Origin of the sequence: Rhizobium sp. P44RR-XXIV (assembly GCF_001999485.2) — a bacterium.
Lineage (GTDB): Bacteria > Pseudomonadota > Alphaproteobacteria > Rhizobiales > Rhizobiaceae > Rhizobium.
Genome location: NZ_MPVZ02000026.1, coordinates 226,562 through 620,000, shown reverse-complemented (window position 1 = coordinate 620,000; position 393,439 = coordinate 226,562). Strand labels below are relative to the sequence as shown.

The window sequence follows — 393,439 nt, the reverse complement described above, 5'->3', positions numbered from 1 at the left end:
ATGATGAGGTCGGTACATTGCGCCAAGTCCTTAAAACCGCCATCCGTCACAAGTGGCTCGACCATCTTGCCGATCTGTCGCCGCCCTATAAGACCCAGGGGAAGATCATGCACCGGCCATGGTTCAGCCCGGTCGAATACAAGCAGCTCTACGAGGCCACGCGCCAGAATGCCAAGGAGCCGAAGAACCCGCACTTCCGTTGGGAAGCCGAGCAGTTGCATGATTTCGTCCTGTTCATGGGCAATACGGGCCTGCGCCCGGATGAGGCCAAGCAGCTCCAGCACCGCGACGTGACCATTGTTGAAGATCCCGACAGCCGCGAACGCATTCTCGAAATCGAGGTGCGCGGCAAGCGAGGGATTGGCTGGTGCAAGTCCATGCCCGGCGCAGTAAAGCCCTACGAGCGCCTGCGCGATCGTCTGAAGCCGGTTCGTGGGAAGGACAAAGAGGACGGAGAGATTGTCGTGAAGGCTCCGCAACCAACCGATCTGCTGTTCCCCGGCAATTATCTCAAGATGTTCAACAACCTTCTTGAAGCGCAGAACCTCAAGCTGGACCGGGATGGCAAGCCGCGAACAGCCTACAGCCTACGTCATACCTATATCTGCCTTCGCCTTATGGAAGGTGCTGATGTTTATGCGATTGCCAAGAATTGTCGCACCAGCGTCGAAATGATTGAAAAATTCTACGCGGCTCACATCAAGACTTCGCTTGATACCGCGTTCATCAATTCCCGAAAGCCCAAGCGTGGTTATCGCGGACGGAAGGTGCCTAGGACGGCGGGACCGCCGTCCTACCACGAAAGCCGAGGCCGCACGGTCCGGTAAAGACACCCGAACGGGTGTCGTCACAAATCGCTTGCCGATTTGTCAGCCCGCTTGGCGGGCCTTAAAAAGGGACGGATCCCTGTCCGGTCGCTCCGAACCCCGGCGTGGCCGGACCTCTTATTTAAGAACCAAGAAGAGTATCAATAATTGACAATAGTTGTTAATCCCGGCACCATGACCTATAATTTGAGCAGGAGGTCATTTGCCATGGCGAGTTTTGCACTCAACGAACACTACGAGAAATTCATCAAGAAGCAGCTCCAATCGGGCCGCTACAACAATGCCAGCGAGGTTGTGCGCGCCGGTTTACGCTTGCTGGAAGATCAGGAAGAAGCGCGCGAGCGGTGGCTCAATCAGGAAATTCCGGGTCGTTATGCGGAATTAAAGGCTGATCCTTCCAAGGGTGTTTCCCTCGATGATGCCTTTGCCCGGCTTGAGGCTGAACATCAAGCCCAGCTGGCGAAAGCCAAGTAGGGAATGAAACCATACAAGATTATCCTGCATGAGCGGGCTGAAGCGGAATTGCGGCAGCTCTATCGCGACCTTGCCGGTGACGACAAAGCCGGGCTTGTTGTGGCCTGGAATTACGTCAGCGGTATTCGCCAGTTCCTGATGGAGCTTGCGACATTCCCCAAGCGAGGCACGGTCAGGGATGGTCTTGTACCGGGTCTTCGGATCATCGGCTACCGGCGAAGTGTGAGCATCGCTTTTGTGGTCGAAGAGGCGCACGTTATGATTTTGGGTGTCTTTTACGGCGGGCAGGACATCACGGTCGAGGCTCTGGAAGAGCGGCTATGAGCGACGTGGATCACGACGACGTTTATCCGTCACAATACCGTGCCGCGCTGAAATAAAGATACTCTATCCCTATCCCTCCGGTTGTGAAGGATGAAGGTGGCCGTCATCGGACAAGGGCGGCTACTTCCCTTGAGATCAGCTTCATATCGTGTTCGTGCCCGGCGGTCATCCTTGGTCAGGCAAGCTGTTCTCGCCAGCATTCTTCACAGCCGTAGGCATATCTGGTGCCATCTATGGGCACCTTCCTGTCGTTCTCCGTTACCGGCTGAGCCACGCGGCCGGAACGGTCGGGGTATGCGCCCGGTTTCTGCCGCCGGCAATCGGCTGCCCGCTCCATTCGCTACGCTCCCGTGTTGCCGTTGCCTGCGTCCGCCTTCGGCTCAGAAAACGCGGTCGCCAAAATCCCCCGACCGGCCGCGACAGGCGCAGCCGGATAACCAACGGGAGAACCGAACATGAAACCGACCCAAAAGAGCAAACCCGATTACGCAGTCTACGTTGTGGAAGGAGAGGGCGACAAAGCTCACTGGACGAAGGTAGGCGCGGGATGGACGCACAGTGACGGCGAAGGCATCAACATCACGCTCACCGCCCTGCCGCTCAACGGGCGCTTGACCATCCGTAAGCCGAAAACCGAACGGGACGACGCCTAATGCGCCCCGCCCGCAACACCATCCTCTACGGCGACTGCATCTCCCTGATGCAGCGCCTGCCGGGCGGCTCGGTGGATTTTGTCCTGACCGACCCGCCTTACTTCGTCCGCTATCAGGATCGCCTGGGGCGTACTGTCGCCAACGATGACAACGGCGATTGGCTTGTGCCTGCCTTTGCGGAAATGCATCGCGTCCTCAAGGCTGGCGGTTTTGCCCTCAGCTTCTATGGCTGGAACAAGGTGGACCTGTTCATGGACGCATGGCGCAAAGCCGGGTTCCGGGTTGTTGGCCACATCGTCTTCCGGAAGGAGTATGCTTCCTCTCAGCGCTTCCTGCGTCACACGCACGAGCAAGCCTATCTGCTGGCGAAAGGATCGACACCGATACCCGCACGGCTGCTCGATGACGTGCTTGGCTGGGACAGTACCGGTAACCGCTTCCATCCCACGCAGAAGCCGTTGCGCCCGCTGGAATCTCTCATTAAGGCATTCAGTGAACCGGGCGATCTGATCCTCGATCCGTTCTGCGGTTCGGGCAGCAGTTTGGTGGCCGCACGGCGCTGTGGGCGTGACTTCCTTGGGATGGAGCTGGAGGCTCATCACCATATGACCGCGAGCCTGCGGGTCCATACCGCGCTTCTGTAGAAGCGCGGTTGCGGTCAGGCACGAGGGGTGCAGGGGTTTCCCCTGCAAACCGCGCGCAGCGCGGTCTATCCTTGTCTTACATTTGACATGCCACGCCGAGGTAGCGCGGCAACACGAGCGGCAGCGCGAAGAGCAGGATACCGCCAAGGGTGAGCGTCAGACCGCTCTCACTTTTCCCGAGCGACACGACCCACATGATGACGCCGATGCAGGTGATAACGACGCCGATCTCGTAGGCGAGAAGGATCACCGGCTGGAGCAGCGTGCAGAAGGCATTGGACGAATAGCCGAGCCATCCGGCGGCATAGTCGAAACTCCATGCAGCGAGGAGGACTGCGCCCATGAGCGCGGTGAGATTGCCGATGAGGCGGACGGCGAAAGACGAGTGTGACATCTAAGTATCCTAGCGACTGAGGGGAGAAGCACGGTGAGGTGTCGAAACCACAGCAGCTACGGAGGCCGGGAGAGATAGCAGGGGAATAGCGCACTTATACATCGCTTCGCGACATAGGTGCTCCGGCAGCCACAGGGATGTGGCAATCCGCCGGAAAGGAATGCCCTTGCGGGCATGATTTTGCAGAAGGACGGCGCGTTTGCGCGCGCCGTGGGGTGGTGCGTCAAGGGCGCCATCGTTCACGCCTCCGCGAAGCTGCGCGGTCGCCCTGACGTATCCGCCGTACCCAGCGCTCGACCTCTTTGGCCCGGATCAATCCGCGCTCGTAGCGACGGTTAGCGCCCGTGGCGGCGCGTTCCAGTTCCTTGAGCAATTGCGCAATCTGCTCCAGCCGCTTGCGCGCGTGGGCTACCTTGCGCGCGGCTTCATCTCGGCGCTGCTTGTCCTCCTGTGCAGCTTTCCAGCGATTGAAGCGGAACTTCGGTCCCTTGATCGTGCCTTCGGTTTTGAACGTGGTGCGGCGCTGCCAGTAGTCGAGTTTGCGGTTCATACGATCGAACCGCCGATTGATGGCGACGAGCTGGCGTTTGAGTTCGACATTGTTTCCGGCGACGATCTGCTCCAGCCAGGATAGCCGCATGCCCTTGTCATAGGAGGGATAGTCACGCCGCCGTCGCTGGGCCTTGGCCTCCGGTGCGGCGGGCGTGCGCTGGCGATACGCGTTGACCTCCCGTATCTGACTGACGGGGTTTCGCCCGTTCCGGACAATCTGGCGTGCCTTCGGCCCGACGTGAATTTCCGGGGCGCGGTTCAGCTCAAGCGCCCGCGCCATGTCGTGGCGCGCCAGTGCCTCCTTGCGCTGGGCCTCCAGCGTGCGGTGATCGATCCGCATGCGCTTTCCGGCGCGTTCGAGAGCGAGGTTACAGGCAATGGCCCATTCGCTTCGCCAGAGATTCAGCAATTCCTTGCTGTTCCATTGGCGGGTTTTGACGGGATCAAGGCCGCTCGCTGTTGCGCGCCGCAAGGTCAGCAGGACATGCGCGTGGAAATTCTTCTCGCTCTGCCCATGTTCCGGTACGGGATCGTGCAGGGCGAAGTCCGCCACCATGCCGCGCCGTACAAAATGCGTTTCAAGGAAGGTCCTGACCAGCTCAAGGCGATCATCCGCGTTCAGCTCATGGGGTAGGGCCATGTTGAACTCGCGGGCCAACTGGGCGTCCTTGCGAACTTCCATGGCTTCCACCGTGTTCCAGAGGGTTTCGCGATCGGTGAGCCATGGGGCGCTACCGGGCGGTGCCAGGATTTCCGCGTGCGCGACCCCGCCACGTCGGCTGTAATCATGCACCTCCCTGGTGTTTCGATCGGTCAGCCGTTCCCCGGCGCGGTAAGCCGCCGCCGCCACCGCGTTGGAGCCCGGACGGTAAGAGCCATCGGGATTCCGTTTCGGCTTGCGTCCGAGGATCTGTCCGGAAAAGTGATAGATGGCCATGCTCACCTCCCGAGACGTGGCCGCTTGGGAGAGGCTCCGCGCCACTTGTCCCACTTTCCGCGCCAGCGACATATCCTGCGATAGTCAAGGCGCCGACCGAGGATCGCATAAGGCACGTTGCGAAACTTCACGACCGTCCGGGTGAGGGGGAGGCGCTGCACCTCGGCGGGATCGAGGAGCCAATAACCGCTTTCGGACTGGCCCTTCTGACGGTTACCGCTGTCCCATGGTTCGCCCGAGTGGCTGACCCCCGACGAACTGGAAAGCGTCGTCATGTTGCCGAGCATGTTGGCGACGTAGGTGGCGGTGTGATTGTCGTTGACGCCGAAGAAGACGCGCGCCGACGCGTTTGCCAGAAAGGCTTCCGCGCCCCGGCCATAGACTTCGTGAATCTGCGGCAGGTTCTGCCAGATCAGAACCGGTGTACAGTAGGCACGGAGGAGGCCGGACTGGCGTTCGAGCGGATCGAGGCGACCGAGAACCGCGACCTCATCAAGAAGGAGAACGACCTTGCGCTTTGGCGGCGCCGTCTTGGCCCGCGTGAGCGTTTTCAGCGCGCAGCCGACCATGACCCTCAGCCAGCGTTCGTAAACGGTCAGAACGTCTTCATCGACACAGAGAAAGAGGGTGGAAGTTCCTGTCGTCAGTTCGGACAGGTCGAACGTGGACGACGAGGAGAGGACACCGGCGGGAGACCCTGCCGACCATGGCTCGGTTGCCTTCTGGACGTTCGACAGGATGGATTTGAATTCCCCGGAAAAGCTGCCGTTGGGTTCGAGCGCGCTGGTCAGGAACCCCGCGGCAATCTCCCGGGCGGCGAGGGATGGGGATTCATGGGCGATGGTTTCGAGTGTCGCCAGGAAGACTTCCGGAGTGCCGACCGACAGGCGGCGCACGGCGGCCAGCGTGCGGCTCTCGGGAGGCTCTTGCAATGTGTGCAGGATCAGGGCCTTCAGCATCGAGGCGGCCTTGTCGTCCCAATGCGCCTCGCGGGCGTCCGGCTTGATCATCAGAGAGGCGAGGGCTGCCGCGTCGTCGGCTTCGTTGGGTGTACCAACGCGAACAATGTCGATCGGATTGTACCGGTCGGAGTGTTCGAGATTCGTCGGATTCAGCATCCGCACTGCGCCGAAGGCCGATCGGCGGCGGCTTGTGATGTCATAGTTCTCGCCCTTGGGATCGGTGACGACCATCGATCCGCGATAGGTTAGGAGCGAGGGAATGACCACGCCGAGACCCTTGCCGGAACCCATGGAGGCGAACACCATCACCATGCCGTCCGAGGAAAAGCGCAGGAAGCGGCGGAAAGCACCGCGTCCGAGGATGACCCCTTCGCCGGTGATGGCGCCCCGGCGCAATTGTTCCCAGCGGGTGGCCCATCGGGAAGAGCCATGGGAGCCGCCCTTGCGGCGGCGTTTGCGGCTCACCCGGAAGAGGAACCGCAGCATCCACCAGCAGGCTCTCAGCAGAAGCGTCAAAATCCAGTAGGCAGATTTGAAGAGCAGTTTGATCAAATCCATGGTTTTCACCTGTCATGCGGCATGGATCAGGCGCAAACCGGCATGCCTGCCGAAGCGGCACGAACCGGAATTTCGCAATGATGTTGGCCGCGTTATGAAGAAGGGTGTTATGTCGTATGTCGGGTGGCGATGCCGGGAGGCCCGGCATCACCAGAGGCGCATGGCACCGTGCTCGCATCCGTCAAATGCGAGCATTTCTCCGCTTTGCTCCGACCCTGCGGGTGACGGATGCTGCGCGCGATGCCTTTCGGAGGGCGTCGGGACGGGGAACGTTCCGGCGCCCTACGGGCGGTGTTCGACGGCCTGCGGCGCGTCGAACAGGGAACTTGATGAGGCAGCGGAGCAGGCCAACAAGGATATGGCCTGCGACGCGGACGAGAAGCCTGATAATCACCCAAGCCATTTTGAGGTAGATGATCAGCACTTGCCCCATCAGTTTGAGGATGAGGGTGAGCAAGATCACGATGGGATCAGCCGTCGATCGGGCCCAGGTTCTTGGGCTTGAACGTTTTCGGGCACACCGTGAAACGATACCGAACACCTGTCTGCTTGTGTTCGATGATCCCCACCGTTGTTCCATCCGGTAGCATGGTCCAGCGGATCACCTCGGGATAAATCCATAGATCAGGCAGATTATGGTTTTTAACCGCCCGTGTGATGATGCGGTAAACCGTTTGCGGTGACAGTGGGGTCGGATTCACTGGTGCCGGGCTGAGCACGGCCTTGGGCGTGGGTGGCAGAATCTCCGGTTCGCGGACGACGGTTGATTGTGGTTTAGGTCTTGATGTCGGCTGGCGAATGATTGCGGTGACCGTGACGGTGCGAGGGGCGCTGCCTGCGCCGGAAATGCGAATAGCCATGTTGAAATCTCCTGATCGGGTGAGGGGAGGCGGAGCTGGACGCTCCGCCTCTGCGGCTCAGTTGACGCGGGCGAGCGCGAAGGGCTTGCCCGACCGGCGGCCAATGACCCACAGCCAGTTCTCGCCGTTCAGGGGATTATAGTAGACGTAGCCGAGCGGCCCGTGCTTGCTACGCTCATAGCGGACGAAAATGCCATCCGCTTCGATGCGGCGGACGCCGCTTTTAAGAGTGTAGTAGCAGCGGGTGCGGCCGAAGATCTGGTGCACTTCGGCGTCGGAAACCCAGATCGTCTTGGATACGGCGGTGACTGCCGTTTGGGGCAGTTTCCACGGCAGTAGTGCGCGGATGCGTTGAAGGTCGGTATTGTTCATTTGTCGTGTCTCCGTTGAGAGGGATCGACCTGGCGAACTGGCATTCGGTCAGGCCGAGCTTCAGGAAAGCAGGACGGCGTGGGAAAAGCATTTTGAGTAATTTTGCGGAGCAATTGTATTAAAATTGACAACAGTCAAAACAATGAATCCTCCCTGCCAGGGGAGGATTCACCGGAGACCGATGCGCAGCCACGCACGCGATCTCGCACGCCGCAGACAGATCGGAGACGGATCTAGCGGCGTGAAGTGAAATGATGAAGATTGGGATGTCCTCAGTGTGGGGCCGGGAATCAAAAATGCAAGGGATTTAGGAATTTTTTCATTTGCTAAAGAGGAATGATTGGATGGCTGAAGGAAAGTCAGAGCGCAAGAAGGGATCTAAGAAGCACGGCGGTGGTAGGCCGAGAGTCGAGGAATACGTGAGAGTTTCAACAACTATTCCGAAAAGAATCGCAGATAAATTCCAGGAATTTATCGATGCAATGGGTCTGCAGGAGAATACCGCCTATGCATATGCTTTGCAGGTTTTCTTAGAATCGCGAAAAGATACACCAGCCTTCACGTTTGTGCTTGATAAGAAAGCAATCGTAACTTCCGAAGAGATGATCAATTTGCTTGTTGAAACGATGGGTGACACCAAAATCGCGAAGCAATCGTTTGTTGATGCCGCATTGGAGTCCGTGGAATACTTGGCATTGTATCTTCATTTAACGCAGTATATGGGGGACAGCATCCTCGCGGAACGAGGTGAGGAGACGTTTTTCAGGGAAGTGCACAAGGACCAAAGGGCGAACCTCATCCGGATCATTGCCGCCCTGACGAATCAGAGTGAAGACGAAGCGGAACGCGCTGTTGAGACGTATAGGCAAAAGATGACCCAGATGGCTTCGCGGTCGCGGAATAAGTAATTTTGACTGTTTTATTGGATCCGCTACGTCGATGGGGTTGTCGTGCGGATAAAGGGTGCGGGCAGCTCTGCGGACCGTCGAGGCTTTTTGTTTGGCAGGATTCTTCACGTTTGGTGGCATCATAGGTGCATACGTCTTTGGTGACCTTGGTATAGTATACCCGTGACCGGCGGCAGGTTGATGGTGAAGACGAACTGTCCGGTGCTGCTCTGGCGGGTTCGCTTCACGAACCCAGTTGCAGCCACTGCTGCCCGCTACAGGCGGCTAAGTTGGGTGCGGTAGTCGCAGCCTTCCAGCAGCAAAGTGGAATAGTTGGTGAACCGGTAGCCGCAGACCTGTGCCAACAGGCCAATCGCGCCTGGTTCCAGCTTGATCCGCGCGGCATCCAGCCGTGACCAACGTCCGGCTTCCGCAGCGGCGTTTCCGATTGTCACAACCATGACCCCACCATTCATGAATTCGATGGTGGTCTTGCCGTCGTTGGCCTGATAGGCGCCTTCAATCGCCGGAAAGGAAAAGCCCGGCACGAACAGACGACCTGTGCGCACGGTGTAACCGAGGGCGACAACAATGACGATGGCCAGCCCATAGACCAAAGCCTGAGCGTGCCAAGACTTGATTGTCGGGGTCGGAGCGGTATCGGGCGTGCTGTGCCCGCGCCGGAACGAACGATAGGCAAAGAAGCCCAAGACCGGCGTTGAGAACAGCGCGAGACCGAAGTGGTTCAGGTTGAGCCGCAGCATGTCCGAAAGGGGCATGAGCAGGAAGGGCGCCACCAGCATGGCGGCGAGAGCGACAAACGTCGACAGTTTGAATGTGTTCGGCATGGAACCCCCAAAAGGCAGATGGGATTCCGCGTCCGGCTGATTGGCGGAATCCGCCGTCAGGGCCAATGCCCCCGGCACTTTCTGGGTAGCAAAAATCACGACTTTTGACGGTCGCCTCTCGGCTGCCACCACGGCAAACGCCGATAGAACAGAATCAAGTATTTAAAGAATTGCTGAACTATAAAACCTGTAACAGAATGTGAATCCGGCCCACTTGCAAAAGTCGTGATTTATGACGGCCTGCAATCAGGTGTTAATATGAATGAATACAAGGCTCCGAAGGCATGCATCTGCCCGTCAATCCGGTCCCATTACTTGGCAGAATACCGTCATGATCTATGGATATGCGCGTGTTTCCACGAAAAAGCAGGATCTGGCGTATCAGCTCGACCGGCTTCAGAAGGCCGGTTGCGAGCGCATTATCCATGAGAAGAAGAGCGGGAAGGACACGCAAGGGCGACCGGAACTGCTACGGCTTCTAGCCAGCTTGGAACCCGGCGATACGCTTCTCGCCACAGTCACGGATCGCGTGGCTAGGGATCCGCTCGATATGGTGCTGGTGATGCGCGAGGTGACCAGCGTCGGTGCGCGCCTTCGTCTCCTCGATGAGCCGTTCATCGATACGATCAACGATTTCTGCGATACGGCGGCGTATCTGCAGGCGTCAGGGGCCCGGTTCCAGCGGCTGCGGATTTTAGCGAATACCGCCGTTGGTCGTGAACTGGCCAAGGCAAAAGGCGTTAAGTTCGGGCGCAAGCCGAAGCTCACGCCGTATCAGAGGGCACAGGTTATTGCGAGGAAAGCCCGTGGTGAGCCGTATTCACGGATTGCGCGGGCATTCGGTGTCAGTGAAAGCACCATCTTCCGTGTTAAGATTGTATCAAACCCTGAGAGCAACGCTCCGCAACAGCATCTATGTTGAGCTTTTCGGTTTTAGAGAACAGCTTGCAAACAGCAGCGCTTGACGAGATCGACAAGCGGATTACCAATCTTCAACGGCTGGGCGCGAAACTATCATATATCATGCAGCTTCCGTTCCCGGGGTTTGCTGGCGCTTGCTCCTCTCTTCAGCACTTTTGTTTCGCCGTGCTTCTCGCAAAGTATAGTATGTATCCACTACTAGTTGATTTCCAAACGAGGCGACTTTAAATTCAAGGTTTAAGGGAGGAGTCATGTTAATCAGCCAGATCGAGATTGCCAATTTCCGCAAACTCATAGCGGTTCGCACAGACCTATCTCAGAAGAAAACGGTATTCGTAGGTGCCAATAACAGCGGCAAAACATCGGCAATGACGGCGCTCCGTCGGTTCCTTGTAGAGCCACGTGAATTCACAGTAACTGACTTTACTTTGTCAAATTGGGGCAAACTGAACAGTATCGGTGAAGTCTGGGAGGCAGAACAGGCTGCTGGCCTGTGGAACACAGGCGCACAACGGGAAGAGGAATTTACAGCGACTCAACAATCAGAGCCAATTCTAAAAGGCGATGAAGCTGAGCTACTTGCCCAACCGTGCGAACAAAAGCCGACCTCCGACCTTTTCGCATTACTTCCTCAAATTGATATTTGGCTGGATGTCAAAGACGGAGAGATGCACTACATTAAACCCTTGATACCAACCTTAGACTGGGAAAAAGGGCTTCTTGGTGTTCGCCTTCGATTTGAGCCAAGCGATCTTGACCTGCTGAAAACTGAATACTGCACTATTCGCGCCCGAAATGCCGCTACGCTTAAGTCGGCTGCTGAGGCCGATGGCAACCAGCTGAGCCTTACCTTATGGCCCAGCAACCTTATGGATTTTCTGGAGCGGCGTCTTCAGCGGTTTTTTAGATTAAAAGCATATCTGTTGGATCCGTCAAAGCTCGCCAGCCCGGTCGACGGAAAGGCTCTTCCGCAAGCTCTTCCTGCTTCGGCGGTTCCGCTCGATGGCAATCCGCTTGAAGGCCTCATAAAGGTCAATGAGATCAACGCTCAGCGAGGTCTCGGCCAGCAAGTTGCTGCCAGGGTAGGTGCAGATGGTGTCGCCGATGCCGTTGAACATCGCGGCGGTCGAAAACTATCCGGTCAAATGCGCAGTTATTATGACAAGCACCTCGACCCGATGGAGTCGCCGGATGTCGATGATTTGAAAGCTCTTCAAGCATTGAGTGTTGCGCGCAAGACTTTTGATGAACGTCTCACGGAGTGCTTTTCAAACGCCTTGGAAGAATTGGAAGGGGTGGGTTACCCGGGGGCAGGCTTTGGCGATCCAAAAATCACGATTGCCACTAGTTTCCGAATGCAGGATGGCCTCGATCACGCCTCCGCAGTTCAATACCATGTGCCCACGGGCAGCGCCGACGCCCCGCCACCGCTTCCGGAGGACTCGAATGGTTTAGGCTTTCAAAACCTGGTTTCCATGGTTTTTGCCTTGATGAGTTTTCGTGATGGCTGGATGAAAGTCGGAAAGGCCGGATTAACTCAAAACTCACCTTCGTCTTTTCCGCCGCCGTTACATCTCGTCTTAGTTGAGGAGCCAGAAGCTCACCTTCATGCGCAGGTCCAGCAAGTGTTCATGACGCACGCTTACGATGTGTTGAGAAATCATAAATCGTTGAAAGACAATGAAAAACTTACGACCCAGCTGATTGTCAGCACTCATTCTAGCCATATCGCACATTCCAGTGACTTTGATTCCCTCCGCTATTTCCGAAGACTTCCAGCTTCTGTCCAACAGACGGTGCCAACAGCTACGGTAGTGAACCTAAAATCGGTTTTTGGCGAAGGTGATAAGACCGGAAAATTCGTAACGCGTTATCTTAAGGCAACGCATTGTGACCTGTTCTTTGCTGATGGCGCAATTCTGATTGAGGGTTCGGCGGAGAGGATTCTTGTTCCACACTTTATCGAAGCCCGTGGCGAATTTGAGTACCTCAAGCGCTGTTATATTTCTTGGTTAGAGATCGGTGGCGCGCATGCCCACCGTCTACGTGGCCTTATTGAGCATCTCGGTTTGCCGACATTAATTGTCTCTGATCTCGATGCAAAAGATAAAGACGGCAATGCAGTCGGGGTGGCGCGAAACACGAGCCAAGAGACACGGAACGAAACCCTGCGGAGTTGGGTACCTAAATTGACCGGCATTGACGAGTTGCTAGACCTGAAGGACGAGCAAAAGGCCTTAAGGTATAGTTCCGGTTTTGCGGTGAGAATTGCCTATCAAACACCAGCGCAGATAGAGTTTAAAGCTGCGAAATGCGAGGCATTAGCGTATACCTTTGAAGACGCTTTGTTTTACCGGAACATGGAGTTTTTTGCCAATCGCCAAGCGAATGGCCTCGCCGGAAAATTTCAGCGAAGTATCAGTGATGCGACTAATGTTGCGGACCTCATAGACAAAGTGCGTAGCGCTATTCGGAACGGCGGGAATAAGGCGGAATTCGCGCTTGAACTGCTGTATGGCGATGACATCGACAAGCTGCAAGTACCTGAATATATAGCCTCGGGTCTACGCTGGTTTATCGGTCAGCTGAAAGTCGTTGAGAACGAACTGGCTCCTAAAAAGGTGCCTGCAAAATGACCGAAGTAATCACCGACGTTGATCGTATGGACGAGCATGTCGATGACGAGATTGCCGCATGCCTTAACCTGAAAGACCCGAAAAGCTTCTTTCTGTTTGCGGGCGCCGGGTCAGGTAAGACGCGATCCCTTGTAAAAGCGCTGGAGCATATTCGTAAAAACTTCGGGGAAGAACTGAGGCTTCATAACCGCCGAGTTGCAGTCGTTACGTATACAAAAAAGGCTCGAGACGAGATTATCAGCCGCTTGCAATTCGATCCCTTGTTCTCGGTTATGACGATTCATGCCTTCGCCTGGTCCATAATCCAAGGATTCAACCATGACATCCGAGAGTGGTTGCGATCAAATCTCAAGGATGAAATTGCCAAACTACAAGCCGACGAATCCAAGGGGAGGAAGGGCACCAAAGCGTCGGCGGAGCGCCTTGCCGACATCGAATCGAAAACGAGAAGGCTGAGTCAACTCGATGAGGTAAGTACGTTTGTGTATAACCCAGACGGTGAGAATCGAGGGAAAGGCTCCCTAGCCCATGCAGAAGTCGTTAAAATGACTGGCGCCTTTGTGCGGGATAAGGCGATTTTGCAGAAGGTGCTGCGCGATGGCTTCCCGTTCATCCTAATTGATGAGAGCCAGGATACCAATAAGCATATCGTTGACGCTATGTTTGCGCTTCAAGCTGCCCATAAGCAAGCTATGGCTATCGGGCTGTTCGGGGACATGATGCAACGTATTTACGCTGATGGTGTTGCTGATCTCGGATCTAACTTGCCCAGCGACTGGGCAAAACCTGTCAAAAAATTGAATTTCCGATGCCCCCGACGCGTAGTGACTTTGCTCAACAAAATTCGTGAAGCGACGGATAAGCAGAAGCAAGTTGCCTGCAGCAATGCACAGGAGGGCTTTGTTAGAGTGTTTCTGCTGGACGCCAATACACCGGACAAGCCCGCTGCGGAAAAAAAGATTGCGGATTTAATGGCTCATACCGTGGAAGACCGCCTGTGGAGTGATCCGGAGAACATCAAAAGCCTTATCCTTGAGCATAAGATGGCAGCGCGACGCCTTGGCTTTTTTGCTTTGTACGAGCCTTTATACGGTTTCGAACCATTCAAGACGGGGCTACGTGATGGAAATTTGCCGATATTGAACTTTTTCGCTTCCCATGTTGCGTCGCTGGTAGACGTAAAGGACGACAAGTTTGCTGTAATGAGAATCGTCAGCAGGCTTTCGCCACTCATGTCGCCAGATTTCTTACGAAGCGTTGAGGACGAAAAAAAGCATCTGCAGAAGGTTCAAAAAGCGGTTGATTCACTATTTGGCCTGTTTGCGAGTGGCGCGTCGCCAACTTTTCTTGATGTGCTGAAAATTATTGACGAAACGCGACTGTTTTCAGTGCCCGATATATTAAGACCCGCCCTTGCAAGTGCGGGAATAAGCGATCCTACAGCTGGGTCAGATGATGACCGATCAGAAAGAGATATCGCCATTTCGGCCTTCCTAAATGCTGAATTCAAGGAAATATGGCCATATCAGAAATATGCGGCCGGGCTGGCTCAATTCGATACTCATCAAGGCGTAAAGGGTCTAGAGTTTCCTCGGGTCATGGTGATTATGGATGATGCCGAAGCAGCCGGATTTGCTTTCAAATATGATAAGCTTTTCGCTGCTGGTGCGGCCGAGGATGGAATTACGGCTGCAACGCGACGGTTGTTCTACGTCACATGCAGTCGTGCTGAACGATCACTTTGTCTGATCGCTTACTCCAAAACACCACTGGCGGTGAGAGACACCTTGATCAACCGAGGTTGGTTTGAGGACAAAGAAGTTATTGTAGTGGAATCGAATGCGATGTGACGGAATTGCTCTACAGACTTGGCTTCCAATATCACCGCATGCGATCTTGTGGCTCACACTACTTCACAGCTCGTTTACGCCCTTTTGGAGTATTCGCAACAGCGATCACGGGAGCGACCATCTTTTCGTAAAGGCCGAATAGGTGCTCGGCTCGGTCACGATCACCCTGGAACGGCTGCTTGCGGTAGAGCTTATCCACCGCACGGTCGAGCGCTTGATGAGCTTTCCGGAGGCTAGGGGGCATTAGGTCGGGATCGTAGAGCTCGGCGAGCGACGATCCTGCGTGAGCCTTGCGTTCGTCAAGAACCTTTCTGGCAAAGGTATCAAGCTGCGTGAGATCATTAATACCGGATGCTGGCATAGGGAACGCATTGTAATTGATGCCAATGCTATATTGATATCGGCTTTCCAATCGACCGCCCACACAGCGGGTCCACGCCATGTGCATTGCCGACATTAGGATGCCGAATTCCCATAGATTTGCACCAAGCATAATTCTAATTTTGTTGCTTGGAATGGTTGGTGGTTCCAACCAAGCGATAGGGATGTATTCCCTTCGTTCGGAACTAACCTCCGGAATAACTAAGAACGGTGCATCCGGGATGACTGTTACATGGAAGTTTCGAGGGGTTTGAGCTAGCGCCTTGGATGAGATGCCCGGCTCTTTTAGGCTGCTTCGATCTTTACCTTTTGCGGGAATTTTTCCCAGCCTGTAGTCGCGGACTTGTGTGATGACGTCGCGGAGATGGGGAAGGTTCGACAGAGTAGAGGGAGCGACTTCTGCCAAATAGAGGATGAAGCGCTCTTCGTTATGCAGGAACTCTCGGCTTCCGATGAACGGGTGCATAAAGGGAGCAGCTTTAGGTTCCCGCTTTAGAAATGCCGCCTTCTCCTCGGACGAGAAAATGAAGTATCCGCCGTCAATCGGTTTGGAACCAATGACAATTTTTGGCAAACCGTTCAGAGGTCGGCCAGTTTCCTTAACTACAAGATGAGGATTTGCGAGCATTCCCGCGTCGAACAGATAGGGTGAAATGGCTGTATGCAAGCTTTCCACGGGTTCGCCGTTGATGTCAGAATAGGAGAATAATCGGCGTTCTTTAGGTGCCATTGCAGCTTTGGTTAGGCCAATAATTACCACGTGGACATGAGCTTTGCCTCGCGCATCAGAACCCCATGCAAAGGTCCGGTGCGCAAACCCAATTTCCAGCTTAAATTTCTCGAAGAGCAGAGGCCAAAGCTGCGCAACTTGTTCGCCTTGGGTGATGGAATTGGTCGATACAAATCCAATCTTTGTGGTGTTGGATTTGATATAGTTACCGGCCTTGATGAACCAAGCGGACACAAAATCGAGGGTGCCACCGCTTTGGCCCAGGTTAGCGATTTTGCGCACCTGCGCGCGCTGCTCTTCGCTTTGGTATTTAGCTCCTATAAACGGTGGATTGCCGAAGATGTAGGAGCATTCTTCCGAGGGAAGTAGTTGGGTCCAGTCAGTTTCAAGGGCATCACCAAATAAGATATGTGGTGATTTTCTAAGAGGGATGCGGACATAGGATTGCCCGAACTCAAGGCTCAGCCGGTTGTTCATGATGTGATCCATCATCCACAGTGCGGTTTCCGCGATGCGCGCCGGGAATTCTCCAATTTCGATACCGTAGAACTGGTCCACATTAAGACGAGACAACTCGGCAGCGTCTAGCTCAGCCTGTGCCTCATGGGTGGTGTAGGCGCGCAGTTCACGGATGAGGTCAATTTCAAGCGTACGGAGCTCACGGTAGGCAATGATTAAGAAATTGCCACAGCCGCAGGCTGGGTCGAAGAACTTCAGCTTACTGAGGCGTTGATGGAAGGCCTGCAATTCTGCTCGTCGCCGGCTGTCTTTACGACCTTTCAAACGTGCGAATTCGGCGCGAAGGTCATCGAGAAATAGTGGCTCGATGACCTTCATGATATTCTTCTCAGTCGTGTAATGGGCACCCTGTGCGCGGCGCTCTGCCTTATTCATCACCGATTGGAATAGCGAACCGAAGATCGCGGGTGAAATTCCCGACCAGTCGAACTGGCAGGCATCAATAAGTCGTTGGCGCATTTCCGTGTCAAAAGACGGGATCAGCAATGCATCCCTAAAGAGGTCGCCATTGACATACGGAAACCGGTTTAGGTCGGAATCGAGATTTTTGGGGCGCTTGGCCTCTGAGGTGTTGAGCACCTGAAAAAGCTGCGCGAGCCAGCCACCAAGGTCTGAACCGTCCTCCCGAGTGCGGTTCTCCAGCAGATCAAGGAAGATATCACGGGGTTCGAATATCCCCGTATCGTCAGCAAACAGACAGAACACAATTCGAACCAGAAACTGTTCAAGGTCATGCCCGACGTAGCCTGAGCTCTCAAGTGCGTCGTGCAGGCGGCCTACCAGCTCCGAAGCTTTAATATTTACGGGGTCTTGATCCTTAAAGGACCGTTTCTGAACGCCCGTTATAAACCCGAGCTTTTCGACGTTCTTTGGCAGCTCAGAAAGCTTGAATTTTACCTCTTCATTATCTTCAAGATCATACAGCTCAAAAGACTGGAAATCGCTTACAAGGACGTAGCGGGGAAGTTCTGCGTCTTTTAGACCTGGAAAGTAATTGAGCGCCTGTGTCTTGGCCTTTGCAAGTGACAGTCCGGCACTCTTTTGCTCTACTAGCAACATGCCCTTCCAGAACAGGTCGATAAAGCCTCGCTTCGCACCTAGGTTCTTGACCGGCTCTTCAAAAGCCGCCACTCGCTTGACCGGCACTCCAAAGACATCGAAAAGACCCTGATAAAAAAGTTGTGTCTGGCCTTTTTCGTAGCCGTCGTTCTCCCACTCTTTCGCAAAAATGGCGGCTCTCGCCCTGATCTCATTCCACGATAAACGCACTAATAGTTCCGTCCCTAATTTTCCGTTATTGAGACATGTTCTAAGTATCTCGTCTATATGTTTGGCGTAGCATGGATTCGATTTAGGCGCACTGCTGGTTACGAAAAATTGGCTCAACTTTCGGTAAAGTTGATTGAGGCGGCCGCTGTTTGTCTAACGTTTTGTTATGCCTGCGCAGGCAAATGACTCTGGCAGAGCAAAACGCTGTGCTAGCACGGATTTTAGCACAAAATTTTTGCGACGAAGAATTTCTCAATCATTACAATACAATACATATTGCAGTGTCAGGCTCATAACCTGAAGGCCGCAGGTTCAAATCCTGCCCCCGCAACCAATCCTGTCCCCAAACAATGCAACAGCTATGCTCATCGTCCCTCAGCACCATAACCTGAAGGCTGAGGCGCGTTCGAGCAAAGCTCGATCAAACAGTCCTCTGGACCGTTTGAAGCAACGAACGGGGCAAAGCCTGCCCACAAATCCAAACACAAAAAGCCCGCCTCAAGCGGGCCTTTTTGTGTCTGGTAACCAATCGAGGAGTTAAAGCCTCATCAGGGGCACAAAAGAAGGCAAAGCCGACGCAGGCGGACAGAAACAACAAAGCCTGCCCCCAATTCCCCTTCTCCCAAAACGAACACCAGACATAGCCCCAGCTAGCCGGATCTACGCGGTTGATGCCAAAGATGATCCCAAATAGCTTCGGCACCAAACTCCTCAACTCAAAAAGCAAACTGCCCGCCTGGAAACCAAACGGGCAGCCAATGGATTGCAGTTTTAAAACAGAAGGCCTAGCTTCTCGGCTTCAAATTCTCTGCGTCGTAAAGCGGCTTGTAGCCAACGCTGGCAACTTCCACCGGATATGTTTCGCCAAAATATTCCACCTGCAGCTTGCGGCCTTCCTGGGCGTAGGACCAGGGGAGGTAGGCGAGCGCGATGTTCTTGCCGATGGTGGGGCCGTAGGCGATCGAGGTGGTGAAGGAGCGGCGGCCGAGCTCGTCGACCAGGGTCTCGCCGGTTTCCGGATCCATGACTGGCAGGATGCCGACCGGGTAGCGAGCGACGCCATTCGGGTCGACGTTATCAGTGATCACCAGCGTGCAGAGCATGGCCGGCTGGTGTTCGCGGGCGCGATATTCGAGATGCTTGGCCTTGCCGCGGAAATCGGCGTCCTTGACCTTCGGGCGCGCAAGATCGGCTTCGAGCAGATTATACTCCGTCAAGAGGTCGGCATTCTGCAGGCGCAGGCTCTTTTCCATGCGACGGCTGTTGGCATAGGTTTCGACGCCGACGGCGATGGCGCCCGTCGAGCGCAACGCATCCCAGACGGCGAGCGCATCGCCATAGGCCATGTGCAGTTCCCAGCCCTGTTCGCCGACATAGGAGATACGGAAGGCCGTGACGTTCTTGCTGGCGATGCGGATCTGCTTGATCGCGGCGAAGGGGAAGTTTTCCTGCGACAGGATGTCCGGGTTCTCGACCACCTTCTGCAGGTTGGTGCGGGCGTTCGGCCCCCAGATACCGATCGTGACATAGCGTTCGGTGACGTCGGTGATGGTGACGTTGAAACCCTTGTCTTCGGCAACGCGGCGCATGTAGTGGAAATCGCGCGGGCCGGCATCGGCGCCGTCGATCAGGCGGCAGCGATCGGCCATGCGGATGACGGTGAAGTCGGCGCGAACCATGCCTTCGTCGTCGAGGAAGTGGGTGTAGATACCCTTGCCGATATTGGCATCGCCGCCGATCTTGGCCGCGCAGAGCCATTCCAGCAGCTCGACATGATCGGGACCTTCTATGTCATACATGGCGAAATGCGAGAGGTTGATGATGCCGCAATCTTCGCTGAGAGCCAAATGTTCGGCATTGGAGACGCGCCAGAAATGGCGGTTGTCCCATTCGTTTGCGCGTACCGGGATGCGGTCGCCGTATTTTTCGAGCAGGTGCTCGTTTGCGGCATAGCCATGCGCGCGTTCCCAGCCGCCGAGCTCCATGAAGTAGCCGCCGAGCTCCTTTTCGCGCTCATAGAAGGGCGAGCGGCGGATGTTGCGGCCGGTCGCATAGGGTTCGCGCGGATGGACGGCGGGATTGTAGATCTTCTGCGCGGCCTCGGTGCAGCGACCCTCGATGAACTTTTCTTCCAGCATATGCGGGTAGAAACGGGAATAATCGATCCTGTTGTGGTCGATCGGCGTGCGGCCGTCAGTCATCCAGTCGGCGACAAGCTTGCCGAAGCCGGGGCCGTCCTTGACCCAGATGGCGACGCAATACCAGAGACCGCGAACCTTCTGGCTTTCGCCAACGGACGGGCCGCCATCGGTGGTGACCTGCAGGAGGCCGTTGAACGAATGGCCTTCATTGTAGCCGAGTTCGCCGAGGATAGGCGTCAGTTCCATGGCGCGTTCCAGCGGCTCGATGATCTGTTCCATGTCGAGATCGCGCTGCGAGGGAGAGAGGCGAGCCTCATGCTTTTCGAGGAGGTCGCGCGGATGGCAGAGACGGGGGTTCTTCTCTTCGTAATAACCCCATTCGATCTGGCCGCCTTCGGCGGTCTTCGGGTCGCCGGTATCGCGCATATAGGCCGAATTGCCCTGGTCGCGCATCAGCGGGAAGCCGATTTCCTTGCCGGTATTGGCGAATTCATTGTAGGGGCCGAAGAAGGTCAGCGGGTGATCGACCGGCATGACCGGCAGGTCTTCGCCGACCATTTCGGCGATCAGGCGGCCCCAGAGGCCAGCGCAGACGATGACATATTCGGCTTCGATGGTGCCGCGATGGGTGACGACGCCGGTGATGCGGCCATCCCTAACGATCAGCGACTGGGCCGGCGTATTGGCGAAGGATTGCAGCTTGCCGCTCTTCTCACCCTGATCGATCAGCTTGCCGGCAACGGTCTGCGAGCGCGGGATCACGAGGCCGGCATCCGGATCCCACATGCCGCCCTGAACCATGCTTTCCTCGATCAGCGGGAATTTCTCCTTGATCTCGGAGGGTTCGATCAAGCTCACGCGCGTGCCGAAGGCCTTGCCCGAAGTCACCTTGCGCTTGATTTCCGCCATGCGATCGTCGTCGCCGACGCGGGCGACTTCGAGGCCGCCGACGCGGGCATAGTGGCCGAGCTTATCGTAGAAATCGATGGAATAAAGGGTCGTCCAGCAGGAGAGGAAGTCATGGCTGGTCGTGTAGCAGAAGTCGGAGGCGTGCGCCGTCGAGCCGATATCCGTGGGGATGCCTGATTTGTCGATGCCGACAATATCATCCCAGCCGCGCTCGATCAGATGATGAGCGATCGATGCGCCGACGATACCGCCGAGCCCGATGATGACGACCTTCGCCTTTTGAGGAAATACTGCCATTGCGTGCGACCCTGATTGATACTGAAAGCGGATTTTATGATGTGCGCGGCGGCGACCAGAGCCTGTCTACGACATATTCAAGATGCTTGCACGACGACCACCAGACCGCCCAGCTTGAGAAGCGTGGGATTTTGCCATCGTAAGCATGGGGCGAGGATGTCGCAAAGGCGATGGCACGCTTTTAGGCCCGTATCGGCCGCCCTATTGCGGAATGGATTGCATCATGATCTCGCGACGCAAAAGCGGGCCTTCTTCGCCAAAATAGCTTGTGAGCAATTTGCTGAAATCATCCGATTGGAATGTCTCGGTCAGGGTCTGATCGACCAGCAGCCGGAAAGCGGAATCATCTTTCCGGAGCGCTATGCCATAGGGCTCGTGCGTGAAGAGACGGTTGCCTATCACAAGCGCAGCCGGCCTGTGGGCATGCGTTGCCAGATCGAAAAGCAGCGCGCGGTCGGCAAAATAGGCGTCGATCTTATGGTCTTCGAGCGCGGTCAGGCCGTCCTGATGCGTGGCGAAATCGGCGATGCGTGTTTTGGGTATATCGGGGCCGAGCGCTTCGCGCAGTGTCGCGCCCGTCGTCGTGTCGGCGCGAACGCCGATCGTGCTTGTCGCGGGCGCCTGCCTGGCGGAAACCTGTGTCGGCATCTGGTCGAGGAAAAGCACCTTCAGATAGTCGGGCGAATCCTTGCGCAACAGGGCACTCGCGCCTGTCAGGAAGATCGGCTGGGAAAAATCGACGTTCTGGCGCCGGCCGAGATTGATGGTGAGGGCGCCGCAGAGAAGGTCGACCTGGCCGCTTTTCACCGCATCGAAGCCATCGGCGAGGGTGGTTTCGACATAATCGCGCTTCAGATTGGCGACCTTGGCTCCCACGGCATCGGCTATTTTCCCGCAGAGATCGATGGCATAGCCCGTCGGGTTGCCATCCTTCTTCTTGAAGGAGAAGGGAGCCTCGTCGCTGATATAGCCGATCCGTATCGTGCCTTTTTGCGCGATGAGGTCGAGCGTCTGCGCGGCTGCAGCCGTATAGGCGGATATGCCGAGCACAATGCCTGCCAGAACCAATCGTCGCATGCAATTCGCCGGCATATCCTGATCTCCGAAAGAAAAATGGGCGATCGCAAAGGCTTAGGCGCAGATTATGGGCTGGCAGGTTTTTGTCAACGGCGGATTGTCTCCGGCACTTTGCTATCGAGCAAGGGTGGCGGAAACTGACCGCTCGAAAGGCCGCATGCCTCACTTCGACAGGGTGTGGCGATCCGCCCAGCCGGAAATCGCAGCGGCGATGGCCTGGGGCTGATCTTCCGGTGCGTTGTGCCGGGCAGGTCCGCAATTCTGGACCTCCAGATTGGCTATATTCGCCCGGCACCAGGCCGTCATCGTCTCACCGATCAACAATGTTTCGGCCGGGCCGTCGAAGGTCAGCAGCAGCTTGGGAACTTCGGTGCTTTTCGCGAGCCAGGCGTCGTAAGCTTCGATGCGCTCGATCACATCGGCCGGTTCGCCTTCGATCGGCATCGAGCGCGGCCAGGCAAGTAGTGGTCGGCGGCTTTCGCGCGTCGGATAGGGGGCAGCGTAGACGGCATGGTCCGCTTCGCTGAGGCCATTGAGTACGGTGAGCTTCAGCGCCTGCTCGATGAAGAAATTCTCGTCCAATACCTTGGTTTCACCGATACCGGGTGACCGGAGCGCTTCAAAGCGCGGGCGTGCGCCCGGAAAGTCGTCCCAGGTCATCGGCCGAACGATCGCTTCTAAAAAGGCGATGCCACGCACGCGTTCGGGGTGGCGGGCCGCCCAGTCGAAGGCGAGTGCTCCGCCCCAGTCATGGCCGACCAGCACGACATCGTCGAGCGCCAGCGCATCGAACCAGGCATCGAGATAGCGGGTATGATCGGCAAAACTATAGGCGATATCGGGCTTGCCCGAGCGGCCCATGCCGATGAGATCCGGCGCAAGGCGGCGGACTGACGTGGCAATGTGAGGGGAGACATTTCGCCATATGTGCGACGAGGTGGGATTGCCGTGCAGGAACACGAAGGGCGCTCCAGTTCCCGCATCCTCGTAGAAAATTGTCGAATCCAGCACGTTGACCATGGGCATGTGGGTATCCTCTTCTGAAAAGAAATGGTAAGGTACCTGTCTATTATCATAATGGTCAGGTGCCTGTCTATATGGAAAATGATGCTCCGGCCCAGCTGTCGCTTGGCCTGCTGTTGCGGCTGGTTCACCAGCATTACGCTCAGGATGTCGATGCTGCCTTGGAAGAGGCCGGCTTTGCCGATATCCGGCCGTCGCATTCCAATGTCTTCACCTTTGCGCGTCCGGAAGGAATCCAGGTGAGCGAACTGACGCGGCTTGCTCACGTGCGCAAGCAGACGATGACGCAGGCAGTGGAGGAGCTTGAGCGCCTGGGTTATGTCGAGCGCCGGCCGGATCCGAGCGACCGGCGCGCGCGGCTGGTTTTCCTGACCGAGCGCGGCAAAGGCGTGCGACCGGTCGCGATGGCAGCCGGCCGGCTGGTGGACCGGCGCTGGTCCGACATGGCCGGATCGGAAGAGATCGAGGCGATCAGGCAGGCTTTACAAGGCCTGCTTGATAAGCTGCGCGGTGGCGACGGAGATGCCGGCGAGCCAGTGGACAGGGCAGGCGGCTAAACCACATCGTTGAGCCGTCCAGGGCTGCGGCTATATCTCGTGCGGCCCCCGATATCACGAAGATTTTCGTTACCCTGTCGCGGTTTCTGGCCTATCTGTTTTGCACCATCGTCAATCCATGGGAACGCTGATGCAGGAGAGAAACTTGATGCGAAAGACAAGTGTCAGGATGCGGAAAGCAGGCTTTGTGCTCGGTGCGGTTTTTGCAGTACTTGGCGTGACCAACAGCCCCGCACTGACATCACCGGCGGCGGCGCAGACGATCATCGACGACTGGGCCAAGGTGAAGCCACCGGCGGCACCGGAGCTGAAACCGGTCACGGTCGATCTGAAGACGACCGCCTTGCTGGTGCTCGATTTTAACGGCGCGCAGGACTCGACCAAAGGGCCGTGCAACGAGAAAACCAAGCCGCGTTGCCTGGCCTCCCTGCCGAAGGTCAAAACCTTGCTCGATCAGGCGCGTGCCAAAGATGTGCTCGTGGTTTTCAGCCTGGGTGGAGCCGGTGAGGCGCAGGATATCGCAACGGTCCTGGCCCCGTTGGCGAGCGAGCCGGTCGTAAAATCCGGTCCCGACAAGTTCATCGGCACCAATCTGCGCAGCATCTTGGCCGACAAGGGCATCAAGACCGTCATCGTGACAGGCACGGCCTCGGAAGGCGCCGTTCTCGATACGGCGACGGACGCAGCCTTGAACGGTATGAACATCATTCTGCCCGTCGACGGCATGTCGTCCACCGAGCCCTATGCCGAGCAATATGTGGCCTGGCACATGGTCAATGCGCCCGGTGTCTCGCAGAGGACGACGCTGACCAGTATCGACAAGATCAAGTTCTGATCCAGTAGTCGATCGAAGGAAGCATCCCGCTTTCGATCGAGAGAGCGGGATGACGATGTTTAAGCCAGGGCTTCGTCGAATAGATTGAGAAGGCGCTTCCAGTGCCTTTCGGCGCCGGTCTCGTCGTAAACGCCATGGTGGTCGGGCACTGTCCATCCATGTGCCATGCCGACATAGTTTTCGACGATGTGGTCGACGCCGCCGGTGCGAAGTGCTTCGGCAAGGCGGGCCGATTGCTCCGGCGGGAAGCTGTTGTCGATACCGGCGACGCCGACATAGACGCGTGCCTTGATATCGGCTGCAAGGCGGTGTGGGCTGTCTTCCGCGTCGCTGGCGAGATTGCCGCCGTGGAAGCTGGCGGCCGCGGCGATACGGTCGGGATAGGCAGCAGCCGCAGTCAGGGCGCGGCCGCCGCCCATGCAATATCCGACCGCGCCGACCGCACCCTTGGCGCCGGCAGCCGATAGGGCATCAAGGAAGGCGGCGCTATCGGCTTTGGTCATTTCCTGCGTCGTGCCACGCAGCATCGTCATAATGGCTTCACGAGATGTCGGGTTGCCGAAGGCACTGCCGTCGAAGGGACCATAGGCGCCGAACCGGTAGAACAGATCCGGAAGCAGCACGATATGGCCGGCATCGGCTAGCCGTTGCGCCATGCCGTAAAGTGAATCGCGTGGACCCATGGCATCCATGTAGAAGATCACGCCATGCTCGGCCGTAGCTCCGTTATCGGGGCGGAAGAGTGCGGCCTTGACAACGCCGTCGGCTGTCTTGATGTCGATGTCCTGTTTCATCGTCGTATCCCTTGCGATGCTTGTTGTCTGATTATCTTCCCCGCGCAGCCGCCACCTTGGCAAATGGCCGGCAGGTGCTCAATAGCAGCCTTCGCTGAAAGTGATGCGACCGGCGGATCGCCGATCAACATCTCTTGAGTTTCCGTGTCCGTCTGCCGTGACATAGTATCGCCAGCAATAATGGCTATGGGCCGGACCTTTGGAGGATATGCCTTGATGTCTTTTCGCCAGACGGTTCCCGGCTTGCTTTTGGCGCTTTCCCTGATGTCGACGCCGGCTTTTGCGGCGACGCCCGAGCAGCCACATGCTGCTCCCGGTAACGGTGGTGTCCTGTCGCTGCTGCCGCCCGATGCGGTGAGCGACCATGTGCTGAATGCCGGTGGCAAGAGCATTGCCTATACGGCGACGGCCGGCACGCTCGATCTCTTCGGGCAGGATGGCCAGCGCAGCGCGGCGATCTTCTACACCGCCTACGTGGCAAAGAACCGCGATGCCGGCCGGCCCGTCACCTTCATCTTCAATGGTGGACCGGGGGCTGCGTCGGCTTTCCTCAATCTCGGTCTTGTCGGCCCACGCATTGTCGATTTCGGTCCCGAAGGCCGCGATGGCGCCAATGCGAAGCTGGTGGACAATCCGCAAAGCTGGCTCGATTTCACCGATCTCGTGCTGATCGATCCGATCGGCACGGGCTGGAGCCGGACGGTGAAGCCGGATGACCAGAATGACTTCTATGCGGTGGACAGCGATGCCGAAAGCCTATCCAAAGCGATCGCTCTTTACGTCAGCCATAATGGCCGCGCCGTGTCGCCGAAGTATATTCTCGGCGAAAGCTATGGCGGGTTTCGCTCGGTCAAGGTCGCCAACAGCCTGCGCGAGGATCAAGGCATACTGATCTCGGGCATCGTCATGCTCTCGCCCTTGCTCGAGGGCCGATATGTCTTCGGCGGCAGCGACGATGCGCTCGGCGCTGCCCTGGAGCTGCCTTCGCTGGCCGCAGCCGAGCTGGAGCGGCAAAATGCGTTTAGCGACAAAGCGGTTCGGGATGCACAGGCGTTCGCCCTGAGCGAATATCTGCCTGCCTTGGCCGGCCCGCCGCCCTCGGGCGATGCAGGCCGGGCCTTCTATGGTCGGGTGGCAAAGCTGACCGGCATCCCCGAAGATGTTGTTGCCAGGAACCAGGGCTTTCTCGGCAGCGTCTATCGGAAACAGTCCGACGGCAGTGGTGGCGAAGTGGCGAGCGCCTATGATGCGTCCTTTCTGGCGCCAGACCCCTATCCGCAGTCGGAGTCCGAGCATGGCGGCGACCCGATCCTCGATGGTTTCGTCCGTGCCTATGGGGGAGCCTTTTCTAGCTATGCGCGCGATGAACTCGGCTTCCACACCGATATGACCTACACGCTGCTGTCGTCATCGGTGAACAGACAATGGAAATGGGGCGGGCGGAACAATGGCGGCTCGCGCCTCAGCGCTGGCGTCACAGACGATCTCAAGGAATTGCTATCGCTATCGCCATCCTTCCGGCTCATGATCGGCCAAGGCTATAGCGATCTCGTCATTCCCTTCGGCGTCAACAAATATGTGCTCGACCATATGCCCCCGTCCCTTGCCGATCGGGTGGCGCTGAAGCTCTATCGCGGCGGCCACATGTTCTACACGCGGCCGGCCTCGCGCGAACAGTTCACCGGGGATGCCAAGGCGTTCTTCGCCACGCAGGCTCAGGCTCAGCCGGCGGTGAAATCGAACTAGCAGGCCTCTAGTGCAACGCCACCGGCTGTGATCTCAGGTGCTTCTCGCGACCATCCCTTTGATGGTTTCGAATAGTTCATCCTTCGCCTGCTGCGGGGTAATGTCCCCCTTGCTGGCGGCATAGGACAGGGATTCGGCAGCACCCAGCATCGCCCAAAGACCGGCCGATCCGATGGAGCGCGTGTTGGCGAAAGGCGCGAGTGTTGCCCGGCACTTCTCGATGAAGGCGGTCTCGTATTCGCGCTTGATCGCTTCGAGCTCCGGGGAGCCCGCGAGTGCGGCGATGATGCCTGGTATCTCGCGGCCCTGCAGCAGCACGCAATCGACATAGGAGGTCGCGATGACCATTGCCTTGTCGATCAGGGTCTGTGCGCTCGCCTGAAGCGCTCCATCCATCACGGAGTTCTGGCGCTCGTCGAACTCCCGGTAGAGCGCTGCCAGCAGGCCAGGGCGGGTGGCAAAGTGGTCATAGACGACGGGCTTTGTCACGCCGGCCCGCTCGGAAAGCCTTCCCAGCGTCAGAGCTTCCGTGCCCTCTTCCCCCACGATCCGCCACGCGACCTCGATGAGCTGTCGATACCGATCCTCGCGCGACAGGCGGCTGCGTGGCCGTGAACCGGCCATGTAATTTTTGTCTTCTGTGGTTGACATCGCTATATACCAAAGGTAACTTACTAAAAGTATATAAGGCTAAGTAGCCTTCTGCAATTGGCTCATAGGAGTTTTTCATATGCATGCACTCATCGTTGTCGCGCATCCCGATCCGAAGTCACTCAGCCACAGCATCGCTGCGCATGTCGCCGAGGGCGTGAGCAGTTCGGGCGACACATTCGAGATCGCCGACCTTACCGCTGAAGCGTTCGATCCGAGGTTCAGTGCTGCCGATATTGCCCTTCATCTCAGGGAGGCGTCGGCGCCTGCGGATGTCGCTGCCGAACAGGCGAGGATCGACCGCGCCGATGCGCTGGTGCTCGTCTATCCCGTCTATTGGTGGTCGATGCCGGGACTTCTCAAGGGATGGATCGATCGGGTGTTCACCAACGGCTGGGCTTATGACGAGATGCCCGGTGACAAGTCGATCAAAAAGCTGGGGCATCTTCGTGTCCATCTGATTGCCATCGGCGGAGCCACCATGCGCACCTATGCGCGCCATGGTTATTTCGGCGCCATGAAGACGCAGATCGACCATGGAATTTTCGGCTATTGCGGCGCATCTGTCGCGACCTCCGAGCTGCTTCTGACGGAAGCGCAGGATGTGGCGTCCCATCTCGATACCGCCCGCACCATCGGGCACAATCTCTTTGCCGCTGCTCAGCGGGATAAGACGGCAGACGCGGCCTAGTGCCCTAGTCGTGCTGCTGCAGCTGGAAGAGATGCTTGATGCGTGAACTCAGCGAACTGACGGGGGCGCCGTGGACCAGCAGATCGGCGTTGGAGAACAGGTGCTGCTCGGCCTCGATGCGCTTCGCCATAATCGCGCCAAGCTCCTCGGCAAGCGCCGGTCTGTCATGCAGCAGCGGCGCCAGGCACTCCTGGCCAATCTCGTAGGTGACGACGAAGGTCAGGGCGCGGACCGTCCCGACTTCGCCTGTTCCCATCAACAGCCCGTTCTCGCCGAAGTAATCGCCGGGAGCTAGACGCGTCAGCTCGATCTGGCGATGTCCTTCGTGGCGGGTGATACTGACGACGCCCGAGCGCACGATCGTCAGTGCGCGAAGCTGGGCGTCCTGTTCGGCAATGATTGCGTCCTTGCGATAGGTGTGGCGTTGCATGCGCGATGCCAGGTGCTCCTTCTCGTCTTCTGTCAACGATGAGAAGAGCGGGATGTTGCTGACCAGCCGCCACGGGGTTCCGGGAGCATGCTGCTGCTCGCCCGACGTTTCCGCCTTGTGTTCCGCCGGGAGCGTGATCGTACCGGGCGGCCTGCAAGTTTCAGGCCCGCCGCCTTCGAGTGGCGGTAGAGGAGATCGTAGATCTCGTTCTTTGCGGCCGTTATCAGCGATATGTCCCGCACGCGGAAGGACAGCTGCAGCTCGATTGCCTGCCCGTCGATGGAATTGATGGCGACGCTGGGCTCCGGCGTCTTCTGGATCGAGTTGCAGCTGATCAGCACGTTCTGCATGAGATCTGCGACGATCCGCGGCAGGGTGGTTGGCTGAATGCGGACGGTGACGGTGGCGCCGTGGCTCTCGTCGGGAGAGGAGAGATTGGTCAGCCGGGTCTTGGCAAGCACGCTGTTCGGGATCACCACCAGATCGTTGGTGCCGTTCAAGAGCTGCGTCGCCCGCCAGTTGGTTTCGACGACACGGCCCTGAATATCGTTTTCAAGGACGATCCAGTCGCCGACCGAATAGGGTCGCCCAAGATTGAGCGCGATGCCGGAGAAGACATCGCTCAATGTGCTCTGTAGCGCTAGGCCGAGGATGATGGCGAAGACGCCGGAGGTGGCGATGAGCGTGCCCACCGGAACGCTGAAGACATCGCCGACGATGGAAAGGATCGCGCCGAGATAGATGATGCCGACGATCAGATCCTGCACGAGCCGGCCCTCGCGGGGCTTGCGCTCGAAAATCAGGAACAGGCGCACGCAGGCAATCAGCACCCAGGCACCATTGATCCACCAGATGATCTTGGCGAACCCCGTGAAGCTGCGCAGCGTCACCGAGTCCTGTGGTGGACTCGGCTCGTAGGGGACGATGCCGTGATAGAGCAGAAGTACGGTCAGGCTGACGAAAAAGACGACTTGCCCGATCAAACGACCGGCGCGCTGATGCCGTAGCATGATGCGGCTGACGAATGTGCCGATAACCACCAGCACGCAGAACTGGGCGATCGGGTTATCGAGAAGTGCAAGGAACATGGGGACTTGGCCGCACTCGGTCTTTCGGATGGCTGTTAAATTGGCACGAAAGAGACCACAACGCCATACGGGGATGAATTCGCTGACTTCCTTCGCAACGAGGCTGCGCCCAAAGGCCGCTGACACTGCAATCTTATGGATTCAGCCTTGATAATTAGATGACGATTATCATCTTACATCTGTCATCCCATCCTGCTATCTGCTTTTGCGAGTGCACCTTGCGGTGCTTCGATTTCATCAAGGAATATTCATGACACAGTCTTTCGAGATTAGCGGCGATTTGCTGATCGGCGCAGAATCCACCGGTGACAACAAAACCGCGCGTGCCATCAACCCGGCAACCGGCGCCAATCTGGAGCCGGCTTTTGCTATCGCCAGCGAGGCAGAGGTCGCACGGGCCTGCGAACTGGCCGCCGAGGCTTTCGATGTCTACCGCGCTACGAGCCCTGAAGTGCGCGCTGCATTTCTCGAAAAGATTGCCGACAATATCATTGAGATCGGCGATGCACTGATCGAACGGGCGACTGAAGAAACCGGTCTGCCGGTGGCCCGCTTGCAGGGCGAGCGCGGCCGCACCGTCGGCCAGCTCCGGCTGTTTGCGCAGGTGGTTCGCTCCGGCGAATGGCTGGATTTGCGTGTCGATCCGGCGTTGCCGGAGCGCAAGCCGCTGCCGCGGCCTGACCTGCGCCTGCGCCAGATTCCGCTCGGCCCGGTCGCCGTTTTCGGCGCCAGCAATTTCCCGCTCGCTTTCTCCGTTGCCGGTGGTGACACCGCATCCGCACTTGCCGCCGGCTGCCCTGTCGTCGTCAAGGGGCACCTTGCCCATCCGGGGACAGGTGAGTTGGTCGGACGCGCTATCCGTGCCGCCGTTGCGGCTTGCGGCCTGCCTGAAGGCACGTTCTCGCTGCTGACCGGCGCCAACGAGACCGGCGCGGCGCTGGTGCCCGCGATCCGCGTATCAAGGCCGTCGGCTTCACCGGCTCGCGTGGCGGCGGTCTGGCGCTGGGCGCTATCGCGGCTGCACGGCCGGAACCGATCCCGGTCTATGCCGAGATGAGCAGCGTCAATCCTGTCTTCCTGTTTCCGGCCGCACTTGCAGCGCGGGCAGAGGCCATCGGAACGGGCTTCATCGATTCCCTGACTCTCGGCGCCGGCCAGTTCTGCACCAATCCCGGTCTGGTCTTTGCCATCGATGGCCCGGATCTCGATCGGTTCGTCCAGGCCGCCAGCAATGCGCTCACCGGACGCGCGCCGGCGCCGATGCTGACGCCGGGCATTCACGCCGCTTTCGACAAGGGCGTTGCCGCTCTTGCGGATCATGAGGCAGTCAAGACGGTTGCCCATGGCGCGCCGGCAGAAGGCGTCAACCGCAGCCCCGGCATCTTCTTCGAGACCGATGTCGAGCAGTTCCTGGCAGATGAGCGCCTGGGACATGAAGTTTTCGGCGCGGCAAGCCTGCTGGTGCGCTGCAAGGATATCGATCAGATGATCGCGGTTGCCGAAAAGCTCGAGGGTCAGTTGACTGCTACGCTGCAGATCGAGGCTGGCGACCATGCTACCGCTGCCAAGCTGTTGCCGGTACTGGAGCGCAAGGCCGGGCGTATTCTTGCCAATGGTTGGCCGACCGGAGTCGAAGTCTCTCATGCCATGGTGCATGGTGGGCCGTTCCCGGCGACATCGGACAGCCGCACGACCTCGGTCGGCACGCTCGCCATCCGTCGCTTCCTGCGCCCGGTCTCCTATCAGGATCTGCCCGAAGGTCTGCTGCCGGCTGAGCTTCGCGACGATGGCGTCAAGACGCTGCCGCATCTGCTCGATGGCGTGCGCAAGGGCAGCTGAAGATAATTTCTATCCTCACTAGACACATTAAAGCGGGCCATATCGGCCCGCTTTTTTATTGAGGCTATGCCGCAGCGCCTTGCTGGCGCGCTTCGAGATGCGCCCTGTAATGTTGGAGCGACAGTTCCGCGCCGAGATGGGAAAGCTCGGTGGCGACGGCTTCGGCCGCATGTTCGGCCGGCTCGATGACGCGTTCGAACATCTCGGCTTCATAGGCCTGGACGGCGTTCTTCCAGTCATCGCTTTCGAGAAGCTGCCTGCCGAGTTCCGCTGCGTCCAGCATCGCCGCATTCACGCCTTCGCCGCCGAAGGGCGACATCACATGCGCGGCGTCGCCGAGGAGGGTTATCCCGGTGCGATTGTTCCAGCGATGCCCGACCGGCAGCGCATAGATCGGCCTGGAAACGATATGGTCATTGCTCGCATGGATGAGGGCGACGATGTTCGGCGCCCAACCCTTGAATTCCGCGGCCAATTGCGCGCGGGCCGTTGCCGGGGCGGCGAAGTCGAAGGCCTTGTCGGCCCAATCGGCCGGTACGCGGAAAATCGCGTAGCCCCTGATATGGGAATTGCCGTTGCGCTGCACGATCATGCCGCGCCCGTCAGCCTCGATGCCGATCTTGCCTCGGCCGATAAGGGCTGCGAGATCGGGATGGCTGGCGTCGACGTCGTCGATGCCGAATTCGATGAAACTGATGCCGCTATATTGTGGGCGATAGTGCGAGACCAGCGGCCTTACCTTGGACCAGCTGCCATCGGCGCCGACCACGAGATCGAAGGGCCCGGCCGTTCCATTTTCGAAGACCAGGTCGTAGGCGCCGTCGTCGCGAAGGCGCACCTCGCGCAGGCCGTGGTTCCAGCGGATGATGTCCGCCGGCAGGGAGGCGAGCAGGATCTGGCGCAGCGCCGTGCGGTCCACTTCGGGCCTGTCGGATTCATCGGCGTCGTCATCGGCAAACAGCAAGGTGCCGTCCTTGTCGTAGAGCCGACTTCCCTGATCTTCGTAGCGGGCGATCTGCAGGAATTCTTCGTAGAGACCGGCTTGGCGCAGCGCCAGCTGGCCGGACTCGGTATGGAGGTCGAGCGTTCCGCCCTGCGGCCGGGCAAGCGCGTGCTCTTCGCGTTCGAAGACGGTGGGTGTCAGTCCGCCCCGATGAAGAATGCGGGCGAGTGTCAGGCCGCCGGGGCCTGCGCCGATGATGGCGATGCGGGGATGAGATGTCATGGACAAAATTCTCTTCTTTCTGTAGATAGGTGCCTATGTAGATTAATATAGGTACCTATTCAAGTGACGAAAATATGACCGATTGGGACTTGTTCGAGAATCCGGCGCCGCTCATCAACATGGCGTCGCGCAGCCTTGCGCGGCTGGGCGAGCGCCGGGTGAAGGCGCTGGGCTTCAATATTGGCCAGCTGCCGGTGCTCTACCTGCTGCGCAACGGAGCGCAGATGTCGCAGAAGGAATTGGCGAAATTCGCCAAGATCGAGCAGCCGTCGATGGCGCAGATGCTGGCGCGCATGGAGCGGGATGGGCTGATCCGCCGCACGCCCGACCCCGCAGACGGACGCAGCAGCCTCGTGTCGTTGACCGAGGCGGCCCTGGCGAAGCTTCCCGCTGCCCGCGACGCTCTGGACGAGGGACGGGAGAGGGTTCTGGCGGGGTTCAGCGAGGACGAGGTTCAGACGCTGCTGCAACTGATGCGGCGGCTTAATCGGAACTTGGAGCGGATGGTTGCGGAAGAGGATGCGCCGTAGGCGCGCTCTTTTGCGTGCCTACGGTCGCTTTGGTGTCGTCGGTTGATCAGATTTCCGCGTAGACGATGCCGGTGAAGGAGCCGGCATGGTGCAGAAGTTCGCGCTCGCCGGAACCATCGAGAGCTGCCGAATAAAGATTGCCGCCGATATCGGTGAAGAACATGCGATTGTTCGGCAGGTCGAGCGACAAGCCGATGCCTTCGTCCAGGCCTTCGAGGACGATTTCGGAGGTGGCCGCAAGGTCATCCATGCTGGCGCGATTGACGGTATTGCCGCGTGGAAGATTGCCACGGTCGGTCCAGTAGATCGTGCGGGTGGCGAGATCGAGTTCGATGTCGATCGGCTCCGGCAATTTGTCCAGCAGCGTTTCGATATCGCTGCGTCTCGTTGCCGTCTCGCCTTCGGGAATATCGATGCTGGCGCGGAGGATGCGGCCGAGGCCGGCGTCAGGCGGTCCCTTTTGCGTCCAGTAGATCTGCCCGAGCGGCAGGTCCAGCGCTATGCCAACGCACCAGCGCTCGATATCGGCGCTATCTTTGGGGCTGTCGCCGTTCTGCACCAGGGTTTCGATGTCGGAGCCGTCGATGTTGGCGCGCATGACGCGCATGCCCTCGCGGTCGCACCAGTAGAGCGTGCCGTTGTCGTGATCGATCTGGATCTGCTTCGGCGTCACCAGCGTGCTGCCCGGCGGGATCAGGGTGACATGGTTGCTGCCGTCGAGGTCCATGCGTTCGATCGAGCCGTCGTGGGCGTTGTAGTCCGTGCCCATTTCCGTCCAGTAGATCCAGCCGTTCTCGCTGTCGACGAGAATGCCGTCCGGGCTGCGGCCGGGCCGCTGGATGACCAGCTTTAGATCGGTGCCGTCGATGGCGGAGGACAGGATTCGTCCGTCGTTGATATCGAGGAAGAACAGTCTTTCGGTCTTGTCGGTGGAATTGGCAGGCGTCCGTGCTTCTGCTTCAGACATGAGAGCATCCTTTCAAAGGGTCGGATCTGCGGATCACAGCGCGGCAATCATGGCATCGGTTGATGACAGCTTCATTCGCCGTTGCGATCCCGATGAACATCTGCTGCGCTGCAGCAAAGTCAAGGGCGCAGATGTCGCGGTGAGAGCGGCGCTCCGTCAAATAACTGTCACCGGTTTGATATAAATCCGCGTCATTCCCAATGGCTGTGCCCGTCAGAGCCAAAATCCGAAGCCGGAGGTGCTTGATATCGTGTCGACGCTCCAGCAGGTCGCTTTTCGGGCCGGCTGCTCGGTCGCAACCGCGAGCCGAGTGCTCAATCGCAACGGGCCGGTTAGCGACGAAATGGTACGGCGCGTGCGCCGGGCGGCGGCAGAACTCGGCTATCGGGTCGGCTACCGCAACGGTAACGGCCGACCGGCGATCGGCGTGCTCATTCCCAGCATTACCAATCCGGTCTTTGCGGCGTCGCTCTCCAGCATCCAGAACAGGGCTCTTCACGCGGGCCATAGCGTACTGATCGCGCAGTCGAATTACGATCCGGCGCAGGAGGCCGATGCCGTCGCTTCGCTGCTCCAGCAGCAGCCGACCGGCCTTATCCTCACGGTTTGCGATCCCGAACGCAGCCTGGCTCTCTCATCCGCCCTGCCGCCGACCGTGCTGCTCGGCAATCTGCCCACGGCCCGCTTTACCGCCGCCGTCGCGACCGACAATTTCGGCGCGGGCCGGGATTTGACCGATCATCTCCTCTTGAGGGGGCATCGGCGCATCCTGTTCATCTCAGGCCATTTCTCCGCATCGGATCGGGCGAAGCTGCGCTATCTCGGTTATCTCAAGGCGATGGAGGCAGCAGGTCAGCCGCCCCTCGAAGCCCTGGAAATTTCCTTCATCAGCAGCCTGGATCAGCTCGATCTCTCCGATGTCATCTCGCGTCTTTCCCCGACCGCGATCATCGGGTCCAACGATCTTCTCGCCCTCGGTGTAATGGGCGCGCTGCGGCGTCAGGGCCTTTCGATCCCGCGCGATATCTCTGTCGCCGGTTTCGATGGGATCTCCCTCGGCCTGCTGACCGAGGTTTCGCTGACGACGGTGGAAATACCGGATGGGACGATGGGGGGCGCTGCCGCCTCGCTGCTGCTCGATATGGCGGAGAATGCCGCGCAGCCTCGCCATTTGACCCTGCCCTACCGATTGCGGCCCGGCGGAACCGTGCGCGATCTCACCATTCAATCCTGACGGATCTGCGCGCATGAAAACGCCGCCTCTCAAGGAGAGGCGGCGCAGATTTCAAGCCGGACCCTGCAATCAGCTGCGCGGCAGCATGCCTGCAACGTCGGCAGCGGCGTCGTCGAGCGCTTCCTTCGGCTCGGCCGAGCCATCGACGATGCGCGACAGGTTGTCGACGATGGTCTGGGTGACCCTGACGCCATTGGCACCCGGGAAAGCATACCAGGGGATCATCACAGACATCTGGCTGAGGCTGGCCTGGAACAGCGGGTTCTTCTTGTAGAAGTCGCCGAGATAATCGGCAGACTTGGCAGCAAGCTCGTTGTTCGGAACATAGCCGGTGCCGGGAACGACGACGGACGCGCCATAGGGACCGGCGGCGAACTTGGCGAACTTCCAGGCGGCTGCTTCCTTGGCCGGATCATGCGTCAGGATGACGACGGCGTTGCCGCCGGTGGGCAGGCGGCCGTTGACCGGATCGATCAGCGGGATCTTGGCCGTGCGCAGATCGAATTTGGTGCCGACATTCTTGATCGTGTTGACCAGAGCACCAGTCGTCTGGAATTCGAAGCCGACCTTGCCGGCTGCGAAAGCCTGTTCGCCGGCAGCCTTGGTGAAGACCGGCATGCCGCCTTCCTTGACGAAGCGCTGGATCAGCTCCACAGCCTTCTGGCCCTCGGGACCATTGAAGGCGACCTTGCTTTCGTCGTCGCTCAGCATCTTGCCGCCGGCGCCGAAGAGAAGGGCGGAGAACATCCAGTCGTCACCCTGCCAACGGAAGTCCATGCCGTCGACGCCGTTGCCGAGCGCCTTGATCTTGCCGGCGAGCGTGATGACTTCATCCCAGGTCTTCGGCGGGTTGTTCGGGTCGCCGCCGGCGGCCTTCACCAGATCGGCATTGTAATACATGATCGGGTTCGAGGTCGCGAAGGCGAGGCCGACCTGCTTGCCCTTGACCTGGGCGAGCTTGAGGATCGTGTCGGAGAAGCCTTGCTCGGCCATGTTGCCGTCCTTCTGGACGAGCGGTCCGAGATCGACGGCGACATTGCGCTCGTCCATCATGCGCAGGCGGTTGAGGCCGATGAAGGTGACATCAGGCATCTCGCTGGTGCCGGCCTGGCGAAGGATGGTCTGGATGCCTTCCTCATAGGTGGCCGAGGGAGCGGCGAACTGGATCTTGATATCGGGATTTTCTTCCATGAACTTCTTCGAGATCGTGTCCATCACGTTCTTGAAGAAGCCGGGCATGGGGTAGTGAACCGTCAAGGTCGTCTCGGCATAGGCCGGGACCGACACGACCATCGAAATGGCCGCGGCGGCGAGAATCTGGGTGATATGCTTCATCGCTCGTTCTCCTGTTCGAGCATGATGCCGAAAAGTGTAAGCGGTTTTCGGACGACATCATGCTCTATTGCTTTGATTCTAGACCGGTCAACCTTTGAGACCGGTCATGGTGATGCCCTCGACGAAACGCTTCTGTGCCAGAAGGAATGCGACGACGAGGGGAAGGGTGATGATTAGGGTTGCCGCCATGAGCGCGCCGTAGTCGTCGCCGGCTTCGGCGGCACGGAAATACATGAGGCCCAATGGCGGCGTGGCATAATCCGGCTTGCTGATGACGATCAGCGGCCAGTAGAGGTCGTTCCAATGCGCCACGACCGAGAAGATCGCGAAGGCCGTGACCGCCGGCCAGGCGTTCGGCACGATGACGCGGGCGACGATGCCGAGTTCCGACATGCCGTCGAGACGGGCCGCATGGATCAGATCGTCAGGCATGGCGCGGAAGAACTGCAGAAACATGAAGATCGCGAAGACCGAGATCGAGAAGGGTGCGACCAGGGCCGTGTAGCTGTTCAGCAGCGACAGGCTGTTGAAGCCGACATAAAGCGGCAGCGCCGTTGCATGGATCGGGATCAGCAGCCCGAGCATGACCAGCACCATCATCGTGCGCGCCGCCGGGAATTTCAGCTTCGCCATGGCATAGGCGCAGGGGATGGCGATCAGCACCTGGAAGAAGAAGATCAGGCCGCAGACGAGGACGCCGTTGAACAACAGCCTGCCCATATCAACCTTGCCCAGCGCCTTGGTGATGTTCTCGATATAGAAGAAATGCGTCGGAATCAGCCGCAGCGCCGAGGTGAAGATATCGTCCTGCGCCTTGCCCGCCGTCGATATCATGAAGATGTAGGGCGCGAGGAAGACGAGCGAGCCGATGATCAGCAGAGAGAGGCGCAGGATGCGGCCGGGAGTGAAGCCTGTCGAGGTCATGTGTAATGCACCTGCCGGTCCTGGACGCGATATTGCAGGAAGGTCAACACCACGAGAATGGCGAGAAACACCGTCGTCATCGCCGAGGCATAGCCCACGCGGAGATAGACGAAGCCTTCCTGGTAGATGGTGAAGAGCAGCACCTCGGAGGCATGGTTCGGGCCGCCGTCGGTCAAAGCCTTGACGGTGTCGAAGACCTTCACCGCGTTGATGATGCTGATTGTGGTGACGAAGAGCGTCGTCGGTCCGAGCATCGGCCAGGTGACGAGCCAGAAGCGATCGGACGCCGATTTCGCGCCGTCGACTTCGGCTGCGGCGTAGAGTTCACGCGGGATGGCGGTGAGGCCGGCGAGAAACAGCACCATGTTGAAGCCGACCGACTGCCAGACGCCGATGATCGACAGACTGTAGAGGGCTGTGGCCGAAGAGCCGAGCCAGTTCGGGCCTTGCACGCCGATCTCGGCGAGAAGAGCGTTGATCGGGCCGATCGTGGGATGGAAGAGATATTGCCAGACCGTCGCCATCGCGACGATCAAGGACGCCACGGGCAGGAAGTAGGCGGTGCGAAAGAAGCTGCGGCCGATGCCTTCACTCTCGATCAGCAACGCGACGCCAAGGCCGAGCACGATCGAGATGGGAGCGACGATCGCCGTATAGACCGTCGTGTTCCACAGCGATTTCATAAAGGCGCGATCCTTCAGCAGATGCGCGTAGTTCTCGAAGGCGACGAAGCGCAGGCTCTTGTCGCCGAGCTGGAAATCCGTGAAGCCGAGTACGACGACGGCAACGATCGGCACCAAGATGAAGAGCACGATCAGGATGATGGCGGGCAGGGCGAAGAGGAGCGCGGTGCGGGCTTCGCTGCGCTCGCGCGCCGCCGCCGTCTGCAACGGCAGGGAAGTGACGGCAATGCTAGCCATGCGCCTTCTCCCTGGCGGCATCGACGGTCACCGGGACGGTGCGCAAACGGCGGCCGTCTTCGGCGAAGACCATGGCCTGCTCCGGTGCAAGCGTCAGCGCAACGGGCATGCCGGCGGAGAGACCGGCGGCTTCAGCGGGCGTAAGCTTGACGATCATGGCCTCGCCGATGGCGTCGAGCTTCGTATAGAGGATAACTTCGGAGCCTAAGAATTCCATCCGCTCGATACGGGCGGCAAGGGCATCCTGCCGTCCCTGCGTGAGGCTCACGAATTCCGGGCGGATGCCGAGCGTGACGTTATTACCGGCAAAGCTGCCGTCTTCGAGCGCCAGCCGGATGCCACCGAAGGCGACGATGCCATTTTCCGCCAAGGCCGGCAGAAGGTTGATGCGCGGCTGGCCGACGAAACGGGCAACCTCGATATGGCTCGGGTCGTCATAGATCACCTGCGGGGAGGCCAGCTGCAGCAGCTGCCCGCCGATCATGACGGCGACGCGATCCGCCATCGACAGCGCCTCGGCCTGGTCGTGGGTGACATAGACTGTGGGAACGCCGGCACGGCGATGCAGGTCGACGATCTCGCCGCGGGCATGGACGCGCAAATTGGCATCGAGATTGGAAAGCGGCTCGTCCATCAGGAAGACGCTCGGGCGGCGCACCATGGCGCGGGCAAGCGCCACGCGCTGACGCTGGCCGCCGGACATCTGACCGGGCTTGCGGTCAAGCAGGTGGTCGATCTTCAGCGAAACAGCCATTTCGCGAACGTCGCGGATGATGCCGCTGCGGGTGCTGCGCTGGCCGGGGATCAGCGAGCCGATGAAGGGCAGGCGCTGGACGCGCGACAGGCGGCGCATGGCGAGCGGCACGGCGATGTTTTCAGATGCCGTCAGGTGCGGATAGAGCGCGTAGGACTGGAAGACCATGGCGATGTTGCGGTCTGCGGCCGCGACGCCGGAGACGTCGGTGCCGCCGAGAACGATCTCGCCATTGTCGGCATGCTCGAGACCCGCCAGGATGCGCAGCAGCGTGCTCTTGCCGCAGCCCGATGGGCCGACGAGGGCGATGAATTCGCCCGGCTCGACGTCGAGATCGACGCCTTTAAGGATGGCGTTGCCGCCGAAGGATTTGGCGATGTTGCGAAGCGAGAGTGCGCTCATTCGGTCGCCTCCTTCTGAAGCTTCGGGGCGGCCTGCGGATAGACTTCCATGACGACGTCATCGAGGAAGTAGGCGGTCATGCCCGGTACCGCGACAAGCTCGGTCGAGACGGTTTCGCCGAGATCATGAATGGCGGCGCCGACAAGCCGCTCGCCGGGCATCTCGCGTTCCATCTTGTCGAGGATGAAGGCGGCGGGCGGCGCCCAAACGAGGGCCGTGTCGTTGAAGCGGCCTTCCCAGGTCCAGTGCAGATGGCCGCTGCCGAGCAGGGCGACATCGTGGGCTGCTATCAGATCGTAAAGACGGCGGCGCTGCGCCGGGCGCACGCTCCAGTAACCGGTATCGCCTTCGTCGGGTGCATCGACGAAGAGCGGCTTATGGGCGAAGAGGGCAACGCGGCGATCGCCACGGCCTTCCAGCTTCTCCTGCAGCCATTCGAATTGCTTGCTTTCCTCGGCGTCCTCGAAGCCCATCAGCAGGCTGTTGAGGCCGATCAGCCGCCAGTTATCGACATCCTTTGCCCAGTAGTCCGGGCCGACGAGGCGGCGCCAGCGCGCCAGCCGCTCGGGATTGACGGGCTGGTAGGACCCCGGCAGATGACCGACATCGTGATTGCCCGGCACGATGAGCATCGGCGCCGAGATCTGGCGCATCAGCTCCATGGAGAAGGTGAGATCCCCATCCTTATCGGCGCCGTCGACGCTGAGATCGCCGGTGTGAACGACAAGATCAGCGCCGCTCGCTTCAATCCATTTCGCCAGAGGTTCCCAATTGCCGTTGAAATGCGGCTTGTTCGGGCTCAAATGCGTGTCGGTAATCTGGATGATCTTCAAGGCGCGTCTCCGGAGTCTTCAGAAGCAATGCGCCCACAAGGGATCTCCCGAGGCGGGCGCGTTTCTGCGCTCTCTTTAGAAGGTGCCCATGTCAGTTGAGTAACGGGTCTTTTCAGCTGTTTTTCAGTTTTGTCACATCACCGTCAAACGAGGCCGCCGCCGGCTGCATGGAGAATTGAGGTCTGTACGCGCCGGGCCCGGGTGGTATAGATCGCTGCCGAAGAGGATTGGACATGTCAGACGAACAGAACCGCATCACGACACTCGAGGAAACGGTCGCCCATCAGGCGAAGATCATCGAAGAGCTGTCCGACCAGATTGCGGAGCAATGGAAGGTCGTCGAGCAGACGCGCCAGAAGCTCGATCGGCTGACCGAGCGGTTCCTGACGCTGGAGGAGCAGTCGCTCGACGCGCCGGCCATTACAAAGCCGCCGCATTACTGATCTGCGCTGATACCTCGTTCACGTTTCGGTGTTTCACGCGGGCGTGTGTAACAAATGCGCCAGTCTTCCCGTATTTCCTTGTGACCGGAGCATCTACTATCTCGGTCGAGAGGAAATCATCATGAAGACTTTATCGACGGACATGATCCGCAACTATTCGGCACGCATCACTCGCTTCGCCGGCCTCACGGCCGCAGCGGTCCTTGTCGGCGGCATCGCGCTGCAATTTGTCAGCCGGGCTTCTGCCGAGGATGCGCGTGTCATTCCCGCACCGAGCGTGGACGAGAAGGCTGGCTCGGCCGGCACCGAGACCATCGTGCTTGCGGGCGGCTGCTTCTGGGGCGTGCAGGGTGTGTTCCAGCATGTCAACGGCGTGATCAGCGCCACCTCAGGTTATGCCGGCGGCGGCAAGGATGCCGCGCACTACGAATTGGTCAGCAATGGCGATACCGGCCATGCCGAATCCGTGCGCGTTGTCTTCGATCCGCACAAGGTCAGCTACGGACATCTGCTGCAGATCTATTTCTCAGTCGCGCATGATCCGACCGAGTTGAACTATCAGGGGCCGGATACCGGCACGCAATATCGTTCCGCTATCTTCCCGGCGACGCAGGAGCAGGCTGATGTCGCCAAGGCCTATATCGAGCAGCTCAACAAGGCCAAGACCTTTGACGCCGCGATCGTCACCCGCATCGAGCCGGCCAGACAGTTCTACGCCGCCGAGGATTATCATCAGGACTTCCTGACGACACATCCGACCTATCCCTATATCGTCATCAACGACCTGCCGAAGATCAAGAATCTTCAGCATCTCTTTCCCAAGGATTATCGCGCCGAACCGGTTCTGGTGACGGCCAGCGCCAACTGACCGATGTGGGATGAGCGACCGGCGAGCGATGCCCGCCGGTCAGCTCCGCCTTGCAAGAAATGCTCGTTACTCGCGGCTCGTCTGGTGTATTGCTGGCCCATCAGTCATTCATCGAGAGTGCGTTTTGTCATGATCGTCCGCGACCGGCCGAATCTCTTCCAGCTTTTCTTCATAGTGCGCGGTTCGGTCATTCGGCGCATTCTGCCGCAGATCGTCGTCATCTTCCTGCTGTCGGCCCTCATTGTCTGGGGACATGAGGAGCGGCCGAACCTGGTCGTTTCCTTCAACGGCTCGTCGCTTTCCCTGCTCGGCATCGCGCTTTCGATCTTCCTCGGCTTCCGCAACAATGCCGCCTATGACCGCTGGTGGGAGGGGCGTCGCGACTGGGGCCAGCTCGTCTATGTCGCGCGCGGCTTTGCCCGTCAGACATTGATCCTTGAAGCGAGCGGTGAGGCCGGTATCGCAGCGCGAAAGACCCTGCTGCGCCTGACCATGGCCTTTGCGCAGGCGCTGGTCTGCCTTCTCCGGCCGGGCAGTGACGACAACAAGGTGATGCGGCTTTTGACCTCGAGCGAGGCTGAATTCTATCACGCCGCGCAGAACCGACCCGATCTCATCCTGCGCCTGATGTCAGCCGATCTCGCACGCCTGAAGGCAGGCGGCGCGATTTCGGATATCCAGTATTAGATGCTGGATATCAGTGTCGGCCAGATGGGTGCGGTCCAGGCCGCCTGCGAGCGCATCCGCAATACGCCGCTGCCGTTCGGCTATACGCTGCTCCTGCATCGCACCGCCTATCTCTTCTGCTTCCTGCTGCCATTCGGCTTCGTCGATACGCTCGGCTGGGGCTCGCCCTTCGTCACCGCTCTCATCGCCTATACTTTCTTCGGGCTCGATGCGCTGGGAGACGAACTGGAGGATCCTTTCGGCCATCGTCCGAACGCGCTCGCCATCGGCGCCCTTGCCGATACGATCGAGATCAATCTGCGTGAAGCGCTCGGCGAAACCGATCTGCCGGCACTGCCGCAGCCCCAGGATTTCGTGCTGATGTAGGCCATCGGCAAAAAAAATCGAAAAGCCATGGAATAGAATCCGGAGTGCTTCCGTATATAGGTGTATGGATCGCAAAGGACGCACATTCGATGTTTTGGGGCAGCTCGGTTCGCTGAGACGTTACGCCCGCTCGCTCGTGCGCAATGCGGACGAGGCCGAAGATCTGGTGCATGACGCGCTGGTCAAGGCATATGAGCGCAAGGCTTCTTTCCGTCACAGCGGCAACTTGCGCACCTGGCTTTTGTCGATCCTGCACAACGTGCATATCGACCGCCTGCGTCAGAAGAAATCGCTGAACCGTCGCCATGAAGAGGCGGCGGCCGAGCTTGAAACAGCATTGCCCGCGTCCCAGGACCATACGGTTCGTCTGAGCCAGGTACGCGAGGCCTTCTTCAGTCTGCCCGAGGAACAGCGCGAGGCGCTGCACCTCGTGGCGATCGAAGATCTTTCCTACCAGGAAGCGGCGTCCGCGCTTGGCATTCCTGTCGGCACGCTGATGTCCCGCATTTCGCGGGCCCGGGCGAGCCTGCGCAATTTCGAGGAGGCTACCTCCAAGGTTTCACATCTCAGGCTTATCGAGGGAGGCGGCAATGAAAACGGTTGATCCGATCATCGATACCGATCTCGATGCCTATGTCGATGGCGAGCTGTCGGTTGCGCGCCGTGTCGAGGTGGAATCCTATCTCTCGGAGCGTCCGGAGATCGCCGCCAAGGTGATGGCGGATATGAGTATCCGTGGCGAGCTGCGCATGGCCTTGGCCGGCGAGAGCCATGTGCTCAGGGCCGAGACCCGCGAGGCCGCAAGGCGGCTGGAGCGCGGACTGGTCTATGGACGCATGCTGGCATCTTTCCAGCGTGTTGCAGCCGTTGCCGTGCTGGTGGCGAGCGGCTGGGTGGCGCATACATCCTTCGGCGCGTTTACCGCGAGCGAAGTCAGCGCTTCCACACGGCCGCCGGCTTTCGTCGACGACGCGGTGCAGGCCTACAAGACGACGGCCATGCGCGAAGAGATCAAGCCGCAATCGGCGGCCACGAATTACAATCCGGAAGAAATCCGCGCATCGACGGCGATCGTCCTGCCGGAACTGCCGGGTGACTGGCGCGTAACCGATGCCCAGATCTATCCATCCGAGTTCGGTCCGAGCGTCGAAATGATGGTCGATGCCGGCAAGGACGGTCACTTGTCACTTTTCGCCGTTCGCCCGGGAAGTTTCGCCGTCAAGGACGTCAGTCACATCAAGCGTGACGATGTTCAGGCTGCCTATTGGCAGATCGGTGAAGTTGCCTATGCGCTGATCGGCAATGGCCAGGCGGCGCAGCTCGACGGCGATGCCGAAAAGCTTGCCCGCAGCCTGTACTAGTTCGAATTAAAGGAGAACGAGCATGAACCCGACCAATCCGCGATACGGCGCGGGAGCCGCCGCCGGCTCGCAGGCGCTCTTCGACGAAGGTCTGCGTCAGCACATGCTGCGCGTCTACAACTACATGGGCATCGGCCTGGTGCTGACGGGTATCGTCGCCATGGTGGTCGGCACGACGCCGGCGCTCTATGTGCCGATCTTCCAGACGCCGCTGAAGTGGGTCGTCATGCTGGCGCCGCTCGCCTTCGTGTTCTTCTTCTCGTTCCGTATCCAGACCATGTCGGCAAGCACGGCGCAGATGATGTTCTGGGCGTTCTGTGCGGTCATGGGCCTGTCGCTGGCTTCGGTCTTCCTGGTCTTCACCGGCACGAGCATCGCGCGGACCTTCTTCATCGCTGCAACCATGTTCGGCGCGACCAGCCTCTACGGCTATACGACCAAGCGTGATCTTTCCAACATCGGCTCGTTCCTGATGATGGGCCTGTTCGGTGTGATCATCGCCAGCATCGTCAATATCTTCCTTGGCTCCAGCGCCCTGCAGTTCGCCATCTCGGTGATCGGTATCGTCGTCTTCGTCGGCCTGACCGCCTGGGATACGCAGAACATCAAGGAACAGTATGCCGAGAACCATGATCAGGAATCGCAGCAGAAGCTCGCCGTCTTCGGTGCCCTGTCGCTCTACCTGAACTTCGTCAACATCTTCCAGCTGCTGCTGAACCTCACCGGCGAGCGGGAGTAGTTTTGAAATCACCGGCTTGGGCATGGTCGGACCCGAAAGGCACTCCACGCTTTTGGTGATCATGCTCGGGTTATGCGTCTCCCTGGGGGCTTGTTGAGACGCATGAAGCGCCTGCAGTATCTGCGCCGATACTGCAGGCGCAACTTTTTTGGGGGATTGGAAAACTGGAGTTGCGATCGAAGCGGCCGGCTCATGGCGACGAGCGGCAAGATCTTCCTCGCGGTATCGAGGGTGGCAAGCCCACTCGATGAAGCACCGGTTTTGCAGCCATCTTCGCCGCAGCGCGGCAAGGGGAAAGGTGCCGGACTAAGAGAGCACCGTTTAAAAGAAAGGGCCCGATAGCGCTAGCTAGCTGCTATCGGGCCCTTGATTCATTGGAGGTATGCGGCCCCTCGTTTGTCAGAGCCGCACCGTGGTCCTACCACTCGGCGACGCTGCCGTCCTCGTGACGCCAGACGGGGTTGCGCCAGCGATGGCCTTCCTTGGCGCGCTCGATGACATAGGCTTCGTCGACTTCGATGCCGAGGCCTGGTCCCTGAGGAATGCTGACGAAGCCGTCGGCATACTGGAACACTTCCTTGTTGGAGATGTAGTCGAGGATGTCGTTACCCTTGTTGTAGTGGATGCCGAGGCTCTGTTCCTGGATGAAGGCATTGTAGCTGACGGCATCGACCTGCAGGCAGGCGGCAAGCGCGATCGGCCCGAGCGGGCAATGCGGCGCCAGCGCCACGTCATAGGCTTCCGCCATGGCCGCAATCTTGCGGCATTCGGTGATGCCACCGGCATGGGAAAGATCCGGCTGCAGAATATCGACATAGCCGTCCGACAGGACCTGCTTGAAGTCCCAACGCGAATAGAGGCGTTCGCCGAGCGCGATCGGCGTCGAGCAATGATTGGCAATTTCCTTTAATGCTTCGCGGTTTTCCGAGAGAACAGGCTCTTCGATGAACAGCAGCTTGTAGGGTTCAAGCTCCTTGGCCAGCACCTTGGCCATCGGGCGGTGGACGCGGCCGTGGAAGTCGACGCCGATGCCGATATAGGGGCCGATCGCCTCGCGGATGGTGGCGATGGTCTCGACCGCCTTCTCCACCTTGTCGTAGGTGTCGACGATCTGCATCTCCTCGCAGCCATTCAGCTTGATCGCCTTGAAGCCGCGGGCGACGACTTCCTTGGCGTTGTTGGCGACGTCGGAGGGGCGGTCGCCGCCGATCCAGGAGTAGACCTTGATCTTGTCGCGCACCTGGCCGCCGAGCAGCGAGTGGATCGGCTGTCCGAGCGCCTTGCCCTTGATGTCCCAGAGTGCCTGGTCGATGCCGGCGATGGCGCTCATGTGCACGGCGCCACCGCGATAGAAGCCGGCGCGGTACATGACGTTCCAATGGTCTTCGATCAGGAAGGGATCCTTGCCGATCAGGTAATCTTCCAGCTCGTGGACTGCCGCCTGCACGGTCAGTGCCCGGCCTTCGACCACCGGCTCACCCCAGCCGATAATGCCCTCATCCGTCTCGATCTTCAGGAACAGCCAGCGCGGCGGCACGATGTAGGTCGTCAGTTTCGTGATCTTCATGGGTAGGTTTCCATTTCGGCTTTGGATGATATCAGCGGTCAGCAGCCGCGGATTTCGAGGTTTCTGGTTTGATCCTCCGGCCATCCTCCAGCCGTCGTTCGACGGCGAGATCGCGGGCGGCGAGATCGAGCATACGATGGGCACAGTCGCGGGCGGCGGTGCGATTGCGCAGACGCAACGCCTCCACCAGCTCGCCATGAACGATAATTGCCTCGTCGCGGCTGTGGGCGGCGACATTCGAGGCGTGCAGGGCATATTTGAGGCCAGCATGCATGGCGCTGGACAGGCGGCGGAACACCTGGTTGTGGCTGGCGCTCAGCAGCACCTTGTGAAAGGTCACATCGGCTTCGGTAAAGCCCTCCGGATCGTCGCTGCTATCGCGCATCTGCCGCCAAGCATTGTCGAGATCGGCAATTTCCTGAGCGGTGGCACGCTCTGCGGCATATTCGGCGGCGGCCGGCTCGATGGTGCGCCGGGCTTCCAGAATGGAACCGAGAATATCGAACTGCGCGATATAGGGGCCCATCCACTCCAGCACGTCCTGATCGAGGATGTTCCAGTCGTCCTTGTCGCAGACCGTGGTGCCGATACGCGGCTTGCCGCGCACGAGGCCTTTCGATTCCAGTACCTTGAGGGATTCGCGGATGACCGTGCGGCTGACGCCATAAATCGCGCACAGATCGTTTTCGCGCGGCAGGATCGATCCCGAGGGATAGCGCTCGGAGCAGATGTCTTCGGCGATCGACGCCGTCACGTTCCTGCGCACGCGCGGGCGGCGCGCGGGCTGGGCTGACGAGCCATGCTCCTGTCTTTCGAGCGATTCCACCCTATCTCCTCCACTCGATCCCGCATGTCCCCGGGGAGCCTTTCCCGACAAGAGGCAGGTGGGTCTTCCATGCAGCCGATGTCCAGTCAGGCTTTGTGAGCGTGTCGACCTCAATATACGATAATCATCATACATTGGCAACTTTATTGTATGATGATTTAAAAGCCTACGTGTTGTCAGCGGGAACAATCCGCCTCGCCGCGCTTTGTCAAAGACGACGCCCGTCCTGTTACGGCGGCGTCGTCTTCGAGGGATAGAAGGACTATGGTGCCCGTGCGGCTGGCATGAATGCTTTTGCCGCCGGATCATCGCGGGAGGCGAGGATTACGCTTCCGAAGCTCATTTCAACGACAAGGAGGACGATATGCAGATCAATCGTACAGGTTCGGCTCAATGGGCTGGTGGCTTGAAGGACGGCAAGGGCCAGATCTCAACGCAAAGCGGCGCGCTCAATCATCACCCCTATGGTTTCGCCAGCCGTTTCGAAGGCGTCGCCGGCACAAATCCGGAAGAGCTGATCGGTGCTGCGCATGCCGGCTGCTTCACCATGGCCCTGTCGCTCATCCTCAATGAGGCCGGTTTCACCGCCGAGAGCATGGAAACGACGGCCAAGGTCACGCTTGAAAGCGTCGAAGGCGGCTTTGCCATCACCGCAATCCATCTGACGCTGACCGGCAAGGTTCCGGGCGCCGACGAGGCCACTTTCACCGAGCTTGCGAACAAGGCAAAGGCCGGTTGCCCGGTTTCGAAGGCGCTGGCTTCCGTTCCGATTTCGCTGGAAGTTCACGCCGCGTAAAACGGACTTTCACGGGTGTCGTGCCGCGCTGGATCGCGCGGCGCGCTTCATGTATATTAGCTATTCCGGGCATTGGGCTGTCATTTTCATCAGGATGTAATGCCCGATGAGAGGGGCAAAAATGTCTGGAATTTTGTTGATTCACGTCGTCATAAGCCTGATCGCCATCATCAGCGGCATTATCGTTGCTGCGGGTTTTCTCACCGCCGATCCTCATGGACGGTCGACGCTGGTCTATATGGTCACGACCATTCTCACCAGCCTGACGGGTTTTCTCTTTCCGTTTCATGTCGTTACGCCGGCATCATCGTTGGCAGTCTCTGCGTTCTCATCTTCATACCGACCGCACTGGCGCGCTACCGCTTTCATCTTGCCGGCATCTGGCGTCCGGTCTTCATCATCGGCGCCATGGTGCTCCTGTTTTTCAACTGTCTCGTGCTGATCATCCAGTCGTTCCAGAAGATACCCGTGCTCAACGCACTGGCACCGAATGGCAACGAGCCGCCGATACTGGCCGCCCAGGTGGCGTTGCTGGTGGCCTGTATGCTTGTCGGCTATTTCAGTATCCGCCGCTTCCGCCCCACGCTTCTGGGCGTCTGATCTCGGGCTAAAGGCTCCTGCGACAAAATGTCGGACACATCCGGTCGTTCGGTCGGGCGTGTTGTCGATGATTTAACCCTTGTTTCAGGTTGTTCGGCGCATCCTTGGTTTATTGATTAGCGTCTAAAAACCGCCTGCAGTTGCGGGTGGTTTCTTGACATGGACGTCATGATGATTTACGAGTGACGAAAATTGAAAATCGTCACTCGTAAATCATCAGGTTCAAATCATGCTCGATCTTCCCGATATCAGCGCCGATCCAGCGCGAGAGGAAAACATCGCGCGCATTCTCGAAGCGGCCGAAAGGCTCTTTCGCTACTACGGCTACAGCAAGACGACGGTTGCCGATATCGCTCGCGATCTCGGCATGTCGACGGCGAACATCTACCGGTTCTTCGGCTCCAAAATCGAAATTCACCAGGCTCTGTGCGGGCGCATGTTGGGGCAGAGCTACGAGATGGCCCTCAATATCCGCAATCAGCCGATCAGCGCATCCGAGCGGCTGCGAACCTATGTGCTCGCTCAATACAAGATGACGCTGGAGACCATGCTCGACGAGCAGAAGGTCCATGAGATGGTGGTCATTGCCATCGAGCGGGACTGGCATGTCATCGAAAAGCATATCGAGCGTATTCAGGATCTTATTGCCGAGATCATCGCCGAAGGGATCGCTGCCGGCGAGTTCGTCGAGCAGGATCCGGTTGTTGCGGCGAGGTGTTTCGCTGCCGCGACCGTCGATCTCTGTCATCCGCAGATGGTGGCGCAATGCCTTGCCAAGCCATACCAGGCCAAGCCCGAGGATCTCGTCGAGTTCGTCATCAGGGCATTGAAGAAATAGCAGTTCGTGCGCCGGATGGCCGGCGTGCCCCCACTCTTTTGTTCGACTTTAGGAGAGCGACATGGTTTCGCTGACGACCAACACCCTACGGACCGTTGCCGGTGCGGCTTTCTTTGCCGCCTTGGGGCTCGGGCTTGCGGGCTGCAATGAGAAGAAGGAAGAGGCGGCGGAGGTGGTCCGGCCGGTAAAAGTGGTCGAGATCGCTCAGGCTGACACGACACGCAAGCTCGACTATTCCGGCTCCGTCAAGGCACGGACAGACATGAACCTCGGTTTCCGCGTCAGCGGCAAGATCGTCGAGCGCAAGGTGGATATCGGCCAGAAGGTCAAGCCCGGCGATGTGCTCGCCCGCATCGACTCCACCGACTACGTTCTGGCGGTGCGCCGCTCGCAGGCGGACCTGGATTCGGCTGAAAAGCAGGTCCAGACGACCGAGCTTGCCCGCGACCGTGCCCAGAAGCTCTTCGACAAGAACGTCGGCTCCAAATCGCAGCTCGAACAGGCCGAGCTCTCCTATGATCAGGCGTCCTCGACACGAGATTCCGCAGTGTCGGCGCTCGCCGAGGCGAAGAACCAGGTCGCCTACAGCGATCTGACGTCGGACATGAACGGGATCGTGACGACAATCAACGCCGATGTCGGCCAGGTGGTCAGTTCCGGCACACCCGTCATCACCGTCGCCGTCGATGGCGAAAAGGAAGTGCTGATCGCTGTGCCGGAAATGGATATCGCGCAGTTCAAGGTCGGCAAGGCCGTCAAGGCGCGCTTCTGGTCCGACGACGCGCTGGTGCTTGACGGTAAGGTGCGGGAAGTGTCCGGCAGCGCCGATCAGTCGCGCACCTTCGCGGTGCGTGTGAGCCTGCCGGCCGATCAGCGCGTGTTGCTCGGCATGACGGCGACCATCGAGGCGCTCGCCGACAACACCCAACCCTATGTTTCCATTCCGCTGAGCGCCCTTGCCCAGAAGGATGGGCAACAGATCGTCTGGCTTGTCGACCGCAATGCCGGCACCGTGCATTCCCGTGCCATCAAGGTCGCCGATTTCGCCGATGACGGCGTGCGCATTGCCGATGGCCTCAAGACCGGCGACGTCGTCGTCGCGGCGGGCACGCAATTCATGACTGAGAACATGAAGGTCAAGCTTCCGGCTGCTCCAGCTCAGCAGGCCTCCGCAGACACCAATTCCGCTTCGGCGGACGTCGTACGCTGATCCGGATCGAGAGGGCGAAACCATGTCCATCAACAACACTTCCGGTGGGAAGCAGCGGTTCAACCTGTCGCGCTGGGCGATCGGCCATCCGAGCATTGCGCGGTTCCTGTTCGGTCTCATCATCATCGCAGGCGCGCTCGGCCTGACCCACATGGGTCAGAAGGAAGATCCGGATTTCACCTTCCGTGTCATGGTCGTTCAGACCGTATGGCCCGGCGCTTCCCTGCAGGACATGGAAGACCAGGTGGTCAACAAGATCGAGCGCAAGCTGCAGGAAACGCCGCATCTCGACTGGGTCAAATCCTATACCCGCGCCGGCTTTGCCATCACGACGGTCCAGATCAAGGGCGACACCAATACGGCTGAGGTAAAGGACGCCTTCTACCAGATCCGCAAGAAGGTCGGCGATATCGGCAACGAACTGCCCTCCGGCTTGCTCGGCCCTTATTTTAACGATGAGTTCGGCGACACCTTCATCACGCTGCATTCGATCAGCGGCGACGGCTATTCCTATCCGGAGCTGAAGAAATTTGCCATCCAGGCGCGGGATATGCTGCTCTCGACCCCAGGTGTCGAGAAGGCCACCATCATCGGCGACCAGGCCGAGCAGATCTATATCGATGTCTCCTCCAAGGTACTGGCTGAGCGCGGCTTGACGCTCAACGACCTGAAGAATGCCGTCGTCGGCCAGAATAATGTCGATCCGGCTGGCAACGTCGATACCAGCACACGCTCGGTGCGCATCTCCGTCGAGGGCGATGTCAACAGGATCGAAGACATCAAGAACCTGCGGCTGACCGCAGGCGGCCAGGTGACACGCCTCGGCGATATCGCCACCGTCACGGCTGGGCTACAGGACCCCTATACCGCCAAATTCCTCTACAATGGTCACGCCAGCGTGCAGCTCGGCGTCGTCATGGCCAACGGTTACAAGGTGACCGACGTCGGCAAGTCGGTGGAGGAAACCTACAAGCGCTTCGAAGCATCGCTGCCGGTCGGCGTTCAGGTCGACCAGATCGCCAATCAGCCGGATGTCGTCACCGACGCGATCAGCGAATTCATGCATGCGCTCGGCGAAGCTCTCGTCATCGTGCTGATCGTCTCCTTCCTGTCGATCGGCTGGCGCTCGGGCCTGGTGATCGCTATCGCCATTCCGCTGGTGCTGGCCGCAACCTTCGCCATCATGTACGAGTTCGGCATCGACCTGCAGCGCATCTCGCTCGGAGCGCTCATCATCGCACTCGGCCTGCTGGTCGACGACGCCATGATCGTGGTCGAGCTCATGGAGCGCAAGCTGGAGGAGGGGCTGGTGAAGCTCGATGCCGCCAGCTTCGCCTATTCCTCGACTGCCTTCCCGATGCTGACCGGCACGCTGATCACCACGGCAGGCTTCATTCCCGTCGGCTTCGCGGCATCGACGGCGGGCGAATATGTCCGTTCGCTCTTTTATGTCGTCGGCATCGCGCTCGTGGTGTCCTGGTTCGTGGCCGTCTATTTCACGCCATGGCTCGGCTACATGATCCTCAAGCAGCGGCACCATGCCGGTGAGCATCATGATGTGTTCGATACGCGCTTCTATCGCCGCCTGCACTCCTCGGTTGCTTGGGCCGTGCGCCACCGCGTCATCGTTCTGCTTCTGACGATCGCCGCCTTCGTCGGCAGCCTCTGGTCGTTCCAGTTCATTCCGCAGAACTTCTTCCCGCAGTCGTCGCGTCCTGAAATTCTCGTCGACCTGTGGCTGCCTGAGGGCACCAGCATCAAGGAAGTCGAACGGCAGGCCCAGGCGCTGGAATCGCGCATGGCCGACGATCCGGACAAGCGCTTCATCGCCACTTATGTCGGGCAGGGCGCACCGCGCTTCTTCCTGCCGCTCGACCAGCAGCTCACCAATCCGAACTATGCCCAGATGCTGGTCATGGCCAAGGACGAGCCGGCTCGTGAGCGTCTGATCACCAAGCTGCGTGGCATTCTGGCCGCAGACTTCCCGTCCGTCCGTGGCAAGGTCGACCGCCTGTTCCTCGGTCCGCCGACTGGCTGGCCCGTACAGCTGCGCGTCATGGGTCCGGATCGGCAGGAGGTTCGTCAGATTGCCGACCAGGTAAAGCAGCGCTTCGCCCAGAATCCGCTGCTCGGCGCCATCCACGACGACTGGCTTGAGCCGGTACCGGCGATGAAGCTGGTGATCGACCAGGACCGCGCCCGTGTGCTCGGCGTTACCTCGCAACGCATTCGCCAGATGCTGCAGGCCTCGATGTCCGGCTTCACGCTCGACAATTATCGCGAAGGCGAAGAGACCGTCGGGATCGTTGCCCGCGAGCCGGACGCAAGCCGCCATCTGCTGACCTCGGTCAATTCCATCTATATCCCGACGGATAGCGGTGGGTTCGTGCCGCTGTCGCAGGTCGCCAAGATCGTGCCTGTCATGGAGCAGAGCATCGAATGGCGACGCGACCGTCTGCCTACCATCACCGTGCGGGCGACCTTGCCTGACGATGTGCAGTCGAACGACGTGACCGCCAAGCTTTATAACGACATGGCGGATCTCAGAAACAGCTTGCCGGCCGGCTACAAGATCGAGATCCAGGGCGGTGCCGAAGACAGCGCCGAAAGCCAGGCTTCGATTGCCGCCAAGGCGCCGATCATGCTCGTCATCATCGTCGTGTTGCTGATGATACAGCTGCAGCACTTCGGCAAGGCGATGCTGGTGCTGGCGACCGGTCCGCTCGGCATCATCGGGGCTGCCGCGGCTCTGCTCATCAGCGGCGCGCCCTTCGGCTTCGTGGCGATCCTCGGCGTCATCGCGCTGCTCGGCATCATCATCCGCAATTCGATCATCCTCGTCGACCAGATCGACCAGGATATCGCGGCGGGCATGGATCGGAAGGAGGCGATCATCGGCTCGGCCGTTCGTCGTTTCCGGCCGATCATGCTGACGGCGCTGACGGCGGTGCTCGCGCTGATCCCGATCTCGCGCGGCGTCTTCTGGGGCCCGCTCGCCTACGCTATGATGGGTGGTATCCTGGTGGCGACGATCCTGACAATCTTCGTCCTGCCTGCCGGCTATGCCTTGTTCTTCGGTCGCGAACCGAAGAACAAGGCGGCGGAGCCACCGGCGAAGGATCAGGTCGAGGACAACGACGAGAACGCTCTCCACCTCCCGCCGTCGATGGCGGCGGAATAAGGGGGCAGTCTAAGTCTGACTCCCATTACAGTGCAGGGTAGCTTTGTTTTTTTGTTGTCTGTATCTGTTGCTCATTCCCGGCCCGATCTCGAAGACGGGTCGGTTGCAGACGCGGCGGTTCCGATGACGGCAGATACAGACAATAGTTCCAAGCTGGATTGGCAATCGCTGCAACGCTTCTCGTTTGGCAATAGCCCTGCTTTGGCCGATGAACTGCTCGATCTGGTTTTAGAGGGTAAGAAGACCGGAACGTGTTGGTCTGTTAGAGATGGGCAATTGACCGAGATCGGTCAGCGATCCGTCGTGTGCGACGGTAAAGGCGTGCCGAGGGCGATCATAGAGACCGTATCCCTGGAGCAACGGCCCTTTGATCAGGTCGGTGAAGCCTTTGCGCATAGTGAAGGCGAAGGCGATCTGAGCCTCGAATATTGGCGCCGCGCGCACCGCTCCTATTTCGAGGAGACAGGCGGGTTTGAACCGGCGATGATGCTATGGTGCGAGACTTTCCGTCTCGTTGCGATCCTGGATCAGCCTTTAGCTCTCTAGATAGCTTGCCTCTTCGAAGAATAATTCAGGAGGACGATTCCAGGATTGTCGGCTTGCCGTCGGCGAGCTTAAGGATCGTCAGGGTTCCGCCCATGGAAATGGCGGTGTCGATGCCGATACGATCCTTGCCGAAAACGGGCTGGGAGTCCGGCGTGTGGCCGTGGATCACCAGAAGCGGCAGCTGCGGGCCATCCCACAAGAATGGCTCGCGGATCCACATCAGATCCTCATCTGTCTGATCCGCGAGCGGTATGCCCGGACGGATGCCGGCGTGGACGAAGAGGAGCGGGCCGACGGTGACGGCGCCGGCCAGGGAGCGCAGCAGATCGACATGCGCCGCCGGCATCGCCTTCAGCGTGAGATCGCGCAGCTCCCTGATGCTGCGGCCTTGTGCCAGCAGCTCTTTCGCATCGATGCCATAGGATGCGAGTGTCGGCAGCGCGCCAAAATCCAGCCAGTGGCGATTGGCCTCGGGGTTATCGAGAAAGCGCAGGAAGACATCGTCATGATTGCCGCAGAGCACGTAGCGATCGAAGCCCTCCGGCGGCGGTGCGCAAAGATGCGACAGCACATCGCTGGAGTGCGGGCCACGATCGACGTAATCACCGAGGAACATCAGCAGCTTTCGGCCGGGAAGGGTGCTGGCATCTTCGACGATGCGCTTTTCTGCTTTCACCATGGGATGGTAACATCCATGGATGTCGCTCAGCGCGTAGATGGCCGTGTAGTCGTGTGCGGAAAGGCTGATGCGTGTGCGTTGGGATTGTTCCATGAACTTCGCCGTTTTCCCCGGTGAAAGGCCGATAAAATAGCCCGATCTTTGCCGTCCGCAAGCGTTGGCACAGCGATATGATCATTTAAAAATATGTAAGTAATTTCCAGTTCTTGAGTGATATTGCGGGCTGTCACAGCCAACGGTCCCTGATGCGCCTAAAAGACGGAGGACGTTAGGTGTGGCGAGGCGTCCGTTTGATCGCGGCAAGCATCTCGGAACATCTTGCAACGGGAATGTGCGATGGCTTGACGGTGCCAATGATCTCACCAATGGTCGAGCCTCGGGGCAGTTTTGCTTCACGGCTGGCTGGGAGGAGATTGCCGAAGCCGTTGATGGTTCTGGCTGCGGGAAACGATCCAAGAAGGAGGTACATAGTGAAGCACGTAAAATCGATCGGCCACGTCGCCGTCAGCGTCAAGGATATCGAGCGCTCGCTCGACTTCTATGTCAACAAGCTCGGCTTTGACGAGATGTTCCGGCTGGAGCGCGACGATCGGCTCTGGATCGTCTATCTGCGTATCACCGACACGCAATATATCGAGCTGTTTCCGGATGCGGTGGGCGACAGCGCGCCGCCATTCGCCAATGTCGGCTTCAACCATCTTTGCCTGGAAGTGGACGATATCGATGGCGCCATTGCCGAACTCACCGCAAAGGGCGTCACGCTTACCTCCGAAAAGAAGCTCGGCGTCGATCACAACTACCAGGCCTGGATTGCCGATCCAGAAGGCAATCGTATTGAGTTGATGCAGCTTGGCGAGAAGGCGCTGCAGCTTCAGGCGATCGCCCGGCTGCGGCAGGAGCGGACTTGACTATAAGAGTTCCTTTCGGTTGCCGTCGCGTAGATTTATCCACACGACGGCGACCGCGTTTCCAGGTTCGAAACTGCTCGCGCATCACTCCCGATATGCGGCTTCCAGGCCAGCAATATCGAGCTTGACCATCCCCATCAAGGCCTGCATGACGCGGGCAGCCTTTGCCGTATCGGGGTCGGCCAGATATTTGCCAAGCACCGTTGGCACGACCTGCCAGGAGACGCCGTAGCGGTCCGTCACCCAGCCGCATTCCACAGGTGCTCCGCCATCGCAAAGCCCATTCCAGAGGCGATCGACCTCGGCCTGATCGGCGCAATCTATTTCCAGTGAAATCGCATGATTGAACTCGACGCGGCTGCCGCCGTTCAGCGCCATGAAGCGCTGACCGGCAAGCGTGAAGTTGACAACCAGAACCTCGTCGGGTTTGCCTGCCGGCGTATCGACAATGTTCTTCTGTACATGATCGATCCGGGAATCCGGAAAGATCGAAACATAGAAGTTCGCTGCTTCCTCCGCTTCTCGTGCAAACCACAGGCACGGGGCAATCTTCGACATTGGGTACTCCTCTCTCTCGTTGGATGTTCCTAGGACGAACGAGTGGCGCCAAGCCCGACAAGCTTGCGAAGTTTTTTCGAACCCATGCAGATCGTCAACGGCTATACTAGGCGGCCGCCACCATCGATGTGCAGAATCTCTCCGGTCACGAAGCGGTTGGCCATCAGGAAGAGGATGGCCTGCGCAATATCCTCTGGCCGGCCGATATTGCGGCTGGGGAGCGTCGAGGCAGTCTGCTCGAGCACTTGCCGCTTGGCTTCGCCCATAATGCCGTCGAGCAACGGGGTATCCACCCATCCCGGCGAAACCGCGTTGATGCGCATCGGCGACAATTCGAGGGCGAGGGCGCGAACCGTGCTTTCGACCGCGGCGACGGCGGCTGCCACGACCGCACCGACGGCGGCGGGGCGGGAGGCGAATTGTCCTGAGGTCATGGTAATCGAGCTTGCCGGATGCAGGAGTGGAAGCGCTGCCTTGATGGCGAGCAAAGGTCCGACCAGTCGTTCGCTGATGACCTTCGAGAGATCCGTCTCCGACTGATCCTTGAGCGGCTGCAAATGCACCGTCCCGGCCGTGATCAGCAGATGATCGATTCTGTCGATCCCTGCAAATATCGTCGGCTGTGGGGCGGCAATATCAGCGACGATCTCGGTCGCGCCACCGATCGCTTCGGCGGCTTCCCGAAGACGCTCGGGATTGCGGGATATCAGAAAGAGGTTTGCGCCGGCATCCTTTGCCTGCTTTGCCGTCGCCAGGCCGATGCCCGACGAGCCGCCGATGATGACGATGTTCTGCCCCTGGAATGACTGAGCCTGTGTATTGCTCGTTTGAATAGTGCTGGTCTGCAAGACTGGTTCTCCGATTGGATTGTTGACCAGCTCCAAATTCGTCGATCGGCATATGCTTTAGAAGAGAGCGAATGGCGATGTTATTTATCGTAAAAGACGATAGAATACGGTCATGGATATGCTTTCCGCCATGCGCATCTTCGCCCGTGTCGTCGAACGCGGCAGTCTTTCGGCCGCCGCGCGCGATCTTGGTCTCGGCCAGCCCACAGTCAGCGAACGCGTGGAGAAGCTGGAGAAGCATCTGGGGGTGCGGCTCCTCTACCGGACGACCCGCGCGGTGCAGGCGACCGATGCCGGCGCGCGCTTCTACGAATATGCCAAGCGCGCCATCGAAGCTGCAGAGGAGGCGGAAGCTTCCGTCGCCTCGGCCGAGGCATCACTGACCGGAACGTTTCGGATCGCGGCGCCGCATGGGCTCGGCGAGATGGCATTGCCGAAGCTGCTCATCGAATTCCAGACACGGCATCCGGATCTGGCCCTCGATGTGACCCTGAACGACCGCTTCGTCGATCCGATGACCGAGGGCGTTGATCTCTCCATCCGCATCGGCGAGATCGGCAGCGGCAATTTCATTGCCCGCCGTCTCGGGACGTTGCGCCGGCTCGCGCTGGCCGCTCCCGGCTATCTCGAACGACACGGACCGCTGCGTGAACCGATGGACCTTGCGGCACATCCATTCATCAGGGTCGCCGGTTTCGCGGCGGATGAGCGGCTGCATCTGATCGGTCCCGATGGCGGGTCGGTGGAGGTGCCTATTCGCACCACATGGCGCGTCAGCCACTGGAGGCCGCTCATTGAAGCGGTGCTGGCGGAAAGGGGGATCGGGGCATTGTTCGCGGTCGTCTGCGGCCGGGAAATCGCCGAAGGGAGGCTGGTTCCCGTGCTGCCCTCTTATGCGTTCAGGCGCGTGGACGTCCATGCCATCTATCCGCCTGGACCACGGCCGGCTGCCCGAACGAAAGCCTTCCTTGAGCTGCTCACTGAGCGGATTGATCTCCTTCTTGGCGAAGCGCCTGAGGCTTCCTGAGGGCCTTATCTGCCGACGGCCAGCCTTTCGGCGAATTCGATCGCCTCGATCAGGCTGCGCTCGTTGGCAATGCCCATGCCGGCGATGTCGAAGGCGGTGCCGTGGTCGACGGAGGTGCGCACGATCGGCAGACCGAGGGTGATGTTGACGCCGGACAGATCCATCCACTTGCCTGTGGCAGGATCGATCTCGAAGCCAAGCAGCTTGACCGGGATATGGCCCTGATCGTGATACATGGCGATGACGGCGTCATACTGGCCGGCGCGCAGCTTGACGAAAACGGTATCGCCGGGGACGGGGCCGACGATATCGAGCCCATCGGAGACGGCCTTGGCGATGGTGGGCGCGGAGATGTCGATATCCTGGCGGCCGAAGAGCCCGCCTTCGCCGGCATGCGGGTTGAGCGCTGCCACGGCAATTTTCGGCTTGACGATGCCGAGATTTTTGAGCGCCTTGTCGGTGAGGTCGATGACAAGCCGCAGCCGCTCGGGCGTCAGGCGCTTCGGCACATCCTCAAGTGCGACATGGGTTGTGACGTGGCTGACGCGCATATTGCCATGGGCGAGCATCATCACCGAGCCGCGTGCCCCGGTAAGCTCGGCCAGCAGCTCGGTGTGGCCGGCATAATGGAAGCCAGCCTTGTTCAGCGCTTCCTTGTTGAGCGGCGCGGTGACAATGCCGCCGACCTTGCCAGCCATGGCGAGCTGAACGCCCTTCTCGATCGCCTTGAAGGCCATGCGGCCGCCATCCGCGGAAAGTTGGCCGGGCAGGATCGGCTCGCCCTCGGCATCGGCCTGGATGAAGCAGAGGTTCGGCCAGTCTCCCTCCATCTCGGTTTCCGGTATCTCGATGTCGAGACCGAGTTGTCGCTCGGCGAGGCGTAAGGCCGGGCCGCTGCCGATTATTGTAAGTTTTAACTTACCTTCTTCGATCCTGTCCTTCAGGCGGGCTGCGGCCTTGATGATGATTTCCGGGCCGATGCCGGCGGGGTCGCCCATGGTGATTGCGAGATGCCGCGTCATATCCCGTCTCCTTTGTCGATCAATCCGTTTTTCCTGAGCAGATCGCGCCAGAGATCCGGGGCGCCAAAGGCACCGGATTTCGAGATCACGTCCACCTTGTCCCAATGGCCGCCTGTCATGACCGAGCGGGGCAGACCCGGTGAAACCTGGCCGGTTACCGTCAATGCCTCGGCGCCCAGCGAATGACAGAGCCCGCGCAGCGTCTCGCCGCCGGCGACGATCAGCGTGCCGGGGGCCGGCAGTGCCTTTGCGATGCGGGCAAAGCAGGTCTCGATCCGTGCAGCCGCTTCGGCGCGATCGAGCCCCGGCGGCAGATTGACGCTGACGAGGGCGGCACCATCCCGCTCCAGCTGCTTTTCAATGACGGAGGGATCGGTCTCTTCGCCGATATGGAGCCCGCGGCTGCCACAGGCTTTCAGCTGCGCGCGCGTGATGGGCTGATCGGAGCCGAAAAGGCCGAGAACTGGAGGTTTTAGCCTGTGCGATATGGTGATGGGCCGCAGTCGGTCCGGTGGCGGCTCCAGTGATGTCGGTGGCCATAATCTCGTCAAAAAACTCATTGGTTTGGCTTGTCCGAGCACGAAAGCGCGTGCGCCGGGATCAAACAGACTTACGGAAGCACCGGCCTCCAGTTTGCTTCCGCGCGCCATGGCGCCAGCCAGACCGCCGGTGCCGCTCCATAGAATGGGCCCGCGAGCATTCTGGACCAGGGCGATAATCTCATCGAGATCAGAATCGGTATCAGCGTCAAAAACGCTAATACCATCTAAGAGACGGTGTTCGTACTCTGAATTGTCGAGACGTAAGGGGCTTGGTGCGCGATGCCGCTTGGCTACCCCGGTTGCCTGCAATCCCTCCGCAACCAGAGCCTCCACCAGATCGCCACTCACATCCTGCCATGTGCCATCCGCCGCGCGCAGCATTTGCCGGCCGTTGCGGGTCGCGCGGCCATGATGCGGAAAGGCCGGCGCGAGGATGCAATGCCGCCAGTGCCCCAGCCGGAAGACGGCGGCGAGTTCGGCGGCCCAGGGGCCGCGAAACAGGCTGTCGACCTTCTTGAAGGCGATATCGGCGCCCTTCAGAAGAGGCGCCAGCTGTTCGATGATACCTACCGCATCGGCGGCCGAGCGCTCCCGCGTGCCGCTGTCGATGGCAAGGCTGGACTTACCCTCGGCACCGGGCTCGCTTCCAAGTGCGATCTCTATCGGCCCGCACAGACCGACGAACTCCACCGCGGTGTCGAGCGCGCCGGTTAGATCGTCAGCAAGGAGGCGGAGGGTGGGCATGATCGGAGGAGCCTTCAGCGGGCCTTGCTGACATCGGATTTGAACATGGGGGCGCGGTCTCGCGGCCGCTTCGATGAGGGCCAGTCTTCCGCCTTCACTGGTGGTTGTCAACGGCTTGCTTTGCCGCCTTTCGTCTCACCCGAGGTCACAGTTGCGCCATTCGTCGCGTTTACTCCGAAGCCGCTATGCGGCTATGGTTGCCTTTCGGCAATAGGGGCCAGGTGGCGCCTGTCGCTTCAAGGAGAGCAGAGTGAGTTACGATTTCCATGTGGGCCAGAAGGTCGTCTGTATCGATGACAAGTTCAAGCATGTCAGCATCGACCAATTGATCCGCAAGGGCACGATCTACACGATCCGCTGGGTCGGCGAATACACGCATTATGTCGACGGCACCTTCATCGGCGTGAAGCTCGAGGAGATCCATCGCGGCAATGATGACGGCCCCGAAGGCTATGGCGCCGACGATATGCCCTATCGCGCCACCCGCTTCCGCCCGCTGGTGAAGGACAAGATCGCCTCGCTCAGAAAGCTGCTGGCCCCGACGCCGGATGCACCCGTCGAGCCGAAGGTCAAGGTCAAGAAGACGGAAAAGGTCTGACGGGCAGGGAATGGGCGGCGGCGAAGCCTCTGCCGCCCTTGCTGTCTCTCTTGACGTCATCGCGGGCGGAAAGCCGCTCCGCAATCTTCCCGGAGTTGCTCTAGGCCTGCTTTGCTCTGGCCAGCCCATGCTCGATCAGCCGGCCGACGAGCTCCGGATAGGAAATGCCCGAGGCGCCCATGGCCTTGGGGTACATGCTGATATTCGTGAAGCCCGGCATGGTGTTGATTTCGTTGATGACGACGCTCTCATCCGGCCGGACGAAGAAATCGACGCGCGCCAGCCCTTCGCATCCCAGTGCCCGGAAGCCGTCTGCCGCCATGCGCCGCAGCGTCTCTGCCGTTTCAGCGGGGATCTCAGCCGGTATGGTGACCACAGCGCCGTCCTGATCGATATATTTCGCATCGTAGGAATAGAAGCCATGCGCCGCGGCGGTGGCGATCTCGCCCGGCACGGAGACGAACAGCGTGCCGTCAGGATGCTCCAGCACGGCGCATTCGATCTCGCGGGCGCGCACGAATTCCTCGACGAGCACCTTGCGGTCGTGCTTGAAGGCGTCGGCCAGCGCGCTTTCGAATTCTTTTGCATCATGCGCCTTGCTGACGCCCACCGACGACCCCTGGCGGGTGGGCTTGACGAAGACGGGCGAGCCGAGCGCGCTCACGATCGCCTACGAAATCCGGCTTTTCGCCGCGCGTGAGCGTGACGGAGCGCGCAACCGGCAGGCCGGCCTCCCGCAACAGCCGCTTGGCGATATCCTTGTCGATCGCGTTGGCCGAACCCAAGATGCCGCAGCCGACGAGGGGAATGCCGACCATCTGGGCCAGGCCCTGAATGGATCCATCCTCGCCATAAAGCCCATGCAGCACCGGAAACAGCACATCGACCGCCGCGATCTCCCTCGCGCCCGCACCTTCCAGCGCCAGCAGCCGCCCCTTCGCCCCCGGCAAAAGGCAGACCTCCGTGCCTTCATAGGCAACCGGCTCCGCCAAAACGCCACCCTCCGCTTCCACCAGCAGCCAGCGCCCGCCGCGATCGATCAGGATCGGCACGACCTCATATGTCCCGGCATTGATCGCCCGGATGACATTGCGGGCCGACATGATGGAAACATCATGCTCGCTGGACTGGCCACCAAACAAAACGGCGACGCGGAGTTTCGACATGAGGGCTGCTCTCCCGGGCAAGAAGGATGTGATGGATGGGAGGGTTTAAACGGGGGATTGCAGCGGAATTGGGGAGGGGTGGAGGCTGGTTGCGAGAAATCGTGACTGCTTGCTGCGCTTTGATTTTCAGGGGAAAAAACTGGTGCTACCAGAAGAGATTTGAACTCTTGGCCTCTCCCTCACCAAGGTTGAAATTGAGTTGAAGCAACTATCTGCATTTTAGCCGCATTTTGAAATTCTTAACGTGCAGTGCACGGACTTTGCACCGGAATTACTTTCCTGCACTTCCCGTCAGTTCTTTGATGAATCGGGCGATTGAAAGCTCAAACTGGCGCGGTTGTTGCTCAATGCCAAAGTTTGAGCAGATCAGGTCTTGATGAATTATATCAGTTGAATAAACGAACTTTGCGGCGCTTCGAACAACGCGAAGATTTACTTCGTTTATTAGTTGAGTAATTGGCATGCTTTTGAACGTGGCGCGCGCGGCGATCGTATTCGACGCGGCGAAAATCCTATTGGGAGAGATCGGTATTACAATATGGCCGTGGTCTCCCACGATTCCGTTGCTTCTAATTATGGGTCGATCGGATGTTAAAAGTTGAATACCCGCTGCTGATGTATCAATCACATCCCAAAACATATTATTTATGAATTGGCCTAGGGTGGGGTTGTTTATCATCTTCATTAGTGCATCAAAGAGTAGCTTCTCATCTTCGGAAGGAGGAAGCAGAGATCGGTACTCCCGATAAGTCGTCGGATCGGCCTCTTTCCTTATGTTGGAATATCGCCCCTCTGCCTGCGCCGACCAAGCTTCCATAAGCGCCGGCCACTTTGCTCGAAGAATCTCCAGATCTTCGGGCATACGCATTTCCAGCGACAGGATAAAAACCGTCCAAGCGCTGCGCAATCTTTCAGTCCAATGAGCGGAATCTCCAAATTTGATCATCTTGGCTAGAGCCTTCGAAGCATGACCATCGACAGGTTCGAAGAAGAGGCTCTCTATCTCTGGGCCCACGTCACCGAAGCCTCTTAAGGTATATAGATCAGTCAGGTACCCGGTGCCGCTCGGATGAACGGGCTCTGGTTTAATTTCACCGCGAGCAACAGACCAGCGGATTAACTTGTTCTCCTTGCCAATCCACCTCTTAGAATAGAATTTCGGTATGTAGTGGTGCTGACGTTTGCGCTCAATCAACTCGTTCAAGCAATCACCCTAAAGCTATTGCGGGTTGCTTTCCCCCATTTCACCAGGCGACGAGACCAATAAACCGGATCACTCCACCATCAAACTCACGCCACTGCTGCGGAACGGCTAGCCGCTGAAGCGGGCAGCTTCATCTCTCTTTATATGTTCTTATTATGTTCTAATTGCCAGGTAAGTCAATATGCTGGTCTTTTGGATCTTTTTTGGCATCCGGCGTTTTACAGCCCCATTGATACCAGACGGCATTCTCGTGCGCGAAGGGCCGAGTTTTACAGCTAAGTGCTGGCGCCATCGACAATAAGTCGAGCTTCCCAAGCTGCTGCTCTAGGGCAGCAAGATCGACATCAGCGTGGTCGCCGCCCCAAAGGTGGTGGCGACGGCAGTCCAACGCGCAGCGATCTTATTAAGGCGCGCGGCCTCACTGGATACCGTAGCTAACTCAACTAACCATGCCATAGTTCGCTGATCATCGATTACGGGCTCGTGGCCGCCTTTATAAGGGTCGAATCTGAGCTGGCTGGATCTAAGCCAGTACCAGGCACCGACAAGGCCGGAGGCGAGAGTGCAGACTGCAGCACCAGCCACGAGCATATTGCCTAGCGTCATTATCGGTTTCCCCAAATCAGCCATTACCCGAACAATCGCGGAACATGCTGTGCCACATAGCTATGCGCAACCGTGCGTGAGTATGCGCTTGCTCTTTTCTGAAGCCCGGAAAACTCTAGGAAAAACTGGTGCTGCTAGAGAGATTTGAACTCTCGGCCTCTCCCTTACCAAGGGAGTGCTCTACCCCTGAGCTATAGCAGCAATCCGTGGCGCGGTGATGTGCGCCGTATTGGGCGAGGGGGCTATTGCCATAGGTGAAGGCCGAGCGCAAGCCGCAATTTTCAACTTCTGTGAAAGATCGTGGGAAAAAATGTGTCGGTCTTTTGACAGCCGGGGTTTTAGGCTATGGAAAGTTATGGGTGCGGATAAGACGAAAATCGATGACAGCGAGGCTTTGCGGGGCGGTTTGACCTCCGACCAGTTGGGCGGCGAGGCGTCTGAGCCCGTGGGCGGCAAGCAGATCACCGAAGCGGACAGGCGGCGTGAGCGCGCGGCGCAGAAGCTGCGCGAGAATCTGTCGCGCCGCAAGCAGCAGGTGCGGGCGCGGCGCGCGGGACAGGCCGACGAGACAGATGGGCTGCCGGCGGCGAAAGCCGGGGATGGGCAGGGCGTTGCCGCAAAATTGGACGAATCGCAGTGATTGATGTCGCTCATCATCAAACGAATTGAAGCCTTAATCTATTTCGTCTAAAGAGCGCCTTTTCTCAGGCACTCTGACTGTGGCGCCCGGATATGGCGCACGGAACTTCTAGGAAAGGCGGGCCTCGCCCGTATTGCATATATGGATCGTATCAGGATTGTCGGCGGCAACGAGCTCAACGGTATCATTCCGATCTCCGGCGCCAAGAATGCCGCCCTGCCGCTGATGATCGCCTCGCTTTTGACCAGCGATACCCTCACGCTCGAAAACGTGCCGCATCTGGCCGATGTCGAGCTTTTGATGCGCATCCTCGGCAATCACGGCGTTGACGTTGCCGTCAACGGCCGTCGCGAGCGCCAGGAAGACGGTTATTCCCGCACCATCCACTTCACCTGCCGCACCATCGTCGATACCACGGCGCCTTATGAGCTGGTCGCCAAGATGCGTGCCAGCTTCTGGGTCATCGGGCCGCTGCTGGCTCGTGAGGGCCAGGCGCGCGTGTCGCTGCCGGGCGGCTGCGCCATCGGTACACGTCCGGTCGATCTGTTCATCGAAGGTCTCCAGGCGCTCGGCGCCACCATGGAAATCGATGCCGGCTATATCAACGCCACGGCGCCCAAGGGCGGCCTCATCGGCGCGCGTTATGACTTCCCGAAGGTTTCGGTTGGCGCGACACATGTGATGATGATGGCGGCGACGCTTGCCCGCGGCACGACCGTTATCGGCAATGCGGCCCGCGAGCCTGAAATCGTCGATCTTGCCAATTGCCTGATCGCCATGGGCGCAAAAATTTCCGGCGCCGGCACCAGCACGATCACCATCGAGGGCGTCACCTCTCTGTCAGGCGCGCGCCACCGCGTGTTGCCTGACCGCATCGAGACCGGCACCTACGCCATGGCCGTTGCCATGGCCGGCGGCGATGTCACGCTCGAAAATACCGACATGGCGCTGCTCGACACGGCGCTTGAGAGCCTGCGCCGCGCCGGCGCCGAGATCTTGCCGACCAACAATGGCATCCGCGTCAAGCGCAATGGCGGCGGCATCCAGCCGGTGGATGTGATCACCGATCCGTTCCCGGGCTTCCCGACGGACCTGCAGGCGCAGTTCATGGCGCTGATGACGCGCTCGTCCGGCACCTCGCATATCACCGAGACCATCTTCGAAAACCGCTTCATGCATGTGCAGGAGCTGGCCCGCCTCGGCGCCAAGATCTCGCTGTCAGGCCAGACGGCCCGCATCGAGGGTGTAGAGCGGCTGAAGGGCGCGCCTGTTATGGCGACCGACCTTCGCGCCTCTGTCTCGCTCGTCATCGCCGGCCTTGCCGCCGAGGGCGAAACGCTGGTGTCGCGCATCTATCACCTCGATCGCGGCTTCGAGCGGCTGGAAGACAAGCTGACGCGCTGCGGCGCTATCGTCGAGCGCATCAGCGACTAAAGCGCATCGCGATCTTTCAGATCGGCTCATTGCGCTTTAGGTCCTTTGTGTTTCGCATGTCGTTACCGCAAAACCGCTCCACACTTTTGCGCGACATGCGCCAAAACTATCTCTTGTCGTGCAGAGAGCGGGCAAGCCCGCTTTCTTCGGTTGCGTCTTTTGCGCTCGCATCCTATGTCCACAGAAGGAAAACGTCTGTCACGGCGTTTCGATTGTGCGATCGGGGATAAAGGGCGAATGGGCGATCTCAAGCTAATGGCACTCGACAACGAGGATCTGGGCGTCATATCCGCGCATATGCAGGATAGCGTCTTCAAGGTCGGCGACATGTCCTTTGCGCCGAAGCTCGAGCAGTTCTCGCTGGCCGCCAACCGTTTCGACTGGGAAAAATCCGAACAGCGCAGCAAGTCCTATGAGCGCCATCGTTCCGCGCTGGTGTTCAAGCGGGTGCAGGCCGTGCGCTCCAATGGCATCAACCGGCGCAACCGCGACGAGGTGCTGTCCTTGCTCGCCATCCGCTTCGAGCAGAAGGGCGAGGGGCCTGACGGCACGATCGAGCTGACGCTTGCCGGCAACGCCACCATTGCGCTTGATGTCGAATGCATCGAAGTTCAGCTTGCCGATATCGGCGGCACATGGGAAACCGCGCATAAGCCGCGACATCCGGATGCGGGCGAATAGATAAGCGATCGATGAATGCCGGCCGCTGAAGGCGGCCTCGATGGAAGAGGAATATCAGCGTTGGCTATCTGGCTGGATCAGGCGTCGGAAGGGTTCGAGCAGCAGTTCGCCGCTTTCCTGACGACCAAGCGGGAAGTATCCGAAGATGTGAACGCCGTGGTGCGCGGCATCATCGATGATGTGCGGGCACGCGGCGATGCCGCCCTTGCGCATTATTCGCAGAAATTCGAAGGCATCGATTTTGCGACGACGCCGATGCGCGTCAGCGAGGCCGAAATCGATGCGGCGATCGAGGCTGTTCCGGCCGAGGTGCTGGGCGCGCTCAAGGTCGCCGCGACCCGCATTGAATCGCATCATCGCCGGCAGCTGCCGAAGGACGATATCTATGAGGACGATCTCGGCGTCGGCCTCGGCTCGCGCTGGACGGCGATCGAGGCTGTCGGCCTCTATGTGCCGGGGGGTACTGCGAGCTATCCAAGCTCGGTGCTGATGAACGCCGTGCCGGCCAAGGTCGCCGGTGTCGAGCGCGTCGTCATCGTCGTTCCCACGATGAAGGGCGCCATAAACCCGGCCGTGCTTGCCGCCGCCCGCATGGCCGGCGTCGAGGAGATCTACCGCATCGGCGGCGCGCAGGCGATTGCAGCGCTTGCCTATGGCACCGAGACGATCGCCCCCGTCTACAAGATCACCGGCCCGGGCAATGCCTATGTCGCCGCCGCCAAGCGCCATGTGTTCGGCACTGTTGGCATCGACATGATCGCCGGCCCTTCGGAAGTGCTCGTCATTGCCGACAAGAACAACGACCCGGATTGGCTCGCCGCTGACCTGCTGGCCCAGGCCGAGCATGATGAAGGCGCGCAGTCGATCCTGATCACCGACGATGCCGAGTTCGGCAGGGCCGTTGAGGGCGCCGTCGAGCGCCAGCTCAAGCAGCTGAGCCGCTCGCAGACGGCGGCTGCCAGCTGGCGGGATTTCGGCGCCATCATCCTCGTATCCGATCTCAAACAGGCCATCCCTCTCGCCAACCGCATTGCGGCCGAGCATGTGGAGCTTGCGCTCGATGATCCCGAGCCGCTGCTTGCGGGCATCCGCAATGCCGGCGCGATCTTTGTCGGGCGTCATACGCCCGAGGTGATCGGCGATTATGTCGGCGGCTCCAACCACGTATTGCCGACGGCGCGCTCTGCCCGCTTCTCGTCGGGCTTGTCCGTGCTCGATTTCGTCAAGCGCACGTCGATCCTGCGGCTTGGGCCGGAGCAGCTTCGCGCGCTTGGACCGGCGGCGATAGCGCTTGCCAATTCCGAAGGGCTGGATGCTCACGCGCGGTCGGTCGCGATCCGCCTCAATCTCGAGGGGTAAGGCATGGCTGAAGGCGTCTTCCGGCTGAGCGACGTTGTCCTGGACGACACGATCGGCCGCTCGACGCCGGATGTCGAGCATGAACGCGCCGTCGCCATCTTCGACCTGATCGAGGAAAACAGCTTTGAGCCGGCCGGGCACGCGGGCGGGCCCTATCTGCTCAATCTGTCGCTGGTCGACCAGAAGCTGGTCTTCGACATCCGCATCGAAGACGGCAGCATCGTCGCCACGCATATCCTGTCGCTGACGCCGTTTCGTCGCATCGTGAAGGATTACTTTATGATCTGCGAGAGCTATTACGAGGCGATCCGCTCGGCCACGCCGAGCCGCATCGAGGCGATCGACATGGGCCGGCGCGGCATTCACAATGAAGGCTCGCAGACGCTGATGGATCGGCTGAATGGCAAGATCACCGTGGATTTCGACACGGCGCGCCGGCTCTTCACGCTGGTCTGTGTGCTCTATTGGCGCGGGTGAGCGTCATGGAGCAGCTGCAGGCGGTCGAGCATAGCAACAAGGCGCCTGGCGCAATCCTCTTCATGTGCGGGCTCAATGCCATCCGTTCGCCGATGGCCGAGGCGATTGCGCGGCATATGCTGCCGCAGGGCACCTATATTGCCTCGGCGGGCGTGCGGGCTGGCGAGCGCAATCCCTTTGTCGATGTCGTGCTTGACGAGATCGGGCTTTCTCTTGGGCGCCGGCAGCCGCAGACCCTGGAGGAGCTGGAGGATGATTTCTTCGATATCATCATCACGCTCTCGCCGGAGGCGCATCACGCCGCCCTTGAGCTGACGCGGGCGAACGCCATCGAGGTTATCTATTGGCCGACCATGGACCCCTCCGCAACGGATGGAACGCGCGACCAGGTTCTCGATGCTTATCGGGAAGTTCGGGACTATCTTCTCGGCCTGATCGAAAGCCGGCTTGTGGAACGTCGCGGCTCGCTTTAGAGCTGCAAATGAAACAAATGCAGAAACCCTTATCAACGAGGTTCACAAAACCGCGGCGATTGTGTAGTTTCCGCGCAATTTCCGGCGACCCCCGGCTTTTTGCCATGGGCGCCGGCCTCAACCGACAGGAAAAGAAGCTTTAATGCCGAAAGAAGAAGTCCTCGAATTTCCCGGTGTCGTCACCGAACTCCTGCCGAACGCGACATTCCGCGTGAAGCTGGAAAACGAGCATGAGATCATCGCCCACACGGCGGGCCGCATGCGCAAGAACCGTATCCGCGTTCTGGCCGGCGATAAGGTGCTGGTGGAAATGACCCCCTATGACCTGACGAAGGGCCGCATCACCTACCGTTTCAAGTAGTCCGGCTCTAGAATCAAACAAGCAGAGCATGATGTCCTCCGAAAACAGCTGATACTTTTCGGCGCCATGCTTTAGAGCCCGTTCTCATTCCCGCATGACAGGTCGAGGTCTGATGGCGTTGAAACACAAGCTGATACTGGCTTCCGGATCGCCGCGACGCGTCGAGCTCCTGCACCAGTCAGGCATCGAACCCGCGCGCCTCATGCCGATGGATATCGACGAGACGCCGAAGAAGTCGGAGCATCCGCGCTCGCTTGCGCGGCGGCTTTCGGCTGAAAAGGGCGAGGCGGCCTTTGCTGCCATCAAGAGCGATGCCGCCTGGCAGGGCAGCTACATCCTGTCCGCCGATACCGTGGTCGCCGTCGGGCGTCGCATCCTGCCGAAGGCGGAGTTTATCGACGAAGCCTCTTCGGCGCTGCATCTGCTCTCCGGCCGCGGCCATGTCGTCTATACCGGCATCTGCCTGATCACGCCGGACAGGAAGCTGCGTCAGAAGGTTGTCGAGACCAAGGTGCGCTTCAAGCGGCTTTCGGGCCGCGATATCGAAATGTATCTGGCCTCGGGCCAATGGCGTGGGAAGGCGGGAGCCTACGGCATCCAGGGGCTTGCCGGCTCCTTCGTGCAGAAGCTGATCGGCTCCTACACCAATGTCGTCGGATTGCCGCTTTATGAGACCATGCTGCTGCTGGCGGGCGAGGGCTTCGATGTCCATGCCGGTTGGCAGGAAGGATAGACAATGGGCAAGGCTGAAGAGATCAAGGTAGGTTCCAAGGTGGAGCCGCTGCGCAAGACCCGCGCCTGCGCGGAATGCGGCCGTCCTTCGGTGCGCGAACATTATCCCTTCTGTTCGGATCGCTGTCGTTCGGTCGATCTTTCGCGATGGCTGAATGGTTCCTACGCCATTCCCGTTACCGAGGATGAGACTAAGGCCGGCGGCCAGGACGACGAATAACCCTCGCGCCCCGGCATTGTTCGGCCTTGCGAAGCCATTCATTTTGTTCGTGAATTGCCAAAATTCCATTTCCTGTCAAAAAAGAGTCATTTGCGGCTGGACATGGACGAACAAGATGCTATAACCCCGCTCGCTTCCGGGGCGCACCAAACGCCCAGAGCCCTTCAAGGCTCTTCCCTTGGACACGAAGCTCGGTTGCCCAGATAGCTCAGTTGGTAGAGCAGCGGATTGAAAATCCGCGTGTCGCTGGTTCGATTCCGGCTCTGGGCACCACTACAACACTCAAGAAAATCAGTATTTTACCTTCTGCTTTTGGCTTGCGATTTTACCGTCGCGTTGTCGCGTCATATTGCTGGTCAATGAAGTCTAACGCGACGCCGATAATCGTCATCGGCCTCGTCGAAGACTGGAAAACTGCGGCTGGTCGAGATGAGCGCCAAGTTGCAGAACGGTTTCGGCGCAATGACGCATGTCGTCACCGGTTGCACAGACGGTCTCGCATTGACCTCTGTCGTGGATGTTTCCGCAGATCAGCCATAGGCAGGGTTTGGTAAGGTTCACACATTCATGCGGCAGTATATTCCCCCGTATTGTGAAGAATGAGGAAAATACACAAGGGGAATATAGCTATGAATTATGATTGGGATGGCGTGAAGACACGCCGCATCAAAGCGTTGAAGATTGGGGTGTCCCTACTATTGGCAGGAATCACTTTAGTGGCTCCAAAACTGTTCATGCTTAAATTCTATTAGGGGCGCATTCAGCGTTGGGCTATGCTCGGATTTATTCAGGCTGCTTTCAGGTGCCTGTTGTAGCGGTCGACTGTGCGAAACTGACGCCCCCAATCCAAGTTTCGCATGAGGCGCCATGATAGCGCTGTAGCTCTGCCTCACGCCAAGAGGCAGAGCTTTCCTCGGCCGCGATGCGCATATGCCACTGCATGGTCCCGTAGTGCAGGCCAGGTTCGTGGTGTCACGCCTATTGCAAGAAAATGAGCATGAGTATGCCAAGGACCGTCAGGCCGCCAAAGATCGGCAGCAGTATCCTCATAGTCAGGCGAGCAAGTTTCCTTCGCTCGTTCTGTGTCAAACTAACCCAGTGCGATTTTGGCAATTAAATGAACACCTATCCCCAATCGCAGCGTCGCATTTCAAACTGAAATGACGCTTAAGGTACGGTGGCACTTCATCTCTCGCCAACAGCCGCATGATCAGCCGCAAGCGCCATATCCATGATGCCTATTCAAACATCACAAGAATCCAGATGTTTTTGATAGAAATGTGCTAAAAGGAAGGGAACGTTCTGCAAAGGCCAGGGAGGGGACTATGCAGTCTTTGCTTACGCCAGTTCATACATCGGTGCCGGTAGAGGTGCTTGAGGCGGAAATTCGACGGATCTGTGGGGCCTTCACCTTGGAGCCGACGCTCCCGTCGGGCATCGTCGCGGGAGATGTTGCCACTCGTCGCATGGGGCTCTTTGAAACCGCGATCGTTGCGCTCGATGATAGTGATCATGTAGAGCGCAGTGTGAAGGCGATCCGCCGCGACCCCGGCGAACACTTCTTTCTTCTTATTCAGGATGCCGGCCATTGCCGGGTTGAACAGAACGGCCGGATTACCGATCTTGACCCCGGTGACATGCTCCTGGTCGATTCCGTCCGACCATCGCGCTTTTCCTATGGCGGCGTCCGTTCTTCCCAGGTTTCGATCCACCTTCCGCGTGACGAGATGGTTCACCGTTTTGGCAATAGTTGCGCCGGCGGCGTTTCGATCAGCCGGAGCGATCCGCTTTGGCTCGCGATGCGGGCGGTAGTGACCAAGATGCTCGACAGCTCGGCCAGCCAGCCGCAGCTTGGTGAGGCTTTCCTCTGTCTGATGGGTGCCTATCTCCAGTCGCTCCGCACCGCGGCCGCGCCGGAAACCCTGCTATCTCGGGCGCTTGCCCTCATCGATCGCCACAGGGCCGATCCCGCTTTCGGCCCGCGAGAGCTTGCAACCCGTCTCAATGTTTCCGAGCGCATGTTGCAGCGCCATTTCCAGGTACTTGGCGAAACGCCTGGCCACCGGCTTTTGAACCGCCGCCTCGAAATTGCGCATGATCGGCTTTCGGCCCGAAAGGCGGAGGTTGCCGGCGACGGTATCGCGGCCATCGCCTATGATGCCGGCTTCAACGATCTCTCCTATTTCTACCGCGAGTTCCGCAAGAAATACGGGGTAACGCCGGGCGCCGTCGCCCGCTGCCATTGACGTTTTTGTCCAATAGTCCGGACGCTCCTGTCCAAGCTCCGAATTCGTTCCTGGCTTAGTCTTCCGCCAATCCCCGGCCTCGACCGGGTTTCAGCGGAGGAGGTGGCAATGGCGTTTTATTCTGCAACCATCGGCGGGACGCAGGTGACGGGCGAGACAAATTTTGCGGTGCTCAATCCGGCAACCGGCGAAGAGGCGGGCCGAGCGCCTGCTCTGGGCGCTGTCGAACTTGATCGCGCGGTCGAAGCTGCCCGTGCGGCATTTCCGGAATGGTCGGCGCGCGGTGATAAGGAGCTGCAGCGCATTTGTGCTGCGGTTACCTCCCATATCGAGCAGCATGCAGGCGAACTTGCCACGATCATCACGCTTGAGCAGGGCAAGCCGCTCAACGGTCTCGGTTCACGTTGGGAAATGGGCGGCGCTGTCGCCTGGGCAGGTTACACGACCGGGCTTTCGCTGCCGGTGAAGGTGCTTCAGGACAATGCTGAAGGTCGCGTTGAACTGCATCGCAAGCCCATCGGCGTGGTCGGATCGATTACGCCTTGGAACTTCCCGGTCATGATCGCGATCTGGCATGTGATGCCGGCATTGCGCACGGGCAATACCGTGATCATCAAGCCGTCGCCTTTCACCCCGCTCTCGACGCTGCGTCTGGTGCAGATCATGAACGAGGTGCTGCCGCCCGGCGTGCTGAACGTCGTGACATCGGATGACAAGAGCTTCAATCTCGGCGCGGCCATGGCCTCTCATCCGGGCATCAACAAGATCGTTTTCACCGGTTCCATCGCCACCGGCCAGAAGGTCATGCAATCGGCCGCCTCCAACATGAAGCGGTTGACGCTGGAGCTTGGCGGCAATGATGCCGGCATCGTCCTGCCGGACGCTGATCCTGCCAAGATCGCCGAAGGCCTCTTCTGGGGCGCCTTCATCAACAATGGTCAGACCTGCGCTGCGATGAAGCGTCTCTATGTGCATGAGTCGATCCATGACGCCGTCTGTGAGGCGCTGGTCGCCTATGCCCGCAATATTCCGGTCGGCAACGGCATGGAGGAAACGAGCGTTCTCGGACCTGTGCAAAACCGCATGCAATTCGAGAAGCTGAGCCGGCTGGTTGCCGATGCGACCGGCCGTGGCAAGGTGCTGCTCGGCGGCGCGCCGGGCGAGGGGCTGTTCTTTCCGCCGACGATTGTCGCCGGGCTTTCGAATGGCGATGCGCTTGTTGACGAGGAGCAGTTCGGTCCCGCCTTGCCTGTTATCAAATACGGAAATGTCGAAGACGCCATTCGTATGGCGAATGACAGCCCGAATGGTTTGGGCGGCTCCGTCTGGTCTTCGGATATATCGGCGGCGAAGGCCGTGGCTGCGCGCATGGAATGTGGCTCCGTCTGGATCAACAAGCACGGTGCGATCCAGCCGAACGCCCCATTCGGCGGTGTCAAAGCTTCCGGCTTTGGTGTCGAATTCGCCGAGGAGGGGCTGCACGAATACACGGATATCCAGGTGATATTCGCGTGATCCAGGAATGCATGAGACAGGGAGGATGGAAATGAACATGAAGCACTATCTGGCTTCGGCCGGGCTGCTGCTGACGCTTGGCGCGTCCGCGGCGATGAGCCACCCGCTCGACGGGCTGACGGCGGATGAATATCAGAAGATCAACCAGATCCTGCGCGAGCAAAAGGTCGTCGACGACCACACGCTCTATCCGCTGATCGAACTTAAGGAGCCGGCCAAGGCCGACGTTCTCAAATGGAAGGAAGGCGACAAGCCGCTCGACCGTGAGGCAAAGGTACAGCTGACGAGCCCGCAGGGCTTCAAGGAAGCTGTCGTCAACATCACCAAGGGGACAGTCGAGAGCACGGCACCGATCAAGGGGCAGCCCATGGTGCTCTTTACCGAGTTCATGGACGCGCTGCAGGGCGTGCTTGGCGACCCGCAAATGGTCGCGGGTCTGAAGAAGCGCGGGTTGACGCCGGACCAAGCCTTCTGCCTGCCATTGACCGCCGGCAACTTCTTTACCGAGGAATATCAGAATTCTCGCCTGATGAAGGTGCCTTGCTATCATGTTCCCGAGGGCTCCAACTATTATGCCAAGCCGATCGAGGGCCTGTTTGCCGTCTATGATATCGGCAAGAAGAAGGTGCTGAAGGTCATCGACACTGGAGCGATTACCGGCCCGAAGGACAATTGGGGCTATACCGAGAAGGAAGTGGCCGAGCGCGAGACGCTGCGTCCGCAGACTAATCTCGCTACCCTCTCGCAGCAGGGCGGGCCGAACTACAAGATCACTGGGAGCCATCTCGAATGGGACATGTGGCGCTTCAATTTCCGCGTCGACAAGCGCCCGGGCCTCGTGCTCTCCAATCTCGACGTGAAGGACGGCGACACCTGGCGTTCGGTGATCTACCAGTCGCATCTCTCGGAGGTTTTCGTCCCCTATATGGACCCGACCGAGGGCTGGTACTGGCGCACCTACATGGATAGCGGGGAATACGGCTTCGGCCTGTTCCTGAGCCCGCTGCGCGCAGGCGTCGATTGCCCGAGCTACGCGACCTTCCTGCCGGCGACGATCGCCGACGACAAGGGTAACCCGCTGACCATCCCCGATGCCATCTGCGTCTTCGAACGCAGTATCGGCGATCCGGCCTGGCGACATTTCGAGGTCTTCGCGCAGACACCTGAAAAGCCGATCCCGGCGGAAGGCCGGCCGGCAAGCGAACTGGTCGTGCGCACCGCCTCGGAAGTCGGCAACTACGACTACCTGATCGATTACCGGCTGCAGCCCGATGGTCAGATCCGTATCATGATCGGCGCGACCGGCCTCGATGCGGTCAAGGGTGTCCAGTCGACCTCGATGGATGATCCGACGGCTGCGGCAGACACGGCGCACGGAACGCTGATCGCGCCGAACCTGGTGGCTGCCAACCACGACCACTACTTCAACTTCCGCATCGACTTCGACATCGACCAGCCGGCCAACCACTTCGGTACGATGGACATCGTTCCAGCCAAGGTCGATCCGAAGAACCCGCGCCGCTCCATGTGGACGGTCCAGCACTCGATGCCGAGGACGGAGATGGAGGCGCGCTACCAGCTTTCGGCGATGAAGCCGCGCTATTTCATGATCTCCGATCCCTCGCGCAAGGGCTATCTCGGTCAGGAACCTGGCTGGATGATCCATCACGGTGATGTCGCCTACGGTCCCTTCGACTTCGTCAAGGACCCGCCGATGAAGCGCAATGCCTATATCGAATATTCGGTATGGAATACGGTCTATGATCCGGACCAGCAATATGCCGGCGGCAAGTTCGCCATGCAGAGCGACGGCTCGGATACGCTGCCGGAATGGGTCAAGGCCAACAAGCCGCTGATGGGCAAGGATATTGTCACCTGGTTTACCGCCGGCTTCCACCATATTCCGCGTATGGAGGACTGGCCCGTGATGTCGACCGAGTGGAAGACGATCCACATCGAGCCGCATAACTTCTTCGCGCATAATCCAGCATTGACGCTGCGAAATTGATCACTGCCCACCAGCGCCGTTCAAACGGTGCTGGTGGGTTTCATCCTCTCGCCTTCCCAACCGATCAGATGACCTTGCGCACTTCCTGTTCGAAGCTGAGAACATGATGCAGGGCGATCCTTTCGGCGGTATCGGCATCTCCGCGGCAGACGGCTTCGAGCATCAGTATCTGCTCCTGTACCACCTTATCGAGTTCCGGCGTCAGCTCGGGAAACCGGCGCATCGCGACATGAAGAATCCGGAGCGAGAGGTTGTGGTAATGGTCGAGCGTGTCGAAGAGATACCTGTTCTTGGCGCATCGGTAGATGAAGCGATGGATGCGTCGGTCGAGTGTAAGAAGCGCATCGAGCTCCGAAGGAAGGGAAAGCGCCTTTAGCGCTTCTATCAATTTGCCGGCTTCGTGCCGCTCGGGCTCCCGCAGCCGTTCGGCAGCCAGCCGCGTAACCCAGGATTCGATCCGTGCCCGGGCCTCGTAGATTGCCGTAAGGTCGCTGATATCGATCCGGCTGACGAAAGTGCCCCGGCGTGCGTTGACATCGACGAAACCATCGCGCTGCAGCCGCAGGAACGCCTCACGTACGGGCGTGCGACCAACGTCGAGCCGCCGCATCACATCGTTTTCCCGCAATATGGTGCCCGGCGCCAGCTGCACCGTGATGATATCCTCGCGTAGCTGCAAATAGGTGCGCTCCGCCAAAGTCAGCGTCGCTTCCGGATCGTCGATCATTTCTTCCGACATCCAAGTGTCCATCCGCGTTGTCTCCATCCTGAGAGTGGTCTGCTTTGTCCGGCGGCAGAATCACTTGACAAGGCGCATCAATAATATACTGAGTAATATATTACAAAAATATAAGGAGGGTGAACATGATTAGCAACGATATTTTCGCGCATTCGCCATTCAGGCGCGGCGTGGCGGCGATTTTGGGTTTTGGGTTTGGGCTGTTCGCCGCAATTACGGCTGCGCAGGCCGAAGACCTGGAAACGCTGAAGCCTGGCGTACTTCAGGTAGCCATCGAGGCCTACATGCCCTACACGGCGCTGAAGGATGACAAGCTGGTCGGGCTCGACAGCGACATTCTCGATGCGGTCGCCAAGAAGCTTGGCCTCAAGATCGAGACGGTCGTGACCGATTTCCCCGGCATGCTTGCCGCGGTACAGTCACAACGCGCCGACATCACGATCGGCGGCATCGCATGGTCCGATGCGCGTCAGAAGGCGGGCCTGTTCACTGATCCGCCCTATTACTCGCCACCGGCCATGGCCGTGCATGGTGAAGCTTCCTATCCCGACGTGAAGAGCCTGGAGGGCAAGGCACTTGGCACCGTCACCGGATATGTCTGGGCCAAGTCGATCGCCGAAGTTCCGAAGGCCGATGCTCGCACCTATCCGACGGCCGACAGCGTCTTTTCGGATCTTTCGTCGGGAAGGCTCGATGTCGGCTTTCTCGATCCCCTGCTGATCATCTATCAGCAGCAGCAACGGCCCGACATGAAGTTTCGGGTTGCCTATCTCGATGCGCCGACAGCAGAGCAGGTTGCCGCCCATCCCGACTATAAATATTTCCAACCCTACATGACCGGCTTCTATCTCCCCAAGCAGGCTCCGAAGCTCACCCAGGCGATCTCAGACCAGATCGATGCGATGTACAAGGACGGTTCGCTTGCCACGCTCGTGACGAAATGGGGCGGCGATCCCAAGCAGTTCCTGGTCCCGTCGCCTGACATGGCGGCCCAGCGCCGCGGCGTTGACCGCCCGCAGACCTGGTCACCACCGTCCATCGCCAATTGATCGGGGGGAACGGACATGAGCTTTTGGCAACCTCTTGCTCAATTGTTTCAAGTTCCCTGGGGCGACTATGCAGGCAATCTTGGTGAGGGTCTTTTACGGACCCTTGCCTATACGCTCGCCAGTTTCATTGGGGCAGCTATCCTTGGTTTGGTACTTGCCCTGATGCGCCTCAATCGGGTTCGCATCGTAAGGCTGCCGGCCACGCTGTACACCGAGGTGTTCAAGAACGTCCCTCTGCTTGCCATCATCTTCGTCACCTATTTCGGCCTGCCCTCCGTCGGGATAAGGTTCAGCGTCTTTGTCGCCGGCGTGCTGAGCCTTGTGCTGTTCTATGCCGCCTATTTGTCGGAGATCTTCCGCGCGGCCATTGCCGGCATCCATCCGGGCCAGAACGAGGCGGCACATGCGTTGGGCCTTGGCCGGGTCAAGACTTTCGGCCATGTGATCTTGCCGCAGGCGTTTCGCCTCGCGCTGCCCGGCACCAACACGATGTTTGTCGATCTGCTGAAATCGACCTCGTTGCTGGTCACGATCTCGGCGGCAGAGCTCATGACCAGGGCGCAATTGATTGCGTCCGAGACCTTTCGCTCGCTCGAAGTCTATCTGGTGATCGCAGCACTCTATTTCGCAGTCTGCTATCCCGTCTCGCAATGTCTCCTCTGGCTCGAGCGTACCATTCATGCGGGCGTGCCCTTGTCGTTGGGCCGGCGCCGGCGGCTGAGATTGGCAAGAGCCCTGATCCAGGCGGGGAGCTAGAAATGGCCCAGATAACAGTCGAAACAACACGCATCGCGTCCTCGCCCGATAACGGCTCGGCCATCAAGATCCGGGGGCTGCGGAAATCCTTCGATGGAAGGCTCGTGCTCGACGGCATAGATCTGGATGTTCCGCGCGGCCGGATTGTCAGCATCATCGGCCAGAGCGGCGGCGGCAAGACAACCCTCATGCGGTGCGTCAACCTGCTCGAGCAGCCAGAAGACGGCTCCATTGAGATAAATGGCGAGGCGATCTTCTCAAAGGGCATGCTGACCTGCAAGGATCTCGCCAAGCTGCGCCAGCGCGTCGGCATGGTGTTCCAGCGCTTCAATCTCTTCCCGCATCTGACGGCCGTGGAAAATGTCGTGCTGGCGCAGATGCACGCTGCCGCCATTGACGAGCGCGAGGCGGTGGAGCGTGCCGTGCGGTTGCTGACCCGTGTCGGTCTTGTCCATCGTGCACTGGCCTATCCGGAGCAAATGTCGGGCGGCGAGCAGCAGCGCGTTGCGATCGCACGAGCTCTTGCGCTCTCTCCGACCGTGCTGCTCTTTGACGAGCCGACCTCCGCGCTTGATCCGGAATCGACCGGCGAAGTGCTGCGCGTCATGCGCGAACTTGCAAGCGACGGGATGACGATGATCATCGTCACGCACGAGCTCCCGTTTGCGCGTGAAGTATCCGACTGGGTCGTCTTCATCGATGGCGGTCGGATCATCGAGCAAGGGCCGGCCGCGGATGTGCTGGATAGTCCCAGGGAGCCTCGCACCATTGCCTATGTCGCCCGGTACGCGAAACCAGGCTAAGCGTGAGGCTTTTCACCGTGCCGTCTTAAAATCCGGCCGCACGCCAACAGCTTCCCCCCGCAGAAAATATGGATGAGATGAACAGGATTTCGACAGATATCGTCGTTGTGGGCGGCGGGGTCATTGGGCTGGCGATCGCCCTTCGGCTTCGCGCCGATGGGCGAGAGGTTGTCGTCGTCGAACCGAACGAACCGGGATCGGGTGCCTCCTACGGGAATGCGGGGACCGTGGCCGACTATGCGATCATACCGGTGGGAACCCCGGCGGTGCTCCGGAATTTTCTGTCGCTCGTCCTCAGCCCGGATAGTCCTCTTGCAGTCCGCAGGTCGGCATTACCGACCCTGCTTCCCTGGCTCGCCCGCTTTGCCTACGAATCCCTGCCGCATCGCTATCGCGAGAATGCCGGCCGAATTGCCGAACTTGTTTCGGACGCTTCGCCGGCCTGGACTGAATTTGCCGCCGAGATTGGTGCCTCGCAGTTCCTGTCGGCGAAAGGTTGTCTCTACCTTTACGAAACGCGAAAGGCGTTCCGGGCAGCCGGCGCCGACATAGCGTTGCGCCGCAATTATGGTGTTTCACAGGAGCTTCTTTCGGCTGATGACGTGGCCCGGCTCGAGCCGCGCCTCACCCGATTTGAGGGTGGCCTGTTCTTTCCCAAAGCCATCAACCTCAGCGATCCCGGCGAGGTGATGCGTCTCCTCACTGTTGCGGTCAGGCGGGCGGGCGTGGAATTTGTGCAGGCGTCCGTTGACAGTATCGTGCGGGAGCGGAGCGGCTTGCGGATCGTTGCGGCAGATTGCGAGCTGCGTGCCCGCACGGTCGTCATTGCCGCCGGCGCTCATTCGCGCAAGCTGGCGGCTTCCCTTGGCGATCCGGTGCGGCTCGATACCGAGCGGGGCTATCATGTCGAATATGACATGCCCGATTTGCCTATCGAGCGGCCGGTTTGTCCGACGGCGCATGGCTTTTACTTCTGCCCGATGCGAGGGCGGCTAAGGGTTGCCGGCCTGGTGGAACTTGGCGGATTGACTGCTCCGAAAGACCTGCGGCTTACACAGGCTCTCGTGAGGAATGCGCGCCGTTATTTCCCCGAACTTGGCGAGCCGAGCCGTTCCTGGTTGGGGTTTCGGCCTTCAATGCCCGATTCCGTGCCGATCATCAGGCCCTCAAGAGGCGGGAAGGATGTCATTCTTGCCTTCGGACATGGGCACATTGGATTGACCTTGGCGCCCCGTACCGCTCAGCTCGTCAGCGAGATACTGGCCAGATGAAAAGTCTGTGAGAGTGTTGGCTTCTGCCAGAGGGCGATCCAATCATGGTTCACGATGCATGATGTCCAAGCCCATATATTAAATTTATGAGGGAATTAATCTGTCTGTACACGTTTAGAGATTTCCGCCTAGGAAAGTCGACCCGCATTGGATGCTACGCTAGCTCTCGATCTGATGAAGGGCACTCTTTGGAACGATGGTAAGCTGTCAGCAAGATGATGAAGTACCTTCGCGACGTGTAGGGTATGCCACGCCGCTACCTCAATTCCGCAGAGAACGACCATCTTTTCTCCCAAATCATGCAGACAATGGGTCTCAATGCTGGGTTAGATCAATCCATCGTCGAAGCGGGTTTCCACATGGAAGGCCAGGTGGAACTCCTTTGGCAAGAGTGTGCATCCTGTGATGGGTGTATGCCAATCACGACAACTTGAAGACGGCCATACATTAATTCAGTGCATGAGCAGTTCAAGATGTTGATGGTATTTACAATCAGGCGTACGAATTATTGACAGATCACTATTGATTCGAAGCGACTGATACCGCACTTTAGATACTAGCGGGATAAGTGATCTCGTTAAGTCCAACGTTTATTGCAATAGCAAGCTAACGGGGCGCCATGTTAAACAACGATGTTCTATTCAACACCTTCGCACGCTCTTTCGAAGCGCGGCGCGAAGTCGAGATGTCATTCTCCGAATACCTGGAAGGGTGCCGGGAAGACCCGCTCATGTACTCAAATGCAGCCGAGCGGCTTCTGGCAGCCATGGGAGAACCATTGCTGATCGATACGGCCAAGGACACAAGACTTGGGCGTATCTTCATGAACCGGACGATCCGGACTTATCCGGCGTTTTCAGGCTTTTTCGGCATGGAAGAGACGATCGAACGGATCGTCGCCTTCTTCCGCCATGCGGCGCAGGGGCTGGAGGAGCGAAAGCAGATCCTCTATCTGCTCGGGCCTGTCGGTGGCGGCAAGTCTTCGCTCGCCGAGCGGTTGAAATCGCTGATGGAAGTCCATCCGATCTATGTGCTCAAGGCCGGCAACGAGCTGAGCCCGGTCTTCGAAAGTCCGCTCAGCCTGTTCGACCCCGTCACCATGGGGCCGATGATCGAGGAGCGCTACGGCATTCCCCGCCGCCGCCTGACCGGGCTGATGAGCCCGTGGTGCCTGAAGCGGCTCGAAGAGTTCGAGGGCGATATCTCCCGCTTCCGCGTCGTTCGATTGCAGCCGTCGAGACTGCGGCAAATCGCCGTCGCCAAGACGGAGCCCGGAGACGAGAACAACCAGGATATCTCCTCGCTGGTCGGCAAGGTGGATATCCGCAAGCTCGAAAGCCTGGCGCAGAACGATCCCGATGCCTACAGCTATTCGGGCGGGTTGAACCGCGCCAATCAGGGCATTCTCGAATTCGTCGAGATGTTCAAGGCGCCGATCAAGATGCTGCACCCGTTGCTGACCGCAACCCAGGAGGGCAATTATATCGGCACCGAAAATATCGGCGCCATTCCCTTCTCCGGCATCATTCTTGCTCATTCCAACGAGTCCGAATGGCAGACCTTCAAGTCCAACAAGAACAATGAGGCCTTCATCGACCGCATCTGCGTCGTCAAGGTGCCTTATTGCCTGCGGGTCACCGAAGAGCAGAAGATCTACGAGAAGCTGATCGAGGAATCCGAACTCAGCGACGCGCCCTGCGCGCCGTCGACGCTGGAGACGCTCGCCCGCTTCACGGTTCTGACACGACTTTCCAAGCACGAGAATTCCACCGCCTTCTCCAAGCTTCGGGTCTATGACGGCGAGAGCCTTAAGGAGACCGATCCGAGAGCGCGCAGCGTGCAGGAATATCGCGACACGGCCGGCGTCGATGAAGGCATGGATGGAGCATCCACCCGCTTTGCCTTCAAGGTTCTGGCGGCGACCTTCAACTACGATACGACCGAGATCGGTGCCGATCCGGTGCATCTGATGTACATGCTGGAGCAGTCGATCCGCAGGGAGCAACTGCCGCTCGAAACCGAGAAGCTCTATATCGAGTTCATCAAGAGCGAGCTCGGGCCGCGCTATGCGGAATTCATCGGGCATGAGATCCAGAAGGCCTATCTGGAATCCTATTCGGATTACGGACAGAACCTGTTCGATCGCTACGTCGACTATGCCGACGCCTGGATCGAAGACGTCGACTTCAAGGATCCGGATACGGGCCAGCTTCTGGACCGCGAGCTTCTCAACCAGGAGCTCACCAAGATCGAGAAGCCGGCCGGCATCGCCAATCCCAAGGATTTCCGCAACGAGATCGTCAAGTTCTGCCTGAGAGCGCGGGCGAGCCACGGCGGCAAGAACCCCTCCTGGACGAGCTACGAGAAAATCCGCGAAGTCATCGAAAAGCGGATGTTCTCCCAGGTCGAGGATCTTCTGCCAGTCATCTCGTTCGGTTCCAAGAAGGATGGCGAGAGCGAAAAGAAACATGCCGAATTCGTCGATCGCATGATGGCCCGGGGCTATACTGAGCGGCAGGTTCGACGGCTTGTGGAATGGTACATGCGAGTGAAACAGGCGGGATGAGCCACCAAGGAAGAAGGAATGCACATTGTTGACCGACGCCTGAACCCAGGCGGCAAAAGTCTGGAAAATCGTCAACGGTTTTTGCGAAGAGCAAAGGCGCTGGTGCAGAGAGCGGTGTTTGAATCCTCTCAAAATCGCGACATTCAGGACATTCTGAAAGGTGGCGAAATCAGCATTCCACTGGATGGAACCGAGGAGCCTCGGTTCCATCGCGGCCCCGAGGGGCTGAAAGAGCATATACTTCCCGGCAACAAAGACTTCCTTGAGGGTGATATCCTGCCACGGCCGGAAAGCGGTGGCGGCAAGCCGCGTGCCGGCGGCGATGGCACGGGCGAGGACGCCTTCCGCTTCATCCTGACGCGAGAGGAGTTCCTCGATCTCTTCCTTGACGATCTCGAACTGCCTGATCTGGCCAAGCGGCGGCTGGTATCGACGGATCAGATGAATCCGGTCCGTGCCGGCTATTCGGTGACCGGATCGCCCGCCAATCTCGCCATCAACCGCACCATGCGCCTGGCGATGATGCGCCGCGTTGCCCTGCACCGCCCGAAACCGGAGACCGTGGCCAAGCTTGCCGCCGAGGCAGAGGAGTGCAAGGACGAGACGCGCCGGGCCGAGCTTGAGGCAGAGATCAAGATGCTGGAATCCAAAGTCCGGCGCATTCCATACATCGATCCCATCGACATCCGCTATCGCCGTTTCGACAATGAACCGAAGCCGGTGGCGCAGGCCGTGATGTTCTGCCTGATGGACGTGTCCGGTTCGATGTCGGAGCACATGAAGGATCTCGCCAAGCGCTTCTACATGCTGCTTTATATCTTTCTCACCCGGCAATATCGCCGTGTCGAGATCGTCTTCATCCGGCATACCGATGTCGCCGAAGAGGTGGATGAGGAGACATTCTTCCGCAGTCCGGCAACTGGCGGCACGCAGGTATCCAGCGCGCTCGAAGCCATGCGGCGGATCGTGCATGACCGTTTCCCGCCGTCAGACTGGAATATCTATGCCGCACAGGCATCGGACGGCGACAATGCTTATTCCGACAATGCGACGGCTGCGGCCCTGATGACCAGCGAGATCCTGCCTGCATGCCAGTATTTCGCCTATCTGGAAGTAGGCGAAGCGCGCAGCGCGGCGATCTCTTCCGGTTCGGCGCTCTGGTCGCTCTACGAGCGCATACAGGCGGGTTGGCCGGTGCTGTCGATGCGGCGCGTCAGCGATCGCAGCCAGATCTATCCGGTCTTCCACGACCTATTCCAGCGGCGGACGGCGGAAACAAGGAGCGGCTGATGGCGAAGAAGGCATCGATGGAACGGCTTTTTGAAGGTGCGGACTGGGATTTCGCTACCATCCAGCGCATCCACGATGCCTGCGAACGCATCGCCGTCGACGAGCTTGGCCTCGACGTTTACCCGAACCAGATCGAGATCATTACGGCCGAGCAGATGCTCGACGTCTACTCCTCGATCGGCATGCCGCTGTTTTACAAGCACTGGTCCTTCGGCAAGCATTTCGCCCATCACGAGGCCTTCTATCGCAAGGGTCTTCGCGGTCTTGCCTATGAGATCGTCATCAACAGCTCGCCCTGCATCTCCTACCTGATGGAAGAGAATACGGCGACGATGCAGGCGCTCGTCATTGCGCATGCGGCCTTCGGCCACAACCATTTCTTCAAGAACAACTATCTGTTCAAGCTCTGGACGGATGCAGAGGGCATTCTCGACTACCTCAATTTCGCCAAGAGCTATGTTGCCCGCTGTGAGGAGCGCTATGGCCATGCAGCCGTCGAGCGGACGCTGGACGCGGCACACGCGCTGATGTCGCATGGCGTCCATCGTTACGCCGGCAAGAAGACGCCGGATCTGCGTGAGGAAGAAAAGCGCGAGCGCGAGCGGCGCGAATATGACGAGCGGATCTTCAACGATCTATGGCGCACGATCCCCGTCGGTGCAGGCAAGAAGATGCCGGATCTCGATCTAGAGCGCAGACGTGCGCTCGCCGGCCTGCCGCAAGAAAACCTCCTCTATTTCCTGGAAAAGATGGCGCCGCGGCTAAGGCCCTGGCAGCGGGAGATCATTCGCATCGTCCGGCACGTCGCCCAGTATTTCTACCCGCAGAGCCAGACGAAGGTGATGAACGAGGGCACGGCGACCTATGTGCACTATCGCATCATGACGCGGCTGCATGAGCTGGGCGGTATCGGCGACGGCGATTTCCTGGAGTTCCTGAAATCACACACCAATGTGGTCTTCCAGCCGACTTTCAACGACCAGCGTTATTCCGGCCTCAATCCCTATGCGATCGGCTTTGCCATGATGCAGGACCTCGAGCGTATCGTGACGAAGCCGAAGGAGGAGGACCGTCAGTGGTTCCCAGAGATCGCTGGGACCGGGGATGCCATGGCGGTGCTGCGCGATCTCTGGGCCAATTATCGCGACGAGAGCTTCATATCGCAATTCCTCAGCCCGCATCTGATGCGCAAGATGCGGATGTTCCATCTGACCGACGACCCCGAAGAGGAAGAGGGCTTGCGGGTGGCGGCGATCCACGACGAGCGCGGCTATCGGCGCATTCGGCGGGAGCTTGCCCGGCAATATGACGTTGGCTGGATCGACCCGCATATCGAGATCGTTGATGTCGATCTTGCCGGCGATAGAAAGCTGATCGTCAGGCACACGGTGCTAAATGGCGCGTTGCTCGACGATATGGATGCCAAGCGGGTGCTGCAGCATCTTGCCGATCTCTGGAGCTACGACGTGCTGATGCAGGAAGTCGACGGCTCCGGTACCGTGCTTCGCGATCACCTCGTGCATCCGCGAGCGTCAGCGGTCGCAGCATAAGAGGCGGGTATAAGCGCAACCTATGACGGGCTTTTGGGCTGGCGCTGATGACCGCTCACTTGAGCGCCGTCTTCCGGCTGCAGCTTCAGGAAGCCGGGTATGCCGAGCAGCGGGATTACCGCCATCAACAAAAATGCAATGTGGAATTTCTCCGGCGTCAGCGGCGAGCCATCCAGCGTGACGACACCGAGCAGCATGGCGGCGACAGAGACGCCGAAGCTGACGCTTAGCTGTTGCAGCACGCCGCCGAGGCTGGTCGCGCGGCTGAGCTGGGCTGCCGGTGTATCGGAATATGAAAGGGTGTTGGACGTCATGAATTGTGATGCCCGCGCCAGCCCGAAGATGAAGACGTAGACAATGATGAACCAGTGCGGCGTGTCGGGTGTGATCAGGGCGAAACCGGCGACGACGGCGGCGCCGAAAACAGCGCTCCAGGTCAGTATGCGGTCGAAGCCGTAAAGTTTCAGCAATCTCGTCGACACTGGCCGCACGATAAGGCTGCTCAGCGCACTGACGAAAGTCAGCGTGCCTGACACGATCGGGCTCAGGCCGAAGCCGACCTGCAGCATGAGCGGCAGCAGGAAGGGTACACCGTTCAGCCCGACGCGGCAGATACCACCCGCAAGCGTGCCGACGCGGAATGTGCGCAGCTTGAACAGCGTGAGGTCGACGGCCGGGGATTCGGCCGTCCTCGCATAACGGATGAAGCCGACGAGCAGCAGGCCGGCGGCGGCGAGAGAGAGGAAGATCGCCCAAAGGGGAATGGTGGGCCGGCCGATATTCTCGATCCCGTATTGCAGCAGCACGCAGCCGAGGCCGACCATGACGAAGCCGGGAAAGTCGAACCTGATGGAGGTATCGCGGTCGGTATCCTCGACATAGCGCAGCGCCATGATCATGCCGATCACGCCGAAGGGCAGGTTGACCCAGAAGATCCAGCGCCAGGAGAGATAGGTGGTGAGGAAGCCGCCGAGCACCGGCCCGATGACAGGGCCGATGACGGCAGGCAGGGTCATATAGGTCATCGCGGTTACCAGCTGGCTGCGCGGAAAGCTGCGGATGAGAATGAGCCGCCCGACCGGCGTCATCATCGCGCCGCCGAACCCCTGAAGCGCGCGCATGGCGATCAGCATGGGCAGGCTGGTCGCCAGGCCGCAGAGGATGGAGCCGAGCGTGAAGATGAAAAGGGAAAGCGCGAAGATGCGGCGGGCGCCAAAGCGATCCGCGAACCAGCCGCTCACCGGGATGAACATGGCAAGCGTCAGGATATAGGCTGTGACCGCCAGGTTCATGCGCACCGGGGTGGTCCCGAGGCTCTTGGCAATATCCGGAACGGCGGTGATGAGAATGGTCGAATCGAGCTGTTCCATCAGGAAGGCGACGGCAACGACGGCGGGGATGATGTAGCGCAGGCGAGGGTTACGTTCGACCGCGAAAGTCTGGCCCTGCGGATGGGGATCTGTGGAATCCATGGACTGTAATTGCTTTCCACCGCCGAACCAGGCGATCCGGCACCTTTGCGATGCGCATGAATCCCTGCGGAAACCGCCTTGTGCTTTCGGGGGACTTGTTGCTACCGGCCGGTGATCCGCCGACCCTCGGAATCGCTGCTCATATGATCACCATCCATGGCGCAGTGCAACAAAAACCGGGTCACAAAAACCGGCGCAGGCAAGCTTGGAAAGAGGCCTAGTTGGTCAGGGAGGGAGAGGGCAGCGTCCAGCGTGCCTTGTCGAAGACGATGGCTGTTCGGAGCTGTTCCGGTGCAGTTCTTCGCAATTCCAGCTGCAGGTTGAAATTATTGTTGCTCTGGAATTCCTTGAAGAAACTGAGCTTGGCGCCGAAGGCTTGCAGCGTTACGTCCTGCAGCGAGCCAATGGCATCCAGCGCGCTTTGGAAGTCGAGCCAGTGCGTTTTGCTCAGCAGCAGCACGACGGTATCGACGAACGTGCTGGCGATCGCCTTGCCGTCGGCATTGTCGGGCATGATCACCTTGATGCGGATCGTGTCGAGTTCGCCGGTTGGCTTGCCGCGCGCAATGATGAAGAAGGACGCCGCATTCGCATCGCCATAGGCGCCCTTTTGAACCGCATAGCTGCATTCCGATGTGCCGCCGCCCAATTCGCTTTGCCGCCATTCGCCGACAGGCAGGCCAAATGTCACCAGGTCGCTGCATAGGGTTGGGCCTGAAACCCTCCAGCTCCGCACGAAGGCGCTCAGCAGCGCGTCGACGGGAGTATCGAAAAGGTGGGAAGTCTTAACCGGCCGTGGTTTGATGGCCGCCGCCTTGGGCGGTGTCGCCGCGGCATGTGCTGGCGTTCCGGCTATCGCGGGCGCAGCATTTCCAGCGTTATTGGCGGGAGTGGTCCTAGCAGGCGGAGGGCTCTTGGCCTCGACAGCTTTTGCCGGCGGCGGGGCGGCCTGTTGGACTGGCTTTGGAAACAGATTGAGATGATAGCGGTTGTCCAGCGCTCTCAGGTTCCGCATGTCATTGGCAAGCAGCGCTGTCACAAGGATGATCGAGCCGATGACGACAGCCGCAATCCAGAAGACAGCCCAGCTTTTCTTGCGAGGTGGCGCCACCGACATGATCGAGATCTACAGCTACTCCCGAGGAAACCCGTCTTGCTGCAATGACTGTATGTTGTGCAGCCCATCCTTGGCTACAGCATATGCGTTTATGAACGATTGATCATTCTAATGTTTCTTTGTCAATTCATGATGTTGCCGCAGAGAAGTGGGACTTCAGCGCCTGGACGGTGGCCGTGTCCGTGCGGCGTGCCGATGGCGACGAGAATCCGAGGGCGATCAAGCGTTCGTCGGTCTCTGTTAGCGTGACGGCGCAAGAGGAGTGAATTTCGCTGATCGGCAAGCGCGGCCATAGCTGATCGATCGTCGCCAGTGTGACGCCGGAGCCGGGCATGATGGAGATGCGGCCGGCGGCAACGGCAATTGCCTGCTCGATCGTCGCGATGCCTTCCGCTGCCGTCTTTGCGCCACCTGAGGTCAAGATACGCTCAAAGCCGAGGGATACGGCTATTTCCACGGCTTCTGTGATATCCGGGACAAGGTCGACTGCGCGATGCAGCGTCTTGCCGAGGGTGCCTGCGTGGGTGACCAGGGCAGCCAGCGTCTCGAAATCGAGCCGTCCGTCGGGCAACGATGCACCAAGCACGACACCCAGCAAGCCGGCGTCCCGGGCCACATCGATATCCCGCTTCATGATCTCGAGCTCATCGGCCGAATAGACGAAGCTGCCGGCGCGTGGACGGATGATGGCATAGGCGGGAACGGGCATGTTGGCTGCAGCCGCCATCAGGCCCGTGCTCGGTGTCAAGCCGCCGAGAAGGAGCGCGCTGCAAAGCTCGATGCGATCTGCACCGCCGGCAACGGCTGCCTTGAGGCCGGCTATATCTTCGACACAGACCTCAAGCAGCATGGTTACGCTCTCCGGAATATTGCAGCCCCAGCAAGGCGGCGCCGATGAGGCCAGGTTCGAGCTTGCACTCGCTCGGCACCACGAGCGGCCGGCCGAATTTGCGCAGGGTGCGCGTGCGCACGACCTCGTCGAGCCGCGCCAGGAGCGGTTCGACATTGGAAAGACCGCCGCCAACGGGCACGATCGTTGCGCCGGTTATGTTGATCGTGAGGGCCAGCGGGGAGGCGACGAGATCTATCATCACGTCGATCGTGCGCTGGGCTTGCTCATCGTCCTTCAGCCAGTGATCGATGATCTCTTCGCTGGTCAGTTCCAGTCCGTGCAGCGTCTTGTGCAGGCGCTCGATGCCGCGGGCGCCGCCGACGGTGTCGACGCAGCCTTTTTGGCCGCAGCCGCAGAGATAGGAGGGGATAGCGACCGGCGGATTGCCGGCGTGAGAAGCAATGATGGGTCCATGACCCCATTCGCCGGTAAAGCCACCGGCCGCATTGACAAGACGACCGTCAGCCACGAGGCCGCCGCCAACGCCGGTACCGAGAATTGCACCGAAGACGATACGATGGCCACGACCGGCGCGGACATGGCTTCCGCCATGGCGAAGCAATCGGCATCATTGGCAACCAGCACGGGATAGCCAAGTTCAGCTTCAAGCTCTGCGGCAAGATGCCGGCCATGAATGCAGGGAATGTTGGCGCAAGTCAGCGCCTGCGTATCGGGATCGACCACCCCGGCAATGGAAAACGATAGGCAATCCGGCCTTTCGTCCGCTTCGGCGATAACAGCGCGCAGGGCTTCAACGAATTCTGTGAAATTGTGCTTGGGCGTCGGGCGCCGCGCCAGCGGCAGAATATCGGTCACGGAGCGGGCGATGCCGCCTTTGATGGCGCTGCCGCCGATGTCGAAGGAAACGATCATGAATACAGACCTGCAGGGAACATGCGGCACTTGCTCGCACCCTTTGCGGGTCTTTGCAAGATCTATCCGCGTTGATCGGGAGCCTATCAGCCGGTCGGCAGCGTGATCCTGGCTTCGAAACCATCGGTTCTGCCGGTGGCGGGAGACATGAGATCGATGCGCCCGCCGATCTGGTCGACGATCCGCTCGACAATGGAAAGCCCAAGGCCGGAACCGGCCGCCTTGGTCTTGCCGCGCCAGAAACGCTTCTTCAGACCGGCCAGCTCCTCATACGAAAGCACGGTACCACCATTGATGATGCGGACGGTGCCGGCTTCGACACTTACGGTCACTTCATCGTCTACCGGGCCATGGATGAGCGCGTTTTCGATCAGATTGCGCATGACGATGGCGAAGGCATCGATATCGACGTTGCGGATCAGCTTTTCCTTCGCATCGTTTTCCAGCAGCACGCGGCCGGCAGTGCCGGTGTCGCGGTCGTAATCGCCGATCACTGTTTCGATAACCGCGATCAGATCGATCGGCTTGTCGCCGGTGCCAATACCGGCCTGGGCGCGAGAAAGCTGCAGCAGTTTTTCCGCAAGGCGGCCGAGATTGGAGAGCGATGTCTCGATGCGGCCGGCGCGTTCGGTGAGTTGACCCGGCGGTAGTTCCGCGATCAGCCGCTGGGTCTGCGCCAGCGCACCGGCAATCGGCGTGCGCAGCTCATGAGCGCTGTTGGCGGTGAATTCGCGTTCGGCTTCAAGGGCCAGACGCAGGCGATCGAGCAGGAGATTGACCGAACGGGCGATCGGCTGCAGCTCGCGCGGCAAGGTTTCGCTTTCCAGCGGCATCATGTTGCCGCTGTCCTTGGTGGCGATCTCCGCCCGCAAGCGGTCGATCGGCCGCAGCGAACGACCGACAACGATGCCGATGGCGATGATGCTCGCGGGTATGAGGGCAAGGAGCGGCCAGAGCAGCGCGACCCCGCTTTCGCGCGAGGCTTCGCGGCGGTTCTTGAAGGCATCGGCAACATGCAGGAAGATCGTGCCGTCAGCCGATGATTCCGTATAGATCCGGTAGCGCGGCGTGTTGTGGAAGCCGATCTTCAGCGGCACATCATAGGTGGTCGCGGGAGCATCGTGCGAATGCAAGATCACCTTGCCGTTGGCGTCGAGCACCTGGTAGGTCAGATATTCGCGGTTGAGTCCCTTGTTGAGCTCTTCCAGGCTTTGCGGATCACCGGAATTGTCGCGGTTGGCGAGGTCATCGAGCACCAGTGGCAGCAATCGCTCGGCGGTTTCCTGCAGCGCGCCGTCGAAGGTCTCGGAGAGTTCCTTGTTGACGACATAGACGCCGATGCCGACGGCAATCAGCCAGAAGACTACGACTGTGCCTGTTAGAGCGGCGATCAGCCGGCGGGTGATGCTGGCGCGGCTTGGCTCCTTGCGTTCGCTCATCGGTCACCCAGTGAATAGCCGACGCCGCGGGCGGTGCGGATTCGGTCCTTGCCGATCTTCTTGCGCAGCCGGCTGACATAGACTTCGACCGTATTGCTCTCGATCTCGGAGCCGAAGGCATAGAGCGCTTCTTCTATCTTGTCCTTCGAGACGATGGCGCCCGGCCGCGCCACGAGCAGATCGAGCACGGCCCATTCGCGCCCCGTCAGAACGACATCCTTGCCTTCCAGCTTGACGCGCCGTTGCGGCTGGTCGATTTCGAGATCGCCGAAGCGGGCGGTCGGTTGCGGGCTGCCGGAGTAACGGCGGGCAACCGCCAAGATGCGCGCGTGAGCTCACCAAGATTGAAGGGCTTGACGAGGTAGTCGTCGGCACCGCTGTTCAGGCCCTCGATGCGATCGGAAATCTGGTCGCGCGCGGTGAGGATGATGACCGGGGTTTCGTCCGGTTTGCGGCGCAACCGCTTGAGAAAGTCGATGCCGCTGCCGTCGGGAAGCTGTAGATCCAGGAGGATCAGGCCGTAATTCACGGCGCTGGTGACTTCGTCGGCGTCGGCCAGATTTTTCACCCAGTCGACGGCATGGGGACCGGCCGCGATATGGTCGCGAACGGCGCTGCCGATCGTATCATCGTCTTCCACCAGAAGAATCCGCACCTGTGCCCCTCAACCATTGACCATGCTTCAGTTAATGCCGGCGAACCTATCGGGTCAATAAGGGCCGAAATAAGCCTTGTGGGCATATGCATTTTAACGGTCCGGCCTCTTTGCCGAAAACGTTCCCGGCGCCTATGGACAGAGAGGAACGCCGTGGTTACTTCTTTGCCCGGAATGCGAAGCGGCCGCAGGGTGCCGCCACTGATCATTGAAGGATGCTCGGCCATGCTGAAGGGAATTTCGCCGCTGTTGAATGCGGACGTGCTCTATGCGCTAAAGTCGATGGGACATGGCGACATGCTCGTCGTCGTCGATACGAACTTCCCGGCGGAAGCCATCGCGAGCCAGACGGTTTTGGGTGAATTGCTCCGCATCGACAACGTGCCGGCTGCCGATGCCGTTGCGGCGATATTGTCACTGATGCCCCTCGACACATTCATCGACGATGCGGCGACGCGCATGGAAGTTGTGGGAGCACCGGACGAGGTGCCGCAGGTCCAGGCCGAAGTGCAGGCGGTCATCGATAAGGCCGAAGGCAAGCATTGGCCGCTGTCGCCTGTCGAGCGTTTCGCCTTTTATGAGCGGGCAAAGGATGCCTTTTGCATCGTTCAGACCGGTGAGCGGCGCTTCTACGGTTGTTTCACCTTGACCAAGGGTGTCATCCCGCCGGAAACTGAGTGATCCGATAGGCTGGGAACAGCGCTGTTTCGATAAAGGAATGCGATGGCGAAGAAGCTGGATTCCCAAGGGCGGCTTGACGACGCGGCGCGAGCCGGATGGCTTTATTATGTCGCCGGGCGGACGCAGGACGAGATTGCAGTCGCCATGGGGATCTCCCGCCAGTCGGCCCAAAGACTGGTGTCGCTGGCCGTAGCCGAACGGCTGATCAAGGTGCGGCTGGATCATCCGATTGCAGCCTGTCTGGAATATGCTGCAGCGCTACGCGAAAAATACGATCTGCGGCATGTCGATGTCGTGCCGAGCGATACAGACGGTGCGTCGTCGACCGTGGGTATCGCCCAGGCGGGGGCCGCCGAGATCGAGCGCTGGCTGCGGCATAGCGATCCGATCGTGCTAGCCATCGGCACCGGTCGCACGCTGAAAGCGGCTGTCGATCAGTTGCCGGCCATCGAATGTCTGCAGCACCGCGTGGTATCGCTGACGGGTAATATCGGCCCGGACGGCTCGGCCGCCTATTACAACGTCATCTTCAGCATGGCCGACGTCGTCAAGGCGCGGCACTTCCCGATGCCGCTGCCGGTGCTCGTGTCATCGGCCGAAGAACGCGAACTGCTGCACGCGCAAGCGCTTGTCCGCTCGACGCTCGATATCAGTGCGCAGGCCGACGTGACTTTCGTCGGCATCGGCGAAATGGGCATAGAAGCACCTCTGTGTCTCGACGGCTTTCTCGAGAAAGACGAGATGCTGGCCTTGATGGAGCGCGGCGCTGCGGGCGAGATCTGCGGCTGGGTCTTCGACGGCAAGGGCAAGCTCATGCCCGATGATGTCAATGATCGCGTCGCAAGCGCTCCGCTGCCGTCGCGCGATACGTCTTCCGTCATTGGAATCGCCAAGGGAAAACGCAAGTTCGAGGCGATCAAAGCGGCCGTTGCCGGCCGCCAAATCAACGGTTTGATCACCGATGAGGCGGTTGCCGAATTTTTGCTCAAAGGCTGAGCAAAAAATATAATCCGTAAAAACAAGATGATAGGTTGCTTGCTCGGCAATGCAGCAACGAATCCGCATTGACATTTTGTCGCAAGCGGTGAGTAATTGCCCACGAGCAAAGCGAATGCTCATCTTTTGGTCTTCTGGGAGGAAGATATGAAATTGAAAACTTTATTGCTGGGCGCCTGCTCGGCCCTGATGTTTGCCGGCTTGGCGTCCGCCGAAACCCTGACAATTGCGACAGTCAACAATGGCGACATGATCCGTATGCAGAAGCTTACGGACGATTTCAAAGCCAAGAACCCCGGTATCGACCTGCAGTGGGTTACGCTTGAAGAAAACGTATTGCGCCAGAAGGTTACGACCGACATCGCCACCAAGGCCGGCCAATACGACGTGCTGACGATCGGCACCTATGAAGTGCCGATCTGGAGCAAGCTCGGCTGGCTCGCCCCGCTCGACAAGCTTTCCGCCGACAAGGACTATGATGTTGATGACCTTCTCCCGGCCATCCGCAGCGGTCTGACCACGGACGGCAAGCTCTATGCGGCGCCGTTCTATGGCGAAAGCTCGATGGTGATGTACCGCAAGGACCTGTTCGACAAGGCCGGCCTGAAGATGCCGGATGCGCCGACCTGGGATTTCATCGCCGATGCGGCCCGCAAGATCACCGACAAGGACCATGAAGTCTACGGCATTTGCCTTCGCGGCAAGGCTGGCTGGGGCGAAAACATGGCGTTTCTGACGGCGATGTCGAATTCGTTCGGCGCTCGCTGGTTCGATGAAAAGTGGAAGGCACAGTTCGACCAGCCGGAATGGAAGGACACGCTCGACTTCTACGTCAAGCTGATGAAGGATGCAGGTCCTCCGGGCGCTTCCTCCAACGGCTTCAACGAAAACCTGTCGCTCTTCCAGACCGGCAAGTGCGGCATGTGGATCGACGCGACGGTTGCTGCTTCCTTCGTAGCCGATCCGAAGCAGTCGAAGGTGGCTGACAAGGTCGGCTTCGCACTGGCTCCGGACAAGGGCCTTGGCAAGCGCGGCAACTGGCTCTGGGCATGGAACCTCGCCATCCCGGCCTCTTCGAAGAAGACCGATGCTGCCGAGAAGTTCGTCGCCTGGGCAACCAGCAAGGAATACACCAACCTTGTTGCTCAGAAGGAAGGTTGGCTGAATGCACCTCCCGGCACCCGCAGCTCGCTCTATGCAAGTGCGGATTACCAGAAGGCTGCCTCCTTCGCGAAGATGACGCTCGACTCGATCAACTCGGCCGATCCGACGCATCCGACTGTGAAGCCGGTTCCCTATGTCGGCGTCCAGTTCGTCGCCATCCCTGAATTCCAGGGTATCGGTACGGCCGTCGGCCAGCAGTTCTCCGCAGCTCTTGCCGGCCAGATCTCCGTCGATCAGGCTCTCAAGGCAGCACAACAGCTGACGACCCGCGAAATGACGAAGGCCGGTTACCCGAAATAAGGCCTTTGAGGTACGGAAAGCAGTGCCCCTCTCGAGCATTGCTTTCCCCAAGGCCGCCGAGCGCCCGAATGCCCTTGGCGGCCCTTTTTGTTTCAGCCGGTCCGCGGCCACCCCTTCCGCTTAAAAGATAGGTTGGTACTTGCCATGGCAACGTTGCACACCCGTTCCGCTGCGCGCATCATGATGGCGCCTTCGGTTCTCCTGCTTTTCGCGTGGATGATCGTCCCGCTCGTGATGACGATCTATTTCTCGACGCTGAACTACAATCTGCTATCTCCCGGCGCCAATGACTTCATCGGCTGGCTGAACTACGAATATTTCATCAGCGATCCGGCCTTCCTGAGCTCGTTGATCGTGACGCTGCTGCTCGTCGGCGGTGCGTTGGTGATCACCGTCGTCGGCGGCATTTTGCTGGCGCTCCTTCTTGATCAGCCGATCTTCGGCCAGGGCATCGTGCGCATGCTGGTGCTTGCGCCCTTCTTCGTGATGCCGACGGTCGCCGCCCTCATCTGGAAGCACATGTTCATGAACCCGGTGAACGGGCTTCTGGCGCATCTGTTCCGGTTGTTCGGACTTGATCCGCTGACCTGGCTGGAGACGGTTCCGCTTCTGTCGATCATCATCATCGTCGCCTGGCAATGGCTGCCTTTCGCAACGCTCATTCTGCTCACTGCCTTGCAGTCGCTGGACGAGGAGCAGAAGGAAGCTGCCGAGATGGACGGTGCCGGACCGATTTCGAAGTTCATTTACATCATCCTGCCGCACCTGGCGCGCGCCATCACCGTTGTGATCCTGATCGAGACGATCTTCCTGCTTTCCGCCTTCGCCGAAATCCTCGTGACCACCAATGGCGGTCCCGGCACGGCGACGACCAATCTCACCTATCTGGTCTATTCGCAGATCGTCCTGTCGCAGGATGTCGGCGGCGCATCGGCAGGCGGCATCATCGCTGTCATCCTCGCCAATATCGTCGCGATCTTCCTGATGCGCGCGGTCGGCAAGAATCTGGAGGCTTAAGATGGCACGCCAAGTCAGCACGCAACGCAAGGTGTTCGTGTCGGTGATCGCCTGGATCATCGCCCTGCTCATCTTCTTCCCGATCCTCTGGACGGTTCTGACGAGCTTCAAGACGGAAGGCGATGCGATCGCTTCGCCGCCGCAGTTCCTCTTCTTCCATTGGACGCTGGAGAATTATATCGAGGTGCAGTCACGCTCGAACTATTTCCTCCATTTCGCCAACTCCGTCATCATCGCGTTCGGTTCGACGATCCTCGGTCTGATCGTTGCCGTGCCGGCCGCCTGGGCCATGGCCTTTTCGCCGACGAAGCGCACCAAGGATGTGCTGATGTGGATGTTGTCCACCAAGATGATGCCGCCCGTCGGCGCCTTCATTCCGATCTATCTGCTATTTCAGGGTTTCGGCTTGTTGAACAATCAGTTCGCCAGCCGTCTTGGCATGGTGGTCGTGCTGATGCTCATCAATCTGCCGATCATCGTCTGGATGCTCTATACCTACTTTAAAGAGATCCCCGGCGAGATCCTCGAAGCGGCCCGCATGGACGGTGCGACACTTGCCAAGGAGATCATCTACGTGCTCACGCCGATGGCGATCCCCGGGCTCGCCTCGACGATGCTGCTCAACATCATCCTTGCCTGGAACGAGGCCTTCTGGACGCTCAACCTCTCGTCGGTCGACGCAGCACCGCTCAGCACTTTCATCGCCTCCTATTCGAGCCCGGAGGGCCTGTTCTATGCCAAGCTTTCGGCTGCATCGACCATGGCGATCGCTCCGATCCTGATCCTCGGCTGGTTCAGCCAGAAACAACTCGTTCGCGGCCTCACCTTCGGCGCGGTTAAGTAAGGAAGAGAAACATGGGTAGCATTGTCCTTAAGAAGGTTTCTAAGGTCTTTGGCGAAGCCAAGGTCATCCCTTCCATCGACCTCGAAATCAACAATGGTGAGTTCGTGGTGTTCGTCGGCCCGTCGGGCTGTGGCAAGTCCACGCTGCTGCGTCTGATCGCCGGCCTCGAAGACGTCTCCGGCGGCCAGATCCTGATCGACGGCAAGGATGGCACAAACTTGAAGCCGTCCGACCGTGGTCTCGCCATGGTGTTCCAGTCCTATGCGCTCTATCCGCATATGAGTGTGCGCAAGAACATCGCCTTCCCGCTGAAGATGGCGAACATGCCGCAGGCGGAGATCGATAAGAAGGTTGCGGACGCCGCGCGTGTCCTCAATCTCACCGACTATCTGGAACGCAAGCCGCGCCAGCTCTCGGGCGGCCAGCGCCAGCGCGTCGCTATCGGCCGTGCCATCGTGCGCCAGCCCGCGGCCTTCCTGTTCGACGAGCCCTTGTCGAACCTCGATGCGGCGCTCCGCGTCAACATGCGCCTCGAGATCAGCGAGCTGCACCAGCAGCTGAAGACGACGATGGTCTATGTGACGCATGACCAGGTCGAAGCCATGACCATGGCCGACAAGATCGTTGTGCTCAACCGCGGCAATATCGAGCAGGTAGGCTCGCCGTTGGAGCTCTATCGCTCTCCGCGCAATCTCTTTGTCGCCGGCTTCATCGGCTCGCCGAAGATGAATTTCGTCAAAGGCGCCTACGCGCAGAGCCTTGGCGGCGAGACGATCGGCGTGCGGCCGGAACATACGCTACTGTCTACGACGGCTGGCGACTGGCAGGGTAAGGTCATCGTCGCCGAGCATCTCGGCTCCGACACCTTCCTGCATATCGACGTCGACGGTATCGGCACGGTGACGGCACGCGGCTCCGGCGATTTCCCGGCCCGGCGGGCGACACCGTCTACCTGACCCCCGACAAGGCGCATATCCATCGGTTCAACGCCGAGGGATTGTCGATCTGAGCCGCAAGCAGAGGCCGTGCGCGTCGCCCGCGCATGGCAAACGCATCGATCCCGGCCCGCTTGGATGGATATCTGCGGGCCGGACAGCATACCAGCCGGAACGGCCTTTCCCAACCGTCCGGAGCCAGAGACCTTTCCAGAAGGACTAGAGACATGACGTGCAAATTATCGCTCGCAACTCTCCAGGAAGCGGCCGCAACGGCGGCCATTCCTGCCTACGATCCGAAGTCGCTTTCGGCGGGCATCGTGCATTTCGGTGTCGGTAATTTCCATCGCGCCCACCAGGCGATCTACCTTGATGACCTGTTCAACGCCGGTCACGACCATGACTGGGCGATCATCGGCGCCGGCGTGCTGCCGTCCGATGCCGCGATGCGTGAGAAGCTCGCTGCACAGGATTTTCTGACGACCGTGGTCGAGCAGGACAATAATCGCACCGCTGCTCGTGTCACCGCGCCGATGGTCGGCATCCTGCCGGTCGGCGATGCAAAGGCGATCATCGCCAAGCTTGCGGATCCCACCATCCGCATCGTCTCGATGACGATCACCGAAGGCGGCTATTTCATCGATGCCTCCGGCAAGTTCAATCCCGCCCATCCAGCGATATCAGCCGACGGGCAGAACCCCGATGCGCCGAAGACGGTGTTTGGCTTGATCGTTGCCGGCCTCAAGGCGCGCCGCGCCTCAGGCTTGCAGCCATTCACGGTCATGTCCTGCGACAATATTCCCCACAATGGCGGCGTCACCAAAGCAGCCGTCGTAGGCACCGCGCGGCTTTCCGATCCCGCCTTTGCCGACTGGATCGCTACAAATGTCGCCTTCCCGAACGGCATGGTCGACCGCATCACGCCGGCAACCGGTACGCGCGAGATCGATCTGCTGAAGCAAGTCTTCGATATCGAGGACAATTGGCCCGTCTATTGTGAGGAATTCAAGCAGTGGGTGCTTGAAGACAATTTCCCGGCGGGCCGGCCTGCGCTGGAAAAGGTCGGCGTCACGTTCGTCCCGGATGTAACCCCCTATGAGCATATGAAGATCCGCATCCTCAATGGCGGCCATGCGGCCATCGCCTATCCGGCAGCGTTGATGGATATCCATTTCGTGCATGAGGCCATGGAAGAACCGTTGATCCGCGATTTCCTCGCCAAGCTCGAGAATGACGAGATCATCCCCGTGATCCTGCCGGTGCCGAATACCGTGCTGGCGGATTATTTCAAGCTGATCGAGCGGCGCTTCGCCAATCCGAAGATCGCCGACACCATTCCGCGCCTGGCGCAGGATGGCTCCAACCGCCAGCCGAAGTTTATCCTGCCGTCCACGGCCGATCGGCTCAGCCGCGGGGAAGACGTCGTCGGCCTCGCGCTCGTCTCGGCGCTCTGGTGCCGCTATTTCGCCGGCAAGAGCGATAGCGGCAAGGACATCGTCTTCAACGATGCCAGCGCCGAGCGCCTGCATGAGGCCGCTCTCAAGGCAAAGGACGATCCAAATGCCTTCCTGGTGTTCGAGGATATCTTCGGCGATGTCGCGAAATCGGATCTCTTCCGCAAACGCTTCGCTCATGCCCTGAAAACGCTGTGGGAAAAGGGTACTCGCGTCACCCTGCAGCTATACTTGGACAACAAACTCGCGGGATAATTTTCAAGCGGCCGGAGTTTTCTGCTCCGGCCGTTTTCCATTGTAACGCCCGCATTGCGAGCAGGCGGGACGGCAACAGAATTCAGGTTGGATCTACGATGACCGATGCGGAGAAGGGACTCGTAATCTTCGATTGCGATGGCGTGCTTGTGGACAGCGAGCCGCTGTCGGTCAGCGTGCTCATCCAGGCGATGCATGACGTCGGCGTGGATATGAGCGAGGAGGATGTCTACAGCCGCTTCCTCGGCAAGAGCCTCGCGACGCTCGTCGATACGATGCTGACCGAGTTCGATGTATTCATCGATCAGGCGTTCCTCGATCGCATCCGCAACGATCTCTATGAGCGGTTCAAGCATGAGCTGAAGCCGATCGATGGTATCGCCGCGACGCTGGATGCGCTTCCGCTTCCGCGCTGTGTGGCCTCTTCAAGCCAGCTGGAGCGCATCCGGCTCTCGCTCGGTGTCACCGGCCTGCTGGAGCGGCTGGAGCCGAATATTTTCAGCGCAAGCATGGTCAAGCGGGGCAAGCCCGCACCGGATCTTTTCCTCTTTGCCGCCGAGCGGATGGGGGTTGCGCCGGCAGACTGCATCGTCGTGGAAGACAGCCCGGCGGGGATCATGGCGGCGCGTGCGGCTGGCATGACAGTGTTTGCTTTCAACGGCGGTTCGCATGCGCATTCACCCAGCTATCGTGCTGAACTGGAGCAGCTTTCTCCGGAAGTCGTGTTTGACGCGATGCCGGATTTGATACAACTTGTCCGCAACAAGAGTTAGAGCATTTCCAGGAAAAGTGCGCAGCGGTTTTCCGTCCGGAATGCGTAAAGAAAAAAATAGAACGTTTTCGCGATTCAAAGAAACGTGGAAATGCTCTGAGTGGTCGGGACCCCTTTTGCATGCGTGATCACGTGGTTGCGGTCGATATTGGCACAGGCAGCGCACGCGCCGGTGTCTTCACGGCGGGCGGCTCACTGCTGGGCAAAAGCGAATATCCGATCCTGATGAATCGCCCGCGTGAAAACCACGCCGAGCATGATTCCGAGGATATATGGGCTGCCGTCTGCGCCGCCGTTCGCGCTGCCGTTGCAACGTCAGGCGTTGATGCATCCGTTATCGGCGCGATCGGTTTCGACGCGACCTGTTCGCTGGTCGTGCGTGATCGGGAAGGCGGGCAATTGACCGTTTCCACCGGAGGCGAGAGCCGCTTCGATACCATCGTCTGGCTCGATCATCGTGCGCTGGCCGAGGCGGATTACTGTACGGCGACGCGGCATGAGGTTCTCGCCTATTCCGGCGAGTTCATGTCGCCTGAAATGGAAATGCCCAAGCTGATGTGGCTGAAGGAGAACCTTCCCGAGAGCTGGGCGCAGGCCGGTTATTTCTTCGACCTTGCCGATTTCATGACCTGGAAGGCGACCGGCTCGTTGGCCCGATCGCGGTCGACGCTGGTGGCGAAGTGGAATTATCTCGCCCATCGCGAACCGGGCTGGCAGGCGGATTTCCTGAACGTGATCGGCCTCGGCGACCTGCGGGAGCGCGGAGGGCTGCCGGAGGGCAGTGTTCCGGTCGGCAAGAGCATCGGAACGTTGACGGCCGAAGCTGCGGAAGCGCTGGGGCTCGATCGGGACTGCCATGTCGGCGCGGGCATGATCGACGCCTATGCGGGTGCGCTCGGCGCTCTTGCGGCTCACGCTGGCGATCTCGGCGCCTTGGAGCATCAACTCGCGCTCATCGCCGGAACTTCGAGCTGCGTCGTCTCCTTCTCGCGGGAGCGCAAGCGCAGCACGGGCATGTGGGGGCCTTATTATGAGGCGGTTTTTCCGGAAATGTGGCTGGCCGAAGCCGGGCAGTCGGCGACAGGAGCACTGCTCGATCACATTGTCAGCATGCATGCAGCCGGGGGAGCGCCGACCGCTGCATTGCACGATCGTATCGTCAAGCGCATTGCGGAGCTGCGGCTTGCCGAGGGTGAATTGCTGGGCGGCCGCATCCACGTGCTGCCCGATTTTCACGGCAATCGTTCACCGCTTGCAGATCCGCATGCCTTGGGCGTCATCAGCGGCATGACGCTGGACGCGTCCTTCGACGGACTTTGCCGGCTCTACTGGCGCACCAGCGTCGGGATAGCACTTGGTATCCGCCACATCCTGGAGCGGATGCGGGACTATGGCTACGTGCCCGATACGCTGCATGTCGCGGGTGGTCATGTGAAGAATTCGGTGCTGATGGAGCTCTATTCCGATGTGACCGGCTGCAAGGTCGTGATCCCCAAGATGAACGAGACGGTGTTGCTGGGCACGGCGATCGCTGCTTCGGTTTCCTGCGGGCTCCATGAGAACCTGGGGGTGGCGGGTGCCGCCATGTATCCCGGTGGTCACGAACGCCTGCCGGATGCGGCCAAGAAGACGCTCTACGATCGCGACTACCGGCGCTTCCTCGCGATGTATCGCCATCGGGCAGAATTGGACGGAATGGATTAGGCCTTTGGTTTGCGCTTGCTTACCTTAGGGGCGCATGTGCGAATATGGCTTGCAGTTCCTCGATCCGGCGAATCCTGTTTTCCGCCGTTTCACCGGCCGCCTGCGTAACGGCGATGGCGATCATTTCCAGCAGCGCCATCATGCCCGAGAGGCTTTCGCGGCTATTGGCTCGCTGGGGTGGCAAAGACAGGGTGATATTCGCAAATTCATGCGCCCATTCGGTGAATTGGCCGGTCGCGAGCAGCACTTTGTGTCCGGCGCGGCGGGCAGAGCGGGCTAGCAGCCGCGATGCGACGAAGCGCGGGGAATCGATGATGATGAGCAGGCTGTCTTCCGACCGTGCGCCCAGCATTTCGACGTAGCTGCCATTAGCCCCATCGAGAAAGAGGACGTGGTCGCGAGCGAAAGTCAGCCGGTCGCAGAGATGCCTTCCAAGCCCTGCAAGGCTCGGATGGGTGGTGATGAAGACGTTGCCGGTCGACAGGATTGCCGTCACCGCGTCCTGCCATTGGGGCTGGTTGGCGAGATTGTAGATATGCTGCAGCATCTCGACCTGTTCGACGATTTGTGCTGCCAGGGGGCGGCTTTCACCGGCATCCTTCTGGAGCTGCTCGAGGACGTTAGGCAATTGTAACGTAACAGGCCCCGTGTTCTCCTTCAGATGAACCTTGATTCCATCGAGGCCGTGATAGCCGAGGGACCGCAGGAACCGGCCAACCGTCATCGGGCTCAATTCCAGCCTATCGGCGACCGAGGAGGCGGTTTCGAACGGTAGTTCATTCAGATGTTCAGAGAAATACTTTGCAATTCGACGTTCGGCGGGCGTACCAACCTTGATATATTCTCTAAGTTTCTGGCTAAGGTCTTCCAAATTCGCGCCTCCCTGAGTTTCCTTCTGATATTCTATGCACCAATTGTTGGAACAATGGGGTGCTTGGATCTCGGAAGGCCGCCGATGTTGTTTCGGTTGTTGTTCTTAATATGACCTACAAAATATATTAGCTTAGGCTTTATTACAACGATACATTTTTTTAATTGAGCATACTCGCATATCAGGTGGGATATTGATATCCGCATGAATGCTACCTAGGTGTCGGATTACCAACCAGGGGAGCCCGACCGAATGATTGTCCTTGCTGCGCGCCTTTCCTTCGAAAACCTCTTCGCGCCGGAAACGCGCAAGGTTTTCTGGAAGGTTCTTGGCCTGACATTGCTGGCGCTTGTCGTGCTCTGGTTCGTGCTGCGCGGCATTTTCAATTCCTTCGCCTTGCCCTGGCTGCAGGGCTTCATGCCGGCCACTGCGGATTGGACGGGTTGGCTTACGCTCTTTCTGGCTATCTTTGCGGGCATTGCGCTCGCGCTCGCAATGGCGCTGCTGATATCGCCGATCACGGCGCTGATTGCCGGCCTCTTTCTCGACGATGTCGCCGAGGTCGTGGAGAAGCGGGACTATCCCGGCGATGCACCCGGAACGGCGATGCCGATCGCAGCGGCAATGAAAAGCTCGGTGCGGTTTGTCGGCGTCGTCATCGTCGGCAATATCATCGCCCTGTTTCTGCTGTTCATTCCAGGCGTCAATCTGATCGCCTTCTTTCTGGTGAACGGCTACCTGCTTGGCCGCGAATTCTTCGAGTTCGCCGCCATGCGCTTCCGTTCGCCGGACGAGGCGCGGCAGTTCCGCATCAAGCACGCCTTTACCGTGTTCCTGGCTGGTCTTGTGATTGCCGCCTTTCTTGCCATCCCGCTTCTCAATCTGCTGACACCGCTGTTTGCCGCCGGGATGATGGTGCATCTGCACAAGCTCATCTCGCGGAAAGAAGCCGGCCTGCGTGCATATTAAAAGCTAGCTGGCGGTTTCGGCGCTGATGTTTTGCTGGGGCAGTTCGACCAGCGGCGCCGGTATGTCCCAGATCTTTTCTGGCGATCGACAGAGGTCGGCAATGATGCAATGTTCGCATTCCGGCTTGCGCGCCTTGCAGCAATAGCGCCCATGCAGGATTAGCCAGTGATGGGCGTGATAGAGATATTGATCGGGGATCAGCTTCAACAGCCTCTGCTCGACTTCATCCGGCGTCTTGCCGGGCGCCAGCAGCAGCCGATTGGCGATGCGGAAGATGTGGGTATCGACCGCGAGCGTTGCCTGGCCGAATGCCATCGATAGGACGACATTAGCGGTTTTGCGCCCGACGCCCGGCAGGGTCATCAATTCCTCGCGCGTGCGCGGCACCTCGCCACCGAAATCAGCGATAAGCTTTTCCGAGAGCGCGACGACATTCTTCGCCTTGTTGCGGTAGAGGCCGATGGTCTTGATGTATTCGCGGATGCGTTCCTCGCCGAGGTCGAGCATCTTTTGCGGCGTGTCGGCAATGGCGAAGAGAGCGCGCGTCGCCTTGTTGACGCCGACGTCAGTCGCCTGCGCCGACAACGCCACCGCAACAACGAGGGTGAAGGGATTGACGTGTTCCAGCTCGCCCTTCGGTTCGGGCCGCTGAATGGAGAAGCGACGGAAGATCTCTTCCAGGTCCGCCTTTGAATAAAGGCTCTTCATGGCCGGCTTGCGACCTGCGGTCGCATTTGACTTTTTCGCCGTTTGGGCGCTGGATTTGATCTTAGGATTTGCCATGAACGACCTATACTCAAGTCCAATGACCGAACGCAACGCCGATACTGCGGCAGACGGCAACAAGCCGGTTTTCGCTGCCGAACTGTTCCCCCATCGCTCTCTCGGACGAAAGGGGTTCAAGGTCATGCTGGCCTTGGCCGGCGCCTTCTGCCTCTTCTACACCATTCTTTTCGTCACGCGCGGGGCGTGGCCTGTGGGCTTGTTCTTCGGCGCCGATTTTCTGCTGCTCTACGGCGCCTTCTGGCTGAACTACCGCTCCGGGCGCGTGCGTGAGGAAGTGACGGTATCGCGTACCAACGTGTCCATCCGCAAGTTTTCGCCGACCGGGCGGATGATCGAACATCGCTTCAATCCGTTCTGGACACGGTTCCTCGTACGCCGCCATCGCGAAATCGGCGTCGTATCGATGCATGTTCGCGACAGGAGCCACGATACGGATGTCGGCTCGTTCCTCAACCCGGATGATCGCGAGAGCTTCGCCAAGGCTTTCAAACGTGCGCTGGCCACAGTCACGCAGCGGATATGAGCGGGTCTCTCAAAACCAATGACATCACATTTTCGCAGGCGGTCTCCCGGCGCAAGAAACGGGTGGTTTTAGCTCTGCCGACGTGGTTTTCTCCTTTTTAAGGAGAAAGACCATGAATGCGATTGCACAGCTGAAAAAAGACATCACTCCGCAAGGCCCGGACTACGAGACTGTGCGGCAGGTGATTGAGCTCATCACCGAGGAATATCGCGATCAGCCGTCGCTGGAGACGCTCGCCGATCGGCTCGACCAGTCGCCCACCCAATTGCAGAAGACGTTTACGCGCTGGGCTGGGCTTTCACCCAAGGCTTTTCTTCAGGCGGTAACGCTCGATCATGCCAAACGGCTCCTGCGCAAGGAGGATCTGCCGCTGCTGGAGACCTCTTTCGAAGTCGGCCTTTCCGGCCCCAGCCGCCTGCATGATCTGTTCGTCACGCACGAGGCGATGTCACCGGGCGAATGGAAGGCCAGGGGTAGCGGCTTGGTGATGCGCTATAGCTTCCACATTTCACCCTTTGGTCTCGCCCTGATCATGGTCACAGATCGCGGTCTTGCCGGTCTCGCCTTCAGCGATTCCGGCAATGAGCGGGCTTGCCTGGAAGACATGACCTGCCGCTGGCCGAATGCGCAATTCATCGAGGATGCCCAGGCGACGGCACCTTACGCAGCCCGTATTTTCGAACGATCGAACTGGTCGAGCGATCAGCCGCTGCGGGTGGTGCTGATCGGCTCGGATTTCCAGCTGCGCGTCTGGGAGAGCCTGTTGAAGATCCCGATGGGCCGGGCCGTGACCTATTCCGATATCGCCAGCGATATCGGTCAGCCGAAAGCCATGCGGGCCGTGGGAGCCGCCGTCGGCCGCAACCCGATCTCCTTCGTCGTGCCCTGCCACCGTGCGCTCGGCAAGAACGGCCAGCTTACCGGCTATCATTGGGGGCTGACGCGCAAGCGGGCGATGCTGGGGTGGGAATCGGGGGATGTTTGAGGGTGTGTTCTTGGAGAGCTGGAGTCTGCCGGGCGTCCGTGACCCCCCTCTGTCACTGTCGTGACATCTCCCCCACATGGGGGGAGATTGGTAACCCGCAGTGGTCTCTCGCTTCAAATGAACGTAGAATCTGCTGAAACTGCAATTTAGTGTTTCGGAGAGGACGGGCGGCAAGCTCCCAATGATCTCCCCCCATGTGGGGGAGATGTCACGACGGTGACAGAGGGGGGTGTGAACCCTCCGCAAACACGGAATGAATTAATCAAGCAGCCTTCGCCATAGCCATCTGCAGCAATGCCTTGGCGGCGCTCTCATCGGTGATCAAAGTGTTGCAGCCGATGCGCTTGATGGTGGCGCTGATTGCCTGGGCGCGGTGCGCGCCGCCGGAGGAGATCACAATGTGCTTGGCTTTTTTCAGCGTATCGAGATCGACGGACATGACGCGCTTGTTGATGGGGTGATCGACGGAATTGCCCTCGGAATCGAGGAAGTTGAACATGGTATCGCAGACGCAGCCCATGTCGATCAACTCTTGCAGCTCCCGCTTGGAGATGAAGCCTTCCGACAGCGATGTCGATTGCGGGCCGATGTCGCCGCAGCTGACGATGGCGAGGTCCAGATTTTCCGCCAACCGATAAATGGCTTCAAGGCCGCATTTTTCGATGAGATTGCGCTTGGTCTCGATGGAATCGACCAGCAGCGGCGCCAGGAACATGTAGCATTCTGCACCGAGCTGGCTTGCCAGCCGCCACGTATAATCGATCGGGTTGGTCTGTTGGACGGCGACGATGCCGCCGAGCAGCGAGACCACCTTGCAATTGTCGCGACGGGGAGGGCGGAAGCTTGCAAGCGAAGCCGTCATCGTCCGGCCCCAGCCGACGCCGATCGTGTAATTGTCGGGGATGGCTTCGGTGAGGAATTGGCCGAGCGCCAGGCCGACGCTCTTTGCCTGAGCGTTTACATTGCCGCCAGCGGGCTCCGGAACCACGATTGCTTCATCCAGCCCATAAATGCGTTCCAGCTTGATCGACAGTTCGACGCAATCGTCGATGCCTTCGGTGATCCAGATTTGCACCTCGGCGCGACGCATCGCCTCATCCAGCAGGCGGATGACCGTGGTGCGGCTGATGCCGAGTTGTTCGGCGACATCCTTCTGTGTCAGGCCCTGGTTATAATAGAGCCATGCGGCGCGAAGCCTCAGGGACGAGGTCTCCGAATAGGCGGTATGCGTCCCGCGTCTCAGTTTGGCCACAGGTCCTCCAGCATGATTGTCGCCTGCGCCTTTTAGCGTCATGATCGCCGGGAATTGGAATTGTGGCGATGACGGATGACGGGAGCGGGCGAGATCGGCTCTTCTGCTGGCGATATTCTATGACATGAAACTTATGTCAATTGAATTGCACAAATGTCCTTGACTTTTCCTTGCGAGATTGCTGATAGTCGGTGCTGAGGAATTCGGTCTTGTCCAATCGAGGAGGACAATGTGCGAGTGTTGCTCCGAGCAAGTGCCAGACCGGACAGGATGCCATATAGGGCGCCCGGTGCCGGTGAAAAGCTTGTCGTCGGAAGGTTGTTTCTTCATCGCTCGGCCGTTCACTGGAAATGGAACTTTCGCGCTTTTTATCCCGTTACCGACACATAGAAGATGGAAGGGCATATTCCGCCTGACGCCTTCAAATCGTCCATCGACCGGACGGAATTTGCCGCCCGACATCTCCGCATCCCAATGGGCCTCATTCAACAAGGATACCTGTTATGACTTCCAAGCTTGATCAACTCCGCGCCATGACCACGGTCGTCGCCGATACAGGCGACATCGAGGCAGTCGCACGCCTGAAGCCGGTGGATTGCACCACCAACCCGACCATCGTCCTGAAGGCGCTCGGCACGCCGATGTTTGCCGACGCGATCAAGGAAGCCGTTGCTTGGGGCAAGAAGCAGGGCGGCAATTCGGAAGCCGTCGTTCACGCGGTTGCCGACCGCCTGGCCATTTCCGTCGGTGCCGCGCTTTCCGGGCTCGTTCCGGGCCGTGTCTCGACCGAAGTCGACGCCGATCTCTCCTTCAATACCGAAGCATCGCTGACCAAGGCCCGCGCGATCATCGCCTCCTACAAGGAGCGCGGCATCGAGCGCGACCGCATCCTGATCAAGCTTGCTTCCACCTGGGAAGGCATTCGTGCCGCCGAAGTGCTGCAGAAGGAAGGCATCGACTGCAACCTGACTCTGCTCTTCAGCAAGGCCCAGGCGATTGCCTGCGCCGATGCCAAGGCCTTCCTGATTTCGCCCTTCGTCGGCCGCATCCTCGACTGGTACAAGAAGTCGACCGGCAAGGACTACACGGCTGAGGAAGATCCGGGCGTCGTTTCCGTTCGCGACATCTACCACTACTACAAGTCCAACGACATCAAGACGATCGTCATGGGCGCCTCGTTCCGCAACACCGGCGAAATCGAAGCGCTGGCCGGCTGCGACCGCCTGACGATCAGCCCGAACCTGCTTGACGACCTTTCTAAGGACGAAGGCAAGCTGGAGCGCAAGCTCTCGCCGGAGAACAAGGGTTCCGTCGAAAAGATCGCCGTCGACGAAAAGACCTTCCGCTGGATGATGAACGAAGACGCAATGGCAACCGAGAAGCTCTCGGAAGGCATCCGCGCCTTCGCCAAGGACCTCGGCACGCTGCGCGCCATGGTCAGCAAGGAGCTGCAGCTCGCTGCTGCGTAAGGTGATTTTGCTTCTCTCTTGGGAGCCGTGATTTTCGAGGGGTGCCGCAGAGATGCGGCGCCCCTTTCATGTTCTAAACGGGAGAGCGAACCTACCGCACCCGCGATACCCCCCTCTGTCCCTTTCGGGACATCTCCCCCACAAGGGGGGAGATCGTTAGGGCGCATCACCAGCTCCACAAGATGAAGCAAAATAGCTCAGCAGATACGATGCCTATTATTTGGGGATGGAAGGCCGCAGGTTACCAATCTCCCCCCTTGTGGGGGAGATGTCCCGAAAGGGACAGAGGGGGGTATCGCGGGTGCGGCAGATGAAAGTCTGAGAGGATCTACCGACCCTAAATAAACTCCGCCCTGATCTTATCCGACTGACCACCGATCGTGGGCGCCGCCAGGTCATTCTTGGCTCTGATACCATTAACTCGGATTGGGCTCGCGGTCGTGCGCACGGAGCTGCCGTCGTCGCGGCTCACCGTCTGCAGCATGTCGAGCTGGCGAAAGGCGGCGGTTTGCAGGAGCTTCGGCCAGTCGAGCACTTCAGCCGCCCATATGTCGGCGGGCTCCAATATGCTGAGCCATTCCCGAGAGGTCTTTTCCAGCAGGCGATCGGCGATCAGGCCCTTGATCTCGTCGCGGCGCTGAAAGGCATCATCCGGCGTGTAGTCAGCGAGGGCAGGTAGGTCCAGCAAGGGAGCGAGTTTCGCCAATGGCATCATCGCCAGCGCCAGCCAGCCATCGGCGCAGCGGTAGACGCCGTAGGGGGCTGCGAGATATGCGTGGGCATTGCGCACGGCGGATTTCTGCGGCAGGCGGCCGCCGTCGTTCAGATGCGTGGTCAATACTTCGAACTGGAAATCGACCATTGCTTCCAGCAGGCTCGTTTCCACATGCACGCCGCGCCCGGTCACGCCGCGCCGCACGAGGCCGGCGAGAATGGCCTGAACGAGAAGATTGCCGGCCAGCATGTCGGCGACCGCGAGGCCGAAAGGCACCGGCCCGTCATCCGCTTCGCCGTTCAGCCACATGACGCCGGAGCGGGCCTGGGCCAGCAGATCCTGTCCGGGAAAGTGGCGCCAGTCATTCTCGGGGCCGTAGCCGGTGATGCTGCCATAGACGATGCGCGGGTTGATGGCGGTGATGGAAGCGTAATCGAGGCCGAGCCTTTCGATGACGCCGGGGCGGAAATTCTGGATGACGACGTCGGCCTTGGCGATCAGCGTCCGCAATTCCTGCAGATCGCTCTCGTCCTTCATGTTGACGGCAAAGCTCTCCTTGCCGCGGTTGATGGCGTGAAACAGGGTGGAATCGCCACCGATCTCGGTGTCGCTGAGATAAAGCCGGCGACAGAGATCGCCACCGTCGGGCCGCTCGATCTTGATGATCCTCGCGCCGAGATCGCCGAGCCTGAGGGCGGCCATCGGGCCGGCAAGAAACTGGCTCATATCCAGCACGATGATGCCGGAGAGCAGGCCCTCTTCGTTATTCGTAGTCATATGTCAGGCCTTCAGCGGCGGCGCATCCGCCGGCCGGCCGTTCTTGTAGCGCACAGTCTGGATATGCTCGCAATAAAGCACCAGCTCGCCTTCGCCCTTGAAGACTTCGTAGGAGGAGCGGATCAGGCCGAGTTCGGCATATTTCGGCTGCTTATCCAGATTGGTGCGGATGGTGTAGATCGTATCGTTGATGAAGGTGGGCTTGATGAAGCGCAGCTTGTCGTAGCCATATGAAAAGGCGTTGACGCAGTTGGTTGCCACGAGCCCGAGCCCGGCGGAAAAGACGAAGGCGCCGGCAACGAGCCGCTTGCCGAACAGGCCCTCGGTTTCGGCAAAGATCTGGTCGCTGACATAAGGGTGCATGTCGAGCACCAGCGCGTTGAACTGCTGGGATTCGCCTTCGGAGATCGTCCGGCGCAGCGAGCGGATCTTGTGGCCGACTTCGAAATCCTCGTAGAACCAGTTTTCCGCGTTCCAGACGGGGATTTCGGCGTGATCGGCCGGCATGGTCTTCGGATGGGTGCTGGATACGCCGACGGTGGCGGTCATGGCATTCACTTTCGATGGAAATTCGTCCGGTCTCAGAAAGACCAGAGGCGCTTGGCGTTGAGATGATAAAGCCTGTTGCGTTCGTCGGCGCTGACCCCTTGCGTCAGCGCATGGGTGGCGGCGACCCAGGTGGAGAGATTGCCGCCGAGGGTGCAGACCGGCCAGTCGCTGCCCCAGATGACGCGATCCCAGCCGAAGCTTGCAATGCAGTGCTCGACGTAGGGGCGCAGCGTCTCGGGTGTCCAATTGTCCGGTTCGGCATAGGCGACGATGCCGGAAATCTTGACGATGACATTCGGGCGCTTGGCAATGGCTGATATTCCGGCGGACCAGACCTCGCTCAGCTGCTTCTTGATGGTCGGTACGCCGCAATGGTCGAGAATGAACTGGACGTTGGGGTTGAGATCGGCGAGCGCGATCGCCTTGGATATCTGATGCGGCAGCACGCAGAGATCGAAGGTAAGGCGGGTGCCGGCGAGCCTCTTCAGGTTCTCGCGGAACAATGCGCCTTCGGAGACATCGTCAGGCACGACATGCAGGACACGGCGGAATCCCTTGACGAAGGGATCGGCAAGAACGCGTTCGATATAGGCGGGAAAGTCTGTGCTCTCGGGACGGCAGGCGGCGATGGCGCCGCGCAAGAGGCTGCCCGGTTCGCGGCTGAGGCTTTTGACATAGTCGGTTTCCCGCTCGATATCGCTCTCGGCGACATCGACTTCCATGTGAAGCGTGTCGGTGATCCCGAGACGCTTGGCCTCGCGGGCATAGTCCTCATAGAGGCTGTCGCGATTGAGCGCACCGGCTTCCGCCAGCCAGGGATAGGCGAGCCGATTGCGGTCGACGATGTGCAAGTGGCTGTCGAAAAGCATGGCGTTCCTCCCATACCTGCTTGCCCAACATATACTCACAGAAGAATAGTTTATTCAAATAAAAATTATAACTCCGCCTTATCAACCGTGCCGGCTACCGTTTCCGAGATCAGTTTTGCCGCTTCCCGTGCATATTCGACGACCTGTTCACGCGTCGGCGCCTTGGGGTTCACAGGCTCGATATAGGGGCAGGTGAGTGCGGCAAGCGCATTGCCGTCCATCGCCAGCACGGGTGCGGAAATGTTGTGCACGCCGCTGGTCTGCAGGCTGTCCATGGTCTCATAGCCCTTTTCGCGGATGGCCAGCAGCTTCTCCTCGAGATCGGCAGGCGGTTCCTCGGCGTCCTGCTCCTGACGTCTCTGTTCGTTGACCATCATCTGCCGCTGCTTGTCATCCCGGAATGCCAGGAGGATATGGCCCGACCCGGTATTGTAGAGATTGATCTGGGCGCCGACGCGGATCGAGATGCCCCAATAGGTCGGCGAATCCTGCTGGGCGATGACGACGACCGAGCCGCGGTCGTAGATGGCCAGATGGCAGGCCTGCTCGGCGCGGTTGGAGAATTCGCGCATCAGCGGCGTTGCGAAGGACACCAGCCGGCGCACCGGCGCGTGGTAATGCGCGAGGCCGAAGAGCTTGAGCGTCAGATAGAAGCGATCGCCATCCTGCCTCTGCACGTAGCCACGCCGCACCAGCCGGTCGAGCATGCGGTAGAATTCGTTCGGGCTTTTGTTGAGCGCCTTGGCGATTTCCGCCTGCGTCAGGCCGCCATCGATCGTTGCGAGCAACTCCAATATGTCGAGCCCTTTGTCGAGCGCCGGCGCGCGGTAGCGATCACTGTCGTCTTCTACACTCATCAACGAGTCCCCCAACGAATAAACATGAATCATCATTCATATATAAATGAATGCATTTGACAAGCGCGCGATCACGGCTTGACGGCCAATGAATAAGATGTTTACTTATAAATTATTGATCCATATTTGGGTCGAGAGGGCAATCGGACAAGGGGTCCGGTTTTTTGGGAGGAATTTCGATGAGGAAATTGAAGGCCGGTCTTGCCGCCGGCATGATGGCATTGCTTGCGAGCACCTCGGTCTTCGCTGCCGATCTGCCAGGCAAGTTTCCGGGCGTGACGATCGACGCCAAGCTCATCGGCGGCCAGCAATATGAGCCGCTTTATGCGCGCATTTCCGAGTGGGAGAAGGAAACGGGCGCCAAGGTCAACATCCTGTCCAAGAAGAACCATTTCGAGCTCGACAAGGAAATCAAGTCGGACATGGCGTCTGGCAGCATCTCCTGGTGCGTCGGCTCGAACCATTCGTCCTTCGCGCCTCAGTATCCTGACCTCTACACCGATCTTTCCAAGCTGCTGCCCAAGGAAGAAATCGGCCAGTTCGTCGATTCCACCATTCAGGCCTCGACCATCGATGGCCGCCTGATCATGCTGCCGCGCGCCCAGTTCGACGTGTCGGCGCTCTACTATCAGAAGAGCCTTTACAACGACGACGCCAAGAAGACTGCGTTCAAGGCGAAGTACGGCTATGATCTCGCGCCGCCGAAGACCTGGAAGGAAGTGTCCGATCAGGCGATCTTCTTCTCCAACCCGCCGAACTTCTTCGGCACGCAGTTCCCCGGCAAGGAAGAGGCGATCAACGGCCGCTTCTTTGAAATGCTGGTCGCCGAGGGTGGCGAATATCTCGACAAGGACGGCAAGCCGGCCTTCAATTCCGAAGCCGGCGTGCGCGCGCTCGACTGGTTCGTGAACATGTACAAGGCCAAGGCCGTTCCGGCCGGCACGACCAACTATCTGTGGGACGATCTCGGTGCCGGTTTTGCGTCCGGCTCCATCGCGCTTGATCTCGACTGGCCGGGCTGGGCGACCTATTTCAACGATCCGAAGTCTTCCAAGGTCGCGGGCAATGTCGGTGTCGTCGTGCAGCCGGTCGGCTCGTCCGGCAAGCACACCGGCTGGTCCGGCCATCATGGCTTCTCGGTGACCGAGGCTTGCGCCCACAAGGACGCCGCCGCTTCGCTCGTCTGGTTCCTGACCAACGACGACTCGCAGAAGCTCGAAGCTGCCAACGGCACGCTGCCGACCCGCAAGGCTGTCTGGGAGTGGGACATCCAGCAGGCTGCTTCCGACCCATACAAGAAGGAAGTGCTGAGCACCTTCCAGGAATCGATGAAGTACGCCTTCCCGGTTCCGCGCACGCCGCAATGGATCGAGATCTCCAACGTCGTCTATCCGGAACTGCAGGCGGCGATCCTTGGTGACAAGACCTCTAAGCAAGCGCTCGACGCTGCCGCCCAGAAGGCCACGGATGTCCTGAAGGACGCCGGCTCACTCTAAGCGAAGCACTCGGAGCCCCGCGCGACAAGCGCGCGGGGCTTCCGCAATTTGACTTCGAGAATGATGTTCGACCTGCGCCACGGGGCGCTGGTCCATCCAGCCGGTTTAGGGCCGGCTTCTCGTCCCAAGCAATCCATTCCACGCAGTCCGGGCCACGCTGCCGAGGAATGCCGACAGGTGCAAACCATGTTCAAAAAGATATCCCCACCGGTCCTGCTACTTCTTCCGGCGATCATTGTCCTTGTCGCCGTGGTGCTGTTTCCGCTGCTTTTGTCGTTCTATTCGAGCTTCACGCCATTTCGCCTGACGCGGCCGGCGACGCTCTTCACCTTCATCGGCCTGCGCAACTACATCCGCATCCTGTCGGACCCGGTGTTTCTGGCCGCTTTCGTGCGCACGGTCGTGCTGCTGACGATCGCGCTCAATCTGGAAATGCTGCTCGGGTTGGGATTGGCTCTCCTGGTCAACAAGGCGACGCACGGCAAGCGCATCCTGCGCACGCTGATGATGTTCCCGATGATGTTTTCGCCCGTGCTCGTCGGCTTCCAGTTCAAATTCATGTTCAACGACAATGTCGGCATCATCAACAATGCGCTGCAGTCGCTTGGTATCACCAACGATGCCATACCGTGGCTCATCGACGGCAATCTGGCGCTATTCTCGATCATCGTCGCGGAAGTCTGGTCGTCGACCTCTGTCTTTGCCATCCTCATTCTCGCCGGCCTCTTCGCCATGCCGCAGGAGCCGGTCGAAGCCGCCAAGGTCGACGGCTGTACCGGCTGGCAGACCTTCCGCTATGTGACCTGGCCGTTCCTGATGCCCTTTGCCTTCATCGCCATGACGATCCGCTCGCTCGACGTTGCCCGCGCCTATGACATCGTCAAGATCATGACCGATGGCGGGCCGGCACGGCGCACGGAGCTGATCTGGACGCTGGTCGGGCGCACCGCCTATGCCGATGCGCAGATGGGGCTCGCCAACGCCATGGCCTATGTCTCGATCATTCTTTCGATCGCCTTCACAGTCTATTTCTTCCGTAAGCTGGCGCTTGCCCGCACCCAGATCGGAGCGGAGTGGTAATCATGGAACGTAACGCTCAACAACGCCTGCAGCGCCGCCTGCGCAAAGTCGCCTATCTCATCGGCCTCTTTATCGCGATGCTCATCATCTGCCTGCCGGGCCTATGGATCATCATCAGCTCGCTGCGCCCGACAGTGGAAATCATGGCGAAGCCGCCGGTGTGGATTCCGCAGGAGCTTTCGCTGGAAGCCTATCGCTCTATGTTCAGTGGCGTGGGGCAGGGCGGCATTCCCGTCTGGGATTATTTCCGCAATTCACTGATCATTTCGATCACCTCGACTGCCATCGCACTCATCATCGGCATGTCCGGCGGCTATGCTTTCGCCCGCTTCCGCTTCACAGGCAAGTCGACGGTGTTCCTCGGGCTTATGCTGACCCGCTCCGTGCCCGGCGTCGCCCTGTCGCTGCCGCTCTTCATGGTCTATGCGCGGCTCGGCATCATCGACACGCATTTCGGCCTCATCCTCACGTATGTCGCGCTGAATGTGCCCTTCACCATCTGGCTGATCGACGGCTTCTTCCGGCAGGTGCCGAAGGATCTCGCCGAAGCCGCGCAGATCGACGGCTGCACGCGCTGGCAGGCTTTCTGGCAGGTGGAGTTTCCGCTTGCAGGCCCCGGCATCGCGTCGGCCGGCATCTTCGCCTTCCTCACCTGCTGGAACGAGTATGCACTGGCCTCGCAGCTGACGCGCTCGGTCGATTCGAAGACGCTGCCTGTGGGCCTGCTCGACTATACGTCCGAGTTCACCATCGACTGGCGCGGCATGTGCGCGCTCGCGGTCGTGATGATCATTCCGGCGCTCGCTCTTACTTTCATCATTCAGAAGCATCTGGTGTCGGGTCTGACATTCGGTGCGGTCAAAGGTTGATATCAATGGCTCAGGTTTCCCTTAAAAAACTCGTCAAGCGCTACGGTGCGCTGGAAATCGTTCACGGCATCGATCTCGACATCGCCGACAAGGAATTCATCGCGCTCGTCGGCCCTTCCGGCTGCGGCAAGTCGACGACGCTGCGCATGATCGCCGGCCTTGAGGAAGTCTCGGGCGGCACGATCGAAATCGGCAACACCGTCGTCAACGAGCTGCCGCCGCGCGACCGCAACATCTCGATGGTGTTCCAGTCCTATGCGCTCTATCCGCATATGACGGTGCGCGAGAACATGGGTTTCTCGCTGAAGATCGCCAAGCAGCCACAGAGCGAGATCGATCGACGCGTCAACGAAGCGGCCACCATTCTGAGCCTTGAAGCCCTGATGGACCGCCGCCCGGCACAGCTTTCCGGCGGCCAGCGCCAGCGCGTCGCCATGGGCCGCGCCATTGTACGCCAGCCGGAGGTCTTCCTGTTCGACGAGCCATTGTCGAACCTCGACGCCAAGCTGCGCACGCAGATGCGCACCGAGATCAAGAAGCTGCATGCCAAGGTGCAGTCGACGGTGGTCTATGTCACGCACGACCAGGTCGAGGCCATGACGCTGGCCGACCGCATCGTCATCATGCGCGACGGCTATATCGAGCAGGTCGGCACGCCGGACGAAGTGTTCAAGCGGCCCGCCACGCGCTTCGTCGCCGGCTTCATCGGCTCGCCGCCGATGAATATCGAAGAGGCGACGCTGAAGGGCGGGGAGCTGGTGTTCAAGAACGGCGACCGGCTGCCGCTGCCGAGCCAGTTTGCCGGCAAGGTCAAGGAGGGCGAAAAGGTCGCCTTCGGCCTCAGGCCCGACGATATCTTCCCGACGGGCCACGGCCTGCATTCCGGTGCGGAATCCGCCGTCTACGAGCTGACTCTTCCTGTCGCCATCACCGAGCCGCTCGGCAACGAAACGCTCGTCTTCGTCGAATTCGCCGGCCGCGAATGGGTGTCGCGCATGCTCAATCCGCGCTCTCTGAAGAGCGGGGAACGGCTGAAGATGAGCTTCGACCTTAGTCAGGCGCATCTCTTTTCCGTCGAAACCGGCAAGAGCCTGGCAATCTGAGGAGCCGACCCATGGCACGTATCGAGAAAATAGAACTGCGCATGGTCGATCTGCCGCCGAAGGTGAAGCGGACGGATGCGATCCAGAGTTTCGTCAGCCAGGAAACGCCGATCGTCACCATCACCGACAGCGACGGCGCCGTCGGCACTGGCTACAGTTACACCATCGGCACCGGCGGCTCGTCTGTCATGCGGCTGCTGTCTGACCATCTCGTGCCATTACTGATCGGTGAGGATGCCGATCGCATCGAAGCGATCTGGCACAAGCTTGAGTTTGCTACCCACGCGACGACCATCGGCCCCATTACCGCGCTGGCGCTTGCCGCTGTCGATACCGCGCTATGGGATCTGCGGGCCAAAAAGCAGAACCTGCCGCTCTGGAAGCTGGCCGGCGGGGCCAAGGATCGCTGCGCGCTCTACACGACAGAGGGCGGTTGGCTGCATATCGAAAAGGAAGCCTTGGTCGAGGACGCCCTGCAGGCGAAGGCGAAAGGCTTTTCCGGTTCGAAGGTCAAGATCGGCAAGCCGCATGGGTCCGAGGATTACGATCGGCTTGCGGCGATGCGGCTGGCGCTCGGCTCCGGCTTCGAGATCATGACAGACTGTAATCAGGGCTTTACCGTCGATGAGGCGATCCGCAGGGCGGCACGCCTCAAGGAACTCGACCTCGCCTGGATCGAGGAGCCGCTGCCGGCCGACGATCTCGACGGCCATATCCGGCTGACGCGCTCGACGCCGACGCCGATTGCGGTCGGGGAATCCATGTATTCGATCCGGCATTTCCGCGAATACATGCAGAAGGGCGCCTGCTCGATTGTCCAGGTCGATGTTGCCCGCATCGGCGGCATCACGCCGTGGCTGAAGGTGGCGCATGCAGCCGAAGCCTTCGACATTCCCGTCTGCCCGCATTTCCTGATGGAGCTGCATGTCAGCCTCACCTGCGCGGTGCCGAACGGCAAATATGTCGAATATATCCCGCAGCTCGACGATCTCACCACCAAGGGCATGGAGATCGTCGACGGCAAGGCGCTTGCGCCCTCCGAGCCCGGCATCGGTATCGAGTGGGATTGGGAGGCCGTGAAGGCGCGCTCGATCGGCGAATTCACCCGGGAAATCCACGGCTGAGAAGGAACTGACCATGCAACGGATGGGTATGGTGATCGGCCTGGAGCCGGCCAAGATCGCGGAATACAAGGCGCTTCATGCGGCCGTCTGGCCCGAGATCCTGGCGCTGATCTCGGACTGCAACATCACCAACTATTCTATCTTCCTGAAGGAGCCGGAAAACCTGCTCTTCGGTTACTGGGAATATGTCGGCACGGATTTCGAGGCCGACATGCGCAAGATGGCCGCAAGCCCGAAGAACCAGGAATGGTGGTCGGTTTGCATCCCCTGCCAGAAGCCGCTTGATACTCGCAAGGAAGGTGAGTGGTGGGCCATGATGGAGGAGGTGTTTCATCATGACTAATCTCCAAGAAGGGCCCCTCACCCTAGCCCTCTCCCCGCAGGCGGGGAGAGGGGACGACCTCTTATGTTGCGTCTTCACGTCTCCTCTTAGGTTGAGAGCTGACGGAGGGTGCGCCAATCCCCTTCTCCCCGTCAAAACGGGGAGAAGGTGGCCGACAGGCCGGATGAGGGGCGCGTCGCGGAACGCGCGGGTGGGGGTGATGCTCCGGGCGCATAGCGCTGCCGTTTTCGCACTGGGAGAGATCACCCACCCCGGACCTTCGCTCCGACCCTCCCCCTCAAGGGGAGGGTAAGATGACTTTCGATCCCACATCTCTTCGCCAATGGTGGCCGAAGCCATCGAAGCTGCGTCCGATCGTGATCTTCGGTGCGGGCAGCATCGTCGGTGACGCGCATCTGCCTGCCTACAAGCAAGGCGGCTTTCCGGTCGCGGGTCTATACGATCCAAACACCGAGAAAGCGGCGGCGCTGGCCGCTCAACGGGGCATCCGGGCTTTCGCCTCCGAGGCTGAAGCATTTGCCGTCGAAGGCGCGATCTTCGATCTTGCGACACCGCCGGCGGCGCATGCGCCGATCCTGGCGAAATTGCCGCGCGGCTCCTTCGCGTTGATCCAGAAGCCGATGGGCAGCGATCTCATGGGTGCCACAGACATCCTGCGGGTCTGCCTCGAGCGAGACATCAAGGCTGCCGTCAATTTCCAGCTTCGTTTCGCGCCGATGATGCTGGCGCTCTATGATGCCGTGGAGAAAGGCTATCTCGGCGAGGTCGTCGATTTCGATGCCTGGCTGGCGCTGGCCACCCCATGGGGGCTCTGGCCTTTCCTGAAGGGCTTGCCACGGATCGAGATCGCCATGCACTCGATTCACTATCTGGATTTCATTCGCGGCTTGCTCGGCAATCCGCTTGGCGTCCATGCCAAGACCATTGGCCACCCCAACCACGATGTCGCGCAGACGCGGACAGCAGCGATCCTCGACTATGGCGACAAGGTGCGCTGCGTGCTCTCGGTCAATCACGATCATGATTTCGGCCGCAAGTTCCAGGCCTGCGAATTCCGCATCGCCGGCACCAAGGGCGCGGCCTATGTCAAGCTCGGCGTCAATCTCGACTATCCGCGGGGTGAGCCGGACGAGCTGTGGATTCGTCCCGAAGGTGGCAGCGATTGGGTCGAGGTGAAGCTCGAGGGCGCCTGGTTCCCCGATGCCTTCGTCAATCGCATGGCCAACCTGCAGCGCTTTGCCTCGGGCGAGGACAAGGTGCTGGTCGGCTCTGTCGAAGATGCCTGGCAGACCATGGCGCTGGTCGAAGCCGCCTATCAGTCGAGTGCCGCTCCGGCGACGCCGATTGCCGAACTTCCAAAGGCTTGAGAATGGCAGAACAAACCATCTATTTCGAAGACTACGAACTCGGCCATGTCAGGGTGACCATCGGACGGACGATTACCGAGACAGATTTCGTTGTCCATGCCGGCCATACCGGCGATTTCTTTCCGCACCATATGGATGCGGAATTTGCTAAGACCTTGCCCGGTGGCCAACGCATCGCGCATGGCACGATGATCTTTGCGATCGGCGTCGGCCTTACGGCGTCGCTGATCAATCCCGTCGCTTTTTCCTATGGCTACGACCGGCTACGCTTCGTCCGCCCGGTACATATCGGCGATACGATCCGCACCCGCGTCACCATATCGGCGAAGGAGGACGATCCGAAGCGGCCTGCTTCCGGGCGCATCGTCGAGCGTTGCGAGGTGCTGAACCAGCGCGATGAGGTCGTACTTGCCGCTGATCATATTCTTGTCGTCGAGCGCAAGCCGACTGCGGAGAAGGCGTGATGGTGACGCTTAAGGGAATGACCTGGTCGCATCCGCGCGGCTATGATCCGATGCTGGCCTGCTCCAAACTCTGGCAGGAAAAGACCGGCGTCGAAATCATCTGGGAGAAGCGCTCGCTGCAGGATTTCGAGACCTTTCCGGTGGAGGAGCTCGCCGCCCAATACGACCTGATTGTCATCGATCATCCGCATGTCGGCCAGATCACGCGCGAGAATTGCCTGCTGCCGCTCGATGATGCTGGTCATTCGGCGGAAATCGCTGCAATCGGCGCCGGCACGGTCGGTCGCTCCTATCCAAGCTATCACTGGCAGGGCAGGCAATGGGCTTTTCCGCTCGACGCGGCGACGCAGGTGCAGGCTTACCGTCTCGACGGGTTGAGCGCGCCGGTCAAGGATCTCGCCGAATTCGTGACGCTTGCTGAAAAGGGCAAGGCGATCCTACCAATGCGGCCGCCGCATTCGCTGATGACCTTCATCACGCTTGCTGCGCATCTCGGCACGCCCTGCAGCATCGAGGGGCCGGATTTTATCGCCAAGCAAAATGGCGAAGCGGTGCTCGACTGGATGACGCGGATCGTCGCCGCGATGGATATCAGCTGCTATGAGATGGACCCGATCGCCGTGCTCGACCTGATGAGCCAGCCCGATAGCCCATACGTGGCCTCGCCCTTCATTTATGGTTACGTCAACTATTCCTTTGCGGGCTTCCGACCAGCCCGGATCGCCTTTGCGGATATGCCCGTCATCGACGGTCGCCAGCCGAATGGCTCGGCGCTTGGCGGCACGGGCATTGCCGTATCCGCCCGAACGCAGGCGCCGGAGGAGGCAAAGGCCTTTGCGCGCTGGATCGCCGGCGGGCCGGTACAGGCAGGTATTTATGCCGGCAGCAACGGTCAGCCGGGTCATGCCGATGCCTGGGTTAGCGATGGGGTCAATGGCCCGGCGCTCGATTTCTATCGCAACACGCGCGCGACGCTGGAAGGCGCCTATGTGAGGCCGCGACATGACGGCTACATGGCATTTCAGAGCGACGCATCCGAGGTGATTAGCGATGGACTGCGAACCGGCGAGCGGCATACAGTCCTTATCGAAAAGCTCAACCGGCGCTTCGCGCAATCGTTCGAAGGGTAAGGCAAGGGCTGCGCCATCTGTTTGTTATTGCATGATCTTATCCTATGTCGGCTATGCGGCCGGCCGAAATGGATGGGATCATAGTCCCCGAGGAAAGGATCAGAACTATGGGTCACGGGTTGGAAGGCAAGAAGGTCGTCATCACGGCGGCCGGGCAGGGCATTGGCCGGGCTTCGGCGGAGCGCTTCATTTCGCTCGGCGCGCATGTCTACGCCACCGACATCAACGAGCAGACGCTTGCGACGCTCGATGGCGCTACCAAGCATGTGTTGAACGTGCTCGACGGTGCAGCGGTCAAGACTTACGCCGAGGAACTCGGCCCCATCGACGTGCTCTTCAATTGCGCCGGCTTCGTGCATTCCGGCACGATCCTGGACTGCGAGGAAAAGGACTGGGATTTCTCGTTCAACCTCAATGCCAAGGCGATGTACACGACCTGCCGCGCCTTCTTGCCGGGCATGCTGGAGAAGGGCAAGGGCTCGATCGTCAACATGTCCTCCGTCGCTTCCAGCGTGAAAGGCGTGCCCAATCGCTTCGCCTATGGTGCTTCCAAGGCTGCGGTCATCGGGCTTACCAAGGCGATCGCCGCCGACTTCGTCGCCAAGGGCATTCGCGCCAACGCCATTTGCCCCGGCACGGTTGACAGCCCGTCGCTTCATGAGCGGCTGAAGGCAACCGGCGACTACGACAAGGCGATGAAGGACTTCATCGCCCGCCAGCCGATGGGCCGCATCGCGACCGCCGAAGAGATCGCCGCGCTGGTGACCTATCTGGCGGGCGACGAGGCTGGCTTCACGACCGGCCAGATTCATGTCGTCGACGGTGGCTGGACCGGCTGAACCTCGGTTCCATGGCTCGGAGGCCCTATATTGCGGGGCCTCCTTTTATTTGTCACTCTCATCGGCGAATCGGTTCTGCAAGACGATTTTCGATCGGGAGAACGACGCATGGGCACCAACGGACTTTTGCATCGTTCGAGAGGGCTCGTGCTGTTGCGCAAGCATCAGGTGATCCTGATTGCCGTGCTTGTCGGCATCGCGGTTTTTCTGCTGCTGACCTCAAGGGATCTCAACACAGGCAACCTGCTCATCGCCTGGGATACGACGGCTATCGTCTATATACTCTACAGCCTCTATCGGATGCTGACGGCCGATGTGCAACGCATCCGCAAGCGCTCAGCCGACCTCGATTTCTCCGATGTGCTGCTGCTGATCCTGTCGATCGGGGCGGCAGTTGCCAGTATCGGCGGCATTGTCCTTGATCTGATCGGTGTGAAGGATGCCTCGCCGGAGGTGGCATTTTTCCGCGTGATGATGGCGATCGTGACGATCCTGATCTCATGGGCGTTCCTGCACATGCTGTTCACGATCCACTATGCGCACCGCTTCTACGCCAATCCCGGCAAGGGGCAGGGGCTTAAATTCGCCGAGCCGGTGGAAGAGCCGATCTACTGGGATTTTCTCTATTTTTCCTTCACTATCGGCGTTGCCGCGCAAACCGCCGATATCGGCGTTTCCACGGTCGGCATGCGTAAGCTGGTGCTTTTGCACGCCATCCTGTCATTCCTGTTCAATACGACGATCCTGGCGCTGGCCATAAATGTCGGGGCGAGCCTGATCTAGGCCCGCCCCTTCAACAATAGCGGCTTATATCGTCAGACGACGGCGTTGCCGGCCATGACGGCCAGAACCAGGAACACCAGGAAGACGATCAGGAAGATGGCGAAGAGAACGCGCGCTATGGTTGCGGTTGCCGCCGATACGCCTGAAAAGCCGAAAAAGCCGCTGATCAGCGAAACTACAAAGAAAATAAGAGCCCATTTCAGCATTTAGCAGTCTCCTCTGCGTTGTACTTCTTAAAGACGCGGGAGATGGGAAATTGTTCCGAAGCCGTTTCGATTAATGGGGTGTTGTCGTCTTTCGCGGGAATTTACGGAGAGTGCGGCACCCCCCTCTGTCCCTTTCGGGACATCTCCCCCACAAGGGGGGAGATTGGTAACTCGCGGTAGCCTTTTGTATCTAAACCAGCACCGTATCTGCTGAAGCTGAGGCTCAACGTCTTCGCTCGGCTGGCGTCAAACGCCCAACGATCTCCCCCCTTGTGGGGGAGATGTCACGACAGTGACAGAGGGGGTATTCTCATCACGAACTCGAGAAAGCCGACTGTCATCGACAGCTGCATCTCACCCATGATTGATCATCACATGCCGCACGGCCGTATAGTCTTCGATAGCGTAGACTGACATATCCTTGCCGTAGCCGGATTGTTTCAGGCCGCCATGCGGCATCTCGTTGACCAGCATGAAGTGGGTATTGATCCAGGTGCAGCCATATTGCAGCCGGGCGGCGGTTTGCATGCCGCGGCTGATGTCCTTGGTCCACACCGAGGAGGCAAGGCCGTAGTCGCTGTCATTGGCCCAGGTGACGGCATCGTCGGGGTTGGTGAAGCGTGTCACCGAGACGACGGGGCCGAAGACCTCGCGGCGCACGATTTCGTCATCCTGCGTCGCGCCGGCAACGATAGTCGGGGCGTAGAAGAAGCCGCGATCGCCTGATGTTTTGCCGCCGGTGGTGATTTCCATGTGCTTGTGTTCGGAGGCGCGCGCAACGAAGCTTTCGACACGGTCGCGCTGGCGCTTGGAGATCAGCGGGCCGATCTCGTTTTCGGTATCGTCTGCGAGGTTGAACTTGATGCTCGATACGGCGGAGGTCAGGTCGGCGACGAAATTGTCGTAGACCTTGGCGTCTGCGTAGATGCGGCAAGCGGCGGTGCAGTCCTGACCGGCATTGTAGTAGCCGAAGGTACGGATGCCAGCGACGACGGCGTCGATATCAGCATCGTCGAAGATGATGACGGGCGCCTTGCCGCCGAGCTCGAGATGCGTGCGCTTCACCGTCTTCGCGGCGGCTTGCAACACCTTCTTGCCGGTCGCGACATCGCCCGTTATCGAGACCATGCTGATCTTCGGGTGGTTGATCAGTGCATTGCCGACACTTTCGCCACGGCCGAGGATAACGTTGACGACGCCTTCGGGCAGGATTTCCGCCAGCAGTTTCGCCATCTTCAGCGCCGTCAGCGGCGTCTGTTCGGAGGGTTTGAAGACAACCGTGTTGCCGCCGGCAATGGCCGGTGCCAGCTTCCAGGCCATCATCATCAGCGGATAGTTCCAGGGCGCGATGGAGCCGACGATGCCGATCGGGTCCCGGCGGATCATCGAGGTGTGGCCGGGCAGATATTCGCCGGCGACCGGGCCATGCAGGTTGCGCACCGCACCAGCAAAGAAGCGGTAGCAATCGACGATGGCGGGGATTTCATCATTGAGCACGGCATTGATCGGCTTGCCGCAGTTGAGCGCTTCCAGTGCAGCGAAGCCTTCCGTATCCCGCTCGATGGCGTCGGCGATCTTGAGGAGATAGGTGGAGCGCTGGCTTGGCGTCGTCTGTGACCAGCTCGTGAAGGCTTTTTCGGCGGCGTCGACGGCGGCATCGATCTGGCCGAGCGAGGCCTCCGGCAGATTGAGCACTTTCTCCCCGGTCTTCGGGTTTAGCACTTGCTCTTCCGTTTCGGTGCCGGCCTCGAAGCGGGAGCCGATCAGCATCTGGGTATCCATTATTCTCTCCCTTTCATTTGCCGCCGCCGGCGATCTGGTCGCCGTCGCGGGTAAGATAGTAGGCTGCCAGGATCGGCAGGAAGGTGACGAGCACGACGACCATGGCGACGACATTAGTCACGGGTCGCTGGCGCGGGCGGATGAGCTCCTCGAGCATCCAGATCGGCAGAGTCATCTGCTGGCCGCCGGTGAAGGTGGTGACGATGACTTCATCGAAGGACAGCGCGAAGGCAAGCATACCGCCGGCAAGCAGCGCCGTACCGATATTCGGCAGGATGATATGGCGAAAAGTCTGGAAGCCATCGGCGCCGAGATCCATCGAAGCCTCGATCAGCGAACCGGAGGTGCGGCGGAAACGGGCGACGGCGTTGTTATAGACAACAACGACGCAGAAGGTCGCATGGCCGAGAACGATGGTCCAGACCGAGAAGGGGATGTCGAACAGGCTAAAAGCCGAGCGCAGCGCGATACCGGTGATGATGCCGGGAAGCGCGATCGGCAGGATGACGAGCAAGGAGATCGCCTCCCGGCCGAAGAATTTCGTCTGGCTGACGGCGGCGGCGCAGAGCGTGCCGAGCAAGAGGGCGATTGCGGTCGCGATTGTCGCCACCTGCACCGATAGCGCCAGTGACGACCAGACATCCGGTCGGTTCCAGGCAATGCCGAACCATTGCAGGGTGAAGCCCGGTGGCGGCCACTGATAGCTCTTTTCCTCCGTGGTGAAGGCATAGACGAAGATCAGCAGGATCGGCAGATGCAGGAAGAGCAGGCCACCGGCGGCGGCGATCTTCAAGGGGAAAGAGGCGCGTTGGCCACGATCAGAGCGCATCGAAAGCTCCCTGTTTCTTGGCGATCCAGAGATAGATGGCCATGATGACGATAGGCACCACCGAGAAGGCGGCGGCAAGCGGCACGTTGCCGGCGGTGCCTTGTTGCGCATAGACGGCTTGGCCGATGAAGAGGCGCGACGAGCCGATGATCTGCGGGATGATGTAATCACCCAATGTCAGGGAGAAGGTGAAGATCGAGCCGGCGACGATGCCGGGAAGAGCCAGCGGCAACAGCACGGTGCGGAAGGTCTGGTTCGGCGTTGCGCCGAGATCGGACGAGGCTTCGAGCAGATTGGCCGGCACGCGCTCGAGAGCGGCCTGCGTCGGCAGGATCATGTAGGGCAGCCAGATATAGACGAAGACGAGGAACGTGCCGATATAGCTGACCGAGAGCGAGTTGCCACCGATGATGGGCAGAGCAAGTACGCCATCAAGCAGCCAGCCAAGATGCAGTCTGTCGAAGATCCAGGTGAGGATGCCTTCCTTGGCAAGGATCAGTTTCCAGGCATAGACCTTGACCAGATAGCTTGACCAAAGCGGCAGCATGACCCCGAGATAGAACAGCGCCTTCCATTTCCCCTGCGCATAACGCGCAGCATAATAGGCGATGGGAAAGGCGACGAAGGCGGAGGCGACCGTGACGAGGGCAGCCATGATTACCGTGCGCACGATGATGTCGAAATTGGCCGAGTTCAGCAGCTGCGCATAGGTCGAGAGCGTGAACTGGTAGTTCACCATTCCCGAGAAATCGTCGATCGAGAAGAAGCTCTGCAGCAGCAGCGCGATCAGCGAGCCGATATAGATGATGCCGAGCCAGAGCAGCGGCGGCGTCAGCATCAGGAAGAGCAGCAGCTTCGGGCGGCGCCAGAAGAGATCCGAAAGACGGCCGAAGAATCCGCCGCGGCTCGGCAGGATCGAGGCCGGCGCCTGGCTCGACGAAGCGGGGAAGGCGGCGGCGTTCATGCGGCGTCATCCATATAGTGCACATCCGCCGGCAGCCATGCGAGGCGAACGGCGGCGCCGGTATCGGGCGCCGACTGGCCCGCCGGTACAGTGACATGCAGGCGCGCGCCATTCGCTTCCATCGAGAGGCGGGTAGCAGCACCGAGAAAGCTCGCCGCCTTCACGGTTGCTGCCACGCCGCTCTCCTCAGTCAACCGTATGGCTTCGGGGCGCAGGCTTGCCCAGCGCCGCTCACCGCCAAGCGACGACATGGTTTCCGGCGCGATGACATTGGAGGAGCCGACGAAATCGGCAACGAAGCGGGTTTTCGGCCGCTGATAGATCTCATGCGGCGTGCCCTGCTGCACGATGCGGCCATCATTGAAGACGGCAACGCGGTCGGCCATGGACAGGGCCTCACCCTGATCGTGGGTAACGAAGACGAAGGTGATGCCGAGCGCGCGCTGCAGGCTCTTCAACTCCTCCTGCATCTGCTCGCGCAGTTTCAGGTCGAGAGCGCCGAGCGGCTCGTCGAGGAGCAGGACTTTCGGCTTGTTGACGAGGGCTCGGGCGAGCGCCACGCGCTGGCGCTGGCCGCCGGAGAGGCTGGCCGGGGCGGCGGGTGCCATATCCCGGCAGTTTCACCAGTTCCAGCGCCTGCTCTGCGGCGCGCTGCCGCTCAGCCTTACCGATGCCCTTGACCATCAATCCGTAGGCGACGTTGTCGAGGATGTTGAGATGCGGAAACAGGGCGTAATCCTGGAAGACCGTGTTGACGTTGCGCCTATAGGGCGGCACGCCTTCGGCCGTCTCGCCGAAGATTTCGATATGGCCGCCCGTGGGCTGCTCGAAGCCGGCAATCAGCCTGAGGCAGGTGGTCTTGCCGGAACCGGAAGGGCCGAGCATGGCGAAGAATTCGCCGGGCGCGATTTCCAGATCGACACGGTCCACAGCGCGGACCTGGCCGAAATGGCGCGACACCTGCTGGAAACGAACGGCGGTCATGGGGTGCTCCAGGAAAAGTGTTGTCATTCCTTCTCCCCAGCGGGGAGAAGGTGGCCCGAAGGGTCGGATGAGGGGGCGCGATATAAGTTGTTCTTCGCTTACTGCTCGGAACGTTCGTCGCTTCTCATCCCACTCATTTGCTCTGTCGGGCATCTTCTTCCCGTTGGGGAGAAGATGGAAGGTTACCGCCCCCCAATCACGCCGATATAGTCCGATACCCAGCGGTGATAGGGCACGCACTCGCTCTGGCTCGTGCACTTGGCGACAGGCGTCTTCCAGAAGCGGATCTTGTCGAAGTGGTCGTAGCCGTTGGTGGCGCAACCGCTGTCGGTCAAGAGTTCGTTGCCCTTGCAGGCTGCAGGAACCGAAGGCACGGCGCCGAACCAGGCGGCGGCGTCGCCCTGAACTTTGGCCTGGAGGGAATGTTCCATCCACATATAGGCGCAGTTCGGGTGCTCGCTGTCGGCATGCAGCATGGTGGTGTCGGCCCAGCCCGTTGTTCCCTCATCCGGGAAGGTGGAGGCGATCTTCTGCTTGTCTGATTGCAGCAGGTTCACCTGGAACGGCCATGAGCCGGAGGCGACGACGCCTTCGTTCTTGAAGTCGTCGGTCTGGATCATCGCATCATGCCAATAGCGGCTGACGATCTTGCGCTGGCCGCGCAGCAGCTCAAGAGCGGCCTTGTACTGGTCTTCGTTGAGTTCGTAGGGGTCCTTGATACCGAGTTCCGGCTTGTGCGCCATGAGGTAGAGGGCGGCATCGGCAATATAGATCGGGCCGTCATAGGCCTGGACGCGACCCTTGTTGGACTTGCCGTCGGGCAGGGTCATCTCTTCAAAGACGACATTCCAGCTTTTCGGTGCTTCGCCCTTGAAGGCATCGGTATTGTACATCAGCACGTTCGGCCCCCAGAGGTAGGGCACGCCGTAATGGACGCCGTTGACCGTATGCCACGGGGCATTCTTCAGGCGGTCGTCGAGGTTTTTCCAACTGGGGATCAGGTCGGTATTGATCGGCTGGACGCGCTTACCGGCGACGAGACGCAGCGATGCGTCGCCGGAAGCCGTCACGAGGTCGAAGCCGCCCTCGTTCATCAGCGCGACCATTTCGTCCGATGTCGCCGCGGTCTTGACGCTGACCTTGCAGCCGGTTTCCTTTTCGAAGCCGGTGACCCAGTCGTAATTCTTGTCGCTTTCACCGCGCTCGATGTAGCCGGCCCATGCGACGATGCTGACGGCGCCTTCGCCCTTGCCGAGCGTCTTCAGCGGCTCGGCGGCGATGACCTGCGTGGCAAAACTTAAGCATGCGAGTGCGGCCGTGCATGAATTCAGCAGATGCTTCATCGAACTCTCCCGGTTTTTGAGCCTTAATATTGTGGAGCCAGTGGCTGGCTTTTTGTTCCCGGAAGAAAAGGTGACCCGATTTCGCCGCATTCGCAAATTCATTTATCAGAAAGGCGATATCGGAAATTCCGATATCGCCTTTCTAGAACAGCATGGTCGGTGGCTGTACGATCAGCATGTCGCATCGAATGGGATAGCGTGAACTTTTGCCCTGATCTGTTGGTATTCTATAGCCGCTTACATGTGTCTCGCAGCGGTATTTGAGCGCCCTTCTGCGATCGATCAGAAACAGGATGTCTTTGCCGTTTTCATCTTTCCGGATTTCGATGATACCAATATCGGGCTTTGAAAGCAGCACTTTGGGATCTGAAGGATACCGAAAGTGGTCCGAATTACCGGCAATGGCCATATCGGTGCAAGCAAACAGAGATAGGATACTGTATGTAAATTCTCTGATCATCCTCACCGACTCCTCCCGTTTCTGAGGGTTTCGGCGACGCCGACGAAATCGCGGGCCGCCTGCGGCAGGCTCGATCCCTTGCGCCAGACCATGCCCACCTGCACGACCGGCAGCGAGCCGGAGACGTCGCGGCTTTCGATGCGGTCGCCTTCCAGCGACCAGGGGCGATAGACGAGATCTGGCAGCAGCGCCACGCCCGCGCCTGTTGCCACGAGGCTGCGCACTGCCTCGACGGAGCGCGTGCGGAAGGCCACATGCGGCCGTGCGCCGAGCGCCGTCAGCAGCTTGCCGGTATTCTCCTCGATTTCGTCGATGGTCAGCATGATCAGCGGTTCGCGAGTGATATCGGCGACGCTGATGATATCGGCCGAGACGAGGGGATGGCCCATGGGCAGCCAGAGCCGATAGGGCGACGTCTCGAGGATTTCGGCCTGCAAAGCCATGCGGTCCCGCAGGTTGGAGATGACCATGACGGCGACGTCGAGCTCGCCACCAACCAGAAGATGTTCCAGATAGCTGCCATTGTCCTCGATGGCGCTGACTTCGACGCCGGGGCAGGCGCGGCGATAGCGCGCCAGAAGATCGGACAGGACATAGCCGGCGACGAGCGATGTCACGCCGATGTTCAGCGTGCCGCCGGTCGCGTTCCGCTGGCCGGAAAAGCTGGTGCGCGCGTCGGAAACCGTCGCCAGAATCTTCGTCGCATGGCGCAGGAATTGATGGCCGTTGTGTGTGATCGATAGCCCGCGCGGATGCCGGTCGAACAGCTCGACGCCGAGGTCGCCCTCCAGCTCCTTCAGCGCCTCGGTAACGGAGGATTGAGAAATCGAAAGATTCTGCGCCGCGCGGGTCACCGAGCCCTGTTCCGCCACGGCAACGAAGTACTGCAACTGTCTCAAGGTGAAGGCCATGAAAAGGTTAGAGCATGGCCCCGGCACCGAAAGCAAGCGCTCGTCATAGCTGTGAAATTTTGGACCTTTTTTGGTAAAGATACCACGTGAGATATAAGTTTCACCTTGGCTTTAAGTATTCAGAAACGCCATTTCCCTAACGTGAGGGTTGATCATCTTTATCACCTTGGAGTGGTCTATGCTGGAGCAGTTGGCGTGAGCGCCTTACTGCACATTTTCCGGTTGCCCCGGAAGTTTGTCGTCATCATCGGCGGAGTGGCTTTACTCATAGGCTGCTCCGGCGTTTTGGCGCTTTCTATCGGCAAGGACAGACTGCTCGGATTTGCGTCCGCTTCCTCCAACGGATTGCAGTGCACGGACATCAATCTCGTCACCATTCGCAAGGAAAACCGCTTCTGGGTGCGCAAATATATCCGCACCGATCCGACCGATGGCCTGACACGCGTGAGGACGGCGCTGCGCGTGGCCAAGGCTGTCTATCAGGAACAGAAGCCAGATCTCGTTCAGGTTGTAGTCCTCGACAAGAACGGCCCGATCTTGCGTTCCGATATACGCGGCCGGGCGTTGGGCGCCGATGTCGTCTATGTGCCGCACCCCGACAAGCTTGCCGACGGCAGCGCGGAGGCTCCGCTGACGGCACGTTATTATGATGGCAACGCCAGCACGGCAGGTCTCTTCTACGGCGAGCAGATCACCATGCAGCCGGAGGATATCGATACGGCTCTTGCCGGCTTGAAGGATTTCAGCGATTGCGACAATGCCCTGGCCGCCGACAATGGTGCCGGCGGCGATGCCAAGAAAGACAAGCTGAAGGCGGCGATGGCCGCAGAACAGAAGGCGGCTGCCAAGCAGGCAGAGGATCACAATGCCAAGTCTGCTCTGCCGGAGCCGAAATCGACGGGCAACGTGCGGCCCGGATATGATGAGAATGGTGAATTTATCGGAGCGGACGCCAAGGATAAGAGCCCATCACCAGGCCTCGACCCGACCATGACAGGGGCTGCCGACCGGCGATCGCCGGTCACCAACTGATCGGAGTTTGCCTTGCGCCAGCGGGCGCAAAGGCAATGGCCTCAATCCACCAGATGTTTCTCGCCGATCGCCTGGTAAAGCGCGAAGAGTGCTTCGTGAACTTCGCCGGCAAGACGGTAGAAATCGGGATTCGCCAAGATGGCGGGGTGCTGCAGCAACTGGTCGTCGGTCATGTCGAGCATGATCGACGCCGTGTGCATCGCCTCGTGGCAGCCGAAGGTTCCCGGCGCATATTGTGATAGATCGACATCGCCGATCTCCGCAAGATCGGCCAGCCGCTGCTGCTCGTTGTCGGCATCTGCGGCCGCTGTGTCTTTCTCGGTCATGGTTCGCACCTTTGAGGTTCGGAGGACGAAACGGTCTCAGTCCGCCTTGGCGCGACGGGCCGGGAAAAGGATGATGTCGCGGATCGACGGCGAGTTGGTCAGAAGCATGATGAGGCGGTCGACACCGATGCCGAGGCCACCGGCAGGCGGCATGCCCTGATCGATGGCATCGAGGAATTCCTCGTCCAGTTCCTTCTGCTTTTCGCCGCGTGCATGCGCCTGCTCGAGCTGCTCGACCATGCGGGCACGCTGCTCTTCCGGATCGTTGAGTTCCGAGAAGGCGTTGCCGAGTTCCCAGGCATTGCAATAAGTTTCGAAGCGCTCGACGAGGCGCGGCTCGCCCGGCACTTCCTTGGCGAAGGGCGAGATGTCCTTCGGGAAGTGCGTAACATGCGACGGCTGGATCAGCGTGCCCTCGACCTTTTCTTCAAAAATGAAGGCCAGGCATTCGCCCCAGGTCGCATCCTTCTCGACGGCAAAGCCGGCAGCCTTGGAGGCGGCGCGGGCTTCCTCGTCGGTCTTGATCGCCAGGAAGTCGATACCGGTCGCTTCCTTGACAGCATCAGGCATCGGCACCCGGCGGAACGGGCCCTTGAAGGAGATCTGCTTGTCGCCGAAGGCGAATTCGGTGCTGCCGTGGATCGACATGGCAAGCGTCGAGAACAGGCGCTCGACGAGGTCCATGATGTCCTCGTAGTCGGCGTAGGCCCAGTAACATTCCATCATCGTGAATTCTGGATTGTGCCGGGTGGAGACGCCTTCGTTGCGGAAGTTGCGGTTGATCTCGAACACCTTGTCGGTGAGGCCGGAGACCAGCGTGCGCTTCAGGAACAGTTCCGGCGCGATGCGCAGGTACATATCGAGCTTCAGCGTGTTGTGATGCGTCTTGAACGGCTCGGCGGTGGCGCCGCCGTAAACCGAGTGCAGCATCGGCGTCTCGACTTCCATGAAGCCGTCATTTTCCATGAAGCGGCGGATGCCGGAAACGATGCGGCTGCGCTGCTGGAAGCGGAGTTTCGATTCCTCGTTGGTCATGATGTCGAGGTGGCGCTTGCGATAGCGCAACTCGATATCCGACAGGCCGTGCCACTTTTCAGGCATCGGCAACAGCGACTTGGTCAGCATGGTGATCTGCTGGGCATTGATCGTCAGCTCGCCGCGCTTGGTGCGGCGTACGACACCGGTGACGCCGATAATGTCGCCGATATCGATCATCGGCAGCAGGGAGCGCGCTTCTTCGCCGGTAACATCCTTGTGGCTGAAGATCTGGATCTTCGCCGAGGCGTCATGAATGTCCATGAACATGCCGGAGTTGCGCGAGGAATAGACGCGGCCGGCGACGGTGACGACGTCGGTGGTCTCCGTGTCCGGCTCCAGGCTCTCGTATTTTGCAGCCAGTTCGGCATTGGTCATGGTCCGGTGGAAATGCGCCGGATAGACGTCGCCGATCTGTTCGCGCAGCAGCTTCAGCTTCTGCGCGCGAACTTCCGTCGCGTCGGAGGAGAGGGTGGCGGTTTCGGTCTTGTCGTTCATGGTTTTACGTCCGGTTCAATTCTTTGGGCCGACGAGGGTCGCAACGGTCTGGGCGGCCAGTTTCAGCCGCTGGCGCACGACGGAGCGGCCGAGGATCGCCATGCTATCGAAAAGCGGTAGCGAGCGCGAGGAGCCCGAGACGGCCACGAATAGCGGGGCGACGATGACCTTCAGCTTCTTGCCCATGCGGTCGGCGATGGCGCGCAACTCGGCTTCGATCGTTTCGACATTCCATTCGAGGATCTTTTCGAGGTCCGGCTGCACCGTGTTCAGGATTTCCAACAGCTCTTCCGGCGTCGACTTGATCTTCGCGAAAGCGGAGGGATCAAGGTTGAGGTCGGACTTGAACAGGAAGCCGGCGAGGTCAGGCAGTTCACCAAGCTTGGTGATGCGCGACTGCGACAGCTTCAGGCCTTCCTGCAGGCGGCTGTTTTCCATGGCCCAGGTCAGCACGCGCTGCTGGAATTCCTCTTCCGAAAGCTTCTCGCGGATCCAGCGGCCGTTCAGCCAGTCGAGCTTCTGGATATCGAAGATCGCGCCGGCCTTGGAGAGGTTCTCCGGGTCGAACTTTGCCGCAAGCTCGTCCATCGTCAGGAGCTCATCGCCCTCGGCGATCTGCATGAAGAACAGGCCGAGGAAGTTCATCAGCGCTTCGGGAATATAGCCGAGAGCCGTGTAATAGGAGATCGACGTCGGGTTCTTGCGCTTCGACAGCTTTGACTTGTCGGCATTGCGCATCAGCGACAGGTGCATGAACACCGGCGGCTCCCAGCCGAGATACTGATAGATCAGTATGTGCTTCGGCACCGAGGCGAGCCATTCTTCGCCACGTGCCACATGGGTGATCTTCATCAGATGGTCGTCGACGACGTTGGCCATGTGATAGGTCGGCATGCCGTCGGCTTTCAGCAGAACCTGCATGTCGACGGCATCCCACGGGATTTCCACGTCGCCGTAGACGCCGTCATGGAACTTGCAGCTACCCTCGGTCGGGATCTTCATACGCACAACATGCGGCTCGCCGGCGGCGACGCGCGTCGAGACTTCCTCGGCCGAAAGGTTCAAACAGTGACCGTCATACTTCGGCGGCAGGCCGGCGGCACGCTGCGCCTCGCGCATCTTTTCCAGACGCTCGGGCGTGCAGAAGCAGCGGAAGCCGTGTCCGTTCGTGACGATCTGTTCGACGTAGGGCTTATACAGCTCCTTGCGGTCGCTCTGGCGATAAGGGCCATAGGGCCCACCGACATCCGGACCTTCAGACCATTTCAGGCCGCACCATTTCAGAGCGTCGAGCACCTTGGTCTCGAATTCCGGGGTGGAGCGGGTCGCGTCGGTATCCTCGATGCGCAGGATGAACTCGCCGTCGTGTTTCTTGGCGAAGAGATAGTTGAACAGCGCGATATAGGCCGTGCCGACATGCGGCTCGCCGGTGGGGGAGGGTGCGATGCGGACGCGAACGCCTGAAGTGGTCATCTTGTTTGCCCGTCATAAAAGGCCGGGTCGCGCTTTGGACAAGCGCCGTCCAGCCGAAGATGTGTATCTGGATGAGGAAACCGGCCGGAAAAGGGCGTCTGCCGCTTCAGTTCCGCGTTTTCCATATGGCTGGCCTTAGGCCATATTCAATGCATGACGTCAAGGGAAACCGCGCCTCAAGATCGACCCGATGGTGTGTCATGGACATTGCAACGCGCCGATTCGAGCCGATATATCAGAATAGTGATGCCTCTTTACCGTTCGTAAGGCTATCGGGATGAAAGCGGGTCGGTTGCCGAATTTTATTTGCAATTTCTGCGGCAGTGGCGGAATAGGTCTTCAATCAAATACCGCGAGGAAGCAATGAAGAGACTGGTTTTGAGCCTCATAATGGCAGCGGCCATGTTCGGTCCCGCCGCCGCGCAATCGACGATTACGCGCGATAGCTCGGCCAAGCTGATCGAGTCCTATCGCGCCTATATCGGTAACGACGACCTCTACAATTCAAAGGGGGAGCGTCTAACGCTGCCCTGGCAGATCATCCGTCAGGATCGGGCGAACTATCACGCCTACCGTCGGCGCGACCGCGGCGACCAGGGCGATAGTTTCTTCTCGCTGCCGTCAAACCGTCAGCGGCTGGAAGCCATGCTCGCCGATGGCAATATTGCTGATGATGCCGCAAAACTCATCGTCCGCGGCAATGTCAGGATCAAGGTCGATATTTACGGGCGCGGCGACATCGGCGAATGGGTCGACGTCCACGTTCAGGATTGAGTGCCGCACCCGTTTCCGGATGCGGATCTTTTCCTCAATGGCCGCCGGATGCCTTTTTCCGGCGGTTCCTGACCAGCATGTTGAGCACTTCCACGAGAGCTGAGAAGGCCATGGCGGCGTAGATGTAGCCCTTGGGCACATGCACACCCATGCCTTCGGCGATCAGCGTCGTGCCGATCATCAGCAGGAAGGCGAGCGCCAGCATGACGATGCTCGGGTTCCTCTCAATGAAATTGGCGAGCGGGTTGGCGGCGACCAGCATGACCGTAACCGCAGCAATCACGGCGACGAACATGATCGGCAGATGCGGCGTCATGCCGACGGCGGTGATGATGCTGTCGACCGAGAAGACCAGGTCGAGCAGCAGGATCTGGCCGATGGCGGCGGCGAAGGTGGAGGTCGTCGACTTGGCGATGAAATCCTCGCCGTGTTCCTGCGGATCGACATTGTGATGGATCTCCTTCGTCGCCTTCCAGACGAGGAAGAGGCCGCCGCCGATCAAGATCATGTCTTTCCAGGAGAAGCCCTGGCCGAAGATCTCGAAGACGGGCTGCGTCAGCTGAACGATCCAGGCGACAGTGCCGAGCAGTGCGAGACGCATGCCAAGAGCAAGGCCGATACCGATCTTGCGCGCCCTGTCGCGGTGTTCGGCGGGCAGTTTGTTGGTCAGGATCGAGATGAAGATGAGGTTGTCGATGCCAAGCACCACCTCCATGACCACGAGTGTGACGAGCGCGACCCACGCGCTCGGATCCTGTATCAGCCCAACAATATCCATCGACGATTTCCCCTTTTTGTCAGCATTGCCGATACTGACCCCCAGCCCCGGCCTGTCAAGAATGGCCGTAATGTAAGGAGCGTCGTCGTCCGTACAAGCGCCGCCGCCATTTTCGTGGCGGCGGGCTCGCTTTAAGCTTTGAGGGGGATCCAGATTTCGGTCACGCCCATGCCGGTGCGCGGGTCGAAACGCTCGTCATAGCGCTCCATCATGTCCGGGGTTCCGCCGTGCTGGTGGCCCGATTGCGGGAGCCATTCGCCGAAGATCTGATGCACGGTCGCGGAAATGCCCGAGATGTGGCCGCGATGGGCAAAGACCGCATAGCGCTGCGGCGGCAGTCTCGCGGTCGTAAACCCTTCGGGCAGGTCGTCGGTGCCGGTGACTTCGGCTGCGGACATATAGCGGAAGCCTTCGCTACCCTCATCCGCCTGGGTGCAGACGCCATAGGCGACGTTGCCCACCTGGCCAGGAATGTGGCCGAAATGCTGGTTGAACTTCTGCCAGAGCGAAGGGATCGCCTGCGTAGCTTCATGGGCATAGGTTTCGGCAAAGCCAGCGAGCAGCATTGCCGGGCGAATCTCGAAGCGCGGGGCATCGAGCTTGGGGAGGCGGGTGTCGTCCATTCTGATCGGCTCCTGTAGAGCGAGGTTGCGAACGTGCCCCTGTTTGCGCAGGCTCTCCGGCGTCATGCCGAATTGCTCGCGGAAGGCACGGGTGAAGGCCTCGTGCGAGCCGTAGCCGGCATCGAGGGCAACCTGGAGAATGGTGGAAGAGCTATCCGTCAGTGCGAGAGCCGCACTGCTGAGGCGGCGGCTCCTTATATAGCCGCTGATCGAATGACCTGTGGTCATGCCGAAGACGCGCGACAGATGATATCGCGAAAGCCCGGCCGTATCGGCGATCTCATCCAACGAGATATCGGATGTGAAATGGCTTTCGATGAACCATATCGCTCTGCCGATCGCGCTCATGCCCAACTCCCTGGTTGCCGGACAATTCATAAGCGCCCAGCGGCCGCGACGCTTGATCGCCATTGCGGAGTTGGATCGCTAGCTGCTCATCGGCAACAAGGGAAGGCTTTTGCCATCAATCCTTGCGGTCGGGCCCATAGCCTGCGAGGAAAACGCGCACGGCGCCGCGCACGACATAATCGATCTCCTCCTTTGACGGTGGTTCGTCCATGTCGCCAAACAGCCGCAGCTTGAAGTAGCCGCCACTGGCCATCTCCAGAAAATGGCGGGCCGCCATGTCGAAATCGTCGATCTTGAGATGACCGGCTGCGACCTGCCGCTCAAGGAAGCCGCGCAACACCGTGCGCAGATTTTCCGGACCGGTGAAGAAACGCTGACAGAGGGAGGGCATGCGCTCGCGCACGCCGATGACCGTGCGCATGGCGCTGATGGTCTTGTCCGAGGTGACGTGCGTCACGAATACTATGCCGAAATCATAAAGAGACGTCGTGACATCCGATTCATCCGCCAGTGCGTTGCGCACGAGGTTGACGAAATAGGTGCGCTCGCTCTCCATCATGGCGGCGAACAGGTCTTCCTTGTTCGCGAAATAGACGTAAAGCGTGCCCTTGGAGACGCCCGCCTCGCGGGTGACGTCGTTCATGCTCGCCGCGTCGAAGCCCATCTTCATAAAGACGCGCTTGGCGCCTTCGAGAATCTGGTGGCGCTTGACCGGATCTTCGCCAGCGGCCCAGCGGCCCCCGGATGCAGGCGCGGGCGCGTTCAATATGATGGCATTTTGCGATTCGTGTTTCATCGTCTCCTTCATCAATCATTTTTGCAGAATCTTAAACAGACTCGTCAAATAAATCGAACCACGCGGTTCGATGTCTCTTGATATGGAATGGAAAAGGCTTTATGTCAATTGAACCGAACCGTTCGGTTCGATTATTTTACCTAGATTTTCGGTGGTAGGGCAATGTCGTCAAGTCATGGAAACAATGTAGCGCGCATCGTGGATGAGTCCGCTGATGCCGAAGCGGAAGCGCCGGAAGCTGGCGTATCTGCCAACGCTCCCGCCGCAGAAACGCGAAGCAATCCAGCTCCCACCCAGGCTGCGCCCGCATCTCCGGTTCCCGCGGCCCCACCGCCTCCGGCAAAGAAGCGGCGCAGCCTGGTGCTCCCTGTCATCATCGTCGCCGTGCTCGCAGCCGGCGGCTGGTATGGTTATGACTGGTGGACGAACGGCCGCTTCATGGTCTCGACTGACGATGCCTATATCGGCGGCGATATCGCGACCATTCAGCCGAAGGTCACCGGCTATGTCGCCAAGGTGAATGTTGTTGCCAACCAGCTCGTCAAGGCTGGCGATGTGCTCGCCACGCTCGATGACGGCGACTACAAGCTGGCGCTGGATCAGGCCCAGGCCTCGTACGACACCGAACAGCTCTCACTCCATACCATCGATGCACAGATCGCTGCCGGCCAGGCCGCTCTTGCCCAGTCGCAGGCCCAGAAGGTTGCCCTCGACGCCACTGTTCGTGGCGCTCAGATCACCCAGACGCGCGCTGCTGAACTGCAAGCCAAGTCGGTCGGCACCACGGCCGCCTTGGATAGCGCCAACATCGCGCTCGACCAAGCCAAGGCCAACCTGGTCGGCGGCGATGCCGCGATTGCTTCGGCACAAGCCAATATCAATCTGCTACAGGCCCAGCGCCGCCAGGCAGAAAGCACGATCAAGGGTCTTGCCGCCGCTCGCGACAAGGCTGCCCGCGACCTGTCCTTTACCGTGCTGAAGGCGCCTTATGACGGCGTTGTCGGCAATCGTTCCGTTCAGGAAGGCGACCTTGTGTCTCCCGGACAGAAACTGATGGCGATTGTGCCGACCCGGCAGCTCTATATCGACGCGAACTTCAAGGAAACGCAGATCCAGCACCTGGTTCCCGGTTCCAAGGTGAACGTCCATGTCGATGCCTATAGCGACCATCCGATCGTTGGCACCGTCGAGTCGATCTCACCGGCTTCCGGCTCGGTCTTCTCGCTGCTGCCGCCGGAAAACGCGACTGGCAATTTCACCAAGATCATCCAGCGTGTGCCTGTTCGCATCGCATTGCCGCAGGATGCGCTTGATACCGGTCGTCTGCGCGCAGGCCTCAGCGTCGTCGTCGACGTCGATACCCGCACGGCACCGAACAAGTAAGCGCTCAAGCTCGGGAGAGACGCAGCATGTCGTCCGCCAGCACTACTGCAGGGTCGCCCCCACGCGCGGCCGGCCCTGCCGCGCCACCAGCGGTGGATCATATCGAGACCAAAAAGCTCATCGCCTTTCTGGCGATGGTGCTCGGCATGTTCATGTCGATCCTCGACATTCAGATCGTGTCTGCCTCGCTCAGCGAAATCCAGGCCGGCCTCAGCGCCGGCTCGGATGAAATCGGCTGGGTGCAGACCGCCTATCTGATCGCCGAAGTCATCATGATCCCGCTGTCGGGAACGCTGGCGCGCATCATTTCCACGCGCTACCTGTTCGCGATCTCGGCAGCTGGCTTCACCGCAGCGAGCGCGCTTGCTGCGACCGCCACCAACATCGACCAGATGATCATCTACCGTGCGCTGCAAGGCTTTATCGGTGGCGGCATGATCCCCTCGGTCTTCGCGGCTGCCTTCACCATCTTCCCGCCATCGAAGCGCAACGTCGTCTCGCCGATCATTGGGCTGATCGCGACGCTGGCGCCGACCATCGGCCCGACGGTTGGCGGCTATCTCTCCAATGCCTTTTCCTGGCACTGGCTGTTCCTCGTCAATATTCCGCCGGGTATCATCGTTGCGATCGTCACCTGGAATTTCATCGATTTCGACAAGCCCGAACTGTCGCTGATGAAGAAATTCGACTGGTGGGGCCTGGTTTCCATGGGTGTCTTCCTTGGCGCTTTGGAATATGTGCTTGAGGAAGGCAACACCAACGACTGGTTCAACGACAATTACATCGTCGCAGGCGCCATCGCCTCGGCCATCGGTGCGGTCATCTTCTTCTATCGAGCCTTCACGGCCGAGTTCCCGGTGGTGGATCTGAAGGCGTTCACCAACAAGAACTTCTCCTTCGGGTCAGTCTTCTCCTTCGTCATGGGCATCGGTCTCTACGGCCTGACCTATATCTACCCGCTCTATCTTGCCCGTATCCGCGGTTACGATTCGCTGCAGATCGGCGAAACGATGTTCGTTTCGGGCCTGACCATGTTCTTCACGGCGCCGCTTGCCGGCTTCCTGTCGAGCAAGATCGACCTGCGCATCCTGATGATCATCGGCTTCACCAGCTTCTCGGCCGGCACCTACATCATGATGCATCTGACGACGGATTGGGATTTCTGGGAACTGATGATCCCGCAGATCCTGCGCGGATTCGGGCTGATGCTCTGCATGGTGCCGATCAACAATATCGCGCTTGGAACCATGCCGCCCGCCCGCATGCGCGGTGCGTCCGGCCTGTTCAACCTGACGCGTAACCTCGGCGGCGCTGTTGGCCTTGCTATCATCAACACGCTGCTGACGAACCGGCAGGACCAGCACTACTTCAACCTGCGTGACAATATTCATTGGGGCAATCAGATTGCCGTCGATCAGCTGAACAACATGGCTGCCAGCTTTACCGCCTCCGGGTTGAACGGACAGCAGGCTGCGCTGAGGCAGATGGTCAACATGGCAACGCAACAGGCTGTGGTCATGTCCTTCAGCGACATCTTCCTGATGCTTACCATCCTGTTCCTGGCGATGATCCTCGGGGTGCTCATGCTGAGCAAGCCGAATGCACCAGGCGGCGGTGGAGGTGGCGGAGGCCATTGATCTCACGCCACGCCGGTATGGATAGAAGGCCCCTCGAAGCGAGGGGCCTTTTTCGTTTCTAGAGGAAAAATCGGCAGGAAAATCGGGTGGCTGAAAATTTTTGATTTACGTACATCAGAAATCGCAGTAAGGATCTCGGCAGGAGGAGCTGATGAGACCGACTGTTCATGATATCGCTGCTGCCGCAGGCGTGAGCCTTGCCACCGTCGACCGCGTGTTGAACCAGCGGCCAGGCGTGCGGCTGGTGACGCGGGAGAAGGTGGAAGCTGCTATCAACGAGATCGGCTACATCCGCGATGTCGCCGCTGCCAATCTCGCCAAGGGCCGCGTCTATCCCATCGTCTTCATCCTGCCGACAGGCGACAATTCCTTCATGCACGGACTTCGCTCCGAGGTGCATCAGGCGACATTGCGCTCAAGCTTCGAGCGCACCGAAATCCGCATTTTGGAGGTGCCGCCTTTCGATGTGTCGGCGCTGGTTGCCGCACTCGATGCGCTGCAAGGACAGGATCTCGCTGGCGTTGCGCTTGTCGCAACGGACGCACCGGAGGTGCGGGCCGCCGTCGACCGCCTCGTATCCGAGCGTATTCCTGTGGTCACCCTGGTCTCCGACCTTACCGATTCCACTCGGCATCATTATGCCGGTATCGACAATATCGCTGCGGGGCGGACCGCCGCCCGGCTGCTCGGCCGGTTTCTCGGTGGGCAGGAGGGCGATATCACCGTTCTAGCCGGCTCGATGCTGGTGCGCGACCATCGCGAGCGCCTCGAAGGATTTTCAGCCGTCATGGCGGCGGAGTTTCCCAAGCTACGATTGCTGCCTGTGCTCGAGGGACGCGATGATCCTGAGCGTGCCAGGTCGCTCGTTTCCAAGGCGCTTTCTGGCAGCACAAAGATCATCGGCGTCTACAGCCTCGGCGCCGGTAACCGGGGCCTGATTGCTGCCGTAAAGGCCGTTCGGCCCGAGCGCGAGCTGACCGTCGTCGTGCATGAGTTGACGCAGCATACGCGCGCCGCGCTGATGGATGGCACGATCGACGCCGTTCTTAACCAGGATGCCGGCCACGAAATACGCAGCGCCATCCGTGTGATGAAGGCGAAGGCCGATGGTCAGGGCGTCATCGCCGACCAGGAGCGCATACGTCTCGACATTTTCTTGAAGGATAATCTGCCCTGATCATTCGAAAGTGGCAGAACACAGGGAGTAGCATCTGATGTATTTGGGTCTCGATCTCGGAACGTCCGGCGTCAAAGCGATGCTGATCGACGGCAATCAGAAGATCATCGGTTCCGCCCATGGCGATCTCGATGTATCGCGTCCGCATCCCGGCTGGTCGGAGCAGGATCCGGCGCACTGGGTCCGCGCGACCGAGGAAGCGGTTGCCGGGCTGAAGGCGGCGCATCCGAAGGAGCTGGCGGCGGTGCGCGGCATCGGCCTTTCCGGCCAGATGCATGGGGCGACATCGCTCGATGCCGATGACAAGGTGCTGCGGCCCTGCATCCTCTGGAACGATACGCGCAGCTATCATGAGGCTGCAGCGCTTGACGCCGATCCGCGCTTCCGCGCGCTGACCGGCAATATCGTCTTCCCCGGCTTCACCGCGCCCAAGCTCGCCTGGGTCGCCAAGCATGAGCCCGATGTCTTCGCCAGAGTGCGCTGGGTGCTTTTGCCCAAGGACTATCTGCGCCTGTGGCTGACCGGCGAACACATGTCGGAAATGTCCGATTCCGCCGGCACCTCCTGGCTCGACACCGGCAAGCGCAAATGGTCTTCCGAGCTGCTGGCCGCGACCAATCTCGATGAAAAGCAGATGCCGACGCTGGTCGAAGGCACGGAAGCTGCCGGCAAGTTGCGTGGTGAGCTGGCCTCGAAATGGGGTATCGGCGGCGATGTCGTCGTTGCCGGCGGGGCAGGGGACAATGCAGCCTCGGCCTGCGGCATGGGCACGGTGAGCCATGGCGCCGCCTTCGTTTCGCTCGGAACGTCAGGCGTGCTCTTTGCTGCCAACGGCTCCTACCTGCCGAAGCCGGAGAGCGCCGTGCATGCCTTCTGCCATGCGCTGCCGAATACCTGGCACCAGATGGGCGTCATTCTGTCGGCGACCGATGCGCTGAACTGGCATTCGGGCGTGACAGGCAAATCCGCCGCCGACCTCACCGGCGAGCTGGGCGAGACGCTGAAAGCGCCTTCCAGCGTTACCTTCCTCCCCTATCTCTCAGGCGAGCGCACGCCGCACAATGACGCGACGATCCGCGGTGCCTTCATCGGCCTTGGTCATGAAAGCGGCCGCGCAGTGCTGACGCAGGCCGTGCTCGAAGGCGTATCCTTCGCCATCCGCGACAATCTCGAAGCGCTGCGCTCCGCCGGCACCGACATTGCCCGCGTCACCGCCATCGGCGGCGGCTCGCGCTCGCGCTACTGGCTGGCCTCGATCGCCACGGCGCTCGGCGTGCCTGTGGATCTGCCGGCGGACGGCGATTTCGGTGCTGCCTTCGGCGCTGCGCGTCTCGGCCTGATCGCGGCCACCGGCGCTGATCCGGTTGCGGTCTGCACGCCGCCACAGACGGCCGGGACGATTGAGCCGGTCGCGGCGCTGACGGATGCCTATACGGATGCCTACAAGCGCTATCGGGCGCTTTATCCGGCGATCAAGCCGTTGTCGGCGCATTGAAATACTGTGGCTTAAAGCCCCTCATCCGCCCTGTCGGGCATCTTCTCCCCGTTCTGACGGGGAGAAGGGGATAGACGCACCATCACCGTCCCTCCGTCTCTGATTTGGGCGAGGGTACAGAAGTCGTCCCCTCTCCCCGCTTGCGGGGAGAGGGCTAGGGTGAGGGGCAAAGCTACACGGCACGAACACGAATACCGAAATACCAAAACCCAAGGAGACAGACTATGAGCACCGGATTTTTCGGCGATATCAGCAAGGTAAAATACGAAGGCCCCGACAGCACCAATCCACTGGCCTTCCGCCACTACAACAAGGACGAGGTTGTTGCCGGCAAGCGCATGGAAGACCATCTTCGCTTTGCCGTCGCCTATTGGCATACCTTCACCTGGCCGGGCGGCGACCCCTTTGGCGGCCAGACTTTCCTTCGCCCCTGGTTCAACGAGACGATGGAAGCCGCCAAGCTAAAGGCTGACGTCGCGTTCGAATTCTTCACGCTGCTCGGCTCGCCCTACTACTGCTTCCACGATGCTGACGTGCGTCCGGAAGGCAAGAACTTTGCCGAGAACACCAGGAACCTCAACGAGATCGTCGATTACTTCGCCCAGAAGCAGGCCGAAACCGGCGTCAAGCTGCTGTGGGGCACGGCGAACCTCTTCTCGAACCGCCGCTTCATGTCGGGCGCTGCCACCAACCGGATCCGGACGTCTTCGCCTTCTCGGCTGCGACCGTGAAGACCTGCATGGACGCGACCCACAAGCTCGGCGGCGAGAACTACGTGCTTTGGGGCGGCCGCGAAGGCTATGAAACCTTGCTCAACACCGACCTGACGCGTGAACTGGACCAGATGGGCCGCTTCCTCAACCTCGTGGTCGAGTACAAGCACAAGATCGGCTTCAAGGGCACGATCCTGATCGAGCCGAAGCCGCAGGAGCCGACCAAGCACCAGTATGACTACGACGTCGCGACCGTCTATGGCTTCCTGAAGAAGAACGGCCTCGAAAACGAAGTGAAGGTCAATATCGAGCAGGGCCATGCGATCCTCGCCGGCCACTCCTTCGAGCACGAACTGGCGCTGGCCAACACGCTCGGCATCTTCGGCTCGATCGACATGAACCGCAACGACTACCAGTCCGGCTGGGATACCGACCAGTTCCCGAACAATGTTCCGGAAATGACGCTGGCCTACTACCAGGTTCTGGCAGGCGGCGGCTTCAAGAACGGCGGTACCAACTTCGATTCGAAGCTGCGTCGTCAGTCGCTTGATCCGGCAGACCTGCTGATCGGTCATATCGGCGGCATGGATTGCTGCGCCCGTGGCCTGAAGGCTGCTGCCAAGATGATCGAAGACAAGGCGCTGTCGCAGCCGCTCGCCGACCGCTACGCCGGTTGGGATTCGGCCGAAGGACAGAAGCTGCTTCGCGGCGAATATTCACTCGATCAGATCGCGCAGTGGGTCGAGGCCAAGGATATCAATCCGCAGCCGAAGTCCGGCAAGCAGGAACTGCTTGAGAACATCGTCAATCGTTACGTTTGATCGATGACATCCGGGAGGCGGCTATTCGTCGCCTCTCGGACTACCGCCTGAACGCGCGGCTGGAAATAGCGATGGGATTTCCCGAGGGGTCCTTGGCATTGGCGAATACATAGCCGTCGGCCTGATGCAGAGGGCCGAATTCCAGTCCATCGCCCGCGCATTTGGCGCGGAATGCATCGACATTTTCGACGTCGAAGACCAGTTTCACCAGCACCTGGCCCATCTTCTGGGCCTTTCCTGCCTGATGGATCATCAGATTGGCGCCGCCATCCGGTGCCAGGAGTTCGACAATCCGATCACCCTCCTGTCGGAGCGGCTTGAAGCTAAAATATCTCTGGTAGAAATCGATCGTCGCTTCCACATCGCGTACATAGAGGACGATCCTGCCGAGCGGCATGGCTGCGCCTCCCTATCGCCTGATACGCGACGGCGCCGACACCGAGTTGCGCACAACCAGATCCGGCAGCAGCAGGATTTCCGTCTCCGTCGGCTGACCGTCCGAGAGGAGTTCGAGCAGCAGCGCCATGGCATGCTTGCCGATGGCGGTGCGCGGCTGGCGGATTGTCGTCAGCGATGGCGTCATGAAGACGGCTTGCGGCACGTCGTCGAAGCCGGTCACCGAAAAGTCCCCCGGAATGTCGTAGCCGCGTGTCTTCAGGCCGATCATCACGCCGATTGCGGTCTGATCGTTGACGCACATGAAGGCTGTCGGCAGCGTGTCGCGCATGAAAAGCTGCTCGACGGCCAGCCGCCCGCTCTCGATGGTGCCGTCGCCGTCGAGAACGATGCGGAGATCCTCGCCGATTTCGGCGGCATCCATCCCGGCCTCGTAACCCATGCGCCGCCGGCTATAGGCAAGGCGGGTGCGGGAATCGCCGATAAACGCGATCTTGCGATGGCCTTCGGCGATCAGAAGGTCGACGGCCTTGCGCGCACCGGCGATATCGTCGACGCCGACATAGGGAATACCGCCATTGAACACCGGCTCGAAGACGCCGACGCTCGGCGGCAAGCGCGCCGTCATCGTCTGGTGTCCGAAAGGCAATATGCCGGTGAACAGGATCAATCCCGCCGCCTGGTTGGAATTCAGGAATTTCAGATATTCAAGCCCGCGCTGGGCATCGTTCTGCGTATGACCGATGAGGATGCCATAGCCATGCGCGCGTGCTTCATTCTCCAGGCCGATGAGGATATTGGAGAAATTGGGGTCGCCAATGTCGGGCGCGACCACGAGAATCATGTTGGAACGGCCCAGCCTGAGGCTGCGTGCCATGGCATTGGTCGTGTAGCCGGTGACGGCAATTGCCTGATTGACCTTCAGCCGCGTCGAATTGGCGACCTTCTCCGGCATGTGGATTGCCCGGGAGACCGTTGCGATCGAAACATTGGCAATTCGGGCGACGTCTTCGATGGTTGCGGGCGTGGAATTCGACACTGCGCTCTGCCTTGGGTCTCGTCTCGCACCGGACACTACACAGACTTCCGTGCAGGTCAAAGGCGACCGTGAAGAATTGTGCAATATCCAACGATGTAAACCTTTACACGTTATATGTAAAGGTTTACACAGCAAGGAAAGCGGGTGGAGCCGCAAGGGAGGAAGCAATGAATTCGGAGGCCGTCGACGGTGCCGTTGTGCTGTCAGCGAAGCGAATCTGTAAGTCCTTCAATGGCGTGCAGGTTCTGTTCAGCGTCAACTTCGATCTCCGGGCCGGCGAAATCCATGCATTGATGGGCGAAAACGGCGCCGGCAAGTCGACGCTGGTCAAGGTTCTCTCCGGTTTCGAGCAGCCCAGTTCCGGCGAAATCCTGCTTGACGGCAAGCCGGTGAAGCTGCCGCCGAATGGCGCCGCCGAGGCGCTCGGCATTGTCATCATCCACCAGGAATTCAATCTTGCCGAACATCTGACCGTGACCGAGAGCTTGTTTCTGGGCCGCGAAGTCACGCATTTCGGCGTGCTCGACCGCAAGCACATGCGGGCGGAGACGCGGCGTGTGCTCGATCTCCTCGGGTCGCATGTCGACGAGAATGCGATGATCAGCGCGCTTTCCGTTGCCGACAAGCAGATGGTCGAGATTGCCAAGGCGATCAGCCGTGATGCGCGGATCGTCTTCATGGACGAGCCGACGGCCGTGCTGTCGCGTGAGGAAACCAACTTTCTGTTCAAGCAGGTGCGCAAGCTGCGCGACCAGGGCACGAGCTTCGTGTTCGTGTCGCACAAGCTCGATGAAGTCATGGAGCTGACGGACCGGGTCACGGTCCTGCGCGATGGCCAGTGGGTGAAGACGTCGCCGACCTCGATGCTCGACGGTGAATCCATCGCGCAATTGATGGTCGGGCGTGAACTCTCCAGTCTCTATCCGGCAAAGAACGAGCCCGATGTCGATGAGAATGTCGTGCTCGCGGTCAATTCCATCTCGACGGGCTATGTCCGCGATGCGAGCTTCGAGCTGCGCAAGGGCGAAATACTCGGCTTTTCCGGCATGATCGGCTCCGGCCGCACCGAGCTGATGGAAGCGATCGTCGGCCTGCGCTCGCGGGCATCCGGTGAGGTCGTCGTCAACGGACAATCCGTAGCGGCGCATGACGTGCATGCAGCGATCGGTGCCGGTCTTGCCTATATGACCAAGGACCGCAAGTCCAAGGGCCTGCTTCTGAACTCCGGCATGACGGCGAACCTTACGCTGCAGTCGCTCGATCGGCACGGCAGGTTCGGTTATCTCAGCGCCGCAAGCGAAGCTGATGCCTTGGCGCGAGCGCGCCGCCGTTTCGATATCCGCGTTCGCGACGGAAACATCGTTGCCGGCCGCATGTCCGGCGGCAATCAGCAGAAGCTGCTGCTTGCAAAGGTTATGGAGACCGAGCCGCAGATCATCATCATCGACGAGCCGACCCGCGGCATCGATGTCGGCACGAAGCAGCAGATCTATCATTTCATCTCGGCGCTGGCGCGCGACGGGCATTCGATCATTGTCGTTTCTTCGGAGATGCCTGAGGTCATTGGGCTGTGCACGCGCGTGGCCGTCATGCGCGAGGGCCGGATCGTCGGTATGCTCGAAGGCGACGAAATCTCCGAACAGGAGATCATGCGTTATGCGGCGGGCCTGAAGAAAAAGACGGCTGCCTGAACGGGCGGCGAAGGCATAAGTGAATTCCCAAGCAATAATGGGGCGGGAGGTTGGTTTTGGATATGAGCGTGGGCGAGGATAGCAGCGAGAAGACAGTCAGGCGGGGCCGATCCTGGCGGGATGTCGATCTGCGGGCCGTGGCGCCGTTTGCGGCGCTGGTGCTGCTCCTGATCGTCGGCGCGTTGGTCAATCCGAATTTCATCGGCATGACCAATCTTACCAATGTCGCCACCAGATGCGCCTTCATTGCGATCATCGCGGTGGGAGCAACCTTCGTCATCTCGGCGGGCGATCTCGATTTGTCCGTTGGCGCAATGGTCGCCTTCGTTGCGAGCCTGATGATACTGTTCATGAACTCGGGCGTCATCGCCGATCCGAGCCTGATGCTGGCGGCGGCTGTATTGTTCTCGGTTGTCGCGGGCGTCCTGTGCGGCCTGGCCAATGGCCTGATCACGACCATGGGCAAGATCGAACCTTTCATCGCAACGCTGGGCACGATGGGCGTCTACCGCGGCTTGACGACCTGGCTGTCGCAGGGCGGCGCGATCACCTTGCGCCCGGCGGATGTGCAGGCGCTCTACAAACCCGTCTATTATGGTTCCGTGCTCGGCGTGCCGGTTCCGATCGTGGTCATTCTTGTCGTCACCTGCATCGCGGCCTTCATCCTTTATCGCACGCGTTACGGCCGGCATGTCATCGCCGTCGGCTCCAATCGTGATGTTGCGCGCTATTCCGGCGTGGCGGTCAATCGCGTCCGCACCGTCGCCTTTGTCATCCAGGGCCTGTGTGTGGCGATTGCCGTGCTTCTCTACGTGCCGCGGCTCGGGTCGACGTCGGCAACGACGGGCATTCTCTGGGAGCTGCAGGCGATTACCGCCGTGGTCGTCGGCGGGACGGCGCTGAAAGGCGGCGCGGGCAGGGTATGGGGCACGATCTGCGGTGCCTTCATCCTCGAGCTCGTCGGCAACATCATGCTGCTTTCCAATTTCATCAGCGAGTATCTGCTGAGTGCCATCCAGGGCGCGATCATCATCATCGCCATGCTGGTCCAGCGCTCGCTTGCGCGCAAATCATGAATAACCGGGTCAGGGGGCGCCCGGTTCTTGTGACAAGGCCCTGTCTCTATCTGGGAGGATAAACATGCGTAAAAGACTATTGGGACTGGCGGTGGTGATGGCGGCCTTGGCCGGCACGGTACATGCCGCAGACAAGAAGGTGACGATCGGCGTCTCCATTCCGGCCGCCGACCATGGCTGGACCTCGGGCGTGGTGTTCCATGCCGAGCGTGTTGCCAAGCTCTTGATGGCGGAGCATCCGGGACTGACCGTCATCGTCAAGACTTCGCCTGATGCCGCCAGCCAGGCAAACGCCGTGCAGGACCTTGAGACCCAGGGCATCGACGCGCTCGTGATCCTGCCGTCTGACCCGGATCCGCTGGTCAACGCCATCAAGGAAGTCAAGGACAAGGGTAAGTTCGTCACGCTCGTCGACCGCGCGCCAAGCAGCAACGACAATTCCGTCCGCGACCTCTACGTTGCCGGCAACAACCCGGCGCTCGGCCAGACGGCTGGCGAATACATCAAGAAGAACACGCCGGACGCGCAGGTCGTCATCATCCGTGGCCTGCCGATCCCGATCGACCAGCAGCGTCAGGACGGTTTCGACAAGGGTATTGCCGGCTCGAACGTCAAGGTTCTCGACCGTCAGTACGGCAACTGGAACCGCGACGATGCCTTCAAGGTCATGCAGGACTACCTGACGAAGTTCCCGAAGATCGACGTCGTGTGGTGCCAGGATGACGACATGGCCGTCGGCGTGCTGCAGGCGATCGAACAGGCCAAGCGTACCGACATCAAGTATGTCATCGCCGGCGCCGGCTCGAAGGACATGATCAAGAAGGTCATGGACGGCGACAAGCTGATCCCGGTCGACGTGCTTTACCCGCCGGCAATGGTTGGCACGGCCATGGCTCTGACCGCTGCCAACTTCTACGACCAGGTTCCGGTTCGCGGCAATTACATCCTCGATGCGACGCTCGTCACCAAGGACAATGCCAAGGACTTCTACTTCGCCGATTCACCGTTCTGATCGGTTGATCTGAACAGATGCGCCCGCCGGTTCCGGCGGGCGTTTTTTATGCAGATGCCGTGTCATTTCGCATCGAGTGGAAATTTTTGCGGCACGTACCTCTTGCCGTCGACAGCGTGCCGTGTTTAGGTCACGAGGCATTCGACTTTCAGCCAAACGACCCTATAGTTTTTCGAGGTTATGGTGTCCCAACCACCTCACATAAGGGTCCGCAAGGCATCGGAAACGTTTACAGAACGTGATTAGGGAGGAATTACTGATGAAGACGATCAAGGGCCCCGGCCTGTTTCTCGGCCAGTTCGCAGGCGATGCCGCACCGTTCAACTCGTGGGATTCGATCACGAAGTGGGCGGCTGACGCCGGCTATGTCGGCGTGCAGGTTCCGACCTGGGCAAGCCAGCTCATCGACCTGAAGAAGGCGGCCAGCTCCAAGGATTATTGCGACGAGTTCGCGGGCGTTGCCCGCTCGAACGGCGTCGAAGTCACGGAACTTTCGACCCACCTGCAAGGCCAGCTCGTTGCTGTTCATCCGGCCTATGACGAAGCCTTCGACGGCTTTGCAGCGCCGGAAGTGCGAGGGAATCCGAAGGCACGGCAGGAATGGGCTGTCGAGCAGGTGAAGATGGCGCTGACCGCCTCTAAGCATCTCGGCATCAAGGCGCATGCGACCTTCTCCGGCGCGCTTGCCTGGCCCTTCATCTATCCGTGGCCGCAGCGCCCGGCCGGTCTCGTCGAGACGCCTTCGACGAGCTTGCCCGCCGCTGGACGCCGATCCTCAACCATGCCGACGAAAACGGCGTTGACGTCTGCTACGAAATCCATCCGGGCGAAGACCTGCATGACGGCATCACTTTCGAGATGTTCCTGGAGCGCGTGAAGAACCATCCGCGCGCCAACATGCTCTATGACCCCTCGCACTACGTCCTGCAGTGCCTCGATTATCTCGACAACATCGACATCTACAAGGACCGTATCAAGATGTTCCACGTCAAGGACGCGGAATTCAACCCGACCGGCCGACAAGGCGTCTATGGCGGCTATCAGGGCTGGGTCGAGCGTGCCGGCCGCTTCCGTTCGCTGGGCGACGGTCAGGTCGATTTCGGCGCCGTGTTCTCGAAGATGACGGCGAACAATTTCGATGGCTGGGCCGTGGTCGAATGGGAATGCGCGCTGAAGCATCCCGAAGACGGCGCACGCGAAGGCGCCGAATTCGTCAAGGCGCACATCATCCGCGTGACGGAAAAGGCCTTCGACGATTTCGCCGGCAGCGGCACGGACCAGGCGGCAAACCGGCGCATGCTGGGGCTGTAATCCAAAGCCTTCTCCCCGCAGGTGCGGGGAGAAGGTAGAGGCCGCCCTCGTCCTTCGAGGCTTCACTCCCTCGCAGAGCTCAGGAGGCTCCGCACCTCAGGATGAGGGCGGAGCGGGCTTTTGCGAAACTCCACAAAGGCCATCTTCGGCATTGGTAGGTAGAGGGTAGTGGTGCTGGCGCAGAAGATCAGCCTCACCCTGAGGTGGCCCGTAGGGCCCTTGAAGGGCGAGGCGGGTGGCTTGAAACGACAAGCATCAGGAATTTGAATTTTAATTTATTCAGGAGGGCCCTTATGGCAATCGAAGGATCATCGGAACAGACGCGGGAGCCGCGCATTCGGCTTGGCATGGTGGGCGGCGGCGCTGGCGCCTTCATCGGCGCGGTGCATCGCATCGCCGCACGCATTGACGACCAGTTCGATCTCATCGCCGGTGCGCTTTCTTCCTCGCCGGAGCGGGCCATTGCTTCCGGGCGCGATCTCGGCCTCGACCCCACGCGCACCTATTCCAGCTACCGCGACATGGCGATCCGCGAAGCCAAGCTGAAGAACGGCATCGAGGCGGTTTCGATCGTGACGCCGAACCATGTGCATTACGACGCCGCCAAGGAATTCCTGCGTCGCGGCATCCACGTCATCTGCGACAAGCCGCTGACATCCAATCTCGCCGACGCCAAGAAGCTGAAGAAAGTGGCCGACGAGAGTGGTGCGCTCTTCATCCTCACCCACAATTACACCGGCTATCCGATGATCCGCCAGGCGCGCGAGATGATCGCCAACGGCGAGCTCGGCGATATCCGCATCGTGCAGGCCGAATATCCGCAGGATTGGCTGACGGAGAATATCGAACAGTCCGGCCAGAAGCAGGCAGCTTGGCGCACCGACCCGTCACAGTCGGGTGCTGGCGGCTCCACAGGCGATATCGGCACCCATGCCTATAATCTCGCCTCTTTTGTTACCGGCCTTGAACTCGATAGCCTTGCTGCCGACCTCGACAGCTTCGTCGAGGGACGTCGCCTCGACGATAACGCCCATGTGATGCTGCGCTTCAAGGCCAGGGGTTCGGAAAAGCCAGCTAAAGGCATGCTCTGGTGCAGTCAGGTGGCGCCGGGCCACGAGAACGGCCTGAAGCTCCGGGTCTATGGTACCAAGGGCGGTATCGAGTGGACGCAGGCCGATCCGAACTATCTCTGGTACACGCCGTTCGGCGAGCAGAAGCGGTTGATTACCCGCAATGGCGCCGGCTCAGGCGCTGCAGCGGCCCGTGTCTCGCGTATCCCGTCGGGCCATCCGGAAGGCTATCTGGAAGCTTTTGCTACGATCTACACCGAGGCTGCGCGCGCCATTAATGCGGCCAAGAAGGGCGTTGCGGTCGATCCGGCCGTGATCTACCCGACGGTCGATGACGGCGTGAAGGGTGTTGCCTTCGTCGACGCTTGCGTTGCTTCTTCGAAGCGCAACGGCGCCTGGATCAAGCTATAGGTTCGATTTTGTTCGAGGCGGCGAAGGCCGCCTCGAATTCGCTGGGGTTGTTGCCGGTCAGGCGGCGAGTCCCTGCTTGCGCTTTGTTAGTGCGTCGATACCAAGCGGGCCGCTGCCGGCTGCGACGAGAAACAGGAAGATGAAGCAGAAGAGGATGGCCGAGACGCCACCGTTCTGTGCCGGATAGAAGCTCTGTGGCGCGTGGCGCAGGAAATAGGCGAAGGCCATCAGGCCCGACAGGACGAAGGAAGCGATCCGCGTCTGGAAGCCGATCAGGACGAGGAAGCCGAGGGTAAGCTCGAGCAGGCCGGCGATCCATGAGAGTGATCCGACGGCCGGAACAGTCTCGGCGGCTGGAAAATGCAGCACCTTTTGCGTTCCATAGCTGAACAGCACCAGCGACGCGACGATGCGCAAGAGGCTCAGCAGATAGGGGTGGAGAGAGTGGAGCGCAGGGAGCATTTGTATCCTTTCACTGTCAAGTTTGAACACTACCCTCAATTGATCCGCAATAAAAAGACAAGTCACGACTGTTGACATTGATGTTATCGAACTATCCGCAAAGGCTCTGCGCTTGCCTGTGGACTCCTCCGCGAAACCGGTAGCCGGCTCGGTTTCTCAGTGGCTGCAACGTTGCAGCTCTGTCATATCGGCACTGTACTTTGTCACGCGGCTTGGCTAAACCGCAGCCAACGAAGCCATAACAGACGGGATTTTCATCATGATCGATCCGAAGCTTCTTGCTGATCGCTTCCCCGGCGATTTCACCTTCGGCGTTGCCACCGCCGCCTTCCAGATCGAAGGCGCCACCAAGGCGGACGGCCGCAAGCCCTCGATATGGGATGCCTTCGCCAATATGCCGGGCCGCGTCTTTCAGCGCCAGAATGGCGATGTCGCCTGCGACCATTATAACCGGCTGGAGCAGGATCTGGATCTGATAAAGGAGATGGGCGTCGAAGCCTATCGCTTCTCGATCGCCTGGCCACGCATCATTCCCGATGGCACCGGCCCGGTGAATGAGGCAGGCCTCGATTTCTACGATCGTCTTGTCGACGGCTGCAAGGCGCGCGGGATCAAGACCTTCGCGACACTCTATCACTGGGATCTGCCGCTGACGCTTGCCGGCGACGGTGGCTGGACGGCGCGCTCGACCGCGCATGCCTTCCAGCGCTACGCCAAGACCGTGATGTCGCGGCTCGGCGATCGTCTCGATTCCGTTGCCACCTTCAACGAGCCGTGGTGCATCGTCTGGCTGAGCCATCTCTACGGCGTCCATGCGCCGGGCGAACGCAACATGCAAGCGGCGCTCTACGCCATGCACTATATGAACCTTGCCCATGGTCTCGGCGTCGAGGCGATCCGCTCCGTTGCGCCGAAAGTGCCCGTCGGCATCGTGCTGAATGCTGCTTCGGTCCTGCCGGGCTCGGATCGCCCGGAAGATGCCGCTGCCGTCGAGCGCGCGCATCAGTTCCACAATGGCGCCTTCTTCGATCCGATCTTCAAGGGGGAGTATCCGAAGGAGTTTGTCGAGGCGCTTGGCGACCGCATGCCTGTCATCGAGGATGGCGATCTCAAGACCATCAACCAGAAGCTCGATTGGTGGGGTCTGAACTATTACATGCCGATGCGCGTCTCCGATGACGCCTCGAAGAGCGGCGATTTTCCCTGGACAAAGGAAGCGCCGCCGGTCAGCGACGTAAAGACCGATATCGGCTGGGAAATCTATGCGCCGGGCCTGAAGCACGTTGTCGAAGATCTCAACAAGCGCTACGAGCTGCCGGAATGCTACATCACCGAGAACGGTGCCTGCTACAACATGGGCGTGGTCAACGGCGAGGTTGATGACCAGCCGCGCCTCGATTACTACATCGAGCATCTCGGCATCGTCGCCGACCTGATCAAAGATGGCTATCCGATGCGCGGCTATTTCGCCTGGAGCCTGATGGACAATTTTGAATGGGCCGAAGGCTATCGCATGCGCTTCGGCCTCGTACATGTCGACTACGAGACGCAGGTCCGCACGGTCAAGAAGAGCGGCAAGTGGTATCGAGAGCTGGCCGCTCAGTTTCCGAAGGGCAACCATAAGGCGGATTAATACGGTTTTACCCCCCCCCGAGGGGAGGTCGCGCGGAACGCGCGGGTGGGGATAATCTTCGGCGTCCGTAATGGTCACCCCACCCCGGACCTTTGGTCGACCCTCCCCCTCAAGGGGAGGGTGGCTATCGCCCGAATCGATCGCGGCTGCTAGGCTTCGCATATGATCTCGCGCCCGCTTTTCCTTTATGCATTGTGCGGCAGCCAGCGGCAGGCTTCGACCAGCCGCCGGCTGCTGGAAGCCCTAAGGCAGGTCTGTCCGGAGGGCATCGCTATCGAGATCTGCGATCTGATCGGCGACCTGCCAATCTTCAATCCGGATGACGAGGGTGAGAGGACGCCGACCATTGTCGAGCAATTTGCCGCGAGGATCGAGCGCGCCGATGGTTTGATCGTCTCCTGTCCCGAATATGCGCATGGCATACCGGGTGGCTTCAAGAATGCGCTGGACTGGTTGGTGTCACGCGACGAGGTGCCTTTCAAACCGCTCATGTTCGCGCATGCCTCGCATCGCGGCGACCTTGTGCTGGAGCAGCTTGCCGAGGTGCTGCAGACCATGTCGCTGCGCATCGTGGAGGCGGCCTTTTTGCGTGTACCGATTGCCGGCAAGAGCGATGAGGCGCAGGCGGCAATTCTCTCGGATGCACGCGAAAGCGGCCTGTTGCAGGCTAGTCTCAGACGTTTCGCAGAGGCGATTTGCGCTGGGCCATAAATTTTGCCGGGGGCGGCAAATATACAACTCTTTCCTGTAGGAATCTCCAACTCGCCTTAACCGTTTATTGAAGTCCTGACGGCAGACTTCGACGCCAAGGAGAAAAGGCGTTGGGGGCAGTTTTGAAATCGTTGCGTCAGAGTACGCAGATCGGTCGTCATTCCATCGTGACGGCCGTTTTGATTTCTTTCGCAGTGGTCGTTGCCGTGGTGACCCTGATGGTGCTCTCGGCCATAGGCCGTGTGGCTGATTACTCCAACAAGCTGGATGACGAGCGCTCCTGGGAAACGACCGTCGGCGCGCTCAAGACTTTTCAGGGGCAACTCGAGGCGACGCTTCACGATCATTCGGCCCGCAATGATGCGGCGCGTAGCGTCTACGGAACAGACGATCAGGGCTGGGTCGCCGGAAACTATGGCGACATATCCTCAAACGGTGCGCTCTTCGATATCGCCGTCATCGTCGATGACCACAATAAGCCGATCATCGGCTACCACAACGGCGAGCCGGTGACGCAGAAGGTCGAGGATCTTCTTGGCACCGCCGTCTGGGCGCTGGTCGATCAGGTGCGCAGCACGCGGGTGACCGGTGTCCCCGAAGCGGGCGGCTACATCATGACCAGCAACGGCATCGCGGCTGTCGGAGCCGCGACGATCCGCGAAAGGTCCGGTCGCATTCCCGTCCCCGAAGGTCAGCGGCGCTATCTCGTTCTGGTGCGCTATCTCGATGCGGCCAGGATCAAGATGCTGTCCAACACCTATGTCATCAGCGGTCTCAAGCTGGTGCCGCCGGAGACCGTCGCGCGCTATGCCGTTTCCATCGTCGATCCGCTCGGCAAGTCGCTCGGACGGCTGGTCTGGAATTCGCGGGAACCGGGCGACCTCAGTTATCTCCAGGTCCGTCCGATCGTAGTCGGCGCGCTTGGTCTGGTAGGACTGTTCTTTATCGTATTGCTGATCTTGGGATCGCTCGCGGGACGCCGGTTGCGGGCCGAGGAAGTGCAGGCCCGCCAGGGCTCTCTTCGCGATCGCCTGAGTGGCCTCCTCAATCGCGAGGGACTGCGGCTCGATGTCGACCGGCCTGGTCGAGCGGGCGAGCAGCGATGGCAGTAACGTCCTGCTTCTGTATCTTGATCTCGACGGGTTCAAGGAAATCAACGACGCCTACGGACATGGCACGGGCGACCAGCTCATCCGCGCCGTGGCCGCCGGCCTCAGCGTGCTCATCCCGCCGCAGGCGACGCTGGCGCGGCTTGGCGGAGATGAGTTCGCCATCGTTTTCCCTACCAGGGAGCTTAACGATGGGCCCGCCCTGGGATTGGCCGAACAGGTCCTGGATTTTCTTTCCGAGCCGCTGGAAATTGGTCGCCGCGTGATCGTCGTCGGCGCCAGCATCGGTATTGCAAGCTCGCCGGAAGGGCGCATCGACCGTGAAGAACTGGTGCGCCGCGCCGATCTCGCCATGTACAAGGCCAAGGAGGCCGGCCGGGCTCGCATGGCCTGCTATGAGACGGCCATGGATGCGCATCGCGAGGAACGCAATGCATTGGAACTGGATCTGCGCCGTGCGATCGAGATGGAAGAATTGACGCTTGCCTATCAGCCGCTTGTGGACGCGTCGAGCTGTGAGATGACAGGTGTCGAGGCGCTCGTGCGATGGAACCGCCCAGGCCACGGGCCTATCTCGCCCGACGATTTCATTCCTGTCGCCGAAACAAGCGGGCTGATCGAGGCTCTGGGGCTTTTGGTGCTGCGCAAGGCATGCGAAGCGGCGCAGCAATGGCCGGATCTGCGCGTTGCCGTCAACGTTTCGCCGGGACAATTCCGCAATCCCGCCTTTGCCGATTACGTCCGCGGCGTGCTGAACCGGACGGAGATCGAGGCCGGTCGCGTGACGCTTGAAATCACCGAAGGCTATATCATTCAAAATCCGGAGCGTACCCGCAAGTCGATCGAGCGCCTGAAGGCGCTTGGCGTCAAGGTGGCGCTGGATGATTTCGGGTCGGGCTTCTCATCCATCGGGTATCTGCGCCAATTCGGCTTCGATCGCATCAAGATCGACCGCTCATTGACGATGGATGTGCTCGAAGACAGCCGTGCCCGCGAGATGCTGCGGGCGACGGTAGCGCTGGCCCGTTCGCTCGACATTCCGGTGACGGCCGAGGGTATCGAGCTTGAAGAGCAGGGAAGGGCGCTACGGGACTTCGGCTGCGACGAATTGCAGGGCTATTTCTATGGAAAGCCGATGCCTGCCGCCGACATCAGCAAGCGCCTGGCCGCGCAGATGACGGCTACCCTCGACGAAGAGCATGGCGCCGCCGCCTGATATCCTCAGCCGATATGCTGCTGGCCGCGTTTGCGGGCAAGAGCGACCTGCCGCTGTCTTTCGCGAAAGCGTTCCCGGTCTTCCTCGCTGCGCTCGTGATAGCAATGGCTGCAGGAGACGCCGCCTTCGTAGAAGGGTGAGGTCACTTCTTCCGCGGTGATCGGGTTGCGGCAGGCGTGACAGAGCTTGTGATTGCCCTCTTTCAGACCATGCTCGACCGAGACGCGCTCGTCGAAGACGAAGCATGCGCCTTCCCAGAGGCTTTCTTCCGCCGGCACTTCCTCGAGATATTTCAGAATGCCGCCCTTGAGGTGATAGACCTCGTCGAAGCCCTGCTGCTTCATGAAGGCCGTGGCCTTTTCGCAGCGGATGCCGCCGGTGCAATACATGGCGATCTTCGGCTTGTTGTGCAAGCCGGTATTCTCGCGCACCCATTCCGGAAATTCGCGGAACGTCTTGGTCTTCGGATCGACGGCGCCCTTGAAGACGCCGATCGCCGTCTCGTAATCGTTGCGGGTATCGATGACGATGGTATCGGGGTCGGAGATTAGCGCGTTCCAGTCCTTCGGCGCCACATAGGTGCCGACGATCTGGGTGGGGTCGATATCCTCGACGCCCATGGTGACGATCTCTTTCTTGAGCTTCACCTTCATGCGCACGAACGGCATTTTCGACGCGTGGCTTTCCTTGTGTTCCAGGCTGGCAAATTCCGGCTGTGCCCTGAGGAAGGCGAGCACGGTGCCGATGGCGGCATGCGTCCCGGCAATGGTGCCGTTGATGCCCTCATGCGCAAGCAGCAGCGTGCCTTTGACGCCATTGGCCTCGCAGAGCGCAAGCAATGGCTCCTGCAGGCTTTCGAAGCGCGGAAGGGAAACGAAATGGTAGAGCGCCGCAACGAGGAATGCGCCGGTCGCCTCATGCCGTGAGCTGGAAAAGATGTCGGTCATGCCGGGGAAATACAATTTTGTGGGCCGGCAGGCAATCGGGATTTGCGTTGAAGCCTTGCGTCATCGAAACAGCATCGGCCGGCTGCTCTAGTCTGCCGCGTCCAGCCAGAGGCGCTTGACGGTTCGCGCTTCCCGCTCCGGCTTGTCGGCAAACACCCAGTGAGCCCTGTTCAACGCTTCTTCGCGGGCTATCTGCTGGCGGGAGATGATCGCCTCGAGCAGGCGTGCGCGGTCGTCGCTACCGTCGAACAACTGCGGTTCGCGATCGGCAACATCGGACAGGATCGCAAGATCGAGATAGCGGCCGAGCACATCGACCAATGCCTTGGCTTCAAGCTGCTTGGCGTGCATGGCTGCCGGCCAGATGTCCCTCAGCAGCATGTGGTGCATCCAGTAATCCTGGCTGCGCTTGCGCAGATCGTGAAAGCTTTCCGCGTGAGGCATTTCGCCGAGGCATTCGGAGAGCGCTTCCATCGCCTTGCGACCGTTCTTGCGCCAGCTTTTCTGGAAGAGGCGTGCGGTATCGCGCCGACCACCGCCAAAGGATGTGTTCTTCACGGCCACGATGGCCTCACCACAGATGGCGATTGCTGTCTTGGCCTTGTCTTCGAGGTCCGTCTCGGCCTCGGACAGGCGGTCGCGACGGCTCGTCAGCACAGCGGTGACGCGCGCCAGTGCTTGCTGCTCATCGTCAGACCTCGCAGTCTCCTGCAGATAATGGCTGACTTCAATCAATGCCGTGGCGTCCCGCACGCCCGAAAGCGTGCGTGCCACGTCTCGAAGGCGGGCATTTTCCTGCTGTTGGAATTCCCGAGCGAGCGGGGCAATCAAACGATAAAGGGCACGGACCCGCTTGATGCTTTTCCTGGCGGCATGCACCGCTTCGTGCAGGCCTTGCGGGCGATCCGTCAGGACAGCCATCGCCTTGCCGAGTTGATGCGCGGCGGCCTTGTGCACCTCGCCATCAAGAGCCCGGTCAGGCCGTATGCGATAGCTCATTATATTCCTGTTCGAACTGTGTCGCGAGCGCCTGGTTGGAATAGCGATGTTCGCCGGTCACTTCCCGGCCGATCCAATCCGGCAGTTCCGGATCATCGCTTTCGTCTTCCATCTCCACCTCGGCGATCACCAGGCCGCGATGGGCGCCGCGAAACACGTCGATCTCCCAGACAAATCCCTTGAAGGGCACCTTGTGGCGGGTTTTCTCGATCACGAGGCCGATGGCCGTTCCGAGCAGTTCCTCTGCCTCTGGAATCGGGATCTCATATTCGAATTCGTCGCGCGTCATTTTCTTGCCGATCTTGATCGTCAAGGTCGCGGTTGCCTCGTTCGTCAGCCTGATCCGGACTGAGCGATCCTCCATGGAGGCAATATATCCCTGCCGTAGAATGAGCCTCTCGGACACCAAATTACGCCACTGATCGCCGCGCACCAGAAACTTTCGCTCGATCTCTTTTGCCATGCGTTTGACATGCTCCACTGGCACAGATCGGGCTACATTATAGCAAGTCATGGGGATTTCCTACCCGTTGTATTGAGAGCAAGCTTTTGTCTCGACAAGCATCTCCGGGAAGGTTATTCGAAAGCCGGATTTCAATCGTTTTAAGGGAGCGCTCCGACCATGGGCGAGAAAACCGAGAAGCTTCTTTCCGTTCTGAAACTGCAACCGGTCGTACCCGTGCTGATCGTCGACGATGCGAAATCGGCCGTACCTCTGGCCCGGGCGCTTGTGGCCGGCGGGCTCAAGGCCATCGAGATCACGCTGCGCACCGCGGGCGCGCTCGATGCCATCCGCGCTGTCGCGGATGAAGTGGAGGGTGCCGAAGTCGGCGCCGGCACGATCCTGAACGTCGCCCAGTGGGACGCTGCCGTCGAAGCCGGTTCAAAGTTCATCGTCAGCCCCGGCACGACGCAGGAGCTTCTCGATGCGGCCCGCGCGTCGCATGTGCCGCTGCTGCCGGGTGCTGCCACCGCAAGCGAGGTCATGGCGCTGCGCGAAGAGGGCTATGCGGTGCTGAAGTTCTTCCCGGCCGAGCAGGCCGGCGGTGCGGCCTATCTCAAGGCTCTGTCCTCGCCGCTTGCCGGCACGCTCTTCTGCCCGACGGGCGGTGTCTCGCTCAAGAACGCCCATGATTATCTGTCGCTGTCGAACGTCATCTGCGTTGGCGGCTCCTGGGTCGCGCCGAAGGAGCTGGTTGCGGCCGGTGACTGGGCCGGGATCACCAAGCTTGCAGCAGAGGCTGCAGCGCTCAAGGGCTGAACGGCTTCCTTTCGATCGATTTTAGAGGCGCGCGGGGTTTCCCACGCGCCTTTTTCTTTGCCCTGGATTTGTATTTGCGGTTGCGCTTCCTATCTCCCTTTCACCATCACAAGGACGGAGGACCATCCATATGATCGACGCCCGCAAACTTCTTGACCAATTCCTGGGCTCGCAGGTTCCAGGAATGCAGGGAAGCGTGAAAGACAAGGCAACCCAGGCCATCAATCTTGCCAGGGACAATCCGATGGCAACGAGCGCCATCGCCGGCGTGCTGCTGGGAACGAAAACCGGACGTCAGATTGCCGGCAATACGCTGGCGCTCGGCGGCCTCGCAGCCATCGCCGGGCTCGGCTATCAGGCCTACAAGAACTACAGGGATGGCAATCAGCCGCAGCCGGCACCGCAATCCGCCCCGCAGGCTGAACCGCAGTTCCTGCCGCCGCCATCCAATTCCGGTTTCAGCACCGCGCCGGCCATTGCCAGCAATGATTTTACGCTCTCCTTGGTGCGGGCGATGATCGCCGCTGCCCGGGCCGATGGCCATATCGACGATACGGAGCGCCAGCGCATTCTCGGCAAGGTGCAGGAGAGTGGCGTCGGCTCCGAGGCCGAAGCCTTCTTCCAGCGCGAACTTGCCAATCCGGTCGATCTCGACGCCATCGTTGCCTCTGCGCAGACCGAGGAGCAACGGGTGCAGATCTATACGGCGTCGCGCCTGGCCATCGAGCCGGATTCCCGGGCGGAACGTGGCTATCTGGATCTGCTGGCAGGGCGACTTGGCCTGGCCGATCCGCTGGTCGATCATATCGAGGCGACGGTGGCAGGCGCCAAAGTCCAACTCTGAGGGGTAGAGCCAGTTGCCTTTCACCGGCGGCTGGCCTAAGCCTTCGCCGGAACATTTCATGGCGCTAGGGATCGGCAATTTGACGGACAAAAAGAGCGACACCCGCTCGGCGGCGATCGCAGCCGGTGTTATTTTGCTGGTTGCAACGGCCGTGCTCTATCTGATGCCAAACGTCATCGTCTGGCTCGGAAACATCTCGCCGTGGCTCGGGACGGGTTTCGGCGTATTGGTTATCCTGGCCTTCTTCTTCGTGTTCTGGCTGAGAGCTCGCTACCAGCGACGCAGCGGGCAGTAAGCTCAATTCTGCAGCGAAGCGCCGAGCAGAATGACGCCGGTGCAGATGACAAGCAGCGCGCCGAAAATCTCGATGCCGTCACCGACCCATCCCGAGAGTCTCGAGCCCTTGCCGGTGAAGCGCACGGCGGTGCTTTTCGCGAAAACCGCGATAATGGCCAGCAGCGAGACGGTCAGTGCCGTGCCGATCGACATGGCGAGCACGGACAGCAGGCCGCCGAGATAGAGGCCATTCAGCATGGAGAAGGTCATGACGAGAAGCGCACCCGAGCAGGGGCGCAGACCGACGGCGATGATTGCCGACCAGGCTTCGCGGACGCTGAACTTCTCGTTCGACAGCATTTTCGGATCTGGAAGATGGGCGTGGCCGCAGGCTTCGCAGTAAGCACCATCACCAGCCGCGTGAGCGGGATCGTAGCATTGATAGCCCTCGGCAGCCGGCATCATAGTGTTGCTGCTGCGTGAGAAGCCTCTCACCGAATCCGTGCCCGTTGCCGCACCTTCAAATAGCGACAGGCTGATCGGACCGGTTGACGTTGCCATCTGTATTTCCCGGCGCTGCGCCCGGCTTTGGAGCATCGCTCGCAGCTTGCGAAACAGAAGCCAGCCGCCGAACAGGACGACCATGACGAAGCTGGCGATCTCCATCGCATTGGTCGCCATCGTCATGGTGATGCCGGAGCCGCGCAGCACGAAATAGGCGGCGCCAACGACGAGGACTGCGACGAGGCCCTGGATGAGTGCCGAGACGAAGGAAATGCCGATGCCGCGCTTCAGTTCAATCTCGTTGGCGACCATGTAGGAGGAAATAACTGCCTTGCCGTGGCCGGGGCCGGCAGCGTGGAAGATGCCGTAGGCGAATGAGAGGCCGATCAGCGTCCAGAGCTGCCACGGGTCCTGGCGCATGGCCTCGATCGATTTCGTAAGGGCACGATAGAAAGCCTGCTGCTCATAATTCACATAGAGAAAGATCGGCGCCAGCGGTCCGCCCATCGGCTGGAAGCTCGGCTCGGCCGTGCCGATGCCAAGCGGCGAGCCTGCGGCATGCGCGAGACCGGCGATCGCCAGAAAGGCAAGCGCTGCGGTCGGAGCCAGTCTCTTTACGCTCGAAATCAGCATTGAACGTCTATCCGCGTTGCGAAGAGTTTCGACATCGTCGTTCCCGTCGGATCGTTGAAGAAGGCATCCGTCAATGTCGCCTTGTTTTCGGCGATGACCTCATCCGGGTTGGGCCGCACGACCTGGTGCGTGCAGCTTTTGAAGGCGTCGCCTTCTACGACCAGCTCGTTATCGGTCGGGAAATCGATCGATGTGTACAGCGTCGGGTCGTATATGCCGAAGCTGAGCTTGTTGCCCTTGGTGAGCGGCATGGGCTCGGACGGTTTCACGGCAAAGAACATCAGGATCTGACCGTCGCGATAATCGACATTGATGACGTCAGGCTTGTTCACCTTGATGCTTTTGCCGTTGAGCGTCAGGTTCGTGTAGTAGTCATAGTCGACAAGGGAATCGCGCACGGTCTTGCCGACTTCTTTCAGCTCGTCTGGGTCGAGCTTCAGGTTGGTGTTCTTGTCGAAATCCATCAGCACGGAGGACGAGAACACTTCGTCGAAACGCCAGACGTTACGCAGCTCCTGCACATTGCCGTCCGGCCCGGCCAAAACCTCGAGCCGCGCTTCCACGAAAATATGCGGATGCGCCGAGGCGATCGGCGGCACAAGCAGCATGCCGCCTGTCAAGGCGATAGCATAGACAATCGTGGATTTTTTCATGCGTCCGATGTGTTTCGTGAGCATTGATTCAGTTCGACTTCTGGTCAGGAAATGAGACGGAATTGGGACCGCTGGGCCCTTAGCCGTGCTTGCGGAACCAGTTGTGAAGGTAGTCCACAAAGATGCGCACTTTGGCGGGGAGATAGCGGCGGTGCGGGTAGACCGCATAGATGCCGCGATCCGTCGGAAGATAGTCGTTGAACAGCGTCAGCAGCTGTCCGCTTTCGATCGCCTTGCGGCCGATGAAATCGGGGACAACGGCAACGCCGAGATCGGACAGGGCGGCGCGCAGGGTCGCGTGCGGGCTGTTGACTTCAAGCGTGCCGTTGATGGCCACATTGAAGGTGGTGCTGTCGGCATCCACGAAGCGGATACTGCCTTGCGAACGATTGTTGCTGTCGATGATGAACGGCACGCGCGTCAGATCGGTCGGATGCTCCAGGGCCGGATAGCGGTCGAGGAATTCCCGGGTTGCGCAGAGATGGACGCGGAAATCGGAGATCTTGCGGGCGATCATGCCGGAATCTTCGAGCTTGGTGATGCGCACGGCCACATCGAAGCCTTCCTCGATCAGATCCACGAAGCGGTCGTCAGCAGCGATTTCGAGAGCAAGGTCGGGATTTTCCTTGGCGAAATCGATCAGCGACTGCCCGACTTCGGCATCGACGAAGGTGCGCGGCACCGAAACGCGCAACCGTCCTTTAAGCTGCTGATTATTCTCGCGCACGAGGTCGGCAAGATTGTCGATCTCCTTCAGGATGTCGGAGGCGGTGCGATAGTAGGTATGGCCTGCCTCGGTCATGGAAAACTGGCGGGTGGTGCGGTTGAGCAGCAGCGCGCCGAGTTCGTCCTCAAGCTCACGGACATATTTCGAGAGCAGGGCCTTGGAGCGCCCAGTCTTGCGCGCCGCCGCCGAAAACCCCTCGGCTTCCACCACGTCGATAAAGGCACGAATCCGGGTCAACGTATCCATGGTGAAGCCTCCCGTTAACTGTTTCCGGATGTTGAACAAAACGCGCTGATTTGTTCAATTATTTTTTTAGGGCACGGGCGAAAAAAATTCTTGATTGTTACGGCGAATGTACCTATTTCCGGATCAGCCCAAAGTCGCACGTGCCCGTGGGTGTCCGCCGATCCTCGATGTGGTGAGAAAATCGGTAAGGTACCTGGAACTAACCCCTCCAGTCGCTATTTCGGCCAACCGAAAAATGCGAGGACATCTAAAGCAACGACGGTGCGGGCCTTTTTGTTCTCTCCCGGCTTTCCATCAGCCGGGGTTACTGAAGAGGCACACCTTCATTGCCGGAAGTGCGGTTGGGATACTCCCTCCAATCCATGGCAGACAAAGCGAATTAGCGCCGCTTGCGGCACTGGTTCATCATCCGCGCTTCGCGCATTTGCACGGTACCGGGGTCTCCACCGGCTGGTTCCTGAGCGAATGAGCGTCGCCCTTTGTCCTCTGGGTCTTTCCCCGGAGTTTTTGGAATTGAAAGGGAATTGACATGACCACGCAGCGTATTCGCGACTTTCTCGCTACCCGACGTCCGGACGGTCCTTGCCTGGTGGTCGATCTCGATGTCGTCCGCGATAACTTCCGTGCCTTCCGTCATGCCATGCCGGACAGCGCCATCTATTATGCCGTCAAGGCCAACCCGGCTCCGGAAGTGCTGCGTCTGCTCGCAAGCCTCGGCTCCAACTTCGATTGCGCGTCCGTCGCTGAAATCGAAATGGCGCTCGATGCCGGTGCGACCGCTGCCCGCATCTCCTTCGGCAACACGATCAAGAAGGAGCGTGATATCGCTCGTGCGCATGCGCTCGGCATCAGCCTCTTCGCCGTCGACAGCCACGAGGAAGTCGAGAAGATTTCCCGTGCCGCTCCCGGCGCTCGCGTGTTCTGCCGCGTCCTGACCGATGGCGAAGGCGCCGAATGGCCGCTGTCGCGCAAGTTCGGCTGCGTTCCGCAGATGGCTGTCGACGTTCTCGTCTACGCCCATCAGCTGGGTCTGGAATCCTACGGCGTGTCTTTCCATGTCGGCTCGCAGATGACCAAGGTCGACGCCTGGGACGCTGCTCTTGCCGATGCCAAGCGCGTCTTCGTCTCGCTGGCCAAGCAGGGCATCCACCTGCAGATGGTCAACATGGGCGGTGGTTTTCCAACCAAGTATCTGCGCGACGTTCCGTCGGCTGAAGCCTATGGCAAGGCGATCTTTGCGTCTCTGCGCGCCCATTTCGGCAACCAGATCCCGCACACGATCATCGAGCCGGGCCGCGGCATGGTCGGCAATGCCGGTGTGATCAAGGCTGAAGTCGTCCTGATTTCGAAGAAGTCGGACAATGATGCCGCTCGCTGGGTCTTCCTCGACATCGGCAAGTTCGGCGGTCTGGCTGAAACCATGGACGAGGCAATCCGCTACCCGATCCGCACGGAGCGCGACGGCGACGAGATGGAAGCCTGCGTCATTGCCGGCCCGACCTGCGATTCGGCTGACGTGCTTTATGAGAAGAACCTCTATCCGCTGCCGGTGACGCTCACCATTGGCGACGAGGTCCTGATCGAAGGCACCGGCGCCTATACGACGACCTATTCGGCTGTTGCCTTCAACGGTTTCGACCCCCTGAAGGCCTACATCATCTAAGGCATGCATCCCGAAAAGTGCGAAGCGGTTTTCGGATAAGATCGTGCCAAGGAAAAATCTCAGTGCCGGCTGAGATCCGACTTCGCCGACCCCGTAATCAGCCGGGGCGGCACTCTCACAATTATTTGTCACCACCGCTGATAACGGTATTGGGCAACGGGAGGCCAAGATGGCCGCTGTTCTTGATTCTGTCCGCGCATTCTTTGCGCCCACAACCTTCACCCTCGACCTGGAAAACGCAGGCGATGTCGTCGCGCGCGAAAATCTGCTGGATCGCGCGATGGGCGCCGACCGCCGCAAGAAGTCGTCCGAAAAACTGCGTCACGGCCGCGTTCCCGCCGAAGGCTTGGCGCTGGTCGCCCGCGACCGCGCCGGCCACATCGTCGGTACCGTTCGCCTTTGGAATGTCGAGGCCGGCGTCGATCGCGAGACCCGCCCGGTCGATGCGCTGTTGCTCGGCCCGCTGGCCGTCGATCCTGCCTATGAAGGCAAGGGCATGGGCTCTGCACTGATGCGCGCCGCCGTCCTGGAAGCCAAGAAGCGCGGCCATGGCGCCATTCTGCTGGTCGGTGATGCGCCTTACTATGAGCGTTTCGGCTTCTTTGCCGACAAGACCCGCCACCTGGTGATGCCGGGCCCGTTCCAGCGGGAGCGTTTCCTTGCGCTTGAGCTCAAGGAAGGCTGGCTTAACGGCGCTGCCGGCATGATCGTCGCCAGCGGCCGAAAGCTTGCCCAGCCGCCGATGTCAAAGGCTGCCTGAAAGCTAATTGCCTTCGCTCAAAACGGGCGAGGGCACTCCTAATGCTCGTTGAATTCGCTATGCCGCTACATGCTGGCGGAACGCTAGATGTTCTGATCCATCGTCTCGGCCGGAATCTCGTCGGCGGGATGAATGCGGACGACGAGAGCGGGCACACCGGCAACGGTGCAATGCGGCGGTACGGCTTTCACGACGACGCTGCCGGCCGCGACCTTGCTGAAGGCGCCGACTTCGATATTGCCGAGGATTTTTGCGCCGGCGCCGATCATCACGCCATGGCGGATCTTCGGATGCCGGTCGCCGCTCTCCTTGCCCGTTCCCCCAAGCGTGACGTTCTGCAGGATGGAGACTTCATCCTCGATCACGGCTGTCTCGCCGATGACGATGCCGGAGCCATGATCCAGCATGATCGAGGAGCCGATCCTGGCGGCCGGATGAATATCCGGGCCGAAGACGAGCGAGACGAGATTGGAAAGCCAGCTGGCGATTTCCGGACGGCCTTCGGCCCAGAGCGCGTGGGCGATACGGTGGGTCTGAAGGGCGTGAAAGCCCTTCAGATTCAAAAGCGCGTGCAGATAGGTCGTGCAGGCGGGGTCGCGGGTGCGCACGGCGAGGAGATCGGCTTCGGTCGCCTGCAGGATTGCGGCGTGCCGCGCCAACACGCCTGATAGCAGCGAAAGCAGTTCGTCGTGCTCGATCCGGACGACGCAAAGCCGGGCGGTGAGCACATTGGCGAGGCTCTCGGCATTCGAGCGGCTGGCAAGGATCTGTGCCTGCAGCAAAGGGCCGAGCGTCGGCTCACGCTTGGCGAGCTCGGCAGCCTCCCGGCGGATCACATCCCAGACGCTTTCGGCTGATGCAGGTGTATTTCCGGCGATTGCCGATCCTGACTGGGGCATGATGCTGTCTTTCTCTTCAACCGGAGACGTCGACGACGCCGCAATCGCCGGCTTCGGAGGCGAAGGCCAGCAATTTGCCGGACTTGCTCCAGCTCATCGATGTGATCGCACCCTTGCCCGGCCGGCGCAAGAGCGCTTCCTTGGCGTCGCCGAGGCGGACCGCGAGGATCATGCCGTCGATGAAGCCGATGGCGAGGATATCCTCGGCAGGATGGAACTTCACGCAAGTGGCCATGATGTTGGCGCGGCTGCCGAGTTCGAGCGGCGCTTTGCCCATCGGGCCGTCCTTGCCCTGGAAGGGCCAGACGATTGCGGCTGGTGCACCGGACGAGGCGAGCCACTTGCCCTTTGCCGACCAGGACAGGGATTTCACCTTGGCGGGGTAGCCCGTCATGCGCATGTGCCGGGCTTCGGCGCCCGGTTTGACATCCAGCTTCCAGCCGTGCAGGGCGTTTTCTTGCATGGTGGTGACGATGAACTGGCCGTCCGGCGAGAAGGTGACGGCGTTATGCGCGCCCTTCCATTCCAGATTGATCGGTTGTGCGCTCATGCCGACCCAATGCAGCGATACGCCATTGTAGCGGGCGGCGGCGATGCGCAGGCCCTTGGGCGCAAACGCTATGCCTTCGACGGTGCGCTCTTCCGCAAATTCCTTCGTCGTGCCGTCTGACAGTCGCACGAAGGTGCTCTTGCCGTAGGAATAGGCGACCGCACCCTGCGGACCCGCGGCGATCTGCGCGATCCATTTGCGAGGGGCTTCAGCCAGGACCGTCACGCCGCCATCGGCTGCGATGCGCAGAACCTTGCCATCTTCACCGCCTGAAATCAGGCTTTCGCTATAGGGATCGCGGATGCAGGTGAGCATGCCCTGATGCGCTTCGGTCACCTTGTCTCCGCCTTCCAGGCGATGGATTGCGCCGGCGGCGCTGGCGAAGAAGGGAGTGTCACCTAAAAATTCGACGGCCAGAACGTGGCCGTCGATATCAAGCGGAGCAACAGTCGGCATCAGGCGGACGCCTCGCAGGCCTTGAAGCTTGCTTCGAGCTTTTCGCGGTCGAGATCGCGGCCGATGAAGACCAGACGGCTTTCATGCTTTTCGCCATCCTTCCACGGACGCTGGTGATCGCCTTCGATGATCATGTGCACGCCCTGAACCACGTAGCGTTCCGGATCGTCCTTGAAGGCGATGATGCCCTTGAGACGAAGGATGCTCGGCCCCTGGGTCTGCGTGACCTTCTGGATCCATGCGAAGAACCGCTCCGCGATCATCTCGCCGCCGCGCAGCGATACCGACTGCACGGTCACGTCATGGATCGGCGACGGGGCGTGGTGATGGTGGTCGTGACCGTGGTCATGATCATGGTGGTGGTGATGATCGTGGTCATGATGATGGTGATCATGGCCGTGATGGTCGTGATCGCAATCCGGGCCGCAGACATGATCGTCATGGCTCTGGTCGAGGAAATGCGGATCGTTTTCGAGCGCACGTTCAAGATTGAAGGCGCCCTGGTTCAGCACGCGGGCAAGGTCGACGCCGGAGCGGGTCGTCTTGTAGACGCGGGCGGCCGGGTTGATGGCGCGCACGATATCCTCGATCTGCGCCAACTCTGCCGGCGATACGAGATCGGACTTGTTGATGACGACGACGTCGGCAAAGGCGATCTGGTCTTCGGCCTCGCGGCTGTCCTTGAGGCGCAGCGGCAGGTGCTTGGCGTCAACGAGCGCGACGACGGCGTCGAGTTCCGTCTTGGTGCGAACATCGTCGTCCATGAAGAAGGTCTGGGCAACGGGAACCGGATCGGCAAGGCCTGTCGTTTCGACGATGATGCCGTCAAAGCGGCCGGGGCGGCGCATCAGTCCTTCAACGACGCGGATCAAGTCGCCGCGGACGGTGCAGCAGACGCAGCCGTTGTTCATTTCGTAGATTTCTTCGTCCGACTCGACGATCAGGTCGTTGTCGATGCCGATCTCGCCGAATTCATTGACGATGACGGCGTATTTCTTGCCGTGGTTTTCGGAGAGAATGCGATTGAGCAGCGTCGTCTTGCCGGCACCGAGATAGCCGGTGAGAACGGTAACGGGAACGGGCTTTTGCGTGGCTGTTTCGGTCATGGGAGCCTCGAAATATGGAAGGTTGCCCCGGGGAGCGGATATTGGTCGGGTTCCATATAAGGAGTTGGAGACGGCAGTTCAAAGGCTTTTATATGTTATAAGATCACATTGGGTTGCGGACGGGCGAAATGGCCGCATGGTCAGGTCAGCGTTGATACATCGAAGCCATCGACATCCTGCAAAAGCTCCACCAGCCCTTTGACCGCATGGGCGATCAGCCTTTCGCCCTTTACAGCTGTTGCCGCCCTGGCATTGCCGGCCACGCCTTGCGCGCTCAGGTCCGACATCTTCCAGCCGAAGGCATGGGGGCCATAGGCGCGAAGATGCTTGAGGTCGCGGATGAAATCGGACTGGCGGGACGGGAAGTTTTCCGCCTTCGACATGTCGACCTTTTCCGGATGCAGGGCGAGCATGACGGAAGTCTCGATATCGCCGCCGTGGACATCAATGGCCTTGTCGTTCGGTGCGATCAGCCCGTCCGGTACGCCGAAGCGGGTCCAGCTGGTGGCGACCGCCAGCATGCCGAAGCGGACGCGGGCTTCGGTTGCGACAATGGTCATCAACGGCGAGTTGCCGCCATGGGCGCTCAGCATGACGAATTTGCGGATGCCGAGCTTGTGCATTCGCTCGGCAATGCCGAGCCAGCGTTGAACCGCCTCATCGAAGGCCAGCGATTTCGAACCGGCGACATCCATGTGCTCGATGGAGTAGCCGACGGGCTCGGCGGCGAGGAAGGTGATGGGCAGATTGGCGGGCAGGGCAGTCTTGAGGCGGGCGACCACGCCTTCGGCGATCAATGTGTCGGTTTCGAACGGGAGATGGGGCCCGTGTTGCTCATAGGCGCCAAGTGGCAGCACGACGATCCATTTTGCCCGTTCTTCAGGGGTCAATGTAGCATCATTGTCGTCGAAACATGGCAAAGGATACGCCATCTGAGGGTGTGCCTCTTGTTTATGTCAATAACCTGCGCAATGTCATAGCGTGATGGCGCATCGGCGAAAAGGTCAACGGAATCACGATGGGTAAGAAGAACAAGGTCGGGAAGAAAAGTAAGTCAGGTAAAAAGAAGGATCACCGCGACTACACGCTTGCCGATCTGTCGCCGGCATTGACGCAGGCGGCGCGGTCGATGCGCACGGTGATAACACGCAACCTGACGGCAAGCGGTCTTTATGCCGGGCAGGATGGCGTCATTCTTGCCCTGGCGGCAAGTGACGGTCTCCCCGCCGGGTCGCTGGCACAAAAGCTCGGCGTCAAGGCGCCGACTATGACGCGCACGATCGGCCGCATGGAAGCGCAGGGCTTCGTCGAGCGCCGGCCGGATGCCGAAGACGCCCGCCTGACCAAGGTCTATCTGACCGAAACTGGACGCAACAGCGTCAGCGAGATCGAAAGTTCGGCTGCCAGCTGTGACGAGTTGGCGACGCGCGGCTTCTCCGAAAAAGACATTCGCTCGCTCGTACGGCTGCTCAAGGCGATCGAGAATAACCTCCAGGCCGGCGATGACGACGAGGATGATGAGGAAATCTGAAATTCCTCAAGAATTCGAGTTGCGCGGCGCGATTAAACCTTTTAATTAAATATTTTAAATTCCGGAATCGTAAAACGACGGAATGAGTATAAAGCTGCGTTTCACGGGGAGGGTGCGCGTGGCGCAAAAGATAAAGCTTTCGACGATTGCGGAAACGCTGGGCATTTCAACGGCAACGGTATCCCTGGCCTTACGCGACAGCCCGCTGGTTGCGGCCAATACGCGTGACAAGATCAAGGATCAGGCTCGCGCGCTCGGCTATATATACAACCGCCGCGCGGCCAGTCTCAGGACGTCACGCTCGGGGATCATCGGCGTCGTCGTGCACGACATCATGAACCCTTTTTACGGGGAAATTCTGAAGGCGATCGAAAGCGAGCTCGACCGCAGCCGTCACACATTCATTCTTTCCAACCACTATGATTCCGTCGAAAAGCAGCGGACCTTCATCGAGACGCTGCTGCAGCTCGGCGGCGATGGCGTCATCATGTCGCCGGCGATCGGCACGCCGCCTGAAGATTTCGAGCTGGCCGAAGAAAACGGCATGCCGGCTATCCTTGTGGCGCGTCAGATCGATGCGCTGGATCTGCCGACCTTTCGCGGCGATGACAGCTACGGCATCTCGCTTGCGACCAATCATCTGATCAGCCTTGGCCATCGCTCCATTGCGATGATCGGCGGCACCGACCAGACCTCGACCGGGCGCGACCGCTATCAGGGTTATGTCAACGCGCTTCGTAAGGCTGGCATCGAAGTCGATCCCGATCTGCGCATTCCCGGCGCGCGCTCCAAGCAGGGTGGTTTCGAAGCGGCGGTGCATTTCCTGTCGCTGCCGCAGAAGCCGACAGCGGCGGTCTGCTGGAACGATCTGGTCGCCATCGGCCTCATGAACGGCATTTCCCGCGCCGGCCTCGTGCCGGGACGGGACATCTCCGTCACCGGCTATGACGATCTGGAGGAAGCGGCGATCGCGACGCCTGCGCTTACCACGGTATGGAACGGCCAGGCCGAGGTCGGAAGGCTTGCAGCGAGAGCGCTTTTGGATAGGTTAGCTGGAAGCCATGAGCCGGATGGTATTCATCTCATCAAGCCGGAAATGCGCATCCGCCAGTCGACAGTGCCCTACAAGGCTCGCTAGTAGCGCCGAACCGTATCTCAAAGGAAAGATTCATGTCCGATAACCGCGTTGCCATCCTCGTCCCGGGGAAGATACACCCGCGTGTGCTCGAAAGGCTTGGAAAGCAGTTCGATGTCATCTCCGTCGATCGCGATGGTGGGCCGAAGGTTGACGCGGAAACTACGGCTCGCGTGCGTGGCGTGGCTGTCGCGGGTGGTTTCAACGCAGCCTGGATCGATGCCTTTCCGAATGTCGAAGTCATCGCCAATTTCGGCGTCGGTTATGACGGCATCGACGTCAAGCACGCCGCTTCGAAGGGTATCGTCGTCACCAACACGCCCGACGTGCTCAACGATGAGGTCGCAGATACGGCGATCGCCCTGCTGCTGAACACGCTGCGGCAATTTCCGAAGGCGGAAAGCTGGCTGCGTGAGGGACGCTGGGCGAAGGACGGCGCGTTTCCGCTCTCGCCCTTCTCGATGAAGGGGCGTCGCATCGGCATTAACGGTCTTGGCCGCATCGGCCTGGAGATCGCCAGAAGCTCGAGCCGTTCAAGGTGAAGATCGGTTATCACACGCGTACGCCCCGCGACGCGCTGCCCTATGATTACTATTCAACCCTCAAGGAGATGGCGCAGTCGGTGGATACGTTGATCTCCATCGTGCCGAAGACGCCGGAAACGCATAAGGTCATCAATGCCGAGATCCTTTCGGCGCTCGGACCGCAGGGCGTGTTCATCAATGTCGGCCGCGGCTGGTCCGTCGATGACGATGCGCTGATTGCTGCGCTCGGCAATGGAACGCTCGGAGCCGCCGGCCTCGACGTTTTCTACAGCGAGCCTAATGTTCCGGAAGGCTATCTCTCGCTGCCTAACGTTTCGCTTTTGCCGCATGTGGCTTCCGCCTCTGCGCCAACGCGCGATGCGATGGCCGATCTGGTGGCCGACAACATCATCGAATGGTTCGGTAAAGGCAAGGCGGTAACGCCGGTGCCGGAAACGCCGGTCAAGCCGCGCGGCTGATCAGACGGCGTTTTGGCGATGGGGAGCGGCGAGGGGCCGCTCCTTGCTCGATGCATAGTCGCGCACGGCGTCGCCGAATGCGACAAATAGCTTGTGCGAGGGCGAATCCGTCTCGGCCCAATATTCCGGGTGCCATTGCACACCGACGGCGAAGGCCTTTGCGCTGATGACGGAGACGGCTTCGATCGTGCCGTCTTCGGCAAGCGCTTCTACCTGCAGCCTCGGGGCCGTCTCGGCAATCGCCTGACGATGCAGAGAATTGACCCGCACTTCACCCGGACCGATGACACGGGCGATGCAGGAACCTTCCTTGACGAAGACGCTCTGGCGGATGGAGTACATTGTGTCCCGGTCGACATTCTGAGGCTTGCGGTGATCCCAGATGCCAGGCTGGTCCTGGATCTCGCTCGCCAGCGTGCCACCAAGCGCAACGTTCAGCTCCTGAATACCACGACAGATGGCAAGCATCGGAATGGCGCGTTCTATGGCCCGGCGGATGAGCGGCAGGGATGTCGCATCGCGCGCCGGATCGAACGGCCCATCACTTTCGTGAGCCTCTTTGCCGTAGAGTGAGGGGTGCACATTGCTGGCGGAGCCGGAGACGAGCAGGCCGTCGACGCGGTCCAGAATGGCGTCAGCATCATTGTCTTCTTCGAGTGCCGGAACGATGAGCGCCGTCAGGCCCGCCGCCTTTACCGCCGCGCGGACATATTGCAGCTGCACCGCATGCCAGCTCGTACCGTCGAACTCGCGGATGTCGGCGGGAATGGCGATGATCGGTCTGGACATGCAAGGCTCCGGAGGCTGCTGAACGGCTATTTTGAGGGATCCCTGAATGACGAAGATGTCAATCCGAGGGCAGATTACCCTGGTCCTCAATCTACGCGAAGAGAGCTCGGCCGGCAACGCGGAGTGGTTTCGATAAGGCTTTGTTTCCGTTCGTCACGCGGATGTACAGGAATCGCCATAATGCGATGCAAGAGCAAACTTGAAAGACAGTGTGCGGCGTGGTTAGTTCCATCGCTTGCGCTGGGTTGGGGAGCGCGCCGCTCTCCTGCAAAACCGTCCGTATAGGAGATTTCGATGGATCGCCGTTCCTTTATAAGGCGGGCAGGAGCAGTTGGCGCAGGTGCTGCCGCCTCCGCGCTTGCAAGCCCGGCTCTGGCCCAGGAATATCCGAAGATCACCTGGAAGATGACCTCGTCGTTTCCCAAGAGCCTGGATACGATCTATGGCGGTGCGGAGGATATTGCCTCGCATGTGTCCGATGCGACCAACGGTAATTTCGTGATCCAGACCTACGAGGCCGGCGAGATCGTGCCCGCCGCGCAGGCTGCCGATGCCGTGAGCGCCGGCACGGTCGATGCCGCTCACACCTGCTCCTATTATTTCTCCAACAAGGATCCGACCTATGCCATCGGTACGGCGCTGCCGTTCGGCCTCAATGCCCGGCTGACGAACGCCTGGTTTTACCAGGGCGACGGCAACAAGCTGATGAACGAATTCTATGCGACGCAAGGCATTCTCGGCCTTCCGGCCGGCAATACCGGAACGCAGATGGGCGGTTGGTTTCGCAAGGAAATCAATACGCTTGATGACCTCAAGGGGCTGAAGATGCGCATTGCTGGCCTTGCCGGCAAGGTGATGGAAAAGATCGGCGTCGCGCCGCAGCAGGACATTGCCGCCAATGGTGTCTATGATGCACTGGACAAGGGCACGGTCGACGCGGTCGAATGGGTTGGGCCTTATGACGACCTGAAGCTCGGACTGCAGAAGATCGCCAAATACTATTATTATCCAGGATGGTGGGAAGGCGGCGCCGTGGTGCATGCCTTCTTCAATCTCGACAAGTGGAATAGTCTGCCGAAGAATTATCAGACGATCCTTGCCGATGCCTGTGCCTTTGCCAACACCAACATGCTGGCGAAATACGATGTAAAGAATCCGCAGGCGCTGAAAGATATCGTACAGCAGGGCGTGACGCTGCGTCCCTTTAGCCAGGAAATCATGGAAGCGTGCTTCCAGGCGGCCAACGGGCTCTATGCCGAGCTGTCCAAATCCAACGACTCCTTCAAGCGTATCTATGAGGATCAAGTTGCCTATAAGAAGGATGCATATCTCTGGATGCAGCTCTCCGAATATACTTTCGATACCTTCATGATGATTCAGCAGCGTGCGGGAAAGCTCTAATCAGTATTCTATAAGTGTTTAGTGATGTTGTGTTTTATTTATTAGGCACTTAAATACTACATTGCTGGTAGAATCCACTTGGGTCGATTGCGCGAATACGATGCGACTTACAACTTAAATTCAACGTAAGTTACCGACATAATTGGAAAAACTGTCGCGATGCATGCTATTTGGGCAATCAAATTTTAAAACGTTTCACCTAGGGTGTCCGCCGCATCAGGGGAACTCTGAATGAAGCCTCCAAGCCCGAACACCGTGCCGACGGATGTTTATCTGTCGTTCGTCAGTTCGCTTTTCGGAAACCGTAAAACATTGTTTACGGGGGTGGCTGTCCATATCCTGACGTATGTCATCGTCTTCCTGAGCACGCGCGCGAACATCTACCTCGTCCTTTGCCTGGCTTTCGCAGCCGTATTTGCATTGCGGATGTATTCGTTCTGGCTCTTCGACGTGGCCGACAAGCATAGTTTCACGCGTGCCGATATCGCGCGCTGGGAAACGCGCTATGTGATCGGCGCGGCGGCGACGGCGTCCATCCTCGGCATCGGCAGCGGCTATGCCATTCTGATCGTGCAGGATCCGCTGGCCGAATTCATCTGTATCGCCGTGACGATGGCGTCGATGGTATCGATCGTCGGCCGCAACTACGGTTCACAGAAGGCGATCGATCTCCAGACGCTCGCCTGTTGCCTGCCCATCATCATCGCCTGCCTGATGTCGCAGCAGCTCTACAAGGCTGTGGTTTCCATCATGCTCGTGCCGTTCGGCCTGACGACGCGCGCGATGGCAAACGGTGTGCGGGAGTTTCTCTACAAGAATGTCATTGCGTCACGCGAGATCTCGCAGATCGCCGACCGGTTCGATACGGCGCTCAACAATATGACGCATGGCCTGTTCATGCTGGACGCCCACAACCGCATCCTCGTGGTCAATCGCAAGGCATGCGAACTGCTGAATTTCTCACATCAGGAGCAGCTCAAGGACTGTGAGTTCGATGTCGTGCTGCGCTATGGCGCACGTCATGCCTTCATCGACGGGTCGCTGCCGGGGCTCATTCAGCGGCAGATGGCGCAGCTCGTCAGCGGCACGCTGTCGCGCACGCTGATTCAGTTCAACGAAGATCAGTTTCTGGAATTTTCGGCCAGCCGCCGCGCCGATGGCGTCGTCATCCTGATTTTCGAGGATGTGACGGTTCGCATTCGGGCCGAGCGCAAGATCCTGCACATGGTGCGCTATGACCCTCTGACAGGATTGCCAAACCGCGAATATTTCGTCGAGATGGTCAAGGAGAAGCTGGCTGCACGTAGCAGTGAAGGCCAGATCGGCATTCTGGTTCTCGATGTCGACGACTTCAAGCATGTCAACGACACCAAGGGTCATGTGACCGGAGATCGTTTGTTGGTCGCCATTGCCGAGCGACTGAAGGAGATCGCAGGCACCACAGCGCTTGCTGCGCGTCTGGTGGGCGACCAGTTCGTGCTGTTTTTCCCGAATGAGGGCAATGCGTCTGATATCGACGACCGCGTGCGCGCGCTCCATGCCGGGATGACGGGCAGCTACGATGTCGATGATAATAGCTTCCGTATTTCGTTCAGCGGCGGTTACGTAACCATGTCGAACCGCGAATTCCGTTCCGAGGAGTGGCAGATCAAGGCCGATCTGGCGTTGTTCGACGCCAAGCTGAGGATAAAGGGCGGCTGCAGCGCCTTCGAGCAGGAGATGGATGCGCGTTACGTCGAGCGGCAGAAGCTGAAGGATGATTTGCGCGAGGCAGTGGAAGCCGGCAATCTTCAGGCCGTGTACCAGCCGATGTTCACGCCGGATGGCTCCCGTATCGATTGCTGTGAGGCCCTGGCGCGTTGGGTTCACCCGGAAAAGGGCTCAATTCCGCCCAACATCTTCGTGCAGATCGCCGAGGAAATGGGCATCGTCGGCGGCATCACCCGCTTCATGATCAACCGGGCTTGCCGGGATTGCGTCTCATGGCCGGCGCCGGTTGCCGTTTCGGTCAACCTCTCGGCGCAGGATCTGCGCAGCAACGATATCGTCGGTATCGTCATGGAAGCGCTCGACGCGTCTGGTCTGGAGGCTTCGCGGCTGCATCTCGAGGTCACCGAAAGTTGCCTCATGGATGAGGTGGCGACGGTGCGCTCCATTCTTGCCGATCTGCGCTCCAAGGGTATCACGATCGCAATCGATGACTTCGGCACGGGCTTTTCCAGCCTCAGCTATCTCGATTCGCTGCCTGTGGATGTCGTTAAGATCGACCGGTCGTTCGTTCGTGACATCACGACCGACAGCCGCCGCTTCAAGCTGCTGTGCGGCATCGTCGATCTTTCCCGCGCTCTCAGCCTTCACATCGTCATCGAGGGTGTCGAGACGTTGGAGCAACTGGCGCTCATCGTTGAAAAAAATCTGGCCGATATCATCCAGGGCTACGTATTCTCAGCTCCGGTTTCCAAGGAACAAGTTTCCGGCATGGTGGAAAATCTTGTCCGGCGACAGTCAGGGCCGCGGCACGATCACGTCGCCTGACACGTCTGAGACGCTTGGGATCATCGTTGGTAAGTCACCATGGCTCGCGAAAGCAAGACAGCGGATCTATTTTGCGCGCCTTTATCAAGGCCGGTCATTGTCTGTTTTACAGCAACGTACACTCGGGCGCTTCCACGATCTCCAATTTATACCGGTATTCGTTTGAAAAATTAACCTTAATGAACGAATAGTTAATAAAATCTAAAACAAATATTGATCAAATTTTCCGTAAATACCATTAATGATTCGTTAACCATCACGGAACATTAATCATGACGCATATGAGTACTTTGCAAAACAGCTTCGCTGGCAAGCTGATGGAGGTGCTCGATCACGTGGAATACCGCCGAATCGAAAGCAGCGAAGACATGGAGGATGTCGCGCGGCTACGCTACAAGGCCTACAAGGCGCGCGAAGTCTTGCCGGTGGCGGCCAAAAACCTGATCGACGACATCGATTTCGATGATCACGCCTATATTTTTGGGGTTTATTACTACGAGGAATTGGTCAGCACGGTGCGAATACACCATGTGACGCCAGATCATCGAGTATGCCAGTCGACCGGCATTTTCCCTGACGAGATTCACGCCTTTCTCGATGCCGGCATGACGTTGATCGATCCCGCGCGTTTTGCCGTGGATCCTGATCTCGAGCTCGAATTGCCGGCTTTGCCCTACCTGACGCTGAGGCCGGCCATCGTGGGTGCCATCTACTTCGACACGGATCGGGTGATGCAGCATATTCGCCCGGCACATGCGGCTTTCTATAAACGCGTCTTTTATGCCGATACGGTCGTGCCGCCGCGCATGACCAAGACTTACGGTTTCGAGCTGACGTTGCTGGCATCCCGATCGAAAGAGATTCGCGGCAAGCTGATGCAACGATATCCGTTTTTCGATTCCGAACCCTATGAGCGGCGCATGATGTTTTCCCGCAGCGAAGACACCGGCACTCCGCCTTTGACCATCCTGCCGACGGCACGGCTGGCAAGCGGTGGTCGACGCGACATTCGAGGGCAGTTTGGCTAGAGCAATTCCAGCAAAAGTGCGACGCGGTTTTGCGTCCGGAATTGCTTGAGGCAAGGAGATAGAGCATTTCCGTTCAAAAACGGAAATGCTCTGAGCTGCGCACCGATGCGACCTTCTCGTGCATTGCATTTTCCCTCGCTTTGTGTAACCCCTCGGTAGAGGATATTTGGCTGTGGCATCTCGCTCTTTGATGCTGCAGCTTTTGAGGACAATCTCCTGCCGCCAGCGAGCTACAAGGCGTGTCGGGGGAGAGGATTGAGGGGAGATTTTTGAATGGCCGAACATCATACTGGACCCGCGGAAACTGGTGCTCCCATGGACTACAGGGAGCATGAAAAGACCTATAATGGCTTCCTTTTCGTCGCCAGGGTCGGATCGGCGATCATTGCCGCGCTATTGATTGGAATGGCTGCCGGTTTCTTCGGCCACGCCGGCCTGTTCGGCGGATTTGCCATTTTCCTCGTTCTTGCGATCGTTGGCGGTTTTCTCGTGCGCTGATCGACGCTGGGCTGTTCCGCCCGCGCTTTCCCTGAAATTCTGACCTGATTTCGCAGGTTCTTGCGCTGCTGTATTCAGCGGGGCTGTCGTTTGATGCGAGGTGTTGTCGTTGGGCAATCTGGTTTTTGTCGGCAAGGAAACCGTGGGGGATGAAACGCGCGTCGCGGCATCCGTCGAGAGTGTCAAGAAGATGAGAAGCCTCGGCTTCGATGTGGTCATCGAGGCTGGCGCCGGGGCTTCGGCCCGCATTCCTGACAGCGAATACGAGGCCATGGGCGCGCGCATCGGCACCACGAAGGATGCCAAGCGGGCGGATGTGATCCTCAAGGTCAGGCGACCGACCAGCAAGGAAATTGCCGGCTACAAAAGCGGCGCGATCGTCATCGCCATCATGGATCCCTATGGCAACGAGGCAGCTCTGGTCGAGATGGCGCGCGCCGGACTGACGGGCTTTGCCATGGAGCTGATGCCGCGCATCACGCGGGCGCAGTCGATGGACGTTCTGTCGTCGCAAGCCAATCTCGCCGGCTATCAGGCCGTCATCGAGGCTGCCGCAATATATGACCGGGCGTTGCCGATGATGATGACTGCCGCCGGCACCGTGCCGGCGGCAAAGGTATTCGTCATGGGCGCCGGTGTCGCCGGCCTGCAGGCGATCGCCACCGCCAGGCGCCTGGGTGCCCTGGTCTCGGGTACCGACGTGCGTCCGGCTGCCAAGGAGCAGGTTGCCTCGCTCGGCGCGAAATTCATCGCCGTCGAGGACGAAGAGTTCAAGGCGGCGGAGACCGCCGGCGGCTATGCCAAGGAAATGTCGAAAGAGTACCAGGCCAAGCAGGCAGCGCTCGTGGCGGAGCACATTGCCAAGCAGGATATCATCATCACCACGGCGCTGATCCCGGGCCGGCCGGCACCGCGGCTTGTCAGCCGCGACATGCTGAAGGCGATGCGCCCGGGTGCGGTCGCGGTCGATCTTGCCGTAGAGCGTGGCGGCAATATCGAGGGCGCCGAATACAACACCGTCACGGATGTCGAAGGCGTCAAGGTGGTCGGATATCCGAACATGGCCGGACGAATTCCGGCAAGCGCGTCGGCTCTTTATGCCAAAAACCTCGTCACCTTCCTGGAAACGATGGTGGACAAGGACAGCAAGAGCCTCGGCCTCAATCGCGCGGACGAGCTGATCAAGGCGACGATGCTGACCGACGGCGGCGAAGTCGTGCACCCGAATTTCGTCGATCCCGATCAGCCGACGGTCAAAAAGGGAGATCTCTGAGATGGCCAGCCAAGCAATGGACCAGGCACTCCAGCAACTGAATGACGCCGTGACCGCTGTCACGACGGCAGCCGCACAGGCGCCCGAAGTGGCGAGCGCCGCAACGGGCGGGGTGATCGATCCCTTCGTGTTTCAGTTCGCGATCTTCGTGCTGGCGATCTTTGTCGGTTACTATGTGGTCTGGTCGGTGACGCCGGCTCTGCACACGCCGCTGATGGCGGTGACGAATGCCATCTCCTCGGTCATCGTCGTCGGCGCATTGCTGGCGGTCGGCATTTCCGCCAGCGGCTTGGCCACGGGGTTCGGCTTCGTGGCCCTAGTGCTCGTTTCGGTCAACATCTTCGGCGGCTTCCTCGTCACGCAGCGCATGCTGGCGATGTACCGCAAGAAGGACAAGTGAGGCCGGCATGACCAATATCGCAGCTTTCCTCTATCTCGTCTCCGGTGTGCTGTTCGTTCTCGCACTGCGCGGCCTTTCGCACCCGGCGACCAGCCGGCGCGGCAATCTCTACGGCATGGTGGGCATGGGGATCGCCATCGTCACCACGCTGGTGCTGGCGACGCCATCCTTCGGTGGCCTGGTGCTCATCATCCTCGGTCTTGCCATTGGCGGCGGGGCAGGCGCCTATATCGCCCGCGTCATCCCGATGACCTCGATGCCGCAGCTTGTGGCCGGCTTCCACTCGCTGGTGGGTCTTGCTGCTGTTCTGGTGGCGGCATCGGCGCTCTATACACCCTCTTCCTTCGGTATCGGCAATATAGGCTCGATCCATACGGAAGCGCGCGTCGAGATGGCGATCGGTGCGGCGATCGGCGCCTTGACCTTCACGGGTTCGATCATCGCCTTCCTGAAGCTCGACGGGCGCATGTCCGGCAAGCCGATCATGCTGCCTTTCCGGCACGTCATCAACGCCGCGCTGCTGGTGCTGATCGTCGTCTTCATCATCGGCCTTGCCGTCACCGAAAGCCATTTCGACTTCTGGGCGATCATCGTCCTGTCGCTGGCGCTCGGCGTGCTTTTGATCGTGCCGATCGGTGGCGCGGACATGCCTGTCGTCGTGTCGATGCTGAATTCCTATTCGGGATGGGCGGCGGCCGGCATCGGCTTCACGCTCGGCAATCTGGCACTCATCATCACCGGCGCGCTTGTCGGTTCCTCGGGTGCGATCCTGTCCTACATCATGTGCAAGGGCATGAACCGCTCCTTCATATCGGTCATTCTCGGTGGCTTTGGCGGCGAGGCGACGTCTGGCGGCGCTGACAATTCCGACAAATCCGTCAAGCTCGGTTCGGCCGAGGATGCTGCCTATCTCATGGCAAATGCCTCCAAGGTCATCATCGTGCCGGGTTACGGCATGGCAGTCGCACAGGCCCAGCATGCGCTGCGCGAGATGGGAGACAGGCTTAAGGCCCATGGTGTGGAAGTGAAATACGCCATCCATCCGGTCGCCGGCCGCATGCCAGGCCATATGAACGTGCTTCTCGCCGAAGCCAACGTGCCCTATGACGAGGTGTTCGAGCTTGAGGATATCAACTCCGAGTTCGCGCAGGCCGATGTCGCCTATGTCATCGGCGCCAACGACGTCACCAACCCGGCGGCGCGCGATGACAAGACCTCGCCGATCTACGGCATGCCGATCCTCGACGTCGACAAGGCCAAGACCTGCCTCTTCGTCAAGCGCTCCCTCGGCTCAGGCTATGCCGGCATCGACAACACGCTCTTTTACAAGGACGGCACGATGATGCTGCTGGGCGATGCCAAGAAGGTGACCGAGGAAATCGTCAAGGCGATGAACGAGTAAAGGCATTTGCGGCCCATTCGGCTTGCCTGCCTATGCCCGTTCGCGCTCGCGCTCCATCGTGTTGCGCGGGGCGATCAGTATCCAGACGAGGCCGCCGGGGCGAAAATCGATCTCGACACTGCCGCTGAAGGACGCGGCGGCATGGGTCTTCGTTACGGTGGTGCCGAAGCCGGTCTCGGTCGGCGGCTTGACGGGCGGACCGCCGCTTTCTGTCCATGTGACACGGATCATCGGTCCGTTTTCGCTGGCTTCATTCGCCCACTCGATGGCGATCCTGCCTTCAGGCGCTGAAAGCGCACCGTATTTCACCGAATTCGTCGCAAGCTCATGCAGGATCAGCCCAAGGTTTTGCACGGCCTCGGGTTTCAGCAGAAAATCGTTGCCCAGGACGTCGAGCTGTTGCGGCTCCTGAAGAAAGGTTGCGAGATGGATGTCGATCACCCGTCGCAGCGAAACGCCCGACCATTGTTCGCTGGTCAGCACTTCGATCGATCGAGCCAATCCCTCCAGCCGGTCGGCGACGGCACGCTGGAAGGTATCGACACTATCTGTCTGGCGGGCGAGCTGACGGGTCATCGCCTGGGCAAGCGCCAGCAGGTTCTTGGTGCGATGGACGAGCTCATGCATGACGAAATGCAGCCGGTCTTCCGTGACGCTGCGATCGAAGGATGCATTGGAAAGCGCTATCGCCACCTGATTGGCTTCGACAACGCTCGTCTCGACCGGGGCCACGATCTCGCCGCGGCCCATGCGTTCCGCCATGTCGGCAATGCTCTGTATGGTGGTCCGCACCTGGCGCGCCAGGGCATAGACGGCAATGAGCGCGACCAGCAGCAAGGTGACGCCGCCATAGATCAGGAAGCGCCAGGTGCTCATCAGCGAGGATTGTGCCGAGGCTACAGGCCCCCAGACGACCGCTTTCCATGACCATCCGGAGATCTGGGCATAGCCGAGCAGCGAGTGCGGGAGGACCTTGTCATCCTGATAGACGCCGCTCGATGCAATCAGCTTGGAGAGGATTTCCTTATTGAACACGTCGCCCGGCGCGTGGATCGTCGGCCCGCCAGCGGCGACGACATGGCCCGATTTGTCGAGGACGGCGGCCGACCAGCCCGGCGGCAAAGCCTCCGTGGAGATGAGTTTGGCAAGATCATCGGCATCCTGGGTTATGGCCAGGGCGGCGCCAGCCGGCGAATGTTCGAGGGGCAGGGTAACGTTATAGACCCATCGATGGATCGTTGAGCCCATGAAGACGTCGGAGGTCTCGATGCGCCCGGAGTCGAGCGCCGATTGCAGCGCAACGACATTGCCCGTCTTGCCGAGCGGCTTGCCAAGAGGCCAGCGGGTGTTCAGCCTGATATCGCCGTCCTTGTTCATCAGCAGGACAAAGAGGGAATCGGTGCGCAAGACCGTCTCCGTCCGGGCGAAGAAGGTAGCGATGTCGTTTTGCTCCAACTCCGGTGAAGAGGAAAGCAGCCGCAGCGTCGTCGCCATGTCCTGCAATTGCCGATCGATGACGCGCGCCAGAGCCTGGGCGTCCTGGACGGTATCGCCCTTCAATGCGTCACGCTCGTTGTCCTCGAGCTGAACCAGAAGCAAAGCGACGAAGGCCAGAATGGGCAAGGCGATCGCCAATGCGATGGCGATCAGATAAGCCCCAATTGACGCCTTAGGGAAATGCGGCTTCCTCATGGTGCGATCAACCGATCGTAACTCCATGACGATGAGAAGCGTTGGCAAAAGCGGAAAGATCGGTTCTCGTCGTCATGCCAAGCGCCCCCATGCCTAGTCCCGAGCTACATGCTCTCGAAGCGCCCATGTTAGGGCGCGGTAAATTACCTTGCAACATCTGAAAAGTCATTGCCGCGAAATCATAAGCGATCTCGGATATTTACGACCATAAAGATGTATTCCTGCGGTTGCGGCAACCGTGCCTTCTTCCGGGTCAGTCAAAGCGGGACAGGCGGAAAGGCGAGAGTTGCGGGGCTTTGCTGCCATCAAGGATTTCCTCGGCGGCAAGCAGTCCGACGAGTGGTGCCAGCGTTACGCCGGAATGAAGAACGGCGAGATAGAGGCCCGGTACCGCATCAACGCTTCCGAGGATAGGCAAGCCATCCTTCGGCGTCGGCCTATAGCCGATGGTATGAAAATCGAGCTTCAGTGCCTCGCCACCTTTCAATGCTGCCTTGACCTTGGCGAAAAGCTCTGCTGCGGCTTTCTCCGGTTGGTTTCCGGGATTGGTGCCGCCGAAATCGCTGCCGGCGATGATCCGCCCCTCCGCCGTCTGGCGCATGTGCAGTTCCGGCGCCATCACCAGGCCATTCAGCAGTTTTGGCGCGGGCAGGGAGTGGACGATGAGGCCCGGCGGTGTTTCGAGCGGCACATCGATATCCACCGACGCGGCGAGCGCTGCCGTGCCGGCGCCGGCGGCGAGAGTGACATGATCGGCTGTTATCACGCCTTGGCTGGTTTCGACGCCGATGATCTTACCGTGATCCTTCAGCAGGCGGGTGACTTCGACACCGGACAATAGTGTCGCGCCGTGGCGCTCCGCATCCTCCAGCAGCAGCGCGGCGGCTGCAACGGGCTCGACCGCGCCTTCCTCAGCGACATGCAGCGCGTAGTCCGGCGGGGAGGCAAGGTTCGGTTCGATCATTGTGCTGGTGGCACGATTGACCGGCTGTATGCCGTAGCCCCAGCCGTGATGCTGAGCCGCATAGGCGTCCAGCTCCACCTCGGGGAGATCCCAGCTCAATCCGCCGCACCAGGACAGCGGCAGGCCCGGCAGCTCCACCGCCAGTCGCGACCATTCGGCCATGGAGCGATGCCTGAGCCGGAAATAGAACTCCGGGTTACCCCAGCTCGCATTGATCCAGGCGAAAGAATTGGGTGTCGCCACGCCGCCGATCTTCTCGGCAATCACCGTGACTTCAGCACCCTTGCGCTGGAGGTGCCAGGCGATGGAAGCGCCGATGATTCCGGCGCCGATGACGATGACTTTGTGGGGGGAGGGCATATCGCTGTCTCGTTCGGAAGGGGTGCCTCAAGACTAGGCGTTCATCGGCGCAAAGAAAAGCCGCCGGGCGAAGCATCGCCGGCGGCCGAATGTCCTATTGTGGTGCGACCTGTATCAGGCGCCGGCGCCTACGCGCGCCAGGCCGTCTCTGGCTGGCTGGTAGTTGGGATCGAGATTGACCGCGTGCTGGTAAGAGCGGCGGGCTTTCGCCTTGTCACCCTTGCGCTCGTAGACGAAGGCCTGGTTTGCCCAGGATTCGGCGACCTTGTTGTTCAGATCGATGGCATGGTTGAAATCGGCGAAGGCGTTGTCGTCGTCATTCTGCGCGAGATAGGAAATGCCGCGGCTGTTGTAGGGCTCCGGCGAGTTCGGCGACAGCGAGATTGCCTTGGAGAAATCGTCGATCGCCTTGTCCTGTTGATTGCGCTTCTGGAAGATCACGCCGCGGCCATTATAGGCTCGGCCGTCCGTCGTTCCCAGGCTGATGGCCTTGGAATAGTCGTTGAAGGCGTCGTTGTCGCGGCCTGCCTGACGATAGAGATTGCCACGGCCGATATAGGCGACATCGTAATTGCCGTTGATCTGCAGCGCTGCATTATAGTCAGCGACCGCTTCCGGCAGCTTGCCCATGTTGCGGTAGATGAGCGCGCGGTTGGCGTAAGCCTGATAGAACTTCGGATTGAGCTGGATCGCCTGATTGAAGTCCCCAAGAGCGCGGTTGAAATCACCGCCGCGGCCGTAAGCGGTGCCGCGTACGTTATAGCCTTCCGGATCCTGGGGATTGGCGTTGATGACCGAGGTCAGCGAAGCAATATTTTCCGAGGAGCCCTGCGCCTTGTCGATGCGTATGACGCTATCGGTTGAGGCGGTCTGGCAGCCGGAAAGGCTGATTGCGGCAAGAATTGCCAAAGCCGGCAGAGCCGCGGCGCGCTTCGAAACACGGGAGGAGAGGCTCGAAGTGCGGAACTGTACGAAAGTCGTCATTGCCATTATCGGGTTCGCTTTCCCCATGCGTCATATCAGTCTGTTCTGATTTAATCCGATTTGCGCAGAGAATAAATCAAAAAGGCGGCGGCGAACGACTCGCCCCCGCCACACATACATCTGAAAACGTCCAAAAAACGGCGATTACTTGGCAACCAAGCCTTCGCGCTGAGCACGCTTGCGGGCAAGCTTGCGAACGCGACGAACAGCTTCGGCCTTTTCGCGAGCACGCTTCTGCGACGGCTTCTCGTAATAATCGCGCATCTTCATTTCGCGGAAAATACCTTCGCGCTGCATCTTCTTCTTGAGAGCGCGGAGAGCCTGGTCAACATTGTTATCGCGGACAAGTACCTGCACGAGAATCACGTTCCTTTGGTTTGTTGTTACCAACGGCGACGGCGGCGCCTGGAGGCAAAAAAATAACGTTCGCGCAGCCGTAGCCTTGCGATTGGTTAGGCGGGATAGCAGATCGGTTTGTCAAAGTCTAGCCAGATCGTGAGTTTGCCGGGGAAAAAGCGGCTTGTCGAGGGCTGAATTGGCCCGATAAAGCCATCGCCACTTCATGATGGTTCTGGCATGAGAATGTAATTTGCGGTGTTTTGCGACATCGACATGCCTGTGCGATGATTCTGGATCACATTCATTTGCCTGCCACGGCAATTGCCCGATTGCTGTAGTCGGATGGTGCAAAGGGGAGTTATTTTTATGAAATCTCACGGCTTGGTGGCCACCAGAAGACTCGGTGCCGCACTCATGCTTGCTTTCGTCGTCGCTCTTGCCGCTACTCCTGGGCTTGCTGCATCAGGTGAAGTGCATTTCGGCAGGAATGTCCGGGTCGGTGGTCATGATTTTTCGCACCAGACTTTTGACAGCAAGCATCGCGCGCAAATTTATCTTTACAACCATAAGCCGCAGAAGCCAGGATGTGTCTGGCGCAGCGACGGCCGTGGTGGCCGGGTGAAGGTTTGTCACCTGCAGCGCAAGTAGGATGGACTGGGGATTATGAGCGATCAGACGATGCCGACGAGCGTTCGATATTACGGACGCCTCACATATGCTGGAATAGCGGTTGTTTTGATAAATCAAGGGGTGAACTGGGATAGGACGGCCAGTCGTCTTGCCGAAGCACCATTGGCCTTCACGATTTTACAGATTGCGATTCTTTGCATCCAAATCTTTTGGGTTTGGCTGGTTGTCCGTAAACGGGCGAACTGGGCGCGTTGGGTGACACTTGGCGGGCAATTCGCTATGATATTTATCATTGGTTTCGGCTTCGGCGTACTCGCTATTAGAGGTCACGCTGAGGGAACGGTTTTCGAATTGATTATGCTAATTTTGATGACCTCGTTTTATTTGTTTGGCGCCTGTCTTCTTTTTACGCGTGACGCAACAATGTGGTTTGTTCCCCAACGGGCATGAATTCGGCCATATCGGCGCAGACTCCGCAGATGACTTGACGTTGTTGTTCGCCCATTCTTTTTGACCGTGTCGAAAGACGGTCCTGAATGCGTCGCAAAAGAGCCGTTGTGTCGGTTTTTGATTTGCGATCTGTATGAGCCATAAAAGGGCGTCATGCCTGAAGGAGTTGAGGGCGAATGCGTAAATACTCGGTTTTTGCCGTGGCAAGGGAAGCGATGCGGGCTCACAAGGGCTGGGAGGCCCAATGGACCTCGCCGGAGCCGCGCAAGGAGTATGACGTCATCATCGTCGGCGCCGGCGGTCATGGCCTGGGCGCGGCCTACTATCTCGCCAAGGAGCATGGCATCACCAATATTGCCGTGATCGAAAAGGGCTGGCTCGGCGGCGGCAATACCGGCCGCAACACCACGATCATTCGCTCGAACTATCTCTATGAAGAGAGCATGCACATCTACGAGCATTCGATGAAGCTCTGGGAGGGGCTGTCTCAGGATCTCAATTACAACGTCATGTACTCGCCGCGCGCGTGATGATGCTGTCGCACAATGTGCATGATCAGCAGTCCTTCAAGCGGCATATCCATGCCAACCGTCTCTACGGCATCGACAATGAATGGCTGACGCCGGAACAGGCGAAAGCCTTTTGTCCGCCGCTCGATATCTCCAAGACGGCCCGTTATCCGATCAATGGCGCTGCCTTGCAGCGCCGTGGCGGTACGGCCCGGCATGATGCCGTCGCCTGGGGCTTTGCCCGTGCGGCGGCCGATCGCGGCGTGCACATCATCCAGAATTGCGAAGTGACCGGTATTCGCCGCGGGCCGGATGGCCGCGTGACCGGCGTCGACACAAGCAAGGGCTTCATTGGTGCGAAGAAGGTCGGCGTTTCGGCCGCCGGCCACACCACGGTGGTCATGCAGATGGCCGGCGTGCGCGTGCCGCTGCAGTCGAGCCCACTGCAGGCGCTGGTGTCTGAGCCGCTGAAGCCGATCTTCCCCTGCGTCGTCATGTCGAACACGGTGCACGCCTATATCTCGCAGTCCGACAAGGGCGAGCTCGTCATCGGCGCCGGCACGGACCAGTATAATTCCTACAGCCAGACGGGCGGGTTGCAGATCATCACCCATACGCTGGATGCCATCTGCGAGCTTTTCCCGATGTTCCGCCGCGTGAAGATGATGCGCTCCTGGGGCGGCATCGTCGACAATACGCCGGATCGTTCGGCCATCCAGTCGAAGACGCCGGTGCCGGGGCTCTACGTCAACTGCGGCTGGGGCACGGGCGGGTTTAAGGCAACGCCCGGTTCGGCAAATCTCTTTGCGCACCTCATCGCCCGCGACGAGCCGCACAAGTTCAATGCCGGGCTCAATCTGGATCGCTTCCGCACCGGTCGCCTGATCGACGAGGCCGCGGCTGCCGCCGTGGCGCATTGATGCAGGCGGCGGTCGGGATCGCTCTTGCAGCGGGGCTTTCGCTTCCGGCAGGAACGGTCGCGACCGAAGTCAGCGATCTCTTGCCAGGGGTGAACGATTTTCGCATGCAGGTGATCCATAAGGCGCAGAACGAGACGGAATGGCCCTTCGTGGCCGACAGCGGAGCGCTTCTGTGTGCCAAGGTGCTGAACAAACCGGTGGTTTATTTCTTGCCGAAGCAGACGCCGGAAGTGCCAAGGGCATTCGCGCTGGATACGGATCTGTTCGGAATGAGCATGGCCAATCTGGGAATGACCTACGTGCTGAAACCCTATGGTTCGCTGGAAGTACTGCTGAAGCGCATAACGCCTTTCGTCATCATGGGACGGCGGCTCTGCGCACAGCCTCCCGGTACAAGCCTTTCGGGCTCCGAGCTTTAACACAGGTAGAAAACGATGCTGCTGATTTACTGCCCCTATTGTGAGGAAGAGCGTTCGGAACTCGAATTCCGCAACGCCGGCGACGCGCATATCGTGCGGCCGGCCAATATCGCCGGGATCTCGGACGAAGAATTCGAGGAATATTTCTTCCTGCGCGACAATCCGAAGGGTCTGATCTTCGAACGCTGGCGGCACATCCATGGCTGCGGCCGCTTCTTCAATGCGGCGCGCGACACCGTGAGCGACCATTTCTACCGCACCTACAAGGCCGGTGAGCCGAAGCCGGATCCGGCTTCGCTGAAGCCTGGCACGTCCAAGCCGGCGGTCCAGCAACAGAACGAACAAGAACAGACGGCACAAAAAGAGGGATTTGCTGAATGAGCGGCGCCAATCGTATTGCGGGCAAGGGTCGTCTGACGCCCGCCAGAACCGCCCGCTTCACCTTCGACGGCAAAAGCTACACGGCGCTCGAAGGCGATACCGTCGCCTCCGCCCTGCTTGCCAATGGCGTTCATCTCGTCGGCCGCTCGTTCAAGTATCACCGTCCACGCGGTATTCTTTCGGCCGGAGCCGAAGAGCCGAATGCGCTGCTTGATATTTCCCGCGATGCTGCGCGGCGCCAGCCGAATGTGCGTGCCAGCGTGCAGGAAGTCTTCGATGGCATGAAAGCGCAGTCGCAGAACCGCTGGCCGTCGCTCGCCTTCGATGTCGGCGGCGTCAACAATCTTGCCTCGCCTTTCTTTGCTGCCGGCTTCTACTACAAGACCTTCATGTGGCCGAAAGCGGCCTGGAAGCATATCTATGAACCCCTGATCCGTCGTGCGGCCGGCCTCGGTGTCGCGCCGACGGAAGAGGATCCGGATCACTATGCCAGCCGCTATGCGCATTGCGATGTGCTCGTTGTCGGCGCCGGCATTTCCGGCCTGTCGGCGGCATTGGCCGCTGCCGAAACTGGTGCGAAGGTCATCCTCTGCGACGAGCAGGCGGAAGCCGGCGGCGCACTGCGCTTCGACACCGGCGTCAAGATCGATGGCGTCGAGGGCTACGTCTGGGCGCAAGGGATCGTCGCCAGGCTCAAGGCCATGCCGAATGTCGAGGTGCTGACCCGCACGACCGCCTTCGGTTATTACAACCACAATTTCTTCGGCCTTGCCGAGCGGGTGACCGATCATCTTGCAAGGCCCGGCCGCAATCTGCCGCGAGAACGCCTGTGGCAGGTGCGTGCCAAGCGGGCGATCCTGGCGACCGGCGCCATCGAGCGCCACATGGTGTTTCCGAACAATGACCGGCCCGGCATCATGCTGGCGTCGGCCGCGCGCGCCTATCTCAACCATTACGGCGTCGCCGTCGGTGCGAAGATCGGCGTTTATACCGCGCATGATTCCGCCTATGAAGCCGCCTTCGATCTGAAGCGCGCCGGTGTCTCCGTCGTCGCCATCGTCGATAGTCGTGCCCGCCCGGGCGAGGCTGTGCTGGCCGAGGCAAAGCGGCTCGGCATCGAGGTGATGGCCGATTACGCCGTGGTCGACACCTCAGGCAAGCTCCGCGTCTCCTCCATGACGGTTTCGCGCAATGGCAGCTCCGCCACCCGCAAGATTGCGATCGACGCGCTGCTGGTGTCGTCAGGCTGGACGCCGTCGGTGCATCTGTTCTCGCAGTCGCGCGGCAAGTTGAAATTCGATGCGGAGAAGCAGCGCTTCCTGCCTGGCACCTATGTTCAGGATTGCCTTTCCGTTGGAGCATGCAACGGCACGGACGGGCTGCAGGCGGCAATCGAAGAATCGCTGGCGGCCGGCGAGCTGATGGCACGGGCCACCGGCAGCACCAATGGCGGTGAGAAGATCCAGCTTCAGGCAGAGCAGGCTTTCGAATGGACCGGTGGCATGATCGGTGCTGCCGAAGGTGCCGGGCCGGACACGAATGCCAAGGCGTTCGTCGATTTCCAGCACGATGTCTGCGCCAAGGATATCCGTCTTGCGGTGCGCGAGGGCATGCATTCCATCGAGCATATCAAGCGCTTCACCACCAACGGCATGGCCTCCGATCAGGGCAAGCTTTCCAACATGCACGGGCTGGCAATCGCCGCCGAAATGCTGGGCAAGGATATTCCGCAGGTCGGCCTCACCACTTTCCGCGCGCCCTATACGCCTGTCACCTATGGCACGCTGATCAGCCATTCGCGCGGATCGCTTTTCGATCCCGCCCGCAAGACGCCGATGCATGCCTGGGAAGAGGCGCATGGCGCAATCTTCGAGGATGTCGGCAACTGGAAGCGCGCCTGGTTCTACCCTCGCGCCGGCGAGACCATGCATGAGGCCGTCAATCGCGAGTGCCGCACGGCCCGCGAGGTTGCCGGCGTATTTGATGCCTCGACGCTCGGCAAGATCGAGGTTGTCGGACCGGATGCGGCCGAGTTCCTGAACCTGCTCTATACCAATGCCTGGGATACGCTGAAGCCCGGCCGCTGCCGCTACGGCATCATGACCCGCGAGGATGGCTTCGTTTATGACGACGGCGTCGTCGGACGTCTGGCCGACGACCGCTTCCATGTGACCACTACGACCGGCGGTGCGCCGCGCGTGCTGCATCATATGGAAGATTATCTCCAGACCGAATTCCCGCATCTGAAGGTGTGGCTGACCTCGACGACCGAGCAATGGGCCGTCATCGCCGTGCAGGGTCCGAAGGCGCGCGAAATCATCGAGCCGCTGGTCGAGGGGCAGGATCTTTCCAACGAGGCCTTCCCGCATATGAGCGTGGCCGAATGCAAGGTCTGCGGCGTGCCGGCCCGGCTGTTCCGCGTCTCCTTCACCGGTGAAGTCGGCTACGAAATCAACGTGCCGGCCGATTATGGCCAGTCCGTCCTCGAAGCCGTCTGGGCCCGGGCCGAGCCGCTGGGCGCTTGCGCCTACGGCACTGAGACCATGCATGTGCTGCGCGCGGAGAAGGGCTACATCATCGTCGGCCAGGATACGGACGGCACCGTGACGCCAGATGATGCCGGTCTTTCCTGGGCGGTTTCCAAGAAGAAGACCGATTTCGTCGGCATTCGCGGCTTGAAGCGGCCCGATCTCATCAAGGAAGGCCGCAAGCAGCTCGTCGGTCTCGTCACGCGGGACCCGAAGGTGGTGCTGGAGGAAGGCGCGCAGATCGTCGCCGATCCGAACGAGCAGAAGCCGATGACCATGCTCGGCCATGTCACTTCGGCCTACTGGTCCGAAAATCTAGGCCGATCCATCGCCTTCGCTTTGGTCGCCGGCGGTCGCGAGCGCATGGGCAAGACGCTCTATGTGCCGATGCCGGACAAGACGATATCAGTCGAGGTGACGGATCTGGTGTTCTTTGACAAGGAAGGAGGCCGGATCAATGGCTGATATCGCTGCCCGTAAACTGCCGCTCGCCGGCCGCCATGGCGGTTCTTCCACCGTGCGCCTGACGCCGGCAGCACCCGCAAGCCGCATTGCGCTGCGCGCGCCGACCGATTCTATCGGCGGCCTTTCGCAGGCACTCGGCCTGCAGGTGCCGAACCGGCCGAAGACTTCGGCCAGCGCCAACGGGCGTCATGCGCTCTGGCTCGGCCCGGATGAATGGCTCATCATCGATGAGAATGGCGCGGATCTGGTCGGTCTTGCGGCAGCGGCCGGTGTGTTGCATTCGGCGACCGATGTCTCGCATCGCAACACCGCTATTATCGTCTCCGGTCCCGGAGCCGAGGCAACGATCTCGGGCGGCTGCCCGCAGGATCTTTCGCTTGAGGCCTTTCCGGTCGGCGCCTGCTCGCGCACACTGCTCGGCAAGGTCGAAGTCGTGATCCTGCGTCTCGATGCGGAAACCTTCCGCGTCGAGGTCTGGCGCTCGTTTTCCGATTATGCCTTCGGCTTTCTGAGCGAAGCCGCGGAGGATGCGGGTCTTTAGGCTCGACTGGCCTTCGCGGGTAGAGCCAACGCAAAATCGGGTCAAGGCATGACAACCACGGCTGATGGCAATCGATCTTGTTTGCCATCAGTTTCGGTCGCATAGTGGTTGTATCGGCGAGGTCAGAATACTCGCCTTCAACCAGCGCACTGGGACGCGCGACACAAAGGTCATGCCCATGGGCTCTGACAAAGACGGCCTTGAAGTTGATTCCAAGTCGTGGACGGGCACGGGATCTGCTGAAAGCGGTTTCGGAAAGACAGAAAACTCAGAATTCTCTTGGCGAGAAGCTCTTTCTTTCGACAGGGTTCTGAAATTCATGTTTTTTCTGACTGCCAGTCAGATATTAATTACGGCGATTCTTCACGTTGCTTACCATCTCTTCGATGGGACACTCAGCCCAAATATCGACTCTGTGGTGAGCGAGCTATTTTTCAGCGGATCGCATTTTTCATATGATCTGAAGATCAAGTTGGAATTCTGCGGCGCTATCATTCTTATAAAAGCAATTGCTCTTCTGATCCGAAGAACCACCCGGCTCTTGCAACGGTTTTAAGATTCCTCGGGCCGATCCTTCGGATCGAACTGCGATATGGTCGTCCATGTCGCAGTCAGTGCCGGCTTGCGCTCGTTCTCGATTTCGACCGTCACGTCATAGGTCAGCATCAGCATATTGGCGCCGCGAAGCCGTGTTTCGGCGAGGTTGAAGCGGCCGCGCACACGTGCGCCGCACTTGACCGGCGACATGAAGCGGATTTTTTCGAAGCCGTAATTGATGCCCATGATCTGCTCACGAATCCTGGGCAGGGCGCTGTAGTTCATCGCCGAGAGCAGTGAAAGTGTCAGAAAGCCGTGGGCGATGGTGCCCCCATAGGGCGTTTCCGCCTTGGCGCGTTCCGGATCGACATGGATGAACTGGTGGTCGTGCGTCGCATCGGCGAAGGTGTCGATCATCGTCTGGTCGACTTCGATCCAATCGGAGACACCAATCTCCGTTCCCACACATTTCATGATCTCAACAAGTGAGGTATCGCCGGGCATTCCATCCTCGTCCATCTAAAGGGCCATTGGCCCTTTCTGGCGAATTGGGACGGAAAGTGCAACCGGCGTCAGGATTCGACGAAGAAACTGACGAAGCGGGCGGGGATCGTGAGCTGCTCGGCCGCCGTGGTTTCGCCTGCCGTCGTCAGTTGCGACCAGCCGCCTTTTTCGGATGGCGGCAGAGTGGCGTGGAGCTCATCGGGGGTTCGATTGAACAGCATGGCAAGGCGTGCCGATCGACCGGCATCGAGATCTTGCGTCTCGATGGCCATGCCGAGCACGCCCGCCGCCGGGGCGTCCCAGTCCGGCACGGTCATTGGCGTACCTGCGGCCGAAAACCAGACCACATCGCCGTCTCCCTTGAAGAAATCCATATCACTGAAGGCGCTGAAACGGCGGCGCAGGCCGGCAAGCCACGCGGTATGAGCGATCAACTCATCGTCCAGCGTCTTCCAGTCCATCCAGGTGATGGCATTGTCCTGACAATAGGCGTTGTTGTTGCCTTGCTGGGTACGGCCGCCTTCGTCACCTGAGGTCAGCATGATCGTGCCGCGCGTGGCAAAGAGCGTCGAAAGCATGGCTTTGATGTCGGCGCGACGCCTGTTCTGGATGGCCTGGTCGTCCGTCTTGCCTTCGACACCATTGTTCCAGGAGAAATTCTCGTTGTGGCCGTCGCGATTGTTCTCGCCATTGGCCTCATTGTGCTTGCCGGCGTAGGAGACGATGTCCATCAGCGTGAAGCCGTCATGGGCGGCGAGGAAGTTAACGCTGCGCGTCTGCGTGCGGCCGTCACGACCGAAGATGGAAGAAGAGCCAGCAAGGATGGTCGCGAGATCGCCGATCCTGATGTCGTTGCGCCAGAAGCGGCGCAGGTCGTCGCGAGCGCGGTCGTTCCATTCGAGAAAGGGCGCCGGAAAATTCCCCAGTTGATAGCCGCCGGGACCGATGTCCCAGGGTTCGGCGATGAGGATGCGATCCTGCAGCACCTCATCCGACAGCATGGTGCGCAGCGTGACGCTCTCGGGGTCGAACCCCTTGCTGCCGCGCCCGATCACAGGGGCGAGGTCGAAACGGAAACCGTCGATACCAGCGTGTTGGACGAAATGGCGCAGGCTGTCGATGATCAGCCTGCGCGTCGCCGGCTGGTCGCAGGCCACGGTGTTGCCGGTGCCGGTATCGTTGACCAGCGTGCCGGGTTGATCCGGCAGGCTGCGGAAATAGGTGGGATTGTCGAGGCCGCGCAGCGACAGGGTCGGCCCCTGGCGGTCGCTCTCGCCGGTGTGGTTGAAGACGAGATCGAGGATGACGGCGATCCCTTCGGCGTGAAGGGCCGCGACCGTCTCGCGTAATTCCTTGATGCCGCCGGGCACGAGGCGTGGGTCGAGCGCCATGAAGCCAACGGGATTATAGCCCCAGCCATTGGTAAGGCCGAGCGGCGGCAGGTGACGTTCGTCAATCCAGGCGGTGATCGGCATCAGTTCGACGGCATTCACCCGCAGGCGCTTGAGGTGGGCGATAATGGCGGGATGGGCGAGGGCGCCGAGCGTGCCACGCTGCTTCGCCGGCACATCCGGGTGCAGCATGGTGAAGGGCCTGACGGCGATCTCATAGATCAGCCCTCCCGCCTGAAACAACGGCTTGGCGGGGGCAACGGTGACATCGCGCGAGACGATCGCTTTCGGCATGAGATCGCGCGTATCTTCGCCGACTATTCCCAGGCGTGGATCATATTGGAAGGGTCGGTCGATCTCCCGGGCGTAGGGGTCGATCAGCAGTTTCGAAGGGTCGAACCACAGGCCGCGATCAGGGTCGTAAGTACCATGGGCGCGCAGGCCATAACGCATGCCTTGCTTGGCGTGCTTGACGAAGACACGATGCTCATCGCCATCGCGGACCAATGGCAATCGCACGACTTCCTTCTTGCCCTCCGCATCGAACACGCAAAGCTCGATCCGCTCGGCATTCCGCGACCAGACGGCAAATTCGACGCCCGTGTCGGTGAGAGTAGCGCCTAGGGAGCGGATCGTCGGCTCTGACATGCTCGGGCTTTCCGGATGGCTGGGGATGATTTCCTCTCCCCAGTTGGGAGAGGGTTAGGTCGGGGGCCGAGCGTCCTGCAAAGCTCTGCGGTCACGGCAAATTCGATAATGCCCCTCATCCGACCAGTCGCTACCTCCCGTCGTTCGGAAGCGACCGGCCACCTTCTCCCCGCATATGCGCGAAGAAGGGGCTTAGGCCATGGTTCAGGTAATAACTGTTGGTTCCGCGCGGCCGGTGCGGCCCTTGATATCGGCGATAGCCTGGGCTGCGGTGATGAGATCGGCAAGCGCTTCCTGTGTCTCGATATTGTGGCGGGTGGAATCGGGTTCGTAGCGCTCGATGTAGACGCGCAACGTCGCGCCCGTCGTGCCGGTGCCGGAGAGGCGGAAGACGACGCGGGAGCCGCCTTCGAACAGGATGCGGATCCCCTGATGCTGGCTGACGGATTTGTCGACCGGATCGTGATAGGCGAAGTCATCGGCGGCGGAAACGGTGAGATCGCCAAATTTCGTGCCCGGCAGCGTCGGCAGCTTTTCGCGCAGCGCCGCAATCAGGCCGTTGGCGGCATCGGTGTCGACGCCTTCATAGTCGTGGCGGGAATAATAGTTGCGGCCGTAGGTGGCCCAATGCTGCGTGACGATGTCGATCACGCTTTCGCCACGTACTGCGAGAATGTTGAGCCAGAGCAGCACGGCCCAGAGGCCGTCCTTTTCGCGGACGTGGTTCGAGCCCGTGCCGGAGCTTTCTTCGCCGCAGATCGTCGCCATGCCGGCATCGAGCAGGTTGCCGAAGAATTTCCAGCCGGTCGGCGTCTCGTACATGCCGATGCCGCGCTTTTCGGCGACGCGGTCGGCAGCGCCGCTGGTCGGCATGGAGCGGGCAATGCCGGCGATGCCGTGCGAATAGCCGGGCGCCAGGTTGGCGTTGGCGGCCAGAATCGCCAGACTGTCCGACGGCGTGACGTAGATGCCTTTGCCGATGATCAGGTTGCGGTCGCCGTCGCCGTCGGATGCCGCGCCGAAATCGGGCGCATCGTCACCCATCATCTCGTCGTAAAGCTCCTTGCAGTAGACGAGATTGGGATCGGGGTGGTGGCCGCCGAAGTCGGGCAGCGGCAGGAAGTTGCGCACGGAGCCGTCGGGCGCCCCGAGGCGGATCTCGAAGATTTCCTTGGCGTAAGGGCCTGTGACGGCGCTCATCGCATCGAAGTTGAGGCGGAAGCCGAGGCTGATCAGGTTGCGGATGGCGCCGAAATCAAACAGCTCTTCCATCAGGGACGCATAGTCTTCGACGGGATCGATGACCGAAACGATCATGCCGCCGACATCTTCGCGCGCGATGCGGTCGAGATTGATGTCCGGGAAATCGGCGATCTTATAGCTGTCGATGACCTTGGAGCGTTCGAAGATGGCATCCGTGATCTTTTCCGGAGCCGGACCGCCATTGCCGATATTGTACTTGATGCCGAAGTCTTCGGTCGGGCCGCCGGGATTGTGGCTGGCCGACAGGATGATGCCGCCGAAAGCCTTGTATTTACGGATGATGTTCGAGGCTGCGGGCGTCGAGAGGATGCCGCCCTTGCCGACCATCACCTTGCCGAAGCCATTCGCGGCGGCCATCTTGATGGCCTTCTGGATGACATCGCGATTGTAGTAACGACCGTCGCCGCCGATGACCAGGGTCTTGCCCTGATAACCTTCGAGCGAATCGAAAATCGACTGGATGAAGTTTTCCGCATAATTCGGCTGCTGGAATTCGGGAACCTTCTTTCGCAGGCCGGAAGTACCGGGTTTCTGATCCGCGTAGGGGGTGGTGGATACGGTTTTAATCATCGGGTTAAGCGCCTCTCGAGACTAGACTGGAGTAGAGAGCGGCGTAGCGTTCTGCGCTCCTGCCCCAGGATACGTCGGATTTCATGCCCTGCTTTTGCATCTGCGTCCAGACCTTTCGATCCTGGAAAAGATGCATGGCTCGGCGCATTGCCTGTAGCAGCCCCTCGGCGGTGACGGGCGAAAACTGAATGCCGGTTGCGACCTTGGCCTGCAGCGCGGCGTGGTTGGCATCGACAATGGTATCATTGAGGCCGCCCGTGCGGGCTACGATCGGCAAGCAGCCATAGCGTAAGCCATAAAGCTGCGTGAGGCCACAGGGTTCGAAGCGCGAGGGGATGATAATCGCGTCGCAGCCGGCCTGCATCAGATGTGACATCGGCTCGTTATAGCCGGCCGACACACCGATGCGGCCGCGATGGCGGCCGGCTGCGGCAAATAGCGCACCTTCCAGCGCAGCGTCGCCGGCACCCAGTATGGCAAGCTTGCCGCCCATCTGGACGATCTCGCCGGCAATCCCGGCCAGGAGGTCCATGCCCTTTTGCCAGGTGAGGCGGCTGACGACGCAGAAGATCGGTCCGTCATCGCTATCAAGTCCGAAATGTTCAGTCACCCGCTGGCGGTTGACGATGCGGTCCTTCAGCGTTGCGGCGCTATAGGTCTGCGCGATCATCGGATCGGTCGCTGGATTCCAGACATCGTCATCGATGCCGTTGACGATGCCGTGCAGGCTGCTTGCCCGGCTGGCGATGACGCCTTCGAGGCCCATGCCGAATTCCGGGGTCAGGATCTCCTCGGCATAGGACGGGCTGACGGTTGTGAGCGCATGGGCCGTCTGCAAACCGCCCTTCAGAAAGCCGACATCGCCATAATATTCGACGCCTTCCATGGAAAAGGCGTGCGCGGGCAGGCGCAGGCCGGGAAAGATATCGGGGCCGAACTGGCCCTGGAAGGCAATGTTGTGGATGGTGAGGACGCTCGGCAGCTCCGGCGTCGCAGAGTAGCGCATGTAGACCGGCACCATGGCCGACTGCCAGTCATGCGCATGCACCAGATCGGGCTGCCAGCCGGGCAGGTGGCCGGCGGCGATTTCCGCAGCGGCCAAAGACAAGGCGGCAAAACGCCGCCAGTTGTCGGGATAATCCTTGCCCATCGCATCGACATAGGGTCCGCCGGTGCGATTGTAATAGGCCGGCGCATCCAGAACGAGGAAGGAAATGCCGGCGTGCTCGACTTCCAGTACGGTTGCCTTTTCGCCGAGCAGATCCGCGAATTCGAAACGGATCACAGGGTCGCGGATCGTCTTCAAGACTGCCGGGTAACCTGGGATGAGGGTCCTGGTCTCGACGCCGAAGGGTTTCAGCGCGATGGGCAGGGCGCCGGCCACATCGGCCAGCCCCCCTGTCTTGATCAGAGGGAAGACTTCGGACGAAACCGAGAGGACCTTCATATGCTACAAATCCAGCTTGTCGATCATCGATTGCGTGATCAGGCAGATGCCACTTTCCGTGCGGCGCCAGCGCTTGGCGTCGAGTTCCGGATCCTCGCCGACGATCAGCCCCTCCGGAATGGTGACACCATGGTCGATGACGACGTTCTTAAGCTGCGCGCGCCGTCCGACCTTGACGCTCGGCAGCACGACGGCTCCCTCCAGCTTGGAGTAGGAATTGGCGCGCACGCCGGTGAACAGCAGGCTGTTGTAGAGGCTGGCGCCTGAAATGATGCAGTCGCCGGCAACGACGGAGGAGACAGCCGAACCGCGACGGTCTTCGTCGTCATGAACGAACTTGGCCGGCGGGCTGATTTCCGCATAGGTCCAGATCGGCCAGGACTTGTCGTAGATGTCGAGCTCGGGCACCACGGCGGTCAGGTCGATATTGGCCTGCCAGTAGGCATCGATCGTGCCGACATCGCGCCAATAGGCCTCGCGCTCGAAATCCGAGCGGACGCAGGACTGCGTGAAGCGGTGCGCGACGGCTTTGCCGTTCTTGACGATGTAGGGGATGATGTCCTTGCCGAAGTCGCGGCTGGAATTCGGATCGGCTGCGTCGCGCTTCAGGCATTCGATCAGGAACTTGGTGTGGAAGACATAGATGCCCATCGAGGCAAGCGCGAAATCCGGATTGCCGGGAATGCCGGGCGGATCAGCGGGCTTCTCGACAAAATCGATGATTTCGTCCTTCTCGTTGACATGCATGACGCCGAAGCCGACCGCTTCCATGCGCGGCACTTCAAGGCAGCCGATGGTGACCTGCGCGCCGGAATCGACGTGCTGCTGCAGCATCCACTCATAGTCCATCTTGTAGATGTGGTCGCCGGCGAGGATGACCATGTATTCCGGGCCATAGGGCTCGATGATGTCGATGTTCTGGTAGACGGCGTCGGCGGTGCCTTCATACCATTGCGTTTCCGACACGCGCTGCGAGGCCGGCAGGATATCGAAACTTTCGTTTCGCTCAGGGCGGAAGAAGTTCCAGCCGCGCTGCATGTGGCGGATCAGCGAGTGCGCCTTGTACTGGGTGGCGACACCGATGCGGCGGATACCGGAATTGAGTGCGTTGGAGAGGGCGAAATCGATAATGCGGGTCTTGCCGCCGAAATAGACGGCCGGCTTGGCGCGGCGGTCGGTGAGTTCCTTCAGTCGGCTGCCTCGGCCCCCGGCAAGAACGTAGGCCATGGCGTCGCGTGCCAGCGGCTGGAAACGTTTTTCTACCATTTTATTCCTCCCTGTCCGTAATGATCTCAAAATTCCGGTTCGAGCATGATGGTTGCCAACGGAGGCAGCGTTATTGTCGCTTGTATGCCTCCACCTGCATTAACGGCCTGTACACGCCCGCCGTTCCCCTTGCCGCTACCGCCATAAATGTCGGCATCGGTATTCAGTATTTCACGCCACCGCCCCTCAGCTGGCAAGCGCAACGTATAATTCTCACGGTAGACTGGCGTAAAATTGGTGATGACCGCAATCGGTTTTTCACCGGGCGTCTTGCGCAGCCAGGCAAAGACCGAATTTTCAAAATCGTCGACGACGAGCCACTCGAAGCCCTCACCTTCGCAGTCACGCGCATGCAAGGCCGCCTTGCTGCGATAGGTAAAGTTGAGATCGCGCACGAGGCGCCGCATGCCCTCATGCATGCGATATTGCAGCAGGTTCCAGTCCAGCGCGCGCTCTTCGCTCCATTCGCTCCACTGCGCGAATTCCTGGCCCATGAACAGCAGCTTCTTGCCGGGATAGCCCCACATGAAGGCATAATAGGCACGCAGATTGGCGAACTTCTGCCAGTCGTCGCCGGCCATCTTGGCGATCAGCGATCCTTTGCCATGCACCACTTCGTCATGGGAGAGCGGCAGCACGAAGTTTTCCGAGAAGGCGTAGATCAGGCCGAAGGTCAGCTCGTTGTGATGATACTTGCGGTGCACGGCCTCGCGGGAGAGATAGCTCAGCGTGTCATGCATGAAGCCCATATTCCACTTGAAGCCGAAGCCGAGGCCGCCTTCGTGAACGGGCTGCGAGACTTTCGGCCAGGAGGTGGATTCCTCGGCGATGGTCATCACGCCCGGATGAGCACCATAGACCCTCGTGTTCATCGACTGGAGGAAGCGGACAGCTTCGAGGTTCTCGTTGCCGCCATATTCGTTGGGGATCCATTCGCCGTGCTTGCGGGAATAATCGAGGTAGAGCATGGAGGCGACGGCATCGACGCGTAAACCGTCCAAGTGGTATTTTTCTGCCCAGAAGAGTGCATTGTTCTCCAGATAGGAGAGGACCTCGGTACGGCCGAAATTATAGATCGCCGTATTCCAGTCGGGGTGAAAGCCCTTGCGCGGGTCTTCGTGCTCATAGAGGGCGGTGCCGTCGAACCAGCGCAGGCCGTGCTCGTCGGTTGGGAAATGCGCCGGCACCCAATCGAGAATGACGCCGATGCCGACTTTGTGGCAGCCGTTGACGAAGCGGGCAAAACCCTCCGGTTCGCCGAAGCGGGCTGTCGGAGCATAAAGACCGGTGGTCTGATAGCCCCAGGAGGGATCATAGGGATGCTCGGTGATCGGCAGAAACTCGATATGGGTGAAGCCCATGTCGACGCAGTAGGGGATCAGCCGCGAGGCTAGTTCGTCCCAGGAGAGCATGGAGCCGTCGTCGCGACGCTGCCACGAGGCTGCATGAACCTCGTAGATGCTGATGGGCTGGCGGCGCTGATCGACGCTTGCCCAATGCTCGCGATGGGCTGCATCCTCCCAGACCTGGGTCAGTTCGTTTGCCGTGACGGAAGCGGTTTTGGGGCGCAGCTCGCTGCGGCGGGCGAAGGGATCGGCCTTGAGCGGCAGCACGACGCCGTCATTGCCGCGTATTTCGAACTTGTAGGCGACACCGGCCGGCACATCCGGCGCGAAGATCTCCCAGATGCCGGAATCCGATCGGTAGCGCATGACATGCCGGCGGCCATCCCAGTTGTTGAAATCGCCGACGACCGAGACGCGCTGGGCGTTCGGCGCCCAGACGGCAAAATGGAAGCCCTGGACGCCTTCGTGCTTCAGGGGATGGGCGCCCATCTTGTCGAACAGACGCAGATGCGTGCCCTGACGGGCGAAATAGTCGTCCATCGGCCCGAGAACCGGGCCGAAGCTGTAGGGGTCGGTTACCGCCCATTCCGCATCGCCGCGCCGGGCGCGATAGCGCACCGGCTGCTGCTTGCTCAGTTTCACATCGCCGGAAAAGAAACCCGCCGGATCAAGGCAATCCAGTTCGCCGATGACGGAGCCGTCGAGCGCCAGGGCAGTCACGGCTTCCGCACCGAGAATGAAACAGCGCGCCACAAACCCGTCATCCGTCCGGTGCACGCCGAGCACGGCAAACGGGTTGGAATGTGTGCCTGCGAGAATTGCAGCAATATCGTCTGCCGAAATATCCCTCAAGCTTGTGCCGTCAGCGGGTCTCTTCGGCTTTTTCATCCAGCTCTCCAGATTTCCTTGGCATATTGACGGATCGTCCGATCGGAGGAGAACCAGCCCATGCGAGCAGTGTTGTTGATTGTCTTGGCATACCATTCGGAGGGATTGGCCCAGAGGATATCGACCTCGCGCTGAGCTGCGGCGTAGGCATCGAAATCGGCGGCGACCATGAACCAGTCGTGGCTGTAGATGCCCTCGATCAAGTTGGCGTAGCGGCTGCGATCGTCCGGCGAGAAGACGCCGGAAGCGATGGCGGAAAGCGCCTGGGCGAGTTCGCGCGAGCGTTCGATGACGGCGCGGGGATCGTGGCCGTCGCTACGCAGGCTGGCGACTTCATCGGCCTTGAGACCAAAGATGACGATATTGTCTTCGCCGACATTGTCGCGCATTTCGACATTGGCGCCATCGAGCGTGCCGATGGTCAGCGCGCCGTTGAGGCCGAATTTCATGTTGCCGGTGCCGGAAGCTTCCATGCCGGCGGTGGAGATCTGCTCGGAGAGATCGGCGGCCGGAACCATGACTTCGGCGAGAGAGACATTGTAGTTCGGGACGAAGACGACCTTCAGCAGGCCGCGCACCGACGGATCATTATTGATGACGCGGGCGACATCGTTGATCAGCTTGATGATGAGCTTCGCATTGTGATAGCTCGGCGCCGCCTTGCCGGCGAAGAGCTTGACGCGCGGTTGCCAGTCCAGCTCGGGGTGCGAACGGATCTGATCGTAGAGGGCCACGGTCTCGATGATGTTGAGAAGCTGGCGCTTGTATTCGTGGATGCGCTTGATCTGAATGTCGAACATCGCATTCGGATCGAGCTTGATGCCCATCCGGCTCGCAACGAGATTGGACAGCTGCACCTTGTTGGCGCGTTTGACCGCGGCAAACTTCTCCTGGAAGGCGCCGTCGTGAGCGAATTTGTCGAGCGGCTTCAGCTTTTCGGCATCGTCGAGGAAATCGTCGCCGATGGCTTCGCGGATAAGGCCGGTCAGGCCCGGATTGCACTGCATCAGCCAGCGGCGTGGCGTGATGCCGTTCGTCTTGTTGTTGATGCGATCCGGATAGAGCTTGTGCAGGTCGGCGAAGACGGTCACCTTCATCAGGTCGGTGTGCAGCGCCGATACGCCGTTGATCGAATGCGAACCGACGAAGGCGAGATTGCCCATGCGCACGCGCCGGTCGCCGTTTTCGTCGATCAGGGAAATAGAGCGGATTTCCGTATCGCTGAAATTGCGGGCCTTGCGGGCTTCGACCAGAATCTTGGCGTTGATGGCGTAGATGATCTGCATATGGCGCGGCAGCAGCCGTTCAAACAGCGGCACCGGCCAGCTTTCGAGCGCTTCCGGCAGCAGCGTATGGTTCGTGTAGCCGAAAGTCTCGCGGGTAATATTCCAGGCCTTGTCGAACTCGAGGCCGTGGACGTCGACTAGCAGGCGCATCATTTCAGCGACGGAGACAGCCGGATGCGTGTCGTTCAGCTGGATCGCGACCTTGTCGGCGAGGTTGGTCAGGTCGTCATACTGCTGGAGATGGCGGCGAATAATGTCCTGCAGCGACGCTGAGGAGAAGAAGAATTCCTGGCGCAGGCGCAGCTCCTGGCCGGCGGGGGTTCCGTCTGCCGGATATAGGACGCGCGTCAGGCTCTCCGCCTTGTTGCTTTCGCGCAGCGCGCCGATGTGGTCGCCCGCGTTGAAGGCATCGAGCAGGATCGGATCGATCGGCTGTGCCGACCAGAGACGCAGCGTGTTGACGCGCTTGCCGCGCCAGCCGACGACGGGCGTGTCGAATGCGGCGGCGATAACGCGTTCCGCCGGCTTCCACACATAGCGGGGTTGGTCGTCATGGCTGCTTGCCGTCTCGACGGCGCCGCCAAAGCCGATTTCGTAGGCGCTTTCCTGGCGTTCGAATTCCCAAGGGTTGCCGTGAGCAAGCCAGGTTTCCGGCAGTTCCACCTGCCAGCCATCGGCCATCTGCTGCCGGAACAGGCCGTGCACGTAACGAATGCCATAGCCGTAGGCCGGCACATCGACGGTCGCCATGGATTCCATGAAACAGGCGGCGAGGCGGCCGAGGCCTCCATTGCCGAGTGCTGCGTCCGGCTCGAGCCCGGCGATGACGCGAACGTCGACACCGAGCGAGGAGAGCGCGTTGGTGATTTCTTCCATCAAGCCGAGATTGGAGACGGCGTCGCGCATCAGGCGGCCGATCAGGAATTCGAGCGATAGATAGTATACGCGCTTGGCGCCGGTCTCGTAGACCCGGCGGGTGGATTCCATCCATCTGTCGATAACGCGGTCGCGAATGACGAGGATCGTTGCCGTCAGCCAATCGTGTGGCTTGGCCACTTTCGCATCCTTGCCGATGCGATAGGTCAGGCGCTCGATGATTTCTTCCGCAAGGATTTCGGGGCGGGAAATGCGCGGGGCGGGAACGGGGAGATCGGCCTTCGTCAAATTATTCATACTATCAACTCTCGCCATTTGTGATTTATATTCAGAGTGTTATGCCCAATAAATCAAATTTCCTTTCCGTTTCACTATCAGTTTACGCACTGATGTAAAGCAGTTGCAATATGCGAGTTGGGCAGATGCGAAAATAGCCGCCAAACGTTTCCCATTCGCGGGAAAAGACTTGATTCCGATGATGTTTCAGGCTCTTATTCGCGAATTGATGAAAAATAAAAGCCGCGCGATACTCGTTTCGCGCGGCTTTTATTTTGATGGCTATTTATGGTTGCTTGGTGTGGGGTCCAGACGAGGTCACTTCGTGAGGAGCGTCATCTGCTTGGATGTTTCCGTGGCGATCGTCTTGAAGGCCGCAACCAGATCCGACATCTGCTGCGCGGCAAAGTAGTTGGATGAACCCGATGCGCAATTCTGCAACAGAGTTTGGCCGCGCGCCGGAGCCATGAAGGCAACGGTGTAGATTTGGACACCGGCGGCCTTTGCGGCATTGCAGGTTGTCAGCGTCTTCTGATCCGAGCTGGTGTCATTGTTTTCTCCATCTGTCATCAGGACGATGTACTTCTGGAAAGTCTTGTTATTCTTCTTGGCCTGTGCGGCACTCTCGGACGCCGACATAAGGTTGTTGTAAGCCATTGTCATAGGTGCACTGGACTCGGTGCCGCCCTCAGCATTCAATCCGCTGATGACGTTGGTGCGAGTCGATTTTGTTCCCCAATCGAGGTTGCTATAGCTGTCGACTTGGCTGCTCCAGGCAATGGCCGCGGTGCGGACGTATTGTGAGCTAGGATCGGCCGCATCCAACTGATCCAAAAGATTGCCGACTGCTGTTTTCAGTGCTGCAATCTTTTTGATGTAGCAAGGGCTCTTAGCCTTTGGATACTGATATAGATAATTCCCATCCGTATAATATTGGATGCAGCTTTTCTGGGTGGTGTCGACAACCTCTGTGTTCAGCAACATCGAGCCGGACTTGTCGAGCGCGATCTCCATCGACAGAGGATTCTTCTGGGTTTCGGAAGTTTTTCCGCTGGTCGAGGTGCTTGACGCGGAAATGTTCATCGAACTCTGGCCGGTCAAGCGGGTCATGCTGTTGACGGGCATTGAATAGGATGCGTTCACAACGACTGTATAACCTGTATTCCCGGAGGAATCGGTCGTCTTCGTCACCGTCGTGCTAGTTCCCGCCTTAAGCGAATTCGTGGCGTTCGCATCTCCGCCAAGATAGTTGGACATCTGACCGAGCACAAAATTGTTGCCGAGATCTTTTGCGGTCGTGGTGGTCGCACCACCGTCGACAAGTGCTGTTGCAGTGGCGAGCGCGGCGGCATCAGTCGATTCCTGGAGCTGGCTGCGTGTCAGCGACATGTTCGTGACATCTACAGCAACGCCACCCGCTACAGCTAGTACCGGGATGGAAAGTGCCGTTATAATACCGAAATTTCCGGCCCTATCACGCGACAGTCTTTTAAAGATATAAAGTATATCCGAACCGGTGATCATCATGTCCGCCTGATGGAGAGTTGAAGTTCTCAATAATTGGCGGGACTATCGGCTATAAATATTAGTCAAACGTTTAAGTTGTGGTTCAAATTTTAAAAAACCATCGGATTAGTCTCATTCTTATTTCGACTTATACTATATTAGTGGAATAACATCTACGGCTTGCACGGTTTTTTGGTTACCATAACCTTTCAACACACCAATAACGGGTGCAACATCGGAATAATCGCGGCCATAGGCTACAACAATGTGGTCGGTGCCGGCGGGAATGTTGTTGGTGGGGTCAAGTTCGATCCAGCCGGCGGTTTCTCCGCACCAGACGCGCACCCAGGCATGCATGGCGTCGGCACCTTCCAATCGTTCCTTGCCGGGCGGCGGGATGGTGCGCAGGAAGCCGCTGACATAGCCGGCCGGAATGCCGAGGCTGCGCAGCGCGATGATCATCACATGCGAGAAATCCTGGCACACGCCGCGCTTCAGGCGGAATGCCTCCTTGGGCGTCGTGTCGACGGTCGTCGCCTTCGCGTCGTAAACGAAATCCTTGTGGATCCGCGCACAGACGGCATGGGCGATCTGTATCGTCGTCAGCTTCGTCGTCTTCCACTGCCTGCCGTATTCGGCGATTTCGCTCGTCTCCGGCAGGCGAGGGCTGCTGCCGAGGAAATGATGCGGGGAGGAGGGGTCGATCGACCAGCAGCTATTGATCTCGTCAGGCAATTCCGCAAGTAAGGGCGAGAAATCGGCGGCGATGGGCTGGCTCTCCACCTGCACGCGCGCCTGCATGCGGATATCAAGCTTCTCATGCGGGTTGCGCACCAGGATCGACGTTGCCGGATGCTGGAAGAAATCGGTGAAATTCGATTGCTCGTCCGGATGCGGCGTTACCTTCAGGGAACCGGCGACCAATCGCTGGCGGTTGGTGAGCGACAGCGGCAGAATACGCAGGATGTGGCGCGCACCACTGGCCGGCGCGTCGTAGGTGTAACCCATGTGCAGCGACAGATCGTAGAGCATCACATTATCCGAGATAGGTGCGGGCGAGCAGATCGGAGAGCCGCTCCAGCTCACGCTCCAGCCGCTGATAGACTTCGCCGGTCATCGTCTCCGGCGTCATGACGGCGAGGCCCGAATGCAGCCGCATGGCTTCCCGATAGAAGGGCGACATCTGGCCGTTGACGAAGGCGTTCGGCAGTTGCTCCACTTCGCGATGGATCTCGTTCATCTGGAAGAGGATCGAGCGCGGGTTAAGGGGGTCAAGCGCCAGGAGGTCGGTCACCGTCAAGCGCGCCGTATTGACGTTGTAGCGGCGGCGATGGGTCATGACGCTGTCGCCGATTTCAAGCAGCATGTCGAGCGCGCCATCGGGCGCCTCGGGGCCGGACATATGGCCAAGCAGACGCGTCATGTGCAGCCCGCGTTCGATATAACGACCGAGCGACAGGAAACGCCAGCCGGTGAAGCGATACATGTTTTCGTGCACGAGGCCGGCAAAGCCCGCGAGCTTGCGCAACAGGATCGTCATGGCATGGCTGGCGTCATCGCCGTGCTTGACGTTTTCCTTGAAACGGCGGGCGGTCTTGGCGAGGTCCGTCAAGGCCAGCCAACCGTCGGGCGAAAAGCGGTCGCGAATGTTGCTGGCCGAGTAAACGGCGCTGTCGATGTTGCGCAGCAGGCTTTCCGGTACGGCCTTCTCGATGTCTATGTCGATGCCGGCAAGATAGGCGCTGACGTCGGCGAGCAGCGGCTGGCTCGGATCGGCGGCTTCGGCGAAGCGGCCGTGCCAGGCGCGCAGAATGCGCAGCGCCCCTTCGGCCCGCTCGATATAGCGGCCGAGCCAGAACAGATTGTCGGCGGCGCGGCTCGGCAGGCTGCCGGGCATATTGCGGGTAAAGGTCTCTTCGGCGGGCAGCAGCGTATGCGCTTCCACGGGCTTGTCGGAGACGATCCAGACATCGGCGGCTGAGCCGCCCGACTGCATGGCGATGGCGGCGACATCGTCGCCGCTGCCGATACGGGCAAAGCCGCCGGGCATGATCTTCCAGCCGCTTTCCGTGCGGGCGGCAAAGACGCGCAAGCTCATCGGCCGTGGCATCAGCTTGCCGTTGACCCAGGCCGGCGTTGTCGAAAGGGTGACGACTTCCTGGCCGACCAGCTTGTGGCCGTCGGTTGTCAGCCAATCCGAAATTGAATCGCGGGCAGTGCTGCGCGGCGTCGAGCCCAGCACTGATTGGCCGCTGTCATCGAAGAAGGGCATGCAGGAATAGGCGGGGCCGATCACCATCTTCTCGATATTGGCGGCGACATGCTCGCGCTCGCTCTTCTGTCCGCACCACCAGGTGGCGATCGACGGCAGCTTCAGTTCCTCGCCGCGCAGATGCCGACAGATGGTCGGCATGAAGGCGAGCAGGGCACGGGTTTCCAGAATGCCGGAACCGAGAGCGTTGACGATACTGACGGTCTGGGCCCGCAGCGCCTCCACCAGGCCCGGCGTGCCGATATGGGAGTGCTGGTTGAGCTCCAGCGGGTCGGCGTAGGAGGCATCGAGGCGGCGCCAGAGCACGCTGATCGGCCGCAATCCGGCAACGGTTCGCACCATCAGCTGGTCATTGACAACGGTGATATCCTCGCCCTCGAGCAGCATGAAGCCAAGGTAGCGGGCGATATAGGCGTGCTCGTAATAGGTTTCGTTGGCCGGGCCAGGCGTCAGAACGGCAACGCGTCCTTCGCCGCCGCGCTTGCCACCCAGAAGCGCGTCGCGAAAGGCTCCGAAGAAGGAGGCGAGGCGGTGCACCCGGGTTTCGGCATAGATGTCGGAGAAGGCGCGCGTCGTGGCGACGCGGGTTTCGAGCGCAAAGCCGGCGCCTGACGGTGCCTGGGCACGGTCGGCAAGCACCCACCAGTTGCCATCCGGACCGCGTCCGATCTCGAAGGCGAGGAAGTGCAGATAGTGGCCATTTGCGGGCTTGACGCCGACCAGCGGGCGCAGGAATTCCGGATTGCCGGCGATCAAGGCTGGCGGCAGCAGGCCTTCATTGACAAGCCGGCTGTCGCCATAGATGTCGGCCATGACCTCTTCAAGCAGATCGGCGCGCTGTTGCAGGCCTTCGGAGAGGCTTTGCCATTCGCGCTCGTCGATGAGCACCGGGATGTGCGAGATGGGCCAGTTGCGCTCGCTGACGCCGGTTGCTCCATAGGCGCGATAGAAAACGCCGGCATCGCGCAGATAGCGATCGGCGCGGGCGAAGCGTTCGGTCAGCTCCTGTTCCGACATGCGGGACAACGCCGACAGGAGCTTTTGCCAGACCGGCCGCACGGCACCTGCATTGTCGACCATTTCATCGGCAACACCAGGCAGGGCGCTATAGGCAAAGGCCGGATCGTTGCCGATGCCAGCCTTTACTTCACTTCGCCGTTCCGCTGCCGGTTTTCTAACCATGCATATTCCCGTTTCAAAGTCCTGCCGGCCGGCGAAGATCGAGCGTCAGCGGGAATTCCGCCGATGTCGTCTCCGGTCGCAGGGCATAGCCGCCAGCGGTATGCCCCCAAGGTTCGAATCGCGCAAGACGTCGCGCTTCCGCTTCGTTACCATTGACAGGGAAGGTGTCATAGTTCCGGCCCCCCGGATGAGCAACGTGATAGATGCAGCCGCCGATCGAACGGCGCGACCATGTATCATAAATGTCGAAGGTCAAAGGCGTATCGATGGGCAGAACCGGATGCAGACCGGAGGCCGGATGCCATGCCTTGTAGCGGACGCCGGCGACGAAAACGCCCGAGGCACCCGTCGACCTCAACGGCATCGGGCGCCCGTTGCAGGATACGGTGTAGCGCGAGGGGTTGCTGGTTTCCAGCCGCACCTGCAGGCGCTCGACCGAGGAGTCGACATAGCGGACCGTGCCGCCGACCGCGCCCTCTTCGCCCAGTACGTGCCAAGGCTCCAGGGCCTGGCGCAGCTCCAGTCTGTTGCCCTCGTATTCAACCTCGCCACAGAAGGGGAAGCGGAATTCGAGCTGCGCCTGGAACCATTCGGACCGCAGGTCGAAGCCGTTTTCACGGAGGTCAGCGAGCACGTCGAGGAAATCCTGCCAGACATAATGCGGCAGCATGAAACGATCGTGCAGCGTCGTGCCCCAGCGAACGAATTTGCCGTCGATGGGGTTGCGCCAGAAGCGGGCGATGAGGGCGCGCACCAGCAATTGCTGGGCAAGGCTCATGCGGGCGTTGGGCGGCATTTCAAAACCGCGGAATTCGACGAGGCCGAGCCGTCCCGTCGGTCCGTCAGGCGAAAAGAGCTTGTCGATGCAGATTTCCGAGCGGTGGGTGTTGCCGCTGGAATCGGTGAGAAGATTGCGGAACAGCCGGTCCACCAGCCAGGGCAGCGGCGGGTTGCCCTGGCCGGGCGCGGGCACCTGAGCTATTGCAATTTCCAGCTCGTAGAGGCTGTCGTGGCGCGCTTCGTCGATGCGCGGCGCCTGGCTGGTCGGGCCGATGAACAGGCCGGAGAAAAGATAGGAGAGAGAAGGATGGCGCTGCCAGTGCAGCACCAGGCTCTTCAGCAGGTCAGGACGGCGCAGGAACGGGCTGTCGTTCGGATTGGCGCCGCCGACGACCACATGATTGCCGCCTCCGGTGCCGGTGTGACGGCCGTCGATCAGGAACTTGTCGGTGCCGAGGCGCGTCTGCCGTGCTTCTTCGTAAACCGTCGTGGTGATGTCGACGCAATCCTGCCAGTTCGATGCAGGATGGATGTTGACCTCGATCACGCCGGGGTCGGGCGCGACGCGAATGACATTGATGCGTTCGTCCTGAGGCGGTGAATAGCCCTCGATATGGACCGGCAGCCCGAGTTCCGCCGCCGCATTCTCGGCGGCCGCCAAGAGTTCGAGATATTGTTCGATCCCCTCGGTCGGCGGCATGAAGACGCAGAGCCGGCCATCGCGGGGCTCGACGGAGATGGCCGTGCGCACTGCGCCGCGGATATCGCCAAGCGTTTGCTCCACCCGCGATTGCGCGCCCTCGTCGGCCTGGAACGACGCTTCCGGCATGGCGCGGCCAGCGGGCACGATCACATCGGGCAGAGGCGCGCGCGGAAGGGTGGGGTCGACGGTGTGGATATAGGGATAGCGCGACGGCGGCACATAGGGCAGCGTGCCGAGCGGCAGGCGGTAGCCGATCGGCGAGTCACCGGGCACGAGGTAAATCTTGCCGCGTCGTGTGCTCCATTTTTCGCTGATCCAGCGCGTGCCCGAGGCTTGTGCATTCCAGGCCTGGACGGGAAGGACGTAGCCGGTCGCGGTCGTCAGGCCGCGCTCGAAAACGCGAGCGATGCGGCTGCGCTCTTCGGGGTCCTTCAGCTTCGAATTAGACGGGTCGACATTCTCAGGCAGGCTGCCTTCCTTGATGATCCATTCGGCCGGATCTTCATAGGCCGGCAGCACCATATCGGGCTCGATGGCCAGCTCCCTAGCAATCGCCGTCAGAAGCTTTCCTGCGTCCTCGGCACTGGCGCCGGTCTTTGCTGTTTCCTCGGCAATCAAAGCCGGGTTTTGCCAGACCGGCTTGCCGTCCTTGCGCCAGTAGAGCGAGAAGGTCCAGCGCGGCAGGCTTTCACCCGGATACCATTTGCCCTGGCCGTAATGCAGGAAGCCGCCCGGCGCGAAGCGGTCGCGCAGGCGGCGGATCAGCTGATCGGCCATGTCGCGCTTGGTCGGGCCGACGGCGGCGGTGTTCCATTCCTCCGACTGAAAGTCGTCGATCGAGATAAAGGTCGGCTCGCCGCCCATGGTCAGGCGCACGTCTTCGGCCTGCAGGACGCGATCGACCTCTTCGCCAAGCGCATTCAGCGCATCCCAGCTTTCGTCGGAGAAAGGCTTGGTAATGCGCGGATGTTCGGCGACGCGAGTGACCGTCATCGCGAAATCGAATTCTGTCTTGGCTTCGCCGAAATAGCCGCCGGAGATCGGGGCGGCATTGCGGTAATGCGGTGTCGCGGCGAGCGGAATATGGCTCTCGCCGGTGAGCAGACCGGACGTCGGGTCGAGACCGACCCAGCCGGCGCCGGGAAGATAGACTTCCGTCCAGGCATGCAGGTCGGTGAAATCGACCTCAGTGCCGGATGGGCCGTCGAGCGCCTTCAGATCGGGCGTCAGCTGTATGAGGTAACCGGAGACGAAGCGGGCGGCGAGGCCGAGATGGCGGAGAACCTGAACGAACAGCCAGCTGGTGTCGCGACAGGAGCCTTTAGCCCTCTCCAGGGTTTCTTCCGGCGTCTGCACGCCGGTTTCCATGCGGATGACGTAACCGATCTCCTGCTGCAGACGCGCATTGATGCCAACGATCATGTCGACGGTGGGTTGCTCGGAGCGGTCAAGCGTGTCGAGAAAAGCCTGCAGCCGGGGCCCGGTTTCTTCCGGCGTCATATAGATGGACAGATCCTCGCGGATCGTCTCGGGATAGGCGAAGGGCCACTTGGTCGCCTCCTCTTCGACGAAGAAGTCGAAGGGGTTGTAGACCGTCATGTCGGCAACGAGATCGACCTCGATCTTCAGCTCGGTCACCGGATCGGGAAAAACGAAACGGGCGAGATAGTTGCCGTAAGGATCCTGCTGCAGGTTCACGAAATGATTGGAAGGTGTGACCTTCAGCGAGTGGCTGAGAACGCGGGTCTTGGAATGCGATGCGGGTTTCAGGCGAATGATCTGAGGGCCGAGGCGGACCGGATTGTCATATGTGTAGTGGGTGAGATGATAGATGCTTGCCTTGATCGCCATATGTCTCTTTGCCTAGCCCACATCGTTGTGCGGTGGTTGCTGTTCCCGCAGGCAGTGTGTGCAATGCAGCGAAAGAATGCAAGACATCTCGGCGGGACGGTCAAAGTCCTGCTGCACAATGCCAAAATAAAAACGGCGAGCTTTTGGCCGCCGTTTTGAGAATTCTATTTTGCAGCCTGCGATCAGTGTCTGCCGAACTCGTCGACGAGACGGATAATATCGTCCTCGCCGAGATAGGAGCCGGTCTGCACCTCGATCAATTCCAGCAGGATCTTGCCGGGGTTGGACAGGCGGTGCACTTCGCCGAGCGGAATATAGATCGACTCGTTTTCGCGCAGCATCTGCACATTCTCGCCGACGGTGACTTCGGCCGTGCCCTTGACGACGATCCAATGCTCGGAGCGATGGTGATGCTTCTGCAGAGAGAGCTTCTTGCCCGGCAGCACGAAGATGCGCTTGACCTGGAAGCGCTCGCCGTTCAGCACCGAGGTGTAGCCGCCCCAGGGGCGATAGGATGTCGGATGTGTCTCGGTGAGCTTAGCGGTCTTCTTGTCGCTCGCTAAAAACTTCACGAGCTTGCCGACTTCCTGGCTGTCCTTGAGGTGACCGACATAAACGGCGTCTTCGCTGGCGATGACCGCGACGTCTTCAAGACCCTGCACCGCGACATGGAGGCTGTGCGACATCACGAGCGAGTTCTTGGTGTTGACCAAGGTCGTGGCGCCGGCTGAGACGTTGCCGCTTTCATCGCGATTGCCGACCTTCCAGACCGCATCCCAGCTGCCGAGATCCGACCAGATGAAGGGTGAGGGGACGACGGCTGCGTTGGCCGTCTTTTCCATCAGAGCGTAGTCGATGGAGATATCGGGGCTCTTGGAGAAATGATCTGCGTCCAGGCGGGTGAAGTCGAGGTCGCGCGTCGACTTGGAAACGGCCTTGCTGGCGGCCTTTTCGACATCAGGTGCATATTCCTTCATCTCGGCCAGGAGCTGGGCGGCCGAAAACATGAACATGCCCGAGTTCCAGTAGAAGTTGCCGCTCGCAACCATCTCCTCCGCCTTATCCAGCGCCGGCTTTTCGACGAAGCGCTTGACGGCATGGGCTCCGGTCGAAAGCGCCTTGCCGCTTTCGATATAGCCATAGCCGGTCGCAGGTTCGGTGGGCGTGATGCCGAAGGTGACGAGCTTGCTCTGAAGGGCCGTGTCACGCGCCAAACGTACGCAATCGTAATAGGTCGTGGTGGCATCGATCTCGTAGTCCGAACCGAGGACATGCATGATTGCGTCCTTGCCGAAAAGCTCGGTGACGAGCACGGCGGCGGCGGCGACTGCAGCTGCGGTGTTGCGAGCGACCGGCTCCAGCAATATCGCTGCGAGCTTCAGGTCCAGCTCTCGCGCCTGTTCGGCGACGAGGAATCGAAACTCCTCATTGGTCAGGACGATCGGCGCCTCGTAAAGCTCGGCATCCGAAATGCGCTCCAGCGTATTTTGAAACAGCGTCCTATCGCCGATGAACTGAATGAACTGCTTTGGGGCAGAAGCGCGCGATAACGGCCAAAGTCGTGTACCCTTGCCTCCTGCCATGATCACCGGAACGATTTTAGCTGCCATACCTTGCCTCTCCTGGATACTTCCCTCGGTAGCTTGCCGTGAAAGATTGCAACTTTCGCGCCGGCATTCTCGCCCCCAGGACAACCTATATCGCCATTGCGATGTTTTTGCACGACACGCTAGCTACAATACGCCAAGACCACAAATATTCGATTATCCCCGCAAGGAAATTTCAATGAAAGCGCGTCGGGAATATCTTCTTTAGATAAAAAGGGCTTAAGCGATCGAAATCGCTTAAGCCCGATAAAGGCAGGCCATCGACGCTTGGCCATGAGCCGGCAACCATGATGTTATTGCCTACGCCTCAGCCTTCTCGGATTGTTCCTCATGCGCATGGGCAACACCGTTGCGCCTGTTATAACGGATCGACGACCAGAGCGAGATGCCGATCAGCGCGGCGCCGCCGAGACCGGTGATGACTTCAGGGACATGCACCAGCGTCTGCACATACATGATCACCGAGAGGATCAGAATGGCATAGAAGGCGCCATGCTCAAGATAGCGGTAGTGCGCGAGCGTGCCCTTCTCCACGAGCATGATGGTCATGGAGCGCACATACATGGCGCCGATGCCGAGACCGATTGCGATGATGAACAGGTTCTGGGTGAGCGCGAAAGCGCCGATGACACCATCGAAGGAGAAGCTGGCATCGAGGATTTCGAGATAGAGAAAGGCGCCGAAACCACCCTTTGCAGCCGCACTCATCGCCTTTTGAGAGGCGTCCAGAAAGCCTGCAAGCACTTCAACCAACAGGAAGGTGAGGAGGCCGTAGATCGAGGCGTGGAGGAAGGTCGTCGAGTCATCGCCGTCGAGGAGCGAGCTGAAAATCAGAACGAGGATCAGGACGAAGGCGATCTCGATGCCCTTGATGGTGGCGAAATTTGCCATCCGCTTTTCCAGGAAGCTGATCCAGTGCACGTCCTTCTCATGGTTGAAGAAGTAGGTGAGGCCTACCATCATCAGGAAGGTGCCGCCAAAGGCAGCGATGGGCAAGTGCGCGTCGTGCATGATGCGCGCATATTGTTCGGGTTCGGCCGCTGCGAGCTTCAGCGCCTCCCACGGATTGATCCAGGCGGCGATGGCGACGATCAGCAGCGGGAAGACGATCCGCATGCCGAAGACGGCAATGATGATGCCCCAGGTCAGGAAGCGATGCTGCCAGACCGGTGTCATTTCCTTCAGCTTGTTGGCATTGACGATGGCATTGTCGAAGGAGAGTGAAATCTCCAGCACGGCTAGGACCGCGCAGATGAAGAAGGCCGTCGCAAGGCCACCGAGCGTGCCGGTCGCATTCCAGCCCAACAGGGCTCCGAGAGCGAGACCTGCCAGGGTGACGGCAAAAGCCCAGCCGAAATAGCTAAGCATGGATTTCGAAGCGACGGGTGGCGTCATGGGCGCACCTCGCTGCAAAGGGATTTGACTCCGAATCGAGCGCGCAGCCGCATACCGAAGACGGCATGCGGGCAAGGCATGGTCAAGCTGTTCATGAGAAGAAGTCCGCCGGCTCATCTGCAGGCGGTACCGACATCGCGAGAGCGCCGTAAAAACTCTCGCCAGAGGGGCCCGGCACCATAGTCCAATCCGCTGCCGATGTCAGAAGGCGCGGAGATGACCAATAGTTAGTGAAGTCGCGACGTACGTCAAGGGGTTGAAATCGCCGCCGGAGCCGTTGCTCCCAGAAATTGAGATTTTGAGGAACCAAACAGGAAAGGCGGCGTTTGACCCTTAGGCTTATCTGTACCGCCCGTCTTGCCTGGACGACCACGACCGACAGGAGCAACCTCCATGAGTCCCAATCCCATCCATCGCAAAGCGCATGAGCAAAAGCCGGAGCTGACGGACCGGCAGAAGAAGGCGAAATCCAATACGCTTCGACAGGCACAGGTCCTGCCGCCGCATCAAGTGGACTTGACCTTACATCCAGTGACGCACGATGACGTTCACGTTCCTGCTCATGTCAACGGCGCTGACCTGTCGCGCGAAGCACCCGCCGACGCCAATCATAAGCAGAAGCGCAAAGCCAGCTCGCGGCACTGAGCCGCCCGCGCGTCATTCAATGAACGGCGCCTATTTGTGCTTGGGCGCCTTACCGTCTGACGTGAAGCTGCCGTTGAAAGTCATCTCGGGCGATTTGGCCGAGCACTCGATGGCGACCGATTTGCCGGCATAGGGATTTGCGAAGGTACAGGTGCCCTTTGCTTCAACCTTGCCTGCCATCTTGTTGCCGGCTCCTGTCGAAATGACGTCGACCGGCAGCTGCGCGGTGCCCTTTTGGCTACCGGGCTTGATGCCTCCACCATTGCCCTGGAAGCCGAGCATCTTGCCGCCCGAGGTGAAAATGAAGGTCACCGAGCCATCAGGCCCCGTCACGCTGGCGAGCTCACCCTTGCAGCCTTTGGAGGCATCCAGTTTGCCGACGACGAGCTTTGCGCATTTCCCGCTGACCACGGTGACGCCCTGTGCCGGGAAATTTTCAACGGCTGCAGCCGACGTGGCGGCCAGCGCCGTCAATCCAAAAACAATGCCTGCGAATCGCATAAGGGGCTCCTTTAAAGCCCCTGCAGGTTTGCCGATCAAAATGTGGCAGTCAACCCAAAGCAGCGACGCGTGGATACGCGGCTGTTATTCCGGCACGAGCGAGCCGATCAGTTGCAGCAGGGCATTTTGCCGATTGCCGCCGCCGGCGAGGAATTCATAGAGGCTCATGCTTGTTTCGTTGCCGCCATCGACCATGTAATCGGCCTGGCGGATGACGAAGACCTCGCCGCTTTCCGAATCGCGGGCCAGGTGGAACATATATTCATCGCCGTTGGGCTTGTGGTTCTTATAGAACTGCCGCTTCACCACCGTCATCTCGTCCTCCCGTATGATCGATGTTTCCGTATGACAGTAGGATGACGGCGCGGCCGGAAGTCAAGCGACTTGTCACGCGAAATTGCATCAATAGGCCTGATATGGCCCAGGCCATGACGAACATCAGCATGTGATTGGCTATCTGCAAAAACGCGCTTATTCTCGGCTCTGCGCCTGAATATTCGGGACGCGACAAGTAGGAGATCGAAGCCTATGAAAATGATGTTAGCGCTGGGAGCGATTTTGAGCCTGGCATGCGTCTCCGCCGGGGAGGCGCCTTCGAACTATCAGACTTACCAGGGCGTTCGCGTCGACAGCGATCCGGTGCTGCTGGCCAGATATAGCAGGGCTCTCAACCACTGCGAGCCAGAGGCCTATTCCTGGCGTCGGGGATCACCCGACCCGAACAGCACCTTCTATTGGCTGGCTCTGAGGAATTGCCTCTATCGCCAGGGCTATGTGGATCGCGGCGTTTATGCCTATCCGACGACGGCGGTGTTCCGGCATTTTCTGGATCGGTGAATATCCACGAGCTATTGCGGCCCGCGGAACATTCTTCCCGAAACAGACATGAAACGAAAAAGGCCTTTCGATTTCTCGAAAGGCCTTGCTTTTCAGCGAATTAGGATGGTGGGCGTGACAGGGATTGAACCTGTGACCCCTACGATGTCAACGTAGTGCTCTCCCGCTGAGCTACACGCCCATCCGATGGCGGCGCATAGATCACAAAACCTCGGGGGCCGTCAATAGGCTTTTTTTCGGTTTTGTGACGTAGTTGCCGGAAGCCTTACGCGGCAAGGAGTTTATTGACTTCGTCGACCAGCTCGCGGAGGTGGAAAGGCTTGGAAAGCACCTTCGCATCCTTTGGAGCCTTCGAATCAGGATTGAGCGCGACGGCGGCAAAGCCGGTAATGAACATCACCTTCAGGTCCGGATCGAGTTCGGTGGCGCGACGAGCCAGCTCGATGCCGTCCATTTCCGGCATGACGATGTCGGTCAAAAGCAGCGAAAACGGCTCTTCACGCAGCCGGTCGTAAGCGCTTGCTCCATTGTCAAAGGACAAGACCTTGTAGCCGGCTTTTTCGAGCGCCTTCACAAGGAAGCGACGCATGTCGTTGTCATCTTCGGCAAGAAGTATCTTTTGGGTCATCATCTTTTCGCTAATCAATGTTGTCTTGTTGGACACGTCCAGCGTTCAGGTTAGCGCTCCGCCGTAAACAAGCTGTGAATGGCCAGCTAAAACGCGCCAATCCAGCATTGGTTCAAAGCATAAGTGCATTCCACGAAAACGTCTTGCGTTTCCGCTCGCCGAACATTCGGAGATTTCGATTACGGCGCTTTGGATTAAGGCCATTTCGGTCAAGTTACTATGGACTTGCGGTCATGCAACTGGCAACATGACTACTGCGACAAGTTGTTGACATGGTAAAGACGTTGATGTCCGCGGAAATGCGCAGTTTCGAGATTTATGAGGTATTGGAGCCCGACTCCCAGACGATACCGTTTGTCTACAGCTCACCGCACAGCGGCCGCATTTATCCCCCCGATTTCATCGCCCAGTCCCGCCTCGAAGGTATCGCCATCCGCCGTTCGGAGGATCATTATGTCGACGAGCTTTTTTCGGCCGCAAGCTCTCTCGGTGCGCCGCTGTTACTCGCCAATTTTCCGCGGGCCTATATCGATGTGAATCGCGAGCCCTACGAGCTCGATCCGCGCATGTTCGACGGCGCTTTGCCATCCTATGCCAACATCAATTCGCTGCGGGTCGCCGGCGGTCTCGGTACGATCCCGCGAATCGTCGCGGAGAACATGGAAATCTACGCGCGCCGTGTACCGGTCGAAGAGGCACTGCGGCGTATCGATACCATCTATAAGCCCTATCACGCCACGCTTCGCCGGCTGATCGCGCGCACCCATGTCAAATTCGGCTTCGGTGTCCTGGTCGATTGCCATTCGATGCCGGGCAACATCCGAATCGCCGGCAGCAACGCGCGGCCGGATTTCATTCTCGGTGATCGCTACGGCACCAGCGCCTCGGCGGAACTTTCGCGCGCCGCCATGCAGATCCTCGAGGAGCTCGGCTTCAACGCCGTGCGCAACAAGCCCTATGCCGGCGGCTTCATCACCGAGCATTACGGTCGTCCCTCTCGCGGACTGCATGCTCTGCAGATCGAAGTCAACCGGTCGCTCTATGTAGACGAGACGACGCTGGAGAAGCGTCCGGATTTCGATCAGGTCGCGTCGCCATCACGCTGTTTATGAAGCGGATTGCCGAGCATGTGGAATCCTACACGGGCGATCCGGCACTGGCTGCCGAATAGCGAAAATTCTCTAGGAAAGCTTGGAAAGGCGTGGTTCCGCGCTGGCCGTTTCGTCGCGGCTTAAATTCCGTATCCCAGCAAAAAAGAACCGCGCTTGTGGCGCGGCTAAGTCTAGGGAGGAAACACCCAAGGAGGGTATTTACAGTCAGAAGACTGTAGCTGGATATTGATCTCGCACTGCACAAATGTCAAGCATTTTATTGCGATGCAAAATATTTAGGCATATTTGAAAACTCTGCCTGATCGGCAGGCATTGCGCCCATTGCGTCATCATCCGGTTTGCTTCATCGGCTATATGCGTTATGGATCGCTCATCCCATCACCTAATCGGATTGACCATGCTCCCCGATCGCTCGTTTTTCTACCGTCTGGCCGAGGCGGCCAAGGCCGAAACCCTGCCGCGCTTCCGCGCCGGCGTCGATGTGGTCAACAAGGAAGCCGGCGGGTTCGATCCGGTGACCGAAGGCGATCGCGCCGCCGAAGCGGCGATTCGGTCGCTGATCGAGGCTGAGTTCCCGGATCACGGCATCCTGGGCGAGGAACATGGCAGCGTCGGCCTCGATCGCGAGCATGTCTGGGTGATCGACCCGATCGACGGGACGCGTGCCTTCATCTCGGGCGTACCCGTCTGGGGAACGCTGATCGGCCTGCAAAAGAACGGCCGCGCCATCATGGGCCTGATCGATCAGCCCTTCACCGGCGAGCGCTATTTCGCCGATGGCAACGGCTCCACCTATTCCGGCCCGGACGGTGAGCGGCGCCTTAAGGTTCGCGATTGCGGCAGCCTGTCGAATGCGATTCTCTTCACCACCTCGCCGCATCTCTTCGTCGGCGAGGAGCTTGCCAAATATCGCGAGATCGAGAGCCAGGCCCGGCTCTTCCGCTATGGGACGGATTGCTACGCCTATGCGCTGCTCGCTGCCGGCCATGTCGATCTCGTCATCGAAAATTCATTGAAGCCCTATGATGTCGGCGGCATCATCCCCGTTGTGGAGCAGGCGGGCGGCATCATGACCACCTGGGATGGCGGCCGTCCGGAAATGGGCGGCACGATCATCGCGGCCGGCAGCCGGGCGGTTTACGAGCAGGCTTGCGCCATCCTGTCCCGGTAAGGGTCAGGCTCCTGCTTCCAGCTCATAGGCGTTGGTCTCCGCGTCGCTGCCGGGAATGAAGGCGTGAATGGCGGCCAGCGCCTGGTTGCGATAGATATCCCGCTCCTGCAGGATCTCGTGCTTTGAGCCATGAATGGGGACAAGCTGGGCGGCCCGGAAGTAGCGCGATACCCTTTCCTGGTCGACATAAGGCACGACGCCGTCTCTTGTCGGTGAGAGCATGACGGTCGGGATGGGGATCGAAAACAGATGCTCTGGCCTGTTGACCTGCTCGATTGCACGGAGTGCCTGCGAGAGCCAGCGTGCCGTCGGAGGCCCGAGGGAAAGCTGCGGGTAGGCCTCGCTGATGCCTGCATTGCGCCGATAGCGCTGTTCATCCGTGGTCACCGGATTCTCGCTGAACGGCCTTTCCTTGAATTTCTTGCTGAATTGCATCCGGCCGAGCCCGACCGTGCTGAAGGCGCCGGACAGGAAACGGATCAAGCCCGGAGAGGCGCCGTGACCGGTCAGGCCGATAAAGGGCGCCGATAGCACCATGCGCTCGATACGGCTTGCAAGCCTTGGCGCTGAATACATGGCAATCAGGCCGCCTGTGGAATGTCCGAGAAGAAAAAAGGGCAGGCGTGTATCCGGCAGCACGATCTTGTCGAGGAAGACAGTGAGGTCGCGTTCATAGTCTGAAAACCGCGAGACGTGGCCGCGCAACGGATCCTTCAGCAGCCGCTCCGATCCGCCCTGGCCACGAAGATCGAAGGTCGCCACCCAAAGACCCTTGGCCGTCAGGTCGCGGATCGTCTCGAAATATTTCTCGATGAATTCGTTGCGTCCCTGCAGCACAACGACGGTGCCCTTGGCAACCGGCTGCTCGCAACGGAATACGGCATATCGCAGCTTGCGCCCGTCGAAACTCTCGAAGAACCCTTCCGTGCGGTTTTCCGGCACCGGATTGTCTGGCGTGGAATAGAGGATCGAATCCATGGCGATGTCGCGCCTCGCTGACAAATGGCCTACCTCAAGGGGATAGCGCAGGTTGGGGGAATTGCAACAGATTTGTTGGCGGTTCTTTAGCTCGACGATCCAGTGCCCAGGACACCTCCCAAAATGTTTTGTCAAAACCTTGTCGTCATCAGGTCGTTGGTGTCCCGCCGCGTCGTTCGAGAGCGGTTCTGCGGATGATATCGGCGATTTCCGGGCTGCTGCTGGATAGCATCTGGAAATCCGACGAATAGAGCGACAGCAGCGAGACTTCGGTTGCGGCGCTAACTGTCGCTGAGCGTGGCTCGCCACTGATCAGCGCCATCTCGCCGAAGAAGCTGCCGGTGCCGAGCTCCACGGGATTCGGCGTGGCGACGGTGACGCGGCCCTCGACGATGAAGTACATCTGGTCGCCGGCCTCGCCCTTGCGGCAGATGATGCCGCCGGCCGGCACAACACGCGGTCTGAGCGCTCTGACAATCTCGATGAGTGCTCCCGAACCAAGCTTCTGGAACAGCGGCACGGCTGCGACCAACTGCCAGTTGCGCACGAAGTCCTGGCGACGGACCTCCTCGTAGAAGCCGGTGGCGAGGATACCCGCCCAGAGCGCGAAAATGCCGATCCCGCTCATCATGACCAGCCCGGCAAGGATACGGCCGGCGAAACTTTGGGGAATCTCGTCGCCGTAGCCGGTGGTCGAGAGCGTAACCACCGCCCACCACATGGCCAGGGGAATGCTGCCGAACTTGTCGGGCTGGACGTCGCGCTCGATGATATAGGCAGCAAGCGCTGCGCCAAACAGAACGATGCAGAAAATGGAGGTGACGCCGATCAGATTGCGTGCTTCTTTGCTGAGGACCCGGCCCAACAGCCGAAAGAAGGTCGAGCCACGCAGCGGCTTGAGCAACCAGATGGCGCAATAAAGGCTCTGGTCGCGCCCGCGGGCGAAGAGGAATGCGAGCACGGGGACCAGAACCGCAAGCACGTCGACGGCGGTTTCCAGCGCCCTGCCGCGCGCCTCTCTTGATCGCTGCATGAACAGCGTTTCGATCAATTGCAGAACATAGGCGGCCCAGACACCGGCGAGCACGATCTCCAGGATCCACCTGGTCTGTCCGGTCAAGTCAGGCGTCGTCAGTGCCGCCACCGTCAGCAGACCGATGGCAGCGAGCAGCGCGTTCAGCGATGTGGAAATCTTCGAGAAGGAAAGCGCCGACATTCGATACCCCAACTGGCCCGCCACTTTCTCAGAATAGGATGCCTTCGGTTGAAACGTAAAGGGCTCGCGGGATGTTCGCAGCAACCGGATTTTGGCTTTGGTATAGGCAATTTATCGCTGTCTTTTCAATCCGATTTCAGTCGCTGCCCGACATCCAGCGGTAGTCCCTTGAATGGCTTGATTTCCTTCAGAACGAATGTCGTCTGCATTTCCTTGATGCGCGGCAGGCGACGCACCACCCGCATGGCGAAATCCGCGTAGCTGTCGAGATCCGCGGCAACGACCTGCAGCAGGAAATCCGCATCGCCGGCAATGCTGTAGCAGGCCACGACCTCGCTCAGCTTCAGGACATCGCGCGAAAATTCCTCGGCTTCCGCCTCGCTATGGCTGTCGATCTTGACCCTGATGAAGGCGAGGACGCCGAGGCCGATCTGGCGCCTGTCGAGGGTCGCCGCATAGCCCTGGATGACCCCGGTTTCCTCAAGCTGGCGCACACGCCGCCAGCAGGGCGAGGTGGAGAGCCCGACTTCGGACGACAGCGCCTGGTTCGTCAGGCGTCCATCTTTCTGGAGGGCACCGAGAATTCTTAGATCGATGGGTTCAAGGTTGGAAGGCATAGATTGACTCAATGTCGGTTGATATCGGTAGGATCTACCACATTAGGTGAAGATATCGCAATGAAAGGTAAGATCGTTCGCGATTGGCGCGATATCTTGCTGGCAGCCATCGTCAACAGCAGCAGGGTTTCAATGCTTCCCGATATTCGTCTCGCCATCGTCATCAATCCGGATCTGCCGCTCGGGCTGATCGCCAATACCGCCGGTGCCATTGCGATCGGCCTTGGGGCTCGGTTCCCCGGTCTTGCGGCGCAGTCCCTGACCGACAGGGAAGATCGCACCATCGACATTAGCTCGAACATGCCGGTACCGATGCTGCAGGCGGATGCCGATACCATCCGGTCGCTGCTGCTGAAGGCGCTGTCGCAGCTGGGCGAGCGGGCAATCGTTCCCTTTCCGGCTTTCGCGCGGTCGCTGCACGATTACAGGGAGTATGAGGCAACGTTTCCCGGGCGCGATCTATCGGAGGAGGCCATTGATGGCCTGGGAATTGCCGGTCCATCGAAATGGGTCAAATCGCTTACCGGTTCGCTGAAGCTTTTGCGTTAGCATCGAGGAGAAAAGGGGCCGGCTTGCGGGATAGAGAGATCCGCTTCGCCGGCCGAGCAGGACTGAAGAAGAAGGGACGATACACTTCAGTCATCGGAAGATGATGTATCCGACGATGTTATGGATAGGACTGTCTGCCTGAACGGGTGCCGAACTGGGTGTTCATCTGCGGTTCACGCGTTCTTTTTTCAAAATCTCGGCTGCGAGGTCTGGGGCTTGAACTCCTGAAAAGCGATCCCCATCTCCATCCTGCGGGTGCCAAACGGGCTCGCAAAGCCGTCCCGAGGCCGCCAGAAGTGGGGCCGTGGGGCAAATTCAGAATCGCAATTGTCGCTCACAGGAGGACTCCATGCGTCACGTAGACTTCTCTCCCCTTTACCGTTCCACCGTCGGTTTCGACCGTCTGTTCACCATGCTCGATACCCTTGCCCAGCCGGATCAGGCTCAGACCTATCCGCCCTACAATATCGAGCGCACCGGTGAGAACACCTATCGCATCACGATGGCTGTTGCCGGTTTCGATGAAAAGGAACTGAGCATCGACGCTCATGCCCACGTTCTCCACGTCAAGGGCGAGAAGAGCGAAGAGCCGGCTGAAGCCAGCGAATATCTCTATCGCGGTATCGCCAAGCGTGCCTTCGAGCGTCGTTTCCAGCTCGCCGATCATGTCGAGGTCCAGGCTGCTTCCCTGAAGAATGGTTTGCTGCACATTGATCTGTTGCGCAACATTCCGGAAGCCATGAAGCCCCGTCGTATCTCGATTGCGGCTGATCCGGTGGAAGCCCCGAAGGCCATCGAGGCTCACATCAACTAAATCGGGCTGACGGTCTTAGGCCGTCATGCCCAGGCTGACGGTTAAAGACCGTCATGCCTTTGATCCTCCCAAGATCAAAAAGAAGCGGCGCTCCATCGGGGCGCCGCTTTTGTTTTGGGAGGGAAGTCAGGATACGGTCAGGCGGCGTTCGTGGCCCCTGTCGCTGCCTCGGTCTTAGCGTCGGCACGCTTCTTGGCGGCGTCGGCATATTTCTGGGCCAGGAAGGCGCAGGTCATCAGCTGGATTTGATGGAACAGCATCAGCGGCAGGACGATGGCGCCGATACCCTGGCCGGCGAAGATGACATTTGCCATCGGCACACCGCTTGCCAGCGACTTTTTCGAGCCGCAGAAGGTGATGGTGATCTCATCGGCCTTGGAGAAGCCAAGCGCACGGCTGCCGAACATGGTGATGCAAAGCACCATGGCCAGAAGCAACATGTTGGCGACGATGACGGTGGCGATGTCGAGCACCGAAAACGTATGCCACAGTCCCTCGACCACTGCCTCGCTAAAGGCCGAATAGACGACCATCAGGATCGAGCCGCGGTCGACCGGCATCAGGATCTTCTTTTTCGAGCGGATCCAGTCGCCAATCCACGGCTGCAGCAATTGGCCGGCGATGAAGGGGGCAAGCAGCTGCAACATGATCTGCCACAGCACATCCCAAGAAAAACCGCCGCCCTGGCCGCCGACCGAAAACAGCACGCCGACGAGCAGCGGGGTCAGGAACATGCCGAAAATGTTCGAAGCCGAAGCGGAGCAGATGGCGGCGGGAACATTGCCGCCGGCGATCGAGGTGAAAGCGATCGACGACTGTACTGTCGAAGGAAGCACGCTCAGAAACAGCAGGCCTGTATAGAGCGAGACAGGCAGAACGCTGGTCGGCACGATCTGGCCGATGGCGAGCACCAGCAGCGGGAAGATGCCGAAGGTTGTCAGGAGGATGACGAGATGCAGCCGCCAGTGCAGCATGCCGGCAATGACGACATCGCGCGATAGGCGCGCGCCGTGCAGGAAGAACAGCAGACCGATGGCAAAGTTTGTCGCGATGCTAAAATAGTGGGCGCTTGCCCCCTGAACGGGAAAGAAGGATGCCGTCAGAACGGTGAGCACCAACAGCATGGTGAAAGTATCTGGAAGAAAGCGGCGCATCGTGCCAACCCCAATCGCGGTTGCAGGTCTTGATAATTGATCCTTGCAGATAGACCTATTGTGATCCACGATGCAAGGAATAACAGTTATCGTAATATAGGATAAGCGATGCTCGATCTCACGCAGTTGCGCAGCTTCGTTGCCGTGGAGCAGATGGGTAGCTTCACGCTGGCGGCAGAAAGGCTCGGGCTCGGCCAGTCGACCGTCAGCCAGCATATACAGCGATTGGAAACGGAGCTTGGGCGCAAGCTATTGGCCCGCGACACGCATCGCGTCGTCCTGACCGGTGATGGCGAGGCGTTGCTCGGGCATGCGCGCAACATATTGTCGATCGAAGGGGAGGTGCGCCAGCTCTTTGCCGGCAACAGCCTGCGCGGCAGTCTTCGCCTTGGCGTTTCCGAGGATTTCGTTACCAGCCAGCTCCCCGACGTGCTTGAGGAATTCGTTCGCTCGCATCCCTCGGTCGATCTCGAATTGACCGTTGCGCTCAGCGGCACTCTTTATGAAATGCAGGACAATGGTGATCTGGATCTGGTGCTCGCCAAGCGTCGCCTCGGCGATGTCAGGGGCAAGCTGGTTTATCGCGAGCCGCTGGTTTGGCTGGCACGTGATCCCGAGCGCATTCGCAGGCTTGCAGGGCCACTGCCGTTGATTGCCTTTCCGGCGCCGAGCGTCACCCGGGCGGTGGCGCTGGAGGCGCTGCGTCGCCAGCAGGTGCCGTGGCGGATCGTCTGCACCTGCGGCAGCCTTAGCGGGCTGACGGCAGCGGCTCGCGCCGGCATGGGCGTTCTTGTCCAGCCGCAAAGCATGGCGCCGACCGGGTTGACTGAGATCGCGCCGGGCTGGCTGCCGGCCCTGGAAGATGTGGAATTTGTGCTTGTGCCACGCAAGGGGGCGGATCAACTTGTGGTCAATGCCCTATCGGAAGACATTTTGACAAAAGTTCGAGGGCCCAGATCGATTTGATGATGGCGGCGTAGACCACAGGGATGGAAAAGCCTTTGTCCAGCATGCGGATAGGATTAAGCTCTTGTTAGGATTTCCTTCGCCGGCTGTCGTTTTTCACCCCGTACGTCTGTTCCGTCGCAGCGTCCGGTTCAGGTCGCAGTCAGCTTGGACTGCTATCGTAGGTGGCAGTGGACGAGTTGCATGAGGACATCCGCCCCCGATGACTTATGGCGCCATCTTCATTTCCGGGCTTATTGCTTGCGTAATGGCAATGACGGTGATCGTTCACCACGCTCCGGCATCCGATCGCGACGATTTATCGACTTTCAGACTGTTCGCGCATCGGAATTAGAACTGAGCTTTCCTGCGACATTGAGCGCCGTTCGGCCCGAAGCCGGCTCCGGCGCTCCTTTTTCTCGCCATCAGGCAAGGCAGGCGAGGAAGTTCGTCACGTCGGCCTCGGTCGTGGCGAAGCTGGTGACAAGGCGGATCAGTGTCTCATCAGAGCGGACCAGATCCGGCTGAGATTCCGGGATCGGCCATTCGTAGAATTTCGCACCCTTGTCCTCGGCGGCCTTGGCAGCCGATTTCGATATGATCGCGAAAACTTCGTTAGAAAGCGTTGGCCAGGCAAGGCGTGCCGAAGGCGCCTTTTCGATGCCAGCGCGCAGGTGGTCGGCCATGCCGTTGGAATGGCGAGCGAGATCCAGCCAGAGGCCATCCTTGAAGTAACCATCGAACTGGGCGGCGATGAAGCGCGACTTCGAGAAGAGCTGGGCGGCGCGCTTGCGGATGAAATGCATCTCCTTTGCCTGCTCCGGGTTGAAGAAGACAATCGCCTCAGCGCACCAGCAGCCGTTCTTGGTGCCGCCGAAAGAGAGGATGTCGATTCCGCGCTTCCAGGTCATTTCCGCCGGGCTGGCGTCGAGCGCGACCAGGGCATTGGCGAAACGCGCGCCATCCATATGGAGCGGCAGGCCGTTCGTCTTTGCGATGGCGGCGATGGCATCGATCTCGGCGAGCGAATAGACCGTGCCGATTTCCGTGGCCTGGGTGATTGTCACCGCGGCGGCGCGGCCGTGATGGACGGCATCCTGGGGGAAGCGGGCAACCTTGGCGGCGAGCGCCTTGGGATCGATCTTGCCGAGGGCACCATCGACGGTTGCCAGTCGTGCGCCGCTGAAGAAGTCAGGTGCACCGCATTCGTCCTCGGCCACATGCGCCTCGTTATGACAGAAGCTGATTCCGCCCGGCTTCTGGACGCTGGCGAGCGACAGCGAATTTGCCGCCGTGCCCGTCGCAACGAAAAAGACGGCAACCTCGCGCTCGAAGATCTCCGAGAACTTGGCCTCCACCCGTTGGTCCAGGTCGCTTGTACCATAGGCGGAAGCAAAGCCGCCGGACTCGGCGAGGAGACGTTCAGCGATCTTGGAGTGGGCGCCAGCCCAGTTATCGGAGGCAAAGAACATGAAGTGCACCAATTATAAGGAGTGAGTAGCAGGCGGCATAAATAGGGTCGGCGGGACCTTACGCCAATGCAAAAACCTATCAAGTGCATGAACTTGAACAATCCATCACAGAAATTGATTGGCGCAATCAACAAATAAAATGATGCGCTGCAGCGAAACTTTATTGCTCTATTTGCGCAACAAGGGCAATCTTCCGTCGTTTGCTGACGAATTTTTGCCATTTTGCTCTTGCGAAGGCCTAAGCTTTCTGGCATAGAACTGATGAATTAGGACAGGGTTGCTGTCCTATTTTGGCCGCCGAGGCCGAAGATGCGCCAGAAGGTCCTGACGATGTCGGGATTTCAAGCTATAGTTATCGGGAGCATGCCCTTTCAAGCCTTCCAGGCAATGGGTATTGCGGCGGTGGAATAGCAAGGCGCGGAACGCTGACGACGGGCTCCACTCAAGGGGCCATGGTTCGCGGCCGGATCTTCACAATGCAACAGAGCTGTCGCGCGTCGGCGCCGGAAACGGACCGCGCGGGACGAAGGATCGCCCGCCATGCGGGCCTTACCGGAGGGAAGACGATGACGAACAGGACGACGTCCACGAGTTTTGACCAGACTGCTGCAGCCAATGCTGTCGCTGCGGCCAAAACGTCGAAACGCGCCGGCGGCTTCCCCCGGAAACAGGGCCTCTATGATCCGCGCAATGAGCATGATGCCTGCGGCGTCGGCTTCGTCGCGCATATGAAGGGCCAGAAGTCACACCAGATCGTGCGCGACGGCCTGTTCATTCTCGAAAACCTGACGCATCGCGGCGCCGTGGGTGCCGATCCGCTGATGGGCGATGGCGCTGGCATTCTCGTGCAGATTCCGGATCGTTTCTTCCGTGAGGAAATGGCTTTGCAGGGCATTACCCTGCCGAAGGCGGGCGAATATGGCGTCGGCCATTTCTTCCTCCCGCGCGACGAAGCGTTGATCGAGCATTTCAAGACCGCCATCAAGCAGGTCGTTACCGAGGAAGGCCAGGTTCTGATCGGCTTCCGCGACGTGCCGGTCGATAATTCCTCGCTGTCGAAGGCGCCTGATATCGCCGCCACCGAGCCGCATCACGTACAGGTCTTCATCGGCGCTGGCCGCGATGCCGGCACGAACGAGGAGTTCGAGCGTCGCCTCTTCACCCTGCGCAAGGTGATCTCCAACCGCATCTATGCGGAATATGAGGGCGAAGAGAGTAGCTTCTACCCCGTTTCGCTGTCGAGCTCGACCATCGTCTACAAGGGCATGTTCCTCGCCTATCAGGTCGGTGCCTATTATAAGGACCTTGCCGACCCGCGTTTCGAGACGGCGGTTGCCTTGGTGCACCAGCGGTTCTCGACCAACACCTTCCCGTCGTGGAAGCTGGCGCATCCCTACCGCATGGTCGCCCACAACGGCGAAATCAACACGCTGCGCGGCAACGTCAACTGGATGGCCGCCCGGCAGGCATCCGTATCCTCGCCGCTGTTCGGCGAGGACATCTCCAAGCTCTGGCCGATCTCCTACGAGGGACAGTCGGACACGGCCTGCTTCGACAACGCGCTCGAATTCCTCGTGCGCGGCGGCTATTCCATGGCGCATGCCATGATGATGCTCATCCCTGAAGCATGGGCCGGCAACCAGCTGATGGCGGCCGAGCGCAAGGCATTCTACGAGTATCATGCCGCCTTGATGGAGCCATGGGATGGCCCGGCCGCCGTTGCCTTCACCGACGGCAAGCAGATTGGCGCGACGCTCGACCGCAACGGCCTGCGTCCTGCCCGCTACCTCGTCACCAACGACGATCGCATCATCATGGCGTCCGAAGCCGGCGTTCTGCCTGTCGAGGAAGAAAAGATCATCCAGAAGTGGCGCCTGCAGCCGGGCAAGATGCTGTTGATCGACATGGAAAAGGGCCGCATCATCTCCGACGACGAGGTGAAGTCGGAGCTTGCCACCAAGCATCCCTACCAGAGCTGGCTCAAGCGCACGCAGCTGATCCTCGAAGACCTGAAGCCGGTGGAGCCGCGCGCGCTGCGTCGCGACGTGTCGCTGCTCGATCGCCAGCAGGCCTTTGGCTACACGACCGAGGACACCAAGCTCCTGATGTCGCCGATGGCGACTACCGGGCAGGAGGCTGTCGGCTCGATGGGGACGGATACGCCGATCTCCGCCATGTCGGACAAGCCGAAGCTGCTCTACACCTACTTCAAGCAGAACTTTGCGCAGGTGACCAACCCGCCGATCGATCCGATCCGCGAAGAGCTGGTCATGAGCCTGGTCTCGTTCATCGGACCGCGCCCGAACCTGCTCGACCATACCGGCATGGCCAACGCCAAGCGTCTGGAAGTGCGCCAGCCGATACTGACCAATGGCGATCTCGAGAAGATCCGCTCGATCGGTCATACGGAAGACCGCTTCGACACGAAGACGCTCGACTTCACCTATGATGTCGAACGCGGCGCCGCAGGAATGCCCGAGATGCTCGACCGTCTCTGCGAGCGGGCGGAAGCGGCCGTTCGCGGCGGCTACAACATCATCGTGCTTTCCGATCGCCAGATCGGGCCCGACCGCATCGCCATTCCGGCGCTGCTGGCGACGGCGGCCGTGCATCACCACCTGATCCGCAAGGGCCTGCGTACCTCGGTCGGTATCGTTGTCGAAACCGGCGAACCGCGGGAAGTGCATCAATTCTGCCTGCTCGCCGGCTATGGCGCCGAGGCGATCAACCCGTATCTGGCTTTCGACACGTTGCTCGACATGCATCAGCGCGGCGAATTCCCGAAGGAAGTGGACGCGACCGAAGTCGTCTACCGCTACATAAAGGCTGTCGGCAAAGGCATCCTCAAGGTCATGTCCAAGATGGGCATCTCGACCTACCAGTCCTATTGCGGCGCGCAGATCTTCGATGCGATCGGCCTGCAGCAGGAACTGGTCGACAAGTACTTCTTCGGCACGGCGACGATGATCGAGGGCATCGATCTGGAGACCATTGCCGAGGAAACGGTTGCTCGTCACAGCTCGGCTTTCGGCCGCGATCCGCTCCTGGCAAGCACGCTCGACATTGGCGGCGAGTATGCCTATCGCATGCGCGGCGAAAGCCATGCCTGGACGCCGGATGCGGTGGCAGCCCTTCAGCATGCCGTGCGTGGGAATGCAGAGGACCGCTATCGCGAATTCTCCGAAATGGTCAACGACTCCGCGCTGCGGATGAACACCATCCGTGGTCTCTTCACGATCAAGGGTGCGGAAGCGCTTGGTCGCAAGCCGATCTCGATCGATGAGGTCGAGCCGGCGGTCGATATCGTCAAGCGTTTCTCGACCGGCGCCATGTCCTTCGGCTCCATCAGCCGCGAGGCGCATACGACGCTGGCGATCGCCATGAACCGTATTGGCGGCAAGTCGAACACCGGCGAAGGCGGCGAGGAGTCCGACCGCTACATGCCGCTCTTCGACGGCTCGGCAAACCCGGAACGCTCCGCCATCAAGCAGATCGCCTCCGGCCGCTTCGGCGTGACGACAGAATATCTTGTCAATGCCGACGTGCTGCAGATCAAGGTGGCGCAGGGTGCAAAGCCCGGCGAGGGCGGCCAGCTGCCCGGCCACAAGGTTGACGCCACGGTTGCCAAGACCCGGCATTCGACGCCGGGTGTCGGCCTGATCTCGCCGCCGCCGCACCACGACATCTACTCGATCGAAGATCTGGCACAGCTGATCTTCGACCTGAAGAACGTCAACCCGACCTCGGATGTGTCGGTCAAGCTCGTCTCGGAAGTCGGCGTCGGCACGGTCGCCGCCGGCGTCGCCAAGGCGCGCGCCGATCATATCACCGTCTCGGGCTATGACGGCGGCACCGGCGCTTCGCCGCTGACCTCGCTGAAGCATGCGGGTAGCCCTTGGGAAATCGGCCTTGCCGAAACCCAGCAGACGCTGGTGCTGAACGGGCTGCGCTCGCGCATCGCCCTGCAGGTGGACGGTGGTCTGAAGACCGGACGTGACGTCATCATCGGCGCGCTGCTCGGTGCGGACGAATTCGGCTTTGCCACGGCGCCGCTGATCGCGGCCGGCTGCATCATGATGCGCAAATGCCACCTCAACACCTGTCCGGTGGGTGTCGCTACCCAGGATCCGGTCCTGCGCAAGCGCTTTAAGGGCAGCCCGGAGCATGTCATCAACTACTTCTTCTTCGTGGCCGAAGAAGTGCGCGAGATCCTCGCCTCGCTTGGTGTTGCCAAGCTGGACGACATCATCGGCGCTTCCGAGCTTCTGGAAAAGGACGACATGCTCGCCCATTGGAAGGCGAAGGGTCTCGACTTCAGCCGCATCTTCCACAAGGTCGATGCGCCGAAGGAAGAGACCTACTGGACATCCGTGCAGAAGCACCCGATCGACGACATTCTGGATCGCCAGCTGATCGAGAAGGCGGAGCCTGCTCTATCTTCCAAGACCCCGGTCGCCTTCGAGGTCGACATCAAGAACGTCGACCGTTCGGCCGGTGCCATGCTGTCGGGCGCGGTTGCCAAGCGCTACGGTCATCGCGGTCTGAAGGAAGACACGATCAACGTCACCCTCAGGGGGACGGCCGGTCAGTCCTTCGGCGCGTTCCTCGCACGGGGCATCACGTTCGACCTCATCGGCGACGGCAACGACTATGTGGGCAAGGGTCTTTCCGGTGGCCGCATCATCATCCGTCCGCCGGAAAATTCGAAGATTGTTGCTGAAAACTCGATCATCGTCGGCAACACCGTGCTTTACGGTGCGACCGAGGGCGAATGCTACTTCCGTGGTGTTGCGGGCGAGCGCTTCGCGGTCAGAAACTCCGGCGCGGTCGCCGTCGTCGAAGGCGTGGGTGACCATGGCTGCGAGTACATGACCGGTGGCGTCGTCGTCGTGCTGGGTGAAACCGGTCGCAACTTCGCGGCCGGCATGTCGGGCGGCGTTGCCTATGTGCTTGACGAAATTGGTGATTTCGCTCGTCGCTGCAACATGGCGATGGTCGAGCTGGAGCCGGTTCCGGAAGAGGACGAACTGCTGGAGAAGCTGCATCATCACGGTGGCGATCTTGCGCACAAGGGACGCGTCGACGTTTCGGGTGACATGACGCGCCACGACGAGGAGCGTCTTTACCAACTGATTTCGAACCATTTCCACTACAGCGGCTCGACGCGCGCCAAGGAAATTCTCGATCACTGGGCCGATTACCGCCCGAAATTCCGCAAGGTCATGCCGGTCGAATACCGTCGCGCCCTTGAGGAAATGGAGCGCAGCCGGATGAGCGTGGCGGCGGAGTAATCCGTCTCCTGGCAAACCAGTCGAGGATTTCGCCTCGCATTGCGATCGCCATCCGGGCGATCGCGACTGTCGAACAGCGGAATCAGATGTGAATTACAGTGCCGGACAGGGAACGGATTTTACCCTTGGCACGGGAGCCGGCGGCTCCACTTTTTGAGTGAGGAAACGAAAGCATGGGCAAGGTAACAGGCTTCCTGGAAATCGACCGGCAGGTCGGCAAGTATCAGCCGGCGTCCGATCGCATCCGGCATTTCCGTGAATTCACGATCCCCATGTCGGACCCGGAAGTGCAGAAACAGGCAGCGCGCTGCATGGACTGTGGCATTCCTTATTGCCATGGCCCGACCGGCTGCCCGGTGCACAACCAGATCCCAGATTGGAACGACCTCGTCTACAACAACAACTGGGAAGAGGCGATCCGCAACCTGCATTCGACCAACAACTTCCCGGAGTTCACCGGCCGCGTATGCCCTGCACCTTGCGAGGAAGCCTGCACGCTGAACCTGGAAGACGCGCCGGTCGCCATCAAGACCGTCGAGCAGGCGATTGCCGACAAGGCCTATGAGCTCGGCTTCATCCGTCCGCAGCCGGCAACGGTGCATACCGGCAAGAAGGTCGCCGTCATCGGCTCCGGCCCAGCCGGCATGGCTGCTGCCCAACAGCTCGGTCGTGCCGGCCATGAGGTTCATCTCTATGAGCGCGAGTCGAAGGCCGGCGGCCTGCTGCGTTATGGCATCCCGGACTTCAAGATGGAGAAGAACTTCATCGATCGTCGCGTCGAGCAGATGAAGGGCGAGGGTGTTACCTTCCATTGCGGCGTCAATGTCGGCGTCGACGTCAAGATCGAGCAGCTTTTGGCTGATCATGATGCCGTGCTTTATTGCGGCGGCTCGGAAACCCCGCGCGAAGCCGGCATTCCCGGCGTCGAGCTGGCCGGTGTTCATGACGCCATGCCCTATCTCGTGCAGCAGAACCGCCGCGTCGGCCGCGAAAACATCGACAGCGCCGGCTGGCCTGCCGACCCGATCCTGGCCGGTGGCAAGCATATCGTCGTCGTTGGTGGTGGTGATACCGCCTCGGACTGCGTCGGCACGGCATTCCGCCAGGGTGCGGTGAAGGTCACCCAGCTCGACATTCGCCCGCAGCCGCCGGAAAAGGAAGACAAGCTCGCCGTCTGGCCGTTCTGGGCAACGAAGATGCGCACCTCCTCCTCGCAGGCCGAAGGTGCGGTTCGCGAGTTCCAGGTCGCGACGCTCGAATTCATCGGCGAAGATGGCGTGCTGACCGGCGTGAAGTGCTGCGAAGTGGATGAGCGCCGCAAGCCGATTGCCGGGACTGAATTCGTCATCCGCGCCGATCTCGCTTTCATCGCCATCGGTTTCCGCGGCCCGTTCACGGACAGCGTGCTCAAGGAACTCGACGGCAAGCTGACTTTGAACACCGACCGCCGCGGCTCGACCAACGTCGTCGCCAACGACAAGGACTACAAGACCTCCGTCGACAAGCTCTGGACGGCCGGTGACGTGCGCCGCGGCCAGTCGCTGGTGGTCTGGGCGATCCGCGAGGGACGCCAGGCTGCGCGTGCGATCGACGAGACCTTGATGGGTTCGACGGTTCTGCCGCGGTAAGCCTCACAGCCGTTCCAAATATGATTTGAAAGGCCGGGCTCGCGATGAACCCGGCCTTTTTATCTATTGGTTTGCGGCGATATTCCAGTTGTAGATGCAGCGGTCGAGCCCGATGGCAATCTCGAGCACTGTGACATCGTGATCTATCGCCGGTCCCTTTCTGGGCTGGCTGCGATAGCGCTGCGGGAAGTCCGTTCGCTTGGAGATCGAGCAGACCTCCATCCATTTGTCGCCGTTATCGACTTCGATATCCATCGTCACCTCGGAATAGGCCGGCAGGCGGTCGGAGGGTACGATCCTCGTCGGTAGATGGATGACCGATCCGATCATCCGGCGAACCGGTTCGAGGCAGGCGGCATGGTAGTCATTGCCGCTGTCGGCGGTGAAGGCGCATTGAAATTCGAGCTGCCAGAATTCTTTCAGCCGCACATGCTTTGTCGGCTGCTCCTGTTCGCGACGATAGGATTTCCCCGCTTGCCAGACGCATAATGGCAGGCGCGTTCTGGAGTGATTTCCGAGAACATGCTGCATGTAGATGTAGGTCGAAGGCGTTGTTTCCGGCCGGAGCACCAGTTCGGTCTCCGTCTTCGAAAGCTGTTCCTGTACCCATATGTCTTCATGGGAATAGGCATCCGAAACGAGGCTGCGCGGCATCAAGGTCGGGGCTTCCACCCTTCGGACATCCCAGGCAGGGTTTACGGATCGCAGGAAGCTGCGGATATCATCGGAAAAGAATCGGACGAGATCCTCGCGCAGGCGGATACCCTGCTCTTCCCAATGAACGAGCGAATTGACGTTGTAGATATTGAGCACGTGCCATTCTCCATGGGCAACGTTGATGTTTTGGGTAAGGGCTTTACGTCCAGCAGCCGCCGGACAGGCCAATGCCTCCGGCCGTCACGACTGGACGCGGAGACCTCGGCCGGAGAAAGCGCGCCGAATCGCGACCTGCGGGCAGGTGCGGTTACGATCGATATGATCTGCGCTGATAGTGCTCATGCCGTTTTTCTATTGGCGCACTGCGATATTGTCAAACGGGTACAGTAATCAACACCGTTTGTGCCGGAGGTTCTCACGGGGTGGCCGTTGCCGGGACCGGCAATCGATAATCGTCGATGCGGCCGGCCGCGCCGGCGCCATCTGACCCTTGTCGACCAGGAGGTCGCGCGGCGACGGCGCGGCGGCGGTTGGTGCAGGCGCCGCCCCCAGAAGCTGCGCGCCGCCGTCGAGGTCGGGATCGGACAGGCTCATGGGCGGCGTCCGGGTGACTTTTTCCGCCTCTGCCGCCGGCACATTCGCCGGCTGCACCGGCAGTGGATTGCCGGTGTCGAGGCGGGTGATATCGGGGCTTGCCTGATCGCCGAGCAGCCGTCGCGCCGATTTCTCGACATAGAAGGCGAGTTTCCGCTTGCCTGCCGGGGTCATGTTGACACCATCGGCGGTTCTGAGGCGCACCTGCTGGCCGTTGATATCGGACCCTGTCACGATGAACTCGCCGTTCTGATCGGTAAAGCCGTCCCAGATGTCGATGTACTCGCCGCCGACGCCTGCCATCTGGCTCTGATAGAGCTGATTGAGCTTGACGGCGCTGGCCGTCAGCTGATCCGAGCCGAAGGAGGGCAGGCCGACCCAGAGCAGCGGGATGTGGCGGCTCGTCACCAGCTTGGCAAATTGCTGCACGCGCTCCTCATAGGCGAGGAACCACGGATCGGTGCCGTATTTTTCGTTGAGGCCATCGCCGATGATCTGCTGACGATCATTGGCCCCGAGCATGACGATGACGATCGCCGGCTTCAGCTGATCCATCATCCCGGTCAATTGCTGCGGCCAGTTGTAATAGTCCTGACGGACAAGACCGGAGGCGACATTGCCGCGCGTCTGGATGATGACACCGGGCGAGGCGGAAAAGGCGTCCTCCAGCCCGGTTCCAAGGCCGCTCGCCAGAAAATCGCCGACGACGAGGATGGTTTTGGCATCCGGCAGCTTTTCCGCCGGCGGTGGTGTCTCCGGCTGGACCACCACGGGCTCGCGCGGCGGCGGCGTTGGGCGTTTGCGGGGCTGCACCTTGCGCCGTGGTGGCGGTTGTTCAACCTGTTGATCCGGGTAGTCGGGCTCGCGGGTGCCGAACAACATGTCGAACAGATTTCGGCGCGGCCGTTCCTGCGCTTCGGCTGCCTTCGAGAGGCAGCCAAACGCGATGACGACGGCAAGAAATGCCGTGAGAATGACCTTCAGGGTTGCCATGGTCGCGCGGGCAGGTCGTTCTGTCATAACTTCTTTCCGCTCACGGCCCGTGGTCGCATGAGGGTAGCTCCCCGGTCCAGCGATCCCGGAATCGATTGATGGCGGCGCGGCTTATTTGCGCAATGCGTTAAGCAGATCCATCGAAGGTTCGCCATCCGTATCCATGCCGATGCGCTGCTGGACAGCGCTGATCGCAGCCTTGGATCCAGATCCGAAATTGCCGTCGACGACGCCGTCATAATAGCCAAGCTGCTTCAGCCGCGTCTGCAGCTCGAATTTCTGCTGCACATTCAGCGTACCGCTCGGGCGTGGCCAGGATTGCTGCATGCCGCCATAGCCGGCGATCTGGTCGGCAAGCAAGCCGACGGCGAGAGCATAGCTGTCGGATGCGTTGTAGCGCTTGATGGTGAAGAAGTTGCCGGTCATCAGGAAGCCTGGGCCGTCTGAGCCGCCGGGCATCTTCAGCTGTGCACGATCGGAGGTCATGCGGAAGCCCTTGCCTTTGGGGCGCACGAAACCGAGGGCTGCCCATTGAGCGATCGTATGGGTCTTGCCGACTTGAGCGCTGCCACCAGGCGGCACGACAACCTCATAGCCCCAGGTGCGGCCGGTATCCCAGCCGTTTTTGGCCAGAAGATTGGCTGTTGTTGCCAGGGCATCCGGAATGGAATTCCAGATATCGGCATGGCCGCTGCCGTCGGCATCGACGGCGTAGAGCAGATAGCTCGTCGGGATAAACTGGGTATGGCCCATGGCACCAGCCCAGGAACCGTTCAGATCCTTCCGAGAGATATCTCCCTTCTGCAGGATTTTCAAAGCTGCAACCAGCTGCTTCTTGGCATAGTTGGCGCGCTTCGGATCGGCATAGGCAAGCGTTGCAAGTGCGCGGGGCACGTAATGGAGGCGGTCATTCTTGGCGAGAACAGCACCGTAGTTCGATTCCATCGACCAGATGGCCAGCATGATATTGCGGTCCACGCCGAAGTGCTGCTCGAGCGTGCGAAGCGTGGACCCATACTTGACCGCCATTTTCCGGCCAATATCCACGGTATAGGGATTGACACGGGAGTCGAGGTAATCCCAGATTTGGGACTTGAATTCCGGTTGGTACTGCGCTTTTTCGAGGACCGTGGGGTCGGGGTCCGTCACGCCGGCAAATGCATCGCGATAGGTCGATTGTGTGATGCCGCTCTTTGCGGCGGTAGCATAGAAGCCCGCGATCCATTTTTGGAACCCTGGGTCAGCATTGGCGTTAACGGGAGCGAGTCCCGCAAAGGCACCGAGCGCGAGCGCCAGAGCGAGACCACGAAGGGAGTTTTTGCGGTTTGCAGTCATCTACAGCCTTGTCCATCAATCGTTGGATTTCGGTGCGGCGAAGCAGGTAACATTCGCCGAAGCATGACACTAAGGGAACGAAGTCAACAAATTCTTTACCATGGAAGCCGGGTTCAGTCATTATTTGCAAAACAGTAGCAAATTTAATCTACTGACCTTGAGATTGGCTCGGCGCCAGCGATTTAATGCCCAGGAGGTATGAGTGGGACAGCATAAGAAGGTGCGTAAGGCAGTATTTCCGGTTGCCGGACTAGGGACGCGGTTCTTGCCGGCGACCAAGGCCGTGCCGAAGGAAATGCTCACCGTCGTCGACAAGCCGGTGATCCAATACGTCGTCGATGAGGCGATGGAGGCGGGCATCGAGCATTTCGTGTTCGTAACGGGCCGCAGCAAGCACGTCATCGAGGATTATTTCGACATCCAGTTCGAGCTTGAGCATACGCTGCGCCAGCGCAACAAGAATGCCGAGCTGTCGCTGTTGAACGGCTTGCTGCCAAAGGCCGGCACGGCCAGCTTTACGCGGCAGCAGGAGCCGCTTGGCCTTGGCCACGCCGTCTGGTGCGCCCGCGAAATCGTCGGTGACGAACCTTTCGCGCTGCTGCTGCCTGATATGGTCATGCGGGCCGAAAAGGGCTGCATGAAGGGCATGATCGAGCTCTACGAGCAAAGCGGTGGCAATGTCATCGCCGTCGAGGAATGCGCTCCGGACCAGACCCATAAATACGGTATCGTCGGCGTCGGCGAGACGATCGGCAACGGTTTCCGTATCACCGAAATGGTGGAGAAGCCGGCCAAGGGTACGGCTCCGTCCAACTTCTTCATCAATGGTCGCTATATCCTGCAGCCGGAAATCTTCCGTATCCTGGAAAGCCAGGAGCGTGGTGCGGGCAACGAGATCCAGCTGACCGACGGCATGCTGAAGCTTGCGCAGACGCAGGATTTCGCCGGTTACCATTTCCAGGGTCAGACTTTCGACTGTGGCGCCAAGGATGGCTTCATCCTCGCCAACGTCGCTTTCGCGCTTTCGCGTGCGGATATCCGTCCAACGATCGAGGACGAGCTGAAGGCACTGATCGCGGCCTTGAAATAAGCTCTCGAACTTTCGGGAAAAATGATGGGGCCTGGCATTTGCCGGGCCTCATTTCGTTTGTGTGGAGAGATTGTGCCGGATCAAGGTGTCGGGCGGGGAATTGTCCAGCCGGCTATCAGCGCTTCACCGTCAGTCCCACTCCAGCCTGGAGTTGATGCGTATCGTCGCCGGCTTTGCGGGTGGTCAGCTGATAGCCGAAATTGCCTGTGAGATCGAGGTAGCGGTTGATCCCCCAGGTCAGGCCGAGGGCCGCGTCATATTCGGTCTCATCGGCTGCACTGCCGTTGGAAGGATAGTCGCGCCAGATCGTGCCGCCCGTCGCTTTGGCGGTGAGGTCATCGCGCAATTGGTGGCTGATGGTACTCGTCAGCTGGTAGGCGGTGTAGCCGCTCAGGCCGGCCGTGGTGGATGGCTGAACGGTGGTCGAAAGGCCGATACTGACATCCGTTCCGCGCTGCGGCGACCAGGCGAGACTACCGTCGATGGTCGGTGAGTCGACCGAGGCCAGGCGCGAATCGTCGAATTGCGTGTGCTGATAACCGAAGCCCAGCTCGCCTTTCAGCTTTTCGCCGAGATCGAGCTCGACGCCGGCCTTGCCGCCGTAACCCTGGTTCGAGCGGGCATAGCCGTTGCTGTCACGCGTCTCATCGTAGACAGCGCGACCGAGATCGACTTCGACGAAGGGAATGATCGCCGGCGACAGCTCGTAGCCGATACGCCCGCGCCATGTGCCTGCGGTCTGATTGCGGTCGCTGAGCGTGACCTGGGTTCCATCCGAGAGCACGGCATCCGAATAGACCGTGCGGGTCAGTGCGACCGCCGTCGTGCCGCGCAGCAGACCGAAATCACGTTCCAGCGACAGTCCGGTGGTGAACTGATTGACGGCGGATTGTTTGGAGGCGCCGGCAATGGCGTTCGGGTCGCTGGTGTCCTCGCGGAAGAACTGATAGCCGGCCGTTATGTGGGCAGTCGTGTCGGCTGGAAGGTCGAGGCGCAGATCCGCATTGAGGTTGATCGTCGGCTTCTCTTCACCGGTGCCGCTGATATTCTTCTGCCAGACGCCCTCGCCGGTGATGGTCAGCGCGTGGCGATCCCAGTCCGACGTCAACGTGCTGCGCAGATCCGTCTGCAGGAAAGTGCGGTTGTCCTCGACGGAGCCGGTGCGGTCGCGTTCGATATTGATCGACTGATTGACCGAAGGGCGCAGGGTGAAGGTGCCGAGCGGTATGCCCTGGGCATCCGCGCGGTCCGGATGCTGGCGCGTTCTCAGGCCATCGACCGTGGATTCGGGCAGGTTGACGCGGCGCATGTCGTTGTCGAGCGTCGAGCCGGTGGTTGTGGGGTCGACGCCATCAAGGCGAAGGCGCATATTCGGCGGCCCATCCGCATTGGTGGTAGCGGCCTGATTTGCTGGCGGTGCTGCCTGCGCGTCGGTGGCAGGTGTTGCGGACGAGTCGGTCGTCGTGGCAGACGTCGAGACGGTGGATGTATCGTCGGGTTCCTGGCCGGGCGGCAGGGATTGTGCGTTAACGGACATCGGCGCGGCGCATACGACGCCCCAGCCAAGCACGGCGGATGTCGCCCATGCCGTCAGCCGGAGGGCATTTTTACCCGCCTTTTTCTTGCCGATGTTCATTTTGTCTATGTCTGACCTTGCTGGAAAAGCACTAAATCCTTACCCAAGTGTAAAGCCGTGTGGTTAACGCTTGGTTGCTAAAGAGTTACGGCGAGATGCTATCGGTAATATTATCCAGGCCCAGCAAAAGCCCGCTGCCGTCGGCATAAGTCGATCTTTGGTGGACAGAATTGCAGAAAAGCGTTAGGCCTCGCTCATGAATAAGAGAGCTGTGAGACTCATCGAGAACGGTGCGATCGAATCCGCAATGAGGACGATCGAGACCGAGAGACGGGGCCTTGAGGCGCTGGAACGTGCATTGGCCAATGGTTTGGCCGGGCCATTCAGCCGCGCGGTGGAGATCATCGGCGACATCAAGGGCCGCGTCGTCATCACTGGTGTCGGCAAGAGCGGCCATATCGGCAACAAGCTTGCCGCAAGCCTGGCCTCCACCGGAACGCCGGCATTCTTCGTGCACCCGGTCGAGGCAAATCATGGCGATCTCGGCATGATCACGCAGGATGATGTCATCATCGCCATCTCGTGGGGTGGAGAAAGCGCCGAGCTGCGCGGCATTATCAGCTATTCTCGCCGCTTCTCGATCCCGATGATTTCCGTCACTGCGGGTGAGACGTCAACGCTGGCGCGTGAGTCCGATGTGGTTCTGCTGCTGCCCAAGGAGCAGGAGGCCTGCCCGCATGGGCTGGCGCCGACCACGTCGACGATGCTGCAGCTTGCGATCGGCGATGCGCTCACCGTGGCGCTGCTGGAAGCGCGTGGCTTCACCGCCGAGGATTTCCGTACCTTCCATCCTGGCGGCAAGCTGGGCGCCAGCCTCTCGCATGTGGCCGATATCATGCACAAGGGCGATAGCGTGCCTCTCGTCAAGCTTGGAACAGGCATGCGCGAGGCTGTCACGACGCTTGCGAAAATGCGCTTCGGCTGTGTCGGCGTCGTCGATGATGACGGCTGCCTCTGCGGTATCGTCACAGACGGCGATATTGCTCGCAATATCGGCTCCAGCCTCGCGGAGATGCTGGTGGACGAGGTGATGACGCGCAATCCGAAGACGGTCAAGGAAACGACGCTGGCGACCGGCGCGATGGCCGTGCTCAATCGTCACAACATTTCCGCGCTCATTGTCGTTGACGATGGGCAGCGGCCAGTTGGGGTCGTTCATTTCCACGATCTGCTGCGAATCGGCGTCGCCTGATCAGAACGGTTCGACTGTAAGCTCGCGGCCGTTGCTGGCGACGATTTTCACGCGTGTGCCAACAGGCAAATCAGGACCTGTGACTGTCCAATAGGTATCGTTGAGGCGGATGCGCCCGCGGCCTTCGGCAATGGGCTCGCCGAGCGTTGCCGTGCGCCCGACAAGGCTCGCGCCGCGTTGGTTCAGGAAAGGCTCGTCGGTCACCTGGTTGTTGTTATAGACGTAACGCCGCCCGAGCAGGGTGACGATGACGGCGGCTGCCGCAAAGACCAGCCACTGCACCTGCCAGATCCAGAAGGCGTTATCCCAGAACAGCAGCGACAATGCCCCGACGATGATGCCGGCCAGACCGATCCAGACGAGGAAGAAGCCCGGCAATATCAACTCGGCGGCAAGTAGTACCAATCCCAGCAGCCACCAGCTCCAGGGACCGAGTTCCACGACGAGATTGTCGAACATCTTAGCTCTCCCGAGGGGCCAGCGGATTGACGGAGGGCGTGGTGCGGACCGTGTTCGTGCGTGGCCGTGAAGGCTGCGGCGTGCCGTTGCCGTCGCCATTGTCGCCGAAGACTTCGCGGGCAATGGCGCCGATGCCGCCAAGCGAACCGATGAGGGAGCTGGCTTCCATCGGCATCAGCACGATCTTCGAGTTGCTGGCCGAACCGATTGACGTCAGGGCTTCGGTGTATTTCTGAGCGACGAAATAGTTGATGGCCTGCACATTACCCTCTGCAATGGCTTCGGACACCATGCGGGTCGCCTTTGCTTCGGCCTCTGCGAGACGTTCGCGGGCTTCGGCGTTGCGGAACGCCGCCTCGCGCTGGCCTTCCGCCTGCAGCACCGCCGATTGCTTTGCGCCCTCGGCGCGCAGAATCTGTGCGGCACGCAAGCCTTCCGCCTCGAGAATCTGGGCGCGCTTTTCACGCTCGGCCTTCATCTGCCGGCCCATGGCGTCAACGAGATCCTTCGGCGGCTGGATGTCCTTGATTTCGACACGCGTCACCTTGATGCCCCAGGGCTCGACTGCTTCATCGACGACGCGCAGCAGCCGCTCGTTGATGGCGTCGCGGTTGGACAGAAGCTCATCGAGGTCCATCGAACCCATGACGGAACGGATGTTGGTCTTGGTGAGGTTGAGGATCGCGCTTTCGAGATTGGTGATCTGATAGGCGGCCTGCGCCGCATTCAGCACCTGGAAGAACGCGACCGCGTCGGCGGAGACGCTGGCATTGTCCTTGGTGATGACCTCCTGCGTCGGAACGGCGAGCACCTGCTCCATCACGTTCATCCTAACGCCGATGGTTTCGATGAAGGGCACGATCAGATTGAGGCCCGGCTCCAATGTGCGGATATAGCGGCCGAAGCGCTGGATTGTATAACGATAGCCCTGCGGCACCGTCTTGATCCCTGCAAACAGCACCAGGATGACCAAGACCACCAGGGCAACCACGACGATGCTGAAACCACCGACTACCATTGAATTCCTCCATGGACGCGCTCGCGGAATGCGAGCCTCTCGCGTCAGGTAAAGCGCCGCCATATCGTTCCGGCGTCTTCGGTCGAAAACGCATCACGGCAGCTCAATCAGATGTGGTGGGTTAGCATGTTCTCGGCAAGGGAGGAATGGGTAGACGGGCCGTACCGTCCGATCAGCCCCAAGTTGTTGCGCCGGATCAATCAATCGCGATCCAGCCCTTGCGCCTGGCTGTTGATATTCATACTTTATAAGAGAATTTTTCGGGTCAGCTGCCGCGCAGCCTTTCGAGCCCAACCGCCGCGCATCGTCAGGGTGAAGCAATGAATATCGATAGGACTTTACGGTCGGTCGTGGCCGTCCATGCCTCAATTCCGGAAGACGCCTTCACGGCGACGACGCTGGGCACCCGCAGGGAAGGCAACGGCGTGGTCATCCGGGGAAACGGCTTGGTGCTGACGATCGGCTACCTCATCACGGAGGCGGAAGAGGTCTGGCTGACGACGAGCAATGGCCGGGTAGTGCCCGGGCATGCGCTTGCCTATGATCAGGAAACCGGGTTTGGCCTTGTGCAGGCGCTCGGCCCGCTCGACGTACCGGCGCTGGAATTCGGCGATGCCGACAAGGCCGAGATCGGCGATCCGGTCGTGATCGCCGATGGTATCGGCCAGGTCGTCGAGGCAAAGATCGTCGCCAAGCAGGAGTTTGCGGGTTACTGGGAATATCTGCTCGACGAGGCGATTTTCGTCGCACCCGCGCATCCTTCATGGGGCGGCGCTGCTCTGGTGGATGAGGACGGCAAGCTTCTGGGTGTCGGTTCGCTGCACCTGCAGATGGCGACTCAGAACGGTGAAGGTGCCGATATCAACATGATCGTGCCGATCAACCTGTTGACGCCCATTCTCGACGATCTGATCAAGCGCGGCCGCGTCAACAAGCCGCCAAGGCCCTGGCTCGGGGCTTTCTCGGCCGAAAGCAATGGCGAGGTCGTTGTCATGAGCGTGACGGAAGGCGGCCCGGCCGCTCAGGCGGGGTTGCGGCGCGGCGATGTCATTTCGGAGATCCGCGACGCGGAAGTCGACGGCTTGGCCGATTTCTATCGCAAGATATGGGAGAGCGGGCCGGCCGGCGCCGAGATCCCGCTACGGGTGCTGCGCAATGGCCGCGAAGCCTGGTTGCGCATCAAATCCGCCGACCGTGGCAGCTTCCTCAAGAAGCCGCAACTGCAATAGAGCATCTCCGCTTTTCTTCGAATCGCGAAAACGCTCTATATTTTGCTTTTTCACGCATTCCGGACGGAAAACCGCTGCACACTTTTCCTGGAAATGCTTTAGAGGCCATCGCCGGGATTAGTCCGGCGATCGGTCAGACCCAGCCAAGCAACTCCCGCCGTACGACCTTCTCGAGCACCTTCATGCCGTCTTCGCTATCGTTGAGGCAGGGAATATGCGTGAACTTGTCGCCGCCATTGTGATGGAAGGATTCGGCCGCCTGTTCGGCGATCTCTTCCAGCGTTTCCAGGCAGTCCGAGACGAAGCCCGGATTGAGCACGGCGATGCGCTTGGTGCCATCCTTGGCGAGTTGTTCCACGGTCTTGTCTGTATAGGGCTGCAGCCATTCCTCCGGGCCGAAACGGGACTGGAAGGTGACCATGAACTGATCTTCCGACAGCCCCAGCTTTTCACGCAGCAGGCGGCCGGTCTTTTGACAGAAACAGTAATAGGGATCGCCCAGTTTGAAGTAGGACATCGGTATGCCGTGGAACGACGCCAGGATCTTTTCGGGCTGCCAGTCCAGTGTTGAAAGATGCCGGGTCACGGAATTGGCAAGCGCTTCGATATAGGCATCGTCGTCGTGATATTGCGGCACGGTGCGCAGTGCCGGTTGCCAGCGCATCTTTGCCAGCTTCTCGAACGCCTTGTCGTTGACGGTTGCCGTCGTTGCGGCGGCGTATTGCGGATAGAGTGGAAAGAGCACGATGCGCTCGCAGCCCTGATCCTTGAGCGCCTGTATGCGGTCGCCGATCGAGGGTTGGCCGTAACGCATGGCCCAATCGACCGTCACGTTGGGTAGATCCCGCAGGCGCTCGGCCATCAGATCGGACTGGTTGCGCGTATAGGTGCGCAGGAAGCTCTCATTTTTTTCCTTGTTCCAGATCGTCTCGTAGGCCTTGCCGACTTTTTGCGGCCGGGTGTTGAGGACGATACCGAACAGGATTGGATACCATTTCCAGCGGGACCATTCGATGACGCGGCGATCCGTCAGGAACTCACGCAGGTAGCGACGCATCGAGGCGTAGTCGGTCCCGTCAGGTGTTCCGAGGTTGACAAGCAGCACGCCGACCTTGCCGAATTTCACGCTTGGGTGATCAGGCGGGAAGGTGGTCACGTTTTCTGTCATCAATCATATCCTCTCAGCGAAACGAAGCCCTTCACATAGGAACAAAAACCGCCCGGGGAAGCCCGGGCCGGCGTTCTCATGCGAGACAAATCGTCTTACTTGGCTGGAATCCTCAACTTTTCGCCGACCTGGAGATGATGAGGCTTCAGATTGCGGTTGGCCGCCACAAGCCTATGCCATTGCTTGGCACTGCCATAATAGGTCTTGGCGAGATCCCAGAGCGTGTCGCCGGTAACGATGACATGCGTTGTCGGCGTCTTCGGCTTTTCGCTGGCTTTAGCTGCGGGTGCGGCGGTGGCAGGAGCTGTCGTCACCGGCGTTGAAGGTGCCGGGGTGGCCGTCGCAGAGGCAGATGCGGCGGGCGTCGTGGTTGCCGGTGCCGATGATGTGTCCGCGGGCTTTGCCGGTGTTGTGGTTGCCGGCGTTGCCGCCGAGGGTGTCGAGGAGGCCGGAGGCGTCACGGCAGGTGCTGCCTTGCTGGTGTCTGCGGGTGCCGGTGCGGGCTTTTGCTCCGGTGCGGCCTGCTGCTGCGTTTCCGCCGGCTTGGCTGCTTCGGGCTGGGCGGCAGGTGCTGCCGCGGCAACCTGGGTCACACGGCCATCGGTATAGGGCTTGTAGGGATTGTGCGCGCCGAGATAGGTCGGCAACCACCGATTCCAGGTTCGGACCGAAGTCATAGGCGTTCTTGCCGTCCTTGGCGAATACGGTGTAGCCGTCGCCGCCCGCGCGCATATAGTTGTTGCTGACGACACCGTAGGTCTTTTCGGGGTCGAGCGGCTTGAATTCCGTGCCTTCCTGCACGTCGACGGAGACGAGCCGGCTGCCCGGCGGCTTCGATTTGTCGAAGCTGTATTTGAGGCCCGCGACCTGCGGGAAGCGGCCGGCGCCATCGTCGATCTGGCTGAGGCCGTTTTCCAATGCCGCCTTCACATCCGCGCCCGTCAATTGGAAGGTCGCGACTGTGTTCTGGAACGGCAGCACGGTGAGAACGTCGCCCATGCTGACATCGCCGGCGGCGATCGAGGCTCGCAGGCCGCCGCCATTCTGGATGGCGATGGAGATGCCCTGGGCCTTGGTTCGGTCGAGGATCGCGTCGGCCACGAGGTTGCCCATCGAGCATTCCTGTACGCGGCAGATCTCGCGTGCGCCCTCGATCGGGCCTTGCGAATTGCCGATCACCTTCTTGCGCAGCTCTTCGATCGGCTTGGCCATCTCCTGGATGCGGGCGGCGATCGCCGGATCGGGCTTGATGGAGGAATCGAGCAGGATCGGATCGCCCTTGGCGTCCTTGACCGCGCCGTTATCGTCAAAGGTGACGACGATGTCGCCGAGGTACTTGCCGTAGGACGCGGCCTGTACCACAGGCACCTTATAGCCGGCGGGATTATCGACCATGGTCGGATAGGGGCCGGCGGCCTTCGGATCGGTGTTCGACAGCAGCGTATGCGAGTGGCCGCCAACGACGACGCTGACGCCGGCGATCTTGGCGATCTTTTCGACATCGCGGGGATAGCCGACATGGGTCAGCGCGATGATCTTGTTGACGCCCTGCGATTTCAGCGCGTCCACTTCGGCGCTGATGGCGGCGGCATCGTCGGTGATCTTCACATGCGGGCCTGGCGAGGCGAGCTCGGGTGTCTCGGTCGTCACGGCGCCGACGATGCCGATCTTCTGGCCGCCGATGGTAAGCACGATCGATTTCTTGATGCGGTTGCCGAGCTTGGACTGGTCGTCGACCACAAGATTGGCCGTCACCACCGGGAACTGCGCCTTGTCGAGGAAGGCGGCAAGCGGGCCTTCGCCGTCGTCGAACTCGTGATTGCCGACGGTCATGGCGTCGATCTTCATGTCGTTGAGGAATTCGACTTCGGCGGCACCCTTATAGGTCGTGTAGAACAGCGAGCCCTGAAAATTATCACCGGCGTCGAGTACCACCACGTTCTGGCCGGCGAGTGCGACCCGGCGCTGATCGATGGCTGCCTTCAGGCGAGCGGCGCCACCAAAGCATTCATTCTTGGCTTCTTCGGCCGCAGAGCAGGTCGCATCGAATTTGTTGATCGACTCCACGCGCGAATGGAAATCGTTGAAGTGCAGGATGTTGAGCTGATAGTCCGCGAAGGCGGCGCTTGTGCTCAGCGCCAAGGCTGCGGCGGCCAAAAGTCCCACTCCTAAGGGCTGCTTCATCTGTCTCTCCTGTTCGTCTTTACAATCCGGCCCGCCGATGCCCCCATGGCGGTCCCCCGCCGGAATGTTTTCATCATGGCGGAGCGAGCGCAAGCAAAAGCTGTTGGCTTCATTCGGATTTTATAAGGAGGGTGAATTCATCACCGGATCAGGCGCATGCCTCTATGGAGGCGTCTCCGTGGGATTCTCGGATCGCCGAGGCGGCGTTCCATCCGACGACGCAGAAGACGGCTGTGCAGCAGAGCGCCGCAGCGAAATGAAAGCGCCGGCGCCGGTTCCGATAAAGCAGGATGGCGCCGATGCCATAGATCAGCAGCACGGGCAGGGCGAAGAGGAGAACGCTTGCCGGGCCATCGCAATCGAGCCCGTCGATACCCTGCGCCCGATAGCTGTTGACGGGGAGAACCGCCGCCAGAACGGCGAAAGGCAGCGCTGCGATGAGGGCCAGATAGAGCAACATCATGCGGCGCATGGCGTTCTATCCTTCCGCCATGCCTGATCAGCCCTGGCGGTTGAGGGAGAAGTGCCCACCCGTCTCCGAGGTGCAGTTCAGCTGACCGGGGTTCGCCATGAAGCAATTCACCTTGGAGCTGGTGCGCTTGATGTTCGAATAGAGATTGATCTGGATCACGCCGGACGGGTCGGTCGTGTAGGTTCCCGAAGCCATCTGCTGGTTCGTGCCGTCGGTCGTGTGCGTCTCGAACCGGCCGGCGGTGAACGTCGAACTCAGGCCGTTCGTGTCGCTCCAGCTGCCTTCCACCGAGTTTGTCCGCGGCTGAACGCCGGGGTTCATCGTCATCGGCGGCGGTCGCGATCCGCCGAAATCAACGCAGGCGGACAAGGCTGCTGCAGCGGCTGCGAGGGAAAGAACGGTTCTGATCTTCATAAATGTCTCCCGCGATGAAGGGCGGAGTGTTGTCGTATCGGTTGCGAGAAAGATGGCGCGGCTATTGGGTTAAAGCAAGGCTTGAGAACGCAACTCCTTGATTTATCCCGCTTGCGTAACAAAAATGCCCGCACGACCTGTGCGGGCATTCGAACGTTGCATCAGCAAACGCTATTTCCGTTAGCGAACGAGGATGTTCCTGAACTGCCAGGGATCCTTCGTGTCGATGTCTTCCGGGAAGAGACCCGGACGGCCATCGAGCGGCGTCCAGTCGGTGTAGTGACCTTCGACCGGGCCGAGATAGGGCAGCTGCACTTCGAGGCAGCGCTTGTAGTCGATCTCGTCGGCTTCGACGATGCCGGCGGTCGGGTTTTCGAGTGCCCAGACCATGCCGGCGAGAACGGCGGAGGTTACCTGGAGGCCGGTCGCGTTCTGGTAGGGAGCAATGCGGCGGGTCTCTTCGAGAGACAGGCGCGAACCGTACCAGTAGGCATTCTTGTCGTGGCCGTAGAGCAGCACGCCGAGTTCGTCGACGCCGTCTTCCAGCTCATGCTCGTCGAGAACGTGGTGAACCGGCTGCGGTGTGCCGCCATTGCCGAACATTTCGTGCAGCGAGAGAACGGCATCGTTGGCCGGATGGTAGGCATAGTGGCAGGTCGGGCGGAAGGTAACGTCGCCGTCCTTGTCGCGCACGGTGAAGAAGTCGGCGATCGAGATTGATTCGTTGTGCGTGACGAGGAAGCCGTATTGCGGGCCGGGGGTCGGGCACCAGGTGCGGACGCGGGTGTTGGCGCCCGGCTGTTCCAGATAGATAGCGGCCTGGCAGCCCTTCTTGTGCTTCTTGGCGTTCTTCGGCATCCATTCTTCGTGAGTGCCCCAGCCGAGTTCGGCCGGCTGCAGACCTTCGGAGATGAAGCCTTCGACGGACCAGGTGTTCCAGAAGACGTTGAGCGGCTTCGGATGCTTGGTGCGCTGGGTGTCGCGCTCGGCGATATGGATGCCCTTGACGCCAACCTTCTTCATCAGCTTGGCCCAGCCTTCGCGGTCATGCTGATCCGGCTCTTCGAACTTCAGGCCGATATCGGTGGCAAGGTTGACGAGCGCCTGCTTGACGAACCAGGAGACCATGCCCGGGTTCGCGCCGCAGGTCGAAACAGCAGTCGAACCACCGGGGTTCTTCGCCTTTTCCTTGCGCATGGTTTCGCGCAGCGCGTAGTTGGTGCGGTCGGCATTCTTCAGGCTCTTGTCGAAGTAGAAGCCGAGCCAGGGCTCGACGACGGTATCGATGTAGAGCACGTCGAGCTTGCGGCACAGCTTGACGAGGTCGAGCGAACCGGTGTCGACCGAGAGGTTGACGCAGAAGCCCTGGCCGCCGCCTTCCGTCAGGAGCGGCTTCAGCAGCTCCTTGTAGTTTTCCTTGGTGACGTGTGCCTTGATATGACGGACGCCGTGCTTCGCCAGGATTTCCATATCGGCTGGTTCTTCACGCGGGTCGATAACGACCATCCGGCTCTTGTCGAATTTGAAATGGCGCTCGATCAGGGGCAGGGTGCCGCGGCCGATGGAGCCAAAGCCGATCATCACGATCGGGCCGGTAATTTCGGCATATACCGGATAGTTGTGTTTCGTCATTCTTGTCTCCTTCGAAAGGCAGGACGCCGTTCGGTTCACGAAATTCAATCAGAGTTTGCGCGATAACGCGAGGTGAAGGGCTCTAATCATAATTTGATGTCACAATAAAGAGCTCTTCAGAGTTAGCCGGACAAAGTCAAGTGGAGGCCAACATACACGCCATATGCGACGAGTTTGTTGCCTTCAAGGTCGGTTTTCACTGACCTATCCGGAATAAAGCCATCAGGCCTTCAAGGCTTCCAATCCGTCGACAACTGTGGTGAGGGCGATTTCCTGGACGTCGTAGGATGCGATCCCGTGGATGGTGAAGGGGTCGGCGGCGACATAGGCCTCCAGCTCAGCGCGCTCGCCGCGGGCAAAAATAACGCCGCCGGTGCGCGGTACCTTGCGGCCGGATGCGAGGAACCAGCCCTTGGCATATCCTTCTTTCACCCAGGCCATGTGCGGCTCCATCTGCTTGTCTGCTTCATCATTGCCCTTGAGGTAGGTGAGCGAAAGAATGAACATGCATCAATTCCATATGAGTTGCGCGCGGATCAGGCCGCGCAGGGAGTTTCCGACATAAAGCGTGCGGTCTCGAAGGTCATCAGGCCGGATACGGCCAACACGGGCCTTGCGCTGGCAAATGAGCTCGGTGCGTAACACGCCGGCCAGCAGGCCGGATGAAATTGGGGGTGTCTGCAGCACATCCGGGCCATCCTCGAGGAAGATGGAGGTGATCGTCCCCTCGCAAACCTCGTCCTTCTCGTTCAGCAGCAGCACCTCGTCGGCCTCGTCAGGACGGTACTCCGCGCGTGCCGCCTCATAGACGGCGCGGCGCGTGGTCTTGACGCGCAGCAGCTTGTCGGCGGAATCGAGCCGGGTTGCGGCGGCGATACGGACGCGCCAGACTGTGTCGAGTGACAGCGCCGAGAAGGGGGCTGTCGTTACCGCCGCTTGTCCGTCTCGGTCCAGCGTCAGCCGGACCCTCAAGGGTGCGGAAGCACCGGCGATGGCCTCTTCCAGTTTGGTGAGCGCATTTTTCGGAGCCGGGAAGCCTAGGCGGCGGGCCGAGCGTTGCAGCCGGGCAAGATGCAGGCGCAGGCGGATGAAGCCGGCCTCCGGCTCATAGCGCAGCGTCTCGATCAGGGAAAAATCCTCTAGCGGTCGATCCATCGGTCCCCCACGGCGAAGCGCGCCTTGAGGAGGCATTCTTCATATTCCGCTTCCGCCGTCGAATCGAAGACGATGCCCCCGCCGACATTGAACACTGCCCGGCCGTCTTCGAAAAGCGTGATCGTGCGGATCGCCACCGAAAAGCGCATGGCTCCATCCGGCGAGATCATGCCGATCGCGCCACAATAGGCATCGCGTGGGCCATCCTCAAGGTCATGCAGGATTTCCATCGCCCGCATTTTCGGTGCGCCGGTAATCGAGCCGCAGGGAAAGATTGCCGCAAGAATATCGCGGATGGTGATGTCGGGCAGCAGCTTTGCCTGCACATGGCTGACCATCTGGTGCAGGGTCGGGTAGGTCTCGATTTCGAACAGCCTGGGCACGTCGAGTGTGCCGACTTCGGTGATGCGGGAGATATCGTTGCGCAGGAGATCGACGATCATGCGGTTTTCGGCCTGCGTCTTCTCGTCGGCGAGCATGGCGGCGACGATTTCGGCATCCTCGACGGCGTTTGTGCCGCGCTTGGCCGTGCCCTTCATCGGATGCGTCTCGATCCAGCCTTCTTCATCCGTGCGGAAAAAGAGCTCCGGCGAGCGCGACAAAATGATCGGACCGCCGAGATCGACGAGCGCACCGTATTTCACCGGTTGCCGCTCGATCAGCGACCAGAAGGCAGCTCTGGCGTCGCCGTTCCAGCGGGCATGGATCGGCATGGTCAGGTTCGCCTGATAGCAGTCGCCGAGGCGAATATGCCGGTGCAGCCGGTCGAATCGCTCTTTATATATAGGGAAATCCCAGGCGGCCTTTGGCTCGGTCAGGAATTCTTGATTTTCAAGCCGTTGCATCGGCTGGCCAAGAGAGTCGTCGTCGGCCGCGGGAGCATCGAAAACGCCGAAGCAAAGCAGCGGCGTCTCGCGATTCTCCTCGGCAAAAGCTGCAAGCTTTTCCTCGAAAAGATGGCCGGCTTCATAGGCAATGTATCCTGCCAGCCATTTTCCCTGTCGCCTTGCCGTCTCCATCCGGTCCAACGCATCGAAGAATTCGGCGCGCGTCCGGGCCGTGATGATCTCGGCCGGTTCGGCAAAGATCATCACCTGTCCTGTGCTGTCGTCCCTGAAGAGGACGTGAGGTCGGGCGTCGGCCATGCGCGGGTTTCTATCGGGCTCTCGTTATGTCGATTGTCAGGCACGTCCACCATTGCTGCGGCTTTGTGCATGGCCCCTCACCCTAGCCCTCTCCCCGCTCGCGGGGAGAGGGGACTGGCTCAGCATCCACAGCACTGTTCTTTGCAAACGGCGATGTAGTGGTTGCGGTAGCTCCCTCTCCCCGCATTGGCGGGGAGAGGGCTGGGGTGAGGGGCCAGGCACCGAAGCTGCGGCAATGGCAGACCTGCCTGACCTGCTAGCAGGCGCAGTTTCAGCTCTTATCTAGCGCTTCCAACTCGTCGATCAGCCCTTCGATCATCGACAGTCCCTTGCTCCAGAACGACGGGTCGGTGGCGTCGAGGCCGAAAGGCTTCAGGAGTTCGGAATGATGCTTGGTGCCACCGGCCTTCAGCAGTTCGAAATACTTCTCCTGGAAGCCCTGGTCGGCATTCTGGTAGACGGCGTAAAGCGAGTTCACAAGGCAATCGCCGAAGGCATAGGCGTAGACGTAGAAGGGCGAATGGATGAAGTGGGGGATGTAGGCCCAATACGTCTCGTAACCCTCGGAGATCTTGATCGCCGGACCCAGGCTTTCCGCCTGTACGGACAGCCACAGCTCGCCGATGTCATCGGAGGTCAGCTCGCCATTCTTGCGGGCGGTGTGCAGCTTGCGCTCGAATTCGTAGAAGGCGATCTGGCGCACGACCGTGTTGATCATGTCCTCGACCTTCTGGGCGAGCATCGCTTTGCGTTCGCGCTTGTCGGAGGTCTTGTCGAGCAGCGCGCGGAAGGTCAGCATCTCGCCGAAGACGGAAGCGGTTTCGGCCAGCGTCAGCGGTGTCTGGCACATCAGGGCGCCCTGGCCGCCGGCCAGAACCTGGTGCACGCCATGGCCAAGCTCGTGTGCGAGCGTCATGACGTCGCGCGGCTTGCCCATGTAATTGACGAGAACGTAAGGGTGCGCCGATGGCACGGTCGGATGGGCAAATGCGCCCGGCGCCTTGCCCGGACGGACCGGCGCGTCGATCCACTCTTCGTCGAAGAAGCGCTTGGCGATTGCGGCCATGTCAGGCGCGAACTTGCCATAGGCGGATAGCACCGTCTCCTTCGCCTCGCTCCAGGGGATCAAGGCATTGGGCGTTTCCGGGAGCGGCGCGTTGCGATCCCAGAAGTTCATCTGCTCCATGCCGAGCCACTTGGCCTTCATCTTATAATAGCGATGCGAGAGTCGCGGATAGGCATCGCGTACGGCCGCGGCCAGTGCGTCCACCACTTCGCGCTCGACGCGGTTGGCGAGATGCCTGCTGTCGGCGATATCCTCGAAGCCGCGCCAGCGGTCGGAAATTTCCTTGTCCTTTGCGAGCGTGTTGGTGATGAGCGTGAAGGTGCGAAGGTTCGCCCTGAAGGTTGCGGCAAGCGCCATGGCCGCCTTGCGGCGCGCTTCGGGATCCTGTTCCTGCAGCATGTTCAGCGCGACTTCCAGCGGCTGCTTTTCACCGTCGATCTCGAAGCGTAGCTCCGCCATCGTCTCGTCGAACAGCCGGTTGAAGGCTGCGGCGCTGGTCATGGACTTTTCCAGGAACAGCTGCTCGAGCTTGTCGTCGAGCTGATGCGGCTTGTCCTTGCGCAGGTCGACAATCCAGGGACGGTAGTGACCGGCGGCAGGGTCGTTCGCCATGCAGGCATCCATCGCGGCGTCATCGATGCGGTTCAGTTCCAGAGGGAAGAACAGCAGGTGGGCGGCATAGTCCGTCAGCCGCGTCTGCACATCACCATAGAGCTTGCCGTTGGCCGGATCGCTGGTGTTGGAAAAATAGGTGAGGCCGGCAAAGGAGCCAAGGCGGCCCATGATATCGTCAAGCGCCTCATATTCCTTGATGGCGGCACCGATACCGGCATCGCCTGTCATGGTTGCCGCTTCCGTAAGCTTGCCCTTCCACTTATCCTCGAAGGCGGTGGCCATCTTGCCCGCCTTTTCCATGTCGCCGGTGAAGTCAGGTGAGGTAGCGGAAGGATAGAGATCGCTGAGCTTCCAGGCGGGCAGGTCCCCGAGCGCGCTGCCGGCGGCAGGCTGGTTGGCGGAGAAGTTAAGGGATTTACGGAGCGAGGTCGGGCTCATGGGCGATATTTCCTCTGCTTTTTATTGCGGAACGTCCGATGCGTTCGTGTTTATTCGGCTGGAAAGCCTGCTGCAAGCCTGATTTCCCGACGCTGACGGTTGAACCATAGGCGGTAGTACATTCGTCATAATGATTAAAATGCGATGATTTGGCAAAACTTCATGTTCAAGCCTTTCTGCGAATGTCCGTGTCAGGTTTCGCATGAAGTGAGGCACCAATGACCGTTTATAATAGCGCCAAAGGGGGCGCGCAGATTCTCGTTGTTGAGGATGATCCGATTCAACGTCGTCTGCTGAAGAATGCCATCGAGCGGCACGGACACGTGGCCCATTTGGCAGAGAATGGCCGCTTTGGCCTTGAAGTTCTGAAGCGTAATAGCGATCAGATCAATGTGATCGTGCTCGACCTGATGATGCCGGAAATGAACGGCATCGAGTTCCTGGGCGCGCTGAACGAGATGGGTATCGATCTGCCCGTTATCGTGCAGACGGGGCAGGGCGGTATCGACACCGTTGTGCAGGCCATGCGGGCCGGCGCCTTCGATTTCGTCGTCAAGCCCGTGTCGCCGGAGCGCATTGCTGCGTCTATCGGCAATGCGCTCAAGCTCGATCAGCGCGAGGCAAAGGCACGCGCGGGACGCAAATCGCGTTCCAGCGCCATCACCTTCGACGACATCGTCTCGGCAAGCCCGGCGATGATGCGGGTGATCGATCTTGCGCATCGTGCCGCACAGTCGAATATTCCCGTCGTCCTGGAAGGTGAATCCGGCGTCGGCAAGGAACTGGTGGCACGTGCCATTCAGGCCGCAAGCGACCGCTCCGGCAAGCCGTTCATAACGGTCAATTGCGGTGCCATTCCGCACAATCTGGTGGAAAGCATTCTTTTCGGACATGAAAAGGGTGCGTTCACGGGCGCGGCGGAGCGCCATGTCGGCAAGTTCATGGAAGCCGATGGCGGTACGCTGTTCCTCGACGAGATCGGCGATCTGCCGCTGGAAGTCCAGGTGAAGCTGCTGCGCGCCGTGCAGCAAGGGGAAATCGAGACGGTCGGTGCGCGCGTCGCGCAGAAGGTCAATGTCCGCCTGATCTCTGCGACCAACAAGGATTTGATCGAAGAGGTCAAGGCCGGGCGTTTCCGCGAGGACCTCTACTATCGCCTCAACGTCTTCCCGATCACCATGCCGGCGCTTCGTCGCCGCAAGGAGGATATCCCGCATCTGGCACGCGCCTTTGCCGACCGGTTTGCGCTGGAGCAAAAGCTCGATCATTCGCTCGATATCAGCAACAGTGCTCTTGCGCTGCTGACGGCTTACGACTGGCCGGGCAATATTCGCCAGCTCGAAAATGCCGTGTTCAGGGCGGTCGTTCTATCGGAAGGACCCGAGCTGCTGGATAGCGATTTTCCGCAGATCGCCGCGCAGTTGCCCGGCTATTTCTCGGGCGAGCATCCGACCTTAGTTGTGGATAATTCACAGGCTCATGCCATGGATTCTGCGACCGGGGAGAGAGCCGAGCGCGGGATGCGCGTGATTTCAGCTGACGCGGCTGCAACCTCGCCGCTTCCTGTCGGCGATGCATTGGCGACCGCTTCCGACAACGTCATCGTCAGCACCAATACCTCAGGGGATGTCAGGAAACTGGCGGATGTCGAGGAAGAATTGATCCGCTTTGCCCTCCGATTCTACCGCGGGCAGATGAGTCAAGTGGCAAGAAAGCTTGGGATTGGGCGCTCAACTCTCTACCGCAAGTTGAAAGATTACGGGATAGATCCGGATGACCCGCAAAAAAGCGCGGCATGAGGGGAAGCTTAACTTTTAGGCAAGCATATTTTGTTACCCGTCGTAAAGCACTTGTTAGTGCATCGTTCACCATGTATGAAGAGGGCGATTATGTGTGGCATTTTTGCCATCGTGTCACCGCAATTGACAGCCATTTGGAACACGATGCGACATTGTCTGTCGGACGGGGATCGAATTGCCGAATTTGAGTGGAAATACCAAGCCTAATAGCTTGAGCTGGCATTCTGCGTGCTCAGACCTATTTAGCAAGGTGGCCAAGGTGGTAGCCGTTGGCCTCCTTGCTTTGGCCGTTTCTACGCCTGTTTTCGTTGGCACTCCCTCTCAGGCCGGCGGGGAAACCCGAAGCCTGAAGATCTATTACGTCCATACCGGTGAAAAGGCCGTCATCACCTACAAGCGCAATGGCAAGTTCGATCCGGACGGTCTGGAGAAGCTGAACCGCATCCTGCGCGACTGGCGCAAGAATCAGCCGACCAAGATGAATCCGCGGCTGTTCGACCTCATCTGGGAAGTGTACCGCGAGAGCGGTTCGCACGAATTCATCTACGTCATCTGCGGATTCCGTTCGCCGGGCACCAACGAGATGCTGCGCACGCGTAACGCACACACCGGCGTTGCCAAGAAGAGCCAGCATATGCTCGGCAACGCGATGGACTTCTATATTCCGGACGTCAAGCTCACCAAGCTGCGTGAGCTCGGCATGAAGCTCCAAGAGGGCGGCGTCGGCTATTACCCGACTTCGGGCTCGCCCTTCGTCCACATGGACGTCGGCGGTGTGCGCGCTTGGCCGCGCATGGATCGCCAGGATCTCGTCCGTTTGTTCCCGGACGGCAAGACCATGCATATTCCTGCCGATGGCCGGCCGCTGCCGGGCTATCAGGAGGCCGTCGCCGATTACAAGCGACGCATGTCGTCCGATATCCAGATCGCCAGCTCCTCGTCACCTCGCCGTGGCTTCTTTGCCCGCCTGTTTGGCGGCGGTGGTGCGGATGAGGAAGAGGACAATGCGGATGAAGGCTCGTCGTCGGCACCGGTCGCTGTTGCTTCGGCTTCCCGCAAGGGGCAGCCGGCTCCAACCGCGGCTGACGATGGTGACGATAGTGCGGCTCCCGCTTCTGCTCCTGCCCAGGTTCAGGTTGCGAGCATAAACGCACCCGTACCGCAGATCCGCCCGGCCTTCGGTGGTCAGTCCGCTGGCAGCGACGTAGCCTCCGCGCTCGTATCGGCGCCGCGCAATGACGCTCAGGATGCGCTTGCAGCAGCCATGCCGAATACGGGTGACCAGCCGCAATATGCCGACCTTCGCTCCTATCACGTACCGGTGCCGTCCTTGCTTGACCGCCGCGCACCCGGCGATGCTGAAGTGGCGTCCGCAGAGGCAGACATGAAGGGCCAGCTTGCCGCCGTGCCTGTGCCGGCACAGCGTCCCGAAATTGCTGAAAGCCTCCTGGCCTCTGCTGATGCCGATCAGGAAGCAATCGATGACCAGGCCGATGCCGGTACGCTTTCGCCCTTGGTCATCGCCGCTCTTGAGCAGAGCCGACCCGATCGATCGGATGCTAACGCGGTGGCTGCTGTGACTTCGCCGCAGAACAATGTTGCCTCGAAGGATCAGCTCGCGCCTTCGAATAGTGGCGTAGCTTCCGGCAACGATGCTGCGCAGGCGATTGCAGCGGTTCTGCCGCAGCAGCGGCCGGCTCAGCAGATGCCGATGCAGGTGGCCGCACTGGCGCCGGTTCGCAATGAACTCAAGGCAAGCAGCCCCCGTCGTTTCAATGACAGTTTCGATGCGGTGACACCGCAGGAACGTCCGATCGCTGCGGGTATCGCCACCAAGGGCGCCGGCCGAACAAGCAGGATGCGGTGACGGCGGATTCCGGTCGTGCCACGATAACGACGGCGCCGAAGCTGACCGAAAAGATGATTTCACAGTGGGCAATCGCAAAGGCCCGCGTGGAGATCGTCAATCGCCCGGTCAAGGCTCCTCGCTTCGTAAGCCCGGCGCTTCGTGCCCAGCCGACCGCCGTCTATACCGATGGCTTCAAGGTGCAGACGGCGTCGATCGACCCGGAACGCTTTAGCGGTACGGCAGTGAATTTCCTTCAGGTGAAGAAGTTCAATTCGGTCGAGTAAGCAGCGTTCAAAGTTCAGACAACTTTACGGGAGCCCATTTGGGCTCCTTTTCATTTGTGCGCGGCGACGAGCTTGCTGTGATTGCGGCTTGATTGATCGCTCGCAAAGCTCACGCAAATTTTGGTGGGAGGGGATCGATCAAAACAGCTGTTGCCTGTAGGTGACACCCTGCTGGCTTTCAGGTTGCTGTCAGATTTTATTCATTTTCGCATCATCTTTTGCTCAGTTTCGCTTCATCCGGCGCAATTAGGGCGATAGGCTTGAAAGGCTGGATATCCGAATTTGAACCGTAAGACGGCAATTATCATTGGCAATGGCACACTGCACCGCGATCTCTCGGAGATCGTCGACAATGCGGATTTTGCGATGCGCTTCAACGAGCCTAAAGCCTCTGTCGGCATGAGCGGCTCACGCACCGATATCCTGATGCTCGCAGCCTCCAGCAAGCCGATGCAGCGGCGACTGACCGATCCGGCCTTCCTGACAAGCGCTACCTTCAAAGCGGCCAAAGAGGTCGTGCTCGCCTATCATCCCGACATCATCCGCAAATATCATCCCAAGCCCAACTTCCTCTCGCGTCTGAAGGGCCGAAAGAGCGACTGGACGATGCGAACCATCGAGCTGGTGGGTGCAGCGGGCAAGGAAATTCGCATCATGCCGCCGCAGTTCTACATCGAAAGTTGTGCGGAACTTGGAGTCGCCGAGTGCCGGATGGACCAGGTTTTTCCGAGCACCGGCTTTTTCGGCGTCCGATATGTGCTGTCGATCCTTCCCGCCTGCGAATGGGAGGTGAAACTCTGCGGGTTCAGCTGGGAGGGATGGAAGCGCCATGCCTGGCTGGATGAACGCCGCTGGGTAGAGGAAAAGATGGCGAGCGGCCACATCAGTCTGCTCGCTTAGTCGATAATTGGCTGTGGAATGCCATCGAAAATCACTGTTTTCAGTTTCGCCTCATGTCTGCCTAAGCTCGCCTTCATTCAGGGTTGATAGAGCCTGCGCCTACAACACTGGGATATCATTTGATGCAGACCAACGAATTCGACCCGTCTTCGGCGACGCCGCTTGAGAGAGCGCATGCGGGATTCGGATTCGATCGCGTATCTGCCCCCGTTGGAGCGAACCTGAACGAGCCGAGTCAGCTCGTCATCCGTGGCTTCATCGTCCACCTGGATCGTGCTCGCGATCGTATGCCGCAGGTCGAAAGACTGATGGCAAAGCTGCCGGTTTCGAGTGAAATCGTGGAAGCCGTCGACGGCCGTTGCCTGACCGAGGCTGAAATAGACCGCGTCTATCGCCGCAAGCTCCACAAGCCGTCCTATCCCTTTGCCATGAGCCAGGGCGAGATCGCCTGCTTTCTGTCGCACCGCAAGGCATGGGCCGCCATCGTCGAACAGAACATCGATGCCGGCCTCATCTTCGAAGATGATGTGGAGATCGATGATTCGTTTCATGCGGCCTTTGCGGCTGCCAAGGCCTGCCTCAAGCCAGGGGCGTTCATTCGCTTCCCCTTCCGAATGGGCAAGGAACATGGCACCCGCGTTCTGACGCAGGGCGAGATCAACGTCATTCAGCCGACCCGGATCGGCCTTGGCATGGTGGCGCAGCTCGTCAGCCGGGACGCAGCCATTCGTCTGCTGCAAGCAACCGCCTTCTTCGACAGGCCGGTCGATACAACGGTGCAGATGAGCTGGCTTACCCATGTTTCACCGCTCGCCGTGCTTCCCGGTGGTGTGCATGAAATCTCCTCGCAGCTTGGCGGCAGCACCATCAAGAGCCGTAAGACCCTGATGGAAAGGCTTTCCAGAGAGGTGCTGCGGCCGCTATATCGCGCAAGAATTGCGCTGCGCTCGCACCGCCTCATCTAAGAAGAGCAAACTTGTCCGTTCCAATTCTCGCATATCATCAGATTGCGGTGCCACCTTCGAGCAAGGCGCCGTTCAGAAGCATGACCGTCCATCCGGAAGCATTCCGTCGCCAGATGGAATGGCTGAAGAGGCTCGGAATTCAAGGCCTGTCACTGCGTGAGGCAATGCCTTACATCACCGGATTGAAGGCCGGCAAGGTTGCCGCCATCACCTTCGACGACAGCTATTTGAACGTCTTCGAGAATGCCTTGCCCGTGCTGCAGGAATTCGGCTTCACCGCCACGAATTTCGTCGTCGTGAACCAGATTGGCGGCGGCAATGTCTGGGACCTGCCGCTTGGCGTGGCGCCTGCAGCTTGCATGTCTGTCGAGCAGCTGCGCCGCTGGAGCAGCCTTGGGCATGAAGTCGGCTCGCACACGCTCGATCATGTCCATCTTCCGCAATTGCCGATGGAGGATGCGCGGCGCCAGATCTCGGATTCGCGCGGGCTACTGGAAGACGTGCTGGACGAGGGCGTTTCGTCCTTCTGTTTTCCCTATGGCGACGAGACACCGCTCGATCGGGTGCTGGCCTATGAGGCCGGCTATAGTGCCGCGACCACAACACGGCGCGGAAGGGCGCGGCCGGGTGACGACCCCTTCGGCCTGCCGCGCGCGACGATCCGGCGCAACGACAGCTGGCTGCATTTCGTCAAGAAATGCACATTCGGTTAAATCATCCATAGCCACCAATGTTGCCGGAGCGGCTGAAAGCCGCCCCGGAAAGGCTTGATCAGGGCGCGATGGTGAATGTGTAGGCGCCGTTGGTCTTATGGCCATCGGTCGAGAGCGCGTGCCATTCGACCGTGTACTTGCCGGGTGCAAGCTTGTCGCTGACAGGCACCATCAGCGTCTTGTCGCCATCCATCAGCGAAGAAGCGCCCGTTTTGACCACCTTCTTGTCCGGTCCCATAACCGTCACGCCGCTGAACTTCAGGTTCAGACCCTCGGTGAAGGTGAGGTCCAGTTCCGAGGGTGCCTGCTTGACGGCGCTGTCGGCGCCCGGCGCGGAGGACTTCAGGTGAGCATGCGCCAGGGCCTGGCCTGCGAAGGCCATGCTGGCGGCGGCAGTCACGAGTAGCAGCGTCTTCATCCGAGTCATGTCGGTCTTCCTTTTCCATTGAGGCGCCGCAGGGGGCTGCGGCAAGTTTGATGGCGACGGATGTCGCCTCTTATATCCCGTTCGGATTGCTACCGATGGGGTGCGTGCGGGCGGCCAATGGCCGCTCATTTCAGAAGATTGCGGATCTTTTGCAGGGCGACGTCCTTGTCTTCCCCGTAGGCAATGAGACCGCGCAGATTACCGTGCGCCGACGAGGAGAACCGAGGCGGTATGATCCATCGTGTAATCGCCATCGGGCGAAGGCACTTTCTTGGCATAGATGCGCCAATCCTTGATGGCCTTCTGCATTTCCGTGGGGGTGCCGGTAATACCGGTGATGCGATCGGTGAAATTGCCGGTGTATTTGTGCATGACCTCCGGCGTATCGCGCTCAGGATCCACCGAGAAGAAATAGGCTTTGAGCTTGTCCGCCTCCGGTCCCAGCGTCTTCAGCCAGCCGGCCATTTCGAACAGTGTGGTCGGGCAGACATCCGGGCAATGGGTATAGCCGAAGTAGATGAGCGACGGGTGGCCCTTCAGAGCCAGCGCGGTCATCGGTTGGCCCCGGTCGTCGATAAGGTTGAAGGAGGAGCCAATGTGCTCCTCCGCTCCCTTCGCTGATGGCATCAGGGTCCAAGTGAAGTAGGCAATCAAGCCGCAAATGCTGAGCAGGAAGACCGTCAGGATGACGGGGATCGACCATTCTTTTGTGAACATCGGCTTCTCCTCCTTGGCATGAAGGGAGGCACGGCTGCTGCCGCGCCGTTCATTCAGCTGCGTTGGCATGGTCGCCCCCGTTGTCCGCCTTGCTCGCAACCGCCGAACCCACAGGGAAATCGACATCAATCGAACCGGCCTTTTCGAAGGTCAGTTTCGCCCTGATCGTCTCGCCTTGTTTGAAAGGGTCGATAACGTCCATGAACATGAGGTGGTAGCTGCCGGGCTTCAGCTGAACCGTCTTGCCCGCTGGCAGCGGCAGACCCTTCTCAAGCTTGCGCATCACCATGACGTCGTTGTCCATCTTCATCTCATGGACCTCGACTTTGACTGCTCTCGACGAGCTGGCTGCGATCAACCGGTCATCGGTGCCGCCGGTATTGGTGATGGTCACGTAGCCGCCGCCGACCTCGGCGCCTGGCACCATGGCCCTCACATAGGGAGCGGCGATCTTGAGCTTTCCAAGCGTTGTCTCGGCGGCAAAAGCCAGCCCAGGAACCGTAAGGCAGAGGCTGGCGGCGACGAAGGAGCTGATAAATCGGTTCATGATCGGTTTCCTCTGGGGATCTGGGTGCTGCGCGGCAGGTCCTGCCGCGCAGCCTTTCATGAAAAGAAGCGTTTCAGCGGCGGCACGAAGCGGATGACTGTCTGATCCACCATCAGCATCGCGACGACAGCGAGACCGCTTAAGGGAAAGGCCGCGCCGAAGACGATCGCGATCAGCCAGAGCCCGATATAGACGGACTTCTGCGGCGGCATGGGCGGTACGCCGAGGCGGCCAGCCGGGCGGCGCTTCCACCACATCACGACAGCGGTGACGCAGCTGAGGATGATAGCGATACAGGTCGCCAGCATGAGCAACTGGTTGAAGAGGCCCCATTCCTGCCCCTGATGAACATTGATGCCCCATTCGATCGCCTGGCCGAATGCCGGGTATTGATCGAAGGAGAGATCGACCAGTGGCTTGCCGGAATATTGGTCGATATGGACGGTGCGTTCCTGGGAGAGATCCTTGGGGAAAATCGAGGCGGTGAAGACACCCGTCTCGTCGGAAGGTAGCGCCATGCTGAAGCCGGGCGCTATGCCCAGCCCGCTGGCGATCTCCACCGCCTTGTCCAGCCCGATCGACTTCGACGCCGCTGCCGCGCCGGAGAGTGGCACGGGGGCATTCTCGACGATCCAGCCGGGGCGGTTGACGATATCCTGTGTGACTTTCGTCGATGTGGGCACATTGTCCCAAAGGGCCGCGGGATAGCCGAGATCCTTGGCGGTCAGCCACGCATTGACGTTGGCGCCCCAATAGCCCGACCAGGGCATGCCGCTGAAGGCGAGGAAGAAGATGACGATGCCGGCGATTGCGCCGGTGACGGCATGGAGGTCGCGCCAGAAGACGCGGCGGGACGGCGTGCCGCGAACGGTGAGGACGCCGCCCGTCTGGCGTCGCGGCCACCAGAGATAGATGCCCGTCACGACAAGCATCAGCGCGAAGCCACCGACGATCTCGATGATGCGGTTGGTCCATGTTCCGAAATATTCGAGGCTGTGGATGCGTTTGACGACCCAGCTGAATTCCTCCTTCGAGCTGACCGAGCCGAGTACCTCACCATCATGCGGATTGACGTAGACGAGCGTCGATTGGCCGCCTTTCGACACCGTTACCAGGGCGGATCGGTCTCCCGCCGCAGGCTCGCGATAGGATGTCGCCGCGGTGCCTGGCATGGCAGCCAGTGCCGCATCGACGATCTTTTGTGGCGATAGCATCGGGCCTGTATCGGCGACGATGTGGCGGTGGGCATAGAAGGTGTCGGCGATCTGATCCTTGAACAGATAGATGGATCCGGTGATCGCCAGGTTGAGCAGGAACGGGATGACGAGCAGGCCGGCGAAGAAGTGCCAGCGCCAGATCGCCCGATAGAGCGAGATCTGGTCTGATGCGGTTGCGGCGGGCTCGGCCGCGGTGAAGGCAGACATTGGGAACTCTCCGAAGTTCCGGCGGCAGGGAATGATCCGTTGCGAGGGATGTGCCCGTCTGCGGGAGTGGCGACCTGTCCGGTCGCGGCTTGTGCCGATGTCGCTTGCGAAGCGGACAATCAGGATATCCGTCGTGTGTCGGGACATCGGCAAGGAGCCATCTCACCCGCAGCCGGCACGATCAACTCTCGTGCATGGTCCGGCCGCCATTGAAGACAAACGTTACGGCAGAAGCCGCGACGCAGGTTCAGGCAAGGGTTCGAAGAGCAGGGGGAGCGCGGGGGCCGCTATTGGGCGGATAAAGCTGCCGGCGGAATGTCTCGCTTCTGGGAACGACGACATCTTCCCGGACAAAGGCGAGATGCTCGCAGATGTCGGTCGGCGGGGTGGGAAGCAGGATGGCGGCGGAGATGCGGCATGCCTCGCATCCCGGCATATAGGCCTTGCTGTGCTCCTTGCCGTCGGGCGTCCTTTCGGTGACGCAGAGAACCGGCAGGGTTCCATCCGGCAGACGGTATTGGGCAAGTTCGAGGGGGGTGAGTTCCGCGGCTGATACGGCCGGGCGATGGGCGAAACCGACGGACAGCAATGCCATGGCGCATAGAATGCGCACCAGCAATCGCGTTGTCCCAAAGGTAAGCTTCCGCACGATTCTCCCCATTCTTGTCCAAAGCACCTACGACATTCGCCGCCGCAGCTCAATGCGGCAATTTGGTATGCGTCTTGGCGTGCCCGTTTACATACCGCGCGCAGGTCAGCTACAGATTGGTCGGAAAGGCTGAGCCGACTAACTGGCAAGGCTCTGTGTCGTTCATCGTTCTCAAGCAGTCCGCCTCCAGGCGTTTGTGCGAAAAGGAAATGAAATGCCTATCGTGTCCTGGAAAGGCGGCGAAGTCGACGTTGCCGTTATCGGCGCCGGTGCCGCCGGCGTCGGCGCTGCCCGGCGGCTGCAAGCGCTTCGGCCCGACCTTTCGATCGTTTTGCTCGAAGCCTCCGACCGTGTCGGCGGTCGCGCGCGGACGATCCATCCGTTCGGCGCCGAAGGTCCACGCGCTCGACCTCGGCTGCGGCTGGCTGCACGGCGCACGCACCAATCCCTGGACGAAGATCACCGAAGAGATCGGCCTGACGGTCGATCGCACGCCGGCGCCCTGGAGCGACGGCAGCCGGCAGCTGGAAGGGAAAGACCCCGGAGTGAAGGCGGCGGCAGGGGCCGTCGCCGAATTCTTCGAGCGGGTCGACGCCTATGACGGCGTTGCCGACACGGATCTGTCGACCATGCTCGCGCCCGATGATCCGTGGATCGAGCGGCTTTATGCGGTCGGCGCGTTCATGACCGGCGCGGAACTGCCGAAGTCTTCGGTCATCGATCTCGGCCGCTACGATCCTGGCCCCGGTCCGGACTGGCGCGTGCTGCAGGGCTACGGCACGCTTGTGGCCACCTATGGCATGCCGGTGCCGACCCTTCTCGGTGTGGAAGTCAGCCGCATCGACCACACGGCTGCGGATCATGTCGTGCTTTCGACGGATAAGGGCGAGCTGAAGGCAAAGGCGGTGATCCTGGCTGTCTCCACCAATGTCCTTGCCGCCGAGCGGATCACTTTCTCGCCGCCACTTCCGGAAAAGATCGAGGCGGCCTCGCGCCTGCCTCTCGGATTGGCGGACAAGCTTTTCATCCATGTGTCCGAACCGGAGATGTTTCCCGAGGATACGCATGTCATGGGATCGCGGGAGAGCCGGCGCACCGGCGCATATCAGCTGAGGCCGTTCGGTGCGCCTGTTATCGAAGCCTATTTTGCCGCCGATCTCGCACTCGATCTCGAACGGCAGGGAACGGACGCTGCCTTCGCCTTCTCGGTGGAGCAGCTGAAGCGCGTTTTCGGCGCTGATATCGGCAAGAAACTTTCCCCTCTCGTCATGTCGGCCTGGGCGAGCGAGCCATTTGTCGGCGGCTCCTATTCCTATGCGACACCTGGTGCTTCGGATCTGCGCGGCGTGCTGGCAGCGCCCTGCAACGATCGTCTATTCTTCGCCGGGGAGGCCTGCTCTAAGACGCGATATTCGACCGCGCATGGTGCCTATGAAAGCGGCGTTGTCGCGGCGGAAGCGGTGGCAAAAGCGCTCTGATGCCAGCTCGATGAGACAGGCGATGCGCTTCGGAGCGAAAAATAGCGATTCACGTCAAAAATTCATGCGAAGCGCTCTTAAACTTGCGCGGCAATAGGCGTAAACGCAATCAAATACCACCCGATTTGGTTTAGATTTTCTCTCGGGAGATGGGCGGCGAAAGCCGTGATGGACAAAGCATTGGAGGAGCCATGAGTAACGGCGTGACGTTCGACATTCAGAAAAATCCAAACCCGGCAACGGCCAGCGAGCGGGAAACCCTGCTGCAGAATCCGGGCTTCGGACGCATATTCACCGATCACATGGCGACGATCCATTATTCGCAGGATCGCGGTTGGCACAGCGCCAAGATCGAGCCGCGCAAGGCGCTGGCTCTCGATCCGGCGACCGTGGTGCTCCACTACGCGCAGGAAATCTTCGAGGGCATGAAGGCCTATCATCTGCCTGACGGCGGAGCGGCACTTTTCCGCCCCACCGCCAACGCCCGGCGCTTCCACAATTCCGCCGAGCGGCTGGCCATGCCGACCCTGCCTGAAGACCTGTTCGTCGAATCCGTGCGGGAACTGGTGAAGATCGACCGCGACTGGATCCCGACCGCCGAGGGCGCCTCGCTCTATCTCCGGCCGTTCATGATCGGCTCGGAAGCGGCGCTCGGCACAAGGCCTGCGACCGATTATCTCTATTGCGTCATTGCCTCTCCGGTTGCCTCTTATTTCAAGGGCGGCGCATCGGCTGTCACGCTTTGGCTTTCCGAGAATTTCACGCGTGCGGCTCCCGGCGGCACCGGTGCTGCCAAGTGCGGCGGCAACTACGCCGCAAGCCTTTCGGCGCTTGCCGAAGGCCAGCGTGAGGGCTGCGAGCAGGTCGTCTTCCTCGATGCTGTCGAGAAGCGCTGGATCGAAGAGCTTGGCGGCATGAACATCTTCTTCGTTTTCGAAGACGGTTCGCTGCAGACACCGCCGCTGACCGGCACCATCCTGCCCGGTATCACGCGCGACTCGCTGATCAAGCTCGGGCGCGATATGGGCCTGACCGTTCGCGAAGAGCCTTACGCCATCGATCAATGGCAGGCCGATGTCGAGAGCGGACGCCTGCGCGAAGCCTTTGCCTGCGGCACGGCAGCCGTCGTGACACCGATCGGCAAGCTGAAGGGCCGCAAGCATGGCTTCACCATCGGCGACGGCAATGCCGGTCCTGTAACGCTGAAACTGAAGGCGGCGCTGACGGACATCCAGTTCGGCCGTGCCCCGGACAAGAACGAGTGGCTGGACCGGCTGTTCTAGGCCGGCGCAGACGCAAGATCCGTGCCCGGTCCTGACCGGGTGATGGATCGATACTCGGCGGGAAGAATTGTCCCGCCGAGCTCTGACATGTGAGATCGCATAGTCACCCGAAACATCGGAGTTGTTATGATGAGCAACGCAAGCGAACGTCCCGGCGCCGAGCCGGGCGAGGAGATCGGCTTTGTCGGTCTCGGCGTCATGGGCCAGCCGATGGCACTCAATCTCGCAAGAGCCGGCACACGGCTCGTCGTGTGGAACCGGTCGCCGGCGGCCGCCGATCCACTGCGTGAGGCGGGCGCGGCTGTTGCAACAAGTGTGGAAGAGGTGTTCGAGCGAACGCGCATCGTCATTCTGATGCTGGTCAACGAGGCGGTGCTGGACGAGGTCCTGCAACGCGGCACGCCCGCATTTGCCAAGCTGGTTTCCGGCCATATCGTGGTTTCGATGGGGTCCAATCCGCCGGATTATTCACGCGGCCTTGCCGCCGAGATTGTTGCCGCCGGCGGCCGCTATGTGGAAGCGCCGGTGTCGGGCTCGCGAAAGCCTGCCGAGATGGGCCAGCTGGTCTCACTGCTCGGTGGCGATCCGGATGCCGTTGTCGAAGTGCGCCCGCTGCTTGCCCCCATGTGCCGCGAAACGATCCTGTGCGGGCCGGCTGGCAACGCCCTCCTCATGAAGCTCGCCGTCAATCTCTATCTTTGCACGACGCTTGCCGGATTGGCTGAAGCGGCACATTTCGCAAGCCGGAATGGGCTCGATCTCTCGACGTTTCAGGCGGCGATCGATTCCGGTCCCATGGCCAGCGATCTGACACGGGTGAAAATTCCGAAGCTGATCGCCGGAGATTTTTCCGTGCAGGCGGCGACCGCCGATGCGTTCAACAGCACCAATCTGATTGCGCAGGCGGCGCGGGCTGCCGGCATGGCGTCGCCGGCTCTCGATCTCTGCCGCGAACTTTATGGCGAGAGCGTTGAACTCGGCAACGGCAGGCTCGATATGTCCTCGGTGCTCAAGGCCATCGAAGCGCGCACCGCGGTGCTTGGTCGCTCCTAGGAAACAGCTTGCGAATGCCTATGTTGAGTTGAGACTTAGACAGGTATTCCCGAAAGGAAGATCGACATGTCTGCCCCTACGGACAGCAATCTATTTCAGAAGCTCGGATTGAAGCATCCATTGATCGTTGCCCCGATGGCCGGCGGTCCCTCGTCTTCAGATCTCGTGGCCGCCGCCTCGGCTGCGGGCGCGCTTGGCGCCATGGGAGGCGCTTACTCCAACGCGGCGGCGATCGAGGCTTTTGCCGCTCAGGTGCGCCAGCGGACCGACAAGCCATTTGCGATCAATCTGTTCATTCCTCATTCGATCCCCGACGTCGCGCCGGATCAGCTGGAAAGGGCCGTCGAGGCGACGGCGGGCTATCGCGTCGAGCTACAGTTGCCGCCGCCGCAACTGAGCGCTCCCTATGAAGAGGATTTCGACGTGCAGTTCGAAGCGGTGCTGCGCATCAAGCCCGCCTGCTTCAGCTTCGTCTTCGGGTTGCTGCCCGCCGACCATGTCCGTGCGGCAAAGAAGGCCGGCATCCCGCTGATCGGCACCGCGACGACACCGGAAGAGGCGAGGGCGCTTGAAGACAGCGGTGTCGATGCGGTCACGCTGCAGGGGTTCGAGGCTGGCGGCCATCGCGGCATCTTCGATGCCCATGCGTCGGATCCGGCAATCGACCTCCGCGATCTTCTGGCGCAAAGTGTCGGAAAGATCCGTGTGCCCCTGATCGCGGCCGGCGGCATCATGACGGCAAGCGATGTTCGCGCGGTTCTGCAGGCCGGTGCGCAAGCCGTGCAGGTGGGCACCGCTTTCTTGGCCTGCGCGGAAGCCGGGACGTCTGCACCCTATCGGGCGAAACTTCTGGCAACATCGGAGCGCAGGACACGCACGACGCGCGCCTTTTCCGGCCGCTTTGCCCGTGGCCTCGAAAATCGCTTCATGGATGAGATGGAGACGAAGGGCGCTGCCATCCTTCCCTTTCCTGCGCAGAACAAATTCACGCGGGATATTCGGGGCGCATCGACGGCCAAGGGGTCGGCCGATTTCCTGTCGCTCTGGGCCGGGACCGGCAAGGGCGAGCTTTGGCAGGGGAGTGCGGCTGCGCTGATCGATCGTCTTTTCGAGCAGTGATCCCGTATCGGGCGATCTTTGCGCCCCAAAAGCAAGGGAGCCGGCAAGCCGGCTCCAATTCATGCAAACAGGCTGAGGCCAGCCTCGATTATTCCATGCCGAGTGCGGCCATGTAGGTCTGCAGGATGGATTCTTCTTCCAGGCGCTCGTTGGCGTCCTTCTTGCGAAGGCGGATGATGGTACGGATCGCCTTGGTGTCGTAGCCACGACCCTTGGCTTCGCCCATGACATCCTTGATGTCGCTGCCGATCGCGGCCTTTTCTTCTTCCAGACGTTCGATCCGTTCGATGAACTGACGCAGTTCCGCTGCGGCTACATTCTCAACGCTGCTCTCTTCCATGCACTTCTCCTAAAGGGTCCTAGAGGGTCGCTTGAAGCCGGTTGCAAATGTGATCGGCGGGTCTACCGATGCTGCACTTCGCTTCAGGGCTTGCGCGGGATTTCGAATTCGATTGGGCAGTTGAACTGCCGTGAATGAAGCGGAAGGTCAAGCCGTATTGGCCAAAGCGAGGCTATTCTTTCGGCTTGTTCTGCTCGAAAGCGGCTTTTTGCACAGCCGGGGCTTCGCCCTGATGCAGGTTCTTCCAATCCTCATAGGGCATGCCGTAGACCATCTCGCGCGACTCGTCCTTGCTGACGGGCAAGCCCGATTCCTCGGCTGCTTCGCGGTACCAGTTGGACAGGCAATTGCGGCAAAAGCCGGCGAGATTCATCAGGTCGATGTTCTGAACGTCGCTGCGTTCGCGCAGGTGCGCCACAAGACGGCGGAAGGCAGCGGCTTCCAACTCGGTCTGTTGTTCCTTGGTCAGCGTGCTCATCTCTCTTCTCCTCGATTCGCTCGCCGCATCATGCCTCGTAGGGACCTGTGCGCGACGGATATCGCTTATATTCGTGCAGTGCCGGATCGGCATTCATCTCGGCGAAGATCGGTGCCAGCCGACCGGCCCATTCCACAATGCTGGCCTCGTCGCCGATCAGATCCTGACGAACTTCCAGGAGCGCATGGGGTATGCCTGTCTTCATGCAATGGCGGAACATGGTGTCGTTTCGCAATGCGCCGTCGTAAGGCTCGTTGTCGCCAATGACGAGATCGGTATCGGCACCGAGTTTTGCAAGGAGCGGCGCGACTGCGCGATCGTCGCTGTCCCAGAGCACGCTCGCATGCCAGGGTCTCGCGACACCCTTCCAGGCCGGCGTGAAGGAATGCATCGACAGCACCAGCGGCGCCTTGCCCGTCGCTTCGGCCACCGAGGCGATCGTTTCCTCGACGGCGCGGTGGTAGGGCCGGTGGAATGCCTCGATACGGTAGTTCCATTCCTCGTCGGTGATCGGGTGATTGCCCGGAATGATCGCGCCGTCGGAGATCTTCATGATCAGGGTGGGGTCGTCCTCGCCGCGGTTCGGATCGATCAGCAGGCGGGAAAAGCCGCCAAGCACGCCCGGCACATCAAGCCTCTCGCAGAGATGACGGCACAGGCTTTCGATGCCGATATCGTAGGCGATGTGTCGAGAAAAGGCGGTTTCCGGTAGCCCCAGGCGGCCATAACGCTCGGGCAGATGCCGCATGGCATGATCTCCGAGAATGACCATGCCTTTGTCACGATTGCCGGATAGGATTTCAAAAGATCTGAAGTCGGTCATGTGGATTGTCGATTATTGTATTTTCAACTCTTTGTTTGATTGCATGCGCGGATGGAAGGTGCAAGGTTCGCAGCTTCGATCGGATGAAGAGCGGCGCGGGATGCCGTCACCATCCCGTGAAGAAAATATAATCGATTAGAGTTGCGTTGACATTCATGGGATGGCAGCGCAAGAAGACGCAACGACGAATAACCGGGAGCCAATTGGAAGCCGTGTCCAGCCAAGTCGCGCCAAGTTTCGTTAAGCGGTCAGGTCCGCTCAGCCGAATCGCCTTTCTCATCCTTGCTGCGGCAGCGCCGTTTTTCTTCATGCCGAATGCGGCTCGCGCCGATTTCCGAACGTGCAACGGCACACAGAATCTCGTCGGCGTGGCGATCGGCTATCGGGCAAAGGAAGGCTGGGTAACCGAGGGCTGGTGGCAAATTCCGGCCAATACCTGCGCCACTTTGATCGAGGGACCGCTCCAGTCCCGCTATTATTACCTCTACGCAGAAGACGCGGCTCGCGGTGGCCGATGGGTGGGCGACGTCGAAATGTGCGTGGCGGAAAACGAATTTAAAATCCCAGGCGTGAAGGACTGCTACGCTCGTGGCTACCAGAAGATGGGATTCAAGGAATACGACACGGGGCGTCAGGCGAGTTGGATGGTTCAGCTCTCCGATACCCCGGGCAGCCAGGAAAGCCAGAACTGATGAGACGCAACAGAAAAGTCAAAATCCTCGCCACGCTCGGCCCGGCCTCCTCATCGGAGGAGATGATCCAGAAGCTTCATGAAGCCGGCGCAGACCTGTTCCGCATCAACATGAGCCATGCCAGCCATGATGTGATGCGTGCGGTCATTCAGCGCATTCGCGCCGTCGAAAGCCGTTGCGGCCGTCCGATCGGTATTCTCGCTGACTTGCAGGGTCCCAAGCTGCGCGTTGGCAAGTTTGCCGAAGGCAAGGTCGATCTGAAGCCCGGCCAGACCTTTACGCTCGACAATCAGGACACGCCCGGCGACAACACCCGCGTTTTCCTTCCGCATCCGGAAATTCTGGAATCGGTCCAGCCTGGCCACCGCCTGCTGATCGACGATGGCAAGCTGGCGCTACGTGCCGAAAAATGCGACGGCAAGAGCATCGTCACAACAGTTATTTCCGGCACGAAGATTTCGGATCGCAAGGGCGTCAGCCTGCCCGATACGCTGCTCGGCGTTGGCGCTTTGACCGAGAAGGACCGTATCGACCTCGATGCCGTTCTCGCCACCAACGAAGTCGACTGGGTCGCCCTGTCCTTCATTCAGCGCCCTGAAGACCTGACGGAAGTTCGCAAGATCTCCCACGGCCGCGTCGGCTTGATGTCGAAGATCGAAAAGCCGCAGGCTGTCGAGCGCATTGAGGAAATCATCGAGCTTTCCGACGCCTTGATGGTGGCTCGCGGCGACCTCGGCGTCGAAATGCCGCTCGAATCCGTTCCCGGTATCCAGAAGCAGCTGATCCGCGCCTGCCGCCGTTCCGGTAAGCCCGTGGTCGTTGCCACGCAGATGCTGGAATCGATGATCTCTTCGCCGGTTCCGACCCGCGCTGAAGTCTCCGACGTTGCAACGGCTGTCTTCGAAGGCGCCGATGCCGTCATGCTCTCGGCTGAATCCGCATCTGGCGACTATCCGGTTGAAGCCGTGTCGACGATGGCTTCCATCGCCAGCACCATCGAGCGCGAGCCGCATTATCCGGGCATCATCTACGCCCAGCGTGCCCAGCCCGAAGCAACCGGCGCCGACGCCATCTCGCTCGCCGCGCGCCAGATTGCCGAAACGCTGAAGCTCGCCGCCATCGTCTGTTACACGTCTTCCGGGACCACAGGTCTGCGCGCCTCGCGCGAGCGCCCGCAGGTGTCGATCCTTGCGCTGTCGCCGAGCATTCAGACGGCGCGCCGTCTTTCGGTCGTATGGGGTCTGCATTGCGTCGTCACGCATGACGCGACCGATCCGGACGACATGGTCAACAATGCCTGCCGCATCGTTGCCGATGAAGGCTTCGGCAAGCCCGGCGACCGGATCATCATTTCCGCCGGCGTACCGCTCGGGACGCCCGGCGCCACCAATATGCTGCGCATCGCCTATATCGGTTCGGACGGCCAGTCCGGCGTGTGATTGCCGACATCCGATTGCGGCAGCACTTGAACCATCCGAAACCCGCTGTTGAAAGACGGCGGGTTTTTTCTTGAAGCCAAATTGCCTGCGATTCCCCCAAGCAGGCGGATTGAGAAGGAGATATGCCAATGAAAGTCGGATTTATCGGATTAGGGCAGATGGGCAGCGCCATGGCGGCCAATCTTCTGAAGGCTGGCCACGAAGTGACAGTCTATAATCGTTCGCGCGACAAGGCAGAGGCTTTGGCCGGCGAGGGCGCGAAGGTCGCGGCGACGGTCGCGGATGCCTGCGGCGGCGATGCCGTCTTCACGATGCTTGCTCATGACGACGCGCTGTCAGCCGTCGTTCATGGCGATGGCGGCGTGCTCGCAAGCCTGGGCAAGGGCGCCGTCCACATCTCCGCGAGCACGATCAGCGTCGCCATGTCCGAGCGGCTAACCAGGGACCATGCAGCAGCGGGTCAGCGCTTCGTCGCCGCGCCGGTTTTCGGCAGGTCGGAAGCGGCTGCCGCCGCGAAACTATTTGTCGCCGCTGCCGGCGCACCGGATGCCATAGAGACGGTCACGCCGCTTTTCGAGGCTATTGGCCAGCGCACTTTCGTTCTCGGCGAAGAACCCAAGTCTGCCAATCTCGTCAAACTCAGCGGCAATTTCCTTATCGCCTCTGTCATCGAGTCGCTGGGCGAAGCCATGGCGTTGGTCGAAAAGGGTGGCGTCGACAGGCATGCCTATCTCGATCTGCTGACATCGACGCTGTTCAACGCGCCCGTCTACAAGACCTATGGCGGGCTGATCGCCGACCGTAAGTTCAAGCCGGCCGGCTTCACCGCGCCGCTTGGCCAGAAGGATATCAGATTGGCACTGGCGGCCGGCGAGGCGTTGAACGTGCCGCTGCCGCTTGCAAGCCTGTTGCGCGACCGGTTCCTGAACCTGCTTGCCCATGGTGGCGAGGAACTCGATTGGTCGGCCATCGGCGCGCTTGCGGCGAAGGATGCTGGGTTGGTGGACTAACCTCCGACTGCTTGCAAAAGCGTGAGATGCATGCAAATTTCCTGGCTCGAAGAGGAGGAAACCATGCATCTCACCACGCTGCTAGCCTTCGCCGCCGTCTCCTTCATTGGTATCGCGACACCCGGGCCAACCGTGCTTCTGGCGCTGACGAACGGCTCGCGTTTCGGCGTCAGGCGGGCCTTGCCGGGTATGATCGGCGCCGTCCTTTCCGATGCTGTCCTGATCAGTGCCGTCGCCATCGGTCTTGGAGCCTTGCTTGCCGCCTCCGAATTCTGGTTCTCGGCTCTGAAATGGGTGGGTGCAGCCTATCTCGCCTTTCTCGGCATCATGATGTTGCGCTCCAAAGGGACGATCGACGGTGCCTTGCAGGCTAGCGCGAGCCAGCCGAAGGGAACGGCATTTGCCATTGGCCTGAAGAGCTTCATGGTCGCGGTCACCAACCCCAAGGGCTACCTTTTCTTCTCGGCCTTCCTGCCGCAGTTCATCGATCCCGCCACGCCGCAATTGCAGCAATATGCGATCCTTGGCGCCATCTTCGCCTCGCTCGATTTTGCGATCATGTTCGGCTACGCGGTTTTCGGGTCGCAGGCCGTGCGGGTGCTGAAATCAGAGGGAGCGAAGTGGCTTGAGCGCGCCTGTGGTGGCGCGCTGCTGGCTCTTGCTGGATCGCTGGCGCTTTATCGCCGCGCTGCTAATTGAGTTACTGAAGGCTCAAAGCGGCCTCGAAGACCTCGGTATCCACATTGCCGCCCGATGTGACGGCAATCACAGTGTCGCCGTCTATATGTTTGCCATGAAAAAGGGCCGCGGCCAACGCGACCGCGCCGCCCGGTTCCACGACGATCTTCAATCTGGTGAAGGCGAGCGCCATGGCCTTCTGGGCCTCTTCATCGGTTACGACAAGGCCGGGGCCGCAGAGGCGTTTCAGGATCGGGAAGGTGATGTTGCCCGGCTGCGGCGTGATGATGGCGTCGCAGATCGAACCCTCCATCGCGGCATTGCGCTCGATCTTGCCCGATGCCAGCGAGCGGGTGGTGTCGTCGAAATTCTTCGGCTCACACGGGCGCACCTTGAAGCCCGGTGCCCTGGATTCTAGCGCCAGCGCGATCCCCGAAGTCAGGCCGCCGCCGCCGCACGGGACGAGTACGCTTGCAGCCTCGATACCTTCCTCGGCTGCCTGTTCGGCAATCTCCAGGCCGGTCGTTCCCTGGCCGGCGATGACTTGCGGCTCGTCGAAAGGTTTGATCAATGTCAGGCCGCGCTCTTTCGAAAGGCGCGCGCCGATCTCGTCGCGATCCTCCTTTACACGGTCATAGAGCACCACTTCGGCGCCGAAGGCGCGAGTATTGGCGATCTTCAGCCGGGGAGCGTCCGTCGGCATGATGATGACGGCGGGGATGCCATGCAGCCGGGCCGCCAACGCCACGCCCTGCGCATGGTTGCCGGATGAGAAGGCAATGACGCCTCGGGAGCGCACGGAAGGTTCCAGTGCCGACACGGCCGACCAGCCGCCGCGAAACTTGAAGGACCCGGAATGCTGCAGGCATTCGGCCTTTATGAACAATTTGCGCCCGGCAATTTCGTCAAGGAAAGGCGAGGAGAGAAGCGGCGTGCGCCGCGCGCGGCCACCGAGGCGAACGCGGGCGGCTTCGATCATTGCGATATCGACCATTAGGGATCACTCTTCTGCTGCAGAAAGACCTTCCATGCATAGAGCTCCCGACCTCGCTTTAAAACAAGGGGATTGTCTCCATGACACTTCAGTCCGCACTTGGCAGCGAGAGATGGCCGACATTGTAAATCTGGATGCTCGATGCCGATATGTCGGACGGCGGATTGGTCAGGAGGCGGAAGCGCACCAGCGTCCAGCGTGTCGGCTCGAAGGCGGCGACCGAGGCGAGCACATCTCCGCGCGATATCGCAGCAGCGGCGGCGTCGCTCTCTTTGCGGCGAAGCTCGGACAGAGACTGATCCGGTTCGATTGCCACCAACTCGCGTTTGGCGAACTTAGCGTTGCGAACATCCGCCGAAGTCCCGGCATGCCAGACGATCCAGCTGTTCACCTGAGGTCTACCGAAGCTCTCGGTCACAGCCTGGAAGCCGGGACCGCAGATAAAATCACTTTGCGCCTCTTCTTCGTGCCAGACATAAAAAGGCGCGTAGAGGTTTTCCCTGCTCCTGGTGACCGGATCGCCCTTTCTGGCGGTAAGGTAGGCCTTGAATTTCAAGCCGGGGAGATTGTCGAGCAGTGGTCCCTTGTCGCGGATGCGGCGATCGATGATCGCCATGTCGTAATCCGCCGGAAGGGAGAAATTATACTGCATGGCGATCATTGGTCACTCCTCTAGCCAGGTAACGGCGCTGCCGTCCTGGGCTGCCTGGATGCTGATATAGGCGAAGGTGCTTTCCGGTGCAGCACCATGCCGATGGCGTTCGTTCGGCGCGAAGGTGATGCAATCGCCGGCCCGCAGTTCCTCAGCCGAGCCGCCGAAGCGTTCGGCCAGTCCGACGCCGGACAGGGCGTAGAGAATCTGGCCGTGCGGATGCGTGTGCCAGCGGCTCATGACACCGGGTTCCAGCGTGCAACGCATGGCCGTGAGGTCGCCATCCTCGCTGCCTTCGACCAGCGCTTCTACCCAGAAGGGCGCAGTGGCGATGCCGGCCGGCGAAGGTCGTATATTCGTGCCGGCGCGGTGGATCGCGGATGATTGGCGAGATATGGTTTGCGGCATGGCGGTCAGCTCTGTTCGATCATCTGCGCACGGCCATCCGCAAAGGACCAGTCCTCGCGCGTAGCCGTCGTGATGGTGATCATGATGTCCTCCGGGCGGACGCCAGGTGCTTCGCCAAGAAGCTCGGCTGCCCGGCGGTAGAAAGCCTTCTTGACTTCGGTGCTACGCGGCTTGCCGGTCGTGACATCGAAGAAGACGTAGTCGTCCGAGCGCGGGTTGCTGGCGAAGTAGGTCCGGTCGAAGATCAGTTCATGCGGTTCCAGCTGATGGATTGCGTGAAACCGATCGGCGGCGGGCACGTCGAATGTTTCGACCATGGCGCGGTGAAAATTGTCCGACAGAGCCTTCAGATATTCGGGCGACTTGCCGCGAAGAAGGGTGATGCGGGTGAAAGGCATGGGACGCTCCTGTTTCTGTATCACTTGACGAACATAGAATGCCATTGGATAATCATCCTGAAAATCAGATAATTATGGATCAATGATCCTGAAAATGTGGACGATTACCATGCGGAAGATTATCTTCGATCTCGATGTTTTGCGCAGCTTCGTCACCGGCATGGAGCTCGGAAGCTTTGCCAAGGCGGCAGACCGGCTCGGGCGCTCGACCTCTGCGATCAGCGCCCAGCTCAAGAAACTGGAGGAGCAGGCGGGCACGCCGATCTTCCGCAAGGCCGGGCGTGGACTGGCGCTGACCGAGGCGGGCGAGACCATGCTTGCCTATGCCCGGCGGCTGCTGGATCTGAACGACGAGGCGGCGACGGCAATCCATGGTGCCGAACTGGAGGGTTGGGTGCGGCTCGGCCTGCAGGAAGATTTCGGCGAGACGCTGCTGCCTGATGTGCTTGGCCGCTTCGCGCGTGCGCATCCGAAGGTCCGGATCGAGCGCGTGTTGTGCGCAACGCGGAGCTGGTCGAGCGCGTGACGTCAGGCAAGCTCGATCTGGCGCTCGCATGGAGCGATGGTTTTCGCACCGAACACACGGATCGCATCGCCGAGGTGCCGCTATGCTGGGTCGGTCCGGCGCAAGGCGCGGTGCAATGGCATGCCGATAGTGGCGAGGTCATGCCACTGGCCTCGCTCGAGGCGCCATGCCTTCTGCGAAATATCGCCGTCAAGACACTCGACCGGGCCGGTATCGGCTGGCGCATTTCCTTCGTCAGCCCTAGCCTCGGTGGCCTTTGGGCCGCAACGGCTGCGGGGCTTGGCCTGGCCATTCGCACGCCGCTCGGCTTGCCCAACAAAGTCCGGCAATTGACGGCGGGCGAAGCGGGGCTGCCCTCCTTGCCGAAGCTGGATCTCGTGTTGCATCGCGCTGAGATTGACGCGAGCCCGGCGACAGAGCGGTTGGCATCGATCATTCTGCAGGCGGTGCGGCAGACGATCGACGCCGTGCCGCAGAGCCGGATATTTGAGGATGCGCCTGACTACGATGTCGTCACGGCCTGAGACGAGGATTCTCGTCCGGAGGTCTCACCTGTCAGGCCGGCGATCCGATTTTCCGCCTGCGCCGCCAATGTCTGTAAGTCGCGCGGCTGGCCCGCCAGCCGTTCCATGGCGGCGATCGCAACATCCGTGGTCACGTAGTCGGGCTTGTGGCCGAGATTGCGGATGGTGACGAGTTCGGAACCGGGAATGTCCCGCGCCAGACCGCGCGAATGCAGCTCTTCCAATACGATGTCGTCGCTGTCACCGGTGATGATAATGGTCGGCGCCTTGATCTCGCGATAGCGCGGCGCATGGGCGGAGACATAGGCGAAGAGGTTGACGACATCGGCCGCATTGTTGCGGAAGGTCTGCGGCCGCAGCACCAGTTCCGGCGCTGTCTTTGCGATGTAATCCGCAGGCCGCTTGTTTGGATGGAAGATGCTGAGCGTGCCGTTCTCGACCCGGCGCAAGCCAATCGGCATGACCAGCAGTCTTGTGAACAGCCAGCCGAAGACGGGCATGGCGGCCAGCGTGTAGTACCAATCGACACCGCCGGGCCAGGGATGCGTCGCGGGCGCCAGGAAGAGTAATCCCTCGGTTTTCTCGGGGTGGCGCATGCCGAAGGCGGCGGCGATAGCACCGCCAAAGGAGTGGCCGATGATGATGGCGCTCTTGATGCCAAGCTTGTCCATCAGTTTGGCGATGGCATCCGCTTGACCTGAGGGAAGGGCGTTTTCCGCCGTTCCGCGCTCGGAATAACCATGGCCGGGTCGGTCGACGAACAGCATCTCCGCACGACCGCTCAAGGGGGCGGCAAAGGCTTCGAACTGATCGCGCAGATTGCCGCTGGCGCCGTGGATGAAAACCAGGGCAGGGAGATCCGACGTGGCCGGGCGCGGCAGGTGCACGGCGTTCAGATTATAGCCGCCGACATCGGTAAGCTCGCCAATATTGGGATAGGTTCGCTCGATGGCGCGCGTCTTATAGGCGGAAAAGCCTGCGGCAGTCAGAAGAAACAGAGCGATGGTGGCGAACAGGGAATCGATCATTGCAGCACTATTCAAATATCGTCAGCTACTAATCTAGCGCGATCCCGCAGGTTTTCATCCCTTTTTTGGTGTGTGGTTTCGCCGGTTGGCATGGACGGGCTGCGGCACAAGGCTCAGGTGCGGCTACCGGCAATCTTTTCCGAGAGCTTGCCGGCTTCGTCCTGCGCCGAACGATTCGCCGGATAGACTTCCAGAAAGCGCTCCCAGGCCTTCAGCGCCAGCTCGTCGTTGCCGTGTTCGGTCAGAATCGCCGCCATGCCGGCCAGCGCGCCGAAATGGCGCGGTTCGATGCGCAGGACTTGATTGATGTCCTCCATCGATTTGCGATAGTCGCCGATAGCGTAGTTGAGCGTTGCGCGCCGATTCCAGCCGTCGACAAAGTCGGGCTTCAGAGAGATCACCTGATCAAGGTAGTCCATGGCGGCGGCATTGCGCTTCTCTTGAATGGCCTTGTCGGCCCATTGCATCAGGAGATTGATGGTGGCGCTGCCGGAATCGCCGAGCTGCGTGTTGATCTGGTCGGCGATCAGGCTCGCCTGATCCGGGTCACGCTGACGTTTGAGCGCCGTGAAGAGATTGTCGAGCTGTTGCCTGGGCGACAGGCTTCCCGAAGAGTCTCCGGGATCTTTTCGTTCGACGACGCTCGGCTCGTCAGCCATCGCCACATGGGGCGCGGTAGCACTCAGAACAAGGAGAATCGGCAGGGCTAGATATGACAAAGCAAAAACGCGCATGGCGGGCATAGTAGCCCGCCAATGTCGAAGATCAAACCAAATTTGATGCGATCAACTAAAACTGAGCGCCTGATCCATAGATATCAGGCTACGCGTCAATCAGCCCTGACGAGCCTTGAAGCGCGGGTTCAGCTTGTTGATGATGTAAATGCGGCCCTTGCGGCGAACCAGACGGTTGTCACGGTGACGCGCCTTGAGCGACTTGAGCGAATTCTTGATCTTCATTTTTTTGATCCGCGATGTTCGAGGGGGAATGTCACATTCGCCCGTATCTTTTAACAATCAAAAGCGCGCTCGGGGCGCGCTCTTTAGGGTGGGGAGCAAATAACCTGTCATACTGGGCCTGTCAACCATCTCAGGGCTTTTTCCCACCAGTCTTAACCAAGAAGCTGGGTAACATGGCCCATCTTGCGACCGGGGCGAGCTTCGGTCTTGCCATAGAGATGCACGAATGCGCCGTCAAGGCGCAGCCATTCCGGAAGAGCCAGGATATCGTCGCCGATCAGATTCGTCATGACGCAGTCCGAATGGCGTTGAGGATTTCCGAGCGGCAGACCGGCGACGGCGCGGATGTGCTGCTCGAATTGCGAGATGACGCAGGCAGCCTCTGTCCAGTGGCCGGAATTGTGGACGCGCGGCGCCATTTCATTGGCGATGAGGCTGCCATCGGCAAGTGCGAAGAACTCGATGCCGATGACGCCGACATAGCCGAGCGCCTCCAGTATTTTCCTCGCTGCCTCGCGCGCGGCCGCAGCTGTTTCATCGGAAATAGCGGCGGGGAGGGTGGAGGTGTGGAGGATGCCGTCTCTATGCACGTTCTCGGCTGGATCGTAACAGGCGATCGTTCCATCGATCCCGCGTGCGGCGATGATGGAAATCTCGCGCTCGAAGGATACGAAGCTTTCGAGAATAAGCGGCACGCCGCCCAGAGCGGCATAGCCACCGGCCGGGCTGTCGGCAGCCGAGCGGTAGACGCGTTGGCCCTTGCCGTCATAGCCGAGGCGGCGGGTCTTCAGCACGCCCTGACCACCGAAATCGGCAAGCGCGGCTTCAAGATCGGCCTGGCTGTCGACGGCATGGAAGCGTGCGGTCGGAATGCCGCAATCATTGATGAAGCCCTTCTCGGTCAACCTGTCCTGCGCCATTTCCAATGCCTTCGGCGGCGGATAGACGGGGACCTCCAGCGCAAGCTTTTCTGCGGCGGTGACCGGAACGTTCTCGAACTCGTAGGTCACGACGTCGCAGCGCTTCACCAGTTCGGAGAGTGCTGTCGCGTCGTCATAGGCGGCAACGATCTGTTCGTTCGCCACTTGCGCTGCCGGACAGTCGATCTGCTCTTCGAGGATGATGGTGCGGAAGTTGAGGCGCGCAGCCGCCATGGCCAGCATGCGGCCGAGCTGGCCGCCGCCGATAATGCCGATCGTCTTCTCGGTCATAGGTCGTCCATTGGATATTCGGCTACGGCAGCGCTCTGGCGGGCGCGCCATTCGTCGAGACGGTCGGCGATCTCTTCATCGCTGAGCGCCAGTACGGCGGCGGCAAGCAAGGCAGCATTGACTGCGCCGGCCTTGCCGATCGCCAGCGTTCCGACGGGAATGCCGGCGGGCATCTGTACGATGGAGAGAAGACTGTCCTGTCCGGAGAGCGCGCGGGATTGTACCGGCACGCCGAAGACCGGCAGCGGTGTCATCGAAGCGGCCATGCCTGGCAGGTGGGCGGCGCCGCCAGCCCCGGCTATGATGACCTTGAAACCCTCTTCCCTGGCGCCCTTGGCGAAGCTCATCAGCCGATCGGGCGTGCGGTGTGGGCGGAGATGATGCGCGCATCATAGGTGATTTCAAGCACTTCGAGAGTGTCCGCGGCATTCTTCATGGTCTCCCAGTCGGACTGGCTTCCCATGATGATGGCGACAGGCGGTCTTTCAGTCATCATCGGCGCGTTGTGCTCCTCAAGCAATGATGTCGGGGATAATCTGGTCTTCCAGCTTGGTCAGCTTGTCCTTGATGACGAGCTTTTTCTTTTTCATGCGCTGGATGCGAAGGGCGTCGCAGCCCGTCTGGATCATGGCGTTGATCGCGGTATCGTAATCTTCGTGTTCCTGACGCAGCCGCGCCACGATCAGCCTGATTTCCGCCTGTTCCTGATCGGCCATGCTCATTTCCCCAGCATCTCGCGGAATCGCAGTCATTCCGCCTCATGAATCCCGCAAGCTCCTATCATCAATTGGCGATAACGGGAAGTTATCCTTCATCACGAAATTGCCGCCCATAGGCCACGTTTTCGCCTTCGACAACAGCTTGTTATTATGGCACAGTGGGAGGGTTGACACCTAGGGCCTTGGCAACTGGATGGTCAGGGCGCTCAAAGAGGAAGGAAGGGTCATAATGACTGTTCAAGCTCATCTTGAATCGCTCGAAAAGAAACATGTCGCTCTTGAGGAGGAGCTGCATGTTGCACTGACGTCTCCCTCTATCAATGATATCACGATAGCCGATATCAAACGCAGGAAGCTGCGGGTTAAGGACGAAATCCAACGTCTGCGTTCGCCTGTTCACTGATCGCAACGCTTCCAAAAATCAAAAGCCATCGATCCTGGCTGACGATAAGGGCCGACCGAAAGGTCTTCAGGCAATATGCCGGCCGGGATCGATGGGCATCTCCGCCAAAAACGGATGCGCCAGCTTCATAGCGTCGAGAGTGGGGGTTGGCGCAATTTTCCCGGAAAATTCCAAGCCATGCTTATGGGCTTTTCAGCTCCAGAATTGATCAAGCCATAAATTGAGCTTGTCAAAGCCGCGACTGTTGACCGCGTATATGCGTTTCGTGCCTTCGTTGGTCACGGAAACCAGATTGCTGTCGAGCAATGCCTTGAGGTGCTGTGACACGGCCGGGCGGCTGATAGGCAGGCCCTGCGCCAGTTCGTTGACCGTTTTGGGTGCGCGGCGCAACTCTTCCAGCAAATAGCGCCGGTTCGGATCCGCGATGGCTGCGAAAGGGTCCATGGTCGACATGGCGAAAAGCTACGTCAAACGCCAGGGTGCGGCAAGTTAATTGTGCGGTGCAGGATATATTGTGCGATAGGGCTGGTTGCAGACGACTTGGCGCTCCGACCTTTGCCTTCCCCGGGCCAGTTTCGGTCACTGCCCCTTGTCAGACTGGGCTAACGGATTTACTCACGATTGTCGAACCGGTGCGTCATCCCTGACGATGGAGCCCGAAACCATGGAAGATCGCATGACCGTGCCCGAAGATCGTTGCCGCCTCGTTCTCATCGTTCCCGATATCACTGATATAGAGGAGCAGGCGAAGGTCGTTGCCGATGCACTCAGAGGCGGCGACGTCGCGTCGGTCATCATCCCTCAATATGGATTGGATGATGGCACGTTTCAGAAACATGCGGAAAAGCTGGTGCCGATCGTTCAGGCGGCGGGTGCAGCTGCCTTGATTGCCGGCGACAGCCGCGTGGCCGGTCGGGCCAAAGCCGACGGCTTGCATATGACGGGCAACCTCGCCGAGTTTACGGACGCCGTTGAGAAGTTCGTGCCGAAATTGATCGTCGGTGGCGGCAGTGCGACCGAAAGACATACCGCGCTCGAGATTGGCGAGCTTCGGCCGGACTATATTTTCTTTGGCAAGCTGGACGGCGATATCAAGCCCGAAGCGCATCCGAAGAACCTAGCGCTTGGCGAATGGTGGGCATCGATGATCGAGATCCCTTGCATCATCATGGGGGGCACCGATCCGAAATCGGCGTTGGAGGTGGCTTTGACAGGAGCCGAATTCGTCGCCTTGCGCGCGGCGGTCTTTGCAGAGCCCGCGAGCGCGCCTTCCATCGTTGCCGAAGTGAATGCACTTCTCGACGAAAAAGCGCCACGGTTTGAGGATTGATAGCGATTTATGTCGTCAAAGCCTCGATTCCGCCATCAATCCTTTTTTGCCGCGCTCGCAATGGGGCTTGTCGCATTTCCGGTGCTGGCTGCAGCACAAGCGGCAACCGGTGATACGTCGCTGCCTGGCGTCACGACACCGGGGGATAAGGGCGCGGCGCAGACTGGCGACAATGGACAATCCGACGATTCAGCCGTGCCGGACGAGGGCGCGCCGCCTGCGAACCAAAGCATCGTAACGCGGCCATTGGGCGCCGATGCCAGCACCTTCAAGACCGAAAAGATTCAGCCGGGTGCCGAGCCCAAGCCCGACGGCGATATCAAGCCGTCCGAAGGCGTCGGTGTATTCGAGCGCATGGGCGCGAAACTGCCAGACCTGCCGCCGGAAAAATCCTTTACCGGCAAGGTCGACGATGCCTATGGCGCCTTTCAGCGCGGATATTACCTGACCGCGTTTCAGAGGGCCCTGCCGCGGGCGCAGCTCGGCGACCCCTCTGCGCAAACGTTGATTGCCGAGCTGATGACTCAAGGGCTGGGTGTGAAGCGTGACACCAAGGACGCCGCCTTCTGGTACAGCAAGGCAGCCGAGGGTGGCGATGCGACCTCCATGTTCAAATACGCGCTGATCCTGATGGAAGGGCGCGACGTGCCGCGCGACCAGAAGAAGGCGGACGAATGGATGAGGAAGGCAGCTGCGGCGGGACAGGCTTCTGCCGAATTCAACGTCGCACAGATGCTGACCGCGGAAAATCCCGGGCTGAAGGGACTGCAGCTGGCGCTTCCCTATTATGAGAAATCCGCCGAGCAGGGCATTGCCGATGCGCAATATGCGGTCTCGCAGCTCTACCTCAATCTTCCGGACCTGCCGCCGGAAAAGAAGTCGCGGGCTCGCGAATGGCTATCGCGCGCGGCCAATGCCGGCTTCGATACAGCGCAGCTCGACATGGGTATCTGGCTGATCAACGGTACCGGCGGCAAGCAGGACCTCGAAAACGGCTTCAACTGGATGCGGGTGGCCGCCTATCGCGGCAATGTCGTCGCGCAAAACAAGCTGGCGCATCTCTACATCAATGCGATCGGCACCAAGCAGGACCCGGTGGCCGCAGCCACATGGTATGTCATTTCGCGACGCGCCGGATTGAGGGATCCGGACCTTGAGGACTTCTATCAGGGTATCGAGGATTTCCAGCAGAAGGCCGCCATCGACGCCGCCAATAAATATCGTCGGGCACACTAGCAGCAGGTCCGAAACCGGCCTTATTGAGGGCGATGCAGCGTCAGTTTGCATGCGCCATCGCCTCGCCACTTGAAATTCCCCCGATTTTATGGTCTTGAGGCCGCCAATCTTTTATGTGCGCTGACGCTCCCGCTCCGCCGGGGCCTGATTTCGGGTCCGGTCAGCACCTTCTGCATTACCCAAGGAAATTCGATGGCCCGTTCAGCTCTTCTCAATGTCATGGTTCAGGCTGCCCTCAAGGCAGGCAAGTCGCTCAGCCGCGATTTCGGCGAGGTGCAGAACCTGCAGGTTTCTGTGAAGGGACCGGGCGATTTCGTCAGCCAGGCCGATCTCAAGGCGCAAAAGATTATCCGCGATGAGCTGCTGAAGGCCCGTCCGACCTATGGTTTCCTTGGCGAAGAAGGCGAAGAGATCAAGGGAACGGACGGCGCGCATCGCTGGATCGTCGATCCGCTCGACGGCACGACCAACTTCCTGCACGGCATTCCGATGTTTGCCGTATCGATCGCGCTGGAGCGCAATGGTGAAATCGTCGCCGGCGTTACCTTCAATCCGGCGACGGATGAGCTTTACACGGCCGAGCGTGGCGGTGGCGCGTTCCTCAACGATCGCCGCCTGCGGGTTGCTTCCCGCCGCGTGCTGTCGGATAGCGTCATCGGCTGCGGCGTTCCTCATCTCGGACGTGGCAATCACGGCAAGTTCCTCGTCGAGCTCCGCCACGTCATGGGCGAGGTTGCCGGTGTTCGCCGCGTTGGTTCCGCGTCACTTGATCTCGCCTATGTGGCGGCCGGCCGTTTCGACGGTTTCTGGGAAACGGGCCTGTCTCCCTGGGACATGGCAGCAGGCATCCTGCTCATCCGCGAAGCCGGCGGCTTTGTCTCCGACTTCAATGGCGGAACTGATATGCTGGACACCAGCTCGATCATCTGTGGCAACGAGCATATACAGAAGGCGCTTGCCGAAGTCGTCAAGCGGCCGATCCCGGCAAAGTAAAGCCGTCTTTCACTGTCTTTCACACAGTAAAACAGTCTGTTGCCAACGGGCAGTTTTGTGCTTTCCGTCTCTTCAATTCGGCGCAATGTTGCTCTAGTCTCCGCTGCGGAAAATGCGGCGGCGGAGCGTATGATGGAAAATGTGAAACTGGCGGATCTGGGATCGACAGACAATGTGTCGGGCAGTTACGCCTACAAGCTCTCAAGCCCCATGGCTTTCTTCTGGACGATGGTGCTTTTCCTGATCATCGTCGGCTTCATCGTCGCTATCCTGTTTCGGCAGGCCCAGGTCGCCTTCCTGCATAACCCCGGTCTCAACGGCCTGATCCTCGGCGTTCTTGCCGTCGGCATCCTCCTGGTTTTCAACCATGTGCTGATGTTGAGGCCCGAAGTTCGCTGGTTCAACCATTTTCGCGCCGTCGGAAATGCCGCCGACAAGGTCGGACGCAATCCCCGGCTTCTGGCGCCGATGAGCGCATTGCTTGGCAACCGCCGCGCCATGCAACTGTCGACCGCGACCTTGCGCTCTATTCTCGACTCGATTGCCACGCGCCTCGACGAATCGCGCGATACCTCGCGCTATCTCATCGGCCTTCTCGTCTTCCTCGGCCTGCTCGGCACCTTCTGGGGTCTGATCGGGACGATCGGCTCGATCAACGACGTTATCCAGGGCCTCGATGCCGGCACGGGCGACAGCGGCGATATTCTGAGCGCGCTGAAATCCGGCCTCTCCGGTCCGCTTGTGGGCATGGGCACGGCGTTTTCGTCTTCGCTGCTCGGCCTTTCCGGTTCGCTGATCCTCGGCTTCCTCGACCTGCAGGCGGGGCGGGCGCAGAACCGTTTCTACACGGAACTCGAAAACTGGCTCTCTTCCGTCACCGATGTCGGCTCCGATCTGGCGCCGGTCATGAGTGGCAATGCCGACGGGGCCTCTTCGGAGGATGTGCGGGCACTGTCGGATTATCTGCGCAAGATCGCAGACGAGGGCGGTGGACAACGTTCGGTGACGGCAATGGCGAACCTTGCCGAGGGTATTCAGGGCCTGGTCAAGAACATGCGCAACGAGCAGCAGATGCTGCGCGACTGGATCGAAGCGCAGCAGGAAGAGGCGAAATCGATGCGCCGGACGCTCGATCGCCTTGCCGATCGCATCGGCCATGCCGAGAAGACCGGGAGCAAGTAACCCATGGGGCTCGCCCGCAACCGACGTCACCAGAGAACGGTGGACTATTGGCCCGGCTTCGTCGATGCGCTGTCGACATTGCTGATGGCGATCATGTTCCTGCTGACGGTTTTCGTCGTCGGCCAATTCATTCTAAGCCGCGAGATTTCCGGCCGTGACGAGGTGCTCACTCGTTTGAACAGCCGCATCAACGATCTTGTCGAGCAGCTGGCACTGGAAAAGAACGGCAAGCAGGATCTTGAGGATACGGTTGCCAATCTGCAGGCTTCGCTTTCGTCGGCGGAGAGCGAGCGTTCGCGCCTGCAGGCGTTGCTTTCGGCGGGTTCGGGCAACAGCCAGGCGGCCGAGGCGCGCGCAGGCACGCTCTCGCAGCAGCTTGACGAGCAGAAGCAGGCAAGTGCCCGGGCCCTGAGCCAGGTCGATCTTCTCAACCAGCAGATTGCCGCTCTGCGCAGCCAGATCGCCGCAGTCGAGGCCGCGCTTCAGGCGTCGGAGTCCAAGGATCAGTCGTCGCAGGTGAAGATTGCCGATCTCGGGCGGCGCCTGAACGTGGCGCTGGCCCAGCGTGTGCAGGAACTGAACCGCTATCGCTCCGACTTCTTCGGCCGGTTGCGCGAAATCCTTTCCGATCGCGACAATATCCGTATCGTCGGTGACCGATTCGTGTTCCAGTCGGAAGTGCTGTTCCCCTCAGGTGCCGCGGATCTCAATCCGGCCGGTCAGGCGGAAATGGCCAAGCTTGCTGCGGCACTGATCGATCTTGCCAAGGAAATCCCACCTGAGATCAACTGGGTGCTGCGTGTCGACGGCCATACCGACAATGTGCCGCTGTCGGGCAGCGGACGTTATGCGGACAACTGGGCGCTCTCCTCGGCGCGCGCCATTGCCGTCGTGAAGTTCCTGATTTCGCAAGGCGTTCCCGCCGACAGGCTCGTCGCCGCCGGCTTCGGCGAATTCCAGCCGATCGCACCCGGCGATACACCTGAGGCACGCGCCACCAACCGGCGCATCGAGCTGAAACTGACGGAGAAATAGGTCGTCAGCATCTAGGTGACGTGACAGCATCAAGGCGTGCCTGCAGAAATTGCCGCACCGCATTGCTGTCGCTCAAGCCGATTGCCGTTCTGTAGGCCGCAATGGCACTTTTGGTATCTCCGAGCTCGCCAGCAGATGCGCCCTCACGGCCCAATAGGGCTGGTAGCTGTTGATCTCGCGCTCGGCCATCTGGTTCAGATACTGTAATCCTGCGGTTGCACTTTGCGCGCGGCCAGTGACGGCCGCGTGGCTGACGCGGGCGCCGACGGTCGGTTTCATCATCACGAGCGCCTCATAGAGCTTGGCAAGGGCCGTCCAGTCGGTGATGCCAGAGCGTCGTCGGTCGGCATGTACGGATTGAATGGCGGCCTGGCACTGGAACGGGCCGAAATGGCCGGATGCTCCGGCTTGCCGCAACAGCCTGTCGGCCTCGGCGATCATCTCGGCGTTCCAGAGAGACGTATCCTGCTCGTCGAGGGGGACATACTGTCCCGCAGCACCCCGCCGCGCCTCGCGCCTCGCCTCGCTGTAGAGCATCAGCGACAGCAAGCCAGCGACTTCCGGTTCCTGGGGCAGGGTTGCCAGCAGGGTGCGGCCGAGCCAGATGGCTTCGTCGGCGAGGGAGCCTTGCTTGCCGCTCTCTCCGTCGACCCCATCCCAGCCGAGGCCATAGGCGGCATAGATTGCCGAGAGCACGCTCTCCAATCGGTCTGGCAAGGCGGGTCGGTCCGGAACGATGAAAGGGATGTGTGCATCGCGGATCTTGATTTTTGCCCGCACCAGCCGCTGGCTCATCGCCTGCGGCGAAACGAGGAAGGCCTTGGCTATGGTTGCTGCATCCACGGCCAATACCGATTGCAGCATCAGCGGAGTGTGAGCCGAGCGATCCAAAGCCGGATGGGCGCAGACGAAGAGGAGCTTCAAGCGCTCATCTGGAAAGGTGGAATTGTCGGCATTCATGCGTTCCTCCGCTTCTTCGAAGGCCATCATGATCCTGTCGCGCGCTCCGGCCCTCACGTTCTCGTGCCGCACCCGGCGAAGGAGGTTACGCTTAGCTGCAACCAGCAGCCAGGCTTCCGGATTGTCGGGGATGCCGCGTTCCGGCCAGGTACTCAACGCTGCCGCGATCGCGTCAGACAAAGCATCCTCAGCGGCCGGCACGTCGCGGAAGCGCGCGGCGAGAAAAGCAATCAGCTTGCCGTAGGATTGACGCGCCGCTTGCTCGGCAGCGCGTCGGGCATCCAATGCCATGATGGCTACATCTGCAATCGCGGCCGTATCTCGACCGAGCCTTGCTGGGAGATCGGCATACGCAAGGCCCATTCCAGTGCGGCATCGAGATCCGGCACATCGATCAGATAGAAGCCGCCGAGCTGCTCCTTACCGTCAGGGAAGGGGCCGTCCTTTACCTCGTGGTCCTCGCCCTGGCGCCGGACGACCGTTGCCGTTTCCGGCCGCGTCAGTCCAGCGCCGCCGGTCATGATGCCGGCCTGGACGAGTGCCTGCGTGTAGGCAACCCAGCCGTTCTTGTAGGCCGGGTCCTCGCGGCGGTTAAAGTCCTCGGGCGATTCTCGGATGATCAAAGCATATTGCATGAGACAACTCCCACTTCCTCTGTTGATGGTAGCCGGGCAGGCGCAGCGTCTGAAAATGCAATTCTAGACTATGCGGGCTTGCCGGCGAAACGACTTTGGGCCGCTTCGATAGAATGAGCCGCGAGACGGGGGGAATTCGACAGATATGGGAGGATTTCTTGAAATTTATTGTCCAACAAACAAAACGGCCGGCACACCCAAAGGCGACCGGCCGGTCTTTATAGCAAATGCTTGGCGCGAAACCTCAGGCGGTCGCGATGGTCTGGTCGTCGATGACGGCGCCGCCAACGTGAGCCTTGATCGATTCGATAGCATGCAGAGCAGAAGCTTTCGCCTTGTAGCCTTCGGACCCGAACATGGTTTCGCCGTTCGAGGCTTTGAAGCGGAAGCGAAATTCTCCAGCCTTGTCCTTGTAGACTTCAAATTTATACATGGTTCTCGTCTCCTAGATTCGCGTCAGCGTGGGATAACGCTGAAAATCTAGCGCAACTTCGAACTTATTTCCACAAGGTTGTATGCGGTCCGACTTAACCCGGTTTACGCTATTTTGCGATGAGCATGCGCTCCTCGATGCCGGCGTCGAATTGCAGGCGCGCTAGCTTCGCATAGATGCCGCCATGACGGATCAGGCTTTGATGCGTACCCTCCTCGACAATGCGGCCGTGATCCAGCACCAGGATGCGGTCGGCCTTCAGCACCGTCGCGAGACGATGGGCGATGACGAGGGTGGTGCGCGTTTCCATCAGACCTTCGAGTGCCTTCTGGACGAGAGTTTCACTCTCGGCGTCGAGAGCCGATGTGGCCTCGTCGAGCAGAAGGATCGGTGCGTTCTTGAGGATGGCCCGGGCAATGGCGATGCGCTGGCGCTGGCCGCCGGAAAGCGTCACACCACGTTCGCCCACCTGCGTGTCGTATCCTTGTTCGAGGCGTGCGATGAATTCGTCTGCCTGCGCGGCGATCGCGGCGGCGCGAACCTCCTCACGGGAGGCGCCGGGGCGGCCGAAGGCGATATTGTCATGGATCGAGTTGGCGAAAATCGTCGTGTCCTGGGGCACGATGGCAATGCGCTCGCGCAATGCCTCGGGCAGAACCTGGCTGATATCGACGCCGTCCATGGCGATACTGCCCTGCTGCGGATCATAGAAGCGTAGCAACAGCGAAAAGATTGTGCTTTTACCGGCGCCCGAAGCACCGACGATCGCGACCGTTTCGCCTGATGTGACCGAGAAGGATAATCCGTGCAGCGCCGATCTGCTCGGTCGCGACGGATAGGAGAAATGGACGTCGGAGAATTCGACGTGACCATGCGGCGCCGGCAAAGGCAGCGGATTGGCCGGGGCGGCGATCGGGGAGACTTCGGCAAGCAGCTCGCCGAGCCGATCGGCAGCACCTGCTGCCTGCGACAGCTCGCCCCAGACTTCCGAAAGCGAGCCGAGCGAGGTACCGGCGATGACGGAATAAAGCAGGAACTGGCCGAGGGTTCCGGCGGACATCGTGCCGGCGAGCACGTTCTCTGCGCCGACCCAGAGAACGGCGACGATGCTGCCGAAGACCATGGCAATGGCAAAGCCCGTCAGCAGCGAGCGGGATTTGATCGCGGCGCGGGCCGCCTCGTAGGCGTCCTCGACCGCCGCGCCATAGTGCCGCGAAGCGGCATCCTCGCCATTATAGGCCTGTATGGTGCGGTTGGCCGCGATGGTTTCATTGGCATAGGCCGATGCCTGCGCCAGCGTATCCTGCGCTGCGCGGGAGCGTTTGCGCACCGAACGGCCGAAACTCACCAGCGGCAACACGATGATGGGGATTGCGATCAGCACGATGCTCGACAGTTTCGGACTGGTGAAGATCATCATCACCATGGCGCCGAGACAGAGGATGAGATTGCGCAGCGCCACCGAAGCGGTCGCGCCGACTGCCGACTTGATCTGCGTCGTATCCGCCGTCAGCCGCGAGACGATCTCGCCGGACTGGTTAACGTCGAAGAAGGAGGGCGACAGCCGCGTCACATGATCGAAGACTTCGCGGCGCAGATCAGAGACGATGCGCTCACCGATCGTGATGACGAAGTAGTAGCGCAGTGCGCTCGCCGCAGCCAGAATGAGCGCCATGGCCATGATGGCGATGAAATAGCTGTCGATCAGGCCGCGATCGGCGGCATCGAAGCCGTGATCGATCATGCGCCGCACGGCGATCGGCAGAGCGAGCGAGGTGACGGCGGCGATGACCAGCGCAATAATCGCGCCTGCCACCATGCCCCGGTATCTCTTGAGATAGGGTGTCAGTCGCCCAAGGGGTCGGATAGACCTGTTTGTTTTTTCTTCTGCGCGGCCAATTTCCGACAAGTCTTCTCCAATCCCCATCTCAGCAAGGGACTTGACGTTTTCGCCCCTTGTTATCCCTGCTGCCTTCATGTATAGGCACGCCATCTTAATTGGAAGCCGTGGCCTAACCGGACTGCGGCTTCATTTATTCAATCGGTTCGGTTGCCGCAATGCCTTGCGACAAATGGACCCTGCCATGACAGGAAGATTGTTATGAAGGCGAACATCCATCCCGACTACCACACCATCAAGGTAGTCATGACCGACGGCACCGAATATGAAACCCGCTCTACCTGGGGTTCTGAAGGCGCTGTCATGAATCTCGAAATCGACAGCAAGTCCCATCCGGCCTGGACGGGCGGCAATCAGCAGATGATGGACCGTGCCGGTCGCGTTTCGAAGTTCAACAAGCGCTTCGGCGGTCTCGGCATCTAATCGCTTCGCGATTTGTTGTTTTGAAAAAAGCCCGGTTTTGCCGGGCTTTTTTGCGTCTGTCCGCTAGGCTTTGCTTCCCCGGCAAGTCATCGCAGCCGCTGCAGATAGTCGGCGCGCTCGAATGGATTGGCATTCGAGCGTTTGCGCAGGCGGGGCGGCCCTGCGGTTGGGGCATAGTGATCAAACGCATGATCCAATGTGCCCGTTCCGCTTGAGAGCCCCGGCAGCTGCTTTTGAATGTTTTGGATCATCGCAGACGCCACCGTACCTTCCAGCCGTGCCACGCCAGCCGAGATCACCGATTCCCTTGTCGATGCGCCGGATTTCGCGAGCAAGGTCGATATTCCTGTCAGTGCGCTAGTCGGTATTTCGAGATGGAAGCGGTCGATCGGCTCGCACACGATCGTTTGAGCGGCAGAGAGAGCGGCGGCCAATACCAAAGGTGTCAGCCGTCGAAAGTCCACGGCCGTGGTTGCCGGCGAGGTCTGGCGTGCGGCGGTCATGGCAACGTGGCAATCGATGACTTGCCAGCCAAAGATGCCTTCCTTGAGCGTTTCGAAAACCGCCTCTTCGACGGCTCGATAGAAGCTTGCGGGCATCTGCCCGACGTCCACTTCCAGGGCAAAGCTGTTGTCTGTCCCCTGTGGCCGGGGTTCGACCCGCAAGCCAACCGTCGCAAGAAAAGGATTGGGCTCCCTGAATATGATCTCAATGCCGCTGCCCGTTCCGACAGGCCTTTCGGCGTAGATAATCGTGCTTTCCTCGAAGACGGCCTCCAGCCCGAAATCATTTGCAAGGGTTGCCTGAATGACTTCCTTTTGCACCTCTCCGTAAAGCGAGACGGATATCTCCGATGCATCCTCGTTGGTGCGCAGATTGATGAGCGGGTCCTGGTCGGCCAATTGCATGAGTGCCAGCCACAGCGCCGCCGTGTCGGCGGGGCGGGATGGACGGACCCGGGTTTCCAGGGTCGGGGGCGAAAAATGCAGCTTGCTGGCGGATGAGCCTTCGCTGCCGATGTCATCGCCAATCTGAGTATTCGTCAGCCCGCCAATTCTGGCAATGCGCCCGGCACCGACATGCGTGACCTTGTCGATCCGGCCATTGCTGAAAACCTGGATACTGTTCACCTTTGCCTGGCCCTTCGGCAGATCGAGGTGGTCCCGGAGGGCGATCGTGCCGGAGGTCAGGCATAGATAGGCCAGCTTTTCGCCGCCCCATCCGCGCTCGATCTTGAAGATCTTGCCGCTGACCGGCCCGTCCGGGTCGGGCTTGCGGCTCGGCAGCAAGGTCGCAATAGCTGAAGTCAGGGCGGGCGCGCCGGCGCCGCTCATGGCGACCCCGGCAAAGGCGGGATGCACCAGCCCGCGTGCGATCTGATCTGCCAGGGCATGTTCAAGCCTCGGAGCGGTCAACCGATCCGGCGATAGAACATAATCGTCCATTATCGCTTCGTCGCTGGCTGCCAGGGCTTCGCAGAGAGCTGACCAATACGGTTCTTGCGCCATATCGATAGCCGCGATCTCTACTTGCTTGCTGCCGGCATTACGAATGGCCGACATTGCAATGGGGCGTGCCGACAACTGACTCTCTATGTCGTCAAGGACTTCGGCATAGCGTGCGCCAAGGCGATCGACCTTGTTGATGAAAAACAGAAATGGGACCTCGAGCTGCCGCAATGCCCGGACCAATACGCGGGTCTGCGGCTGGACACCCTCGACGGCCGAGACAACCACGACTGCTGCATCAAGCAATCGCAGCACGCGCTCGACCTCGGCGATGAAGTCGGGGTGACCGGGCGTGTCGATCAGGTTTACGATCAGGTCGCCGATCGTAAACGACACCACCGCGGCCGCGATGGTGATGCCACGCTGCCGTTCGAGTTCGAGGCTGTCGGTCTGTGTGTTGCCGCTATCGACGCTGCCGAGTTTGTCGATGACGCCGATGTCAAAAAGGAGTCGTTCCGTAAGGCTAGTCTTGCCTGCGTCTACATGGGCCAGAATGCCCAGATTCAATGTGCGCATATCTCATCATCTTCTCAGAATTTCGGATTTGATTTTCGTGAGAAGTGAGTCGGCGCATTGGGACCTCCACATTGATTTCGGCTTGCCTTCCTCTCCATTGTTGAGAGGAAAACACCGCTATTTCTACAGGTGCCTCAAGGAGCCCGTCAAGCGCAGGCCGTTGGCTGCCTCGGGATCGGGGCGCCGCGTCCTGGGGTCAGGCCAAAGAAAAACCGGCCGTGCAGGGCACGACCGGTTGAAATCCGTTGCCGATTCTCGGTCGGCTCAATTGGTTCCGAAAGCGGTCTGCAGCAGGGTGAGCTGCGCCTTGACACTGTTCTGGTTGTCCGGAACGATCGCCGGTTCCGTCGGACGGTAAATCTCGCGGTCGAGCAGGGCGACGCGGTTCTGCAGGCGAAGGGAGCGCTCGACGAGGTCGCGGAAGGATTCCGGCAGGTCGTTCCAGCCGGGCGCGGTGCGATCGACGTTGAAGCCGTCGAGACGAACCTTGTTCTTCTCGGCCAAGACCTGATCGCGGGACATTTCGCCATTGTTGACGGCGCGCTGCAGCAGCAGCCAGGAGGCCATCTGCATAAGGCGGGTCGTCAGCCGCATGGATTCGGCTGCGTAGAGTACGGAGGCCATGCGCGGCAGAACCTTCGAAGCGGCGCGGCCCTGACCGTCGAGATAACCCGCGGTTTCCTCGACCAGCGACATGCCCTCGGAATACAGCGCCCTGAACTGTGCCGACGATGCGGCGTGGCCAGCAAAGCTGATCGTGTTCAACCCAAGTTCCGACATTGAATAAATCCCTGCTTCACGCAACACTTTTGTTCAGGAAAAGCCGGTCAAGTCCCTAAGAGCTTTCGGCATCCGCTTTTATGACTTTAGGATGGTGTTTTTAACTGAAATTCGCAAGGCGATTCTTAAGAAAGGGTTAATCTCCACAGTTTCGTCGGGAATGCCGATACACGACAAAAAAGAAGAGCCGCAAAAGCGGCTCTCAAGGTAAAACAGGGAGAAAAATCAGACCAATTCGCCAAGTGGAGGAACTGTCTGAGTCCAGAGCGAATCTGGATGATCCTAGTAATAAGTCGTAAAGCTTAATATTCTGTTGAGCATGTCTCAATCTTAAGCTTGTCATCCTCGATCCAGCGCCGGCAGTGGGCTTCAGAAACGAAAGAGGCTTTCCGCCGCCTTGCGGCCGGATGCCTTGGTGGCGATTTCCTCTTCCAGCCTGGCGATCTCGCTGTTGAGCAAGGCTATGCGGTTTTTCAGCTCGTCAACCGACAGTAATGACAGGTCGCTGCCGATCTCGTGTGCCGAGGGCTGCTGCGGACGATCATCGTCAAATATGCTCATTTCGGCTCCTCCATGTCCCTGAAAGGGATCAGGTGCCGTAATTTACAGTTATATCGTCCTTTTTTGAAGTCTCGCTTCTTGCGAGCGACATGCTCTCCGGCGTGATCATCTGTGCGTTGGCTGACGGCATGGTCGTATAGGCGTCGCGATCACCCGCGGGCCTTGCGGCGCGGCGGCGGCTGCGGAAGATGGAATAGGCCGTTATCAGCACGTGGGCGATGGCCGTGAGGAAGAAAAGCGAATAGGGGCCAACGGAGGACATGACCGGTCCGCCGAGAGTCGGGCCGATGATCGTGCCGATGCCGTAGAGCAGCAGCAGGCCGCCGGAAACCTTGACGAAATCCTCGGGCGCGGCGAAGTCGTTGGCATGGGCGACGGCGATCGGATAGAGCGTGTTGGCAACCGCGCCGTAGACGACCACCATGCCGATCAGGAAGTAGGGGCTCGCGGGTTTGAGCAGGAAGAGCAGCAGACCGTCGAGAGCCGCGACGCAGCCATGCCCGCCAGCACGTAGCGGCGGTCGATGCGATCCGACAGGCGGCCCGCCGGCAGCTGCATCACGGCGCCGGCAAAAATGGTCAAGCTCATCATCAGCGCGATATCGCTCTCCGAAAGGCCGGCCTTGGAGCCGAAGACGGCGCCGAGCGTGCCGTAGGCGCCATTGGCGATGCCGACCAGCAGGATGCCGAGCGAGGCGACGGGCGAATTTCGATAGAGCGCCTTCAGATCGAGGCTGACGGCCTTGAGCGGCTGCGGCGAGGCGGCCGTCGACAGCGTTGTCGGCAGCATGGCGATGCAATAGCAGATGCCGCAGAACATGAAGAGGATGGGCGTGTGAATGTCGGCAAAGGGCACCATCATCTGGCCGGCGACGGCGCCGATCAGCGTGATGCCGATATAGAGCGAAAAGATTGCGCCGCGGCTCTCATTGGTGGCGCGCTCGTTCAGCCAGCTTTCAATGATCATCGAGGTACCGGCGGTGCAGAAGCCGGTGACGGCGCGCAGTGCCACCCACCAGGTCGCGTCGACGACGATGCCGGTCAGCAATGCGATGATGGCGATGACGGAGATGAAGCCCGAAAAGGCACGGACATGGCCGATGCGCCGGACCAGCTTCGGGGCCGTGAGGCAACCGAGGACGAAGCCGGTCGCCCAGGTGGTGCCGAGCAGGCCGAGCGTTGTGGTCGCATAGCCTTCCGCCGTGCCGCGCATCGGCAGCAGCAGGCTATGCAGGCCGTTTCCCGTAAACAGGAAGAGCGTGCCGAACAGCAGGGCCAATACGGGCAAAATATTTCTTTTCATGCTCCCCACCTTCATGCGGATCCGTCTGAGGACCCGATAAGACAGGAATCCCCTCCTGCCCGTCTTCGCTATTGATTGTGTCCCGGATTGCCGCTATCGGCGTGTAGAAACAGTCTGTTGGCGCGGAAAAATGTCCGTCCTATGACGATTAGAGCATGATCGCGAAAACTGTGCAGCGGTTTTTGGTCGCGGCCATGTTCATTCTTGCGCAAACGGGGAAAAATAGCGTGACAAAAGTCATCGCGGTGCTGCTGTTGCTCGCCATGGCGGTGCATATCATCAAGCCATTGGGGCTGCCGGGCCTCAGGCGTCGAGCAGATTTCTGGAAGATCGCCATCATCGCCTTTGCCGTCTGGACGATCGCACTGATCATCAACGAGACGTTTTAGCGCGTTTCGAGCCACGATTTGGCCTTCCAGGTGCAGTGCACTTGCAGCTTAAAGCAGGATCTCGCCGCGCATGGCGTGGACGCAGCTGCCCGAGAGCAAGACTTCGTTTACCAAGCCTGCGGATTTCCTGACATCGACATTGATCAGGCTGCGCCGCCCCATCTCCACGCCTTGCTCGATAATGATCTTGATCTCGGCATCGCCGGCCGAGAGCAGCGAGGTCAGGTAGGCTCCGAGCGCCGCCGAAGCGCTGCCGGTAGCCGGGTCTTCGGTGACATTGTCGAGCGGCGCGAACATCCGGGCACGGATATGCCACGGGTTTTCGGCCGAACGCGTGTAGAGAAAGAGCGAGAAACCGGTCTTGTCTTCCTTATGCCGCGCGGCTGCTTCGGCGAAAACAGCGGCGTTCGGGCGAGCCCTGCCGAGGGTATCGAGACCGTCCAGTTCCGCAAAGGCAAAAGGCAGGCCGACGGAGGCAAATGTCGGCGCATGCATTGTCCGGAGGATTGATCGCGGGTCGATCTGAACGCAGCGGGCAATCAGCTCGTCGGCAACGGTCCCGCCAATCGCAAGCGGCCCCGGAGCGCGAATGCTGGCGCCGGTGACCTCTTCACCGCTGCGCAGCAATGTCACATTCACCAGGCCGGCATCCTCTTCGAAGATCAGCCTGTCACCTACGGGCTTGCCGAAGATCTCCGGTTGCTGGCCAAGCGCAAAAGCGGTGCCGACATTGGGATGGCCGGCAAAGGGGATTTCCGCTGTTGGCGTGAAGATGCGGACGCGGGCCGTGTGATCCGGATCTGCCGGCGGCAGCACGAAGGTCGTTTCGGAATAGCCGAACTCGGCCGCGATCTTCTGCATGGCTTCGCCGGTGAGGCCGCGCGCATCTGGAATGACGGCCAAGGGATTGCCGACGAAACGCTCCGAGGTGAAGACATCGACGGTGACATAAGCGACGGTGTTCATGGCGGCTCCCGATGGCTGTCATAGGACTGCTAGGGATATAACCGCAGGCCGGGCATGGCTGAATGCCGGAACTTGTGCCGGTGACAAGTTCAGCATCGGCCTTTTCCCGTTGCTACGAGAGAGAAGGGATGGCCGCTTATGCTCAAGTTGATATCGCCAGCCGATATGATCGAACTCCACTGTGGCGCATCGCGCTTTTAGTCGGCCTTCCCGCATTTCGATAGGATTTCGTCGACAACGGTAACAAGCGGTGCTGTGGCGTCAATGGCCGTGGCATTCTTGGGAATGTCGTCTTTCGCCGCATGTAGTCGCACAATCAATTCTCGTTCGGCTGCCTTCCCGCCAAATTCGTCCGCAGGTCTGCTGGCAAGCCGCCTGTTCAACGTGTCCAGATCGACGTCGAGAACGAAAACCTGATCAAACAGGTCAATGAAGCTCTGGAAATTTCTTGAGCCGCCGCAGAAGAACGAGACCGAGTGGCTTCGATCGGCCACCAGGGATTTGACCTTGTCGATATTCCAAAGGTGGTGCTCATGCCCAAAGGCGATATTCAGGGCGCCCTGCTGATGCGTGGTATCATCCAAAGGTTCACCCGTCCGGGGATCGCCTTGATAGGCCAACTCACGGTCTCCGTGGATGGCGTGGTAACCGCGCTTCTGCAATTCGGTAGCGACGGAGGTCTTGCCAGTCCCGGAAACGCCTTCGATCAAATAGTTCCTGACGCCCATTTCGCTCTCGTTCGATGAACCGCACGCTCTCTTGCTGCAGCATATAAGGCAAGAATGACGCACAGATTTCCGGCGCGGCTATTTCAAACACTTGCATGGGGCAGAAGTTTCGCGCGTTCAGTCCATAAGGAAATACTGACCGGTTGCGAATGCAGCCGGCTTCTGCAAACGTCGTGCTTTGATTTGTCGGCTGAGTTATCGCGTGGCACGCAATCACACACCAGAAGAAGTGACGACCATACGCATCTTTGGGACGCTGTTGGCGATCGCCTTGATGGCACTGCTGGCCTTCGGCCCATGGTTTCGGGTGCAGCCTCGGGACTATCCGCGTGCTGATCTGATGGCCGCCAAGCAATATGTAGACGGGCTTAATCCGGATACGCTCATTCCCTTGGTCCCCGATGACCAGCCGGTATCACGATTGGCGACAGGTGAACCGCTAGGCGATCAAGCGATCAATGACCTGAAGCTTGCTCGTCCTTCCTTGTTTCGGCGCGCTTGGGGGCTGGCCGATATCGAGATTGTCGTAATATCGAACTTCCTTCGTATGACGGCGGTAGAGAGGCGGGACGCTTTGGCTCGCTACAGCTTTCGCAACTCCACGAGGAAAATGCTGCTGGATGCCCAGCGAGTGGACAATGGCTGCGTTGTTTACCGCTACACAGAAAATGGCTGGTCGGAGGGCGGATTTCTATTGGTCGACCCCGCCGCGGGATCAATGACTGCCGCCGATGTCAGTTCATGCGTCATCGCGGGCTTTGACCATCTTCTTGGTGTGCCGACGGACGACGGAAGGTTTGATTTCCGCAGGTTTCCGAGGCCAGATGTCAGCATGGTTGTGCTCGACTATCTGCGCCATTGCGCAGAGATCGGTGAAACGCATGTCTCACCCAGGCAATCCTCCAATTATGGGGTTACCAATTTTCCCTCTATTCAATGCATAAGCCGAGGAATCGGGGAGGCGATAAATCGTTCTCCAGCAAAGGGCAGTTGACTGATTCTGCCAATCGGGCGCTCTCTTTGAAGGAGGGCGCACCGTATTGCGGTATCAAACCAAAAAGCCCCGACCGCATAGCGATCGGGGCTTCTGTCCATTCAAACGCCAGCTGAAATCAGGCAGCCTGTTCGCGGTCCCTGGTCCAGCTGCCCTTGGCGGCGAGATAGTTCATCTCGGCGCGGTGGGTGAAGGCGCGCTGGCCGGCGGCGACGTTTTCCGGCTTGCCGCCCCAGGCCTTCAGCGCGCTGTCCTGCAGGGCGCGGCCATAGGAGAAGGTGACGTTCCAGGGCAGGTCATAGCCGGAGTTGATGGCGGAGAGGTGGGCGGTTGCTTCTTCGGTCGTCTGGCCGCCGGAGAGGAAGGCGATGCCGGGAACGGCCGAAGGCACGGTTTCCTTGAGAACCTTGACGGTGCGCTCGGCAACCTGCTCGACGGAGGCCTTGCGGACCTTCTTGCCGTCGATGACCATGCTCGGCTTCAGGATCATGCCTTCGAGCTTGATGCGGGCTTCCGCGAGTTCCTGGAAGACGATCTGCAACGTCCAGCGAGTGACTTCTTCACTGCGGTCGAGGCTCTGGGTGCCGGGTTCGCCGTCCATCAGCACTTCCGGCTCGACGATCGGGACGATCTTTGCCTGCTGGCAGAGAGCAGCGTAGCGGGCAAGCGCATGGGCGTTGGCCTTGACAGCGCCAAAGGTCGGAAGCGTGTCGGAAATGGCGATCACGCCGCGCCACTTGGCGAAGCGGGCGCCGGCGTCATAATATTTCGCCAGGCGCTCGGCGAGGCCATCGAGGCCTTCGGTGACGGTTTCGCCGGGGAAACCGGCCAGCGGCTTGGCGCCGATATCGACCTTGATGCCTGGAATGCTGTCTGCAGCTTTGATGACGTCGACGAAGGGCGTGCCGTTCGCAGCCTTCTGGAAGAGGGTTTCCTCATAGAGGATGACGCCGGAGATGTATTTCTTCATCGCTTCGTCGGAGCGGAAGAGCATCTCGCGATAGTCGCGGCGGCTCTCTTCCGTTGATACGAGAGAGATGGTGTCGAAGCGCTTCTTATTCGTGGCGGTGGATTCATCCGCTGCGAGGAGGCCCTTGCCACCGGCAACCATCTTTACGGCAATGTCTTCAATTCGTTCGCTCATTTTGTTTCTCCAAGGCGATTTCAGTCGGCGACAGGATCAATATAGATCGGCGATAACAGAAGTATAGAAGGAGGGAAATGGTCGGCTAACTAATTGAAACGATTGAAATGATTTCAACCGTTTGAAACTTTCGGGGCTCATCTTAGCACTCACAGGAAAGCCGCGAAAGCCTTCGCCTTCGCGGCTCCTATCACGCGTTTGTGCGAAGCTGCTTACTTGGTGGCCTGAAGGACGGCGACACCCGGAAGAACCTTGCCTTCCATCCATTCGAGGAAAGCGCCGCCCGCTGTCGAGACATAGCTGAAGTCATCGGCAACGCCGGCATGGTTGAGCGCGGACACCGTATCGCCGCCGCCGGCAACCGAGGTCAGCTTGCCGCTCTTGGTGCATTCGGCCGCATATTTGGCGACCGCAACGGTAGCGGCGTCGAAGGGGGTAATTTCGAAGGCGCCGAGCGGGCCGTTCCAAACCAGCGTCGTGGCGCGGCCGATCCAGCTCTTGATCGACTCGACCGACTTCGGGCCGACATCGAGCACCATGGCGTCTGCCGGAATGGCTTCGATGGAGACGACCTCATTATCGGCACCAGCCTTGAATTCGCGGGCGACGACGCCGTCTTCCGGCAGGACGATCGCGCAGCCGGATGAGGCAGCCTCGATCATGATCTGCTTGGCGGTGGCGGCAAGGTCATGTTCGCAGAGTGACTTGCCGACATTCGTACCGCGCGCGGCGATGAAGGTGTTGGCCATGCCGCCGCCGATGACGAGCGCGTCGACCTTCTTCACGAGGTTCATCAAAAGGTCGATCTTGGAGGAAACCTTGGCGCCGCCGACGATGGCAACGACCGGGCGGACCGGGTTGCCGAGGCCTTTTTCCAGGGCTTCCAGCTCGGCCTGCATGGTGCGGCCGGCATAGGCCGGCAGGAGGTGGGCAAGGCCCTCGGTCGAGGAGTGCGCGCGGTGCGCAGCGGAGAAGGCGTCGTTGACGTAGATGTCGCCGTTGGCGGCAAGCGCCTTGGTGAAGGCCGCGTCGTTCTTCTCCTCTTCCTTGTGGAAGCGGGTGTTCTCGAGCAGCAGGATGTCACCATTGTTCATCTTTGCAACCGCGTCGGCTGCCGGAGCGCCGATGCTGTCGGAGGCGAAGAGAACGGCGTGATCGAGAACTTCCTCGACGGCCGGCACGATGAGGCCGAGGGAAAGGTCGGGCGAGGGGCCATCCTTCGGGCGGCCGAAATGGGCGAGCAGGATGACCTTGGCGCCCTTTTCGGACAGTTCGAGGATCGTCGGCGCGACGCGCTCGATGCGGGTTGCATCGGTGACTTTACCATCCTTGACCGGCACGTTGAGGTCAACGCGCACGAGAATACGCTTGCCGGTGATGTCGTTGAGATCGTCAAGGGTCTTGAAGGCTGCCATGGGGAGGATCCAATATTGTTGGTGGCGTGAAGCGCGCCGACCATACTACGGATGATCGGAGACGCAAGGCGTTCAGACGTCGTTTTTGCCGGCGGTTGAATCGCTTGAAACGGCTTCGTCCGGGCGCTCGCGGCGCTTCTGCAGATAGCTGCGAAGGCTCTTCAGAATATCGTAGAGATTGATGAAGATCGGCAGGATGACCGGCGGCTCCACCGCCTCCAGCGACATGCCGACGGACTGGATATGGTCGTTCTCGTCGAGGTCGCGGACGATGAGAATGATCTCGCCAAGGCGGATGCGATCCGCATAATCGGCTTTGCCGCCCAGGCGCTGGCGCATGAGTTCGGCGATGGTGAGACCTTTTTCCTGCTCGCTCAGGAGGCCTGGCCCGTAGGCCGCGTCGAGATCGGCGGCGGGGCGCAATGGTGAGATCGAGAAGGCGCCGAAGAACTCGGCGTCATCGGGGTCGACCGGGGCGCGGCTGGCAAAGAGACGGTCGAGCAGGCGCGAATAGTTGGGCGAGATGAAGAGATAGACGATGTCGTTTTCGCGCAGGCGGCCGGCATATTGGTAACGCATCGACTTGCCGTCGCGCACGATGAGTGAGGGTATCGCCCAGCGCGGAATACGCTCGCCGCGCAGAACCGCGCTGTCCTTGAAGACTCGATAGGAAATCAGCTCGTGATTGACCGCGCCCGGCAGATCGACCTCGACCTTGTCGATCGCGCCCATGCGTCGGGGAACGATAAGTGCGAGGCGGCGCGCCATGGGCTTGATCGTCCAGCCCTGGACGAGCAGCGACACCAGCACGACGATGAAGGCGACGTTGAAATAGGTCTGCGCCCTCTCGAGATTGCCGAGGATCGGCATGATGGCGAGCAGGATGGAGACGGCGCCGCGCAGACCAACCCAGGCGACGAAGCCGGTCTCGCGCTGGGTATAGTCGAAGGGCAGCAAGCAGAGCCAGACGGCGATCGGCCGGGCTACGAAGATCAGGAACAGCGCCAATGCGATCGCCGGGATGGCGATGGCGGGAAATTGCGATGGCGTGGCGAGCAGGCCAAGCACGAGGAACATGATGATCTGCGCCAGCCAGGTCATGCCGTCCTGGAAGCGCTTGATGGAGGCCGAAGCAGGCATCTTGCGGTTGCCGGCATAGATGCCGGCGACATAGACGGCGAGGAAGCCGCTGCCGCCGACCGCGCCAGTGAAGGAGAAGACGAGGAGCGCCAGCGCCAGTACGAAGATCGGCGTCAGGCCACGATCAGTATCGAGGCGGCTGACGATGAGGACGATCATCATGCCGCCGAGCAGGCCGAGGATGACGCCGAGCCCCATCTGCTGGACGAAGGTCGCCAGCATGACGATGTTGATGCCGGCATAGCCTTCGCCGCTCGCCAGCAGCTGGACGAGGGCCAAGGTCAGGAAGATGGCCATCGGGTCGTTGGTGCCGGATTCGACCTCCAGCGTCGAGCGCACCTTGTCGCGGATATTGATGCCGCCGATGCGCAGCAGGAAGAAGACGGCGGCAGCGTCGGTAGAGGCGACGATCGAGCCGAGCAGCAGGCCTTGCAGCCAGGTGAAGCCGAGCAGCCAGGTGGCGGCAAGGCCGAATAGGCCTGCGGTCACCAGAACGCCGGCGGAAGCGATGGTCAGTGCCGGCGCCGCTGCGAGCTTGAAGGCCTGGATCGGCGTGCCGTAGCCGGAATCGAAGAGGATGATGGCCAGCGCCAGCGAGCCGAGAATATAGGCGAGATAATTGTTGGAGAATTCGATGCCGAGACCATCGGTGCCTGCGGCCAGACCGATCATCAGGAACAGCAGCAGCAAGGGGGCGCCGAAACGGAAGGCGATGAGGCTCGAGAAAGCCGCTATCAGGACCAGGACCGTGCTGACCAGCACGATGACGTAAAATGCCTCCACCTTTTCATTCCCCTCTTCCGTGCGCCGCTGCCCGGACCAGAGGCCCGGGATATAAGAAATCCCTCCGTCATCCATTATGGCGTTGCGCCGCAGCGATTGGCAAACACGGTATCGTGCGAGCAGGGTCTTGAAATTGAACCTGCTCCGACGATTGCAACGTCATGGTGTGATGCGCCTCGCCAGAACGGCAAAGCGGCTTGGAATACCCTGGGAGATTTCCTGCTCAAAATTTATTGGTAAATCTGGACCATAGCAGGGCAGGGTACGAAAAGATTCGAAATGTTTTTACGGCGATGCGCGGGTCGGCATCTGCTCCCAATCAGACGTCGACGCGCCTGAAGTAGATCGGATAGTCGATCACGAGACCATCGGCGTCGACGGGCAGGTCTACGGTGAAGGCTCGGTCCTGCGCTGCGTAGCGATAGAGCTTTTCCGGCACGATGCAGGTGTAGTGCTGGCCATCGCACACGGGCTCGAAACTGTCGAAGGGAATATAGAGCATCGAAAGCTTCGCCGTTCCGTCTTCCGACTGCAGCTCGAGCCGGCGGATTGGCAGGCTGTTGGTGAAGGGCGAACCATAGAGATCGATGTCGATGCATCCGTCGAATTGTGGCAAGGCGCGGCCGTCTTCGGTGCGCCAGTGACCCTTGCCGTCGGAGAGCAGGGCAAGGCGTCGGCCATCCGTCGTTTCGACGCTAAAGGATAAAACGGCCCAGTCGGCGGCGCAGTCGATGCGGTAGAAGACGCCGTACGGCAATCCGCCGCGACCTCCTACAATAACGCCACTGGCGCGAATGGTCGCGCCAGTGGTCGTGTCATTTATTGGGGCGATCGTCAGGTGCTCCAGCCCGTCTCCTTCGATCGGACGCCAGCGCACTGTCGTCGGAAGGAGAGGGCGGAAGGTCATGATCAGATCAGCTTGGCAAGCGCGACGGCCGTGTCCGACATGCGGCTGGAGAAGCCCCATTCGTTGTCGTACCAGGACAGAACGCGCACGAAGTTGCCTTCCATGACCTTGGTCTGGTCGGTCGCGAAGATCGACGAATGGCTGTCATGGTTGAAGTCGCGGGAAACCAGCGGCTCGTCGGTATAGCCGAGGATGCCCTTCAGCTTGCCGTTCGATGCAGCCTTGATGGCCTCGTTGATTTCGCCGACCGTCGTTGCCTTCTTGGCCACGAACTTGAAGTCGACGACCGAGACGTTCGGGGTGGGAACGCGGATCGAGGTGCCGTCGAGCTTGCCCTTGAGGTGCGGCAGGACGAGACCAACGGCCTTTGCGGCGCCCGTCGACGTCGGGATCATGGACAGGGCTGCGGCGCGGGCGCGGTACAGGTCCTTGTGCATGGTGTCGAGCGTCGGCTGGTCACCCGTGTAGGAGTGAATGGTCGTCATGAAGCCATGGTCGATACCGACGGCGTCGTCGAGAACCTTGACGACCGGCACCAGGCAGTTCGTGGTGCAGGACGCGTTGGAGATGACCAGGTGCTCCTTGGTGAGCTGGTCGTGGTTGACGCCGAAAACGACGGTCAGGTCGGCACCGTCGGCAGGAGCCGAAACGATGACGCGCTTGGCGCCGGCCGTCAGGTGTGCGGCGGCCTTGTCACGGGCCGTGAAGATGCCCGTGCATTCCATGGCGATGTCGACGCCGAGATCGCGGTGCGGCAGCGTTGCCGGATCCTTGATGGCGGTAACCTTGATCGGCTTGCCGCCGCCAACGATGATCGTGTCGCCTTCGACCTTCACGTCTGCCGGGAAACGACCATGGATCGAATCGTAACGCAGAAGATGAGCGTTGGTCTCGACCGGGCCGAGGTCGTTGATGGCAACGACTTCGATGTCGGTACGGCCGGATTCGACGATGGCGCGCAGAACGTTACGGCCGATACGGCCAAAGCCGTTGATGGCTACTTTTACAGTCATTGAAATTCACTCCCGTTCACTCAGGGTGTTTATCTATTGGATTTGAAAGCGCTTGTCAGCGCCCTCAGGAAAGCTTTGCCTCGGCGGCGGCGACAACGGCTTCGGTGGTGATGCCGAAGTGCTTGTAGACGTCCTTGTAGGGAGCGGAAGCGCCGAAGCCCTTCATGCCGATGAAGGCGCCTTCCGGTCCGATGAACGCATCCCAGCCTTCGCGAACGCCGGCTTCGACCGCGACCTTGACGGGCGAATTGCCGAGCACTTCCTTGCGGTAGGCGTCCGGCTGCTCGAAGAAGAGTTCGGTGCTCGGGACAGAAACGACGCGGGTGGAAATGCCCTTGCCTTCCAGAACCGTGCGGGCAGCGACGGCCAATTCAACCTCGGAACCCGAAGCGAAGATCGTCACCTTGGCGTCGGCGTTACCGGCGAGCGTATAGGCGCCCTGTTCGCAAAGGTTCTTTTCGCTGTATTCGGTGCGGGCCGCCAAAAGGTTCTGGCGGGTCAGCGCGAGACCTGTGGGGCGGTTGGTCGTCTTGATGGCGATCTGCCAGCATTCCGCCGTTTCGGTTGCGTCCGCCGGGCGGAACAGCATGAAGTTCGGGACAGCGCGCAGGCTGGCGAGCTGCTCGACCGGCTGGTGGGTCGGGCCGTCTTCGCCGACGCCGATGGAATCATGCGTCAGGACGTGAATGGCGCGGATGCCCATGAGGGAAGCGAGGCGGAGCGGCGGGCGGCAATAATCCGAGAAGATCATGAAGCCGCCGCTATAGGGGATGAGACCGCCATGCAGCGCGATGCCGTTCATCGCGGCAGCCATGCCGTGCTCGCGGATGCCCCAGTGCATGTAACGGCCGGAGAAATCGGTCGGAGTGATCGACTTCATCTGGCTGGTCTTGGTGTTGTTCGACGGTGTCAGGTCGGCGGAGCCGCCGATCGTTTCCGGAATGAAGCCGTTGATGACTTCCAGCGCATCTTCCGATGCCTTGCGGGTTGCAAGCGTCGGCTTGGTTTCGGCAAGCTTCTTCTTGTAGTCGCTGATGGCAGCGTCGAACCCGGCTGGCAGTTCATGGGCAAAGCGGCGGGTGAATTCAGCCTTCTTGCCTGCTTCCGCACCGGCAAGGCGGCCTTCCCAGGCTTCGCGGGTGCCGATGGAGCGTTCGCCGGCAGCACGCCATTCACCGAGAATGTCGTTCGGGATGACGAAGGGCTCGTAGGGCCAGTTCAGCGCAATGCGGGTCGCGGCAATTTCCTCGGCGCCGAGCGGCGAGCCGTGAACCTTGTGGGTGCCCTGCTTGTTCGGAGCGCCGAAGCCGATGATCGTCTTGCAGGCGATCAGGGTCGGGCGGTCGGACGTGTGGGCGGCTTCGATGGCGGCGCTGATGGCCGCCTGGTCGTGACCGTCGACTTCGATGGTGTTCCAGTGAACGGCCTTGAAGCGGGCGACCTGATCGGTCGAGTCCGAAAGCGAGACGGCGCCGTCGATGGTGATGGAGTTATTGTCCCAGAACAGGATCAGCTTGTTGAGCTTGAGGTGGCCGGCAAGCGCGATCGCCTCATGGCTGATGCCTTCCATCAGGCAGCCGTCGCCGCACATGGCATAGGTATAGTGATCCTGCAGCTCCGAGCCGAATTCCTCGCGCAGCTTGCGTTCGGCGATCGCCATGCCGACGGCATTGGCAATGCCCTGGCCGAGCGGGCCGGTGGTGGTTTCGATGCCGGTGGCATGGCCGTATTCCGGGTGACCGGCGGTCTTGGAGCCGAGCTGGCGGAAGCGCTGGAGCTCATCGACCGTCATGTCCGGATAGCCGGTGAGGTAGAGAACCGAATAGAGCAGCATCGAGCCGTGGCCAGCCGACAGGACGAAACGGTCGCGGTCCGGCCAGAGCGGGTTCTTCGGGTCGAACCGCAGATACTTGCTAAAGAGAACGGTGGCGACATCAGCCATGCCCATCGGCAAACCGGGGTGACCGGAATTGGCCTTCTCGACAGCATCCATGGCAAGGAAACGGATTGCATTTGCCATCCGGTCGTTTTGTTCGCGAGAGATCATGGGTTTTTCCGCAATGTTCCGGGTTCGGGGGATGGCCGCACACTTGGGAGGGAAGCCATCGGTTGAAAGGCGGGCAGAAGGGAGACAGACGGTCCTCTGAACTCCATTTTCAACGTCGCCTCAGACGGCTGAGACATAGCAGTTGGGGCGAGCAAGTCAATAAATCGAGGACCCAATCCGGGGCCGCTGCGGCAATTTTTTAACATTTGCCCGTTCACTTTTACAAAAGACGACAATGATGCGACAAAGCCTGTGCGGTAGGCAAAGGCGACATTCATCCACAGAATAGGGGACCTGCCGCATGGCCGCCTTTATTGACGTGCAGTCGCCGAGTTGAATATTGTTGCGAAATCAGACAAGTGGCCGGATGTTTTGATTCGGGCCTTGCGCGGAGTATCGAAGGCCATGACACCTTCAGGCAAAACGGTGGATGCAGCGCTTGCCCAATTGCGCCAAGCGCTTTCCACTTTGGAGAGCGCGGTTGACGGACGGTTCGAGCGCGAACGTGCACATAGCGACATAGAAGGCGAGGTGCGGCGGGTTCATACCGATCGCTCGCGCCTGGCTCAGGAACTTGATCAGGCCGAGTTCCGTGCGAACCGGCTCGAGGAAGTCAATCGCGAAGTGTCGCGCCGGCTTGTTACGGCGATGGAAACCATAAGAGCCGTGCTGGACCGCTGATCCCTCGGGAGGCAGCTGTCGCGGCACGGCAATGATCGGAAAGTCGAATGGCGCAAGTAACGGTAACGATCGACGGTAAAGCCTACCGGATGGCCTGCGAAGAAGGGCAGGAAGATCATCTGACGGATCTGGCCAATCGCTTCGACCGCTATGTGCTGCATTTGAAGAGCCAGTTCGGAGAGATCGGTGATCTCAGGCTGACCGTCATGGCCGGCATCATGATCATGGATGAGGTTTCGGAGCTGACGCGTCGGGTCTCGGCGCTCGAGGCCGAGCTGGAAACGCTTACCAGCAACCGCGATACGACGGTAGCGGCCAATGCGCGCGCCGAGGAGACGCTGGCAAGCGTCATCGACGAAGTGACCATGCGCATCAGCGGCATCACCGAGAAGCTCATAGCGCGGCCCGGCACAGAGCAGGGTTGAGTTTATTTCTGCGGATGCCGGACAGCGCCCTCTGGTACAAAGCCTCAAAGCTCTTTATATAGTTCAAGCGGTCTGCGCTTCCCGACAGGAACCACAATCCCTGGGGCCATACTCGATCCAAAGGGAGCTGTCCCTGGCTAGGTCCCTGGACCTGGACACACGGCGCCCACCTACGTTTGTAGGCACCCAGGATCGTAAACATCCATCGGTCGTCGTGGATCGCTCTTCAAGTTTCATGGCTGATGGCAAGGAAGGCGCCGCGCAGTTCTTGTGCCGCGCTGACGCCACTCCTCCTCCCCTAACGTTTTGATCCGAGATAGGCGCCGCGCTCGAGTTCGGCGCGATTGGTCGCGCTGCGCAGCCGCAGCAGGTCCTTGCGGGCGATCAGACCGAGGAGCCGTCCGCTTTGTGCCTCGACGACGGGAACGCGACCCGTATCGGCCTGGATCATGATGTCGGCAACGCGGCCGACTGTATCCTCCAGATGAGCGACCGGAATGGACGTATCCGAGATCACGTCATAGAGCGATTGATCCATCAGCTCCGGCTCGCTCTGCCACCGCAAGGCGTCGGCGCGCGAGATCATGCCGACCAGCCGGGCGTCGCCGTCGACGACGGGATAGAAACGATGTGCACCGATGCGCTCCGTCATATATGCCAGCGCTTCGGACAGGCGCATGGTGGCAGGCAGGGTATCCACCTTGGCGATCATGATGTCGGCGGCGCGGGTCAGCTCGAAGGGATCGATGCCGTATTCGCGAGTGATATGCTGGCCGCGACGAGCGATCTTTTCCGTAAGGATTGATCGTTTCAACAGCAACACGGTGACCGCATAGGCGGCGACCGTTGCCGCAAGCAGGGGTATGAGCGCGCCCATGTCCCCAGTCAATTCCATGGCGAAGAAGGTACCGGTCAACGGCGCGCGCATGGTGCCGCCCATCATCGCCGCCATGCCCAGCAGTGCCCAGAAGCCGGGGTCGCCGGGCAGGACAAGTCCCACCAGCCAACCCAGCGCTCCGCCCAGAATGAGAAGCGGTGCCAGCACGCCACCCGATGTGCCGGAGGAAAGGGCTACCAGCCAGATGCCAGCCTTGACGAGCAGGATCGCTAAAACCGCGCCCGCGGCGACCCGGCTATGCAGCAGATCGGCGATGATGTCGTAGCCGACGCCGAGGGCGCGGGGCTCGATCAACCCGCCGAGGCCGACGACCAGGCCGCCAAGCGCCGGCCACCACATCCAGTGGATCGGCAGCGTCTCGAACGCGTCCTCGATGCGGTAGAGCAGCGTCGTCAGCAGGCCGGATTGCAGGCCGGAGATGATGCCGAGACCGGCGGCGAGCAGAATGCCCCACCAGGATAGCGTCATTTCGAAATGGGCTGGAAACAGCGCGCCGCTGTCGATCAGCAACGGCCGCCAAACGACCGAGACGCAGGCGGCGACAGCGACCGGAATGAAGCTGCGCGGCTTCCATTCGAATAGCAGCAATTCGACGGCGAGCATGACAGCCGCAATCGGCGTGCCGAATACCGCCGTCATGCCGGCCGCGGCGCCGGCGACCAGCAGCGTCTTGCGCTCGGCGGCGCTCAGATGAAAAAGCTGCGCAAACAGCGAACCGATGGCGCCGCCGGTCATGATGATCGGGCCTTCCGCGCCGAAGGGGCCGCCGGAGCCAATGGAGATGGCCGATGACAGCGGCTTCAGCACAGCCACTTTCGGCGACATGCGACTGCCGCCGATGAGGATCGCTTCGATGGCTTCCGGAATCCCGTGGCCACGGATCTTCTCCGAACCGTAACGCGCCATCAGGCCGATGACGAGACCGCCGACTACAGGGGCCGCCACCATCCAGGGCGAGCGTGCCACGGTGCTGAAAGAGAGCGGCGTGGTGCTGATCTTGAACAGCCAGACGGCATTGCTGACGAGCGCGATGAGCTTGATCAACACCCAGGCGGCGAAGGCTCCGCCGGTGCCGACCACCAGCGCCATGGCGATCAGCAGCAGCACGCGCTTGTCGGTGGTAAAATCGCCATTGTCCTTTCGGGATGCGCCGCCGGAGAAATCGTGGCCATGATTTTGTGAGGTAGTGGTGTCCTGCATCGGCGACCTTCTGTGTTAAGCGTGCGCGGCTGTCATTCGACCGCTTTCAATGTCGAGATGGCAAATATATCGTAATGCGATATAAATCAACAAAGATCGCTAACTGCGGCAATGAGGACGATTTGATGGTGCAGAGTTCGGATGAGACCTTGTCGCAGGCGGATTATGAGGCGCTCGCCACATTGCGCTACACACTGCGCAAATTCACCGATTTCAGCACCTCAGCGGCGCAGGAAGCGGGTCTGCCGCCGCAGCAGCATCAGGCTCTGCTCGCGATCAAGGGCAATCGGCAGGGCGAGGCGATGACCATCGGCATGCTGGCGGAGCGGTTGCTGATCGCCCCGCATACGGCGACCGAACTTGCGGGGCGGCTGATCGATGCCGGCTATGTCACGCGGCATCCCGATCCTGCCGACAAGCGCCGGCAGACGCTGCGGCTAACGGAGCAATCCGAAGAGGTGTTGCTGCGGTTGAGCGCCATCCACCTGCGCGAAATCCGCGACATGGCGCCGGAACTCATCGATATCCTCAAGCGCCTGCAGGCGGATGTGCGCAACAGCTGAGGGTGCCATTGCCGCTGTCGCGCGATAATGGCTTGAGATCATTGACCGAGGCGGATGCCGCCGTCGCAGATCAGCGTGTGACCGCTGGTGAAGCCGTTGCCGATCAGGAAGCCGATGGCCTCAGCGATCTCCCGCGGGCGGCCGACACGGCCGACCGGCGTGCGAGCCGCAAAGCTGGCAAAGGTCGGCTCTTTCTGGTCAGCGCTCAGGAAATCCCACCAGGGGGTGTCGACGACACCGGGCGAAACGCAGTTGACCCGGATCGGCTTGAGTTCCACGGTGAGAATCGGTGCGAGGGCGGCAATGGCGGCATTGATGGCTCCAAGCCCCGCCGTTCCAGGCATGGCCGCCTGGGCCGAGACGGCGGAGACGAAGGTGATGCTGCCCTGCCTGGAAAGGTGGGGAAGGCATGCCTGCGCGCAGGCAAAATGCGCCATTGTCTTCTCCTCGAAACCCTTCCTGAGATCGGTAAGGTCTACGGTGGCGAAGGGGCCGGCGCCATTGCCGCCGCCCAGCGCAAGGACCAGATGATCGAGCGGCCCGATTGCCTGGAAAGCGTTGGCGAGACGGTTGAAGTCGGCCGCATCCATGGTGGCGGCAGAGACATCGCCATCCAGGCTTTGCACGGCTGCCTGAAGTTTCGCCGCGTCGCGACCTGTGATCGTGACACGATATCCTTTCTCAAGAAGATGGGTAGCGGCGGCAAGGCCGATGCCAGATGAACCGCCGACAATAACAACGTGTTGAGACGACATGGGTGTCTCCTTTCTGGGGGTAGGGAGTGTATGGGAGGATATGATTCAGGTGAGGCCGGTCAGGCTTTGGCTGAGTGTTCGCAGCTTTTGGCGCGCAGCCGCGTCATAGGCTTGGGCGCTGGCGCGGGCAGGGCGCTGCCCGTCGAAATAGAGGCCGGTGTGTCCGTCCAAATCGTCGTTCGTTGCCAGGTTGAGGATAGCATCGGCGCCTTGATCGACGGTGCTGATCGGCGTGACACCCGATAGGCGCACCATAGTCGTGTCCATATAGGTCGCCGGGTGCAGGGAGTTGACGATGATGCCGAAGCCAGCCAGTTCCTCGGCGAGATCGAAGGTGAACAGGATTTGCGCCAGCTTGCTCTGGCAATAGGCACGCACGCCGCTATAGCCGCGCGTCAGCATGACGTCGGAAAAGTCGATTGCCTGCTGGCCGGCGGAGGAGACGTTGAGGATGCGGGCAGGGCTGCCTGCCTTCAACAGTGGCAGGAGGCGATGGGTCAGCAGGAAGCCGGCGAGATAATTCACCGCAAAACGCAGTTCATAGCCGTCCTGGCTCACTTGCCGGCCTGTGCCGCCGCCGCTGGTGCCGATGCCGGCATTGTTGATCAATATATCGAGGCGATCGTGGTCGCGTTCGACGGCATCAGCCAGGGTCCGGACCTCGTTCAGCGAGGAAAAATCGGCGAGATAGAAGGCTGCCTTTCCGCCGGCGTCGCGGATGCGGGAGACCAGATCTTCGGCGCGTGCAGCGTTGCGGCCATGTATGAGCACGAAGGCACCCATGGCTGCCAGTCTTTCCGCAACCCTGCGGCCGACACCATCAGTCGAGCCTGTGATCAGGATCGTCTTGCCGCTCATATCCATCGCAACTGTCTCCATCATGTCTCTGATCTGATATTTGGCAGCTTGCAAAAGCGATAAACAGTTCTGGCTTTATCCTAGTATTGATCCTGCTATGATAAGCGATGACCATCAATCAGAGCCAGACCGTTCTCGAAGCCAGACGTCGCGAATTCGGCGCCTTTCTGCGCTCTCGCCGGGAGAAGCTGACACCATCAGGCGTCGGGTTACCGGAGGGCTTTCGGCGGCGCACCCCGGGGCTCAGGCGCGAGGAAGTGGCGCTTCTCGCCGGCGTCGGCACCACCTGGTACACATGGCTTGAGCAGGGGCGGGACGTTCGCGCGTCATCGGAGGTTCTGTCGGCGCTGGCGGATGCGCTTCGGCTCGATCCCGCCGAGAGGCGACACCTCTTCACCCTCAGCGATCGACCGTCGGCTGAGGCGCCGTCACGCGGGCCTGAGGATGTGCCGGATGCGCTGCGGCGGATGCTCGCGAGCCTTGCCGGGCAGCCGGCCTATGTCCTCGGCAGGCGTTGGGATGTGCTGGCCTGGAACGCGGCAGCGGTCGCGCTTTTCGGCGATTACAGCCTGCTGCAGGGGGATGCGCGCAACAGCGTCCATCGCGTGTTCACCGATCCTGCTCGGCAGCTTCTCGTCGATTGGGAGATCGTGGCGGCGAATTCGCTTGCAATGTTCCGTGCCGACAGCGCCCGTTACGCCGGCGATCCCGACTTCGAACGGCTGATCGCCACCTTGACGCAGACCAGCCCGGAATTTCGTGCCTGGTGGCCGAGGCAGGACGTCTTGCGGCCGCTTACCGGTCACAAGCGCCTGCGTCATCCCGGAGGCGGGCTGATGACATTCGAATATACCGCTCTTGCCGTCATGGACCGGCCCGACATGAAGCTGGTGGTCTATACGCCGCTCGACGAGGATGGGACGAGTGGCAAATTGAAGGAACTGTTGCGCCGGAACAGCGCGGCGTAATTTTTCGTTTCAGCTCTCCAGGTCGCTTTTCAGCCGATCGAGGATGGACAGTGCGTGCCCTGCATAGGCGCTGATCCAGCGGTCGTGGATCTGCTTGATCGGAAGGCTGTTCAAGTGGTTCCAGCGCTCCCGGCCTTCCTTCTTGGCGATTACGAGGTCCGCCTCCTCCAATACCTTCAGGTGCAGCATCACTGTGCAGCGGTCCATATCCGTGAAGGTCTCGCAAAGCATCCCCGTCGTCCGTGGCGCCTCCTTGAGAAGGTCGAGGATTTCGCGCCTGCGACGATGCGCGAGGGCTTTGAAAATGAGGTCGCTGTCCGATTCGTTTGACATGTTATATTTTTATAACATAATGAGGCTGCTCGCAATCGTGCAGCAATCAATTTGCGGAGGAGACGCCATGACATTGAATGTTCGTATTTCAGGCCGGATTGGCCGCAAGGTCGAAGAAGTCTTCGACGCGGTCGTCAATCCGAAGAAGCTTTCGAGCTATTTCACCACTGTCGGCGGTGCCAGCGCGCCGCTAGTCGCAGGGACGACCGTCATCTGGTGGAAGAATGCGCCCGTCGAGGTCGAGGAGCTGGAGGCCAACCGGCGTATCGTCCTTCGCTGGGACGGCGGCACCGGTGAGGACAACATCCGTTACAAGACCAAGGTCGAGATGACCTTCGATCCCCTGGATGACGGCGGCACGCTGGTGGTCATAGAGGAATCCGGCTGGCGCGAGGACGAGGCTGGCCGCCGTGGCACCTACCTCAACTGCGAGGGCTGGACGCAGATGCTCTGCTGCATGAAAGCCTTCGTCGAATATGGCATCAACCTGCGCGAGGGCTTCTTCCTGAGCGAAATGCGCGGCGAGCCGGCGGAGGCGCCGGATCGTTAACGCACGACAACGGTTCCTAGTCGCCGGTTCCGGCGGTGAGGTGCCGCTGCCCTCTTAATGGCTGCTCTTGAAGCCCATTCCCAGTGCTGCTGTCGGCATTGGGGGTGGGCTTTTTGCTGCCGGAGACATAAGTGGTCCCGGGATGCCGAGCGGATCGACCGCCTCATAGAAGCATCTTTCCGCTTGCTCACTCGATCAGGTGTGAACGAGCTCGTCTGGGTCGCGGGCCTTGAGGCTGGGCGCACCTTGCAGTTTGGTTGATTGAGTGGCCAATTCACCTATCTTGCATTGTATAAGCCTCCATCATCGAACCAGGCGTGCCTCTTCCCTATCTGAAATCGACCTGCCGGCGTTGCCTGCAGAACTCCGGTTGGCGGAAAGAAAATGTTCATCCGAAAGCTGTTCTAGGGCAGGTGACCGGGCTTCAAATTCCTGATAGGGAGCTGCGCTTAAGGTGGGATGCGAAGATCACTTTTGTGTGTGGGGCACGTTTAAAAGCAGGGTGAATGACGAATTTGTTTAAATAATCGTGAATTCACTGCCGGCGGAACGGGGTCTGCGCCAAAATTGCCTAAATTCAGAATGATGGGAGCGCGCGTAATAACGGGCTCATCGAAAGCAGTGTAAAGCGGTGACGCGAACATAGGTCGCCGGTGTTACTGAATATCCGAACAATCGGGACCGGCGAAGGTCAATATAAACAGGTAGAGCATGTCGAGCCCAATCGATCTGGAAAAAGCCGATGAGGAATTGGAAGAGCGCGGCGGTGTCGTCGGCCTTCTCAATCGCTACCGTACGCTGATTGTCGCTGTCCTCACCGTTGCCGTTTTCTGCCTTGCTGCCTATGCGATCTTCGATCTGACCAACGAAGTCCGCTACGACGACGTCGTGCATGCCTTGACGACGACGAAGATTTCCTCGGTGCTGCTCGCGCTGCTGTTCACGGGCCTGAGCTTCGCCTCTCTGATCTATTATGACCAGAATGCGCTCGATTATATCGGCAAGCGGCTGCCGTTTCCGCATGTCGCGCTGACCTCGTTCAGCGCCTATGCAGTGGGCAATACGGCCGGCTTCGGCGCGCTGAGCGCCGGCGCGATCCGCTATCGCGCCTACACCCGGCTCGGCCTCTCGCCCGACGACATCACTCGCGTCATCGCATTCGTCACGCTTGCCTTCGGTCTCGGCCTTGCTGCAGTCGGCGCCATTGCTCTGCTTGTGATCGCCGATGAGATCGGGCCGCTGATCGATGTCGACGGACTGTGGCTGCGACTGGTCGCGGTTGCCATCCTTGCGGCGCTGGCATTCGTCATCTTTATCGGCCGTAACGGGCGCGAAGTGCGGATCGGGCCGATCGCCGTTCGCCTGCCGGATTCGCGCACCTGGTCGCGGCAGTTCTTGGTCACGGCATTCGACATTGCCGCTTCCGCATCGGTGCTCTACGTGCTGTTGCCGGAATCCTCCATCGGCTGGCCGGGTTTCTTTGCGATTTATGCCATCGCGGTCGGTCTGGGTGTGCTCAGTCACGTTCCGGCGGGCTTCGGCGTTTTCGAAACGATCATCATCGCCTGGCTCGGAAGCTCGGTGAACGAAGACGCCGTGTTGAGTTCGCTCGTTCTTTATCGTGTCATTTACAACGTCATCCCGCTCGTCATCGCCATTGCGGCGATCTCGGTGGCGGAGCTGCGCCGTTTCGTCGATCATCCGGCCGCCTCCAGCATGCGCCGTGTCGGCGGGCGCCTCATGCCGCAGCTGCTGTCGGCCTTTGCGCTGTTGCTTGGCATGATGCTGATCTTTTCGAGCGTGACGCCCACACCAGACCAGAACCTTATCGTCCTTTCTGACTATCTGCCGCTGCCGGTCGTCGAAAGCGCGCATTTCTTTTCCAGCCTTCTCGGACTGACGATGGTCGTTGCCGCACGTGGCCTCGGCCAGCGGCTCGACGGTGCCTGGTGGGTCTGTGTCTTCTCGGCTGTGCTGGCGCTCTTGCTGTCGCTGCTGAAGGCCATCGCCATCGTCGAGGCCGGATTGCTGGCATTCCTCGTCTTCAGTCTCATCGTCAGTCGCCGGCTGTTCACCCGGCCGGCCTCGCTGCTGAGCCAGACGCTGACCGCCGGCTGGCTGACGGCGATTGCGGTGATCTGCATCGGCGCCATCGTCATCCTGTTTTTCGTCTATCGCGATGTCGGATACAGCAACCAGCTGTGGTGGCAGTTCGAGTTTGCCGATGAGGCGCCGCGTGGGCTTCGCGCAGCACTCGGCATTTCCATTCTGTCGTCGGCGATCGCGATCTTCAGTCTGCTACGCCCCGCAACGAAACGTCTGGAACCCGCAACGGAAGATGTGGTTGCGCGTGCCGTGACGATCGTCCGCAAACAAGGCATCGCCGACGCCAATCTGGTGCGCATGGCCGACAAGAGCATCATGTTCTCGGAAAAGGGCGATGCGTTCATCATGTACGGCAAGCAGGGCCGCTCGTGGATTGCCCTTTTCGATCCCGTCGGCCCGCGCCACGCACTCCCGGATCTCATCTGGCGCTTCGTCGAGGCTGCGCGCTCGGCGGGTTGCCGTTCCGTATTCTATCAGATCTCGCCGGCGCTGCTTTCCTATTGCGCGGATGCCGGGCTGCGGGCATTCAAGCTCGGTGAACTGGCGGTGGTCAATCTTTCTAATTTCGAGCTGAAGGGCGGCAAATGGGCCAACCTCCGGCAGACGGCAAGCCGTGCAGTTCGCGATGGACTAGAATTTGCCGTTATCGAGCCTCAAGATGTGCCCGATGTCATGGATCAGCTTACCCATGTGTCTGACACATGGCTTGCCGATCACAATGCCAAGGAAAAAGGCTTTTCGCTAGGCGCGTTCGATCCGGACTATGTGATGTCACAGCCGGTCGGTGTATTGAAGAAGGATGGTAAGATCGTCGCTTTTGCGAATATCCTGATGACGGAGACCAAGGAAGAGGGATCCGTCGATCTGATGCGTTTCTCGCCTGATGCTCCGAAGGGCTCGATGGATTTTCTGTTCGTGCAGATCCTCGAATACCTCAGGGAGCAAGGCTTCCATCGCTTCAACCTCGGCATGGCGCCGCTTTCAGGCATGTCGAGACGAGAATCGGCACCGGTTTGGGACAGGGTCGGGGGGACCGTTTTCGAACACGGCGAACGTTTCTACAATTTCAAAGGGCTTCGTGCCTTCAAATCCAAGTTCCATCCCGAATGGCAGCCACGCTATCTGGCTGTTTCGGGAGGTGTAAGTCCCATGATCGCGTTGATGGATGCCACATTCCTCATCGGGGGCGGGCTTAAGGGGGTCGTGAGGAAATGATCTTGAAATACGCAATGTCATTCGCTTTCGCATGCATGTTGTCGATGGGCCTGCTGGTGTCTGGTTCGGCAAGAGCTGACGAAGACGATACCAAATACGATCTGGGCATGATCCCGGCGCCGCATATCCTGCGTCCGCAAGGCAAGGTGACGAGTGAGGTCGTGCTGATCTCCGACGTCGCCGGCTGGGGCGACAAGGAAAAGGCGGTTGCCGAGAAGCTCGTTACCAGCGGCTCGCTTGTCATCGGCATCGATTATCCGTCCTTCCTGACCTCGCTGAACAAGTATGATGTCAGCCAGAACGACGGCTGCATCTACATCGTCGCGGATCTGGAATCGCTGAGCCAGCAGGTGCAGCGGTCCTTCGCCGACAGCACCTACCAGCTTCCGGTCATCGCCGGCGTCGGTGCAGGCGCGCGATGGCGCTGACGATCGCAGCCCAGACGCCCGATGCAACCGTTGCAGGCACGCTTGCCGTCGATCCGACCGCCGGCATCGGCTTGAAGCAGGAGCTTTGCACGCCGGCCGAGAAGAAGACCGATGGCGACATGGTGTCCTTCGGTTTGCAGGACGGCGCCTTGCCCAATCCGATCATGGTGACCTTCACCTCGAAGGCCCCGAAGGATGGACGCGATCATGTCGAAGAGATCCAGAAGGATCATCCTGAAGTTCAGACCACGGATTCCGATCTCGACGATACCTATGCGACGCTCGAGGCTTCGCTGACGGATCTGATGAAGTCGATCGACAGCGCGAAGTCGCCGCTCGGCCTGCCGGTCGATGTCATGGAGACGACGCCCACTGAAGACACGCTTGCGATCGTCTATTCGGGCGATGGCGGCTGGCGCGATATCGACAAGGAAGTTGGCAGCTATCTGCAGGACCAGGGCATTCCGGTGGTGGGCGTGGATTCGCTGCACTATTTCTGGTCGGAGCGGTCTCCACAGCAGACGGCCGATGATCTCGCGCGCATGATCCAGTTCTACACCAAGCGCTTCAAGGTCAAGCATGTCGTGCTGATCGGCTATTCGTTCGGCGCCGATGTGCTGCCGGCGAGCTACAATCGCTTGCAGCCGGCCGACAAGGACAAGATCGTGCAGATGTCGCTCCTGTCGCTGTCGAAGAAGGTCGATTACGTGATTTCGGTCATGGGTTGGCTCGGTGCTTCGAGTGAGGGCAAGGGCGGCGATCCCATCAACGACCTCAAATCGGTCAATCCAAAAATGGTGCAATGCATCTACGGCAAGGACGATGACGAAGATGTCGGGTGCCCGCTGCTCAAGGGCACCGGCGCCGAAATCATCGCCATGGATGGCGGCCACCATTTTGACGATGACTACGAGGCGCTGTCGAACCATATCATCAATGGTCTGAAGAGCCGCCTCGGCGAATGATCCATGCATGATGCGCGCGGCCGGCCTGTGCCGCGCGTATGTCTTCTTGCGGCCTCGTCGTAACGCGAGGCCGTTTGCGCTTTTGTGCTGTCGAGGCGAACGGAGTGCTTATTCCGTGCCCGTCGCCCAGCAATCATTTGCTTCTTGCCGCGGCTGCCATTAGTCCGGAAGGGCATCTATCACGGGTGGCGCATCCCTGCGGCCGCTCATTCTCACGCCTGAAAGGTTCAGCATTGTCTTCCGCCTTCACCAAGACCTATTCCGGCTTCCTGTTCGATATGGATGGCACGATCATCAACTCGATCGCGGCGGCCGAACGCGTCTGGGGCAACTGGGCTCGCAGCAAGGGTCTGAACGTCGAAGAATTCATGCCGACCATGCATGGCAAGCGTGGTGTCGATACGATCGGTCAGCTGAACTTGCCCGGCGTCGATCCGGTTGCCGAGTCGAATGGTATCATGGAGGCGGAGATTGCAGACCTCGCGGGCGTGGTCGCTCTTCCGGGTGCCGCTGATTTCCTGGCGTCGCTGCCGCCGGAACGGTGGGCGATCGTGACGTCATCCCCATACCGTCTCGCTATGGCCCGACTTGACGCCGCCGGCATTCCGGTGCCGCGCTTCATCGTCACCGCCGAGGATGTCAAGGTCGGCAAGCCCGATCCGCAGGGTTACATCCTCGGCGCGGAACGTCTTGGGCTGCGCACCTCCGATTGCCTGGTGTTCGAGGATGTCTTGGCTGGCATCAAGGCAGGCGAGGCGGCTGGCGCCGACGTGATGGTGATTACCGCCACGCATTCGCATCCCGTCGAAACCAATCATTCGACCCTGCCGAACTATGACAATGTCCGCGTGCACATAGAAGGCGATGGCAGGATGTCGATCTTGCGCAACGGCGGCTGATGCTCGCCCGCGCCGTGCCATCACCACATGTCGTTTTCGCGCTTTGCAATAGGCTGCCGGCTCATTATGTTTTCGTGATATTGTCGAACATCGCGAAGATCCGATGACCCCCAAAGAACTGAAAGCCCAATATCGAAACGAGCGTCTTGCGGCGCGAGACACCATTCCGGCCGATGAACGCATCGCAAAGGGGTTGGCCATGGCCGCCCATGGCGGCGACGCTATCGATGTCCGGCCGGGCACGATCGTTTCCGGCTTTCTGCCGATTCGCTCGGAGGCGGACATACAGCCGTTGATGGCGCGGTTGCGGGAACGCGGTGCGCGGCTCTGCGTGCCCGTCATCCTCGACCGCAGCACGATCGTCTTTCGCGAATTCGTGCCGGGGGTATCACTGGTTCCTGTCGGGTTCGGGACGTTGGGACCGGGGCCTGATGCGGCCGTGCTCGATCCGGAGGTGATGCTGGTGCCGCTTTCGGCTTTCGACAAAACCGGCCACCGCATCGGCTATGGCGCCGGCCATTATGACCGCGCCATCGACCGTCTGCATCAAAAAGGCTTGAATCCGCGCCTCATCGGCATTGCATTCGATTGCCAAGAAGTGCCATCAGTACCGGCTGAGCCGCATGATGTCCGCCTTGACGCGATTTTGACCGAGAGCGGACTTGATTTCGTTTCGGAAGCGATTGGATAGCGAATGCGGCTGCTTTTTCTGGGTGACATGGTCGGCAAGACCGGGCGGGTTGCGGTATGGGACCGCTTGCCGGGTCTCGTTTCTGATCTGAAGCTCGATTTCGTCATCGTCAATGGCGAGAATGCCGCCGGCGGTTTCGGCATCACCGAGGATATCTTTCTGGAGACGATCAACGCCGGTGCCGATGTGGTGACGACGGGCAATCACGTCTGGGACCAGAAGGAGGCGGTTACCTTCTGCGAGCGCCATGACCAATTCCTGCGTCCCGCCAATTATCCGGCCGGCACGCCGGGTCGCGGCTCGGGCATTTATTATGCCCGTAACGGCGCCCGCGTGCTCGTCGCCAACATCATGGGCCGCGTCTTCATGCATCCCGAGCTGGACGATCCCTTCAAATCGGCCGAAGCCATCCTTGCCGCATGCCCGCTGAAGGAGCAGGCGGACGCCATCATTTTCGATTTTCATGCCGAAGCGACCAGCGAGAAGCAATGCTTCGGCCACTTCGTCGATGGCCGCGCCAGCTTCGTCGTCGGCACGCATACGCATGTGCCGACCGCCGATGCGCAGATCCTGAACGGCGGCACCGCCTATATGTCGGATGCCGGCATGTGCGGCGATTATGATTCCTCGCTCGGCATGGAGAAGGAGGAACCGCTCAACCGGTTCATCTCGAAGATGCCGAAGGGCCGCTTTGAGGCGGCGTCCGGACCCGCAACCATCTGCGGCGTCGGCGTGGAGATATCGGATGCGACCGGTTTGGCTGAGAAGATCGCGCCGTTGAGGCTCGGACCAAGGCTGGCGGAAACCATTCCCGAATTCTGGCGCTGAGCGCTGCACGATAATTCATCATTGCAATCCAATGACGCGATTGTGAGCAACCGCGTCTGATTGTCGCTGGACCTGTTTCCGGTCATGTCGCATCCTTTCGCCACTATCGGGCTTGAGGGGATGGCATGATGCCGCGGTTTCCTGTCTTTGCCGTATTCTTCCTATCGATCATTTTCGGCTGGGGCACGGCTGACGCCCAGCAAAAGCCTTCTCGCCCGCAGCCCAGCCAATGCCAGGCGATTGCCCAATCCTTGCCAAAGGCGACCTTCGCCAGCTTCTCGGGGCCGGCAGCGACGCCTGCCAGCGATACCGTCAATGACGACGTGAAAATTACCTTCCTCGGCCATGCGACGCTATTCATCGAAACACCAGGCGGCGTTTCGATCGCCACGGACTTCAGCGGCGCCTATCCACCGCCCTACACGCCCGAAGTCGTCACCATGAACAAGGCGCATCCGAGCCACTACACGCTGACGCCCGACCCGGCGATCAAATATGTATTGCACGGCTGGAGCGACACGCCGGGTGAGCCGGCCAAGATCCACCTGACCGTCGGCGATACGCTGATCCGCAACGTAGTGACGGATATCCGCACCTGGGGCGGCGGCGTCGAGTCCAACGGCAATTCGATCTTCATCTTCGAAGTGGCGGGGCTTTGCATCGGCCATCTCGGGCACCTGCATTTCGAACTGACCGATCAGCAATATGCCGAGATTGGGCGCCTTGACGTCGTGATGGTGCCGGTCGATGGCGGCCTGACCATGGGAGCCGACAGTATGAGCCGGGTGGTCAAGCGGCTGCGCTCGTCGCTCATCCTGCCCATGCATCGCTGGGGACCGCCTGTCGATCAATTCCTGGCTTTGTTCGGCCCTGATTTCGATGTCGGCTATGCGCCGACGTCAAGCGTCACGGTTTCGTTGAAGACCCTGCCGCGCAAGCCGCTGATCTATGTGCTGAAGGGCATCTGATCATCGGCACCGTAGCAACGCTTTGTGAGCGTTGACCGCCTTGAATCCGGCTTTTTGCTTGAATCAAGGCCGCTTCGCTCTTATAACGCCGCCCATTCCCAACAAAAGACGTGAACAGGGGTGCCATGGCTGGCCATTCACAGTTTAAAAACATCATGCACCGCAAGGGTCGTCAGGACTCGGTGCGTTCGAAAATGTTCTCGAAGCTGGCGCGTGAAATCACCGTCGCCGCCAAGGCGGGTCTGCCCGACCCGACCATGAATGCGAGCCTGCGCCTGGCGATACAGAACGCCAAGGCCCAGTCGATGCCGAAGGACAATATTGACCGCGCCATCAAGAAGGCCTCTGGCAATGACGGCGAAAACTACGATGCAGTTCGCTACGAGGGCTACGGCCCCGGCGGCACGGCGATCATCGTCGAGGCGCTGACGGACAATCGCAACCGTACGGCCTCGAACGTCCGTTCGATCTTCACCAAGGCAGGCGGTGCGCTGGGTGAAACCGGTTCGGTTTCCTTCTCATTCGACCATGTCGGCGAGATCACCTACAAGCCAACAGTCGGCGATGCCGACAAGGTGATGGAAGCGGCGATCGAAGCCGGCGCCGACGACGTCGAGAGCGACGAAGAAGGCCACACCATCATCTGCGGTTTCGAAGCGATGAACGAGGTTGCCAAGGCGCTCGAAGCGACGCTCGGCGAAGCCGAAACCGTCAAGGCGATCTGGCGCGCGCAGAACAATGTGCCGGTCGATGAAGAAAAGGCGCAATCGCTGATGAAGCTCATCGATAGCCTTGAAGACGACGACGATGTGCAGAATGTCTATTCGAACTTCGAAGTTTCCGAAGAGGTGATGGCGAAGCTGTCAGCCTGATCGGCGTGATTGATTGAATGAAGCCGGCCGCAGCGATGCGGCCGGCTTTTTGTTTGCCTCAGGGTGTGGTGGCGCGCGTGAAATCATCACGAAAGGCAATGAGATCCGGGGCGCTGACATCGGAAACCGCCCAGAATACCAGCCCATCCGCATACCATTCGGCGAAATTGTAACCGTCCTTCTCCGCCGTGTTGCGATTGGCTGATGTCCCCGGCCAGATGAAGAGATTGATGACATGGCCATGCCGGCGGTAGATCAGCGCCGCGACGACCCGGCCGTTCAGATAGTCCACCCTGCCGCCGACAAGGGGAAAGCCCTGCGTTGCCAGATCGACCACCGGCGGGGAGAAGTCGATCTTGCCGTTGAACCATGGTTTGACTGTGTGCTGGTCGGAGGTCAGCACATCCGTCAGGTGATCGGCGAGCATCGAGCGCACGTGGCTCGCCAGAAGCTGATCCTCGATCGTCTGGCTCTGCTGCGGCACGTTCAAGACCAGCATGAGGCTGGCCGCCAGCATGGCGATGGAGGGTATAAAGCTCCATTGCCGGACGAATTGCCAGAAGCGATGCCATGGGCTCTCCGTGCTGGTCGCCGCCGTCACGGCGCGCACCATCATCGCTTGCTCCAGCGCCAGCGCAGTCTGGACGCGTGCGCGGACAGCATCCGGCGTCTGCCATTTCACGCCGTCGCGGCCGGCAAGGCGCTTCACCATTAGAGCCTCTTCCATCTCCTGGGCGCAGTCTGCACAGGTCGCAAGATGCGCCTCGAAGCGAGCGGCGTTGCTGACATCCAGTTCACCATCGATGAAACCGTGCAGCAGGTCGCTCCACTCGCCGTGATCATTGGTTTGCCCTTCGCTCATCGTGCCGCCCCTTTTGCATCGAGGCTGCGCCAGGCCTCGCCGAAATCGCGGCGGGCGCGGGCGAGGCGCGACATGACGGTGCCGATCGGGGCATCGATGATTTCGGCGATCTCCTTGTAGGAGAGGTCTTCGAGTTCCCGCAGCACCAGGACTTCGCGCATGGCGTCGGGCAGCATGTTGATGACCTCACGTACCCGCAGCGTTTCCGTCTTGCGGACAAGGGCCATCTCAGGTGTGTCTTCTTCGGAAATCGCCTCCGGCGACGGCGTGTCTTCCGATAAGTCGTCGCCGCTAGTCATCGGCTGTTCGTGACGGCTCTTGCGCCGCCCCTCCTGCAGCCAGGCGTGATAGCAGTTGCGGACGATGGTGAAGGTCCAGGCGCGGGCATCACCATCGCGAAAGCCGCCAAAGCCGCGATAGGCGCGCAGGAACGCCTCCTGCACGATATCCTGCGCGGCATCGGCATCACGGCTGAGGAAGCGCGCGAAATTATAGGCGGCATCCAGATGCGGAATGATGGTGCGCTGGAAATGGCGCATGGTCTCGTCGGCGGATGAGATCGTACGCGCATGCGGTTTGGCGGTATCGCCCAGCCCGGTTGCCGTCATGAGGTTGGGATAGGCGGGTGTCGCTCTTCCGCGCTCGCTCTCTCCCGCAAGGAGGGCTGCCAATCGAGCGGCAAACTGCTGCAGGCTGCGTATCGCGCTCGTTCGCAGCCAGTTCAAGGTCACTGTATGAAGTTGACGGTCGAACGAAATAGAGTTGATCATCTGGGCGTCTGTCATCATGGTCCCCGCGAAACGCCGAAGCCGACTTTAAGCCTCGGTTCCAGCGCTTGCAATGTTGTCTAATGACCTAGATCGCGCTCGCACGGGTTTTATTCCCGTAAGCAGGCAAAAAATCGAAGGCGATGCCATCCAGCTGATCAGCATCGGACGGATTGCGATTCGACCTTTTAGCTCGCGATCAAAATAACCATTTACTTTCAAATGCTTGAGCGAATTCCTCTTGTCGGAGGGAATAAGTCTCGACGACCTTCGATCTTCTTCCTCAGCGGGGGCGGCAATCTGCAGCGTCCTTCGCCTGGCTGAATGGCCATCACCCTGAGGAGATATTGCGATGTTGGACATGACCCGCCGTGCCGTGCTCGGAACGGCCGCCGCTGCGGCAGCCTTCGGACTGTCGTCGAAGCTCGAATTCATTCCCCAAGCCTTTGCCGCGACGCCGCTGGAGCCGGCTGTCGGCTTCTACAAATACAAGGTCGGTTCGGTCGAAATCACCGCCGTCTATGACGGCATCTGGCGCAAGCCGCACGACCCGGCCTTCATCAAGAACGCTTCCGTCGACGACACCAAGGAGGCGCTTTCCAAGGCTGGCCTCACGACCGACTTCATGCCCATTCCGCTGACCGTCGTGGTTCTCGATATTGGCGGTCGCAAGATCATGATGGATGCCGGTTCGGGTGTCGGTCAATGGCAGACCAATGCCACGCATCTGCCGGCCAACATGGCGGCGGCGGGTATCGACTACCGGAAGATCGACACGATCATGATCTCGCATTTCCATCCGGACCATGTCTGGGGCCTGATGGAGAAGGGAACGAACGCGCCTGTCTTTCCGAGTGCCGAGCTGATCGTCAATGCAACCGAATATAATTGGTGGACCGATCCGAGCCGCGTCGACAAGCTGGCGGAGGGACGCAAGGAAGCCGGCCGGCGCATCGCGTCCGTCTTTCCGACTTGGAAGAACTGGAAGCTGGTCGATGACGGCGCCGAGGTCGTGCCGGGCGTGCGCATCATGGCGGCGTATGGCCACACACCTGGCCATTCGGTCTTCCATATCGATGGCGGCAGCGAACAGCTGCTTGTTTCGGCCGACATCATGTACGTGCCGGCGCTGCTCGCGCCCCATCCCGAATGGGAGGGCAGCTACGACCAGGACGGCCCGATGGCCGTCGCCACCCGCCGCAGGCTGATCGACCGTGTCATCACCGACAAGATCAGGATCTGCGGCTCGCATTTTCCATTCCCGGGCTCCGGCACCTTCGTCAAGGACGGCAACGCCTACGGATTCACCCCCACCATCCAGGCCTGAACGGCCAAACAGAGGAGCTAAAACCATGCTGAAACATGCCCTTATCGGGATTGCCGGCCTGTGCGCCGTCGCCATCCTCCCAGCCGCCACGGCGGGCGTCGCCTTTGCCGTCGACAATATGGAATCCACCGACGCGCCTGACCTGACCTCGGTGCGCGCCAAGATCGATGCGAAGGATTATGCCGGCGCGCTTGCCGAGCTTCGCGACATCGCCGAGGAGCATCAGCAGGCCGATGTCTACAATTTGATGGGTTTCACCCTGCGCAAGACCGGGGATTTCCGGACGTCGCTCACCTACTACACCAAGGCGCTCGAGCTGCAGCCGGATCACAAGGGTGCGCATGAATATCTCGGCGAACTCTATGTTGAGACCGGCGACATGCCGAAGGCACGCGAGCAGCTTGCCACGCTTACCAAGCTTTGCCCGGCTGGCTGCGAGGAACTTGAGGATCTGACCAAGGCGATCGCCGCCAAGGGGAGCAACTAGAACCCGGCATCATCCGACCCGGCGGCATTTCCATTCGTCCAAGTGTGGAGATGCCGTCGGGGCAGGGTCGCGAACCCGTTGGCTTTCGGAGTGAAGGAGAGAATCCATGGAATTCGAAGAGGAAAGTGCCACCCTCGTCAATTTGAATGACATAGGGCTGCTGTTCGGTCGCATGCTGTTGTCGCTGCTCTTCCTACAGGAGGGTATCGAATTGCTCAGCCATTTCGACAATGCACTGGATGCCATGGCCAAGCTCGGCGTTGCTGCCCCGGTTGCGACAGCGACCATCGTGCTGCAAATTGCCGGCGGCCTTGCCATCGCCACCGGGTTGATGACCCGCTTGGCGGCTCTTGGGCTCTGCCTGTTCTGCGTGCTGACGGCACTGCTGTTCCACACGAACTTCGCCAGCCACAATGAGCTCCTGCACTTCGAAAAGGACCTGGCGATATCGGGCGGAATGCTCGTGCTGATCGTCGCCGGCGCTGGCCGATTGTCTCTGGATACGGTCATCCAGCGCTATTGGAAGATGAACCTCGCATCCTGATCGACTGGCGACACCCGATAAGCCACCCACAAGAGGTTGGCTCATCGGGTGTTTTTTGTTGGGAACTCAGGAGACCTTCTTGAAGCTCGGAAGCGTCGCGAACAGCTCCACCGATTTCAGCCGTGCCTCGATGTCGTGGATCGGCATCGAAATGATGACCTCGGCGGCCTCGGTATCTCTAATGAACTGCGAGAGCTTCTTTTCTGCTGTTGCGGGAGAGCCGACCACGGCATAGCGCAGCGTGTTTTCCACATTCAGCTTTTCCATCGGCGTCCAGAAATCGTCCATATCCTTGCGCGGGCGAGGGAAGGGGCCGCGCACATTACGGCGCAGATTGACGAATTGCTGCTGGGCGGAGGTGAAATGATATTGCGCCTCCTCATCCGTATCTGCCGTCGAGCCCATGACACCAACCATGACATAGGGTTTGTCGAGGGTTGCCGAGGGCGTGAAGCGGTCGCGGTAGATGGCGACGGCATCCAACAGGGATTCGGGCGCGAAGTGCGAGGCGAAGGCATAGGGGAGGCCAAGCATGGCAGCGAGGTGGGCGCTGTAGAGGCTGGAGCCGAGCAACCAGATCGGCACGTTGGCGCCATGGCCGGGGACGGCGAGGATGATCTGGTTCTCGTCGGCCGCGCTGAAGAGATGCTGCAGCTCGACGATATCGTTGGGGAAGGTTTGCGCGCCGGCATCCATGTTGCGGCGAAGCGCCTGAGCCGTGCGCATATCGGTGCCCGGCGCCCGGCCGAGGCCGAGATCGACGCGGCCTGGAAAAAGAGCTTCAGCGTGCCGAACTGCTCGGCGATCACAAGTGGCGAGTGGTTGGGCAGCATGACGCCACCCGAACCGATGCGGATGCGCGAAGTTGCCGCGCCGACATGGCCGATGACGACAGCGGTCGCGGCGCTGGCGACACCAGGCATGCCGTGATGCTCGGCCAGCCAGAACCTGTTGTAGCCCAGCTCCTCCGCCTTCTGCGCCATGCGCTTCGAACTGTCGAAGGACTGGCGAATGGTGCTGCCTTCGGCAACGGGCGAAAGATCGAGGATGGAAAAGGGAACCATGGCAAGAAACCTGCGTGGTGGAAGGGAGGGTTGCCTCCACATGTAGGAGCGCCGCCTTCGCATTCCAAACCCTGCCGCCGCAATTTCGTCACGATGTTTTCAGCGCGGTCCCTGCTGTGGCAATCTGTGGCTTGTTTTTGTTTTGTTCACATTTTGCTGGCACATGTCAGGCCTGAAAGATAGGTTGACCTATGCAGAATACGATTCGCATCATCGGCATCGATCCGGGCCTGCGCCGCACTGGCTGGGGCGTCATCGACACGCTTGGCAACTCCCTGCGTTTCGTGGCGTCGGGAACCGTGACTTCGGACGGCGATATGGATCTCGCCTCCCGCCTTTGCCAACTTCACGACGGGCTTGCCGAGATCGTCCATAGCTACAAGCCGGATGAGGCGGCCGTCGAGCAGACCTTCGTCAACAAGGATGCTGTTGCGACGCTGAAGCTCGGGCAGGCACGCGGCGTCGTCATGCTGGTGCCGGCGCGCGCCGGTCTTCCGGTATCCGAATATGCGCCGAACGCGGTGAAGAAAGCCGTCATCGGCGTTGGGCATGGGGAGAAGCAGCAGATCCACATGATGCTGAAGATCCTGATGCCCAAGGTCGAATTCAAGGGCAACGACGCGGCCGATGCTCTCGCCATCGCCATTTGTCACGCTCACAATCGCGGCGCCAGCAGGCTGCGGCAGGCAGCACTCGCTGGATAATGTGTTCTTGACATGTTCTTATGGTAATGATAATTCTTACCGTGAGATCGGAGAGCAAGAATGCGCGTAACATCCAAAGGACAGGTGACCATTCCCCGGGACTTGCGTGAATTGGCCGGTATAGAGCTCAACAGCGAGGTCATATTTTCCGTCGAGGATGGAAAGCTGGTTGTTTCGCCCAAGAACGGCAAGCGCGAAATCGAGGATCGGCAGCGGCTTGATCGGTTCATGGTCACTCTCAAGCGCCTGGAAGGTACCGGTGATCAGGATATCGACGCCGAAGCGCTGATGTCTTTGACACGTGATCGGTAATCATGGTCACGATCGTAGACACCAATGTGCTGGTGGACTTGGCCATGCCCGGTTCAGCCTGGCATAGTTGGTCGAATGGGCAGGTTTTTTCCGCTTTCAAACGTGGCCCTGTTGTTATCAATCCCATCATCTATGCGGAGTTTTCGGTGCGCTATAGCAGCATGGACCGTGTGGATGAGCTGCTGCCGGAAAGTGAATTTCGCCGCGAAAACCTACCCTGGGCCGCTGCCTTTGCCGCTGCCGCAGCCTTCAAGATCTATCGCCAGAGCGGCGGGGGGCGTGAGCGTATTCTTCCCGACTTTCTGATTGGCGCGCATGCCGCCATTCGCGGTTACTCGATATTGACGCGGGATTCCAAAGGCTATCGGTCTTATTTCCCGACCGTTGATCTCATCTCCCCCGAAACCCATCCCTGACGGACGAAATTCATGATCGGCAAGCTGAAAGGCACAATCGAAGAGATCGGCGAGGACCATGTGCTCGTGGACGTGCATGGCGTCTGCTATGTCGCCTATTGTTCGGCCCGCACGCTGTCGAAGCTCGGTTCTGCCGGTGAGGCCTGCGTTCTTTTCATCGAGACCTATGTCCGTGAAGACCAGATCCGGCTCTTTGGTTTCACCACGGCGTTGGAACGCGAATGGTTCAACATCCTCCAGACCGTGCAGGGCGTTGGCGCGAAAGTGGCGTTGGCGCTGCTGTCGACCCTGACGCCTGCCGAGCTTGCCAATGCGATCGCGCTGCAGGATCGCGCCGCGGTTTCGCGGGCGCCGGGCGTCGGCCCTAAGGTTGCTGTGCGCATCATGACCGAGCTGAAGAACAAGGCGCCGGCCTTTGCCGGCGAGGCGGCGAATATCGGTCTGAAACAGGAACTGGGCGAAGGGGTAGCCGCAGCACCCGTTGCCGACGCGGTTTCGGCGCTGACCAATCTAGGCTATTCGCGTGATCAGGCGGCCAATGCTGTTGCGGCGGCGATGAAACTGGCCGGTGAGGGTGCCGACAGCGCCAAGCTGATCCGGTTCGGCCTCAAGGAACTGGCGCGGTAAGGCTTTGCACCTTCCGCATTCCTTACTATTGTCTCAAAGTCGAGGGATCGACTTGCGACGCTCTTTCGTGAGGGATTATTTTGAAAGCGGCAGATGTTGAGGCCGTTTTCAGCGAAAGAGACGCGAAACGCATACCGGGAATGGAACTTCTGACATGAGTGAAGCCGCACGCCTGATATCGCCGGAAAAGCGGGGCGAAGATATCGATGCGACGCTCAGGCCGCAGTCGCTGGACGAATTCACCGGCCAGGCAGAGGCGCGCGCCAATCTGAAGATCTTCATCGAAGCGGCCAAGGGGCGCGGCGAGGCGCTAGACCATGTTCTGTTCGTCGGCCCGCCCGGCCTCGGCAAGACCACGCTGGCGCAGATCATGGCCAAGGAGCTCGGCGTCAATTTCCGCTCGACCTCCGGCCCGGTCATCGCCAAGGCGGGCGATCTCGCGGCACTGCTCACCAATCTCGAGGAGCGCGACGTGCTCTTCATCGACGAGATCCATCGCCTCAACCCGGCGGTCGAGGAAATCCTCTATCCGGCCATGGAGGACTTCCAGCTCGATCTGATCATCGGCGAAGGTCCGGCCGCGCGCTCGGTGAAGATCGATCGCGCCAAGTTCACGCTGGTTGCCGCCACGACGCGCCTAGGGCTGCTGACGACGCCTTTGCGGGATCGCTTCGGCATTCCGGTTCGGTTGAGTTTCTACACTGTCGAAGAGCTTGAATTGATCGTCCGGCGTGGCGCCAGGCTGATGGGTCTTCCCATGACCGACGAAGGCGCGCGCGAAATTGCGCGGCGCGCCCGCGGGACGCCGCGTATCGCCGGCCGACTGCTGCGCCGCGTGCGCGATTTTGCCGAAGTCGCCAAGGTCGAGGCGGTGACGCAGCAGATTGCTGATGAGGCTCTGACGCGGCTTCTTGTCGATAATGTCGGCTTCGATCAGCTCGACAAGCGCTACCTCAACATGATCGCCGTCAATTTCGGCGGCGGCCCTGTGGGCATTGAAACCATTGCAGCCGGCCTCTCCGAGCCGCGTGATGCGATCGAGGATATCATCGAGCCCTACATGATCCAGCAGGGCTTCATTCAGCGCACGCCGCGCGGCCGTGTCTTGACCGCGATTGCCTGGAAACATCTCGACATGCAGCCGCCGAAGGACATGGAGGCCGCGCAGTTCCGGTTGTTCCAGGGGGAAGAATGAATGCTCGGCCGTCGCGCCTTTCTGAAGCTTTTCGGCGGCAGCGTATTCGGCTTTCTGGCACTTGGGGGATATGCGCTCGGATATGAGCCTGTCGTCCGCCTCAACGTAACCCGTTATGCCCTGACCCCGCCGCGATGGACGCCGGGTCTGAAGCTCAGGATCGTGGCGCTTGCCGATTTTCATGCCTGCGAACCATGGATGGGGCCTGAGCGCATCGCCTCGATCTGTGCCCGCGCCAATGAACTCGACGGCGATATCATCCTTCTGCTTGGCGACTATACGTCGGGAACCGATCTGATTACCGCTCGCGTCGATCATCGGGTGTGGGCAGCCGAACTGGCAAAGCTGAAGGCGCCATTGGGCGTCCATGCCATCATCGGCAACCACGACTGGTGGCATGATGCAGCCGCCCAGAGGAGCGGCCATGGCCCGACTTTCAGCCACCGGGCCCTGGCCGGAGCTGGTATCGAGGTCTACTCCAATCGCTCGGCGCGGCTGGAGAAAGACGGGCAGGGCTTCTGGATTGCCGGCGTCGAGGATCAGCTGGCCCTGCGCCGCAGCATGCGCTGGAAGCGACCTTTTACGACAGGGCTCGATGATCTCGGCGGCACCCTGGCGCAGGTTACGGACGACGCGCCCGTCATTCTTCTTGCGCACGAGCCCGATATTTTCCCCAGCGTTCCCCAGCGGGTATCCTTAACCCTGTCCGGCCATACGCATGGCGGCCAGGTGAGGGTCTTCGGCTGGTCGCCCTATTCACCGTCGCGCTATGGCGACAGATATGTCTACGGACATATTGTCGAGGAAGAACGCCATATCATCGTTTCCGGTGGTCTCGGCTGCTCCATTGCACCGGTTCGCTTCGGGGTGCCCCCGGAAATCGTCGTTGTTGATGTGGGATGAAAATCGTGCCGAAACGTAAGCTGATAAGGTTGAATTCCGGTAGTAATCGTTTCCAGATGCGGGTGGCGGGCCTCGGTTTTCGCGAAGGGCATGTGCTTGTCCATAGGGCCGTGCATGAGACATTCTGGACCTTTCCCGGCGGTCGCGCCGAAATCGGGGAGACATCCGAGGAAACGCTGCGGCGTGAGATGGTCGAGGAACTGGGTGTCGACGTGGCGGTCGGGCGCCTTCTCTGGTCGGTGGAGAATTTCTTTCACTATGAGCAGCGCGACTGGCACGAATTCGGTCTCTATTACCTGATGGAGATCCCTGCGAGCTTTCCATTCGACCACCAGGAAATCGTCCATCGCATTCAGGACGGAGACAACGAGCTGGAATTCAAATGGGTACGGGCGACCCGGGAGGCGCTGGTTGCACTGGATATCCCGCCCTATTTCATTGCCGAGGAAATCGAGAAGCTGCCGCTGACACCGCGTCACCTCGTCTGGCGGGATGGCGATCTCGACAAAGCTTAGGGAGGAAGTTCGATGTCCGGTTTCGATCCCGTTCGCAGCTTTCGCAAGCTCGCCTACAACAATGCCTTGGCAAATGTTCGCCTGCACAATGCTTGCGCATCGCTGCAGCCCGGTGAATTCGAAGCGAAGCGCACGAGTTTCTTTCCGTCGATCAAGTGGACCCTCAATCACATCCTGACGGTGGACTGGTTCTATGTCGATGCGCTGGAAGGCGGCACATTGGGTCTGAAGGCCTTCGATATCGAGGAGCCGTTCGAAAGGCTCGACGAATTGTCCCGGCAGCAGGCGGAGGTCGATCGCCGGCTCGTCGCCTTCTGCGAGAGCCTGACGCCGGAGGTGGCGATGCAGATTGTCGATATCCAGCGCGGCGGCCGCATCCAGCGGGAGCGGGCCGACGATGTGCTGAATCATCTGTTCCAGCACCAGACGCATCATCGCGGTCAGGTGCATGCGATGCTGTCCGGAACCAGCGTCCCGCCGCCGCAGCTCGACGAATTCATCGTCGCTGACGATGCACGGTTCAGGGGCGGGGAGTTGGCCAAGCTCAGCTGGGACGAGACGAAGCTGATGCGCTGAGATCGGCATGGCGAGGTGGCATTGTCTTTGCCAGCGTCTCGATCGTTTGCTGAAGCAACGGCTTTCCGCCACTTTGCCATCCCAATGCGCGGATCTTCGTCGTGTTCATCACGCCGCCTGTGCATTCGGCTGCCGGAGCAGGAAGGGGATGAGGACAGTGCGTCGCTCGTTGCAGGTACCCGAGGATTTCATGGGTGTCGGTTGATATATCCGAAAGATTGAAAGCCTCGCCATCGATGCGGCCGGCTTCTGTCTCCAGCAGCAGACGCAAGGCGCGGCCAAGGTCACGGCCATGAACTTCCGTTCCCGCACGCGAGGGAATTTCCCTGCTAATCAGATAGTCATCGAAGATATCGTCCCACTTGTTCGGGCGTAGATCCCCATAGACGCCGGTCGCCCTCAGGCTTGCGGTTACAAAGCCGGGAGCGGAGAGGGAGAACAGGGCATGCTCGGCATCGCGCTTCACTTCACCATAAAGCGTATTCGGCATCGGCTTGGTCACCTCGGTCAATTCCCCATCAACTAGCTGATCGCCATAAACGGCGCGGGACGACAGGAAGACGCAGCGGCGGATGCCGGCCTTTCTCGCCGTTTCGAACAGCTTGACAGTGCCGTCCAGATTGAGCCGGCGAAATTCCTCGGGGTCATCTCCTTCGCCACCGCGGTATTTGCCCGGCACATGGCTAAACGCTGCGTGGATGAAGAAATAGGCGTCGTCGAAGACATGCCTCTGGTCCTCGACGGGATCCAGGCTGAGCGGCACGAAGGAAACGTCTCGCGAAAAGAGGCCCGGCTGCGGTGGGTTGCGTCCGCCGACGGCGACCTTGTAACCGGCGGCCAGCAGCTCCTCGGCAATGTATCGGCCGACAAGACCTGTTCCGCCGGATATGAGGACCTTCATGCCGCCTCTTTGGGATTTGCGAGCGTCGCGATATCGGGCACATCGAGCCCATTATGGAAGCAATGCCACAAGTCGATCAGCGGTCTCAGCTGCTCGGCTTTCGGGTGGTTTTCTTCCCAGGGCTTTTCATATTGGTAATGCAGGATCGACACGCTCTGCCAGTTCCAGAGGGCAGGCATGGTGAACCATACATATTGCAGCATGTTCATGAAGATCGGCAGGCCATGCCAATCGGGGAAGAAGGTCTCGAGAAAAGTCTGGTCGGTGCGCCGCCAGAAAACATCGGGGCGGTCGAGCCGATGCAGCATCTCCTGAAAGGTCGAAAGCGAGGGCTTGGCGACGAAGACGCCGGAATTCAGCCGGTGAAAATCCGCGACGCTTTCATAGACATTCGGCGCGGCTGAAAATTCCGGATAGTCGAACAGCCTGTCGACATTCTTCAGCACGAGCGCATCCGCATCGATGAACACGCAGGTATCGTATTCGATGAGCTGCCAGAGCCGCAGCTTGCAGAAATTGTCGAGCGGCGTGTGAAAGGAAGGCTTGCGGCCCTTCGTAAACGGAGCGGCGGAATGAAGATTGCCGCGCGCATGCCGTTCGTTGAAGGCATCCGACAGTGGCAGGTGTTCGACCTCGATCAGCCGGCAGTCGAGCGCGATGAGCGGAGCGAGATCGCCTTCGTGGACGGCTGCCGTATGTAGAACGACGATATCGGCCTTGGTGGCGGTCCGAGCGATGGAACGCGTCAGCGCCAGTGCGCCCATGGCATAGTCGGCATTCGTGACGAGGGTCACGAATGCCTGGCCGGAGCGCGGACGGGTGTGCGGGCGCAACCCCTGCAGCATTTCACTTCCCGGCATCATGAGACGGACTTCAATCTCTTGCCTTCGGGATCGTGATTGACGGTCGCCGCCAGATCCTTCGTCCAGGCGGAGACGGCTGGCACGCGCGAACGATCGACGCGATAGGCGTATTTCTTGGCGACATCGACGATTTCACTCAGCAGGCCGGTCTCAAGCGTAATCGGCGCCAGCCCGAGGCCGAGGAACTTGTCGTTCTTGACGATCAGGTCGTTCTCGGGCGCTTCCTTGCGCGGATTGGGCAGGCGGACGATTTCGGCGCCGCTGATCTTGGCGATCATCTCGGCGAGGTCGCGGACGCGGTGCGTTTCCGTCATCTGGTTGAAGATCTCGACGCGGGCGTTGCGCTGCGGCGGGTTCTTCAGCGCAAGCTCGATGCAGCGCACCGAATCCTGAATATGGATGAAGGCGCGGGTCTGGCCGCCGGTGCCATGCACGGTCAGCGGATAGCCGATGGCCGCCTGGATGAGGAAGCGGTTGAGGACGGTGCCGTAGTCGCCGTCATAGTCGAAGCGGTTGATCAATTGTTCGTGACGGCGCGTCTGTTCCGTGTGCGTGCCCCAGACTATGCCCTGATGGAGGTCGGTGATCCTGAGGCCGTCGTTCTTGGCGTAGAACTGGAAGAGCAGCTGATCGAGGCACTTCGTCATGTGGTAGATGGAGCCGGGGTTGGCCGGATAGAGTATCTCCTGGCTGACGGTGCGGCCATCGGCCGTCTCGATGCCGACAGGCAGATAGCCTTCGGGAATGGCCGCGCCGACGGTGGAATAGCCATAGACGCCCATGGTGCCGAGATGCACGAGATGCGTGTCGAGGTTCAGCTCCACAAGCGCATTCAGCAGGTTATGCGTGGCATTGACGTTGTTGTTGACCGTGTAGTTCTTGTGGCGGTCGCTCTTCATCGAATAGGGGGCGGCGCGCTGCTCGGCGAAATGGACGATGGCATCGGGGCGATGCTCGGCCAGCCATTTCTTCAGAAGCTCGTAATCCTTGGCAAGGTCGATGAGATTGAAATGGATGCGGCGGCCGGTTTCGGCGTGCCAGATGCGGGTGCGTTCCTGGATCGAATCCATTGGCGTCAACGACTGGACGCCCAGTTCGGTATCGATCCATCGGCGGGAGAGATTATCGAGGATATGGACCTCATGACCGGCGTCGGAGAGATGGAGCGAGGTTGGCCAACCGATGAATCCGTCACCACCCATTACCGCTATTTTCATGAGATTTTTTCCTTCTGCGCCGATCCGCTGTCCGGCACCATCCCGGATAGTCGGAGTCTATGACAATTGTTCAAAGCTTGCTTGATGGCAGAACTTCGGCCAAAGAGATGCCGGACATACAAGGAGATGCGGCAACGATGAACAGCCCCTTTCTGATAGCTGGGGAACTGGAAGCCGGAAGCCACCGGCTGGTGCAGCGAGTCTATTATGAGGATACGGATTTTTCCGGTCTCGTCTATCACGCGCGCTATCTGCATTTCCTCGAGCGCGGTCGCACGGACTATCTTCGCTGTCTCGGAGTGGAACAGCGCGAGCTTCTGAATGCCGATGAAGAGGGGCTGGTCTTCGTGGTCCACCGCATGGAGATCGACTTCAAGGGGCCTGCCCGCATGGACGACGTGCTGACGATCAGTACCGTCACCGAGAAGGCCGGTGGCGCCAAGATGGTGCTCTCCCAGGAAATACGGCGCGGCGATATTTTGCTGATCGCCGCCAAGGTCATCATCGCCGTCATCAATGCCAAGGGGCGGCCGCGCCGGTTGCCGGAGAAGCTGGCCGCACAGATGCTCGCCGCATCGGAATCCGCTGGCTAGCAGGGTTTTTCGACTTTTGGTGTGGCCAGCTGCCACATGCAAAGATATTGCGATTGCTAAGAGATGCCTTGCAAAAACTTGAGTTTTGTGTGAAGGAATTCGCCGCGCAAGATCTGCCTGCGTTTGCCGCCGGTTTCGTCCGGTCATTTCTTCCCAGGAGCTAGAATAGCCTTCGCCGCCGTTAAATTCTTCATGTTTCGACGCTAACATTCTTTTAACCATAATAGTGTCTTACTGGTTAAGGCGGAGTTTGTGCGGTGCACGCCTTCCTTTGACCAAATTTGACGGCAAGAAGGCAGTTGTAAGCTTGGAAGGCTTGACCAGGGCGTTCAGCGGCGGCTGCCAAACATTTCTTGTGAGATCACTTTTAGCCGCCCGGTCTAGCGCCGGGCGTTTGGATTCGGGGATTTTGGATCAATGGAACAAGTAGCATTGGCAGCGGCCACCACACCGGATATCACCCTCTGGTCGCTATTCATGCAGGCGGGCTTGGTCGTCAAGCTCGTCATGATCGGCCTTCTGGCCGCATCCGTATGGACGTGGGCAATCGTCATCGACAAGTATCTGAGCTATGCGCGAGCGCGCCGGCAGTTCGATCACTTCGAACAGGTCTTCTGGTCCGGCCAGTCGCTCGAAGAGCTTTACCGCACGCTTTCGGAGCGCAACAATACGGGCTTGAGCGCCATCTTCGTCGCCGCGATGCGGGAATGGAAGAAGTCGTTCGAGCGCGGTGCGCGCTCGCCGATCGGCTTGCAGATGCGTATCGATCGCGCCATGGACGTCACGCTCGCGCGTGAATCGGAGCATCTGATGGCGCGCCTCGGATCGCTTGCGACCATCGGCTCGGCCGGCCCGTTCATCGGTCTCTTCGGTACCGTCGTCGGTATCATGACCTCGTTCCAGGCTATCGCCGGTTCGAAATCGACCAATCTTGCGGTTGTCGCGCCCGGTATCGCCGAAGCGCTGCTGGCGACCGCCATCGGTCTGGTCGCGGCTATTCCCGCGGTTATCGCCTACAACAAGTTTTCTGGCGATGCCGGCAAGCTCTCGGCACGCATGGAAGGTTTTGCGGATGAATTCTCCGCCATTCTTTCGCGCCAGATCGATGAGAAGCTGCAGCCTCGCCAGGCTGCTCAGTAAGTAGCGGACAGAACCGGAGTAATACACATGGCAATGTCTGTTGGAGGCAAGGGTGGCGGCGGTGGCCGCCGGGGTAGTCGTCGTGGCGGAGGCCGGGGTGGCCCGATTTCCGAAATCAACGTGACGCCGCTGGTCGACGTCATGCTCGTTCTGCTGATCATCTTCATGGTGGCGGCGCCAATGATGACGTCGGGCGTACCGATCGACCTGCCGCAAACGCAGGCAGGCGCGCTCAACGCCCAGACCCAGCCCATCACCATCTCGATCAAGGCCGACGGTCAGGTGTTCATCGGGGAATCGCAAATCCAGACCACCGAAATCGCTGACAAGCTGAAGGCGATCGCTACGACCGGCTACAGCGAACGCATTTTCGTGCGTGGCGACGGCAAGGCGCCTTATGGCGTCATCGCTGACGTCATGTCGCGCATTCAGGAGGCTGGTTACAAGAATATCGGCCTGGTTACACAGCAGCAGACAACGGATCACTGACGAATCGCCATGAAGCGCAGTCTTGCCACATCTGCGGTAGTTCACATCCTGGTGCTCATCGGCGCCATGGTGACGCTGAGTGCGCCGGCGCCTTTGGAGACGCCGGAAAGCACGGCGATGGACGTCGACATCGTGCAGGCGGACCAGCTTCAGCAGGGTGAGAAGAAGGCGCCGGTGACGGATCACGTCTCGCGCAAGCCGACGACGAAGCAGGATCAGGTCGCCAACGCCCAGAACGCGGGCGAGAACAAGGTGGATATCAAGAGCCCGGTCGTGCCGACGCAGCGGCCGGAGAGTGAAACGGCAGCGTTAGCCCCGAAGAAGGTGGATGTGCCCGTTCCGCAAAATGATCCGCGGCCGAATGACGTCAAGACGATAGAGCAGAAGGATACCGAGGCTGCGCCAAAGGAAGTGGCTGCCATTCCGCAGCAAAAGCCCGAGGTGACGCCTGCTCCGACGCCGAAGACGGACCCTGCGCCGGCGACCCCGAAGGCCGATGCTGCGCCGACACCGCCGCCAACCGAGCAGCAGGCTGAAATTCCGGTCCCGAACAATGTTCCCGTGCCGGATGTCAAGCCGCAGCCGACGCCGCAGAAGACCGTCGAGCAGAAGCCCGAGGTCAAGCCTGCGCCGAAGCCGGACTTGAAGGTGGCCGACGCCAAGCCGACCGACAAGACGACGACTCAGAGCACCAGCAAGAATACCTCTGCCGATGACGGCAAGAAGGATGCTGACAAGAAGCGTCAGACGGCCAAAGCCTCCAACAAGGGCTTGGACGACGGTCTTGCCGACGAGATCGCCGACGTTTTGAACAATACGTCTTCGAAGGGTGGCGCGGCGCGTTCGTCCAAACCGGCCTCGGCAGGCGCCGATACGCAGGTCGCCTCACGCGGTGGTATGAAGTCGCTTGGTGCAGGCAAGCTTAGCCAGAGCCAACAGGACGGCCTGCGTGACCTGATCCAGAAATACTGGAACCTCCCTCCGGGTCTCGAAGGCGCGGGCGACGTGCGAATCAAGGTGCACTTCAAGCTCGACAAATCCGGGCAGATCGTTGGTGAGCCGGAGGCGACGACGAATGGTGGACCGGCTTCGACGCAGGGTGCCATGCAGTCCGCCGCCGTGCGAGCGGTTCTTCGGGCGCAATCGGAGTTCATGACCATTCTTCCGGCGGATAAGTATGACGACTGGCAGGAAGTCGTCGTCAACTTCAGCGCAGCGGATCTGGGGATGTGATGCGGGGAATGCAGCTTTCGGCAAACCACTGTCCGCGTTTTGGCCTGTCGTTGATTACGGCTCTCGTGATCATGCTGGCAGCTTCGGTATGGGTGCGGCCCGCGACTGCCGGCGGCGAGAACAACCTTAGTCATTCTGCCACGGAAAACATTCGTAACAGTGTCATGGCGAACTGGCCCCCACCTGCCGACATGACGGGCATGAAAGATGTCCGCGTCCAGGTCCGGTTTGAGCTTGATCGCGCTGGAAATATAGTTGGCAAGCCGAAGGTGACGATGACCGGCGGCCCCGAAAACACCCAAAAAGCTGTCGCGGCAAGTGCGTTGCGAGCCGTGCTCCGGTCGGCTCCGTTCAAAAACCTGCCAATGGATAAGTATGACGTCTGGAAAGAAGTAGTCATTAGCTTCAAATCGGACGACTTCGGGCATTAATGCTGAAAGGCTTGAACATATGATCAGAAAACCCTTCGTCCGTCTCCTGCTGGTACTGGCAGGCCTGATGGCAGTGCTCTCCACCCCGGCCTATGCCGTGGTCGAGCTCAACATCAACAAGGGCAACGTTCAGCCCATGCCGATCGCCATCACCGATCTGCTGTCGAATGACAGCCTCGGTCCGCAGATCTCGGGCGTCATCGCCGCCGATCTGCAGCGCTCGGGGCTTTTCGCGCCGATCAACAAGCAAGCCTTCATCGAGAAGATCACCAATCCGGATTCGACCCCGCGCTTCCCCGACTGGACGTCGATCAACGCCCAGGCGCTGGTGACCGGCCGCGTGACGCAGGAGGGCGGGCGCCTTCGTGCCGAATTCCGCCTGTGGGACACATTCGGCAACAGCCAGATGATCGGCCAGCAATTCTACGCTCAGCCGGACAACTGGCGCCGCGTCGCTCACATCATCGCCGATGCGATCTACCAGAAGATCACGGGCGAGAAGGGCTATTTCGATACCCGCGTCGTTTTCGTCTCCGAAAGCGGCCCGAAGACGGCTCGCAAGACGCAGCTCGGCATCATGGATCAGGACGGCGCCAATGTGCGTATGCTGACCGATGGCAGCGACCTCGTGCTGACGCCACGCTTTTCGCCGAGCCGCCAGGAAGTGACCTACATGTCCTTCGCCAATCAGCAGCCGCGCGTCTATCTGCTGCAGCTGCAGACGGGCCAGCGCGAACTGGTCGGTAACTTCCCCGGCATGACCTTCTCGCCGCGCTTCTCGCCGGATGGCCAGCGTGTCATCATGAGCCTGCAGCAGGAAGGCAACGCCAATATCTACACAATGGACCTGCGCTCGCGCACCACGACACGCCTGACGTCGACCGCCGCCATCGATACGTCGCCGTCCTACTCGCCTGACGGCACGCAAATCGCCTTTGAAAGCGACCGTGGCGGTAAGCCGCAGATCTACGTGATGGGTGCCGATGGCTCCAATCAGCGCCGCATTTCCTTCGGTGATGGTTCCTATTCGACGCCGGTCTGGTCGCCGCGCGGCGATCTGATCGCCTTCACCAAGCAGTCCGGCGGCAGCTTCTCCATCGGCGTGATGAAGACTGACGGTTCCGGCGAGCGTCTGCTGACGACGGGCTTCCACAATGAAGGTCCGACCTGGGCTCCGAACGGCCGCGTCATCATGTTCTTCCGCCAGCCGGCCGGCTCGGGCGGTCCGCAGCTCTACTCCATTGATCTCACAGGCTATAACGAGCAGAAGATCCCGACTCCGGGCTTTGCTTCTGATCCGGCGTGGTCACCGCTCCTCGAGTAGTGAACGGCTTGCCACGTAATCGCCGCAAAGTCCTGTGAGTGGACCGTTTCGGGACAATTTTAGGACATCATTAACCATATTCGTTGGAATCGGATTAACCGAACCCGGTTACAGTCTGGCAACCCTGATAGAGAGACTAAGGAGAGACCGGCCATGAGCCGCATCGCAAACCCGGCCGTTGGCCACATGCAGAACCTCGCACGCAACCCGATCATGATCGCGCTTTTCGTCGGCCTTTCTCTGGCTGGCTGCGCCTCCAAGAAGGGTTTGCCGAACGATGCCAACGGTCTGGGCCTCAATGGTGCCGGCAATGCTACTCCTGGCTCCCCGCAGGACTTCACGGTCAACGTCGGCGACCGCATCTTCTTTGATACGGACAGCACGTCGATCCGTTCCGACGCTGCCCAGACGCTCGACCGTCAGGCTCAGTGGCTGGCCCGTTATCCGAACTATGCGATCACCGTCGAAGGCCATGCCGACGAACGCGGCACGCGCGAATACAACCTCGCTCTCGGCGCGCGTCGTGCCTCTGCCGCCAAGGATTATCTCGCTTCGCGCGGCGTTCCAGCCAAGCGCATGAAGACGATTTCCTACGGCAAGGAGCGTCCGGTCGCCACTTGCGACGATATTTCCTGCTGGTCGCAGAACCGCCGTGCCGTCACTGTGCTGAACGGCGCCGGTTCCTGATAGGTCAATTGACCGGTCGAAATGTATAAAGGCGGCCCTCGTGGTCGCCTTTACTTTTTTGACCACACTTTGGCCGAACTCCGTTGCTTTTTGAGAGCAATTGTAAAAATCTCCTGTTCGAGCCCTCGGCCCGAAGAATCAATGAGACAGGACGATCCATATGAGAAAACTTGTCGTGGCGAGCATGCTTTGTCTCGCTGCCTTTGCAGGTAGTGAGCGTGAAGCCTCTGCCTTGTCGCTGTTTGGAATCCACCTTGGCGGCCGTGATGCCGCCTCGCAGTCGACTCGGGACAATGCGCCTCAGCAGCAAGCGCAATACGGCCGTGCGCCGGTCGTCAACGTTCAGAACAGCGATGCCGAGGTTCGCGTACAGCAGCTTGAAGATCAGATGCGCCAGCTGAACGGCCGCGTCGAGGAAATGAGCTATCAGCTGCTGCAGATGCAGGAGACGATCCGCAAGGCGCAGGAAGACAATGAATTCCGCTTCCAGCAGCTCGAAAAGCGTGGCGGCAGCGCGCCTGCGTCAAACAGCGGTACGATGAAGAAGAGCGAGGCCGATGCTCCGTCCCAGGGCGCGGGCGGCCAGCAGGACGATATAGCCGGGGTCATCAGCGATTCTCAGAGTAGCGGCGTTGCGTCGCAGCAGGGTAGTGGCTCAGGAAAGCCGCCGTCCCAGCTCGGGTCGATCCAGTTTGATCAAAGCGGCGATCAGGTGGGAAGCTCGGCGACCGGGGCCAATAATGGCTCGGGTGCGCCGCCGAGCGCCGGTTCCGGAACCCAGACGGCTTCGCTTGGCAACGAAAACGATCAATACAAGGCTGCTTACGGGCACGTCCTGTCCGGCGACTATAGCGTCGCCGAACAGGAGTTCCGCCAGTATATCGAGAGCTATCCGACCAGCTCGCGCTCTGCCGATGCAAATTTCTGGCTCGGTGAAGCCCTTTATTCGCAGGGCAAATATAATGATGCGGCCAAGACTTTCCTGAATGCGCATCAGAAGTATAGCGGCTCCGAAAAGGCGCCGGAAATGCTGTTGAAGCTCGGCATGTCGCTTGCAGCACTTGATAACAAGGATACGGCTTGCGCAACGCTTCGTGAAGTGACCAAGCGCTATCCGAAGGCTTCCAAAGCCGTTACCGGCAAGGTTGCCAGCGAACAGAAGCGGCTTGCCTGCTGATTGCCATGTCTGACGATGCTGTGACTGCTGCTGCCACAGCCCTTATGCCTGAAGCCGCCGCGGCCGATTTTCTCCATTCCCTCGTCAAGCCTGCTCATATTCTCGTCGCCATTTCCGGCGGTAGCGATTCCACAGGGCTCCTGATCGCCCTTGCCGAGCAGATCAAATCTCTTCCTTATCCGGATATTGCCCTTTCCGCCGCGACAATCGATCACGGCCTGCGTGCATCCGCTGCAGATGAAGCGCTAAACGTTGCCGCTCTCTGCGCCTCGCGTGACATTCCGCATTTCGTCCGCCGCTGGGAGGGCGAGAAGCCGAAGAGCGCTATCATGGCCGCTGCCCGCGAGGCGCGCTACGAACTGCTTGCCGATCTCGCATCCGAAATTTCAGCCGATGTGATCGTCACGGCCCACACAGTCGACGATCAGCGGGAGACGATTCTCATGCGCGCCTCGCGGCGCCGCGAGGGCGAAGATGGCGTCGGTACCGGTATTTCGGATGCTCTGCTATTTGACCGCCGTATCTGGATCGTCAGGCCGTTTCTGGTCTGCCGGCGGGTGGATATCCGTGACTACCTCGACAAGCATGCCGTTTCCTGGCTCGACGACCCCAGCAACGAGGACACGCGTTTCGAGCGCGTGCGTACGCGTAAGAAGCTCGCACAAGAAACCGAAGCAGCTGTGCTTGCCGATGGTGGTGCAAATCGTACAGCGCTTTCCGGCAGCGCGGCGTCGTGGCTGGATGAATATGTGACCATTCACGCCAATGTGCTTTGTGCCATCGACCGGGCGGCTTTCTCCGGAGATGCGGCCGTCGTGACTTACGCGCTGTCCTCTCTGGCCGCCGTTTTCGGTGGAGAGGTTTATGGCCCCGGTCGTCAGCAAATGGAGCGCATTCTCGACTTCGTAAAGGCAGGGCAACCGGGGCGGCGGACGGCAGGCGGGGTGGTCTTCGATCTGCGCCGCGATTCGCTCTACCTCATGCGGGAAAGTCGTAACATCGAGCCCATGACGCTGATGCCCGGCGCAAAGGCTATTTGGGACGGTCGTTTCGAGCTGGTCAATTCAGGCTCGGCCCCTATTCGGGTACAAGCTCGCGGGGCGCAGCTCGCTAAGTCTTTTCCTCCGGATCTGCCGAAAGGGGCGGTGCAGCGCGCGAGCGCGGCAATGCCGCTGATTGCGGCGAATGGGAGCGAAGAGGCAGCGGCTGCGGCGGTTGTGCCCCATCTTGCGCCGTTCGACCGCTTTTTGACACGATTCGACCTCATATTCGCCAACCGGCTTTCTGTCGCTTTTGGTCGTGAAGCCTATATGCGGCCGCCGCTTTCAGCCCTATAGACGGAAAAAACATGCGTCGATGTGGTTTGCCTTGGCAACGGCTTGGCGCAACCCTATGTTAGGGATCAAGTAATGCCGTCGCTTACGCGGCGGAAGTTTCAGTGCTGGGGAGTTCGATGAACCCTAATTTTCGTAATTTCGCTCTGTGGGCAATCATAGCTCTGCTGTTGATTGCCCTGTTCAGTATGTTTCAGAACGCGCCGGCACAAACAGGCTCCAGGGAAATTCCGTATTCGCAGTTCCTTCGGGAAGTTGATTCCGGCCGTGTTCGTGACGTGACAGTCACGGGCAATCGCGTCGTTGGCAGCTATGTCGAAAACGGTACGCCCTTCCAGACCTATGCTCCGGTCGTCGACGACAGCCTGCTTGATCGCCTGCAATCCAAGAACGTCAACATTGTTGGCCGTCCGGAATCTGATGGATCATCCAGCTTCCTGAGCTATCTCGGCACCCTGTTGCCGATGTTGCTGATCCTTGGCGTCTGGCTGTTCTTCATGCGGCAGATGCAAGGCGGCTCGCGCGGCGCCATGGGCTTCGGCAAGTCGAAGGCAAAGCTTCTGACGGAAGCGCATGGCCGCGTCACCTTCGAGGACGTCGCCGGTGTCGACGAAGCCAAGCAGGATCTGGAAGAAATCGTTGAATTTCTGCGCGATCCGCAGAAATTCCAGCGTCTCGGCGGTCGCATCCCGCGCGGTGTTTTGCTTGTGGGACCTCCCGGTACGGGTAAGACGCTTCTGGCGCGCGCCATTGCCGGTGAAGCCAACGTGCCGTTCTTCACCATCTCCGGTTCCGACTTCGTGGAAATGTTCGTCGGTGTCGGCGCAAGCCGCGTCCGTGACATGTTCGAGCAGGCGAAGAAGAATGCACCCTGCATCATCTTCATCGACGAAATCGACGCCGTCGGTCGCCATCGTGGCGCTGGTCTTGGCGGCGGTAACGACGAGCGCGAACAGACGCTGAACCAGTTGCTGGTCGAGATGGACGGTTTTGAAGCCAATGAGGGCATCATCCTCATTGCCGCCACCAACCGCCCCGACGTTCTCGACCCCGCGCTGTTGCGTCCGGGCCGTTTCGACCGTCAGGTCGTCGTGCCGAACCCGGATATTATCGGCCGTGAGCGCATCCTCAAGGTTCACGCCCGTAACGTGCCGCTGGCACCGAACGTCGATCTGAAGACGCTTGCCCGTGGCACACCCGGCTTCTCCGGTGCCGATCTGATGAACCTCGTCAACGAAGCCGCCCTGATGGCTGCCCGCCGCAACAAGCGCGTGGTCACGATGCAGGAGTTCGAAGACGCCAAGGACAAGATCATGATGGGCGCCGAGCGCCGCTCTTCGGCCATGACCGAGGCGGAAAAGAAGCTCACTGCCTATCACGAGGCCGGCCACGCCATCACGGCGCTCTATGTCGATCTCGCCGATCCCTTGCACAAGGCGACCATCATTCCGCGCGGCCGTGCACTCGGCATGGTCATGCAGCTTCCCGAGGGCGATCGCTACTCGATGAGCTACAAGTGGATGGTCTCGCGCCTCTGCATCATGATGGGTGGCCGCGTTGCAGAAGAGCTGACCTTCGGCAAGGAGAACATCACCTCCGGCGCGTCCTCCGACATCGAGCAGGCTACGAAGCTTGCGCGTGCGATGGTGACGCAGTGGGGCTTCTCCGACGAGCTCGGTCTGGTTGCCTATGGCGAGAACCAGCAGGAAGTCTTCCTCGGTCACTCCGTTTCTCAGTCGAAGAATGTTTCGGAAGCGACCGCGCAGACGATCGACAATGAAGTACGCCGCCTGATCGACCAAGCCTATCATCAGGCCAAGGATATCCTCACCGAACAGCATGACGGGTTCGTGGCAATCGCCGAGGGCCTTCTCGAATACGAGACACTGACGGGCGAAGAGATCAAGGCGCTTATTCGCGGCGAAAAGCCGGCTCGTGACCTCGGTGACGACACGCCGCCGAGCCGCGGCTCGGCTGTGCCGAAGACCGGCGCCAAGAAGGATGGCTCGCTCGGCGCCAAGGAAGGCGATGAGCCCGAAGGTGGCTTCGAGCCGCAGCCGCGCTAAAGCTTGAGATAACCGAAACCACAGACGAAGAGGCCAGCTTCCTTTCATCGGAAGCTGGCCTTTTTCTTGATTGGCGCGAAGATAGCGCCGGCTATAGCGGCCCGGCCCGATGCCTGGTGTCAGGCCTGCGAAACGGCACTGCTATGCGATGGGTGGAGCGAGGACCGGTTCCAGGCCGCCGGTTTCAAAACCCTGTTTGCCGGCCGCTGGGATCTGACATGGCAGCGCTTCGGCATCGGGCAAAGCGCGAGCAGCGAAGTTTGAAGACGGTTCTGATCCAGAATGAGCAGCCAGATGGCTCGGTTTCGGTGGGGAACTGGCGTTTTTTAGTGCTTATTAATGGTAACGCGTTGTAATAGGCTTTCTCGGTAATTTACGTGCCGATTTTTACAATCTGTGGCATGAGCCACAAGCGTCGATGCTCGTCGTGTCTCCGGAGTCTGGAACAGCGATTTCGATGCCGCTGCACCTGGTTAAGGTGCCGCAACGACAGGAGTGCATATGAAACGTCGCTATTTCGGAACTGACGGAATTCGCGGTCAATCCAATATCTATCCGATGACGCCGGATCTTGCCATGCGCGTGGGTATCGCTGCCGGCACGATCTTCCATCGAGGTAGCCACCGTCACCGAGTGGTCATCGGCAAGGACACGCGTCTTTCAGGCTACATGCTGGAGAACGCGATGGTTGCCGGCTTCACCGCCGCCGGCGTCGATGCCTTCGTTCTCGGTCCTATCCCCACACCTGCCGTCGCCATGCTGACGCGGTCGCTGCGCGCCGACATCGGCGTCATGATTTCCGCATCGCATAATCCTTACGAAGACAATGGCATCAAGCTTTTCGGTCCTGACGGATACAAGCTCTCAGACGAGCTGGAGATGCAGATCGAAGACCTCCTCGAAAAGGATATGACGGAGCATCTGGCCAAAGCCGCGAATATTGGCCGTGCCAAGCGCGTGGACGGTGTGCATGACCGCTATATCGAACATGCCAAGCGCACCTTGCCGCGCGACGTCACGTTGCAGGGTCTGCGTATCGCCATCGATTGTGCCAACGGTGCGGCCTACAAGGTTGCGCCTGCCGCGCTGTGGGAACTGGGCGCCGAAGTCGTGACCATCGGCAACGAGCCAAACGGCACGAATATCAATCTCAATTGCGGCTCCACCAGCCCGGTGGCACTTCAGAAGAAGGTAGACGAAGTACGCGCCGATATCGGCATAGCGCTGGATGGCGACGCCGATCGCGTCATCATCGTCGACGAGACCGGCACGGTCATCGATGGCGACCAGCTGATGGCTGTCATCGCGGAAAGCTGGGCCGATAGCCAATTGCTGCGCGGCAATGGGATTGTTGCGACCGTGATGTCCAATCTCGGTCTGGAGCGCTTCCTGGACGAGCGCGGCATGTCCCTGGCCCGCACCGCTGTTGGTGATCGCTATGTCGTCGAGCATATGCGCAAGCACAATTACAATGTCGGTGGCGAGCAGTCCGGTCACATCGTGCTTTCGGACTATGGCACTACAGGCGATGGCCTCGTCGCCGCGCTGCAGATCCTTGCCGCGGTGAAGCGCACGGGCAAGCCGGTCAGCGAAGTCTGCCGGCGTTTCGAGCCGGTGCCGCAACTGCTGCGCAATGTTCGGATTTCCGGCGCCGGCCGCTGGAAGACAATCAGGTGATGAAGGCAATCGCGGATGCCGAAAGCGAGCTTGCGCGCAATGGCCGCCTGGTGATCCGCCCTTCAGGCACCGAACCTTTGATCCGGGTCATGGCGGAAGGCGACGATCGTGGTCAGATCGAGCGCATCGTTGGTGGGTTGATCGACGTGATCTCGAGCGTGCGCACCGCTGCCTGAGCGGCGGGCCGCAATCATCGCGAATATCGGATGGATGGCCGCCTTTATCCAAGGCGGCCATATCGTTTGCGGCTCCAATTGGATGGCTGCTCGCTTATTGGAACATTTCGCCGGGATACGCGCCCCAGAGCCTGTCTTGCCTGACATAGCCTTTCGCCGAATGCTCTCTGACGGAGACGCGGCACCAGGTTCCGGTGCAGGAATGTAATGAAAGCAACACGCGTGGCTGCAGCTCGGCAACCGTGGGGCCCGTCGGCTCCGGGTTGGTACGCAACAGCGCGTTCTTGGTCAGCCAAGGGGCGACCACAGCCGTGCGTGCTCCGGAGAGAAGAGCACTGTGCATCCATCCGGTAACGCCGGTATCGTCGCGAACCTGCCGCCAATGGCCATATTCGTCGATGATTTCCATGGGAAGGCCAGGCTTCATATAGATCCATTTGGTGGCATAGATCGTCGACGGGCCGACGCGCATGCGCGCCTTATGCGCTTTCACCGAAACGAAGCGGGGAATCGGCAATCCCGTCTCGCGCCCCTTGTTCCATGCGGTGGCGGTAACGGGTTTTACAGGTGTAGGGTTGGCCAGAGCGCCGGTGCTCAGAAAGACAAGGGCCAAGCATAGGCCGATGCATATTTTTCGATAGTAGCTCACGGCTCACTCCTGAGTTAACCCCCCCGGACGCCGTACTGTAATGGTCGGATTCTTGCCAATTGGTTTAGAGAACCGGAGCGGACTGCGGGTCTGGGCCCATGCTTTTGTCGCGTGCAAGAAAAAGGCCGATGGGTCTATCTAGTTCGCGTTATTTGAATATTTTGTAAATCTAATATAAATACTGGAGTATAATTCGTGAATAAACAGGGTAAATATTCGTAGTTAATCAGGTTTTAACTCCTTTTGCTCATTATCCCCATCATGTCTTTTCGATCGGCAAGCATCTGCTGTGCCAATGGCAAGAAATTTGGAGCCAAAGCCATGATGAAAACCCTGATCGGCGCACTTGCCACTTTGCTGGTCGGCACGTCAGCCTTCTCTGCTGATCTTTATACACCGGAGCCCCAGCAGCCGGCAGAGGTGTCTGTCGCACAGTCCAGCGGCTGGTATCTGCGCGGCGATGTCGGCTACGCCTTCACCAATCTGCGCGGGTCCAACTATTTTCAAGGTTCCAATTCCAGCCTGGTAGATTTTGACAGCGCAAAGCTGGATGGCAATGTCACGCTCGGCGGCGGTGTCGGTTATCAGATCAACAACTACCTGCGCACGGACGTGACGCTGGACTATCTCTTCAAGTCCGACTTCAAGGGGTCCACGAAGGGTGATTGCGGTAGCTGTGGCCCGGGCTACACGGTTGTTCCTGCGACCTCCCGCGATCTGGCGTCTCTGACAGCGTATAGCTTGCTCGCCAACGCCTATGTCGACCTCGGTACCTATGGCTTGTTCACGCCCTACGTCGGCGGCGGTCTCGGCGGCACCTACGTCAAGTGGAGCAACCTGAAGAACACCTCGTGCTCGGATGCCAATCCGGACTCGTGCGACGGATCGGTCAGCCATAATGGTCGCGGCAGCTGGCGCTTCACCTACGCGCTGATGGCCGGTACTTCGATCGACCTGACCTGCAATCTCAAGGCTGACGTCGGCTATCGTTACCGCCACGTCGCCGGCGGCGATATGTTCGGTTATGCGGAAAATGGCGGCCCCGGCTACGACAAGGGCATCAACCTGCATGAAGCCCGCATCGGTGCTCGCTACACCTTCGGCGGATGCCAGACTGCAAGCTACATGCCGCCGGCCGATATTCCGATCCAGCCCGTCTACAAGTAAGCGCCCTTCGCGCAAGCCATTGAAAAGCCGTCCGGTTTCCCCCGGGCGGTTTTTGCTTTTTCTCCTCTCCCGTTAAGCAATTTTCCCGCGCCTTAAAGCTTCGTTAACCATGAATTCCCTATGGTTAATGAAATGAGAATGGTGGCTTCCCGGTCACGGCCCCTCTTTTTGGGTGCTGGAAAGGCCAATGAAGCGACCAATTCGATATGCGGGCACCCGCAGAAAGATGGAAGGCGAGGGGGTAATGATCCGTTTCGACGCTTTGGCGCTGGCCGCAGCGATGGCAGTCGCATCGGCGGGCGCTGCCCTTGCCGGCGATGCGCCGCCGCCGGAAATCAAGATGCCGGAAGTGAGCGTCAAGGATGCGAAGGGATGGTATGTCCGCGGCGATGTCGGCTATGCCGTCAACGCCAGCCGTACCGATACGAAATTCCGCGCCTTCGATCCGGCCAGTGGCGACTACAGCTCGGGCAGCTTCGATTCCAACCGGTTCGGCGGCGATTTCTCCGGCGGTCTCGGCGTCGGCTATCAATTCAATGATCTGTTGCGCGCTGACGTTACCGGCGATTTCTTCAGTGGCGACTATGATGGCCAAGTGTCGAGCGGCTTGCCGTGCTCCGGCGGGGCAGGTGGCACGGGCTGCTCCACTAAGGCGCGATCCTCGTTCAGGGCCGGCAGCCTGATGGTCAATGGCTATGTCGATCTTGGGACCCTTGCGGGCTTCACGCCCTATCTGGGTGCCGGTCTCGGTGCGACCCGGATTTCCTGGAGCAATGTCAATGCAGTCGGCTCCTGCGTCGACGGCGGCTCAGGCTGCGGTGGCGCTGCCGCGGTCAGCACGCGCTATCCCGGTGATAGCGATTGGCGCATGACTTACGCATTGATGGCAGGTGTGGCCTACGAGGTTGCGCCGAATGTGAAGGTGGACCTCGGTTATCGTTTCTCCCATGTCGCAGGCGGCGACATGTTCGGCTATTCCGCTGGCGATACGGCAGCCGGTGCAGGCGGTACGATGGGGCGCGATGGCGCGCTGTCGCGTCACGAAATTCGGATCGGCCTGCGGATTACCACCTGGTAGGGCCAATGCCTATGGCGTCGTCAGGATGTAGGCAATACGCCGGAAGAAATCCAACGTGCGGAACAGATGCGCGGGTATGCGTCGCCACGGGGAAGCCTTGGCGGCACGATAGTCGCGGCGCCAGCCGATCATCGTGCTTCTCTGCAGCCGGCTGAAGCCAACGATATTGGTATTGGTGGTGAATATGGATGCATGCATGTCCCAGCCGCGTTCGATGGCGACATCCCAGGGCAGAGACATCACGGCCAACGCTTTGACGATCTTTTCCGCGCCCTTGCGTGTCACGAGGTAGCAGGCCGTCGAACCCTGAGGCCCGAAAAGGCAGCGACCGACGACATCGCCTTTCCGGCTGTTGGCCGTGGCACGGAAACCGCGCCAACGATGATTGACGAGTTTGATCAGATCGGCAGTTGGCGCCGCCTCTTTGGTCGCGACGGCGCGGGTAAGGAAATCTGCATCCAAGGCCACGTCATCCTCGATGACCAAGGCCATGTCGTCACCACTCGCGAGAAACTTACGCAAAGCCGCCAGATGGCTTCGATAGCAACCATATTCCCCGGACAGGATGGTTCGGCCATGGCGCCGCTCAAAGCGGGCGTGATCGACGTCGATCCACTGATCTCGCGGGACGAGCGCGCCGTCCACGCCGTTGATTCTTTCAAACCGGAAACCGAACTCGCCGCTCTGCCGCTCGATTTCCGCCAGCCTGTCCGCCGCCCTGTCAATATTGATCAGATAGACCGGGATAGGTTGCATGAGGACGAGTGGGCTTTCGGCAAATGCAGTAAGAGACATCGAGCACACTTGTTGTTTTCCGTCGGCGCCAATTAATCGGCGCCAGGACTTATATGATTGCGCGTCGGCACATAAACCAGTCTTTGTGAGGCTTAATTTAGCGTGACTCCATTGCGTGTACCTTGCCCCTTCATCAAACTTTACGCACGGATTTGTGATCTTACGCCGCAGGCGCATTTTGCTGTTGCGCTCACTGGCGGCTTCCAATATATCCAGCGGCGGGACACTCCTCCCCAACGAGGAGCTTTCTATCTGAGAGGATAGCATTATGACTAAGCTCGCCAAGCCGGACATCCGTCCGAATAATACCCATTTCTCTTCTGGTCCATGCTCGAAGCGTCCAGGTTGGACACTTAACGCTCTTTCCGACGCGGCTCTCGGCCGTTCGCACCGCGCGAAAGTCGGTAAGGCCAAGCTGAAGCAAGCCATTGATCTTACCCGCGAAATTCTCGAAGTGCCAGCGGATTACCGCATCGGCATCGTTCCAGCCTCGGACACTGGTGCCGTCGAAATGGCGCTCTGGTCGCTGCTCGGCGAACGTGGCGTCGATATGGTCGCCTGGGAAAGCTTCGGTGCAGGCTGGGTTACCGACGTCGTCAAGCAGCTGAAGCTCAAGGACGTCCGCAAGCTCGAAGCCGGTTACGGCGAGCTTCCTGATCTTTCCACGATCGATTTTGATCGTGACGTGGTCTTCACCTGGAACGGCACCACCTCTGGCGTCCGTGTTCCGAACGGCGATTTCATCCCGGCCGACCGCAAGGGTCTGACGATCTGCGACGCCACATCGGCTGCCTTCGCGCAGAACCTCGATTTCGCCAAGCTCGATGTCGTCACCTTCTCCTGGCAGAAGGTTCTGGGCGGCGAGGGCGCGCATGGCGTCATCATCCTGTCGCCGCGCGCTGTCGAGCGTCTGACCACCTATCAGCCCGCCTGGCCGCTGCCGAAGATCTTCCGCATGACCAGCGGCGGCAAGCTCATCGAAGGTATCTTCACCGGTGAGACGATCAACACGCCGTCGATGCTCTGCGTCGAGGACTATATCGACGCTCTGCTCTGGGCCAAGGATCTCGGCGGCCTCAAGGCTCTGATCGGCCGTGCTGACGCCAACGCCAAGGTCATTCACGACTTCGTCGCCGCCAATGGCTGGATTGCGAATCTCGCCGCCAAGGTCGAGACACAGTCCAATACGTCGGTCTGCCTGAAGATCGTCGACGAGGACGTTGCCGCTCTCGACGAAGACGGTCAGGCGAATTTCGCCAAGGGCCTGGTCGCGCTCCTCGAAAAGGAAGGCGTCGCCTATGACGTCGGCCACTATCGTGATGCCCCGTCTGGTCTGCGTATCTGGGCCGGCGCTACCATCGAAGCTTCCGATATGCAGAAGCTGATGCCTTGGCTCGCCTGGGCTTTCGAAACGCAGAAGGCGACGCTCTCCCAGGCTGCTGCCTGAGAGTTTGAGCGTTTACGGCTCCGCCCCGATGATAGGCGGAGCCCAGCATTCCGAATTCATCGTTACCCGACCTTTTTCAGGAGGCCTACCATGGCACCTCGCGTTCTCGTATCCGACGAACTGTCGGAAACCGCCGTGCAGATTTTCCGCGATCGCGGCGTCGAAGTCGATTTCCAGCCGCAGCTTGGCAAGGATAAGGACAAGCTGTTCGAAATCATCGGCAATTACGATGGTCTCGCCATCCGTTCCGCCACCAAGGTGACGGAGAAGATCATCGAGGCGGCGAAGAACCTCAAGGTTGTCGGCCGCGCCGGCATCGGCGTCGACAATGTCGATATTCCGGCGGCTTCGCGCCGTGGTATCATCGTCATGAACACGCCGTTCGGCAATTCGATCACGACAGCCGAGCACGCCATCGCACTGATGTTCGCCGTTGCTCGCCAGCTTCCGGCTGCCGACGCCTCGACCCAGGCCGGCAAGTGGGAAAAGTCGAAGTTCATGGGTGTCGAAATCACCGGCAAGACGCTCGGCATCATCGGTGCCGGCAATATCGGCTCCATCGTCATTGCCCGCGCCCTCGGCCTGAAGATGCATGTGCTTGCCTACGACCCGTTCCTGTCAAAGGAGCGCGCCGAGGAAATGGGCGTGACCAAGGTCGAGCTCGACGAACTTTTCGCCGGCGCCGACTTCATTACCCTGCACGTGCCGCTGACGGACAAGACCCGCAATATCATCGACGCCAGCGCGATCGCCAAGATGAAGCAGGGCGTTCGCATCATCAACTGCGCCCGTGGCGGTCTCGTCGATGAGGCAGCTCTTGCCGCGGCGATCAAGTCCGGCCATGTCGCCGGTGCTGCCTTCGACGTCTTTGAAGTCGAGCCCGCCAAGGAAAGCCCGCTGTTCGGCCTGCCGAATGTCGTCTGCACGCCGCATCTCGGTGCCTCCACCACGGAAGCGCAGGAGAACGTTGCCCTGCAGGTGGCCGAGCAGATGGCCGATTACCTCGTCAAGGGTGCCGTCTCCAACGCCATCAACATGCCCTCGATCACTGCCGAGGAAGCGCCGATCCTGAAGCCGTTCATCAGGCTTGCCGATGTTCTCGGCGCCTTTGTCGGCCAGGTCACAGATGATCCGATCAAGGAAATCGAAATCCTCTACGACGGCGTAACCGCGAACATGAACACCAAGGCCCTGACGAGCGCGCTGCTTGCTGGGCTGATCCGCAATCAGGTCGCCGACGTCAACATGGTTTCGGCACCGATCATGATCAAGGAAAAGGGCGTCGTCCTTGCCGAAGTGAAGCGCGACAAGACCGGCGTCTATGACGGCTACATCAAGCTGACCGTTACCACCGACAGCATGACGCGCTCCGTCGCCGGTACCGTCTTCTCGGACGGCAAGCCGCGCTTCATCCAGATCAAGGGTATCAACCTCGATGCCGATGTCGGCAATCACATGGTCTATCTCGCCAATACCGACGTACCCGGCATGATCGGCTTCATCGGCACGACGCTCGGTTCTGCCGGCGTCAACATCGCAAACTTCCAGCTCGGTCGTGACAAGCAGGGCGGCGATGCCATCGCGCTGCTCTATGTCGATGGTCCGATCAGCGATGAGGTGCTTGCCAAGCTGACGGCACATCACGCGATCCGCCAGGCCAAGCCGCTGGTCTTTAACGTCGACTAAGCTTCTTCTCCTCCGGCAGGAGGTGGAGACATCCATTTGCTCCTCCCAAGAGCCAAATCCGAAACCCGGTGCGACGCAAGTTGCGCCGGGTTTCTTCCATTGTTGCAGGGGTTGTGGATAAGTCGTGCCGGCGCACTATCGAGCTTTGCCAAACGGGCCTATCTCTTTGTCATGGAGGCATTGCGGAAGAACATTCTCGGGGAAGGAATGGGCACGCCGATCGAGTGGCTGGCAAAGCCCGTCTCGATTGCGATCGTGCTTTTCGCGCGGGCCATTACGGCGGTGAGGGCAATCTGGCCCGAGAGCGGCATGAATACCCGCGGCTGCATCTATTTCGCCAATCATTCCAGCCATGGCGATTTCATCCTGATCTGGGCGGTGTTGCCGCCGAGGCTGCGCCAGCGCGTTCGGCCGGTTGCTGGCGCCGATTACTGGCTGAAATCCTCTCTCAACAGCTTCATCGGCCGCGATGTCTTCAATGCAGTGCTGATCGAGCGGGACCGGGAAGCGCGCAAGGAAGATCCGGTTACGCAGATGACGCAGGCGTTGGATGACGGTTCGTCCCTGATCCTGTTTCCAGAGGGCACCCGCAATCTGACCGAGGTGCCGCTGCAGCCGTTCAAGAGCGGGCTCTTTCATCTCGCCCAGGCTCGCCCGGATATCGATCTCGTTCCCGTCTGGATCGACAATCTCAATCGCGTCATGCCGAAGGGCGAGTTCGTGCCCATTCCGTTGATCTGCACAGTTACCTTCGGCGAGGCCCTGCACATCGGCGAGGCCGAAGAGAAGGCGGATTTCCTGGCGAGGGCCGAAGCGGCCCTGCTGGCGCTTGCGCCGAAGCGGGCGGGGGATTGAGCATGAGTGCTGCCAGCGCCGATCTGATCCATCTCGTTCTCGGCATTTTCGGCGTGCTGATCGTCGCCTCCATTGTCGGCCATGTGCTCGAACAGCGCCTGTCGCCGGATGGATCGAATGCGGCGATTGAAAACCTGAATGCGCGCATCAAGGCCTGGTGGGTGATGGTGGTGCTGATCGGCATCGCCTTTGTGGCGGGCCGTGCCGGCGTCATATTGCTGTTTGCCTTCTGCTCCTTTGCGGCGCTGCGCGAATTCGTGACGCTGATCAACACAAAACGGGCCGATCATTGGGCGCTTGCAGCCGCCTTCTTCGTCGCTGTGCCGGTGCAATATTATCTGCTCTGGGCCGAGCAATACGGCATCTATTCGATTTTCATTCCTGTCTACGCCTTCCTGTTCATGCCGATCATCGCGGTGCTGCGCGGCGATACCGAGCGGTTTCTCGTGCGTATCGCCGAGGTGCAATGGGCGCTGATGATCTGCGTCTTCTGCGCCTCGCACGTGCCGGCGCTGCTCACCCTGCATATTCCGGGCTATGAGGGCCGCAACGTACTGCTGATCGCCTTCCTGGTGATCGTCGTGCAGCTCAGCGACGTGCTCCAATATGTCTGGGGCAAGCTTTTCGGGAAGACGAAGATCGCGCCGCGGCTGTCGCCATCAAAGACTGTCGAAGGCTTTGTCGGCGGTGTCGTCAGCGCATCGCTGATCGGCGCTGCCCTCTGGTGGGTCACGCCGTTCACACCACTGCAGGCCGGGCTGCTTGCCTTTGTCATTACGATCATGGGCTTCTTCGGCGGGCTGGTGATGTCGGCGATCAAGCGAGATCGCGGCGTCAAGGATTGGGGTCACCTGATCGAAGGTCATGGCGGGCTGATCGACCGGCTGGATTCGGTCGTCTTCTCGGCGCCGATCTTCTTCCATCTCGTCCGCTATTGGTGGTCCGTGTCATGACCGGCCGGCTGAAAGCGCTTGCCGGCAGCAGCATCGTGCATGTGCTTTTCGCGTTCCTCGCCATGGGCGGCTGGGCCGTCTTCGCCAATCGCGCGCATCCGATGCCGCGTCCTTTGATTGCCGGTCTCGTGCAGGGCGTGCTGTCGGGCTGCCTGACACTGTTTTTGAAGTCTGCCGTGGAGGCGCTATCGCGGCGGTTCAATGGCTTCACGGTCCTCTGGGCGCCGCCGCTGATTGCGTGCCTGGGCTCTGCTGCGATCCTGGTGACCATCCATGCCTTGAGCGGCACACCGGAGATCCTGAAGACCATTGCCGTGCCGCTGCTGGTGTCGTCGAGCTATGCGGCGATCTACAATTATTCGATTTCCGGCGGGAGGCGCCGAAGCATGACGGGTGAGAGCCATGGCGGGTGAGGGGATAGGAGACAGGCGGCCGCTGGCCAGCCGCAATACGCGATGGGCGCAGGCCCTGGCGCGGCGCATGACCGCGCTTTCGATCACACCGAACCAGATATCGCAGGCGAGCATGGCGATGGCAGCGCTGGCCGGCGCCAGCTTCTGGCTTTCCGGTGCCGGCGGCACGGGAACGCGCGTGCTGTTGCTCATCCTCGGGGCCTTGTTCTGCCAGCTGCGCCTGCTCTGCAATCTGCTGGATGGAATGGTGGCCGTCGAAGGCGGCAAGGGGGAAGCTGATGGGCCCTTCTGGAACGAATTTCCGGACCGCATCGCCGATATCCTGATTTTCGCCGGCATCGGCTACGGCATCGCGTCTCCCGGGCTCGGCTGGGCTGCTGCCGCCTTTGCCGTGCTGACGGCCTATGTCCGCGAGCTCGGGCGCGCGACAGGCAATCCCAGCGATTTCGGTGGGCCGATGGCCAAGCAGCATCGCATGGCGGTCATCACCGCGGCGGCGCTCCTCTCCATTGTCGAGGCCTTGTGGACCGGCGGCATGTGGGTCTTGACCATTGCGCTGTGGATCGTCGCGGTCGGGTCGGCCGTCACCGTGCTGCGTCGTGGGCGCAATCTGATCGGGCATTTGAAAGCCAGGGGGTGATTCGCATATCGGCCTGCCCCTTGCGCCGGATGGCAATCCTTTCTATATCCCTCCACAATTGAGGCGGGCCGCAAAGAGCGGCCGATACGCCCCGCATGATGAAAATTCGCCGCTTTTGCATGGCATCCAGCGGTGAGAAGCATGATCCCAAAAAGTGTGTAACGGTTTTTGGGTAAGATCATGCGAAATCAAATAGAGAGAGCGTGACGGCTTTTCGCAGAAAAGTCATTCCGCTCGGCAGCATCGAAGATCGTTCAAGACTGGCGGCAACGACCGTGAATACACTGGATTTTGACAAGAGGCCGGAAGATACCCGCGTCGTCGTCGCCATGTCGGGCGGCGTTGACAGCTCCGTCGTTGCCGGAATTTTGAAGCAGCAGGGCTATGATGTGCTCGGCATTACGCTGCAGCTCTATGATCATGGCGCAGCCGTGCATCGCGCCGGCTCCTGTTGCGCCGGCCAGGATATCGACGATGCGCGCCGGGTCTGCGAAACGCTCGGCATCCCGCATTACGTGCTCGATTATGAAAAGCGCTTCCGGGAGACGGTGATCAATCCTTTCGCCGAGAGCTATGTCGCTGGCGAGACGCCGATCCCCTGTGTCGCCTGCAACCAGACCGTCAAGTTCGCCGACCTTCTGCTGACCGCCAAGGAGCTCGGCGCCGATGCTCTGGCGACCGGCCACTACATTCGTTCGCGCCCGAACCCATCCGCCGACAATCCCGGCCGCCGTTCGCTTTACCGCCCGGCCGATGCCGATCGCGACCAGAGCTACTTCCTCTTTGCCACCACGCAGGAGCAGATCGACTATCTGCGCTTTCCGCTTGGCGGCATGCCGAAGGCCGAGACGCGCGCGCTTGCCGAGGAAATGGGCCTCGTCGTCGCCAAGAAGGCCGACAGCCAGGACATCTGTTTCGTGCCGCAAGGCAAGTATTCCGACGTGATCGCCAAGCTGAAGCCGAATGCGGCGCTCGCCGGCGAGATCGTGCATCTCGATGGCCGTGTGCTCGGCCAGCATGAGGGCATTCTGCATTATACAATCGGCCAGCGCCGCGGCATCGGTGTCGCCACCGGCGAGCCGCTTTATGTCGTCTATCTCGATGCCCGCTCGCGCCGCGTCATCGTCGGCCCGAAGGAAGCGCTGGAAACGCACCGCGTCTATCTGCGAGACGTCAACTGGCTCGGCGACGAGCCGTTGGCTGAGGCCGCTTCCGGCGAGGGTTTTGCCTGTTACGCCAAGGTCCGCTCCACCCGCGCGCCGTCGCCGGCCGTTCTGCGCATCGACGCCAGCGGCATCTACGTCGACCTGACGATCGGCGAAGCCGGCGTTGCGCCCGGACAGGCCTGCGCGCTCTATTCGGCGCCGGGCGACGACGCCCGCGTCTATGGCGGCGGCTTCATCGAACGCTCTGAGCGCGAGCCGGTCGCCGAGGCCTCGCTGAAGGCTCTGCTTGCCAGTCCGGTCGCTGCTTGACGGCCAGTCGGCTTCGGCAATGAGAAAGCACTGATTTTTCCACATCATCCGCTTGACACAAAGCCGAGCCGCACCTTATAAGCCGCTCAACCGACGGGCCAACGCTTTTCGAGCGACGGTTCGTTTGACCTCTACGCATGATATTCAGAGATCAAGCGTTGATATGGCGGAGTAGCTCAGTAGGTCAGAGCAGAGGAATCATAATCCTTGTGTCGGGGGTTCAAATCCCTCCTCCGCTACCATCAAAACACCAGGTAGTTTTCGGTCGGCGATTGCTGTAGCAGGACGCGATTTTCCGGAATTTTGACACGGACTTCCGGAATTTTTTGTCCTAGTGTGTTTCATCGTCGCGTTCAAGTAGTACGCCACTATCCGCTAGCGACAGCCATTCGACTAAGGAATGAGGCTCAGGACTTTACGGCCATTGAGGGCGGCTGCAACGAAGCAAATTATTGATCCGATGCACATGACTATAGCTGTGAACATGGTCAAGCGCGCTGCAAAAATGCTGCCTCTGCTAGATCCAATTGGGGTGTTGTTGAAGATCGAGACCAGGATCCTTAGGTAGGTCGCCCCAGCCACCGTGAAGTTGATCTAGGCGAATGCTCCGGTAAGGATTGCGAAAAGCAATCCAAATACCAGCCATGGCACGCATGCGCCCAGCAAGCCCTTTGGCAGTTTGTCGCCACCGTTGAGCAGAAGGGCAATCGCGCCACCATGCACAGTAATGAGCGAGGCCAAAACCCACTTTCCATAGTCGACCTGAGCCACATATGCCTTGGAAGTGAGATCCTTGATGAGTTCGAGCCTATTCCTTTCGGAAGTGGGTTCAGACACAATTGTCCCTTTCTAGATTGCAGCCGGCTGAGAGAATTCGCAAATTCTACACGGGAAAGTGCGGTTTCCGAAAATGCAAAATGGCTGACAAAGTAGTTGCTTATGGCGAGTCCAACTTGAATGCCTTGAGGAGGGCATAGCACGCGCTTTCTGGATTTGGGTAGTATGCCGCAACACGCGTCCGTAAATCCTGACGCAACCTCTCGACAGTATCGACCTCCGCGCCTTGAATTGTCATAGCGGCGACCGATACCGCCATAGCGGGTATCTGAGACTGGTCGCAATGACCCATCGCCCACTCGACAGACAGAGCATGGTTGATCTGTTCGTCCACGGCGTTCGCCGCCGATGCCATCGCGATCGGCAGAAACCATGCTAGACAACCGGAGCCGACCATTAGAGCGAAGTAGCTCCGAGGCAATGCGACCAGCTTCATTAGTTCCCCCTACACATTCGAGATAATCAACTCTCTCGCGTCTGTAGTGCGTCCTTAGGTGATTGAATACGTCAAATCCACAGGTTGAAATTGGCATCCTGCAAAGAGCGCACGAATCTCGGGAACGTCGTTGATCGAGAGGATGAAGCGTCCCTTGAGCTTTATAGTTTCAAGGCTTTATCCTGGAAGCAGGTAGCGCCTGACACCTGGGATCTGCCTCAGCGTAATTACCAATATTGCCGAGGTGCCAAAAACCGTGATGGAGAGCACCGGAATGCTAATTGCTGGGTAGATGGTTCGAAGTCCTGCAAAGACATCAAGCGCATATCTTAGGACGATGGCATGCAAGATGTAGATGCCGAAGGTTGCCCTTGAAAGTGATGAAACGATGTTGCGGAACATCTGTGGCAACGTCGGTCCCAGCTTGGAAAGCACCGGGAAAGCTGCGGCAGCTGACACCAACATGAAAGGCAAATGATATTTATAAAAAAACTCGTTGGGAGTTCCGGAGCTGACTGCATCCAAATATGTGAGATATGCCGCTCCAATCGCGCACAGGAATGAAATTGCAGCGAGCGTAATAGCCGCGCGGTTGGACGGGACAAAATCAGCGAGGACAGCCCCCAAAAATGCGTATCCGGCGTAACTAGCAAAATATCGTAAATCCACTCCAACCGCATCTGCTGGAGACCAGTGGTTCAGCAACGGAATGCACGAGGATCCGATAAACCAAATGATCAGATACGCGACCCTTTTTTCGATGGTTGAGTGTTGAAAAAAGACCTGCAGAACGGGCACAAACATGTAGAGCCCAATCATGGCGTAAATGAACCAAAAGTGAAAAACCAGCGGAGATGCGATTATCGACAGTATGACCGTTGGCTCCCAAACGCGGGGCGCCGGAAAATTCCAGAGATAACCCCAAGTGATCCCTGTCTCACGATACCAAACGAGATATACATAGGACCAAAATAAAAGCGGAATTGCGAGCTTCAAGACACGCTCGGTAGTCTTGCCTACCGAATCTGTGCGCGGCACGATTAGCGCGCCGCTGAGTATAAAGAACAACGGCACGCAAATATGTGCCAAGCTGTCATAGATGTTAACGGCAATCCAGCCATGCGCCATTGGGGTGAAAAATTCGCCACATACATGAACGACGATGACGAGAAAAATCGCAATCACTCGTATCAGATCGAAGCCACCATGCAACGTCTTCGTTGCCTGCATATTTGAGTCCCCCGCTCTCAGCCGCACAACCAACCGCTGCAATAGTCTATGACCCGTTAGGGTCAAACCTAAAAATTTCGCCGTCTGTGTCTAATTTTGTGGAAATTCGATAAAGAACGATGGCGAAGGTCGCTTAGCGAGATGTGCCGTCAGCAGCAGAAGAACCGTTCGGTGGCCATGAAAAGGCTTCGATATCGGCAAACGCCTTGATTGTACCGCTACTAATCCCATCGCAGACCGTTACCTCCCCAGAAAAGCTCGCTTGCACATGAGCGCCAGCTGCATTGGCGATAGCTGTCATCCGGAGCACTGTCAGTTCTACAAAGCCTGAAGCCGTCTTGAACTTCACTGTCACATTAGGGTTCACCTGCACATAATTATGTGCGCCAGTGATCAATGATTGGCTCGCGCGATCAGTCATGATGGGTACGCCATTGAGGACGATGCCGCCCGTCTCAACAGCTTATCGCCTGTCTCCATGCGGACAAATCGTCAGATCATGGTCGCCCAGAGACCCTCAGTCTTCCTTCATCGGTATCTCGGCTTCTTTGACCGCTTTGATAAATGCCAGCCGGGCTTGTTCGGGAGTTCGTTTGCCACTGATCACGTCGGCGCAGACGGATAAGGCGTGGTCCAGTGCAGGAGCCTCTTCAAGCGGCCAATCTTCGATCAGCGCCCAGCTTGCGGCCTGGGTTGTGTCGATGACGACCCATTCGTCCGGTTTCTCAAGGGCGATGGTGACCGCCTTGCTCCATTTTCTCTGCGTCACGGAAAACCCTCGAATTCGTGGATGCCTGTCGCCTGTCTCATAGGCCGATTCATCTCGCGTGGCGAGGTGGTTTCGTTCGGAAGGGGAGGCGCGCCGGGCGTTTCGTGGGGGCGGGACAACAGGACAAGCGGAAACAAAGTCTGTCGTCGTAGTGCATGGCTGCTCGATCATAGCCCGCCGCTGTAGCGGCGGCCCTTACATGAATTGAACGCCGAGGCTGTTGATCTTTCGCCAGCGGACTTCGCAGGCCATGAGCCTGTTGTCAGCGAGCTGGAGATTGAAGCTGCTTGGGGCTGAGAGCGGGTTTTCAATCTGGATCATCGCACCCGTATCAGAGAGATTTCTGACGATGCAGTCGAAGACCGAGCGTCCATCGTTGAAGATGATCTTGGCTCCAAGAAGTGTCCGCTTTCGCGCGGCTGTTCGGCTTTCTGGCGAGGATTCGGTCATCGCTTTGGTTCCGGATATAGTTTTACTAATCTGTTATGTTCTAATATCGCAAAAGTTAATATGGTACTTCCAGGCTGGCGTTTTTCACCTGTCCGAGCGCTCGCGGCAAAGCTGCGAAATGTCGCTATTGGATGCTGTTGCGGGTGATGGCTGTGGCTTCGGATCGCGAAGTTCTTCAGTGCCAATTTGCCAAATTGTCGGCTGGCCCTTAGCCGGATATCCCTTGCAAATCGTGCGTGCCTCGACCGGGGCGAACAAGTTGCCTCTACTTGCGTTGTATTTCCAGACAGTCAACGCAAATCCGCGCAACATGCCTTGCAAGACGAAACATGCTCTGGCACCGTGCCGCCGCAGGGGAACGGGGTTTTCAATGAGATTATTTTTAGCGGCGGCTACTGTTTTGGTGGTCGCCAATTCTGTAATGGCTGCTGATGATCCGGTAACAAATGCGTACCGGGTCTGTAAGATGATAGACAATACTGGCTTGTTCACGGCGCCGTGTCAGGTTTCCAGCCGGAAATACACGGTGACCGCGACGATCGATCTACCGACTGCCGATGCCAGGAAAGCCTGCACACAGATCGTCGGCGTCGTTTCTTCGAAGGGATTTCATTTCCTCAACGCAGAATGGACCGTGCAGATCAAGTCGCCGACCGGCGGCGACAAGCCCGTTGCATCCTGCAGGTTGCCGAAATGACAACTCTAGGCTGAGGCATTCAGCTCTTCCTCAGCAAAGGCGAGCTGCAATTCCATCTGGATAGCATGCATGAAGAGGGCGGCTTGCCGCGAGATTTCGTCTTCGTCCATTCCCTGCTCTGTCAAGGTGGCGGCAAAACCTGCCATTTCCGAGCGCCAGAAACGATTGGCTTCCTCGCCGTGAAGCTGCAGCAGGGCGTTGGCACACCGCCTGATATCGCTGGTACGCCTGTCGGCCGGGAATGCTAAAAGCGACATAATCTCTCCGTCAATGGCGTGGCGAATCGCCTGCCTTTGTTGGAACAATCGCTTGCAGTGGTTCACAAAAGATGAATGGCTTCTTGTTGAATTCCAATCGCTTGCGGCGGGAAGTGACGATTTCACTGCATGACGGATATGCCCGCCTCCCGTGCAGCCCTGATCAGGGCTTCCCTTGCAGCCTCTGGCGGGGCAGCACCCAGCATCGCCTCAAGGCAAACGCGGACCGCGGCAACATATTCCTCGCCGTTTTCGAGCGGCCAATGCTCCAGCAGAAGTTCAGCGACCTGATGTACCGAATTGACGCGGCGGTAGCCGCCATCCTCTCCAAGTACAAGCGTCACAGCTGGAAATGGCCGTAAAGTGTTTCGTTTCAAAACGCATTACCTCCGAAACGTAAATGCTTCGGTAAGCCTGCAAGAAGCGTTCCTTATGGCGCGCGATCCTGCCCGGCGTTACGGTTTTGCCCGCCGATGGCGGCGCTACGATCGACAGCCTCCCGCGAACACCCGATGGCGGGCAGGCAGGCTCCGGGGTTCGTGGTGGCTATTGACGCCTATGGCTCGCCTGACGAATTTTTCCGTGCGCGAACCCGGACGGGGCAGCTTGCTCTGTTTGGCAGAAGCATGGGACGCCCCAAGCAAACGACGTCCGATATGCTCCGGCAAGCCGGAAGCACAACTTCATTCTGCGACTGGAAAGAAATATCAGACCTAATCCAGCACACCAGCTTCGGCGCAGGCTTCAACGAACACATGTCTCGCCTGCTCGTACAGAAGCGGATTTTTGCTGGCGGCGCCGCAAAGATCGGTTGCGGAATGGTATTTTTCGCCCCGTATTGTCGGCCAACGGAAGAGAAGATGGTTCAGCGCTTCCATGGGGCTTCTTATCGTTTCCGGCATGCCATAGCCGATGCGTAGATATACAGGTCCAAGCCAGCGAGCATCGCTGGTTTCAGCAGTCATGTTCATTTCTATTGTGCTCCGACATCACTATCGAAACTCCCGCGACCGGAAAAGGTTTCGAAATTTTTCGGAAAATCGGTTGGAGCACTCTGCGGATCGAATTCCGCCGCAATCCCGAAATCGGCTCGCGGCGGGATATTCCAATGGCACCAGGGGGCGCCAGACCGTGTGTTTACTGGCAGTCGGAGACGACGATCTTGCAGTGCGGGCAGTTGTCCAGCGCCATGCGCTCGGCTTCGCGCTTGCTGGTGCCGTAGCCGATGCCGTAGTTGACGCGGTCGCCGACATAGGCGCCGCATGTCTCGAACCAGACGGCCGTCTTGCAGGAGTCGTTGCCCGCTGAGCGGCATTCCTTGATCGCATTGTGCTCGGCCTCTGACCGGCTGGAGCCCCAACCCACGCCGTAGCCGGCTTCGCTTGCGGAAAGGCCCTGCTGGTCGTCGACGGCGATTGCGCCGAAGGCCAGTGCGGATGATGCGAAGGCACACGAAATCAATGCTGCGGCGAGGGCCGCGCGAATGTTCTTCTTCATGACTAAATCCCCGAAAACCCAGATAACCCGGGCCCAACTGGTATATATCGCGCGATCACAAGGACAAGGCGGCTCACGGCTCCATTTTTGGGTGGATATGGAGACTTCGTGACCGCTTGGAAGCCAGCAAAGCGGCGCGCTATAGTGCAATGATCAGGAGAGCAAGCAGGAGCAGAACCGCCAGTCCTGTGAAAATGACACGCAGAACGCCCCGCAATACTATTGCGAGGACAATCACGACAAGCAGTGCAACGATCATCGAGGTACTTTATTGAACGACGGGCGTCTCGATCGGCACACTGGCCTCCATCGCCGCCGCGACAAAACTGTTTCTGGCTTCCAGCGCGTATCCGTGGCCGCTGTCGACGTCGGCGCAGATCTGCAATGCCATCAGGAAGGCCTTGCCTTCCGCCACGGGCCAGGCATTCAGCAGCATATCCAGCGCTTCCTTCGCATTGGCGACCGTGTAAACCTTCCCGGTACGCTTGCAGATGACCATGATGGGGTAGTTCCAGTCTTTATTGCTCATGGTACGAGGCTCCGATCCGACGACGCTGGAATTAATGCTACGTTGCGCGAAATCTCAAGTTAATTTCATGAAGGTATCTGGTGCAGTCTGGACTCGTTTCAATTGCACTCAGGCTAATTCAACCGCTAGTTCAATCAACTCTATAGTTACAAATCCGAATGCTGTGTTTTCGGCGGCTCTCTTTGCGTGCGGGTCACTTGCCTAAAGGCATGGGATCATAAAATATTTGATAGGCCGCGTCGCAGAGGGAGAGCCATGGGAAGCTTTACGGAGATTGAGGAACGGGCCGAGAAGCGTAAGGGTGGGCCGGACGCGCTGAAGGCGTTGATGCCCAAAACGCCGAACCACGATGCCTTGCGCGCCCTGCCGGATGACCGCATCTTGTCGGAGATGACGCGCTATGTCTTTTATGCAGGCTTCGTGCGCAACATCATCGATGCCAAATGGCCCGGCTTCGAAGCGGCTTTCTCCGGTTTCGATCTCGCCTTTCTCAATTTCGCGCCTGATGACTATTGGCATGATCTGACTTCCGACGCGCGTGTTGTGCGCAACGGCGCCAAGATCATGTCGGTACAAAAAAATGCACAGTTCATCCGCCAGATCGCCGATGAGCATGGCAGCGCCGGTCGTTTTTTTGCCGACTGGCCGAATACCGACCATATCGGCCTGCTCGCCGTGCTTGATAAGAGGGCTGACCGGCTCGGCGGCATGAGCGGGCAATATCTCCTGCGGGCTATCGGCCGCGACAGTTTCGTCATGAGCCATGACGTCCTCGTCTGCCTGCGGCTTTCCGGCGTGCCGATCTCGGAGGGCAAGCCTGGCAAGAAAGATCTGCGGCTGATCCAGGATCAGTTCAATGCCTGGCATGCCGAGACCGGGCTGCCGCTCACCTATCTCTCGCGCATCTGCGCCTTTTCCGTCGGGATGCCGGGAGAAGAGGATGACGTCTGATTGACCAGCTGCGCCTCGGCCGGATCGCGCGCCTTATAGAGGCTCGGCAGCCGTGAGTGCATTTTCGGTTCGACTCATCTATGTCTCGGGCATTGAGGAATGGTGAGGATACCGATGGCTAACCGGGAAATCGACATAGCGTCCATGGCGAGCAGGGGCCGTGCAACGGCGTTTATCGGCATCATTGCCATTATCGCCGTTGTGATGCTCGTCTTGAGTTCATGGTACACGATCGATCAGGGCGAACGCGGCGTCATCCTGCGCACCGGCGCCATGGTCGGCACGGCCGAACCGGGCCTGCATTTCAAGCTTCCCTGGATCGAGACCGTCGTCAAAATCCCGGTGACGCAGCAGGTGACCTACTGGACCTGCCAAAGCGGCGGGAACTGCGAGAATAACGAGCATCCGCAGATGCAGGCCTATTCGCAGGACCAGCAGCCTGCCGACATGCGCGTGACCATCTCCTGGCATGTGCCGGCGGATGCGGTCGAGCATGTCTATTCGGAATTTGGTTCGATCGGCAATCTGGAATCGCGACTGATCGCCCGGCGTGCGCCGCAGGATGTGAAGACGGTATTCGGCAAGTTTACCGCCGCCTCCGTCATCCAGAATCGGGCGCAGTTCAACACCGACGTTCAGGCGGCGATAGAGGCTGGTATCCAGGGGCCGGTGCAGATCGACAGCGTCCAGGTCGAGAATATCGACTTCTCCGATGCCTATGAGAACAGCATAGAGCAGCGCATGCTGGCCGAAGTCGAAGTGCAGAAGCTGCGACAGAATGCCGAGCGCGAGAAGGTGCAGGCGCAGATCACCGTGACGCAGGCACAGGCAGCGGCAGATGCCCGCCGCGCTGATGCGCAGGCACAGGCCGATTCCGTGCGGCTGCAGGCGGAAGCCGATGCCGAGGCGATCCAGCTTCGCGGCGATGCCGAAGCCAAGGCGATCAAGGCTCGTGGCGACGCGCTGCGCGACAACCCCAACCTGATCCTTCTGACCCAGGCGGAAAAATGGAATGGGCAGCTGCCTACCACCATGCTTCCGAATGGCACGGTGCCGATGCTCAATCTCGACCCGCGCCAGAACTCCGCCGCACCGGCGGCGGAGCATGAATAGCGGAGAGGGTAGGCTAAGGTCCTAGCGGTGATCGAGCCGGCGTGCCAGGCGATCGCCCAGCCATTGCATGCCCCAGACCAGAACGATCAGGATAATGACGACGGCGATCATGACGTTCGTCTCGTAGCGTTGGTAGCCATAGCGGATGGCAAGGTCGCCGAGGCCGCCGCCACCGATCGTGCCTGCCATGGCGGAAGCGCCGATCAGCGTCACCATGGTTACGGTGAAACCGGCAACGATGCCGGGCATGGCTTCCGGTATCAGCACCTCGCGAATGATGGTCCAGCGATTGCCGCCCATCGCACGTACCGCATCGATCAGGCCACGATCGACATCGCGCAGCGAGACCTCGGCGACGCGTGCGTAATAGGGGATCGCGGCGATGGTCAGCGGCACGATGGCGGCTGTCGTGCCGAGCGCCGTGCCGACGATCCAGCGTGTCAGCGGGATCAGGGCAATGAGCAGGATGATGAAGGGCACGGCGCGGAATCCGTCGACCAGGATGCCGAGGACGCGGTTGATCGCCCCTTGTTCGGCAATGCCGCCGCGACCCGTTGCGACGAGGGCAAGGCCGAGCGGCAGACCGATAATCAGGGAGAGGAAGCCGGATGCACCGGTCATCCAGATGGTCTGCCAGAAGGAGCGCCAAAGCAGGCCGAGGATTACGTCAGTTGTCATAGCCTAGAACCTCCACCCGGGCGGAGCGGGCTTTCAAAAAATCACTGACCTGGGTCGGCAAACTCGCGTCGCGCGTCGGTACCGCGATGAAAAAGCGGGCGACCGGCTGGTTCTGGATATGGTCGATGCCGCCATGGACCAGGCGGAAAGAGCGGGGAAGAGCGGCCGAAAGCTCGGCAAAGAGCGCGCCTTGCGCCTCAGGGCCGGCAAGCTCGACACTGAGAATGGCTTCGGTACCGGATGTCGGGGACATGCGAGCGGCGATATGTTCGGGAAGCTGCGGACGGGCGCTGCTCAGCAGGCTGGCGGTGATGTCCTGCCGAGGATTGGCGAAAACGGTCCATACCGAGCCTTCTTCGACGATCCGGCCGGCATCGATGACGGCAACACGGTCGGCAATCGAGCGGATTACCTCCATCTCGTGGGTAATGAGCAGGATCGTCAGGCCGAGCTTGCGGTTGATGTCCTTCAGCAGTGAAAGGATCGACCGTGTAGTTTCAGGGTCGAGCGCCGAGGTTGCCTCATCCGACAGGAGAATTGCGGGCCGGGCTGCAAGGGCGCGGGCAATGCCGACGCGCTGCTTCTGGCCGCCGGACAGGGCGGAAGGATAGGCCTTGGCCTTGTCGGCGAGGCCGACGAGTTCGAGCAGCTCGCGGGCCCGCTGCAATCGTTCCGTCTTGCCGACGCCCTCGATCTTCAGCGGCAGGGCGATATTTTCCTCGACGGTTCTGGAGGATAGCAGATTGAAATGCTGGAAGACCATGCCGATGCGGCGGCGCAGCGGCTGCAGTTCCTTCTCCGACAAGCGGGCGATGTCACGGCCTTCGATATGGATTTCACCGCTATCGGCGCGCTCCAGCCCGTTCAGGCAACGGATCAGCGTCGATTTGCCGGCGCCGCTGCGGCCGATGATGCCGACGATTTCGCCGCGGCGCGCGCTCAGCGAGATGCCATCCAGCGCCGGCGTCGTGCCAAACCGGCGGCGCACGTCCACCAGGCGGACGATCTCGTCGCCGGTCGAACGTTCAGGTGGCGCCTGTCCGTCTATGGCGGTGGCTGGGGTGAAAGAATTCATAATGCGTCTCTTCTTAAAAGGCGGACTTTCTGGGTGCAGAAGCCATTATACCCCCCTCTGTCACTTTCGTGACATCTCCCCCACAAGGGGGGAGATTGGTAATGTTTGGCAAGCCATCACCAGGGAGCACAGATTCCATACGCGGGTGCTTCGCTGATTTGTTTTGCGGCGCGGGCGGTATACTCCCCACGATCTCCCCCTTGTGGGGGAGATGTCGCGAAAGCGACAGAGGGGGGTGACGCTCTCCACGAACTTCTCAGCCAACGTCATCGCATCCCGTGGAGAAAAATACCGAAGGCGGCCCGGGCAAGATGCCCCGGCCGCCTTGCCGCTCAGCGCTGTCCCCCGCGCCGTTCTGATATCAATAGGCGCTCTGGCCCGTACCCTTGTAGACCTTGTCGAATTCGGCCTTGACGGTGTCATTCTGGTAGGAGGCGACCAGCGTCTTAACCCAGGCTTCGTTCTCGCTGCCCTGTTTGACGGCGATGAAGTTGCGGTAGGGATTGCCTTCGGTCTGCTCCTGCGCGATGCGGTCTTTCGCCGAGAGCCCTGCTTTCAGCGCCCAGTCGGTGTTGACGACGGCCGCGTCAAGATCGTCGATCGAACGGCCGACGATGCCGGCATCCAACTCCTTGATGTCGACGTTCTTCGGGTTTTCAGCGATGTCGGCAACCGTGGCGAGGATGCCGGTGCCGTCCTTGAGCTTGATGATGCCCTCATGCTGCAGAACGAGCAGCGCGCGGCCTTCGTTGGACGGGTCGTTCGGCACGCCAATGACGGCGCCCTTCGGAAGCTCGGCGACGGTCTTGTACTTCTTCGTGTAGAGGCCGATCGGCCAGATGCCGGTATAGCCGGCGACGACGATATGATAGTCGTGCTGCTTGATCTGGTTGTCGAGGTAGGGCTTGTGCTGGAAGGCATTGGCGTCGATTTCGCCGCGCTCCAGTGCCTCGTTCGGCTGGGTGTAGTCGTTGAAGACGACAGGCTCGATCTTCAGACCTTTCTTGGCGGCCTCGGCGGTCACTGCACGCCAGACATCCTCGTCCTCGCCGCTCATGATGCCGACCTTGATCGTCTTGTCTGCGGCGAAGGACGGCGTGGCGGTTGCCGTCAAGCCGAAAACGGCGACAGCAGAGGCAAGGATGGCGGCAAGGCCGGCGCGGCGGGAAAGGCGCAGCGCGTCGAAACCTCTAGAAAGCTTTTCAGTCATGGGAAATCCTGTTTCAGATGATCGAGACCGTTATCTCGTTGACGGCTTAATCATCTCAGGCGCGTGTTCGCATCGCCAAGCAGGATCATGCGTTGTGCAGCGCAGTTCTGAAAAACTCTTTTCAGTGCAGCGCAAAGCAGAAACTAATTTTCTACAAATATTGTAGTTTATTTAAGCGGCAAATGGATTTTTGCCTGAAAAATGTGCAGATCAACGGTGGATCGGGTCCTTCCACAGGACATTTTCCGGCTTTTCCACCGGCTCGATATCGAGATTGACGACAACGGGTTCCTGTCCGGAGCGCACAAGCACGCATTCCAGCGTCTCGTCGCGGCTGGCGTTGATCTCCTGATGCGGTACATAGGGCGGCACGAAGATAAAGTCGCCGGGACCGGCTTCGGCCACGAATTCCAGATTGTCGCCCCAGCGCATCCGTGCCTTGCCCTTGACGACATAGATGATGCTTTCGAGATCGCCATGATGGTGGGCGCCGGTCTTGGCGTTGGCGTGGATCGTCACGGTTCCGGCCCAGATCTTCTCAGCGCCGGCGCGGGCATTGTTGATCGCGGTCGCGCGGTTCATGCCCGGGGTCTGAGCGGTATTCGGGTCGAGGGCATTGCCGGGAATGATTTTGATCCCATGTTCACGCCAGTCGATCGGTTGATGATCGTGGCCGTGTTCATGCCCATGCTCATTTTCATGATTGCCACACATGGTCTCCCTTTCATCGTTCCGGGAGGGATTCGTGCATCCTCCGCTTACGACCTGTCATTTTACTCTACGCGAAGCCCTTCAAAAATAAAGGGAAATGCAGAAAATTCTCAAAGAGGCTTTTCAAGTCGCGATTAATCTATAGACTTGATCAAGTTAAATGACCGGTGGGAACATTTTGTGTGTGTCCCGCGTTGCGCCGGTCACAAGATGGTTTGCCGCGCCGCTTGCCCCCATGGACTGTGTTCGGGGCGCGCCAAACTGAAGAAGCAGCGCCTGGTCTCAGAGGAGACCGATACTTTCATATCATGCGCCGGACTTCCAATTGAAAGGAGACAGACATGTCGAATGCCTTGCCGCCCCTTCATGAGGGTCATGCCCCCATCACTCTGCAGCAGCTGTTCCGCGAGGCGCTTTACGCTTTCGAGGAGTGGGACAGCGAAGTCACCGAACCGATCGTGACGTTCGAAGGGCGGATCTTCCCTCTCAGCGTCGTTTTCGAAGCAATGCGCGAATGCACCGACATCGTGCCCAACAATATCGTCTCGGCCGTCACCGAGCGGTTAACCAAGCCCTGGGAGGGCGAAGGTCCGCTTGACACGATGACCTTCTCGACGGCGGCGCGCGTCATGGGCGTCCTTGTTCGCAAGAGGTTGCTGGCAGTGAACAACGGCATCAACGTCGCTGTTCTTGCCGCAGAAGCCCAGACGACGGAAACGTCTGACCGCTAATAAGCGCGATCGATGATCGAAGGCCCGCTGGCAGACGATGCCTGCGGGCCTTTTTGCGTTTTCAGCGCCGGCTGACGTCGAATTCAGGATCGACGGGAATCTGCATGGCCGTGACCAGATGGTTCGTCTGTCCGGCAAGGCCGATGACGGCAAGCAGCTCCCCGTGCTGTGCATCCGTCATGCCCTTTGCTTTCGCGGCAGCCGTATGGGAATGGACGCAATAGGTGCAGCCATTGGCCGTCGAGACGGCGATATAGATCATCTCGCGCACCAGCGGATCGAGCGAACCCTCAGCCATCATCACCGCTTTCAGGCTTTCCCATGTGCGCTTCAGCAAGGCTGGATCGTTGGCGAGGCCGCGCCAGAAATTATTGACGAAATCGGATTTCCGCACCGCGCGGATATCATCGAACACCGCCTTGACCGCCGGGATCGCTTCAGCTTCCGCATCATCGAGCAATTTCACCGTCGCCATTCTGAAACTCCTTTCAACAATCCTGATGTTGCGGGAGCATAGCGCATTTTCCAGTGGCACAGGCCGGGCAGCCGGCGAATATCCTCCCTCTTTTTGTTTGCAAATGTCATCCATATGTGAAAATACTATTCACATAAGAAGATTGAGGTCGCTGTGAGAATCGGCGGCGGGGGTGTACGCCGAGGCGGAGAAACGCTTTCGGCCGAAGTATTGTCAGGGAGCAGGAATTATCGATGGCGCTGAAGAAGGACTTGCCGCTGGCCGGGCTGGTGGTCGTCGACATGAGCCAGTTCCTGTCCGGGCCTTACTGCACCCTCAGGCTGATGGATCTCGGCGCCAGGGTCATCAAGATCGAGCGCCCCAGCGGTGGCGATCTCTCGCGCGGGCTCTATCTCAGCGATGACGAGCGCGGCGATTCCACCATTTTTCATGCCATCAACCGCTCCAAGGAAAGCCTGGCGGTCGACCTGAAGAACGAGCGTGACATGCGCGCCCTGCGCAAGCTCATCTCCAAGGCCGATGTTCTCGTGCAGAATTTTCGTCCGGGCGTGATTGAGCGACTGGGGCTCGATTACGAAGCCGCCAGCAAGCTCAATCCGCGCCTCGTCTATTGCTCGATCAGCGGTTACGGCGAAGAAGGTCCGTGGGTATCGCGGCCGGGTCAGGATCTGCTGGCGCAGTCGCGCTCCGGGGTCATGTGGCTGAATGGTGACGAAGGGCAGGGACCGGTGCCTTTCGGTCTGGCGATCGGCGACATGCTGGCCGGTGCGGCGGCGGCTCAGGGCATTCTGGCGGCATTGGTGAGGCGTGGCATCACAGGCGAGGGCGGCCTGGTCGAGACCAGCCTGCTGGAGGCGCTGATCGATCTGCAGGTGGAAGTGCTGAGCGTGCACATGAATAGCGGCAACAAGCTGCCCGAGCGTTCGCATGTTCGCAGCGCCCACGCCTACCTCTCTGCACCTTATGGCGTCTATCCTGCCGCCGACGGCTATCTCGCCATCGCCATGACGCCGATTTCCAAACTTGCCGATCTGCTCGGCATGGAGGAACTGGCACCCTATCGCGACGACCCGAAGAGCTGGTTCACGAAGCGCGATGAGATCAAGGCGCTGATAGCGGTACGCATTGCGACTGGCAATGTCGACGACTGGCTTGCGATCCTCGAACCTGCCGACATCTGGTGTGCCCGGGTGCTGAATTGGACGGAGCTTTTGGGCAGCGAAGGCTTCCGCGTTCTCGACATGTTGCAGACGGTTGGGCGCGATGATGGCGTCAGTCTTAATACCACCCGCTCGCCCATCCGCATCGACGGGCAGCGGCCGAAATTCGAGCGTGCGGCCCCGCACGTTGGCGAGCATAATGCGGCACTCTGGGAGGAGTTCGACCTCGGTTGAGGTTTCGAGAGGCGGCCGATGGATCTAGAAGGAGTTTTCCAATGACGCGCATCACCAATCTTCGCGTTTTCGATTTGCGCTTCCCGACATCGCAGAGCCTTGACGGCTCTGATGCGATGAATCCGGATCCGGATTATTCGGCAGCCTATGTCATTCTCGAGACCGACAAGCCGGGTCTTGCCGGCCACGGCCTGACCTTCACCATCGGCCGCGGCAACGACATCTGCTGCATGGCGATCGAGGCGATGCGGCATCTGGTCGTCGGTACGGAGCTTGCGACGGTGTTGGAAAACCCCGGCAAGTATTGGCGGCACCTGACCAGCGACAGCCAGTTGCGCTGGATCGGCCCTGAGAAGGGCGCCATGCACCTTGCCACCGGCGCCGTCGTCAACGCCGTCTGGGATCTGCTCGCCAAGGAAGCCGGCAAGCCGGTCTGGCGGCTGGTTTCGGAGATGGATGTCGAGCAGATCGCCGATATCGTCGATTATCGCTATCTGACCGACGTGCTTGCCCGCGACGAAGCCGTGGCCATCCTGAAGAAGGCCGAAGCTGGCAAGGCCGACCGTATCGCCACGCTCGAGCGTGAAGGCTATGCCTGCTACACGACCTCGGCCGGCTGGCTTGGCTATGACGATGCCAAGCTGCGTCGCCTCTGCCAGGAGGCAATCGATGCCGGCTTCAACCATGTGAAGATGAAGGTCGGTCGTGACCTCGAAGACGATATCCGCCGCCTCACCATTGCTCGTGAGGTGATCGGCCCCGACCGCTATCTGATGATCGACGCCAATCAGGTCTGGGAAGTCAATCAGGCGATCGACTGGGTTCAGAAGCTCGCCTTCGCCAAGCCCTTTTTCATCGAAGAGCCGACAAGCCCGGATGATGTTGCCGGACACCGCAAGATCCGCCAGGCCATTGGGCCGGTGAAGGTCGCCACGGGCGAGATGTGCCAGAACCGCATCATGTTCAAGCAGTTCATCGCCGAAGGCGCGATCGACATCGTGCAGATCGATTCCTGCCGCATGGGCGGTCTCAACGAAGTTCTCGCCGTGCTGCTGATTGCCGCAAAGTATGGCCTGCCGGTCTGGCCGCATGCCGGCGGCGTTGGCCTCTGCGAATATGTGCAGCACCTGTCGATGATCGATTACATCGCCGTATCAGGCACCAAGGACGGCCGCGTCATCGAATATGTCGATCACCTGCACGAGCATTTCATCGACCCCTGCATCATCCGCGACGCCGCTTACATGCCGCCGAGCCTGCCGGGCTTCTCGATCGAAATGAAGCCGGAATCGATCTCGGAATATACGTTCAAGGGGTGAGTTTTAGCGCTGATCAGCATTGTCGGTGTGCCGATGCTTTATTCGACGACAGAAGCTGTGCAATATCTGCACAGTTCTGTCGGAGTATCGATGCATGCGAGTGATTTTTGCCGTTGTCTTGACGCTTTTGTCCTCGCTCGTATTCGGTAACGCTGAAGCCGCCGGCGGTCGACAGTTCAGTATTGCGACACCGGGCGGCAATGTTCTGATCGAGAGTTTTACGAGCAGTTCAGGCCCGTCACGTCCGGCCGTGGTCGTTCTGAGCGGCAGCCATGGTTTTGTTTCGCCCGGCTATGACGAGCTTGGACAGAGCTTGAATGCGGCGGGCCTGGACGCTTATCTCGTTCACCTGCTTTCACCGGCCGATCAGAAGGCCATCGCCCGTGCAGGCAGTTCATCTGCTCGTATCGCCTATTATGCGACGCGGTGGAAGGACTGGATCGCAGCAGTTCACGGTGTGGTTTCCTACATCAAGAGTGAGCCTCATCATACCGTCAAGGTCGGCGTGTTTGGCTTGTCCCTCGGCGCGCAGGCGGCCGCTGCCGCCTCGGCTGACAGTACCGATATAGCCGCGCTCGTGCTTGCCGACGGTGCCTTTCCGGACGGTTATTCGAAGCCGGTGGGCTCCCTGCCGCCGCTCTATATCGTCTGGGGCGGTGCTGATCGAACCTTTCCTATCTCGACCGCGCAAAAACTGCGCCAGATGGCTCAAGGTCTCGGCGGGTCTGTCAGCCTCAATATCTACAAGGACGGACCTCATAACTTCTTTCTGAAATCTGGTGAGCAGGCAAAAGCTGCTCACCAGAGCGTCGTCGATTTCTTCGTATCGCAATTGTCCCGATGATCCCTTGTGGATTCAAGGAATCTAGGACGATTTGGTTGAGCGCTTCAGCCAAGCCTGAATGACGGGCACGTCCGCGCCATCGAGATCGTGACCAGCAGGAATGGTTTCAAGCTCAACGCTGGCGCCGGCATTCCGCAGGCGCTCGGTCAGCGGTTTGGCATAGGGGCCGTACAGATCCTTCTCGCCTGCGATAACCAGCACGTCGGCATCAGAGATATCCGCTGTCGGCGGATTTTCGAGCACCGCCATGGAGCGCAGCAGCACGGCACGGCGGATGAGATGCGGGTGCAGCGACAGCATGGCGTTCAGTAGGTTGGCGCCGTTCGAATAGCCGATATAGACGATGCGCTCCGGATCGAGGCCATAGGCCTGGACCGCCCCATCGATGAAAGCGGCAAAGGCCTCTGCCTCGCTGACAATATCGGCCTGATCGAAGGACATGGGCCCATTGCGACGGAACCAGCGCGGTGCGCCTTCTTCGAGCGCGCGGCCGCGCACGGTGAGCAATGTCGCGTTGGCATCGATCTTGTGGGCGATCGGCAGCATCGTCACTTCATTGGCGCCGGAGCCGTGCAGCAGGATGAAGACATTGCCGTTCGGCTCTTCCGGCGTGAAGAAGCGATGGACGAAGGGTAGATCGCGATAGATGACGCGCGGCTCCCCGGGCATGGAGAACTGCGGCAGGATCACGTTCAGCTCGGCCAGAAGCTTCGGACTGTCGCCGGGGGCGAAGAGGCGCGTGCCGAGCGTTGCCTCGTCCTCATCGACAAGCATGCCCGGCGCATCCGTCGCGAGTTCGAACAGGATGCGGCCCGGCTCGCGGACGTAGAGCGAGCGGAAATACTTGCGGTCATGCATCGCCGTCGGCCAGGAATTGACTGCCTGCAAGGCAGTGCGCACCGATTGAAGCTCGGCATCGTCGGCGGCGCGAAAGGCGACATGGTCGACCGTGCCGGTACCCGGCGCGCTTGCCCAGAAGCCGCGCGCGTCGCGGATGTCGATGATATCTCCCGGCTCCGAAACGAGCCTGCTGATGGCGCCGTTGATCGTCTGCGGCCGATAGTGGAAGTGATCGACCAGAATGGCCTGGGTTTCCTCAGGCGTTTCGGTGAACAGCGTTGCGCCACGGATGCGGCGAATGGCGTGCTCCTCAGGGATGCCATGGCTCGACCAGGGTGTGGTCGCCTGCAGGGCATTGGTCCCAACAAGTTTTACGATGACGCCATCCGGATCCTTCAGCCGCAGGACCGGTTCGCCGAATTCTTCCGAAGGGCCTTCCGTCTTCAGGCCGGCGCTCAAGGCGCGCGTCAGCCAGAAGCCGATGCTCATCGGGTCGATGGCAAGCGAGATCTCGCCGACCTGGCCGAGGCCGGCGCGGCCCGGAGAGCCATCTTCCCAGACGAGAAAGGTGACCAGCGAGCCGGGCGAGCCGGTCGCATCGCCGTAAATGAGGTGAAGCTGGGTAGCGTCTTCAAAGCCACCCGTCCGCTTGACGAGGCGCAGGCCAAGGAAGCCGACATAGAAATCGACATTGGCCTGTACCTTGCGGGTGATCAGCGTGATGTGGTGGATGCCGGCGACCATGGGAATGCTCCAGACTGCTATTTCGTTCTGGTCGCTATTTAGGTCGCAGCGATTGTTCAATGCAATGCCGCCTCGGTGGAGGCACTGTTCACAAAAGCCGCTATTGCTGAGTTGCCCGGCGCGAGCCTCAATGCTCGCCGAGGCTGTCTCCCCGCGATTTATGGCGATGGCCACTGAGTTCCGAGCCTGCCGTGCGTGAAAAGCTGGCGTTCCAGATCACCGCAAGAAGCGCAATCGCCGTCACGACGATGAAGGCTACGGAGAAATCGATCATCTGTGCTTTCTCAGCGCCGCGGAACTGCATCGAGCCATGTAAGGCAAGGGCGGCGACGCAGATGCCGAGGGACAGCATCAACTGCTGGAAGGTCGAATAGAAGCTGGTCGCGGTGCTCATCCGGTCGCGCTCGATCTCGTCATAGGCAATCGTGTTGTAGGCCGAGAACTGGAACGACATGAAGAAGCCGCAGAAGAACAGGATCACGAAGATGACGGACAATGGCCAATCGGGCTTGAAGATCGCGCACATGCCATAGCCAAGCGTACCGATCAGACCGAAGATGATGAGCGCGGTGCGGAAGCCGAGCGTGCGCAGGATACGCACCTGCAACGGCTTCATCGCCATCGAGCCGACCGCTGTCGCAATGGCGATCTGGCCGGCGGCAGCCGCCGAAAGGCCGAAACCGAGCTGCAGCATCAGCGGGATGAGAAATGGATGAGCGCCCTGGCTGATGCGCGTCAGCGAGCCGGCGATGACCGATGTCCGGAAGGTCGGCATCTTCATCAGCGAAAAATCCATGATCGGCGACGGATGCTTGCGGGCGTGGCGCAGATAGGCGATGCCGAAAAGCAGGCCGACGCAGATGAGGAAAATGGCAAGATAGCCTTCGCCCTCGCGGCTCGACATTTCAAAGCCGAAGAGCAGCGAGCCGAGCGAGATGCCGGACAGGATGAAGCCCGAGAGATCGAAACGACCGGTGCGCGGACCCTTGACCTCCTCGATGAACATGCTCACGAGGATGAAGCCGATGATGCCGATGGGCACGTTGATGTAGAAGATCCAGCGCCAGTCGAGATAGGTGACGAACATGCCGCCGACCGGAGGGCCGAGGATGGGGCCGACGAGTGCGGGGATCAGCAGCCAGGACATGGCATTGACCATATCCTTGCGTGCAACGCTGCGCATCAGCACAAGACGACCGATCGGCAACATCATGGCGCCGCCGAGACCTTGCAAAAGTCGCGCCAGGACGAGAAAGAACAGGTTCGGCGCCTGCGCGCAGAGAAGCGAGCCGACAACGAAGACCGCGATGGCGGACCGGAAGACGGTGCGCGACCCGAAACGGTCGGCGATGGCACCGCTGGCGGGAATGAAGATCGCGAGGCTGAGAAGATAGGATGTCAGCGAGATACTCATGGCCGGCGCGCTGACGCCGAAGTCTCTCGCCATGGTCGGAAGGGCTGTTGCGAGCACTGTCGCGTCAAGCTGTTCCATGAACATCGCGCTTGCTACGATAAGCGCTACTACACGAAAATTCGGTGCGGCCCGCCGGGTGGGGGCGGCCTGGAATATCTGGTCCGACATTGTCGGGGATCGCTCTCGATGGTGCGGAGGGGTCCTAAGACAGAACCGCAAGTCTGGTCACGGCGCGAAGGCCGGTTCGAATGGCCGTTTGTATACTCCCGCTTTCGCGCGATTTCCATATCAGAAATCGCAAATCTTATTGGTCGAAATGGAAAAAATGACGCAGTCAAGGGGCAAAACGGGAATAAATGAACATTAGATGAACGAGGAGGGGCTATCTGGGGCGAGGTCGCTCACAGTTGGTTTTACAGCGAAAGATTATGTGCGCGTTTCAGCGCAGTCTGCCTTCGAAAAAAAACCGGCGCCGAATGATGGCGGCGCCGGCTTCAGTCATTGTCGATTTGGCGCTGAAGCAGTTAGTAGCCTTCGGCAAGGCCGGAGCCGGCGCGGCTGTCCATGGCGCCGTTGTAACGCGCGCCGCCGCCCTTGGCGATGTCGCTGAGGCTCTTGCCGCCAACAAGGATGCCGGCCGCCTGACCCCAGACCGGCCAATCACCGCCGACTTGGACATTGTAGCCCATGCCGGTCAGCAGTTTGATCGTGTCGGGCGACAGCGCATAGGGCTCGGTATAGATTTTATCCGGCAGCCATTGATGATGGATGCGCGGCGCGTCGATCGCCTGCTGGATATTCATGCCGAAATCGATGACGTTGATGATCGCCTCCAGCGTGATCGTGATTATGCGCGAACCGCCAGGGCTGCCGATCACCATGAAAGGCTTACCGTCCTTGGCGATGATGGTCGGGCTCATGGAGGAAAGCGGCGTCTTCTTCGGCTGGATGGCGTTGGCTTCGCCTTGCACCAGGCCGTAAAGGTTCGGCACGCCAGGCTTGGAGGTGAAGTCGTCCATCTCATTGTTCAGCAGGATACCGGTGCCGGGTGCGACGACGCCGGCGCCGAAGGAGCCGTTCAACGTATAGGTGACGGCGACGGCATTACCGTCATTGTCGATGATCGAATAATGCGTCGTCTCGTGGCTCTCACCGAGGCCCTTCGGCATCAGATCCTTGGATACGCCGGCGCGATAAGGATCGATGCTGTCGCGGATCTGCTTGGCATAGTTTTTGTCCAGCAGCTTGCTGACGGGATTGTCGACGAAATCAGGATCGCCGAGCGTCGAATTGCGGTCGACATAGGCATGGCGCATAGCTTCGGTCATGAGATGCACGGTGTCGGCCGAGGCATAGCCGGTATAGGAGAGCGGATAGCCCTCCAGCACGTTGAGGATTTCGCAGAGGATCACGCCACCGGAAGAGGGCGGCGGTGAAGAGATGATCTCATAGCCACGATAATTGCATTTTACCGGATCGAGTTCGCGGACCTTATATTGCTCGAAGTCGTCCTTTGCCAGAACGCCGCCCTTGTCCTGACTAGCCTTGACGATGGCATCAGCTGTTGCGCCTTTGTAGAAGGCGTCCGGCCCTTGCTCCGAGATGCTCGACAACACCGCGGCGAGGTCCGGCTGCTTGAGCATGTCGCCGGTGGCAAAGGGCGCGCCGTTCGCTTTGGTGAAGATCGCGGCAGCGGCCGGATCTCGCGACAGCCACTGCTGGCCCTGATTCAGCATCGCCGCATCGGCCTGGTTCAGTGTGAAGCCGTCCTTGGCATAGCGGATCGCCGGTGCCATCAGCTCCTCGCGAGATTTGGTGCCATATTTCTCGCGTGCAGTCTCGAACCCCATAACAGTGCCCGGTACACCGACGGCAAGGTACCCATCCGTGCTTGCGCCTTTGACGACATTGCCCTTGTCGTCGAGATACATGGTCTTCGTTGCGGCAAGCGGTGCGCGTTCGCGAGAATCGAGAAAGGCTGTCTTGCCATCCTTCAGCCGGATGGTCATGAAGCCGCCGCCGCCGATATTGCCGGCTGTCGGATAGACAACAGCCAACGCGTAGCCGACCGCTACCGCGGCATCGACGGCATTGCCGCCATTCTTCAGCACTTCGACGCCGACATCGGTGGCCAGATGCTGCGCCGTGACCACCATGCCATGCTCGGCCTCTACCGGCGGGGGAGCGGCGGCCTGGGCGGTGACGGAGAAAAGCGCGAAGATAATCAGGATTGCCGAGGATATCGCCCGCTGGCGGAATTGGCGCATGGTGATGGTGCCTCCCATTGTCCTATCAGGATAAATGAACCCATCATTGACATGGTGTACAGCGTGAAATTGGCGATGCCCGCAGTTGTAATTTTTTCAATGACCGCTTCGCACTTGCAATATTTCTTTCATTAGTTATGCCTACTTTAGGCAAGCCCTTATTGAGATGAGAGTATTGCGTGGAGGGTATGATGGCCGTCACGAAGCTTGAACAGTGGAAGAACGAGCGCAAGACCAAGGCAAAGCCTTACGTCATTGCGGAGACGACGCATGTCATCGAAATCGAGTGCATGCATTGCAGCCGCCACTTCCTGCGCTGGGCGTCGATGGCAGCTGCCTATGGGCGCTGCGACGATTGCAACGCCGGCATTTGATTTTCTTCTGCCCGAACTAGTCTCGCCGTGGACGTCGCAGAGCGAAGCTTTCGAACGGTGCGATCTGACCATCGGGGCCGACCACGTCGTAATATGTCACGGTGATGGTCGTGAAGTCACCCGGATGCGCACCAGGGTCGAGGTCGAAAGCGGCAAAGCCATAAGCATGGGCTGCGTTGCGCACGGCTGACCAAGGGGCCTCTTCCACGGCATAGACCGGTGGACGCTTGTGGGTGTCAGGATTTAGAACGCCCACACGCATGATGACGCGACAGCACGGCGGATTGAAAAAGAGCTCGTTGGATGGCACTGAAGTACCGCCACCGCCGATTACCATATGCACCGTGCCCTTGGTCGTATCGATCACGTCGGTGGAAGTTCCAACCGGGATTGGCGTCAGCGTGGCATTGTTCTGCTGACCGCGGATAGGGTGGGAGCGTTCGTAATGGTGCTCATGGCCGCACACCACCAGGTCGACGGCGTATTTGTCGAAGAGCGGTAGCCATTCCTGGCGTATACCAAGATCGGCTCCGTTGAACTTGTCAGCAGTGGAAATAGCGACCTGGTGCATACACACCACGAGCCAATCAATTGCCTTGTCCTCGCGGGCGGCGGCCAGTTCTTTCTCCAACCAGGCTTTCTGGGCGCCGTTGGAATAGCCGCGCACGTAGGAATCGCCGCCATCCTGGTAAACGACGTCGTCATTGGCGATGGCAACCACTCGCACCGAGCCGGCGGTGAAGCTGTACCAAAGGCCATGTGTCACTTCGGTCTGGCCATCGGCGGCAGGCAAGGAGAAATAGGTCTGGTACGCCTTGTAGCCGATGGGGCCGTTTCCAAGCTCGTTCTCATGATTGCCGGGGGATGGCATCCAGGGACGGTTGCGGGCGCTGCGGGTGTTGTTGTTCCAAAAATCCCACCATGTGCGCACGCGGTCGTGGGCCAGATTGGCGTAGCACAAGTCGCCGTTGAAGAGATGAAAGAGCGGACGCAGCCGCTCGACGCCTAGCGTGGTGTCGCCAGCGGCGGGTGAGCCGAGATTGTCGTTGATATAGGTTGTGCCTGGCAGCGTCACACCGGCCGGTGGATCAAACACCCTTCCGAGTGTCGGCGTACCTTGGTCGCCGAAGCTGGTAAAGCGGAGGGCATGGCGCCCGCGGGGAGAAGTGCGGAACGTGCCGCATTGCGCCTCGGCGCCATCGTGTAGCGCCGCGTAGAGATAGGCGGAATCTGCATCGAGGCCGCCGACCTTGGCATGATAGGCATAGACGGTTTGGTTGGACTTGGCGTCGACATAGCTCACTTCGTCAGCGCCCACCGTCTGCTCCAGCTTGCCGTCCGGCCGGCCGATGAGCACGCGCGGCTGCTTGACCGGCTGCAGCGTGTGCCAGGACACGACCATTTCGGCCGAAGCATCTGCGCCGAACTGAAGATGGAGCCCCGCCACCGGCGGCGTTGCCACTGGGTTCGTCGAACCAGCGGCAGTCGATGCCGGCGCATTCTCTTCGGCATTGGTAAACGAGGATGTCAACAGCATACCGGTGCCGATGCCGGCGGCGGCAAGGAGCCTGCGGCGGCTGATATCAAAGTTCTTATCGCTGTCCGATGTTTTCATAGCGGGGCGCTCTGGCTAGTTTGGGGGCTCCTTTTGCTAGCGCGAGACTGTGACTATGGCGCGACAATTTGGCCATGGCCGCAATTGCAAAACGGATACCAATCGAAACATCTCTGAGCGATTGCCGCCCGCATCAATGAATATTACGCTCCCGGGGCTCACACCTAGCGTTTAGAGGATCAGGATGGCGCGGAGGTCATTGACATTCGTTCCCGTCGGACCGGGCACGAAGAGATCGCCGATGGCGTTGAAGGCCGTCCAGGCATCGTTATTCGCCAACATTTCGGCGGGTACCATTCCGGCTTTGCGCAACCGCGCCACAGTACCGGCATCCGCAAAAGCGCCGGCATTGTCCTCGCTGCCGTCGATGCCATCCGTATCCGCCGCCATGGCGTGAATACCGTCATGGCCGTCCATGTCGATCGCCAGCGACAGCAGGAATTCCGAATTTCGGCCGCCCTTGCCTTTGCCGCGCAGCGTCACCGTCGTTTCACCGCCTGACAGCAGGACGATCGGCTTGGCGAAGGGACGGTTGCGATGAAGCACTTCGCGAGCGATGGCAGCATGCGTGTGCGCGGCTTCGCGGGCTTCACCTTCTATGGCGTCCGAGAGAATGGCTGCTTCGATGCCGGCGGCGCGAGCTAC

At 59.9% G+C, this 393,439-nt stretch carries 353 protein-coding genes, 4 tRNA genes, 1 other RNA gene and 26 pseudogenes (2 of these 384 cut by a window edge); 202 read left to right on the top strand and 182 right to left on the bottom strand.

The window, feature by feature from the left end; genetic code table 11:
* From BSK43_RS11855 to BSK43_RS11835, 5 genes are all read left to right on the top strand, one after another.
* On the top strand, window positions 1–827 hold the 3' portion of the coding sequence (locus BSK43_RS11855; RefSeq protein ID WP_077472148.1) for a site-specific integrase. Its footprint begins 433 nt before the window's first position; 827 of the gene's 1,260 nt are visible here — the last part of the coding sequence; its start codon lies off the left edge, out of view; it ends in the stop codon at window positions 825–827.
* Window positions 828–1,034: 207 nt separating this feature from the next.
* The gene (locus BSK43_RS11850; protein WP_077472149.1) at window positions 1,035–1,301 is read left to right on the top strand and encodes a type II toxin-antitoxin system ParD family antitoxin; all 267 of its coding nucleotides are present in this window, start codon (window positions 1,035–1,037) and stop codon (window positions 1,299–1,301) included.
* A 3-nt stretch (window positions 1,302–1,304) separates the two neighbouring features.
* Window positions 1,305–1,625, top strand: a complete 321-nt coding sequence (locus BSK43_RS11845) for a type II toxin-antitoxin system RelE/ParE family toxin (protein ID WP_077472150.1) — start codon at window positions 1,305–1,307, stop codon at window positions 1,623–1,625.
* A 455-nt stretch (window positions 1,626–2,080) separates the two neighbouring features.
* Window positions 2,081–2,278 (top strand): hypothetical protein, encoded by a 198-nt coding sequence (locus BSK43_RS11840; protein WP_077472151.1) that lies wholly within the window; start codon window positions 2,081–2,083, stop codon window positions 2,276–2,278.
* Entirely contained in the window at window positions 2,278–2,922 is a 645-nt protein-coding gene (locus tag BSK43_RS11835; protein WP_077472152.1) for a DNA methyltransferase, read from the top strand. Before BSK43_RS11840 ends, BSK43_RS11835 begins: the two co-directional genes overlap by 1 nt.
* A 76-nt stretch (window positions 2,923–2,998) precedes the next feature.
* Here BSK43_RS11835 and BSK43_RS11830 read toward each other — a convergent pair whose 3' ends face one another.
* The 5 genes from BSK43_RS11830 to BSK43_RS11810 form a co-directional block, all read right to left on the bottom strand.
* Window positions 2,999–3,316 carry a hypothetical protein gene (locus tag BSK43_RS11830; protein WP_077472153.1) on the bottom strand — a complete coding sequence of 106 codons (318 nt, stop codon included), beginning with the start codon at window positions 3,314–3,316 and terminating at the stop codon, window positions 2,999–3,001.
* A gap of 223 nt (window positions 3,317–3,539) precedes the next feature.
* Window positions 3,540–4,805 (bottom strand): MobQ family relaxase, encoded by a 1,266-nt coding sequence (gene mobQ, locus BSK43_RS11825; RefSeq protein WP_169055383.1) that lies wholly within the window; start codon window positions 4,803–4,805, stop codon window positions 3,540–3,542.
* 2 nt (window positions 4,806–4,807) lie between these two features.
* Window positions 4,808–6,325: a type IV secretory system conjugative DNA transfer family protein gene (locus tag BSK43_RS11820; protein WP_077472155.1), complete on the bottom strand. Its 1,518-nt coding sequence runs from the start codon at window positions 6,323–6,325 to the stop codon at window positions 4,808–4,810.
* Window positions 6,326–6,795: 470 nt separating this feature from the next.
* Window positions 6,796–7,185 (bottom strand): hypothetical protein, encoded by a 390-nt coding sequence (locus BSK43_RS11815; protein ID WP_077472156.1) that lies wholly within the window; start codon window positions 7,183–7,185, stop codon window positions 6,796–6,798.
* A gap of 57 nt (window positions 7,186–7,242) precedes the next feature.
* Complete coding sequence (locus tag BSK43_RS11810) at window positions 7,243–7,557, bottom strand: hypothetical protein (RefSeq protein WP_077472157.1); 315 nt, start codon at window positions 7,555–7,557, stop codon at window positions 7,243–7,245.
* Between the two features lie 344 nt (window positions 7,558–7,901).
* Between BSK43_RS11810 and BSK43_RS11805 the strand changes: the two genes are divergently transcribed.
* Window positions 7,902–8,465, top strand: coding sequence for a hypothetical protein (locus BSK43_RS11805; RefSeq protein WP_077472158.1), 564 nt, complete (start codon window positions 7,902–7,904; stop codon window positions 8,463–8,465).
* 254 nt (window positions 8,466–8,719) lie between these two features.
* Here the strand turns inward: BSK43_RS11805 and BSK43_RS11800 are convergent, their stop codons facing one another.
* Window positions 8,720–9,424 (bottom strand): hypothetical protein, encoded by a 705-nt coding sequence (locus BSK43_RS11800; protein WP_136686855.1) that lies wholly within the window; start codon window positions 9,422–9,424, stop codon window positions 8,720–8,722.
* Between the two features lie 199 nt (window positions 9,425–9,623).
* Between BSK43_RS11800 and BSK43_RS11795 the strand changes: the two genes are divergently transcribed.
* From BSK43_RS11795 to BSK43_RS11785, 3 genes are all read left to right on the top strand, one after another.
* Window positions 9,624–10,214: a recombinase family protein gene (locus tag BSK43_RS11795; RefSeq protein WP_077472160.1), complete on the top strand. Its 591-nt coding sequence runs from the start codon at window positions 9,624–9,626 to the stop codon at window positions 10,212–10,214.
* A 250-nt stretch (window positions 10,215–10,464) separates the two neighbouring features.
* On the top strand, window positions 10,465–12,849 hold the full coding sequence (locus tag BSK43_RS11790; protein ID WP_077472162.1) for an AAA family ATPase: 2,385 nt from the start codon (window positions 10,465–10,467) through the stop codon (window positions 12,847–12,849).
* Window positions 12,846–14,699 carry a UvrD-helicase domain-containing protein gene (locus BSK43_RS11785; RefSeq protein ID WP_077472163.1) on the top strand — a complete coding sequence of 618 codons (1,854 nt, stop codon included), beginning with the start codon at window positions 12,846–12,848 and terminating at the stop codon, window positions 14,697–14,699. Before BSK43_RS11790 ends, BSK43_RS11785 begins: the two co-directional genes overlap by 4 nt.
* A gap of 58 nt (window positions 14,700–14,757) precedes the next feature.
* Here the strand turns inward: BSK43_RS11785 and BSK43_RS11780 are convergent, their stop codons facing one another.
* The 4 genes and pseudogenes from BSK43_RS11780 to BSK43_RS11765 form a co-directional block, all read right to left on the bottom strand.
* Window positions 14,758–17,598: a DNA methyltransferase gene (locus tag BSK43_RS11780; RefSeq protein ID WP_077472164.1), complete on the bottom strand. Its 2,841-nt coding sequence runs from the start codon at window positions 17,596–17,598 to the stop codon at window positions 14,758–14,760.
* 785 nt (window positions 17,599–18,383) lie between these two features.
* The gene (locus BSK43_RS11775) at window positions 18,384–20,945 is read right to left on the bottom strand and encodes an FAD-dependent oxidoreductase (RefSeq protein ID WP_077472465.1); all 2,562 of its coding nucleotides are present in this window, start codon (window positions 20,943–20,945) and stop codon (window positions 18,384–18,386) included.
* A 201-nt stretch (window positions 20,946–21,146) separates the two neighbouring features.
* Entirely contained in the window at window positions 21,147–22,037 is an 891-nt protein-coding gene (locus BSK43_RS11770; protein ID WP_077472466.1) for an amino acid ABC transporter substrate-binding protein, read from the bottom strand.
* Between the two features lie 147 nt (window positions 22,038–22,184).
* Window positions 22,185–23,054 (bottom strand): annotated as a pseudogene (locus BSK43_RS11765) (haloalkane dehalogenase); the annotation flags it as partial.
* Window positions 23,055–23,119: 65 nt separating this feature from the next.
* On the opposite strand from BSK43_RS11765, the gene BSK43_RS11760 reads away from it, so the two are divergent.
* Both BSK43_RS11760 and BSK43_RS11755 read left to right on the top strand, forming a co-directional pair.
* Window positions 23,120–23,602, top strand: a complete 483-nt coding sequence (locus BSK43_RS11760) for a MarR family transcriptional regulator (RefSeq protein ID WP_077472560.1) — start codon at window positions 23,120–23,122, stop codon at window positions 23,600–23,602.
* Window positions 23,603–23,750: 148 nt separating this feature from the next.
* On the top strand, window positions 23,751–24,437 hold the full coding sequence (locus BSK43_RS11755; RefSeq protein ID WP_246662536.1) for an isochorismatase family protein: 687 nt from the start codon (window positions 23,751–23,753) through the stop codon (window positions 24,435–24,437).
* A 59-nt stretch (window positions 24,438–24,496) separates the two neighbouring features.
* Here the strand turns inward: BSK43_RS11755 and BSK43_RS11750 are convergent, their stop codons facing one another.
* Window positions 24,497–25,231, bottom strand: a complete 735-nt coding sequence (locus BSK43_RS11750; protein WP_077472469.1) for a dienelactone hydrolase family protein — start codon at window positions 25,229–25,231, stop codon at window positions 24,497–24,499.
* A gap of 216 nt (window positions 25,232–25,447) precedes the next feature.
* Here BSK43_RS11750 and BSK43_RS11745 point away from each other — a divergent pair, with 216 nt between their 5' ends.
* The gene (locus BSK43_RS11745) at window positions 25,448–26,977 is read left to right on the top strand and encodes a carboxypeptidase (protein ID WP_077472470.1); all 1,530 of its coding nucleotides are present in this window, start codon (window positions 25,448–25,450) and stop codon (window positions 26,975–26,977) included.
* A gap of 33 nt (window positions 26,978–27,010) precedes the next feature.
* On the opposite strand, the gene BSK43_RS11740 is transcribed toward BSK43_RS11745, so the two are convergent.
* Window positions 27,011–27,601 carry a TetR/AcrR family transcriptional regulator gene (locus BSK43_RS11740; RefSeq protein ID WP_246662535.1) on the bottom strand — a complete coding sequence of 197 codons (591 nt, stop codon included), beginning with the start codon at window positions 27,599–27,601 and terminating at the stop codon, window positions 27,011–27,013.
* Between the two features lie 106 nt (window positions 27,602–27,707).
* On the opposite strand from BSK43_RS11740, the gene BSK43_RS11735 reads away from it, so the two are divergent.
* Complete coding sequence (locus BSK43_RS11735) at window positions 27,708–28,319, top strand: NAD(P)H-dependent oxidoreductase (protein WP_077472472.1); 612 nt, start codon at window positions 27,708–27,710, stop codon at window positions 28,317–28,319.
* Window positions 28,320–28,323: 4 nt separating this feature from the next.
* Here BSK43_RS11735 and BSK43_RS36120 read toward each other — a convergent pair whose 3' ends face one another.
* Together BSK43_RS36120 and BSK43_RS11730 are read right to left on the bottom strand one after the other, a co-directional pair.
* Window positions 28,324–28,749 carry a cyclic nucleotide-binding domain-containing protein gene (locus BSK43_RS36120; protein WP_348641749.1) on the bottom strand — a complete coding sequence of 142 codons (426 nt, stop codon included), beginning with the start codon at window positions 28,747–28,749 and terminating at the stop codon, window positions 28,324–28,326.
* 32 nt (window positions 28,750–28,781) lie between these two features.
* Entirely contained in the window at window positions 28,782–29,837 is a 1,056-nt protein-coding gene (locus BSK43_RS11730; protein WP_348641748.1) for a mechanosensitive ion channel family protein, read from the bottom strand.
* Between the two features lie 250 nt (window positions 29,838–30,087).
* Between BSK43_RS11730 and BSK43_RS11725 the strand changes: the two are divergent.
* A pseudogene (locus BSK43_RS11725) lies at window positions 30,088–31,676 on the top strand (aldehyde dehydrogenase (NADP(+))).
* 64 nt (window positions 31,677–31,740) lie between these two features.
* Here the strand turns inward: BSK43_RS11725 and BSK43_RS11720 are convergent.
* Window positions 31,741–32,901 (bottom strand): NAD(P)/FAD-dependent oxidoreductase, encoded by a 1,161-nt coding sequence (locus tag BSK43_RS11720; protein WP_077472474.1) that lies wholly within the window; start codon window positions 32,899–32,901, stop codon window positions 31,741–31,743.
* A 74-nt stretch (window positions 32,902–32,975) separates the two neighbouring features.
* Between BSK43_RS11720 and BSK43_RS11715 the strand changes: the two genes are divergently transcribed.
* Window positions 32,976–33,431 carry a MarR family transcriptional regulator gene (locus tag BSK43_RS11715; RefSeq protein ID WP_077472475.1) on the top strand — a complete coding sequence of 152 codons (456 nt, stop codon included), beginning with the start codon at window positions 32,976–32,978 and terminating at the stop codon, window positions 33,429–33,431.
* Between the two features lie 46 nt (window positions 33,432–33,477).
* Here the strand turns inward: BSK43_RS11715 and BSK43_RS11710 are convergent, their stop codons facing one another.
* Entirely contained in the window at window positions 33,478–34,398 is a 921-nt protein-coding gene (locus tag BSK43_RS11710) for a 3-hydroxyacyl-CoA dehydrogenase (protein ID WP_077472476.1), read from the bottom strand.
* A gap of 250 nt (window positions 34,399–34,648) precedes the next feature.
* Between BSK43_RS11710 and BSK43_RS11705 the strand changes: the two genes are divergently transcribed.
* Window positions 34,649–35,632 carry a substrate-binding domain-containing protein gene (locus BSK43_RS11705; protein ID WP_077472561.1) on the top strand — a complete coding sequence of 328 codons (984 nt, stop codon included), beginning with the start codon at window positions 34,649–34,651 and terminating at the stop codon, window positions 35,630–35,632.
* A 69-nt stretch (window positions 35,633–35,701) separates the two neighbouring features.
* On the opposite strand, the gene BSK43_RS11700 is transcribed toward BSK43_RS11705, so the two are convergent.
* The 5 genes from BSK43_RS11700 to BSK43_RS11680 all read right to left on the bottom strand — a co-directional run bounded on the left by BSK43_RS11700 (window position 35,702) and on the right by BSK43_RS11680 (window position 40,800).
* Window positions 35,702–36,967, bottom strand: coding sequence for an ABC transporter substrate-binding protein (locus BSK43_RS11700; protein WP_077472478.1), 1,266 nt, complete (start codon window positions 36,965–36,967; stop codon window positions 35,702–35,704).
* An 87-nt stretch (window positions 36,968–37,054) separates the two neighbouring features.
* Entirely contained in the window at window positions 37,055–37,891 is an 837-nt protein-coding gene (locus tag BSK43_RS11695; RefSeq protein WP_077472479.1) for a carbohydrate ABC transporter permease, read from the bottom strand.
* The gene (locus tag BSK43_RS11690) at window positions 37,888–38,811 is read right to left on the bottom strand and encodes a sugar ABC transporter permease (protein ID WP_077472480.1); all 924 of its coding nucleotides are present in this window, start codon (window positions 38,809–38,811) and stop codon (window positions 37,888–37,890) included. Before BSK43_RS11690 ends, BSK43_RS11695 begins: the two co-directional genes overlap by 4 nt.
* Window positions 38,804–39,967, bottom strand: a complete 1,164-nt coding sequence (locus BSK43_RS11685; RefSeq protein ID WP_077472481.1) for an ABC transporter ATP-binding protein — start codon at window positions 39,965–39,967, stop codon at window positions 38,804–38,806. The genes BSK43_RS11690 and BSK43_RS11685 overlap by 8 nt, the downstream gene beginning before the upstream one ends.
* Window positions 39,964–40,800 carry a metallophosphoesterase gene (locus BSK43_RS11680; protein ID WP_077472482.1) on the bottom strand — a complete coding sequence of 279 codons (837 nt, stop codon included), beginning with the start codon at window positions 40,798–40,800 and terminating at the stop codon, window positions 39,964–39,966. The genes BSK43_RS11685 and BSK43_RS11680 overlap by 4 nt, the downstream gene beginning before the upstream one ends.
* Before the next feature lie 233 nt (window positions 40,801–41,033).
* Between BSK43_RS11680 and BSK43_RS11675 the strand changes: the two genes are divergently transcribed.
* The 6 genes and pseudogenes from BSK43_RS11675 (at window position 41,034) to BSK43_RS11650 (ending at window position 45,264) form a co-directional block, all read left to right on the top strand.
* Complete coding sequence (locus BSK43_RS11675; protein WP_077472483.1) at window positions 41,034–41,243, top strand: SlyX family protein; 210 nt, start codon at window positions 41,034–41,036, stop codon at window positions 41,241–41,243.
* Between the two features lie 121 nt (window positions 41,244–41,364).
* Entirely contained in the window at window positions 41,365–42,111 is a 747-nt protein-coding gene (gene msrA, locus BSK43_RS11670) for a peptide-methionine (S)-S-oxide reductase MsrA (RefSeq protein ID WP_077472484.1), read from the top strand.
* Between the two features lie 129 nt (window positions 42,112–42,240).
* Window positions 42,241–43,164, top strand: a pseudogene (locus tag BSK43_RS11665) (bestrophin family ion channel).
* A gap of 64 nt (window positions 43,165–43,228) precedes the next feature.
* Window positions 43,229–43,768 carry a sigma-70 family RNA polymerase sigma factor gene (locus BSK43_RS11660; RefSeq protein ID WP_068394735.1) on the top strand — a complete coding sequence of 180 codons (540 nt, stop codon included), beginning with the start codon at window positions 43,229–43,231 and terminating at the stop codon, window positions 43,766–43,768.
* Window positions 43,755–44,525: an anti-sigma factor gene (locus tag BSK43_RS11655; RefSeq protein WP_068394736.1), complete on the top strand. Its 771-nt coding sequence runs from the start codon at window positions 43,755–43,757 to the stop codon at window positions 44,523–44,525. The genes BSK43_RS11660 and BSK43_RS11655 overlap by 14 nt, the downstream gene beginning before the upstream one ends.
* Before the next feature lie 22 nt (window positions 44,526–44,547).
* On the top strand, window positions 44,548–45,264 hold the full coding sequence (locus tag BSK43_RS11650; protein WP_068394737.1) for a Bax inhibitor-1/YccA family protein: 717 nt from the start codon (window positions 44,548–44,550) through the stop codon (window positions 45,262–45,264).
* Between the two features lie 418 nt (window positions 45,265–45,682).
* Here the strand turns inward: BSK43_RS11650 and dgoD are convergent, their stop codons facing one another.
* Together dgoD and BSK43_RS11640 are read right to left on the bottom strand one after the other, a co-directional pair.
* Window positions 45,683–46,831 (bottom strand): galactonate dehydratase, encoded by a 1,149-nt coding sequence (gene dgoD, locus BSK43_RS11645; protein ID WP_068394738.1) that lies wholly within the window; start codon window positions 46,829–46,831, stop codon window positions 45,683–45,685.
* A gap of 31 nt (window positions 46,832–46,862) precedes the next feature.
* Entirely contained in the window at window positions 46,863–47,657 is a 795-nt protein-coding gene (locus tag BSK43_RS11640; RefSeq protein ID WP_077472485.1) for a FadR/GntR family transcriptional regulator, read from the bottom strand.
* 364 nt (window positions 47,658–48,021) lie between these two features.
* On the opposite strand from BSK43_RS11640, the gene BSK43_RS11635 reads away from it, so the two are divergent.
* The 6 genes from BSK43_RS11635 to BSK43_RS11610 all read left to right on the top strand — a co-directional run bounded on the left by BSK43_RS11635 (window position 48,022) and on the right by BSK43_RS11610 (window position 54,828).
* Entirely contained in the window at window positions 48,022–48,453 is a 432-nt protein-coding gene (locus tag BSK43_RS11635; protein ID WP_077472486.1) for an OsmC family protein, read from the top strand.
* 99 nt (window positions 48,454–48,552) lie between these two features.
* Window positions 48,553–49,053: a hypothetical protein gene (locus tag BSK43_RS11630; protein WP_246662534.1), complete on the top strand. Its 501-nt coding sequence runs from the start codon at window positions 48,553–48,555 to the stop codon at window positions 49,051–49,053.
* Between the two features lie 229 nt (window positions 49,054–49,282).
* Window positions 49,283–49,891 (top strand): TetR family transcriptional regulator, encoded by a 609-nt coding sequence (locus tag BSK43_RS11625; protein ID WP_068394741.1) that lies wholly within the window; start codon window positions 49,283–49,285, stop codon window positions 49,889–49,891.
* 61 nt (window positions 49,892–49,952) lie between these two features.
* Window positions 49,953–51,101, top strand: coding sequence for an efflux RND transporter periplasmic adaptor subunit (locus BSK43_RS11620; protein WP_068394742.1), 1,149 nt, complete (start codon window positions 49,953–49,955; stop codon window positions 51,099–51,101).
* Window positions 51,102–51,123: 22 nt separating this feature from the next.
* Window positions 51,124–54,282, top strand: a complete 3,159-nt coding sequence (locus BSK43_RS11615) for an efflux RND transporter permease subunit (RefSeq protein WP_077472487.1) — start codon at window positions 51,124–51,126, stop codon at window positions 54,280–54,282.
* Between the two features lie 123 nt (window positions 54,283–54,405).
* Entirely contained in the window at window positions 54,406–54,828 is a 423-nt protein-coding gene (locus tag BSK43_RS11610; protein ID WP_077472488.1) for an ASCH domain-containing protein, read from the top strand.
* A 25-nt stretch (window positions 54,829–54,853) separates the two neighbouring features.
* Here the strand turns inward: BSK43_RS11610 and BSK43_RS11605 are convergent, their stop codons facing one another.
* Window positions 54,854–55,600, bottom strand: a complete 747-nt coding sequence (locus BSK43_RS11605) for a metallophosphoesterase family protein (RefSeq protein ID WP_077472489.1) — start codon at window positions 55,598–55,600, stop codon at window positions 54,854–54,856.
* 377 nt (window positions 55,601–55,977) lie between these two features.
* Between BSK43_RS11605 and BSK43_RS11600 the strand changes: the two genes are divergently transcribed.
* Window positions 55,978–56,415 carry a VOC family protein gene (locus BSK43_RS11600; protein ID WP_077472491.1) on the top strand — a complete coding sequence of 146 codons (438 nt, stop codon included), beginning with the start codon at window positions 55,978–55,980 and terminating at the stop codon, window positions 56,413–56,415.
* Between the two features lie 84 nt (window positions 56,416–56,499).
* On the opposite strand, the gene BSK43_RS11595 is transcribed toward BSK43_RS11600, so the two are convergent.
* Together BSK43_RS11595 and BSK43_RS11590 are read right to left on the bottom strand one after the other, a co-directional pair.
* Complete coding sequence (locus tag BSK43_RS11595; RefSeq protein ID WP_077472492.1) at window positions 56,500–56,973, bottom strand: VOC family protein; 474 nt, start codon at window positions 56,971–56,973, stop codon at window positions 56,500–56,502.
* A gap of 101 nt (window positions 56,974–57,074) precedes the next feature.
* A complete protein-coding gene (locus tag BSK43_RS11590) occupies window positions 57,075–57,821 on the bottom strand; it encodes an SDR family oxidoreductase (protein ID WP_077472493.1) in 747 nt (248 codons plus the stop codon).
* 112 nt (window positions 57,822–57,933) lie between these two features.
* On the opposite strand from BSK43_RS11590, the gene BSK43_RS11585 reads away from it, so the two are divergent.
* On the top strand, window positions 57,934–58,848 hold the full coding sequence (locus tag BSK43_RS11585) for a LysR family transcriptional regulator (protein ID WP_077472494.1): 915 nt from the start codon (window positions 57,934–57,936) through the stop codon (window positions 58,846–58,848).
* Window positions 58,849–58,853: 5 nt separating this feature from the next.
* Here the strand turns inward: BSK43_RS11585 and pdxA are convergent, their stop codons facing one another.
* Together pdxA and BSK43_RS11575 are read right to left on the bottom strand one after the other, a co-directional pair.
* The gene (gene pdxA / locus BSK43_RS11580; protein ID WP_077472495.1) at window positions 58,854–59,870 is read right to left on the bottom strand and encodes a 4-hydroxythreonine-4-phosphate dehydrogenase PdxA; all 1,017 of its coding nucleotides are present in this window, start codon (window positions 59,868–59,870) and stop codon (window positions 58,854–58,856) included.
* Window positions 59,867–61,156: a four-carbon acid sugar kinase family protein gene (locus BSK43_RS11575; RefSeq protein WP_077472496.1), complete on the bottom strand. Its 1,290-nt coding sequence runs from the start codon at window positions 61,154–61,156 to the stop codon at window positions 59,867–59,869. The genes pdxA and BSK43_RS11575 overlap by 4 nt, the downstream gene beginning before the upstream one ends.
* A gap of 250 nt (window positions 61,157–61,406) precedes the next feature.
* Here BSK43_RS11575 and BSK43_RS11570 point away from each other — a divergent pair, with 250 nt between their 5' ends.
* Window positions 61,407–61,754 carry a hypothetical protein gene (locus tag BSK43_RS11570; protein ID WP_034483120.1) on the top strand — a complete coding sequence of 116 codons (348 nt, stop codon included), beginning with the start codon at window positions 61,407–61,409 and terminating at the stop codon, window positions 61,752–61,754.
* A 100-nt stretch (window positions 61,755–61,854) separates the two neighbouring features.
* Here BSK43_RS11570 and BSK43_RS11565 read toward each other — a convergent pair.
* From BSK43_RS11565 to BSK43_RS11555, 3 genes and pseudogenes are all read right to left on the bottom strand, one after another.
* Window positions 61,855–62,920, bottom strand: a pseudogene (locus BSK43_RS11565) (D-alanine--D-alanine ligase family protein).
* A gap of 271 nt (window positions 62,921–63,191) precedes the next feature.
* Window positions 63,192–64,124, bottom strand: a complete 933-nt coding sequence (locus BSK43_RS11560; RefSeq protein WP_077472498.1) for a DUF4238 domain-containing protein — start codon at window positions 64,122–64,124, stop codon at window positions 63,192–63,194.
* Window positions 64,125–64,856: 732 nt separating this feature from the next.
* Window positions 64,857–64,931: transfer RNA gene (locus BSK43_RS11555), tRNA-Thr, on the bottom strand.
* A gap of 220 nt (window positions 64,932–65,151) precedes the next feature.
* Between BSK43_RS11555 and BSK43_RS11550 the strand changes: the two genes are divergently transcribed.
* The 13 genes from BSK43_RS11550 (at window position 65,152) to BSK43_RS11490 (ending at window position 76,876) form a co-directional block, all read left to right on the top strand.
* A complete protein-coding gene (locus BSK43_RS11550; RefSeq protein ID WP_077472562.1) occupies window positions 65,152–65,370 on the top strand; it encodes a hypothetical protein in 219 nt (72 codons plus the stop codon).
* 141 nt (window positions 65,371–65,511) lie between these two features.
* Window positions 65,512–66,804 (top strand): UDP-N-acetylglucosamine 1-carboxyvinyltransferase, encoded by a 1,293-nt coding sequence (gene murA, locus BSK43_RS11545; protein WP_077472500.1) that lies wholly within the window; start codon window positions 65,512–65,514, stop codon window positions 66,802–66,804.
* Window positions 66,805–67,041: 237 nt separating this feature from the next.
* Complete coding sequence (locus BSK43_RS11540; RefSeq protein ID WP_068394754.1) at window positions 67,042–67,485, top strand: DUF2948 family protein; 444 nt, start codon at window positions 67,042–67,044, stop codon at window positions 67,483–67,485.
* Window positions 67,486–67,545: 60 nt separating this feature from the next.
* Window positions 67,546–68,844, top strand: coding sequence for a histidinol dehydrogenase (gene hisD, locus BSK43_RS11535; RefSeq protein ID WP_077472501.1), 1,299 nt, complete (start codon window positions 67,546–67,548; stop codon window positions 68,842–68,844).
* A gap of 3 nt (window positions 68,845–68,847) precedes the next feature.
* On the top strand, window positions 68,848–69,321 hold the full coding sequence (locus BSK43_RS11530) for a UPF0262 family protein (protein ID WP_068394755.1): 474 nt from the start codon (window positions 68,848–68,850) through the stop codon (window positions 69,319–69,321).
* A 5-nt stretch (window positions 69,322–69,326) separates the two neighbouring features.
* Complete coding sequence (locus BSK43_RS11525; RefSeq protein WP_068394756.1) at window positions 69,327–69,794, top strand: low molecular weight phosphatase family protein; 468 nt, start codon at window positions 69,327–69,329, stop codon at window positions 69,792–69,794.
* 142 nt (window positions 69,795–69,936) lie between these two features.
* Window positions 69,937–70,155 (top strand): translation initiation factor IF-1, encoded by a 219-nt coding sequence (infA, locus tag BSK43_RS11520; protein WP_004117876.1) that lies wholly within the window; start codon window positions 69,937–69,939, stop codon window positions 70,153–70,155.
* Between the two features lie 112 nt (window positions 70,156–70,267).
* The gene (locus tag BSK43_RS11515; protein ID WP_068394757.1) at window positions 70,268–70,888 is read left to right on the top strand and encodes a Maf-like protein; all 621 of its coding nucleotides are present in this window, start codon (window positions 70,268–70,270) and stop codon (window positions 70,886–70,888) included.
* A 3-nt stretch (window positions 70,889–70,891) separates the two neighbouring features.
* Complete coding sequence (gene yacG, locus BSK43_RS11510) at window positions 70,892–71,107, top strand: DNA gyrase inhibitor YacG (RefSeq protein ID WP_077472502.1); 216 nt, start codon at window positions 70,892–70,894, stop codon at window positions 71,105–71,107.
* Window positions 71,108–71,304: 197 nt separating this feature from the next.
* Window positions 71,305–71,380 (top strand) — tRNA-Phe (locus BSK43_RS11505).
* A 1,052-nt stretch (window positions 71,381–72,432) separates the two neighbouring features.
* Entirely contained in the window at window positions 72,433–73,353 is a 921-nt protein-coding gene (locus BSK43_RS11500) for a helix-turn-helix domain-containing protein (RefSeq protein ID WP_136686853.1), read from the top strand.
* Window positions 73,354–73,461: 108 nt separating this feature from the next.
* Entirely contained in the window at window positions 73,462–74,868 is a 1,407-nt protein-coding gene (locus tag BSK43_RS11495) for an aldehyde dehydrogenase family protein (protein ID WP_077472504.1), read from the top strand.
* A 31-nt stretch (window positions 74,869–74,899) separates the two neighbouring features.
* A complete protein-coding gene (locus BSK43_RS11490) occupies window positions 74,900–76,876 on the top strand; it encodes a tyramine oxidase (protein ID WP_205910605.1) in 1,977 nt (658 codons plus the stop codon).
* Between the two features lie 64 nt (window positions 76,877–76,940).
* On the opposite strand, the gene BSK43_RS11485 is transcribed toward BSK43_RS11490, so the two are convergent.
* Window positions 76,941–77,627 carry a GntR family transcriptional regulator gene (locus BSK43_RS11485; RefSeq protein WP_077472505.1) on the bottom strand — a complete coding sequence of 229 codons (687 nt, stop codon included), beginning with the start codon at window positions 77,625–77,627 and terminating at the stop codon, window positions 76,941–76,943.
* A gap of 113 nt (window positions 77,628–77,740) precedes the next feature.
* Between BSK43_RS11485 and BSK43_RS11480 the strand changes: the two genes are divergently transcribed.
* From BSK43_RS11480 to BSK43_RS11450, 7 genes are all read left to right on the top strand, one after another.
* Window positions 77,741–78,664: a transporter substrate-binding domain-containing protein gene (locus BSK43_RS11480; protein ID WP_077472506.1), complete on the top strand. Its 924-nt coding sequence runs from the start codon at window positions 77,741–77,743 to the stop codon at window positions 78,662–78,664.
* 15 nt (window positions 78,665–78,679) lie between these two features.
* Entirely contained in the window at window positions 78,680–79,420 is a 741-nt protein-coding gene (locus tag BSK43_RS11475) for an amino acid ABC transporter permease (protein ID WP_077472507.1), read from the top strand.
* Window positions 79,421–79,422: 2 nt separating this feature from the next.
* On the top strand, window positions 79,423–80,223 hold the full coding sequence (locus BSK43_RS11470) for an amino acid ABC transporter ATP-binding protein (RefSeq protein ID WP_077472508.1): 801 nt from the start codon (window positions 79,423–79,425) through the stop codon (window positions 80,221–80,223).
* A 77-nt stretch (window positions 80,224–80,300) separates the two neighbouring features.
* Window positions 80,301–81,494, top strand: a complete 1,194-nt coding sequence (locus tag BSK43_RS11465; protein WP_077472564.1) for an FAD-dependent oxidoreductase — start codon at window positions 80,301–80,303, stop codon at window positions 81,492–81,494.
* Window positions 81,495–82,113: 619 nt separating this feature from the next.
* Window positions 82,114–84,060, top strand: a complete 1,947-nt coding sequence (locus tag BSK43_RS11460) for a PrkA family serine protein kinase (protein WP_077472510.1) — start codon at window positions 82,114–82,116, stop codon at window positions 84,058–84,060.
* 18 nt (window positions 84,061–84,078) lie between these two features.
* Window positions 84,079–85,350: a YeaH/YhbH family protein gene (locus tag BSK43_RS11455; RefSeq protein ID WP_077472511.1), complete on the top strand. Its 1,272-nt coding sequence runs from the start codon at window positions 84,079–84,081 to the stop codon at window positions 85,348–85,350.
* On the top strand, window positions 85,350–86,900 hold the full coding sequence (locus tag BSK43_RS11450; RefSeq protein ID WP_077472512.1) for a SpoVR family protein: 1,551 nt from the start codon (window positions 85,350–85,352) through the stop codon (window positions 86,898–86,900). The genes BSK43_RS11455 and BSK43_RS11450 overlap by 1 nt, the downstream gene beginning before the upstream one ends.
* 20 nt (window positions 86,901–86,920) lie before the next feature.
* Here BSK43_RS11450 and BSK43_RS11445 read toward each other — a convergent pair whose 3' ends face one another.
* From BSK43_RS11445 to BSK43_RS11420, 6 genes and pseudogenes are all read right to left on the bottom strand, one after another.
* On the bottom strand, window positions 86,921–88,372 hold the full coding sequence (locus BSK43_RS11445) for a DHA2 family efflux MFS transporter permease subunit (RefSeq protein WP_077472513.1): 1,452 nt from the start codon (window positions 88,370–88,372) through the stop codon (window positions 86,921–86,923).
* A 217-nt stretch (window positions 88,373–88,589) separates the two neighbouring features.
* On the bottom strand, window positions 88,590–89,489 hold the full coding sequence (locus BSK43_RS11440; protein WP_077472514.1) for a DUF6030 family protein: 900 nt from the start codon (window positions 89,487–89,489) through the stop codon (window positions 88,590–88,592).
* 127 nt (window positions 89,490–89,616) lie between these two features.
* Window positions 89,617–90,339, bottom strand: coding sequence for a copper homeostasis protein CutC (locus tag BSK43_RS11435; protein WP_077472515.1), 723 nt, complete (start codon window positions 90,337–90,339; stop codon window positions 89,617–89,619).
* Window positions 90,329–91,254: pseudogene (locus BSK43_RS11430) on the bottom strand (ROK family protein). Before BSK43_RS11430 ends, BSK43_RS11435 begins: the two are co-directional and overlap by 11 nt.
* An 86-nt stretch (window positions 91,255–91,340) precedes the next feature.
* The gene (locus tag BSK43_RS11425) at window positions 91,341–92,693 is read right to left on the bottom strand and encodes an ATP-binding protein (RefSeq protein WP_077472516.1); all 1,353 of its coding nucleotides are present in this window, start codon (window positions 92,691–92,693) and stop codon (window positions 91,341–91,343) included.
* Window positions 92,690–93,348 (bottom strand): annotated as a pseudogene (locus BSK43_RS11420) (response regulator transcription factor). The gene BSK43_RS11425 and the pseudogene BSK43_RS11420 overlap by 4 nt, the downstream one beginning before the upstream one ends.
* A gap of 225 nt (window positions 93,349–93,573) precedes the next feature.
* Between BSK43_RS11420 and BSK43_RS11415 the strand changes: the two are divergent.
* The 9 genes and pseudogenes from BSK43_RS11415 to BSK43_RS11375 all read left to right on the top strand — a co-directional run bounded on the left by BSK43_RS11415 (window position 93,574) and on the right by BSK43_RS11375 (window position 103,470).
* On the top strand, window positions 93,574–94,029 hold the full coding sequence (locus BSK43_RS11415) for an RbsD/FucU family protein (protein ID WP_068399776.1): 456 nt from the start codon (window positions 93,574–93,576) through the stop codon (window positions 94,027–94,029).
* Window positions 94,030–94,071: 42 nt separating this feature from the next.
* Window positions 94,072–95,025, top strand: a complete 954-nt coding sequence (locus BSK43_RS11410; protein WP_068399779.1) for a sugar-binding transcriptional regulator — start codon at window positions 94,072–94,074, stop codon at window positions 95,023–95,025.
* A gap of 147 nt (window positions 95,026–95,172) precedes the next feature.
* Window positions 95,173–96,489: a sugar ABC transporter substrate-binding protein gene (locus BSK43_RS11405; protein WP_077472517.1), complete on the top strand. Its 1,317-nt coding sequence runs from the start codon at window positions 95,173–95,175 to the stop codon at window positions 96,487–96,489.
* A gap of 144 nt (window positions 96,490–96,633) precedes the next feature.
* On the top strand, window positions 96,634–97,506 hold the full coding sequence (locus BSK43_RS11400; protein ID WP_077472518.1) for a sugar ABC transporter permease: 873 nt from the start codon (window positions 96,634–96,636) through the stop codon (window positions 97,504–97,506).
* Between the two features lies 1 nt (window position 97,507).
* Entirely contained in the window at window positions 97,508–98,350 is an 843-nt protein-coding gene (locus BSK43_RS11395; protein ID WP_077472519.1) for a carbohydrate ABC transporter permease, read from the top strand.
* A gap of 11 nt (window positions 98,351–98,361) precedes the next feature.
* Window positions 98,362–99,359: pseudogene (locus BSK43_RS11390) on the top strand (ABC transporter ATP-binding protein).
* A 153-nt stretch (window positions 99,360–99,512) separates the two neighbouring features.
* Window positions 99,513–100,994, top strand: a complete 1,482-nt coding sequence (locus BSK43_RS11385) for a mannitol dehydrogenase family protein (protein WP_077472520.1) — start codon at window positions 99,513–99,515, stop codon at window positions 100,992–100,994.
* Window positions 100,995–101,092: 98 nt separating this feature from the next.
* Entirely contained in the window at window positions 101,093–101,767 is a 675-nt protein-coding gene (locus tag BSK43_RS11380; protein ID WP_077472521.1) for an HAD family hydrolase, read from the top strand.
* A gap of 119 nt (window positions 101,768–101,886) precedes the next feature.
* A complete protein-coding gene (locus tag BSK43_RS11375; RefSeq protein WP_077472522.1) occupies window positions 101,887–103,470 on the top strand; it encodes an FGGY-family carbohydrate kinase in 1,584 nt (527 codons plus the stop codon).
* Between the two features lie 19 nt (window positions 103,471–103,489).
* Here BSK43_RS11375 and BSK43_RS11370 read toward each other — a convergent pair whose 3' ends face one another.
* A complete protein-coding gene (locus BSK43_RS11370) occupies window positions 103,490–104,341 on the bottom strand; it encodes a MurR/RpiR family transcriptional regulator (RefSeq protein ID WP_077472523.1) in 852 nt (283 codons plus the stop codon).
* A gap of 252 nt (window positions 104,342–104,593) precedes the next feature.
* On the opposite strand from BSK43_RS11370, the gene BSK43_RS11365 reads away from it, so the two are divergent.
* Window positions 104,594–105,310 (top strand): sulfate transporter family protein, encoded by a 717-nt coding sequence (locus tag BSK43_RS11365; RefSeq protein ID WP_077472524.1) that lies wholly within the window; start codon window positions 104,594–104,596, stop codon window positions 105,308–105,310.
* A 3-nt stretch (window positions 105,311–105,313) separates the two neighbouring features.
* Here the strand turns inward: BSK43_RS11365 and nth are convergent, their stop codons facing one another.
* Window positions 105,314–106,093: an endonuclease III gene (gene nth / locus BSK43_RS11360; protein WP_205910604.1), complete on the bottom strand. Its 780-nt coding sequence runs from the start codon at window positions 106,091–106,093 to the stop codon at window positions 105,314–105,316.
* Window positions 106,094–106,115: 22 nt separating this feature from the next.
* Here nth and BSK43_RS11355 point away from each other — a divergent pair, with 22 nt between their 5' ends.
* Together BSK43_RS11355 and BSK43_RS11350 are read left to right on the top strand one after the other, a co-directional pair.
* A complete protein-coding gene (locus BSK43_RS11355; RefSeq protein ID WP_077472525.1) occupies window positions 106,116–106,619 on the top strand; it encodes a DUF2244 domain-containing protein in 504 nt (167 codons plus the stop codon).
* Between the two features lie 112 nt (window positions 106,620–106,731).
* Window positions 106,732–107,604 carry a bifunctional helix-turn-helix domain-containing protein/methylated-DNA--[protein]-cysteine S-methyltransferase gene (locus BSK43_RS11350; protein ID WP_077472526.1) on the top strand — a complete coding sequence of 291 codons (873 nt, stop codon included), beginning with the start codon at window positions 106,732–106,734 and terminating at the stop codon, window positions 107,602–107,604.
* Between the two features lie 262 nt (window positions 107,605–107,866).
* Here BSK43_RS11350 and BSK43_RS11345 read toward each other — a convergent pair whose 3' ends face one another.
* On the bottom strand, window positions 107,867–108,856 hold the full coding sequence (locus BSK43_RS11345) for a sugar-binding transcriptional regulator (protein WP_077472527.1): 990 nt from the start codon (window positions 108,854–108,856) through the stop codon (window positions 107,867–107,869).
* A 503-nt stretch (window positions 108,857–109,359) separates the two neighbouring features.
* Here BSK43_RS11345 and tal point away from each other — a divergent pair.
* On the top strand, window positions 109,360–110,325 hold the full coding sequence (gene tal / locus BSK43_RS11340; RefSeq protein WP_077472528.1) for a transaldolase: 966 nt from the start codon (window positions 109,360–109,362) through the stop codon (window positions 110,323–110,325).
* A gap of 337 nt (window positions 110,326–110,662) precedes the next feature.
* Here the strand turns inward: tal and BSK43_RS11335 are convergent, their stop codons facing one another.
* The 4 genes from BSK43_RS11335 to BSK43_RS11320 form a co-directional block, all read right to left on the bottom strand.
* Window positions 110,663–111,817 (bottom strand): CaiB/BaiF CoA-transferase family protein, encoded by a 1,155-nt coding sequence (locus tag BSK43_RS11335; protein WP_077472529.1) that lies wholly within the window; start codon window positions 111,815–111,817, stop codon window positions 110,663–110,665.
* Between the two features lie 3 nt (window positions 111,818–111,820).
* Window positions 111,821–112,366 (bottom strand): MaoC family dehydratase, encoded by a 546-nt coding sequence (locus BSK43_RS11330; RefSeq protein ID WP_077472530.1) that lies wholly within the window; start codon window positions 112,364–112,366, stop codon window positions 111,821–111,823.
* 32 nt (window positions 112,367–112,398) lie between these two features.
* Entirely contained in the window at window positions 112,399–113,235 is an 837-nt protein-coding gene (locus BSK43_RS11325; RefSeq protein WP_077472531.1) for an amidohydrolase, read from the bottom strand.
* Window positions 113,236–113,300: 65 nt separating this feature from the next.
* The gene (locus BSK43_RS11320; RefSeq protein WP_077472532.1) at window positions 113,301–114,092 is read right to left on the bottom strand and encodes an IclR family transcriptional regulator; all 792 of its coding nucleotides are present in this window, start codon (window positions 114,090–114,092) and stop codon (window positions 113,301–113,303) included.
* 179 nt (window positions 114,093–114,271) lie between these two features.
* On the opposite strand from BSK43_RS11320, the gene BSK43_RS11315 reads away from it, so the two are divergent.
* The 11 genes from BSK43_RS11315 to BSK43_RS11265 all read left to right on the top strand — a co-directional run bounded on the left by BSK43_RS11315 (window position 114,272) and on the right by BSK43_RS11265 (window position 124,690).
* Window positions 114,272–115,588 carry a sugar ABC transporter substrate-binding protein gene (locus BSK43_RS11315; RefSeq protein ID WP_077472533.1) on the top strand — a complete coding sequence of 439 codons (1,317 nt, stop codon included), beginning with the start codon at window positions 114,272–114,274 and terminating at the stop codon, window positions 115,586–115,588.
* Window positions 115,589–115,774: 186 nt separating this feature from the next.
* The gene (locus BSK43_RS11310) at window positions 115,775–116,668 is read left to right on the top strand and encodes a sugar ABC transporter permease (protein WP_034503237.1); all 894 of its coding nucleotides are present in this window, start codon (window positions 115,775–115,777) and stop codon (window positions 116,666–116,668) included.
* Between the two features lie 2 nt (window positions 116,669–116,670).
* Entirely contained in the window at window positions 116,671–117,537 is an 867-nt protein-coding gene (locus BSK43_RS11305; RefSeq protein ID WP_077472534.1) for a carbohydrate ABC transporter permease, read from the top strand.
* A 5-nt stretch (window positions 117,538–117,542) separates the two neighbouring features.
* Complete coding sequence (ugpC, locus tag BSK43_RS11300) at window positions 117,543–118,640, top strand: sn-glycerol-3-phosphate ABC transporter ATP-binding protein UgpC (protein WP_077472535.1); 1,098 nt, start codon at window positions 117,543–117,545, stop codon at window positions 118,638–118,640.
* 11 nt (window positions 118,641–118,651) lie between these two features.
* Window positions 118,652–119,764, top strand: a complete 1,113-nt coding sequence (locus tag BSK43_RS11295) for a mandelate racemase/muconate lactonizing enzyme family protein (protein ID WP_077472536.1) — start codon at window positions 118,652–118,654, stop codon at window positions 119,762–119,764.
* A gap of 13 nt (window positions 119,765–119,777) precedes the next feature.
* Complete coding sequence (locus tag BSK43_RS11290) at window positions 119,778–120,107, top strand: L-rhamnose mutarotase (RefSeq protein ID WP_077472537.1); 330 nt, start codon at window positions 119,778–119,780, stop codon at window positions 120,105–120,107.
* Between the two features lie 293 nt (window positions 120,108–120,400).
* Window positions 120,401–121,474, top strand: a complete 1,074-nt coding sequence (locus BSK43_RS11285; protein ID WP_077472538.1) for a Gfo/Idh/MocA family oxidoreductase — start codon at window positions 120,401–120,403, stop codon at window positions 121,472–121,474.
* Window positions 121,475–121,476: 2 nt separating this feature from the next.
* Window positions 121,477–121,938, top strand: a complete 462-nt coding sequence (locus tag BSK43_RS11280; RefSeq protein WP_077472539.1) for a MaoC/PaaZ C-terminal domain-containing protein — start codon at window positions 121,477–121,479, stop codon at window positions 121,936–121,938.
* Complete coding sequence (locus BSK43_RS11275; RefSeq protein ID WP_136686851.1) at window positions 121,935–123,068, top strand: extracellular solute-binding protein; 1,134 nt, start codon at window positions 121,935–121,937, stop codon at window positions 123,066–123,068. The genes BSK43_RS11280 and BSK43_RS11275 overlap by 4 nt, the downstream gene beginning before the upstream one ends.
* Before the next feature lie 107 nt (window positions 123,069–123,175).
* On the top strand, window positions 123,176–123,907 hold the full coding sequence (locus tag BSK43_RS11270; protein ID WP_077472541.1) for an SDR family oxidoreductase: 732 nt from the start codon (window positions 123,176–123,178) through the stop codon (window positions 123,905–123,907).
* A 108-nt stretch (window positions 123,908–124,015) separates the two neighbouring features.
* Window positions 124,016–124,690: a DUF1345 domain-containing protein gene (locus BSK43_RS11265; protein WP_077472542.1), complete on the top strand. Its 675-nt coding sequence runs from the start codon at window positions 124,016–124,018 to the stop codon at window positions 124,688–124,690.
* 32 nt (window positions 124,691–124,722) lie between these two features.
* Here BSK43_RS11265 and BSK43_RS11260 read toward each other — a convergent pair whose 3' ends face one another.
* The 8 genes and pseudogenes from BSK43_RS11260 to BSK43_RS11225 form a co-directional block, all read right to left on the bottom strand.
* Window positions 124,723–124,896: a DUF1328 domain-containing protein gene (locus BSK43_RS11260; protein WP_077472543.1), complete on the bottom strand. Its 174-nt coding sequence runs from the start codon at window positions 124,894–124,896 to the stop codon at window positions 124,723–124,725.
* Window positions 124,897–125,250: 354 nt separating this feature from the next.
* Complete coding sequence (locus BSK43_RS11255; protein ID WP_077472544.1) at window positions 125,251–126,678, bottom strand: gamma-aminobutyraldehyde dehydrogenase; 1,428 nt, start codon at window positions 126,676–126,678, stop codon at window positions 125,251–125,253.
* Window positions 126,679–126,691: 13 nt separating this feature from the next.
* Window positions 126,692–127,507 carry an ABC transporter permease gene (locus BSK43_RS11250; protein ID WP_068399856.1) on the bottom strand — a complete coding sequence of 272 codons (816 nt, stop codon included), beginning with the start codon at window positions 127,505–127,507 and terminating at the stop codon, window positions 126,692–126,694.
* On the bottom strand, window positions 127,497–128,471 hold the full coding sequence (locus tag BSK43_RS11245) for an ABC transporter permease (protein WP_077472545.1): 975 nt from the start codon (window positions 128,469–128,471) through the stop codon (window positions 127,497–127,499). Before BSK43_RS11245 ends, BSK43_RS11250 begins: the two co-directional genes overlap by 11 nt.
* Window positions 128,468–129,455, bottom strand: a pseudogene (locus BSK43_RS11240) (ABC transporter ATP-binding protein). Before BSK43_RS11240 ends, BSK43_RS11245 begins: the two are co-directional and overlap by 4 nt.
* Window positions 129,456–129,637: 182 nt before the next feature.
* The gene (locus tag BSK43_RS11235; RefSeq protein WP_077472547.1) at window positions 129,638–130,798 is read right to left on the bottom strand and encodes an ABC transporter substrate-binding protein; all 1,161 of its coding nucleotides are present in this window, start codon (window positions 130,796–130,798) and stop codon (window positions 129,638–129,640) included.
* A 142-nt stretch (window positions 130,799–130,940) separates the two neighbouring features.
* Window positions 130,941–131,258 (bottom strand): hypothetical protein, encoded by a 318-nt coding sequence (locus tag BSK43_RS11230; RefSeq protein ID WP_077472548.1) that lies wholly within the window; start codon window positions 131,256–131,258, stop codon window positions 130,941–130,943.
* A 2-nt stretch (window positions 131,259–131,260) separates the two neighbouring features.
* Complete coding sequence (locus BSK43_RS11225) at window positions 131,261–132,169, bottom strand: LysR substrate-binding domain-containing protein (RefSeq protein WP_077472549.1); 909 nt, start codon at window positions 132,167–132,169, stop codon at window positions 131,261–131,263.
* A 195-nt stretch (window positions 132,170–132,364) separates the two neighbouring features.
* On the opposite strand from BSK43_RS11225, the gene BSK43_RS11220 reads away from it, so the two are divergent.
* Window positions 132,365–133,201, top strand: a complete 837-nt coding sequence (locus BSK43_RS11220) for a hypothetical protein (protein WP_077472550.1) — start codon at window positions 132,365–132,367, stop codon at window positions 133,199–133,201.
* Between the two features lie 41 nt (window positions 133,202–133,242).
* Here BSK43_RS11220 and BSK43_RS11215 read toward each other — a convergent pair whose 3' ends face one another.
* From BSK43_RS11215 to gltX, 3 genes are read right to left on the bottom strand one after another with little or no spacing between them, the layout of a single operon-like run.
* Entirely contained in the window at window positions 133,243–133,527 is a 285-nt protein-coding gene (locus BSK43_RS11215; RefSeq protein WP_077472551.1) for a hypothetical protein, read from the bottom strand.
* Window positions 133,528–133,563: 36 nt separating this feature from the next.
* Window positions 133,564–135,060 (bottom strand): lysine--tRNA ligase, encoded by a 1,497-nt coding sequence (lysS, locus tag BSK43_RS11210; protein ID WP_077472552.1) that lies wholly within the window; start codon window positions 135,058–135,060, stop codon window positions 133,564–133,566.
* A gap of 15 nt (window positions 135,061–135,075) precedes the next feature.
* Complete coding sequence (gltX, locus tag BSK43_RS11205) at window positions 135,076–136,533, bottom strand: glutamate--tRNA ligase (protein WP_077472553.1); 1,458 nt, start codon at window positions 136,531–136,533, stop codon at window positions 135,076–135,078.
* 363 nt (window positions 136,534–136,896) lie between these two features.
* Between gltX and BSK43_RS11200 the strand changes: the two genes are divergently transcribed.
* Complete coding sequence (locus BSK43_RS11200; protein WP_077472554.1) at window positions 136,897–137,307, top strand: hypothetical protein; 411 nt, start codon at window positions 136,897–136,899, stop codon at window positions 137,305–137,307.
* Between the two features lie 34 nt (window positions 137,308–137,341).
* Here the strand turns inward: BSK43_RS11200 and BSK43_RS11195 are convergent, their stop codons facing one another.
* The 3 genes from BSK43_RS11195 to BSK43_RS11185 form a co-directional block, all read right to left on the bottom strand.
* A complete protein-coding gene (locus BSK43_RS11195; RefSeq protein ID WP_077472555.1) occupies window positions 137,342–138,085 on the bottom strand; it encodes a TerC family protein in 744 nt (247 codons plus the stop codon).
* 131 nt (window positions 138,086–138,216) lie between these two features.
* The gene (locus BSK43_RS11190; RefSeq protein ID WP_077472566.1) at window positions 138,217–139,056 is read right to left on the bottom strand and encodes a GyrI-like domain-containing protein; all 840 of its coding nucleotides are present in this window, start codon (window positions 139,054–139,056) and stop codon (window positions 138,217–138,219) included.
* A gap of 115 nt (window positions 139,057–139,171) precedes the next feature.
* Window positions 139,172–139,852 carry a TetR/AcrR family transcriptional regulator gene (locus tag BSK43_RS11185; protein ID WP_068400500.1) on the bottom strand — a complete coding sequence of 227 codons (681 nt, stop codon included), beginning with the start codon at window positions 139,850–139,852 and terminating at the stop codon, window positions 139,172–139,174.
* Between the two features lie 162 nt (window positions 139,853–140,014).
* On the opposite strand from BSK43_RS11185, the gene BSK43_RS11180 reads away from it, so the two are divergent.
* From BSK43_RS11180 to BSK43_RS11155, 6 genes are all read left to right on the top strand, one after another.
* Window positions 140,015–141,235, top strand: a complete 1,221-nt coding sequence (locus BSK43_RS11180) for an HlyD family secretion protein (protein WP_077472556.1) — start codon at window positions 140,015–140,017, stop codon at window positions 141,233–141,235.
* Between the two features lie 26 nt (window positions 141,236–141,261).
* Complete coding sequence (locus BSK43_RS11175; protein WP_077472557.1) at window positions 141,262–142,872, top strand: DHA2 family efflux MFS transporter permease subunit; 1,611 nt, start codon at window positions 141,262–141,264, stop codon at window positions 142,870–142,872.
* Window positions 142,873–143,023: 151 nt separating this feature from the next.
* Window positions 143,024–144,049: a LacI family DNA-binding transcriptional regulator gene (locus BSK43_RS11170; RefSeq protein ID WP_077472558.1), complete on the top strand. Its 1,026-nt coding sequence runs from the start codon at window positions 143,024–143,026 to the stop codon at window positions 144,047–144,049.
* 37 nt (window positions 144,050–144,086) lie between these two features.
* Window positions 144,087–145,544 carry a xylulokinase gene (gene xylB, locus BSK43_RS11165; RefSeq protein WP_136686849.1) on the top strand — a complete coding sequence of 486 codons (1,458 nt, stop codon included), beginning with the start codon at window positions 144,087–144,089 and terminating at the stop codon, window positions 145,542–145,544.
* Window positions 145,545–145,768: 224 nt separating this feature from the next.
* Window positions 145,769–146,275 (top strand): hypothetical protein, encoded by a 507-nt coding sequence (locus BSK43_RS35620; RefSeq protein WP_246662532.1) that lies wholly within the window; start codon window positions 145,769–145,771, stop codon window positions 146,273–146,275.
* Window positions 146,179–147,078: a xylose isomerase gene (locus BSK43_RS11155; RefSeq protein WP_348641747.1), complete on the top strand. Its 900-nt coding sequence runs from the start codon at window positions 146,179–146,181 to the stop codon at window positions 147,076–147,078. Before BSK43_RS35620 ends, BSK43_RS11155 begins: the two co-directional genes overlap by 97 nt.
* Window positions 147,079–147,118: 40 nt before the next feature.
* On the opposite strand, the gene BSK43_RS11150 is transcribed toward BSK43_RS11155, so the two are convergent.
* Together BSK43_RS11150 and BSK43_RS11145 are read right to left on the bottom strand one after the other, a co-directional pair.
* A complete protein-coding gene (locus tag BSK43_RS11150; protein WP_077469393.1) occupies window positions 147,119–147,475 on the bottom strand; it encodes a VOC family protein in 357 nt (118 codons plus the stop codon).
* Window positions 147,476–147,487: 12 nt separating this feature from the next.
* Window positions 147,488–148,513 carry a LacI family DNA-binding transcriptional regulator gene (locus tag BSK43_RS11145; protein WP_077469394.1) on the bottom strand — a complete coding sequence of 342 codons (1,026 nt, stop codon included), beginning with the start codon at window positions 148,511–148,513 and terminating at the stop codon, window positions 147,488–147,490.
* A gap of 167 nt (window positions 148,514–148,680) precedes the next feature.
* Between BSK43_RS11145 and BSK43_RS11140 the strand changes: the two genes are divergently transcribed.
* From BSK43_RS11140 to BSK43_RS11120, 5 genes and pseudogenes are all read left to right on the top strand, one after another.
* Complete coding sequence (locus tag BSK43_RS11140) at window positions 148,681–150,204, top strand: sugar ABC transporter ATP-binding protein (RefSeq protein WP_077469395.1); 1,524 nt, start codon at window positions 148,681–148,683, stop codon at window positions 150,202–150,204.
* A 62-nt stretch (window positions 150,205–150,266) separates the two neighbouring features.
* Window positions 150,267–151,280, top strand: coding sequence for an ABC transporter permease (locus tag BSK43_RS11135; protein WP_068400503.1), 1,014 nt, complete (start codon window positions 150,267–150,269; stop codon window positions 151,278–151,280).
* A 64-nt stretch (window positions 151,281–151,344) separates the two neighbouring features.
* Window positions 151,345–152,292: a substrate-binding domain-containing protein gene (locus BSK43_RS11130; protein WP_068399909.1), complete on the top strand. Its 948-nt coding sequence runs from the start codon at window positions 151,345–151,347 to the stop codon at window positions 152,290–152,292.
* A gap of 259 nt (window positions 152,293–152,551) precedes the next feature.
* Window positions 152,552–153,603: pseudogene (locus BSK43_RS11125) on the top strand (sugar phosphate isomerase/epimerase).
* 293 nt (window positions 153,604–153,896) lie between these two features.
* Complete coding sequence (locus BSK43_RS11120) at window positions 153,897–155,084, top strand: Gfo/Idh/MocA family oxidoreductase (protein WP_077469396.1); 1,188 nt, start codon at window positions 153,897–153,899, stop codon at window positions 155,082–155,084.
* A 57-nt stretch (window positions 155,085–155,141) separates the two neighbouring features.
* Here the strand turns inward: BSK43_RS11120 and BSK43_RS11115 are convergent, their stop codons facing one another.
* Window positions 155,142–155,546 (bottom strand): DoxX family protein, encoded by a 405-nt coding sequence (locus tag BSK43_RS11115; protein ID WP_077469397.1) that lies wholly within the window; start codon window positions 155,544–155,546, stop codon window positions 155,142–155,144.
* A gap of 259 nt (window positions 155,547–155,805) precedes the next feature.
* Here BSK43_RS11115 and BSK43_RS11110 point away from each other — a divergent pair, with 259 nt between their 5' ends.
* The 3 genes and pseudogenes from BSK43_RS11110 (at window position 155,806) to BSK43_RS11100 (ending at window position 160,215) form a co-directional block, all read left to right on the top strand.
* Window positions 155,806–157,179, top strand: a complete 1,374-nt coding sequence (locus tag BSK43_RS11110; RefSeq protein WP_077469398.1) for a GH1 family beta-glucosidase — start codon at window positions 155,806–155,808, stop codon at window positions 157,177–157,179.
* Window positions 157,180–157,341: 162 nt separating this feature from the next.
* Complete coding sequence (locus BSK43_RS11105) at window positions 157,342–157,890, top strand: NADPH-dependent FMN reductase (RefSeq protein ID WP_205910603.1); 549 nt, start codon at window positions 157,342–157,344, stop codon at window positions 157,888–157,890.
* Window positions 157,891–158,000: 110 nt separating this feature from the next.
* A pseudogene (locus BSK43_RS11100) lies at window positions 158,001–160,215 on the top strand (EAL domain-containing protein).
* 5 nt (window positions 160,216–160,220) lie between these two features.
* Here the strand turns inward: BSK43_RS11100 and BSK43_RS11095 are convergent.
* The 3 genes from BSK43_RS11095 to BSK43_RS11085 all read right to left on the bottom strand — a co-directional run bounded on the left by BSK43_RS11095 (window position 160,221) and on the right by BSK43_RS11085 (window position 162,624).
* The gene (locus tag BSK43_RS11095) at window positions 160,221–161,162 is read right to left on the bottom strand and encodes a rhodanese-related sulfurtransferase (protein ID WP_077469400.1); all 942 of its coding nucleotides are present in this window, start codon (window positions 161,160–161,162) and stop codon (window positions 160,221–160,223) included.
* An 87-nt stretch (window positions 161,163–161,249) separates the two neighbouring features.
* Window positions 161,250–162,161 (bottom strand): CHAD domain-containing protein, encoded by a 912-nt coding sequence (locus tag BSK43_RS11090; RefSeq protein WP_077469401.1) that lies wholly within the window; start codon window positions 162,159–162,161, stop codon window positions 161,250–161,252.
* Window positions 162,139–162,624 (bottom strand): CYTH domain-containing protein, encoded by a 486-nt coding sequence (locus BSK43_RS11085; protein ID WP_068400507.1) that lies wholly within the window; start codon window positions 162,622–162,624, stop codon window positions 162,139–162,141. Before BSK43_RS11085 ends, BSK43_RS11090 begins: the two co-directional genes overlap by 23 nt.
* Window positions 162,625–162,783: 159 nt before the next feature.
* On the opposite strand from BSK43_RS11085, the gene BSK43_RS11080 reads away from it, so the two are divergent.
* The 3 genes from BSK43_RS11080 (at window position 162,784) to BSK43_RS11070 (ending at window position 164,561) form a co-directional block, all read left to right on the top strand.
* Window positions 162,784–163,422, top strand: a complete 639-nt coding sequence (locus tag BSK43_RS11080; RefSeq protein WP_077469402.1) for a 2-dehydro-3-deoxy-phosphogluconate aldolase — start codon at window positions 162,784–162,786, stop codon at window positions 163,420–163,422.
* Window positions 163,423–163,552: 130 nt separating this feature from the next.
* Complete coding sequence (locus BSK43_RS11075; protein WP_068399936.1) at window positions 163,553–164,266, top strand: tellurite resistance TerB family protein; 714 nt, start codon at window positions 163,553–163,555, stop codon at window positions 164,264–164,266.
* A 58-nt stretch (window positions 164,267–164,324) separates the two neighbouring features.
* Window positions 164,325–164,561, top strand: coding sequence for a hypothetical protein (locus BSK43_RS11070; RefSeq protein ID WP_068399939.1), 237 nt, complete (start codon window positions 164,325–164,327; stop codon window positions 164,559–164,561).
* A gap of 2 nt (window positions 164,562–164,563) precedes the next feature.
* On the opposite strand, the gene BSK43_RS11065 is transcribed toward BSK43_RS11070, so the two are convergent.
* The 3 genes from BSK43_RS11065 to BSK43_RS11055 all read right to left on the bottom strand — a co-directional run bounded on the left by BSK43_RS11065 (window position 164,564) and on the right by BSK43_RS11055 (window position 167,305).
* Window positions 164,564–165,679 carry a nickel/cobalt transporter gene (locus BSK43_RS11065; RefSeq protein WP_077469403.1) on the bottom strand — a complete coding sequence of 372 codons (1,116 nt, stop codon included), beginning with the start codon at window positions 165,677–165,679 and terminating at the stop codon, window positions 164,564–164,566.
* Window positions 165,673–166,332, bottom strand: coding sequence for a DUF1007 family protein (locus tag BSK43_RS11060; RefSeq protein ID WP_169055382.1), 660 nt, complete (start codon window positions 166,330–166,332; stop codon window positions 165,673–165,675). Before BSK43_RS11060 ends, BSK43_RS11065 begins: the two co-directional genes overlap by 7 nt.
* Window positions 166,333–166,411: 79 nt before the next feature.
* Complete coding sequence (locus tag BSK43_RS11055; RefSeq protein WP_077469405.1) at window positions 166,412–167,305, bottom strand: LysR family transcriptional regulator; 894 nt, start codon at window positions 167,303–167,305, stop codon at window positions 166,412–166,414.
* A 529-nt stretch (window positions 167,306–167,834) separates the two neighbouring features.
* Here BSK43_RS11055 and odc2 point away from each other — a divergent pair.
* Both odc2 and BSK43_RS11045 read left to right on the top strand, forming a co-directional pair.
* Window positions 167,835–168,968: an ornithine/lysine decarboxylase gene (odc2, locus tag BSK43_RS11050; protein WP_037196325.1), complete on the top strand. Its 1,134-nt coding sequence runs from the start codon at window positions 167,835–167,837 to the stop codon at window positions 168,966–168,968.
* A gap of 169 nt (window positions 168,969–169,137) precedes the next feature.
* Window positions 169,138–169,728, top strand: a complete 591-nt coding sequence (locus BSK43_RS11045; protein WP_077469406.1) for an N-acetyltransferase — start codon at window positions 169,138–169,140, stop codon at window positions 169,726–169,728.
* A gap of 83 nt (window positions 169,729–169,811) precedes the next feature.
* Here the strand turns inward: BSK43_RS11045 and cysE are convergent, their stop codons facing one another.
* From cysE to BSK43_RS11025, 4 genes are all read right to left on the bottom strand, one after another.
* Entirely contained in the window at window positions 169,812–170,627 is an 816-nt protein-coding gene (cysE, locus tag BSK43_RS11040) for a serine O-acetyltransferase (protein WP_077469407.1), read from the bottom strand.
* A gap of 16 nt (window positions 170,628–170,643) precedes the next feature.
* A complete protein-coding gene (locus BSK43_RS11035; protein WP_077469408.1) occupies window positions 170,644–171,633 on the bottom strand; it encodes a WD40 repeat domain-containing protein in 990 nt (329 codons plus the stop codon).
* Window positions 171,633–172,739: a GTP-binding protein gene (locus BSK43_RS11030; RefSeq protein WP_077469409.1), complete on the bottom strand. Its 1,107-nt coding sequence runs from the start codon at window positions 172,737–172,739 to the stop codon at window positions 171,633–171,635. Before BSK43_RS11030 ends, BSK43_RS11035 begins: the two co-directional genes overlap by 1 nt.
* 140 nt (window positions 172,740–172,879) lie before the next feature.
* A complete protein-coding gene (locus BSK43_RS11025; RefSeq protein ID WP_077469410.1) occupies window positions 172,880–173,671 on the bottom strand; it encodes a creatininase family protein in 792 nt (263 codons plus the stop codon).
* A gap of 86 nt (window positions 173,672–173,757) precedes the next feature.
* Between BSK43_RS11025 and BSK43_RS11020 the strand changes: the two genes are divergently transcribed.
* The 3 genes and pseudogenes from BSK43_RS11020 (at window position 173,758) to BSK43_RS11010 (ending at window position 176,408) form a co-directional block, all read left to right on the top strand.
* On the top strand, window positions 173,758–174,270 hold the full coding sequence (locus tag BSK43_RS11020) for a MarR family winged helix-turn-helix transcriptional regulator (RefSeq protein WP_068399973.1): 513 nt from the start codon (window positions 173,758–173,760) through the stop codon (window positions 174,268–174,270).
* 118 nt (window positions 174,271–174,388) lie between these two features.
* On the top strand, window positions 174,389–175,408 hold the full coding sequence (locus tag BSK43_RS11015; protein ID WP_068400510.1) for a LacI family DNA-binding transcriptional regulator: 1,020 nt from the start codon (window positions 174,389–174,391) through the stop codon (window positions 175,406–175,408).
* A 32-nt stretch (window positions 175,409–175,440) separates the two neighbouring features.
* A pseudogene (locus BSK43_RS11010) lies at window positions 175,441–176,408 on the top strand (2-hydroxyacid dehydrogenase).
* Here BSK43_RS11010 and BSK43_RS11005 read toward each other — a convergent pair.
* Window positions 176,409–177,197: a gamma-glutamyl-gamma-aminobutyrate hydrolase family protein gene (locus BSK43_RS11005; protein WP_077469411.1), complete on the bottom strand. Its 789-nt coding sequence runs from the start codon at window positions 177,195–177,197 to the stop codon at window positions 176,409–176,411.
* Window positions 177,198–177,491: 294 nt separating this feature from the next.
* Here BSK43_RS11005 and BSK43_RS11000 point away from each other — a divergent pair, with 294 nt between their 5' ends.
* From BSK43_RS11000 to BSK43_RS10970, 7 genes are all read left to right on the top strand, one after another.
* Entirely contained in the window at window positions 177,492–178,598 is a 1,107-nt protein-coding gene (locus BSK43_RS11000) for a TRAP transporter substrate-binding protein (RefSeq protein ID WP_077469412.1), read from the top strand.
* Window positions 178,599–178,829: 231 nt separating this feature from the next.
* Window positions 178,830–181,133: an EAL domain-containing protein gene (locus BSK43_RS10995; protein WP_077469413.1), complete on the top strand. Its 2,304-nt coding sequence runs from the start codon at window positions 178,830–178,832 to the stop codon at window positions 181,131–181,133.
* A 272-nt stretch (window positions 181,134–181,405) separates the two neighbouring features.
* A complete protein-coding gene (locus tag BSK43_RS10990) occupies window positions 181,406–182,161 on the top strand; it encodes a hypothetical protein (protein ID WP_077469414.1) in 756 nt (251 codons plus the stop codon).
* 273 nt (window positions 182,162–182,434) lie between these two features.
* Window positions 182,435–182,659, top strand: a complete 225-nt coding sequence (locus BSK43_RS10985) for an aa3-type cytochrome c oxidase subunit IV (RefSeq protein ID WP_077469415.1) — start codon at window positions 182,435–182,437, stop codon at window positions 182,657–182,659.
* Between the two features lie 109 nt (window positions 182,660–182,768).
* Window positions 182,769–183,932 carry a Re/Si-specific NAD(P)(+) transhydrogenase subunit alpha gene (locus BSK43_RS10980; protein ID WP_077469416.1) on the top strand — a complete coding sequence of 388 codons (1,164 nt, stop codon included), beginning with the start codon at window positions 182,769–182,771 and terminating at the stop codon, window positions 183,930–183,932.
* Between the two features lies 1 nt (window position 183,933).
* Window positions 183,934–184,332, top strand: a complete 399-nt coding sequence (locus BSK43_RS10975) for a proton-translocating transhydrogenase family protein (protein ID WP_068399999.1) — start codon at window positions 183,934–183,936, stop codon at window positions 184,330–184,332.
* Window positions 184,333–184,339: 7 nt separating this feature from the next.
* Window positions 184,340–185,734, top strand: coding sequence for an NAD(P)(+) transhydrogenase (Re/Si-specific) subunit beta (locus tag BSK43_RS10970; protein WP_077469417.1), 1,395 nt, complete (start codon window positions 184,340–184,342; stop codon window positions 185,732–185,734).
* 30 nt (window positions 185,735–185,764) lie between these two features.
* Here the strand turns inward: BSK43_RS10970 and BSK43_RS10965 are convergent, their stop codons facing one another.
* From BSK43_RS10965 to rpsU, 4 genes are all read right to left on the bottom strand, one after another.
* Window positions 185,765–187,426, bottom strand: a complete 1,662-nt coding sequence (locus BSK43_RS10965) for a sensor histidine kinase (protein ID WP_077469418.1) — start codon at window positions 187,424–187,426, stop codon at window positions 185,765–185,767.
* Window positions 187,427–187,679: 253 nt separating this feature from the next.
* Complete coding sequence (locus tag BSK43_RS10960) at window positions 187,680–188,750, bottom strand: FAD-binding oxidoreductase (RefSeq protein ID WP_077469419.1); 1,071 nt, start codon at window positions 188,748–188,750, stop codon at window positions 187,680–187,682.
* 114 nt (window positions 188,751–188,864) lie between these two features.
* A complete protein-coding gene (locus BSK43_RS10955) occupies window positions 188,865–189,740 on the bottom strand; it encodes a tetratricopeptide repeat protein (protein ID WP_077469420.1) in 876 nt (291 codons plus the stop codon).
* A 138-nt stretch (window positions 189,741–189,878) separates the two neighbouring features.
* Entirely contained in the window at window positions 189,879–190,091 is a 213-nt protein-coding gene (gene rpsU / locus BSK43_RS10950) for a 30S ribosomal protein S21 (RefSeq protein WP_004117638.1), read from the bottom strand.
* 348 nt (window positions 190,092–190,439) lie between these two features.
* Here rpsU and BSK43_RS10945 point away from each other — a divergent pair, with 348 nt between their 5' ends.
* The 8 genes and pseudogenes from BSK43_RS10945 (at window position 190,440) to BSK43_RS10910 (ending at window position 197,472) form a co-directional block, all read left to right on the top strand.
* A complete protein-coding gene (locus tag BSK43_RS10945; RefSeq protein WP_077469421.1) occupies window positions 190,440–190,721 on the top strand; it encodes a hypothetical protein in 282 nt (93 codons plus the stop codon).
* Window positions 190,722–190,736: 15 nt separating this feature from the next.
* Window positions 190,737–191,153, top strand: a complete 417-nt coding sequence (locus BSK43_RS10940; RefSeq protein ID WP_077469422.1) for a hypothetical protein — start codon at window positions 190,737–190,739, stop codon at window positions 191,151–191,153.
* A gap of 176 nt (window positions 191,154–191,329) precedes the next feature.
* Window positions 191,330–192,582: pseudogene (locus BSK43_RS10935) on the top strand (sarcosine oxidase subunit beta family protein).
* Window positions 192,582–193,001 (top strand): hypothetical protein, encoded by a 420-nt coding sequence (locus tag BSK43_RS10930; protein WP_077469423.1) that lies wholly within the window; start codon window positions 192,582–192,584, stop codon window positions 192,999–193,001. Before BSK43_RS10935 ends, BSK43_RS10930 begins: the two are co-directional and overlap by 1 nt.
* Window positions 193,002–193,016: 15 nt before the next feature.
* Window positions 193,017–193,382 carry a sarcosine oxidase subunit delta gene (locus BSK43_RS10925; protein ID WP_077469424.1) on the top strand — a complete coding sequence of 122 codons (366 nt, stop codon included), beginning with the start codon at window positions 193,017–193,019 and terminating at the stop codon, window positions 193,380–193,382.
* Window positions 193,379–196,375, top strand: a complete 2,997-nt coding sequence (locus BSK43_RS10920; protein ID WP_077469425.1) for a sarcosine oxidase subunit alpha — start codon at window positions 193,379–193,381, stop codon at window positions 196,373–196,375. The genes BSK43_RS10925 and BSK43_RS10920 overlap by 4 nt, the downstream gene beginning before the upstream one ends.
* A complete protein-coding gene (locus BSK43_RS10915; protein WP_077469426.1) occupies window positions 196,368–196,916 on the top strand; it encodes a sarcosine oxidase subunit gamma in 549 nt (182 codons plus the stop codon). The genes BSK43_RS10920 and BSK43_RS10915 overlap by 8 nt, the downstream gene beginning before the upstream one ends.
* A 64-nt stretch (window positions 196,917–196,980) precedes the next feature.
* Window positions 196,981–197,472 (top strand): hypothetical protein, encoded by a 492-nt coding sequence (locus BSK43_RS10910; protein ID WP_077469427.1) that lies wholly within the window; start codon window positions 196,981–196,983, stop codon window positions 197,470–197,472.
* Here BSK43_RS10910 and BSK43_RS10905 read toward each other — a convergent pair.
* From BSK43_RS10905 to BSK43_RS10845, 13 genes are all read right to left on the bottom strand, one after another.
* Window positions 197,469–197,957 (bottom strand): MaoC family dehydratase, encoded by a 489-nt coding sequence (locus BSK43_RS10905; protein WP_077469428.1) that lies wholly within the window; start codon window positions 197,955–197,957, stop codon window positions 197,469–197,471. The two genes, BSK43_RS10910 and BSK43_RS10905, sit on opposite strands and share 4 nt — an antisense overlap.
* A 68-nt stretch (window positions 197,958–198,025) precedes the next feature.
* The gene (gene glgX, locus BSK43_RS10900) at window positions 198,026–199,996 is read right to left on the bottom strand and encodes a glycogen debranching protein GlgX (protein WP_077469429.1); all 1,971 of its coding nucleotides are present in this window, start codon (window positions 199,994–199,996) and stop codon (window positions 198,026–198,028) included.
* A gap of 204 nt (window positions 199,997–200,200) precedes the next feature.
* On the bottom strand, window positions 200,201–201,829 hold the full coding sequence (locus tag BSK43_RS10895) for an alpha-D-glucose phosphate-specific phosphoglucomutase (protein WP_077469430.1): 1,629 nt from the start codon (window positions 201,827–201,829) through the stop codon (window positions 200,201–200,203).
* A 4-nt stretch (window positions 201,830–201,833) separates the two neighbouring features.
* Window positions 201,834–203,276 carry a glycogen synthase GlgA gene (gene glgA, locus BSK43_RS10890; protein ID WP_077469431.1) on the bottom strand — a complete coding sequence of 481 codons (1,443 nt, stop codon included), beginning with the start codon at window positions 203,274–203,276 and terminating at the stop codon, window positions 201,834–201,836.
* A 3-nt stretch (window positions 203,277–203,279) separates the two neighbouring features.
* Window positions 203,280–204,542 carry a glucose-1-phosphate adenylyltransferase gene (glgC, locus tag BSK43_RS10885; protein ID WP_068400045.1) on the bottom strand — a complete coding sequence of 421 codons (1,263 nt, stop codon included), beginning with the start codon at window positions 204,540–204,542 and terminating at the stop codon, window positions 203,280–203,282.
* Between the two features lie 26 nt (window positions 204,543–204,568).
* On the bottom strand, window positions 204,569–206,776 hold the full coding sequence (glgB, locus tag BSK43_RS10880) for a 1,4-alpha-glucan branching protein GlgB (protein WP_077469432.1): 2,208 nt from the start codon (window positions 206,774–206,776) through the stop codon (window positions 204,569–204,571).
* The gene (locus BSK43_RS10875) at window positions 206,773–209,235 is read right to left on the bottom strand and encodes a glycogen/starch/alpha-glucan phosphorylase (RefSeq protein ID WP_077469433.1); all 2,463 of its coding nucleotides are present in this window, start codon (window positions 209,233–209,235) and stop codon (window positions 206,773–206,775) included. Before BSK43_RS10875 ends, glgB begins: the two co-directional genes overlap by 4 nt.
* A gap of 297 nt (window positions 209,236–209,532) precedes the next feature.
* Window positions 209,533–210,741: a TadE/TadG family type IV pilus assembly protein gene (locus BSK43_RS10870; protein ID WP_246662531.1), complete on the bottom strand. Its 1,209-nt coding sequence runs from the start codon at window positions 210,739–210,741 to the stop codon at window positions 209,533–209,535.
* Window positions 210,742–210,873: 132 nt separating this feature from the next.
* The gene (locus tag BSK43_RS10865; RefSeq protein ID WP_077469434.1) at window positions 210,874–211,752 is read right to left on the bottom strand and encodes a transglutaminase family protein; all 879 of its coding nucleotides are present in this window, start codon (window positions 211,750–211,752) and stop codon (window positions 210,874–210,876) included.
* Between the two features lie 4 nt (window positions 211,753–211,756).
* The gene (locus BSK43_RS10860; protein ID WP_077469435.1) at window positions 211,757–214,174 is read right to left on the bottom strand and encodes a circularly permuted type 2 ATP-grasp protein; all 2,418 of its coding nucleotides are present in this window, start codon (window positions 214,172–214,174) and stop codon (window positions 211,757–211,759) included.
* Window positions 214,175–214,187: 13 nt separating this feature from the next.
* The gene (locus BSK43_RS10855) at window positions 214,188–217,508 is read right to left on the bottom strand and encodes a transglutaminase family protein (RefSeq protein WP_136686845.1); all 3,321 of its coding nucleotides are present in this window, start codon (window positions 217,506–217,508) and stop codon (window positions 214,188–214,190) included.
* Window positions 217,509–217,690: 182 nt separating this feature from the next.
* The gene (locus tag BSK43_RS10850; protein ID WP_077469436.1) at window positions 217,691–219,118 is read right to left on the bottom strand and encodes a mannose-1-phosphate guanylyltransferase/mannose-6-phosphate isomerase; all 1,428 of its coding nucleotides are present in this window, start codon (window positions 219,116–219,118) and stop codon (window positions 217,691–217,693) included.
* A gap of 297 nt (window positions 219,119–219,415) precedes the next feature.
* Complete coding sequence (locus BSK43_RS10845) at window positions 219,416–220,510, bottom strand: DUF475 domain-containing protein (protein ID WP_077469437.1); 1,095 nt, start codon at window positions 220,508–220,510, stop codon at window positions 219,416–219,418.
* Window positions 220,511–220,903: 393 nt separating this feature from the next.
* On the opposite strand from BSK43_RS10845, the gene BSK43_RS10840 reads away from it, so the two are divergent.
* A complete protein-coding gene (locus tag BSK43_RS10840) occupies window positions 220,904–221,155 on the top strand; it encodes a hypothetical protein (RefSeq protein ID WP_077469438.1) in 252 nt (83 codons plus the stop codon).
* Between the two features lie 30 nt (window positions 221,156–221,185).
* On the opposite strand, the gene BSK43_RS10835 is transcribed toward BSK43_RS10840, so the two are convergent.
* Window positions 221,186–221,656, bottom strand: coding sequence for a hypothetical protein (locus tag BSK43_RS10835; RefSeq protein WP_077469439.1), 471 nt, complete (start codon window positions 221,654–221,656; stop codon window positions 221,186–221,188).
* An 84-nt stretch (window positions 221,657–221,740) separates the two neighbouring features.
* The gene (locus BSK43_RS10830; RefSeq protein WP_068400072.1) at window positions 221,741–221,971 is read right to left on the bottom strand and encodes a hypothetical protein; all 231 of its coding nucleotides are present in this window, start codon (window positions 221,969–221,971) and stop codon (window positions 221,741–221,743) included.
* Between the two features lie 213 nt (window positions 221,972–222,184).
* On the opposite strand from BSK43_RS10830, the gene BSK43_RS10825 reads away from it, so the two are divergent.
* A complete protein-coding gene (locus BSK43_RS10825) occupies window positions 222,185–222,493 on the top strand; it encodes a hypothetical protein (RefSeq protein WP_077469440.1) in 309 nt (102 codons plus the stop codon).
* Between the two features lie 106 nt (window positions 222,494–222,599).
* On the opposite strand, the gene BSK43_RS10820 is transcribed toward BSK43_RS10825, so the two are convergent.
* Together BSK43_RS10820 and cpdR1 are read right to left on the bottom strand one after the other, a co-directional pair.
* Window positions 222,600–222,674: transfer RNA gene (locus BSK43_RS10820), tRNA-Val, on the bottom strand.
* A gap of 84 nt (window positions 222,675–222,758) precedes the next feature.
* Window positions 222,759–223,121: a response regulator CpdR1 gene (gene cpdR1 / locus BSK43_RS10815; RefSeq protein ID WP_004117561.1), complete on the bottom strand. Its 363-nt coding sequence runs from the start codon at window positions 223,119–223,121 to the stop codon at window positions 222,759–222,761.
* 287 nt (window positions 223,122–223,408) lie between these two features.
* On the opposite strand from cpdR1, the pseudogene BSK43_RS10810 reads away from it, so the two are divergent.
* Both BSK43_RS10810 and hisN read left to right on the top strand, forming a co-directional pair.
* Window positions 223,409–224,292, top strand: a pseudogene (locus BSK43_RS10810) (N-formylglutamate amidohydrolase).
* Window positions 224,293–224,630: 338 nt separating this feature from the next.
* A complete protein-coding gene (hisN, locus tag BSK43_RS10805) occupies window positions 224,631–225,404 on the top strand; it encodes a histidinol-phosphatase (RefSeq protein ID WP_077469441.1) in 774 nt (257 codons plus the stop codon).
* Between the two features lie 3 nt (window positions 225,405–225,407).
* Here the strand turns inward: hisN and BSK43_RS10800 are convergent, their stop codons facing one another.
* The 3 genes from BSK43_RS10800 to BSK43_RS10790 all read right to left on the bottom strand — a co-directional run bounded on the left by BSK43_RS10800 (window position 225,408) and on the right by BSK43_RS10790 (window position 228,215).
* A complete protein-coding gene (locus BSK43_RS10800) occupies window positions 225,408–226,382 on the bottom strand; it encodes an alpha/beta hydrolase (RefSeq protein WP_077469442.1) in 975 nt (324 codons plus the stop codon).
* Window positions 226,383–226,530: 148 nt separating this feature from the next.
* Window positions 226,531–227,598: a cyclic nucleotide-gated ion channel gene (locus tag BSK43_RS10795; protein WP_077469443.1), complete on the bottom strand. Its 1,068-nt coding sequence runs from the start codon at window positions 227,596–227,598 to the stop codon at window positions 226,531–226,533.
* A 125-nt stretch (window positions 227,599–227,723) separates the two neighbouring features.
* The gene (locus BSK43_RS10790) at window positions 227,724–228,215 is read right to left on the bottom strand and encodes an Lrp/AsnC family transcriptional regulator (RefSeq protein ID WP_077469444.1); all 492 of its coding nucleotides are present in this window, start codon (window positions 228,213–228,215) and stop codon (window positions 227,724–227,726) included.
* A 132-nt stretch (window positions 228,216–228,347) separates the two neighbouring features.
* On the opposite strand from BSK43_RS10790, the gene BSK43_RS10785 reads away from it, so the two are divergent.
* Together BSK43_RS10785 and BSK43_RS10780 are read left to right on the top strand one after the other, a co-directional pair.
* Complete coding sequence (locus tag BSK43_RS10785) at window positions 228,348–228,764, top strand: DUF2000 domain-containing protein (protein WP_077469684.1); 417 nt, start codon at window positions 228,348–228,350, stop codon at window positions 228,762–228,764.
* A 349-nt stretch (window positions 228,765–229,113) separates the two neighbouring features.
* Window positions 229,114–229,578 carry an Hsp20 family protein gene (locus BSK43_RS10780; protein WP_068400096.1) on the top strand — a complete coding sequence of 155 codons (465 nt, stop codon included), beginning with the start codon at window positions 229,114–229,116 and terminating at the stop codon, window positions 229,576–229,578.
* Between the two features lie 137 nt (window positions 229,579–229,715).
* On the opposite strand, the gene BSK43_RS10775 is transcribed toward BSK43_RS10780, so the two are convergent.
* Complete coding sequence (locus tag BSK43_RS10775; RefSeq protein ID WP_077469445.1) at window positions 229,716–230,732, bottom strand: bile acid:sodium symporter family protein; 1,017 nt, start codon at window positions 230,730–230,732, stop codon at window positions 229,716–229,718.
* A gap of 108 nt (window positions 230,733–230,840) precedes the next feature.
* Between BSK43_RS10775 and BSK43_RS10770 the strand changes: the two genes are divergently transcribed.
* The gene (locus tag BSK43_RS10770) at window positions 230,841–231,698 is read left to right on the top strand and encodes a LysR family transcriptional regulator (RefSeq protein WP_077469446.1); all 858 of its coding nucleotides are present in this window, start codon (window positions 230,841–230,843) and stop codon (window positions 231,696–231,698) included.
* A gap of 404 nt (window positions 231,699–232,102) precedes the next feature.
* Here BSK43_RS10770 and BSK43_RS10765 read toward each other — a convergent pair whose 3' ends face one another.
* Window positions 232,103–233,149, bottom strand: a complete 1,047-nt coding sequence (locus tag BSK43_RS10765) for a low specificity L-threonine aldolase (protein WP_077469447.1) — start codon at window positions 233,147–233,149, stop codon at window positions 232,103–232,105.
* A 566-nt stretch (window positions 233,150–233,715) separates the two neighbouring features.
* On the opposite strand from BSK43_RS10765, the gene gltB reads away from it, so the two are divergent.
* Window positions 233,716–238,440, top strand: coding sequence for a glutamate synthase large subunit (gene gltB / locus BSK43_RS10760; protein WP_077469448.1), 4,725 nt, complete (start codon window positions 233,716–233,718; stop codon window positions 238,438–238,440).
* A 173-nt stretch (window positions 238,441–238,613) separates the two neighbouring features.
* Window positions 238,614–240,068 (top strand): glutamate synthase subunit beta, encoded by a 1,455-nt coding sequence (locus BSK43_RS10755; protein ID WP_068400111.1) that lies wholly within the window; start codon window positions 238,614–238,616, stop codon window positions 240,066–240,068.
* A gap of 63 nt (window positions 240,069–240,131) precedes the next feature.
* Here the strand turns inward: BSK43_RS10755 and BSK43_RS10750 are convergent, their stop codons facing one another.
* The 3 genes and pseudogenes from BSK43_RS10750 to BSK43_RS10740 all read right to left on the bottom strand — a co-directional run bounded on the left by BSK43_RS10750 (window position 240,132) and on the right by BSK43_RS10740 (window position 243,647).
* On the bottom strand, window positions 240,132–240,881 hold the full coding sequence (locus tag BSK43_RS10750; protein WP_077469449.1) for an aminoacyl--tRNA ligase-related protein: 750 nt from the start codon (window positions 240,879–240,881) through the stop codon (window positions 240,132–240,134).
* 259 nt (window positions 240,882–241,140) lie between these two features.
* A pseudogene (locus BSK43_RS10745) lies at window positions 241,141–242,339 on the bottom strand (DUF459 domain-containing protein).
* A gap of 84 nt (window positions 242,340–242,423) precedes the next feature.
* Window positions 242,424–243,647: a lytic murein transglycosylase gene (locus BSK43_RS10740; protein ID WP_077469450.1), complete on the bottom strand. Its 1,224-nt coding sequence runs from the start codon at window positions 243,645–243,647 to the stop codon at window positions 242,424–242,426.
* Between the two features lie 202 nt (window positions 243,648–243,849).
* Here BSK43_RS10740 and galU point away from each other — a divergent pair, with 202 nt between their 5' ends.
* Complete coding sequence (gene galU / locus BSK43_RS10735; RefSeq protein WP_068400121.1) at window positions 243,850–244,737, top strand: UTP--glucose-1-phosphate uridylyltransferase GalU; 888 nt, start codon at window positions 243,850–243,852, stop codon at window positions 244,735–244,737.
* A 115-nt stretch (window positions 244,738–244,852) separates the two neighbouring features.
* Here galU and BSK43_RS10730 read toward each other — a convergent pair whose 3' ends face one another.
* Window positions 244,853–246,373 carry an outer membrane beta-barrel protein gene (locus BSK43_RS10730; protein ID WP_077469451.1) on the bottom strand — a complete coding sequence of 507 codons (1,521 nt, stop codon included), beginning with the start codon at window positions 246,371–246,373 and terminating at the stop codon, window positions 244,853–244,855.
* Between the two features lie 196 nt (window positions 246,374–246,569).
* On the opposite strand from BSK43_RS10730, the gene BSK43_RS10725 reads away from it, so the two are divergent.
* Window positions 246,570–247,565, top strand: a complete 996-nt coding sequence (locus tag BSK43_RS10725) for a KpsF/GutQ family sugar-phosphate isomerase (RefSeq protein ID WP_077469452.1) — start codon at window positions 246,570–246,572, stop codon at window positions 247,563–247,565.
* Here the strand turns inward: BSK43_RS10725 and BSK43_RS10720 are convergent, their stop codons facing one another.
* Together BSK43_RS10720 and BSK43_RS10715 are read right to left on the bottom strand one after the other, a co-directional pair.
* Window positions 247,566–248,024 carry an NfeD family protein gene (locus tag BSK43_RS10720; RefSeq protein WP_077469453.1) on the bottom strand — a complete coding sequence of 153 codons (459 nt, stop codon included), beginning with the start codon at window positions 248,022–248,024 and terminating at the stop codon, window positions 247,566–247,568.
* Between the two features lies 1 nt (window position 248,025).
* Window positions 248,026–249,042, bottom strand: coding sequence for an SPFH domain-containing protein (locus BSK43_RS10715; protein ID WP_077469454.1), 1,017 nt, complete (start codon window positions 249,040–249,042; stop codon window positions 248,026–248,028).
* Between the two features lie 320 nt (window positions 249,043–249,362).
* Here BSK43_RS10715 and BSK43_RS10710 point away from each other — a divergent pair, with 320 nt between their 5' ends.
* Complete coding sequence (locus tag BSK43_RS10710) at window positions 249,363–250,271, top strand: S1C family serine protease (RefSeq protein ID WP_068400138.1); 909 nt, start codon at window positions 249,363–249,365, stop codon at window positions 250,269–250,271.
* Window positions 250,272–250,404: 133 nt separating this feature from the next.
* Here the strand turns inward: BSK43_RS10710 and hemH are convergent, their stop codons facing one another.
* From hemH to BSK43_RS10665, 9 genes and pseudogenes are all read right to left on the bottom strand, one after another.
* On the bottom strand, window positions 250,405–251,439 hold the full coding sequence (gene hemH, locus BSK43_RS10705; protein WP_068400142.1) for a ferrochelatase: 1,035 nt from the start codon (window positions 251,437–251,439) through the stop codon (window positions 250,405–250,407).
* Window positions 251,440–251,534: 95 nt separating this feature from the next.
* Window positions 251,535–253,623, bottom strand: a pseudogene (locus BSK43_RS10700) (5'-nucleotidase C-terminal domain-containing protein).
* A gap of 148 nt (window positions 253,624–253,771) precedes the next feature.
* Window positions 253,772–254,095 (bottom strand): hypothetical protein, encoded by a 324-nt coding sequence (locus tag BSK43_RS10695; protein WP_077469456.1) that lies wholly within the window; start codon window positions 254,093–254,095, stop codon window positions 253,772–253,774.
* Window positions 254,096–254,122: 27 nt separating this feature from the next.
* Window positions 254,123–254,509 (bottom strand): hypothetical protein, encoded by a 387-nt coding sequence (locus BSK43_RS10690; RefSeq protein WP_077469457.1) that lies wholly within the window; start codon window positions 254,507–254,509, stop codon window positions 254,123–254,125.
* Between the two features lie 180 nt (window positions 254,510–254,689).
* On the bottom strand, window positions 254,690–256,141 hold the full coding sequence (locus tag BSK43_RS10685) for a homospermidine synthase (RefSeq protein ID WP_068400151.1): 1,452 nt from the start codon (window positions 256,139–256,141) through the stop codon (window positions 254,690–254,692).
* A 222-nt stretch (window positions 256,142–256,363) separates the two neighbouring features.
* On the bottom strand, window positions 256,364–256,648 hold the full coding sequence (locus BSK43_RS10680; protein ID WP_068400154.1) for a YciI family protein: 285 nt from the start codon (window positions 256,646–256,648) through the stop codon (window positions 256,364–256,366).
* Window positions 256,649–256,651: 3 nt separating this feature from the next.
* Window positions 256,652–257,296 (bottom strand): aminotransferase class IV family protein, encoded by a 645-nt coding sequence (locus BSK43_RS10675; protein WP_077469458.1) that lies wholly within the window; start codon window positions 257,294–257,296, stop codon window positions 256,652–256,654.
* Complete coding sequence (locus BSK43_RS10670; protein ID WP_077469459.1) at window positions 257,281–258,441, bottom strand: aminodeoxychorismate synthase component I; 1,161 nt, start codon at window positions 258,439–258,441, stop codon at window positions 257,281–257,283. The genes BSK43_RS10675 and BSK43_RS10670 overlap by 16 nt, the downstream gene beginning before the upstream one ends.
* Before the next feature lie 271 nt (window positions 258,442–258,712).
* Window positions 258,713–260,560, bottom strand: coding sequence for a M3 family oligoendopeptidase (locus tag BSK43_RS10665; protein ID WP_077469460.1), 1,848 nt, complete (start codon window positions 260,558–260,560; stop codon window positions 258,713–258,715).
* Window positions 260,561–260,778: 218 nt separating this feature from the next.
* Here BSK43_RS10665 and BSK43_RS10660 point away from each other — a divergent pair, with 218 nt between their 5' ends.
* The 5 genes and pseudogenes from BSK43_RS10660 (at window position 260,779) to BSK43_RS10640 (ending at window position 267,070) form a co-directional block, all read left to right on the top strand.
* Complete coding sequence (locus BSK43_RS10660; RefSeq protein ID WP_077469461.1) at window positions 260,779–262,359, top strand: sigma-54 dependent transcriptional regulator; 1,581 nt, start codon at window positions 260,779–260,781, stop codon at window positions 262,357–262,359.
* Window positions 262,360–262,534: 175 nt separating this feature from the next.
* Window positions 262,535–264,492: pseudogene (locus BSK43_RS10655) on the top strand (DUF882 domain-containing protein).
* Between the two features lie 282 nt (window positions 264,493–264,774).
* A complete protein-coding gene (locus BSK43_RS10650) occupies window positions 264,775–265,392 on the top strand; it encodes a glycosyltransferase family 29 protein (RefSeq protein WP_077469462.1) in 618 nt (205 codons plus the stop codon).
* 122 nt (window positions 265,393–265,514) lie between these two features.
* The gene (locus BSK43_RS10645) at window positions 265,515–266,357 is read left to right on the top strand and encodes a glycosyltransferase family 25 protein (RefSeq protein ID WP_077469463.1); all 843 of its coding nucleotides are present in this window, start codon (window positions 265,515–265,517) and stop codon (window positions 266,355–266,357) included.
* An 11-nt stretch (window positions 266,358–266,368) separates the two neighbouring features.
* Window positions 266,369–267,070: a polysaccharide deacetylase family protein gene (locus BSK43_RS10640; protein WP_077469464.1), complete on the top strand. Its 702-nt coding sequence runs from the start codon at window positions 266,369–266,371 to the stop codon at window positions 267,068–267,070.
* A 58-nt stretch (window positions 267,071–267,128) separates the two neighbouring features.
* Here the strand turns inward: BSK43_RS10640 and copC are convergent, their stop codons facing one another.
* The 5 genes and pseudogenes from copC to BSK43_RS10615 form a co-directional block, all read right to left on the bottom strand.
* Window positions 267,129–267,497 carry a copper homeostasis periplasmic binding protein CopC gene (gene copC, locus BSK43_RS10635; protein WP_077469465.1) on the bottom strand — a complete coding sequence of 123 codons (369 nt, stop codon included), beginning with the start codon at window positions 267,495–267,497 and terminating at the stop codon, window positions 267,129–267,131.
* 125 nt (window positions 267,498–267,622) lie between these two features.
* A pseudogene (locus BSK43_RS10630) lies at window positions 267,623–268,214 on the bottom strand (SCO family protein).
* A gap of 49 nt (window positions 268,215–268,263) precedes the next feature.
* Window positions 268,264–268,761 (bottom strand): copper chaperone PCu(A)C, encoded by a 498-nt coding sequence (locus tag BSK43_RS10625; RefSeq protein ID WP_246662530.1) that lies wholly within the window; start codon window positions 268,759–268,761, stop codon window positions 268,264–268,266.
* Between the two features lie 56 nt (window positions 268,762–268,817).
* Window positions 268,818–270,185 carry a PepSY domain-containing protein gene (locus tag BSK43_RS10620; RefSeq protein ID WP_077469467.1) on the bottom strand — a complete coding sequence of 456 codons (1,368 nt, stop codon included), beginning with the start codon at window positions 270,183–270,185 and terminating at the stop codon, window positions 268,818–268,820.
* Window positions 270,186–270,432: 247 nt separating this feature from the next.
* Window positions 270,433–270,846 (bottom strand): hypothetical protein, encoded by a 414-nt coding sequence (locus tag BSK43_RS10615; RefSeq protein WP_077469468.1) that lies wholly within the window; start codon window positions 270,844–270,846, stop codon window positions 270,433–270,435.
* A gap of 202 nt (window positions 270,847–271,048) precedes the next feature.
* Between BSK43_RS10615 and BSK43_RS35960 the strand changes: the two are divergent.
* From BSK43_RS35960 to BSK43_RS10590, 4 genes and pseudogenes are all read left to right on the top strand, one after another.
* A pseudogene (locus tag BSK43_RS35960) lies at window positions 271,049–272,312 on the top strand (NAD(P)/FAD-dependent oxidoreductase).
* 191 nt (window positions 272,313–272,503) lie between these two features.
* Complete coding sequence (locus BSK43_RS10600; protein ID WP_077469470.1) at window positions 272,504–273,595, top strand: branched-chain amino acid aminotransferase; 1,092 nt, start codon at window positions 272,504–272,506, stop codon at window positions 273,593–273,595.
* 129 nt (window positions 273,596–273,724) lie between these two features.
* A complete protein-coding gene (locus BSK43_RS10595) occupies window positions 273,725–274,648 on the top strand; it encodes an NAD(P)-dependent oxidoreductase (protein WP_077469685.1) in 924 nt (307 codons plus the stop codon).
* Between the two features lie 66 nt (window positions 274,649–274,714).
* Window positions 274,715–275,767 carry a nitronate monooxygenase gene (locus BSK43_RS10590; protein WP_077469471.1) on the top strand — a complete coding sequence of 351 codons (1,053 nt, stop codon included), beginning with the start codon at window positions 274,715–274,717 and terminating at the stop codon, window positions 275,765–275,767.
* Between the two features lie 88 nt (window positions 275,768–275,855).
* Here the strand turns inward: BSK43_RS10590 and BSK43_RS10585 are convergent, their stop codons facing one another.
* The 3 genes from BSK43_RS10585 to BSK43_RS10575 all read right to left on the bottom strand — a co-directional run bounded on the left by BSK43_RS10585 (window position 275,856) and on the right by BSK43_RS10575 (window position 277,408).
* On the bottom strand, window positions 275,856–276,107 hold the full coding sequence (locus BSK43_RS10585; protein WP_068400198.1) for a DUF2312 domain-containing protein: 252 nt from the start codon (window positions 276,105–276,107) through the stop codon (window positions 275,856–275,858).
* A gap of 172 nt (window positions 276,108–276,279) precedes the next feature.
* Window positions 276,280–276,585 (bottom strand): DUF1244 domain-containing protein, encoded by a 306-nt coding sequence (locus BSK43_RS10580; protein ID WP_077469472.1) that lies wholly within the window; start codon window positions 276,583–276,585, stop codon window positions 276,280–276,282.
* 28 nt (window positions 276,586–276,613) lie between these two features.
* The gene (locus BSK43_RS10575; protein WP_077469473.1) at window positions 276,614–277,408 is read right to left on the bottom strand and encodes an N-formylglutamate amidohydrolase; all 795 of its coding nucleotides are present in this window, start codon (window positions 277,406–277,408) and stop codon (window positions 276,614–276,616) included.
* Between the two features lie 203 nt (window positions 277,409–277,611).
* Between BSK43_RS10575 and BSK43_RS10570 the strand changes: the two genes are divergently transcribed.
* The 4 genes from BSK43_RS10570 to BSK43_RS10555 all read left to right on the top strand — a co-directional run bounded on the left by BSK43_RS10570 (window position 277,612) and on the right by BSK43_RS10555 (window position 281,248).
* Entirely contained in the window at window positions 277,612–278,100 is a 489-nt protein-coding gene (locus BSK43_RS10570) for a DUF1036 domain-containing protein (protein ID WP_068400525.1), read from the top strand.
* Complete coding sequence (gene pyk / locus BSK43_RS10565) at window positions 278,100–279,539, top strand: pyruvate kinase (RefSeq protein WP_077469474.1); 1,440 nt, start codon at window positions 278,100–278,102, stop codon at window positions 279,537–279,539. The genes BSK43_RS10570 and pyk overlap by 1 nt, the downstream gene beginning before the upstream one ends.
* A gap of 128 nt (window positions 279,540–279,667) precedes the next feature.
* Window positions 279,668–280,549, top strand: coding sequence for an NAD(P)-dependent oxidoreductase (locus BSK43_RS10560; protein ID WP_077469475.1), 882 nt, complete (start codon window positions 279,668–279,670; stop codon window positions 280,547–280,549).
* Window positions 280,550–280,612: 63 nt separating this feature from the next.
* Window positions 280,613–281,248, top strand: a complete 636-nt coding sequence (locus tag BSK43_RS10555; RefSeq protein WP_077469686.1) for a LysE family translocator — start codon at window positions 280,613–280,615, stop codon at window positions 281,246–281,248.
* A 1-nt stretch (window position 281,249) separates the two neighbouring features.
* Here BSK43_RS10555 and BSK43_RS10550 read toward each other — a convergent pair whose 3' ends face one another.
* The 4 genes from BSK43_RS10550 to BSK43_RS10535 form a co-directional block, all read right to left on the bottom strand.
* The gene (locus BSK43_RS10550; protein WP_077469476.1) at window positions 281,250–282,221 is read right to left on the bottom strand and encodes a threonine/serine dehydratase; all 972 of its coding nucleotides are present in this window, start codon (window positions 282,219–282,221) and stop codon (window positions 281,250–281,252) included.
* 88 nt (window positions 282,222–282,309) lie between these two features.
* Complete coding sequence (locus BSK43_RS10545) at window positions 282,310–282,882, bottom strand: DUF4865 family protein (protein WP_077469477.1); 573 nt, start codon at window positions 282,880–282,882, stop codon at window positions 282,310–282,312.
* Window positions 282,883–282,885: 3 nt separating this feature from the next.
* Entirely contained in the window at window positions 282,886–283,281 is a 396-nt protein-coding gene (locus BSK43_RS10540) for a cupin domain-containing protein (protein WP_077469478.1), read from the bottom strand.
* 5 nt (window positions 283,282–283,286) lie between these two features.
* A complete protein-coding gene (locus BSK43_RS10535; protein ID WP_077469479.1) occupies window positions 283,287–283,679 on the bottom strand; it encodes a tautomerase family protein in 393 nt (130 codons plus the stop codon).
* A 109-nt stretch (window positions 283,680–283,788) separates the two neighbouring features.
* On the opposite strand from BSK43_RS10535, the pseudogene BSK43_RS10530 reads away from it, so the two are divergent.
* Window positions 283,789–284,729 (top strand): annotated as a pseudogene (locus BSK43_RS10530) (LysR substrate-binding domain-containing protein).
* Here BSK43_RS10530 and BSK43_RS10525 read toward each other — a convergent pair.
* From BSK43_RS10525 to BSK43_RS10500, 6 genes and pseudogenes are all read right to left on the bottom strand, one after another.
* Window positions 284,708–285,757 carry an alpha/beta hydrolase gene (locus BSK43_RS10525; RefSeq protein ID WP_077469480.1) on the bottom strand — a complete coding sequence of 350 codons (1,050 nt, stop codon included), beginning with the start codon at window positions 285,755–285,757 and terminating at the stop codon, window positions 284,708–284,710. The pseudogene BSK43_RS10530 and the gene BSK43_RS10525 sit on opposite strands and share 22 nt — an antisense overlap.
* Window positions 285,758–285,870: 113 nt before the next feature.
* Window positions 285,871–286,500, bottom strand: a complete 630-nt coding sequence (locus tag BSK43_RS10520; RefSeq protein ID WP_077469481.1) for a hypothetical protein — start codon at window positions 286,498–286,500, stop codon at window positions 285,871–285,873.
* Window positions 286,501–286,590: 90 nt separating this feature from the next.
* On the bottom strand, window positions 286,591–286,716 hold the full coding sequence (ykgO, locus tag BSK43_RS10515; protein ID WP_003566454.1) for a type B 50S ribosomal protein L36: 126 nt from the start codon (window positions 286,714–286,716) through the stop codon (window positions 286,591–286,593).
* 152 nt (window positions 286,717–286,868) lie between these two features.
* Entirely contained in the window at window positions 286,869–287,927 is a 1,059-nt protein-coding gene (locus BSK43_RS10510) for a 5-(carboxyamino)imidazole ribonucleotide synthase (RefSeq protein ID WP_077469482.1), read from the bottom strand.
* Window positions 287,924–288,420 (bottom strand): annotated as a pseudogene (gene purE, locus BSK43_RS10505) (5-(carboxyamino)imidazole ribonucleotide mutase). Before purE ends, BSK43_RS10510 begins: the two are co-directional and overlap by 4 nt.
* Window positions 288,421–288,439: 19 nt before the next feature.
* Entirely contained in the window at window positions 288,440–288,643 is a 204-nt protein-coding gene (locus tag BSK43_RS10500) for a DUF465 domain-containing protein (RefSeq protein ID WP_068400531.1), read from the bottom strand.
* A 232-nt stretch (window positions 288,644–288,875) separates the two neighbouring features.
* On the opposite strand from BSK43_RS10500, the gene BSK43_RS10495 reads away from it, so the two are divergent.
* On the top strand, window positions 288,876–289,049 hold the full coding sequence (locus tag BSK43_RS10495; protein WP_077469689.1) for a DUF465 domain-containing protein: 174 nt from the start codon (window positions 288,876–288,878) through the stop codon (window positions 289,047–289,049).
* A gap of 192 nt (window positions 289,050–289,241) precedes the next feature.
* On the opposite strand, the gene BSK43_RS10490 is transcribed toward BSK43_RS10495, so the two are convergent.
* Window positions 289,242–289,502: a metalloregulator ArsR/SmtB family transcription factor gene (locus BSK43_RS10490; protein WP_034476040.1), complete on the bottom strand. Its 261-nt coding sequence runs from the start codon at window positions 289,500–289,502 to the stop codon at window positions 289,242–289,244.
* A gap of 223 nt (window positions 289,503–289,725) precedes the next feature.
* Between BSK43_RS10490 and BSK43_RS10485 the strand changes: the two genes are divergently transcribed.
* The 5 genes from BSK43_RS10485 (at window position 289,726) to BSK43_RS10465 (ending at window position 294,825) form a co-directional block, all read left to right on the top strand.
* Entirely contained in the window at window positions 289,726–290,379 is a 654-nt protein-coding gene (locus BSK43_RS10485; RefSeq protein ID WP_077469690.1) for a thiamine phosphate synthase, read from the top strand.
* Window positions 290,380–290,388: 9 nt separating this feature from the next.
* Complete coding sequence (locus BSK43_RS10480) at window positions 290,389–291,615, top strand: tetratricopeptide repeat protein (RefSeq protein ID WP_077469483.1); 1,227 nt, start codon at window positions 290,389–290,391, stop codon at window positions 291,613–291,615.
* A 192-nt stretch (window positions 291,616–291,807) separates the two neighbouring features.
* A complete protein-coding gene (locus BSK43_RS10475) occupies window positions 291,808–292,608 on the top strand; it encodes an inositol monophosphatase family protein (RefSeq protein WP_068400242.1) in 801 nt (266 codons plus the stop codon).
* 132 nt (window positions 292,609–292,740) lie between these two features.
* On the top strand, window positions 292,741–293,790 hold the full coding sequence (locus tag BSK43_RS10470) for a flagellar motor protein MotA (protein WP_077469691.1): 1,050 nt from the start codon (window positions 292,741–292,743) through the stop codon (window positions 293,788–293,790).
* A 3-nt stretch (window positions 293,791–293,793) separates the two neighbouring features.
* Window positions 293,794–294,825, top strand: a complete 1,032-nt coding sequence (locus BSK43_RS10465) for a peptidoglycan -binding protein (protein ID WP_077469484.1) — start codon at window positions 293,794–293,796, stop codon at window positions 294,823–294,825.
* Between the two features lie 4 nt (window positions 294,826–294,829).
* Here BSK43_RS10465 and BSK43_RS10460 read toward each other — a convergent pair.
* The 4 genes and pseudogenes from BSK43_RS10460 to BSK43_RS10445 form a co-directional block, all read right to left on the bottom strand.
* A pseudogene (locus tag BSK43_RS10460) lies at window positions 294,830–296,076 on the bottom strand (DUF6596 domain-containing protein).
* Window positions 296,077–296,081: 5 nt separating this feature from the next.
* Entirely contained in the window at window positions 296,082–296,420 is a 339-nt protein-coding gene (locus tag BSK43_RS10455) for a YciI family protein (protein WP_077469485.1), read from the bottom strand.
* A 244-nt stretch (window positions 296,421–296,664) separates the two neighbouring features.
* Window positions 296,665–296,853, bottom strand: a complete 189-nt coding sequence (locus BSK43_RS10450; protein ID WP_068400257.1) for a YegP family protein — start codon at window positions 296,851–296,853, stop codon at window positions 296,665–296,667.
* A 109-nt stretch (window positions 296,854–296,962) separates the two neighbouring features.
* Window positions 296,963–298,762, bottom strand: coding sequence for an ABC transporter transmembrane domain-containing protein (locus BSK43_RS10445; protein ID WP_077469486.1), 1,800 nt, complete (start codon window positions 298,760–298,762; stop codon window positions 296,963–296,965).
* A 192-nt stretch (window positions 298,763–298,954) separates the two neighbouring features.
* Between BSK43_RS10445 and rpmE the strand changes: the two genes are divergently transcribed.
* Window positions 298,955–299,176, top strand: a complete 222-nt coding sequence (gene rpmE / locus BSK43_RS10440; protein WP_034503571.1) for a 50S ribosomal protein L31 — start codon at window positions 298,955–298,957, stop codon at window positions 299,174–299,176.
* A gap of 86 nt (window positions 299,177–299,262) precedes the next feature.
* Here rpmE and BSK43_RS10435 read toward each other — a convergent pair whose 3' ends face one another.
* From BSK43_RS10435 to BSK43_RS10420, 4 genes and pseudogenes are all read right to left on the bottom strand, one after another.
* The gene (locus BSK43_RS10435) at window positions 299,263–301,200 is read right to left on the bottom strand and encodes a TetM/TetW/TetO/TetS family tetracycline resistance ribosomal protection protein (protein WP_077469487.1); all 1,938 of its coding nucleotides are present in this window, start codon (window positions 301,198–301,200) and stop codon (window positions 299,263–299,265) included.
* Window positions 301,201–301,464: 264 nt separating this feature from the next.
* Window positions 301,465–301,980 carry a DUF1465 family protein gene (locus BSK43_RS10430; RefSeq protein WP_068400266.1) on the bottom strand — a complete coding sequence of 172 codons (516 nt, stop codon included), beginning with the start codon at window positions 301,978–301,980 and terminating at the stop codon, window positions 301,465–301,467.
* Window positions 301,981–302,349: 369 nt separating this feature from the next.
* Window positions 302,350–302,541 carry a DUF1192 domain-containing protein gene (locus BSK43_RS10425; protein WP_077469488.1) on the bottom strand — a complete coding sequence of 64 codons (192 nt, stop codon included), beginning with the start codon at window positions 302,539–302,541 and terminating at the stop codon, window positions 302,350–302,352.
* 28 nt (window positions 302,542–302,569) lie between these two features.
* Window positions 302,570–303,843: pseudogene (locus tag BSK43_RS10420) on the bottom strand (MFS transporter).
* A 227-nt stretch (window positions 303,844–304,070) separates the two neighbouring features.
* On the opposite strand from BSK43_RS10420, the gene BSK43_RS35060 reads away from it, so the two are divergent.
* Window positions 304,071–304,232: a hypothetical protein gene (locus tag BSK43_RS35060; RefSeq protein WP_169055381.1), complete on the top strand. Its 162-nt coding sequence runs from the start codon at window positions 304,071–304,073 to the stop codon at window positions 304,230–304,232.
* A gap of 48 nt (window positions 304,233–304,280) precedes the next feature.
* On the opposite strand, the gene BSK43_RS10415 is transcribed toward BSK43_RS35060, so the two are convergent.
* Window positions 304,281–305,198 (bottom strand): PhzF family phenazine biosynthesis protein, encoded by a 918-nt coding sequence (locus tag BSK43_RS10415; RefSeq protein WP_077469489.1) that lies wholly within the window; start codon window positions 305,196–305,198, stop codon window positions 304,281–304,283.
* A 197-nt stretch (window positions 305,199–305,395) separates the two neighbouring features.
* The gene (locus tag BSK43_RS10410; protein ID WP_077469490.1) at window positions 305,396–305,926 is read right to left on the bottom strand and encodes an AAA family ATPase; all 531 of its coding nucleotides are present in this window, start codon (window positions 305,924–305,926) and stop codon (window positions 305,396–305,398) included.
* Between the two features lie 202 nt (window positions 305,927–306,128).
* Between BSK43_RS10410 and BSK43_RS10405 the strand changes: the two genes are divergently transcribed.
* Window positions 306,129–306,920 (top strand): hypothetical protein, encoded by a 792-nt coding sequence (locus BSK43_RS10405; RefSeq protein WP_136686837.1) that lies wholly within the window; start codon window positions 306,129–306,131, stop codon window positions 306,918–306,920.
* A 118-nt stretch (window positions 306,921–307,038) separates the two neighbouring features.
* On the opposite strand, the gene BSK43_RS10400 is transcribed toward BSK43_RS10405, so the two are convergent.
* The 6 genes from BSK43_RS10400 to tkt all read right to left on the bottom strand — a co-directional run bounded on the left by BSK43_RS10400 (window position 307,039) and on the right by tkt (window position 315,369).
* Window positions 307,039–308,064: a class I fructose-bisphosphate aldolase gene (locus BSK43_RS10400; RefSeq protein ID WP_077469492.1), complete on the bottom strand. Its 1,026-nt coding sequence runs from the start codon at window positions 308,062–308,064 to the stop codon at window positions 307,039–307,041.
* Between the two features lie 212 nt (window positions 308,065–308,276).
* The gene (locus tag BSK43_RS10395) at window positions 308,277–309,479 is read right to left on the bottom strand and encodes a phosphoglycerate kinase (RefSeq protein WP_077469493.1); all 1,203 of its coding nucleotides are present in this window, start codon (window positions 309,477–309,479) and stop codon (window positions 308,277–308,279) included.
* 72 nt (window positions 309,480–309,551) lie between these two features.
* Complete coding sequence (locus tag BSK43_RS10390) at window positions 309,552–311,402, bottom strand: potassium/proton antiporter (RefSeq protein WP_077469692.1); 1,851 nt, start codon at window positions 311,400–311,402, stop codon at window positions 309,552–309,554.
* A gap of 319 nt (window positions 311,403–311,721) precedes the next feature.
* Entirely contained in the window at window positions 311,722–312,309 is a 588-nt protein-coding gene (locus BSK43_RS10385) for a putative glycolipid-binding domain-containing protein (RefSeq protein ID WP_077469494.1), read from the bottom strand.
* A 2-nt stretch (window positions 312,310–312,311) separates the two neighbouring features.
* Complete coding sequence (gene gap, locus BSK43_RS10380) at window positions 312,312–313,322, bottom strand: type I glyceraldehyde-3-phosphate dehydrogenase (protein ID WP_077469495.1); 1,011 nt, start codon at window positions 313,320–313,322, stop codon at window positions 312,312–312,314.
* Between the two features lie 64 nt (window positions 313,323–313,386).
* Window positions 313,387–315,369, bottom strand: coding sequence for a transketolase (gene tkt / locus BSK43_RS10375; RefSeq protein WP_077469496.1), 1,983 nt, complete (start codon window positions 315,367–315,369; stop codon window positions 313,387–313,389).
* A gap of 405 nt (window positions 315,370–315,774) precedes the next feature.
* Between tkt and BSK43_RS10370 the strand changes: the two genes are divergently transcribed.
* The 3 genes from BSK43_RS10370 (at window position 315,775) to ssrS (ending at window position 316,700) form a co-directional block, all read left to right on the top strand.
* Window positions 315,775–316,050: a DUF4164 domain-containing protein gene (locus BSK43_RS10370; protein ID WP_077469497.1), complete on the top strand. Its 276-nt coding sequence runs from the start codon at window positions 315,775–315,777 to the stop codon at window positions 316,048–316,050.
* Between the two features lie 47 nt (window positions 316,051–316,097).
* Entirely contained in the window at window positions 316,098–316,475 is a 378-nt protein-coding gene (locus tag BSK43_RS10365; RefSeq protein ID WP_077469498.1) for a cell division protein ZapA, read from the top strand.
* A gap of 66 nt (window positions 316,476–316,541) precedes the next feature.
* A non-coding RNA gene (gene ssrS / locus BSK43_RS10360) (6S RNA) lies at window positions 316,542–316,700 on the top strand.
* 73 nt (window positions 316,701–316,773) lie between these two features.
* Here the strand turns inward: ssrS and BSK43_RS10355 are convergent.
* Window positions 316,774–318,573, bottom strand: a complete 1,800-nt coding sequence (locus BSK43_RS10355; RefSeq protein ID WP_077469499.1) for a chloride channel protein — start codon at window positions 318,571–318,573, stop codon at window positions 316,774–316,776.
* A 125-nt stretch (window positions 318,574–318,698) separates the two neighbouring features.
* Between BSK43_RS10355 and BSK43_RS10350 the strand changes: the two genes are divergently transcribed.
* Entirely contained in the window at window positions 318,699–319,136 is a 438-nt protein-coding gene (locus BSK43_RS10350; RefSeq protein ID WP_077469693.1) for a helix-turn-helix domain-containing protein, read from the top strand.
* A gap of 38 nt (window positions 319,137–319,174) precedes the next feature.
* On the opposite strand, the gene BSK43_RS10345 is transcribed toward BSK43_RS10350, so the two are convergent.
* Complete coding sequence (locus BSK43_RS10345; protein ID WP_077469500.1) at window positions 319,175–319,891, bottom strand: SDR family oxidoreductase; 717 nt, start codon at window positions 319,889–319,891, stop codon at window positions 319,175–319,177.
* Window positions 319,892–319,936: 45 nt separating this feature from the next.
* Window positions 319,937–320,755, bottom strand: coding sequence for an SDR family NAD(P)-dependent oxidoreductase (locus tag BSK43_RS10340; RefSeq protein WP_077469501.1), 819 nt, complete (start codon window positions 320,753–320,755; stop codon window positions 319,937–319,939).
* Window positions 320,756–320,856: 101 nt separating this feature from the next.
* On the opposite strand from BSK43_RS10340, the gene BSK43_RS10335 reads away from it, so the two are divergent.
* A complete protein-coding gene (locus tag BSK43_RS10335) occupies window positions 320,857–321,717 on the top strand; it encodes a helix-turn-helix transcriptional regulator (RefSeq protein WP_136686835.1) in 861 nt (286 codons plus the stop codon).
* Window positions 321,718–321,726: 9 nt separating this feature from the next.
* On the opposite strand, the gene BSK43_RS10330 is transcribed toward BSK43_RS10335, so the two are convergent.
* A complete protein-coding gene (locus tag BSK43_RS10330) occupies window positions 321,727–322,050 on the bottom strand; it encodes a helix-turn-helix domain-containing protein (RefSeq protein WP_077469503.1) in 324 nt (107 codons plus the stop codon).
* 67 nt (window positions 322,051–322,117) lie between these two features.
* On the opposite strand from BSK43_RS10330, the gene BSK43_RS10325 reads away from it, so the two are divergent.
* The 8 genes and pseudogenes from BSK43_RS10325 to BSK43_RS10290 all read left to right on the top strand — a co-directional run bounded on the left by BSK43_RS10325 (window position 322,118) and on the right by BSK43_RS10290 (window position 331,572).
* A complete protein-coding gene (locus BSK43_RS10325) occupies window positions 322,118–322,600 on the top strand; it encodes an SRPBCC domain-containing protein (protein ID WP_077469504.1) in 483 nt (160 codons plus the stop codon).
* 711 nt (window positions 322,601–323,311) lie between these two features.
* Entirely contained in the window at window positions 323,312–325,921 is a 2,610-nt protein-coding gene (gene mprF, locus BSK43_RS10320) for a bifunctional lysylphosphatidylglycerol flippase/synthetase MprF (RefSeq protein WP_077469505.1), read from the top strand.
* Window positions 325,918–327,314 (top strand): annotated as a pseudogene (locus tag BSK43_RS10315) (AcvB/VirJ family lysyl-phosphatidylglycerol hydrolase). The gene mprF and the pseudogene BSK43_RS10315 overlap by 4 nt, the downstream one beginning before the upstream one ends.
* Window positions 327,315–327,547: 233 nt before the next feature.
* Window positions 327,548–328,213, top strand: coding sequence for an HAD family hydrolase (locus BSK43_RS10310; protein WP_348641745.1), 666 nt, complete (start codon window positions 327,548–327,550; stop codon window positions 328,211–328,213).
* 103 nt (window positions 328,214–328,316) lie between these two features.
* Window positions 328,317–328,904 (top strand): 5-formyltetrahydrofolate cyclo-ligase, encoded by a 588-nt coding sequence (locus tag BSK43_RS10305; protein ID WP_136686833.1) that lies wholly within the window; start codon window positions 328,317–328,319, stop codon window positions 328,902–328,904.
* A 3-nt stretch (window positions 328,905–328,907) separates the two neighbouring features.
* Window positions 328,908–329,732 carry a TIGR00282 family metallophosphoesterase gene (locus BSK43_RS10300; RefSeq protein ID WP_034476099.1) on the top strand — a complete coding sequence of 275 codons (825 nt, stop codon included), beginning with the start codon at window positions 328,908–328,910 and terminating at the stop codon, window positions 329,730–329,732.
* A 125-nt stretch (window positions 329,733–329,857) separates the two neighbouring features.
* Window positions 329,858–330,700 (top strand): MBL fold metallo-hydrolase, encoded by an 843-nt coding sequence (locus tag BSK43_RS10295; RefSeq protein WP_077469507.1) that lies wholly within the window; start codon window positions 329,858–329,860, stop codon window positions 330,698–330,700.
* A 125-nt stretch (window positions 330,701–330,825) separates the two neighbouring features.
* Window positions 330,826–331,572 carry a YebC/PmpR family DNA-binding transcriptional regulator gene (locus tag BSK43_RS10290; RefSeq protein WP_068400336.1) on the top strand — a complete coding sequence of 249 codons (747 nt, stop codon included), beginning with the start codon at window positions 330,826–330,828 and terminating at the stop codon, window positions 331,570–331,572.
* A gap of 58 nt (window positions 331,573–331,630) precedes the next feature.
* Here BSK43_RS10290 and BSK43_RS10285 read toward each other — a convergent pair whose 3' ends face one another.
* Together BSK43_RS10285 and BSK43_RS10280 are read right to left on the bottom strand one after the other, a co-directional pair.
* Window positions 331,631–332,434, bottom strand: a complete 804-nt coding sequence (locus tag BSK43_RS10285; protein ID WP_077469508.1) for an anti-sigma factor — start codon at window positions 332,432–332,434, stop codon at window positions 331,631–331,633.
* Window positions 332,431–333,219 carry a sigma-70 family RNA polymerase sigma factor gene (locus BSK43_RS10280; RefSeq protein WP_246662529.1) on the bottom strand — a complete coding sequence of 263 codons (789 nt, stop codon included), beginning with the start codon at window positions 333,217–333,219 and terminating at the stop codon, window positions 332,431–332,433. The genes BSK43_RS10285 and BSK43_RS10280 overlap by 4 nt, the downstream gene beginning before the upstream one ends.
* Window positions 333,220–333,553: 334 nt before the next feature.
* Here BSK43_RS10280 and BSK43_RS10275 point away from each other — a divergent pair, with 334 nt between their 5' ends.
* From BSK43_RS10275 to BSK43_RS10265, 3 genes are all read left to right on the top strand, one after another.
* Window positions 333,554–334,528, top strand: a complete 975-nt coding sequence (locus tag BSK43_RS10275; protein WP_077469509.1) for an MBL fold metallo-hydrolase — start codon at window positions 333,554–333,556, stop codon at window positions 334,526–334,528.
* Between the two features lie 25 nt (window positions 334,529–334,553).
* A complete protein-coding gene (locus BSK43_RS10270) occupies window positions 334,554–335,015 on the top strand; it encodes a tetratricopeptide repeat protein (RefSeq protein WP_077469510.1) in 462 nt (153 codons plus the stop codon).
* Between the two features lie 106 nt (window positions 335,016–335,121).
* Window positions 335,122–335,559: a DoxX family protein gene (locus BSK43_RS10265; protein WP_077469511.1), complete on the top strand. Its 438-nt coding sequence runs from the start codon at window positions 335,122–335,124 to the stop codon at window positions 335,557–335,559.
* Between the two features lie 66 nt (window positions 335,560–335,625).
* On the opposite strand, the pseudogene BSK43_RS10260 reads toward BSK43_RS10265, so the two are convergent.
* Window positions 335,626–336,623, bottom strand: a pseudogene (locus BSK43_RS10260) (LLM class flavin-dependent oxidoreductase).
* A gap of 191 nt (window positions 336,624–336,814) precedes the next feature.
* Here BSK43_RS10260 and ruvC point away from each other — a divergent pair.
* The 8 genes from ruvC to BSK43_RS10220 all read left to right on the top strand — a co-directional run bounded on the left by ruvC (window position 336,815) and on the right by BSK43_RS10220 (window position 341,871).
* On the top strand, window positions 336,815–337,327 hold the full coding sequence (gene ruvC / locus BSK43_RS10255) for a crossover junction endodeoxyribonuclease RuvC (RefSeq protein ID WP_077469513.1): 513 nt from the start codon (window positions 336,815–336,817) through the stop codon (window positions 337,325–337,327).
* Between the two features lie 60 nt (window positions 337,328–337,387).
* The gene (locus BSK43_RS10250; protein ID WP_077469514.1) at window positions 337,388–337,639 is read left to right on the top strand and encodes an AbrB/MazE/SpoVT family DNA-binding domain-containing protein; all 252 of its coding nucleotides are present in this window, start codon (window positions 337,388–337,390) and stop codon (window positions 337,637–337,639) included.
* A gap of 2 nt (window positions 337,640–337,641) precedes the next feature.
* Window positions 337,642–338,055 (top strand): type II toxin-antitoxin system VapC family toxin, encoded by a 414-nt coding sequence (locus tag BSK43_RS10245; protein WP_068400354.1) that lies wholly within the window; start codon window positions 337,642–337,644, stop codon window positions 338,053–338,055.
* A gap of 12 nt (window positions 338,056–338,067) precedes the next feature.
* The gene (gene ruvA, locus BSK43_RS10240) at window positions 338,068–338,682 is read left to right on the top strand and encodes a Holliday junction branch migration protein RuvA (RefSeq protein WP_077469515.1); all 615 of its coding nucleotides are present in this window, start codon (window positions 338,068–338,070) and stop codon (window positions 338,680–338,682) included.
* A gap of 154 nt (window positions 338,683–338,836) precedes the next feature.
* A complete protein-coding gene (gene ruvB, locus BSK43_RS10235; protein WP_136686831.1) occupies window positions 338,837–339,877 on the top strand; it encodes a Holliday junction branch migration DNA helicase RuvB in 1,041 nt (346 codons plus the stop codon).
* On the top strand, window positions 339,878–340,780 hold the full coding sequence (locus tag BSK43_RS10230; RefSeq protein WP_077469516.1) for a metallophosphoesterase: 903 nt from the start codon (window positions 339,878–339,880) through the stop codon (window positions 340,778–340,780).
* A 5-nt stretch (window positions 340,781–340,785) separates the two neighbouring features.
* Complete coding sequence (locus BSK43_RS10225) at window positions 340,786–341,295, top strand: NUDIX hydrolase (protein ID WP_205910602.1); 510 nt, start codon at window positions 340,786–340,788, stop codon at window positions 341,293–341,295.
* Window positions 341,296–341,307: 12 nt separating this feature from the next.
* Entirely contained in the window at window positions 341,308–341,871 is a 564-nt protein-coding gene (locus BSK43_RS10220; protein WP_077469517.1) for a DinB family protein, read from the top strand.
* Here the strand turns inward: BSK43_RS10220 and BSK43_RS10215 are convergent.
* The 3 genes from BSK43_RS10215 to BSK43_RS10205 are packed head-to-tail and all read right to left on the bottom strand — an operon-like array spanning window position 341,840 to window position 344,852.
* Window positions 341,840–342,772: an NAD(P)-dependent oxidoreductase gene (locus BSK43_RS10215; protein ID WP_077469518.1), complete on the bottom strand. Its 933-nt coding sequence runs from the start codon at window positions 342,770–342,772 to the stop codon at window positions 341,840–341,842. The genes BSK43_RS10220 and BSK43_RS10215 overlap by 32 nt on opposite strands.
* The gene (locus BSK43_RS10210) at window positions 342,769–343,617 is read right to left on the bottom strand and encodes a glycosyltransferase (protein ID WP_077469697.1); all 849 of its coding nucleotides are present in this window, start codon (window positions 343,615–343,617) and stop codon (window positions 342,769–342,771) included. The genes BSK43_RS10215 and BSK43_RS10210 overlap by 4 nt, the downstream gene beginning before the upstream one ends.
* A gap of 14 nt (window positions 343,618–343,631) precedes the next feature.
* A complete protein-coding gene (locus BSK43_RS10205) occupies window positions 343,632–344,852 on the bottom strand; it encodes an NAD-dependent epimerase/dehydratase family protein (protein WP_077469519.1) in 1,221 nt (406 codons plus the stop codon).
* 137 nt (window positions 344,853–344,989) lie between these two features.
* Between BSK43_RS10205 and ybgC the strand changes: the two genes are divergently transcribed.
* The 11 genes and pseudogenes from ybgC (at window position 344,990) to glmM (ending at window position 357,179) form a co-directional block, all read left to right on the top strand.
* Window positions 344,990–345,445, top strand: a complete 456-nt coding sequence (gene ybgC, locus BSK43_RS10200) for a tol-pal system-associated acyl-CoA thioesterase (RefSeq protein ID WP_077469520.1) — start codon at window positions 344,990–344,992, stop codon at window positions 345,443–345,445.
* A 417-nt stretch (window positions 345,446–345,862) separates the two neighbouring features.
* Window positions 345,863–346,585: a protein TolQ gene (gene tolQ, locus BSK43_RS10195; protein ID WP_068400373.1), complete on the top strand. Its 723-nt coding sequence runs from the start codon at window positions 345,863–345,865 to the stop codon at window positions 346,583–346,585.
* Window positions 346,586–346,612: 27 nt separating this feature from the next.
* Window positions 346,613–347,074: a protein TolR gene (gene tolR, locus BSK43_RS10190; RefSeq protein ID WP_077469521.1), complete on the top strand. Its 462-nt coding sequence runs from the start codon at window positions 346,613–346,615 to the stop codon at window positions 347,072–347,074.
* Window positions 347,075–347,083: 9 nt separating this feature from the next.
* The gene (locus BSK43_RS10185; RefSeq protein ID WP_077469522.1) at window positions 347,084–348,307 is read left to right on the top strand and encodes a hypothetical protein; all 1,224 of its coding nucleotides are present in this window, start codon (window positions 347,084–347,086) and stop codon (window positions 348,305–348,307) included.
* An 8-nt stretch (window positions 348,308–348,315) separates the two neighbouring features.
* Complete coding sequence (locus BSK43_RS10180; protein WP_136686830.1) at window positions 348,316–348,738, top strand: cell envelope integrity protein TolA; 423 nt, start codon at window positions 348,316–348,318, stop codon at window positions 348,736–348,738.
* A gap of 19 nt (window positions 348,739–348,757) precedes the next feature.
* Entirely contained in the window at window positions 348,758–350,062 is a 1,305-nt protein-coding gene (gene tolB / locus BSK43_RS10175) for a Tol-Pal system beta propeller repeat protein TolB (RefSeq protein WP_077469524.1), read from the top strand.
* Between the two features lie 153 nt (window positions 350,063–350,215).
* On the top strand, window positions 350,216–350,749 hold the full coding sequence (pal, locus tag BSK43_RS10170) for a peptidoglycan-associated lipoprotein Pal (protein WP_077469525.1): 534 nt from the start codon (window positions 350,216–350,218) through the stop codon (window positions 350,747–350,749).
* A 160-nt stretch (window positions 350,750–350,909) separates the two neighbouring features.
* Entirely contained in the window at window positions 350,910–351,926 is a 1,017-nt protein-coding gene (gene ybgF / locus BSK43_RS10165; protein WP_077469526.1) for a tol-pal system protein YbgF, read from the top strand.
* A 5-nt stretch (window positions 351,927–351,931) separates the two neighbouring features.
* Window positions 351,932–353,263 (top strand): tRNA lysidine(34) synthetase TilS, encoded by a 1,332-nt coding sequence (gene tilS / locus BSK43_RS10160; protein ID WP_077469527.1) that lies wholly within the window; start codon window positions 351,932–351,934, stop codon window positions 353,261–353,263.
* Window positions 353,264–353,379: 116 nt separating this feature from the next.
* Window positions 353,380–355,326: an ATP-dependent zinc metalloprotease FtsH gene (gene ftsH / locus BSK43_RS10155; RefSeq protein ID WP_077469528.1), complete on the top strand. Its 1,947-nt coding sequence runs from the start codon at window positions 353,380–353,382 to the stop codon at window positions 355,324–355,326.
* A gap of 501 nt (window positions 355,327–355,827) precedes the next feature.
* Window positions 355,828–357,179 (top strand): annotated as a pseudogene (gene glmM, locus BSK43_RS10150) (phosphoglucosamine mutase).
* Window positions 357,180–357,273: 94 nt separating this feature from the next.
* Here glmM and BSK43_RS10145 read toward each other — a convergent pair.
* Entirely contained in the window at window positions 357,274–357,828 is a 555-nt protein-coding gene (locus tag BSK43_RS10145; protein WP_077469530.1) for an SH3 domain-containing protein, read from the bottom strand.
* Between the two features lie 321 nt (window positions 357,829–358,149).
* On the opposite strand from BSK43_RS10145, the gene BSK43_RS10140 reads away from it, so the two are divergent.
* Entirely contained in the window at window positions 358,150–358,995 is an 846-nt protein-coding gene (locus BSK43_RS10140) for an outer membrane protein (RefSeq protein ID WP_077469531.1), read from the top strand.
* Window positions 358,996–359,239: 244 nt separating this feature from the next.
* Window positions 359,240–360,073, top strand: coding sequence for an outer membrane protein (locus BSK43_RS10135; RefSeq protein WP_077469532.1), 834 nt, complete (start codon window positions 359,240–359,242; stop codon window positions 360,071–360,073).
* 9 nt (window positions 360,074–360,082) lie between these two features.
* Here the strand turns inward: BSK43_RS10135 and BSK43_RS10130 are convergent, their stop codons facing one another.
* Window positions 360,083–361,075 carry a glycosyltransferase family 25 protein gene (locus BSK43_RS10130; RefSeq protein ID WP_246662528.1) on the bottom strand — a complete coding sequence of 331 codons (993 nt, stop codon included), beginning with the start codon at window positions 361,073–361,075 and terminating at the stop codon, window positions 360,083–360,085.
* 61 nt (window positions 361,076–361,136) lie between these two features.
* Here BSK43_RS10130 and BSK43_RS10125 point away from each other — a divergent pair, with 61 nt between their 5' ends.
* The 8 genes from BSK43_RS10125 to BSK43_RS10090 all read left to right on the top strand — a co-directional run bounded on the left by BSK43_RS10125 (window position 361,137) and on the right by BSK43_RS10090 (window position 368,579).
* Complete coding sequence (locus tag BSK43_RS10125) at window positions 361,137–362,315, top strand: phosphoserine transaminase (RefSeq protein WP_077469533.1); 1,179 nt, start codon at window positions 361,137–361,139, stop codon at window positions 362,313–362,315.
* A gap of 90 nt (window positions 362,316–362,405) precedes the next feature.
* Window positions 362,406–364,001, top strand: coding sequence for a phosphoglycerate dehydrogenase (gene serA, locus BSK43_RS10120; protein WP_068400412.1), 1,596 nt, complete (start codon window positions 362,406–362,408; stop codon window positions 363,999–364,001).
* A gap of 207 nt (window positions 364,002–364,208) precedes the next feature.
* Window positions 364,209–364,856: a lysophospholipid acyltransferase family protein gene (locus BSK43_RS10115; protein WP_077469534.1), complete on the top strand. Its 648-nt coding sequence runs from the start codon at window positions 364,209–364,211 to the stop codon at window positions 364,854–364,856.
* Between the two features lie 2 nt (window positions 364,857–364,858).
* The gene (locus BSK43_RS10110; RefSeq protein ID WP_077469535.1) at window positions 364,859–365,809 is read left to right on the top strand and encodes a phosphatidate cytidylyltransferase; all 951 of its coding nucleotides are present in this window, start codon (window positions 364,859–364,861) and stop codon (window positions 365,807–365,809) included.
* Window positions 365,806–366,222, top strand: a complete 417-nt coding sequence (locus tag BSK43_RS10105) for a hypothetical protein (RefSeq protein WP_077469536.1) — start codon at window positions 365,806–365,808, stop codon at window positions 366,220–366,222. The genes BSK43_RS10110 and BSK43_RS10105 overlap by 4 nt, the downstream gene beginning before the upstream one ends.
* Window positions 366,212–366,862: a CDP-alcohol phosphatidyltransferase family protein gene (locus tag BSK43_RS10100; protein WP_077469537.1), complete on the top strand. Its 651-nt coding sequence runs from the start codon at window positions 366,212–366,214 to the stop codon at window positions 366,860–366,862. Before BSK43_RS10105 ends, BSK43_RS10100 begins: the two co-directional genes overlap by 11 nt.
* Window positions 366,863–367,137: 275 nt before the next feature.
* On the top strand, window positions 367,138–368,337 hold the full coding sequence (gene mnmA, locus BSK43_RS10095; RefSeq protein WP_077469699.1) for a tRNA 2-thiouridine(34) synthase MnmA: 1,200 nt from the start codon (window positions 367,138–367,140) through the stop codon (window positions 368,335–368,337).
* A gap of 165 nt (window positions 368,338–368,502) precedes the next feature.
* Window positions 368,503–368,579: transfer RNA gene (locus tag BSK43_RS10090), tRNA-Met, on the top strand.
* A gap of 695 nt (window positions 368,580–369,274) precedes the next feature.
* On the opposite strand, the gene BSK43_RS10085 is transcribed toward BSK43_RS10090, so the two are convergent.
* The 6 genes and pseudogenes from BSK43_RS10085 to BSK43_RS35615 form a co-directional block, all read right to left on the bottom strand.
* On the bottom strand, window positions 369,275–369,610 hold the full coding sequence (locus tag BSK43_RS10085; protein WP_077469539.1) for a hypothetical protein: 336 nt from the start codon (window positions 369,608–369,610) through the stop codon (window positions 369,275–369,277).
* Between the two features lie 177 nt (window positions 369,611–369,787).
* Window positions 369,788–370,840, bottom strand: a complete 1,053-nt coding sequence (locus BSK43_RS10080) for an acyltransferase family protein (RefSeq protein WP_077469540.1) — start codon at window positions 370,838–370,840, stop codon at window positions 369,788–369,790.
* Window positions 370,841–370,973: 133 nt separating this feature from the next.
* Window positions 370,974–371,288 (bottom strand): annotated as a pseudogene (locus tag BSK43_RS10075) (hypothetical protein); the annotation flags it as partial.
* A gap of 69 nt (window positions 371,289–371,357) precedes the next feature.
* Window positions 371,358–371,609 carry a DUF982 domain-containing protein gene (locus tag BSK43_RS10070; RefSeq protein WP_068400430.1) on the bottom strand — a complete coding sequence of 84 codons (252 nt, stop codon included), beginning with the start codon at window positions 371,607–371,609 and terminating at the stop codon, window positions 371,358–371,360.
* 195 nt (window positions 371,610–371,804) lie between these two features.
* Window positions 371,805–372,059, bottom strand: a complete 255-nt coding sequence (locus tag BSK43_RS10065; RefSeq protein ID WP_068400434.1) for a PilZ domain-containing protein — start codon at window positions 372,057–372,059, stop codon at window positions 371,805–371,807.
* An 84-nt stretch (window positions 372,060–372,143) separates the two neighbouring features.
* A complete protein-coding gene (locus BSK43_RS35615) occupies window positions 372,144–372,551 on the bottom strand; it encodes a hypothetical protein (RefSeq protein WP_246662527.1) in 408 nt (135 codons plus the stop codon).
* A gap of 34 nt (window positions 372,552–372,585) precedes the next feature.
* Here BSK43_RS35615 and BSK43_RS35610 point away from each other — a divergent pair, with 34 nt between their 5' ends.
* A complete protein-coding gene (locus BSK43_RS35610; RefSeq protein WP_246662526.1) occupies window positions 372,586–372,756 on the top strand; it encodes a hypothetical protein in 171 nt (56 codons plus the stop codon).
* A gap of 5 nt (window positions 372,757–372,761) precedes the next feature.
* On the opposite strand, the gene BSK43_RS10055 is transcribed toward BSK43_RS35610, so the two are convergent.
* From BSK43_RS10055 to BSK43_RS10035, 5 genes are all read right to left on the bottom strand, one after another.
* Window positions 372,762–373,013 (bottom strand): DUF6074 family protein, encoded by a 252-nt coding sequence (locus tag BSK43_RS10055; protein ID WP_077469543.1) that lies wholly within the window; start codon window positions 373,011–373,013, stop codon window positions 372,762–372,764.
* A 122-nt stretch (window positions 373,014–373,135) separates the two neighbouring features.
* A complete protein-coding gene (locus BSK43_RS10050) occupies window positions 373,136–373,357 on the bottom strand; it encodes a DUF982 domain-containing protein (RefSeq protein ID WP_244510141.1) in 222 nt (73 codons plus the stop codon).
* Between the two features lie 369 nt (window positions 373,358–373,726).
* Window positions 373,727–373,978, bottom strand: a complete 252-nt coding sequence (locus BSK43_RS10045) for a DUF982 domain-containing protein (protein ID WP_169055380.1) — start codon at window positions 373,976–373,978, stop codon at window positions 373,727–373,729.
* A 172-nt stretch (window positions 373,979–374,150) separates the two neighbouring features.
* A complete protein-coding gene (locus BSK43_RS10040; protein ID WP_077469545.1) occupies window positions 374,151–374,510 on the bottom strand; it encodes a DUF4189 domain-containing protein in 360 nt (119 codons plus the stop codon).
* Window positions 374,511–374,778: 268 nt separating this feature from the next.
* Window positions 374,779–375,039 carry a DUF982 domain-containing protein gene (locus BSK43_RS10035; RefSeq protein ID WP_077469546.1) on the bottom strand — a complete coding sequence of 87 codons (261 nt, stop codon included), beginning with the start codon at window positions 375,037–375,039 and terminating at the stop codon, window positions 374,779–374,781.
* 255 nt (window positions 375,040–375,294) lie between these two features.
* Between BSK43_RS10035 and BSK43_RS10030 the strand changes: the two genes are divergently transcribed.
* The gene (locus BSK43_RS10030) at window positions 375,295–375,990 is read left to right on the top strand and encodes a DNA-3-methyladenine glycosylase I (protein WP_077469547.1); all 696 of its coding nucleotides are present in this window, start codon (window positions 375,295–375,297) and stop codon (window positions 375,988–375,990) included.
* A gap of 114 nt (window positions 375,991–376,104) precedes the next feature.
* A complete protein-coding gene (locus BSK43_RS10025; protein ID WP_077469548.1) occupies window positions 376,105–377,103 on the top strand; it encodes a prohibitin family protein in 999 nt (332 codons plus the stop codon).
* A gap of 21 nt (window positions 377,104–377,124) precedes the next feature.
* Here BSK43_RS10025 and BSK43_RS10020 read toward each other — a convergent pair whose 3' ends face one another.
* The 4 genes from BSK43_RS10020 to BSK43_RS10005 form a co-directional block, all read right to left on the bottom strand.
* Entirely contained in the window at window positions 377,125–377,781 is a 657-nt protein-coding gene (locus BSK43_RS10020; protein ID WP_068400462.1) for a methionine ABC transporter permease, read from the bottom strand.
* A complete protein-coding gene (locus BSK43_RS10015; protein ID WP_077469549.1) occupies window positions 377,771–378,856 on the bottom strand; it encodes a methionine ABC transporter ATP-binding protein in 1,086 nt (361 codons plus the stop codon). Before BSK43_RS10015 ends, BSK43_RS10020 begins: the two co-directional genes overlap by 11 nt.
* Window positions 378,857–379,217: 361 nt before the next feature.
* Complete coding sequence (locus tag BSK43_RS10010; RefSeq protein ID WP_077469550.1) at window positions 379,218–380,066, bottom strand: MetQ/NlpA family lipoprotein; 849 nt, start codon at window positions 380,064–380,066, stop codon at window positions 379,218–379,220.
* A 210-nt stretch (window positions 380,067–380,276) separates the two neighbouring features.
* Window positions 380,277–380,780, bottom strand: a complete 504-nt coding sequence (locus BSK43_RS10005; protein WP_077469551.1) for a cupin domain-containing protein — start codon at window positions 380,778–380,780, stop codon at window positions 380,277–380,279.
* Window positions 380,781–381,118: 338 nt separating this feature from the next.
* Here BSK43_RS10005 and BSK43_RS10000 point away from each other — a divergent pair, with 338 nt between their 5' ends.
* Window positions 381,119–381,508, top strand: coding sequence for a hypothetical protein (locus tag BSK43_RS10000; RefSeq protein WP_068400478.1), 390 nt, complete (start codon window positions 381,119–381,121; stop codon window positions 381,506–381,508).
* A gap of 61 nt (window positions 381,509–381,569) precedes the next feature.
* On the opposite strand, the gene BSK43_RS09995 is transcribed toward BSK43_RS10000, so the two are convergent.
* The gene (locus BSK43_RS09995) at window positions 381,570–381,983 is read right to left on the bottom strand and encodes a carboxymuconolactone decarboxylase family protein (RefSeq protein WP_077469552.1); all 414 of its coding nucleotides are present in this window, start codon (window positions 381,981–381,983) and stop codon (window positions 381,570–381,572) included.
* A 233-nt stretch (window positions 381,984–382,216) separates the two neighbouring features.
* Here BSK43_RS09995 and BSK43_RS09990 point away from each other — a divergent pair, with 233 nt between their 5' ends.
* The 3 genes from BSK43_RS09990 (at window position 382,217) to BSK43_RS09980 (ending at window position 385,540) form a co-directional block, all read left to right on the top strand.
* Window positions 382,217–383,377, top strand: a complete 1,161-nt coding sequence (locus tag BSK43_RS09990) for a CaiB/BaiF CoA-transferase family protein (protein ID WP_077469553.1) — start codon at window positions 382,217–382,219, stop codon at window positions 383,375–383,377.
* A 41-nt stretch (window positions 383,378–383,418) separates the two neighbouring features.
* Window positions 383,419–384,696, top strand: a complete 1,278-nt coding sequence (locus BSK43_RS09985; RefSeq protein ID WP_077469554.1) for an L-fuconate dehydratase — start codon at window positions 383,419–383,421, stop codon at window positions 384,694–384,696.
* 94 nt (window positions 384,697–384,790) lie between these two features.
* Window positions 384,791–385,540, top strand: coding sequence for a dienelactone hydrolase family protein (locus tag BSK43_RS09980; RefSeq protein WP_077469555.1), 750 nt, complete (start codon window positions 384,791–384,793; stop codon window positions 385,538–385,540).
* A 21-nt stretch (window positions 385,541–385,561) separates the two neighbouring features.
* Here the strand turns inward: BSK43_RS09980 and BSK43_RS09975 are convergent, their stop codons facing one another.
* The 3 genes from BSK43_RS09975 to ggt all read right to left on the bottom strand — a co-directional run bounded on the left by BSK43_RS09975 (window position 385,562) and on the right by ggt (window position 390,805).
* A complete protein-coding gene (locus BSK43_RS09975) occupies window positions 385,562–387,124 on the bottom strand; it encodes a VOC family protein (RefSeq protein WP_077469556.1) in 1,563 nt (520 codons plus the stop codon).
* 127 nt (window positions 387,125–387,251) lie between these two features.
* The gene (locus BSK43_RS09970; RefSeq protein WP_077469557.1) at window positions 387,252–388,706 is read right to left on the bottom strand and encodes an MFS transporter; all 1,455 of its coding nucleotides are present in this window, start codon (window positions 388,704–388,706) and stop codon (window positions 387,252–387,254) included.
* Between the two features lie 356 nt (window positions 388,707–389,062).
* Window positions 389,063–390,805 carry a gamma-glutamyltransferase gene (ggt, locus tag BSK43_RS09965; protein ID WP_077469700.1) on the bottom strand — a complete coding sequence of 581 codons (1,743 nt, stop codon included), beginning with the start codon at window positions 390,803–390,805 and terminating at the stop codon, window positions 389,063–389,065.
* A gap of 191 nt (window positions 390,806–390,996) precedes the next feature.
* On the opposite strand from ggt, the gene BSK43_RS09960 reads away from it, so the two are divergent.
* Window positions 390,997–391,179 carry a hypothetical protein gene (locus BSK43_RS09960; protein ID WP_068401808.1) on the top strand — a complete coding sequence of 61 codons (183 nt, stop codon included), beginning with the start codon at window positions 390,997–390,999 and terminating at the stop codon, window positions 391,177–391,179.
* Window positions 391,180–391,195: 16 nt separating this feature from the next.
* Here BSK43_RS09960 and BSK43_RS09955 read toward each other — a convergent pair whose 3' ends face one another.
* Window positions 391,196–392,794: a fibronectin type III domain-containing protein gene (locus BSK43_RS09955; protein ID WP_077469558.1), complete on the bottom strand. Its 1,599-nt coding sequence runs from the start codon at window positions 392,792–392,794 to the stop codon at window positions 391,196–391,198.
* Between the two features lie 171 nt (window positions 392,795–392,965).
* Window positions 392,966–393,439, bottom strand: the final stretch of a protein-coding gene (locus tag BSK43_RS09950; RefSeq protein WP_077469559.1) for a glycerate kinase. The gene runs 792 nt beyond the window's last position; the window shows 474 of its 1,266 coding nt (coding positions 793–1,266); its start codon lies off the right edge, out of view; the stop codon is at window positions 392,966–392,968.

Coding starts and splice junctions, on each gene's coding strand:
- BSK43_RS11850 (WP_077472149.1), top strand. CDS start 1,035: ATGGCGAGTTTTGCACTCAACGAACACTACGAGAAATTCATCAAGAAG.
- BSK43_RS11845 (WP_077472150.1), top strand. CDS start 1,305: ATGAAACCATACAAGATTATCCTGCATGAGCGGGCTGAAGCGGAATTG.
- BSK43_RS11840 (WP_077472151.1), top strand. CDS start 2,081: ATGAAACCGACCCAAAAGAGCAAACCCGATTACGCAGTCTACGTTGTG.
- BSK43_RS11835 (WP_077472152.1), top strand. CDS start 2,278: ATGCGCCCCGCCCGCAACACCATCCTCTACGGCGACTGCATCTCCCTG.
- BSK43_RS11830 (WP_077472153.1), bottom strand. CDS start 3,316: ATGTCACACTCGTCTTTCGCCGTCCGCCTCATCGGCAATCTCACCGCG.
- mobQ (WP_169055383.1), bottom strand. CDS start 4,805: ATGGCCATCTATCACTTTTCCGGACAGATCCTCGGACGCAAGCCGAAA.
- BSK43_RS11820 (WP_077472155.1), bottom strand. CDS start 6,325: ATGGATTTGATCAAACTGCTCTTCAAATCTGCCTACTGGATTTTGACG.
- BSK43_RS11815 (WP_077472156.1), bottom strand. CDS start 7,185: ATGGCTATTCGCATTTCCGGCGCAGGCAGCGCCCCTCGCACCGTCACG.
- BSK43_RS11810 (WP_077472157.1), bottom strand. CDS start 7,557: ATGAACAATACCGACCTTCAACGCATCCGCGCACTACTGCCGTGGAAA.
- BSK43_RS11805 (WP_077472158.1), top strand. CDS start 7,902: ATGGCTGAAGGAAAGTCAGAGCGCAAGAAGGGATCTAAGAAGCACGGC.
- BSK43_RS11795 (WP_077472160.1), top strand. CDS start 9,624: ATGATCTATGGATATGCGCGTGTTTCCACGAAAAAGCAGGATCTGGCG.
- BSK43_RS11790 (WP_077472162.1), top strand. CDS start 10,465: ATGTTAATCAGCCAGATCGAGATTGCCAATTTCCGCAAACTCATAGCG.
- BSK43_RS11785 (WP_077472163.1), top strand. CDS start 12,846: ATGACCGAAGTAATCACCGACGTTGATCGTATGGACGAGCATGTCGAT.
- BSK43_RS11775 (WP_077472465.1), bottom strand. CDS start 20,945: ATGGCAGTATTTCCTCAAAAGGCGAAGGTCGTCATCATCGGGCTCGGC.
- BSK43_RS11770 (WP_077472466.1), bottom strand. CDS start 22,037: ATGCCGGCGAATTGCATGCGACGATTGGTTCTGGCAGGCATTGTGCTC.
- BSK43_RS11760 (WP_077472560.1), top strand. CDS start 23,120: ATGGAAAATGATGCTCCGGCCCAGCTGTCGCTTGGCCTGCTGTTGCGG.
- BSK43_RS11755 (WP_246662536.1), top strand. CDS start 23,751: ATGCGAAAGACAAGTGTCAGGATGCGGAAAGCAGGCTTTGTGCTCGGT.
- BSK43_RS11750 (WP_077472469.1), bottom strand. CDS start 25,231: ATGAAACAGGACATCGACATCAAGACAGCCGACGGCGTTGTCAAGGCC.
- BSK43_RS11745 (WP_077472470.1), top strand. CDS start 25,448: ATGTCTTTTCGCCAGACGGTTCCCGGCTTGCTTTTGGCGCTTTCCCTG.
- BSK43_RS11740 (WP_246662535.1), bottom strand. CDS start 27,601: ATGGCCGGTTCACGGCCACGCAGCCGCCTGTCGCGCGAGGATCGGTAT.
- BSK43_RS11735 (WP_077472472.1), top strand. CDS start 27,708: ATGCATGCACTCATCGTTGTCGCGCATCCCGATCCGAAGTCACTCAGC.
- BSK43_RS36120 (WP_348641749.1), bottom strand. CDS start 28,749: ATGCAACGCCACACCTATCGCAAGGACGCAATCATTGCCGAACAGGAC.
- BSK43_RS11730 (WP_348641748.1), bottom strand. CDS start 29,837: ATGTTCCTTGCACTTCTCGATAACCCGATCGCCCAGTTCTGCGTGCTG.
- BSK43_RS11720 (WP_077472474.1), bottom strand. CDS start 32,901: ATGACATCTCATCCCCGCATCGCCATCATCGGCGCAGGCCCCGGCGGC.
- BSK43_RS11715 (WP_077472475.1), top strand. CDS start 32,976: ATGACCGATTGGGACTTGTTCGAGAATCCGGCGCCGCTCATCAACATG.
- BSK43_RS11710 (WP_077472476.1), bottom strand. CDS start 34,398: ATGTCTGAAGCAGAAGCACGGACGCCTGCCAATTCCACCGACAAGACC.
- BSK43_RS11700 (WP_077472478.1), bottom strand. CDS start 36,967: ATGAAGCATATCACCCAGATTCTCGCCGCCGCGGCCATTTCGATGGTC.
- BSK43_RS11695 (WP_077472479.1), bottom strand. CDS start 37,891: ATGACCTCGACAGGCTTCACTCCCGGCCGCATCCTGCGCCTCTCTCTG.
- BSK43_RS11690 (WP_077472480.1), bottom strand. CDS start 38,811: ATGGCTAGCATTGCCGTCACTTCCCTGCCGTTGCAGACGGCGGCGGCG.
- BSK43_RS11685 (WP_077472481.1), bottom strand. CDS start 39,967: ATGAGCGCACTCTCGCTTCGCAACATCGCCAAATCCTTCGGCGGCAAC.
- BSK43_RS11675 (WP_077472483.1), top strand. CDS start 41,034: ATGTCAGACGAACAGAACCGCATCACGACACTCGAGGAAACGGTCGCC.
- msrA (WP_077472484.1), top strand. CDS start 41,365: ATGAAGACTTTATCGACGGACATGATCCGCAACTATTCGGCACGCATC.
- BSK43_RS11660 (WP_068394735.1), top strand. CDS start 43,229: ATGGATCGCAAAGGACGCACATTCGATGTTTTGGGGCAGCTCGGTTCG.
- BSK43_RS11655 (WP_068394736.1), top strand. CDS start 43,755: ATGAAAACGGTTGATCCGATCATCGATACCGATCTCGATGCCTATGTC.
- BSK43_RS11650 (WP_068394737.1), top strand. CDS start 44,548: ATGAACCCGACCAATCCGCGATACGGCGCGGGAGCCGCCGCCGGCTCG.
- dgoD (WP_068394738.1), bottom strand. CDS start 46,831: ATGAAGATCACGAAACTGACGACCTACATCGTGCCGCCGCGCTGGCTG.
- BSK43_RS11635 (WP_077472486.1), top strand. CDS start 48,022: ATGCAGATCAATCGTACAGGTTCGGCTCAATGGGCTGGTGGCTTGAAG.
- BSK43_RS11630 (WP_246662534.1), top strand. CDS start 48,553: ATGCCCGATGAGAGGGGCAAAAATGTCTGGAATTTTGTTGATTCACGT.
- BSK43_RS11625 (WP_068394741.1), top strand. CDS start 49,283: ATGCTCGATCTTCCCGATATCAGCGCCGATCCAGCGCGAGAGGAAAAC.
- BSK43_RS11620 (WP_068394742.1), top strand. CDS start 49,953: ATGGTTTCGCTGACGACCAACACCCTACGGACCGTTGCCGGTGCGGCT.
- BSK43_RS11615 (WP_077472487.1), top strand. CDS start 51,124: ATGTCCATCAACAACACTTCCGGTGGGAAGCAGCGGTTCAACCTGTCG.
- BSK43_RS11610 (WP_077472488.1), top strand. CDS start 54,406: ATGACGGCAGATACAGACAATAGTTCCAAGCTGGATTGGCAATCGCTG.
- BSK43_RS11605 (WP_077472489.1), bottom strand. CDS start 55,600: ATGGAACAATCCCAACGCACACGCATCAGCCTTTCCGCACACGACTAC.
- BSK43_RS11595 (WP_077472492.1), bottom strand. CDS start 56,973: ATGTCGAAGATTGCCCCGTGCCTGTGGTTTGCACGAGAAGCGGAGGAA.
- BSK43_RS11585 (WP_077472494.1), top strand. CDS start 57,934: ATGGATATGCTTTCCGCCATGCGCATCTTCGCCCGTGTCGTCGAACGC.
- pdxA (WP_077472495.1), bottom strand. CDS start 59,870: ATGACGCGGCATCTCGCAATCACCATGGGCGACCCCGCCGGCATCGGC.
- BSK43_RS11575 (WP_077472496.1), bottom strand. CDS start 61,156: ATGCCCACCCTCCGCCTCCTTGCTGACGATCTAACCGGCGCGCTCGAC.
- murA (WP_077472500.1), top strand. CDS start 65,512: ATGGATCGTATCAGGATTGTCGGCGGCAACGAGCTCAACGGTATCATT.
- BSK43_RS11540 (WP_068394754.1), top strand. CDS start 67,042: ATGGGCGATCTCAAGCTAATGGCACTCGACAACGAGGATCTGGGCGTC.
- BSK43_RS11530 (WP_068394755.1), top strand. CDS start 68,848: ATGGCTGAAGGCGTCTTCCGGCTGAGCGACGTTGTCCTGGACGACACG.
- BSK43_RS11525 (WP_068394756.1), top strand. CDS start 69,327: ATGGAGCAGCTGCAGGCGGTCGAGCATAGCAACAAGGCGCCTGGCGCA.
- infA (WP_004117876.1), top strand. CDS start 69,937: ATGCCGAAAGAAGAAGTCCTCGAATTTCCCGGTGTCGTCACCGAACTC.
- BSK43_RS11515 (WP_068394757.1), top strand. CDS start 70,268: ATGGCGTTGAAACACAAGCTGATACTGGCTTCCGGATCGCCGCGACGC.
- yacG (WP_077472502.1), top strand. CDS start 70,892: ATGGGCAAGGCTGAAGAGATCAAGGTAGGTTCCAAGGTGGAGCCGCTG.
- BSK43_RS11500 (WP_136686853.1), top strand. CDS start 72,433: ATGCAGTCTTTGCTTACGCCAGTTCATACATCGGTGCCGGTAGAGGTG.
- BSK43_RS11495 (WP_077472504.1), top strand. CDS start 73,462: ATGGCGTTTTATTCTGCAACCATCGGCGGGACGCAGGTGACGGGCGAG.
- BSK43_RS11490 (WP_205910605.1), top strand. CDS start 74,900: ATGAACATGAAGCACTATCTGGCTTCGGCCGGGCTGCTGCTGACGCTT.
- BSK43_RS11485 (WP_077472505.1), bottom strand. CDS start 77,627: ATGGACACTTGGATGTCGGAAGAAATGATCGACGATCCGGAAGCGACG.
- BSK43_RS11480 (WP_077472506.1), top strand. CDS start 77,741: ATGATTAGCAACGATATTTTCGCGCATTCGCCATTCAGGCGCGGCGTG.
- BSK43_RS11475 (WP_077472507.1), top strand. CDS start 78,680: ATGAGCTTTTGGCAACCTCTTGCTCAATTGTTTCAAGTTCCCTGGGGC.
- BSK43_RS11470 (WP_077472508.1), top strand. CDS start 79,423: ATGGCCCAGATAACAGTCGAAACAACACGCATCGCGTCCTCGCCCGAT.
- BSK43_RS11465 (WP_077472564.1), top strand. CDS start 80,301: ATGAACAGGATTTCGACAGATATCGTCGTTGTGGGCGGCGGGGTCATT.
- BSK43_RS11460 (WP_077472510.1), top strand. CDS start 82,114: ATGTTAAACAACGATGTTCTATTCAACACCTTCGCACGCTCTTTCGAA.
- BSK43_RS11455 (WP_077472511.1), top strand. CDS start 84,079: ATGCACATTGTTGACCGACGCCTGAACCCAGGCGGCAAAAGTCTGGAA.
- BSK43_RS11450 (WP_077472512.1), top strand. CDS start 85,350: ATGGCGAAGAAGGCATCGATGGAACGGCTTTTTGAAGGTGCGGACTGG.
- BSK43_RS11445 (WP_077472513.1), bottom strand. CDS start 88,372: ATGGATTCCACAGATCCCCATCCGCAGGGCCAGACTTTCGCGGTCGAA.
- BSK43_RS11440 (WP_077472514.1), bottom strand. CDS start 89,489: ATGTCGGTGGCGCCACCTCGCAAGAAAAGCTGGGCTGTCTTCTGGATT.
- BSK43_RS11435 (WP_077472515.1), bottom strand. CDS start 90,339: ATGCTGCTTGAGGTCTGTGTCGAAGATATAGCCGGCCTCAAGGCAGCC.
- BSK43_RS11425 (WP_077472516.1), bottom strand. CDS start 92,693: ATGAGCGAACGCAAGGAGCCAAGCCGCGCCAGCATCACCCGCCGGCTG.
- BSK43_RS11415 (WP_068399776.1), top strand. CDS start 93,574: ATGCTGAAGGGAATTTCGCCGCTGTTGAATGCGGACGTGCTCTATGCG.
- BSK43_RS11410 (WP_068399779.1), top strand. CDS start 94,072: ATGGCGAAGAAGCTGGATTCCCAAGGGCGGCTTGACGACGCGGCGCGA.
- BSK43_RS11405 (WP_077472517.1), top strand. CDS start 95,173: ATGAAATTGAAAACTTTATTGCTGGGCGCCTGCTCGGCCCTGATGTTT.
- BSK43_RS11400 (WP_077472518.1), top strand. CDS start 96,634: ATGGCAACGTTGCACACCCGTTCCGCTGCGCGCATCATGATGGCGCCT.
- BSK43_RS11395 (WP_077472519.1), top strand. CDS start 97,508: ATGGCACGCCAAGTCAGCACGCAACGCAAGGTGTTCGTGTCGGTGATC.
- BSK43_RS11385 (WP_077472520.1), top strand. CDS start 99,513: ATGACGTGCAAATTATCGCTCGCAACTCTCCAGGAAGCGGCCGCAACG.
- BSK43_RS11380 (WP_077472521.1), top strand. CDS start 101,093: ATGACCGATGCGGAGAAGGGACTCGTAATCTTCGATTGCGATGGCGTG.
- BSK43_RS11375 (WP_077472522.1), top strand. CDS start 101,887: ATGCGTGATCACGTGGTTGCGGTCGATATTGGCACAGGCAGCGCACGC.
- BSK43_RS11365 (WP_077472524.1), top strand. CDS start 104,594: ATGATTGTCCTTGCTGCGCGCCTTTCCTTCGAAAACCTCTTCGCGCCG.
- nth (WP_205910604.1), bottom strand. CDS start 106,093: ATGGCAAATCCTAAGATCAAATCCAGCGCCCAAACGGCGAAAAAGTCA.
- BSK43_RS11355 (WP_077472525.1), top strand. CDS start 106,116: ATGACCGAACGCAACGCCGATACTGCGGCAGACGGCAACAAGCCGGTT.
- BSK43_RS11350 (WP_077472526.1), top strand. CDS start 106,732: ATGAATGCGATTGCACAGCTGAAAAAAGACATCACTCCGCAAGGCCCG.
- tal (WP_077472528.1), top strand. CDS start 109,360: ATGACTTCCAAGCTTGATCAACTCCGCGCCATGACCACGGTCGTCGCC.
- BSK43_RS11335 (WP_077472529.1), bottom strand. CDS start 111,817: ATGACTACGAATAACGAAGAGGGCCTGCTCTCCGGCATCATCGTGCTG.
- BSK43_RS11330 (WP_077472530.1), bottom strand. CDS start 112,366: ATGACCGCCACCGTCGGCGTATCCAGCACCCATCCGAAGACCATGCCG.
- BSK43_RS11325 (WP_077472531.1), bottom strand. CDS start 113,235: ATGCTTTTCGACAGCCACTTGCACATCGTCGACCGCAATCGGCTCGCC.
- BSK43_RS11320 (WP_077472532.1), bottom strand. CDS start 114,092: ATGAGTGTAGAAGACGACAGTGATCGCTACCGCGCGCCGGCGCTCGAC.
- BSK43_RS11315 (WP_077472533.1), top strand. CDS start 114,272: ATGAGGAAATTGAAGGCCGGTCTTGCCGCCGGCATGATGGCATTGCTT.
- BSK43_RS11310 (WP_034503237.1), top strand. CDS start 115,775: ATGTTCAAAAAGATATCCCCACCGGTCCTGCTACTTCTTCCGGCGATC.
- BSK43_RS11305 (WP_077472534.1), top strand. CDS start 116,671: ATGGAACGTAACGCTCAACAACGCCTGCAGCGCCGCCTGCGCAAAGTC.
- ugpC (WP_077472535.1), top strand. CDS start 117,543: ATGGCTCAGGTTTCCCTTAAAAAACTCGTCAAGCGCTACGGTGCGCTG.
- BSK43_RS11295 (WP_077472536.1), top strand. CDS start 118,652: ATGGCACGTATCGAGAAAATAGAACTGCGCATGGTCGATCTGCCGCCG.
- BSK43_RS11290 (WP_077472537.1), top strand. CDS start 119,778: ATGCAACGGATGGGTATGGTGATCGGCCTGGAGCCGGCCAAGATCGCG.
- BSK43_RS11285 (WP_077472538.1), top strand. CDS start 120,401: ATGACTTTCGATCCCACATCTCTTCGCCAATGGTGGCCGAAGCCATCG.
- BSK43_RS11280 (WP_077472539.1), top strand. CDS start 121,477: ATGGCAGAACAAACCATCTATTTCGAAGACTACGAACTCGGCCATGTC.
- BSK43_RS11270 (WP_077472541.1), top strand. CDS start 123,176: ATGGGTCACGGGTTGGAAGGCAAGAAGGTCGTCATCACGGCGGCCGGG.
- BSK43_RS11265 (WP_077472542.1), top strand. CDS start 124,016: ATGGGCACCAACGGACTTTTGCATCGTTCGAGAGGGCTCGTGCTGTTG.
- BSK43_RS11260 (WP_077472543.1), bottom strand. CDS start 124,896: ATGCTGAAATGGGCTCTTATTTTCTTTGTAGTTTCGCTGATCAGCGGC.
- BSK43_RS11255 (WP_077472544.1), bottom strand. CDS start 126,678: ATGGATACCCAGATGCTGATCGGCTCCCGCTTCGAGGCCGGCACCGAA.
- BSK43_RS11250 (WP_068399856.1), bottom strand. CDS start 127,507: ATGCGCTCTGATCGTGGCCAACGCGCCTCTTTCCCCTTGAAGATCGCC.
- BSK43_RS11245 (WP_077472545.1), bottom strand. CDS start 128,471: ATGAACGCCGCCGCCTTCCCCGCTTCGTCGAGCCAGGCGCCGGCCTCG.
- BSK43_RS11235 (WP_077472547.1), bottom strand. CDS start 130,798: ATGAAGCATCTGCTGAATTCATGCACGGCCGCACTCGCATGCTTAAGT.
- BSK43_RS11230 (WP_077472548.1), bottom strand. CDS start 131,258: ATGATCAGAGAATTTACATACAGTATCCTATCTCTGTTTGCTTGCACC.
- BSK43_RS11225 (WP_077472549.1), bottom strand. CDS start 132,169: ATGGCCTTCACCTTGAGACAGTTGCAGTACTTCGTTGCCGTGGCGGAA.
- BSK43_RS11215 (WP_077472551.1), bottom strand. CDS start 133,527: ATGACCGAGAAAGACACAGCGGCCGCAGATGCCGACAACGAGCAGCAG.
- lysS (WP_077472552.1), bottom strand. CDS start 135,060: ATGAACGACAAGACCGAAACCGCCACCCTCTCCTCCGACGCGACGGAA.
- gltX (WP_077472553.1), bottom strand. CDS start 136,533: ATGACCACTTCAGGCGTTCGCGTCCGCATCGCACCCTCCCCCACCGGC.
- BSK43_RS11200 (WP_077472554.1), top strand. CDS start 136,897: ATGAAGAGACTGGTTTTGAGCCTCATAATGGCAGCGGCCATGTTCGGT.
- BSK43_RS11195 (WP_077472555.1), bottom strand. CDS start 138,085: ATGGATATTGTTGGGCTGATACAGGATCCGAGCGCGTGGGTCGCGCTC.
- BSK43_RS11190 (WP_077472566.1), bottom strand. CDS start 139,056: ATGAGCGCGATCGGCAGAGCGATATGGTTCATCGAAAGCCATTTCACA.
- BSK43_RS11185 (WP_068400500.1), bottom strand. CDS start 139,852: ATGAAACACGAATCGCAAAATGCCATCATATTGAACGCGCCCGCGCCT.
- BSK43_RS11180 (WP_077472556.1), top strand. CDS start 140,015: ATGTCGTCAAGTCATGGAAACAATGTAGCGCGCATCGTGGATGAGTCC.
- BSK43_RS11175 (WP_077472557.1), top strand. CDS start 141,262: ATGTCGTCCGCCAGCACTACTGCAGGGTCGCCCCCACGCGCGGCCGGC.
- BSK43_RS11170 (WP_077472558.1), top strand. CDS start 143,024: ATGAGACCGACTGTTCATGATATCGCTGCTGCCGCAGGCGTGAGCCTT.
- xylB (WP_136686849.1), top strand. CDS start 144,087: ATGTATTTGGGTCTCGATCTCGGAACGTCCGGCGTCAAAGCGATGCTG.
- BSK43_RS35620 (WP_246662532.1), top strand. CDS start 145,769: ATGAGCACCGGATTTTTCGGCGATATCAGCAAGGTAAAATACGAAGGC.
- BSK43_RS11150 (WP_077469393.1), bottom strand. CDS start 147,475: ATGCCGCTCGGCAGGATCGTCCTCTATGTACGCGATGTGGAAGCGACG.
- BSK43_RS11140 (WP_077469395.1), top strand. CDS start 148,681: ATGAATTCGGAGGCCGTCGACGGTGCCGTTGTGCTGTCAGCGAAGCGA.
- BSK43_RS11135 (WP_068400503.1), top strand. CDS start 150,267: ATGAGCGTGGGCGAGGATAGCAGCGAGAAGACAGTCAGGCGGGGCCGA.
- BSK43_RS11130 (WP_068399909.1), top strand. CDS start 151,345: ATGCGTAAAAGACTATTGGGACTGGCGGTGGTGATGGCGGCCTTGGCC.
- BSK43_RS11120 (WP_077469396.1), top strand. CDS start 153,897: ATGGCAATCGAAGGATCATCGGAACAGACGCGGGAGCCGCGCATTCGG.
- BSK43_RS11115 (WP_077469397.1), bottom strand. CDS start 155,546: ATGCTCCCTGCGCTCCACTCTCTCCACCCCTATCTGCTGAGCCTCTTG.
- BSK43_RS11110 (WP_077469398.1), top strand. CDS start 155,806: ATGATCGATCCGAAGCTTCTTGCTGATCGCTTCCCCGGCGATTTCACC.
- BSK43_RS11105 (WP_205910603.1), top strand. CDS start 157,342: ATGATCTCGCGCCCGCTTTTCCTTTATGCATTGTGCGGCAGCCAGCGG.
- BSK43_RS11095 (WP_077469400.1), bottom strand. CDS start 161,162: ATGACCGACATCTTTTCCAGCTCACGGCATGAGGCGACCGGCGCATTC.
- BSK43_RS11090 (WP_077469401.1), bottom strand. CDS start 162,161: ATGAGCTATCGCATACGGCCTGACCGGGCTCTTGATGGCGAGGTGCAC.
- BSK43_RS11085 (WP_068400507.1), bottom strand. CDS start 162,624: ATGGCAAAAGAGATCGAGCGAAAGTTTCTGGTGCGCGGCGATCAGTGG.
- BSK43_RS11080 (WP_077469402.1), top strand. CDS start 162,784: ATGGGCGAGAAAACCGAGAAGCTTCTTTCCGTTCTGAAACTGCAACCG.
- BSK43_RS11075 (WP_068399936.1), top strand. CDS start 163,553: ATGATCGACGCCCGCAAACTTCTTGACCAATTCCTGGGCTCGCAGGTT.
- BSK43_RS11070 (WP_068399939.1), top strand. CDS start 164,325: ATGGCGCTAGGGATCGGCAATTTGACGGACAAAAAGAGCGACACCCGC.
- BSK43_RS11065 (WP_077469403.1), bottom strand. CDS start 165,679: ATGCTGATTTCGAGCGTAAAGAGACTGGCTCCGACCGCAGCGCTTGCC.
- BSK43_RS11060 (WP_169055382.1), bottom strand. CDS start 166,332: ATGAAAAAATCCACGATTGTCTATGCTATCGCCTTGACAGGCGGCATG.
- BSK43_RS11055 (WP_077469405.1), bottom strand. CDS start 167,305: ATGGATACGTTGACCCGGATTCGTGCCTTTATCGACGTGGTGGAAGCC.
- odc2 (WP_037196325.1), top strand. CDS start 167,835: ATGACCACGCAGCGTATTCGCGACTTTCTCGCTACCCGACGTCCGGAC.
- BSK43_RS11045 (WP_077469406.1), top strand. CDS start 169,138: ATGGCCGCTGTTCTTGATTCTGTCCGCGCATTCTTTGCGCCCACAACC.
- cysE (WP_077469407.1), bottom strand. CDS start 170,627: ATGCCCCAGTCAGGATCGGCAATCGCCGGAAATACACCTGCATCAGCC.
- BSK43_RS11035 (WP_077469408.1), bottom strand. CDS start 171,633: ATGCCGACTGTTGCTCCGCTTGATATCGACGGCCACGTTCTGGCCGTC.
- BSK43_RS11030 (WP_077469409.1), bottom strand. CDS start 172,739: ATGACCGAAACAGCCACGCAAAAGCCCGTTCCCGTTACCGTTCTCACC.
- BSK43_RS11025 (WP_077469410.1), bottom strand. CDS start 173,671: ATGGCGTATCCTTTGCCATGTTTCGACGACAATGATGCTACATTGACC.
- BSK43_RS11020 (WP_068399973.1), top strand. CDS start 173,758: ATGGGTAAGAAGAACAAGGTCGGGAAGAAAAGTAAGTCAGGTAAAAAG.
- BSK43_RS11005 (WP_077469411.1), bottom strand. CDS start 177,197: ATGTCCAGACCGATCATCGCCATTCCCGCCGACATCCGCGAGTTCGAC.
- BSK43_RS11000 (WP_077469412.1), top strand. CDS start 177,492: ATGGATCGCCGTTCCTTTATAAGGCGGGCAGGAGCAGTTGGCGCAGGT.
- BSK43_RS10995 (WP_077469413.1), top strand. CDS start 178,830: ATGAAGCCTCCAAGCCCGAACACCGTGCCGACGGATGTTTATCTGTCG.
- BSK43_RS10990 (WP_077469414.1), top strand. CDS start 181,406: ATGACGCATATGAGTACTTTGCAAAACAGCTTCGCTGGCAAGCTGATG.
- BSK43_RS10985 (WP_077469415.1), top strand. CDS start 182,435: ATGGCCGAACATCATACTGGACCCGCGGAAACTGGTGCTCCCATGGAC.
- BSK43_RS10975 (WP_068399999.1), top strand. CDS start 183,934: ATGGCCAGCCAAGCAATGGACCAGGCACTCCAGCAACTGAATGACGCC.
- BSK43_RS10970 (WP_077469417.1), top strand. CDS start 184,340: ATGACCAATATCGCAGCTTTCCTCTATCTCGTCTCCGGTGTGCTGTTC.
- BSK43_RS10965 (WP_077469418.1), bottom strand. CDS start 187,426: ATGAGGAAGCCGCATTTCCCTAAGGCGTCAATTGGGGCTTATCTGATC.
- BSK43_RS10960 (WP_077469419.1), bottom strand. CDS start 188,750: ATGCCCTCCCCCCACAAAGTCATCGTCATCGGCGCCGGAATCATCGGC.
- BSK43_RS10955 (WP_077469420.1), bottom strand. CDS start 189,740: ATGGCAATGACGACTTTCGTACAGTTCCGCACTTCGAGCCTCTCCTCC.
- BSK43_RS10945 (WP_077469421.1), top strand. CDS start 190,440: ATGAAATCTCACGGCTTGGTGGCCACCAGAAGACTCGGTGCCGCACTC.
- BSK43_RS10940 (WP_077469422.1), top strand. CDS start 190,737: ATGAGCGATCAGACGATGCCGACGAGCGTTCGATATTACGGACGCCTC.
- BSK43_RS10930 (WP_077469423.1), top strand. CDS start 192,582: ATGCAGGCGGCGGTCGGGATCGCTCTTGCAGCGGGGCTTTCGCTTCCG.
- BSK43_RS10925 (WP_077469424.1), top strand. CDS start 193,017: ATGCTGCTGATTTACTGCCCCTATTGTGAGGAAGAGCGTTCGGAACTC.
- BSK43_RS10920 (WP_077469425.1), top strand. CDS start 193,379: ATGAGCGGCGCCAATCGTATTGCGGGCAAGGGTCGTCTGACGCCCGCC.
- BSK43_RS10915 (WP_077469426.1), top strand. CDS start 196,368: ATGGCTGATATCGCTGCCCGTAAACTGCCGCTCGCCGGCCGCCATGGC.
- BSK43_RS10910 (WP_077469427.1), top strand. CDS start 196,981: ATGGCAATCGATCTTGTTTGCCATCAGTTTCGGTCGCATAGTGGTTGT.
- BSK43_RS10905 (WP_077469428.1), bottom strand. CDS start 197,957: ATGCCCGGCGATACCTCACTTGTTGAGATCATGAAATGTGTGGGAACG.
- glgX (WP_077469429.1), bottom strand. CDS start 199,996: ATGTCAGAGCCGACGATCCGCTCCCTAGGCGCTACTCTCACCGACACG.
- BSK43_RS10895 (WP_077469430.1), bottom strand. CDS start 201,829: ATGATTAAAACCGTATCCACCACCCCCTACGCGGATCAGAAACCCGGT.
- glgA (WP_077469431.1), bottom strand. CDS start 203,276: ATGAAGGTCCTCTCGGTTTCGTCCGAAGTCTTCCCTCTGATCAAGACA.
- glgC (WP_068400045.1), bottom strand. CDS start 204,542: ATGGTAGAAAAACGTTTCCAGCCGCTGGCACGCGACGCCATGGCCTAC.
- glgB (WP_077469432.1), bottom strand. CDS start 206,776: ATGAAAAAGCCGAAGAGACCCGCTGACGGCACAAGCTTGAGGGATATT.
- BSK43_RS10875 (WP_077469433.1), bottom strand. CDS start 209,235: ATGAATAATTTGACGAAGGCCGATCTCCCCGTTCCCGCCCCGCGCATT.
- BSK43_RS10870 (WP_246662531.1), bottom strand. CDS start 210,741: ATGATGATCACCGGTTCGGATATACTTTATATCTTTAAAAGACTGTCG.
- BSK43_RS10865 (WP_077469434.1), bottom strand. CDS start 211,752: ATGCTCTACGATCTGTCGCTGCACATGGGTTACACCTACGACGCGCCG.
- BSK43_RS10860 (WP_077469435.1), bottom strand. CDS start 214,174: ATGGTTAGAAAACCGGCAGCGGAACGGCGAAGTGAAGTAAAGGCTGGC.
- BSK43_RS10855 (WP_136686845.1), bottom strand. CDS start 217,508: ATGGCGATCAAGGCAAGCATCTATCATCTCACCCACTACACATATGAC.
- BSK43_RS10850 (WP_077469436.1), bottom strand. CDS start 219,118: ATGGCAGCTAAAATCGTTCCGGTGATCATGGCAGGAGGCAAGGGTACA.
- BSK43_RS10845 (WP_077469437.1), bottom strand. CDS start 220,510: ATGACGCCACCCGTCGCTTCGAAATCCATGCTTAGCTATTTCGGCTGG.
- BSK43_RS10840 (WP_077469438.1), top strand. CDS start 220,904: ATGAGTCCCAATCCCATCCATCGCAAAGCGCATGAGCAAAAGCCGGAG.
- BSK43_RS10835 (WP_077469439.1), bottom strand. CDS start 221,656: ATGCGATTCGCAGGCATTGTTTTTGGATTGACGGCGCTGGCCGCCACG.
- BSK43_RS10830 (WP_068400072.1), bottom strand. CDS start 221,971: ATGACGGTGGTGAAGCGGCAGTTCTATAAGAACCACAAGCCCAACGGC.
- BSK43_RS10825 (WP_077469440.1), top strand. CDS start 222,185: ATGAAAATGATGTTAGCGCTGGGAGCGATTTTGAGCCTGGCATGCGTC.
- cpdR1 (WP_004117561.1), bottom strand. CDS start 223,121: ATGACCCAAAAGATACTTCTTGCCGAAGATGACAACGACATGCGTCGC.
- hisN (WP_077469441.1), top strand. CDS start 224,631: ATGCTCCCCGATCGCTCGTTTTTCTACCGTCTGGCCGAGGCGGCCAAG.
- BSK43_RS10800 (WP_077469442.1), bottom strand. CDS start 226,382: ATGGATTCGATCCTCTATTCCACGCCAGACAATCCGGTGCCGGAAAAC.
- BSK43_RS10795 (WP_077469443.1), bottom strand. CDS start 227,598: ATGTCGGCGCTTTCCTTCTCGAAGATTTCCACATCGCTGAACGCGCTG.
- BSK43_RS10790 (WP_077469444.1), bottom strand. CDS start 228,215: ATGCCTTCCAACCTTGAACCCATCGATCTAAGAATTCTCGGTGCCCTC.
- BSK43_RS10785 (WP_077469684.1), top strand. CDS start 228,348: ATGCTTCCCGATATTCGTCTCGCCATCGTCATCAATCCGGATCTGCCG.
- BSK43_RS10780 (WP_068400096.1), top strand. CDS start 229,114: ATGCGTCACGTAGACTTCTCTCCCCTTTACCGTTCCACCGTCGGTTTC.
- BSK43_RS10775 (WP_077469445.1), bottom strand. CDS start 230,732: ATGCGCCGCTTTCTTCCAGATACTTTCACCATGCTGTTGGTGCTCACC.
- BSK43_RS10770 (WP_077469446.1), top strand. CDS start 230,841: ATGCTCGATCTCACGCAGTTGCGCAGCTTCGTTGCCGTGGAGCAGATG.
- BSK43_RS10765 (WP_077469447.1), bottom strand. CDS start 233,149: ATGTTCTTTGCCTCCGATAACTGGGCTGGCGCCCACTCCAAGATCGCT.
- gltB (WP_077469448.1), top strand. CDS start 233,716: ATGACGAACAGGACGACGTCCACGAGTTTTGACCAGACTGCTGCAGCC.
- BSK43_RS10755 (WP_068400111.1), top strand. CDS start 238,614: ATGGGCAAGGTAACAGGCTTCCTGGAAATCGACCGGCAGGTCGGCAAG.
- BSK43_RS10740 (WP_077469450.1), bottom strand. CDS start 243,647: ATGACTGCAAACCGCAAAAACTCCCTTCGTGGTCTCGCTCTGGCGCTC.
- BSK43_RS10730 (WP_077469451.1), bottom strand. CDS start 246,373: ATGAACATCGGCAAGAAAAAGGCGGGTAAAAATGCCCTCCGGCTGACG.
- BSK43_RS10725 (WP_077469452.1), top strand. CDS start 246,570: ATGAATAAGAGAGCTGTGAGACTCATCGAGAACGGTGCGATCGAATCC.
- BSK43_RS10720 (WP_077469453.1), bottom strand. CDS start 248,024: ATGTTCGACAATCTCGTCGTGGAACTCGGTCCCTGGAGCTGGTGGCTG.
- BSK43_RS10715 (WP_077469454.1), bottom strand. CDS start 249,042: ATGGTAGTCGGTGGTTTCAGCATCGTCGTGGTTGCCCTGGTGGTCTTG.
- BSK43_RS10710 (WP_068400138.1), top strand. CDS start 249,363: ATGAATATCGATAGGACTTTACGGTCGGTCGTGGCCGTCCATGCCTCA.
- hemH (WP_068400142.1), bottom strand. CDS start 251,439: ATGACAGAAAACGTGACCACCTTCCCGCCTGATCACCCAAGCGTGAAA.
- BSK43_RS10695 (WP_077469456.1), bottom strand. CDS start 254,095: ATGCGCCGCATGATGTTGCTCTATCTGGCCCTCATCGCAGCGCTGCCT.
- BSK43_RS10690 (WP_077469457.1), bottom strand. CDS start 254,509: ATGAAGATCAGAACCGTTCTTTCCCTCGCAGCCGCTGCAGCAGCCTTG.
- BSK43_RS10685 (WP_068400151.1), bottom strand. CDS start 256,141: ATGACGAAACACAACTATCCGGTATATGCCGAAATTACCGGCCCGATC.
- BSK43_RS10680 (WP_068400154.1), bottom strand. CDS start 256,648: ATGTTCATTCTTTCGCTCACCTACCTCAAGGGCAATGATGAAGCAGAC.
- BSK43_RS10675 (WP_077469458.1), bottom strand. CDS start 257,296: ATGGATCGACCGCTAGAGGATTTTTCCCTGATCGAGACGCTGCGCTAT.
- BSK43_RS10670 (WP_077469459.1), bottom strand. CDS start 258,441: ATGGCCGACGCCCGACCTCACGTCCTCTTCAGGGACGACAGCACAGGA.
- BSK43_RS10665 (WP_077469460.1), bottom strand. CDS start 260,560: ATGAGCCCGACCTCGCTCCGTAAATCCCTTAACTTCTCCGCCAACCAG.
- BSK43_RS10660 (WP_077469461.1), top strand. CDS start 260,779: ATGACCGTTTATAATAGCGCCAAAGGGGGCGCGCAGATTCTCGTTGTT.
- BSK43_RS10645 (WP_077469463.1), top strand. CDS start 265,515: ATGCAGACCAACGAATTCGACCCGTCTTCGGCGACGCCGCTTGAGAGA.
- copC (WP_077469465.1), bottom strand. CDS start 267,497: ATGACTCGGATGAAGACGCTGCTACTCGTGACTGCCGCCGCCAGCATG.
- BSK43_RS10625 (WP_246662530.1), bottom strand. CDS start 268,761: ATGAACCGATTTATCAGCTCCTTCGTCGCCGCCAGCCTCTGCCTTACG.
- BSK43_RS10620 (WP_077469467.1), bottom strand. CDS start 270,185: ATGTCTGCCTTCACCGCGGCCGAGCCCGCCGCAACCGCATCAGACCAG.
- BSK43_RS10615 (WP_077469468.1), bottom strand. CDS start 270,846: ATGGGGAGAATCGTGCGGAAGCTTACCTTTGGGACAACGCGATTGCTG.
- BSK43_RS10600 (WP_077469470.1), top strand. CDS start 272,504: ATGAGTAACGGCGTGACGTTCGACATTCAGAAAAATCCAAACCCGGCA.
- BSK43_RS10595 (WP_077469685.1), top strand. CDS start 273,725: ATGAGCAACGCAAGCGAACGTCCCGGCGCCGAGCCGGGCGAGGAGATC.
- BSK43_RS10590 (WP_077469471.1), top strand. CDS start 274,715: ATGTCTGCCCCTACGGACAGCAATCTATTTCAGAAGCTCGGATTGAAG.
- BSK43_RS10585 (WP_068400198.1), bottom strand. CDS start 276,107: ATGGAAGAGAGCAGCGTTGAGAATGTAGCCGCAGCGGAACTGCGTCAG.
- BSK43_RS10580 (WP_077469472.1), bottom strand. CDS start 276,585: ATGAGCACGCTGACCAAGGAACAACAGACCGAGTTGGAAGCCGCTGCC.
- BSK43_RS10575 (WP_077469473.1), bottom strand. CDS start 277,408: ATGACCGACTTCAGATCTTTTGAAATCCTATCCGGCAATCGTGACAAA.
- pyk (WP_077469474.1), top strand. CDS start 278,100: ATGAGACGCAACAGAAAAGTCAAAATCCTCGCCACGCTCGGCCCGGCC.
- BSK43_RS10560 (WP_077469475.1), top strand. CDS start 279,668: ATGAAAGTCGGATTTATCGGATTAGGGCAGATGGGCAGCGCCATGGCG.
- BSK43_RS10555 (WP_077469686.1), top strand. CDS start 280,613: ATGCATCTCACCACGCTGCTAGCCTTCGCCGCCGTCTCCTTCATTGGT.
- BSK43_RS10550 (WP_077469476.1), bottom strand. CDS start 282,221: ATGGTCGATATCGCAATGATCGAAGCCGCCCGCGTTCGCCTCGGTGGC.
- BSK43_RS10545 (WP_077469477.1), bottom strand. CDS start 282,882: ATGATCGCCATGCAGTATAATTTCTCCCTTCCGGCGGATTACGACATG.
- BSK43_RS10540 (WP_077469478.1), bottom strand. CDS start 283,281: ATGCCGCAAACCATATCTCGCCAATCATCCGCGATCCACCGCGCCGGC.
- BSK43_RS10535 (WP_077469479.1), bottom strand. CDS start 283,679: ATGCCTTTCACCCGCATCACCCTTCTTCGCGGCAAGTCGCCCGAATAT.
- BSK43_RS10525 (WP_077469480.1), bottom strand. CDS start 285,757: ATGATCGATTCCCTGTTCGCCACCATCGCTCTGTTTCTTCTGACTGCC.
- BSK43_RS10520 (WP_077469481.1), bottom strand. CDS start 286,500: ATGCCCGCCATGCGCGTTTTTGCTTTGTCATATCTAGCCCTGCCGATT.
- ykgO (WP_003566454.1), bottom strand. CDS start 286,716: ATGAAGATCAAGAATTCGCTCAAGTCGCTCAAGGCGCGTCACCGTGAC.
- BSK43_RS10510 (WP_077469482.1), bottom strand. CDS start 287,927: ATGACCGAGAAGACGATCGGCATTATCGGCGGCGGCCAGCTCGGCCGC.
- BSK43_RS10500 (WP_068400531.1), bottom strand. CDS start 288,643: ATGGCCGATCAGGAACAGGCGGAAATCAGGCTGATCGTGGCGCGGCTG.
- BSK43_RS10495 (WP_077469689.1), top strand. CDS start 288,876: ATGACTGTTCAAGCTCATCTTGAATCGCTCGAAAAGAAACATGTCGCT.
- BSK43_RS10490 (WP_034476040.1), bottom strand. CDS start 289,502: ATGTCGACCATGGACCCTTTCGCAGCCATCGCGGATCCGAACCGGCGC.
- BSK43_RS10485 (WP_077469690.1), top strand. CDS start 289,726: ATGACCGTGCCCGAAGATCGTTGCCGCCTCGTTCTCATCGTTCCCGAT.
- BSK43_RS10480 (WP_077469483.1), top strand. CDS start 290,389: ATGTCGTCAAAGCCTCGATTCCGCCATCAATCCTTTTTTGCCGCGCTC.
- BSK43_RS10475 (WP_068400242.1), top strand. CDS start 291,808: ATGGCCCGTTCAGCTCTTCTCAATGTCATGGTTCAGGCTGCCCTCAAG.
- BSK43_RS10470 (WP_077469691.1), top strand. CDS start 292,741: ATGGAAAATGTGAAACTGGCGGATCTGGGATCGACAGACAATGTGTCG.
- BSK43_RS10465 (WP_077469484.1), top strand. CDS start 293,794: ATGGGGCTCGCCCGCAACCGACGTCACCAGAGAACGGTGGACTATTGG.
- BSK43_RS10455 (WP_077469485.1), bottom strand. CDS start 296,420: ATGCAATATGCTTTGATCATCCGAGAATCGCCCGAGGACTTTAACCGC.
- BSK43_RS10450 (WP_068400257.1), bottom strand. CDS start 296,853: ATGTATAAATTTGAAGTCTACAAGGACAAGGCTGGAGAATTTCGCTTC.
- rpmE (WP_034503571.1), top strand. CDS start 298,955: ATGAAGGCGAACATCCATCCCGACTACCACACCATCAAGGTAGTCATG.
- BSK43_RS10435 (WP_077469487.1), bottom strand. CDS start 301,200: ATGCGCACATTGAATCTGGGCATTCTGGCCCATGTAGACGCAGGCAAG.
- BSK43_RS10430 (WP_068400266.1), bottom strand. CDS start 301,980: ATGTCGGAACTTGGGTTGAACACGATCAGCTTTGCTGGCCACGCCGCA.
- BSK43_RS10425 (WP_077469488.1), bottom strand. CDS start 302,541: ATGAGCATATTTGACGATGATCGTCCGCAGCAGCCCTCGGCACACGAG.
- BSK43_RS10415 (WP_077469489.1), bottom strand. CDS start 305,198: ATGAACACCGTCGCTTATGTCACCGTCGATGTCTTCACCTCGGAGCGT.
- BSK43_RS10410 (WP_077469490.1), bottom strand. CDS start 305,926: ATGGGCGTCAGGAACTATTTGATCGAAGGCGTTTCCGGGACTGGCAAG.
- BSK43_RS10400 (WP_077469492.1), bottom strand. CDS start 308,064: ATGAGCGAACGAATTGAAGACATTGCCGTAAAGATGGTTGCCGGTGGC.
- BSK43_RS10395 (WP_077469493.1), bottom strand. CDS start 309,479: ATGGCAGCCTTCAAGACCCTTGACGATCTCAACGACATCACCGGCAAG.
- BSK43_RS10385 (WP_077469494.1), bottom strand. CDS start 312,309: ATGACCTTCCGCCCTCTCCTTCCGACGACAGTGCGCTGGCGTCCGATC.
- gap (WP_077469495.1), bottom strand. CDS start 313,322: ATGACTGTAAAAGTAGCCATCAACGGCTTTGGCCGTATCGGCCGTAAC.
- tkt (WP_077469496.1), bottom strand. CDS start 315,369: ATGATCTCTCGCGAACAAAACGACCGGATGGCAAATGCAATCCGTTTC.
- BSK43_RS10370 (WP_077469497.1), top strand. CDS start 315,775: ATGACACCTTCAGGCAAAACGGTGGATGCAGCGCTTGCCCAATTGCGC.
- BSK43_RS10365 (WP_077469498.1), top strand. CDS start 316,098: ATGGCGCAAGTAACGGTAACGATCGACGGTAAAGCCTACCGGATGGCC.
- BSK43_RS10355 (WP_077469499.1), bottom strand. CDS start 318,573: ATGCAGGACACCACTACCTCACAAAATCATGGCCACGATTTCTCCGGC.
- BSK43_RS10350 (WP_077469693.1), top strand. CDS start 318,699: ATGGTGCAGAGTTCGGATGAGACCTTGTCGCAGGCGGATTATGAGGCG.
- BSK43_RS10345 (WP_077469500.1), bottom strand. CDS start 319,891: ATGTCGTCTCAACACGTTGTTATTGTCGGCGGTTCATCTGGCATCGGC.
- BSK43_RS10340 (WP_077469501.1), bottom strand. CDS start 320,755: ATGGATATGAGCGGCAAGACGATCCTGATCACAGGCTCGACTGATGGT.
- BSK43_RS10335 (WP_136686835.1), top strand. CDS start 320,857: ATGACCATCAATCAGAGCCAGACCGTTCTCGAAGCCAGACGTCGCGAA.
- BSK43_RS10330 (WP_077469503.1), bottom strand. CDS start 322,050: ATGTCAAACGAATCGGACAGCGACCTCATTTTCAAAGCCCTCGCGCAT.
- BSK43_RS10325 (WP_077469504.1), top strand. CDS start 322,118: ATGACATTGAATGTTCGTATTTCAGGCCGGATTGGCCGCAAGGTCGAA.
- mprF (WP_077469505.1), top strand. CDS start 323,312: ATGTCGAGCCCAATCGATCTGGAAAAAGCCGATGAGGAATTGGAAGAG.
- BSK43_RS10305 (WP_136686833.1), top strand. CDS start 328,317: ATGACCCCCAAAGAACTGAAAGCCCAATATCGAAACGAGCGTCTTGCG.
- BSK43_RS10300 (WP_034476099.1), top strand. CDS start 328,908: ATGCGGCTGCTTTTTCTGGGTGACATGGTCGGCAAGACCGGGCGGGTT.
- BSK43_RS10295 (WP_077469507.1), top strand. CDS start 329,858: ATGATGCCGCGGTTTCCTGTCTTTGCCGTATTCTTCCTATCGATCATT.
- BSK43_RS10290 (WP_068400336.1), top strand. CDS start 330,826: ATGGCTGGCCATTCACAGTTTAAAAACATCATGCACCGCAAGGGTCGT.
- BSK43_RS10285 (WP_077469508.1), bottom strand. CDS start 332,434: ATGAGCGAAGGGCAAACCAATGATCACGGCGAGTGGAGCGACCTGCTG.
- BSK43_RS10280 (WP_246662529.1), bottom strand. CDS start 333,219: ATGACAGACGCCCAGATGATCAACTCTATTTCGTTCGACCGTCAACTT.
- BSK43_RS10275 (WP_077469509.1), top strand. CDS start 333,554: ATGTTGGACATGACCCGCCGTGCCGTGCTCGGAACGGCCGCCGCTGCG.
- BSK43_RS10270 (WP_077469510.1), top strand. CDS start 334,554: ATGCTGAAACATGCCCTTATCGGGATTGCCGGCCTGTGCGCCGTCGCC.
- BSK43_RS10265 (WP_077469511.1), top strand. CDS start 335,122: ATGGAATTCGAAGAGGAAAGTGCCACCCTCGTCAATTTGAATGACATA.
- ruvC (WP_077469513.1), top strand. CDS start 336,815: ATGCAGAATACGATTCGCATCATCGGCATCGATCCGGGCCTGCGCCGC.
- BSK43_RS10250 (WP_077469514.1), top strand. CDS start 337,388: ATGCGCGTAACATCCAAAGGACAGGTGACCATTCCCCGGGACTTGCGT.
- BSK43_RS10245 (WP_068400354.1), top strand. CDS start 337,642: ATGGTCACGATCGTAGACACCAATGTGCTGGTGGACTTGGCCATGCCC.
- ruvA (WP_077469515.1), top strand. CDS start 338,068: ATGATCGGCAAGCTGAAAGGCACAATCGAAGAGATCGGCGAGGACCAT.
- ruvB (WP_136686831.1), top strand. CDS start 338,837: ATGAGTGAAGCCGCACGCCTGATATCGCCGGAAAAGCGGGGCGAAGAT.
- BSK43_RS10230 (WP_077469516.1), top strand. CDS start 339,878: ATGCTCGGCCGTCGCGCCTTTCTGAAGCTTTTCGGCGGCAGCGTATTC.
- BSK43_RS10220 (WP_077469517.1), top strand. CDS start 341,308: ATGTCCGGTTTCGATCCCGTTCGCAGCTTTCGCAAGCTCGCCTACAAC.
- BSK43_RS10215 (WP_077469518.1), bottom strand. CDS start 342,772: ATGAAGGTCCTCATATCCGGCGGAACAGGTCTTGTCGGCCGATACATT.
- BSK43_RS10210 (WP_077469697.1), bottom strand. CDS start 343,617: ATGCTGCAGGGGTTGCGCCCGCACACCCGTCCGCGCTCCGGCCAGGCA.
- BSK43_RS10205 (WP_077469519.1), bottom strand. CDS start 344,852: ATGAAAATAGCGGTAATGGGTGGTGACGGATTCATCGGTTGGCCAACC.
- ybgC (WP_077469520.1), top strand. CDS start 344,990: ATGAACAGCCCCTTTCTGATAGCTGGGGAACTGGAAGCCGGAAGCCAC.
- tolQ (WP_068400373.1), top strand. CDS start 345,863: ATGGAACAAGTAGCATTGGCAGCGGCCACCACACCGGATATCACCCTC.
- tolR (WP_077469521.1), top strand. CDS start 346,613: ATGGCAATGTCTGTTGGAGGCAAGGGTGGCGGCGGTGGCCGCCGGGGT.
- BSK43_RS10185 (WP_077469522.1), top strand. CDS start 347,084: ATGAAGCGCAGTCTTGCCACATCTGCGGTAGTTCACATCCTGGTGCTC.
- BSK43_RS10180 (WP_136686830.1), top strand. CDS start 348,316: ATGCAGCTTTCGGCAAACCACTGTCCGCGTTTTGGCCTGTCGTTGATT.
- tolB (WP_077469524.1), top strand. CDS start 348,758: ATGATCAGAAAACCCTTCGTCCGTCTCCTGCTGGTACTGGCAGGCCTG.
- pal (WP_077469525.1), top strand. CDS start 350,216: ATGAGCCGCATCGCAAACCCGGCCGTTGGCCACATGCAGAACCTCGCA.
- ybgF (WP_077469526.1), top strand. CDS start 350,910: ATGAGAAAACTTGTCGTGGCGAGCATGCTTTGTCTCGCTGCCTTTGCA.
- tilS (WP_077469527.1), top strand. CDS start 351,932: ATGTCTGACGATGCTGTGACTGCTGCTGCCACAGCCCTTATGCCTGAA.
- ftsH (WP_077469528.1), top strand. CDS start 353,380: ATGAACCCTAATTTTCGTAATTTCGCTCTGTGGGCAATCATAGCTCTG.
- BSK43_RS10140 (WP_077469531.1), top strand. CDS start 358,150: ATGATGAAAACCCTGATCGGCGCACTTGCCACTTTGCTGGTCGGCACG.
- BSK43_RS10135 (WP_077469532.1), top strand. CDS start 359,240: ATGATCCGTTTCGACGCTTTGGCGCTGGCCGCAGCGATGGCAGTCGCA.
- BSK43_RS10125 (WP_077469533.1), top strand. CDS start 361,137: ATGACTAAGCTCGCCAAGCCGGACATCCGTCCGAATAATACCCATTTC.
- serA (WP_068400412.1), top strand. CDS start 362,406: ATGGCACCTCGCGTTCTCGTATCCGACGAACTGTCGGAAACCGCCGTG.
- BSK43_RS10115 (WP_077469534.1), top strand. CDS start 364,209: ATGGGCACGCCGATCGAGTGGCTGGCAAAGCCCGTCTCGATTGCGATC.
- BSK43_RS10110 (WP_077469535.1), top strand. CDS start 364,859: ATGAGTGCTGCCAGCGCCGATCTGATCCATCTCGTTCTCGGCATTTTC.
- BSK43_RS10105 (WP_077469536.1), top strand. CDS start 365,806: ATGACCGGCCGGCTGAAAGCGCTTGCCGGCAGCAGCATCGTGCATGTG.
- BSK43_RS10100 (WP_077469537.1), top strand. CDS start 366,212: ATGGCGGGTGAGGGGATAGGAGACAGGCGGCCGCTGGCCAGCCGCAAT.
- BSK43_RS10085 (WP_077469539.1), bottom strand. CDS start 369,610: ATGAAGCTGGTCGCATTGCCTCGGAGCTACTTCGCTCTAATGGTCGGC.
- BSK43_RS10080 (WP_077469540.1), bottom strand. CDS start 370,840: ATGCAGGCAACGAAGACGTTGCATGGTGGCTTCGATCTGATACGAGTG.
- BSK43_RS10065 (WP_068400434.1), bottom strand. CDS start 372,059: ATGACCGAATCCTCGCCAGAAAGCCGAACAGCCGCGCGAAAGCGGACA.
- BSK43_RS10055 (WP_077469543.1), bottom strand. CDS start 373,013: ATGTCGCTTTTAGCATTCCCGGCCGACAGGCGTACCAGCGATATCAGG.
- BSK43_RS10045 (WP_169055380.1), bottom strand. CDS start 373,978: ATGACTGCTGAAACCAGCGATGCTCGCTGGCTTGGACCTGTATATCTA.
- BSK43_RS10040 (WP_077469545.1), bottom strand. CDS start 374,510: ATGAAGAAGAACATTCGCGCGGCCCTCGCCGCAGCATTGATTTCGTGT.
- BSK43_RS10035 (WP_077469546.1), bottom strand. CDS start 375,039: ATGAGCAATAAAGACTGGAACTACCCCATCATGGTCATCTGCAAGCGT.
- BSK43_RS10030 (WP_077469547.1), top strand. CDS start 375,295: ATGGGAAGCTTTACGGAGATTGAGGAACGGGCCGAGAAGCGTAAGGGT.
- BSK43_RS10025 (WP_077469548.1), top strand. CDS start 376,105: ATGGCTAACCGGGAAATCGACATAGCGTCCATGGCGAGCAGGGGCCGT.
- BSK43_RS10020 (WP_068400462.1), bottom strand. CDS start 377,781: ATGACAACTGACGTAATCCTCGGCCTGCTTTGGCGCTCCTTCTGGCAG.
- BSK43_RS10015 (WP_077469549.1), bottom strand. CDS start 378,856: ATGAATTCTTTCACCCCAGCCACCGCCATAGACGGACAGGCGCCACCT.
- BSK43_RS10010 (WP_077469550.1), bottom strand. CDS start 380,066: ATGACTGAAAAGCTTTCTAGAGGTTTCGACGCGCTGCGCCTTTCCCGC.
- BSK43_RS10005 (WP_077469551.1), bottom strand. CDS start 380,780: ATGTGTGGCAATCATGAAAATGAGCATGGGCATGAACACGGCCACGAT.
- BSK43_RS10000 (WP_068400478.1), top strand. CDS start 381,119: ATGTCGAATGCCTTGCCGCCCCTTCATGAGGGTCATGCCCCCATCACT.
- BSK43_RS09995 (WP_077469552.1), bottom strand. CDS start 381,983: ATGGCGACGGTGAAATTGCTCGATGATGCGGAAGCTGAAGCGATCCCG.
- BSK43_RS09990 (WP_077469553.1), top strand. CDS start 382,217: ATGGCGCTGAAGAAGGACTTGCCGCTGGCCGGGCTGGTGGTCGTCGAC.
- BSK43_RS09985 (WP_077469554.1), top strand. CDS start 383,419: ATGACGCGCATCACCAATCTTCGCGTTTTCGATTTGCGCTTCCCGACA.
- BSK43_RS09980 (WP_077469555.1), top strand. CDS start 384,791: ATGCGAGTGATTTTTGCCGTTGTCTTGACGCTTTTGTCCTCGCTCGTA.
- BSK43_RS09975 (WP_077469556.1), bottom strand. CDS start 387,124: ATGGTCGCCGGCATCCACCACATCACGCTGATCACCCGCAAGGTACAG.
- BSK43_RS09970 (WP_077469557.1), bottom strand. CDS start 388,706: ATGTCGGACCAGATATTCCAGGCCGCCCCCACCCGGCGGGCCGCACCG.
- ggt (WP_077469700.1), bottom strand. CDS start 390,805: ATGCGCCAATTCCGCCAGCGGGCGATATCCTCGGCAATCCTGATTATC.
- BSK43_RS09960 (WP_068401808.1), top strand. CDS start 390,997: ATGGCCGTCACGAAGCTTGAACAGTGGAAGAACGAGCGCAAGACCAAG.
- BSK43_RS09955 (WP_077469558.1), bottom strand. CDS start 392,794: ATGAAAACATCGGACAGCGATAAGAACTTTGATATCAGCCGCCGCAGG.